The sequence below is a fragment of the Romboutsia sp. Marseille-P6047 genome (assembly GCF_900604535.1).
GTDB lineage: Bacteria > Bacillota > Clostridia > Peptostreptococcales > Peptostreptococcaceae > Romboutsia_E.
The window spans coordinates 1-393,948 of the sequence record NZ_UWOT01000001.1 but is presented as its reverse complement, the minus strand read 5'-3'; the positions used below and the strand labels follow the sequence as shown (position 1 = coordinate 393,948).

The 393,948-nt window shown below is 27.7% G+C and carries 379 protein-coding genes, 1 other RNA gene, 2 pseudogenes, 1 riboswitch and 3 other annotated features; of the genes and pseudogenes, 339 read left to right on the top strand and 43 right to left on the bottom strand.

Annotated features, from left to right (window positions below):
• The 4 genes from EIH23_RS16165 to EIH23_RS01890 all read left to right on the top strand — a co-directional run.
• A partial coding sequence (locus EIH23_RS16165; RefSeq protein ID WP_164488949.1) for a hypothetical protein occupies positions 1–816 on the top strand: 816 nt, incomplete at its 5' end.
• An 11-nt stretch (positions 817–827) separates the two neighbouring features.
• Complete coding sequence (locus EIH23_RS01900) at positions 828–1,754, top strand: glycosyltransferase family 2 protein (protein ID WP_164488948.1); 927 nt, start codon at positions 828–830, stop codon at positions 1,752–1,754.
• Between the two features lie 182 nt (positions 1,755–1,936).
• Positions 1,937–4,216 carry an N-acetylglucosaminidase gene (locus EIH23_RS01895; protein ID WP_122638511.1) on the top strand — a complete coding sequence of 760 codons (2,280 nt, stop codon included), beginning with the start codon at positions 1,937–1,939 and terminating at the stop codon, positions 4,214–4,216.
• Complete coding sequence (locus tag EIH23_RS01890; RefSeq protein WP_122638510.1) at positions 4,216–6,288, top strand: N-acetylmuramoyl-L-alanine amidase; 2,073 nt, start codon at positions 4,216–4,218, stop codon at positions 6,286–6,288. The genes EIH23_RS01895 and EIH23_RS01890 overlap by 1 nt, the downstream gene beginning before the upstream one ends.
• A gap of 37 nt (positions 6,289–6,325) precedes the next feature.
• Here EIH23_RS01890 and EIH23_RS01885 read toward each other — a convergent pair whose 3' ends face one another.
• The gene (locus EIH23_RS01885; protein WP_122638509.1) at positions 6,326–7,294 is read right to left on the bottom strand and encodes an LCP family protein; all 969 of its coding nucleotides are present in this window, start codon (positions 7,292–7,294) and stop codon (positions 6,326–6,328) included.
• 268 nt (positions 7,295–7,562) lie between these two features.
• On the opposite strand from EIH23_RS01885, the gene EIH23_RS01880 reads away from it, so the two are divergent.
• The 40 genes and pseudogenes from EIH23_RS01880 (at position 7,563) to EIH23_RS01690 (ending at position 45,738) form a co-directional block, all read left to right on the top strand.
• Complete coding sequence (locus tag EIH23_RS01880) at positions 7,563–8,069, top strand: VanZ family protein (protein WP_122638508.1); 507 nt, start codon at positions 7,563–7,565, stop codon at positions 8,067–8,069.
• Between the two features lie 287 nt (positions 8,070–8,356).
• Positions 8,357–8,965: a sugar transferase gene (locus EIH23_RS01875; protein ID WP_122638507.1), complete on the top strand. Its 609-nt coding sequence runs from the start codon at positions 8,357–8,359 to the stop codon at positions 8,963–8,965.
• Positions 8,966–8,986: 21 nt separating this feature from the next.
• The gene (locus EIH23_RS01870; RefSeq protein ID WP_122638506.1) at positions 8,987–10,075 is read left to right on the top strand and encodes a glycosyltransferase family 4 protein; all 1,089 of its coding nucleotides are present in this window, start codon (positions 8,987–8,989) and stop codon (positions 10,073–10,075) included.
• Positions 10,072–11,172: a glycosyltransferase family 1 protein gene (locus tag EIH23_RS01865; protein WP_195250729.1), complete on the top strand. Its 1,101-nt coding sequence runs from the start codon at positions 10,072–10,074 to the stop codon at positions 11,170–11,172. The genes EIH23_RS01870 and EIH23_RS01865 overlap by 4 nt, the downstream gene beginning before the upstream one ends.
• A complete protein-coding gene (locus EIH23_RS01860; RefSeq protein ID WP_122638505.1) occupies positions 11,173–12,060 on the top strand; it encodes a glycosyltransferase family 2 protein in 888 nt (295 codons plus the stop codon). It abuts the gene before it with no gap.
• Positions 12,061–13,191, top strand: a complete 1,131-nt coding sequence (locus EIH23_RS01855; RefSeq protein WP_122638504.1) for an EpsG family protein — start codon at positions 12,061–12,063, stop codon at positions 13,189–13,191. It abuts the gene before it with no gap.
• A gap of 21 nt (positions 13,192–13,212) precedes the next feature.
• A pseudogene (locus tag EIH23_RS01850) lies at positions 13,213–14,186 on the top strand (DUF6625 family protein).
• 26 nt (positions 14,187–14,212) lie between these two features.
• The gene (locus tag EIH23_RS01840; RefSeq protein WP_122638501.1) at positions 14,213–15,415 is read left to right on the top strand and encodes a glycosyltransferase; all 1,203 of its coding nucleotides are present in this window, start codon (positions 14,213–14,215) and stop codon (positions 15,413–15,415) included.
• Between the two features lies 1 nt (position 15,416).
• Positions 15,417–16,154 (top strand): glycosyltransferase family 32 protein, encoded by a 738-nt coding sequence (locus tag EIH23_RS01835; RefSeq protein ID WP_122638500.1) that lies wholly within the window; start codon positions 15,417–15,419, stop codon positions 16,152–16,154.
• A complete protein-coding gene (locus tag EIH23_RS16425) occupies positions 16,141–16,764 on the top strand; it encodes a glycosyltransferase family 2 protein (RefSeq protein WP_206425633.1) in 624 nt (207 codons plus the stop codon). Before EIH23_RS01835 ends, EIH23_RS16425 begins: the two co-directional genes overlap by 14 nt.
• Positions 16,765–16,850: 86 nt before the next feature.
• Entirely contained in the window at positions 16,851–17,144 is a 294-nt protein-coding gene (locus EIH23_RS16420) for a hypothetical protein (RefSeq protein ID WP_206425632.1), read from the top strand.
• A gap of 26 nt (positions 17,145–17,170) precedes the next feature.
• Positions 17,171–18,193 (top strand): glycosyltransferase family 2 protein, encoded by a 1,023-nt coding sequence (locus tag EIH23_RS01825; protein ID WP_164488947.1) that lies wholly within the window; start codon positions 17,171–17,173, stop codon positions 18,191–18,193.
• 7 nt (positions 18,194–18,200) lie between these two features.
• Positions 18,201–19,367, top strand: coding sequence for a polysaccharide pyruvyl transferase family protein (locus EIH23_RS01820; RefSeq protein WP_122638498.1), 1,167 nt, complete (start codon positions 18,201–18,203; stop codon positions 19,365–19,367).
• Positions 19,368–19,384: 17 nt separating this feature from the next.
• Positions 19,385–20,338, top strand: coding sequence for a glycosyltransferase family A protein (locus EIH23_RS01815; RefSeq protein ID WP_122638497.1), 954 nt, complete (start codon positions 19,385–19,387; stop codon positions 20,336–20,338).
• A 24-nt stretch (positions 20,339–20,362) separates the two neighbouring features.
• Positions 20,363–21,385 carry a glycosyltransferase family 2 protein gene (locus tag EIH23_RS01810; protein ID WP_164488946.1) on the top strand — a complete coding sequence of 341 codons (1,023 nt, stop codon included), beginning with the start codon at positions 20,363–20,365 and terminating at the stop codon, positions 21,383–21,385.
• Between the two features lie 33 nt (positions 21,386–21,418).
• Entirely contained in the window at positions 21,419–22,957 is a 1,539-nt protein-coding gene (locus EIH23_RS01805; protein WP_122638495.1) for a lipopolysaccharide biosynthesis protein, read from the top strand.
• Between the two features lie 39 nt (positions 22,958–22,996).
• Positions 22,997–23,173 carry a glycosyltransferase family 2 protein gene (locus EIH23_RS16685; protein ID WP_122638494.1) on the top strand — a complete coding sequence of 59 codons (177 nt, stop codon included), beginning with the start codon at positions 22,997–22,999 and terminating at the stop codon, positions 23,171–23,173.
• A 7-nt stretch (positions 23,174–23,180) separates the two neighbouring features.
• Positions 23,181–23,984 (top strand): glycosyltransferase, encoded by an 804-nt coding sequence (locus tag EIH23_RS01795; protein ID WP_122638493.1) that lies wholly within the window; start codon positions 23,181–23,183, stop codon positions 23,982–23,984.
• Positions 23,985–24,182: 198 nt separating this feature from the next.
• A complete protein-coding gene (locus tag EIH23_RS01790) occupies positions 24,183–24,956 on the top strand; it encodes a YveK family protein (RefSeq protein ID WP_122638492.1) in 774 nt (257 codons plus the stop codon).
• A 17-nt stretch (positions 24,957–24,973) separates the two neighbouring features.
• A complete protein-coding gene (locus EIH23_RS01785; protein WP_122638491.1) occupies positions 24,974–25,711 on the top strand; it encodes a CpsD/CapB family tyrosine-protein kinase in 738 nt (245 codons plus the stop codon).
• A gap of 31 nt (positions 25,712–25,742) precedes the next feature.
• Complete coding sequence (locus EIH23_RS01780; protein ID WP_122638490.1) at positions 25,743–27,629, top strand: polysaccharide biosynthesis protein; 1,887 nt, start codon at positions 25,743–25,745, stop codon at positions 27,627–27,629.
• A 268-nt stretch (positions 27,630–27,897) separates the two neighbouring features.
• The gene (locus EIH23_RS01775) at positions 27,898–28,287 is read left to right on the top strand and encodes a S24/S26 family peptidase (RefSeq protein WP_243113295.1); all 390 of its coding nucleotides are present in this window, start codon (positions 27,898–27,900) and stop codon (positions 28,285–28,287) included.
• 60 nt (positions 28,288–28,347) lie between these two features.
• Entirely contained in the window at positions 28,348–31,254 is a 2,907-nt protein-coding gene (locus tag EIH23_RS01770) for a fibro-slime domain-containing protein (protein ID WP_122638488.1), read from the top strand.
• A gap of 56 nt (positions 31,255–31,310) precedes the next feature.
• Positions 31,311–31,556, top strand: coding sequence for a hypothetical protein (locus tag EIH23_RS01765; protein ID WP_122638487.1), 246 nt, complete (start codon positions 31,311–31,313; stop codon positions 31,554–31,556).
• 66 nt (positions 31,557–31,622) lie between these two features.
• The gene (locus EIH23_RS01760; RefSeq protein WP_122638486.1) at positions 31,623–32,501 is read left to right on the top strand and encodes a hypothetical protein; all 879 of its coding nucleotides are present in this window, start codon (positions 31,623–31,625) and stop codon (positions 32,499–32,501) included.
• Positions 32,488–33,615: a radical SAM protein gene (locus tag EIH23_RS01755; RefSeq protein WP_122638485.1), complete on the top strand. Its 1,128-nt coding sequence runs from the start codon at positions 32,488–32,490 to the stop codon at positions 33,613–33,615. Before EIH23_RS01760 ends, EIH23_RS01755 begins: the two co-directional genes overlap by 14 nt.
• Before the next feature lie 25 nt (positions 33,616–33,640).
• Complete coding sequence (locus EIH23_RS01750; protein ID WP_122638484.1) at positions 33,641–33,904, top strand: PqqD family protein; 264 nt, start codon at positions 33,641–33,643, stop codon at positions 33,902–33,904.
• A gap of 16 nt (positions 33,905–33,920) precedes the next feature.
• Complete coding sequence (locus tag EIH23_RS01745) at positions 33,921–34,778, top strand: hypothetical protein (RefSeq protein WP_122638483.1); 858 nt, start codon at positions 33,921–33,923, stop codon at positions 34,776–34,778.
• Positions 34,779–34,935: 157 nt separating this feature from the next.
• Positions 34,936–36,693 (top strand): ABC transporter ATP-binding protein, encoded by a 1,758-nt coding sequence (locus EIH23_RS01740; RefSeq protein WP_122638482.1) that lies wholly within the window; start codon positions 34,936–34,938, stop codon positions 36,691–36,693.
• The gene (locus tag EIH23_RS16160) at positions 36,693–36,839 is read left to right on the top strand and encodes a hypothetical protein (RefSeq protein WP_164488945.1); all 147 of its coding nucleotides are present in this window, start codon (positions 36,693–36,695) and stop codon (positions 36,837–36,839) included. Before EIH23_RS01740 ends, EIH23_RS16160 begins: the two co-directional genes overlap by 1 nt.
• Positions 36,809–37,942 carry a nucleotidyltransferase domain-containing protein gene (locus EIH23_RS01735; RefSeq protein WP_122638481.1) on the top strand — a complete coding sequence of 378 codons (1,134 nt, stop codon included), beginning with the start codon at positions 36,809–36,811 and terminating at the stop codon, positions 37,940–37,942. The genes EIH23_RS16160 and EIH23_RS01735 overlap by 31 nt, the downstream gene beginning before the upstream one ends.
• A gap of 328 nt (positions 37,943–38,270) precedes the next feature.
• On the top strand, positions 38,271–39,041 hold the full coding sequence (locus tag EIH23_RS01730) for an N-acetylmuramoyl-L-alanine amidase (protein ID WP_122638529.1): 771 nt from the start codon (positions 38,271–38,273) through the stop codon (positions 39,039–39,041).
• 111 nt (positions 39,042–39,152) lie between these two features.
• Complete coding sequence (locus EIH23_RS01725; protein ID WP_122638480.1) at positions 39,153–40,058, top strand: LCP family protein; 906 nt, start codon at positions 39,153–39,155, stop codon at positions 40,056–40,058.
• 219 nt (positions 40,059–40,277) lie between these two features.
• Positions 40,278–40,361, top strand: a riboswitch (cyclic di-GMP riboswitch).
• Between the two features lie 220 nt (positions 40,362–40,581).
• Positions 40,582–41,181 (top strand): response regulator transcription factor, encoded by a 600-nt coding sequence (locus tag EIH23_RS01720; RefSeq protein WP_122638479.1) that lies wholly within the window; start codon positions 40,582–40,584, stop codon positions 41,179–41,181.
• A 59-nt stretch (positions 41,182–41,240) separates the two neighbouring features.
• Positions 41,241–41,583, top strand: an RNA gene (gene rnpB / locus EIH23_RS01715) — RNase P RNA component class A.
• A 77-nt stretch (positions 41,584–41,660) separates the two neighbouring features.
• Positions 41,661–42,686: a UDP-glucose 4-epimerase GalE gene (gene galE / locus EIH23_RS01710; protein ID WP_122638478.1), complete on the top strand. Its 1,026-nt coding sequence runs from the start codon at positions 41,661–41,663 to the stop codon at positions 42,684–42,686.
• A gap of 69 nt (positions 42,687–42,755) precedes the next feature.
• On the top strand, positions 42,756–43,193 hold the full coding sequence (locus tag EIH23_RS01705; RefSeq protein WP_164488944.1) for a COG2426 family protein: 438 nt from the start codon (positions 42,756–42,758) through the stop codon (positions 43,191–43,193).
• Positions 43,194–43,298: 105 nt separating this feature from the next.
• On the top strand, positions 43,299–44,453 hold the full coding sequence (locus EIH23_RS01700; RefSeq protein ID WP_122638477.1) for a C40 family peptidase: 1,155 nt from the start codon (positions 43,299–43,301) through the stop codon (positions 44,451–44,453).
• Positions 44,454–44,570: 117 nt separating this feature from the next.
• Positions 44,571–45,239 (top strand): DUF3298 and DUF4163 domain-containing protein, encoded by a 669-nt coding sequence (locus EIH23_RS01695; RefSeq protein WP_164488943.1) that lies wholly within the window; start codon positions 44,571–44,573, stop codon positions 45,237–45,239.
• The gene (locus tag EIH23_RS01690; protein ID WP_122638475.1) at positions 45,217–45,738 is read left to right on the top strand and encodes an amidase domain-containing protein; all 522 of its coding nucleotides are present in this window, start codon (positions 45,217–45,219) and stop codon (positions 45,736–45,738) included. The genes EIH23_RS01695 and EIH23_RS01690 overlap by 23 nt, the downstream gene beginning before the upstream one ends.
• A 151-nt stretch (positions 45,739–45,889) precedes the next feature.
• Here EIH23_RS01690 and EIH23_RS01685 read toward each other — a convergent pair whose 3' ends face one another.
• From EIH23_RS01685 to EIH23_RS01675, 3 genes are all read right to left on the bottom strand, one after another.
• Positions 45,890–47,020: a DHHW family protein gene (locus EIH23_RS01685; protein WP_122638474.1), complete on the bottom strand. Its 1,131-nt coding sequence runs from the start codon at positions 47,018–47,020 to the stop codon at positions 45,890–45,892.
• A gap of 14 nt (positions 47,021–47,034) precedes the next feature.
• Entirely contained in the window at positions 47,035–48,261 is a 1,227-nt protein-coding gene (locus EIH23_RS01680) for an MBOAT family O-acyltransferase (RefSeq protein WP_330566159.1), read from the bottom strand.
• A gap of 167 nt (positions 48,262–48,428) precedes the next feature.
• Positions 48,429–48,905 carry a DUF4358 domain-containing protein gene (locus EIH23_RS01675; RefSeq protein ID WP_122638472.1) on the bottom strand — a complete coding sequence of 159 codons (477 nt, stop codon included), beginning with the start codon at positions 48,903–48,905 and terminating at the stop codon, positions 48,429–48,431.
• Positions 48,906–49,134: 229 nt separating this feature from the next.
• Between EIH23_RS01675 and EIH23_RS01670 the strand changes: the two genes are divergently transcribed.
• The 7 genes from EIH23_RS01670 to ptsP all read left to right on the top strand — a co-directional run bounded on the left by EIH23_RS01670 (position 49,135) and on the right by ptsP (position 56,966).
• Positions 49,135–49,992, top strand: coding sequence for an N-acetylmuramoyl-L-alanine amidase (locus tag EIH23_RS01670; protein ID WP_122638471.1), 858 nt, complete (start codon positions 49,135–49,137; stop codon positions 49,990–49,992).
• A gap of 199 nt (positions 49,993–50,191) precedes the next feature.
• Entirely contained in the window at positions 50,192–51,103 is a 912-nt protein-coding gene (locus tag EIH23_RS01665) for a patatin-like phospholipase family protein (protein WP_122638470.1), read from the top strand.
• Between the two features lie 53 nt (positions 51,104–51,156).
• Positions 51,157–52,923: an Eco57I restriction-modification methylase domain-containing protein gene (locus EIH23_RS01660; RefSeq protein ID WP_243113294.1), complete on the top strand. Its 1,767-nt coding sequence runs from the start codon at positions 51,157–51,159 to the stop codon at positions 52,921–52,923.
• Between the two features lie 69 nt (positions 52,924–52,992).
• A complete protein-coding gene (locus EIH23_RS01655; RefSeq protein WP_122638469.1) occupies positions 52,993–53,337 on the top strand; it encodes a hypothetical protein in 345 nt (114 codons plus the stop codon).
• Between the two features lie 133 nt (positions 53,338–53,470).
• Entirely contained in the window at positions 53,471–54,688 is a 1,218-nt protein-coding gene (locus tag EIH23_RS01650) for a patatin-like phospholipase family protein (RefSeq protein ID WP_122638468.1), read from the top strand.
• A gap of 61 nt (positions 54,689–54,749) precedes the next feature.
• A complete protein-coding gene (locus EIH23_RS01645) occupies positions 54,750–55,010 on the top strand; it encodes an HPr family phosphocarrier protein (protein ID WP_122638467.1) in 261 nt (86 codons plus the stop codon).
• A gap of 243 nt (positions 55,011–55,253) precedes the next feature.
• A complete protein-coding gene (gene ptsP / locus EIH23_RS01640) occupies positions 55,254–56,966 on the top strand; it encodes a phosphoenolpyruvate--protein phosphotransferase (RefSeq protein WP_122638466.1) in 1,713 nt (570 codons plus the stop codon).
• 119 nt (positions 56,967–57,085) lie between these two features.
• On the opposite strand, the gene yeiL is transcribed toward ptsP, so the two are convergent.
• Positions 57,086–57,769 carry a transcriptional regulator YeiL gene (yeiL, locus tag EIH23_RS01635; RefSeq protein ID WP_122638465.1) on the bottom strand — a complete coding sequence of 228 codons (684 nt, stop codon included), beginning with the start codon at positions 57,767–57,769 and terminating at the stop codon, positions 57,086–57,088.
• Positions 57,770–57,891: 122 nt separating this feature from the next.
• On the opposite strand from yeiL, the gene EIH23_RS01630 reads away from it, so the two are divergent.
• Entirely contained in the window at positions 57,892–58,881 is a 990-nt protein-coding gene (locus tag EIH23_RS01630; RefSeq protein WP_243113293.1) for a BMP family lipoprotein, read from the top strand.
• Between the two features lie 69 nt (positions 58,882–58,950).
• Here EIH23_RS01630 and EIH23_RS01625 read toward each other — a convergent pair whose 3' ends face one another.
• Together EIH23_RS01625 and EIH23_RS01615 are read right to left on the bottom strand one after the other, a co-directional pair.
• The gene (locus EIH23_RS01625; protein WP_122638464.1) at positions 58,951–59,271 is read right to left on the bottom strand and encodes a hypothetical protein; all 321 of its coding nucleotides are present in this window, start codon (positions 59,269–59,271) and stop codon (positions 58,951–58,953) included.
• 391 nt (positions 59,272–59,662) lie between these two features.
• Positions 59,663–60,568: a DUF4097 family beta strand repeat-containing protein gene (locus EIH23_RS01615; RefSeq protein WP_122638462.1), complete on the bottom strand. Its 906-nt coding sequence runs from the start codon at positions 60,566–60,568 to the stop codon at positions 59,663–59,665.
• 586 nt (positions 60,569–61,154) lie between these two features.
• Between EIH23_RS01615 and EIH23_RS01610 the strand changes: the two genes are divergently transcribed.
• The 5 genes from EIH23_RS01610 to EIH23_RS01590 all read left to right on the top strand — a co-directional run bounded on the left by EIH23_RS01610 (position 61,155) and on the right by EIH23_RS01590 (position 68,362).
• On the top strand, positions 61,155–61,598 hold the full coding sequence (locus EIH23_RS01610; RefSeq protein ID WP_122638461.1) for a MarR family winged helix-turn-helix transcriptional regulator: 444 nt from the start codon (positions 61,155–61,157) through the stop codon (positions 61,596–61,598).
• A gap of 26 nt (positions 61,599–61,624) precedes the next feature.
• Complete coding sequence (locus EIH23_RS01605) at positions 61,625–63,355, top strand: ABC transporter ATP-binding protein (protein ID WP_122638460.1); 1,731 nt, start codon at positions 61,625–61,627, stop codon at positions 63,353–63,355.
• On the top strand, positions 63,348–65,168 hold the full coding sequence (locus EIH23_RS01600; RefSeq protein ID WP_206425631.1) for an ABC transporter ATP-binding protein: 1,821 nt from the start codon (positions 63,348–63,350) through the stop codon (positions 65,166–65,168). Before EIH23_RS01605 ends, EIH23_RS01600 begins: the two co-directional genes overlap by 8 nt.
• 176 nt (positions 65,169–65,344) lie before the next feature.
• The gene (locus EIH23_RS01595) at positions 65,345–67,315 is read left to right on the top strand and encodes a sensor histidine kinase (RefSeq protein WP_122638459.1); all 1,971 of its coding nucleotides are present in this window, start codon (positions 65,345–65,347) and stop codon (positions 67,313–67,315) included.
• A 597-nt stretch (positions 67,316–67,912) separates the two neighbouring features.
• Positions 67,913–68,362 (top strand): flavodoxin, encoded by a 450-nt coding sequence (locus tag EIH23_RS01590; RefSeq protein WP_122638457.1) that lies wholly within the window; start codon positions 67,913–67,915, stop codon positions 68,360–68,362.
• 84 nt (positions 68,363–68,446) lie between these two features.
• Here the strand turns inward: EIH23_RS01590 and EIH23_RS01585 are convergent, their stop codons facing one another.
• Positions 68,447–69,331, bottom strand: coding sequence for a LysR family transcriptional regulator (locus EIH23_RS01585; protein WP_122638456.1), 885 nt, complete (start codon positions 69,329–69,331; stop codon positions 68,447–68,449).
• 135 nt (positions 69,332–69,466) lie between these two features.
• Between EIH23_RS01585 and EIH23_RS01580 the strand changes: the two genes are divergently transcribed.
• Together EIH23_RS01580 and EIH23_RS01575 are read left to right on the top strand one after the other, a co-directional pair.
• Positions 69,467–71,095 carry an FAD-dependent oxidoreductase gene (locus EIH23_RS01580; RefSeq protein ID WP_122638455.1) on the top strand — a complete coding sequence of 543 codons (1,629 nt, stop codon included), beginning with the start codon at positions 69,467–69,469 and terminating at the stop codon, positions 71,093–71,095.
• A gap of 1 nt (position 71,096) precedes the next feature.
• Positions 71,097–72,050, top strand: coding sequence for a 4Fe-4S binding protein (locus tag EIH23_RS01575; RefSeq protein ID WP_122638454.1), 954 nt, complete (start codon positions 71,097–71,099; stop codon positions 72,048–72,050).
• Positions 72,051–72,179: 129 nt separating this feature from the next.
• Here EIH23_RS01575 and EIH23_RS01570 read toward each other — a convergent pair whose 3' ends face one another.
• Both EIH23_RS01570 and EIH23_RS01565 read right to left on the bottom strand, forming a co-directional pair.
• Entirely contained in the window at positions 72,180–72,740 is a 561-nt protein-coding gene (locus EIH23_RS01570) for a hypothetical protein (protein ID WP_122638453.1), read from the bottom strand.
• Between the two features lie 109 nt (positions 72,741–72,849).
• Positions 72,850–73,605 carry a glycerophosphodiester phosphodiesterase gene (locus EIH23_RS01565; protein WP_122638452.1) on the bottom strand — a complete coding sequence of 252 codons (756 nt, stop codon included), beginning with the start codon at positions 73,603–73,605 and terminating at the stop codon, positions 72,850–72,852.
• Positions 73,606–73,839: 234 nt separating this feature from the next.
• On the opposite strand from EIH23_RS01565, the gene brnQ (EIH23_RS01560) reads away from it, so the two are divergent.
• Both brnQ (EIH23_RS01560) and EIH23_RS01555 read left to right on the top strand, forming a co-directional pair.
• The gene (gene brnQ, locus EIH23_RS01560) at positions 73,840–75,144 is read left to right on the top strand and encodes a branched-chain amino acid transport system II carrier protein (RefSeq protein ID WP_122638451.1); all 1,305 of its coding nucleotides are present in this window, start codon (positions 73,840–73,842) and stop codon (positions 75,142–75,144) included.
• Between the two features lie 63 nt (positions 75,145–75,207).
• Positions 75,208–75,594 carry a YkvA family protein gene (locus EIH23_RS01555; RefSeq protein WP_122638450.1) on the top strand — a complete coding sequence of 129 codons (387 nt, stop codon included), beginning with the start codon at positions 75,208–75,210 and terminating at the stop codon, positions 75,592–75,594.
• 61 nt (positions 75,595–75,655) lie between these two features.
• On the opposite strand, the gene EIH23_RS01550 is transcribed toward EIH23_RS01555, so the two are convergent.
• Positions 75,656–76,735 carry a pyridoxal phosphate-dependent aminotransferase gene (locus tag EIH23_RS01550; RefSeq protein ID WP_122638449.1) on the bottom strand — a complete coding sequence of 360 codons (1,080 nt, stop codon included), beginning with the start codon at positions 76,733–76,735 and terminating at the stop codon, positions 75,656–75,658.
• Between the two features lie 229 nt (positions 76,736–76,964).
• Between EIH23_RS01550 and hpt the strand changes: the two genes are divergently transcribed.
• The 10 genes from hpt (at position 76,965) to EIH23_RS01500 (ending at position 85,486) form a co-directional block, all read left to right on the top strand.
• Positions 76,965–77,495: a hypoxanthine phosphoribosyltransferase gene (gene hpt / locus EIH23_RS01545; protein WP_122638448.1), complete on the top strand. Its 531-nt coding sequence runs from the start codon at positions 76,965–76,967 to the stop codon at positions 77,493–77,495.
• Between the two features lie 237 nt (positions 77,496–77,732).
• Positions 77,733–78,278: an RNA polymerase sigma factor gene (locus tag EIH23_RS01540; RefSeq protein WP_122638447.1), complete on the top strand. Its 546-nt coding sequence runs from the start codon at positions 77,733–77,735 to the stop codon at positions 78,276–78,278.
• 9 nt (positions 78,279–78,287) lie between these two features.
• Positions 78,288–79,040, top strand: coding sequence for a hypothetical protein (locus EIH23_RS01535; protein WP_122638446.1), 753 nt, complete (start codon positions 78,288–78,290; stop codon positions 79,038–79,040).
• Positions 79,041–79,155: 115 nt separating this feature from the next.
• Entirely contained in the window at positions 79,156–80,028 is an 873-nt protein-coding gene (locus tag EIH23_RS01530) for an ABC transporter ATP-binding protein (protein WP_122638445.1), read from the top strand.
• A 3-nt stretch (positions 80,029–80,031) separates the two neighbouring features.
• Positions 80,032–81,141: a hypothetical protein gene (locus EIH23_RS01525; RefSeq protein ID WP_122638444.1), complete on the top strand. Its 1,110-nt coding sequence runs from the start codon at positions 80,032–80,034 to the stop codon at positions 81,139–81,141.
• A 171-nt stretch (positions 81,142–81,312) separates the two neighbouring features.
• Positions 81,313–82,470 (top strand): hypothetical protein, encoded by a 1,158-nt coding sequence (locus tag EIH23_RS01520; RefSeq protein WP_122638442.1) that lies wholly within the window; start codon positions 81,313–81,315, stop codon positions 82,468–82,470.
• A gap of 196 nt (positions 82,471–82,666) precedes the next feature.
• Positions 82,667–83,602 (top strand): phosphatase PAP2 family protein, encoded by a 936-nt coding sequence (locus EIH23_RS01515; protein ID WP_122638441.1) that lies wholly within the window; start codon positions 82,667–82,669, stop codon positions 83,600–83,602.
• A gap of 37 nt (positions 83,603–83,639) precedes the next feature.
• Positions 83,640–84,866 (top strand): NAD(P)/FAD-dependent oxidoreductase, encoded by a 1,227-nt coding sequence (locus EIH23_RS01510; RefSeq protein WP_122638440.1) that lies wholly within the window; start codon positions 83,640–83,642, stop codon positions 84,864–84,866.
• A gap of 89 nt (positions 84,867–84,955) precedes the next feature.
• Positions 84,956–85,177, top strand: coding sequence for an alpha/beta-type small acid-soluble spore protein (locus EIH23_RS01505; protein WP_122638439.1), 222 nt, complete (start codon positions 84,956–84,958; stop codon positions 85,175–85,177).
• Positions 85,178–85,315: 138 nt separating this feature from the next.
• Positions 85,316–85,486, top strand: a complete 171-nt coding sequence (locus EIH23_RS01500) for a hypothetical protein (RefSeq protein WP_122638438.1) — start codon at positions 85,316–85,318, stop codon at positions 85,484–85,486.
• A gap of 73 nt (positions 85,487–85,559) precedes the next feature.
• On the opposite strand, the gene EIH23_RS01495 is transcribed toward EIH23_RS01500, so the two are convergent.
• Entirely contained in the window at positions 85,560–86,036 is a 477-nt protein-coding gene (locus EIH23_RS01495; protein ID WP_122638437.1) for a hypothetical protein, read from the bottom strand.
• A gap of 121 nt (positions 86,037–86,157) precedes the next feature.
• Between EIH23_RS01495 and EIH23_RS01490 the strand changes: the two genes are divergently transcribed.
• The 7 genes from EIH23_RS01490 (at position 86,158) to pduL (ending at position 93,252) form a co-directional block, all read left to right on the top strand.
• Positions 86,158–86,631: a hypothetical protein gene (locus tag EIH23_RS01490; RefSeq protein ID WP_122638436.1), complete on the top strand. Its 474-nt coding sequence runs from the start codon at positions 86,158–86,160 to the stop codon at positions 86,629–86,631.
• Between the two features lie 28 nt (positions 86,632–86,659).
• A complete protein-coding gene (locus EIH23_RS01485; protein WP_122638435.1) occupies positions 86,660–88,429 on the top strand; it encodes a GAF domain-containing SpoIIE family protein phosphatase in 1,770 nt (589 codons plus the stop codon).
• An 11-nt stretch (positions 88,430–88,440) separates the two neighbouring features.
• Positions 88,441–89,028, top strand: a complete 588-nt coding sequence (locus EIH23_RS01480) for a flavodoxin family protein (RefSeq protein WP_243113292.1) — start codon at positions 88,441–88,443, stop codon at positions 89,026–89,028.
• 109 nt (positions 89,029–89,137) lie between these two features.
• Positions 89,138–90,307, top strand: coding sequence for a chorismate synthase (gene aroC / locus EIH23_RS01475; protein WP_122638433.1), 1,170 nt, complete (start codon positions 89,138–89,140; stop codon positions 90,305–90,307).
• Entirely contained in the window at positions 90,295–91,353 is a 1,059-nt protein-coding gene (aroB, locus tag EIH23_RS01470; RefSeq protein ID WP_122638432.1) for a 3-dehydroquinate synthase, read from the top strand. The genes aroC and aroB overlap by 13 nt, the downstream gene beginning before the upstream one ends.
• Positions 91,346–92,605, top strand: coding sequence for a 3-phosphoshikimate 1-carboxyvinyltransferase (gene aroA, locus EIH23_RS01465; protein ID WP_122638431.1), 1,260 nt, complete (start codon positions 91,346–91,348; stop codon positions 92,603–92,605). The genes aroB and aroA overlap by 8 nt, the downstream gene beginning before the upstream one ends.
• An 80-nt stretch (positions 92,606–92,685) precedes the next feature.
• Entirely contained in the window at positions 92,686–93,252 is a 567-nt protein-coding gene (gene pduL / locus EIH23_RS01460) for a phosphate propanoyltransferase (RefSeq protein ID WP_122638430.1), read from the top strand.
• Positions 93,253–93,416: 164 nt separating this feature from the next.
• Here the strand turns inward: pduL and EIH23_RS01455 are convergent, their stop codons facing one another.
• On the bottom strand, positions 93,417–93,803 hold the full coding sequence (locus EIH23_RS01455) for a winged helix-turn-helix transcriptional regulator (protein ID WP_122638429.1): 387 nt from the start codon (positions 93,801–93,803) through the stop codon (positions 93,417–93,419).
• Between the two features lie 336 nt (positions 93,804–94,139).
• On the opposite strand from EIH23_RS01455, the gene deoC reads away from it, so the two are divergent.
• From deoC to ptsG, 11 genes are all read left to right on the top strand, one after another.
• On the top strand, positions 94,140–94,814 hold the full coding sequence (deoC, locus tag EIH23_RS01450) for a deoxyribose-phosphate aldolase (RefSeq protein ID WP_122638428.1): 675 nt from the start codon (positions 94,140–94,142) through the stop codon (positions 94,812–94,814).
• Between the two features lie 273 nt (positions 94,815–95,087).
• A complete protein-coding gene (gene nifJ / locus EIH23_RS01445) occupies positions 95,088–98,642 on the top strand; it encodes a pyruvate:ferredoxin (flavodoxin) oxidoreductase (RefSeq protein WP_122638427.1) in 3,555 nt (1,184 codons plus the stop codon).
• A gap of 161 nt (positions 98,643–98,803) precedes the next feature.
• The gene (locus EIH23_RS01440; RefSeq protein ID WP_122638426.1) at positions 98,804–99,280 is read left to right on the top strand and encodes a hypothetical protein; all 477 of its coding nucleotides are present in this window, start codon (positions 98,804–98,806) and stop codon (positions 99,278–99,280) included.
• 119 nt (positions 99,281–99,399) lie between these two features.
• Entirely contained in the window at positions 99,400–100,317 is a 918-nt protein-coding gene (locus EIH23_RS01435) for a DUF7507 domain-containing protein (protein ID WP_122638425.1), read from the top strand.
• A 188-nt stretch (positions 100,318–100,505) separates the two neighbouring features.
• On the top strand, positions 100,506–100,718 hold the full coding sequence (locus EIH23_RS01430) for a FeoA family protein (RefSeq protein ID WP_122638424.1): 213 nt from the start codon (positions 100,506–100,508) through the stop codon (positions 100,716–100,718).
• Positions 100,719–100,730: 12 nt separating this feature from the next.
• Complete coding sequence (locus tag EIH23_RS01425) at positions 100,731–100,949, top strand: FeoA family protein (protein ID WP_122638423.1); 219 nt, start codon at positions 100,731–100,733, stop codon at positions 100,947–100,949.
• Positions 100,950–100,964: 15 nt separating this feature from the next.
• The gene (feoB, locus tag EIH23_RS01420) at positions 100,965–103,067 is read left to right on the top strand and encodes a ferrous iron transport protein B (protein ID WP_122638422.1); all 2,103 of its coding nucleotides are present in this window, start codon (positions 100,965–100,967) and stop codon (positions 103,065–103,067) included.
• 24 nt (positions 103,068–103,091) lie between these two features.
• The gene (locus EIH23_RS01415; RefSeq protein ID WP_122638421.1) at positions 103,092–103,244 is read left to right on the top strand and encodes a FeoB-associated Cys-rich membrane protein; all 153 of its coding nucleotides are present in this window, start codon (positions 103,092–103,094) and stop codon (positions 103,242–103,244) included.
• Positions 103,245–103,385: 141 nt separating this feature from the next.
• A complete protein-coding gene (locus EIH23_RS01410) occupies positions 103,386–105,371 on the top strand; it encodes a fructose-1,6-bisphosphatase (RefSeq protein ID WP_122638420.1) in 1,986 nt (661 codons plus the stop codon).
• Positions 105,372–105,596: 225 nt separating this feature from the next.
• Positions 105,597–106,457, top strand: a complete 861-nt coding sequence (gene licT, locus EIH23_RS01405; protein WP_122638419.1) for a BglG family transcription antiterminator LicT — start codon at positions 105,597–105,599, stop codon at positions 106,455–106,457.
• Between the two features lie 222 nt (positions 106,458–106,679).
• Entirely contained in the window at positions 106,680–108,731 is a 2,052-nt protein-coding gene (gene ptsG, locus EIH23_RS01400) for a glucose-specific PTS transporter subunit IIBC (RefSeq protein ID WP_122638418.1), read from the top strand.
• Positions 108,732–108,788: 57 nt separating this feature from the next.
• On the opposite strand, the gene EIH23_RS01395 is transcribed toward ptsG, so the two are convergent.
• A complete protein-coding gene (locus EIH23_RS01395; protein ID WP_122638417.1) occupies positions 108,789–110,282 on the bottom strand; it encodes a hypothetical protein in 1,494 nt (497 codons plus the stop codon).
• A gap of 226 nt (positions 110,283–110,508) precedes the next feature.
• Here EIH23_RS01395 and EIH23_RS01390 point away from each other — a divergent pair, with 226 nt between their 5' ends.
• The 3 genes from EIH23_RS01390 to EIH23_RS01380 all read left to right on the top strand — a co-directional run bounded on the left by EIH23_RS01390 (position 110,509) and on the right by EIH23_RS01380 (position 114,100).
• A complete protein-coding gene (locus EIH23_RS01390; RefSeq protein ID WP_122638416.1) occupies positions 110,509–111,723 on the top strand; it encodes a carboxylate--amine ligase in 1,215 nt (404 codons plus the stop codon).
• Between the two features lie 14 nt (positions 111,724–111,737).
• A complete protein-coding gene (locus EIH23_RS01385) occupies positions 111,738–112,442 on the top strand; it encodes an aspartate/glutamate racemase family protein (RefSeq protein ID WP_122638415.1) in 705 nt (234 codons plus the stop codon).
• Positions 112,443–112,600: 158 nt separating this feature from the next.
• Positions 112,601–114,100, top strand: a complete 1,500-nt coding sequence (locus EIH23_RS01380) for a UDP-N-acetylmuramoyl-L-alanyl-D-glutamate--2,6-diaminopimelate ligase (protein ID WP_122638414.1) — start codon at positions 112,601–112,603, stop codon at positions 114,098–114,100.
• A 64-nt stretch (positions 114,101–114,164) separates the two neighbouring features.
• Here EIH23_RS01380 and EIH23_RS01375 read toward each other — a convergent pair whose 3' ends face one another.
• From EIH23_RS01375 to ychF, 3 genes are all read right to left on the bottom strand, one after another.
• Positions 114,165–114,857 carry a superoxide dismutase gene (locus EIH23_RS01375; RefSeq protein WP_122638413.1) on the bottom strand — a complete coding sequence of 231 codons (693 nt, stop codon included), beginning with the start codon at positions 114,855–114,857 and terminating at the stop codon, positions 114,165–114,167.
• Positions 114,858–114,921: 64 nt separating this feature from the next.
• A complete protein-coding gene (locus EIH23_RS01370) occupies positions 114,922–115,494 on the bottom strand; it encodes a GNAT family N-acetyltransferase (RefSeq protein WP_122638412.1) in 573 nt (190 codons plus the stop codon).
• Positions 115,495–115,595: 101 nt separating this feature from the next.
• On the bottom strand, positions 115,596–116,693 hold the full coding sequence (ychF, locus tag EIH23_RS01365; RefSeq protein WP_122638411.1) for a redox-regulated ATPase YchF: 1,098 nt from the start codon (positions 116,691–116,693) through the stop codon (positions 115,596–115,598).
• Positions 116,694–116,885: 192 nt separating this feature from the next.
• On the opposite strand from ychF, the gene EIH23_RS01360 reads away from it, so the two are divergent.
• From EIH23_RS01360 to yfmH, 3 genes are read left to right on the top strand one after another with little or no spacing between them, the layout of a single operon-like run.
• Entirely contained in the window at positions 116,886–118,004 is a 1,119-nt protein-coding gene (locus EIH23_RS01360; RefSeq protein WP_122638410.1) for a CbiX/SirB N-terminal domain-containing protein, read from the top strand.
• 1 nt (position 118,005) lies between these two features.
• Positions 118,006–119,268 (top strand): EF-P 5-aminopentanol modification-associated protein YfmF, encoded by a 1,263-nt coding sequence (yfmF, locus tag EIH23_RS01355; RefSeq protein ID WP_122638409.1) that lies wholly within the window; start codon positions 118,006–118,008, stop codon positions 119,266–119,268.
• 12 nt (positions 119,269–119,280) lie between these two features.
• Positions 119,281–120,567, top strand: a complete 1,287-nt coding sequence (gene yfmH / locus EIH23_RS01350) for an EF-P 5-aminopentanol modification-associated protein YfmH (protein WP_122638408.1) — start codon at positions 119,281–119,283, stop codon at positions 120,565–120,567.
• A 35-nt stretch (positions 120,568–120,602) separates the two neighbouring features.
• Here yfmH and EIH23_RS01345 read toward each other — a convergent pair whose 3' ends face one another.
• From EIH23_RS01345 to EIH23_RS16465, 7 genes are all read right to left on the bottom strand, one after another.
• On the bottom strand, positions 120,603–121,670 hold the full coding sequence (locus tag EIH23_RS01345; RefSeq protein WP_122638407.1) for an ABC transporter permease: 1,068 nt from the start codon (positions 121,668–121,670) through the stop codon (positions 120,603–120,605).
• Positions 121,671–122,420, bottom strand: a complete 750-nt coding sequence (locus EIH23_RS01340) for an ABC transporter permease (RefSeq protein WP_243113297.1) — start codon at positions 122,418–122,420, stop codon at positions 121,671–121,673.
• Positions 122,421–122,446: 26 nt separating this feature from the next.
• On the bottom strand, positions 122,447–122,758 hold the full coding sequence (locus tag EIH23_RS01335) for a hypothetical protein (RefSeq protein ID WP_122638405.1): 312 nt from the start codon (positions 122,756–122,758) through the stop codon (positions 122,447–122,449).
• A gap of 9 nt (positions 122,759–122,767) precedes the next feature.
• Positions 122,768–123,703 (bottom strand): ABC transporter ATP-binding protein, encoded by a 936-nt coding sequence (locus EIH23_RS01330; protein WP_122638404.1) that lies wholly within the window; start codon positions 123,701–123,703, stop codon positions 122,768–122,770.
• An 83-nt stretch (positions 123,704–123,786) separates the two neighbouring features.
• The gene (locus tag EIH23_RS01325; RefSeq protein WP_122638403.1) at positions 123,787–124,428 is read right to left on the bottom strand and encodes a response regulator transcription factor; all 642 of its coding nucleotides are present in this window, start codon (positions 124,426–124,428) and stop codon (positions 123,787–123,789) included.
• 148 nt (positions 124,429–124,576) lie between these two features.
• Positions 124,577–124,747: an ATP-binding protein gene (locus EIH23_RS16470; RefSeq protein WP_243113291.1), complete on the bottom strand. Its 171-nt coding sequence runs from the start codon at positions 124,745–124,747 to the stop codon at positions 124,577–124,579.
• Between the two features lie 98 nt (positions 124,748–124,845).
• Positions 124,846–125,313, bottom strand: coding sequence for a histidine kinase (locus tag EIH23_RS16465; RefSeq protein WP_243113290.1), 468 nt, complete (start codon positions 125,311–125,313; stop codon positions 124,846–124,848).
• 463 nt (positions 125,314–125,776) lie between these two features.
• On the opposite strand from EIH23_RS16465, the gene EIH23_RS01315 reads away from it, so the two are divergent.
• The 45 genes and pseudogenes from EIH23_RS01315 (at position 125,777) to EIH23_RS01095 (ending at position 172,954) form a co-directional block, all read left to right on the top strand.
• On the top strand, positions 125,777–126,556 hold the full coding sequence (locus EIH23_RS01315) for a tyrosine-protein phosphatase (protein ID WP_122638402.1): 780 nt from the start codon (positions 125,777–125,779) through the stop codon (positions 126,554–126,556).
• 12 nt (positions 126,557–126,568) lie between these two features.
• A complete protein-coding gene (gene lgt / locus EIH23_RS01310; protein WP_122638401.1) occupies positions 126,569–127,321 on the top strand; it encodes a prolipoprotein diacylglyceryl transferase in 753 nt (250 codons plus the stop codon).
• Positions 127,322–127,342: 21 nt separating this feature from the next.
• Positions 127,343–128,278, top strand: a complete 936-nt coding sequence (gene rsmH / locus EIH23_RS01305; protein ID WP_122638400.1) for a 16S rRNA (cytosine(1402)-N(4))-methyltransferase RsmH — start codon at positions 127,343–127,345, stop codon at positions 128,276–128,278.
• A 168-nt stretch (positions 128,279–128,446) separates the two neighbouring features.
• Entirely contained in the window at positions 128,447–130,444 is a 1,998-nt protein-coding gene (locus tag EIH23_RS01300; protein ID WP_122638399.1) for a sigma-54 interaction domain-containing protein, read from the top strand.
• Positions 130,445–130,640: 196 nt separating this feature from the next.
• Complete coding sequence (gene nhaC, locus EIH23_RS01295) at positions 130,641–132,065, top strand: Na+/H+ antiporter NhaC (RefSeq protein WP_122638398.1); 1,425 nt, start codon at positions 130,641–130,643, stop codon at positions 132,063–132,065.
• A 5-nt stretch (positions 132,066–132,070) separates the two neighbouring features.
• Positions 132,071–133,225 (top strand): beta-aspartyl-peptidase, encoded by a 1,155-nt coding sequence (iadA, locus tag EIH23_RS01290; protein ID WP_122638397.1) that lies wholly within the window; start codon positions 132,071–132,073, stop codon positions 133,223–133,225.
• 289 nt (positions 133,226–133,514) lie between these two features.
• Positions 133,515–133,892, top strand: coding sequence for a hypothetical protein (locus EIH23_RS01285; protein ID WP_122638396.1), 378 nt, complete (start codon positions 133,515–133,517; stop codon positions 133,890–133,892).
• 12 nt (positions 133,893–133,904) lie between these two features.
• Complete coding sequence (locus EIH23_RS01280) at positions 133,905–135,884, top strand: stage V sporulation protein D (RefSeq protein ID WP_122638395.1); 1,980 nt, start codon at positions 133,905–133,907, stop codon at positions 135,882–135,884.
• A 174-nt stretch (positions 135,885–136,058) separates the two neighbouring features.
• On the top strand, positions 136,059–137,432 hold the full coding sequence (locus EIH23_RS01275) for a UDP-N-acetylmuramoyl-tripeptide--D-alanyl-D-alanine ligase (protein WP_122638394.1): 1,374 nt from the start codon (positions 136,059–136,061) through the stop codon (positions 137,430–137,432).
• 37 nt (positions 137,433–137,469) lie between these two features.
• The gene (mraY, locus tag EIH23_RS01270; protein WP_122638393.1) at positions 137,470–138,435 is read left to right on the top strand and encodes a phospho-N-acetylmuramoyl-pentapeptide-transferase; all 966 of its coding nucleotides are present in this window, start codon (positions 137,470–137,472) and stop codon (positions 138,433–138,435) included.
• Positions 138,436–138,452: 17 nt separating this feature from the next.
• Positions 138,453–139,814, top strand: coding sequence for a UDP-N-acetylmuramoyl-L-alanine--D-glutamate ligase (gene murD / locus EIH23_RS01265; RefSeq protein WP_122638392.1), 1,362 nt, complete (start codon positions 138,453–138,455; stop codon positions 139,812–139,814).
• Between the two features lie 41 nt (positions 139,815–139,855).
• Entirely contained in the window at positions 139,856–141,007 is a 1,152-nt protein-coding gene (gene spoVE, locus EIH23_RS01260) for a stage V sporulation protein E (RefSeq protein ID WP_122638391.1), read from the top strand.
• A 14-nt stretch (positions 141,008–141,021) separates the two neighbouring features.
• On the top strand, positions 141,022–142,254 hold the full coding sequence (gene murG / locus EIH23_RS01255) for an undecaprenyldiphospho-muramoylpentapeptide beta-N-acetylglucosaminyltransferase (RefSeq protein ID WP_122638390.1): 1,233 nt from the start codon (positions 141,022–141,024) through the stop codon (positions 142,252–142,254).
• 72 nt (positions 142,255–142,326) lie between these two features.
• On the top strand, positions 142,327–143,580 hold the full coding sequence (murA, locus tag EIH23_RS01250) for a UDP-N-acetylglucosamine 1-carboxyvinyltransferase (protein WP_122638389.1): 1,254 nt from the start codon (positions 142,327–142,329) through the stop codon (positions 143,578–143,580).
• Positions 143,581–143,759: 179 nt separating this feature from the next.
• The gene (locus tag EIH23_RS01245) at positions 143,760–144,494 is read left to right on the top strand and encodes a cell division protein FtsQ/DivIB (RefSeq protein WP_164488940.1); all 735 of its coding nucleotides are present in this window, start codon (positions 143,760–143,762) and stop codon (positions 144,492–144,494) included.
• A gap of 25 nt (positions 144,495–144,519) precedes the next feature.
• The gene (locus tag EIH23_RS01240) at positions 144,520–145,245 is read left to right on the top strand and encodes a DUF881 domain-containing protein (protein WP_243113289.1); all 726 of its coding nucleotides are present in this window, start codon (positions 144,520–144,522) and stop codon (positions 145,243–145,245) included.
• A complete protein-coding gene (locus tag EIH23_RS01235) occupies positions 145,235–145,942 on the top strand; it encodes a DUF881 domain-containing protein (protein WP_122638387.1) in 708 nt (235 codons plus the stop codon). Before EIH23_RS01240 ends, EIH23_RS01235 begins: the two co-directional genes overlap by 11 nt.
• Positions 145,943–146,002: 60 nt before the next feature.
• Complete coding sequence (locus tag EIH23_RS01230) at positions 146,003–146,356, top strand: small basic family protein (protein ID WP_122638386.1); 354 nt, start codon at positions 146,003–146,005, stop codon at positions 146,354–146,356.
• A gap of 105 nt (positions 146,357–146,461) precedes the next feature.
• Entirely contained in the window at positions 146,462–147,613 is a 1,152-nt protein-coding gene (gene ftsZ, locus EIH23_RS01225; RefSeq protein WP_122638385.1) for a cell division protein FtsZ, read from the top strand.
• Positions 147,614–147,946: 333 nt separating this feature from the next.
• On the top strand, positions 147,947–148,783 hold the full coding sequence (locus EIH23_RS01220) for a sigma-E processing peptidase SpoIIGA (RefSeq protein WP_122638384.1): 837 nt from the start codon (positions 147,947–147,949) through the stop codon (positions 148,781–148,783).
• Positions 148,784–148,821: 38 nt separating this feature from the next.
• Positions 148,822–149,556, top strand: a complete 735-nt coding sequence (sigE, locus tag EIH23_RS01215; protein WP_122638383.1) for an RNA polymerase sporulation sigma factor SigE — start codon at positions 148,822–148,824, stop codon at positions 149,554–149,556.
• An 88-nt stretch (positions 149,557–149,644) separates the two neighbouring features.
• Positions 149,645–150,418 (top strand): RNA polymerase sporulation sigma factor SigG, encoded by a 774-nt coding sequence (gene sigG, locus EIH23_RS01210; protein WP_122638382.1) that lies wholly within the window; start codon positions 149,645–149,647, stop codon positions 150,416–150,418.
• A 139-nt stretch (positions 150,419–150,557) separates the two neighbouring features.
• Positions 150,558–150,827: a YlmC/YmxH family sporulation protein gene (locus tag EIH23_RS01205; RefSeq protein WP_122638381.1), complete on the top strand. Its 270-nt coding sequence runs from the start codon at positions 150,558–150,560 to the stop codon at positions 150,825–150,827.
• 35 nt (positions 150,828–150,862) lie between these two features.
• Entirely contained in the window at positions 150,863–151,321 is a 459-nt protein-coding gene (gene nrdR / locus EIH23_RS01200) for a transcriptional regulator NrdR (RefSeq protein WP_122638380.1), read from the top strand.
• A 1-nt stretch (position 151,322) separates the two neighbouring features.
• On the top strand, positions 151,323–152,033 hold the full coding sequence (pgeF, locus tag EIH23_RS01195) for a peptidoglycan editing factor PgeF (RefSeq protein WP_122638379.1): 711 nt from the start codon (positions 151,323–151,325) through the stop codon (positions 152,031–152,033).
• A 17-nt stretch (positions 152,034–152,050) separates the two neighbouring features.
• A complete protein-coding gene (locus EIH23_RS01190; protein WP_122638378.1) occupies positions 152,051–152,734 on the top strand; it encodes a winged helix-turn-helix domain-containing protein in 684 nt (227 codons plus the stop codon).
• Positions 152,735–152,760: 26 nt separating this feature from the next.
• Complete coding sequence (locus EIH23_RS01185; RefSeq protein WP_122638377.1) at positions 152,761–154,044, top strand: sensor histidine kinase; 1,284 nt, start codon at positions 152,761–152,763, stop codon at positions 154,042–154,044.
• Positions 154,045–154,124: 80 nt separating this feature from the next.
• The gene (locus EIH23_RS01180; RefSeq protein WP_122638376.1) at positions 154,125–155,051 is read left to right on the top strand and encodes a YIEGIA domain-containing protein; all 927 of its coding nucleotides are present in this window, start codon (positions 154,125–154,127) and stop codon (positions 155,049–155,051) included.
• 21 nt (positions 155,052–155,072) lie between these two features.
• On the top strand, positions 155,073–156,005 hold the full coding sequence (locus EIH23_RS01175) for a YIEGIA family protein (RefSeq protein ID WP_122638375.1): 933 nt from the start codon (positions 155,073–155,075) through the stop codon (positions 156,003–156,005).
• A 2-nt stretch (positions 156,006–156,007) separates the two neighbouring features.
• Positions 156,008–156,208 carry a capping complex subunit for YIEGIA gene (locus EIH23_RS01170; RefSeq protein WP_122638374.1) on the top strand — a complete coding sequence of 67 codons (201 nt, stop codon included), beginning with the start codon at positions 156,008–156,010 and terminating at the stop codon, positions 156,206–156,208.
• Positions 156,209–156,363: 155 nt separating this feature from the next.
• Positions 156,364–157,692, top strand: a complete 1,329-nt coding sequence (locus EIH23_RS01165) for a DUF512 domain-containing protein (RefSeq protein ID WP_122638373.1) — start codon at positions 156,364–156,366, stop codon at positions 157,690–157,692.
• Positions 157,693–157,705: 13 nt separating this feature from the next.
• The gene (der, locus tag EIH23_RS01160; protein WP_164488939.1) at positions 157,706–159,028 is read left to right on the top strand and encodes a ribosome biogenesis GTPase Der; all 1,323 of its coding nucleotides are present in this window, start codon (positions 157,706–157,708) and stop codon (positions 159,026–159,028) included.
• 21 nt (positions 159,029–159,049) lie between these two features.
• Entirely contained in the window at positions 159,050–159,655 is a 606-nt protein-coding gene (gene plsY, locus EIH23_RS01155) for a glycerol-3-phosphate 1-O-acyltransferase PlsY (RefSeq protein ID WP_122638371.1), read from the top strand.
• Between the two features lie 27 nt (positions 159,656–159,682).
• Complete coding sequence (locus tag EIH23_RS01150) at positions 159,683–160,705, top strand: NAD(P)H-dependent glycerol-3-phosphate dehydrogenase (protein WP_122638370.1); 1,023 nt, start codon at positions 159,683–159,685, stop codon at positions 160,703–160,705.
• Positions 160,706–160,803: 98 nt separating this feature from the next.
• Entirely contained in the window at positions 160,804–162,279 is a 1,476-nt protein-coding gene (gene spoIVA / locus EIH23_RS01145) for a stage IV sporulation protein A (RefSeq protein WP_122638369.1), read from the top strand.
• A 61-nt stretch (positions 162,280–162,340) separates the two neighbouring features.
• A pseudogene (locus tag EIH23_RS01140) lies at positions 162,341–162,961 on the top strand (DUF711 family protein); the annotation flags it as partial.
• Positions 162,962–163,128: 167 nt separating this feature from the next.
• Positions 163,129–164,355 (top strand): HlyD family efflux transporter periplasmic adaptor subunit, encoded by a 1,227-nt coding sequence (locus EIH23_RS01135; protein WP_122638368.1) that lies wholly within the window; start codon positions 163,129–163,131, stop codon positions 164,353–164,355.
• A gap of 8 nt (positions 164,356–164,363) precedes the next feature.
• On the top strand, positions 164,364–165,062 hold the full coding sequence (locus EIH23_RS01130; RefSeq protein ID WP_122638367.1) for a YggS family pyridoxal phosphate-dependent enzyme: 699 nt from the start codon (positions 164,364–164,366) through the stop codon (positions 165,060–165,062).
• Between the two features lie 28 nt (positions 165,063–165,090).
• On the top strand, positions 165,091–165,567 hold the full coding sequence (locus EIH23_RS01125; RefSeq protein ID WP_122638366.1) for a cell division protein SepF: 477 nt from the start codon (positions 165,091–165,093) through the stop codon (positions 165,565–165,567).
• A gap of 22 nt (positions 165,568–165,589) precedes the next feature.
• Positions 165,590–165,847, top strand: coding sequence for a YggT family protein (locus EIH23_RS01120; RefSeq protein ID WP_122638365.1), 258 nt, complete (start codon positions 165,590–165,592; stop codon positions 165,845–165,847).
• 4 nt (positions 165,848–165,851) lie between these two features.
• Entirely contained in the window at positions 165,852–166,637 is a 786-nt protein-coding gene (locus tag EIH23_RS01115; protein ID WP_122638364.1) for a YlmH family RNA-binding protein, read from the top strand.
• A gap of 11 nt (positions 166,638–166,648) precedes the next feature.
• A complete protein-coding gene (locus EIH23_RS01110; RefSeq protein WP_122638363.1) occupies positions 166,649–167,188 on the top strand; it encodes a DivIVA domain-containing protein in 540 nt (179 codons plus the stop codon).
• Between the two features lie 101 nt (positions 167,189–167,289).
• Positions 167,290–167,523: a binding site (T-box leader), on the top strand.
• Positions 167,524–167,624: 101 nt separating this feature from the next.
• Positions 167,625–170,732: an isoleucine--tRNA ligase gene (ileS, locus tag EIH23_RS01105; protein WP_122638362.1), complete on the top strand. Its 3,108-nt coding sequence runs from the start codon at positions 167,625–167,627 to the stop codon at positions 170,730–170,732.
• Positions 170,733–170,882: 150 nt separating this feature from the next.
• Positions 170,883–171,875, top strand: coding sequence for an SPFH domain-containing protein (locus EIH23_RS01100; RefSeq protein ID WP_122638361.1), 993 nt, complete (start codon positions 170,883–170,885; stop codon positions 171,873–171,875).
• Between the two features lie 80 nt (positions 171,876–171,955).
• Entirely contained in the window at positions 171,956–172,954 is a 999-nt protein-coding gene (locus tag EIH23_RS01095) for a hypothetical protein (RefSeq protein ID WP_122638360.1), read from the top strand.
• 37 nt (positions 172,955–172,991) lie between these two features.
• On the opposite strand, the gene EIH23_RS01090 is transcribed toward EIH23_RS01095, so the two are convergent.
• On the bottom strand, positions 172,992–173,552 hold the full coding sequence (locus tag EIH23_RS01090; RefSeq protein ID WP_122638359.1) for a TetR/AcrR family transcriptional regulator: 561 nt from the start codon (positions 173,550–173,552) through the stop codon (positions 172,992–172,994).
• Between the two features lie 238 nt (positions 173,553–173,790).
• On the opposite strand from EIH23_RS01090, the gene EIH23_RS01085 reads away from it, so the two are divergent.
• The 11 genes from EIH23_RS01085 to asnB all read left to right on the top strand — a co-directional run bounded on the left by EIH23_RS01085 (position 173,791) and on the right by asnB (position 184,140).
• Positions 173,791–174,633: a DegV family protein gene (locus EIH23_RS01085; RefSeq protein WP_122638358.1), complete on the top strand. Its 843-nt coding sequence runs from the start codon at positions 173,791–173,793 to the stop codon at positions 174,631–174,633.
• Between the two features lie 62 nt (positions 174,634–174,695).
• Positions 174,696–174,937: a binding site (T-box leader), on the top strand.
• 75 nt (positions 174,938–175,012) lie between these two features.
• Positions 175,013–175,711 (top strand): 5'-methylthioadenosine/adenosylhomocysteine nucleosidase, encoded by a 699-nt coding sequence (locus tag EIH23_RS01080; protein ID WP_122638357.1) that lies wholly within the window; start codon positions 175,013–175,015, stop codon positions 175,709–175,711.
• A gap of 13 nt (positions 175,712–175,724) precedes the next feature.
• Positions 175,725–176,729: a tryptophan--tRNA ligase gene (trpS, locus tag EIH23_RS01075; RefSeq protein ID WP_122638356.1), complete on the top strand. Its 1,005-nt coding sequence runs from the start codon at positions 175,725–175,727 to the stop codon at positions 176,727–176,729.
• Positions 176,730–176,841: 112 nt separating this feature from the next.
• Positions 176,842–177,234 carry a DUF5665 domain-containing protein gene (locus tag EIH23_RS01070; RefSeq protein WP_122638355.1) on the top strand — a complete coding sequence of 131 codons (393 nt, stop codon included), beginning with the start codon at positions 176,842–176,844 and terminating at the stop codon, positions 177,232–177,234.
• Between the two features lie 11 nt (positions 177,235–177,245).
• Entirely contained in the window at positions 177,246–177,746 is a 501-nt protein-coding gene (locus tag EIH23_RS01065) for a TraR/DksA C4-type zinc finger protein (protein WP_122638354.1), read from the top strand.
• Positions 177,747–177,771: 25 nt separating this feature from the next.
• Positions 177,772–178,566, top strand: coding sequence for a polysaccharide deacetylase family protein (locus EIH23_RS01060; RefSeq protein WP_122638353.1), 795 nt, complete (start codon positions 177,772–177,774; stop codon positions 178,564–178,566).
• 65 nt (positions 178,567–178,631) lie between these two features.
• Positions 178,632–179,084, top strand: coding sequence for a signal peptidase II (gene lspA / locus EIH23_RS01055; RefSeq protein WP_122638352.1), 453 nt, complete (start codon positions 178,632–178,634; stop codon positions 179,082–179,084).
• Positions 179,084–179,995, top strand: a complete 912-nt coding sequence (locus tag EIH23_RS01050) for an RluA family pseudouridine synthase (RefSeq protein ID WP_122638351.1) — start codon at positions 179,084–179,086, stop codon at positions 179,993–179,995. Before lspA ends, EIH23_RS01050 begins: the two co-directional genes overlap by 1 nt.
• Positions 179,996–180,226: 231 nt before the next feature.
• Positions 180,227–180,760: a bifunctional pyr operon transcriptional regulator/uracil phosphoribosyltransferase PyrR gene (pyrR, locus tag EIH23_RS01045; protein WP_122638350.1), complete on the top strand. Its 534-nt coding sequence runs from the start codon at positions 180,227–180,229 to the stop codon at positions 180,758–180,760.
• A gap of 111 nt (positions 180,761–180,871) precedes the next feature.
• On the top strand, positions 180,872–182,116 hold the full coding sequence (locus EIH23_RS01040) for a uracil-xanthine permease family protein (RefSeq protein ID WP_122638349.1): 1,245 nt from the start codon (positions 180,872–180,874) through the stop codon (positions 182,114–182,116).
• A gap of 179 nt (positions 182,117–182,295) precedes the next feature.
• Positions 182,296–184,140: an asparagine synthase (glutamine-hydrolyzing) gene (gene asnB / locus EIH23_RS01035; RefSeq protein ID WP_122638348.1), complete on the top strand. Its 1,845-nt coding sequence runs from the start codon at positions 182,296–182,298 to the stop codon at positions 184,138–184,140.
• 121 nt (positions 184,141–184,261) lie between these two features.
• On the opposite strand, the gene EIH23_RS01030 is transcribed toward asnB, so the two are convergent.
• A complete protein-coding gene (locus EIH23_RS01030; RefSeq protein ID WP_122638347.1) occupies positions 184,262–184,525 on the bottom strand; it encodes a DUF1294 domain-containing protein in 264 nt (87 codons plus the stop codon).
• A gap of 162 nt (positions 184,526–184,687) precedes the next feature.
• On the opposite strand from EIH23_RS01030, the gene EIH23_RS01025 reads away from it, so the two are divergent.
• Positions 184,688–185,170, top strand: coding sequence for a flavodoxin family protein (locus tag EIH23_RS01025; RefSeq protein ID WP_122638346.1), 483 nt, complete (start codon positions 184,688–184,690; stop codon positions 185,168–185,170).
• 49 nt (positions 185,171–185,219) lie between these two features.
• On the opposite strand, the gene EIH23_RS01020 is transcribed toward EIH23_RS01025, so the two are convergent.
• A complete protein-coding gene (locus EIH23_RS01020) occupies positions 185,220–185,555 on the bottom strand; it encodes a hypothetical protein (RefSeq protein WP_122638345.1) in 336 nt (111 codons plus the stop codon).
• A 233-nt stretch (positions 185,556–185,788) separates the two neighbouring features.
• Here EIH23_RS01020 and EIH23_RS01015 point away from each other — a divergent pair, with 233 nt between their 5' ends.
• The 4 genes from EIH23_RS01015 (at position 185,789) to EIH23_RS16790 (ending at position 189,357) form a co-directional block, all read left to right on the top strand.
• Positions 185,789–186,160, top strand: a complete 372-nt coding sequence (locus EIH23_RS01015) for a BlaI/MecI/CopY family transcriptional regulator (protein WP_122638344.1) — start codon at positions 185,789–185,791, stop codon at positions 186,158–186,160.
• 140 nt (positions 186,161–186,300) lie between these two features.
• Positions 186,301–188,415: a M56 family metallopeptidase gene (locus EIH23_RS01010; protein WP_122638343.1), complete on the top strand. Its 2,115-nt coding sequence runs from the start codon at positions 186,301–186,303 to the stop codon at positions 188,413–188,415.
• 142 nt (positions 188,416–188,557) lie between these two features.
• Positions 188,558–188,821: a MerR family transcriptional regulator gene (locus tag EIH23_RS16795; protein ID WP_330566156.1), complete on the top strand. Its 264-nt coding sequence runs from the start codon at positions 188,558–188,560 to the stop codon at positions 188,819–188,821.
• 74 nt (positions 188,822–188,895) lie between these two features.
• Positions 188,896–189,357, top strand: coding sequence for a TipAS antibiotic-recognition domain-containing protein (locus EIH23_RS16790; RefSeq protein ID WP_330566155.1), 462 nt, complete (start codon positions 188,896–188,898; stop codon positions 189,355–189,357).
• Between the two features lie 46 nt (positions 189,358–189,403).
• On the opposite strand, the gene EIH23_RS01000 is transcribed toward EIH23_RS16790, so the two are convergent.
• Entirely contained in the window at positions 189,404–191,185 is a 1,782-nt protein-coding gene (locus EIH23_RS01000; RefSeq protein ID WP_122638342.1) for an Rqc2 family fibronectin-binding protein, read from the bottom strand.
• A 201-nt stretch (positions 191,186–191,386) separates the two neighbouring features.
• Between EIH23_RS01000 and dapF the strand changes: the two genes are divergently transcribed.
• The 18 genes from dapF to EIH23_RS00910 all read left to right on the top strand — a co-directional run bounded on the left by dapF (position 191,387) and on the right by EIH23_RS00910 (position 208,419).
• Positions 191,387–192,217 (top strand): diaminopimelate epimerase, encoded by an 831-nt coding sequence (dapF, locus tag EIH23_RS00995; protein ID WP_122638341.1) that lies wholly within the window; start codon positions 191,387–191,389, stop codon positions 192,215–192,217.
• 1 nt (position 192,218) lies between these two features.
• On the top strand, positions 192,219–193,100 hold the full coding sequence (locus EIH23_RS00990; protein ID WP_122638340.1) for a YicC/YloC family endoribonuclease: 882 nt from the start codon (positions 192,219–192,221) through the stop codon (positions 193,098–193,100).
• A gap of 32 nt (positions 193,101–193,132) precedes the next feature.
• Positions 193,133–193,750 (top strand): guanylate kinase, encoded by a 618-nt coding sequence (gene gmk, locus EIH23_RS00985; protein WP_122638339.1) that lies wholly within the window; start codon positions 193,133–193,135, stop codon positions 193,748–193,750.
• Between the two features lies 1 nt (position 193,751).
• Entirely contained in the window at positions 193,752–194,024 is a 273-nt protein-coding gene (gene rpoZ, locus EIH23_RS00980; protein ID WP_122638338.1) for a DNA-directed RNA polymerase subunit omega, read from the top strand.
• Between the two features lie 3 nt (positions 194,025–194,027).
• Complete coding sequence (gene coaBC, locus EIH23_RS00975) at positions 194,028–195,227, top strand: bifunctional phosphopantothenoylcysteine decarboxylase/phosphopantothenate--cysteine ligase CoaBC (RefSeq protein ID WP_122638337.1); 1,200 nt, start codon at positions 194,028–194,030, stop codon at positions 195,225–195,227.
• Between the two features lie 78 nt (positions 195,228–195,305).
• Positions 195,306–197,786: a primosomal protein N' gene (gene priA / locus EIH23_RS00970; RefSeq protein WP_122638336.1), complete on the top strand. Its 2,481-nt coding sequence runs from the start codon at positions 195,306–195,308 to the stop codon at positions 197,784–197,786.
• Between the two features lie 21 nt (positions 197,787–197,807).
• Positions 197,808–198,248: a peptide deformylase gene (def, locus tag EIH23_RS00965; RefSeq protein WP_122638335.1), complete on the top strand. Its 441-nt coding sequence runs from the start codon at positions 197,808–197,810 to the stop codon at positions 198,246–198,248.
• A gap of 15 nt (positions 198,249–198,263) precedes the next feature.
• Positions 198,264–199,193, top strand: coding sequence for a methionyl-tRNA formyltransferase (gene fmt, locus EIH23_RS00960; protein WP_122638334.1), 930 nt, complete (start codon positions 198,264–198,266; stop codon positions 199,191–199,193).
• A gap of 8 nt (positions 199,194–199,201) precedes the next feature.
• Positions 199,202–199,933 (top strand): DUF116 domain-containing protein, encoded by a 732-nt coding sequence (locus tag EIH23_RS00955; protein ID WP_122638333.1) that lies wholly within the window; start codon positions 199,202–199,204, stop codon positions 199,931–199,933.
• Between the two features lie 25 nt (positions 199,934–199,958).
• Positions 199,959–200,669 carry a zinc metallopeptidase gene (locus tag EIH23_RS00950; protein ID WP_122638332.1) on the top strand — a complete coding sequence of 237 codons (711 nt, stop codon included), beginning with the start codon at positions 199,959–199,961 and terminating at the stop codon, positions 200,667–200,669.
• A 93-nt stretch (positions 200,670–200,762) separates the two neighbouring features.
• The gene (gene rsmB / locus EIH23_RS00945; RefSeq protein WP_122638331.1) at positions 200,763–202,091 is read left to right on the top strand and encodes a 16S rRNA (cytosine(967)-C(5))-methyltransferase RsmB; all 1,329 of its coding nucleotides are present in this window, start codon (positions 200,763–200,765) and stop codon (positions 202,089–202,091) included.
• A gap of 8 nt (positions 202,092–202,099) precedes the next feature.
• Entirely contained in the window at positions 202,100–203,131 is a 1,032-nt protein-coding gene (rlmN, locus tag EIH23_RS00940) for a 23S rRNA (adenine(2503)-C(2))-methyltransferase RlmN (protein WP_122638330.1), read from the top strand.
• 17 nt (positions 203,132–203,148) lie between these two features.
• Positions 203,149–203,898: a Stp1/IreP family PP2C-type Ser/Thr phosphatase gene (locus tag EIH23_RS00935; protein ID WP_122638329.1), complete on the top strand. Its 750-nt coding sequence runs from the start codon at positions 203,149–203,151 to the stop codon at positions 203,896–203,898.
• Between the two features lie 16 nt (positions 203,899–203,914).
• Positions 203,915–205,714, top strand: a complete 1,800-nt coding sequence (gene pknB / locus EIH23_RS00930) for a Stk1 family PASTA domain-containing Ser/Thr kinase (protein WP_122638328.1) — start codon at positions 203,915–203,917, stop codon at positions 205,712–205,714.
• 226 nt (positions 205,715–205,940) lie between these two features.
• The gene (gene rsgA / locus EIH23_RS00925) at positions 205,941–206,831 is read left to right on the top strand and encodes a ribosome small subunit-dependent GTPase A (RefSeq protein ID WP_122638327.1); all 891 of its coding nucleotides are present in this window, start codon (positions 205,941–205,943) and stop codon (positions 206,829–206,831) included.
• 1 nt (position 206,832) lies between these two features.
• Positions 206,833–207,489, top strand: coding sequence for a ribulose-phosphate 3-epimerase (rpe, locus tag EIH23_RS00920; RefSeq protein ID WP_122638326.1), 657 nt, complete (start codon positions 206,833–206,835; stop codon positions 207,487–207,489).
• 8 nt (positions 207,490–207,497) lie between these two features.
• Positions 207,498–208,145 carry a thiamine diphosphokinase gene (locus EIH23_RS00915; protein ID WP_122638325.1) on the top strand — a complete coding sequence of 216 codons (648 nt, stop codon included), beginning with the start codon at positions 207,498–207,500 and terminating at the stop codon, positions 208,143–208,145.
• Positions 208,146–208,269: 124 nt separating this feature from the next.
• Positions 208,270–208,419 carry a 2-oxoglutarate translocator gene (locus tag EIH23_RS00910; RefSeq protein ID WP_122638324.1) on the top strand — a complete coding sequence of 50 codons (150 nt, stop codon included), beginning with the start codon at positions 208,270–208,272 and terminating at the stop codon, positions 208,417–208,419.
• 228 nt (positions 208,420–208,647) lie between these two features.
• Here EIH23_RS00910 and rpmB read toward each other — a convergent pair whose 3' ends face one another.
• A complete protein-coding gene (gene rpmB, locus EIH23_RS00905; protein WP_122638323.1) occupies positions 208,648–208,836 on the bottom strand; it encodes a 50S ribosomal protein L28 in 189 nt (62 codons plus the stop codon).
• A gap of 367 nt (positions 208,837–209,203) precedes the next feature.
• On the opposite strand from rpmB, the gene EIH23_RS00900 reads away from it, so the two are divergent.
• The 6 genes from EIH23_RS00900 (at position 209,204) to EIH23_RS00875 (ending at position 214,946) form a co-directional block, all read left to right on the top strand.
• On the top strand, positions 209,204–209,554 hold the full coding sequence (locus EIH23_RS00900) for an Asp23/Gls24 family envelope stress response protein (RefSeq protein ID WP_122638322.1): 351 nt from the start codon (positions 209,204–209,206) through the stop codon (positions 209,552–209,554).
• 15 nt (positions 209,555–209,569) lie between these two features.
• Complete coding sequence (locus tag EIH23_RS00895; protein ID WP_122638321.1) at positions 209,570–211,198, top strand: DAK2 domain-containing protein; 1,629 nt, start codon at positions 209,570–209,572, stop codon at positions 211,196–211,198.
• Between the two features lie 74 nt (positions 211,199–211,272).
• Positions 211,273–213,333 (top strand): ATP-dependent DNA helicase RecG, encoded by a 2,061-nt coding sequence (gene recG / locus EIH23_RS00890; RefSeq protein ID WP_122638320.1) that lies wholly within the window; start codon positions 211,273–211,275, stop codon positions 213,331–213,333.
• 40 nt (positions 213,334–213,373) lie between these two features.
• Positions 213,374–213,946 (top strand): 16S rRNA (guanine(966)-N(2))-methyltransferase RsmD, encoded by a 573-nt coding sequence (gene rsmD, locus EIH23_RS00885; protein WP_122638319.1) that lies wholly within the window; start codon positions 213,374–213,376, stop codon positions 213,944–213,946.
• Positions 213,930–214,427: a pantetheine-phosphate adenylyltransferase gene (gene coaD / locus EIH23_RS00880; protein ID WP_122638318.1), complete on the top strand. Its 498-nt coding sequence runs from the start codon at positions 213,930–213,932 to the stop codon at positions 214,425–214,427. Before rsmD ends, coaD begins: the two co-directional genes overlap by 17 nt.
• A gap of 3 nt (positions 214,428–214,430) precedes the next feature.
• Positions 214,431–214,946: a hypothetical protein gene (locus tag EIH23_RS00875; RefSeq protein WP_122638317.1), complete on the top strand. Its 516-nt coding sequence runs from the start codon at positions 214,431–214,433 to the stop codon at positions 214,944–214,946.
• 35 nt (positions 214,947–214,981) lie between these two features.
• Here the strand turns inward: EIH23_RS00875 and ylbJ are convergent, their stop codons facing one another.
• Positions 214,982–216,169: a sporulation integral membrane protein YlbJ gene (gene ylbJ / locus EIH23_RS00870; RefSeq protein ID WP_122638316.1), complete on the bottom strand. Its 1,188-nt coding sequence runs from the start codon at positions 216,167–216,169 to the stop codon at positions 214,982–214,984.
• Positions 216,170–216,315: 146 nt separating this feature from the next.
• On the opposite strand from ylbJ, the gene EIH23_RS00865 reads away from it, so the two are divergent.
• The 6 genes from EIH23_RS00865 to EIH23_RS00840 all read left to right on the top strand — a co-directional run bounded on the left by EIH23_RS00865 (position 216,316) and on the right by EIH23_RS00840 (position 223,509).
• On the top strand, positions 216,316–217,020 hold the full coding sequence (locus tag EIH23_RS00865; RefSeq protein ID WP_122638315.1) for a FadR/GntR family transcriptional regulator: 705 nt from the start codon (positions 216,316–216,318) through the stop codon (positions 217,018–217,020).
• A 131-nt stretch (positions 217,021–217,151) separates the two neighbouring features.
• Positions 217,152–218,714: an L-lactate permease gene (locus EIH23_RS00860; RefSeq protein WP_122638314.1), complete on the top strand. Its 1,563-nt coding sequence runs from the start codon at positions 217,152–217,154 to the stop codon at positions 218,712–218,714.
• 27 nt (positions 218,715–218,741) lie between these two features.
• Positions 218,742–220,070 (top strand): nickel-dependent lactate racemase, encoded by a 1,329-nt coding sequence (gene larA, locus EIH23_RS00855; protein WP_122638313.1) that lies wholly within the window; start codon positions 218,742–218,744, stop codon positions 220,068–220,070.
• A 19-nt stretch (positions 220,071–220,089) separates the two neighbouring features.
• Complete coding sequence (locus EIH23_RS00850; protein WP_122638312.1) at positions 220,090–220,878, top strand: electron transfer flavoprotein subunit beta/FixA family protein; 789 nt, start codon at positions 220,090–220,092, stop codon at positions 220,876–220,878.
• 12 nt (positions 220,879–220,890) lie between these two features.
• Positions 220,891–222,102 carry an electron transfer flavoprotein subunit alpha/FixB family protein gene (locus EIH23_RS00845; protein WP_122638311.1) on the top strand — a complete coding sequence of 404 codons (1,212 nt, stop codon included), beginning with the start codon at positions 220,891–220,893 and terminating at the stop codon, positions 222,100–222,102.
• Between the two features lie 15 nt (positions 222,103–222,117).
• Positions 222,118–223,509: an FAD-binding oxidoreductase gene (locus tag EIH23_RS00840; protein ID WP_122638310.1), complete on the top strand. Its 1,392-nt coding sequence runs from the start codon at positions 222,118–222,120 to the stop codon at positions 223,507–223,509.
• A 58-nt stretch (positions 223,510–223,567) separates the two neighbouring features.
• Here EIH23_RS00840 and EIH23_RS00835 read toward each other — a convergent pair whose 3' ends face one another.
• Positions 223,568–224,836, bottom strand: coding sequence for a nucleotidyltransferase (locus EIH23_RS00835; RefSeq protein ID WP_122638309.1), 1,269 nt, complete (start codon positions 224,834–224,836; stop codon positions 223,568–223,570).
• Between the two features lie 388 nt (positions 224,837–225,224).
• Between EIH23_RS00835 and EIH23_RS00830 the strand changes: the two genes are divergently transcribed.
• The 70 genes from EIH23_RS00830 (at position 225,225) to EIH23_RS00485 (ending at position 290,186) form a co-directional block, all read left to right on the top strand.
• Entirely contained in the window at positions 225,225–226,421 is a 1,197-nt protein-coding gene (locus EIH23_RS00830; RefSeq protein WP_122638308.1) for an acetate kinase, read from the top strand.
• Between the two features lie 160 nt (positions 226,422–226,581).
• Positions 226,582–227,109 (top strand): YceD family protein, encoded by a 528-nt coding sequence (locus tag EIH23_RS00825; RefSeq protein WP_122638307.1) that lies wholly within the window; start codon positions 226,582–226,584, stop codon positions 227,107–227,109.
• 13 nt (positions 227,110–227,122) lie between these two features.
• Positions 227,123–227,299, top strand: a complete 177-nt coding sequence (gene rpmF / locus EIH23_RS00820) for a 50S ribosomal protein L32 (protein WP_122638306.1) — start codon at positions 227,123–227,125, stop codon at positions 227,297–227,299.
• A 151-nt stretch (positions 227,300–227,450) separates the two neighbouring features.
• Positions 227,451–228,485, top strand: coding sequence for a phosphate acyltransferase PlsX (gene plsX / locus EIH23_RS00815; RefSeq protein WP_122638305.1), 1,035 nt, complete (start codon positions 227,451–227,453; stop codon positions 228,483–228,485).
• 108 nt (positions 228,486–228,593) lie between these two features.
• The gene (spoIIIAA, locus tag EIH23_RS00810) at positions 228,594–229,562 is read left to right on the top strand and encodes a stage III sporulation protein AA (protein WP_122638304.1); all 969 of its coding nucleotides are present in this window, start codon (positions 228,594–228,596) and stop codon (positions 229,560–229,562) included.
• The gene (locus EIH23_RS00805; protein WP_122638303.1) at positions 229,552–230,073 is read left to right on the top strand and encodes a stage III sporulation protein AB; all 522 of its coding nucleotides are present in this window, start codon (positions 229,552–229,554) and stop codon (positions 230,071–230,073) included. The genes spoIIIAA and EIH23_RS00805 overlap by 11 nt, the downstream gene beginning before the upstream one ends.
• A gap of 10 nt (positions 230,074–230,083) precedes the next feature.
• A complete protein-coding gene (gene spoIIIAC, locus EIH23_RS00800; RefSeq protein ID WP_122638302.1) occupies positions 230,084–230,281 on the top strand; it encodes a stage III sporulation protein AC in 198 nt (65 codons plus the stop codon).
• Between the two features lie 24 nt (positions 230,282–230,305).
• Positions 230,306–230,683, top strand: coding sequence for a stage III sporulation protein AD (spoIIIAD, locus tag EIH23_RS00795; protein ID WP_243113296.1), 378 nt, complete (start codon positions 230,306–230,308; stop codon positions 230,681–230,683).
• A gap of 14 nt (positions 230,684–230,697) precedes the next feature.
• Entirely contained in the window at positions 230,698–231,882 is a 1,185-nt protein-coding gene (gene spoIIIAE, locus EIH23_RS00790) for a stage III sporulation protein AE (RefSeq protein ID WP_122638300.1), read from the top strand.
• Positions 231,883–231,893: 11 nt separating this feature from the next.
• On the top strand, positions 231,894–232,475 hold the full coding sequence (locus tag EIH23_RS00785) for a stage III sporulation protein AF (RefSeq protein ID WP_122638299.1): 582 nt from the start codon (positions 231,894–231,896) through the stop codon (positions 232,473–232,475).
• A 14-nt stretch (positions 232,476–232,489) separates the two neighbouring features.
• Positions 232,490–233,044 carry a stage III sporulation protein AG gene (locus tag EIH23_RS00780; protein ID WP_122638298.1) on the top strand — a complete coding sequence of 185 codons (555 nt, stop codon included), beginning with the start codon at positions 232,490–232,492 and terminating at the stop codon, positions 233,042–233,044.
• Positions 233,045–233,074: 30 nt separating this feature from the next.
• Positions 233,075–233,746, top strand: coding sequence for a SpoIIIAH-like family protein (locus EIH23_RS00775; protein WP_122638297.1), 672 nt, complete (start codon positions 233,075–233,077; stop codon positions 233,744–233,746).
• 173 nt (positions 233,747–233,919) lie between these two features.
• Positions 233,920–234,324, top strand: a complete 405-nt coding sequence (locus tag EIH23_RS00770) for an Asp23/Gls24 family envelope stress response protein (protein WP_122638296.1) — start codon at positions 233,920–233,922, stop codon at positions 234,322–234,324.
• A gap of 75 nt (positions 234,325–234,399) precedes the next feature.
• A complete protein-coding gene (nusB, locus tag EIH23_RS00765; RefSeq protein ID WP_122638295.1) occupies positions 234,400–234,915 on the top strand; it encodes a transcription antitermination factor NusB in 516 nt (171 codons plus the stop codon).
• Positions 234,896–235,864: a Kae1-like domain-containing protein gene (locus EIH23_RS00760; RefSeq protein WP_243113288.1), complete on the top strand. Its 969-nt coding sequence runs from the start codon at positions 234,896–234,898 to the stop codon at positions 235,862–235,864. Before nusB ends, EIH23_RS00760 begins: the two co-directional genes overlap by 20 nt.
• Before the next feature lie 2 nt (positions 235,865–235,866).
• A complete protein-coding gene (xseA, locus tag EIH23_RS00755) occupies positions 235,867–237,075 on the top strand; it encodes an exodeoxyribonuclease VII large subunit (RefSeq protein ID WP_122638294.1) in 1,209 nt (402 codons plus the stop codon).
• A 2-nt stretch (positions 237,076–237,077) separates the two neighbouring features.
• Complete coding sequence (gene xseB / locus EIH23_RS00750; protein WP_122638293.1) at positions 237,078–237,293, top strand: exodeoxyribonuclease VII small subunit; 216 nt, start codon at positions 237,078–237,080, stop codon at positions 237,291–237,293.
• 2 nt (positions 237,294–237,295) lie between these two features.
• Complete coding sequence (locus tag EIH23_RS00745) at positions 237,296–238,183, top strand: polyprenyl synthetase family protein (protein WP_122638292.1); 888 nt, start codon at positions 237,296–237,298, stop codon at positions 238,181–238,183.
• Between the two features lie 9 nt (positions 238,184–238,192).
• Entirely contained in the window at positions 238,193–238,630 is a 438-nt protein-coding gene (locus EIH23_RS00740; RefSeq protein ID WP_122638291.1) for a divergent PAP2 family protein, read from the top strand.
• Positions 238,631–238,874: 244 nt separating this feature from the next.
• Complete coding sequence (gene dxs / locus EIH23_RS00735) at positions 238,875–240,731, top strand: 1-deoxy-D-xylulose-5-phosphate synthase (protein WP_122638290.1); 1,857 nt, start codon at positions 238,875–238,877, stop codon at positions 240,729–240,731.
• A gap of 16 nt (positions 240,732–240,747) precedes the next feature.
• On the top strand, positions 240,748–241,560 hold the full coding sequence (locus EIH23_RS00730; RefSeq protein WP_122638289.1) for a TlyA family RNA methyltransferase: 813 nt from the start codon (positions 240,748–240,750) through the stop codon (positions 241,558–241,560).
• A 31-nt stretch (positions 241,561–241,591) separates the two neighbouring features.
• The gene (gene recN, locus EIH23_RS00725; RefSeq protein WP_122638288.1) at positions 241,592–243,268 is read left to right on the top strand and encodes a DNA repair protein RecN; all 1,677 of its coding nucleotides are present in this window, start codon (positions 241,592–241,594) and stop codon (positions 243,266–243,268) included.
• Between the two features lie 117 nt (positions 243,269–243,385).
• Complete coding sequence (locus tag EIH23_RS00720) at positions 243,386–244,417, top strand: SpoIVB peptidase S55 domain-containing protein (protein ID WP_243113287.1); 1,032 nt, start codon at positions 243,386–243,388, stop codon at positions 244,415–244,417.
• A 110-nt stretch (positions 244,418–244,527) separates the two neighbouring features.
• Complete coding sequence (gene spo0A, locus EIH23_RS00715; RefSeq protein ID WP_122638287.1) at positions 244,528–245,355, top strand: sporulation transcription factor Spo0A; 828 nt, start codon at positions 244,528–244,530, stop codon at positions 245,353–245,355.
• Positions 245,356–245,501: 146 nt separating this feature from the next.
• Positions 245,502–246,500, top strand: a complete 999-nt coding sequence (locus tag EIH23_RS00710; RefSeq protein WP_122638286.1) for a CCA tRNA nucleotidyltransferase — start codon at positions 245,502–245,504, stop codon at positions 246,498–246,500.
• Positions 246,501–246,528: 28 nt separating this feature from the next.
• A complete protein-coding gene (locus EIH23_RS17065) occupies positions 246,529–246,753 on the top strand; it encodes a hypothetical protein (protein WP_122638521.1) in 225 nt (74 codons plus the stop codon).
• A gap of 177 nt (positions 246,754–246,930) precedes the next feature.
• A complete protein-coding gene (steA, locus tag EIH23_RS00700; RefSeq protein WP_122638285.1) occupies positions 246,931–248,052 on the top strand; it encodes a putative cytokinetic ring protein SteA in 1,122 nt (373 codons plus the stop codon).
• A 16-nt stretch (positions 248,053–248,068) separates the two neighbouring features.
• On the top strand, positions 248,069–248,941 hold the full coding sequence (locus EIH23_RS00695) for a copper transporter (RefSeq protein ID WP_122638284.1): 873 nt from the start codon (positions 248,069–248,071) through the stop codon (positions 248,939–248,941).
• 15 nt (positions 248,942–248,956) lie between these two features.
• Positions 248,957–249,649, top strand: coding sequence for a glycosyltransferase family 2 protein (locus EIH23_RS00690; RefSeq protein ID WP_122638283.1), 693 nt, complete (start codon positions 248,957–248,959; stop codon positions 249,647–249,649).
• A 6-nt stretch (positions 249,650–249,655) separates the two neighbouring features.
• Positions 249,656–250,480, top strand: a complete 825-nt coding sequence (locus tag EIH23_RS00685) for a glycosyl transferase (protein WP_122638282.1) — start codon at positions 249,656–249,658, stop codon at positions 250,478–250,480.
• Between the two features lie 4 nt (positions 250,481–250,484).
• The gene (locus EIH23_RS00680) at positions 250,485–251,576 is read left to right on the top strand and encodes a DUF3866 family protein (protein WP_122638281.1); all 1,092 of its coding nucleotides are present in this window, start codon (positions 250,485–250,487) and stop codon (positions 251,574–251,576) included.
• Positions 251,554–252,081, top strand: a complete 528-nt coding sequence (locus EIH23_RS00675) for an NUDIX hydrolase (protein WP_122638280.1) — start codon at positions 251,554–251,556, stop codon at positions 252,079–252,081. The genes EIH23_RS00680 and EIH23_RS00675 overlap by 23 nt, the downstream gene beginning before the upstream one ends.
• 61 nt (positions 252,082–252,142) lie before the next feature.
• Positions 252,143–252,757: a hypothetical protein gene (locus tag EIH23_RS00670; RefSeq protein ID WP_122638279.1), complete on the top strand. Its 615-nt coding sequence runs from the start codon at positions 252,143–252,145 to the stop codon at positions 252,755–252,757.
• Between the two features lie 12 nt (positions 252,758–252,769).
• Complete coding sequence (locus EIH23_RS00665) at positions 252,770–253,645, top strand: tyrosine-type recombinase/integrase (RefSeq protein WP_122638278.1); 876 nt, start codon at positions 252,770–252,772, stop codon at positions 253,643–253,645.
• A 20-nt stretch (positions 253,646–253,665) separates the two neighbouring features.
• Positions 253,666–254,838 carry a phosphopentomutase gene (locus EIH23_RS00660; RefSeq protein WP_122638277.1) on the top strand — a complete coding sequence of 391 codons (1,173 nt, stop codon included), beginning with the start codon at positions 253,666–253,668 and terminating at the stop codon, positions 254,836–254,838.
• Between the two features lie 18 nt (positions 254,839–254,856).
• Positions 254,857–255,678 (top strand): purine-nucleoside phosphorylase, encoded by an 822-nt coding sequence (locus tag EIH23_RS00655; protein WP_330566153.1) that lies wholly within the window; start codon positions 254,857–254,859, stop codon positions 255,676–255,678.
• A gap of 87 nt (positions 255,679–255,765) precedes the next feature.
• Entirely contained in the window at positions 255,766–257,091 is a 1,326-nt protein-coding gene (locus EIH23_RS00650; RefSeq protein WP_122638276.1) for a pyrimidine-nucleoside phosphorylase, read from the top strand.
• A gap of 156 nt (positions 257,092–257,247) precedes the next feature.
• On the top strand, positions 257,248–258,315 hold the full coding sequence (gene mltG / locus EIH23_RS00645) for an endolytic transglycosylase MltG (RefSeq protein ID WP_122638275.1): 1,068 nt from the start codon (positions 257,248–257,250) through the stop codon (positions 258,313–258,315).
• 93 nt (positions 258,316–258,408) lie between these two features.
• Positions 258,409–259,056 carry an O-methyltransferase gene (locus EIH23_RS00640; RefSeq protein ID WP_122638274.1) on the top strand — a complete coding sequence of 216 codons (648 nt, stop codon included), beginning with the start codon at positions 258,409–258,411 and terminating at the stop codon, positions 259,054–259,056.
• A 17-nt stretch (positions 259,057–259,073) separates the two neighbouring features.
• A complete protein-coding gene (locus EIH23_RS00635) occupies positions 259,074–260,084 on the top strand; it encodes a peptidase U32 family protein (protein WP_243113286.1) in 1,011 nt (336 codons plus the stop codon).
• Positions 260,074–260,712: a uridine kinase gene (udk, locus tag EIH23_RS00630; protein WP_122638272.1), complete on the top strand. Its 639-nt coding sequence runs from the start codon at positions 260,074–260,076 to the stop codon at positions 260,710–260,712. Before EIH23_RS00635 ends, udk begins: the two co-directional genes overlap by 11 nt.
• Positions 260,713–260,770: 58 nt before the next feature.
• Entirely contained in the window at positions 260,771–262,438 is a 1,668-nt protein-coding gene (locus tag EIH23_RS00625) for a peptidoglycan D,D-transpeptidase FtsI family protein (RefSeq protein ID WP_122638271.1), read from the top strand.
• A gap of 79 nt (positions 262,439–262,517) precedes the next feature.
• Positions 262,518–263,165 (top strand): RNA polymerase sporulation sigma factor SigK, encoded by a 648-nt coding sequence (gene sigK / locus EIH23_RS00620; protein WP_122638270.1) that lies wholly within the window; start codon positions 262,518–262,520, stop codon positions 263,163–263,165.
• Positions 263,166–263,347: 182 nt separating this feature from the next.
• Positions 263,348–265,738, top strand: a complete 2,391-nt coding sequence (locus tag EIH23_RS00615; RefSeq protein ID WP_164488937.1) for a PAS domain-containing sensor histidine kinase — start codon at positions 263,348–263,350, stop codon at positions 265,736–265,738.
• Positions 265,739–265,770: 32 nt separating this feature from the next.
• Positions 265,771–266,256 carry a hypothetical protein gene (locus EIH23_RS00610; protein ID WP_122638268.1) on the top strand — a complete coding sequence of 162 codons (486 nt, stop codon included), beginning with the start codon at positions 265,771–265,773 and terminating at the stop codon, positions 266,254–266,256.
• Positions 266,257–266,294: 38 nt separating this feature from the next.
• Entirely contained in the window at positions 266,295–268,229 is a 1,935-nt protein-coding gene (locus tag EIH23_RS00605; RefSeq protein WP_122638267.1) for a PAS domain-containing sensor histidine kinase, read from the top strand.
• A gap of 66 nt (positions 268,230–268,295) precedes the next feature.
• Positions 268,296–269,144: a shikimate dehydrogenase gene (gene aroE, locus EIH23_RS00600; RefSeq protein WP_243113285.1), complete on the top strand. Its 849-nt coding sequence runs from the start codon at positions 268,296–268,298 to the stop codon at positions 269,142–269,144.
• A gap of 97 nt (positions 269,145–269,241) precedes the next feature.
• On the top strand, positions 269,242–269,541 hold the full coding sequence (locus EIH23_RS00595; RefSeq protein WP_122638265.1) for a hypothetical protein: 300 nt from the start codon (positions 269,242–269,244) through the stop codon (positions 269,539–269,541).
• Positions 269,525–270,058, top strand: a complete 534-nt coding sequence (locus EIH23_RS00590; protein ID WP_122638264.1) for a hypothetical protein — start codon at positions 269,525–269,527, stop codon at positions 270,056–270,058. Before EIH23_RS00595 ends, EIH23_RS00590 begins: the two co-directional genes overlap by 17 nt.
• Before the next feature lie 195 nt (positions 270,059–270,253).
• Positions 270,254–270,502, top strand: coding sequence for a hypothetical protein (locus EIH23_RS00585; RefSeq protein ID WP_147515552.1), 249 nt, complete (start codon positions 270,254–270,256; stop codon positions 270,500–270,502).
• Entirely contained in the window at positions 270,492–271,043 is a 552-nt protein-coding gene (locus EIH23_RS00580) for a type II secretion system protein (RefSeq protein ID WP_122638262.1), read from the top strand. Before EIH23_RS00585 ends, EIH23_RS00580 begins: the two co-directional genes overlap by 11 nt.
• On the top strand, positions 271,044–271,550 hold the full coding sequence (locus EIH23_RS00575; protein WP_122638261.1) for a shikimate kinase: 507 nt from the start codon (positions 271,044–271,046) through the stop codon (positions 271,548–271,550).
• Between the two features lie 258 nt (positions 271,551–271,808).
• Positions 271,809–272,366 carry an elongation factor P gene (gene efp / locus EIH23_RS00570; protein WP_122638260.1) on the top strand — a complete coding sequence of 186 codons (558 nt, stop codon included), beginning with the start codon at positions 271,809–271,811 and terminating at the stop codon, positions 272,364–272,366.
• An 85-nt stretch (positions 272,367–272,451) separates the two neighbouring features.
• Positions 272,452–272,901, top strand: a complete 450-nt coding sequence (locus EIH23_RS00565) for a CD1247 N-terminal domain-containing protein (RefSeq protein ID WP_122638259.1) — start codon at positions 272,452–272,454, stop codon at positions 272,899–272,901.
• A 151-nt stretch (positions 272,902–273,052) separates the two neighbouring features.
• Positions 273,053–273,754, top strand: coding sequence for a ribonuclease III (gene rnc, locus EIH23_RS00560; RefSeq protein ID WP_122638258.1), 702 nt, complete (start codon positions 273,053–273,055; stop codon positions 273,752–273,754).
• Positions 273,755–273,796: 42 nt separating this feature from the next.
• Positions 273,797–274,867: an elongator complex protein 3 gene (locus EIH23_RS00555; protein WP_122638257.1), complete on the top strand. Its 1,071-nt coding sequence runs from the start codon at positions 273,797–273,799 to the stop codon at positions 274,865–274,867.
• Between the two features lie 23 nt (positions 274,868–274,890).
• A complete protein-coding gene (gene smc, locus EIH23_RS00550) occupies positions 274,891–278,445 on the top strand; it encodes a chromosome segregation protein SMC (RefSeq protein WP_122638256.1) in 3,555 nt (1,184 codons plus the stop codon).
• A 61-nt stretch (positions 278,446–278,506) separates the two neighbouring features.
• Positions 278,507–279,820, top strand: coding sequence for a signal recognition particle-docking protein FtsY (gene ftsY, locus EIH23_RS00545; protein ID WP_122638255.1), 1,314 nt, complete (start codon positions 278,507–278,509; stop codon positions 279,818–279,820).
• A 97-nt stretch (positions 279,821–279,917) separates the two neighbouring features.
• On the top strand, positions 279,918–280,286 hold the full coding sequence (gene ylxM / locus EIH23_RS00540; RefSeq protein WP_122638254.1) for a YlxM family DNA-binding protein: 369 nt from the start codon (positions 279,918–279,920) through the stop codon (positions 280,284–280,286).
• Positions 280,283–281,635 carry a signal recognition particle protein gene (gene ffh, locus EIH23_RS00535; protein ID WP_122638253.1) on the top strand — a complete coding sequence of 451 codons (1,353 nt, stop codon included), beginning with the start codon at positions 280,283–280,285 and terminating at the stop codon, positions 281,633–281,635. The genes ylxM and ffh overlap by 4 nt, the downstream gene beginning before the upstream one ends.
• Before the next feature lie 34 nt (positions 281,636–281,669).
• Positions 281,670–281,942, top strand: coding sequence for a 30S ribosomal protein S16 (gene rpsP, locus EIH23_RS00530; RefSeq protein WP_122638252.1), 273 nt, complete (start codon positions 281,670–281,672; stop codon positions 281,940–281,942).
• A 43-nt stretch (positions 281,943–281,985) separates the two neighbouring features.
• Positions 281,986–282,213: a KH domain-containing protein gene (locus EIH23_RS00525; RefSeq protein WP_122638251.1), complete on the top strand. Its 228-nt coding sequence runs from the start codon at positions 281,986–281,988 to the stop codon at positions 282,211–282,213.
• Between the two features lie 79 nt (positions 282,214–282,292).
• A complete protein-coding gene (gene rimM, locus EIH23_RS00520; protein ID WP_122638250.1) occupies positions 282,293–282,805 on the top strand; it encodes a ribosome maturation factor RimM in 513 nt (170 codons plus the stop codon).
• An 8-nt stretch (positions 282,806–282,813) separates the two neighbouring features.
• A complete protein-coding gene (gene trmD / locus EIH23_RS00515; RefSeq protein ID WP_122638249.1) occupies positions 282,814–283,509 on the top strand; it encodes a tRNA (guanosine(37)-N1)-methyltransferase TrmD in 696 nt (231 codons plus the stop codon).
• Between the two features lie 93 nt (positions 283,510–283,602).
• Positions 283,603–283,947, top strand: a complete 345-nt coding sequence (gene rplS, locus EIH23_RS00510) for a 50S ribosomal protein L19 (protein WP_122638248.1) — start codon at positions 283,603–283,605, stop codon at positions 283,945–283,947.
• Between the two features lie 272 nt (positions 283,948–284,219).
• Complete coding sequence (gene ylqF / locus EIH23_RS00505) at positions 284,220–285,113, top strand: ribosome biogenesis GTPase YlqF (RefSeq protein ID WP_122638519.1); 894 nt, start codon at positions 284,220–284,222, stop codon at positions 285,111–285,113.
• A 232-nt stretch (positions 285,114–285,345) separates the two neighbouring features.
• Complete coding sequence (gene brnQ, locus EIH23_RS00500) at positions 285,346–286,641, top strand: branched-chain amino acid transport system II carrier protein (RefSeq protein ID WP_122638247.1); 1,296 nt, start codon at positions 285,346–285,348, stop codon at positions 286,639–286,641.
• 186 nt (positions 286,642–286,827) lie between these two features.
• The gene (locus tag EIH23_RS00495; protein ID WP_122638246.1) at positions 286,828–287,595 is read left to right on the top strand and encodes a ribonuclease HII; all 768 of its coding nucleotides are present in this window, start codon (positions 286,828–286,830) and stop codon (positions 287,593–287,595) included.
• A gap of 50 nt (positions 287,596–287,645) precedes the next feature.
• Positions 287,646–288,665 (top strand): alpha-hydroxy-acid oxidizing protein, encoded by a 1,020-nt coding sequence (locus EIH23_RS00490; RefSeq protein WP_122638245.1) that lies wholly within the window; start codon positions 287,646–287,648, stop codon positions 288,663–288,665.
• 402 nt (positions 288,666–289,067) lie between these two features.
• A complete protein-coding gene (locus EIH23_RS00485; protein ID WP_122638244.1) occupies positions 289,068–290,186 on the top strand; it encodes an iron-containing alcohol dehydrogenase family protein in 1,119 nt (372 codons plus the stop codon).
• A 62-nt stretch (positions 290,187–290,248) separates the two neighbouring features.
• Here the strand turns inward: EIH23_RS00485 and EIH23_RS00480 are convergent, their stop codons facing one another.
• Complete coding sequence (locus EIH23_RS00480; RefSeq protein ID WP_122638243.1) at positions 290,249–291,505, bottom strand: CapA family protein; 1,257 nt, start codon at positions 291,503–291,505, stop codon at positions 290,249–290,251.
• Between the two features lie 141 nt (positions 291,506–291,646).
• Here EIH23_RS00480 and EIH23_RS00475 point away from each other — a divergent pair, with 141 nt between their 5' ends.
• From EIH23_RS00475 to EIH23_RS00390, 18 genes are all read left to right on the top strand, one after another.
• Complete coding sequence (locus tag EIH23_RS00475; protein WP_122638242.1) at positions 291,647–291,991, top strand: YraN family protein; 345 nt, start codon at positions 291,647–291,649, stop codon at positions 291,989–291,991.
• Positions 291,992–292,004: 13 nt separating this feature from the next.
• Entirely contained in the window at positions 292,005–293,528 is a 1,524-nt protein-coding gene (locus tag EIH23_RS00470; protein WP_122638241.1) for a YifB family Mg chelatase-like AAA ATPase, read from the top strand.
• A 9-nt stretch (positions 293,529–293,537) separates the two neighbouring features.
• Positions 293,538–294,455, top strand: coding sequence for a DNA-processing protein DprA (dprA, locus tag EIH23_RS00465; protein ID WP_243113284.1), 918 nt, complete (start codon positions 293,538–293,540; stop codon positions 294,453–294,455).
• Between the two features lie 214 nt (positions 294,456–294,669).
• Entirely contained in the window at positions 294,670–296,745 is a 2,076-nt protein-coding gene (topA, locus tag EIH23_RS00460) for a type I DNA topoisomerase (protein ID WP_122638240.1), read from the top strand.
• Positions 296,746–296,924: 179 nt separating this feature from the next.
• A complete protein-coding gene (gene codY, locus EIH23_RS00455; protein ID WP_122638239.1) occupies positions 296,925–297,710 on the top strand; it encodes a GTP-sensing pleiotropic transcriptional regulator CodY in 786 nt (261 codons plus the stop codon).
• Between the two features lie 68 nt (positions 297,711–297,778).
• Entirely contained in the window at positions 297,779–299,047 is a 1,269-nt protein-coding gene (locus tag EIH23_RS00450) for a replication-associated recombination protein A (RefSeq protein WP_122638238.1), read from the top strand.
• An 84-nt stretch (positions 299,048–299,131) separates the two neighbouring features.
• Positions 299,132–299,902, top strand: coding sequence for a GNAT family N-acetyltransferase (locus EIH23_RS00445; RefSeq protein WP_122638237.1), 771 nt, complete (start codon positions 299,132–299,134; stop codon positions 299,900–299,902).
• Between the two features lie 84 nt (positions 299,903–299,986).
• Positions 299,987–300,919: an ROK family protein gene (locus EIH23_RS00440; RefSeq protein ID WP_122638236.1), complete on the top strand. Its 933-nt coding sequence runs from the start codon at positions 299,987–299,989 to the stop codon at positions 300,917–300,919.
• Between the two features lie 182 nt (positions 300,920–301,101).
• Positions 301,102–301,569 carry an RrF2 family transcriptional regulator gene (locus EIH23_RS00435; protein WP_122638235.1) on the top strand — a complete coding sequence of 156 codons (468 nt, stop codon included), beginning with the start codon at positions 301,102–301,104 and terminating at the stop codon, positions 301,567–301,569.
• 2 nt (positions 301,570–301,571) lie between these two features.
• On the top strand, positions 301,572–302,768 hold the full coding sequence (nifS, locus tag EIH23_RS00430) for a cysteine desulfurase NifS (RefSeq protein ID WP_122638234.1): 1,197 nt from the start codon (positions 301,572–301,574) through the stop codon (positions 302,766–302,768).
• Positions 302,769–302,802: 34 nt separating this feature from the next.
• Complete coding sequence (nifU, locus tag EIH23_RS00425; protein ID WP_122638233.1) at positions 302,803–303,255, top strand: Fe-S cluster assembly scaffold protein NifU; 453 nt, start codon at positions 302,803–302,805, stop codon at positions 303,253–303,255.
• A 210-nt stretch (positions 303,256–303,465) separates the two neighbouring features.
• Positions 303,466–304,557 carry a tRNA 2-thiouridine(34) synthase MnmA gene (gene mnmA / locus EIH23_RS00420; protein WP_122638232.1) on the top strand — a complete coding sequence of 364 codons (1,092 nt, stop codon included), beginning with the start codon at positions 303,466–303,468 and terminating at the stop codon, positions 304,555–304,557.
• Between the two features lie 67 nt (positions 304,558–304,624).
• Positions 304,625–304,842 (top strand) — a binding site (T-box leader).
• Positions 304,843–304,947: 105 nt separating this feature from the next.
• The gene (gene alaS / locus EIH23_RS00415) at positions 304,948–307,587 is read left to right on the top strand and encodes an alanine--tRNA ligase (RefSeq protein ID WP_122638231.1); all 2,640 of its coding nucleotides are present in this window, start codon (positions 304,948–304,950) and stop codon (positions 307,585–307,587) included.
• A gap of 24 nt (positions 307,588–307,611) precedes the next feature.
• On the top strand, positions 307,612–307,869 hold the full coding sequence (locus EIH23_RS00410; protein ID WP_122638230.1) for an IreB family regulatory phosphoprotein: 258 nt from the start codon (positions 307,612–307,614) through the stop codon (positions 307,867–307,869).
• A 9-nt stretch (positions 307,870–307,878) separates the two neighbouring features.
• Positions 307,879–310,062, top strand: a complete 2,184-nt coding sequence (locus EIH23_RS00405; RefSeq protein WP_122638229.1) for a hypothetical protein — start codon at positions 307,879–307,881, stop codon at positions 310,060–310,062.
• A gap of 165 nt (positions 310,063–310,227) precedes the next feature.
• Positions 310,228–310,650 carry a Holliday junction resolvase RuvX gene (ruvX, locus tag EIH23_RS00400; protein ID WP_122638228.1) on the top strand — a complete coding sequence of 141 codons (423 nt, stop codon included), beginning with the start codon at positions 310,228–310,230 and terminating at the stop codon, positions 310,648–310,650.
• A gap of 71 nt (positions 310,651–310,721) precedes the next feature.
• Positions 310,722–310,997 (top strand): DUF1292 domain-containing protein, encoded by a 276-nt coding sequence (locus tag EIH23_RS00395; RefSeq protein ID WP_122638227.1) that lies wholly within the window; start codon positions 310,722–310,724, stop codon positions 310,995–310,997.
• Positions 310,998–311,286: 289 nt separating this feature from the next.
• The gene (locus EIH23_RS00390) at positions 311,287–311,742 is read left to right on the top strand and encodes a Fur family transcriptional regulator (protein ID WP_122638226.1); all 456 of its coding nucleotides are present in this window, start codon (positions 311,287–311,289) and stop codon (positions 311,740–311,742) included.
• 4 nt (positions 311,743–311,746) lie between these two features.
• Here EIH23_RS00390 and EIH23_RS17060 read toward each other — a convergent pair whose 3' ends face one another.
• Entirely contained in the window at positions 311,747–312,484 is a 738-nt protein-coding gene (locus EIH23_RS17060) for a metal-dependent hydrolase (RefSeq protein ID WP_122638225.1), read from the bottom strand.
• A 210-nt stretch (positions 312,485–312,694) separates the two neighbouring features.
• On the opposite strand from EIH23_RS17060, the gene EIH23_RS00380 reads away from it, so the two are divergent.
• The 25 genes from EIH23_RS00380 (at position 312,695) to EIH23_RS00255 (ending at position 339,425) form a co-directional block, all read left to right on the top strand.
• Entirely contained in the window at positions 312,695–314,374 is a 1,680-nt protein-coding gene (locus tag EIH23_RS00380) for a ribonuclease J (protein WP_195250821.1), read from the top strand.
• A 114-nt stretch (positions 314,375–314,488) separates the two neighbouring features.
• The gene (locus EIH23_RS00375) at positions 314,489–314,824 is read left to right on the top strand and encodes a YlbF family regulator (protein WP_122638223.1); all 336 of its coding nucleotides are present in this window, start codon (positions 314,489–314,491) and stop codon (positions 314,822–314,824) included.
• 19 nt (positions 314,825–314,843) lie between these two features.
• On the top strand, positions 314,844–315,131 hold the full coding sequence (locus EIH23_RS00370) for a DUF503 domain-containing protein (protein WP_122638222.1): 288 nt from the start codon (positions 314,844–314,846) through the stop codon (positions 315,129–315,131).
• 101 nt (positions 315,132–315,232) lie between these two features.
• Positions 315,233–315,460, top strand: a complete 228-nt coding sequence (locus tag EIH23_RS00365) for a CD1290 family small acid-soluble spore protein (protein WP_122638221.1) — start codon at positions 315,233–315,235, stop codon at positions 315,458–315,460.
• Positions 315,461–315,513: 53 nt separating this feature from the next.
• A complete protein-coding gene (locus EIH23_RS00360) occupies positions 315,514–316,665 on the top strand; it encodes a D-alanyl-D-alanine carboxypeptidase family protein (RefSeq protein WP_122638220.1) in 1,152 nt (383 codons plus the stop codon).
• Between the two features lie 265 nt (positions 316,666–316,930).
• Entirely contained in the window at positions 316,931–318,136 is a 1,206-nt protein-coding gene (locus tag EIH23_RS00355) for a dicarboxylate/amino acid:cation symporter (RefSeq protein ID WP_122638219.1), read from the top strand.
• A gap of 189 nt (positions 318,137–318,325) precedes the next feature.
• A complete protein-coding gene (locus EIH23_RS00350; RefSeq protein ID WP_122638218.1) occupies positions 318,326–318,916 on the top strand; it encodes a site-2 protease family protein in 591 nt (196 codons plus the stop codon).
• Between the two features lie 26 nt (positions 318,917–318,942).
• Complete coding sequence (locus EIH23_RS00345) at positions 318,943–319,668, top strand: segregation and condensation protein A (RefSeq protein ID WP_122638217.1); 726 nt, start codon at positions 318,943–318,945, stop codon at positions 319,666–319,668.
• A 4-nt stretch (positions 319,669–319,672) separates the two neighbouring features.
• The gene (gene scpB, locus EIH23_RS00340; RefSeq protein WP_122638216.1) at positions 319,673–320,221 is read left to right on the top strand and encodes an SMC-Scp complex subunit ScpB; all 549 of its coding nucleotides are present in this window, start codon (positions 319,673–319,675) and stop codon (positions 320,219–320,221) included.
• Between the two features lie 677 nt (positions 320,222–320,898).
• Positions 320,899–321,330, top strand: a complete 432-nt coding sequence (gene ytfJ / locus EIH23_RS00330) for a GerW family sporulation protein (RefSeq protein ID WP_164488935.1) — start codon at positions 320,899–320,901, stop codon at positions 321,328–321,330.
• 94 nt (positions 321,331–321,424) lie between these two features.
• Positions 321,425–321,877 carry a MarR family winged helix-turn-helix transcriptional regulator gene (locus EIH23_RS00325; RefSeq protein ID WP_122638214.1) on the top strand — a complete coding sequence of 151 codons (453 nt, stop codon included), beginning with the start codon at positions 321,425–321,427 and terminating at the stop codon, positions 321,875–321,877.
• 185 nt (positions 321,878–322,062) lie between these two features.
• Positions 322,063–324,144: an alpha-galactosidase gene (locus tag EIH23_RS00320; protein ID WP_206425630.1), complete on the top strand. Its 2,082-nt coding sequence runs from the start codon at positions 322,063–322,065 to the stop codon at positions 324,142–324,144.
• Positions 324,145–324,148: 4 nt separating this feature from the next.
• Positions 324,149–325,189 carry a LacI family DNA-binding transcriptional regulator gene (locus EIH23_RS00315; protein WP_122638213.1) on the top strand — a complete coding sequence of 347 codons (1,041 nt, stop codon included), beginning with the start codon at positions 324,149–324,151 and terminating at the stop codon, positions 325,187–325,189.
• A 15-nt stretch (positions 325,190–325,204) separates the two neighbouring features.
• Complete coding sequence (locus EIH23_RS00310; RefSeq protein WP_122638212.1) at positions 325,205–326,131, top strand: alpha/beta hydrolase; 927 nt, start codon at positions 325,205–325,207, stop codon at positions 326,129–326,131.
• 335 nt (positions 326,132–326,466) lie between these two features.
• Positions 326,467–327,834, top strand: a complete 1,368-nt coding sequence (gene melB / locus EIH23_RS00305) for a melibiose:sodium transporter MelB (protein WP_122638211.1) — start codon at positions 326,467–326,469, stop codon at positions 327,832–327,834.
• 186 nt (positions 327,835–328,020) lie between these two features.
• Entirely contained in the window at positions 328,021–329,976 is a 1,956-nt protein-coding gene (locus tag EIH23_RS00300; RefSeq protein ID WP_122638210.1) for a beta-galactosidase, read from the top strand.
• 209 nt (positions 329,977–330,185) lie between these two features.
• Positions 330,186–330,698, top strand: a complete 513-nt coding sequence (locus EIH23_RS00295) for a nitroreductase family protein (protein ID WP_122638209.1) — start codon at positions 330,186–330,188, stop codon at positions 330,696–330,698.
• Positions 330,699–331,364 carry a Crp/Fnr family transcriptional regulator gene (locus tag EIH23_RS00290; RefSeq protein ID WP_122638208.1) on the top strand — a complete coding sequence of 222 codons (666 nt, stop codon included), beginning with the start codon at positions 330,699–330,701 and terminating at the stop codon, positions 331,362–331,364.
• 158 nt (positions 331,365–331,522) lie between these two features.
• The gene (gene asrA, locus EIH23_RS00285; RefSeq protein WP_122638207.1) at positions 331,523–332,533 is read left to right on the top strand and encodes an anaerobic sulfite reductase subunit AsrA; all 1,011 of its coding nucleotides are present in this window, start codon (positions 331,523–331,525) and stop codon (positions 332,531–332,533) included.
• The gene (gene asrB / locus EIH23_RS00280) at positions 332,534–333,325 is read left to right on the top strand and encodes an anaerobic sulfite reductase subunit AsrB (RefSeq protein WP_122638206.1); all 792 of its coding nucleotides are present in this window, start codon (positions 332,534–332,536) and stop codon (positions 333,323–333,325) included.
• Positions 333,326–333,336: 11 nt separating this feature from the next.
• A complete protein-coding gene (gene asrC, locus EIH23_RS00275; protein ID WP_122638205.1) occupies positions 333,337–334,305 on the top strand; it encodes a sulfite reductase subunit C in 969 nt (322 codons plus the stop codon).
• A 219-nt stretch (positions 334,306–334,524) separates the two neighbouring features.
• Positions 334,525–335,688: a galactokinase gene (locus tag EIH23_RS00270; protein ID WP_122638204.1), complete on the top strand. Its 1,164-nt coding sequence runs from the start codon at positions 334,525–334,527 to the stop codon at positions 335,686–335,688.
• Between the two features lie 31 nt (positions 335,689–335,719).
• Positions 335,720–336,706, top strand: a complete 987-nt coding sequence (galE, locus tag EIH23_RS00265) for a UDP-glucose 4-epimerase GalE (protein WP_122638516.1) — start codon at positions 335,720–335,722, stop codon at positions 336,704–336,706.
• A 132-nt stretch (positions 336,707–336,838) separates the two neighbouring features.
• Positions 336,839–338,398, top strand: coding sequence for a UDP-glucose--hexose-1-phosphate uridylyltransferase (gene galT / locus EIH23_RS00260; protein WP_122638203.1), 1,560 nt, complete (start codon positions 336,839–336,841; stop codon positions 338,396–338,398).
• A complete protein-coding gene (locus EIH23_RS00255) occupies positions 338,385–339,425 on the top strand; it encodes an aldose epimerase family protein (protein ID WP_122638202.1) in 1,041 nt (346 codons plus the stop codon). The genes galT and EIH23_RS00255 overlap by 14 nt, the downstream gene beginning before the upstream one ends.
• 53 nt (positions 339,426–339,478) lie before the next feature.
• On the opposite strand, the gene EIH23_RS00250 is transcribed toward EIH23_RS00255, so the two are convergent.
• A complete protein-coding gene (locus tag EIH23_RS00250) occupies positions 339,479–340,129 on the bottom strand; it encodes a TMEM164 family acyltransferase (RefSeq protein WP_122638201.1) in 651 nt (216 codons plus the stop codon).
• Positions 340,130–340,328: 199 nt separating this feature from the next.
• Between EIH23_RS00250 and EIH23_RS00245 the strand changes: the two genes are divergently transcribed.
• Positions 340,329–341,285, top strand: a complete 957-nt coding sequence (locus EIH23_RS00245) for a hypothetical protein (protein ID WP_122638200.1) — start codon at positions 340,329–340,331, stop codon at positions 341,283–341,285.
• Between the two features lie 35 nt (positions 341,286–341,320).
• Positions 341,321–342,604 carry an FAD-dependent oxidoreductase gene (locus EIH23_RS00240; RefSeq protein ID WP_122638199.1) on the top strand — a complete coding sequence of 428 codons (1,284 nt, stop codon included), beginning with the start codon at positions 341,321–341,323 and terminating at the stop codon, positions 342,602–342,604.
• 36 nt (positions 342,605–342,640) lie between these two features.
• Here the strand turns inward: EIH23_RS00240 and EIH23_RS00235 are convergent, their stop codons facing one another.
• Together EIH23_RS00235 and EIH23_RS00230 are read right to left on the bottom strand one after the other, a co-directional pair.
• Positions 342,641–343,462 (bottom strand): nitroreductase family protein, encoded by an 822-nt coding sequence (locus EIH23_RS00235; protein WP_122638198.1) that lies wholly within the window; start codon positions 343,460–343,462, stop codon positions 342,641–342,643.
• Positions 343,463–343,482: 20 nt separating this feature from the next.
• Positions 343,483–344,298: a nitroreductase family protein gene (locus tag EIH23_RS00230; protein WP_122638197.1), complete on the bottom strand. Its 816-nt coding sequence runs from the start codon at positions 344,296–344,298 to the stop codon at positions 343,483–343,485.
• Positions 344,299–344,543: 245 nt separating this feature from the next.
• Between EIH23_RS00230 and EIH23_RS00225 the strand changes: the two genes are divergently transcribed.
• Complete coding sequence (locus tag EIH23_RS00225; protein ID WP_122638196.1) at positions 344,544–345,419, top strand: LysR family transcriptional regulator; 876 nt, start codon at positions 344,544–344,546, stop codon at positions 345,417–345,419.
• A gap of 82 nt (positions 345,420–345,501) precedes the next feature.
• On the opposite strand, the gene EIH23_RS00220 is transcribed toward EIH23_RS00225, so the two are convergent.
• Entirely contained in the window at positions 345,502–346,236 is a 735-nt protein-coding gene (locus tag EIH23_RS00220; RefSeq protein ID WP_122638195.1) for an NAD-dependent protein deacylase, read from the bottom strand.
• A gap of 206 nt (positions 346,237–346,442) precedes the next feature.
• Here EIH23_RS00220 and EIH23_RS00215 point away from each other — a divergent pair, with 206 nt between their 5' ends.
• Both EIH23_RS00215 and EIH23_RS00210 read left to right on the top strand, forming a co-directional pair.
• Positions 346,443–346,916 carry a hypothetical protein gene (locus tag EIH23_RS00215; protein WP_122638194.1) on the top strand — a complete coding sequence of 158 codons (474 nt, stop codon included), beginning with the start codon at positions 346,443–346,445 and terminating at the stop codon, positions 346,914–346,916.
• A gap of 97 nt (positions 346,917–347,013) precedes the next feature.
• The gene (locus tag EIH23_RS00210; protein WP_122638193.1) at positions 347,014–349,401 is read left to right on the top strand and encodes an SH3 domain-containing protein; all 2,388 of its coding nucleotides are present in this window, start codon (positions 347,014–347,016) and stop codon (positions 349,399–349,401) included.
• Positions 349,402–349,442: 41 nt separating this feature from the next.
• Here the strand turns inward: EIH23_RS00210 and EIH23_RS00205 are convergent, their stop codons facing one another.
• On the bottom strand, positions 349,443–350,117 hold the full coding sequence (locus EIH23_RS00205; protein ID WP_122638192.1) for a hypothetical protein: 675 nt from the start codon (positions 350,115–350,117) through the stop codon (positions 349,443–349,445).
• Positions 350,118–350,339: 222 nt separating this feature from the next.
• Here EIH23_RS00205 and EIH23_RS00200 point away from each other — a divergent pair, with 222 nt between their 5' ends.
• The 23 genes from EIH23_RS00200 to pgsA all read left to right on the top strand — a co-directional run bounded on the left by EIH23_RS00200 (position 350,340) and on the right by pgsA (position 377,604).
• Positions 350,340–354,635 carry a PolC-type DNA polymerase III gene (locus EIH23_RS00200; RefSeq protein ID WP_122638191.1) on the top strand — a complete coding sequence of 1,432 codons (4,296 nt, stop codon included), beginning with the start codon at positions 350,340–350,342 and terminating at the stop codon, positions 354,633–354,635.
• A gap of 156 nt (positions 354,636–354,791) precedes the next feature.
• Complete coding sequence (gene rimP, locus EIH23_RS00195; RefSeq protein WP_122638190.1) at positions 354,792–355,253, top strand: ribosome maturation factor RimP; 462 nt, start codon at positions 354,792–354,794, stop codon at positions 355,251–355,253.
• Between the two features lie 26 nt (positions 355,254–355,279).
• The gene (gene nusA / locus EIH23_RS00190) at positions 355,280–356,332 is read left to right on the top strand and encodes a transcription termination factor NusA (protein ID WP_122638189.1); all 1,053 of its coding nucleotides are present in this window, start codon (positions 355,280–355,282) and stop codon (positions 356,330–356,332) included.
• 15 nt (positions 356,333–356,347) lie between these two features.
• Entirely contained in the window at positions 356,348–356,623 is a 276-nt protein-coding gene (rnpM, locus tag EIH23_RS00185; RefSeq protein WP_164488934.1) for an RNase P modulator RnpM, read from the top strand.
• On the top strand, positions 356,613–356,921 hold the full coding sequence (locus tag EIH23_RS00180) for a L7Ae/L30e/S12e/Gadd45 family ribosomal protein (protein ID WP_122638187.1): 309 nt from the start codon (positions 356,613–356,615) through the stop codon (positions 356,919–356,921). Before rnpM ends, EIH23_RS00180 begins: the two co-directional genes overlap by 11 nt.
• Before the next feature lie 23 nt (positions 356,922–356,944).
• Complete coding sequence (gene infB, locus EIH23_RS00175) at positions 356,945–358,891, top strand: translation initiation factor IF-2 (protein ID WP_122638186.1); 1,947 nt, start codon at positions 356,945–356,947, stop codon at positions 358,889–358,891.
• An 18-nt stretch (positions 358,892–358,909) separates the two neighbouring features.
• Positions 358,910–359,296: a 30S ribosome-binding factor RbfA gene (gene rbfA, locus EIH23_RS00170; RefSeq protein WP_122638185.1), complete on the top strand. Its 387-nt coding sequence runs from the start codon at positions 358,910–358,912 to the stop codon at positions 359,294–359,296.
• Positions 359,277–360,269, top strand: coding sequence for a DHH family phosphoesterase (locus tag EIH23_RS00165; protein WP_122638184.1), 993 nt, complete (start codon positions 359,277–359,279; stop codon positions 360,267–360,269). Before rbfA ends, EIH23_RS00165 begins: the two co-directional genes overlap by 20 nt.
• Positions 360,270–360,279: 10 nt before the next feature.
• Positions 360,280–361,185, top strand: a complete 906-nt coding sequence (gene truB, locus EIH23_RS00160) for a tRNA pseudouridine(55) synthase TruB (RefSeq protein ID WP_122638183.1) — start codon at positions 360,280–360,282, stop codon at positions 361,183–361,185.
• A 26-nt stretch (positions 361,186–361,211) separates the two neighbouring features.
• Positions 361,212–362,138, top strand: coding sequence for a bifunctional riboflavin kinase/FAD synthetase (locus tag EIH23_RS00155; protein ID WP_122638182.1), 927 nt, complete (start codon positions 361,212–361,214; stop codon positions 362,136–362,138).
• A 108-nt stretch (positions 362,139–362,246) separates the two neighbouring features.
• Entirely contained in the window at positions 362,247–362,501 is a 255-nt protein-coding gene (gene rpsO / locus EIH23_RS00150) for a 30S ribosomal protein S15 (protein WP_122638181.1), read from the top strand.
• A 315-nt stretch (positions 362,502–362,816) separates the two neighbouring features.
• The gene (locus EIH23_RS00145) at positions 362,817–363,656 is read left to right on the top strand and encodes a DegV family protein (protein ID WP_122638180.1); all 840 of its coding nucleotides are present in this window, start codon (positions 362,817–362,819) and stop codon (positions 363,654–363,656) included.
• A gap of 174 nt (positions 363,657–363,830) precedes the next feature.
• Positions 363,831–365,945 carry a polyribonucleotide nucleotidyltransferase gene (locus EIH23_RS00140; protein WP_122638179.1) on the top strand — a complete coding sequence of 705 codons (2,115 nt, stop codon included), beginning with the start codon at positions 363,831–363,833 and terminating at the stop codon, positions 365,943–365,945.
• 134 nt (positions 365,946–366,079) lie between these two features.
• The gene (locus tag EIH23_RS00135; protein WP_122638178.1) at positions 366,080–366,817 is read left to right on the top strand and encodes a polysaccharide deacetylase family protein; all 738 of its coding nucleotides are present in this window, start codon (positions 366,080–366,082) and stop codon (positions 366,815–366,817) included.
• Positions 366,818–366,948: 131 nt separating this feature from the next.
• Positions 366,949–368,190, top strand: a complete 1,242-nt coding sequence (locus EIH23_RS00130) for a M16 family metallopeptidase (RefSeq protein ID WP_122638177.1) — start codon at positions 366,949–366,951, stop codon at positions 368,188–368,190.
• A gap of 24 nt (positions 368,191–368,214) precedes the next feature.
• On the top strand, positions 368,215–368,460 hold the full coding sequence (locus EIH23_RS00125; RefSeq protein ID WP_122638176.1) for a YlmC/YmxH family sporulation protein: 246 nt from the start codon (positions 368,215–368,217) through the stop codon (positions 368,458–368,460).
• A 23-nt stretch (positions 368,461–368,483) separates the two neighbouring features.
• On the top strand, positions 368,484–369,704 hold the full coding sequence (dapG, locus tag EIH23_RS00120) for an aspartate kinase (RefSeq protein WP_122638175.1): 1,221 nt from the start codon (positions 368,484–368,486) through the stop codon (positions 369,702–369,704).
• A 147-nt stretch (positions 369,705–369,851) separates the two neighbouring features.
• Entirely contained in the window at positions 369,852–371,195 is a 1,344-nt protein-coding gene (locus EIH23_RS00115; protein WP_122638174.1) for an MATE family efflux transporter, read from the top strand.
• Positions 371,196–371,282: 87 nt separating this feature from the next.
• A complete protein-coding gene (locus tag EIH23_RS00110; RefSeq protein WP_330566145.1) occupies positions 371,283–372,110 on the top strand; it encodes an ATP-dependent Clp protease proteolytic subunit in 828 nt (275 codons plus the stop codon).
• Between the two features lie 151 nt (positions 372,111–372,261).
• Entirely contained in the window at positions 372,262–374,682 is a 2,421-nt protein-coding gene (locus EIH23_RS00105) for an FtsK/SpoIIIE family DNA translocase (protein WP_122638173.1), read from the top strand.
• Positions 374,683–374,685: 3 nt separating this feature from the next.
• Positions 374,686–375,744: a tRNA 2-selenouridine(34) synthase MnmH gene (mnmH, locus tag EIH23_RS00100; RefSeq protein ID WP_122638172.1), complete on the top strand. Its 1,059-nt coding sequence runs from the start codon at positions 374,686–374,688 to the stop codon at positions 375,742–375,744.
• Entirely contained in the window at positions 375,738–377,075 is a 1,338-nt protein-coding gene (gene rimO / locus EIH23_RS00095) for a 30S ribosomal protein S12 methylthiotransferase RimO (RefSeq protein WP_122638171.1), read from the top strand. Before mnmH ends, rimO begins: the two co-directional genes overlap by 7 nt.
• The gene (gene pgsA / locus EIH23_RS00090) at positions 377,062–377,604 is read left to right on the top strand and encodes a CDP-diacylglycerol--glycerol-3-phosphate 3-phosphatidyltransferase (protein ID WP_122638170.1); all 543 of its coding nucleotides are present in this window, start codon (positions 377,062–377,064) and stop codon (positions 377,602–377,604) included. The genes rimO and pgsA overlap by 14 nt, the downstream gene beginning before the upstream one ends.
• A gap of 50 nt (positions 377,605–377,654) precedes the next feature.
• On the opposite strand, the gene gloA2 is transcribed toward pgsA, so the two are convergent.
• Positions 377,655–378,047 carry an SMU1112c/YaeR family gloxylase I-like metalloprotein gene (gloA2, locus tag EIH23_RS00085; RefSeq protein WP_122638169.1) on the bottom strand — a complete coding sequence of 131 codons (393 nt, stop codon included), beginning with the start codon at positions 378,045–378,047 and terminating at the stop codon, positions 377,655–377,657.
• A gap of 391 nt (positions 378,048–378,438) precedes the next feature.
• On the opposite strand from gloA2, the gene recA reads away from it, so the two are divergent.
• From recA to EIH23_RS00065, 4 genes are all read left to right on the top strand, one after another.
• Complete coding sequence (gene recA / locus EIH23_RS00080) at positions 378,439–379,494, top strand: recombinase RecA (RefSeq protein ID WP_122638168.1); 1,056 nt, start codon at positions 378,439–378,441, stop codon at positions 379,492–379,494.
• A 231-nt stretch (positions 379,495–379,725) separates the two neighbouring features.
• Positions 379,726–381,267 (top strand): ribonuclease Y, encoded by a 1,542-nt coding sequence (gene rny, locus EIH23_RS00075; protein ID WP_122638167.1) that lies wholly within the window; start codon positions 379,726–379,728, stop codon positions 381,265–381,267.
• Positions 381,268–381,389: 122 nt separating this feature from the next.
• Positions 381,390–381,671, top strand: a complete 282-nt coding sequence (locus EIH23_RS00070) for a hypothetical protein (protein WP_122638166.1) — start codon at positions 381,390–381,392, stop codon at positions 381,669–381,671.
• Positions 381,672–381,674: 3 nt separating this feature from the next.
• Positions 381,675–382,364 (top strand): hypothetical protein, encoded by a 690-nt coding sequence (locus EIH23_RS00065; RefSeq protein WP_122638165.1) that lies wholly within the window; start codon positions 381,675–381,677, stop codon positions 382,362–382,364.
• Positions 382,365–382,464: 100 nt separating this feature from the next.
• Here EIH23_RS00065 and EIH23_RS00060 read toward each other — a convergent pair whose 3' ends face one another.
• On the bottom strand, positions 382,465–383,139 hold the full coding sequence (locus tag EIH23_RS00060) for a Crp/Fnr family transcriptional regulator (RefSeq protein WP_207734709.1): 675 nt from the start codon (positions 383,137–383,139) through the stop codon (positions 382,465–382,467).
• An 89-nt stretch (positions 383,140–383,228) separates the two neighbouring features.
• Positions 383,229–383,699 (bottom strand): YeeE/YedE thiosulfate transporter family protein, encoded by a 471-nt coding sequence (locus EIH23_RS00055; RefSeq protein WP_243113283.1) that lies wholly within the window; start codon positions 383,697–383,699, stop codon positions 383,229–383,231.
• 595 nt (positions 383,700–384,294) lie between these two features.
• Here EIH23_RS00055 and EIH23_RS00050 point away from each other — a divergent pair.
• From EIH23_RS00050 to EIH23_RS00025, 6 genes are all read left to right on the top strand, one after another.
• The gene (locus EIH23_RS00050) at positions 384,295–384,945 is read left to right on the top strand and encodes an MgtC/SapB family protein (RefSeq protein WP_122638163.1); all 651 of its coding nucleotides are present in this window, start codon (positions 384,295–384,297) and stop codon (positions 384,943–384,945) included.
• Between the two features lie 192 nt (positions 384,946–385,137).
• Entirely contained in the window at positions 385,138–386,595 is a 1,458-nt protein-coding gene (locus tag EIH23_RS00045; protein WP_122638162.1) for an NAD(P)/FAD-dependent oxidoreductase, read from the top strand.
• A complete protein-coding gene (locus tag EIH23_RS00040) occupies positions 386,585–387,829 on the top strand; it encodes an NAD(P)/FAD-dependent oxidoreductase (protein ID WP_122638161.1) in 1,245 nt (414 codons plus the stop codon). The genes EIH23_RS00045 and EIH23_RS00040 overlap by 11 nt, the downstream gene beginning before the upstream one ends.
• 1 nt (position 387,830) lies before the next feature.
• Positions 387,831–388,211: a DUF1667 domain-containing protein gene (locus EIH23_RS00035; protein ID WP_122638160.1), complete on the top strand. Its 381-nt coding sequence runs from the start codon at positions 387,831–387,833 to the stop codon at positions 388,209–388,211.
• Positions 388,212–388,355: 144 nt separating this feature from the next.
• Positions 388,356–388,922, top strand: coding sequence for a DUF6143 family protein (locus tag EIH23_RS00030; RefSeq protein ID WP_122638159.1), 567 nt, complete (start codon positions 388,356–388,358; stop codon positions 388,920–388,922).
• A 2-nt stretch (positions 388,923–388,924) separates the two neighbouring features.
• Positions 388,925–389,446 (top strand): DUF6143 family protein, encoded by a 522-nt coding sequence (locus EIH23_RS00025; RefSeq protein ID WP_122638158.1) that lies wholly within the window; start codon positions 388,925–388,927, stop codon positions 389,444–389,446.
• 75 nt (positions 389,447–389,521) lie between these two features.
• Here the strand turns inward: EIH23_RS00025 and EIH23_RS00020 are convergent, their stop codons facing one another.
• Entirely contained in the window at positions 389,522–390,451 is a 930-nt protein-coding gene (locus tag EIH23_RS00020; protein WP_122638157.1) for a LysR family transcriptional regulator, read from the bottom strand.
• 219 nt (positions 390,452–390,670) lie between these two features.
• On the opposite strand from EIH23_RS00020, the gene leuB reads away from it, so the two are divergent.
• Positions 390,671–391,792, top strand: coding sequence for a 3-isopropylmalate dehydrogenase (leuB, locus tag EIH23_RS00015; protein WP_122638156.1), 1,122 nt, complete (start codon positions 390,671–390,673; stop codon positions 391,790–391,792).
• A gap of 46 nt (positions 391,793–391,838) precedes the next feature.
• Here leuB and EIH23_RS00010 read toward each other — a convergent pair whose 3' ends face one another.
• On the bottom strand, positions 391,839–392,609 hold the full coding sequence (locus tag EIH23_RS00010) for a hypothetical protein (RefSeq protein WP_122638155.1): 771 nt from the start codon (positions 392,607–392,609) through the stop codon (positions 391,839–391,841).
• A 279-nt stretch (positions 392,610–392,888) separates the two neighbouring features.
• On the opposite strand from EIH23_RS00010, the gene EIH23_RS00005 reads away from it, so the two are divergent.
• Entirely contained in the window at positions 392,889–393,551 is a 663-nt protein-coding gene (locus EIH23_RS00005) for a TIGR00266 family protein (RefSeq protein WP_122638154.1), read from the top strand.
• The last annotated feature ends 397 nt before the right edge of the window (positions 393,552–393,948 follow it).

Here is a 393,948-nt window from a genome sequence, read left to right as displayed (position 1 = left end):
ATATATATAGTATATTTCTTAATTAACTTACTTCCAAGTTTACTTACATACAACAGAGGTATGTTAATGATGATTGTAATAAGTTGTGTAAGTGTATTTGTATTAGAAATGTGGAAGGGGCTTTTAAGCTTAAAGAATATAGCATTTTTATCTATATTTGCAATAGTATTTATATATATATTTGGAATAATGGGTAATGTAAGGTCTAACTATAATCATGATACTAAAGGAAATGTAAATGATAGTACTTATATAATGGCAGTAGGAGAAGCAAGTGATAGCTTTAGAAACTCAATAGTTCCTAAGCCTATGTTCTGGGGATATATATATATGACATCTCCATTAGCTAACTTTGAAGAAAATGTAAGATACTATAATAATGTGCCATTAAATTTAGAAAATACATCAAAGTTTTTAAAGACATCTATATTACCTGATTTTATAGGAAAAAGAATTGAGAGTATATCACCACAAGAATATGATGAAGTGAAACAAGTGAGTCCTCATCTTACTGTCTCCTCAATGTTCTCAAGTGCATTTGTAAACTCGGGCTGGGGTGGAGTTATACTTATATATGTATATTTTGCATTACTTGTTTTAGTATATAGATATTTATTAGGTAATGATAGTCAGTTCCTTATAACAGGAATGGCAATTATGAATACTATTACTATGCTAAACTTCTTCTCAAATATGTTCACATTCTCAGGATTAAGTTTCCAATTAGTATATCCTTTATTATTTAGCTTACTATTTAGTAAAAGATGCTTTGATAAAGTAGTAGTATTATTAAGAAAAATTAAAATAGTAAATTAGGAGTGTTAATGATGATAGATATTTTGATGGCAACTTACAATGGAGAAAAGTATGTCTCAGAACAAATCGAATCAATTATAAATCAAACATATTCTGATTGGAAGTTATTTATAAGAGATGATGGTTCTAAAGATAATACGCTAAGCGTAATAAAGGAATACGCAAATAAGTATCCAGAAAAAATAGTTGTAATAGAAGACGGAAAAAGAGGATTAGGAGCAAAGCTTAACTTTGCAGAGTTAATGAAATATTCGAAAAATGATTATTGTATGTTTGCAGACCAAGATGATTTTTGGATTAATGAAAAAATACAATTAACTTTTGATGAGATGAAAAGACTAGAAGAAAAGTATTCTAAAAATACTCCAATATTAGTGCATACAGATTTAAAAGTTGTTGATTCTAACTTAAATATTTTAAATGAATCTTTCTGGGAGTACCAAAAACTTGATGCAAATAAAAGAGCATTAAATAATTTATTAGTACAAAACAACATTACTGGATGTACTATGATGATGAACAGGAAATTAATGGAAATGAGTACTAATATACCACAAGGATGTATAATGCACGATTGGTGGATAGGATTAGTAGCAAGTTGTTTTGGGCAAATAGGTATTGTAAATAAGCAGACTATGTTATATAGACAACATGGTGGAAATGAAGTTGGAGCACATAATTATAAGAGTTTAAAATATTATACAAGTAAGTTAAGTAATGTAAATAAGATAACGAAGAGTATAAATGACACTCTTGTTCAAGCTAAAAGCTTCTATGATGTATATAAAAATGATTTAACTAAAGAGCAAAAAAATACACTAATTGAATTTTATAGCTTAAAAGATAAAGGTTTAATTGGTAGAAAAGCATCTGTAGTTAAAAATAAGTTTTATAAAAATGGATTAGCAAGAAATATAGGATATTTTATATTTATTTAATTTTAATTTGTTTGTAGAATAAAGCCATTATTGTCTTTAGAAAAAGACTCTGATGGCTTTATTTATTGTCTAAATTATATGAATATTTGATAGGTGACTTCTTTTTTCGATATTTTATTATAATATAAGTGCAATTATGATAATATTATATAGAGGTAATATTTACATAAGGAGGAGAAATATTGAATATAAAAGTGACGTCAAAAATTATTACAGCTATATATGTAGCAAACTTAATAGCAACTGATTATTCATTTGCACTTGAAAATAATGCAGATATGACTACAGATGAAACTTCAATTGTGAATCAAAGTGTAGTTAAGTCAAGTAATATAATGTGTATCGACACACAATCAAGTGTAGTAAACAATGAAGACGTAGAAGTAAAGGGATGGTCATTGAATACAAGTGGGGTATCACAAGTAAAAGTATACGTAGATGGAAGGTATCATGGGAATGCAAATATAGGTGGGAGTAGAGCAGACGTAAATGCAGTATATCCAGGATATCCAGGAGGAGAAAATAGTGGATACTCATATACAATAGACAAGAACACTATTAGTAAAGGGGAACATATAATAAAAGTGGAGTCTATTGGTGTGGATGGAAGTGTCGACTATAGAGAAATCTCTATATACATGGAAAAGCCAGAAAATTTAATGTGCATAGATACTCAGTCTAGTGTAGTAAATAATGAGAACATAGAAGTAAGAGGATGGTCATTAAATATAAGTGGAGTATCACAAGTAAAGATATATGTAGATGGAAAATACTACGCAGATGCGAATACAGGTATAAGTCGATTAGATGTGAATGCAGTATATCCAGGATACCCAGGAGGAGAAAACAGTGGATACTCATATATCTTAGATAAAGATAGACTAACTAAAGGTGAGCATATTATAAAAGTAGAATCTATAGGAAATGATGGAAGCATAGATTATAGAGAGATATCTATATACATGGAAAAACCAGAAAATAGAATGTGCATAGATACTCAATCAAGTGTAATAAATAATGAGAATATAGAAGTAAGAGGATGGTCACTAAATACAAGTGGAGTATCACAAGTAAAGATATATGTAGATGGAAACTATTATGCTAATGCAAATATAGGTGGAAGTAGACCAGATGTAGATGCTGCATACCCAGGATATCCTGGAGGGAAAAATAGCGGATACTCATATATTATAGATAAAAATACACTAACTAAAGGTAATCATATAATAAAAGTTGAGTCTATAGGAACAGATGGGAGCGTAGATTCTAAAGAGATATCTATTAACCTGGAAAAGCCAGACCCAATAACGTGTATAGATAGTCCAAATGGAAATTATATTGTAAATAATAATGACTTAACTCTTAGAGGTTGGGCAGTTAATGCAAGTGGTGTAAACCATATAAAGGTATATGTAGATGGAGAATACTGTGGAAATGCAAATATAGGTGGAAGTAGATTAGATGTAAATTCAATTTATCCTCAGTATCCAAATTCAGCAAATAGTGGATTTAGTTATTCGATTGATTATAAAAAGCTTTCGTCAGGAAGCCATACTATAAAAGTTGAAGTTTACGGAAATGATGGAAGTGTAAGTGTAGCAACTACACAGTTAAATGAACTAAAAGTTATTGAAAGCAATATTTTAGATTTTACTTTTGATAAACATGTACAAAAGCAGATTGAAAAGGGAAGTAACAAAATATGGTCAACCAATTCATCAGGAAATTCAGTTTATGTAAATGCAACTGATGAAGAAGTAAGATGGTATATGGATTATAACAGTTTTAAAGATAGTAATAAAGATATGTTCCAATTTTTAAAAATAAATACATTTAGAAATCTTAAGTCGGCAAAAGAGCTTAATGACTTTTTAGATACTGTATTAAAAAATCCTAATACAAATAGCTTATCTGGACAGGGAGAAGCTTTTATAAATGCTGCCCAAAAATATAATATAGACCCATTATATTTAGTAGCACATGCGTTATGGGAAACAGGTTATGGATCTTCAACTTTATCTAAAGGAGTAACTTTAACGACAGACCATAAAGGAAATGTATTAGAAACACCTGTGACTGTATATAATTTCTTTGGAATAGCAGCAGTAGATAATAACGTAATATCAGGTGGAGCATCAAAGGCATACCAAGAAGGTTGGACAACACCACAAAAGGCAATAGAAGGTGGAGCTAAGTGGATATCTGAAAATTATATACATAGAGCTAAGTTTAATCAAAATACATTGTATAAAATGAGATGGTATTATGATACAACAAATGGAAACTGGCATCAGTATGCGACGGATATTAACTGGTCAAGAGGAATTGCAGGGTTAATGTATAGAATGTCAAGTATATATGACATAAATAGCGTACAAATGACTTATGAAGTTCCCAATTATAGTCAAAATTATTTTGCAAAAACAATAAATAAAATATTACAAATCATAGGGGGAGAATAATGCAATTAGTAGCAAAATTATTATCTAGCATTATTATTATAAACACATTATTCGTTAACTATTCATTTGGGGAAGAAAATATTACTACTAATAGTAATGATATAACTCCACCTATAGCTTATGAAGAGCAAATAGGAGAAGATGTTTTAGAAGAAAATATACATATAATAGAAGAAAGTGATACTAGTAATTTAAAGTCTAGCTCTATAATGTGCATAGATAGTCCATCAGGCATAATAAATGATGAGAATATAGAAGTAAGAGGATGGTCATTAAACTCAAGTGGAGTATCTCAAGTTAAAATATATGTAGATGGAGTATACTTTGGAAATGCTAACATAGGTGGATTTAGACCAGATGTAAATGATGCGCATCCAGGATACTTAGGTGGAGAAAATAGTGGATACTCATATACTATAGATAAAAATAAAATATCACCAGGTAATCATAAAATAAGAGTAGAATCTATAGGTACAGATGGAAGTATAGATACTAGAGAAACTATAATTGAAATGAAAAAAGGTACTGGATTAGTCTGTATAGATAGTCCATCAGGAACAATAAATAATGAAGATATAGAAGTAATAGGTTGGTCATTAAATCCAAGTGGAGTATCACAAGTAAAAGTATATGTAGATGGAATATACTATGGAGATGCAGCAATTGGTGGATCGAGACCAGATGTAAATGCGGCATATCCTGGATATCCAGGAGGAGTAAACAGTGGATACTCATATGCTATAGATAAAAGTAAAGTATCACCAGGAACTCATACAATAAAAGTAGAATCTATTGGTGTAGATAAAAGTAAATATTCAAGTGAAGTATCAATTGAAATGAAAAAAGGTACTGGATTAGTCTGTGTAGATAGTCCATCAGGAACAATAAATAATGAAGATATAGAAGTAAGAGGATGGTCACTAAATCCGAGTGGAGTATCACAAGTAAAAGTATATGTAGATGGAGCATACCATGGAAATGCAGCAACTGGTGGATCTAGACCAGACGTAAATGCTGCATATCCAGGATACCCAGGAGGAGCTAACAGTGGATATTCATATATAATAGATAAAAATACAATATCACCAGGAACTCATATTATAAAAGTAGAGTCAATTGGAGTAGATGGAAGTAAATATTTAATTGAAACATCAATTTTAATAAAAAAGCCAAATGCTAAAATACATATAGATACACCAAGCAATAGCTTTAATAAAAAAGAAAGCTCATATATGGAAATAAGAGGATGGGCATTAAATGCAAGTGGTGTTAAAAGTGTAAATATATATATGAATAATAAGTTTATGGGAAGTGCAACAACTGGAGGGAGTAGACCAGATGTAAATGCAGCGTATCCAGGATATACCAATGGAGAAAATAGTGGCTATCAACTAATAGTACCGACTGTAAATTTAATAACTGGGGTATATAACATAAAAGTTGTTGTAACAGGTAATGATGGAAGTGTTAGTTCCATAGAGCAAGTGTGTAGAGTTAATAATGGCGTTATAGTAATTGATCCAGGCCATGGAGGAAAAGACTCTGGAGCAGTTGGCTCAGGATTTAAAGAAAAGGATTTAAATATAGAAATATCACTTGCAACAGCAAATTATTTAGTTGTAAATGGATATGATGTAGTTATGACAAGAACATCAGAAATACCTTCAAATACAAAATTAGAATTAGCTGAGAGATCATCATTATCAAATACTTTAGATGCAAGTCTATTTGTAAGCATACATAATGATACATCTGAAGGAAATGGAAATGGTGCTCATGCAATTTATTCTATAAAAGATAAAAATGGAGGGCCAAGTAAGACCTTAGCTCAAAATATATTAAATAGTATAACAAGTAATACAGTACAAAATATAGCTACTAGAGGAGCTTGGACAAGAACACTAGATGATGGAAGAGATTACTATCATGTAATTAGAGAAGTAAAAGCAACATCTGTTATAATAGAGTGTTCATATATGAATTTAACAGACATACAAGCAGTAAATACTCCTGCTAAAAGAATTAAAATGGGAGAAGCAATAGCAAAAGGGATAATAAAAACTATAGGATAAAAAAACACCTCTAAATGAGGTGTTTTTTATTTGAAAATTATCCATTATACTCTATATTGTTAAATATAAAATCATGTAATATATCTAATGAATCTTTTTCATATTGAAGAACCCAACCTTTACCATCAACTATACCACCAGTTGAGTTGACATTATCATCAATTGGGAATTCCATTTGTGTTATTCCATTACCTATTAACCCTAAAATATTAGTACCAAGAGATAATATTTTTCCCGCTTTCATATTTGTTTTAATATATGGAAGTATTGTATCTAGTAAAGCAGGATATTTAGATACAGGTAGTTCTTTTAGACTTGTAGCAAGACCTTCTATAAGTTGTCTTTGTCTTTTATCTCTTTCAAATGCAGTATCGTTATATCTTATACGAGCATAAGCAAGAGCTTGATAACCATTTAATTTATGTACTCCAGCAGATTTTATATACTCTATACTTCCTTTATTGCTATTAGTGTTTAAATTATAACAATCACCGATATACCTATTGAACTCTTTGATTACAGAACTATCTACATTAACAGATACTCCACCAACAGTATCAACTATATCCATAAATGAAAAGAAATCAACAACAGCATAATTTTGTATATCTAATTCAAAGTTTTTTTCGATAGTTTCAACTAATAAGTTAATACCACCATAAGCGTAAGCATGAGTTAGCTTCTCTTTACTATGACCTGGAATATCAACATAACTATCACGAGCTAATGATGTAAGCTTTAAGCTTTTATTTTTGTTATCAACTGTAAGTATCATCATAGAATCAGATCTAGTACCATTATCATTAGTACTTCTACCATCTGTACCTACTAATAAAATATTAGTAATTGATTTATCTGATTTATAATCTTCACTATTAAGTATAGATTCATCAGCTGTACTATCGTGCATACTATTCAGTTTATAATATACATATCCAAAAGCTGTAGCCGGTATAGCTATAATTAAAATAACTAATCCAATTACAATTTTCTTTAATTTTGACAAAATAATCCCTTCTTTCGCATATTTTTTAAGTATAACTAATTATATTCCATTGAGGAAATATATTCAATAGTATAAAAAATTCAAAAATGAATATAATGTATATTTTTTCCAAAATATATTTTTGTTCTTTTGTATATTACTTATAATTAGCAGTTATAGCATATTAAATTCAAGTTATAAGAGTTATTAAATTTGAAAAAAATTACAATATAAAATATAATAGCTTTATATATATGAATAAATATAATATATACAAGGAGATTGGATTATGAAAAAGGCTATATGCATTGTATTACTAATATTAGCTATGGGAAGTATGTATTATTTCTCAAGCCAAGAAGGGTATACATCATTTCAACAATCACATAAAGCAGTAGAATTAATAGATAAGGTTAGGGATAAAGTAACCTTAACAGATGAAAGGTTAATAAGTATAAAAGATAAAATATATAATGAGTTAAGAGGTTATGACAAAGAATATATAGTAAGAAAAGCAGCACACTTTTCAATTTATGCATGTATAGGAGCATTTATGTTATTAGTATTATACCTATTTACTAAGAAGGTAATGTTCTCATCTGTATTTAGTTTTATACTAACAGCCATGTATGCAATATACGATGAAAAAAGACAATTACAAGTAAGTGGAAGAGTAAGCAGTATAACTGACGTGTTTATAGACTCTAGTGGAGCGCTTTTAGCAATAATATTTTTATCAATATTACTTGCAACTGGAAAAGGAATAGGATTTATATTAAATTGGAAACGAAAATAATAAAATTAAAAGTTGTATAAAGATGAGTAGTATAATTCATTTTTATACAACTTTTTTATTTTATAAAAGTAGTACCGGTTTGAGTACTATATTATTAATACAAAAGTAGTAGTTTGTTATAAAAAAGTGGAACTATAGTGTAATTTACTCAATATACTACCAATTGATAAAATTATTATAAATAATATATGAAAGAATATAATCTTTAAGGGGGAGAGAGTAATTATATTTGATATACTTTAGCAAGTATAAGTAAAAATAATTGGGTAAAAGTAGGTAATTGGAGAATGAGTAGTTTTTATAAAAAGATAAAGCGTATTATAGATATTACGCTATCCTTAGTAGGACTTATAGTTTTATTTCCGATATTTTTAGTTTTAATAATAGCAATAAAAGTAGACTCCAAAGGACCTATTTTATTTAAGCAGAAAAGAATTGGAATAAATAAATCTGAATTCTATATTTTAAAATTTAGAACTATGAGAATTGATACTCCTAAAGATATGCCAACACACTTATTAGAAAATCCAGATGTGTATATAACAAAAGTAGGTAGATTTTTAAGAATGACGAGTCTAGATGAACTACCCCAAATTATAAATATTTTAAAAGGTGATATGAGTATAGTAGGTCCTAGACCAGCTCTTTGGAATCAATATGATCTTATACAAGAGCGAGATAAATATGGAGCTAATAATGTAACTCCAGGACTAACAGGATGGGCTCAAATAAATGGAAGAGACGAGTTACTTATATCTGTAAAGGCGAAATATGATGGAGAATATGTGCAAAACATGTCTTTATATTTTGATATGAAATGTTTTTTTATGACTTTTATAAAAGTTTTAAAAAGGGATGGAGTAGTAGAAGGAAAGAAAGATAAAGCTATTAATTAGTTATTGGGGTAGGTAAGTACTATGAATAAAAAAGTTTTAATTTTATCAAATCACTTTGTAACAATACATAAGTTTAGGCAAGAATTAGTCATGAATCTGGTTGAAAGAGGTCATGATGTAGTAGTATCTCTGCCTTACTCTAATGAAACCGAGAGAATAGAAGATTTAGGCGTAAGAACTATAAATACTTATGTAGATAGAAAAAGTATAAATCCAATAAAAGATATAAAGTTATTTATAGAATATATAAATCTTATAAGACTAGAAAAACCAGATATAGTTGTTTCTTATACTATAAAGCCAAACGCTTATGGAGGGATAGCATCTAAGCTTTGTAAGTGTGAGTTTATAGCTAATGTTACAGGGTTAGGAAGTGCATATTATAAAGGTGGATTTGTAAAAAAAATAGTAAGTGCATTGTATAAAATGGGATTTAAATCGGCAAAATCGGTGATATTTGAGAATGAAGGAAACGCGAAAGTTTTAATTGATGATAAAACTATAAAACAAGATCAAGCTGTAGTAATGAATGGTGCAGGTGTAAATCTTGATAAATTTAGTTTCTGTCCAATGCCTTCTGGAAATGTTATAAGGTTTTTATTCGTTGGAAGAATTATGGCTGAAAAGGGTATAGAGGAGTTGTTTGAAGTAATAAAAAGAATAAGATCAGAGTATAACAATGTAGAGTTTAGCTTTATAGGTTGGTTTGAAGATGATTATAGTGAGATAATTAAGGAGTTTGAGGAGAAAAACTTTATTAAATATTATGGTTATCAAGATGATGTAATTCCTTTTATAAGGAATTCTCACTGTATAGTTCTTCCTTCATATCATGAGGGGATGGCTAATGTTTTACTTGAAGGAGCGGCTATGGGACGAGCTCTTATAGCTAGTGATATTCCTGGGTGTAGAGAAGCAATTGTCGAAGGTAAAAATGGATGGACTTGTAAGGTTAAAGATGTAGATGACCTTTATGGTAAGATTAAGAGGTTTATTGACCTTTCTTATAATGAGAAAGTTAAAATGGGTAAGTTTGGAAGGTGTCATATGGAAGAAATTTTTGATAAGAAAAAGGTTGTTAAGTTGACTGTTGAGGAGATAGAGAGATGATAGAACCTATAAGAATACTTCATATTGTTACATATATGGGGCGTGGTGGTCTTGAAACTATGATAATGAATTATTATAGAAATATTGATAGATCTAAGGTTCAATTTGACTTTCTTGTGCATAGAGAAGATAAAGCTGATTATGATGATGAGATAGAGTCTTTAGGGGGGAGAATATACAGGATTCCAAAATTAAATCCTTTCAGTATTTCATATTTAAAGTCTTTAGATAGTTTTTTTAGAGAACATAATGAGTATAGGATTGTTCATTGTCATCAGGATTGTCTTAGTTCTATACCTCTTAAGTATGCAAAAAAACATGGTGTGACTTTTACTATAGCCCATTCACATAATGTAAATCAAGATAGAAATTTTAAATATTTAATAAAAATGATAGCTAAGAAAAGTATTACAAAATATGCAGATTATTTATTTGCATGCGGAAATGATGCAGGAAAGTGGATGTTTAATACTGAAGATTTTAAGATTTTAAATAATGCGATAGATACAAATTTATATACTTATAATGAAGAAATAGCTAAACAGATAAGAGAAGAGTTAGGAATAAGAGATAAGTTTGTTGTGGGTCATGTTGGAAGATTTAATCCTCAAAAAAATCATAAATTCATAATTGATGTATTTAAGGAAATAAAGAGAATAGAAAATGATAGTGTATTACTTTTAGTCGGTGATGGAGAGCTTAGGCAAGATATAGAATTAATGGTGTCAAATATGAATTTGAGAGATGATATTAAATTTCTTGGTATTAGAGAGGATGTAAATGATTTAATGCAGGCTATGGATGTATTTTTATTTCCATCATTATATGAGGGTTTAGGTATTGCTTTAATAGAGGCTCAATCATCTGGCTTAAAGTGTATAATATCGGATACTATACCTAAAGATGGTATTCTTACCGATAATGTAGAATATTTAAACTTAAATGATGATCCGAAATATTGGGCAAAAAAAGTTTTAGATTTTTCAATTGGATATGAAAGATTTGAATTAAAAGATGAGATAGAGAAAGCTGGATTTGATATAAAATCTAATACAAAATGGTTAGAAGAATTTTATATGAAAAGGTGGAGTGTATAGATGGTAACATTAACAGTTTTTACACCAACTTATAATAGGGGGTATATTCTTCATAGGTGCTATGAGAGTTTAAAAAAACAAACGTGTAAAGATTTTAAGTGGTTGATAGTAGATGATGGATCTATTGATAATACTAAAGAATTAGTTGATAGTTGGATAAAAAATGATAATGGATTCGAGATAAATTATGTATATAAAGAAAATGGTGGCATGCACACGGCACATAACAAGGCATATGAGTTAATTGATACAGAATTAAACGTATGTATAGACTCAGATGATTTTATGCCAGATGATTCGGTAGAAATTATCACTAGTTTTTGGAAGAGGAATGGAAGTAATAAGTACTCTGGAATAGCATCTCTAGATAATTATAAAAATGGTGATATTGTAGGAGATAAATTTCCAAATAAAAAATCGATGAGATTGTGTGATTTTTATATTAATGGTGGGACAGGAGATAAAAATCTTATTTATAGAACAGATATAATGAAAAAGTATCCTCCATATCCGGAGTTTGAAGGTGAAAAATTTGTGCCTTTAGATTATAAATATTTATTAGCTGACCAGGAATATGAGTTGCTTATATTAAATAAGCCAACTTGTACTGTTGAGTATTTAGAAGATGGATCTAGCAGGAATATCTTTAAACAATATTATAAAAATCCTAAAGGGTTTGCATTTATGAGGAAGGTGCATATGAAATATGATAAAAAAATAAAGCATAGGTTCAAGTCATCTATACATTATGTATCTTCAAGTATAATTATGAAAAACAAGGATGCTTTAAATGAATCACCACAAAAAATACTGACAATATTAGCATACCCTTTTGGGGTGTTACTGTATTGGTTAATAAGAATAAAAAATAGAGAGGTAGCTAAATAAATGGAAGTGTATATATTCATGCTGTGCTGGGTTATTGTTTTTGGAATAATGTCACAGATGACTTCTAAATATATTGCTGTTGGAAATGAAGTATATGAAAGTAGAGTAAATATATTTATGGCGTTTGTAACATTTTCAGTAATAATATTCTTTTCAGGACTTAGAAGTGGTATAGCAGATACTTGGACATATATAGATATGTTTAAAGAGTATCCACTACTTTCAAGTGCTAAAGATGTTATTTTTGATAGTGAAGCTAGAGAACCTGGATTTAGATTGTTTTCTATTTTAATAAAAACGTATATATCTGATGATTTTCATATATGGTTGTTTATCATAGCATCAATAACAGGTATATGTATAGTTTATACGTTATATAAATATTCTAGTAATTATGGACTAAGTGTCCTTCTATTTATGTTATCTTGTCAGTTTACATGGATGTTAAATGGAATGAGACAATTCTTAGTAGCAGCTATTATGTTTGCGTGTACAGGTCTCATATTAAATAGGAAATTTTTACTTTATGTAATTATAGTATTATTACTTTCTACATTTCATTTATCTGTACTTATTATGATACCAGCATATTTTATAATTGTTGATGAACCTTGGAGTAAAAGATCAATGATATTCATAGCAGTGATAGTTTTTGCATTAATATTTACTGATAAATTTACAAGTTTACTTGAAGTTGTAATAGAAAATTCTGATTATGCATCTTCAATGAATGAGTTTAAAGATACTGATGATGGAACTAATGTAATAAGAATTTTAGTTGAGTCAGTACCAGTAATATTAGCATTTATATATAGAGATATATTAAAAGATAAGTTAACACCTATAATAAAGATTAGTATAAATATGTCATTGATATCTAGTGGGGTTTATATAATATCTAAGATCGCAAGAAGTGGTATTATGTTAGGCCGATTACCTATTTACTTTTCTTTATACAACTTAATACTACTACCATGGTTAATAAAAAATATATTTGCAAGAGAAGAAAAACGGTTAGTAAACTACTCTATGATTGTGCTATATGGAATATTTTTTTATTACCAAATGGTAGTCGCATGGAACGGTGTAGGTTATTACAGTGATATATTAAATATATTTTTAAGTAGTTAGATAATTAAAAAGTGAGGGATTATGAGAAAAATATTGATATTACCTTATTTTGGAGAGTTTAATGATTATTTTAATCTTTGGATAGAGTCGTGTAAATATAATAGTGATATTGATTGGCTTATTATTACAGATAATAATATAAAATTTGATTTACCAAAGAATATAAAGGTGGTTAATCAGACGTTTGACCAATTAAAGCTATTTTTTCAATCTAAATTTGATTTTAAAATAAATCTTAAAAATCCATATAAACTTTGTGATTATAAATCATATTATGGATATATTTTTGAAGATTATATAAAAGATTATGATTTTTGGGGATATTGTGATTGTGATTTAATATTTGGAGAGATAAATAAGTTTTTGGATGATAGTTTATTTGAGAAATATGATAAATTGCTTAGAACGGGGCATTTATCATTTATACGAAATACTAAGGAAATTAATACAAACTTTATGAAATATGATACATATAAAATGGTGTTAAAGTCTTCAGCAATATATGGATATGATGAATCTATTGATGGATATCATAAAGGATTTGCAGGAGAGTTAATAGATTCTGGGTATAATTTTTTTGATAATAGTGAGTATATAGCTGATATAGATTTTAGGCATCATCCATTTAGGATTATAAATAATAGTCAATATACTAATATATTCACTTTTGAAGAAGGAAAACATATAGAATTTATAGTGAAAATAATAAGATAAAAAAAGAAGAAGTGATGTATATACATTTTCAAAAGAGAAATATGATAAATAATGTAAGTGAGATATATAATAAGTATCTAGTATATCCAAATAAATTTGATAAGTATGATGATATATTAGTCAATGACTTGTACTTTCATCAAAGTCATGGAATTGAAATAGAAAATTATTTTAATCATAAAAAAGAAAAAATTCAATCATTAAAACGTGACTTTATAAGATTTATATATGAACCTAAGAAAGTAGATTCTATAAAGTATAGATTGAAATTAAATGTGTAACAGTGTTAATTAAATGGGAGATAAAAATGAAAGATATATTGATAGTAGCAAATAATTTAGAAATAGGTGGGGCTGAAAGAGCACTTATAAGCTTATTAAATACTATGGATACGAATAAATTTAATGTAGATTTATTTTTATTAAGACATGATGGTGAGTTTATGAATATGATACCTAAGAACATAAATGTTCTTCCAGAAAAAAAAGAGTTTACGGCTTTAGGGATACCTATAATTGAAGCTTTGAAAAAGGGATTATTTGTTCAAGTATTTGGGCGTTTAATAGGAAAAACAAAGTCAGCAATATATAAACGAAAAAATAATATAAGTGGACCTACGTCAATAGATATAGAATATAGCTATAAGTACACTAAATCATATATGCCTATGATATCTGATAAAAAATATGACTTAGCAATAGGTTTTTCTACTCCATATTATTTTGTAGATGAAAAAACAATCGCAACTAAAAAATTAGGATGGTTGCACACTGACTATTCTCATTTATTAGGGGATACAGAGTCAGAATTAAAGTTATGGTCTATTTATGATAATATAATTTCTATTTCTGATAAAGTTACTGAATCTTTTATCAAAAAATACCCATCATTAGAATCAAAAATTCTTTTAATTGAAAATATAATATCACCAGATATTGTAAAGATGGAATCAGAAAAAGAAAATGTTTCAAAAGAGATGATAAGTGAGGGCGATGAAATAAAAATACTTTCTATAGGACGATTTGCAGAAGCTAAAAATTTCAAATCAGTTCCTAAAATATGTAAATATATGTGTGATATGGGGGTTAAAGTAAGGTGGTATTTAATAGGGTATGGTAAAGAAGAAAGCGCCATTAGAGAAGAGATTCAAAGATATAATATGCAGAATAACGTAATTATACTAGGTAAAAAACAGAACCCATATCCATATATTAAAGCTTGTGATATTTATGTACAACCTTCTTTATTCGAAGGCAAGTCTGTTGCAGCAATTGAAGCACAGATATTAAATAAACCAGTAGTTATAACTAATTTTACAACAGCTAAAAGTCAACTAAAAGATGGTATTGATGGAGTTATAGTTCCAATGGATAGCTATGGATGTGCAAATGGTATTGCTACATTGATTAAAGATAAGGAATTACAACAAAGATTAATAGACAATACTAAGAAGTCAATTTACAGTAATGAAAGTGAAGTAGAGAAAATATATGCACTTATGGGGGTGTAATATGAAGGATAAATCTATACCGAAGATAATACACTATTGCTGGTTTGGGGGTAATGAGAAACCAAAAAAAATGCAAGAATGTATAAAGAGCTGGCATAAATATTTAGATGATTATGAATTTATTGAATGGAACGAAAATAATTTCAATATAAATTGTAATGATTATGTAAGGCAAGCTTATGAAGAAAAGAAATTTGCATATGTTAGTGACTATGCTAGAATAACTGCATTATATAGATATGGTGGTATATATATGGATACTGATGTAGAGGTATTTAAATCTTTTAATGATTTACTTGGTAATAAATGTATATTAGGATTTGAGCAAGAAGAGTATATTGCTACAAGTTTTATGGCTTCAATTTCTGGACATGAGCTCATAAAAGAATTTATCAATGGGTATGAAAATATAAGTTTCTATAATAAAGATAAGAGTATAGATCTGACAACTAATGTTCAAAAATTGACAGAAATATTGGTAAGTAGAGGCCTAAAAAGAGATGGTAAGTATCAAGAAATAGGAGATATAAGTATTTATCCTAAGGAATACTTTTCACCATATGATTATGGAAATTGTATAAGAGGAAATACCGAAAATACTTATTGCGAGCATCATTTCTTAGTTACTTGGTTACCATGGTCTGTAAAAGTAAAAAAGATAATAAAAAGAATAGCGGTAGTATTATTTGGTAAATCATTTTTGTGTAGGATGAGAGGTATTATTAATGGCAAAAGTTAGTGTTATAATTCCTATATATAATGTTGAAAAATATTTAAATAGATGTATAGATAGTGTGATAAATCAATCATTAAAAGATATCGAGATAATACTAGTAAATGATGGTTCTCCTGATAATTGTCCAAAGATATGTGATGAATATGCTAATAAAGATAGTAGGATAAAAGTAATACATAAGAGTAATGGTGGATTAAGTTCGGCAAGAAATGCAGGCATGAAAATAGCTACAGGCGACTATATAGGATTTGTTGATTCTGATGATTATATTGAAATCAATATGTATGAACAAATGTATAAAGTGGCTTATGAAAACAATGTTGATTTTGTAATGTCTGATTATTATAAGGTTTATAATGATAGTAAAAAGGAAGTTACATTAGATATTGATAGCAGTTTATATTTAAAAGAAGATATTTATAATAAAATATATCCAAGTCTTATTATGAAAGAGAATATAGATTATGGACCATTATTAGCTGTTTGGCATTGTTTATATAAAACAAGTTTTATAAAAGAAAATGATTTATATTTTGATGAACAAGTAAAGTACTCAGAAGATAATCTATTTAGTTCGTTAGTTGGATATAAGTCAAATAGTTTTATTATATGAAAGGATATTACTTATATAACTATAGATATAATCCGAATTCTATATCTACTACATATAAGTCTGATTCATGGGATGTATATGTAGATATGAATAATAGACTTTATGAATATTTTCATAAAAATAGAGACTTTAATTTCAAAAGACAAATAGATTTACATATGATTTATTATATATTTAATTATACTAACCAACTTGGAAGCTCTAATAAATCTTTTTATCACAAATATAAAGAGATAAAAAAGGTACTAACTTATAAAGAATCAAGAAGAGCTTTAGATAAATTAAAGCTACCAAATGTAAATATTAAATTAAAAATATGCACTTTAATGCTAAAGTACAAGTTAATAATTCCATATATGTTAGTAAGAAAAATAGCTTAAATACCTTTATATATAAGGAGGATAAAATGATAAAAATTAGTGTTATAATGCCTGTATATAATAAAGAAAGGTATTTACATAAAACAATAGAATCAATATTATCTCAAACATATAAGAATTTTGAACTTATAATAATTAATGATGGATCTAATGATAAAAGTGAAGAAATATGTAGAGAATATGAAATAAAAGATAATCGTGTAAAGTTATATACAATAAAGAATAGTGGTGTGTCTAACGCGAGAAATATTGGTATTAGCTATGCTAGTGGAGAATATATTCAATTTATAGATGGTGATGATGTTATAAACACTGGAACTTTTAGTGAATATATATCTATACTTAATATAAAAAAATACGATGTATTATTTTCTAGTTACAATAAAGTGAATCATGATGATGAGATATTAAATTTGGTTGATTTAGGATATAGAAATGATGTAGTTAAGCAAGATATAGTTGATAATTTTGCAAAAGATCAATTTGGAACAGGATACTATGGATGGATTTCAAATAAGTTAATAAAAAGAAGTATTATAGCTGATAATAGAATTAAATTTAATACTAATATAGTACTTGCTGAAGATTTAGACTTTTTTATAGATATATATAAATATTCAAATGATTTTTACTTTACAAACTATATATCATTTAATTATTTACAAGAAGCTGATAATTGTTCTTTATCAAAGAAGGATGAAGATATAGACTACTATGTTCAGCTTAATATAATATTAAAAATAAAGAGATTTATAGCAGAAAATAAAGGATATCATGGGAAAAATAAAGAAATAATAGATGATAGAATTTTTAATTATGTATTTTTTGTAGTATTTTATAGTAAATTAGAAAAAAGTAATATTAAGAACTTAGTAAAAAAAATTATTGATGATGAACATATAATAAATAATTTACATATAAATTTAAAACCAACATTTAGAAATATAATTGTTACTTGTACAATATATGGAAAATTTTATTATGTATATTTACTTTTAAAGATAAGAAGTTCAATGAAAAATATAGCAAAAAGATTAATTAGGGGATAAGAGTATTATGAAAAAGATAGTTTTATATTCGCATAGTGGCAGTAAAAATCATGGATGTGAAGCAATTGTTAGAGGGACCTCAAAGATATTAGATGGAATATGTGAAATGAAATTACTTTCACATGCAGAAGATGAAGATATTAAATATAAAGTTAATGAAATCATAGATGTAAAAGCGGGTAAAAATCCAATTAATAAAAAATCTATGAGCTTTTTTAATGCATATTTATCATTAAAAATAAAAAATGATACTGCTAAAATGGATGTACTTCAATTTACAGATGGAAAAAAATATATAGATGAAAATACAATAGCATTTGCTATAGGTGGGGATACGTATTGTTATTCCGACGTGCAAAATCATGTAGAGCTACATAAGATGTATGGAGAAAAAGCATATAAAACAGTTTTGTGGGGCTGTTCGGTTGAGCCAAAGTTAATGGAAGAACCTAAAATAGCAAAAGATATAGAATCATATTCACTAATAGTTACTAGAGAAAGTATATCTTACGAAGCTTTAAATAAGGTTAATAAAAATACTAAGTTGTATCCAGATCCCGCATTTAATTTAGATAAGTTAGAGTTAGACCTACCATGTGGGTTCAAGGAAAATGATACAATTGGAATTAATTTAAGTCCTTTAATTATAAGAAAAGAAACATACGAAGGTATAACAATGAAAAACTATGAAAATCTAATAAGTTATATTTTAAAAAATACGACTTCAAATATCGCATTAATACCACATGTTATATGGGAGTCGAATGATGATAGAGAACCACTTAGAGCATTATATGATAAATTCAAAAAAACTGATAGAGTTATTATGATAGATGATTGTAATTGTATGGAGTTAAAGGGCTATATAAGTCGCTGTAAATTATTTATTGGAGCGAGAACTCATGCTACAATAGCAGCTTACTCTACATGTGTACCTACATTGGTGATAGGATATTCAGTTAAAGCAAGAGGAATAGCAAAAGATATATTTGGGACATATGAAAACTATGTACTTCCAGTACAAAGTTTAAAAAAAGATAATGATTTAGTAGAGTCATTTAAATGGATTTATGATAGAAAAGATAATATAAGAGATCACTTAAATAAGTTCATGCCAGATTACAAAAAAAGAGGACTTTTAGCAAGAAATGAAATTGAGCAAATAATGAGATAGCTTAGGGGTGATAAAGTTTGAGTAATAAATTAGTTAGTATTATAACTCCATGTTATAACGGAGAAAAAGTAGTATCTCGTTATTTAGATTCGGTATTAAATCAAACTTATAAAAATATAGAGTTGATATTTGTAAATGATGGATCAATAGATAATACAGAAGGTATAGTACTTTCATATGAATATAAGTTTAAAAATGAAGGTATGAAATTAATATATATATATCAAGAAAATAAAGGATTAGGTGGAGCTATAGATACAGGTCTTAAGCATTTTAAAGGTGACTTTCTATGTTGGGCTGATGCAGATGATTTCTTTCATCCTCAATCAGTCGAAAAAAAAGTTGAATTTCTTGAAAAATATAAAGAATATGGATGCGTTACAACTAATGCTAATGTATATAATGAAGATGATTTAAGCACAGTTATATACAAGATAACAGATAAATTTAAACACCATGAAGATGAATATCAGTTTGAGCATCACCTTAAGTCAGAATCTATATTTTGCTGCGGATGCCATATGGTAAGATCAGAAGTTTTTTTAGATGTAAATCCAAAACGAGAGATATATCCAGCAAGACGAGGTCAAAATTGGCAGATGTTACTACCAGTTTACTATAAGTATAAAAGAGGTTTTTTAGATGAACCTTTATATAATTATATTATTTATAAAAATAGTATGTCTACAGGAGATGACAGTAAAGAGAAGAAAATAAAAAGATGTAATGAACATTTAGACATAGTAAAAAATACTTTAGATAGTATTTCTATGACTGATAAAGATAGAAAAATGTACTTTAATATGTTTTATAAAAAATATATAGTTGATAGGTTTGATATATCCATGCAGTATAAAGATATAAAATCAGGTATAAGGCAATATATGCTAATGAGAAAATATAATGTTTTGAGAAAGTATGATACAAAATCCTTGATTAAAGTAGCTATTAATCGAGTTATAAAAATATAAGAAATTGTATAGATGGGAGAAGTTATGAGTAAGACAAAAGTAAGCATTATAGTTCCTATATACAATGCTGAAAGGGATTTGAAGTGCTGTATAGATTCTATATTATCTCAAACCTTTGAAGATATAGAGGTGATACTAGTAAATGATGGCTCAACCGATAAAAGTAGAGAAATATGTGATGAATATGCAATTAAAGATAAAAGGATAATACTTATACATAAGAAAAATCAAGGAGTATCTTCTGCTAGAAATTTAGGAATTAAAGAATCTACAGGAGATTATATAATGTTTTGTGACAGCGACGATTGGATTGAAAGTGATTGTATTGAAAAATTATATAGTAAGATAAAAGATAGTAATGCTGATATTATTTACTCTGGAGTATACAGAGAGGAATATACTAATGGGAAAAAGATACAAGATAAAGTAAGTGGAGTATCTGAAGAGATTTTTATTAAAAAAGAAGATTTTGATAAGTATCTAGATTATATTATAGAGTCTATAAAAAGTCCATTTTTATCTCCTTGCGCAAAGCTATATAACGCTTCAATAATTAGAAATAATAATTTGAAATTCGATACAGATATGGTATGCTTTGAAGATTTTTGCTTTAATTTGAAATTCTTACAGAATACTAAATCTATGTATTTATCTAAAGATATAAAGTATCACTATAGAGGAGAAAGAGGTAAGGGTGGAATACAAAAAAGAAATAAAAATGACTTAGTATATGAGGTATCATCTTCTCATTATGAGATGAACAAGTTACTTCGACTAATAAAATATAATGAAGAACTTAAAGATTATATAGAAATATGGTTTTTAGAACATTATAAAATAGTTTTTGAAAAAATTATATTTGAAGAAAATAATATGAGTAAAATTGAGAGAAATAATATATTAAAGCATCTATGTAGTGACAAAGAATTTTGTGATTTTATTGAATATAATAAAGATAAAATTAGACTTTATAAATATATAAAAATATTGGTTGATAGAAGGTTATACTCATTGGCTTATTTGCTTATAAAAAATCGTATTAAATAAAATTCTAAATATTAAGACAGAGGGTATGGGGATATGAGGATACAAAATTCTATAAAAAATATGTATGTAAGTATAATTACACAAATAGTGATTATTATACTAGGTTTCTTATCTAGGATGGTATTTATTAATAGTTTAGGTACCGAATATTTAGGAGTTAATGGATTACTAACTAGTATATTATCTATGCTAAGTTTAGTAGAGGGAGGAATTGGAACAAGTATAGTATACAATTTATATAAACCGTTAGCTGAAAATGATACCAATAAAGTAATTGCTCTAGTTCAATTATATAAAAAACTATATGGCATTTTAGCAATAGTTATATTTATATTAAGTACTGTAATGTACGTAGCATTGGGTAGATTTATAAAAGGTGGAACTACAGTTCCATTTATAGGAGTTGTATATTTTATATTTGTTGTTAAAAATGTTATTTCATATTTAAATGCACATAAATGGTCATTGATAAATGCAGATCAAAAAGGATATATAATAGCGAAATATAATCTTATATTTAATATAATTACAACACTTACGAAGATAGTAATATTAAAATTAACTAAAAATTATATCTTATACTTACTAATAGATTTAGGCATATTTATTCTTCAAAATATATATAATGGAAAAATTGTAAGTGATAGATATGAATATATTAATACAAAAGATAATTATCATGTAGATGAAGATACTAAGAAAAACTTAGTAACGAATGTAAAGGCTATATTTTTACATAATATAGGAGGATACTGTGTATTTGGAACAGATAATCTATTGATATCTACATTTATTAATATAAATACAGTAGGATTATATTCAAATTATACAATGGTTATATCTCAATTAGCATCGCTATTAACACCATTATTAAATGGTATGGGAAATAGTATAGGTAATTTAATAGCTACTGAATGTAAAGAAAAAATTTATGAAATTTTTAATGTAATGTATTTAATAAATTTTTGGATATATTCATTTTGTGCAATATCTCTATATAATTTATTAGAGCCATTTATAGATTGGTGTTTTGGAAGAGGATTGCTTCTTGATAAATTAACATTAATAGTAATATTGATTAACTTTTATATATCAGGTCTTAGAAATTCTATAGGAACATTTAAACAGAAAGCAGGTATTTATGATAAAGATAAGTATCAACCTCTTATAGAATCAGCAATAAATCTAGTAGCGTCTATAATACTTGTTAAATATTGGGGACTTTCAGGAATATTTATGGGAACTACTATTAGTAGTATACTAATACCTTTAAGAATTCAACCTAAAATAGTTTTTAAAGATGTTTTTAACAAGCCAGTTAAAGCATATTTTAAAAAGTATGTTTATTATATATTTTTGACTATAATTGCGGGGATAGTCACAACTAATATTTGTAACTTAATAGATATAGCTAATGATTTTATGTCTTTAGTTGTAAAGGGAATAGTATGTGTTAGCATTCCTAATATAATATATTTAATTATATTTTATAGATCAAGTGAATTTAAATATATACTTAGTATAATACTAAAAATAGCAAAAGTTACTAAGCCAAAGAGTGTAACATTATAAGTTATTTATATTGATTAAGATATATTATGGAGGAGATGAATGAATCCAATAGTAAGTATTATAATCCCAATGTATAATGTTGAATTATATATTAAAGAATGTTTAGAATCATGTATAAAACAAACCTATAAAAATTTTGAAATTATTATAATTGATGATAACAGTGAAGATAATAGTTTAAGTATTGCTAAAGATATATTAAAAATCAAAATGTAATTATAAAATAATTACTAAAAATAAGAGAAAAGGTGTATCAAATAGTAGAAATTTAGGTATTGAATTATCAAAAGGAAAGTACATATATTTCTTAGATTTTGATGATATGATAAAGTCAAATTCTCTTGAAATACTAGTAGATATTGCAGAGCGTAATAATTACAAAATAGTATATGGAGGATATGAAAGAAAAAAAGAACTAGTTTTATCAGGAGATAAAGCATGTGATTATACAGTTTATGATATATCATATGATAGCTTGAATAGTTTATTATACTCAGGAACAATATGGGGTGGAATTATAGATTCTGAGATAATTAAAAAAAATAATATCAAGTTCGATGAATCTTTGCAATATGGAGAAGATACCATATTTAAGTTTAATATACTAAGATATATAGATAAGTTAGTGGTTACATATGAAAAATTATACTACTGGAGAATTGTAAGTGGCTCATTATCATATAAAGCGAGTGATTATGATTTATTACAAAAAGAACTTAAGATGGTAAAATCAATGTATTCAAATATTGATAAATATAAGAATAAAAATTATATCTCTATAGTAATTAAATTTATAAGGGTGAAAAAAAATAGCATGTATAGAATTATATTTGATAGTGAGAAAGATATCCAAAATTATAAAATATTAGATAGTATTAGAATACCTTTTAAATATATCTTAAAATCTAATATGAAATACAAAGATAAATTAATAGAAAGTTTATACTCTTTACTTTACTTCATGGATAGATATTATATATGGAAAGTATTGTTTAGAGTTAAAATTTTTATAAATAATGCAATTTAGTTATGATTAACCGATTCGTAGTAATATCCAACTATTATGAATCGGTTTTTTATTATCTTTTATTTTTAAATATAATACTAAAGTAGTATATTTAAAAATAAAAAAGTACAACCTTAGCATAATTTACTTTGGATACATTAGACTGATAAAATTAATCATAGAATTATATAATAAAGGGAAAAAATATAGGGGGATAAAATGCAAGAAAGTATAAATATTAGAGAATATTTGGAAATATTTAAAAGAAGAAAAATAGCAGTAATAATAATCTTACTACTTTGTATAGGAAGAGGAGCATATTTAACATACCAAAGAGATAAATCTTACGTACCAGTATTTAAGTCAACAGTATCAGTAAGAATAAACAACATGAAAGCGTATAAAGAAACTGAAGGCGAAGAATCAAATAATCAGTCAATATTTATGAATTCAATATCAAATTCAAACTTAAATCAAAATATAGCGACATCATATTCTAGCTTAGCAACATCAAAAAGAGCATTGCTTGAAATTATACAAAATCTTGACTTAAACATGACACCTGAATCATTATCAAGAAATATAAGTGTGGTACCACAAGAAAAAATACCTGAATTTATAGACATAACGGTAACTAACACAGATTTTCAAATAGCTCAAAAAGTAGCAAATGCAATACCAGAAGCTTTTAATAATGAATTACAAAGAGTAATAGGCTTAGACTGTGTAGAATTATTATTTGAAGCAACAGAGCCAACTTTAGTAAGTAAAGGACTTGATACAACTTTACCTAAATATACATTAGCAGGTCTTGTAATTGCAATATTTGTAGCTTTACTTATGGAAGTATTAGATAATAAAGTCGTAACTCCTGATGATGTAGAAAAATATTGGGGAGTGCCTATGATAGGAATGATACCTTATGATAGCGGAAAATCAAAAGGTAAAGTAAAATCATCATCTTCGAAAATAAGAACGGCTGAAGAAGTATAAATAAAGAGGGGATTATTATGTTTAATAAAAAGAAAAATGATGTATCTAGATACGATAACGTAGCAAAATATAATGACGGAAACTATGAAATAAATGAAGCTTATAGGGGAATAAGAACATTTTTAACAGTAGATGAAAATATAAAGACAATCTTAATTACAAGTTCAGAGATGAATGAAGGAAAAACTACAACAGTAGCAAATATAGCTAGGTGTTTCTCTGAATTAGACAATAAAAAAACTATAGTAATAGATTGTGACTTTAGAAAACAAAGTATAAACAAGTATTTTAGATTAAGTAAAAATACTAAAGGTCTATCAGATATAATCTATGAGAATAAAGAACTTGAAATATGTGTACAAAAAGATGGTGATTTAGATATATTATGTAGCGGAACTTTTAAAGCCAATCCAGCAGTATTATTACAGTCATCAAAAATGAAAAAATTAATAGAGTACTTAAAAGAAAAATATGACTATATATTAATAGATTCTCCACCTGTAGGTAGAGTAAATGATGCATGTATAATAGCGCAATACGTAGATGGAACTGTTGTTGTTGCAGCATCTAAAGAAACTGAAAAATCACAAGTAAAAGTTACTAAGGATAGGCTTGAAAAAGTTAATGCAAATATAATTGGTGTGGTATTAAATAAATTTAAAACAAATGAGTATAAGAGTTATAGTTATTATGGATATTACGACTATGAAGATGATAGAAAATTTAGGTTATTTAAAAATAAAAGAAGAGCTTAAATAAAGTTGGAATAGTTTGGAGTTGATTAATTTGGAGTTTAAGTTAAAAAATGAAGAGACACATATCCATAATCGTTTAGATATATATAAGGCTAGACAAGTATTATTAGTTATTGTAGATATAATAATTACAATAATTGTATTTTTTTTATCTCAAAGAATAACTAAATCATATGATTATGGGAATTCAATAGTTCCTGTAGTTGTATATATAGTTGCGAATATTTTATCTCTTTTTCAAAGGGGTTGTTATAGCAGCCTTTGGAACTATGGAGGAGAAAAAGAAATATCTAATATACTAATATCAGGTTTACTTTGCGTGGTATATGTTTCAATAGGAAATATAATATTAGGTTACAACTTTAATTCACTATTTTATACAGTAAATAGCTTAATGTTAGTTGTTATGACAGTGAGCTCAAGAGTTAGCTATAGAGGAATCAGGAGAATGTCTTCTTATATGAGTATGAATAAGTCTCATACGTCTACGAGAGTTTTAATTGTCGGAGCTGGAAGCGCAGGAAGATTAATTATTCAAGAACTTTATGAGAATCTAAATTTAAAAAAGTTACCTGTATGCATAGTTGATGATGATGTAAAAAAGATAGGTAAAAATATTTACAATGTTCCTATATTAGGGACATGCCATCAAATAAAAGAGATTGTAGAGAAACATAATATAGAAGAAATAATATTTAGTATAGCGAATATACCAAAACAAGAAAAAGTAAGAATAATCGAATACTGTAAAGATACTAAGTGTAAGATAAAAACAATACCAGGTATTTATGAGATTATAGATGGAAAAGTAGATATAAAGAAAATAAGAGATGTAGATATAGAGGATTTACTTGGTAGAGATCCTGTAAAAATTAATTTAGAAGAAATAAGTGGATATTTAGAGGGAAATACAGTTATGGTGACTGGTGGAGGTGGATCTATAGGATCAGAACTATGTAGGCAAATTTCTAAATTTTCACCTAAAAAGTTAGTAATATTAGATATATATGAAAATAATGCATATGAAATTCAGCAAGAACTTATAACAAAGTATGGTAATAGTTTAAGCTTAGATGTAATTATAGCATCTGTAAGAGATGAGAATAGAATCGATGGAATAATGAGGAATTATAATCCTCAAGTTGTATTTCACGCAGCTGCTCATAAGCATGTTCCTTTAATGGAAAATAGTCCTTGTGAAGCTGTAAAAAATAATATATTTGGAACACTTAATGTTGCGTTAAAATCAAGTAAGTATAATGTAGAAAAATTTGTACTTATATCAACTGATAAGGCTGTTAATCCAACTAACATAATGGGTGCAACTAAAAGATGTTGTGAGATGATAATTCAAAGTTTGAATAAAATAAGTAGTACTGACTTTGTTGCAGTTAGGTTTGGAAATGTACTCGGTAGTAATGGGAGCGTAATACCATTATTTAAAAAGCAAATAGAAGAAGGTGGTCCAGTTAAGGTAACTCATCCAGATATAACAAGATTTTTTATGACAATACCAGAAGCAGTTTCACTAGTTATGCAAGCAGGTGCAATGGCTAAAGGTGGAGAGATTTTTGTACTTGATATGGGTGAACCTGTAAAGATTTTAGATTTAGCTAAGAATCTTATTACTTTAAGTGGGTTTGAACCAGGAATTGATATAAATATTGAATTTACAGGCCTTAGACCGGGCGAAAAACTTTATGAAGAGTTATTAATGGAAGAGGAAGGGCTTAGGAGTACAGATAATAAAAAAATTTATATAGGAAATCCAATTGATATAAATTATAGCATACTAAGTAAAGCATTAAAAAAACTTAAAGTATGTACAGATATTGGAAATGATAAAGAAATATACACAATAATGAGTAAATTAGTAGATACATATAAAATAAGTGAAAATTTAGCAAAGATAATATGAAATAAAAATATATGATAACTAAAATTATGAAAATTTATAATTTAAATAATACTTTGATGTTACTTAAAAGTAGTATATATTACACTCATTATGTATTGAGAAGGGATTATTAAGTTAATATAATAAAAAAATAAATAATTATAAAATATGAGTAAAAGTGGTGGTATAAATTTTATCAAATTTAAACTCGAAGCATATATTTAAAGGAAAAGATATTGTACCAATTATAGAAGCGATTATAGATAATGGAGGAGAATGTATTCTTAGAGTGAGCGGATATAGCATGAATCCATTTTTAAAAAATAATCGTGACTCTGTTATTTTAGAATCTCCCAGAGGATACAAATTAAGAAGAGGGGATATAGTCTTTATTAAGAGAAAATCGGATGAATATGTATTGCATAGAATTTTTAAGATAATAAATGATAAGGCATTTATTATGAATGGTGATGCGCAGGTAAGCCTAGAGCTTGTAGAGTTTACACAGGTTATAGCTGTAGTAAAGAAGTCAATTATAAAAGGAAAAGAAGTTGATAGAAATAATTTAATAAATAGATGTTTAGTATACATATGGACATTATTAAGGCCATTTAGATTTTATATATTTAAATTATATACATCTATAAAGAGATTAAGTGGGAAATTTAGAGTGAGATAATTTAATTTCAAAATACGGAAATTAAATATCTATAAAGAAAAACAAAAGAAGGGGGATTTTATGAGTAAGTACAAAAAAATATTTAGTTTAATGACATCGTTATGCTTGATAAGTACATTTATATTTATTAATCCGGTACAAGCAGATGCATTAAGTCTTGGGGGAGCAATTTCAAAACTAACTAATAAGTTAACATCAAGTAAAAAAAACACATCAAGTAAAAGTAACTCAACTAACGAAACTCAAGTGTTAGAAACAGATTCTAAAGCAAGTGAGTTATCTTATTTCCCAGTAACTATGTATAGGTATGGGACTTCTAATTCTAATGGAACTAGCTATGATAGTAGTGCATTTAATCAGGCTACTAAAAATTTGGAAACTAATAATTTACAAGGTATTTATTTTAATACTGGAAGTAGCACGACATGGATATCAGGTACTAGCATAACGAATAAGTATTGGAATCGTTGGAGTGCGAATGCTAATTCAAACAGTAGTAATCTAAGAGTAAGTGCCATTACAGGTTTAGTTAAAAATGAATTAGATTCATCAACAGGAAAAATACAATTTAATTATCCAGAAGCAGGTATATTTGATCCAGATAATAACACTGCTAAGAGTACATATACAAACGTAAAAATGCCATTTAGATATGATTCCTCAACAGGATATTATGAATTTGATAGCTCAAAAGAGAATGTTTATTTTGCGAATGGAAAAGGAGCTAGCAATACAACTCTAAATTATAATGGAAATGGATTTTCAGTTAGTGGATTTGGAAAAGGATTCTATCCATTTAACACAGGAAATTCAGGCACTGGAAACTATCACTTTGGTATGAATATGTCAGTAAACTTTTTTATGACAGAAGATGGAAAAATAAATGGAACAGATGATATTAAATTTGAATTCTCTGGTGATGATGATGTATGGGTGTTTATAGATGGTAAATTAGTTCTTGATATAGGTGGTATACATGATGCAACATCTGGTTCAATAAACTTTGCAACTGGTGAAGTAATAAATCCAAGAACATTATCAGGAATCAATAGTGGTAAAACACAAGGAACACAATCTAGTGCATCAACTAAGACAAATCTATATGAAATATTAGGTGTAGGTTCTTTAGATAAATTTGATAAAACTAAAGCTCATACATTACAAGTATTTTATTTAGAGCGTGGAAGAGCCGCTTCAAATTGTAAGATTAAGTTTAATTTACCACAACAAAATACATTAGAAGTAAGCAAGAAATTTGATGATACAATAAGTGATTTAACTCAAGAGGAAATTGCAGCTGTTAAATCTGAAGTATTTGATTTTACAATAACAAAAGACGGAAGTGCTTTAGCAAATGCAACTTACCAATTATATGAAGGTAATACAGAAATAGATGCAGATAAACAATTAGCTACTGATGCAAATGGTAAATTTACATTAAAAGCTGGACAAACAGTCAGATTCTATAATCCAAGTCAAGGTAAATATGTTGTAACAGAGAATAATGATGACTATGAAAAGAACTGGACGGTAGGGCAAGTAGGTGGAAATACTACAACTGGTAGCAATAATTCAAGTCCAGAATTAAATATAAATACATCAAATCAAGGATATACATATACATTTACTTGTGAAAATGTATTACAACCAGTATTAAATGATGATGCAGTAGTTCTTGATTTTGGTAAGCCAATAGACATAAATGTAACAAACAATGATTTCTTAAGAGGTGGAACATTAGATAGTGTATCAATGTTAGATGATATAACTAACTATGGAACTATTTCTAAAAAAGATAATAACAATGTAACATATACACTTAATAAATTTATGAATGGAATAGATAGAGCTACATATTCTGTAAAATACAATGATGATAAGAATTCAAAAACAGGTAATATTACTATGATACCTGCAACTAGTGTTTATTATGAAGATGATTTTACTAACTCTAATGGAATAGATGGAATTCAATATTCATCAAATTGGAAAGTAACCGGTACAAGTAGTAATGGTAGCCAAGACGATGGAACTATAGGCAAGGATTATCCATATGGATATGATAGCTCATATAGTGAAAATACTACAGATAGTAACGGGTCATCACATTATATTGAGGCTACAACAAATTCTGAAACTGCAACATTTACATTTAAAGGAACTGGGTGTGAAATATACAGTAGAACTTCAAATAAAACAGGAAGAGTTAGAGCTCAAGTATATAAAGGTACAGAATTAATTTCAGCTAATAGGCTGACAAATTCAGTAATTGATACTTTATATAAGGAAGAAGGAAAAGAACTTTACAATATACCTATATTTAATATAACCGATTTAGAATACGGAGAATATACAGTAGTTTTAACTGCCGTTAAGGGCACAAATGCTATACCAAGAAATATTTTCTATTTAGATGGAGTAAGAATATATAATCCATTAGATGAAACACAAAGTGAAGAAGCTAACAATGCTTATCAAACAGATAATGAAGCTAATGCAAAGGTAGTGGAATTAAGAGACAAGTTAATAGTAGATGGAGTAGGATCATCAGATGAAAGTATAAATGGTGTTGTATTTATAGATACAAATGGAGGAGAAACAACATCAGATACTACTAAGTATACAAATGAAGGTCCTAAAAATGAAATATATTTAAAACAAGGTCAAAAAATAACATTTAAACTAAATGAATTACCAGAGGGAGCTAAAGTTCAAATTGGAGCTAAGGCTACAGAAGGTAAAGAATTAAATTTAGATATTAATAGTAGTAAATTATCACTTAAATCAACAGTTGATATGTATTACGATATAACAAGCTCAATTAATTCTGATGGAAGTATAACTATTACTAACAATAGTGAAGGAATGTTGTCACTTACGAAATTAAAGGTAACTAGTATATCAAATGAATATGAAATATTTAATAGTTTTAAATTAGAGGATTATTCTACAATAGTGTCGAATTAATGTCTATTGAGAAGGATTATGAACTGCATGTAGTATAACAAAGGGTGGTGACGATTATGAAAGAAAAATATGAAAAACCAGTTGTAGAGATTGAAGAATTTAGTATGGCAGAGCATATAGCAAAGTGTGAACAGTCTACAAATTTATTTTACTTAGGTTCTTGTCAATCAGATAAACCTATATATGATGAAAATTTAGGGTATGAAATTTTCACATCAAATAATGATGATTGCTTTGCTACACCAGAAGATGAATACTGCTATAACTCAACAGATAGTTCTTTAGCTGCATTTGGATCATAAAATAAAAAGGTTGGCTATTATTTTAGTCAGCCTTTTAGATTACATTAAAATAAAAGGACATTAGATATGATAAAGAAAATATTTAGTATATGTGGTGTAAATTTTAGAGTAGAAACACCGTTTGAATATAACTTAGGAGATAATTTTATAGATTTTGTTATTGATAATAATGAAAATTATGATGTTGTATATAAATTTGAAAAAAAAGATGAATTCTTAAAATATCACACAAATAAAGTATTTACTGAAGAGCAAAATTCTGTGTTTATTGAAAATAATAAAATTTATAAAGAATTTAGAGAATTTAGAAGAGAAAAGCCTCATGGACTAATAGTGCAAGATACAGATAAATTAAATGAGAGCACTTGTTATTATTATATTAATGAAGATAATTATTTTACTAAAGCCATACATGTATTTAAATTTATTCAATTAGAGCAATCACTAAGTTTATTTAATACATTTATATTGCACTCTTCACAGATAAAATACAAAGACAAATGTATTATATTTACTGCACCATCAGGTACTGGAAAATCAACTCAAGCAAGATTATGGGAGAAGTATGAAGATGCTGAAATAATCAATGGAGATCGCTCGGGAATTAGAAATATTGAAAATAAGTGGTTTTCATATGGATTGCCATTTTCGGGGGAAGATAATATATTTAAAAATAATTCTACGGAAATAGGTGCTATTGTAGTTATAAGACAAGGAAATGAAAATAAGGTTAAAAAGTTAAGTTCAAGAGATGCATTTAAATACATTTATAGTGAAACTACTTTAAGTTTTTGGTATGAAAAATTTACTACTCCAGTGGTAGATACTATTTTAAAATTAGTGCAAGAAATACCTGTATATATGCTTGAATGTACACCAGATGAGAATGCAGTTTATACGCTTAAGAATATGTTAGAATGGGGGATGTTAAATGCTAGCGAATAGGAAAGAGATAAATATTAATAATAGATTATTTTATAAGGCATCGAGAGAAAGAACTCCGCTTAATGGTACATTTGAATTAACTCCGTTATGTAATTTAGATTGTAAGATGTGTTATATAAAGATGACTAAGTCAGAGATGGATAATGTAGGTAATCTTAGAAGTAATAATGAATGGCTAGAAATAGCTAAACAAGCAAAAGAAGAAGGTTTACTATATTTATTATTAACTGGTGGAGAAGTATTTTCTATACCTAATTTTAAGGACTTATATTTAGAACTTAAAAATATAGGATTCATTATATCTATAAATTCTAATGGGACACTAATTAATGATTCTACTATAGAATGGCTTTCAAAAAGTCCTCCAAGTAGAATAAATATAACATTATATGGTGCTTCAAATGAGACTTATGAGAAATTATGTGGTGATTCAAGGGGATTTGATAAAGTATCTAAAGCAATAGATATGTTATTAGAAATAGGTGTAGAGATTAAATTAAACTGCAGTTTAACACCGTTTAATATACATGATTTAGAAGAAATACATAAGTTTGCAAATGAAAAAAAATTAGTTTTACAAGTAAGTTCGTATATGTATCCACCTGTAAGACGAGACAATGATTCTATAGGTAGCAATTTAGGTAGATTCACAGCAAAAGAAGCTGGTATAAATTTTGTGAAAAATGACATACTTAGCCTTGGAGTAGACGATTTTAAAGCAAAAGCTAATAGATGTAAAAATGGAGTAGAGTTTTTTGAAAGTAGATATGGATGTACAAATATAAATGGGAATACTATGGCATGTAGGGCTGGAAAAAGTTCATTTTGGATTTCTTGGGATGGGAAGATGCAGTGTTGTGGAATGATGAATTATCCAGCATCATATCCATTTAAAAATATGAATTTTAAAGATGCATGGAAGCAAATTGTAAAAGAAGTAGATTCAATTAGAACATCAATTAAATGCTTAAATTGTTCTAAGAAATTTATGTGTATATCTTGTCCAGCTATGGCTGTAACAGAAACTGGAAAATTAGATGGAACGCCGAATTATGTATGTGAAATGATGAATGAAGTTCTAAAAGAAATGGAAAGAAAAGTTGAAGTAATATAAATTATTTAGGGAGAAGGAGTTTGACATGATAAATAAAAATGAATTTATTACTAGGGATATTTTAGGGGAAACTATATTAGTTCCAGTAGGGAATACTGTAAACAATTTTAATGGATTAATAACTATTAATAAAGTAGGTAGATTTATATGGGATCATGCTGATAAAGTAAAGGATGAAGATGAACTTATAAATTTAATTACAGAAAAATATGATATAGACTATGAAACTGCAAGTAAGGATTGTAGTGAGTTTTTAGATAAACTGAGAAGTTCTAATATAATTAAATAATTTAAGGGGTTATAGAATGAGTAAAAAATACTTTGTGTGTGTTATTTCAGCTATATGTGTTTTATCAGTAGTAATTATAGGCGGAAAGGTATATACCAGTACAAGTAAAAATAAGAACAATCAATTAAACATAAGTAGTTCAAAGTCTAATGAAATAAATATAAATAGTTCTAAATCAAGTAATGAAGAATTAAGTGACACAGAGGAGATTGTAAGTAATATAGATAATATTAGCAATAACGAAGTTGAAATAAAAAGTATGGAATTAGATACAAGTGAAGGTAATAAAATCAAAAGTGATAGTGTAAGTAGTTTCCCATATAAAGTACCTAATGCTAATTTAAGTATAGAAAAGATTATAAAATATGATGGAGACTTTTTAGAGGATGGAAGTGAAAATACATCTAAAAATGTTATAGGTATTATAGTTAAAAATACATCTGATGGATTTATACAATATGGAAATTTAAAGCTTAAGGATAGTAACAATGAAGAATTAGAATTTGAATTTTCATCAGTTCCTTCAAATAGTTCAATTATTGTATTAGAAAAAAGTAATAAGTTATTTAATGAAAATAACTCATATACTTATAGTGATAATATAGTTGCTGAAAGAGAAAGTATATCTTTAATGGAAGATCAAGTAAAGATAGATTCTACAGATGGAATAATAGAATTACAAAACATATCTGGTAAAAATATATCTGTAGCATATGTATACTATAAGCAAAGGATATTTACACAAGATTTACCAGGAGGCATAACTTATAGGATAAGACTAGAAAATATAAAATCAGGTGAATCAGCAGGAGGTATTGCGAATCATTACTCTATTGATGATAGCGACATTATAATAGTTGATTTACAATATTAGTAAAAATGTCAGGATTAATTATTCTGACTTTTTTTTGTAAAAATAATATATATCCTATAGTTTTTTTATAATTTAAGGAGAAAAAGAAGGAAAATAGAGGATAAATGATAAATTATTATAAATAATATAGAAAATTATAGAGATTAAGGGCGAAATAATGTTTAAAAAGTTTAGATATAAAGATAGTAATCATATAATAAATGAAATTCAATTGGAATTAAAATGGATGTATGTATACATTAAAAAGTATAAATTAGATATAGGTATATATATAATACTAGGGATAGTAGCAACGCTAATGAGTTTATCATCAAACGTAGGATCAAAATATCTAATAGATGCGGTAACAGAACAAGATTCTAGTAAAATAGGCATAATAATATTGATAATAATATTAATGGCAATAGGAAATATAATAATAACGGCAATATCAAATAGGATATCAGCAAAAATAAATATAAAGGTAGGAAATGAAATAAAGCAGGATATTTACGATAAGATAATAAACATAGATTGGGAAAGTATGAACACATACCATAGCGGAGACTTATTAAATAGGTTAACAAATGATACAAATACAGTAGCAACAAGTGTACTAGGATGGATACCAAACCTAATAACAAAATCGATTCAATTTATATCAACATTATGTGTAATACTATACTATGACACAACTATGGCAGTAATAGCAATGCTAAGTGCACCAGTATCAATAATAATATCTAAAATATTAATGAAAAAAATGAGAAAATTTAATCAAGAAATTAGACAAGCAAGCAGTGAAGTTATGTCATTTAATGAAGAAACTTTTCAAAATTTACAATCAATAAAAGCATTTAATTTAATGGATATATTCTCGGATAAATTAAGATGTGTTCAAAAGAATTATGCTGATGTAAGTTTGGGATACAATAAATTTTCAATATATACATCATCATTTATGTCATTTATAGGAACATTTGTATCATATGCATGCTTTGGATGGGGTGTATATAGGTTATGGAGTGGTCATATAACATACGGTACAATGACTTTATTTTTACAGCTATCTGGAAAACTTTCTAGTTCATTCTCATCATTAATAAACTTAGTACCATCAGCAATAGGGGCAACAACATCAGCTGGTAGAATAATGGAAGTATCTGAACTACCAAGAGAAATTATAAAAGATGAAAAATTAGTAGACGAATTATATAAAACAATTAATGAAAGTGGATTAGACATAGAAATTAAAAATGTAAACTTTAGTTACTCCAATAAAAACGTATTAGTACTAGAAAATGCAAATATAAGTGCAAATTCAGGTGAAATAGTAGCTTTAGTAGGACCATCAGGTGAAGGAAAAACCACTATGATGAGAATATTATTAGGTCTATTAAATATAAATGATGGAGAAGCAATTATAAAAGATAAAAGTAATAGAAGTTGTAATATATCAGCAAGTACAAGAAAGCTTATGGCATATGTACCACAAGAAAAAACAATGTTTAGTGGAACTATAGCAGAAAATATGAGAATGGTAAAACCAGAAGCTACAGATTTAGAAATAATAGAAGCTCTGAAAATATCATGTGCATACGATTTTATAAAAAAACTTCCAAATGGAATAAATAGTAGAATTGGAGAACGTGGTAATGGTTTTTCAGAAGGTCAAAATCAAAGACTATCTATAGCAAGAGCGTTACTTAGAAATTCTCCTATATTGTTGTTAGATGAGGCAACATCAGCATTAGATGTAGCAACTGAAAGAAAAGTATTAAAAAATATTATGGAAATGAATAATAACAGAACATGTATAGTAACAACACATAGGCCAAGTGTACTTACAATGTGTGATAAAGTATATAAAATATCTCAATGTAAAGTAACTGAAGTAACTTCAAAAGAAGTAGAGAAAATGGTGGTGGATTTTTAATGATTAATAATGATTATAAATACTTATTAGAAGTTTTAAATATAGCAATACATAATGAAAAATATGGTTTGAATAAGTATGATATAAAAGAATTAAGTATAGAGAAAATATATAAATTATCAAAACTCATAATATACTACCACTAATTTATGAAGGTATAAATTTAATTGATAGTATAGATAAGTCTATTAATGAAATTCAACTATGGAAAAGACAAGCCATGGCTCAAGAAATAAATCAAATACAAAGAAGTGAAAGGTTTTTAGATATATACAAAAATTTTTTAGATAATAATATAAAACCTATAGTAGTAAAAGGTATAACTTGTAGAAATATATACCCTTTTCCAGATAGTAGAATCTCTTCTGATGAAGATATTTTAGTAAAGAAAGAAGATTTTGAACTATGCCATAAAATATTAACTGAAAATAATATGAAGATTATAGATGGTGTTGATATTGAAAATAAAGATGTAGTTGCATATATTTGTACAAGCTCAAGACTTATGATAGAAGTTCATAAAACACTATTTAATGAAAATGAAGAAGAACATGTTAATATATTTAATGCTTTTTATAAAGATTGCTTTAATAAGAGCATACATGTTAATGTACAAGGTAGAGTAGTATATACATTTCCAGAAACAATGAATTTAATGTATTTAATAAATCATACTACCAAACATTTTTTACATGGAGGAGTAGGTATAAGGCAAGTTTGTGACATTGTAAAGTTTATAGAGTGCAATAGCAAAGAAATTGACTGGGATTATCTATGGAAAAACCTAAAAAAGATTAAGTATGATTACTTTGTTTTTAATTTACTTAATATAGGAGAATTATATTTGGGATTAGATAAAATGTTAATACAATATCCAGATTGGTATGATTATAATAATGTTGATTCAAGAGCACTTCTTGAAGACATATTAGATGCTGGGATATTTGGATCTAGTTCTATGGAGAGAAAACAAAGTAGTTTAATAACCTTAGATGCAGTTAATAACAGAGAAATTAAAACTCATAAATCTACATTTAAAGCAGCCTTATTTCCAAGTGTATTGAATTTGAAAGGAAGGTATACATACCTAAATAAGAAACCGTACTTACTTCCAATAGCATGGACACAAAGGGTAATATCTTATGTTAATGAAAAAGGGATACCTCAAAATATAGGGAAAGCAGCATATGGTAGTATAAGTATAGGAAAACAAAGAGTAGAACTGTTAAAACAATATAAAATAATATAAATACAATGTATAAACTTAAAATAAAGAGGAAATAATTATAAATGCTGAGAGGTACTTAATACTTAGTCGTTACTTTTGTATAGCCTAGCTAACTCGGAAATTGCTAGGCTTTTTTTACGCTTAAGGAAATTATATTGTATCAAATTCTGTAGATAAACTCTATGATATAGGTGTATCAACATAACTATTATTGAGCGTAAAAAACATTTTGAGCAACGGACAAAGTCGTTGGCGACATGAGCGAAGCGAATTTTTTATGCAAATTTTTAACATAAACTAGGAAACTTTGTCAGTAAATCCTTCTATAATATATGTAGGAGGTGAAAAAATGGATAAATTAATAATTATAGATAGTGGTCATAATGAATATGTATCAGGAAAACAATCACCAGATGGTACATTCAAAGAGTGGGACTTTAATAATCAAATGCAATATAAACTTAAAAAAAGATGCGAAGATCATAATATAAGCGTATACCTAACAAATCCATCACCACAAGGTAAAGATGAAATAGGACTTACAAAAAGAGCAACTCTAGCAAACACATACTGGGCAAATCAAAACAAACCAAAAGCTTTATTATTATCAATACATGCAAATGCATATCTATCATACTTTAACAGCGCAAGAGGAACAGAAACCTACACAGCAAGTAATGCAAGTACAAATTCAAAGAATGCAGCAAAATACGTTCAAGAAAACTTAGTAGATGCAATAAAGGTAATTGATAGTACTGCGAAAGATAGAGGTTTAAAAACTGCAGATTTTACAGTAATATATAAAGCCAATATGCCATCTATACTAGTAGAATATGCTTTTTATACAAATAAAGAAGATTTAGCAATATTGAATAATAATAAAGATGAAATGATAGAAGGAACTATGAAAGGTTTATGTAAATATTTTGGTATAACCTATAAAGTACCATCTGACTCAAATATAAATGATAAAACAGATGATAATAATACTGATAATGGTACAATTTACTATAGGGTAGTTGTAGGAAGTTATACTAATAAAGAAAACGCAGAAGCTATGGTAGCAGAATTGAAGTCAAAAGGATACGATCCGTTTATAGCAGCTTATAAAAAAGAATAGTAAATTGAAAGTAGTCTATGAATTTAGGCTACTTTTAATTTACTTATGATATAATAAAAGTAGATAAATAGTAATTTATGGGAGTATTACAAGAAAATAGGGGGGTATAATATGAGACATTTTAAGAAAATTGTCATTGGCTTATTAATATTACTATTAGCCATACCAACAATAGGATTTGGAACATTATATTTTAAGTTAAATTCTATATATGACAAAGAAGAAGCTGGTAAAATAGAAGTTGCAGAAGTTAAAGAAGGAATAACAAATATACTTTTAGTAGGAGTAGATGGAGACAATATAGATAGAGGGAATAGATCAGATGCTATGATAATACTTACTATAGATAGTAATAATAATGATATAAGACTTACATCACTAGCAAGAGATACATATGTAAATATTCCAGGGCATAGTACAGAGAAATTAACTCATGCATATGCATATGATGGTCCTAGTTTATTAATTCAAACTATTAAGGAAAATTTTGATATAAGTATAGATAAATACGCTGCTGTTAATTTTAATTCATTTATAAATATAATTAATGAGTTAGGTGGAGTACAAATAGATATAAGTGAAGCTGAAGTAAGTCAAATAGATGGCATAAATGAAGCTGGAACACAAGCACTTACAGGAGAACAAGCATTAGCTTATAGTAGAATAAGATATATAGATAGTGCTTATCAAAGAGATAATAGACAAAGAACAGTATTACAAGCACTTTATAATAAGTTAACGAATGTAAGTAACGATGAGCTATTAGATATAGCGAATACTTTATTTAGATATACTAAAACAAATATGACTCCAATGGAAATTATAAGTGTTGGTACTCAGGCTATTAAAATTAAAGATACTGATTTTGATCAGTTGGAGTTTCCGCTTGAAGGTCATAGAAATGATACTATGATTAATAATGAAAAAGGATGGGTAATTGAATGGGAAGAAGAGTACAATAAAAAAGCTCTAAATGACTTTATATTTAATTACATTACATATATAAAAGAATACTAAAAATTATGCAGGCTTATTTGAATAGGTCTGCTTTTTAATTGTCGAATTAAACTTGTAATAAATTGGAAGTAGATATAGAATAATTATTTATTTTGTAGAAAAAATAAGAATTTTTTATAAAAAAGTATTTTTTTGAAAAACGAAAGTAAGATATTATACCAATTATTTATTGAAAATTATACTAAATATGTATAACATAAACATATAAGTAGTAAAAACTTTAATATTTGAAATGGTGATATATATCCTGTAATTTGGGCATCTCGGATATATGGAGTTAGTGATGCAACCGGCTATATTTGACAAAAACTAGTTTTTGTTAGTATAGCTTTTTTTATTATAAAAAATAATACTAAAGTATAACGGATATATAGTAACAAGTATATGAATTATAAAAAAGTGTAATCAATAACTAAACAAAAGATTTATAGTATATGGTAAATTTGAGTGATTTAATATGTAAAAAATAAGACATATAATTAATACATAGTGAATAAAAGGGACTTTACGGAGGGTGTAATATATGAAGGGGATAATAATTTCAGAATCGTTAGTTATAAGAAAAGGAGTAGCAGAGATACTATCAAGTGAAAGTTGTATAGATATATTAGATGAAGGATATATGTGTACTGATATAAATAAAGATGCATACGATTTAGTTATATTTGACTTAAATAGAAATACTAAACAGTATATAGATTGTATAAAAGATATAAAAGAAAATGGAAATTCAAAAATAATGGTATTAGATTTTTATGAAGATACAAGATTATTCGCAAAGTGTATGAAAATTGGTGTAGATAGCTACATATTAGCAAATATAGAAGGTGAAGGAATAAAATATGCAGTAAGATTATTATCAAAAGGAAAAAAATACTTTGATTCAGACCTCGTAGAAAATTATATGAGAAAAGATAACTTAGAAGAAATAAAAGAGCTTACAAAAAGAGAAAAAGAAATTTTAATATGTATATCAAAAGGTAAAACTAATCATGAGATTGCTAATGAGCTATGTATAACAGAACATACAGTTAAAAAGCATACAAGCAATATTTTTGAAAAATTAAACTTAAGAGATAGAACTCATGCAGCGCTTTATGTGCATGAAAAAGGAATAATATAAAAAATTTAACTTTTGACACGATAAAAAAAATATGATAATATAGTGAAAGTCAATTAAATTAAGTAAGCCAGATGATCGCGGGTAGCATTAGCTACGTGAGGAAAGTCGGAGCTCCATAGAGCAAGGGTGCTAGATAACGTCTAGTGGGAGTGATCCTAAGGAAAGTGCAACAGAAAATAACCGCCAACTAGTTTGGTAAGGATGAAAAGGTGAGGTAAGAGCTCACCGTTGGCTAGGTGACTAGCCAAGCCGTGTAAACCCCACCCGGAGCAAGTCCAAGTTAGGGTAAATAGGGTGCTGCTCGTACCCTCCGGTAGGTAGGACGCTTGAGCCTATTGGTGACAATAGGCCTAGAAAGATGATCATCAAATACAGAACTCCGCTTATAGACTTGCTCAATTTAATGACATACACTAGCATAAGCTGGTGTTTTTTTTACATAAATTTAAGTAATTAAATTAAAAGGGGAATTGGGGAAAATGAATATATTAGTAACAGGTGGGGCTGGATACATAGGTAGTCATACTGTAGTAGAGCTATTAAACTATAATTATAATGTAGTAGTTGTAGATAATTTTAGTAATAGTAGTCCAATTGTATTAGATAGAATTAGGGAAATATCTAAAAAGGATTTTAAATTTTATGAGGTGGATTTAACTAATAAAGAAGATTTAGAAATTGTATTTAAAGAAAATGAAATAGATGCTATAATACATTTTGCAGCATTAAAAGCTGTTGGAGAATCTGTAAAAAAACCATTAGATTATTACTATAACAATATTTTAAGTACTCTGTATTTATTCGATTTAATGAGAAAATATAGTGTATGTAAATTTGTGTTTAGTTCATCAGCAACTGTATATGGCCAACCTAAAAAGTGTCCTATAGTAGAAGATTTTCCGTTATCAGTAACAAACCCATATGGAAGAAGTAAGCTAATTATAGAAGATATACTTAGAGATATGTGTTTTGCATATTCCTCATTAGATGTAGCTATTCTAAGATATTTTAACCCTATTGGAGCTCATAAAAGTGGTCTAATTGGAGAAGAACCAGATGGAATACCAAATAATATAATGCCATATATAACTAAGGTTGCTGTTGGTAAGCTACCTGTATTAAATATATTTGGAGATGATTATGATACTTTAGATGGAACAGGTATAAGAGATTATATACATGTACTAGACTTAGCAAGAGGACATGTTAAAGCATTAAAAAAACTCGAAGAAAACCCAGGTCTTGTAACTTATAATTTAGGAACGGGTCATGGATATAGTGTACTTCAACTTGTAAATGCATTTTCAAGAGCTAGTGGTAAAAAAATACCTTATACGATTACTGATAGAAGAGCTGGAGATGTAGCAGTATGCTATGCAGATCCAAGTAAAGCAGAAAAAGAACTTGGATGGAAAGCTAATTATGGTATAGATGAAATGTGCCAAGATTCATGGAGATGGCAAAGTAAAAATCCAGATGGATACAGAGAAACTGCAAAAGGTTAATAATGAATATACAAAGATATAACAATTATGATAAAATGTTATATCTTTATTTTTTGAAGGAGGACTAACTTGGGATACTTACATATAATGATTTTATCAATGATACCAGTAACTGAATTAAGAGGAGCAATACCACTTGGTATAGCAATGGATTTAAATCCTATAGGTGTATATTTAGCTAGTGTAGCTGGATCTACTATAGTATCAATACCACTGGTTTTATGTTTTAGAAATATAATGCACTACTTAAGAACAAAGAAAATATTTTTAGGACTAATAAAAAAAGTAGATAATAAAATAGAATCTGGTATGAAAAAGATGAAAAAAGCTTCAATATTAGGAATAATCCTATTTGTAGGTGTACCTCTTCCGACAACTGGGACATGGACAGCATCAGCAATAGCATCAATATTAAAAATGAGAATGAAAGAAGCTTTAGCAGGAGTATTAATAGGAAATATGATGGCAGGAGTAATAGTTACAATGCTATCACTTCATATAATATAGCAATTTATGACAATAAAACCTTAATATTAAAAGTAAAATATGGAAAATATGGTATAAATATGATACTATATATACTGAATACTTTTAATAAGGGAGATATTTCAAATGAGTTTAAATAACCATACTTTATGTAAAGTAGTAGCTGGAAGTGCTGTTTTAGCAGCGGCTACTTTAGTAGGAGACATAACTATAGCAAATGCAGGCAACAATAGTGGTGTTGTTAATGTTTCTGTATTAAACGTAAGAAGTGGAGCAGGAACAAATAACAGCATAATAGCAAAAATATATAAAAACAATACAGTATCAATACTTGAAAGTAGCAATGGATGGTATAAGATAAAGCTATCAAATGGAACTGTAGGATGGTCAGCATCTGAATATATTACTATTTCAGGGGGAACATCAAGTTCAAGTAAATTAGGAACTGTAACTACATCAGTACTAAATGTAAGAAGTGGAATTGGAACACATTATTCAAAGATAGGTAAATTATCTAAAGGAACACAAGTTAATATTCATGATACTCAAGATGGATGGCATAAGGTTAACTTAGCTAACGGTAGTACAGGTTGGATTCATGGAGACTATGTATCAGTTTCTGGAGAATCATCAACTCCATCTACAGGTGGAACACAAGAATCTATAAGTAATAAATATGGAACTGTAAATACTTCATCATTAAATGTAAGAAGTGGAGCAGGAACTAATTATTCAAGAATAGGTAGTGTAAAACTTGGACAACAATACAACATTGTAGGAAGTTTAAATGGATGGTATCAAATTGATTTAAAAAATGGTAGTACTGGATGGGTATCAGGCCAATACTTAAATGTAAGTGATGGAACTGTTAGCAATGAAAGTAATTCTAATAATTCAAGTACAACTATAAGCAGTGCAGCAGAAAGAGCTGTTGCTTTAGCAAGACAACAATTAGGTAAGCCATATGGATGGGGAGCAGAAGGTCCTAATTCATTTGACTGTTCAGGACTTACTTACTATGTGTATAAGCAACAAGGTATAACTTTACCAAGATCTTCAAAGTCTCAAGCTACATATGGTACAACTGTAAGCAAGAGTGAGCTTATGCCAGGAGACTTAGTATTCTTTAACACTAATGGAAGTGGAATAAGTCACGTTGGAATATACATAGGTGATGGAAATATGATAAATGCAACAAAACCAGGTGATGTTGTTAAAATATCTAATATAAATTCTAGTTATCATGCAAGTAGATTTGTAACTGCAAAGAGAGTTTATTAATTTGTAGAAAAAGACAATTTCTTAATTTAAAGAAATTGTCTTTTTTTTATATTTTACTTAACAAAAATTTTTTATAGACATATTAATTATTATATAAATAAAAAGAGGAGAATGCATATGTTTATAATTGAAGATAGGTTGTTAGATAAAAGTGAAGACCAAGTAAAATGCCTATTAAACTATCCAGTAATTAAATTAATAAATAATGAAAATGGTTTCGTAGAATATATAAACCGAAAAATTTATGAAGATGTGCTATGTTTTAAAGATGTAGTAGAGCAAATTCTAAAAGAAGAAGATATAAACAGTGTAGTAAACCTAATGACAGAATACACAATATCATTTAACAAAAATAATATAATAAGTATACCAATAGAATTTAGTCAATTTATAGAACTATACAACATAAATTATATAAACTCTTACAACTATGATTTTAATGAAGAAAAAGAAATTAAACTAAGAGACATCTTTGATGAATTAATAGATTATAAAACATTTATAGGAAACATGGTAAAAATTCAATTAGCTATGATGCTAGATAACAATGAAGAAATAGGCATAAGTAATTATGACTTAATAAACATGATTTACAACATAGAAATATACGAAGATCAAGCATTTTATCTAGAAGAAGATGGATTAGTAATTTGCTTATCATCATATGAAATGGGAAGCAACATAAGAAAAATTTTAGAATTTAAAATAATGTATGAAGATGCAAAGTACTATTTTAGTGATTATTTTTTAAGGGGGGTTATTAGTGAAAGTACTACAACCTTATAATCGAGAGGCAGCAGCAGCTTATGCTAAAAAATGGGCTTTAGGAAGAAATAAAGAATATAAAGATTATGAAGATTGGGGAGGCGATTGCACTAATTTTATTTCTCAGTGTTTAAAAGCTGGAGATATTCCTTTTGATCATTCTGGAAATAGTGTTCTTAAACAATGGTATTGGTATAGTGATAGTAGTAGAACTCCTACTTGGACTGCGGCAGAACCATTTTATAAGTATATTACTGGAAATAATAATGAAAGCAGTAGTAACTTTGGTATATATGCTAGGGAAGCTGAGTATAATGAGTTGGAACTTGGTGATATTGTTCAATTAGTTTATGAGGGTAGAGCCTATCATAATATGATTGTTACTGAGGTTATTCTTGAAGGTGACTTTTTAATTGATTATTTGATTTGTCAGCATACCTATGATTTGTTGAATTATCCACTAAGTCTAAAAGAAGGAGAGAGAAGATATTTGAAGATATTGGGGTATTATGAGTGGTAGTTTTATAATGTTCGTGAAAGGCCTTGGGTGGGGTGGTGATGTGTAATTTGACACACATGCATCTGGAAAATGCTGACAATGGATGTCAAATTACACCTTCACCTTCCACAAAAGGCTGCGAACTTAAAACTTCCACTTATGCCCCAATATTTTATTTTGTTGGGGTAGTTTTTGGGAAGAATTTGTCTTGATTTAGGGTTTGGATGTTACATATTGTTAGTACTTCTTTTATGTTTGGGTTATTTTTTATATAGTCTTCTAAGTTTGATGTGTAATAGCGTGGGTCTATTACGTGTATTTTTTTGTATTCATTTGCTAGTAGTGGTATAAAGTTGTGGGCGAAGGAGTCTTTTAAGATTAGTATTTCTTCTTCTTTATTTGGGTTTCCTTCTATTAGTGCATATGCAGGGTCTCCGTGAAGGAAGTATTGGTATTTGTTTTTTCCTTCTAATTTTTCGTTATCATATAATGTGTTGTAATTTCTATCAAAGTCTATTTCTATTTTGTGATTGTTGTAGTTTTTATAGGAGTATATGCTGTCTCCTTTTATTGTTGGGAGTATTGCTTTTGAGTAATAACTCCCTAGAAAGCTTTCCGCTACTTTTTTGTAGTTTGAGTAAAGCTCATCTTCTGTACTTAAATCTTTATTGTATAGTTCACTATATGCTAGCATTGCTCCTAATTGAGTCCAGTGATGGTCTGTGTTGAAGTATATATATTTATCTTTATTTTCCTTTAGTATGTTGTATGGTGTATAAAAGTTTTCTGTGGTTTCCTTTATATAGTTTAGTACATCTTGTTGATTATCTGTTATTGCATATGAAGGTAGTTCTTCTTCATAAAATGCTATTGATGTAGGGATAACTATCAGTTTTGATTTTATTTTGTATTCTTTATATAGTTTTTCTGTTAAATTGTTTGCCTGGGAAATATTTTGATACATAATTTCCTTATTAAAAATAAATTTCTCTAGAAGTCTGTTGTTTTTTGTTATATATATATTTCTAAATTCTCTATTTCCTAACATGTAACTTATACTATTTTTAAAAGATATAAATTCTTCTCTATATGGAAATTGGTCTTCTGTGTATTTATCAAAGTTCTCCATAAAATAACCATTTTTAATTTTATCTAATGATAGCTTAGGCAATTGTGTTAGTATTTTATTTTCTAATGTACTTACTGTTTTATCTGGAGTAAGTATATTTATAATTGGAAATATAAATATAAAAATTAAAAATATAGATACTGTTAAAAATTTTAGTATATTATTTTTGCTCATATAATCACCTACTTTTAGAATCTAAAATATAAAAATGGATTGAATGTTGAGTCTACTAAAAATGCAGTAGATATTATTAATCCTAAGACTAAAGCTATAAATTTTATTATAGTATATTTTGAAAGTATGTTTTTAAATATTGGTGTTGATGCTAGTATTCCTATAATTAAAATTGATATGTTAGGTACTAAGTAATATAAAAATGTTTTATCAATTAATACATTATTAAAGTTAAACATTGCTTTATAATATTTAAATACATCGTTAAAGCTTGTTATATCAAATAATACGAAACTAATTAAAATTAAAATTATTACATATAGATGACTAACTATATTAGGTAAGGATTTTAGTTTTTCTAGTAAAAATAGTTTTTCTAAAATTAAAATAAATCCAAAGTAAAGTCCCCATAATATAAAGTTAAAACTAGCTCCATGCCAAAGTCCTGTTAAAAACCATACTACAATAATATTAAATAGCCATCTTGATTTAGCGCATCTATTTCCTCCTAGAGGTATATAAACATAATCTCTAAACCATATTCCTAATGACATATGCCATCTTCTCCAAAATTCAGTTATAGATTTGGATATATAAGGATAGTTAAAGTTTTCTAAAAAGCTAAATCCAAACATCTTACCTAGTCCAATTGCCATATCAGAGTATCCTGAAAAGTCGAAGTATATTTGTAGTGTAAAGCAGATTATACCAAGCCATGCAGTTGATATAGATAAGTTATTATAATTAGAACTTTTTATATTAAACCAGATTATCCCTAGGTTATTAGCAAGTATTACTTTTTTAGAAAGTCCTATTATAAACCTACAAACACCATCGTAAAGTTTATCAAAATTATGTGTACGATTGTTTAAGTCATTTGCAATGTCAGAGTATCTAACTATAGGTCCAGCAACTAATTGTGGAAATAAAGTTATGTAAGATGCAAGAGAAATTATATTTTTTTGAACTGGGGCTTCATTTCTATAAACATCTATTGAATAAGACATTGTTTGAAAAGTATAAAAGCTAATTCCTATAGGTAAGACAATATTTAATAAAGGAATATTATTATTAGAAATATTGTTATATATTGATATTAAAAAATCACTATATTTAAAAAATGCTAATAGTGACAAGTTTATAATTATGGATGATATTAAAGCTATTTTAGATTTTATATTTCCTCTATTTTTATCTATAATTATTGCATGTATATAATCTGAAAATATAGAGAATATCATTATAAATATATATAAAGGCTCTCCCCAGGCGTAAAAGAATAAGCTGAAGATAAATAAAACTAGATTCCTAAGCCTATAGGGAGATAAGTAATAACAGATTAATACTAAAGGTAAAAAATAAAAAATAAATGCTATGCTACTGAAAACATTCATTTTATATCATCTCCTTATTTTGTGATTGTATCTATTATAAGTTGGTTTATCTTTTCTACATTGTCAGCAGATATAAGATATACATAATTTCCTTTTTTCTCGATTACTGTGTTTGCAGCTCTTGTTGCATTTTCTTCTTTTCCGTATCCATCACCAAAAGGTCTCATGATCATGCCTTCTTTGTAACTTTCTAATGCTTCAAAAGCTTTATTAGCATCATCTTCACTTGAAGTTTTTATAAATAAAATATCTTCAAGTGCAATATTAATAGCAGCTCTTATCATAAATCCTTCTTCAATAGAATCTTTTATATCATTGAAATAGTCAAAATCAGTTATGTTGTAATTCATAGACTGCTCAACTAGTAAACCAGATGATGTAATTGCTTTTTCAACTGTAGATGCAGAAACGTTTTTATATTCGCTACCTTTTGAGCATCCAACTAATCCTAGTGTTAAAACTAGAGATAATATTAAAATTAGTTTTTTCATGTAGTACCTCCAAAATTTGTATTTTTTTGTCGTTATATTTTATAGTTTACTATACTTTTTAACAAAAAAGGTAATAAAATTATTACAGTTTGATTACATTTTAATTACATTTTGAAAACATTTTTAATATTATTATTTACAAAAATATTGAAGGTTATATATTGGAATGATAAAATAAAATTTAAGTAGTATGGTATTTATATACTAAGAAGTAAAAGGATGGGAAACTATGTCATATAAACGTGGTAGAAGTAAAAATAATGTTACGTATTTACATAAAAAAAACAAGAAAAGTGTAAAAAATGTAAAAAGAAAAAAGAATGTAAAAAAAAGAAAAGTTAACTTAAAGAATTTATCTATATTAGTTGTAGGGATTTTAATTTTAAGCTTTGGATTATTTAAAGCTGGACAAGGTGTAACAACTTTAGTAAAAAATATAGCTAGTAAAACTACACAAACTAGTGAAGCTGAAACTATTGAACTTGAAAAGCAATTTGACATGGGCGAAGAGCAAGGTTTATCTACAAAAAAATATACTATCTTTATAGATCCAGGTCATGGTGGTGAGGATAATGGTATGCAAAACAAGGAAACTGAAGTATATGAAAAGGATATAACTTTAGCTATAGGAAAGAAACTTGCTTCAAAGTTATCTAAACATACTGATGTTGATGTAGTAATGTCTAGGAGTGATAGTAGTAAAAATTTAACTACAACTGAGAGAATTGAAGAAGCTAGCAAAGCTAAAGCCGATGTTATGATTTCATTACATATGAATGCTGAATATGGTGGAAATACTGCAAGTGGTGTAGAAGTATATTATAAAAAAGATGATATAAATAAGACTAATGAATTAGCTAGCTTAATACAAGATTCTATAAAGTCTTATGTTGAGATAAGAGACAGAGGTGTTGGAGTAGGTAGATTTGATATATTAGATAAATCTACTGTTTCAGCTATTATGATAAAATGTGGATTTATTACTAATACAGAGGAAGTTAAGAACTTAACTGGTGATAAATATTTAGATGAGTTTACTGAAGGTATAGCACAAGGAATACTTTCATATATAGATGCTAATAAGTAATTAATGGTCGAAAACGGGCAAAAGTTAATATAAAATCCAAGTCATGCAGCTTAAGGGATGCTGCTAATGGCTTGGATTTTATATTTAACTTCTGCCTTTTTGTTTTGCTACGTTATTAATTATTTTGGGGGTGGGGGAACAATTGGTGTTAAAAAAGATATATTAGAGTAGTAGCATATATTTTTTAGGAGTGAGATGTATGGGTGATTCTACTTTTAATATTGTTAATTTTGATGGTGGTGGTCTTAGAGGGCTTTTGAGTATTAGTTTGTTTGAGAGAATTCAAAGGGAGTTTCCTGATACTTTAAAGAGGACGGATATGATTGGTGGTACATCTACAGGAAGTTTGATTGCTTTAGGGTTGGCTTATGGATTAAGCCCTAGAGAAGTTAGAAATATGTATTCTGATGAGAATGTTAAGTATATATTTGATAAGTCTTATTCTGAAATGTTAAGACCTAAGTATGATAATAAACATCTTAGAGATGTTTTACGTAAAGTTTTTCCTGAAAAGTTAAAGTTGAAAGATCTTAAGAAGTTAGTTGTTATACCTTCTTTATATATTGGGAATGAGACTAGTGAGTGGAAGCCTATATTTTATAATAATTTACCAGATTCTCCAACTGAGAATGCTAGGGTTATAGATGTAGCTATGTGTAGTAGTGCTGCACCTGTATTTTTTCCTACTTATGATTGTCATATAGATGGAGGTATTGTTGCAAGTGATCCTAGTTTAGCGACTATAGTTTATGCCCTAGACCAAAAGTTAGGGAAAAAACCTGAGAATATTAGACTTTTATCTATAGGAACTGGATATCTTTATAATAGTATAAAACATGATACTACAGGTTGGGGTGCTATTGATTGGGTTATAAGTAAAGAGCCTTATTTTCCTATTATATCTGTTACCTTAGAAGGTAATAGTCAAACTAGTCAATTATTTTCAAGTATGCTTTTAGATGAAAATTATCATAGATTAAATCCTAGAATGAATAAAGATATTGGTATGGATGATGTAGAGTCCTTGGATTATTTGAAAAATTTAGGTAAAGACTATAATATAGATGAAACAATTAAGTGGATGAGTACTAAGTGGAATAGACTAGGTTAATATTGTGCTATAATAAATAAAGGAGAAGTTAATATCATATTTTGGAGGAAAATATGAAGCACAATTTAGGGGAAATGGAAATAGAGATAGATAATTTTTATAGTTCAAAAAATTATGAACAAAGCTTGGAAATAGAGTTTAGAAAATCTAAGGGGATTTACTATACTCCAAAAGTTATAGTAAATTATATTATGGAAAAAACACTAAAAAATCATGATATAGTTAATAACCCATGTCCGAGAGTGTTAGATATGTCTTGCGGATGTGGGAATTTTTTATTACAAGCATATGATATTTTATATGATTTACTTGAAGAAAATATTTTTGACTTAAAAGAAAAGTATAAAAGTGATTATTGGTGTTTAGAGAATATCCATAAACATATAGTAGAAAATTGTATTTTTGGAATTGATATAGATAGTAATGCTATAAAAATTTTAAAACAAAGTCTTTGTGATAAAGATACAAATATTAATAATATAGTTAATGAAGATTATAATTACAATATTTATAATGATGATGGGTTAAAAAAAGAATGGGAATTTAAGTTTGACTATATAGTTGGCAATCCACCATATGTAGGTCATAAGTCATTAGATAAAGAATATAAAAAATACCTTATAAAAGAATTTAATCAAGTTTATAAAGATAAGTCTGATTTATATTTTTGCTTTTATAAAAGAGCTATAGATTTACTTAATGATAATGGTGTTATGTCTATGATTACACCAAGATATTTTTTAGAAAGTCCATCAGGTAATTCTTTAAGACTTTTTATTAAAAACAATGCCTCTATTAAAGAGATAGTGGACTTTTTAGGAGCTAAAGTTTTTAAAAATGTAGGTATTGCAAGTTGTATAATTACAATGAGTAAAATTTTAAACTCAAATAATTACATAGATGTTTATAAGGCAAAAAATGAAGATATAAAAATTAATGAATTAGAAGATTTAAATAGTTTATTAAATAGTTTTGAATTTGATAAATTTAGCTTAAATCAAAAATTACTAGATAAAAATTGGATTATAACGAATAGTAAAGACAGAGAGTTTTACAATAATATAGAATCAATATGTGAATATTCTTTAGGAGATATTGTAAATAGTTTTCAAGGTGTTATTACAGGTTGTGATAAAGCATTTATTATAGATGGTAACAATAAAAAAGATGTTCCAGATAATATTTTAAAAGTATGGGTAAAAAATAAAAATATTAAAAAATATGTAATAGAAAAAAGTAATTATAATTTAATATACTCTAATGATATAGATAATCAGGATAATTATAAAGAAGTAATAGATAAATTTATAATGCCATATAAGTCAAAATTAGAAAATAGACGTGAATGTAAAAGGAATGTAAGAAAGTGGTATGAGTTACAATGGGGAAGGGAAAAATCATTATTTGAAAGAATAAAAATAATGTATCCATATAAATCTAAATGCAATAGATTTGCTATAGATTATAGTAATTCATATTGTAGTGCAGATGTATATTCTTTTTATATAAAAGATGAGTATATAAATGAATTTTCTAATGAGTATTTAGTTGCTATACTAAATTCTAATATATATGATAGATATTTTAAAATAAATGCTAAAAATATGGGAAAAGAAATTTACGATTATTATCCTAATAAAGTTATGGAAATTAAAATATTTAAGGATGATAATTATGAAGAAATAGAAAGTAAATGCAAACAAATATTGAAAATTTTGTATAATAAAAATTTATATGAAGAATATGAATTTTATCATGAAGAAATTTGTAAACTAGAATATGAAATAAATGATTTAATAAAAAGTTCTTTGAAATTATAGAGTATATTCACTAATACATAGCTCGTTTCATATAATCTAAAGAATATCTTAATTTAAGGGGGCAAAAAAATGATTATATCTAGGGTGTCAGAAGGCGAAAAAAGAGTATATGTGGATGTTAGTGGGTATATAACAAAGAAAGATGCTAGAGAATTTTTAAATAAATATAAAAGTATGAGTAGAGGAATGAATTTTTCACAATATAACTTGGTAGTTAAACCAGGTGTATTTAAATGTGAAGATAATAGCGATATAAGAACTACTTGTATGACATTTTTAAAATCAGGTTATAGAAAAATTTATATAATTGATGAAGATAATCAGTTTACAAGAACTTTAAATCTTAAACCTATGGAGAAAAAATTGTTTTTTAAGTCTGTAAAGGTTATTCCTGATGAAAGTTTAATTAAATAAATTTATTATGTAAAATTTCAAATAATATATAAAAATTATGAAAGATATGTACTTTTGAATAAAGTTTATGGTAAAATATAATTAAATTTTTAGAAAAGTATATATCTTTCTAAAAATAGATATAGGTGGTAATATGAAGGGTTTAGTTTTAGAAGGTGGAGGCACTAAAGGTGCATACCAAATAGGCGCTTATAAAGCCCTAAAAGAACTTGGAGTTGAATTCCAAGGCGTATCAGGAACATCTATAGGAGCTTTAAATGGTGCATTTATAATTCAAAATGATATTGAAATAATGGAAGATATCTGGAGAAATTATGATTATACTAGTTTTATGAATATAGATGAAGAAACATATGAAAAATATAAAGACTTGGATTTTACTGCAAAAAACTTTAATGTTGTAATAGAATTAATAAATAAAGCAAGAAAAAATCAAGGTATAGACATAACACCTTTAAGAGAAATGCTTGAAAAGAATATTAATGAGGAAGCTATTAGAAATTCTAATAAAGATCTTGGTATCGTTACCGTACATTGGGATAAAAAGTTTAAACCTCATCAGCTTTTTCTTGAAGATATACCAGAAGGTAGACTGGTAGACTACTTAATTGCAAGTTCAAGTCTTCCAATATTTAATTTGGAAAAGATGGATGACAAGCTTTATTTAGATGGGATGTTCTCAGATAATATACCAGTAAAGCTTTTAGTTGATCGAGGCTATGATGATATAGTTGTTATTAGATTAGTGGATGATTTTCTTGGCAAAATGAACTTAAATAAGTTTAATGATAAAGATATAAACATAAAAATAATAGTTCCATCAGAACCTTTAGGCGGATCTTTAAATAAAGATAAAGAAATAGTTGAAAAAAATATACTTTTAGGTTATCTTGATACTATGAAGGCTTATGATAGATATGAAGGAGTTAAATATTACTTCAATCTAGATTATAGATATGATGAAGACTATTGTTTCGAAAAATTTAAAAACTTAAAAAAAGAAACTATAGAAGATTTGTGTAAAACACTTGGAATAAAAAGAGAAGCATCTCGTAGAACATTATTTGAAAATGTTATACCAAAAATAGGTGAAGTATTAAATCTTCCCAAAGAATTTTCATATAAGCAATTATTTTATTCAGTGTATGAGCAAAAGCTTCAAGAAAACGGTATTAATCGTGTAAACCTGTATGATTTTTCCAAATTATTAGGTACAGTTCATAAAAACTATAAATCTAATAGTAATAGTGAAGAAATTAACGAAAATAAAGCGATTATACCTGTATCAAAAAGTAAATTACCTAAGGTTGTAACCTATCAAATTATAGGTGACTTTAAAAGCCAAGGATAATTATATAAAGCTAATAAAGTAAATAAATACTTTAATTATAAATATTTTGGAGGTTCAAAAGATGGAAAAGATAGTAAGTATAAAAAATGCAAGTGGGTTACATGCTAGACCAGCAGGAATGTTTGTTAAGAAAGCTGCTGAATTCAAAGCTACAGTAGAAGTTATAGCTAAAGGAAAAACTGTAAATGCTAAATCTATAATGGGAATAATGAGCTTAGGATTAGGTAAAGGTGATGAATTAACAATATCTGCTAAAGGTGAAGATGAAGAAGCTGCTGTTAATACTTTAGTTGAATTAATAGAAGGTGGATTTGGAGAGTAATAATTAGTCTCTTAAAATTAGAGAGTTATATGCTTATTGACAAGTGGGTGACATATAAAATATCGCACATGCAGCTGAAAAGATGCTGCGAATGTACGATATTTTATATGTTCACCCTTTGCTAGTAAATTTATAGCTCTGATAATTTTAATAGATTAAGTTATTACTTTTGTATTTATAGTGAGGAATAACGAAAAGGAATTTATATATAACAACAGGTTATTTTTTAGGAGGAATATTACTATGTTTAGAGGAACAGGGGCGTCTCCAGGGATTGCTATAGGAAAAGTATTAGTTGTAGAACACAGTGAGTTAGAAATAGAAAAAAAGTCTATTACTAATGTTGATGAAGAAGTTGCTAAGCTTGATAAAGCTGTTGAAATATCAAAAGAAGAGTTAACTAAGGTTAAGGAAAAGGCTTTAGTTGAACTTGGAGAACATGAAGCTCAAATATTCGAATCTCATTTATTAGTTTTAGAAGATCCAGAATTAATAGATACTGCTAAAGCTAAGATACAAGATGAGTTAGTTAATGCTGATTTTGCATTAAAAGAAATAAGAGATATGTTCGTAGGTATGTTCGAATCTATGGATAATGAATATATGAGAGAAAGAGCAGCAGATATAAAAGACGTTACTAATAGAATAATAAGACATTTAGTAGGGGCTAAAATAGTTGATTTAGCAGCTTTAGAAGAAGAAGTTATTTTAGTTGCTCATGACTTAACACCATCAGATACAGCTACTATGAATAAATCTAAGGTGTTAGGATTCTTAACTGATATAGGTGGAAGAACTTCTCATACTGCAATAATGGCAAGAACTTTAGAAATAGCTGCAGTAGTAGGTCTTACAGATATGACTACTAAAGCTAAAGATGGAGACTTTATAGTATTTAATGGAGATACAGGGGAAGTAATATTAAATCCTGACGAAGAAACTATAGCTAAATATACTCAATTAAAAAATGAGTTTGAAGAATATAGAAAATCATTAGAATTATTAAAAGGGAAATCTTCAGTAACTTTAGATGGTAGACATGTAGAGTTAGCTGGAAATATAGGAAGTCCAAAGGATGTTGAAGGTCTTATAAAGAATGATGCTGAAGGTGTTGGTCTTTATAGAACAGAGTTCTTATATATGGATAAAGAAGATGCATTCCCAACTGAAGAAGAGCAATACGAAGCTTATAAAGCAGTTTTAGATGGAATGAATAATAAGCCTATAGTAATAAGAACATTAGATATAGGTGGGGATAAAGAATTACCATACTTTGAAATGGAAGAAGAAATGAATCCATTCTTAGGATACAGAGCTATAAGAATATGTTTAGATAGAAAAGATATATTCAAAACTCAATTAAGAGCTTTATATAGAGCTAGTGTACATGGTACATTAAGAATAATGTTCCCAATGATATCATCTTTAGAAGAACTTTTAGCTGCTAAAGAAGTAGTTGAAGAAGTTAAAGGTGAATTAAAAGCTGAAGGAATAGCTTTTGCTGATAATGTAGAAGTAGGTATGATGATAGAAATACCATCTGCTGCTGTTATATCTGATATATTAGCAAAACACGTTGATTTCTTCTCAATAGGAACTAACGATTTAATACAATATACTTGTGCAGTTGATAGAATGAATCAAAAGATAAGTTATCTTTACAACCAATTTAACCCAGCTGTACTTAGACTTATAAAAACAGTTATAGATAATGCTCATAAAGAAGGAAAATGGGTAGGAATGTGTGGAGAATCTGCAGGAGATCAAAGAATGATACCAATACTTCTTGGATTTGGTCTTGATGAATTCTCTATGTCACCAATATCTATACTTCCAGCTAGAAAGTTTATAACTTCTGTAAATTATGAAGATATGAAGAAGTTTGCTGATGAAGTATTATCTATGGGTAAAGCTGAAGAAATAAAAGCTCACGTAGAGAAAACTTTTAATATGTAATAGATTCCCTCAACGGCCGGGGGCAAAATCAAAAAATCCTAGACTAGCAGCTGGAAAAATGCTGCGAAAGTCTAGGATTTTTTTGATTTTGCTCCCTTTGCCTAATGTTTGCGAATATATTACTGATATAAATCTCCTGCTAGTTTTTCTAGTTTTTTTATGTTTAGGATTGTTATGTCTTTTCCGTCTTTTTTTATTATTTTTTCACTGCAGAATTTATCTAGTACTCTCAGTAGGTGTCTGTAGCTTGTGCCTAGTTGTTCTGATATTTGGGTTAGGGTATCAGAACTGTTGTCATATCCTTCTTCTGTTGAGTATGTTGCTAGGATGTAACTTGCTAGTCTGTTTTCTAGTGGATATAGCATGTTTATTGAACTTGATAGTGACGCACTTGATAGTTTGAACGCTAGCTGTCTACATGTATATGATAAAAATTTTGCATCGTTTAAAGCTACTTTTTCTATTATTTCCCTTGGTATCGCTAAGCATAGGCAGTCTTTTATTGCTTGTATGTTGCAGTCTATTGTTGTGTTGTTTAGTATTTCTGTATCACCTATTATTTGTATTGGTGAGTAGAATCTAATTAGTAAGGATTTTCCGTTTGGTGCGCTTATATAAACTTTTGCTCTTCCTTTTAAAAAGAAATATAGGTGATTTAACTCTTCACCTGACGAACAAATATGTTCTCCTTTTTTAAAGTGATATAATTCCATGTACTTAGTCATATCTGTATTGAACATCTCATTTATATTGCATTTATTTATATAGTAATTTAATTTAGATTCATTATCTATTTTAAACATTTTTTAATTCTCCTAAAAAAATATTCGATAATATGACAAATGTCATATTATGTCGCTGTCACTATCTGATATTATAACAAAGCGAGATAAATGTAAATAGTATTTACTAGGAGGAATAGTACGTGAAGAAAATATTATGCTTATGTACAACTTTAATGCTAGCTATGTTAGCTTTAGTAGGTTGCTCAAGCTCAAATGAAAGTAATGATGATAAAATAAAAGTAATCATGGTAACAAGTGTTGGTGGAGTAAATGACCAAAGTTTTAACCAATCATCTTGGGAAGGTTTACAACAAATAAAAAAAGATTTCGATAATATAGAAGTAAGTTATATAGAATCAAAGCAAGAAGCTGAATATGCAGCTAATTTAGAAACAGCTGTTGATGATGGTGCTGATTTAATATTAGCAACAGGTTTCCCATTACAAGATGCAGTATTAAAAGCAGCTAAAGATTATCCAGAGCAAAAGTTTGCTATAGTTGATGTTGATTATGGTGATGAGACTCCTGATAATGTTGCTTGTATATCATTTGCAGAAGAACAAGCAGGATATGTTGTTGGTTTAGTAGCAGGTAAGGAAACTAAAACTAATAAAGTTGGATTTATTGGTGGAATGGATAATGTAGTTATAGAGAGGTTTGAAGCTGGATACAAGGCTGGAGTAGCTGAAGCTAACCCAGATTGTGAAGTTAAAGTTCAATATGCAAATACTTATTCAGATCAAGCTAAAGGAAAATCAATAGCTCAACAAATGTATTCTAATGGAATAGATATAATATTCTCTGCAGCAGGTGATACTGGTGTTGGTGCAATAGAAGCAGCTAAAGAGCAAAATTTATTTGCAATAGGTGTTGATAGAGACCAAAGTAGTTTAGCTCCAGAAAACATACTAACTTCAGCAATGAAGAAAGTTAATGAAGGTGTTTACAATGCAGTTAAATTATTAGCTGAAGGTAAATTTACAGGTGGAACAACTTTAAGATATGGATTAGAAGATAACAGTATAGGATTAGCTCCAACTACTGATAACTTATCTGAAGAAACATTAAACTATGTAAATGGAAAAATAGAAGAAATAGTAAATGGAAAAATAATAGTTCCAAATAAATAGGAAATTATTTTATATATGTAATAATAATTAAAAAAAGTATATCTGCAAATGCAGGTATACTTTTTTATTTTAATATGGACAATCTGGACATCCGTGCCCACAACACATGCTAAGTTCCATATTTTTAGGTGTAATATGAATGTTATTATTTTCATCTAAGTCTATTTTAATATCACCATATTGCATATATTCATATTGACTTAATAAAAATGTAAGATCATCTATTTTATAAACTAAATCATCATCTTTTGGAGAATCTAAAGTCATATTAAAATTAGGACCTTCAAATCCAACGCCAGAAAAATAAATTCTTATGTTATTTCCAACGCCATTAAGTTCTTTTATCTTATTTTTTATATTAAAAAGAGATTTATCATCTATTGCAATCATTAAATAATCCTTTCTTAATGTCCGCAGCCAGAGCAACCTCCACCGCAACCATCATCGTTAGAATTTTCAGGAGATACTTTAAATCCATAACCAGTGTCTTTTATCATCATATCTCCATATTGCATATAATCAGATTTACTCATTATAAAATGAATATTATCTACAGTATATGTTTCATCATCACTTCTTTGCTCATCCAGAGCAAGGCCAAAAGATGGCCCACCTCAACCAATGCCTGCAAAATAAACTCTTATTTTTGCATCAGGATTTTTATCTTTTAAAACATCTTTTAAAGCTAGAGTAGCTTTTTCATCTAAAGTTACCTTCATTTATTTCATTCCTTTCTAAAAATATATTTATAAGTATTATTCCTAAATCTGCTTATAGATATTTAATAATTTTTGTTTATTTTTATATCCCCACATCCACATTTTACTTTTAATATATTTTTAGGATTTTTACCAATACTATTAGACTTGAAGTCTGTATCAACTTCACCTATATCACAAGAAGTATCTAGTAAAAATTTATTTTCCTTTTGTATATTAACAGTAATATCACCTATACTTGATGATAATTCTGTATTTCCAGTTAAATTAGAGATACCACATTTTATATCACCAGTAGTAATATTTATATACCCTTGACCTAGTAAAGTTGAAACATCTACAGAACCAGTATTTAACCCTATACCATAACTATTTGCAGATAAGTAGTTTATATTCATATCTCCTGTACTACTTTCAGCTATAAATGATTTACAATTTACATTTTTATCTATATTAACATCTCCAGTAGATAAATAAATTTCAAGATTTTCTAAGTTTAAATCAGATGTAAAATTAATATCACCAATAGAAAGAGTAACATTTAAGTTTTTATTATAAGAAGAAGGTAAGTAAATTAAAAGTTCTCTTTTAAATGACTTAGCAACTGAATTTATATCTAGTTTTGAATTTCTGTAAATATTTATTGAATTATCGCCTTCTTCTATTTTTAATTGCTCCTTTTCAGATAACTCTCTATTGCATTTTTCAACTATTTTAATTTTATCTTCTGTATTTTCAAGGAATGTAACATCATCAACATCTAGGTCTAAATTTATGTCATTTATATTTTTTAAGCTTAATTTACTTTCAGATACAACGTTTAAATCTTTACTATAATTAATATAATTAGATTTTATAGCACTAAAAACTTCTTGCTGGGAATCTTTTGAATTTGTGAAAACACAAACTAAACCAAGTGTTATTGCAGAACAAAAAATCATTTTAAAAATATTAAATCTTCTTCTCATATTCTTTCTCCTCTTTAGTAATAAAAGTAAGCCTTCATAACTTATCCTATTAAGGCTTCTATTAAAAAAATAATCTATGAGTATGACTATATAATTTATAAACAAGTAAAGCACAACAATAGAAATATATATAAATTAAGATATACATTTTCTTATTTTGTATTATTTACTATATTCATATTTATAGTCATATAAATTGTGATGAAAATATTTATTTTTATTGTCTGAAATATAAAGCATAACTGAAATGATGTATTTATTTTTAAGATTTATTTTAGATAAGATTAGAATTTATTAGGTCATTAAAAATTTTTTGAGATTTAAGCTTGTCTATAATAGAATAGTATTTTAATATTAGCTAAATGTCAATTTATTACAGAAACAAATGTAATAAATTTTACTATTTCTTTTATTTATAATAGGAAGTATAACTATATTATATATATTAGGTAAAATATACATGTTGAATAAAACATAATAATAGAAATGATAATTATTTACAATACAATTTTATTATGATATTATATTAAACGTTAGAGTGCTAATGATTAGCCATCTAATTAATTTTAGAAATGGAGTAAAACAAATGAAAAAAAATCATATAAGACCAAATACATTACATTCTACTTTAATGAAATTACATAGAGCTCATAAAAAAAGAGCTAGTCACATGTTTAAAGAAGTAAACTTAACAGAAGGTAAACCAAGGCTTTTAGATTTCTTAGTTAATAATTCAGGTTGTAGTCAAAGAGAATTAGCAAAGTATTGCAAGATAGAACCAGCTACAGCTACAAGTATATTAGCAGGAATGGAAAAAGAAGGACTTATATATAGAGAGAGAAATGCTAATGACAAGCGCATCTTAAATGTATTTCTAACAGAAAAGGGTATAGATGCACAAAAAAAAGTTGAAAAAGTATTTTTAGAGTTAGATGATATTTGCTTTGAAGGTTTTAGTGAAGAAGAAAAGTTAGAAACTATAAAAATATTAAATAAATTACATGACAATTTAATTAAGCACAAAGAGTAAATTTTAATAAGTAAGGAGAGATTGAATTGATAAAATTACTGAAATATCTAAAAGGTTCAGCAGTAGTATGTGCAATTTTAGCACCTTTAGCAATGTGCTTAGAAGTTGCAATGGACTTACTACAACCAACGCTTTTGTCAAATATAATAGATATTGGTGTTGCTAATGGCGATTTAAATTACGTATTAGTAGTAGGTATAAAGATGGTAATTGTTGCAGTAATAGGATTATTTGCAGGAGCAGCATGTTCTTATTTAGCAGCAGTAGCATCGATGAAATTAGGAGAAGGTGTAAGAGAAGGTCTATTTAATAAGATACAAACTTTATCATTCTTAGAATTAGATAAATTAAAAACATCCTCATTAATAACAAGACTTACAAATGATGTAACTCAGCTTCAAATGATGATGAATATGTCACTTAGAATGATGGTAAGAGCGCCACTTACAGCAATAGGTGGTTTAGTTATGGCTATAATTTTAAGTAAACAATTAGCAAGTATTTTCATAGTAGCATTACCAATAATACTTGTTTCAATTTTATTTATAATAAAAAAATCATTGCCACTATTTACATCAGTACAGCAAAGAATAGATAACATAAACACAGTAATGCGTGAGAGTATACTTGGTGTTAAGGTTATAAAAGCATTTGCTATAGAAAAAACACAAGGTGAAAGATTTAATGAAGCTAATGACAACTTAACTAATGAAAGTATAGCTTCACAAAATATGAACTTAATACTTTGGCCAATCGCTACATTAATAATGAACTTAACAGTAGTAGCAGTACTTTGGTTTGGTGGAAATATGGTTAATAATGGAGACCTTGAAATTGGTAAGATAATGGCATTTATAAATTACTTACTTCAAATAATGGGTTCTGTAGTTATGGTAATAAATATAATGCTTACATTTTCAAGAGCAAGTGCATCAACTACTAGAATAAATGAAGTTTTTGAAACTGAAAGTAGTATAAAAGATAAAGAAGATAATGTTGATGTAGAAAACTTTGATATAGAGTTTAAAAATGTTTACTTTAGATACAATGAGCACAGTGAAAATGTATTAGAAGATATATCATTTAAAGCTAAACAAGGAGAAACTATAGGAATTATAGGTTCAACTGGTTGTGGAAAGAGTTCATTTGTAAACTTAATTCCAAGACTTTATGATGCAACAGAAGGTGAAATCTTAATAGGTGGAACTAATATTAAAAATATAAAATTAAATCATCTTAGAGATAACATAGGTATAGTTCTTCAAGAAAGTATATTATTTGGAGGAACTATAGAAAGTAACTTAAGATTTGGAAAAAATGATGCAAACAACTTAGACATGGAAAGTAGCGCCAAAGATGCTCAAGCTTATGAGTTTATAATGAACAAAGAAAATACTTATAAAAGTGAAGTAGAACAAAGGGGGAAAAACTTATCTGGAGGACAAAAGCAACGTTTATCAATTGCTAGAACTTTAATAAGAGACCCTAAAATATTTATAATGGATGATTCATCAAGTGCATTAGATATGGCAACAGAAGCTAAACTTCAAAATTCTATAAAAAATAGAATGAAAGACTCTACAGTACTTGTAATAGCTCAAAGAATATCTGGAGTTATGGATGCAGATAAGATTATAGTTATGGATGATGGAAGAATTTCAGATATAGGAACACATGATGAATTACTAAGAAGAAATGACATATACAGAAGTATAGCTGTTTCACAATTAGGTGAGGAGGTGCTAAAAGTTGTCTAGTAAAGGAATTTCTTTAGATAGACCTGGAAGAGGTCCAGGAATGCACATGGTAAAAAGTAATGAAAAATTAAATAACCCAAAAGAAGCAATAAACAGGTTATTAAAGTATATAGGAGGTAAAAAAGGTTCTTTAGTATTAATATTTGTATTCTGTGTAATAACAACAATCGTTAGTATATTAGGAACTAAATTAAATGGAGATATAGTAGATAAGTATATAGCAGTAGGAGATATAAGTGGTTTATATAGAATTTGTATTGTGCTTATAGGAATGTATGTTGTAGCAACCGTATCTACATTTATTCAAAATAGATTAATGGTTAGTATAGCTCAAAAAACCTCTGCAGATATAAGAAAAGATTTATATTCAAAAATGCAACACTTACCATTAAGCTACTATGATACTCACTCAAGTGGAGATTTAATGAGTAGACTTACAAATGATATAGACAATATAAATATGACTTTATCTCAAAGTATAACTCAGTTAATATCAGGAGTTATAAATATAGTTGGTATGCTTATAGCAATGCTTATGTTAAGTCCCAGTTTAACAATAATAGGACTACTAACTGTTCCTATAACAATATTTGGAACAAGAAGCATAATGAAATATACTCAACCTTTATTTATAAAAAAGCAAAGAGACTTAGGTAAACTAAATGGATATATAGAAGAAATGGTATCTGGTCAAAAAGCAGTACTTTTATTTGGTCAAGAAGAAAATGTTAAAGAAGAATTTAATAACATAAATCAAAGTATAACTAAAAGTGCAATACTTGCAGATGTACTTTCAGGTTGTATGGGACCATTAAATAACTTTATAAACAACTTAACATACTTAGTACTTGCAGTATGTGGTGGTGTATTTATATTAAAAGGAATGAATATAACAGTTGGTGTAGTATTTTCAATAATACTTTATATGAGAAACTTCAATCAACCAATAAATCAAATTCTTAATATATCAAACTCACTTCAAGGAGCTTTAGCTGGTGCTGAAAGAGTATTTGAAGTTATGGATGAAAATCCAGAAAAAGATAAAGAAGATGCAATACATGTAAATGACTTACAAGGTGAAGTCAAATTAAAAGATGTAGAGTTCTCTTACAATAAAGATAAAAAGATATTAAATAAAATTAGTTTAGATGCTAATAAAGGTCAAACTATAGCAATAGTAGGTCCAACTGGTTCTGGTAAAACTACTGTTATAAACTTATTAAATAAATTCTATAACATTGATAGTGGTACTATAACTATAGATGGAAAAAACATAGATGATTTTAGCATGGAAAGTTTAAGAAAATCAGTAGCAGTTGTATTACAAGATACTTATCTTTTCTCTGTTAGTGTTCGTGAAAACTTAAGATATGGAAACTTAAATGCAAGTGATGAAGAAATAATTAAGGCTGCTAAACTTGCCAATGCACATCATTTTATAATGCAACTTGAAGATGGATATGATACAGTACTTTCTGATAATGGAAGTAACTTATCTCAAGGTCAAAGACAGTTACTTGCAATAGCAAGAGCGATACTTTCAAAATCATCAATACTTATACTTGATGAAGCAACTTCGTCAATAGATACAAGAACTGAAGTTGAAATACAAGAAGCTATGGTTAACTTAATGAAAGGAAAAACTACTTTCATAATTGCTCATAGATTAAGTACTATAAGAAATGCAGATAAGATTCTTGCTCTAAAAGATGGAGAGATAATAGAAGAAGGAAATCATGATAAGTTACTTGAGTCTAATGGATTCTATGCTAACTTATATAATAGTCAATTTAGAAGTGGATTAAGTATATAATTTTATAAAAATAGGTGTAATTAATATTACGCCTATTTTTATTTTTAAAATATTATTTTTTATAATTTAGGAAACTCAAACTTTTTTGAATTTTTATAATTTTGATTAACCATAAATTTCTTTTTTTGATATAATAGAAAATAGTCGTTAAATGTATAATAAAGGGATAAATAAAAATGGAAAAGATAAAAGGTAAAATAATAAAGGTATTATTAGTGTATTTATTTGTATTTCTAAGCAGCACAGATGCTAGTGCAGAAAATAGGCAAAAAGTTTTATATATAAGTTCAGGATCTCCTACATATACAGGTACTCAAAGTCAAATGCATGGGTTTGATGATTTTTTAAGAGATGATTATGAAATATACTATGAGTATATGAATACATTTAAATATCCAAAATTAGAGCGAGAAGAATCATTTTACTCCTTATTAAAATATAAACTTGAGGTGTATCCGGATTTTGATGCAGTTGTATTTGTTGATGATATTGCTAGTTCATTTGGGTTAAAACATAAAGAATTATTTGGGGAAAGTAAGTTATTTTTATCCAGTGTATTAGATGAAAGAATAGTTGAATATTCAAAGAATAATGGGATTGAATGTGTAATTAAAGAGTTTAAGCCTATTGTAGATAATGTAAATATTATAGGTCAAATATATAGAAATACTAGAAGTATGAAAACTTTGACCTTAATTACAGGACCTGAAGATATATATAAAGAAGAAATTGATGAATTTTATTCATTAAAGGAAAAATTTCCAAGGTTGAAGTTTGAAAATAAAACGCTAGGATTTAAGAGTGAAGAAGAACTACAGGATGCTTTATCAGAATACTCAAAAGGAAAAGACATTATATTATTTTATATGCCAAATAGTTCAGCTTCATCACAGGATGTAAAAAATACAGAAACAAAACTATGGTCAGCTAATCAAATTTTGAATTGTATAAAAAATGTAACCAATGCACCAATATTTACAACTATTCGTGAAGGTATAGAATATGGAATGTTAGGTGGATATACTACAGACTTTTACAAGATGGGTAAGGTTACAGGAGAGGTAGTAAAGGATTCTCTAGAATCTACTGGTAAATATAACAGTTTAGTAGAAGGTAAGGAAACTAGTACTTTAATATTTAATCAAAAACAAATGACTAAAAACTTTATAAGTAAGTTACAATTACCTGACGATGCTGAATATATATATGAAGCAGAAGAATTTATAGACGCTTATACAGAAGAGCTTATTACAGCTATTATTACATTTCTTATACTTTGTTTAATAATAGCATTTTTAATTAATCAACAAAAAATAAATAAAGATATAAATAAAAAGTTACAGGAATCTAAAGAAATAGCTGAAAAGGCCAATGAAGCTAAAAGTAATTTTATAACTAATATAAGTCATGAATTAAGAACACCCGTTAATGTAATATCATCATCATCACAACTTATAAAGAGAAATCTTGAAATTAAAGGAGAAATAAACAAAGAAAGTTTAATTTCTAATATTAATATGATACAACAAAACTCTTCAAGATTAATAAGACTTATAAATAATATTATAGATGTTACAAAATCAGATAAGGGTTCTAGCTGTATAAACCTTCAAAATACAGAAATCATAAGTCTTATAGAAGATACTGTTCTTTCAGTAGTTCCATTTGCTGAAAATAAAAACTTAAACTTAATTTTAGATACTGATGTAGAAGAGCTTATTATGGCAGTAGATATAGATAAGATAGAAAGAATTATACTTAACTTACTTTCAAATGCAATAAAATTTTCTTATGATAAAGGAACAATCTTAACTCATATAGGAATAGAAGAAGATAATTTAATTTTTAGCGTAGAAGACGAAGGTATAGGAATAAAAGAAGAAAGTTTATCGAAAATATTTGAAAAATTTGTACAAATAGATGATAGCCTTACAAGACTAAATGAAGGTAGTGGTATAGGATTAGCTATAGTAAAATCATTTGTAGATTTACATAATGGATCTATAGATGTAAAATCAGAATATCAAAAAGGAAGCAAATTTACTATTAAGTTACCTATAAAGAAAATTGAATCATCAAAAATAATATATAGTTCAAATATAGAAACTAAAAATACAATAGCTGAACTTTCAGATATATATTTTTAATTAGTTAAATTTAATAAGAATGGCATACATAAAATTTATGTATGCCATTCTATTAGTTTTTTATTTAGCAATTCTTTTGTTGATATAGGCAATTAAATTTGTAATAGTAAAACCTATAAATAGTAAAAATAAAATTAATAAACAAGATATACTTAAAAATAAATTCATTGTCCCAAATACAATATACCATTCAGTGCAGGACAGTTTAAATGTAAAAAACTCTATAAGTGTAGATATAATACTAGAGATAATTATGACTAAGCTTATAATCATAATATATTTACTATAACTTAATCTTATATTTTTAAATTTACCCGTATCTCTACTTGTGTTTAATTTAGATAACACTCTACTAAATAAAAAACCAAGCACTCCAAATAAAAATATTAGAAAATAAATTTCATACATAAATATCCCCCTAAAGTACTGTAGATATACAGTATACAATAGATTGGGGAAATATAGAATATATAATTTAAAATGATAAGTAAAATCTATTGAAAATAAATATCAAAAAATACTTGACGTAGAGAAGATAAATAGCTATTATAAAATTAAGATGATAATGATTATCATTAATAAAAAGGAGGGCAAGATATGAGTAATAGAGTAAATATAATATACTGGAGTGGAACAGGTAATACAGAATTAATGGCTAAGTCAATTTACGATGGAAGTAAGGGTAGCGAAAATGTTAAGCTACTTTCAGTTGAAAATGCTAGTTTAGATGATGTAAAGGAAGCAGATATATTATTTTTAGGATGCTCATCTATGGGAAATGAAGAGTTAGAAGAAACAGAAATGGAACCATTTATGGAAAGTATATCAAATGATATAAGCGGTAAAAAGATTATATTATTTGGTTCATACGGATGGGGCGATGGTGAATGGATGCAAGATTGGGAAGAAAGAGTTAAAAAGTGTGGAGGAATCTTAGTTGAGCAAAGCATAATCTGTAATGAAGGTCCATCAAGTGAAGATATAGAAAACCTTACCAGCTTAGGTAAAAAATATACTTTATCAGTAGAAGCAAAGCAAGTTAATTAAATATAGAGTAGACATATAAATATCCATACTTATAAAATCAATTAATTTTATAAGTATGGATATTTCATTTACACAATAATTAAACTAAGTACTCATTAGAAAGTTATAAAAATTAGTATAATCATTAGTAAATATAGACTCTTTTAAAAAGATAAAATTAAATTCATGAGATAAAGACATATTATTTATATCTAATATTATTAATTCATTTCTTTCAATTTCTTTTTTTGCGGCTTTTTCATACATTATGGAAATGCCTAGGTTGTCTTTAACTAATTCTTTAATTACACTTATATTTCCAATTTCAATAACATGATTAAAGTTTCTATAAGAATAGTTGTTTTCATAAAGATACATTGTAAAAATTTCTCTACTTCCAGAACCTTTTTCTCTTAAAATTAATGTCTCGTTACATAAGTCTTCAAATGTAATTGATTTTTTATAAGATAATTTATTTAAAGGAGAAGCAACTACAACTAAATTCTCCTTACTAATAGGGTAAGTATTATAATCAGATTTATTAAAATGACCGTCAATTATTGCAAAATCTATACTACCTTTATTCAAGCTGTGAAGTAAATACTTTGTATTGTTTACAATCATAGAAATATTATTATTTGGATATAACTTAAGATATTTCTTTAAATAGGGAGTTAAATAAAACTCTCCAATAGTTCGAGTTGCACCAAAAACTAAGGACTTGCTTTTACTTTGATAATCTTTCAAATGGTGTTCTATATTAGTAGACATTGTTTGGAGTTTTTGAATAGAGCATAAAAAATCATATCCTTCTTCTGTTAAACTAAGTTTCTTACTAATATAGTTAAAAAGTTTTAAATTATATTTTTCCTCTAAATACTTTATATGTTGACTAACTGCTGGTTGAGTTATAGACAAGTTTTTAGCTGTTTTTGTATAGCTTTTAGTATCACATAAATCTATAAATGTTTTTAATCTAAAATCAATCATACCACTTCCCCCTATAAGAAAATTGTATATAAGAAGAATTTATAAATCAATAAATATTTATAATTTTACATTATATAAAAACCTAACTACAATTAAAGTAAATAATGATTAAAAAAATCTAAAAGGGTGATAAAAATGGATATTTTAGTTATAGGTGGTGTTGCAGCTGGTACTAAAACTGCTGCAAAATTAAAAAGAGAAAATAGAGATTTTAATGTAACTATTATTACAAACGGAAAAGATATATCATATGCAGGATGTGGCCTTCCATATTATGTAGGTGGAGTAATAGAAAATAAAGAAAGTCTTATAGTTAATACTCCGCAAACTTTCGAAAAACTTACCCAAGTAAAGGTTATTACAAATACACAAGCTCTAAAAATAAATAGAGATAAAAAAACTGTTAATACAAAAAATATTATAACAAATGAAGAAAAGGAATTTTCATATGACAAATTAGTTATAGCAACTGGAGCAAGTCCAATAAAGCCTAATTTGGAGGGGATAGATTTAGAAGGAATTTATTATGTAAGAACTCCAGAAGATGCAATTAACTTAAGAAGTATTATAGAAAAAGAAGATATAAAAAGAGCAGTAGTCGTTGGTGGTGGATTTATAGGTCTTGAAATAGCAGAAAACCTTTTTGAAAATAATATTAAAACTACTATAATAGATGCCAATGAAAACATACCTCCAGGTTTTGATAAAGAGGTATCATCATACATACAAGAAAGATTAATAGATGAAGGAATTATGGTACTTACAGATGAAAAAGTAACTTCTATAATAGGAGAAAAAAGAGTAAGTAAAATTAAAACAGATAAAAGAGTTATGAAAGCTGATTTAGTAGTAATGAGTGTAGGGATAAGACCTAATTCAAAAATAGCTAAAGATTGTGGATTAAGCTTAGAAAAAAATGAAACTATAAGTGTAAACTATAACATGCAAACAGATGATGAGGATATATTTGCAGTAGGTGATTGTGCATGTGTAAAAAATATAATAACTAATGAAAGTACTTGGTCACCAATGGGATCATCAGCTAATAAAGAAGGTAGATGCGTAGCAAGGACTATAGTAGGAAAAGAAAGTAGATTTAAAGGAGTACTTGGAACTTCAATTGTTAAAATATTAGATATAAGTGCAGCAAGAACTGGCCTTACTGAAAAAGATGCAATAGCTTTAGGTCATAATGTTGAAAGTGTAATAGTTCCACTAGATGATAAAGCTCACTATTATCCAGGTGCAGGATTATTATTTATAAAATTAATAGCTGATAAAAATACTGAACAGGTACTTGGAGCTCAAGTATTTGGAAAAGGTAGTGTAGATAAGCAAATAGATACAATTGCAACAGCTATTCACTTTAAAGCTAAGGTAAGTGATTTACAAGATTTAGACTTAGCATACGCACCACCATTCTCAACAGCAATATCTCCAGTAGGTCATGTTGCTAATGTTTTATTAAACAAGATTTATGAAAGTGTAAATATAATAAAATTTGAAGATTTTATAGAAAATCAAGATAGTTATAAAGTTGTTGATGTAAACAAAGCTCCAAGTATAGAAGATGCTATGTATGTAAATTTAACTGATATAGATGGTAAGGTAGATGGACTTGAATATGATGACAAAATATTATTAGTATGCCAAAGAGGGAAAAGAGCATATTTAACTTACAACAGAATGGAATATTACGGATATAAAAACTTAAGTATATTAGAAGGTGGATTATCACTAAACAAAGAAATGGGGGATTTATAAAATGGCAATTAAACCAAAAATAAGTGCAGAACAAAGAAAAGCAGTAAAGAGCCAGGGATTTTTATCAAACAATGATGGAGTACATTTTTCTTGTAGAGTAGTAACTGAAAATGGAGCTTTAAATGTAGACCAATTACAAAATGTATGTGATGTAGCAAGAAAATATGGAAATGGAAATGTATCACTTACGACTAGATTAACATTAGAAGTACCTGGCATAGAATTTGAAAATATAGAAAATGTAAAAGAGCATTTGGCAAAAGATGGTCTTAAATCAGGGGGAACAGGATCAAGAGTAAGACCAGTAGTACCATGCAAAGGTACTGTCTGTACATTTGGACTTTATGATACACAAAAGTTAGGAACAGAATTACATGAACAATTTTATAATAGGTATTATGATGTAAAACTACCACATAAATTTAAAATAGGAATAGGTGGATGTCCAAATAACTGTATAAAACCAAGTTTAAATGATTTTGGACTGATAGGTCAACATGTACCTAAGTACGATGAAGACATGTGCTCAGGATGCAAAAAATGTGCAGTAGAAGCTTCTTGTAAAATAGGAGCTGCGAAAGTAGTCGATGGAAAACTAATTATAGACAAAGATAAATGTAACAACTGCGGTTTATGCATAGATAAATGTCATTTTGATGCAATAGAAGGTGGAAAAGAAGGTTTAAAAGTAATACTGGGAGGAAAATGGGGGAAACTTTCAAGACCAGGAACTCCAATAAAAGGAATATATTCAATAGAAGAAGTAAAAGAAATCCTAGAAAAAACCATATTACTATACAGAGAACAAGGTAAAACAGGTGAAAGATTTGGAGATATGATAGACAGAATAGGATTTGAAAAAATAGAAGATGAAATACTAAGCGGAAACATACTAGAAAGAAAAGAAGAAATATTAAACGCAGACCTTCATTTAGTAGGAGGAGCAACATGCTAATAATATTCGGATAGACGGATGAATTAGCTTGGAGGTATATGATTTTAAGTCATGCAGTTGAAAAGATACTGCAAATGACTTAAAATTCATATATCCTCCTGCACTAATTCATCCTGAACAATCCGAATATTAATTAACCTTTTTATATATGATAGGATCTTCGAAGCCGAAGGTCTTTTTGTTGTTTTTATAGAAAATCTCGCTTACGTATAAAGTGTTGTTTTCTATTTTTTCTTTTAATATAAATTTTGTTACTGGTGAAAACATACTAGTACTTTCTCCAGTAAATACTCCATTATCTTCGTTATATATCATTGGATTAAACTTTTCTGATTTTACAAGCTCATTATAGTCCATTATTAGATTTTCATTGTCATTTCTAAAATCCTCTTTTGATACATTGTTAGGCAATTCATAGGATTCTAGTACAACTTTATTATCTTCATTTAATGTGAATAAGAATAAATGAGGAAGTATGTTTTGTCTACCACCTTGATTATAATAACTTTCTTCTATTACGAAGTAGCCATTAAAATCTTTTGGTAAGTTTTTTATTTTGCTATTACAAACCCCATTGATATGTTTTGCTTTTGGATGTGTTATATTTCCGTTTTCTTCTTGATTTCTTATTTGTTCATCATTATTAAAGTTACCACATAAATTTTCTACAAAAACTTCTAATACGTTCATAGTTATATATCCTCCGATAATCTTTAAAACTTATTATATTTATAAATAATTTAAACAAAATAAGTATCCAATATACTGATAGCTAAATTATTTATTAAATAATGTACTCCTAATTATTGATATTGTCAACTTTATTTTTATCTAATACTTTTTTCATTAAAATAGGATAATTTGTAAATATACCATCTACATTGAGTTTAATCATTTTCTTCATTAAACAAGGAAAATTTATTGTATACACAAAGACTTTTAAATTATTTTTATGTGCTAATTCAACTATTTCTTTTGAAGCTAGTTTTCTACTTATGTGAATGCTATAAACATTTAACTTTTTTGCATGATCAACTACGTTATTTTCTGGATAATAGTCTTTCTTGTTTAAATAAAGAGCTCCATATTTTATTTTAGAGTTAAGATTTTGAAAATCTTTTATACATTTATGATTAAAACTTGAGATTAAAACTCTATTTTCTAGATTATATTCTTGAATTAATTTAAGTACATCTTCTTCTAAATGATAGTTAAACACATTAGTTTTTGCTTCTATATTTAAAATACAATTAGTGTTTTTTATAAGTTCGAAAACTTCTTCTAAGGTAGGGACTTTGCAAAGTTCATTATTTCTATATTTAAGCTGTTTACATTTGAAGCTTTTTAAATCTTCTAAATTATAATCTTTAATTAAGCCTTTACCTTTAAAAGTACGCTTAACGTCTTCATCGTGAATAACTACTAATTTACCATCTTTAGATTTATGAACATCGAATTCAATTCCATAAATAGATAGTTTTAAAGCTTCTTGAAAGGATAAAATTGTATTTTCAGGATAGCGACCGCTATAACCTCGATGAGCAAAGATTATCATAAAACCTCCTACAATAAAAATATTATAAATTTTATTTCTATTATATAAATTATATACTAATAAATTAAAAAATTACAATTTAATATATATATAAATGGGTATGTAATATTATCACAAGAAAAAAATGATTTCTATAATTTGGAAAAAGTTGACTTAAATTACTTATGAATGTATAATTATATATACTTTAAATTTATTAAATATTTTGAAAATTAAAAAGGGGAGGTTAAGTATATGAAAAAAAGCGTAGACACGCTAGTAGTAGGATTTGCCCTATTCTCTATGTTTTTCGGAGCAGGAAATTTATTATTCCCTCCATATTTAGGGCTTGTATCAGGTGAAAGTTGGCTAACTTCACTTGGTGGATTTGTGCTAGCTGATGTAGGATTAGCTTTACTAGTATTGCTAGCTGTAGTAAAAGGAACTGGAAAATTAGAAAGTGTATTAAACAGAGGTGGCAAGGGACTAGCTGCTATAATAGGTGCATCAGCAGTTTTATGTATAGGTCCACTTTTAGCTATACCAAGAACAGCAGCAACTACATATGAAATGGGTATACAACCAATGTTAAATTCATCAGGAAATATAGCACCAATAATAGCTTCTATAGCATTCTTTGGTTTAACATTATTACTTACAATAAGACCATCTAAGGTTGTTGATATAGTAGGAAAAGTTTTAACGCCATTATTAATATTATCTCTTATAACTTTAATAGTACTTGGAATAATAAATCCTATTGGAGAAATAAGCCCAGATGTTATGATAAGTAATAACTTATTTGCAGAGGGAGTTTCTCAAGGTTATTTAACAATGGATGCATTAGCAGCAGGAGTTTTTGCAGGAGTAATAATAAATGCAATAACAAGCAAAGGATATAATAGAGCAGATGAAAAAGTAAAATTAACTATAAAGTCAGGATTAGTTGCGGCAGTAGCACTAGCAGTTATATATGGTGGACTTACTTATTTAGGTGCAACACTATCGACTAAGTTTGATGTAGAAACACCACAAGCACTATTAATGGTTGAAATAACTTCAGCTTTACTTGGTAACCCAGGAAAAATATTATTATGTGTAATAGTATCTTTAGCTTGTTTAACAACATCTATAGGTTTAACTTCAGCTACTGGAGAGTATTTCTCAAATGTTACAAAAGGAAAATTAAAATATGAAACTATAGTTATTGCAGTCTGTGTATTTAGTGCAATTGTATCAAACTTTGGAGTTGGAACAATAATAAAATTCTCAGCACCAATACTTGAAATAGTTTATCCAGTGCTTATGGCATTAGTATTATTATCATTATCATTTTCAAGAGTTAGAAATGATAATATATTTAAATTTGCAGCGTATACTACATTAGTAGTTAGTTTATTAAGTGTAGCAAATGGATTATGGGGCATAGCTCCATTTATGACAAAACTACCACTAGCTTCACTAGGATTTAACTGGATACTTCCAGCAATAGGAGGAGCAATAGTTGGCTCTTTAGTAAAAGATAAGAAATCATCAAGTTTATTAAATGATATTGGATAGTATTTATATAAGATACTTTATAATGTATAATAAAAGTTAAATTATATATTATAGGAGTAGAAAATGGAAAAATTAGCATATATATTAAATTTATTGCTAGATAAATTAAAAAAGATTTTAGTAAGATTTAAAAATTCTAAATTTGGATTACTTTTTATAGTTAATATTTTTAAAATACCAGATTTTATGACTGATAATAGAGTTAGTATAATTAGCAAACTTAAGGTTGTTTTTTCTATTGCTGTGACGGTTTTATACTTTGTATCAGCGATTGACTTTATTCCAGAGATATTTTTAGGGGCATTTGGACTTGCTGATGACGCACTTGTTTTACTTTGGAGTCTTGGAATTATTAGTGAAGAAATAGAAAAATATAAATCTATGATAAAAGGAACTAAAGATCCAAATATAATAGAAAATGTTGATTTTGAAATAAAAGATGATGAGTAAAAGATAAATTAAGATAAAATTAAAAAATGTATCAACTACTTTTATAGTTGATACATTTTTATTATGCATTAAAAACTTCTTTAATAGATTTAAGTAAAAGTTTATTTTCATCAGGTTTTAAAATACACACCCTAAAGAAATACTCATCTAACCCATCAAAAGAAGCACAATCTCTAATTATAATTTTCTTAGAGATAAGTTTTTCTCTTAAAATTTTAGCAGTAATAGATTTTGATTTTATTTTACATAAAATAAAGTTACCATTACTTTCATATACATGCAAATCAATTATCTTACTTAATTCATTAATTAAAAAATCTCTTTCTCTAAGAATAATATCACTACAATGGTCTATAAAGTTTTTATCTTTAAACATAATTTCACCCATAGAAGAAGCCACTATATTTACATTCCATAAATCTAAGTGTGAATTTATACTGTTTTTAACATCTTCATTACCAATAAGTCCATAACCAAGTCTTAAACCTGGAGTAGAAAAGAATTTAGATGTACCTCTTATTACAAATAAGTTTTTATATGTATCTACTAACTTAGTACAAGAAAATACACTAGTATCTGTAAACTCTACATAAGTTTCATCAATCATTACAAAAGATGATGTAGAACTTAAAATTTGCTTAATCTCATCACAAGAGAAAGTAAATCCAGTAGGATTGTTAGGATTACATACTATCACTAAATCGTAGTTATTTTCTTTTATATTATCAATTAACTCAAAAACATTTATTTTAAAGTCTTTTTCATATCTAGCAAAGTACTTCGTAATATCACAGTTTATTTTAGATAGTTCATTTTCATATTCTGAATAAGCTGGTGATAATAATAATGCACTTTTAGGATTTATAGTTTTTATAAATGAAGATATAAGCTCTGTAGCACCACTTCCTAAAACTATATTGTTTTGTAGACAATTACAATAACTAGAAATAGATTTTTTTAAATTTTTATAATTTGGATCTGGGTACATTGATACTATATCAATATTATTTATAATAAATTCTTTAGCAAGAGTTGATGTACCAAAAGGATTTATATTAGAGCTAAAGTCCATAAATTCTTCTTTTGAAAAACCGTATTTGCTAGATAAATCATATAAGTTTGCTCCATGATTTACACTCATTAAATTTCCTCCTAAATAGTCATAAGTGGACATAATATATATATAATTATTATGTGTATACATAGAGTATAATACAAATAAAAAATTTAAGCCAAGATTTTAAGGCAATCTTTAATAAATAAAATAAAAATACGAATTATAAAATAAAAATGAATAAAAATATTCAAAAAAATACAGTTTTATGATATACTGATAAAGTAAAACATACGGAAATAATCAGGAGGGCAATATGTTCAAAGTTACTGGAGTAATGTTATCTGAAGAAGAAATAAAAGCGAAAGTATATGAAATAGCAAAGAAAATAGAAAAAGATTTTCAAGGTGAAGATCTATTAGTAGTAGGAATACTTAAGGGTGCTAGCGTTTTTGTAGCGGACCTAATTAGAAATATAGATTTAGATGTAAATATGGATTTTATGAGTGTATCAAGTTATGGTAACTCAACTGAATCTTCTGGAACAGTTAAGATATTAAAAGACTTAGATGTTGATATAGAAGGAAGAAATGTACTAATCGTTGAAGATATAATAGATTCAGGATTAACTTTAAGCAACTTAGTTGCAGCTTTAAAAACAAGAAATCCAAAATCTTTAAAGTTATGTACTTTATTAGATAAACCACAAAGAAGAAAAGCTAATATACATGTTGACTATGTTGGATTTGTTATAGAAGATAAATTCATAGTTGGATATGGTATAGATTATGCTGAAAAATATAGAAACTTACCATATATAGGTATAGTAGAAGATGTTGAAGAATAAGGTTATTATATAAATTTTATCTAGGAAAAGTCATTTAAGATATTTATCTTAAGTGGCTTTTTTATTATAATAAGTTTATATTAAGTTAAAACCGAGAAAATAAATTTGAATATAAAAGCTGATATAGTCAGATGTCAGTTAAAGTGATCTATTTATAGATCATTTTTTTATGTAATTAAAACTTTTAGTACTTTATTTACGAATATATAACTAGAAGAAAATAGATGAGGGTGGAAAATGGATAAGGATTTAAGACTTATTAAGAAGATAAGAAAACGAAATAGCAGGAAGGCTGCAGATGAACTAATTTCTAATTATTATAAAGAAATTTATATTTATGTCTACAAACAGACAAGTGATAAAGAATTATCTATGGATTTAACACAAGAAATTTTTATAAGTATGCTTAAGAGTTTGCATAGTTTTGATGAAAATAAAGCATCTTTTAGGACATGGATTTATAGGATTGCTACTAATAAGGTAGTTGATTATTTTAGGTCAAAAAATTATAAGTATTCAACTATGTTGGACGATATAGATGAAAAAGAAGTAGAAGATAAGAGTAATTTTACAATTAATTTAGAGCATAAAGAAGATTTAAAAAAGATACAAAATATAGTAAATAAGTTAAGTGGTGAGCATCAAGAAATTTTTAGATTGAAGATTTTTATGGAATTTACTTTTTTAGAAATATCAAAAATATTAGATGTGAGTGAATCAACTGTTAAGACTAAATACTATTCAATTATAAAAAAGATTAAGAACGAATTTAATGAAGTTTAGGAGGTTAGTATGGATAAGTTTGATATAGATATGCCAAATAACTTAGAAATAAGAAAAGAAATTAGCTTTATTTTAGATGAGGGATTAGAGAAAAAAGAATCTTTTTATTCATATGTAAAAAATATGTATCAAAAAATAGGATTTAAAAATTTATTTCATGATTTTACAGAGTTAACTTTTATAGGAATATTATTAGTTTCAATTTTAGCTTATGGAGTAGTGTCTATTAGACACAATTACTTTATATCACAAGAGCGTATTTATACTTTTATATTTATAATTTCGCCACTTTATTATTTATTAACAAATATATTTTCATTTGTTAATGTAATAGAAAATAACACTTTTGATATTGAGATGATTTGTAAATATAATATACACCAAGTATCAGCACTTAGAATGATAGTTTTTAGTGTAATATCAATGCTTTTAAGTAGTGTATTTATTTTAGGTTTGTATAATCAAATAAATTTATTAAAAGGAATGATGATTGGTATAACATCAATATTTTTATTCTCAGCTATTCTTTTATATTCAATAGTGAAAGTGAAAAATGTACTAGTTAAATATATAGTTGTAATAAGCTGGATAATATCTAATGCTACTTTACTTATATTAAGTGAAGATATATATTTTGTGTTTTTAGAAACTATACCAAGTGTAGTTTATTTACTGGTAACTATAGCATCAATGTGGGTTTATATAAAAAATATAAAAATTTTATCAAGATACAACAAGACATATGACAGTAATACGATATAGAAAAATAAAAATAAATTTATAAAAATAAAACTATTTTAAAACTTAATACGAATAAATATATGATACAAATTTAATTGCAATTAAATATATACTTAATAAACTATGGAGGAAACTCATGTTAACAATAAAAAATGTAACGAAGAGATATAAAGATTTTACAGCTCTAGATAATATAAATATGGAATTTGAAAATGGAGTATATGGACTTCTTGCACCAAATGGAGCAGGAAAGACTACTTTAATAAAAATGATAGCAACTTTAATTTTCCCAAGTGAAGGTGAAATTCTTTATAAAGGAGAGAATATAGTAGCTATGGATGAAAGATATAGAGATATATTAGGATATTTACCTCAAGATTTTGGTTATTACAAAAATTACTCACCAAATAAATTCTTGATGTATTTAGCAGCATTAAAAGGAATAGAAAAATCAGTTGCTAAGGAAAAAATAAAACAATTATTAAAGTTAGTAGCTCTTGAAGATGTGGCAGATAAAAAAATGAAGAAATTTTCAGGTGGTATGATACAAAGAGTAGGTATAGCTCAAGCTCTTTTAAATGATCCTAAAATATTAATTTTAGATGAACCAACAGCAGGACTAGACCCAAAAGAACGAGCAAGATTTAGAAATTTACTTAGTGAATTATCAAGAAATAGAATAATAATAGTATCTACTCATATAGTTTCAGATATTGAATTTATATCAAATGAAATAGTAATGATTAAAGATAAAGAATTACTTTATAAAGATACTATAGATAATATTTGTGAAAAACTACATGGAAAAGTATTTGAAACAGAAATAGAAAATAAAGATATAAATGATTTTAGAAGAAAATATTTATTACTATCAGAAAAACAAGAACATAAAAAAGTTAAAGTAAGATTTATATGTGAAGAGTCTTGTAATAAAAATTGGGATTTAGTTTATCCAAATTTAGAAGATGTATTTTTATATGAATATAAAGATGATTTTGTGGGAGTATAGCTTATGGATATAAAGATACATGAATTTAAAAAGATAATATCCTCACCCGTGATTATTGGTTTAACTATAGTTTTTCTTTTGTTTAATATAGTTAATATATTGAGTTCATCATATTTCAAAGAAGATATAAAAATAATTAATAAAATTATTTTAGAACTTGGACCTGAGATAAATGATGAAATGATAAGTAATATGAAAAATAAATATAAAGAGAGCTTAAAAGAAGTTAACAAAATAACAAAAGAAAAAGTAAATAAGAATTATAACAGCATAAGCGAATTTATTATAAGCGAAGAATACTATACAAATAATTATGATGGTGGAGTATTTACTAGTGAAGAGTTGGAATTTTTTAATGAAGTTAGCTTATTAGAAATATACTCAAATGCTAGTATTGATTTAATTAAGTCTTATGAAGAGTTAAATATAAAAGAAATAGGTGAATCAGAAATACAAGGGTATGGACTTAGTGGACAAGCAGCTACTATGGCAAGAAAAAACTATCAGAATCTATCAGATAGATTTGAAGAAATAAAGTCAACTAATGAACATAAACATCTATTTTTCTTAGGAAGTACATATAGAATGCATAGTTTATTATTTAGAGAAACTTTATCGAAATGTATATATGAAATAATGATTTTGGTAGTACTTATAACAGCTTATTTAGTAAATTTTGAATTTGATAGTAAAACCAATTTATTAGCTTATTCAACCAAAAGAGGTAGAAAAAATATTAAAGACAAGTTAGTTGTTTGTATGATTTTCTCATTATTAGTAAGTTGCATTATCTTAGGAGGAACTTTACTATCTTATTTTACTACATTTGATTATAGTCAAATTTGGAATATACCTATAAGTACAGCATTTAATTGGGAATATAAACTACCATATATAAGTTTATTAAATCATACTTTCATAGAACGATTAGTTTTAAGTTGTTTAATAATACTTATTTGTGCACTTATATTCTGTACAATTGCTTTTATAATTTGTACCCTAATAAAAAATAGTTATTTAGTGATTTTTATATTTTATATTATTTGGAATAAGCTTAATAATACCTCAAATATTAAGCAAGAGTTCTATAATTTTGATATATTCTCAATATAATATATTTCAATTAATATTAAATCCTCATATGTGGTTTATGTATATGGGACCACTTACAATGAAAAATTATGAAGTGATTACATTAATAACTAATATTTTATTAATAGTTATAGGGTCAATATTTACTATTAAAAGATTTAAAAAAGAAGACATAAGCTAAAGGGAGAGATTATGAATTTAATTAACAATGAAATAAAAAAAATTTTTAGACCTATAAATATAGTTATTATATCCTTAATCACAGCTATAATATGGATATTATTTATAAGTTTTAATATAGAGTATTTTCCAAATGGATCAGATAAATATATTTATGATATTAGTGTATATATGTTAAATAAATATGGAATATCAATGGATGAAGAAGAATTTAAAGATTTAAAAAATTATAGAGAAAAAAGAGTAGAGAAAGCAACACAATACTTATTAACTAAAGATGAATTTATAAATTCAGGACTTTCTACTTATGATGAATATTTAAATAGAGAAGAAAATAAGACTCTTGATTCTAATGCTAGAAAAAATTTGGATAAATTACAAGAAGATTTATTTTTTGAAGAAAATAATTATTTATTTTGGGAGTTACAAGAATTAGATTATGTAATTGAAAGATATGATGATAAAGATTTTTGGGTAGGTCTAGGAGGTATGGATGAAAGTTCATCACAAAAACAAAGACATGAAGAGCTTATTAATAGTGATACATCTTATTCTCCTTTAAACTTTAGAATACTTGGTAATTATCATAGTTTAATATTTGGTATAACATTACTTATATTAATTTGTGTGCCTATTATGATAATTTCAATTTTCATAAATGATAATAAAAATAAAGTTAATTATCTTCAATATAGTTCAAATATAGGACGAAAACTTTTTAAAAAGAAAATAATAGCAAGTATAATATCATCATTTATAATAGCAACAGTACAGCTAGGTATATTATTTATAGTTTATAAATCAAATAATACATATATGTTCTGGGATTGTAGTATAAACTCAGCTATAAGTGATATGGCATCTTGGTATGATATGACTTTTGGACAATATATAATTTTATCAGTAATTTTAAATTATATTATTGCATTTATAACATGTATGATAGCTATTTTGGTATCATCGAAAGTAAATACATATATAAGTGCCATAGGTATTCAAATACCACTTTTATTTGTACTTGGAACATGGTTAAATAATATGGGGATGAAATATTTAACTTCTACTTATTATTACAAGTATAGTTTACATCTAATATACGTTATATTAGTTGGAATATTAGGACTTATGATTGTAAAAAGAATTAAAAAAGAGAAAATTTTAGAGATATAAATTAAAAGCTATATAGTTGATATGAGTATATCAATATATATAGCTTTTTTTATTATAAGGAATTATATTTTTATCTTTTTTATATAATTTAATAATAAAAGCTTAAAATAAGATTATGCAATTAAATAAAGATGTATTTATTTGATGAAATTATGTATAATTGCAATAAGTAGAAATTATTAGGAGGAAAGCAAATATGGGCATTCAGTTAGAAATATTAATGTACTTACAAAGTATAAGGTCACCACTTTTAAATGCTTTATTTTTAATTCTTACAATTAGTACAGAGGTACCTATTATAGTATTATTTTCGGCACTAATGTATTGGTGTATAAATAAGAAGTTTGGACAAAGGATATTATTTTCTTTAATTGGAAACTTTGTTGTAAATACTGGAATAAAAGAATATGTAAGAGCTCCTAGACCAATAGGGACAGACGGACTAGAATCTTTGAGAGTATCAACTGCTACAGGATATTCTTTCCCAAGTGGTCATACACAAACAGCTACTAGTTTTTGGACTAGTTTTATGATTTTGGCAAAAAATAATTGGATGTATATACTTGGAATCATTATGATTTTAGCTGTAGGGATATCTAGATTGTATTTAGCTGTTCATTGGCCTATAGATGTAGCTTTTGGATGGATATTTGGAATATTTTTTAGTATAGTTTTAATAAAGATATTTGATTACGTAGATGAAAATAAAAAATACTGGATACTACTATTACTTTTAGTTATGCTTTCAGTAGTAGGATATTTTTTAAACGGTGAGTCGTACATAGAGTATTTTGGAATTTTAACAGGCTTTGTACTTGGTTACATAGTAGAAGATATATTTATAAACTTTAGTACAGACAGAAAAAGTAAAGGATATATAAACTTTAGTAAAAATAGAAAAAATGAAAGTTCATTAATTATAAATATAAAGAGATTTTTAGTTGGTATAATTTCTTTAGGTATAGTTTATATAATATTAAAGTATACAGTAGGTATTATACCTAATTATTTTGATGTTTCAAATATAGATAGTTTTGATATGGTAACAAATTATATTAGATACTCAATAGTTGTATTTTATGCAGTAGCAGGAGTTCCTGCTTTGTTTAAGGTTTTAAATTTAGATAACTAAAAGAAAATTAAGACAGAAAGATATAGAAGGTGATTTTTTGAAAAAAGTAGTAGTTATAGGAGCAGGAGCAGCTGGTATGATGGCAGCTGCTACAGCAGCGGATAGAGGAATGGATGTTATTTTGCTTGAAAAGCAACATAGAGTTGGAAGAAAATTATTAATAACAGGAAAAGGAAGATGTAATATAACAAATGCAGCTGACATTGAAGAGTTAATAGAAAATGTGCCTACAAATGGTAAGTTTTTATATAGTGCGTTTTATACATATACTAATGATGATGTAATAGATATGTTTAATAGGCTAGGTGTTAGTACTAGAGTAGAAAGAGGAAAAAGGGTTTTTCCAGAAAGTGATAAAGCTCGAGATGTTGTAGATGCTTTAGAAAAGCAATTAAATAATAAAAAAGTAAAATTAGAGCTAAATGCTCAGGTTAGTAAGATTTTAGTTAAAGATAATAAAGTAGAAGGTGTTGTTTTAAGCAATAAAAAAGAAATAAAGTGTGATTCTATAATAATAGCAACTGGTGGACTTAGTTATCCATTAACAGGATCTACGGGAGATGGATATAAATTTGCAAAATCTGTAGGTCATACAATAATAGATACAAAACCATCCCTAATAGGTATGGAGGTTCAAGAAAAGTTCGTTCAAGATTTAGATAAACTATCACTTAGAAATGTTTCTATAACTGTTTTAAATAGCAAGAATAAGAAGATATATGATGATTTTGGAGAAATGGAATTCACTAAATATGGAATAGATGGACCTATAATAAAATCTGCAAGTTGTAGGATGAAAGATACAACAAAGGATAACTATAAGATTGTAGTTGATTTAAAACCTGCATTAGATGAAGATAAACTTGATAAAAGAGTTCAAAAGGATTTTCAAAAGTACACAAATAAAAGATTTGAAAATTCTTTAAATGATTTACTTCCAAAGAAGTTAATACCAATAATAATTGAACAAAGTGGAATACCAAAAGATACAATAGTACATCAAGTTTCAAGAGAACAAAGAAAAAAATTAGTTAATTTATTGAAGAATTTTACATTAACAGTAAAAAGATATAGACCTATTGAAGAAGCTATTGTTACTTCTGGAGGAATAAAGGTAAGCGAAATAAATTCAAGCACAATGGAATCTAAATTAGTTCAAGGTTTATTCTTTGCTGGAGAAGTTATAGATGTAGATGCTTATACAGGTGGATTTAATCTTCAAATAGCTTTCTCGACAGGATATTTAGCTGGTATTAATTGTTAGAATATGTCATAATTTACCTGCATTAAAAAATATAAGCTCCATATAATACTACCAAGCAACAAAATTATTAAGGAAAGAGGTAATCAACAATGGCAAGCAACAATAATAATAACAAAACAGTGGTACCAGGAGCTAAAGCAGCTTTAAATCAAATGAAATTAGAAATAGCTAACGAACTTGGAATGGCTAACTACCAACAAGTTGACAAAGGAAACCTTACAGCTAGAGAAAATGGTTATGTAGGTGGATACATGACTAAAAAATTAGTTGAAATGGCAGAAAAACAAATGTCAGGACAACAACAACAATAATAAAATAAAAAATAAATATAATAGAAGCCCTATAATTTCATAGGGCTTATTTTATTTATTAATAAAGGTATGTAATAAAAATAATATCAATGGACAAAATAAAAAAAGATATAAATTTACATAAGGAGTAGTGTTATTATGAGTACAGTAAACTTTGAAGAAATAAAAACTAATTTTATTAATGCTGATGTAGATGGGAAAATAAAAATCTATACTACAACAGAAGGGTTATCAGTAGAACAATTTAGAGAGTTATTAAAGTACTACCCAATACAACATCTTTCAAAATTAGAAAAAGCTTTAGGATAAGAAATACAATTTATAAACATAAAAAAAGAATTGTGTAAATTAATTTTTATAATTTATACAATTCTTTTTTATGTTAATGAGTATTACTTGTATTAACATAGTTATAAATTTTTTCGTTACCTAAGTCAATAGAACCAGTTTGTATGTATTTTATTATATTGTCTAAGTCATTAGAATTTAAATATTCCATTGGTATGGTTAAAGTAAATCCAGTAGATTCTAATAAATTTTTAAGTTTTATCTTTTGTGGTATATTAGGTTTTGTCTTAGGTTCATTTTTATATTTTTTCTTCTTACCTTTAGAGATGTTATCATTTTGTATTGTTATAAGTGTATTTATATAGTCTATGTATGAGTCCTTAAATTCTGGCTCGTGAGTATACTTCTCATCTAATATGTCATTTATTGATCCATCTGATAAAATATTTTCTGCAAATTTATCTGCAGTTAACTTACCTGTTATAATACCTTTTTGATACTTTCTTAATACTTTTTTAGTATAGCTATAAATTTTGCTTCTAGTTTCTAGGTCTAAGTTTACAATTTCCATGATGGAAACACTCCTTTTTTAGAAATATAAATAAAATCCTTCTTTTTTATTATTGACAAGTATAAAAAATATTATAATTGTAAAAATATATAGGTAATAGTAGAGAAAGAAGGTAAAATTTATGATAAATGGAATTATAAAGTTATTTTATTCAGAAGTCGTAAAAACAAAGATAAAAAATCTACCATCATCAGAGTATCAATTAAGAGATGAATGTAAGGATATTCAAAATATAACATTAAAAATAGATAGCATATTTTTTAAAGGATTAAAATTTATATTTGGATTATTTATTTTAATATTTGCTTTTAATATAAAAATTATTTTAGGAATAGAAGTTTTATTATTAGAACTTGCTTATATAGTTTATAAGAGAAACTTAGAAATACAAGTGAAAGAACAAATTGAAAATATAAAAAATAGTATAGAAGTAACATCTGTAAATTTACTTGATGAGAGAGGAAAATCAGGTATAAATGTGCTTATAAGTTTACTAATAATGGGAGTTTTAAGTGGTTTTAACTATATACTTGTCCTTAGCTTTTTGGCGGTTTTTCTATTTACTATAAAACACATATGTAGTAATATTAAATAGAATAAATACTTGTATGGGGAGGACGAGGATGAGTAAAGACATCAATAAAATGAGAAACTTGGTTCAGATTTCATCTATGGTAGCTGAATCATCAGATTTCTTTAGTATAAAAGATAAAATAATAGAAAAAATGTTAGAAGTAGTTCATCCAGCTAAAGCATGTGTTAATTTATTTTATAAAAATAATTATAAGCATGCTTATTTAGTATGTTCACAAACCTTAGAAAAGATACCGGGGTTCTTTCCTATTGGTGAACCTATAGGAGTTAAGATTGAATTCTCAACATATCCTAAGTATATACATGAATCGGTAAAAGAGAAAAAAGTAATATATATAGAAAATGTATTTGAAGATGAAAGAGCTGAAGATGAAAGAGAGATGGCAAGGGTTGAAGGATATGTTGGTAGAATCATATTTCCACTTATAGTAAATGATATAGTAGTAGGATTCATGACATGTTTCTTAAATGAAGAAGACACTATATCTGACTATGATATAGATTTTATATCTTCTGTAGCATCTCTTATGGCTTTATCTATTGAAATAACAACTAAGAATAACAATATTCAAAGATTGGTTAATAAGTTAAGAAGTGCAATAAGTTCTATAAATGAAGCAACTAAAAATTTTTATCATAACAAAGATATAAATAAGTTCTTAGATCACTTAAGCGAGCAAGCTTGTGATATTACTAATAGTAAGGAAGCGCTAATTATTATAGATGAAGATAGTTATAATAATAAGATTTTTAGTTCATATAATATGGAAAAAAGAAGAAAGACTACAACAGAGGTGTATTCTTCTATAGGAGAAATTCTAGCTAAGGAAAATCGTGGAGGATACTGCAATAATGCAAGTTGTTGTATTGTAAATAATGTAAATATAGATAATTATATTTACTATAAATTATTTGATAAGAATAAGCAAATAGGTTGTATAGTTTGTGCAAATGGAGATGGATATACGGATGATGATTTAAATATACTTAGTATATTAGCAAATCAAGTGGCAGTTGGAATGAAACTATATGAGTACAACCTTGTTGATGTTAAGCATAAATTATTAGCTAACGAGCTTAATATTTTAAATAAACAGCAAAAACTTATAATGGATAAAAGTATGATGGAGTGTAATGATGAAAAAGAATTATATTACTATCATAGACCAGCAAGAGTTGTAGGAGGAGACTTTTACTACGCAACTAAGGTTGATGATGAGAATATAGTTTATATAGTAGCAGATGTTATGGGTCATGGTATAGTATCTAACTATGTAGTTGCTATGATAAAAGGTGCATTTAAAGTCCTTTGTAATCAGTATAAAACACCTGGAGAAATAATGACTAATTTAAATAAAATGTTATATGATGAGTTTGACAAAATGGGTGTATTTACAACTTGCTTAATAAGTGTATTTAATACTAAAAATAATAAAATAGCTATATCAAATGCAGGTCATTATAGTCCTATAATGGTAAATAATGATGGAAGTATTAAAATCAACTTAAATTGCATAAAAGGGATACCGCTTGGAATACTAGAAGATTCAGAATATGAAACTAATATTTTTGATGCAAATAATTCTCCGATGATTTGCATGTATACTGATGGTGTTTTAGAAATAAAAAATAAAGAAAAAGAAGAGTACGGGATAGGAAGATTAGAAAAGTTTTTACAAGAAAATTATAATCTAGATCAGCAAAAGATGATTGAAAACCTTAAACATGATCTAAGAGAATTTGCATCTACAGATAGCTTTGACGATGATATAATGATTGTAATGCTTAAAAATAGATAGGGGATAGGATATTGGAGAATGTAGAGATTTTAATAATAAATGCAAGTCCAAGAAAAAATAAGAATTGTTATTTTATTTCAAAAAAAATAGAAAGTAAATTAATAGAAAACAATATAAGTTATAAAACATTTAACATATACGATATGGAAATAGAATATTGTAATGCATGTGGGTTCTGTGAAAAAACAGGTTATTGCAGAATAAAAGATGAAATGACTCCGATGTATGAAATGTTTAATAAAAGTAAAGGAACTATTGTTATAAGCCCAGTTTACTTTGATAGTGTAAGTGCTAAATTAAAAACATTAGTAGATAGAACACAAGCGCTTTATGCAAGTAAATACATACTAAAAAAGCCATCTATAGATAGATATAAAAAACGTGTGGGTATGTATATTGCAGTAGGAGGAGCCTCTGGGTATGATACACAGTTTAAGGGTGGACAGATAATTATGGACTTTTTCTTTAAATGTATAAACACAAAACTTACTCAAAATATATATGTAAATGAAACTGATGAATGTAAAGTTGAAGAAAATTTAGAATTTACAAAAAACTTAGATATAAATTTAGAAAAATACGTGAAAGAAATAAGATAAAGGACTATAATTTATAGTATTAAAATAAAATGATAGAAGGGGTTATCCCAAAATAAATATTTATTTTGAGATAAGCCCTTTTGCTACATATATAGAAAGGAATGATATTATGTTAAGATACCTAACTAGTGGAGAGTCACATGGTCAAAGTTTAATATCTATACTAGATGGAGTTCCATCAAATATAGAATTAAATATAGATGAAATTAATAAGGAATTAAAGAAGCGACAATCAGGATATGGTCGTGGTGGTAGAATGTTAATTGAACAAGATAAAATAAATATATTGGGGGGAGTAAGAGGTAAAAAAACTCTTGGAGGTCCTATATCTATTGAAGTTAAAAATAAGGATTATGAAAACTGGGTTAAGTATATGAATCCTATGGATGATGTAGATTTAGAAAGTAAAAAGGTTAATAACGTAAGACCTGGACATGCTGATTTAGCTGGAGCATTAAAGTATGACTTTGATGATGCTAGGAACGTACTTGAAAGATCTAGTGCTAGAGAAACGGCAAGTAGAGTTGCAGTAGGAGCAATATGTAAGCAAATACTAAAAAACTTTGATATAGATTTTATATCTCATGTAGTTCAAATAGGAAGCGTAAGAGATAACAATATATATGAGTTTGATTATATAAAAGAAAATGTAGATAAAAGCCAAGTTAGATGTGTAAATAGTGAAATTGAAAAGAAGATGATAGATGAAATAGAAAAAGTAAAGTTAAATGGTGACACTATTGGTGGTGTAGTAGAAGTAAGAGTTAAAAACTTAATACCAGGTCTTGGTTCTTATACTCATTTTGATAAAAAAATAGATGGTGAATTAGCTATGCACCTAATGGGAACACAGGCAATTAAGGGTGTCGAAATTGGTATTGGATTTGACGTGGCAAATAGCTATGGATCACAAGTTATGGATGAAATAAAATACAATAAAGAAGATGGTATAAAGAGAAGTACTAATAGATTAGGTGGAATAGAAGGTGGAATGACAACAGGAGAAGAGGTCGTTATAAGATGTGCAATGAAGCCCATACCAACTTTATATAAACCACTTAACTCTATAAATATGAATACACTAGAAAGTTATAAAGCTAGTATAGAAAGATCTGATAATTGTGCAGTTCCAGCATGTAGTGTTGTTTGTGAAAATGTAGTAGCTTTTGTAATTTGTAAATACTTCTTAGATAAAATTGGAGGAGACAACTTACAAGATTTAAGAGCAAATTATGATTCATATATAAAAAGGTTAGGTGATAGAGGATGGAAAAGATAGATAATAAAGTTTGTAATATAATAATCGATAACAGTTATAAAAATTTTGAAGAAAATTTAAAAAAACAAGGTAATTATGACTTAGTTTTAATAATAAGTGATAGTAATGTATATAATTCTCAAGGCCATGAATTTATAAAACATATTAATGCAAGAATTGTATATGAATATATAGTATCACCAGGAGAAGATTCTAAATCTCTTGATACATATGAAAAAATAATAGAGTATTGTGTAAGAATAAATTTATCTAGAAAGTCAGTAATTATTGCTTTAGGTGGAGGTGTTGTAGGCGATTTAGCAGGTTATGTAGCATCAACTTATATGAGGGGTATTGATGTTATCCAAGTACCAACAAGCTTACTAGCTCAAGTAGATTCATCTATAGGTGGAAAAACTGGGATAAATATAGGGAATTTTAAAAATATAGTTGGTACTTTTTATCAACCCAAATTTACATATATAAATGTTGATTCATTAAAAACCTTATCTGAAGATGAGTTCTTAAGTGGAATGAGCGAAGTTATAAAATATAGCATTATATATGACTATGAATTTATAGATTATTTAATAGGAAATAGTGAATCTATAATAAATAGAGAAAGTGATAAATTATATTACATAGTAAAAAAATGTGCTTCTATAAAAGCAAAGGTTGTTGAGGCAGATGAAAAAGAAGGCGGATTTAGAAAAATATTAAACTTTGGTCATACCTTTGGTCATGGAGTTGAAAAGTTATGTCATATAAGTCATGGAGAAGCTGTAAGTATAGGTATGAATATGGCATTTAAAATGGCTTTAAGAGAAGGTTTCATAAAAGAAGAATACTGTAATAAATTCTTAGAAGTATGCGAAAAATACTCTTTACCAATGAATTTTGAAAACGCAGATGAAGAAGAAGTACTTAATATAATGAAGAGTGATAAGAAAAATAGTTTTTCAAAAATAAATTTAGTTTTACCAGTAGGTTTAGGTGAGGTAGAAGTAATAAACACTATATCAGAAGAAAAAATACTAGGTATAATAAAGGAGTCAAAGAATGCTTAGAGGAAGTTTTGAACTTATAGGGGATAAGTCAATATCACATAGAGCAATAATGTTTTCATCTATATCAAAAGGGAATAATAAAATTAGTAACTTCTTAATGGGGCAAGATTGTTTAAGTACCATTTCATGTTTTAGAAAAATGGGTGTAGATATTGATATACAAGGAAAAGACGTTTTTGTAAAAGGTAATGGTTTAAAAGATTTAAAAAAGCCTAATGATATTTTAGATGTTGGAAACTCTGGAACAACTATAAGACTTATGATGGGAATTTTAGCAGGAAATAATTTTGAATCAACTTTAATTGGTGATGAATCAATAGGCAAAAGACCTATGAAAAGAGTTACAGACCCTCTTAAACAGATGGGATGTACAATTCAAGGAAAAGATGATGCAAATTATACTCCAATAACTATACATGGAGGAAATTTAAAAGCAATAGATTATCATATGCCAGTAGCATCAGCTCAAGTAAAATCTGCTTTAATACTTGCTAGTCTTTATGCTGATGGAGAGAGTATAATACATGAAAAAGTGAAATCTAGAAACCACACAGAAATAATGCTTAAATCTTTTGGAGCAAATATAAGTGTTGATGATTTGAAAATAAAAATAAATCCAGTAGATGAATTATTTAACCAAGATATATATGTTCCTGGAGATATTTCTTCAGCGGCATTTATAATAGTTGGAGCTTTAATTAGTGAAGGTTCAGAAGTTCTTATAAAAAATGTTGGATTAAATGAGACTAGAACTGGAATACTAGATGTAGTAAAAAAAATGAATGGTAATATAGAAATTCTAAATAAAAGATTTGTTGGTGGAGAAGTTGTTGGAGATTTACTTGTAAAATACACTAAAGAACTTCAAGCAACAACTATTGATAGAGAAATTATACCAAGGCTTATAGATGAGATACCAGTAATTGCAGTTCTTGCAACTCAATGTGAAGGAACAACAATAATAAAAGATGCTCATGAATTAAAAGTAAAAGAAAGTAACAGAATAAAAGCAATGGTAGATAATTTAAAAAATATGGGTGCAGATATAGAAGAATTAGAAGATGGAATGATAATCAAGGGAAAATCAAAGTTAAAAGGCGCTCATATTGAAACATTTAAAGATCATAGAATAGCTATGGCTTTCTCTATAGCAAACTTAATAAGTGATGGAAATGTTAAATTAGATAACGAATTATGCATAAATATATCTTTCCCTGGTTATTTTGATTTACTTAAAGAGTTGTCAAAATAATTTATATACTGTTTGATTTTAGGATTATTTTTATGTATAATTAGAGTGAATATTTTATAAAATTTGTAGGAGGATACAAAATGAAATTACCAATAGCTTTATCAAACAGACATATACATTTAAGTCAAGCAGACATAGATGCTTTATTCGGAGAAGGACATCAATTAACTGAATTAAAGCCATTATCTCAACCAGGACAATTTGCCTGTGAAGAAAAAGTTGACTTAGTAGGACCAAAAGGAACTATAAAAGGAGTTAGAGTTTTAGGACCAGCTAGACCAGCTACTCAAGTTGAAATATCTTTAACTGATGGATTTGCTTTAGGAGTAAAAGCTCCAATAAAAGAATCAGGAGATATAGCAGGAACTCCAGGATTAAAATTAGTAGGACCTAAAGGTGAAGTTGAAATGCCAGAAGGAACTATAGTTGCAGCTAGACACATACATATGAGCTTAGAAGATGCTGAAAAATTCGGTGTTAAAGATAAGGATATAGTAAGTGTTAGAACTTTTGGACCAAGAGCTGTAGTGTTCGAAAATGTATTAGTTAGAGCTAGTGAAAAATTCGCTTTAGAAATGCACGTTGACATGGAAGAAGGAAACGCTGCTGGTGTAAGAAATGGAGACTTAGTAGAGTTAGTAAAATAATCTACTTTAAATAACTTTATAAAAAATCCTAGTCATGCAACTAAAATATGTTGTAAATGACTAGGATTTTTGTTTATACACTTTATAGTTAGGATTAAAAATTTTATAGATTAAGCTATAAATGAAATTATTTTAACTAGATTGATTTTGATATAGAGAAGTGCTTATTCGTTAGTAGAATCATTAACATTAGAAGATTTTAAGTAGTCAATTCCGTATGCATACATGTTTTCTAATAAGGGAATCATTTTTTCACCCATTTCGCTTAAGCTGTACTCTACTTTTGGTGGTATTACAGCATAAACTTTTCTAGTTATAAGTTTATCATTTTCTAAACTTCTTAATTGATTTGTTAACATTTTCTGTGTAACTTCTGGCAATTTTTTCTTTAATTCGCTAAATCTTAAACAACCGTCACTTAAATACCAAAGTATTAGAAGTTTCCATTTCCCTGAAACTAATTTATGAAATAAAAACATTGGACAAGTATTATATTTAGCACAGCTATTATTTTTGTGACATTTGCTGTGAAATGAAACTTCTGAACTCATTATATAACACCTCTTAAATTAATAGTTATTTTGTAAAGTTGATATTTTATATTATACCATAAAAGGTGATATCTAAAAATATAGGAGGTATACTTTTGTATACTATATACAAAAAAAGTGCCTACTTTAAAAAAAGTACTCAAAGTTATATTATTAATTCAGGTAAAATTTATATTACTAAATTTTATAATAATTAATTCTATTATGGAAAATATATTTTATATAAATTATTAATAAACTTAATACAATTTATTAATAAACATAATTTTAAAAGGTATCCAAAATGTGGTAATATATAGTATGTACTAAATTACTGATTAAAGAAGGAGACTTAATATGACTAATAAAATAGCAAACATGATAGATCATACAGTTTTAAAAGCTACGACTACAAAAGAAGATGTTATAAAAGTTTGTAACGAAGCAAAAGAACATAATTTCTTTTCTGTATGTATAAATCCTACTCACGTAGAGTTAGCAAAAAAAGAGTTAGAAGGATCTAATGTTAAAGTATGTACAGTAATAGGCTTCCCTTTAGGTGCTAACACACCAGAAGTTAAAGCATTTGAAACAAAGGATGCAATAGCTAAAGGTGCAGATGAAGTAGATATGGTTATAAACATAGGTGCTTTAAAAGATAAAAATTATGACTTAGTTGAAAAAGATATAAAAGCAGTTGTAGATGCTGCAAATAAAAATGCTTTAGTAAAAGTAATAATAGAAACTTGCTACTTAACTGATGAAGAAAAGAAGATAGCTTGTGAACTAGCTGTAAAAGCTGGAACTGACTATGTAAAAACTTCTACAGGATTTGGAACAGGTGGTTCAACTCCAGAGGACATCAAGTTAATGAGAGATACAGTAGGTCCACACATTGGAGTAAAAGCATCAGGTGGAGTTAGATGTAAAAAAGACGCAGATGCTGTTATAAATGCTGGAGCTAGTAGAATAGGTGCAAGTGCATCTATAGCTATAGTAAGTGGAGATGAAGTATCTGACGGTGGATATTAAAAATATTTTTTATTAATTAAGAATACAAATAAATTTTTGAAAAAGGTTTAAAATAAAACATATATGGGTATATCATATTATGATTATTTGATTAATAGAAGAAGATATCTTAAATTTCTTAATAACTGAGAAGTTTAAAAAGAATAGAAGGATTTTATCCCATTATGTAGAATTGGTTTAATCAGTGAGATAATTGTGTGCAAAATACATAGAACAAATATTTACCTCACAAAGATTACATTTGTAGTAATATATTAAGGAGGATTACGTAGTATGGCAAAATTCATGAAAACAGTTGATGGTAATACAGCTGCTGCTCACGTTGCATATGCATTTACAGAAGTAGCTGCTATATTCCCAATCACTCCATCTTCAACAATGGCAGAAGTTGTAGATGAATGGTCAGCTCAAGGTAGAAAAAATATCTTCGGGCAAAAAGTAAGTGTTGTAGAGATGCAATCTGAAGCAGGTGCTGCTGGAACATTCCATGGTTCATTACAAGCAGGTGCTTTAACAACTACATTCACAGCTTCACAAGGTTTATTATTAATGATACCAAATATGTATAAAACAGCTGGAGAGCTTTTACCGGGGGTATTCCATGTTAGTGCTCGTGCATTAGCTGCTCAAGCTTTATCTATATTCGGTGATCACCAAGACGTTATGGCTGCAAGACAAACTGGATGTGTTATGTTAGCATCAGGTTCTGTTCAAGAGGTAGCTGATATATCTCCAGTTGCTCACTTAGCAGCAATCGAAGGTAGATTACCATTTATAAACTTCTTTGATGGATTCAGAACTTCTCACGAAATCCAAAAAGTTGAATTATTAGAAAATGAAGATTACGCAAGTTTATTAAATAGAGAAGCTTTACAAGCTTTCAGAGATAGAGCTTTATCTCCAAATCATCCTGTAACTCGTGGTACAGCTCAAAACCCAGATGTATACTTCCAAACTAGAGAAAGTTCAAATAGATACTATGAAGATATAGTTGGAATAGTTGAAAAATACATGAACAAAATGAGCGACTTAACAGGAAGAAAATACGGATTATTCAATTATTATGGAGCAGAAGATGCTACTAACATAATAATAGCTATGGGTTCTGTAACAGAAACTATAGAAGAAACTGTTGATGCATTAAATGCACAAGGTCAAAAAGTAGGTTTAGTAAAAGTTCACTTATACAGACCATTCTCAATAGAACATTTAATGGATGCTATACCAAGCACAGTTGAAAGAATATGTGTATTAGACAGAACTAAGGAACCAGGTGCTCCAGGAGAACCATTATACTTAGACGTACGTTCTGCATACTACAATAAAGAAAATGCTCCTATGATAATAGGTGGAATATATGGATTAGGATCAAAAGATACTACTCCAACAGAAATAAAAACTGTATTTGATAACTTAGCTTCAGAAAATCCAAAAAATAACTTCACAGTAGGTATAGACGATGACGTTACTTTCAGATCATTAGAATTATCAGAACCATTAAAAGTTGCGGTTCCAGGAACTGTAAGATGTAAGTTCTGGGGATTAGGATCTGACGGTACAGTTGGAGCTAATAAACAAGCTATAAAAATAATAGGTGATAATACTAAGAAATATGTACAAGCATACTTCGATTATGACTCTAAAAAATCTGGTGGGGTAACAATGTCTCACTTAAGATTCGGTGATGAGCCAATAAGATCAACTTACCTAATAGACGAAGCTGATTACATAGCATGTCATACTCAAGCTTATGTATATCAATATGATGGATTATTAGAAGGTCTTAAAAAAGGTGGAACATTTGTATTAAATACAATATGGGATCAAGCTGGTCTTGAAGAACATTTACCAGCTCACTTAAAGCAATTTATAGCTCAAAATAACATAGAGTTCTACACTGTAAATGCTACTAAGATAGCTCAAGAAATAGGGCTTGGAAATAGAATAAACATGATAATGCAATCTGCATTCTTCAAGTTAGCAAACATAATACCAGTAGAACAAGCAGTAGAATACTTAAAAGATTCTATAGCTAAAGCTTACGGTAAAAAAGGTGAAAAAGTTGTTAACATGAACTACGAAGCTGTTGAAAGAGGTATAAACTCTTTAGTTAAAGTTGAAGTTCCAGCTGAGTGGGCTAATGCAAATGATGAAAAGGTTGAAAAAGTTGAAGAACCATACTTCATCAAAAATATATTAAGACCTATAACTGCACAACAAGGTAACAAATTACCTGTATCTGCATTTAATGAAGGTTTAGAAGATGGTACTATGCCACATGGTACAGCTGCTTACGAAAAACGTGGTATAGCTGTTAATGTTCCTGAATGGATATTAGAAAACTGTATCCAATGTAACCAATGTTCATTCATATGTCCTCATTCATGTATAAGACCAGTTCTTGTAAATGAAGAAGAATTACAAAATGCTCCAGAATCATTTAATGCTAAAAAAGCTATAGGTAAAGGATTCGAAGGATTACAATATAGAATACAATTAAGTCCAATGGACTGTACAGGATGTGGAAACTGTGCTGACATATGTCCAGCTAAAGATAAAGCTTTAGTTATGAAGCCTCTTGAAAGTCAATTACAAGAAGTTGATAACTGGGCATTCGCAGCTGATCATAAAAAAGTTGCTCCAAAAGGTGACATAATGGCACCAACAACTGTAAAAGGAAGTCAGTTCAGACAACCATTACATGAGTTCTCAGGAGCTTGTGCTGGATGTGGTGAAACTGCATACATCAAAAACGTAACTCAATTATTTGGAGATAGAATGATGATAGCTAATGCTACTGGATGTTCTTCAATTTGGGGTGGTTCATACCCATCATCTCCATATACAATTAACCATGAAGGTAAAGGTCCTGCTTGGGCAAACTCATTATTCGAAGACAATGCTGAATTCGGATATGGTATGTATTTAGCAGTTAAACATATAAGAGCTAAAATAGCTGAAAATATGGAAAGCTTATTAGCTATGGATATATGTGATGAAGCAAGAGAAGCATTTACTGCTTGGTTAGATGCTAAAGAAGATGGAGAAGCTTCTAAGGCTGCAAGTGCTAAAGTAAGTGCAGTATTAGCAAACTCTCACAATATAGAAAATGCTGAAGTTAAAGCTTTAGTTGAAGAAATAAAAGAAAGAGAAGATTACTTAATTAAGAGATCTCAATGGATCCTTGGTGGAGACGGTTGGGCATATGATATCGGTTACGGTGGTGTAGACCATGTTCTTGCATCAGGTGAAAATGTAAATGTTCTTGTATTCGATACAGAAATTTACTCAAATACAGGAGGACAATCTTCTAAGTCAACTCCAGTTGCTGCAATGGCTAAGTTCGCTGCTGCTGGAAAGAGAACTAGAAAGAAAGACCTTGGTATGATGGCAATGTCTTATGGAAATGTATACGTAGCACAAGTAGCTATGGGTGCAGATAAGAACCAATTCATGAAAGCTATAGTAGAAGCTGAAAAATATGATGGACCATCATTAATAATCTGCTACGCTCCATGTATATCTCACGGATTAAAAGAAGGTATGGGACGTAGTGTAGAAAACGAAAATAAAGCTGTTAAAGCTGGATACTGGCATTTATACAGATTCAACCCAGAATTACAAGCATCTGGTAAGAATCCATTCAGCTTAGACTCTAAAGAGCCAACTGAAAGCTTCAGAGAATTCTTATTAAATCAAGTAAGATACTCTGCTGTTGCAAAACAATTCCCAGATGTAGCTGAAGAATTATTTGCTCAAGCTGAACAAAGTGCTAAAGAAAGATTAGAAAGTTATAAGAGATTAGCTAGCTACGAGTTAGTTCACTAAAATCTTAATATATAAAAAAGAGTTATCTCATTAAGAGATAGCTCTTTTTTTGCTTTTATGTAAAATAAGTAACAAATCTGCAACAATTTGTATATTATATAGGGGATAATTATATCTAAATTAATCCAAATTAAAGTAATTATACTTAAAGGAGAATAATTATGGTTGAAAAATCCGATGACTGTGTATTAAAAAATAAAGCACAAGTTGTTTATTCATATAATAATTCAGACCAGATAATTACTAAGATCACAGAAAGCAATACAGAATCAATTCAAATTCATAGATGTAATTATTATCAAATTGAATGTATTAAAGGTTGTGTAGATCTTAGTGAACTTTGCTTAAATAAACAACAAATATATAATCTTTCTATAAAAGGTAATGCAGAATTACATGATTATTATATAGAACACAATAATAAATGCTTGATTATAAGATTTAGATTAAAATTACGTATCTATTATAATAAACAAGGTCATAGTCACTATTATGATTATTATAAAAACTATGAATATAGTGTACCATTTGATAAAAATAGAGTAAGTGAAATAAATATCACTGTATTAAGTACAAACTATAAAATATTAAATAATAACTTGATTGAAGTAAGTTCAGTTACAAAATTTGAATATTAAAATCATAAAAACATAAATTATGACATGAATTTTAAAAATAGTAACGTTTATCGACATAATTTTATATATTATATTAAGTAGTAATTACTACTAATACAATATTAAGAGGTGAAAGTACTGTGGAAGATAGTACTATGAAAAAATTACAAACATCATGTCCAGAAACTTGTGATGATGGATGTGAAATAAGAAATGTAGCATTTGTAAATTATCAATATAGACCAGTTGAAGATGGAATTGAAGCGGAGGCAGAAGAAGCTTCTGTTATTAGTAATCCAGTTAGAACATGTATAGTAAATGGAATAAATCCTGACTTTAGAATTATTAAATCAGCTTCTAAAGAAGCTACAGAACCTGAAGATATAATTCTTTATACAGTTACAGTAATTAATACAGGAGATACAGTATTAACTGGAGTACAAATCTCAGATGACTTAGATAACATATCAACATATGTACCTAACAGTGCAAAAGTAGTTCTTCATGTTCCAAATGGTACTGATCAAGATGTTGATTTTACTGTTGGAACTACAGATCCATTAATAATAACTGCAAATGAAGGATTAGATCCAAATGACATGTTTATATTCTCTTATAAAGTTCAAGTTAACTCTGATGTAGGTGCATCTCAATCTGTTGATAATACAGTTACAGTTACAGTTAATGAAGTTGAAGATCTTCAATTAGATAGTCAAAATATTCCTATTAGATATGCTAGAGTAGAAGTACTTAAGGCAATTAGAGGAAATGTTAGATGTGTTGAATGTGGTGATGATTTAACTTATACAATAAGACTTATAAATACAGGAACTATAGCTGCTACAAATGTAGTAGTTACAGACTTATTTGATTCAAGATTCTGCTTTGATGAAGGTGATGTAGTAGTTAGAGATGCAAATGGTGATGATTTAGATCCACAACCAAATATTAGTGTTGTTAATGGATTGCTTACTGTTACAATTGCTACTTTACAACCAGGTGAAGTTAATCAAAGAAGAATAATTATATCTGGACAAATATGTTGCTGTGACGAATAAAGTAATAAAAATTCAACTAATTAAATCAGCTAAATAATAAGTTATAAAGTGAAACGAGTTATCTCAAAGGAGATAACTCATTTTTTATATATCAAAAATAAATATTAATTGACAATGATTACCAATAGGACTACAATTGAATTGATGATAATGATTTTCAAAATTATTTACGAGAAGGAGATGTTAAAATGGCATTAAGTATGATAGGCATTGGAGAAAAGAGAAAAATAGTAGAAGTAAGGGCTAAAGATTCTGTAAAAAGGCATTTACAAAGCTTAGGATTTATAGTTGGCGAAAAAGTAGAAATAGTAGCTGAAAATCCAAGTGGGCTTATTTTATTAGTAAAAGGATCTAAAGTAGCTTTAAATAAAGGAATTGCAAATAAAATAATAGTTTCTTAAGGAGGGATAAAGATGACATTAAAGGATTTAAATCCTGGTCAGTCAGGAATAGTAAAAAGTATAGGTGAAAAAGGGCCTATAAGAAGGCGATTAATGGATATGGGAGTAACACCAGGTGTAAAAGTTGAAGTTATTAAGGTAGCACCATTAGGTGATCCAATAGAAATAAATATAAGAGGATATGAATTAAGCCTTAGAAAAGATGAGGCACAAAATATAGTATTAAAGTAATCGAGGGGAAATGTTATGGGATATACAATAGCGTTAGCAGGAAATCCAAACTGTGGTAAAACTACAGTATTTAATGAAATAACAGGCTCAAAACAACATGTTGGTAACTGGCCAGGTGTAACTGTAGAGAAAAAAGAAGGTAAGTATAAGAAAAATAAAGATATAAATATAGTAGATTTGCCAGGAATTTATTCTTTATCTCCATATTCTCAAGAGGAGATAGTAGCTAGGAATTATATTATTGATGAAAAACCAGATGTACTTATAAATATAATAGATGCAACAAACATAGAAAGAAATATGTATCTTACATTACAAATTTTTGAAACGAAGATTCCTACAGTTATAGCTCTTAATATGATGGATGAGGTTGAAGCTAGAGGAACTAAAATAAATATAGAAAAACTTCAAAAATACTTAGGTGTAAAAGTTGTTCCAGTCATAGCTAGAAGTGGAAAAGGTATGAAAGAACTAATGGATACAGCTATAGAAGTTGCTAAGATGTATAACCATGATTCTATAAAAGACATAGAAGATGTACATATATCTGTAGATGGAACTGAAGCGCTTAGTTTAGATTTAGGTATTGATGTATTTTCTGAGAAAATAGAAGAGTATGTTCAAAAAATACATTCAAAATTAAGTGATAAAAGTGATATAAATACATGGAAAGCATTAAAAATCTTAGAGGAAGATGCTATAGTAAATGAATCATTAAGTGTATCAGAAAAAATTGATATCCAAGATATTTTATCAAAAGCAAATGAAGAATTTGATGGTGATATTGAGTCAGAGATAGCAGATCAAAGATATAAATTTATTTCAAAGATAGTAAATAAGACGGTTTCTAAATCAAAACCTAAGAATGGAAAAAGAGAAGAAACAACTTCAGATAAAATAGATAAAATTTTAACTAATAGAATTTTAGCTATACCTATATTTTTAGCTGTAATGTATTTACTTTTCTCTATTACTTTTGGAGAAAGTATAATAGGAATTGGTGTTTATTTACAGACTATAGTTTGTGATTTTTGGGATGGACCATTAACTGAAACTATACTAAGTTCGTTAGAATATTTAGGAGCTGCTGAGTGGGCAATATCTCTTGTAGGAGATGGAATACTTGCTGGTGTAGGTGGAGTTGTATCATTTTTACCACAAATACTAGTTTTATTCTTACTTATGTCAGTACTTGAAGATAGTGGATATATGGCTAGAGTTGCTTTTGTTATGGATAAGATTTTTAGAAAATTTGGTTTATCAGGAAAATCATTTATTCCATTATTAATGGGATTTGGTTGTTCTGTTCCAGCGCTTATGGCATCTAGAACTTTAGAAAATGAAAAAGATCGTAAGATAACTATGATGATAACTCCGTTTATGTCTTGTGGAGCAAAGCTTCCAATATATTTAATGTTTGCAGCAACTTTATTTGCAACTAGTAATCAAACTAACATAGTGTATACAATATATATGTTAGGTCTAGTTGTTGCAGTAGTATCTGCACTAATATTAAGTAAGTTTGTATTAAAAGGAGAAGCATCAAACTTTATAATGGAGCTTCCTCAATATAGAATACCTACATTAAAAAGTGTTTTAATACATGCATGGGAAAAAGTAAAAGGTTTTGCGATAAAAGCAGGAACGATAATTTTAGCATCAACAATATTGATATGGGTTTTATCAAGCTTTAATTTATCTGGAATGTGTGAAATGGAAGATAGTATATTAGCTTCTATTGGTAGAAGTATTCAATGGATATTTGCTCCTTTAGGATTTGGTGACTGGAGAGCTTCAGTTGGTGTAGTTACAGGATGGATTGCAAAAGAAAATATAGTATCTACTTTCGGAGTTTTATTTGGAGCATCTGATGCTATAACTGAAGCTGCAATGGAAGGTAGTGCGGCAATACCACAAGTAGCAGCAGTATTTACTCAAGCATCAGCATTTTCATATATGATATTTAATTTATTATGTATGCCATGCTTTGCAGCTGTAGGAGCTATAAAAAGAGAAATGGGTTCTTGGAAATGGACTGGTATTACAGTTGGTTTCCAAATGATAGTTGCATGGATAGTTGCATTCTTAACTTATATAATATGCCAGATGATATTTTAAATAATAAGGAAGTGAATTAAATTAATGATTAATTATATTATTGGAATAGGCGCTTTCTTAATAGTATTTTATGTTATAAAAAATGGAATTAAATCTTACAAAAGTGGAAAAAGTACCTGTGGATGTAGTTGTAAAAACTGTCCATCAGATAGTGCTTGCAAAACAAATAAAAAATAAATAAAATAAAATCTTGGTATATATAAATATGTATTTATATTACCAAGATTTTTTTGAAATAAATAGTATAGCATATAAAAAAAGATATACATAAATATGTTATAATAATTAAGTAGAAAAAGATAAGTTGGAGGAAAAATAATGAGAGAATTATCAACTGTGTCAGATGATTATTTAAATAATAATATTAAATATTTAAGATTACTATCGAAACAGTACCCTAGCATATCTAAGGCTAGTGAAGAAATTATAAATTTAGAAGCAATACTTAATCTTCCTAAGGGAACAGAACATTTTTTAACTGATATACATGGTGAGTATGAACCATTTGTACATGTATTAAAAAATGGATCAGGAGTTATAAAAAGAAAGATAGAAGAGCTTTTTTCTAATAGCATAAGAGAATCGGAAAAGAAGATGTTAGCGACTCTTGTTTATTATCCAGAACAAAAATTAGATTTAATATCTAAGGAAGAAACTGACATAGAAGATTTTTATAGAATAAACATGTATAGACTTATAGAACTTTGCAGGTATACATCAAGCAAATACACAAGATCTAAGGTTAGAAAATTCTTACCAGAAGAATTTAGATATATAATGGAGGAATTATTACATCCAGATAATAGTAGCGACCATAAGCATGAATACTACCATAGTATAGTTGAGACTATTATTGAAATAGACAGAGCTAAAGAGTTTATAATAGCAATATCTAAAGTAATACAAAAATTAGTAGTTGATAGGTTACATATAATAGGAGATATATATGATAGAGGTCCAAGACCTGATATTATTATGGATATGCTAATGCAGCATCATAGTGTAGATATACAGTGGGGGAACCATGATATATTATGGATGGGCGCAGCTGCTGGACAACCTGTTAATATAGCTAATGCACTTAGAATTTGTGCAAGATATGCAAATTTAGATATAGCGGAAGATTTTTATGGAATTAACTTATTGCCACTTGCTACCTTTGCAATGGATGCTTACAAAGATGACCCTTGTAAGGAGTTTTTACCTAAAGTAGGAGAACAAAACGTATCAAATAGTGAAAAAGGTCTTATTGCAAAAATGCATAAAGCTATAAGTATAATACAATTCAAACTAGAGGGAGAAGTAATAAATAGAAGACCTGAATTTGATATGAATCATAGATTATTACTAGATAAGATAAACTATGAAGAAGGAACGATTAATTTAAAAGGAAAAGTATATAAATTAAAAGATAATTACTTCCCAACAATAGACCCTAAAAATCCATATAAGCTAACTAAAGCAGAAGAAATCTTAGTAGAAAAATTAATATCTTCTTTTAAAGGAAGTGAAAAACTTCAAAAACATGTTTCATTCTTATTTTCAAAGGGTAGCATTTATTTAAAAGCAAATTCAAATTTATTATTCCATGGATGTATACCATTAAATGAAGACGGAAGCTTTATGCCTATGAATATAAAAAATAAAGAATATAAAGGTAGAGCCTTAATGGACAAAATGGAAGCTTTAGCTAGAGAAGGTTATTTCTTTGCTGAAAATACATTACAAAAACAATATGGAATGGATATTATGTGGTATTTATGGACTGGAAAATGCTCATCTTTATTTGGAAAAGATGATATGACAACTTTTGAAAGATACTTTATATCAGAAAAAGAAGCTCATAAAGAAAATAAAAATCCATATTATTTCTTAAGAGAAGATGAGACAATATGTAAAAGAATTTTCGATGAATTTGAGTTGGATTTTGAAGAATCTCATATAATAAATGGACATGTTCCTGTAGAAAGTAAAAATGGAGAAAGCCCAATAAAAGCTAATGGAAGAATTTTAGTTATAGACGGAGGATTCTCAAAAGCATATCAAAAGAAAACTGGTATTGCTGGGTATACTTTAATATACAATTCTTATAGCTTACAGTTAGTATCTCACGAACCTTTTAGCTCAGCAGAAGAAGCTATAGCGAACGAAAGTGATATATTATCAACTACTGTTGTTGTAGAACATAAGGTAAAAAGAAGAAGAGTTAAAGATACTGAAGCTGGAGAAAAAATACAAGATGAAATAAAGGATTTAAAATTACTTTTATTAGCGTATAGAAAAGGTTTAATAAAGGAAATGTAATATAAAAATATTATATATTTTAAATAGAAAAAACTTGACACTAAATATGTATTATACTAGAATTAAATTATAATAAATATAAAACTAATTCAATTAACTATTATTGGATTGTTACTGATAATGCAGGCAATACCTAGGTTAAGTTTTACAGCATTGCTGTATCTTAATTTAGGTATTTTTAATTTTATACATATTTATAGTCAGTTAGAGGGGGTACAAGTAAGGATGATTATTGAAAGAGTTTATAACAACAATGTGGTATTGGTAAAAGATGAAAACAATAAACAGCTAATACTTACAGGTTGTGGTATAGGATTTCAAAAAAAATTAGGCCAATTAGCTGACGAGAGTAAAATAGAAAAAAAGTTTGTAGCTGAAGATGAAGGTTTCAAAAATAAGATAAGCAAACTAGCCCTTGAGGTTGATGAAGATGTATTTAAAGCTAGTTCGGCTATAGTTGAATATGCTGAAACAAAGCTAAAAGCTGAATTATATGACTATATATATGTGGCACTTACAGATCATATAGCATTTGCACTTAAAAGACATAAAGAAAATATAGAAATAAAAAATGAATTACTTTATGAAATAAGAAGAATTCATAAAAGAGAATTTGAAATTGGTATTTGGGCAATCGGTTACTTAAATAAAGAATTTGATGTTAACCTACCAGAAGATGAAGCAGCTTTTATAGCCATGCATATAGTAAATGCCAATTATAATGAAAATACATCTGAATCATTTTTAATGACAAAGATAGTTAAAGAAATACTTAATATTATAAGGTATTATTACTCCGTTGAGTTTAATCAAAATGAAATGAACTATGAAAGATTATTAACTCATTTAAAGTTTTTTGCAAAAAGATTAATAAAAAATGAAAGCAAAGAAAATAAACAAAATGAACTTTTAGGAATTATAAAAGAAAAATATGAAGATTCATATAAATGTGCAAGTAAAATAAAAACATTTATAGAAGAACACTATGAATATGTTGTCAGTGAAGATGAGCTTTTATACTTAATACTTCATATTAATAGGGTAATAGAAGTTATAAAAATAGAAGAAAAATCAATCATAAATTAAACCGTATTAAGGTTGTTACTGTTTGGCAGGCAAGACTTAGGTTTATAAGAATATATGATTATTGTTTTAGTAGGTTTAGGTTATACGCATACTTTTAGGGTAGGCTTAGATACTTATATCTATTAAAGATAATTGTATATTTCTATAAGCTTAAGTCTTTTTTTATAGCAATAATCAAATAAATTTTAACAATTATAAAATAAGAAAGGGAGATTAAAAGCAATGTTTAAGAAATTATTCGGTGTTTTACAAAAAGTTGGTAAGTCGCTAATGCTACCAGTTGCTATACTTCCAGCAGCAGGTATACTTTTAGGATTAGGTAATGCATTAGTAAATGAAAATGTTATATCATATATGCCATTCTTAGCAAATGGTACAGTTGCTTTAATAGCAAGTATGATGGAAGGTTGTGGTCAAATAATATTTGATAACTTACCTTTAATATTTGCAGTAGGTGTTGCAGTTGGTTTAACTGATGGTGAGGGTGTTGCAGCTCTTGCAGCAATCGTTGGTATGTTAGTAATGAATAAGGCTATGAGTGTTACAGCTGGAATAACAGCTGATATGACTGGCCCTATGTATGCTAATGTTTTAGGTATACCTACAATACAAACAGGTGTATTTGGTGGTATCATCATAGGTATTCTTGCATCAAGTATGTATAAGAAATTCTATAAAATTGAATTACCTCAATATTTAGGTTTCTTTGCAGGGAAAAGATTCGTTCCTATTATAACATCAGTATTAGCATTATTAATAGGTGTAGCATTAACATTCGTATGGCCTCCAATACAAATGGGGTTAATGTCATTCTCTCAAACAGTTATAGATGCTAACAGAACTTTAGCAGCATTCTTATTTGGAGTTATAGAAAGAGCGTTAATACCATTTGGATTACATCATGCATTTTATAATCCATTCTGGTATCAATTTGGTGAGTATGTAAACAGTGCAGGAGATCTTGTAATGGGAGATCAAAGTATATGGTTTGCACAACTTAAAGATGGTGTAGAATTTACAGCTGGTACATTCATGACTGGTAAATTCCCATTCATGATGTTTGGACTTCCAGCAGCAGCTTTAGCTATGGTACATGAAGCAAAACCTGAAAAGAAAAAATACGTTGCTGGTATAATGGCATCAGCAGCATTAACTTCATTCTTAACTGGTATAACTGAGCCAATAGAATTTGCATTCTTATTCGTAGCTCCAGTATTATTTGCAGTACACTGTGTATTTGCAGGTTTATCATTTATGTTAATGCAAATATTAAATGTTAAAATAGGTATGACATTCTCAGGTGGTCTTATAGACTTTACTTTATTTGGTATAATACCAAATAGAACACCTTGGTATTTTGTTTTAGTAGTAGGTGCAGGACTTGCAGTAATATACTACTTCGGATTTAGATTTATGATAAGAAAGTTTGACTTAAAGACTCCAGGTAGAGAAGATGAAACAGAAGAAGTAAGTTCTTCATCTAGCTTAGGAAAAGGTGAATTAGCAAACGAAATATTAATAGCTTTAGGAAATAAAGAAAACTTAAAGAGTTTAGATGCTTGTATAACTAGACTTAGAGTACAAGTTGAAGATATAGAAAAAGTAGATAAAGATAAATTAAAAGAGCTTGGTGCAGCTGGTGTTATGGTTGTAGGAAACAATGTACAAGCTATATTCGGTACAAAATCAGATACTTTAAAATCAGAAATAAACGAAATAATATCAGGTAAATTAATTGTTAATAAATCTGAAAATAAAGAAGTTAAAAAAGAAGTTACTAAAATTGAAGAAAATTCAAGTACAGAGTTAGCAATATCTTGTTCTGAAGAGGTAATGTCTTTAACTAATGGACAAATTTTAGAATTATCAGATGTTCCAGATGAAGTTTTCTCAAGTAAGTTAATGGGAGATGGATTTGCAATAAAATCAAGTGATGGAGTAATATGTTCTCCAGTTGATGGTAGTGTGGAAGTTATATTCCCAACTAAGCATGCAGTAATAATAAAATCTGATGCAGGAAGAGAAATACTTATACACATGGGAATAGAAACAGTTAAACTAGAAGGTAAAGGATTTGATTTAGCTGTAAATGTAGGAGATAAAGTTAAAGCTGGTGATAAACTTGCTAAAATGGATTTAAAATATATAGAAGAAAATGCAACTTCTAGTATAACTCCAGTTATATTTACGAACTTAGAATCAAATGAAAAAATCACAGTAAAAACTGGTAAATGTAATTTAAAAGAAAGTAATAGAGTTACTATAACAAAATAAATAATATAAAAAAAGGTTGAACATTATTATGTTCAACCTTTTTGTTTAGATAGTTAACTAGTTTATAGATAATGAATCTATTAAAGTTTTGAATAGATTCATAGTAGATTCATTTAGTTCTGGGAAGAATTCTTGTATAGAGTCAATTAACTTATTGTAATTAGGAAGCGATTGTGTATTAAACATATCATTACTAGGGTATTTAAGGTTATATTTCCAAACTTCTAAGCCTTGGAATGGATTAGCAGTTCCTAGATATAAGTCATTTAAAGAATCTACATATAAAATTCTACCTCCATAATTATATCTATTACCTAAACCATTTAAAAATACTGGTAAGAAGTGTACACCATCTAAGGATTTATATAAATTAAATCCAAAAGGATAGTTAAATTCATTTAAAAGTCTTACTATAATTCTATACATTTTAATTAAGGTATCAACTAACTCTGAAGATAAAGCATCATCAGATCTATAAGAAGATAATATTTCTAATATAAGTTGCATAAATAAAGCACTATCAAAAGTACTTATATATAAAGCACCATTATATTCTTGTATTTGCCATCCATAAACATTAAATGGATTGTTAAAACCAGAATTAATACCAGATATACTATTAGGACCTACAATCATTTCAACCTTATCATCTTTATCTAATCTTATTAGATCAAATCCTTGAGGTATTATCCAAGACAATGGCAACTCTTTTGTTCCACTTAAATAAAGATGATTTTTAAATACACCCATAGCTAAAGTTACAGTATTAGATGGATTACCAAAACCATCAACTACAAGTGTCCATTTATTAAGTTCAGTTTTATTAGTATCTGTTCTCCAAACTCTTATCTTATTATTTATAGATGTTGCTAAATATAAACGATTATTAAAAACAGCCATATTTACTATTGCACCGGAAGGATTTTTATTTGGATCAAAATTTGGAGTTGAGCTAGGATAAGTTTCTAGTTCCCAAGAGAAAAATTCTGGGTCTATATTACTATATAATAGAGGATAAGTTACTTGACCACCCTCATCAATATTAGCTACATATAGTTTATTATCAAATATAACCATAGCTCTTGAAGAGTTTCCTTCTAGTGTTCCTCGATTATAAACCGTAGATTTTGTTTCCATCCAGTCTATACCATTTACTGATTTGTATATTTTTAGTTTGTTAGGTGGCAAACATGTGCCAGCTGCATATAGAGCTGGATTACCATTATAAGCTCTATAGTTAACCATATATCTAAATCCATAGATATTACTATTATAAGGAGCTTTAAGCACCTTCTCCCAAGTAGAATTACCATCTTTTCTTAGTCTCCAAATCTCAGCTCTATCATCCTGTACTGTTGGAGTTAAAGATAGTGGGAATCTTAAGTTTTGTATATATAAGCTAGAGTATAGAGGTATTATATTTCTACCAGTACCAACATATATATAATCGCCTAAACCACTAATTGACCAGGCATAGTTATTTTGTCTTGCATTTATTAAATTGTTAAAATCTAAACCATTAAGTGGTGTTAGACTTTCAAAACTTGACATATAATCAACACCTTTATTATATATATACAGGCATTAAAATTTACCTGTCTGTATATAATATGAGTTTGTAAAAAAATGGTGAAAGACCAAGGATATTGTATTTATATATATTTTTTCTAGTTTAATACATTAAATATAGATTAAAACAGTAGTATTTTGACATAAGTATTAAAATACAGTATACTTATTTAGTACGTTGAATTTAAAATGTAAGAGGTGGAAAAACGTGGAAAATATAACAATTCAACCAGTCTTAGTTGGAGGAGATATAAACTGCTATAGTGTAGCAAGAGCATATCATGAAGCTTATGGAGTTAAGTCAATAGCATTTGGAAGATATGCATTAGGTGCAACTAAGGATAGTAAAATAATAGATTTTAGAATAGACCCAAGAATAACTGAAGAAGAAGAATTTATAAAAGTATTATTAGACACTGCAGATGAACTTGCAGCACCTAATAAAAAATTAATTATACATGGATGTACTGATGAATATGCAGAGTTAATAATAGATCATAGAGATATATTATCAGAAAAATATATAGTTCCTTATATAGGGAAAGAGTTAAAAGAAAAGCTTATAGAAAAAGAATTATTCTATCAAATGTGTGAAGAAAAGGGATTAGATTACCCTAAAACATTCATATACTCAAAAGGTGATGAAATAACAGACTTTGGATTTAAGTATCCAGTTATAATAAAGCCTTCAGATAGTGTATTATTCTGGCAACATCCATTTGAAGGAATGAAAAAAGCTTATCTTGCTAACAACGAAGAAGAGTTTAAAGAAATAACGACTTCAATATATAATGGAAAATATGATAAGAGCTTAATAATACAAGACTTTATACCAGGTGATGACTCACATATGAGAGTTTTAACTTGTTATTCAGACCAAAATGGTAAAGTTAAGATGATGTGTTTAGGACATGTATTATTAGAAGAGCATACACCAAAAGGAATAGGAAATCATGCTGCTATAATAACAGAGTATGATGGTCCTTTAATGGAGAAATTTAAGAACTTCTTAGAAAGTATAAACTACACAGGTTTTTCTAACTTTGATATAAAATATGATAGTAGAGATAACACATATAAAGTATTTGAAATTAACTTAAGACAAGGTAGAAGTAACTTCTATGTAACATCTTCAGGTAATAATATAGCTAAGTATGTAGTTGAAGATAGAGTTTACAATAAAGAATTAGATTTAAAAATACAAAAAGAACCTTTCTTCTGGCGTGTAATACCTAAGAATGTAGTTTATAAATTCGTTAAAAATCAAGAATTAGTAAATCTTGCTAAGAAATTAGATTCAGAAGGTAAGAGTGCAACATCATTTGGATATGATGCTGACTTAAAAGGAAACTTTAAGAGAAGTTGGTATGTATTCTTATACAATATAAACCAAGTAAGAAAGTTTAATAAATACTGCAAATAAAGTGGTGATATAAAATGGAAAATAATAAAACAGTTGGTGTTATTGGTGGACTTGGACCTATGGCTACAGTATATTTTTATGATATGGTAGTAAGGATGACTGATGCAAAAACTGACCAAGATCATATAGATATGGTTATAGCTAATAGAGCAACAACACCAGATAGAACTGATTATATAATTGGAAAAAGCAAAAACAGTCCAGTAGATATACTAAAAAAAGATGCAAAGAGATTAGAAAACTTTGGAAGTGACTTTTTAGTTATAACTTGCAACACAGCTCATTATTTCTATGATGAAATACAGAAAAGTGTAAATATTCCTGTTTTAAATATAATCGAAGAAACTGTAAAACATGCAAAAGAACAAGGTCATAAAAAGTTAGGAATATTAGCAACAACAGGAAATATAAGTACAAACTTATATCAAAATATGTGTAAGAAATATGATATAGATTATTTAGTATTAGATGAAAATAGACAAGCTAATATAATGTCTATAATATATGATGATATAAAAAGTGGAAACCCTGCTAATATGAACAAATTTAATGACATAGTCAATAATTTAAAAGAAAATAACTGTGATGGTGCAATTTTAGGATGTACAGAATTATCAATTTTAAAAAATGATAATAACTTAGATGATGAGTTTTATATAGATTCATTAGGTGTTTTAGCTGTTAAAACTATAGAAAATTGCAATAAAAGAGTTAAATAATAAAATATAAAAAAATAGAGTAGTTAAAGCTACTCTATTTTTAGGATTTAAATCTTAGAATGATATTCCAATTTTAACATAGATTTTCTAAGTAAAATTTAAAAATAATATGATATACTACAGTTTATGAATATACCAAGGATAAGGAGGGCTTAGTAATGAAATTATTTAAAGTTATGGAAGATGTTGAATTTACTTGTGATAAGCCTTGGGACGAAATAAAAGAAATCGAAATAAAAGATATTGCATATAATTCTTCAAAATGTGAAGATGGATATATATTTGTTGCTATAAAAGGTGAAACTGTTGATGGTCATAAATACTGCATGGATGCTTATAAAAGAGGATGTAGAGTATTTATACTAAATGATGATATAGAATTAGGAAATGATGCTATAAAACTATTTGTAAAAGACAGTAGAATAGCTTTATCAAAAATGTCAGCAAACTATTTTGGTAATCCATCAAAAGAGCTAAAAATTATAGGTGTAACGGGTACAAAAGGTAAGACTACAATAACTAACTATGTAAGTGAAGTTCTAAATTCTTCAGGACTTAATACAGGAGTTATAGGAACTAATGGTACTTTTTACAATGGTATAAGTGAAAAAACAGTTAACACAACTCCAGAAAGTTATGAACTTCATAGAATATTTAGAACAATGCTAGATAATGGAGTAAAGTGTGTATCTATGGAAGTTTCATCAGGTGGAGTTATGATGAATAGAGTTGAGGATGTAGATTTTGATATTGCAATATTCTCAAATTTATCACCAGATCATATAGGTCCAAAGGAACATCCAACTTTTGAACATTATTTAGAATGTAAAGCTAGACTATTTACACTAGCTAAACATGGAATAATAAATATAGATGACGAGCATGCTAAAGAAATAATGAATAAAGCAACTTGTGATATAGAAACATTTTCTATATCAAATAATTCAAATTTAGTAGCTAAAAATATAGAGTACTCAAAATCTATAGACTCATTAGGGGTAAGTTTCACTTGTCATGTAGGAGAAGAAGATTTCCCTTGTTATATATGTTCTCCAGGAGAATTTAGTATATATAATGCATTAGCAGTAATAGCTGTCTGTAGATATTTAGATGTAGAACAAGAAGTTATGTTAAACTCTTTAAGACAAGCTAAGGTAAATGGAAGAGTAGAAGTTTTACCAATACTTCCTTATGCAACAGTTATAGTTGATTATGCTCATAATGGAGTAAGCTTAGAGAATATACTTCAAACACTTAAAAAATACGATCATAATAGATTAATATGTTTATTTGGATCAGTAGGTGGAAGAACAGAGTTAAGAAGAAAAGAGTTAGGAGATGTTGCAGCTAAAGAATGTGACTTATGTATACTAACTTCGGATAACCCTGATTTTGAAGATCCAATGAATATAATAAGTGATATAGCAAAATCTTTTGAAAATAGTAATTGTGAATATATAGTAGAGCCAGATAGAAAGTTAGCTATAGAAATGGCTATAGAAATAGCTAAAGAAGGCGATATGATAGTATTTGCTGGAAAAGGTCATGAGACTTATCAAATAATAAAAGGTGATAGAGTACCTTTTAGTGAAAAAGAAATAGCTATGAATGCAGCTAAGAGCGTTTTAGCTGAAAAGAATTACTTAACACTTGCATAATGAAAAGCTAGATGGGATTGTAACTAATAATATGTTATTATCCTTTCTAGCTTTTATAATTTATTTAATTTTTATAATTCTTAAGAGCTTGATTCCAATCAAGTACATTGAACCAGTTATCTATGTACTTAGAACGATCGTTTTTATAGTCAAGATAATAAGCATGCTCCCAAAGGTCTATACCTATTATTGGTTTTAATCCACAACATATTGGGTTATCTTGATTAGGTGTATTTACTATGCATAGATTGTTATTTTTATCTAATACAAGCCATGTCCAACCTGAACCAAATACATCTAGTGCACTTTTCTTAAACTCTGATTTGAAGTTTTCATAAGAATCAAATGTACTTTCTATGCCTTCTTTTAATTTTCCTGTTGGAACAGGATTATTTTTGTTAGACATTATATTAAAGAATAATTCATGATTGTAAACACCGCCACCATTATTTCTTACTATGTTTCTAACATCTTGTGGTAAAGAGTCTAAATTACTTAATAATTCATATAAAGTAAGATTTTGTAAATCAGGATATTTATCTAGGGCTGCATTTAAATTTTTTACATAATTAGCATAGTGTTTATCATGATGAAGAGTCATAGTCTCCTTGCTTATATAAGGTTCTAAAGCATCGTAAGAGTAAGGTAGTGGTTTTACCTCAAACTTATATGTTTCTTTAGAATAAGATAAAGCAGTTAATCCTTGAGTAAGAATAATTGATAAAACTATGCTTAAAGTTAATAATGCTTTTTTCATTTAATCACCTCATAAATATTATGCTTAAAAAGGATAATATTATTTAAAAGGCCTAAAGGTATATTTATACATACATATTAAATATATTTTGAATCTCACTATTTTTAATCAAGTTAATATGTTTTATTGGTTTTGGAGGTATATTAAAATCTATAATATTTTTCTCCATCCAAATAATATCCCACCATTTATTAAATTTAAAGCCGGCATGACTAAAACATCCTACAAGATTAAATCCATGTTTTTTATGGAATTTCTCACTTTTTATATTTGGAACAGTAATACAAGCATAAACATTATAAAATCCTTGAAGTTTTAAAATATCTAAAATGCAAGAATATAGAGTAGAGGCTATATTTTTATTGTGATAAGATTCATTAGCATAGATAGACAATTCAACATCCCAATTATAAGCATCTCTTTCTTTATATTTAGATGCATAAGCATATCCAATTATTTTATTATCAATAAGAGCAACTATATAAGGATAATCTTTAGATATAGTTTTAACTCTATTTTCAAATTCCTCTAAACTAGGAATCTTATATTCAAATGTAATTGCAGTATTTTCAATATAATATTTATAAATATTTAAAATCTCTCTTGCATCGTTTAAGTTGGCTAATCTTAATTCCATATGATATCCCCCCTAATTAATTATTTTTAGATTATTGACTAATTATATCATAATAAAAAAAGCTATATTTGGTTTTAATCCCAAATATAGCTTTTATTTTATTAAACGTTAAATCTGAATAATATTACATCTCCATCTTTAACTATATATTCTTTACCCTCAAGTCTAACTAATCCTTTTTCTTTAGCAGCAGTCATAGTACCAACATGAACTAAGTCATCAAAAGCAATAGTTTCCGCTCTTATGAATCCTCTTTCTATATCAGAGTGGATTTTTCCACCTGCAGCAGGAGCTTTAGTTCCAAGTTTTATAGTCCAAGCTCTAACCTCTTGAGGTCCAGCTGTTAAGTAAGATATAAGTCCTAATAAAGCATAAGAAGATTTTATTAATTTATCTAATCCTGATTGCTCAAGACCTAAAGTTTCTAAGAATTCTTTCTTTTCTTCTTCAGTATCAAGTTCAGCTATTTCTGCTTCTATTTGAGCACAAACAACTACAACTTCAGCATCCTCAGTAGCAGCGAATTCTCTAACTTTGTTTACATAATCATTGTTAGCAGCTTCATCAGCTAAATCATCTTCACATACATTAGTAGCATATATTACTGGTTTAGAAGTTAATAAGTTTAATGAATTAACAAATGTTTGTTGATCTTCAGTAAAGCTCATTGTTCTAACACATTTATTATCTTCTAAAGTAGCTAGTATTTCTTTTAAGAATTCAACTTCGGCAGCTACAGACTTATCAGCTTTAGCAGCTTTAGCACTTTTTTGTATTCTTCTTTCTAATATTTCTATATCAGAGAATATTAATTCTAAGTTTATAGTTTCTATATCTCTAAGTGGATCAACACTTCCATCAACGTGAACAACGTTAGGATCTTCGAAGCATCTAACAACGTGAACTATAGCGTCAACCTCTCTTATGTGAGATAAGAATTTATTTCCAAGACCTTCACCTTTTGAAGCTCCTCTAACAAGACCAGCTATATCGCAGAATTCTATAGCTGTTGGAACTATTTTCTTTGAATCATATAGTTCTTTTAATTTATTTAATCTTTCATCTGGAACAGCAACCACACCTACGTTTGGTTCTATTGTACAGAAAGGGTAGTTTGCAGATTCTGCACCTGCTTGAGTTATAGCGTTGAAAAGCGTACTTTTACCTACGTTTGGTAAACCTACTATACCTAATTTCATAATTGTATCTTCCTTTCTTTATGTTAATTTGATATTGAAATTTATATATAAATTTATACAACCTTCTAAGTCGTGAACACAACTAATAAAGCTGATTTTTACAAATTTACAAACTTCATTATAGACATACATACTGATTATACATCATATATATAACAGATGTAAACTATACATTATTATGGAGTTGGTTTTATGCTAAGTTCAATACTTTTATTTGTATGTATATTTTTAGGTTTTATATTTACAGGTTATATGGAAAATATATTTATAGTTTTAGCCACACTTCTTTTTTATAAGCAGATAATTATAGATAAAAATTATAAATATATAGCATATGGACTTATTATTGCTTTTATTGGAATAAATATTATAACTATATCAATATTTAGAAATAAAATAGCTATAAAAGATGTGAGTCCACTAGAAGACCAACCAGAAACAGTAGTGTTGTTGGTTTCTGGAGGTGAAAGTTCAAACTATGATTTAAAAGAAAGGGCAAGTGAAGTTTACTTTGAAAAGGGATTTAAATCATACTTAACTGGAATAAAAGATTTATATACATTTAAAATGTACTATGAAAAATTTGGGTCAAGTGATTTTAAAGAAGATGCAGAATATATAGCATCAAATTTGAGAGAAAAGTTAGGCAATAGTTATAAAGTAGTAAATTCTTATCTTTATTCATCACCTTATTTTGAAAATAGTATAGAAGATATTATTTCAAAAGGATATAAAAATATAATTATTTGTCCTATGTTTATGACAGAAGGTGAAGATTTTGATGTTTTCACTAAAAGATATGAAAGTTTAAATTTAAGTAAATACAATTTAAATAAGGTAGAAATAATGGAAACTTTCTACAAATCAAATAACTTAGCAACATTATATAAAAATGAAATATTAAAAACTATATCAAGTAAAAATAAAGATATAGGAGTGTTATTAATTGGTTTTCAAAATGAAAACAATGTAGAACAAGATATATTATTTAGAGAAAAAATAAGAGATTACATATTGCAAGACGAAAAAAATAGTAACATTCAAATAAAATTACCTCTTTTAGAAAATAATAAAAAGGATATAATTAAATGTGGTGAGGAATTACTAGAATATGGAATTGATGGTCTATATATAGTGTTACCAACAAGTATAATTGATAGTATTTATACTAAAAACTTAGTGGATAGCATACTTAGTAATTTAGACATGGGAAATACAAAGCTTTATTATATAGATGCTGATAAAAAATACGACTTAATAGTAAATGAGATATTTGACAGAATATCATTACTAAGCGCAATAGGAGGGTAAAATGGACGGAATAAAAAATATATCTTTAGGAGAACAAATTAACTTAACGTTAATTCATTCTAAGAAATTTAAATCTAATCTTGTAAGTATATATATACAAAGATTACTAGATAAAGATGAAGCTACAAAAAATGCTTTAATACCAGAGATTGTAACTAGTGGTAGTATGAAATATCCTAGTGCAAGAGAAATATCAAATGAGTTAGATAACTTATATGGATCTTCAATGGGAGCAGATATTACTAAAAGAGGAGAGCGCCAAGTACTTAGTTTTAAAATAATAAGTACAAATGAAAAATATTTAGATGAAAATATATTTAAAGATGTAATTGAATTCTTTAATGATATAGTAAACAATCCATTAGTAATAGATGGTGGATTTAAAGAAGAGTTTTTAAATATAGAAAAGCAAAATTTAAAGGATAGAATACAAGCTAAAATTAATGATAAAGGAAGATATGCACTTGAAAGAGCCTTTGAAGAAATGTGCCAAGGTGAAAGATACAGCATAAGTGAATATGGATATGAAGAAGATATAGACAAAATAACTCCTAAAGAGTTATATGAACACTATAAAGAAATCTTAAGAACATCACCAATAGATATAGTAGTTGAAGGTGATTTTGATGAAGATGAAGTTATAAAAGTAATAACTGATAACTTTAAATTTGAAAGAGGAAATATAATAGATATACCTAGAGATGAATTTATAAAAGAAATAAAAGAAGTTAAAACTGTAAATGAAAAAATGGAAATAACTCAAGGAAAACTTATAATGGGTTATAGAAGTAATATAGATTACTTAGAAGAAGAAAAATACTTTGCCTTAGTAGTAGGGTCAAATATATTAGGTGGAGGACCAGACTCTAAATTATTCTTAAATGTAAGAGAAAAAGAAAGTCTATGTTACTATGTATATTCTTCAATAGAAAAATATAAAGGAATATTATTTATATCAGCAGGAATAGAAGCCAATAATTATGAAAAAACAATAAATTTAATAAATGAGCAATTAGGTAAATTGAAAAATGGAGAAATATCTGATAAAGAGTTAAATAACAGTAAAAGTGCTTTAATAAGTTCTATGAGAACAATAGCAGATAATATAGGTGGAAGAAGTGATTTTTACTTTGCTCAAGCAATGGGAAAAACTAATTCTACTATAGAATCAATAATAGATAAATTAGATAAAATAAGTGTAGAAGATATAGTTGAAGTTGTAAAAGATATAAAATTAGATACTGTATATTTCTTAAGCAACTAAGGAGGCATAAATATGAAAGAAATTACTAATGAAGTTTTAAAAGAAAAGATATATTATGAAAAATTAGAAAATGGATTAGATGTTTACTTTATGCCTAAAGAGGGATTTACAAAAAAATATGCAGTTCTTGCAACTAATTATGGTTCAAATGAATTAGAATTTGTGCCAATAGGCGAGAATAAGCCAATAAGAGTAAACGAAGGAATTGCTCATTTTCTAGAACATAAGATGTTTGAACAACCAAATGGAAAAAATGCATTTGACGAATTTTCTAAGTATGGAGCAAGTGCAAATGCATTTACTAATTTTACAATGACGGCTTACTTATTTTCTTGTACTGAGTATTTTTATGAATGCTTAGCTCATTTAATAGATTACGTTCAGACTCCTTATTTTACAGATGAAAATGTAGAAAAGGAAAAGGGAATAATAGAACAAGAAATAAAAATGTACAATGATGATCCTGATTGGAATGTATATTTTAACGCTTTAAAAGCAATGTATGTAAACTATCCAGTAAGAGTTGATATAGCAGGTAGCGTTGATAGTATATATAAAATAACAAAAGAAGAATTATATAAGTGTTACAATACATTTTATAATCCAGGAAATATGACTTTATTTGTAGTTGGAGATTTGGATGTAAATAAAGTTATGGATACGGTAAAAAAATATAATCATAATGATGTAGAAAAATTAGAACATAAAATAGAAACATTTTATCCAGATGAACCTAATCATGTAAATGAAAAGGAAGTAATTGAAAAGTTTTCAATATCAATACCTATGTTTAATATAGCATTTAAAGATAATAATGTAGGTATGTCTGGTAAAGAGCTTATGAAAAAGGAAATAATTACAGAAATATTAATAGATATGATTTTTAAAAGAGGGACAGCTCTTTACGAAGACTTATACATGCAAGGATTAATAAATGAAAACTTTGGATCAGGATTTTCATCTCAAGTAAATTATGGGTTTACTATAATAGGTGGAGATTCTAAAAATCCCAAGGAAGTAAAAAGAATAATTCTTGAATATATAGAAAAATATAAAAAAGAAGGTTTAGATAAAGTCGCTTTTGAAAGAACTAAGAAAAAGAAAATTGGACATTTCTTAAAATATTTTGACTCTGTTAACTTTATTGCAAATAACTTTATAGCATATAACTTTAAGGGTATGAATGTACTAGATTATTTAGATGTTATAAAAGAAGTTAAGTTTGAAGAAATAGAAGAAAGACTTAAAGAGCATTTAAAAGAGGAGTATTGTGTAATATCTATAGTTGAGCCTAAATAATAAAAAAAGAATTCACTATTTAGTGAATTCTTTTTTTAATTTCTAGCAAAGTCTTTTAATTTAAAGCTACCACATGTCATAAAGACTAATCCCATTAACAATAAAGCAAATATAGATATATATATATTACCTCCATTAGCTACTTCAAATATCCAATAAAATGGAGATATCATAGATAATTTATTAAATAATTGACTATTAATATTTAATGAAGGTAGTAAATCACCTAAGCATAAAATGATACTAATTAAACAATAAAATGAAGTTGTAAGAAATACATAAGATTCTTTTTTAAATAACCTACATATGAAAATTACTAAACCAGTAGAAACAAATGAGTTAGCACAAATTAATAATATAGTAGGTATACTTATATTATCTCCATGAATTATATTTGCTAAGATTAAAGCTAAAGAAGAAAAGAATGCTTGAACTAAAAATAATGAGAAACATAAACTAAAAATAATATGGAAATCTTTATTTTTAGTAGATAACATTCTTCTTAATACATTTGATTTTCTAAGTGATAATAAATCCATACAAAATACACCGCTACATAAGTATAAAAAATAAGAAATCATAAAAACAGATAATACGTCGCTTCCTAATAGAGAAGATTCTTTTTTTATTATATTAGAAGTTATTATACTTGTATTTATATTACCGTCTTCCTTATATTTTAACGATTTACTTATAAATTTATTTATATTTGATTCAGTTAATAAACTTCCTCCACCATTAGATGTTTTAAATGATGTAACTTTAGGACTAACTGAATTATCAATATCAACAGAAAAATTATTATTTAATACTATAACAGAAGAAATATCATTATTTTTTAGTAAATCTATAGCTTTTTCTTTATCCTTAATATCAAATAAAGTCATATTATCTCCTAGTTCATCTATAAGTTTGCTTTCATATTTTCCATCTTTGTTACATACCAAGGCAATTTGTTGCTCAAATAAAGATCCATTTGAGTTATTTACTGATGAGCTTACAAAAAATATCATAACTAATGGTACAAATATCATTGGTAATATTAAATGAGGTGATTTTAAATACCTCTTTATATTTGCTAAAGTTAAATTAATTATATTCATTTATATTTCCCTCCAATGATATTTTTCTTTTATTGCTGATAAAATAAATAATATTGATGATATTAATAGTATTAAAATACATGAAGTTGATATAGAGCTAAAATTATCGTATACACTATAATTAGTAAATAAATTATTTATAATATGTGTAGGTGATAGAGTATAAAATTTAGATAAATCCTCATAAAAAGGAACAAATGTACCACCTAAAATTAACTCAGCAAAGCTTAAAATACATGTAATGATAACACCATATTTTTTAGGAATAAATGAACTTATGAACTTTGATATTGAAGCTATAAATATGGATGTAATTAAACATATAATAATTAATAAAAATATATTTCCAGTAAATGCAGTTCCTAAAAATCTATTAATAAACACATATAAAATTAAAAAAATTAAAGAATATATAAATAAATTTACAAAGCTTAAAATTAACTTACTTACTCTAGATATAGGCATAGAGTATATTCGTTTATTTAATCCAGAGTATTCTCCTATATAAGAATTACTTACTTCACCATCATAACCAGATGCAGTATTATTAAATATCATTGATATAATTAAAAAACCTAATAGTGATATAGCAAAATACTCAGATGAAGACTTAGATATATTTGAATCTACAAATTTACTTTCTATAAATGAAGTACCAACATCACTAAAATATAATTCTTCATGATAATTATCTATAATATTTTTAGCAATGCTTGAGAAGTTTGAGCTTTTTTTATGAAGTTCTTTTATATTTATGGAATTTTTATTATTATTTTCTAAACTAACTTCATATCCTTTAGGAATTGTATTTCTAAATTAAGATCCTTATTTTTATCTTCTATACTAAATAATTCACTATAATTATTTTTAATATAACTAATAAGATGATTTGATGAAGTAGTATTATCATTATCTACAAAGTTTATATTTATAATTTGAGTAACATTAGGGCTTTCAAATGTTGACTTACTTATACTTCCTAAAAAGAAAACCATAAAAATTGGTAAAAGTATAAAGTTACATATATTCATAAATAAATTACTTTTAAGTGATTTAAAGAAAAACTTAATACTATAGTATAATCTCATAATATCCTCCTAATCTCTTAGATTCTTTCCTGTAAGATTTAAAAACACATCTTCAAGACTAGAATTATTATAAGAAATATTAGATAAACAAGCATGGTTACTTTCTAATATACTTAAAGCTTTTGATATAGAAAAATCTTTTTCTGTACTAAGTAAAAGTAAACCGTCTTCTTCTTTTACAGATATAACTCCCTTGAGATTTTTTAGTTCAAATATAATATTTCCATTTAAATTATTTACACATATGGATATATTAGTGTTACTTGAAACTAAGTTCCTTAAATAATCTTGAGTACCAAAAGCAATTTCTTTTCCTTCATCCATAATAAATATCTTAGAACAAAGACTTTCTACCTCTTCCATATAATGAGATGTATATATTATAGTTGTATTTCTTTCTTTTGATAGATTTTTTAAGACTGTAAAAATATGATTTCTTGATTGAGGGTCAACTCCAACTGTTGGTTCATCAAGTATTAATATTTTAGGATGATTAATTAAAGCCACTGCTATATTAAGTCTTCTTTTCATACCACCAGATAATTTACTTACTTTTTTCTTTTTAACATCTATAAGACCTGATATTTCTAAACACTCGCTTATTCTTTCTTTTAATAATTTACCTTTAAGTCCATATAATGAAGCAAAATACTCTAAGTTATCATAAGGTGTTAAAGTTTCTATTATTGCAAGTTCTTGTGGAACTAATCCTATTAAAGATTTTACTTTTATGGAGTCTTTGTCCATAGTCATATTATTTATTTGAATAGTACCGCTATTAGGTGAAGTAAGTCCTGATACAATATTTATTAATGTTGACTTACCAGCACCATTTGGACCTATAAGTCCAAATATTTCACCTTCACTGATATTAAAGCTAATATTATCTAAAGCTATTTTATCGTTAAATCTTTTTGTTATATTTTCTATTTTTATAAAGCTCATAAAAACCTCCCGTAATTTTCTAATACTATAATAAAAAATTACGGGAGGTTTTTCTATAACTTAAAGTAACTAAAAATAGTGACTTAAGTCACTATTTTATTTTTAAAAGCAAATATAGCAATTTGAGTTCTATCTCTAAGGTTAAGTTTTGATAATATATTACTTATATTATTTTTTATAGTTCCTTCAGATAGAAATAATTCATTACTTATTTCTTTATTAGTAAGACCATTTGCTATAAGCTTTATTATATCAATTTCCTTAGATGATAAATTGTGTGTGTTTATAATTTCATTTGTATTATTAGTTTCATTATTAATGACCTTTGATGCAACACTTTTATCTAAAACTATATTTCCATAAAAGCTAGAGCGGATTCCTTCATATATAACATCATTAGAGCTATCTTTTAAAAGGTATCCAGATGCACCTAGGTTCATAGCATCTTTTATATATTTGTCGTCATTAAAAGTAGTAAGTATAAGTATTTTTATAGATTCATCATATTCTTTAATTAATCTAGTTCCTAAAACACCATCGCATATATTCATTCTTATATCCATAAGAACTAAATCTACACTATTATTTTTACAAAAATCTAAAGCTTCATATCCGTTTGCTACATCACCAATAACATTTATATCATCATAAGATTTTAGTATTATTTTAAGACCTGTTCTTATAAGTTTTTCATCATCGACAATTAAAACATTTATTTTACTCAATAAATTCACCTCTTGTATTTTTAGGAAAAGAAGCATGTATTAAAAAAACATCATTAGAAGAATTAAATCTAGCTAAGCCATTAAGTTCATTCATTCTTTCAGTAATACTTTTTAGTCCGTTTCCTTTGATTATATTTTTGCATGTAGTTCAATTATCTTTTATATTTATAACTAAATTATCATTATTAAAATTTAAAAATATTTGAATTTTAGTTGCATTAGAATGTTTTATACAGTTTGATAAAGCTTCTTGAATAACTCTATATAAAGAAGTTAATTGTATACTAGAAAGCTTCCATGTATTTTTAGATACAGTCATTTTAACATCTATATTAGTCATCTTTGAAAAATTATTTATTAATTCTTTTATTTTAAAAAGATTTTCATATTTTTCATATTCTTTAGGTTTTAAAGTATTTATAGCATTTCGTACTTCTTTAAACTCATTTTTACAAACTCTCTAAGCTCACATACTAATTCTTTTAAATCTTTATCATAAGAAACTAACTTTTCTATTGCACTAAGTTGAATTATTGTTGTAGAAAGAGCATGTCCTACGCTATCATGAATTTCTCTTGATATTCTATTTCTTTCTTTAAGTATAGTAAGTTCTTCTAATGAATCTATATAAATTTCTAAATCAGAATTTGCTTTTTTTAACTTATCTTCAGATATCCTAAGTTGATTATATATTTTTTGAGAGTTTAATTTAGATAAACTTTCATTATGTATATAGATACAAAGTATAGATATAACTAATAAGAAAAATGAATATTCAAATGCACTTAATAATGAATAATCAATATTTATTATTAATGAAAAAATTATAGCTATTATTAAGTAAATATATTTGTTATAGATTTTTTTAGAATTTGTAATATCCAAAATCATTGGGATAAAGAAAAATACATTAATTTTATCAATATAATTAGAAAGTATATAAATTAAAATAAATTCTATTATAAGTGATATATGAATAAATATTTTTTTGTATTACAAATTAAAATACCTAATTTGATTATTTATTATAAATATCAGTATTAAGAAAAATGAGTAACTTGATGATAAGTTTATATTAATAAAATAATCTATAAATATCATAAATAAAGATAAATATCTAGATATTGTAATTAATTTATAATTATTCATAAGACCTCCGCTTATTATATATTTTATTTTAGGATAATCTATTTTATCAATTATTCAAATATGTGATATTAGTAAATTAGACATTTATAATAATATTATTATAAATTTAGTCAAAATACTTTTTTATAAATTTAAAACTGTTATAATATTAAAATAAACTTTTATAATTAAATCAGTATTATAGTAAGGGGAAAATATTATGATAGATATACATTGTCACATACTGCCAGGAGTTGATGATGGAGCAGTTGATTTAGAAGAAGCATTAGAAATGGCAAGAATAGCAGAAAAAGAAGGTATAAAAAAAATAATAAATACATCCCATTTTCATCCTGAATTTAAGTATATAATGGGAGAAGAACTTGTAGATATAGTAGATAGATTCAATATAACTTTAAAGGCAAATAAGATTAACTTAGAAGTATTGTTAGGAAATGAAATATATTATACAGATGAGATAATTGAAAATCTAGATACTTTAAGCTTTTATACATTAAATAAAAGTAAGTATGTACTAATAGAATTTTCACCTATGAATATTCATAAAAATTTAGCCGATGTAGTTTATGAAGTTAAGTTAAAAGGATATACACCTGTATTAGCTCATGTTGAAAGATATAATAATATTATAGAAAATCCGAATATAATATATGATTGTATTAAAGAAGGAGCTATAATACAAGTAAATGCTTCTAGTATATTAGGAAAGCATGGCAAAGAAATAAAAAGAACAAGTGATATTTTATTAGATAATAATATGGTACATATAATAGCAAGTGACGCTCATGGAAGCGAAAGAAGAAGACCTCAATTAAAAGAAGCATATAACTTTGTAGAAAATAAATATTCAAAAGAAGTTGCAGATAATTTATTTAATAACAATCAGAGTTTAATTATAAAAAATGAGGATATAATTATACCTAAGGCAATCAGATATGAAGAAAAAAAGGGACTTTTTAGTAAATTATTTAAAAGATAAGGAGCAATAATAATGGATAGAGTAGCATTTACTATATTTGGTATAGATGTAATGTGGTATGGAGTGTTAATGGCTACAGGAATGATTTTAGGTACGCTTTTAGCATTAAGAGAAGCTAAAAGAGTAGGAATAAGTGAAGATGATGTTTTGAACCTAGCAATATGTGCAATACCATCAGGTGTAATAGGTGCAAGACTTTATTATGTTATTTTTAATTGGAGTTACTATTCTCAAAATCCATCTCAAATATTAAATTTTAGAGGTGGAGGAATGGCTATACATGGTGCCTTAATAGGAGGTATATTAGCTGGATTTATTTATACAAAAATAAAGAAAATTAATTTCTTCAAAATGGCAGATGTAGCATTAATAGGTATGCCTCTAGCACAAGCAATAGGAAGATGGGGAAATTATATAAATGGAGAAGCTCATGGAGGACCTACAAACTTACCATGGGGAATAATAGTTGACGGTGTTAAAGTTCATCCAACTTTCCTTTATGAATCTATATGGGATTTTGGTTTATTCATATTTCTATGGATGTTTAGAAAGAAAAAGAAATATGAAGGACAACTTGCCATTTACTACATAATATTTTACTCGCTAGGTCGATTCTTTATAGAAGGACTTAGAACTGATAGCTTAATGATAGGTCCACTTAGAATGGCTCAAGTTATAAGTTTAGTAGGAGTAATAGGTGGAATAATAGCGCATATTTATTTATCAAAGAAAAATAATAATACAAATGAAGAAGAATCAAAATAAGTAGTACTAAGGAGATATAATATGGAATTTCATCATGTGTCGGTACTTTTAAATGAGTGCATTGATAATTTAAATATAAAACCAGACGGTGTTTATGTTGACTGTACAATGGGTGGAGCTGGTCACTCAAAAGAAATAGTAAAAAGATTATCTGATAAAGGTCTTTTTATAGGATTTGACCAAGATAAAAATGCAATAGCAACAGCAAAAGAAAGATTAAGTGAATACTCAGATAGAGTAAGATTTGTTCATAGTAACTTTGAAAATATAAAAGAAGAGTTAGCTAAGATTGGTGTTCATAAAATAGATGGAGTTTTAGCAGACTTAGGAGTTTCATCTCATCAATTAGATGAAGCTGATAGAGGATTTTCTTATATGCAAGATGCACCTCTTGATATGAGAATGGACGTTAGATGTACTTTTTCAGCATATGATGTTGTAAATACTTATAGTGAAGAAGAACTTGCTAAAATAATAAAAGATTATGGTGAAGATAATTGGGCTAAAAGAATAGCTAAGTTCATAGTTGAAGGAAGAAGTGAAAAGCCAATTGAAACTACTGGAGAGTTAGTTGAAATAATTAAAAAGGCAATACCTAAAAAGGCAAGAATAGATGGACCGCATCCAGCAAAAAGAACTTTCCAAGCAATAAGAATAGAAGTTAACAACGAGCTTGGAGTAATAACTAAGATGATAAATGATGCAGTATCTATAATGAATGAAGGTGGAAGAGTGTGTATAATAACATTCCACTCATTAGAAGATAGAATAGTAAAAAATGCATTTAGAGATTTAGCAGTGGACTGTATATGTCCACCAGAGCTTCCTATTTGTCAATGTGATAAAGAAGCTGAAGTAAAGGTTATAACAAGAAAGCCAATACTACCAAGCAAGGAAGAAGTAGAATTTAATCCAAGAAGTAGAAGTGCAAAGCTTAGAGTAGCACAGAAAATATAAGGTTTATTGTTAATAAAGCTTGTAATGTAAATATAATCTTACATTGCAAGCTTTATTTTAATAATAAATCTTTTTTATTATATTTACTTGTTAAAAATAGATTTTGATTTACCTTATAGTATTACTATATAATGTTATTTAAATTAAACATAATAAAGGGGGCAAAAAGTGAAAAATATTTTAATAATATCATTTGGAGAACATACAGGATTAAGTATAAAAAATCAATTAAAATATATCTTGAAAGATAAAGTTAATATAAATAATTTAATTTTAAATAGTAGTTGTGACTATAAATTAGATGGTGACTTAGTTATATTTTCTAGCCAAGAAGTTAAGGATATATGCCTTCCTAAAATAGATAAAAATTTAGATTATGTAATTTTAAAAAGGGTAATAAGGCATGAATGTATTGATGAGATTTTAAAAATAAGAAAATATGAAGATATACTTGTTGTAAATGATACTAAAGAAAGTTGTGACGAAGTTATTAATCAACTTAATAATCAAGGAATAGATCATGTAAATTATTATTCTTATTATCCGGGTATTATTAATTATAAAAACGCTAGTATAGCTATTACACCAGGAGAACCTCATTTGGTTCCTAATGGGATAAAAAGGGTTATAGATATAAAGCCTAGGAGGATGGATGTAATAAGTTTAATAGAAATACTAATGAAACTAAATTATATGAAAGAGTATGAAAGTTTAATTTCATCTTACTTTTATAAAGATATTATAGATATTTCTAAGAAATATATAAGTATGTATCAAGAAAGTAATAAAGTAAAAGAAGTTCTAACAAGTATAGTAGATAACCAAAGAAATGGCATTATCTATACGGACACTGAAGATAATGTAATAACATTAAATGAAGAAGCAGTTAAGTTATTAAATACGTCTAAAGAAAATATTATAGGTGAAAATATTTATAAGCATTTTAAAGATTTAAAAGAAGACATTATTAGTATTAGTGATAAAGAGGTTTTAATATCTAAAGAAAATATAAGAAATAATGATATTTATAGTGGCAATATGATTGTACTTAATGAGGTTAAGCATATACATAAAATTGATGATGAATTAAGACGAAAAGAAAAGTCTAAAGATAGTTATTCTAAGTATACTTTTGATGATATAGTAGGTAGTTGTAAATCTTTAATAAAAAATATAAACTTGGCTAAGAAAATTGCTAAAACAAATTCAACTGTTTTAATTCAAGGTGAAACTGGAACTGGAAAAGAAGTTTTAGCTCAAGCCATACATAATGAATCTGAAAGAAGAGATTATCCATTTGTAGCTATTAACTTTGCAGCAATACCAGAGAACTTAATAGAAAGTGAGCTTTTTGGATATGAAGAAGGCGCTTTTACAGGTGCAAAAAAGGGCGGTAAAGTCGGTTTATTTAAAAAGGCACACAAGGGAACCATATTTTTAGATGAAATAGGTGATGCATCCTTATATTTACAGTCTAGATTACTTAGAGTTCTTCAGGAAAGGGAGATAACTCCAGTAGGTAGTACAGAGGCAATTCCTATAGATATAAGAGTTATAGCAGCTACTAATAGAGAATTATTTGAAGAAGTTAAGTTAAAAAACTTTAGAGAAGATTTATATTATAGATTAAATGTAATGCCTGTATACTCTATACCACTTCGTAATAGAAAAGAGGATATAAAGTTATTACTAGAATATTACTTATTTAAATTTGTTAAAATAGATAATTTAGAGTTATTTTTTACAAATGATGCTATAAAATTACTTGAAGAATATCATTGGCCAGGTAATATAAGGGAATTAGTAAATATTGTAGAATACGTATGTACAATAAAAGATATTGATTCAAAAGTGGAGGTAAATGACTTTCCAAAGTATATAATTGAATCCGTTAAATATGAAAAAGAAGATAGTTTAAGTAATCAATCATTAATAAAAGAAGATTTAGATGAAAAAGAGTTATGGGTATTAAAAAAGATTTATAAATATGAAGGAATAGGTAGACGAACATTATCCATTGTATCTTATGAAGAAGGTTATGGTATTGGCGAAGGAAAAGTAAGAAGTATAATGAAAAAATTAAGAAATGATGGATATATAGATATTAATAAAGGATTAAAAGGGACGAAAATATCAGAGAAAGGGATAAAAAGGGTTAAATCTTAATTGATTAACCCTTTTCATTATTTTCTCCTAAAATTATAGCTTATATAATGAAGATGAATCTTGTATTATGCCTTAAATAAAAATAGACTCCAATGATTTATGTTTTAAGTTTTAAAAAATAAGCGATAAATATAAAAGTTGGCATAGAAATTGCTTAATAAATAATGTAGAAAAATAAATAAACGGAGGAATTTAAATGAATACATCAAAAAAGAAACCAACATTATTACAAGCATTAATACCTATAGTTTTTATGATTGTCGCTTTAGCCATAGGATATGGTTTTTTAAACATAAAAGCAGAGCCTATAATGATAGCTTCAGCTTTCATAGCAGGGATAATAGCTTTAAAACTAGGTTATACATGGGATGAGATGCAAAAATCTATAGTAGATAAGATAGCAAATGCACTTCCTGCAACATTAATTTTATGGAGTGTAGGGCTTTTAATAGGTTCACTTATGTTCTCAGGGGCTGTACCAATGATAATATATTATGGGGTTCAAATGATAAATCCTAAATTTATACTAGTAACTGCATTTTTATTATCGGCATTACTTGCAATAGTTACAGGAACATCATGGGGAGCTGCAGGAACGATTGGTGTAGCAATGATGGGTATAGCAGGAGGATTAGGAGTATCTCTTCCAGCAACAGCAGGGGCTGTAGTTTCAGGAGCATTTTTAGGAGATAAATTATCTCCACTTTCAGATACTACAAATCTGGCTCCTATGGCAGCGGGAAGTGATATATATGATCATATAAAGCACATGCTTTACACAACTGTGCCAGCAGCTATAGTATCAGCGGTAGTTTATTTAATAGTAGGATTTAACTCTTCAGGAGAGTTAGTAACTCCAGAATCAGTTAATTTAATTATGGAACAATTAGATTCTATGTTTAACTTTAATATAATCTTATTAATACCATTAGCGATTATAGTGTTAGGGTCTGTAAAAAGATGGCCAACTATACCAACTATGTTAGGTACAAGTTTATTTAGTGTATTTTTAGGTTCAGCTGTCCAAGGATTTAGTTTAGTTGATGGATTTACATCTTTAATATCAGGTTTTGATTTAACTATGACAGGTTTTCAAGGTGAGGCTACAGCTGAAGTAATAAAACTTATAAATAGAGGTGGAGTGGCGTCTGTTACAAGTACAACAGTACTTATATTCTGCGCTATGGGATTTGCAGGAATTGCAAGTTCTTCGGGAATGCTTGATGTAGTACTTGATTTATTAATGTCAAAAGTAAAATCTACAACTGGAATAATAATATCAACTATAGTATCTTGCTTTACTGTTGCATTTGTTACAGGAAGTTCATATTTATCAATACTTGTACCAGGTGAGTTATTTAAAGAGGTATATCCTAAGAGAAACTTACATCCTAAAAATCTATCAAGAACTTTAGAAGATTCTGGTACAGTTATAGTTCCATTAATACCATGGTCAGCAGCAGGAGCATATATGACAGCGACATTAGGTGTTCCTACTTTAGAATACCTACCATGGGCTATATTAAACTATACAGGAATAATATTTGCTATAATATTAGCTATTACTGGATTTGGAATAGCTAAATTAGACAATAAAGAAAATTTAACTAAGGGAGCGTAGTATATATGATACTTATAAAAAATGTAGAGGTATATTCTCCAGAATATAAGGGAGTAAAAGATGTTTTTATAAGTGGAGGAAAAATATCTTTAATTGAAAATGAAATAAATTTTAATAATGATAAAATAAAGATTATAGATGGTAGTAAAAAAAAGCTTACTCCAGGTTTTATTGATCAACATGTTCATATAACTGGAGGTGGAGGAGAAGGTAGTTTTAAAACTAGAGCTCCAGAGATAACCCTAAGTAAACTTACACAAGGTGGAATAACTACAGTAGTTGGACTTTTAGGGACTGATGGAACTACTAGAAGTGTAGAAAATTTAGTTTCTAAAGCAAAAGCATTGAAGGAAGAAGGAATAACAGTTTTTGCTCATACAGGTTCATATGAATATCCTACTATAACTATAACAGGATCTATAAAAAGAGATATAGTTTTTATAGATGAGATTATAGGAGTAAAGTTAGCTCTATCAGACCATAGAGCTCCTAATGTAAGTAATTTAGAGTTACAAAGAGTAGCATCAGATGCAAGAGTAGCAGGTATGATAAGTGGAAAAGCAGGAATAGTAGTTCTTCATATGGGAGATGGCAAAAAAGGTCTTTCTCAAGTAAATGAGATATTAAAAGAAACTGAAATTCCTATGAAAACAATAAGACCTACTCATGTAAATAGAAAAAAAGAACTTTTAATGGAGGCTTTTGATTATGCAAAAAGAGGAGGAATAATAGATTTAACTTGTGGGATGAAAGATGATTTAACTCCAGGTAAAAGTATAAAAAAAGCTATACATGAAAATGTACCTAAAGAAAACATAACTATAAGCTCTGATGGATATGGAAGTTGGTCAAAATATGATGAAGCTGGTAACTTAATTAAGATGGGGGTATCAAGTGTATCTAGCTTACATAATGAATTTAAATTTATGGTAAATGAATTGGATTTTAGTATAGAGGATGCATTGACTTATATAACATCTAATGTTGCAAAAGGTCTAGAAGTATACCCAAGAAAGGGATGTATAAATGAAGGTTCTGATGCAGATATTTTACTAATTGATGAAAATTTAGATATTGATACAGTAATAGCTAATGGTAAAATTATGATAGAAAATAAAAAAGTATTAGTAAGTGGTACATATGAAGATATAAATATTTAAAAATTAAACTGATTCCTTTTTAATATAGGAATCAGTTTTTTTATTTTAAAATAATAAGTTGTAAATCAATGATTTTAAGAAATATAACATAAATAGACATACTTATCCTTATGTACGATATATATAATTCATTTTTCATAATAAGGACTCTTTTTTTATTGTTTTATGTATAAATTTATATATAAGTAGTTAAAGGAAGTTTGTTATAGTAAGGAAAAATAATAATAGAGGGATTAAATATAAGTTATGCTTAGGTCTTATGGCTATTTTAACTATAGGAGTGGTTGGTATGAAAAAGTCTAAGGAAAAAGATAAGAAAAATAATAAAATTAAGGACATAAATGAATATAAGAAAAAGAAACAGAATAAACATAAAAATAGGAGTAGAAAAACTGCTTTTAAAAAATCACGTGTAATTCTTACGTTTGCTTTTGTGTCAAGTATAATGATAGTTAATCTATGCGGTTATGCTAAAATTTCAGAGCTAAGGTATGATATATATTATTTGGAAAAAGATTTAAGATCTAAAGAAATAATTATAGAACAGCTAAATTCAAATATATATAGTAATACTAGCATAGAGGAAATTGAGAATATGGCAAAAGAAAAATTAAATATGGACTATCCAAATGACAATCAGATTGAATATATAACTGTTGAGGATTAGGGGTGAAAGCTTATGAAGAGAATAAGAGGAAACAGTAAAAAGAGGTTAGTATTAGTTCTTATATTAGCATGTACTTTATTTTTTTGTTTAATATTAAGAACAGGTTATCTTCAATTAATTAAGGGGGAATGGTTAAGTTCTAAGGCTTCAGAACAACAAACTAGAGAGATACCAGTAGAGGCTAAAAGAGGGACAATATATGATACAAATATGAAGGAGTTAGCTGTAAGTGTTACAAAGTACACTGTTTGGTGTAAGCCAGTGGAAGTTGAAGATAAAAAAGATGTTGCAAGTAAGTTGGCTGAAATACTAGATAAAAAAGAGGATGATGTTTATAAACTAGTTAACAAAAAAAATACTGCTCTTGTTAGAGTTCAACGATGGATAGATGATGAAACTGCAACTAAAATAAGAGAGTTAAGTTTATCTGGTATTTGGGTAGCAGAAGACAATCAAAGATATTATCCATATGGAAATTTTGCATCATATGTACTAGGTCATACTGCATCAGATTCAACTGGGATTACTGGTATAGAAATGCAATACAACAGCAAACTTGAAGGAAGTGATGGAAAATTAATTGTAAGCACAGATGCTTCTGGTAGAGAAATACCACAAGGTTCAGAAATTTACTATGAGCCAGAACAAGGGAATGGATTAGTATTAACTATCGATGAAGTAATACAACACTATGCTGAAAAAGCAGTAGAAAAAGCATACGAAACAACGGGAGCTAAAAGGGTAAGTGTAGTAGCTATGGATCCTAAAACAGGAGACATATTAGCTATGACATCAAAACCAGATTATGACCCTAATGACTCTAGAACAGCTATATATCCATATTACCAAGAATTATTAGATAGTTATAGTGATAAAGATATAATAAATGGATATTATGCAATGTGGAGAAACTCAGTAATAAATGATACATATGAGCCTGGGTCAACATTCAAACTTATAACATCATCAGCAGCATTAGAAGAAGGACTAGTAAAGGAAAGTGATAAGTTTGTATGTAATGGTACTGTAAATGTAGCAGGAACTACAATAAAATGTTGGAGACATTATAGACCTCATGGAGAGCAAACTTTCGCTCAAGGTGTTCAGAATTCATGTAACCCAGTTTTCGTTGAGTTAGGAAGTAGATTAGGAGTAAGCAAGTTTTATGATTACATAGAAGCCTTTGGATTTACTTCAAAAACAGGTATAGATTTACCTGGTGAAGCAAAAGGAATAGTTTATAATGAAAAAAATGTTGGACCAGTAGAACTAGCAACTATGTCATTTGGTCAATCAATATCAGTTACACCTCTACAATTAATAACTGCTGTATCATCTATAGCTAATGATGGTAAGCTTATGCAACCTAGACTTGTAAAAGCATACACTGACAACAAAGGAAATGTAGTAGAAGAAGTGAAATCTAAGGTAGTAAGAACTGTATTATCAGAAGAAACATCAAAAAAAATGATGGAAATAGCACAGTCAGTTGTAACAGATGGTGGAGGTAAAACAGCTTATATTCCAGGATACAGAATTGGTGGTAAAACAGGTACTGCACAAAAAGTTGTTGATGGAACTTATGCACAAGGAAAATATATATGCTCATTTATAGGGATTGCTCCTACTGATGATCCTCAAATTGTAGTATTAGCAATAGTGGATGAGCCTACTAAAGGAAGTTTATTTGGTAGTACAGCTGCAGGACCTATAATTAAAGAAATAATGAGCGAGGCATTACCTTATTTAGGAGTTGAACCACAATATACAGAGGAAGAGAAAGCCGATAATGAAAAAGTAAAAGTTGAAGTTCCAGATGTAAGAGATTTAAGTATAGAAGAAGCAACAAAAGCACTAGAGGATGCTAAATTAACTGTAAACTTAGATCCTGATGTAGAAATAAAAGATGGGTCTAAAGTAATTGATATGTTCCCAAAACCAGGTGTCAAAGTATCAGAAGGATCAAGTATATCTATATACTTTGATAATTAAATTTGTAAATAATTTGTAATTAAAGATAATTATAAATAACTTCAAAAAAACTACAATCTGTTATATAATTATAAAGTTAAAATTTATTTGGGGGCAATGTATATATATACATTGCCTTTTATTAAGATGAGTTGTAAAATAATAAGGCATATAGAAAAATTAAGGAGGAGTGGTATGGAAAATCTAACAGTTAAAGAGTTAGTAATTGCGACTCAGGGTAAATTAGTTTTAGGAAATGAAGATAACATAGTAAATGATGTTGTTATAGATAGTAGAAAAGCAAATAAAAATAATGTATTCGTAGCTATCATTGGAGAAAACCTAGACGGACATAACTTTATGCAAAGTGCATATGATAACGGATGTAGAACTTTTATAAAGAATAAAGAATCGAAAGTTGAAATTAACCACTCAGATATTAATCTTATAGAAGTTAAAGATACAGAAATAGCTTTAGGAAATGTTGCAAATTATTACAAATCAAAATTCAATATACCATTTATAGGTATAACTGGTAGTGTTGGAAAAACAACTACAAGAGATATGGTATATGCAGCTGTATCATCTAAATTTAATTCATTAAAAAATGAAGGAAATCTTAATAATCAATTAGGTGTACCTCTTACGTTATTTGAATTAAATAAAATGCATGAATGTGCAGTTATTGAAATGGGAATGTCAGGTTTTAATGAGATAGAGCATTTAGCAAATATCGTAAATCCTAAAATTGGAGTTATATCAAATATAGGTTTATCTCATATAGAAAGACTTGGTTCACAAGAAGGAATATTAAAAGCAAAGATGGAGATAACAACAAATTTTGATTCATCAAATACTTTAATTGTAAATGGAGATGACAAGTTTTTATCAACATTAAAAGATAAAGATCATGTTTATACATTAAAAACATTTGGATTTAATAAAGACAATGATATATATTGTGAAGATTTCAACATGGGAGAAGATAATATAACTTTTACATGTGTAATAAATGGAAATAAAGAAGAAATATATGTACCAGCGGTAGGTGAACATAATATATATAATGCTATGGCAGCTATACTTTGTGGTATGACCTTAGAAATTCCTTTAGAAAATATAAAGGAAGGTTTAAAAAACTATAAAGCGACAAAAATGAGATTAGACATAGTTAAAACTGATAACTTAACTATAATAAATGATACTTATAATGCTAGCCCAGATTCTATGAATGCTGGACTGAAAATTTTAGGTAGATATAAAGAAAGAAAAGTTGCTATACTTGGAGATATGTTTGAAATGGGAGAACATGCAGAGTATGGGCATAGACTTGTTGGTAAATCGGCAATAGGAAATACTGATGTATTAATAACAATAGGAGAAGACTCTAAGTTTATAGGAGAAGAAGCCCAAAGTTTAGGATTTGATTCAAATAATATACATCACTTTGAAACTAAAGAAGATGCAATAAATAAACTTGATAATTTAATACAAAAAGGAGATGTAATATTAGTAAAAGCATCTAGAGGTATGAAATTAGAAAAAATAGTAGAATATTTAAATAAGTAAACAACGAAAAGAGAACAATGACAGGGAGAGGAGTTATATTATGTTAGGAATAAAGGAACTTACTTATACAGCAATGATTTCATTTCTAATAGTAATTATATTAGGACCAATATTTATACCGATGTTAACTAGATTTAAATTTGGGCAAACAGTTAGAGATGATGGACCAAAAACACATTTACAAAAAAATGGAACACCTACAATGGGAGGCGTTCTTATAATAATAGCTATACTTATAACAGGACTTACAAGAAGTAATATTAGCTCAGATATGGTAATAGGGCTTTTATGTGTAGTAGGATTTGGATTTGTAGGGTTTGTAGATGACTTTATAATAATTAAAATGAAAAGATCATTAGGATTAAAGCCATGGCAAAAAATAGTTATGCAATTTGCACTAGCTTTATATGTTTCTTACTACCAATACAGTTCATCACCAAGTGCGACACAACTTATAATACCTTTTACAGATGCTGTAATAAACTTAGGTCCATTATACATACCAATAATGACATTTATGATAGTTGGTATAGTAAATGCAGTTAACTTAACTGATGGTTTAGATGGATTAGCATCAGGTGTAACAGTAATAGTTGCAGGATTCTTTATGATATTTGCAGCTTCAATATCAAATACAGATGTAGCAGTTCTTGCTGCAGCAACAGTAGGTGCTTGTATAGGGTTCTTAGGATTTAATGCATATCCTGCAAAAATATTTATGGGAGATACAGGCTCTATGGCATTAGGTGGTGCAGTTACTGCTTTTGCTATTTTAACAAATTCTATGCTTGTATTTGTTTTAGTTGGAGGTATATATTTTGCAGAAGCTTTATCTGTTATGCTTCAAGTTGGATATTACAAATTAACTAAAAAGAGAATATTTAAAATGGCTCCAATACATCATCACTTTGAACAATGTGGATGGCCAGAAACAAAGGTTGTATTCACATTCTGGATAGTTACTATAGTTCTAGCTTGGATAGGAGTAGTAGCAGTATTCTAATTTTGGAGGGAAATAAAGTGGAACTTAAAAATAAAAAAGTTTTACTAGTAGGTTTAGCGAAAACTGGAGTATCTACAATAAAATATTTAGATAAACTAGGAGCTAAAACGATTGTAAATGACATAAAAGAAAAAGCACAATTAGAAGAAATATTAGCACAATTAAAAGATATAAAAAATGTTGAATATATATTAGGGTATCATCCAGAAAATGTTGATGATATAGATATGGCTATAGTGTCTCCAGGAGTTCCCCTAGATTTACCTTTTATATGTAAACTTAAAAATAATAATATAAAGATAATTGGTGAGGTAGAACTAGCATACAGATTATCTAAAAATAATCCTACATTTATAGGTATAACAGGAACGAATGGTAAAACTACAACAACTAGTATAGTAGGAAAAATATTTAAAACGTCTAACAAAGATACTTATATAGTTGGTAATATAGGTAATCCTGTAATAGATACAGTAGATTCAACTAATGAAGATTCAATCTTAGTAACTGAATTAAGTAGTTTCCAATTAGAGAGTATTGATGAGTTTAGACCAAAGGTAAGTGCATTTTTAAATGTTACTGAAGATCATATGAATAGACACCATACTATGGAAAATTATATAGCTGCAAAATCTAGAATTTTTGAAAATCAAAAAGAAGAAGATTTTACAATTTTAAATTATGACGATACTATAGTTAGAGATTTATCACAAAAATGTAACTCTAAGGTTATTTTTTTCTCTAGAAAAGAAAAATTAAATAAAGGAATATATCTAGATGAAAATAATAATATAATTATAGATATAGACAAAAAAATAGTACTTATGAATGCTGACGAATTAAGTTTGCCAGGTGAACATAACCTTGAGAACTGTATGGCAGCAATAGGAATAACTTATGTTAGCAATATAGATTTAAGTATTATAAAAGATGTATTAAAAAACTTTAAATCTGTAGAGCATAGACAAGAGTTTGTAAGAGAATTAAACGACATAATATTTGTAAACGACTCAAAAGGAACGAATCCTGACTCCACTATAAAAGCGATTAAATCTTATAAAAAAAATATAGTTTTAATTGCCGGAGGTAAAGACAAAGGAAGTAGTTTTGATGAACTACTTGAAGCTGCAAAGAGTAATGTTGTTGCATTAGTTCTTTTAGGAGAAACAGCTCCTAAGATAGAAATATGTGCAAAAGAAAAAGGATTTGAAAAAATATATAATGTAAAAAATATGAAAGAAGCTGTAGAAAAATCTTATGATATTGCTCAAAGTGGTGATGTAGTTTTACTTTCACCAGCTTGTGCAAGTTGGGATATGTACAGTAATTTTGAAGTAAGAGGAAAAGACTTCAAGGATAATGTAAACAATTTAAAATAGCCTCTTAACGCCACACAAATGCAAAGGGAGGTAAGTCTTAAATGCCTAAAGAAGGTTTGAAGCCTAAAGAATCAGGTTTAAAAAAACAAATCAAAAAAGGAATGAAGACTGAATTTGATCCAGTAGTATTTTATACTACTATGACATTAGTATTTATAGGCATAGTAATGGTGTTTAGTGCTAGCTATATTCAAGCTGCATTTAAACACCAGGATGCCTTTTATTTTTTAAAAAGAAATGTAATATACGCTGTCTTAGGTTTTATAGGAATGATGATAACATCAAGGATAGAGTATACATTTTGGAAGAAGAATGCTACTAAAATAGGTATATTAGCAGTAGTTTTATTAGTATTAGTTTTAACACCTTTAGGTATAGAAGCAAACGGAGCAAAAAGATGGTTAGGTGTAGGTGGAGCAACTATACAACCAGCAGAGATTGCTAAGTTTGCCAGTATATTAATAACTGCAAAATTAATTGAAAAAAAATATGACAATATAAAATCTTTGACAAAAGGTGTTTTACCACTTCTTATAGTTCCAGGTACTTTCTTTATACTTATAATGGGTCAACCCAATATGTCAACAGCAGGTACTATAATATTAGTTACATTTGTAATGTTATTTGTAGCAGGAATGAATATGAAATTTGTATATACTATGATAGCACTAGGAATAGCTGCATTTGCAGGATTAGTACTCTCAGCTCCGTATAGATTAAAACGTGTATTATCATTCCTAGATCCATTCCAAGACCCACTAGGATCAGGGTATCAAGTAATCCAAAGTTTATATGCCATTGGTTCTGGAGGTTTATTTGGACTTGGACTTGGTAAAAGTAAGCAAAAATATTTTTACATACCAGAACCACAAAATGACTTTATATTTGCTATAATAGGTGAAGAATTAGGCCTTGTAGGATGTATAGTAGTGATGATGTTATTTGTAATATTAGTATATAGATGTATAAGAATAGCATTAAAATGTCCAGATATATTTTCTTCTATGGTTGTTATAGGAATAGGAGCTCAAATAGGAATACAAGCAGCTTTAAATATAGCTGTTGCCACATCATCTATGCCAGCCACAGGAGTAGCATTACCTTTTATAAGCATGGGAGGAACATCATTAACCATACTTATGGGGGCTGTAGGTATAGTGTTAAACATCTCAAAGCATGTCAAAATTAACTAACAGGAGATGATTCAATGAAAATTTTATTATCAGGCGGAGGTACTGGAGGACACGTATATCCAGCAATCGCTATTGCCAACAGAATAAAAGAGGCACACCCTGAAGCAGAAATTTTATTTGTTGGTACAGAAAAAGGAATAGAATCAGAAATAGTTCCTAAATATGGGTATGAATTAAAAACAGTAACAGTACAAGGTTTTAAAAGAAAAATAGATTTTGATAACGTAAAAAGAGTATTTAAATTATTTAAGGGATTAGAGCAATCTAGAAAAATTGTTAAACAATTTAAACCAGATGTTGTAATTGGTACGGGAGGATATGTTAGTGGTCCAGTACTATTTAATGCGGCCTTAAAGAAGGTTCCAACAGTAGTTCACGAACAAAACTCTTTCCCTGGAGTTACTAATAAAATACTTTCAAAAGTTGTAACAACTGTTTTAACTAGTTTTGAAGATTCTCATCAAAGATTCCCTGAAGCTAGTAGAGATAAATTAGTTCTTACAGGAAACCCAGTAAGAAAAGAAATATTAGTTGCAAGAAAAAATATAGCAAGAAAAAATATTGGTATAAGTGAAGAGAAAAAGATGGTACTTTGCTACGGGGGTAGTGGAGGATCAGAAGAAATAAATGAAGCAATGAAGTTTGTAATAGAAAATATGGTTAAAGAAGATATAGCATTTATATTTGCAACTGGTAAGTATTATTATGAAGATTTTGCAAAGAGTATAGAAAACTTAGACCTTAAGCCATATCAAAAAGTTGTTCCATATTTAGAAGATATGGCAAATGCATTAGCTGCCAGTGATTTAGTCATAGGTAGTGCAGGGGCTATATCATTAGCTGAAATAACAGCTTTAGGAAAGCCTTCTATAATAATACCAAAGGCATATACTGCAGAAAACCACCAAGAGTATAATGCAAAGAGTATAGAGTCAAAAGGTGCAGGAATCGCTATACTAGAAAAGAATTTAACTCCAAAAAGTTTAAACAGTGCAGTATTTAAACTATTAGGTGATAGAGAACTTTTAATAGATATGGCAAATGCAAGTAAAGAAATAGGCAAGCCAGAAGCTATAGATTTAATTTACGATGAGATTATGAAGATTTATAATAAAGGAAATAAATCTAAAGTTTCTAAAGAAGAAAAAATAGAAAAAAATGAAGAAGCAAAGGAATCAAAGGAAGAAAATAAAACTAGCGATGATTCAAAATCTGAGCACAAAGTAATAGGAATAAAGAAAAAGTAACATATAACCCCTCTAGTACATAGACTTTAAATATAGGCATTTTATTTAAATCTACTGCTAGGGGGGTTAACTTTGTCTAGGTATATAATAAATGGAGGCAATAAAATAGAAGGAACTCTAAAAATTAGGGGAGCAAAAAATGCTATATTACCTATAATGGCAGCATCAATACTAAATGAAAATGTTAGCATTATTCATAATGTACCTTTTATAGCTGATGTGCTTGTTATGATAAAAATACTAGAAAGTATAGGATGCAAGATTGAATATAGTGAAGACACCTTAATTATAGATAGTTCAAATATAAATTTCCATAAAATTAATGAAGAATATGTAAGAAAAATGAGGTCATCAATAATTATTATGGGTGCTATGATAGGAAGACTTGAACATATAGAAATAAGTCATCCAGGAGGTTGTGCAATCGGTCAAAGACCAATAGACTTACATTTAAAGGCATTAAGGGCTCTTAATGTTAATATAGAAGAAAGTAATGGAGTTATTAGTTGCTATAGAGAATGCCTAAAAGGAAATATAATTAATTTTGAAAAAAGAAGTGTAGGAGCAACTGAAAATGCCATGCTAGCAGCAGCAAGAGCTACTGGTACAACTAAAATATACAATCCGGCTAAAGAACCTGAGATAGAAGACCTACAGAATTTTTTAAACGCTATGGGAGCTAAAGTTAGTGGTGCGGGAACTGACTATATTGAAATTGAAGGCGTAAAAAATTTAGGTAGAGTAGAATATAGTGTAATACCCGACAGAATAGCTATAGGAACATATATGGTTGCTAGTGCTATAACGGGTGGTAGATTAGAGGTTGAAAATGCTATAAAAGCGCATATGGAGCCTATAAGTAACGTATTAAGGGGTGCGGGTTGTGAAATAGAATATACAAAAAGTGGACTAATTATGGTTGCACCAAAAGTTATAAAAGCTGTAGACTTAATAAAAACATCACCTCATCCAGGTTTTCCAACAGATATGCAGTCTCAAATGATGGCTTTGATGACATTATCTGATGGTATTACGGTATTTTTTGAAACTATATTTGAGAATAGATTTATGCATTGTAGCGAACTTAAAAAAATGGGAGCAGATATAACTTTAGTAAATGCTAATATATGTAAGGTAAGAGGTGTAAATCAACTTTATGGAAACAAAGTTAAGTCTACAGATTTAAGAGGTGGAGCAAGTCTTATTATTGCGGCATTAGCAGCTAATGGCGAAAGTGAAATAGATAATATATACCATATAGAACGTGGTTATGAAAATATAGAAAAAGTACTTAGAGATCTAGGTGCAGATATTAGGAAAATATAAAGGCTCGAAATAGAGCCTTTTAATATATAATAGAATAAAAAGTAGTTTAAAATAGGACAATCTTATTTATTGTAAAAATAAGATTGAAATTGCTTTCGAAAGTATAGTTTATTATGTAGGGAAATATGATAATAAGGTTGTATTTTATAATATGCTACTTTTTTATAGGAGGTGAAGATTTGAAGAAGCAAAAAAGAAAAATAAGAACAGATAGAGTGATGATTATTTTACTATGTGTTTTTATGTTTTCTATAGGATTAGTAACCTTATTAAAAAGCGATTTATTTAATTTGACTAAAGTTGAAATAGTAGGCAATAGCGTATTAAAAAAAGATGAGGTAATAAATGAAGAAAAATTAATCACTAAAAAAAATATATTTAGTTACAAATTAAAAGATATAAAAAAAGAGATACAATCAAATCCTTATGTAGATGATGTAGAGGTTAAGCGTAAACTTCCAAACAAAATAGTAATAACAATAAAAGAAAAAGAAGTTATAGCACTATTATCAAATGGAACAGATTTTTGTTATATAGATAATAGTGGAAACTTAATTGAAAAAATTGATAATTTAGATGAAAATAATGATAAAATAGTATTTAATGTGAAGTATACTTTAAATAATGGGACTGTTAAATTTGAAAATGATAAAGTTAAAAAAAGCGTTTTAAATTTAATAGCATTATTAAAAGAAGAGCATTTAGAAAATGAAATATCAGAAATTGAATACACAGGTTCTAATGTAAATATTATAGTAAATATTGGACCTAAATTTTTAATAATAAATGATGATAACTTAGATTATAATATATCTAGAACTAGCAAAATACTTGTAGATTTACAAAGTAAAAATATAAAAAGTGGTATTGTAGATTTAACTTATAGCAATTACGCAGTATATAAACCTAGTTAATAAGCAGCAATGAGGAGTGATTAATTTGCACAAAAAAATACCTTATAAAAGTTTAATTATAGTCACTACTATATTAGGAATTTTTATAAGTTTACAATTAAGAAGCATAAATATAGAAAATAATGGAATGACAACCCTCAAAAAAGGAGAACAATTAGCTCAAGAATTAAAATCATTAAAAAAAGAAGAAGCTGATTTACAAGAAGAAATATATGAAATACAAAATAGCATAGATAGCTATAAAAGTGATGAAGATGGTAGTAATGATGATAGTATAAAATCAGAAATTAAAAAATATGAAGAGTTAGCAGGATACACTGATGTAAAAGGGGAAGGAATTAAGGTAACTATTAAATCTACAAATAATAATTTAAATGATAATTCTTCAAATAATATATCTTATAATTATGACATATTATTATCTCTTATAAATAAATTAAATTCTGCTCAAGCAAATGCTATATCAATGAATAATCAACGAATAGTGCATGATTCGTATATACATTTAAAGGAAGATAAACTATACTTAAATGATAGTATTATAAAAGAGCCATTTATAATAAAAGCAATAGGAAATTCAGACACATTAGCATCAGCCCTTCAAATTAAATATGGTATTGTCTGGGAAATAGAAAAATATTATAATGCTAAAGTTACTGTAGAAAAAAGTGAAGATCTAAAAATAGAAGCATCATCAGAAAGAAAATATTTGGAAGATAATAGCGAGTTAATTGAAGACGATGAAAATTAATAAGTATAAACTACAAACAAAAAAGATGCTAATAATATTAATTGCTTTTATGATAGGGATATTTATTTCTACTTACATAAAGTCTATGAATTCAAACAATGTATATATAACATTGAAACAAAAAAGGGAAATTGAAGAGGAAATAAATGATATTAAGCTTGAAATTGAAAATTTAAAAGAAAAAAAAGATAAGTATGAACAAAGCCTAAAAGTATATGAGCATGTTGATGAGGATGAAAATAAATCAGTAGAAGAATTGATGAATGATGAACTAAAATATTTAAAAGAAATAAGTGGATATTCAGATGTTAAAGGAAATGGAATAATTATTACTATGAAGGACAGCGAAAGAGAGTTATCTAGTGGTGAAAACCCAAATGACTTACTTATTCATGATATAGATATATTGAGAGTTATAAATGACCTAAGAAAAGCAGGGGCAAAAGGGATATCTATAAATGATGAAAGAGTTCTACCAACAAGTAAAATAAAATGTTCAGGTGCAACAATTACAGTAAATGAAACAACATATGGACAACCATTTATAATAAAAGCTGTAGGAGATATAGATTCCTTAAAGGCAAGTATAAATTCTCCAGAGTCATATGCAAGTTTACTGAAGGAAGTATATGGGATTTATATAAATGTAGAGGAAAAAGATTATTTAGTAGTAAATTTTTACGAAAAAAACAAATAAAAGTATAAAAAGCTTGAAAAAAAGAACTATTTCAAAGTAAAATAAAGAAGGTGAGTATTTATGTTATGGATACTAGGAGGACTAGCACTAGGAGTATTTATTGGTTATTATATTCCATTTACTTATCCTATGGATTACTCCCTTTATATGTCGGTGGCAATACTTGCAACGCTAGATTCAATCTTTGGTGCAGTAAAGTCAACTTTTGAAGGTAAATATGATAATATTATATTTATAACAGGTTTTATTGGAAATTCATTATTAGCTATATTTTTAACTTATATAGGTGATAGACTGGGGATACCAATTTACTATGTTGCAATATTAGTATTTGGTTCGAGATTATTCGACAATTTATCTATAATAAGAAGACATGTTATATTAAGGTTAAGTAATAAAAAAAGAGGAAAATAAGTATTTTTATGGAATAAGTTAGTGAAATGTTAACAAATTTTGTAGATTAAATGATATAATTATTACATAGATTTACTTTGAATCGTAAAATAAGGAGGTTTATAAATGCTAAACTTTGACGTAGAATCAGATAATTTTGCGCAGATTAAGGTAATAGGTGTAGGTGGCGGCGGAAATAACGCAGTCAATCGAATGGTAGAAGCACAACTTAAAGGTGTTGAGTTCATAGCAATTAATACTGATAAGCAAGCTTTATATACATCTAAAGCTGAATATAAAGTTCAAATAGGAGATAAGCTTACTAGAGGGCTTGGAGCAGGGGCAAACCCTGAAATTGGGAAAAAAGCAGCAGAAGAGAGTAAAGATGAAATTGTAAAACTACTTGAAGGTGCGGATATGGTATTTGTTACTGCCGGTATGGGTGGTGGAACAGGTACAGGAGCAGCTCCATTAGTTGCTCAATTAGCTAAGGAAATGGGGATACTTACAGTAGGTGTTGTTACAAAGCCTTTCGTATTTGAAGGCAAAATAAGAATGAAGAACGCTGAAAGAGGTATAGAGGATTTAAAAGCTAACGTAGATACATTAATAACTATACCAAATGATAAGTTATTACAATTAGTACAAAAGAATACTTCTATGCTAGAAGCATTCTCTATAGCTGATAATGTATTAAAGCAAGGTATACAATCTATTTCAGATCTTATAGCAGTGCCAGGTTTAATAAACTTAGACTTTGCCGATGTTACTTCTATAATGAAAGAACAAGGTCTAGCTCATATGGGTATGGGTAGAGCAGTAGGAGAAAATAGAGCTGTTGAAGCTGCTAGAGAAGCAATACAATCACCATTATTAGAAACTTCTATAAAGGGTGCTAAAGGAGTACTACTTAACATAACTGGTGGTTCTAACTTAGGTTTATTTGAAATAAATGAAGCATCTACATTAGTTCAAGAATCATGTGATCCAGAAGCTAACATTATATTTGGGGCATCTATAAGAGAAGACTTAGGAGATGAAATAAGTATAACTGTTATAGCAACAGGTTTTGAAAGTAATCAGCTTCAAGATATGAGAATAAATGATACTATAAGTAAGTTTACTACTAAGCCAGTTGAACCTGAAGTAAAAAAAGTAGAAGTTCAACAAGTTCAAGCTGAACCAGTTAAGGAAGTAGTTACAGTTAAAGAAGAGCCTAAAAAAGTTGAAGAAGATGATGATATGATAATCCCAACTTTTTTAAGAAGAAGAAGATAATTTAATCTATAAAAGTATGAGATGACTTAAGTCATCTCTTTTTTATGCAAATAAAAGGTAAAATGATACTTAATAATAATAAAATTTATTTTATTAGAACAAAAATAATAAGTATTTTATAACTATTTTATACTAATATATAAATTATTCTACAGGTTTATTCTACCTATAAAGACTATTGATACTGTATACATAGAAAAATAAATAGTAATGGGGTGAGTTATGAATGATTTTATATATTTTAAGAGTTTACTTCGACTGTTAAAACTGACAGAAATTTCTAAATGAGTGAAGTATAATGAACTAAAGGTTTATATAGAGGAGGAGCATGTAATGTATATTGATTCTTATATTATAGAAAACCTACTAATAAATTATATTATTATAAGTTGTACTTCTATTCTAACAAAAAATTTAAATAGTAGAATTCAAAAAATTTTAGGTTCAAGTTTAGGTGCTATATACTCAGTTGCTTATGTTCTACCATCGTTAAAAGTTTTATTCACTATACCATGTAAGTTTATATTTATTTTAATAATTACATTGATATCATTTAAATTTAACAACAAACATGAATATATAAGAATTCTTATTACATTTTATATAGTAAATATATTTATCTCAGGAAGTACTTATTTTTTGATTTACTTTACAGGAATTAGTCATGTGAAAATATCTTTCTTAATAGCATGTGCATATTTTAGCTGTAAGCTTCTTCAATACATATATATAGATATAAAAACGCTTAAGCATATAAAAGAATTTAACAAAACAATAAAAATAAGTTTACTAGGTTGTAAATGTGAATGTGAAGCTTTATTAGATAGTGGAAACTTTTTAAAAGATCCAATAAGTAAAAGCGATGTAGTTATAGTTAAGTCTAAAGTTCTAAAATCCTTATTACCAGATAAGGATCTTGATTATGATTATGAGGATATTAATGTAATGAAAGTTGATGAAATTATTAATGACTTAGATGATGATCTATCTGCTAGAGTAAGATTAATTCCTTATAAACATGCTGGTAGTAGTCAAGCTAATATGATTTTAGGATTTAAGGCAGACTACTTAGAAATAGATGAAAAAAAAATTGGCAATGTAATTATTGGAGTATCAAATTTTAAGGATGATGAATATAGTGCAATATTGAATCCAAGTATTTTATCATAGTCAAAATAAACTTAATATACTAAAGGGGGAAGAGACCAATGAAGTCTTTATTAGTAAAATTTAGGGCAAAGTTTAGAGGTATAATTTTAAATGTAGGTATAAAATTAGGAATCATAAAATCAGATAGTGTATATTACATGGGTGGAGTTAATGTTTTACCACCACCACTTAAACCAGAAGAAGAAAATGAACTATTACAAAAACTAGAAAAAGATGAAAGTGTAAAAACAACACTTATTGAAAGAAACTTAAGACTAGTTGTATACATATCTAGAAAGTTTGAAAATACAGGTATAGATGTTGAGGATTTAATATCAATAGGAACAATAGGACTTATAAAAGCAGTTAATACTTTTAAACTCAATAAAAACATTAAGCTTGCAACATATGCTTCTAGATGTATAGAAAATGAGATATTAATGTATTTAAGAAAGAACAATAAGAAGAAGGTAGAGGTATCTTTTGATGAGCCACTTAATGTAGATTTAGATGGAAATGAACTTTTACTTTCTGATGTATTAGGAACAGAAAATGATGAGATATATAAAATTATTGAAGAAGAAATTGATAAAGATTTATTGATTATGGCATTAGATAGGCTTTCAGATAGAGAAAAGCAAATTATGGAATTAAGATTTGGTTTAACTAATAAGGGTGATGAAAGAACTCAAAAGGAAGTAGCTGGAATGCTTGGAATATCTCAATCCTATATATCTAGATTAGAAAAGAAGATAATATCAAGGTTAAAAAAAGAAATGAAAAAATTTGTATAAGTCAAATAATTTCTGCTTAAAAGTATAAAAATAATACATGTGTAAATAATTTCATATATAACAAACTTTTAAGAGAGGACTGAAAATTATGCAAATTAATAAAGTTGAAATCTGTGGTGTTAATACATCTGAACTTCCAGTTCTTAAGAATAATCAAATGACAGAGCTTCTTGTTAAAATAAAAAATGGAGATGAAGAAGCTAGACAACAATTTGTGAGAGGAAATTTAAGATTAGTTTTAAGTGTCATACAAAAGTTCAATAACAGAGGGGAAAATATAGACGATTTATTTCAGATAGGATGTATAGGACTTATAAAAGCTATTGACAACTTTGACTTAAGTCAAAATGTAAGATTTTCAACTTATGCAGTCCCTATGATTATAGGTGAAATAAGAAGATATTTAAGGGACAATAATCCAATAAGAGTAAGTAGGTCATTAAAAGATATTGCATATAAGGCATTACAAGTTAGAGAGAGACTAGTTAGATCAAATGCAAAAGAACCTACAGTGTCAGAAATAGCAAAAGAGCTAGGATTAGAAGTTGAATCAGTAGTAATGGCTTTAGATGCAATACAAGATCCAATATCACTATTTGACCCAGTATATCAAGACAACGGAGATGCCATCTTTGTTATGGATCAAGTTCAGGACAAGAAAGATACAGATGAAAATTGGCTACAAGAAATAGCCTTAAAAGAAGCTATTAAAAAGCTAAACAGTAGAGAAAAATTAGTATTGGACCTAAGATTTTATAAAGGGAGAACACAAATTGAAGTAGCAGATGAGATAGGAATATCTCAAGCACAAGTATCAAGAATAGAGAAAAACGCACTTAAAAACATGAGAAAATATATATAAAAAAATTTAAAGAGCATGTCTAAGGCTTAATTCACATAGCATATTAATATAAGGAAGTACATATTAAGTGAATTAAATACTTTGACAATGCTCTTTTTTTTAACTAAATATTTATTTTTTATGGGAGGGAGATTATAATATGATGAGAGTATCTGATATAATGGACAAAGAGGTTATTAATATTAAAAATGGAAAGAAAATGGGGTTTATAACAGATATAGACCTAGACATTAATGAAGGTAAGGTAGTATCATTTAGTATATTAGGAGATTCAAGAAACTTCTTTTCAAGAGGAAGTGAAGAAGAAGTTGTATTCTTTAGTGATATATTAAAAGTTGGTTGTGATACAATAATAGTAAATTTAGGATCAGATATTAATTTAGATGAGTTTAATATAGACAAGATATAAGGCAATAATAGGCTTAAAAACTAAGGAGGAATAATATGCAGTGTCCATATTGCAATTATAAGGAATCAAAAGTTGTAGATTCAAGACATACAGATAGTAAATCAATTAGAAGAAGAAGAGAATGTGAATCTTGCAAAAGTAGATTTACAACTTATGAAAAAATAGAAACAACACCGATAATGGTTATAAAAAAAGATAATACAAGAGAATACTTTAGTGGTGAAAAAATAAAGCATGGAATACTAAAAGCATGTGAAAAAAGACCTGTGTCTATTGAACAAATAGATGAAATTGTATTTTTTATAGAAAATGAAGTTAATAAAAATTTTTCAAGCGAAGTTGATGCCAAAGCAATTGGTGAAATGGTAATGGAAAAATTAAAAGATGTAGATGAAGTATCTTATGTTAGATTTGCATCGGTATATAGACAATTTAAAGATATAAATACTTTTGTTAATGAATTGAAAAATATACTAATCGAGAAGGAAGACTAAAATGGAAAATTACATAGAAGTAAAAAAAATTAAAGATGAAATTGATTTTGTTAACCTAGCAATTACTACTAAAAATATTGATTCGAAAAGTAAGAATGATTTAATAAATACATTTACTAAAGAACAATTTAATTTAGATAACTTAACAAGTAATATACAAATTCATTCTGATATAGTAAATATTGTTGATGAGAATAATATTGGTTGTAAAAATGAAGGGGATGCATTAATAACAAACTTAAAAAACGTTCCTCTTCTTGTATTTACTGCAGACTGTGTTCCTATAGCAATAATAGATAAAAAAAATAAGGTTATAGGAGCTGTTCATGCAGGATGGAGAGGTACTTACTCTCAAATAGCTAAAAACACAATAGAACTTATGAAAAAACAATATAATACAAATACGAAAGATTTAATTTGCGTTATAGGTCCATCTATTGGATCTTGCTGTTATGAGGTATCAGAAGAATTAATCGGAAAATTTAACACAATTCTTACAAACTGCACTGAAAAATTCTATATAATAAAGGAAGACAAGTACTATTTAGACTTATGGAAAGTTAATGAATATATTTTAAAATCTGCTGGAGTTAAGGGAGAAAATATTATTAACTTAGGAATATGTACTAGCTGTAATAGCGATAAATTCCATTCTTATAGGATTCATGATAAGACAAACAAAAGAATTGGATTAATTATGCAGATAAAATAGAGAGGAGAATAATTCTTATGAATACTAAAATTCTTGTTATAGATGATGAAATGCATATAGTAGAGCTACTAAAGTTCAATTTAGAAACAGCAAACTATGAGGTTCACTGTTCATATGATGGTTTTGATGGTTTTATAAAAGCAAAGGAAGTTAAACCAGATTTAATTCTTTTAGACTGGATGCTTCCAAATATAAGTGGTATAGATGTTCTGAAAAAGATTAGGTCAGATAAGGATTTACAAAGTATACCAGTAATAATGTTGACAGCTAAAAATATGGAAGGTGATAAGGTAGAAGGACTAGAAGTAGGTGCAGATGACTATATAACAAAGCCCTTTGGTATTAAAGAATTATTAGCTAGAATTGTATCGGTATTAAGAAGATATAATATAAATTCAAAAACTGAAAATGATATATTAACGCATAAGGATATTAAAGTGGACCTATCAAAGCATGAGGTTTGTATAGGTAATCAAAAGATAGATCTTACATTAAAAGAATTTGAGTTATTAAGATTGTTACTTCAAAATAAAGGAAAAGTTTTATCAAGGAACTATCTTTTAGATAAAATTTGGGGATATGAGTACTATGGAGAAACTAGAACTGTAGATGTTCATATAAGATATTTAAGAAAAAAAATAGAAGATAATAATGAAAAATATATAGAAACTATAAGAGGTGTAGGATATAAAATAGATTAAGCTTTATATCCTTTAGGAGAATAAATATGAATCAAATAGAGAATATATATTTTTTTGTAATGTTAGTTTCTGTAATAATTACTATAATATCTCTTAGATATGCAATAACTATAAAAAGATACCTAGAAAGATTTACCTTTGTTTCTAAAAAAGTAAGTAATAAAGAGCTTCATGCTAGGTTGAATATTTCTGCAAAAGGTGAACTTGGAGAGTTAACAAATAATTTTAACTCTATGATTGAGAATATGAGTGATACAATTGAGGAAGTAGAATATAAACATCTTCAATTAAAGTCTATATTAAAAAGTATATCTCATGGAATTTTAGCGATAGATATAAATGGAAATATACTATTAATAAATGATGAAGCTAAGAAAATAATTAAATCAGACTCAAATCAAATTGTAGAAGGTAAAAATATTGCTTATGCTATAAAAGAAGAAAAAATATTAAAAGTAATATCTAAATTTAGAGGATCTAATACAAATGAAACTACTAAAATCATTATGGACGATGAAACTGTGTATAAGATAAAAGTTGATCCTGTTTATCTTCAAAATACAGTTAACGTTATAATTGGATCTATTATAAATATAGAGGATATCACTGAAAAAGTTAAACTTGAGAATATGAGAAGTGATTTTGTAGCAAACGTAACTCATGAGTTAAAAACCCCTTTAACATCTATAAGTGGATTTGTAGAAACCTTAAAATTGAACGAAAACATAGATCCAAGTACAAGAAGTAGATTTTTAGGAATAATAGAAAGTGAATCTGATAGACTAAAAAGGTTAATAGATGATATATTACTTTTATCATCTATAGAAAATACAGAAAGTAGAGTTTTAGAAAAAATAAATCTATATAATACATTTAATGAAGTAAAAGAGATGCTTAGTTTTATTGCAAAAAGTAAGGATATAGAATTTAAATATGAATTTGAAGATGAGTCATTATGTGTAGAGTCAAATAGGGATTACATAAAACAGGTTTTCTTAAATTTAACAGAAAATGCAATAAAATATACACCGGACCATGGAGAAGTAAAAGTTATTGTATCTTCTAATGATGAGGATATATTTATAAATGTAATAGATAATGGTATTGGAATACCTAAAGATGATATACAAAGAATTTTTGAAAGATTTTATAGAGTAGATAAAGCTAGAAGTAGAGATGTAGGGGGGACTGGTTTAGGTCTTGCTATAACTAAACATATAATTAAATCTTTACATGGTAAAATTGAAGTTAAAAGTGAACTAAATAAAGGTAGTGAATTTATAGTAACTATACCTAAAAAAATTTCCTAGATAAATAGGAAATTTTTTTTTGTTTTTGTACAAACTAATCTTATGATATTTTAATGAAAAATTAGTTAGGAGGATGGTGTATGAAAGACAGTTTAATAAATGATGATCTATTTAGACATGCATTTATAATTGCTTTAATAATCGGTACTTTGTGTAGAGGGTTTGTTTTAAGAGTAACAGATAAGCAATATCCAACAAGACCACTTGATTATATAGAACAAATAATAGTTGCAGGTCTTGCAGCATCTCTTGGAGCCATAGCACTACCAGCTCTTATAGATAAAGAGTTTTCAGCATTAACATTTTTTGCAGTAGGAATACAACAATTTCAAGGATTGGCACAGCAAGAGAGAATAACCCTTGAAAACCTAGATGACGATGAAATTGTGCAAAAAGGTGGATCTTATGTAGAAGAAATTGCATCAACTTATGAAACGAGAAGTTATATAAGTTTATTTTCAGCATTAGTAGCATCAACAGTATATATTTATTTAGCTAGAAGATATAAATTTGGAATGTTGATATGTACAATAGGTGCTCTAATTGGTGGAATTATAGTAGCACTTATATTTAGAGCATCTCTAAGAAGAAATAGTATAGGTGACGTAGCTGATGTAGTACCTGCAAAGATAAATTTTAAAGATGCTGATTTATTTGTTAATGATGTACACATAACAAATATAGGATTACAAAGCAGTAGAGATAGATATATAAATAAAGGCATGGCAGTAGAAATAATACCTAAAAGTATTGGTGATTTTGGAATAATAAATGACTTAGGTCAAAGACAAGCAATACTACATAATATATATATTCATATGGGAATTGATAAAGATGTTGATGAAGTAGATATACTTGCGATATCTAAAAGTAATTTAGAGAAAATGACAGTTGTAATACCATATATTCCGATTTTACAAAATCAAGATGTACTAATACAAGTAATTAAAAGTACACCAATTATAGGTACATCTAAAGGAAAACAAAGTGCATATAAAAATAAATAATTTTAAGTAAGGGGTGATTATATGGATAGAGTTTTTTTTACGGGCTTAGCAATAGGTATAATAAGTAGACTTATAATGCTAAACTTAGATCAAAGACAATACCCAACACAACCTAATATGTTAGTTTCACAATTAGTGTTAGCTTTCGTAGCATCTTCTTTAGGAGCACTATTAGTTCCTGCTTTAATAGATCGTTCATATACTTCTATAACATTTTTATCACTAGCAGCTGAGCAGTTTAGACAAGTAAGAGAGAATAGAAGAAACACACTTCAAAATTTAGAAGATTCACAGCTAATAAAAAGGGGTAATTCTTTTATAGAAGAGATAGCTAGAACTTATGAAGTTAGAAATTACATGTGTATAATAACTTCCTTTTTTACTGTTGGCTTTTATTATGTAATTATATCAGAATTTAATACTAACAAAGATATAACACTTATTATAAGTAGTGTATTAGGTTTAATGCTAGCATTTTTATTAAAGAAAATATCAAGAAGAAAGAGTATAGGTGACGTTGCAGATGTATCTATAGTCAAAATACAATTTGTGGATGATGTAATTATGCAAATTGGAGATCTAAAAGGAATAACAAATGTAGGTTTAGAAAAAGATAGAGAAAGATTTTTGTCTAGAGGAATAGGTATAGAAATTAAACCAAAAGATAATAGTTATACTAACGCAGCTATAATTTATGACTTAGGACAAAGACAAGCTATAGCTTACAATCTTTATTCTAGACTCGGAGTTTATAGAGAAAACAATGAGCCTGCTTTTGTCCCATTACCAAGAAGAAATCCAAATAATGAAAGTATATTAATGGCTTATATACCTATGGAAAAAAATGAAGATAAAGTAATAGAAGCAGTAAAATCTTGTCCTATTCTCTCTTCATCAAAAGGGAAGTACTTAGGACTTAGAAATTATAAAACAGATAAGAAAGGAAGTGCATAAGAATGGGAGATAATGTAGGATTAAATGAATTTACCCTAGCTGTTATAACAACAGATAAAAATATGAATCCAGTTGGAGGATGCCCTATATTTTATGCAGATGATGATAAGGATTTACAGAATAAGGCAATGTTAATGGCTAAATGTGTATCAGGTATGGTTCACCAAATAGCAAAAGGAACATTAATAATAGTTAAACATTAAGCTTAAAGGTACCTTAGGTACCTTTTTTTGTCAAACATTATAAACCTATATTTGGTATGTTATGTATATAGCGAAAATTGTATTTTATTGACTATTTAAATTAACATATGGTAATATAAAATGATGTATTTATAAAGAAGAGTGGTGATTACGAGATGGAAGTAAACGTAAAAAAAAGTAATAATGTTATAAGTAAAGTATACAAAGGAAGTATAGCTGAAGAAATAGGCATAGAAGTGGGAGATTTACTTATAAGTATTAATGAACAAGAAATCCATGATATAATAGAATATAAATTTTTAATGAGTGATGAATACATAGAATTAGAAATACAAAAGATCAATGGTCAAATTTATGTATATGAAATAGAAAAAGAGTATGATGATGATTTAGGAATTGAATTTACAAATCCAATAATAGATAAAGCAAAGAGCTGTAGAAATAAATGTGTATTTTGCTTTATAGATCAGCTTCCAAAGGGAATGAGAGAAACTCTTTATTTTAAAGATGATGATTCAAGACTTTCTTTCTTACAAGGTAACTTTGTAACTCTTACTAATATGAGTGAAGAAGATATAAATAATATAATTAGATACAGAATAAGTCCTATAAATATTTCTGTACATACTACTAACCCAGAGTTAAGGCGTACTATGATAAAGAATAAATTTGCAGGAAAGCTGTATGGAATAATGCAAAGGTTAGCTGAAGCTGGAATACAAATGAATTGCCAAATAGTTTTATGTCCAGGATATAATGATAAAGAAGAATTAACTAGAACTATATCTGATCTATCAAATTTATATCCATATGTAAATAGCGCAGCAATAGTTCCAGTAGGTATAACTAAGCATAGAAGTCATCTTCCAAACTTAGAGATATTTAATGAAAAAACAGCAGGAGATACTATTGACCAAATAAATGAATTACAAAAGATGTATTTGGAAAAACTAGGAACTAGATTTGCATTTTTATCAGATGAGTTTTATATAATTGCCAATAGAGAATTATTAAAATACGATGAATATGAAGGATTTATACAATTTGAAAATGGTGTAGGAATGATAAGTAAGTTAGAAAGAGAAATTCAAGATTACTTAGAAACTTTACCATTAGATAAAATAACTAGAACTAAAAAAGTATCTATAGCAACAGGACACTCTGCTTATGCGTTTATAAAAGATATGGCAGATTTAATAATGAAGAAGTTTAATAATGTAGAAATAAATGTCTATAAAATAATAAACAACTTCTTTGGAGACACTATAACAGTTTCAGGTCTTATAACTGCAACTGATATAATGGATCAATTAAAAGATATAGATTTAGGAGAAACACTTTATATACCTAGAGCTATGTTAAAAGCTGATGAAGAAATATTTTTAGATAATATAACTTTAGAAGAAATACAAAAAATGATGAATATCGAAGTAGTTCCGTGTGAAAATCAAGGAATAGACTTTGTAGATAAGATTTTAAAATAGGAAGGAGAATATAATGGATAATAGACCGATAGTTGCAGTTGTTGGTAGACCAAATGTTGGTAAATCTACACTGTTCAATAAATTAGCAGGAAAAAGAATATCTATAGTTGAAGATACTCCAGGAGTAACAAGAGATAGAATATTCACAGAGGTAGAATGGTTAGGAACATACTTTACATTAATTGATACAGGAGGTATAGAACCAGATAACGGAGATGTAATATTATCTCAAATGAGAAATCAAGCTATGCTTGCTATGGATATGGCTCACGTTATACTTTTTGTAGTTGATGGAAAGTCAGGAATAACAGCTGCTGATAAAGAAGTAGCTACTATGCTTAGAAAAACTAAGAAGCCAGTAATATTAGTTGTAAATAAAATAGACAGTCAAAAGCAATTTGATAATGTGTATGATTTCTATGAATTAGGACTTGGAAACTTACATGCAATATCAAGTGCAAATGGAATGGGACTTGGTGACTTATTAGATGAGGTTGTTGAGAATTTCCCTAAAGGATTAAATACTGAGTATAGCGAAGATATAATAAGAGTAGCTATAACTGGTAAACCAAATGCAGGTAAGAGTTCAATACTTAATAAAATATTAGGTGAAGATAGAGTTATAGTAAGTCCAATTGCAGGTACTACTAGAGATGCAGTAGATACATATCTTGAAAGAGATGGACAAGAATTCCTTCTTATAGATACAGCAGGTATTAGAAGAAAAAGCAAAGTATACGAAACAGTAGAAAAATACAGTGTATTAAGATCTATGAGTGCTGTAGAAAGAGCTGATGTAGTTTTAATAGTAATAGATGCACAAGAAGGTATAACAGAACAAGATACAAAAGTTGCAGGTATAGCTCATGATGAAGGAAGAGCTTGTATATTCGTAGTTAATAAGTGGGATTTAATAGAAAAAGACAATAAAACATTAGGAAATTACACTAAAGAAATAAAAGAAAAATTCCCATTCATGATGTATGCACCGGTATTATTTGTTTCTGCAAAAACTAATCAAAGAATGAACAAAATTTTAGAAACAGTACAATATGTAGCAAGTGAACATGCTAAGAGAATATCAACATCAGCGTTAAATGATGTTATAGGTGAAGCAGTAATGTTAAATCAACCACCATCAGACAAAGGTAAGAGATTAAAAATTTACTACGCTTCTCAAACAGATGTAAAACCACCTAAATTTACATTATTTATAAATGACAAAGAACTTACTCACTTCTCATACCAAAGATATCTTGAAAATAAGATAAGAGAAAACTTTGGATTTGAAGGAACTTCTGTTAGATTTGAATATAGAGAGAAGAACAGAGGATAATAATTTTGCCAGGGGGTAAATATGATTAGCTATATTATTTTAATTATAATTGCTTATCTTTTAGGTAATATATCAACATCGACTATAATAGCAAGAAAAATGTTTAATGTTGATATAAGAACTCAAGGTTCTGGAAATCCAGGATCTACAAATGTGCTAAGAACGCTTGGAAAAAAAGCTGGTGCAATGACTTTTGCGGGAGATTTATTAAAAGGCTTAGTAGCTGTATTAATAGCAAGAGTAATAGCAAGGTTTACAGGATGCGATGAAGTTACATCTGCATACCTTGCAGTTGTGGCAGTTGTAGCAGGTCATAACTGGCCAGTGTTCTTAAAATTCAAAGGTGGAAAAGGTGTTGCAACATCTTTAGGAGCTATGATAGGAATGAATCCAGTTATAGCATTGAGTTGCTTTGGAATATTTCTAATAGTAGTAGCAATAACTAAATATGTATCATTAGGTTCAATAATTGGTATAGCAGCATCCCCTTTATTTATGATAGCTACTAATAATAAAAAAGGAATATTTGTTACTTTATTCTTAACAGCATCTGTAATATATACTCATAGAGCAAATATACAGAGATTAGTAAGTGGTACTGAAAGAAAAATTGGTGCAAAAAAATAATAAAAAGTTTGTCATAGGTGGTGTTTTATGGAAAAGTTAACTGTATTAGGAGCTGGAAGCTGGGGAAGTGCATTAGCATTAGGTCTTGCTAAAAAAGGTTACAATGTAACTATGTGGACTTTAAACCAAGAACAAGCAGATAAGATAAATAAAACAAAAGAAAATATAGATTATTTACCAGGTGTGTTATTTCCAAATAACATAACATTAACTACAAATATAGAACAAGCAGTGGAAGGTAGTAAATTAATAGTTTTAGCAGTACCATCTCAAGCTATTAGAAGTGTTTGCAAACAAATAAAACCATTTGTAAACAAAGATCAAATACTAGTAGATGTGGCAAAAGGATTAGAAAAAGGGACTGGACTTAGATTGTCACAAGTATGTGAAGAAGAGTTACCAGGAAATCCTTACGTAGCTTTATCTGGTCCATCACATGCAGAAGAAGTTGCGAAAGATATACCTACAACACTTGTTGTTGCATCAGAAAACTTAGAAATAGCTCAAGAAGTACAAGATATATTTATGAGTCCTAAGCTTAGAGTTTATACAAATCCTGATATAATAGGAGTTGAACTTGGAGGAGCATTAAAAAATATAATAGCTTTTGGAGCAGGTATTTGTGATGGATTAGGTTATGGTGATAATACTAAGGCTGCTCTTATGACTAGAGGAATAAGAGAAATAGCAAGGCTTGGTATAGCATTAGGAGCCGATACAAGTACATTTTCAGGTCTTTCTGGTATAGGGGATTTAATTGTTACATGTACAAGCATGCACAGTAGAAATAGAAGAGCAGGTATATTAATTGGACAAGGTAAAAGCTTAGAAGAAACTTTAAAAGAAGTAAAAATGGTAGTTGAAGGAATAACAGCTACAGAAGTTGCTTATGAAGTTTCTAAAAAGATGAATATAGATATGCCTATAACAAGTGCTATATACTCTGTTTTATATGAAAATAAAAATGCAAATGAAGTTGTAGTTAACTTAATGATGAGAAGTAAAAAACACGAAATGGAAGAAATAGTTGATGATAAGCTAGGATTTTAGTCCTAGCTTCTTTTATGTTTAATTTAATTTTTTATTTTGGTATATTAGCATCATCCTAAAAATATAATTAATTAAGAAATTATATGCAGGAGGGGAATTTGATGAATAACATATACGAAGACATAGCTAAGAGAACTCAAGGTGACATTTATATAGGTGTAGTAGGTCCTGTTAGAACAGGTAAGTCTACATTTATAAGAAAATTTATGGAGAAGCTTGTGTTACCTAATATAGAAAATGAGTTTAAGAGAGAGAGAACACAAGATGAGATACCACAAAGTGGTTCTGGTAAAACAATAATGACAGTAGAACCAAAATTTGTTCCAGCTGATGGGGTTGAAATAAAAATAAAAGACAATGTTACTTTAAAAGTAAGAATGGTTGACTGTGTAGGTTACATAGTTGATGGTGCATTAGGCCATGAAGAAGATGGAAAACAAAGATTAGTATCTACGCCATGGTCACAAGAAGCCATGACATTTGAAAAAGCAGCGGAGTTAGGTACTAAAAAGGTTATAAGAGATCACTCAACAATAGGTATAGTAGTCATAACTGATGGTTCTGTAACTGGTATAGATAGAAGCAGCTATATTGAACCTGAAGAAAGAGTAATAAATGAATTAAAAGCACTTAATAAGCCATTTGCAGTTGTTTTAAATACTATAGATCCAACTAGTGATGAAACAGAGTTACTAAGAAGTGAATTAGAAGAAAAATATGGAGTGCCTGTAGTACCTTTAAATGTTGTTGCTATGGATGAAAATGATATAGAAGATGTTATGGAGACTGTGCTTTATGACTTCCCATTAACTGAAATCAGAATTAATTTACCTCAATGGGTTGAAGGATTAGAGATGAATCACTGGATTAAAAATAATATAATATTTGCATTAAAAGAAAGTATAGCTGATATAGGAAAGCTTAGAGATGTGGATAAAATAGTACAAGGATTTTCAGAATTAGAATTCTTAAAAGACACAGAGGTTGATAATGTTGAACTTGGAGAAGGAGTTATAACAATAGATTTAACTACAAAACCAGAATTATTCTATAACATATTAGAAGAAAAAAGTGGATTTAAAATTGAAGGAGATTATCAATTATTAAACCTTATAACTAGATTATCTAAAGTAAAAAATGAATATGATAAAGTAGAAAGTGCTCTTATTGATGCTAAGACTAAAGGCTATGGAGTAGTAGCCCCATCATTAGACGAGCTAAGTTTAGAGGAACCTGAAATAATTAAGCAAGGAAAACAATATGGAGTAAAATTAAGAGCCAATGCACCGTCTCTTCATATAATAAAAGCAGATATATCTACAGAAGTGTCTCCTATAGTTGGAAATCAAAATCAAGGTGAAGAAATGGTTAAATACTTATTAGATGAATTTGAACAAAATCCAAGTGAAATTTGGGAATCTAATATGTTTGGAAAATCATTAAATGATTTAGTAAAAGAACAATTACAAAGCAAACTATATACAATGCCAGAAGAAATAAGAGTTAAGATACAAAAAACTCTTCAAAAAATTATTAATGAAGGCAGTATGAATATAATAACTATATTATTATAGTCTTAATAGAAATAGCTTTTGACTTTTTCAAGAGCTATTTCTATTTTTATATAATAATAAATCTTTTAAGGTGACTAGAATGGGTCAATTAGTTGGATATGGAAGCTTCTAAGAGTTTAGGTGTACCATTTGGAATAGTAGATTTATCATTAGCACCTACACCATCTGTAGGTGACTCAGTGGCAAGTATATTAGAGGATATGGACTTGAAGTAGTAGGAACTCATGGAATTACTGCTGCTTTAGCTTTATTAAATGATGTTGTTAAAAAAGGTGGGGTTATGGATTGTTCAAGAGTTGGAGGATTAAGTGGTGCATTTATACCAGTATCTGAAGACTTAGGAATGATTAAAGCTGTATCAAAAGGAGCATTAAATATAGAAAAATTAGAAGCTATGACAGCTGTATGCTCTGTTGGATTAGATATGATAGTAGTAAAAGGAGATACAAGCGCAGAGACTATAAGTGCTATGATAGTTGATGAAGCAGCTATAGGTATGATAAATAATAAAACAACGGCAGTAAGAGTAATATCTGCACAAGGGTGCGATGTAGGTTATATAGTTGAATTTGATGGATTATTAGGACTAGGGGCAGTTATAGAAACAAATAAATATTCGTCTAAGTTATTTATAAAAAGAGGTGTTAAGATACCAGCTCCAATACATTTTTTCAAAAATTAACAAAAAGCTCCTAATAAGGAGTTTTTTTAAAATTGAAAGAAAAATATTATAAATAACAAATTTTAAAATATTAAATTTATACAAGAAATTTATACATAAATAAAAGGAAATTATATAAGTGTAGAGAAGTAATATAACAGGTTTCCTTATATATAGGAGGTGAAATCTTGAAGAAAATAAAATACTCAAATTTTTTCTTACTAGGTATATTTATCTACATAATATTTCATATAATATCATTTATAGCAAGTAAGACTATACAAACTCAGGTTTTAGAAAATGAAGATAACAAGATGAAAATAAGTAGAAAATGTATTATTGTAAGAGATGAGTATTTATTAAAATCAGATATCAATGGAACTTTAAATTTATTAGTGGATGAAGGATCAAGAGTAAGTAAGTCTCAGGAAGTTGCTAGTATATATAACAATGTAGACAGTGATATTGATGAAAAAATAAATGCTTTAGATGAAGAAATAGATAAAATTAAAGCTGGAGAAATTAATATATCTAAAAATGAGATAAATAACTTTAATGAAAATATAGAGTTAATAGTAAGCAAGATACAAAATGATTTACTAGAAGAAGATTATAGTAATATTAAAGAGTATAAAGAAACCTTAAGTAATTATGTAAATGACAAAAATAAATTATTAAATAATGGAATAGACACTGCTAAATTATCTGCTAAGGAAGATGAAAAAGAAATTTTAGAAAATCAAAAAAACAACAATGTATTTACATGTCTATCAAGTATAGCAGGAATAGTATCATATAAATATGATGGAAATGAAGGAAAATATACCTTCACTAATTTAGATAGTATAACAAAATCTGATATTCAAAAAGAAGTAGATAACTATAAGGAGATAAAAACTAACTCTAAAGAAGTAAAAAGTGGAGATATAATAGCAAGAGTTATAAATAATTATGACGCATATGTGGCAACTTATATAGATGAAAATGAAGTAAGTTATTTTGAGGAAAATCAGTCAATCGTATTATGTAATAATGATGAAGAGATAGATGCAAAAGTTTATAAAATTAATAAAGAAAATGATAATTATATAGCAATACTCAAAATAAATAATCAAAATATGGGAATTTATGATACAAGAGTAAAAGAATTTGATATAATATATAAGCAAATAGAAGGTTTAAAAATACCTAAAAGTGCTATAAAGACAGTAGATAATAAAGAAGGCGTCTATGTTATAAATGAAGAAGATAAGACACCTAACTTTATTGAACTAAAAGGTATTATATATGAAGATGATGACTACAAATATGTTGATTACTATAAAAATAAAATAGATGGAGTAAGTACTGTAGACTTGTATGATAAAATTATTTTGAAACCTAATATTATAAATATAAATATGAAAATAGAGTAGGTGATATGATGGAGCATATTAAAGAAAATATACAAGCTATTAATGATAAAATAGAAGATTCGGCTAAAAGAAGCAAAAGAAATAAAGATGAAATTACTTTATTGGGTGTTACTAAAACAGTAGATACAAATGCTATACTAGAAGCTATAAACTGTGGAATAACAGATGTTGGTGAAAATAAACCTCAAGAATTAGCAAGAAAATATGATATTATAGGTGATAAAGTAAGATGGCATTTAATTGGTACATTGCAGACTAATAAAGTAAAGTATATAATAGATAAAGTGTATATGATACATTCATTAGATAGAGAAGCTTTATGCGAAGAAATTCAAAAACGTGCTGAAAAAATAGGTAGAACTATAGATTGTTTAGTTCAAGTTAATATTTCAAAAGAAGAAAGTAAACATGGATTAAATAAAGAAAATGTTATTGAATTTATTAAAAATACGTCACAAAAATATAAAAATATAAAAATAAAAGGTCTTATGACAATGGCTCCTTTTACATCTGATGATAATGAAATAAGATCTGTATTTAAGGAACTTAAAGAATTATCTTTAGAAATAAAAAGCCTTAATATACAAGATGTTTCTATGGATAAATTATCTATGGGGATGAGTAATGACTTTGAAATAGCAATAGAAGAAGGCTCTACAATAGTAAGAGTAGGAACATCTATATTTGGAAAAAGAAATTATAATTAATTGAAATAAACTTAGGAGGAAATTGAAAATGGGTGATGGAATATTTTCAAAAATCAAAGATTGGGTTACTAGTCCTGATGAAGAATATGCAGATGAATACATGGAAGATGAAGTAGATGATTTAGATGGAGACATGGATGATGATGACGATATAACATCAGGATTTGATTCTATAAATGCATCTAAAAATAATAAAATAGTAAGTTTACATACAGTTAGTCAAATGAAAGTTGTAATATTAGAACCTAAAAGATATGAAGATGTTACAACTATTGCAGATCATTTAAAGCAAAGAAGAGCACTAGTAGTTAACTTAGATAGCGTAGAAAAAAATGAGGATAAAAAAGCTATATTTAACTTTATGAATGGTGCAGTATATGTATTAGAAGGTAATATACAAAAAATAACTAAATCAATATTTATACTAGCTCCAAGCAATGTAGATATTGACTCTACAGTAAAAAAGGAATTAGAGAGTAAAACAGCATTTCCTTGGCAAAAATAAAAAATAAAGGAGTTTTAGGAAAATGGGTACAATAGGATATGCACTATATAGGCTATTAGATTTATTATTATTTATAATATTTGTACAATGTATAATGACATGGATTCCTGGAGCGACACAAACAAAACTATATGATATACTTTCAACTATAACAGATCCAATACAAGACCCAATAAGATCTGTTGTGTATAGATATTTAAATTCACCATTAGATATTACACCAATAGTAGTGTTCTTTTTAATAAGAATTGTACAAAGAGTTGTATTAATGGTTTTCTAGTAAAATGGACAAGTTAAAACTTACAAATCATATAAAAGATATAGACCTAAAAAATAAGATGTTTAAAATAATAGATAAAGCTAACAGTTGTATGAAAAACTATGATGTAAAGTATAGTGATTTTCTCAACCCATATGAAGTTAAAAATGCTATAGATATATTAAACTCAAATAATGATATAAAATATACTGTAGATGGAGGGTATGATAACGCAGAAAGAAGCGTAGTATTTATGTATCCTTTTTATATGGAATATGAAGATATAGATAATACTCTTAGATTTATTCAAATTGAAGGTAATTTTAAGTTTAAAACTATATCACATAAAGATTATCTAGGATCTATTATGAATTTAGGTATAAAAAGAGAAAAAGTTGGAGATATAATTATACATGAGAATTTCTGCCAGGTGATAGTAAGTGCAGATATATGTGACTTTATAATTATGAATCTTGAGAAAGTATCTAGAAATAATGTTAAGGTTAGAGAAATTTCAAAGGAAGAGATTATTTATAATCCACCTAATTATAAAGATATATCTTTTACTGTAACTTCAATTAGACTAGATTGTGTTATAAGTGGACTATATAACATATCTAGACAAGAAAGTATGAAGTTTATTAATGGAGAAAAAGTTCAAGTTAATTATGAAAAAATAACATCTCCATCTAGAGAAATAAAAGATGAATCTTTAATTTCTGTGAGAGGAAAAGGACGAGCTAAAGTTATAAATATTGGTGAATTAACTAAGAAGGGTAAAGTTAAGATACAAGCAAAGATAATAGTATAGGAGGGGAATGTATGCTAACTCCAATTGATATAGAAAATAAAGACTTTAAAAAAGCTTTAAGAGGATATAATCCAGATGATGTAGATGAATTTCTAGATATAGTTAAAGAAGATTTTGAAACATTATATAGAGAGAATATAGACCTTAAAGAAAAATTAAACTTATATCAGGAACAAGTAAGCAGATATAAAAGTATAGAAGAAACTTTAAACAAGACATTAATAACAGCTGAAAGTACAGCTGCAGATACATGTGCAGCTGCAAATAAAAAAGCTAAAATAATAGTTGAACAAGCAGAGTTAGATGCTAGAGCAATAATAGAAAAAGGAAATAGTAGAGTTATAGAAATTAGACAAGAATATGATTCACTAGTAAAAGAATTTAAATTATTTAGAAATAAATTTAAATCTTTATTAGAAGATGAAATAAGAAGTGTTGATGGAATATTCTCTGATATAGATGAAAAGTGTAAAGAACCTTTTATGAATACAACTACTTATGATGGAGAATTACTTCATAATGAAAAAGAGGTTGCAACGACTATAGATTAAGTGTCGAATGAAATAATCAGAATATAAAAATATTGACTATTTGGTGTACTTAATATATAATTTCATATTATAAAATCAAATTAAAAAAAGTTAATATTTATCTAAAAGCAATGATAGAGAGAGTAAATTTTTTGAAGTTTTACAGAGAGTTGGGATAGGTGAGAACCAATGAATGAAAAAAAATTGAAAATCACTCTTAAGCTGCAGGCTGAACAATTTTAAATTAATTAAGCTGTGCCGGTAAGTGCCGTTAAACTTTTTCAGAGTGCTATATATAAACATTTTATTTTATATATAGAATTAGGGTGGTAACGCGATATCAACTCGTCCCTTTTATAGGGGACGGGTTTTTTTATTTTTAATTGAATTTGTTTGATAGTATAGTTTTTAGATAACAATGTTAAATAATATAATCATTTTTAGAAAGGGTGATGATATGTCAAAGTTTAAGTCATTAGTAGACAGTTCTGTAAAAGATGCAGAAGCTAAAGTATCTGAGTATTGGAAAGATATAAATATACTTGAGAGAACATTAGAAAAAGGTGAAAATGATCCAAGTTTCGTATTCTATGAAGGTCCTCCAACTGCAAATGGAAATCCAGGAATACACCATGTTGTAGCTAGAACATTAAAAGACTGGGTATGTAGATATAAAACAATGAGTGGATACCAAGTTAAAAGAAAGGCTGGTTGGGATACTCATGGTTTACCAGTTGAAATACAAGTAGAGAAAGAATTAGGTCTTTCTGATAAGCAAGAAATAGAGAATTATGGTATAGCTAATTTCAACCAAAAATGTAGAGAGTCAGTTTTTACATATGAAAAACAATGGAGAAACATGACTGAAAGAATGGCTTATGAAACAGATTTAGATAATCCATATATAACTTTAGATAATAACTATATAGAGTCAGTATGGTGGATATTAGATAAGTTTAATAAAGAAAACTATATATATGAAGGTCATAAAATACTTCCTTACTGCCCAAGATGTGGAACTGGACTTGCTTCACACGAAGTAGCACAAGGATATAAAGAAATAAAAAATAATACTGTAATAGCTAAGTTTAAGAGAAAAGATGCAAATGAGTATTTCTTAGCATGGACAACTACTCCTTGGACATTACCATCAAACGTTGCATTAACAGTAGGACCAGAAGTGGACTATGTAAAAGTTAAGCAAAATGATGAAGTGTACTATGTAGCTAAAGCTTTAGCAAATAAAGTATTAAGTGAAGACTATGAAGTATTAGAAGAAATGAAAGGTAAAGATTTAGAATATATAGAATATGAACAATTAATGCCTTTCGTTGAAACTGATCAAAAAGCATTCTTCGTTACATTAGGAGATTATGTAACAACTGAAGATGGTACAGGTATAGTTCATACAGCACCTGCATTTGGTGAAGATGACTATAACTTAGGTAGAAAATATAACTTACCAGTTCTTCAACCAGTTGATGAAACAGGTAAATTTACAACAACTCCATGGGAAGGTAAATTCGTAATGGAGGAAGGTGTAGACGTTGAGATAATAAAATGGTTAGCTCATGAAAATAAATTATTTGGAAAAGAAAAAGTAGCTCATAACTATCCACACTGTTGGAGATGTCAAACTCCACTTTTATACTATGCTAAGCCAAGCTGGTATATAGAAATGACTAGACTTAAAGATCAATTAATAGAAAACAACAATTCTGTTGATTGGTATCCAAAATTCGTTGGTGAAGGTAGATTTGGTAACTGGTTAGAAAACTTAAATGACTGGGCTATATCAAGAAGTAGATACTGGGGTACTCCACTTAATATATGGAAATGTGAATGTGGACACAAGCAGTCTGTAGGTTCAAGAGCTGAGCTTGCAGAGAAGGCTATAGAAGATGTAAATCCAGAAACAGTAGAACTTCATAGACCATATGTTGATGATATACATTTAAAATGTGATTGTTGTGGAAAGCCTATGACAAGAGTAACTGATGTTATAGACTGTTGGTTTGATAGTGGATCTATGCCATTTGCTCAACATCACTATCCATTTGAAAATAAAGAAAACTTTAATCAATTATTCCCAGCAGATTACATCTGTGAAGGTATAGATCAAACTAGAGGATGGTTCTACTCATTACTTGCTATATCTACATTTGTAACAGGTAAAGCACCATACAAAAAAGTTCTAGTTAACGATCTAGTTCTTGATAAAGATGGAAAGAAAATGAGTAAATCAAGAGGAAACACTGTAAATCCATTTGAATTATTTGATAAGTATGGAGCAGATGCACTAAGATGGTACTTACTATACGTATCTCCACCATGGACTCCAATAAGATTCGATGAAGATGGATTAAAAGAAGTTCAAAGTAAGTTCTTAGGAACTATGAAAAATGTATATAACTTCTTTACATTATATGCAAATACAGATGATATAAATCCAACTGACTTCTTTGTTGAGTACAAAGACAGACCAGAATTAGATAGATGGATATTATCTAAGTTCAACAACTTAAAGAAAGAAACTGAAGAAAACTTAGAAATATTCGAAGTAAACAAAACTATAAGAAGAATACAAGCATTCATAAATGATGATTTATCTAACTGGTATATAAGACGTTCTAGAAGAAGATTCTGGGCAACTGAATTAACAGAAGATAAAAAAGCTGTATATAACACAACTTATGAAATATTAACAGAGCTTTGTAGATTAATAGCTCCATTTGCTCCATATATGTCTGAAGAAATGTATAGAAACTTAACTAATGAAGAATCTGTACATTTAGCAAGCTACCCAAGAGCAAATGAAAGTTTATTAGATTCTAAATTAGAAGAAAAAATGGACTTAGCTAAAAACTTAGTTACATTAGGTAGAGCATCAAGAGAAGCTGCAAGAATAAAAGTACGTCAACCAATACAAGAAGTATATGTAGATGGAAAATATGAAGCTATACTTAGCGATATAGTAGACTTAATAAAAGAAGAGCTTAACGTTAAGCAAGTTGTTTTCGCTAAAGATTTAGGTGAATTCATGAACTTTAGCTTAAAGCCAAACTTTAAAGTATTAGGTCCAATACTAGGAGCTAAGATGAAGTTCTTTGCTGGAGCATTAAATAAATTAAATGCAGGTGAAGTAGTTCCTAAGTTAGAAGCTGGAGAAAGCTTAACTGTAGATATAGATGGTGAAGAGTTTGAATTTAATAAAGATCATGTTTTAATAAACATATCTGCTAAAGAAGGATTCAACGTAGTTATGGAAAATAACTTATTCGTTATACTTGATACTACATTAACTAAAGAGTTAATAGAAGAAGGATATGCAAGAGAATTTATATCTAAAGTGCAACAATTAAGAAAATCTAGTAACTTTGATGTATTAGATAACATAGTTATAGAGTACTGTTCAGATGATGAAATAGCAGCTGCAGTTAATAGATTTGAAGACTACATCAAATCAGAAACTTTAGCTCTTGAAATAGAAAGAGTTGAAGATAAAACATTAGAACAATGCAACTTAAATGATCATATGACTGGAATAAAAGTTATAAGAAAATAATTTAAATAAAGGATTGGTTTTTCATTTTATAAGAACCAATCCTTTTTTATATTAAAAAATATATTTTATTATTTATATTAAATTGTTGAAAGAATAAAATGCGAGTGATACCATTTTAATATCTTATTAAAAATATAAGGGGTGATTTATATGAGTGAGAAAAAACTAAATATTGAAGAAAAAAATATTAAAGCACTCAATGGTTTAATGGGAATTATTATATGCGTGGGGCTTATAATATTAGGATCATTAATAATCACAACTGCATGTAAGTTTAATGGAATAATACTTGGAATTGGAATTAGTTTAGGTATAATAACTATAATTATAGGGCTAATTAGCTTTGCAGGACTTAAGGTTATAAATCCTAATGAAGCTTTAGTATTAACCTTATTCGGTAATTATTATGGAACATTAAGTGAATCTGGATTCTTCTGGGTAAATCCTTTTGTAACTGCAATAAATCCAACTTATGATCCAATTACAACTAGAACTAGGATAGGAAAAACAAAAGATAATTTAGAAGAAGAATCTATTTCAATTGGAAGTAAAAAAGTATCTTTAAAAACTATGACGTTAAATAATAATCATCAAAAAGTAAATGATGAACTTGGAAATCCTATTATAGTAGGAGCAGTTGTAATTTGGAGAGTAGTAAATCCAACAAAGGCGGTATTTAATGTAGATAACTTTAAAACATTTTTATCAATACAATGCGACTCAACAATAAGAAATATAGTAAGATTATACCCTTATGATATAGCTGATGGAGATGAAAAAGCAGAAAAGTCTCTTAGAGGAAGTTCAATGGAAGTAGCAAATAGATGTAGAGAAGAACTTCAATCTAGAGTAGAATGCGCAGGTATTGAAGTTGAAGAAGTTAGAATAACACACCTAGCATATGCACCAGAAATTGCAGCTGCTATGTTACAACGTCAACAAGCAGAAGCTATAATTGCAGCACGTAAAAAGATAGTTGAAGGTGCAGTAGGAATGGTTGAAATGGCACTTAATACATTAGAAGAAGGTCAATTAGTAGAGCTTAATGATGAAAAAAAGGCTGCTATGGTTAGTAACTTACTAGTTGTATTATGTGGAAATAAAGATGCTCAGCCTATAGTAAATAGCGGTGAATTATATTAAGCATAATAAATAATTAAGTATAATCAAATAACCTCTTTTTGCAAATAATATAATATATAATTTTGCAAGGAGAGGTTATTTTGATTAAATATACTAATGAAGAACTTACAAATAATATTATAAAGATGCTAAAAAATAAATTAAAAAAAGATTACTCTAAAGGTAATTTTAAACGTGATGCACATGCTAAATGTATAGGTTTATTAAAGGCTAAGTTTGTAGTAGATAGTGATATTTGTGAAAAATATCAAGTAGGTATTTTTGAACCTAAAAAAGAATACCCTGCTTTTATAAGAATATCTAATTCTAATCCTAAAATATTAAGTGATAAGTTTAAGGATTTTAGAGGTTTTTCTATTAAATTATTAGGCATTGAAGGCGAAAAGTGTATGGATGATGAAAAATATACTCAAGACTTTTTGCTAATAAGTAATGAAATTATGCCTATTGGTACTTGGAGATTATTTCATGATGCTATTTATTATAATAGTAAATCAATGCCATTTATATTTATATTTAAATTATTAATGCAACATAAAATGAGTCCAATAATAAGGTCCTTAAAAAATATGAAAAATGATACAAGTCCTTTAGATATTAAGTATTTTAGTACAACGCCTTATAGATTTGGAGATGAAGTTGTAAAATACTGCATAGTTCCAAAATCTAAGTATAAAAGTAAATTACCTAAAAAATTAACTCATAGATATTTGACTAAAAATATGCAAGTGCACCTTAATAATTTTGAAGCTGTATTTGATTTTATGGTTCAATTTAGAACAGATAAGTCAAGTATGCCAATAAATGATGCATCAGTAAAATGGGATGAAAATAAATCTCCTTTTATAAAATTAGGTGAAATAAGGATACCTAAGCAAAAGTTTGAAACAAAACAGAGATTTGAAATGTCAGAGATAATGTCTTTTTCTCCTGGACACTCATTATTAGCACATAGACCAATAGGAGATATAAATGAAGGTAGAATGAAAATTTATAAAGAAATGTCTAAGTTTAGAAATAAAATGAATAATAAACATGTTTTTGAGCCAAATGAAGAATATTTTAACAAAATAAAATAATAAAAAAGATGTCTAAAATAAATTTTAGACATCTTTTTTATATCCACTTATTTACTAAAAAACTAGCAACTTTTTCAAATGGAATTTCTTCTGTTTTTAATATACTTTGAACAACTAATCCATCTATTATTGAAATTAATAAAAATGAAAAAGCTTCAGAGTCATCAATATTTTCATGTAAATACTTATTTATATCTTCTTGTAAAGTTGTTCTCCACTGTATATATTTTAGTTTTATTCGTTCTCTTAATGGTTCATTTCCAGTTATAGCTTCACAAAGTAAATACATATGAATTCTTCCGGTAGAACCTATTGTTGATATTTTTCCCATAACAATATTAATAAGATCATCTTTAGAAGATTTATTTTCTATACTATATACACAATCTAATACAGCATCAGTAATTATCTTTAAATGATTATCAGCTATATCAAAGATTAAGTCATCTTTAGAAGCATAATGATAATACAATGTACCTTTACTTATACCTGCTGTTTTTGCAATATCAGATAAACTAGTATTTTTTATTCCGTTTTTAGTAATTAGATTTATAGCAATATTTAAGATATTTTCTTTCATATTTATATTAGATTTCATAAAATCAACCTTTCTTTATGGTTAAGCCTTAAGTAATTTATATTATAGATACGTATTATTTTAAAGTCAATAAACTAAAAACTTCAAAATTTAAAGGGATTGACAATTAACCACAGGGGATATACAATAATAATAAGTAATCGGTCGACCGACCGACTGATTATTTACTATTAATATTAACACAAATAAAGAAAATAATCACTATAGTTTAAATAAATAATTAAGAGAGGTAAGTAAAATGAGTAAAATAAAAATACTAGTTGATGGTGGGTGCGATTTGCCTCAAGAAATTTTAAAAAAGTATGATATAAATGTAGTAGGTTTAAATGTATCTTTTGGTAATGATGAAAGTTTTATTGCAGGGGAAGAAATAGATAATGAAACTTTTTACAAGAGAATGGGTGAAATGAAGGAATTACCTAAAACATCTTGCCCATCACCAGATAGATTTTTAGAAGCATACAAAGGTGAAGGAGATATATTATTATTATCTGTAAGTTCTAAATTATCAGGAACATATAGTAGTGCTAAATTAGCAAAAGATATGTATGACAGTGATTTTGCCGATAAGAAGATAGAAATTATAGACACACTAAATGGATCTATAGGTCAAGGTTTATTAGCAATAAAAGCGGCAGAATTAGTTTTACAAGGAAAATCACTAGAAGAAATAGTAGAAGAAATTGAAAAAATAAAAGATGATGTTATATTTTATGGAACATTAGAAACTTTAGAAAATGCTATAAAAGGTGGAAGAATTAATCCTCTTGCAGGTAAAATAATAAACACATTAAATCTTAAAGCAATAGTGCAAATAACTGAAGGTGTTGTAAAGCCTATAGATAAAGCTAGAGGTTTAAATAATAGTTTAAAGAAGGTTCTTGAATATATAGATAAAAACTTAGAAAATGTAGAAGATAAAACTATAATTATAGGGCATGCGCATTGTAGTGATAAAGCTATTAAAATAAAAGAAGTTTTAGCAAATAAATATAATGCAAAAAAAATAATTATAAGTGAAGTGGGTCCTGTTATGGGAACATATGCTTCACAAGGAGCTATATTAGTAAGTTACTTGTAATTTTTAAATCACAGTCTTGACAATTCTTCCAGGAAATCATATTATAAAAATAAATATAATATGAAAATCCAAAGAAAAGAATTAGTAGCTAAATAAAGCTTCAATACAGAGAGTAGAGAAACGGTGAGATCTTTACATGAAAAGTTTAGTGAATGGATCTTAGAGGAATTAAGTTAAATATAATAAATTTATTATAGAGTAGCTGATATCGTGACTGCACGTTATAGCAGGTTTAAGAGATACATAATAGTATTTAGATTATGTATAAATTAGGTGGTACCGCGGAAATAAATCCGTCCTATTAAATTTAATAGGACGGATTTTTTATTATGAAATTTAGAAGTTATCTAAATAAGCAGAAAATTTTAGGAGGATTAAGATGAACATAATAGGTATAATAGGTGCAATGGATGAAGAAGTAAGTATATTAGTAGAACTTATGGACATAGAAAAAGTAGTTGAAAAAGCAAGTTTAAAATTCCATAAGGGAACATTAGAAGGAAAAAATATAGTATTAGTTAAATGTGGTATAGGAAAAGTAAATGCCGCTTTATGTACTCAAATACTAATAAGTGAATTTAATGTTGATGCAGTAGTTAATACAGGAGTTGCAGGAGCACTTCATAGTGAATTAGACGTTCAAGATATAGTAATATCAACAGATGCTATACAACATGATATGGATACTACTGCATTTGGAGATAAAAAAGGTGTAATACCAAGAATGGAAAGCTCAACATTTATAGCTGATCAAATGCTTATAGATGCAGCATATGAATCATCAATTAAGGAATCTAAAGGAAATAAGGTTTTAAAAGGAAGAGTAGTATCAGGTGATATATTTGTAAGCTCTAAAGAATTAAAAGATGAGTTAATAAGTGAATTTGACGCTTATTGTGCAGAAATGGAAGGTGCAGCAATTGCTCATGTTTGTACTTTAAATGCTACTCCATTTGTAATAATAAGAGCTATGTCTGATAAGGCAGATGGAAGTGCAGATGTTACGTATGATGAATTTGTAGTAGAAGCTGCTCATAGATCTAAAGATATAGTATTAAATATGTTAAAGTCATTATAATTGGAGGATAAATATGAGTGAAAAAAAAGTAATATTTAGTGGTATACAACCATCAGGAAAGCTAACACTTGGAAATTATTTAGGTGCATTAAGAAACTTTCCAAAGTTTCAAGATGACTACGATTGCTATTACAGTATAGTTGATTTACATGCTATAACAGTTCCTCAAGAAGCTAAGGACTTAAGAGCAAATACATTAGAAATATTAGCTCAATATTTAGCTTGTGGACTTGATCCAGAAAAAAATACTATATTCATACAATCACATGTAAGTGCACATACTGAACTTATGTGGATATTAAATACAATGACTTATATGGGTGAGTTAAGTAGAATGACTCAATTTAAAGATAAGTCTCAAAAAAGTGAAGCAAACTTAAACGCTGGTTTATTTACATATCCAGTACTAATGGCTGCAGATATACTTTTATATCAAACAGAGTTAGTTCCAGTTGGAGAAGATCAAAAACAACATCTAGAACTTGCTCGTGATTTAGCATCTAGATTTAATAATAGATATTCGCCAACATTTAAAATACCAGAAGGTTATATACCTAAAGAAGTTGGTAGAGTAATGAGCTTACAAGAACCTAATAGGAAAATGAGTAAGTCAGACTCTAATGAAAATGCATATATATTATTATGTGATGATCCAGATACTATAAGAAGAAAGATAAAAAGAAGTGTTACAGATTCAGAAGGTGTTGTAAGATACTGTGATGAACAACCAGGAATAAAAAATCTTATAGATATATATACTCAATTAGGCAATAAAACTGTTGATGAAATTGTAGCTATGTATGAAGGAAAAGGATATGGAGAATTTAAAGCTGATTTAGCAGAAGTTGTAGTAGATGCTTTAAATCCAATAAGAGAAAGATACTTAGAACTTCTTAAAGATAAAGCATACTTAGAAGAAGTATATGCTAAAGGTGCAGCAAAAGCTGAAAGACAAGCTAGAAAAACTTTAAGAAAGGTATATAAAAAAGTAGGATTAATAGAAAGAAAATTTATATAAATTCATAAAAAAATAGTCACTATTTAAGTGGCTATTTTTTGTTGTGTATTTTTATTAAGGATTTATCACATAATAAATTTGAATTATATGTTTCATAAAAGGATGTGAAAGTATGAGGCATAAAAAGTATGAAACTGAAAAAAATCATAATGAAGAAAATCCAACATACATAAGTATGAAAAAACTTGATGAAATAATTAATGAAATGTATATATCTGATAATCCAAAAGAAGATTTAGGTCTTATAAAAAGATACTTAGAAAGACTTATGTTAATTATTGAAAGAAGCAGAATTAGAGAATACATGATGCTTACTGATAGTAAAAGAAGATTATTTCTTATAAATTTTATTGCAGGCTTAGGGAAAGGTTTTGGTCAAGCTATAGGATTTTCAGTTCTTGCAGCTTTATTATTTTATTTACTAGCTAGTTGGATAGATTTACCTATAATAGGAGCATATATAGCTAAATTATTAAATGTAGTTGATAATTATAGAAATAAATAGAGGTGAAAAGTATGGATATGAATAAATATAAAGAACAATTGTTAAAAGAAAAAAATAATTTGACTAAATTAATAACAGATATGCAAGATAATACTTTATTTGGAAACACAGAAAAACATACTAGTGAAAGATATAGTTCAGGAGAATTATCAGCTTATGATAATCATCCAGCAGACTTTGCAACAGAAGTATTTATGAATGATATGCAAAATAGTTTAACAATACATGAACAAGGTAGATTATATCAAGTAAATAAAGCTTTAGATAAAATAGAAAATGGAACTTATGGGGTATGTGAGATTTGTAATCAGAAAATTGATTCTGATAGATTAGATTTACTACCAGATACATCTTTATGTTCTGAGTGTGCAAAAACTCATGATAATCTACCTCCAGACACAAAACATGTAGATTTAAACTTTGTAAATAAAGGATGCGATTTTTATTCAGAGGATTTAAAAGATTTAACTGATTTAAATAAAAATGGATTATATCACGACAAGGAGTATTAAGTTTATCAGAAAAGAGGTTTAAAAAATGAAACAAAAGACAGGTATACTACTAATTGGATTATTATTAATATTTATAGGATATTATGTAAAGTCAGATTCTTTAAATTCAAAAGAAGTTTTAAATTTAAATGAGGAAAATTATGAAACAACGGATGATATAACAAGAGACTATAAAGATATTATTATAAAAAAAGGGAATGATGAAGAAAAAGTAGTTGCATTGACTTTTGATGATGGGCCAGATGAAGTTTATACACCTCAAATATTAGATATATTGAAAAAAAATGATGTAAAAGCAACCTTCTTCTTAGTCGGTGAAAATGCAAAATTACTACCAGACTTAGTAAAAAGAGAGTTTGATGAAGGTCATGAAATAGGAAATCATACTTTTACTCATATTGACGTAGCTAAGATGAGTTATGATACTGTTTATAATGAAATTAATAAAACTCAAGAAATGATAAAAGAAATAACAGGTGTTGAACCCAAATTATTTAGACCGCCATATAGAGCTATAAGTAGAAATATGTGTGATATAATAAAAAATAAAAATATGAATATAGTATTATGGTCAAATTTAGATCCAAGAGATTGGTCTAATCCAGGTGTTTATAGTATAGTAAATACTATTGAAACTAAAGTTAAAAATGGAAATATAATATTACTACATGATTATAATGGAGTAAGAAGAGCAAAATCTCAAACAGTACAAGCGTTAGAAATTGTTGTACCATATCTTAAAGAAAAAGGATATAAATTTGTTACTGTATCAGAATTAATAGATCATTTAAATAAAAAAGAACCAGAAACTCAAAACTAGGCTTCCATTTAGGAAGTCTTTTTATGTATAATTATACTTATAATACTTTTAGGAGGACAATAATATTGATTTATGAAATAATAATAGCTATATTAATAGGTTTAGATCAACTTTCTAAATATTTTGCTCTAAACTATTTAAAAGATATGGGTAGTATTCCAATTATACAAAGTATATTTCACCTTACTTATGTAGAAAATAGAGGTGCAGCATTTGGAATGTTCCAAAATAATCAAATTATATTTATAATAGTAGCAAGTATAGCCTCAATATTTGGACTATATTATCTACATAAAAAGAATATGCATATAGTAGGTAAAGTTGGTATTTTACTTATAATTTCTGGTGCAATTGGGAATCTAATAGATAGAGTAAGATTAGGATTTGTAGTAGATTATTTTGATTTTATAATAATATGGGAATATGTATTTAATGTAGCAGACGTATTTGTAGTAGTAGGTACAGTATTGTTATGTATATATATATTATTTTTTGAAGATAAAGAGATGGTGAAGTAATGGAAGAAATAAGACAGTTTTTAGTAGGCGAAGAAGAAGAAGGAGATAGACTAGATGTATATCTATCTGAACAATTAGGTGATATGTCTAGAAGCTATATTCAAAAGATAATTAAAGATAAAAAAGTTGAAGTAAATGGAAAAGTAGAGAAGGCCAAATATTTAGTTAAAGAAGAGGATAGTATAAAGATAGAAATACCAGCACCTAAATTATTAGAAGTTATTCCCCAGGACATACCTATAGATATTGTTTATGAAGATGATGATGTATTAATAGTAAATAAGCCTCAGGATATGGTTGTTCATCCAGCACCTGGAAATTATGATAATACATTAGTAAATGCAATATTATATCATTGCAAAGATAAATTATCATCTATAAATGGTGTTATAAGACCAGGTATAGTTCATAGAATAGATAAGGATACTTCAGGACTTTTAATGATAGCTAAAAATAATAATGCTCATAATAGTTTAGCTGAGCAATTAAAGGATCATTCAATAACAAGAGAATATGAATTTATATGTCATGGTGTAGTAAAAGAAGATAAAATAACTGTTGATAAACCTTTAGGAAGAAATCCTAAGGATAGATTAAAAATGGCAGTTGTAAAAGATGGAAAACGAGCAGTGACACATTTTGAAGTAGTAGAAAGATTTGAAAACTTTACTCATATGAGAGCAAGGCTTGAAACTGGGAGAACTCACCAAATAAGAGTTCATGCACTTTCTATAAATCACCCACTTTTAGGAGACCCAATATATGGACCTAAAAATACTAAGTTTAAGTTAAATGGTCAAACTTTACATGCTAAAAAGTTAGGATTTATACATCCTAAAAGTAATGAGTATATAGAGTTTAACTCTGAACTTCCAGAATACTTTAAAGATATAATTAAAAAACTAAAGTAACTTTATGTGCACATGAATGAAACTATAAAAAACTTGCAAATAATTAAAATGCAATTTATAATGGATAGTAACAAGTTTAAATATGAAATACCTTTAATTGATACAGAGATATCATAAGGCAACTATTAAGTATGTATTACTTAGTTTACTTTGTAATATACCGCTTCTTGTCTTATGATAGGAAGCTTTTTTTATGATTTATACTAAGTGATTAGCCTAGGAGGATAAGAAATGAAAGAAAAAGCAACACTAATGGATGAAAAAGCTATAGGTAGAGCTATAACAAGAATAAGCCATGAAATAATTGAAAAAAACAAAGGTATAGAAGATGTTGTATTGGTAGGTATAAAAACTAGAGGTGTACCAATAGCTAACAGAATTTCTAAAAAGATAGAACAAATAGAAGGTAAATCAGTTAACACAGGTGAAGTAGATATAACTTTATATAGAGATGATTTAAAAAAAGTTGATATAGACCCTATAGTTAATGGTTCAAATATAAATTTTGATATAAATGATAAAATAGTAATATTAGTAGATGATGTACTTTATACAGGAAGAACTGTAAGATCAGCATTAGATGCTATTATGGATGTAGGAAGACCTAAATCAATTCAGCTTGCAGTATTAGTAGATAGAGGTCATAGAGAATTGCCTGTAAGAGCAGATTATGTTGGGAAAAATGTACCAACATCAAAGTCAGAAGTTATATCTGTAAAGTTAGTAGAAACTGATGAAGAAGATTCAGTAACTATTAAAGGATAATAACATAATATAAAAATAAAATTAAAGAAGGTTTTATATTGCCTTTTAATTCAGTACAGAGAGACTGAAAAAGGGAGAATAGTTCTCCCTAAAAAAATTTGGGAGGTTTTTATGAAGAAATTAATCATGTCATTTCAACACTTATTAGCAATGTTTGGAGCTACAGTTTTAGTTCCATTATTAACTGGTTTTGACCCATCAGTAGCAGTATTTTGTGCAGGTTTAGGAACTTTAATTTTCCACTTCTGTACAGAACGTAAGGTTCCAGTATTTTTAGGATCAAGTTTTGCATTTATACCAGTCATAATAGCTGCTAAAGATGCTAACGGAGGAGATTTAGCATATGCACAAGGTGGTATAATGGTAGCCGGATTAGTATATGTATTACTTTCACTATTAGTTAGATATGTAGGTGCAGAAAAGATTAAAAAATATTTTCCACCTCAAGTTACAGGAGCAATGATAGCAGTAATCGGATTAAATTTAATACCAAGTGCATATAACATGGCTGTAACAAATATAATGATAGCTACATTAACTTTAGGTATAGCTATATGTATAAACGTATTCGGTAAAGGATTTATAAAGCAAATAGGAATATTAATTGCTGTAGTTGTAGGATATTTAGTATGTTACTTTACAGGATTAGTTGATACATCAACAATAACAAGTGCAGGTTTATTCCAAGTTCCAAACTTTACATTACCAAAGTTTAGTTTAGAAGCAATAGTTATAATAGCACCAGTAGTATTAGCGGTATTTATGGAGCATATAGGAGATATGACTACTAATGGAGCAGTTGTAGGTAAAAACTTTTTAGAAAATCCAGGTCTACACAAAACATTACTTGGAGATGGTTTAGCTACTATAGTAGCAGGATTCTTAGGTGGGCCAGCAAATACAACTTATGGAGAAAATACAGCAGTACTTGCAATAACTAAAAACTATGACCCAGCAAACTTAAGACGTACAGCAGTAATAGCTATACTTCTTGCTTGTGTAGGAAAATTTGGAGGTTTCCTTCAAAGTATACCTCAGGCAGTAATGGGAGGAATAAGTTTAATGTTATTCTCTATGATAACTTTTGTAGGATTAAAAACTATAAAGGATAGTAAATGCTCAGAGAATAAGAATAATATAATAATAATTGCTACTATACTAGTAATAGGTCTAGGAACTACTTACTTAGATGGTAAAGGAATATCAATCGGTATACCTATAACTCAAAGTGTTAAAATAACAGGATTAAGTCTAGCAGCAATAATAGGTATAATCTTAAATAGATTATTAAATAATGACCAATTTAAAACTGAAAAAACAAAAGTTAGCATGAAAGTTTCTAGTGCTAATAACTAAAATAGAAAACGCAAAATTTAGAATTTAAAGTCTAGATTTTGCGTTTTTATTTATATATATATAATTTAATTATTAAGAAAATGTAACAAATTGTAAAAATAAGGGAAAATATGATATACTATAGCTTTGCAAACAGAATATTATATAACAAAAACTTAAACATAGAGGGGGAGATATGTATGTGTGGATTTGTTGGATTTGTTAGCAAAGCAAATAATAAGGAATATATATTAAAGGGTATGTTAGATGCTATAATACATAGAGGTCCAGATCAAACTGGTGAATTTATAAATGAGGATGTAGCATTAGGCTTTAGAAGACTTAGCATAATAGATGTAGCTCATGGAGCTCAACCTTTATTTAATGAAGATAAAAGTATAGCATTAGTATTTAATGGTGAAATATACAATTATCAAGAGCTAAGAGATGAATTAATACAAAGAGGGCATATATTTAAAACTAATACAGATAGTGAGGTTCTAGTACATTCTTATGAAGAATATAAAGAAGATATGGTACATAAGCTTAGGGGAATGTTTGCTTTTGTAATTTTCGATATTAAAAATAAGAAATTATTTGGTGCAAGAGATCATTTTGGTATAAAACCTTTTTATTACACTACTTTGGTAGGAAAAGGTGAAAAATCATTCTTATTTGGATCAGAGATAAAAAGTTTTTTAAAACATCCAGATTTCGTAAAAGAAGTAAATAAAGATGCTTTAAAACCCTATCTAACGTTCCAATATTCAGTTTTAAATGAAACTTTCTTTAAAGGAGTATTTAAACTTCCACCAGCTCATTACTTTACTTATGAAAATGAAAAGATGGAAATAAAAAGATACTGGGATATCAATTTTGATGAAAAAGAAAATACATTAGAAAATTATATAAATGAAGTTAAGCATATAGTTAATCAATCTGTAGAAGTTCATAAAAATAGTGAAGTTCCTTTAGGTTCATTTTTATCTGGTGGAGTAGATTCTAGTTATATAACTAGTGTTTTAATGCCACAAAAAACTTTTTCAGTTGGATTTGAGCAAGATAAGTTTAATGAATCTAATTTAGCAAAAGACTTATCTAATATGCTTGAAATAGAAAATTTAAGTAAAATTATAAGTGCTGACGAGTGTTTTGATAAACTGGATTGTATTCAATATCATATGGATGAGCCACAAGCAAATCCATCATCAATTCCATTATACTTCTTATCTGAGTTAGCAAGGAAACACGTTACAGTGGTTTTATCAGGAGAAGGTGCAGATGAACTATTTGGTGGTTATGAATGGTATGATGAAACTCCAGTCATGAAAAAATATAAGAAAGTTCCTAAACCTTTAAGAAAATCACTAGCTAAGCTGGTTAAGAATAAACCGTATTTTAAAGGTAAAATGTTAATGGTTAAAGGAGGAAGTAATGTTGAAGATTACTTTATAGGACAAGCTTTTATTTTTGAAGAAGATGAAGCAAAAGATATACTAAGCAAAGAATATTCTCAATCACCGTCAATAAAAGATATAACTAAACCTATATATGAAAAGGTAAAAGATAAAGATGATTTAACTAAGAAACAATATTTAGATTTAAATCTTTGGTTACCGGGGGATATATTATTAAAAGCAGATAAGATGAGTATGGCACATTCTTTAGAATTAAGAGTTCCTTTTTTAGATAAAGAGGTTATGAATGTTGCTGAAGATATACCTAGAGACTATCGAGTTAATGATGAAAATACTAAATATGTTTTAAGAAAAGCAGCTAATGAAGTACTTCCAGATGAATGGGCCAAAAGAGAGAAAAAAGGATTCCCTGTTCCAATAAGAGAGTGGCTAAAAGAAGAAAAATATCATAGAATAGTAAAAGAATCTTTTGAGAGTGATTATGCTAGAGAATTTTTCGATACTACCAAGATAGTAAAATTACTAGAAAATCATTATAATGGAAATGAGAATAATGCAAGGAAGATTTGGGTAATATATACATTTTTAGTATGGTATAAAAGATTTTTTATAGATAAAGATAAATAAATAGCATTATAAATTAAAGCTATAAACAGTAGATAAAAGGTTAAAATGTACTTAGATAAGGTCATATTTTAAAAAATCTATTGTTTATAGCTTTTTAATTTTAATAAAAATAAATAATAAATTATATATAAAACATAGATATTAAAGCTATTTGAATAAGAAGTATAAAAGTAAATCCAATCGTAAATTTAGTATGTTTTGTCTTATGTCTGAATAAGTACATTCCCAACAAAGAACCAACACTACCACCTATATAAGCAATAGTGAATAAAGTGGATTCACGAATTCGCCATTGATTTTTTATAGCTCTCATCTTATCTATATACATTAAAATAAATCCTATTATATTAATTGTAAAAATATAGTATAAAAATAAATTATTCATATAATCTCCTCAAAAAAGTTAATAATTAGCATATATTATGATTATAATTTAAAGTAGTGGTATTTAATAGAAATTTATATATATATAAAATGAAATTTTGCATACAAAGGATATATTTATTCTATTTGATAAACATTAGCAAAGCAAAAGGAGGTATGTATTGTGAAAAACTTAGTTGTCTATTTTTCATTAGAAGGAAATACAAAATTAATAGCAGAAATAATTGCAAAAGAGTTAGATGCAGATATTATGGAATTAAGAACAAAAAAAGAATTTCCTAAAAAAGGCTTAAAAAAATACTTTTGGGCAAGTAAAAGTGTAATTTTCAGAGAAAATCCAATACTTATAAATAAATATATAGATTTAAATCAATATGATAATATATTTTTAGGTTCACCCATATGGGTTGGAACTTATGCATCACCATTTAATACATTTATTAGAGATTATAAAATATATAATAGAAATATAGGATTATTTGCTTGTAGTGGTGGGGGTAGCACTAAAAAATGTTTTGATGAATTTAAAAAAATGCTTAAATGGAATAACTTTGTTGGAGAAATAGAATTTGTGGGGCCACTAAAAGTTGATAAAGAAAAGAACATTAAAAGTATAAAACAATGGATAAAAGGTCTTAATATATAAATTTATTAAAATAAAAAATAACTGCATGAAAATTTACATGCAGTTATTTTTATTTATTATTATGCAATAGCAGTAAATAAGCACCTCCAGCTAAACTAGCATTATCTCCATCAATTCTTCCAACTAAGGACTGCTTAGAAACACCACTATATACATATCCATCTTCATCAACTTTACCAATAGGTGAATTTTTTGTTATATGGTTATGTACTATTCCGTTTTCATCAACTCTACCAATAGGAAAGTTATTTTTATTATATATAATATTGCTACAGACTTTGCCTACAGGACATTCATGATATAGATGATTATGAACTATACCACAAGAATCTAATCTTGCTACCCCACTGTAATTATAAGGAAAATTTACTATTGTACTTACCATAATATTTACACCAACCTTTTAAATAATATAAATTAAATTTATTTTTAGAAAACGTATTCTTTACTTATTTATATTAAAAATTAGACGACTTAATGTTAATACCTTTGCAAAAAGTATAAGAATATTGAATACATCAAAATACAAAATACATAAAACAATACACTTGACAAAGTATGGATTACAAGCGTAAGATTAAATAGACTTACAAATGTAATCCAATGGAGGTGTTAAAAATGAAAAATATGATACAAATATCAGAAAGTGAACTAGAAGTGATGAAAGTACTTTGGAATATAAAAAGTGGAACAAGCTCTCAAATAATAGAAAAATTAAGTACTATCACAGATTGGAAGCCCAAAACTATACAAACTTTAATTACAAGACTGGTAACAAAGGGAGCTTTAAAAGTAGATAAGAGCAATAAAAAGTCTTATATATATTATCCTAATATAGGTGAGGATGAATATAAAAATTTAGCAAGTAGTTCATTTTTAGAAAAGCTTTATAATGGATCTATAAATATGATGGTAGCTAGTTTTATAAAGAATAAAAAAATGTCTAAAGATGATATAGAAGAACTTAAAAATCTATTAGATGAAGATTAGATATGTATAGGGGTGTAAGATGAGTAAATTATGGAGTATTGTTCTAGAAGCATCTATACATGCAAGTATAGTAGGTATAGTAATTCTTTTAGTAAAGTGTATATTAAGAGATAAGTGGTAAATGGAGTTATTTACTATGGATGTTGCTTGTAATAAAATTAATAATTCCATTTGGTCCGCAAAGTAGCTTAAGTGTGTTTAATAAATTACCTATAAATATAAGTCAAATCAATAGCTATGATGAAAGTTTAGATATTTCTAAAAATGAATACACTGAAGGTTATGATATAGATGATATGACTTACAGTAGTAATACTGAAAATAATGTAATAATTAATGAAGAATCAACATTTACTACTAAGAAAGAGTTTAGAAATTCTAAAAGTGTAGTTTTTGATATTTTACCTTTAATATGGTTAGGAGGATTTATTACATCACTATTTGTAGCTGTATTTATGAATTTTGTATTAAATTATAACCTTAAAAAAGACAATAAAAATATAGATGAAAGATTAGAATTACTTTTAATAAAATGTAAAAATAATATGGGAATAAGGACTAATATAGATATAAGTATAAATGAAGATATTAGAACTCCTGGACTTTGCAAAATAATAAAACCTAAAATCATATTTCCATATTCTATGATAGACCTAAATGATGATGAAGTAGAACATATATTATTGCATGAGTTATCTCATTATAAAAGATGTGATATTTTAGTTAATTATTTATTAATATTACTCCAATGTGTTCATTGGTTTAATCCATTGATATGGTATTTATTTAAAAAAATAAGAGAAGATATGGAATTAGCAACTGACGAAATGGTAGTAAAAGTATTAGATGAAAGTGAACATAAAAATTATGCTATGACTATTATAACTTTAATTGAAAGAGTAAATATAATTCCTAAAAATATAGGAATACTTGGAATGGCAGATAACAAAAAAATTCTTAAAAAAAGGATTAACATGATAAAAAAAGCTAAAATATTTAAAAATAGAAAAGTATTGATAAGTGTTATGGGTGTTAGTTGTATGTTGGTTTTAGGAACTATACTTTTAACAAGTAAAAGTGATTCAAAAGATGATATAGTAAAAGGAAATTTAGAAGGATTATTAGAATATAAAAATGCTTATGTTGGAAATGCAAGTAATATCAATAATTTGCTACAAAATTTAACTCTTGGCTGGGAGAAAGAAAGTATTGAGATTAAAACAGATAAAGAACCATATGGAATAAGAGTATATTATAAATTAAAAGATATAAATAAATCAGAGCTAGAATATAAACTGTTTGTAAACTCAACAATAATATTTTCGTTAATAGATAACTTAGAAAATATAGAATATTACATATTAGATAAAAGTAGCCATAAAGAATCAGAATTAAAATATGAACTTAAATTTAATAAAAATGATGTAGAAAATGCTTTAGGAATTGATAGTATAAATAAATTTAATAAAAGTGAAGAAAGTTTTAATTTATTAATAGAAAAATTAAGTATATATAGACAAGTAGGAACTACTTTAGATGAAGCCATATCCAATACCATAAAAAAGTTTATGTATGATAATGATTTTGGAGGAGAGCTAGATTCAGAAGGTTATAAGATATTAGGAAGTAAAGAAAATAAAAATATAATTGAAACATATGTAGTATTTAATTATGGTAGTTTTGAATTTGAAAATGATGTTTTTTCTATTCTGACAAGGTCATATTGTGAAACTGTAGCAATAAAATTTAAAATAGGTGAAGATAATAAATATTACTTAATTGATTATAAAATACCTCTGGATGGTTCTTATTACTTAAGTTCTAGACAAGAGATATTCCCAGTTTATTTATGGTATAAAGTGATCAATACAGAAAAATATTTTAATGAATTAGCTAAGCAACAAGAAAATCAGGCTAAAGAATACCTAAAAAGCATAAATAGAGAAGCTGATATTAATGTAGATGAAAATAGGATAGATGGAAAATATTCTAAAGAGTATCCAAGTATAAATGTAGAAGCACAAGATAAAATATATATGGTAGAAGAGTTATATACATACCCATCGTGGATAGGAACTAGAGAAGCAGTTATAGATGGGAAAAGATATAAATATGAAATGACTACCAAGAAAGATACTGATGGATACCATGTGATGATTTATAAAAAATATGATGAATATAAAAATTTGATAGAAGAACATAATTATAAGATTTATGATAATGATATAAAGGAAATAAAGCATATTATAAAGTGAATATAAAAAGCTGACAAAGATTAGCTATAGTTTAAAATGACCTATTTATAGGTCATTTTTTATTAAAAGTTAAAAATATTAAAAAAATGTTGACATTAACGTTACGTAAAAGTTTATCTTAATAGTAAGGAGGTAAGTTAATATGGAATATACAATAAATAATCTTTCAAAATTAGCAGGAGTAAGTACAAGAACTCTTAGATATTATGATGAAATAGGACTTTTAAAGCCTAAAAGAATAAGCTCATCTGGATATAGGATATATGGAGAAGAAGAGGTTAATTTACTTCAGCAAATACTATTTTATAAAGAACTTGATTTACCTTTAGAAAAAATAAAATCTGTAATACATAGTGAAGAGTTTGATTGTGTAGAAGCACTACATGAGCATAAAAAAATTTACTAGAAAGACAAAAGCAGATTGAAAAATTATTAAATAATATAGACCGAACGTTATTGTCGTTAAAAGGAGAAGAAGAAATGTCTAATAAAGAAAAATTTGAAGGTTTTAAAAAAGATATTATAAAGAAAAATGAAGAAAAGTATGGGAAAGAAATAAGAGAAAAATATGGAGATAAGAGAGTAAATAAAAGTAATAAAAAATTTGCAGGCTTAAGTGAAGAAGAATATAATGAAAGTGAAAGAATAAGAATTGAAATTAATGAAAAATTATTAGAAGCTATGAAGATAAATGATCCTTCAAATGAATTAGCTATGGAAGTTGTAAGGCTTCATAAGAAATGGTTAGAATACTTTGGAACTTATCCACCTCAAGCTCATTTAAATCTAGGGCAAATATATGTTGATGATCCAAGGTTCACAAAGTATTACGATGAAAATGTAAAACAAGGAGCTGCTAAATTCTTAAGCATGTCTATAGGAGCATTCTATAATGCAATATTTAATGAGAATACTTGGCAATGGGTAATTCAAGATAAATAAACTATAAAAAGTGTAAATCTTTAAATAAGATTTACACTTTTTATTATTAAATTTCTTTATTTTTTAATGATGCAACCATCTCTTCATTAGGATCTACATACATTGTATTATTAGTTTCATAAATTACCATACCAGGCTTAGAACCACTAGGTTTTTTAACATGTTTTTTCTTAGTATAATCAACTGGAACTTTACTAGAAGATTTAGCTTTACTAAAGTAAGCTGCTAGCATAGCACCTTCATATATAGTTTGTTCAGATATATCTTTACCAGCACATTTTATAATAACATGAGAACCAGGAATATTCTTAGTATGCATCCATATATCTTCTGGATCTGCGATTCTAAGTGTAAGGTGGTCATTTTGTTTATTATTTTTACCAACAAGTATTCTAATTCCTTCAGACGAAATAAATTCATGTGGTGAAGTAGTTAGCTTTGCTATTTCTTTTTTAGATTTAAGCTTACCAGAAGCTTTAGAATATCCAAGTGAAACAAGTTCATCTTTTATATCTTGAAGTTCAGCTAAGTTTTCACAGTTTTCTATATTTAAAAGTATATTTTCCAAGTAATCTATTTCTTCTTTGTTTATAGCCATTTGAGAAGTTATTTCCTTTTTAGCTGTTTTTAATTTATTATACTTTTTGAAATATCTTTGTGAATTTTCAGAAGGTGTTAAATTTTTTCTAAGAGGAATAGTAACACTTTCATAATTAGGGTCATAGAAGTTTTGAACATCTATACTTTCCATTCCTTTTTGAATCATATAAATATAAGCAGTAAGGAGCTCACCCTTTATTTTGTAACTTTCTGCATTGTTAGCTTCTTCTAATTCTTCTGATTGTTTTTCCTGTTTATGGTAAAGTCTTTCAAGTTTTATTGAAATACTCTTCTTTAAATCAGAAGCACGTTGATGAATTCTATCTTTTATATCTTTATTTTTATAATAGTCTTCTAATACTGTAGACATACTTTTCTTATTAATAAATTTAAATTCATTATAAAGACTTAAATTTATACAACTAAAGTCAAGCACTCTATCTATTTTTTCGTTTAATACTATGCAAGGAGAAAATTTATTGTTTCTTATATCATTAAATAAGCTATTAAACTCATTAAATAAAGAGATTAATTCTTCATTAGATAAGTCGCTTATGTTGATTTTTTCATTTAATTTAGCTCTATAGCAAATCTCCTTAGAAATAACTGGACTTATACCTAAAAACTTAGAGTAAATACTCTTGAAAACAGGGCCATCATATGACTTTAATGCTTCAATAAACTCATCTTTAGAAATACTATTAAGGGGATTTAACTTATCTTGTGCAGGTGGTAATTCATAAGTAAGCCCAGGTAGTATTTGACGAACTCTACTTATACTAGTAGGAATTCTTTTTGCTGAATCTATAATTTTATTGTCCTCATTATGAGTAAGTATAATATTACTATGTCTACCCATAATCTCAATATAAATATCTTTTGTAGTTTTTTCCTTTAATTCATCTAAAGAATCAACGCTTATTTTTATGATTCTCTCAAATCCAACTTGAGAAATATCAACTATATTTCCACTTTGTATGTATTTTCTAAAAAGCATGCAAAACATAGGTGCTTTTTTCGGATTTTCTTTTTTATAATCATTAGCAATATAAACTCTAGGATTAGAAGAACTACAACTTAAAATAAGTTTATAATTTTCTTTATTATTTCTTATATATAAAACAATCTCATCATCTTCAGGTTGATGAACTTTATCAACCTTACCGCCAATAAGCTTGGAAGAAAGCTCATCAACTAGTGAGTGTATAACCAAACCATCTAAAGCCATAAAAACACTTCCCTTCATATTAATATTAATAAATTAATTATTACACATAATAACCACATTGTGAATAGTAACTAAGAATAATAACTAATATAAAAATCTTATATATTTTTTATTCTTTCTAAAAACTAATCTACTTATTTATTTTGATGTAGGAATGTTGTATAATATTTAGTTAGTAACTTATATAAAAGGGGAGATTTTATGGAATTTTGGAAGTTACATGGAATAGGTAATGATTTTATAGCAATAGATGGTCGATTTGATAATATAGATTGTAATAATTATGGTGATTTGGCAAAGAAAGTATGTCATAGAAGATTCTCTGTAGGGGCAGATGGACTATTAGTAGTAAAAGCTTCTAAAGTGGCTGATGTTGAAATGGTATATTATAACTCAGATGGATCTAGAGCTGCCATGTGTGGAAATGGATTGAGATGTTTTGTAAAGTTTGTTTATGATAATAATATAGTTAGAAAAGAAGATTTTAATGTTGATACTTTAGATGGAATAAAGAAAGTAAGTATAAATTTGAAAGAAAATAAGATAGATTCAATAAAAGTTAATATGGGAAAGGGAAGTTTTTTATCAAAAGATATACCTATAAATACTAGTCAGGATAAATTTATTAATCAAAAAATAAAGGTATTAGATAAAGAATTTATATTAAGCTCTATGTTAATGGGAGTTCCACATACTGTAGTTTTAGTAGATAAATTGAACTTAGATGAAGTATATAAGTATGGTAAGGAAATTGGAAAAAATAATATTTTTCCTAAAGGAACAAATGTAAACTTTGTAAAGGTTGAAGATGAGAATAATATATCTGTAAATACTTGGGAGAGAGGATGCGGATACACTTTAGGATGTGGAACTGGAATGACTGCATCTGCCATTATATGCAATTATCTAAAAAAAGTAGGCAAAAGTGTAAATGTTACATCTCAAGGTGGAACAGTAAAAATAGATATAGAAGATTTTGTTTATATGACAGGACCTTCAGTAAAAATATGTGAAGGAAATTTGGAGGTATAATATGGCTATAAGTATGACTGGCTTTGGAAGAGGAGAATATAAAGATGACAACTACTATTTTTTAGTAGAATGTAAAACAATAAACCATAAATATTGTGATATAAATATACGTCTTCCAAGAAAAATATCTTTTTTAGAAGATAAGGCTAGAAATTTTATTAAAAACTACATAAAAAGAGGTAGAGTTGATATTTACATAAAGCTTGACTTGTTAGGTAGTGAAGATGTAAACTTAAAGTTCGATGAAACACTAGCAAATCAATATGTAAATATCTTAAGAGATATAAGAGATAAATTTGATTTAGTTGATGATATAAGTGTTATGAACGTAGCAAAATTCCCTGATATAATTAAAACAGAGGAAAAAGAAGAAGATGAAGAGTTATTATGGTCTATGTTAAGCAAAGCATTAGAAGAAACTTTAGTTAAATTAACTGAGATGAGAAGTGAAGAAGGACAAAGATTAGCTAAAGATGTATTAGATAGATGCGATATTCTTGAAAGTACAATTGAAGAGATTGAAAAGTATTCTTATAATGTTGTTATTGACTATAAAGAAAAGTTAAATAATAGAATAAGTGAAATATTAGAAAATCCAAGTATAATAGATGAAAATAGATTAGCTCAAGAGGTTGCTATATATGCAGATAAAAGTAGTATAACAGAAGAAATAGTAAGATTTAAAAGTCATATAAAGCAATTAAGAAGTACGATAGTTAAAGATGAATCAATTGGAAGAAGAATAGACTTCTTAATCCAAGAAATGAATAGAGAAACAAATACTATAGGTTCTAAGTCATCGGATTTAAATATAACTAATTTAGTTGTTGAAATAAAAAGTGAATTAGAAAAGATAAGAGAGCAAATTCAAAATATAGAATAGTATAAATAGATAAATGGAAAGGAAGAAGCGTAATGGTTAAAAGAAAAGGCCTATTACTAGTTGTATCAGGACCATCAGGAGCAGGTAAGGGTACAATTTGTAAAGCGATATTAGACCAAAATGACCAAATTAAGCTTTCTGTATCAGCTACAACAAGAAAGCCTAGAAATGGAGAAGTTCATGGAGTTAACTACTTCTTTATAGAAAAAGAAGAGTTTACATCTATGGTAGAAAAAGGTGAATTTTTAGAGTATGCTCAAATTTATGACAATTTCTATGGAACACCAAAAGCAGCAATAATTGAGACTTTAGAAAAAGGTCAAGATGTTATCTTAGAAATAGAAATGCAAGGAGCAAGGCAAGTTAAAGAAGTATATCCAGAGGGGATATTCGTATTTGTACTTCCACCATCTTTAAAGGAATTAAAAAATAGAATCGTTGGAAGAGGCACAGAAAGTGTAGAAGAAATAGAAAAAAGATTTAGTTGTGCATTTGAAGAAATAAAACAAATAGATGACTATGATTATTTTATAGTTAATCAAGATGTAGAAAAATCAGTTAAAGAACTAGAAGCTATAATATCTTCAGAGAAGAATAAGGTTACTAGATATAAGAATAATATAATAGATAAGTTCAAGGAGGAGTTATAAAATGATAAAACCATCAATCAATGAAGTATTAAACAAAATAGACAACAGATATTACTTAGTAGGTACTGTTGCAAAAAGAGCGAGAGAAATAATAGATGGATCAGCTCCATATGTTGAAAACAAGCAAAAAGAAACTAAGCCAGTATGTATAGCTACTCAAGAAGTTGCAGAAGGTGAAATAACATATAGAATATTAACTCAATCAGAAATAGAACAAGCTGAGTTAGAAGAAAAGCAAGAACAAGAAGCAGCGAAAAAAGAAATAGAGGAATAAGATATGCTGAAAAATAAAACTGTTGTAATTGGCGTAAGTGGTGGAATTGCCGTATACAAAGTTTGTGATGTAGTAAGTAGGTTAAAAAAGTTAGGTGCAAATGTTCATGTGATAATGACTAAGAGTGCAACAGAATTTGTTGCTCCTCTAACCTTTCAATCCTTAAGTCAAAACTATGTAGTAAGTGATATGTTTGAAGAACCTAAAACATGGGATGTAGAACATATATCATTAGCTAAAAAAGCAGATTTATTCTTAGTAGCACCAGCTACTGCGAATATAATCGGTAAAATGGCTTGTGGTATAAGTGATGATATGCTTTCAACTACAGTTATGGCTACTAAAGCTAAAGTTTTAATAGCTCCAGCAATGAATACTAATATGTACGAAAACCCAATTGTACAAAGAAATATAAGTACATTAAAATCGTTAAATTATGAATTTATAGAGCCTGAAAGTGGAAGACTTGCTTGTGGGGATACTGGTAAGGGTAAACTAGCTACTCCAGAAAATATAGTTCAAGCTATTATTAATGCTCTTATAAAAGAACAAGATTTAAAGGGAAAAAGAATAATAATTACAGCAGGACCTACTGTAGAATCTATTGATCCAGTTAGATATATAACTAATCGTTCTACTGGAAAGATGGGTTATGCAATAGCAAAAGAAGCGATAGATAGAGGTGCTGAAGTAACTTTAGTTTCTGGACCTACTAAATTAGAACCACCAACAAACTTAAAAAAACTTATAAGAACAGAATCTGCAAAAGATATGTATGAAGCTGTAATGGATAATTTAAACGAAAATGATGTTATTATAAAAAGTGCAGCTGTAGCAGATTATAAACCTAAGGATTATTGTGATAAAAAAATAAAGAAAAACGATGATGACTTAGTTATAAGATTAGATAGAAATAAAGATATAGCTTATGAAATTGGAAAAGTTAAGAAAGATAAAATATTAGTTGGCTTTGCGGCTGAGACTAATGATCTTATTGAGAATGCTAAAAATAAAGTAAAGAAGAAAAACTTAGATTTTATAGTAGCAAATGACTTAACTAAAGAAGGTGCTGGATTTGGTGTTGATACTAATATAGTTAAAATCATAGACAAAGAAGGTAATATAAGTGAATATCCTATAATGAAGAAAAATGAAGTAGCAAATGTTATTTTAGATAAAGTTAAAGATTTATTAGAAAAATAAAGGGGCTGTCTCAAGGTAGATTAAATTATTTTACTTTGAGATTGCCCTTAAATTTTAGATAATAATAGAGGTTAAAATATGAAAAAATATGCAAAAGTTATAGTAAGGAACAATAGCATATACACCGACAATTTATTTACATATGAAATACCAAACTTTTTAGAAAATGAATTAGAGTTAGGTCATAGAGTATTAGTTCCTTTTGGAAGAGGCAATAAACCAACTGAGGCTTTTGTATTTGAAATCACAGATATTATTGAAGATGGAATAAAAACCAAAGAAGTTGTTGATTTATTAGATGAAAAACCAATATTTAAAGTTGAAGATTTGGAATTAGTTAAATGGATGAAAAATAGATACTTATGCACTTATATAGATTGTATAAATTTAATTTATCCAAAAGGATATAAGTTAAATAACTATAAGGTTGTTATTTTAAATTCGAATATAAAAGAGTTTGACTTATATGAAGAAAACTTAAACTTAAATCAAAATGAAAAGCTTATAATAGAAAAGCTTTTAAATAGTAAAGGTAAGATTAAAGTAGATAAACTAAAAAAAATTAAAAATATAAATAATATTTTAGATAGAATGAAAAATAAAAACCTTATTGATTTAAAATGGGAGTACAAAGATCATAAAAATGAAAAGAAAATATGTTATGTATCATTAAGTATGGATATAGAATATATAGATGATTATGTAATTTCAAATAAAATTAATTTAGGTAATAAGCAAAAGGAAATTATAGAGTTTTTAAAGCATAATAGTAGTGTAGAGATAAATGACTTATTAGAAATACTTAATGCATCTAAGCAAAGTATAACTTCTCTTGCAGGAAAAAATTTAATTTCTTTGGAAATAAAAGATTATTATAGAAGTCCAGAAAGTATTTATCAATCTGACAATAAAAAAATATACCTAAATGAAGAACAAACCTATGCTATTAATAAAATAAACTCTGAGATGTTTAATGATATCAAAAAGCCTTATATGATACATGGAGTAACAGGTAGTGGAAAAACTGAAGTTTATATGGGAATTATAGATTATGCTTTAAACCAAGGTTTAGACAGTATAGTTTTAGTTCCAGAAATATCATTAACTCCACAAACTATATCTAGGTTTAAGAATAGATTTGGAGATATAGTAGGTGTTTTTCATAGTCAACTTTCAGAAGGTGAAAAACATGATGTTTATAAGGCTATAAAATTAGGTAAAATAAGAATATTAATAGGAGCTAGATCAGCTTTATTTGCACCTTTTAGTAGTCTTGGTGTAGTTATTATAGATGAGTTTCATGAGGGTGCATATAAGTCAGAAAAAAATCCGAAATTTAATGCAATAGAAGTTGCAAGATATTTAGTTATGAAAAAAAATATTTCTTTAGTTTTGGGTTCAGCAACACCTTCTATAGAAGAGTACTATAAAGCAATTAATGGAGATTATGAGCTTATAACTATAAAAAATAGAGCTAATAAAAATCCATTGCCTAAAATAGAAGTAATTGATATGAAAAGTGAATTATCAAATGGAAACAAAAGTATACTTAGTAATAAGCTACACTTAGAAATAGAAAAGGCTATTAAAAACGGAAATCAAACAATTTTATTTTTAAATAGAAGAGGATATGCAAATTTTGTTTCATGTAGAGAATGTGGATATGTATTTGAATGTGAAAACTGCGATATATCTCTTACATATCATAAGGGTAAAAATGTAGGGCGCTGTCATTATTGTGGATATGAAAAGGAAATACCAAAGGAATGTCCAGAGTGTGGTAGCCATTATGTTAAACCATTTGGAACTGGGACTCAAAAGATAGAAGAAGAAATAAGGAAGATATTTGAAGGTGTAAGAGTTTTAAGAATGGATAAGGATACAACTTCAAAAAAAGGATCATTAGAAGAAATTCTAAATAAGTTTAGGAATAAAGAAGCAGATATTTTAATAGGAACTCAAATGTTATCTAAGGGATTAGATTTTGAAAATGTAACATTAGTAGGCATTTTATCTGCAGATATGATATTAAATTTTCCAGATTTTAAAAGTGCTGAAATTACTTTCCAACTTGTAACTCAAGTTGCAGGAAGAGCAGGTAGATCAGATAAAGAAGGAAAAGTAATACTTCAAACGTATGACACTGATCATTATGCAATTAGAAGATCTGTAAATTATGATTTTGAAGGATTTTATGAAGATGAAATAAAAATAAGAAAAGCATTTGGATATGCTCCTTTTAATAATATGTTAAGTGTTGTAATTAGTGGTAGTAATGAAAAGTTAGTAGAACAAAATGCAAGAGCAATGTATGACTCTATTATTTATTTACTTGAGAATAGAGGTATAAAAGAATTTGATTTTATTTTAGGACCTAATCCTTGTTCTATTTCAAAAATAAATCATAATTACAGATGGCAGATATTATTTAAAGACGATAATATTGAAATTAATTTATTAAAGGGTATAATAAAATATATATGTATAACTAAAAGAGAAGTTGTATTTAATAAGGATATCAATATATCTATAGATATTAATCCAAATAGTGTATTATAATTTTTTAGGAGGAAAATAAAAATGGCATTAAGACAAATAGTTCAAATAGGTGAACCAGTACTTAGAAAAACTTCAAAAAGGGTAGAAAAAATTGATGATAAAATAATTCAATTATTAGATGATATGGCAGATACAATGTATGAGGCTGATGGTGTAGGACTTGCAGCACCTCAAGTTGGGATATTAAAAAGAGTTGTAGTAATAGATATCGGAGATGGATTATTAGAGCTTATAAACCCAGAAATAATAGAAGTATCTGGAGAACAAATAGATGATGAAGGATGCTTAAGTGTAAGTGGTCAACAAGGACCTGTAAAAAGACCATATACAGTAAAGGTGAGAGCTTACAATAGAGAAGGACAATTATTTGAAATAGTAGGAGAAGAGCTTTTAGCAAGAGCATTCTGTCATGAAATAGATCACTTAGATGGTGTATTATTCGTTGACAAAATAGAAAAGTAATTAGGAGCTGATTAGATGAAAATAGTTTTTATGGGAACACCAGATATAGCAGTAGGGTGTTTACAAAAAATAATAGATGAAAAGCATGATATATTAGGCGTTGTTACTCAACCGGATAAACCAGTAGGTAGAGGTAAGAAAATGGGAATGCCTCCTGTTAAAGAACTTGCATTAAAATATGATATACCTGTATATCAGCCAATAAAAGCAAGAGATGAGGAATTTGTTAAAATACTTAAAGACTTAAATCCAGACTTAATAGTAGTAGTTGCGTTTGGACAGATACTTCCAAAGGCAATACTAGATATACCTAAATTTGGATGTGTAAATGTACATGTTTCTTTACTTCCAAAATATAGAGGAGCAGCACCAATAAATTGGGTAATAATAAATGGTGAAGAGAAAACTGGTGTAACTACAATGTACATGGATGAAGGTTTAGATACTGGTGATATGATATTAACTTCAGAATTTGAACTTAACGATGAAATAACGGCTGGAGAACTTCATGATGTAATGAAGGAAGAAGGAGCAAAAGTATTAAAAGAAACTATAGATTTAATAGCTAAAGGAGAAGCTCCTAGAATACCTCAAAATCATGAAGAATTTACTTATGCTCCTATGATGAATAAAACTTTAGGGCAAATAGACTTTTCAAAACCAGCAAAAGAAATACATAACTTAGTAAGAGGAGTAAATCCATGGCCAAGTGCTTACACAACTTATAAAGACCAAACTATGAAGGTATGGAAAACTAAAGTACTAGATGAAACTAGTGGAACAAATCCAGGTACTATATTAAAGGTCGATAAAGAAGGTATTAGAGTAAGTACAAAGGATAATGTACTTTTAATAAAAGAAATACAAATGCCAGGAAAGAAAAGAGTTTTAGTTGAAGAATATATAAAAGGAAATAGTATAGAAACTAATGAAGTGTTAGGCTAGGTGTCAAAATGATCGATGCAAAAAAATATATAAATACTATAATTATTTTACTAGTTGTACTTATGATTGGAGCATCAATAATAAATATACTTTTATTAAACTTAACAAATATATTTGAGTTTTTAGTAAATATTATAGTTACACTTACAATAGTTGCTATAATACTTTCAACTATAATTACGTATAATATAATTTCAGATAAAGAAATAAAACCAAGATTAATGAGTATCAATTTTAAAATTGTAAACTTGATATTTCCTTTAATTATAAAAATTGCATCTTTAGTAGGAATACCAAAAGATGACATAAGAAAAGTATATATAAAGCTTAATAATAGATATATATATAGTCAAAAATATAATTTGAAAAGTGAAGATATACTAATTCTTATACCACATTGTGTTCAAAAAAATAGTTGTAAGTTAAAAGTTACAACAGATATAGCCACTTGTAAGCAATGTGGACTATGTAATATAGGTGATTTAGTAAGATTAAAGGAAGAAAAAAATGTAGATATATTTGTAGCTACAGGAGGAACTTTAGCTAGAAAAATTATTTTAGAGAATAAACCTAAAGCAGTTATAGCTGTTGCATGTGAAAGAGATTTAACTGCTGGAGTTCAAGATGTAAGTAAGATTCCGGTTTTAGGTGTATTTAATAAAAGACCAAATGGTCCTTGTGTAGATACTTGTATAGATGTTGAAGAAGTTGAAAATGCAATAAACTTCTTTAGCGTATAGTTAAAATAGGAGAGTGTTATAAATTATGTATGGATATGGTGGTTATTACGGTGGTTTTTACTATGATAGAACGATGCTTATACTAATACCAGCTATATTATTTACTATGTATGCACAGTATAAAGTAAGCACTACTACTAATAAGTATTTAAGAATAAATGCTCATAGAGGTTACACTGGAGAGCAAGTAGCAAGAACAATACTAAACAATAATGGTTTATATGATGTAAATATCGAGATGGTAAGAGGACATTTAAGTGATCATTATGATCCAAGAAGAAAAGTTGTAAGATTATCTCAGGATGTATATTATGGTACATCTATAACTTCAGTATCTGTAGCAGCTCACGAATGTGGTCATGCAATGCAACATGCTAAAGGATATGCACCTCTTAGTATAAGAAGTAGTTTGGTTCCTGTAGTAAACTTTGCGTCAAATATATCATGGCTATTAATAGCACTTGGATTATTTATGAGTAGAGGTGTTTTCTTACAGATAGGAATACTTTTATTCTCAGCATCTGTATTATTCCAATTAATCACTTTACCAGTTGAATTTAATGCATCTAGTAGAGCATTAGTTCAACTTAATAATCTTGGTATAGTTGAAAATAAAGAATTAAGAGGAAGTAAACAGGTACTTACAGCAGCTGCATTAACTTATGTTGCAGCAGCACTTACATCAGTACTTCAATTACTTAGATTAATAGCAATAGCAGATAGAAATAATGATTAAAATGGGGCTGTCTTAGGGGGCGTGTATCTAATTTAGATACTATACCATAAGACAACTCCTTTTTTATAGAGAAGGAAAATAAGGAGACAGTTTATGAAATCAAGAGAGTTAGCACTAAAGGTGCTTTTAGATATAGAGGAAAATAATAATTATTCTAATATAGCTATTAATAAGCATTTTAAGAACATAAATATGAATAACCAAGATAGAGGATTAGCTACTGAGTTAATTTATGGTGTAGTTGAAAATAAATATTATTTAGACTATATAATAGATAAACTTTCTAAGATAAAATGTAAAAAGATGAATATTTATGTTAAAATATTGCTTAGAATGGGTATTTATCAAATTTTACTTTTAGATAGTATTTCAGATTATGCAGCAGTAAATGAAACTGTAAGTTTAGTTAAAAAATACGATAAAAGGTCTTCTGGATTTGTTAATGCAATTTTAAGAAACGTTATTAGGCAAAAAGATACTATAGGTGAAGTAGATATAAAAGATGATACAATAATGTATTTATCTACAAGATATTCTTATAAGCCTTGGATGATAAAAAATTGGATAAATAACTTTTCTAAAGAATTTACAGAAGATTTATTAGAAGCAAATAATGAGAAACCAAGTGTATATTTAAGAACTAATACTCTAAAAATTACTAGAGATGAGCTTATTGAAAAATTAATAAATGAAGGTGTAGTTTGTAGTAAAGTTCCTATGGTTGAAGAAGCTATAAAGGTAGAAAACTTAAAAAATATTGAAAATAATCAATTATTTAAAGACGGATTATTTACAATACAAGATATAAGTTCTATGATTGTTGGAAAAGTAATGAATCCTAAAGAAAATTCATTGGTTTTAGATGTATGTAGTGCTCCAGGAGGAAAAACCACTCATTTAGCTACATTAATGAATAATACAGGACAAGTTATATCTAGAGATATATTTGAGCATAAATTAAAACTTATACAATCAACAGTAGATAGGTTAGGGCTTACAAATGTTGATGTACAGTCTTTTGATGCGTCAATATTAGATGAAAGTAGTGTAGATAAGTTTGATTATGTATTAGCAGATGTTCCTTGTTCTGGTCTTGGTATAATAAGAAGAAAGCCTGAGATAAAATATAAGGAAAAAGCAGAACTTAAGGGATTACCTGATATACAAAAGACAATACTTAATAATGCATCTAAATATGTTAAAATAGGTGGGACTTTAGTATATAGTACATGTACTATACAAGATAATGAAAATATAGATATAATTAATGATTTCTTAGCTAATAATAGTAATTTTACTTTAGTGCCTATAGGTGAAGTTAAAGTAGATTTAGATAATCAAGAAAATGGATATTTAAAAATATATCCAAATATTCATGATATAGACGGGTTCTTTATAGCAAAATTAAAAAGAGTAAGGTAGTGATAAATATGAAGCAAAACAAAGTAGCATTAAAGAATATGACAGAAGAAGAATTAAAAGAATTTTTAGTAAGTATTGGAGAAAAAGCATTTAGAGGTTCACAAATTTTTTCTTGGATATATAAAGGTGCTAAAACTTTTGATGATATGAATAATATACCTAAAAGTTTAAGAGAAAAATTAGAAGAAGTATCTTATATAGGCAATATAAAGAAAGAGTTAAGATTGGAATCTAAAGTAGATAAAACAAAAAAATACTTATTCTTATTAAATGATGGTAATATAATTGAAACTGTAATGATGGATTATGAAGATAGGGTAACAGTTTGTATTTCAAACCAAGTAGGATGTAGAATGGGATGTAACTTCTGCGCATCTACATTAGAAGGATTAATAAGAAACCTAGAACCTTGGGAAATTTTAGATCAAATAATGAAAATTCAAGAGGATACAGGTAAAAGAGTATCGAATCTTGTATTAATGGGCAGTGGAGAGCCTCTAGATAATTATGAGAACACTATAAAATTCTTAAAGTTAGTTAATGAGAAAAATGGTCTTAATATAGGATATAGACATATAACTCTATCAACTTGTGGGCTAGTTCCTAGAATGTACGATCTTGCTGACTTAGGATTACCTATAAATCTAGCATTATCACTACACTCTCCTTTTGATGAAAAAAGACAAGAGATTATGCCTGTAGCTAAAGCATATAAAGTTAATCAATTAATAGATGCTTGTAAGTACTATATAAAGAAAACAAATAGAAGAGTTACATTTGAATATTCTTTGATAAAAGGTGTTAATGACTCAGAAAAAGAGGCTAAAGAGATAGTGAAGCTCTTAAAGGGTATGCTATGTCATGTAAATTTAATACCTATAAATAAAGTTGAAGAGAGAGAATATGAAAGACCAGATAAATCTTATATATATAAGTTTAGAGATTATTTAGAAAAAAATAATATACCAGCTACAGTTAGAATTTCTATGGGCTCTGATATAGGAGGAGCTTGTGGACAATTAAGAAGAAAACATAAGTAGCTTAAGGGGGAAATCTTATGATTTATAGTTGTGACTCCCACATTGGAAAAATAAGAAAGAATAATGAAGATTACTGTATGGGGGAAGTTATACAGACTAAAAATGAACAAGCTATAGGAATATTTGCCCTAGCAGATGGCATGGGTGGTCATAATAAGGGTGAAGTTGCAAGTAAATTAGCTGTAGATAATATATTAAAATTCTTAAAAGAGAATTTATTACAAAGCAGTAGCATAAAAATAGATTATATTGATGATATAATTAAGCAAGCATATAATAATGTTAATTCAATTATTTATAAAAAATCGGTAGAAGAAGAAGAATGCTTTGGAATGGGAACTACATTAGTTACGGCTATATTATATAAGGACAACTTATATGTTGCTAATGTAGGTGATAGTAGGTGCTACTTATTGAGTGATGATATATTAACTCAAGTTAGTATAGACCATTCTGTTGTTGAAGAACTTTTAAGAGCTAACGTAATAACTGAGGAAGAAGCTAGAAATCATCCTCGAAGAAACCATATAACTAGGGCTATGGGTACAGAAGATATGGTTATAGTTGATATATTTAAGTATAAATTAAAAGAAAATGATTTAGTTCTTCTTGCAACTGATGGATTAACAGGTTGCGCTAGTAAAGAAGATATAATAAGTGTATTATCAAAAAAAGAAGATATACCAGATATGAGTAAGAATTTAATTGATATGGCTAATGAAATTTCTGGAAGAGACAATGTCTCTGTTATATTAATAAAAGTGTAATTAGGACGGTGATATAGTGGGAGATACAATTTTAGGAAATAGATACCAAATCATCAGAAAAATTGGTGATGGAGGTATGGCATTTGTTTATGAAGCAAAAGATAAGTTGCTAAATAGAACAGTAGCAGTTAAAGTTCTTAGACCGGAGTTTGTAGATGATGAAGATTTCTTAAAAAAATTTAAGAGAGAAGCTGAAGCAGTTGCAAGTTTATCTCATCCGAATATTGTTAATGTATATGATGTAGGAGAAGATGGTAAAGTTCATTATATTGTTATGGAGTATATAGATGGACAAAACCTAAAAGATATAATCAAAAATGAGGGTACTTTAGATGAGTACACAGCTCTTGATATAACTAAACAAATAGCTATGGCCCTTAGCGCTGCACATAGAAAGGGTATAGTACATAGAGACATAAAACCTCATAATATACTAATATCGAATGAAGGTAGGATTGTTAAAGTTGCAGATTTTGGTATTGCAAAGGCTGTATCCAATTCAACTATGACTAATGTAGGAAATATAATAGGATCAGTTCATTATTTTTCTCCAGAGCAAGCAAAGGGACAAAGTGTAAATGCAACTGCAGACTTATATGCTCTAGGAATTGTTTTATATGAAATGATAATAGGGAGGGTTCCATTTAGAGGTGATAGCCCTATATCTATAGCCTTACAACATATAAACGATGATGTAGAATTCACATCAGAAGAAAAAGTTAGTATACCTCAAAGTGTAAGAACTTTAATAAAGAAACTTACAGAGAAATCTAGTGAAGCTAGATATCAAAGTGCTGAAGAGTTAATAGATGATATCGATTATATAGAAAAAAATATAGATTTAGATTTTATAAAAGAATATGATAACTTTGCTACTAAGCATATTGATATAGAAAAAATTGAGCAGAGTGCAGATATAGAAGATGAAGATGAAAAGCTAATAGAAGATGCACCAAAAGTAATTTCTAAACCTAAAAAGGAAAATATAAAAAAGAAAAAAAATAAAGTGCAAAAAGAAGACAGTCCAAAGGTAAAGAAGCGATTAAAGATAGTTGCTATAGTATTAGGTATAATTTTACTTGTTCAAGTATTTTTTGTATCTAAATTTGTAATAAGTATGTTATCAGGAAGTAGTACTGAAAAGCAGGTAGTGTCATTACCTGATTTTAGTAATCAAGATTTAGATACAGTAAAGAAACAGCTTGAAGAATTAGGTTTATATATTACTATAAAACGTGATTATAGCGATACTGTAGAAGTAGATCATGTTATATCTCAAAGTCCATTTTCTGGAACAGAAGTTAGTAAAGGAGATACTATAACTATTGTTTTAAGTCAAGGTCAAAAACAAAGTGAGGTACCTAGTATAGTTGGGCTTACACTTACAGAAGCAGAACAAATATTAGGTCAAAATAATATGAAACTAGGTAATATAAAGCGTGAATATAATAGTAGTTATGAAGAAGGTATAGTAATAAAACAAAATCCAACTTCAGGATCAGGTGTATCTAGTGTAGATGTAGTAGTAAGTAAAGGTCCAGAACCTGTAAAAGAAGAAACTAATACAATACCAGAGGATACAAATAATAATACGCAAACTCCGGATAATAACAATAGCGATAACAATGTAAACAATAATAGCAACAATAATTCTGGTAATAACTCTAATACTGGAAATAACAATCAAAATAATGGTGGATCCAGTGATATACAAACACCAGATGATTCTACACAAAATGGTTCAGGAGATGTACCAAGTATAAGTATACCTGATGCAGAAGGTGGAACAGCATTACCTCAATCAGATGGAGAATAAATTTAATTAAAATAATAATGCTCAATAAGACTAGTATCTTAAAATAAAGATATTAGTCTTATTTTATGTAATTAAAAAGATTAAAAGATTTCTTTTTTATATGAAATATGTATAAAATATAGTAAGATAATAAATTAGGAGTATAATTAATTATAAAGTTATTATGCTATTATATATAGATATACGTAAATTATATAGACACACTCAATTTTAAAGGAGGAATTTAATGTTACAAGGAAAGATTATAAAAGGAATAGGGGGATTTTATTACGTAGATACAGAAAAGGGAATTTATGAATGTAGAGCTAGGGGAATTTTTAGAAAGCAAAAAGTAACTCCTCTAGTAGGGGATAGAGTAGAAATAAGTATAGTAGATGAAGAAACTAAAAAAGGTGTAGTAGAAGAAATAGATAAAAGGGATACGGAATTAATTAGACCACCAATTGCTAATGTAGATAAAGCATTAATAGTATTTGCAGTAAAAAATCCAAAACCACATTTATCTTTATTAGATAGATTTATAGTTTTAGCTGAAAAGGAAGGTTTAGAAATAGTAATAGTACTTACTAAAGCTGACTTAGATGATGATAATACTTTGGAAAAGATAACTAATATATATGAACTAAGTGGATATAAAGTAATACCTGTAAGTAATAAAACTAAATTAAATATTGATAAAATAAAAGATGAACTAAGTGGAAATGTTGTTGTATTTGCTGGTCCATCTGGAGTTGGAAAATCAAGCTTACTAAATGAAATAGATAGTAATTTTATGTTACAAACAGGAGAAGTAAGTGATAAAATAAAAAGAGGTAAACATACTACAAGACATGCAGAGTTATTAAAATTAGATTGTGGAGGTATGGTTGCAGACACTCCAGGGTTTAGTTCATTAACTTTAGATGATATAGAAGAAAATGAACTTAAAGATTATTTTATAGAATTTGATAACTTTGATGATTGTAAATTTGGATCTAGGTGTATTCATGAAAATGAACCTGGATGTGGGGTTAAAGAAGCTGTAGAAAATGAAGAAATATCTAAAGAAAGATATGATAGCTATATACAGCTTTTAAATGAAATTAGACAAAGTAAACAAGGAAAAAGGAGATATTAAAATGATCAAATTAGCACCATCGATACTATCAGCAGATTTTGCAAGATTATTAGAAGATGTAAAGAAAGTAGAAAATGCAGGTTGTGAATACTTACACATAGATGTAATGGACGGTCACTTTGTTCCTAATATAACTTTAGGTCCTGGGATTGTAAAGTCTTTGAGAAAAGATGTTAAAATGGTATTTGATGCACATCTTATGATAGAAAATCCAGATAACTACATAAAAGAGTTTGTAAATGCTGGATGTGATATGATAGTTGTACACCAAGAAGCGTGTAAACATCTTCATAGAACTATACAAAATATAAAATCTTATAATATAAAAGCAGGAGTTGCTTTAAATCCAGCTACTCCAATAGAAAGTATTAAGCATGTATTAGACGATGTTGATATGGTTTTAATAATGACTGTTAATCCTGGATTTGGAGGTCAATCTTTTATAGAAGGTATGATACCTAAAATAAAAGAATTAAAAGAAATTATAGACTCTAGAAACTTAAGTGTAGATATTCAAGTCGATGGTGGAATAAAGCCAGAAAATGTTCATAAAGTAGTAGATGCAGGTGCTAATGTTATAGTAGCAGGATCGGCTATATTTAATAGTGATAATATAGAAGAAACTGTAAAATTATTTAGAAAAAATGCATCTATATAGGTGGCAAAATGAAAGTATGTATCGTTCTTAATGGAGAAATTAAAGATTATAATAAAACTAAATTTATAATAGAAAATGAGAAATATGATTTTATTATTTGTGCAGATGGAGGAGCAAATCATTTATATAATATGGGGGTTATACCTGATTATATCATTGGTGATTTAGATTCTGCAAAATCAGATATTGTAGATTATTATAGGAAAAAGAACGTTTCTTTTAAAAAATTTCCAGCAAAAAAAGATGAGACTGACTCTGAGATTTGTATATTTTTAGCTCAAAATCTTAATGCAAAAGAAATTGACTTTATAGGAGCTTTAGGTGGAAGAATAGATCATACAATAGCTAATATTAACTTACTTTACTATGTTAAAGAAAAAGGTATTAAGCCTAGAATACTATCAGAAGATGAAGAGATAAATATACTTATTAATGAGCAGGTAATTATTAATGGAAATAAAGGGGATTTAATATCTGTAATACCAATTAATGGAGATGCTAATGGAGTTACTCTTGAAAATTTAGAATATCCGTTAGTAAATCATAATATGAAGTATTCAGTGCCATTAGGAATTTCAAATGTTATGTTAGATAATAATTGTAAGGTAAGTGTAAATCAAGGTACATTACTTATAATAAAGAATATAAAAAAATAAATAAAAAAAGCATGCCTAATAGTATGCTTTTTTTATGTTATAAAAATAAGGGCAGGTCTAAATATATTTTAAGTTGCATAAATTAAATTATAAATAAGAATGGTAATGAGTAAGGAGGTGTGTTATGAAAAATCAATCCAAAGGATTATTAGGTATAATATGTATGGCAACGGGTGCAGCAGTAATAATATCCATGATATTACCTAATTGGATTTTCACCATACTTACAGCAGTTGTTCTTATAGTTTGTGGAGTCTTATTATTTTTATATTAAGTAAAATATTAAATATATATTTAGTATTATGTGAATAAATATAATATATAGAAATTATATAATAGTTTATAAAATGGAGGGATAGAATATGAAAATGGTAACAATAAAATTACCGAAGTGGCTATCTAATATAGTATTAAAATTTATGAGAAAAGAGAAAAAATAAGCATATAGAATAAAAAAATAAAAGCCTACTTATATCAGTAGGCTTTTTTTAATAATAAATTATTAAGCTCTTTCAACTTTACCAGAACGTAAACATCTAGTACAAACTTTAACTCTCTTAGGAGTTCCATCTATTACAGCTCTAACGCTTCTTAAGTTAGCAGACCAAGTTCTTCTGCTGTGTCTATTTGAGTGTGATACTTGGTTTCCAGAAACCTTCCCTTTACCACATACGCTACATACTTTCGCCATTATCGTACACCTCCTTAAAATGATAACTATTTAAAGACTAAAAACATATTTATATTAACACAAATATTTAATTTCTGCAATAGAAATATATATTTGTCTTATATATTATTATTGAACAATTTGCAACTATAATATAAAATTATATATATAATTCATTATAAAGTAAATACAAAAAATAAAAAACTAAGCTAGAATATATTGCTATGTGCCTATTTAATTAATTTTTAATATTAAAAAGAACTAAGTAGGTTTAAAATATACTATATTTATAGTATTATAGTAATTAGAATTAATATTACCTAAAGCGATATTTTTAAATGATTTTTGTGCAAAATAAAAATAAAAATTAATTTAAGGGGGTCAAGCCATGAGTGCAAGATTAACTAATGAATATGGATACGTAGAAATAGATAAGCAAGTAATAGCTCAAATAGTATATAGAGCTGCAATGGAAAGTTACGGTTTAGTAGGTTTAGGATATAAATCTAAGGGTATAGTAGAATTATTAAAAGGTGAAAATGCTACTAAAGGTGTTAAGGTAGAAGAGTTAGAAGACAATACCATAGCGATAGAACTTTATGTTATAATACAGTACGGAACAAATATATCTACAGTTGCAAACAACATAATAGATAGAGTAAAATATACAGTTGAAAAGATGACGGCTTTAAAAGTAAGTAAGATAGACATTAATGTTCAAGGAATTCGAGTTAAGTAATTTAGGAGGAAAAAAATGATCCAAAATATAGACGGAAAAAAATTAAGAGATATGTTTGTATCAGGTGCAAACAATCTTCAAAATCATAAAGAATTAGTTGATAAGTTGAATGTATTCCCAGTTCCAGATGGTGATACAGGAACAAACATGTCATTAACTATTTCTTATGCAATGAAAGAATTATCTAAAGTAGACAATAATGAAATAACTAATATAGGTAAGGCTTTATCTAAAGGTTCTCTTATGGGAGCAAGAGGTAACTCAGGAGTTATATTATCTCAAATAATAAGAGGTATAGCAAAGTCTATAGAAGGAAAAGAAGAATTAACTACAATGGATTTTGCAAATGCTCTAAAATCAGGGTCAGATACTGCCTATAAAGCGGTAATAAAGCCTATAGAAGGAACTATACTAACAGTAGTGAGAGAAAGTAGTGAAGCTGCAATAAAAATAGCTAAGAGTGAAGATGACTTTGTTAAGTTCCTAGAATTAGTTATAGTAGAAGCTAATAACTCATTAAATAGAACACCAGAATTATTAAAAGCTTTAAAAGAAGCTGGCGTTGTAGACTCAGGTGGTAAAGGATTAGTTCTTGTATATGAAGGTATGCTAAGTGAATTAAACGGAAATCATATAGATATACAAGATGCAGGTTCAACAGAAATAAAAGAAGTTAAATCAGCACAAGGAAATATATCTACAGAAGATATAAAATTCCAATACTGTACAGAGTTTATATTAGAAAGTGATAAAGTAGATGATACTCAAATAAGAGATATAATGCTTAAATATGGAGATAGCTTAGCTGTAGTTGGAGATGAAGGTGTAATTAAAGTTCATGTTCATACTAATGATCCAGGACTTGCTTTACAAGAAGCATTAGCATATGGACAATTATTAACTATCAAAATAGAAAATATGAAGCTTCAACATGAGAATACTTTAATAGAGTCAAACTATGAAAGTGCGTCTACAGTTGAAGAAGAAAAAGAGTTTGGATTTATAGCAACTTCTATGGGAGATGGTTTAGCTAAAATATTTAAAGATTTTGGTGTTGATCATATAATTGAGGGTGGTCAAACTATGAACCCAAGTACAGAAGATTTTATGAATGCAATAGATACAATAAATGCAAAAAATATATTTATATTCCCAAATAACTCAAACATAATAATGGCTGCAAACCAAGCAAAAGAACTAAGTGATAAAAATATAGTAGTTATACCTACTAAAAATACTCCGCAAGGATTTACAGCTTTAGTAAGCTTTAATGGAGAAGCTAGCGTTGAAGAGAATGAAGCTGCAATGATGGATGCTTTAGGATTAGTTAAATCTGGTCAAGTAACTTATGCTGTTAGGGATACAGTTATGAATGATGTTGAAGTTAAAGAAGGAAATATAATTGCTATAGCAGAAGGAAAATTACAAGCTGCAGGTGAAGGTGTAGATGAAATAACTACAAAACTTGTAGAAAACTTAGTTGATGAAGATAGCGCAATAATAACTTTATTCTATGGAGAAGATGTAAGTGAAGAACAAGCTAACAATCTTCGTGACGAATTAGAAGAGAAGTTTGAAGATATAGATGTAGAGTTATACTATGGAGGACAACCTCTTTATTATTACTTAATTTCAGTTGAATAATGATTTTAAAGTCCTGTATAATCTTACTACCGTTTAGTTGGTTATACAGGACTTTTGCGTAATAGGTGATAACTATGAGTGATTTAAAAAAAGATATACAATATGTAAAAGGAATAGGTCCTAAAAAAGCATATAAGCTAAATAAATTAGGAATTTTTACTTTGAAGGATTTATTATATTACTTTCCTAGACAATATGAAGATAGAAATAATTTAAAGAAGATATCTCAGTTAAAAAATGAAGATAAAGCTACTATAAAAGCAGTTATTGTAGGAATTACTACTAGTACTCCACGAAAAGGAATGACTTTAACTAAGGTTGATGTAAAAGATGAAACTGGATATGCAAAATTAGTTTTTTTTAACCAACCATATGTAAGCAATACATTTAGAAGTGGAGATACTATTTTAGTTTTTGGAAAAGTAAAAAAAGAATTTAAAAGTATAGAGTTAAGTTCTTGTGAGATTGAGCATCTTAGTAATGCTCCTAAAAATACATGTAAAATTATGCCTATATATCCTCTTACATTTGGTGTTACAAATAAGGAGATCATTAGTATAATTAAATCTGTATTATCAAATAAAGAATTAGTTATAAAAGAATATTTACCTAAAAATATAATAGATAAATACAAATTATGTAGTATAGATTATGCAATTAGAAATATTCATTCACCAAGTAACAAAGAAAGTTTTAAAATTGCACTATATAGGATAATTTTTGAAGAGTTTTTAATACTTCAATTAGGTTTATTTATGTTTAAAAATGGAGTAACTGAAATTGAAGGAATAAAATTTGAGAAAAATGAAAATTTAAAAGATATAATAAACTCATTACCATTTAAGCTAACTAATGCACAAAGTAGAGCTTTAAATGAAATTATTGAGGATATGGAATCTACTAAAGTAATGAATAGATTAGTACAAGGAGATGTTGGATCTGGAAAAACGGTAGTTGCATTATTAGCATTAGCAAACTGTGTTTTAAATGGATATCAAGGTGCACTAATGGCTCCTACAGAAATATTAGCAGAGCAACATTATATATCCTTAAGTGAAACTCTCAAAGAATTTGGAATGAATGTAGAACTTTTAGTTGGAAGCCTTACTAAAAAACAAAAAGAAAAGGTACTTGAAAGAGTAAAAAATAAAGAAATAGATATATTAATAGGAACACATGCTTTAATTGAAGATAAAGTAGAGTTTAATAACTTAGGTATAGTAATAACAGATGAGCAACATAGATTTGGTGTTAGACAAAGAGGAAAACTTTCTGATAAAGGTAATAACCCAGATGTATTAGTTATGACAGCAACACCTATACCAAGAACTTTAGCACTTATATTATATGGAGATTTGGATATATCTATTATTGATGAACTACCTCCAGGAAGGCAACCAATAGATACTATTGCTGTAAGTAAAGACAAAAGAGATAGAGCTTATAATAATTTAGTAAGAGATGAGGTAGAAAAAGGTAGACAAGTATATATTGTTTGCCCTTTAGTTGAAGAAAGTGAATCTATAGAAGCTAAAGCAGCTGTAGAATTGGTAGAAGAATTAAAGCAAGAGTATTTTTCGGATTTAAGAGTAGGGCTTTTACATGGTAAAATGAAAGCTAGTGAAAAAGAAAGTATTATGAAAAGTTTTAAAAATAAAGATTTAGACATACTAGTATCAACCACTGTTATAGAAGTTGGAGTTAATGTTCCAAATTCAACGTTAATGATAATTGAGAATGCAGAAAGATTTGGCCTTGCACAATTGCATCAGCTGAGAGGACGTGTAGGGAGAGGAAAACATAAATCTTATTGTATACTAATATATGCATCTAAATCAGACGTTTGTAAGCAAAGAATGTCGATAATGGAAGAGACTAACGATGGATTTAAAATATCTGAAAAAGATTTAGAAATAAGAGGGCCAGGAGAATTTTTTGGTACAAGACAGCATGGACTTCCAGAGTTAAAAATAGCTAATATATTTAAACATATGAAGATATTAAAAATAGCTCAACAAGAAGCTCGTTATATAATAGGGGAAGACATGAAATTACAAAAAAATGAAAATAAATTGCTGAAAAATGAGATAATTGATAAATTTGAGCATTTAGCAAGAGAAATTTCGCTAAATTAAATAAAATTTATGTTAAAATATATTGAGAGGAGATATGACATTGAGAGTTATATCAGGAAAAGTAAGAGGATTAAAATTAGACACTCCTAAAAATCAAGATGTAAGGCCTACAACTGATAGGGTTAAAGAATCATTGTTTAATATGATAAATCCATACATAAGAGAGAGTAATGTTTTAGACTTATTTGCAGGAACAGGTTCTTTAGGTATAGAGTGTTTATCAAGAGGCGCAAAGAATTGTGTTTTTGTAGATAAGAGTAGAGATAGTATAAATATAGTAAAGTCAAACGTAAAAAAAGCTAGAGTTGAAAATGAAAGTACTATTTTAAATATTGATTTTAAAGATGCAGTAAAAAGATTATCAACTCAAAATCAAAAATTTGATGTTATATTTATGGATCCACCATATTATGAAAACATGTTTATAGATTGTTTAAAAAGTATAGACGAATTAAATCTACTACATGAGGATGGAATAATAGTTGTAGAACACGATACAAAAGATGTATTTGAAGAAAGAATAGGAAGATTAATTAAGACTAGAGATAAGAAGTATGGAAATACAACAATGACATTTTATAAGTGGGAGGAACAAAATGAGCAAGAAGATTAGGAAAGCAATGTTTGCTGGTAGTTTTGATCCAATTACTAATGGACATTTAGATATAATTTGTAGAGCGTCTAAACTATTTGATGAATTACAAATAGGTGTACTTTTTAATCCAAATAAAAAAGGTTTATTTACTTTTGAAGAAAGAGTTGACTTAATTAAGTCATGCACTGGGCATTTAGAAAATGTTAAAATTGTAAGTTTTGATGGCTTGTTAGTTAATTATTGTGAAGAAAATGGAATTGATACACTAGTTAGAGGTGTAAGAAGTGGATCAGATGTAGAATATGAGTTACAAATGGCCCATATGAATAGAGAGTTGAACCCTAATATAGAAACAATCATACTACCGACAACAACAAAATATTCTTTTATAAGTTCATCATTAATAAAAGAAGTTTTAACTTTTGATGCAGATGTAAAAAATTTAGTGCCAAAAGTAGTTTTAGAAGAGCTAAAGAGAAAGACTAATAGGGGGAAGTAAGCAATGAAAATAGATTTAGAGATGATTGAGCTGTTTGATCAATTAGAAGATAAAATAAGAAATGCACAGACTGCTCGTTTTTCACAAAAATCAGTTATAGACAAAGAAGAGCTTTTAAGTATGATAAAAGAAATCAGAGCTTTAATGCCAGATGAAGTTACTCAAGCTGTGTGGATAAACAAAGAAAGAAATAGAATACTAAATGAAGCTAAAAGAGATGCAAATGAGTTAAAGGCTCAAGCTGAAAGAGATGCAGAAAAAATAAAAGAAGAGTATGAAAGAACTTTAGAAGAATTAAAGAAAAATTCAGAAGAGACTTTACAAGATTATATAGAATCAAGTGATATAGTTGGACAAGCTGAGCAAAGAGCAAAAGAAATATCAGAAAGAGCAGAAAATATAGCTAGAGAAATAAGACAAGGGTCTATTGATTATGCTACTGATGTACTTTCTGCAGTAGAGCATAACTTAAAATCAATACTAGAAGAAATAGTTAGAGATAAAGCTGAATTAAGATAGAAATGAGTATGGATTAATCCATACTCATTTTCATTTTAAATACTATCATTATCAGGCATTACAAATTTAAATACTAAATAAATAAGCAATATAAAAGCTAGTACTAAATTTGTATTATTCAAATAATAAATCCATAATTGATTATTAAATAAAGTATTATATGTAGGTGTAAAATTAGATGCGAGTGCAGTAGATTCAGACAGTGGATAAAGCAACAATGTAAATGTTGCGGCAAATAATCCATGTAAAAACTTATTAAAAATGTATAAATTAGTATTAATATCAGTTTTAGCTAAGAAGTTGCAACATTGAGCTAATATAGACAGTCCGCTAAATCCAATTAAAAAGCTAGATAGTGTAGCTTTTAATATTAAAGGGGCTGATGTTACTTTAGCAATATTATTGCAACCGATTGTTATTTCAAATAAACCACTTATAAAAGCATAACATAAGTCTTTAGTAACACCCAAAACTGAAAGTGGAATATAAAGTATATTGGATAAAAGTGATATTATATTGAATAAAGAAAGTATTTTAAATACTACTGAAAATACTATAACAAAGCCACCTACTGCAAGTAAAGTATTTACTCCATTTACAACTGCATTTCCAAACATTACAAAAAATCCAATATTACTTGAGTATCTAGTGTTAATAACATTTTTTATATTTGCCTTTACATTATAGTTAGGTTTAGGTAATTTCTCTTTGCCATAAGATCTAAATAATATGCCTACAGTTATAGACCCTAGATAATGACATAGTATCATTAAATATCCTAAAGAAGAATTATTAAACATTCCCACAGCAACTGCACCAATTATAAATAGTGGACCAGATGTAGAGCAAAATGATACTAGTCGTTGTGCTTCAGAAGATGATATTTGATTTGTATCTCTAAGATCATATGCAAGTTTAGCTCCAACAGGATATCCAGAAACTGTTGAAATAGCAAATACTAAGGCACTTTTGCCAGAAACATTAAAAATAAATTTAGTTATAGGGTTTATAATTATACCTATTAAGTCAACTATTTTTAAATCTACAACTAAATTAGCTCCTATTATAAATGGAAGTAATGATGGAATTAATACATTTGCCCATATATTAAATCCATCTTTTGCAGACTTTATAGCTTCTTGAGGGAATATAATAATTCCAAATATTAAGAATAGTACTATGATAATTGGTAAAAAGAAAGATATTGTTTTATTTTTTTTCATAAACACCACCTTGAGTAAATAATATATTTTATTATATTAAATTAATGAGGCTTGTATGAATATAAAACCACTTCCACATTTTTTTAACAATAGAGTATAATATAATTAAAAATTTATTTAAACGCAATTGGTTTGTAGGGGGAAATATGTTCAATAATATAGTTAATAAAAAAGTATATGAGAAAGTTATAGAACAAATTCAAGAGAGTATATTTAGGGGAGAATTTAAAAAAGGTGATAAACTTCCGTCAGAAAGAGAGTTATCTGAACAAATGGGAGTAAGCAGAACATCTATAAGAGAAGCAATTAGAGTAATGGAGACTATGGGTATAATAGAAAGTAAACAAGGTGAGGGTAACTTTATATGTTCAAATATAAATAAATCATTAATTGAACCATTATCACTTTTATTTAAGCTTAACAATGGAAGTTGGCATGAAGTAATAGAACTAAGGCAAGCACTAGAATTAGAAGCAGTTAAGTTTGCTAGTGAAAGAATAACAAATCGTGAGGCTATGGAACTAGAAAATATAATTAAAGAAATGAAAGAAGAAATAGATGGAAAAAATAGAAATGAAGTATTAGTAATATTAGATCAAAAATTTCACAATAAAATATCTTCTATAAGTAAAAATTATTTAATTGAATGTCTTTTTTTAACATCATCAAAATTATTTGAAGCTTTCATAAAAGATGCAAGAGAGAAGATCATTAATAGATATTCAGATGAAAGAATACTATTAAATCAACATATAGACATATATAATGCTATAGTAAATAAAGATCCCAACTTAGCATATAAAAAGATGGAAGAGCATATGAGACTTATAAAAGAAAATTATATAAAATAATAAGATTGTTAATATAAAGATAAATATTGATATTATAAATAAAGGTAATACTATTTAAGTGTGAAGTGGTAATACCACTGACCATCATTCAAGTATCTGACAAATTAATAAAATTTTAAGGGGGATCCTTGATGAATGAGTATATTTTATTTATTCTAGCTATAATTCCTATTATTTGGCTTATAGTATCTTTAGGAGTAATGAAATTACCAGCACACAAAACATGTTTTTTCACAGTTATTCTTACAATAGTCATAGCACTTGTATTTTGGAAAATGCCAGTATTAAATGTAGCCACAGCCACATTAGAGGGAATGGCAGTAGCTTTATGGCCAATTTTATTAGTTATAGTTGCAGCACTATTTACTTATAACTTAGCTGTTGAAACTAAAACTATGGACACTATGAAAAATATGTTATCTAGTATTACCACAGATAAGAGAATACAAGTTCTTATACTAGCATGGGGATTTGGTGGATTTTTAGAAGCTGTTGCAGGATATGGAACAGCAGTAGCAATACCAGCTAGTATATTAGCATCTCTAGGTTTTAATCCCATATTTGCAGCAATAATATGTCTTATCGCAAACACTGTTCCAACAGCATTCGGAGCTATAGGAATACCAGTATCAACACTAGCATCAGTCACAGGATTAGATGTTCTTCAATTAAGTTATGTAACTTCACTTCAATTATCAGGATTTATTGTATTAATTCCTTTTGCATTAGTTATCTTAACTCAAAAAAGTTTTAAGGCCATTAAAGGGGTATTTTTTATAACTTTAATATCTGGGATAACGTTTGCTATACCTCAGGTTTTCGTAGCGAAATACTTAGGAGCAGAATTACCTGCACTAATAGGAAGCTTATGCAGTATGTTATGTACCATACTTATGGCTAAGGCTATGAATAAAAAATCTAATAAAAATATAAACTCACAAGACAAAAATGGATCTACAATTTCTAAATATGTATCAGTAGTATCTACTAGAGAAGGGATACTTGCATGGTTGCCATACATACTTTTATGTATATTAATATTAATTGCCAGCCCATTGTGTAAAGGAATAAATACACTATTGGCTAGATTTAGCAGTACAATACAAATTTATAGTGGAGAAGGAGCATCACCTACATCATTTGTATGGATAAATACACCAGGTATGATAATAATAATTTCAACATTCATTGCAGGATTAATACAAAAAGTAAAAATAGGGAAAATGATAGATGTTTTTATAAGAACTGTAAAGCAACTTTCTAAATCATTTGTAACTATTATGTCAATAGTTGCAATTTCAAAAGTTATGTCTCACAGTGGAATGACTAGCTCAATATCATTTGGTCTATGTGCAATAACTGGAAATATGTATCCATTAATATCACCATTACTAGGAGCTATAGGAACATTTGTAACAGGAAGTGATACATCAGCAAATATATTATTCGGTGGACTTCAGGTAGAAGCTGCTAAATCTTTATCTATAGATCCATACTGGATAGCAGCAGCGAATACAGCAGGTGCTACTGCTGGTAAGATGATATCACCTCAGAGTATAGCAATTGCAACTTCAGCAACTGGATTAATAGGTAGTGAAGGGAAGATATTTGGTTCAACACTAAAATTTTGTTTAGGATATGTATTGATACTTGGTATTTTAGTTTATATAGGAAGTTTTTTACCATTTATATAAGATAAAAATTATTATAAGGAGGAATGTATGTCGATTTTAAGAGTACCTTATTCAAAGGTGGGAATGGAGTTAAATATTCCAGATGAAAACTTATTAGCGGTATTAAAATCAAAGGCTCACAACTATGTAGTTGATAAAACTCAAGAAGAGATAGTGGAAGAATCTATGAATAATCCAATAGGTTCAGTGAGATTAGAAGAATTAGCTAAAGGTAAAAAGAGTGTAGTAATAATAACTAGTGACCATACTAGACCTGTTCCCAGTAAAGTTACTATGCCTATAATTTTAAGAAGATTAAGAGACGGTAATCCAGATATAAATATAAAGATAATAGTTGCAACTGGATTTCATAGACCAAGCACTAAAGAAGAATTAATTTACAAGATGGGTGAAGAAATAGTAAATAATGAAGAGATTATAATGCATGTGTCTACAGATGATAGTGCAATGGTTAAAGCTGGAGTACTTCCATCTGGAGGAGACTTCTATTTAAATAAGGTAGCTTTTGAAGCAGATTTATTAATAGCAGAAGGATTTATAGAACCACATTTCTTTGCTGGATTTTCAGGAGGAAGAAAAAGTATACTTCCAGGAATTGCATCAGCTAAAACTATTATGTATAACCACTGTAGTGAATTTATAGATAGTAAGAATGCAAGAACAGGGATACTTAAAAATAATCCTATTCATAAAGATATGGTTTATGCGGCAAAAACTGCTAAGCTAGCATTTATAGTCAATGTAGTTATAGATAAAGATAAAAAAGTAATAGCATCATTTGCAGGTGATGTAGATAAAGCTCATAAGGCAGGATGTGAATTTGTAACTAATTTATCTAAAATAGATGCTCAAATGGCAGATATAGTAGTAAGTACAAATGGAGGATACCCATTAGATCAGAATATATATCAATCTGTAAAAGGTATGACTGCAGCTGAGGCAACATGTATAGAAGGTGGAGTCATAATTATGGTATCAGCTTGTAATGATGGTCATGGAGGGCAATCTTTTTATGATAACATAGCAAATGCAAAATCACCAAGTGAAATATTAGAAAATGTAAGAAAAGTTAAAAAGAGTGATACAGTACCGGATCAATGGGAATTTCAAATATTAGCTAGAATACTAGAAAAATATACTGTAATAATGGTGACAGATAAGTGTAGCCCTAATATGATAAAAAGTATGCATATGAAACATGCATATACATTTAAAGAAGCTTTAGAGATGGCATTTGAAATAAAAGGAAATGATGCAAAAGTAGCAGTTATTCCAGATGGCGTATCTGTAATAGTAAAGTCAAAGGAAAATATTAATGTAGATTCTAATAAAGAGGAAACTGTATCAATTAAATAAAAGTATTGGAGGAGTAATAATGGAGATTTTAACATGTATAAAACAAGTTCCAGGTACAACAGAGTTGGAAGTTGACGAAGCTACAGGTGTTTTAAAAAGGGATGGTGTAGATTCAAAAATGAACCCTTATGACTTATTTGCACTTGAAACTGCACTTAGAATAAAAAAAGAACATAATGCAACATTAAAGGTAATAACAATGGGGCCACCTCAAGCTAAACAAATCATAGAAGAAAGCTTTATGATGGGGGCAGATGAAGGAGCTATAATAAGTGATAGGAAGTTTGCAGGAGCAGATGTTTTAGCAACATCTTATACAATATCTCAAGGTATAAAGAAAATGGGTAATCCAGATATTATAATTTGTGGTAAGCAAACTACAGATGGTGATACTGCTCAAGTAGGTCCTGAAGTAGCTGAATTTTTAAATATACCTCATGTTACAAATGTAACTAAAATAATAGAAGTAAAAGAAGATAGCATAATAGTTGAAATTGATATGCCAAATACATTAGAAGTATGTGAAATAAAATATCCATGTTTGATGACAGTAGAAAAAGATATATTCCAACCAAGACTTCCTTCATTTAAATTAAAAATAGAAACAAAAAACAGAGAAATACCGATATACTCATTAAATGACTTTGAAGATAAAAATGAAATGAATTATGGTTTGAATGGATCTCCAACTCAAGTTTTAAAAATATTCCCTCCAACACCAAATACAGATAAGGATATATTAAGAGGAAGTGCTGATGATCTAAGTGAAGCACTATCAAATAAATTAAAGGATTTAAAATTAATTTAAGGGGGATTTAAAATGGCAAGAATAGTTGTAAATATGGAAAAAATTCAAGATATAAAAAGTGTTTTAGAAGTATGTCCTTTTGGCGCAATGGAGGAGAAAAATGGTCAAATAGAAATTGGTGCAGGGTGTAAAATGTGTAAGTTATGCGTAAAAAATGGACCAAAGGGAGCTTTTGAATTTATAGAAGAAAAAAGAGAAAGCATAAATAAAGATGAATGGAGAGGAATAACAGTATATGTAGATCATCATGAAGGAGAAATACATCCAGTAACATATGAACTTATAGGTAAAGCTCGTGAAATGGCTACAAAAATAAATCATCCAGTATACTGTGTATTTGTAGGTCAGAATATAAAAGATAAATGTGATGATTTACTAGCGTATGGTGTAGATGAAGTATTTGTATATGATGATGAAGAATTTAAAGAGTTTAGAATAGAACCATACACAGCTGCAGTAGAAGATTATATTCATAATATTAAGCCTACAATAATGTTAGTTGGTGGAACTACATTAGGTAGATCTTTAGCTCCAAGACTTGCTGCTAGATTTAAAACAGGTCTTACAGCTGATTGTACGATACTTGATATACAAGAAAATACTGATTTAGATCAAATAAGACCAGCCTTTGGTGGTAATATAATGGCTCATATTCACACTCCTAATCATAGACCACAATTTGCAACAGTAAGATATAAAATATTCTCAGCGCCAGAGAAAATAGAATCACCAACAGGAAAGGTAACATTATGTAGTATAAATAAAGAAAAATTAATATCTAAAATAAATGTTTTAGATGTTAAACCTAAAACCAAAGAAGTTGGGCTTGAAGATGCAGAAGTTATAGTAGTTGCAAGTAGAGCAATAAAAAAAGAGGAAGATATGCAAATGATATATAAGTTAGCAGATAAACTAGGAGCACAAGTAGGTGGAACTAGACCTATGGTAGAAGCTGGATGGTTAGATCCTAGAAAGCAAATAGGTCTTAGTGGTAGAACTGTAAAACCTAAGTTAATAATAACTTGTGGAGTTTCTGGAGCTGTTCAATTTGTAGCAGGTATGAGCGGATCTGATTATATAATCGCTATAAATAAAGATGAAAAAGCACCTATATTTGATGTAGCAAATATGGCTTTAATAGGTGATATTTATGAAATAATACCTAAATTAATAGAAAAAATAGATGAAAAAAGTTTACAAATAGCTGCAACAGCTGAAGAATAGTAAGGGGGGATTATTATGTATAAGACTATTGATAAAAATGATATAGATTTTTTACTTAGTATTTGTGATAAGGAGGATGTAATTGTTGGTGATGAAATAAGTGAAGATTTTTCTCATGATGAATTAGGTGGAGTTGAGAAATATCCAGAAGTTCTTATAACTGCGCGTAGTACAGAACAGGTATCTAAAATAATGAAATATGCTTATGAAAATAATATACCTGTAACACCAAGAGGGCAAGGAACAGGTCTTGTAGGAGCATCAGTAGCAATACATGGTGGTATAATGATTAACTTAAGCAAAATGGATAAAATATTAGAATTAGATGAGGAAAATTTAACATTAACAGTTGAACCAGGAGTTCTTCTTATGACTATAGGTCAATATGTACAAGAAAAAGATTTATTTTACCCACCAGACCCAGGAGAAAAAAGTGCTACTATAGCAGGAAATATAAATACTAATGCAGGTGGAATGAGAGCTGTTAAATACGGTGTAACTAGAGACTATGTAAGAGGACTTGAAGTTGTGCTTCCTAATGGTGAAGTAATAAATGTAGGAGGGAAGGTAGTTAAAAATAGTTCGGGATATGCAATAAAAGATTTAATTGTTGGTTCTGAAGGTACTTTAGGCATAGTAACTAAGGCTACATTAAAGTTATTACCACTTCCTAAAAAAGCTATAAGTTTATTGATACCATTTCCAAATTTAGAGATGGCAATAAATACTGTGCCTAAAATAATAAAATCAAAGTCAATCCCAACAGCTGTAGAATTTATGGAAAGAGATGTTATTCTTGCAGCAGAAGATTTTCTAGGTAAAAAATTCCCAGATAATACATCTGATGCATACTTATTATTAACATTTGATGGAAATACAAAAGAAGAAATTGAAAAAGAATATGAAAAAGTTGCTAAACTTTGTTTAGAGTGTGGGGCATATGATGTATTTATATCTGATACACAAGAAAGAAATGATTCTATCTGGTCTGCTAGAGGCGCATTTTTAGAAGCTATAAAAGCATCTACAACTGAGATGGATGAATGTGATGTTGTAGTTCCTAGAGATAAAGTTGCTGAATTTATAAAATATACTCATGACTTACAAGAAGAGTTAAATGTTAGAATAAAAAGTTTTGGTCATGCAGGTGATGGAAATTTACATGTATATGTACTTAGAGATGATATGAGTGAAGACGAGTGGAATGCAAAATTAAGTGAAACTTTTAATCATATGTATGGCAAGGCTAGGGTATTAAGAGGTCAAGTTTCAGGCGAACATGGTATAGGATATGCTAAAAAAGAATACTTACACGAATCTCAAAGTGAAGTGTATATGGATATAATAAAAAATATAAAATCTGCTTTTGATCCTAAAAATTTATTGAATCCAGGAAAAATATATTAAATAAAAATAAAGCTACCACCAAAATTTAAAATTGGTGGTAGCTTGTAATTTTAATTTTTTATTTAACATAGATTGGTGATTGATAGAAGTCCATAGGTCCTTTTAGTAAATTCATATTATTTTTATAATAAATCATATTATACATATTACTTGCTTTTATATCATAGTCGATTAAAGTTTTAAATTTAATATCATCTAAAGCAAAAGTAATTTTTGAAAATTTATTTATAATATTAACATCAGAATTTATTTTTATAGTTTTTAAAATTTCTCGACCCTTATCATTAAAAGCTAAAACTCTTATATAAGGTATATAGTTCATATCTTTAACAAGATTGATATCATCTTTAGTTATACCAAGTAAGATGTTGTTAAGTATACGTTTAATTTTAGTTAAAGTATATCTTTTCGATTTTACTAAGGAATGTAAATCATTTAAGGATTTAGAATTAAATATACTTTGGTAAATTTTATTTTCTATTCCTTCATTAACATCAAAATAAGAATCTAGATTATTACTATCTCTAAGTATTATTGATGATAGAATATCAAAAAACATTTCATCAAAGATAGGATTAAAATTATTAGATATTTTATCTTTTATTATATTAAAAGTTGGTACAGGAACTACATTTGATGCAAATGAAATATCATCAGATTCTTTTAATGCTGCCCTTATTGCTGTGGCAGAGCAAATAGAACTACTTATTTCTTCTGAGTTATATTCAGAACTCATCCTTGTAATAGTAAAAGGTGTTATAGTACTTTTTAATTTTAGTATACTCTTTATATACTCTATACCTAAAATATTATTAGATGAATTAAGTATATCCAAAAGTTCATCTTTAGATATAGTAACTAAATTATTTTCATTTATATAATCAAATAAAGCATTACTTCTTGCTGTAGGGAAAAGTATGCCATCATCTAAATATTTTCTTAAATATAACTTAAATGAATCAGGTTCATCAACTAATATTTTTGAAATTGCATAAAGTATATCTATTTCACCAACCTCACTACCAAAACAAATAGAATTTATACAATTTAAAGAATTTAATGTAGTTATTGCACCATGAGAAAAAATTTCTGCACTTTGGCAAGCAAATAAAGTAGGTAATTCAATAACTAAATCAACGCCATTTTCTACAGCTGCCTTGGCTCTAGTATATTTATCAAATAAAGCAGGTTCTCCTCTTTGAAGAAAATTACCACTCATAATAGCAACTGTGTGTGTAGCCTTAGTTATTTCTTTAGATTTTGTTAGATGATATAAGTGCCCATTATGAAATGGATTATATTCTACAACTAGTCCAAGTATATTCATAAAATTTCTCCTTTGTTTAATCATTAAAGTATGTTACAAATAAAAATTATATATAATTTTCAAATTAAAATAAATATAAAAAATAGAGGTATGTAAGATCTAATCTAGAAACTTATCAGTAATGTATAAGTTAAATAAGTTTAAAATAATTAATATTCATATAATAATATTAGGTTAAATAGAAAAATAATACCTAGGAAAAGTATTTTGAAATATACATTAAATATTCTGTAAATACTATGTACTTTTAATATAAAAAGTGATATATTAATTATGATAAATGTTTACTGTATACAAAATTTCATTTAGAAATCGTACAAAAATTGTTAAATTTAAAGTCTTAATAGACTTGTTAAAAGATATTGATAAAATTTAAGGAGGTATACTAATGAAAGTATTAGTATTAAACTGTGGTAGTTCTTCATTAAAATATCAATTAATAGATATGTCAAATGAAGCTGTTTTATGTGTAGGTTTAGTTGAAAGAATAGGTATAGAAGGTTCTATACTTAAGCAAGAAAAAGATGGTGTAGAAGGTAAGTACATAGTTGAACAACCAATGAAAAACCATGAAGATGCTATAAAATTAGTATTAGACGCTGTTCTTGATCCAACTTACGGTGGAGTAAAAGAAATGAGCGAAATAGAAGCTGTTGGACACAGAGTTGTACACGGTGGTGAAAAGTTCGCTTCATCAGTAGTAATAACTGAAGAAGTTGAAAATACAATAAAAGAATGTATAGATTTAGCTCCACTTCACAACCCAGCAAACATAATGGGAATAGATGCTTGTAAAGCTATACTTCCAGGAGTACCAATGGTAGCTGTATTTGATACTGCTTTCCATCAAACAATGCCTAAAAAATCTTACTTATATGGTTTACCTCATGAGTTATACTCTAAGTACGGTGTAAGAAGATACGGATTCCACGGAACTTCTCACAAGTATGTATCTCAAAGAGCTGCTGCTATGCTAGGTAAAAACATAGAAGATGTTAAAATAATAACTTGCCACTTAGGAAATGGAGCTTCTATAGCTGCTGTTGATGGTGGAAAATGTGTAGATACTTCTATGGGATTCACTCCATTAGAAGGATTAATAATGGGAACTAGATGTGGAGATATAGATCCAGCTATAATACCATTCTTAATGAGAAAAGAAAACTTAGATGCAGATGGAATAGATAACGTAATGAACAAGCAATCTGGAGTATACGGTATGACTGGTATATCAAGTGACTTCAGAGATATAGAAGATGCTGCTTCTAAAGGTGATGAAAAAGCTCAAGTTGCTTTAGATGCTTATGCTCAAAGAGTTAAGAAATATATAGGATCTTATGCTGCTGAAATGAACGGTGTTGATGCTGTTGTATTTACTGCTGGTGTAGGTGAAAATGGAATAGACATGAGAGAAGCTATAGCTTCAAATATGGAATTCTTAGGAATGAAGTTAGATAAAGAAGCTAACAAAGTTAGAGGTAAAGAAAGAGTAATATCTACAGAAGATTCTGCAGTTAAAATATTATTAATACCAACTAACGAAGAATTAATGATAGCTAGAGATACTGTAGCTTTAGTTAAATAATTAAAAATACTTTAATTGGATATAATAAAGTTAAGGTAGGTTAATCACCTACCTTAACTTATTTTCATATTATTTACAAATTTATCTATCAAGTAAAAATACTTGACAAACAATGAGGAGATTTGTATAATAAATTTGGCAATATTATTGAGGTGAAAAGATGATTATTAGTCTAGATAAATTAAACAGAAGAGAAACTGATAAATTAGACTTGAATTTTTCTCAAAAAATTGATACTATTAATTATTGTGATAGCACATATAAGCTAACTTCACCTATTAATGTAGAGGGTAAAATATCAAACACTAACAAAGGTTTATATATCGATGTTAATGTTAATTTTACACTTATGGACAACTGTTCAAGATGCTTAGATGAAGTGGAAGTACCTGTTAACTATGACATACAAGGATTCTTAGTAAAAGAAGACTTTGATGAAGATAGTTTTGAGGATGATGATGCTTTCATATATGATGGACAAGAAGTAAATCTTCTTGATATAATAGAACAGACTATAGATTTTAATTTAACTTCACAAGTACTTTGTGATGAAGATTGTCAAGGTCTTTGCCCAGGGTGCGGAGCTAACTTAAATAAAGAAGAATGTTCTTGTGATGAAACTGCGAACGACGAGGAGATTATAGATCCCCGTTTTGCTAAATTAAAAGATTTGTTTAAAAATGACTAAGGAGGTGGCGTAAATGGCAGTACCAAAGCGTAAAACGTCTAAATCAAAAACTAAAATGAGAAGAGCGGCTAACTCACAAATGACTGCAACTGGATTTGTAAGTTGTCCTCAATGTCATGAGCCAAAATTACCACATAGAGTGTGTCCTGATTGCGGATATTATAAAGGTAAAGAAGTTGTTTCTAAATAATAACTTCTAGAAAACATGTAGATTACTCTACATGTTTTTTTTTACTTGTATTTAATAATATATTAGTGCTCATTTAGAGTTAAATTTATAAATTTGATTTATAATATAAGGTAAGTGATTTTATAATACAAATTTAGGAGGGAAGATTATTATGAAGATTGTAGTGGATGGAATGGGTGGCGATAATGCACCTAAATCCAACGTAGAAGGCGTTGTAAGTGCAATTAAAGAATATAATGTAGATATAATAATAACTGGAGATAAAGATATATTAGAAAAGGAATTTTCTAATTATGAGTTTGATAAAAGTAAACTAGAGATAATACATACGACAGAGATAATTGAAAATGAAGATAAGCCTGTTAAAGCAATAAGATGTAAAAAAGACTCATCTATGGTAGTTGCTTTACAATTAGTAAAAGAAGGTAAGGCTGATGCCATAGTATCTGCAGGAAGCACAGGAGCTTTACTTGCAGGAGGGTTATTTGTAGTAGGTAGAATAAAGGGAATAGATAGACCTTGTCTTTGTCCAGCAATACCAAACGTAAAAAGAGGAATGACTTTAATTGCAGATGGTGGAGCTAACGCTGATTGCAAGGTTAGAAATTTAGTAGAATTTGCAGCTATGACAAATATATATTCGAAAAAAGTTTTAGGTATAGAAAATCCAAAAATATCATTAGCAAACATAGGATCAGAAGAAGGTAAAGGAAATGAGCTAGTAAAGCAGTCTTATGAAGAAATTAAAGGTATGGATTTAAACTTTATAGGTAATTTAGAAGCTAGAGATGTTATAAATGCTAAAGCAGATGTAATAGTATGTGATGGATTTACAGGTAATATACTATTAAAATCAGCAGAAGGTGTAGCAATGTCAGTTATGAAACTTTTAAAAGAAACATTTTTATCTAGTACAAAAGGAAAGCTAGGTGCAATGTTATTAAAAAATGATTTAAAAGAATTAAAAGATTTTATGGATTACTCTGAATATGGAGGAGCTCCGTTATTAGGGGTAAATGGAGGCGTTATAAAAGCTCATGGAAGTTCAAATTCTAAAGCTATAAAAAATGCTATAAACCAAGGTATAAAATTTGCTAAAGGTAATGTTTTAAAAGACATAGAGAATTTTGTACAAGAATCTAAAGAGAAAGAAGAAGCTAAAAAAATAAAAAATGAAGAGAAATAAAAAATAAAGCTACCTAATATTAGGTAGCTTTATTTTTTATTTTTAAGACTTGTAATAATTTATAGGACAAGTAAATATACATATATAAACGAGAAAGGAGGACAAGATATGAAAATTATATCTGATGAAATTATAAACTCTCTTTCGTTAAACTTAAGAGAAAAAATAAAAAAACTACCTAAAAGTAATCTTAATATAGAAGAAATTAGATTAAGGTCAGGAAAACCACTTATTTTAAATTCTAATAATAAAGATTATTTTTATAATGAAAAAGAAAATGAATTAGACCTAAATATGAATACGCCATATATAGTTACAAGAGAAGATATAGAACAAACCTTTCAAATAATATGTAAATATTCTATTCATACATTTATGGACGATATAACAAAAGGATTTATAACATTAAGAGGTGGGCATAGAGTTGGAATAGTTGGTAAGGTAATACTTGAAAATGGACAAGTAAAAAATATTAAGCATATATCATCTTTAAATATAAGGATTTCAAGAGAAATAATAGGGTGTTCTGATAAAGTGTTAGAACATATTGTCAAAGGAGAAAATCAAGTAAATAATACTTTGATTATATCACCACCTCAGTGTGGAAAGACAACATTGCTTAGAGATATAGTAAGAAATTTAAGTAATGGTAATAAAAAGTATGGATTTAAAGGAATGAAGGTTGCATTAATCGATGAACGTAATGAAATTGGAGGAGCATATTTAGGTGTTCCACAGATGGATGTAGGTATAAGAACAGATATTATAGAAACCTGCCCTAAGGATATAGGAATAATGATGCTTTTAAGGTCTATGTCACCTAATATAATAGTAACTGATGAAATAGGTAATGAAAAAGAAATAAAGGCATTATATACAGCTTTAAATGGCGGTGTAAGCCTAATTACTACGGTACATGGTAATTCTATTGATGATATACAAGGAAGAAAGGAATTAAGTCGCTTATTAGACAAAGAACTATTTAAGAAGGTTATAATTTTATCTGCACGAAAAGGCCCAGGAACGGTAGAAAAAATTTATGATTTAGAAGAAAAGAGATGGTATTTTGCAAATTAAAGTTATTATTATAGGAATTCTAGTAGGTTGTAGCTATCTAATAGGTGATTTTATACATAAGTCTTATATAAAGAGGCATAAAGAGATTAATGATCTCATAAGAATATTAGAGATAATAAGGATAGATTTATCCTTTGGGTTATATACATTAGAAGAAATATTTAGTCGAATAGGAGAGAAAAAAGAATATTGTTTTTACAAGTTCTTTAAAGCTTTAGCAAATGATTTAAATAGTAATAAGGAGAAAGTTTTAGATGAAATAGTAGAGGATAATTTATTTATTTTAACTAATGAAACATATTTACAAAACAAGGAGGTGGACGAGTTAAAAACGCTGATACTTATTTTAGGTAAAAGTGATGTTACATCTCAAGAAAGAATGATAAACCTTAGTGTAGAAAATTTAAAGAATTTAACTACAGATAGTAAAGAAGATATAAGCAAAAAAGGAAATTTGTACAAGCAACTTATTATGTTTTTAGGAATAGGGATAGGAATAATTTTAATATAGGAGGATAATCATGGATATAACTTTAATATTAAAAGTTGCAGGTGTAGGAATATTAATATCGGTGCTTAACATGGTTTTAGAGAAGGCAGATAGGAAAGACTGGGCAACTTTTACTAACTTAGCAGGTGTAATTATAGTTTTAGGAATAGTATTAACTGAAATAAGTGATTTATTTAATACTGTTAGAACAATGTTTCAGCTTTACTAAAGAGGAGGGATTATCTTGGAAGTAATGCAGTTAGTAGGTATTGCTATAATTTCTACAACCCTCTGTTTAGTAATAAAAAAAGATAGACCAGAAATCGCAAATTTTATAGCTATAATTACAGGTGTAATTATATTACTATCTGTAATATTTAAATTAAACTTTATCATAGAGGGAATACAAGATTTAGCTAATAAAGCGAATATACCCAATATGTATATAACTTTAATAATAAAATTAATTGGTATTGCATATATTATGGAGTTTGCTATTCAACTTTGTAATGATTGTGGAGAAAAAAATATAGCATCAAAGTTAGAGTTTGGAGGAAAAGTGATAGTTATGACTATGTCATTCCCTATACTTTTATCAATAGTAGAAATGATATTAAATATAATACCATAGGAGAATGATTACTTATGAAAAAAAATAAATTAGTTATTTTTATTATCTTATTTATTGTATTTAATACATTTACAATGTGTTTTGCACAAGATAATGAAAATAGTGAGGATTACAAAGGAGCCCAAAGCAGTATTGATTCTTATATAGATAATCAACTTAGTAATATAAATATAAGTGAAATAGAAAAATATATAAGAGAAGATGTTGCGGTTCAAAATATAGATTTAAAACAATTTGTAAAAGGCCTAATTAGTGGAGAAAATAATATATTAGATTTATTTGATAAAGATAAAATCGTATCTACAATATTTAGTGAGTTTAAAACGAGTTTAAGAGTAGCAACTATAATTTTAGTACTAGCTTTATTATCTTCTATATTAAAAAGCTTAGAAAACTCATTTTCATCAGGAGATATAAGCAAAATAACAACTTATATTATATTTATTACTATGGTATCTCTTACTTTGATTGGATTTAAGGATGTCTTAAGTATTTGCTATAAAACTATAGATAACACAATCGAACTAATGCAAGTATTAATGCCAATATTAATAACATTTCTAACTTTAATGGGATTTTCAATAACATCAACAGCTTTAAACCCAATATTTTTAGGTGGAGTAACTTTAATAAATATTATTTTTAAAAAGTTTATGTTTGCATCTATAACAATAGCATTTTCAGTTCTAATAATAAATAATTTATCAAAAAGTATAAAGTTAAATAAACTAGCATCTTTCATAAAAAATATAAATATAGTTACTATAGGAGCTATGTTTACTGTGTATTTAGGATTAGTATCTATTCAAGGAATATATGTAACCAGCTTTGATAAGTTTAGTGTAAAAACAGCTAAATTTGCAATTGGAAATTTTATTCCTGTAGTTGGAGGATTTGTATCAGATTCAGTAGATATATTACTATCTTCATCTCAACTTATAAAAAATGTTTTCGGAGGAATAGGACTAGTTTTATTAGTTGGTATTTGTTTAATACCAATTATAAAAGTATTATCAGTAATAGTTGTATATAAGGCAGCTGCAATTGTAGTAGAGCCTGTAGGTGAAGATGGAATGTCTAGTTTTTTGAATGATGTATCAAACTTAATGATTATAATGCTTGCTTGTGTAATTGCTATTATGATTATGTTTTTTGTTACTGTTGCAATACTAACATCAATAAGTGCAGTAACTCAATAGGGGGGAACTTTATGATGGAAGGTTTGAAGTCGTGGATTATAACAATTTTGATAGGTGCATTTATAGTAGGTATAGTCGATATGATATTACCAAAATCTAAAATGAAACCATATATAAGTGTTGTAGTAAATTTTATATTTGTATTTATAGTTATAACTCCCATAATTAATTTTTTCTCAGGAAACACTTCTTTAGAAGATAAAATCTTAAAGGTAATGAGCGACTATAATAAAGAATATTTAGAAAGTAGCAATAATCTTGCAAGTAAAAGCGGAACTAATAGTTTAGTTAATGGATATGAAGATGGATTAAAAGAAGTGTTAAAGTTAAAGCTAGACGAATATGGATATGATCTAGAAGATATAGAGTTTGACGGATCGGATATTAGTAATATAAAACTAAAAGAAAAAAATATTAGTAATAAAAGTGAAAAAGAGGACATACAATCTAATGAAAAAGAAAAAACTGAACAAGTATTTAACGAAGATGAAGGTGATAAAAAAGAATTAGAAGGAAATCTAAAAGAAGATGAACTTAAAGAAGACTTAGTCAAAATACTTGATGTTTCAATTGAAACTATAGAAATTGATTAATAGGGGTTGAGTAAATGTTTAAAAACTTAAATGAAAAAGATAAAAAAAAGATATACTCTCTATTATCTTTGGGAATTATTTGTGTACTAGCTTTAATAATAATATCTTGTATTCCTGATAATAAAAATATAAGCGACAATAATGATACATCACAAGCACAAGAGCCAAATACACAAGAAGTAAAATCTAGTGAAGAAGAAGATTTAGAAAAAAAATTGCAAAAAATATTATCTAAAATTAGTGGAGCTGGAGACGTAGATGTAATGATCACATTTGAATCAAGTGAAGAACAAGAACCAGCATATAATAGCAATACTACAACTGAGACAACTCAAGAAAAAGACTCTCAAGGTGGTGAAAGAACAGTTACAACTGAAAGTGAAAATAAAACAATGATAACTTCAAGTTCAAATACTCCAATTATATTAAAGACTAACGAAGCTAAAGTTAAGGGTGTAATAGTTGTTTCAAGCGGAGCAACGGATTCTAAAGTAAAAGAAACGCTTTATAGTGCAGTCCAAACAGCATTACAAATACAAGGGCATCAAGTTGAGATTTACTCAAAATAAATAAATATATATATAACCGGGGGGATAAAAATGAAATTTAATTATAAAAACAGAGGATTTGTAGTAATAACATTATCAGCTATGTTAGTTGTTGTTGGGGTGGCAAATTATCAACTTAGCAAGAAGTCAGCGTTAGGTGTTTCAGAAGAATTTAAAGCTTATGAACAAGCACAACTAGATAAAAACTCAGATAAGAGTGATAGTACAGAAGTTGGTATAGTAGATAGTAATTCAATTAAAGAAAGTGCTGATACTACGGATACTAATACTAGCCAAGTTGAAGAGAAGGTAACTGAAACAAGTAAAGAGATAGAAGAACAATTAACATCAGAAGCAAATATGCAAAAATCTTCATACATATTAGACATGAAAATGACTAGAGAAAAACAAAGAAATGATTTAGCAGAAGACTTAAATGAAATGATAAACAATCCATCAACATCAGAAGAAACAAGAAAAGAAGCTTCTGAGATGAAATTAAAATTAGTTAAAGATCAAGAAACTGAATTAAAAATAGAAAACTTGTTAAGCACAAAAGGATTTGAAAATGCTTTAGTATACATAAATGATGATGTAGTAAATGTAGTCGTAAATGAAAATGAATTAGAAAAAGAAGATGCAGCTAAAATATTTGACTTAGTAGCAGAACAATCTGGTGTAAAATATGAAAATATAAAAGTAATGAATAATAAAAGTGAATAATATTATGTAAAAAATCATATTGATTAGAAAAATAATAAAGTGGTTAATATATAAATATATTATAGTTGAAAATAATCCTCAGAATTTACTGAGGTTTATTTTCTTGCAAAGTTTAATAGTATTTGGTATTATAAATATAAAATAGTTCCTTAAATAGGGGGTAAGTATTTATCATGGAAAATAATAATTTTGGACAAGTTAAAATATCTAATGATGTAATAGCTACTATAGCAGGCCTTGCTGCACTAGAAGTTGAAGGCGTAGAGACTATCACAACTTTTACGGACAAACTATTAAAAAACAATAATGGTGTAAAGATACAAATAGAAGACGAGGACGTTAACTTAGATATAATGGTATTAATAGATTACGGAATATCAATACCAGATATAGCTTTAAAGATACAAGAAAATGTAAAAAATACTGTTGAAACAATGACAGGATTAAAAGTTTCTCAAGTAAATATACATATTCAAGGAATTAGCTTCAAGAAAGAAAAAACTGAGCTAGAAGAAGCAAGGAAAGAAGCAAAGATTGCAAAAAAAGAAGCTAAGAAAGAAGAATCTAAGAAAAATTAATATGGACCCTCTGAAAAATCAGAGGGTTTTTTATTGCAAAACGTATATAATAAAGACTGAAGGAGGATTTGACTGATGAAAAAAGAAAATATATCAAGAAAAGTAACTAGTAGAGAATATACAATGAAATTAATCTACCAAACTAGCATAACAAAAGAGGACGTAGAGGATTTAGACATGTTAGTTGATCAATTCATAGAAAATAATGAAGAATACATCTTAAATAGATATGAGGAGTTAAGACTACAACACTCAAACAATCCAGAGTTATGTTTAGATGGTATAAATATAGACGAAGCAATAGATAAAGAATACATAAAGAAAATATGTGTAACATTAGAAGAAAAAAATGAAATGATAGATGCTTTAATTAACTCTAATGCAAAAAACTGGACGGTAAATAGAATAGCAAAAGTAGACTTAGCTATATTAAAATTAGCTATAGCTGAAATAATTGCAATAGATGATGTACCACAAAAGGTTTCTGTAAATGAAGCGATAGAACTTGCAAAAATATACTGTGATGATAAATCTCCTAAATTTATAAATGGTATATTAGGAAGCGTTATAAGTGAACTTGAAGCAAAATAATATAATAATCGGAATTGATACTAGCTGCTATACAACTTCTATAGCAGCTATATCTTTAGATAAAGAAGTAATATTTAATAAAAAAATAATGCTTAAAGTTAAAGATAATTCAAATGGATTAAGGCAAAGTGAAGCTGTTTTTCAGCATATTAACAATTTAGGTGAAATAAGCAGTGAAATAAGTTCTATAATTGAAAAATATAATGTATGTGGTATATGTGCATCAACAAAACCAAGACCAGTAGAAAAATCATATATGCCTGTTTTTACTGTTGGTAGTAATTTTGGAAGATTATTTAGTACCTTAAATAATTGTCCTTTTTATGAAACTACTCATCAAGAGAATCATATTGAGGCAAGCCTTTTAACTAATATGATTAAAAATAAAAATAAGTTTTTATCTGTACATATGTCTGGAGGAACAACTGAAATTCTTTTAATAAATAATAACGGTTTAAATTATGATATAGAAATAGTTGGTGGAACTAAGGATGTAAGTTTTGGACAGCTTATAGACCGAATCGGAGTTAAAATGGGATATAAGTTTCCAGCAGGAAAATATTTAGATGAAAATGCTATGAATTGTAATGAAAGAATAGAATATGGACTAAAGACATCTGTAAAAGAAGGATATATGAATTTATCTGGTATAGAGAATCAGATAAATAAAATTATAAATGATTATAACCAAGAATATATAAGTAAATTATTATTAGATACTATATCTAGAAATATAATAAAATCTATATTATATATAAGCCAAAAGTGCAATGTAGATGAAGTTGTGTTTGCAGGTGGAGTATCTGCAAGTAAATATGTATCTAATAAGGTTAAAAATGAATTAAGGAAGAATAAAATAGAATCATATTTTACTAAAAGTGAATATTCAACTGATAATGCAGTAGGATGTGCAATAATAGGTTTAAAAAACTTTTACTTAGGAGAGTAGATATGAAATTAAGAGCCTTAGATATAAGTGAAGCAAATTCATATATAAAAAGAATTCTAATAAATGACCCAATATTATATAACCTTAAAGTAAAAGGCGAAATATCAAACTTAAAAATACATAGCAGTGGAAATGTGTATCTTTCGTTAAAAGATCAAAACTCTAAGTTAAACTGTGTTATATTTAAAAATAATTATGATAAAAGTATGGATTTACATGATGGTATTAAAATAATTGCTAGTGGATACATATCTGTTTATGAAAGAGATGGATCTTACCAATTATATATAAACTCAATTGAAATAGAGGGAGTAGGAAATCTTTATATAGAATTTAATAAATTAAAAGAAAAATTAAGTAAAGAAGGTTTATTTGATCATAGATATAAAAAAGCCATACCTAAAATACCAAAAGCAATAGGTGTAGTTACTTCTCCTACAGGCGCAGTAATAAGGGATATAATAAATGTTATAAAAAGAAGGTATCCTAAAATTGATATAAAGCTATATCCAGTAAATGTACAAGGAGCCAATTCTGCAAATGATATTTGTGAAGGAATTAAATTTTTTAACAATATGAAAAATGTAGATACTATAATTGTAGGTAGAGGTGGAGGATCAATAGAAGAACTTTGGTCTTTTAATGAAGAAATCGTTGCTAGAGAAGTGTTTAATTCTCAAATACCAATAATATCAGCAGTAGGACATGAAACAGATTTTACAATATGTGACTTTGTATCTGATATGAGAGCTCCGACTCCTTCAGCAGCAGCAGAAATAGCAACCCCATCTTTAAATGATTTAGAGTTTAAATTAAATAATATAAAAAATAGAATGAATAAATCTTTAAATAGCCAGGTTCAAATAGATAAACATAGGTTAAATTCAGCCTTTGAAAAGATAAATAATTACCTAGAATCATACATAATAAAAGATAATATTATACAATTAGACAAAATATATGATAAAATAAATTTTGAAGTCGAAAATAATCTTAAGTTTGAGAAGCAAAGATTAGCTAATACTGGAGCTATACTTCATAACTTGAGTCCGCTATCTACAATAGATAGAGGATATAGTATAGTTCAAAAAGAAGGTAAAGTTATAAATAGCATTAAAGAAGTAAAATTTAAAGATGATATAGATATAATATTAAAAGATGGAAATGTAGAATGTATTATAGAAAAAATAATAAGTAAAAAAGAGGTATAGATATGGATTTAACATATGAACAAGCTTATACAAAATTAGAAGGAATTTTAGAAAAGCTAGAGTCTAAGGGTGCAAGCTTAGATGAATCATTAAGTTTATATGAAGAAGGAATAAGTCTTTATAAATATTGTAATAAATTACTGGAAGATGCTCAATTAAAAATAAGTAAATTTAATGCCCTAGGAGTAGAAGAAGACTTAGATATGAGGGAGGAATAAGTATGGAATTCAAAGAGTCTCTAAAAGAAAAATCTAAATATATAGAATCTTTATTAAATGAATATATGCCAAAAGAAGAAGGATATCAAGCAACTATAATGAAAGCTATGAACTATAGTTTAAAAGCTGGTGGAAAAAGATTAAGACCAATTTTAACTTTAGAGGCTTGTAAAATAGTAGGAGGAAATGAAGAAGATGTACTACCATTTGCTGTAGCTATAGAAATGATACATACTTACTCACTAATACATGATGACCTTCCAGCCTTAGATAATGATGATTTAAGAAGAGGAAAACCTACTAATCATAAGGTTTTTGGAGACGCAATGGCAGTTCTTGCTGGAGATGCACTTTTAAATTACGCTTTTGAAGTAATGTTATCTAATTCAATAAATAAAGAAAATCCACAAAAATACTTAAGAGCAATTAACGAAATTGCAAAAAGTTCGGGTATACACGGTATGATAGGTGGACAAGTTGTAGATGTTGAAAGTGAAAATAAGACAATATCTAAAGATAAATTGGATTTTATCCATTTAAATAAAACTGCTGCGATTATTATTGGATGTATGAGGGCGGGTGCAATAATAGGTAATGCTAATGCAGAAGAATTGGAAAAAATAACTAGATATGGAAGGAATATAGGATTATCATTCCAAATAGTTGATGATATATTAGATATAATTGGCGATGAGTCTAAGCTTGGTAAACATGTAGGTAGTGATATAGAAAATCATAAGTCAACATACCCATCAATACTAGGGTTAGATGAATCAAAATTAGTTGCGAAACAACTTATTGATGAAGCTAAAGAAAATATTAAAGGTTTAAAAGAAGACAGTGGATTTTTAGATGGTTTGGCCGATTATATCATAGATAGAGAGTATTAAGGAGGAAAAATGAACTTTTTTTCAGAAATTTTTAGCAACAAAGTTTTAGGCATAAGTATATTCGCTTGTTTTTTAGCTCAATTCATAAAAATATTTACAGGAAAATCAAAACGTATAGATCTAGCTAGAATACTTACATCTGGAGGGATGCCGAGCTCTCATAGTTCTTTTGTAACAAGCTTGGCAACATTAGTTGGGTTAGAAAGAGGATTTAACTCTACAGACTTTGCAATAGTTGTAGTATTTGCTTTAATTATAATGTATGATGCATCTGGAGTTAGAAGAGCAGTAGGAAAGCAAGCAACAATATTAAATCAAATAGTAGATGATGTACATCATGGAAAACATATTGAGCAAGAAAAGCTAAAGGAGTTGATAGGACATACTCCTGTAGAAGTATGGATGGGGGCTATATTAGGAGTATTAGTAGCTCTAGTGATGGCATAAAATTGAAAAAAATAAGTTTATATGATATAATTTCTAATGTTTTATAAATAAGTTATAAAATGAATATATCTTAGGCAATAATAAGATATATTCATTTTTCTAACTACATAGAAACTATATGTGTTATTTGGTCTTCTATGGAAGACTTTTTTATATATAAGGGAATTATAAAAAATAGTATAAAGTATTTATTAGTTATAAATAATCGGTTTTATAAAATAAATCAAATAAAAGGTGAAGGTAAATGTATAAATATTTAGATAAAGTAAACTGTCCTAAAGACATAAAAAGCATGACAAATGAAGAACTAGATATACTTGCTAAAGATATAAGAAAATTTTTAGTTAAGTCAGTTTCTAAAACTGGAGGACATTTAGCATCTAATTTAGGTGTAGTGGAATTAACACTGGCTCTTCATAAGGTTTTTGAAAGTCCAACAGATAAAATTATCTGGGATGTAGGACATCAGTCTTATGTACATAAAATCCTTACAGGAAGAAAGGATAGTTTTGATACATTAAGACAATTTGAAGGCTTAAGTGGTTTTCCGAAGGAAGTAGAAAGCCCTCACGATATATTTGATACAGGTCATAGTAGTACATCTATTTCGGTAGGTTTAGGAATCGCATGTGCAAGAGATATAAAAAAGGAAGATTTTAATGTGATTTCAGTTATAGGAGATGGTTCAATAACTGGAGGTATGGCTCTTGAGGCTTTAAACAACTTAGGTTATTTAAATACAAACATGATAGTAATACTTAATGATAATGAGATGTCAATAGATAAAAATGTAGGAGCTATGTCTAGATACCTATCAAGTATAATAAGAAATTCAACTATGAATAAGGTAAAAGATGAAGTAGAAAAAATATTTACGGTTACATCTGCAGGTAATTTAATATATAAAACAGCAAGCAAAGTAAAAGATAGTATTGTAAGTCAATTTACACCACAACAATGTGAATTATTTGAGGCTATGGGAATAAAATACTATGGACCTATAGATGGACATAATATTAAAGAACTTACTGAAATATTAAATAAAGCTAAAAATAAGCAAGGTCCTGTTTTGCTTCATGTAATAACTAAAAAAGGTAAGGGCTATAAATATGCAGAAGAACAGCCGGATAAATATCATGGTGTTTCAAAGTTCGATATAAAAGAAGGTGTAAAACCATCATCGACCAAGTCTATATCTCAAGCTGTTGGTGAGAAGTTAATTAATATGGCAAAAAAAGATAATAAAATTGTAGCTATAACTGCTGCAATGCCATCAGGTACAGGGTTAGATTTATTTGAGAAAGAATTTCCAAATAGATACTATGATGTAGGCATTGCAGAACAACATGCCGTTACATTTGCCTCAGGACTAGCAAAAGAAGGAATGAAACCTTATTTTGCAGTGTATTCAACATTTTTACAAAGGGGATTTGATCAATTAGTACATGATGTATGTATAACTAAAAAAAATGTTACTTTCTTAATTGATAGAGCTGGTTTAGTAGGAAATGATGGTGAAACTCATCATGGAATGTTTGATTTAAGTTACTTAAATATTGTTCCTAATATAACTGTAATGGCTCCTAAAGATAGTAAAGAATTAGAACTAATGATGGATTTATCTTTAGAAGTTAATGGACCTGTTGCAATAAGATACCCAAGAGGAAATGCTTATTACCTAAATAAAGGAGAATATAATAATTTAAAAGTCGGAAAGTATGAAGTTATAGATGAAGGTGAGGATATAGCTGTATTAGCAATTGGAAATATGGTAAAGCATGCATTAGAAGCAAAAGAGTTGCTTATAAATGAAAATATAAATCCTACTATAATTAATGCTAGATTTTTAAAGCCTATGGATGAAGAATTACTTCATAAAGTATGTAAAGAACATAAAAAAATAATAACAATTGAAGATAATACATTATCCGGTGGTTTTGGAAGTAGAATAAATAACTTTATTATAAATAATAATTATGATGTTAAAGTTGAAAATATAGGAATTAATGATACCTTTGTAGATCAAGGTAATTCAGATAAGCTGTATGAAGCAGTAGGTTTATCACCAAAATGTATTGCTTCTAGAATAAAAAAATTATAGTGTGGAAGGTAGTTTTATGAAAAAAAGAATAGACGTATTATTAGTAGAGCAAGGATTTTTTGAAAGTAGAGAAAGAGCAAAGAAAGCTATAATGGCAGGTCTTGTTTTTGTAGATAATCAAAGATGTGATAAAGCTGGTGTAGATGTAAAAGAAGACGCCAAAATAGAAGTAAAAGGCAATCCTATACCTTATGTTAGTAGAGGTGGATTAAAGCTTGAAAAAGCAATGAAAAACTTTGGACTAACACTAGATGGAAAGGTTTGTATGGATATAGGTGCATCAACAGGAGGATTTACAGATTGCATGCTTCAAAATGGTGCGACAAAAGTATTCTCTATAGATGTTGGATATGGTCAGCTTGCTTGGAAATTAAGACAAGATGAAAGAGTTGTTTGTATGGAGAGAACAAACATAAGACATGTTACTATAGAAGATACAAAGGAATTTGCAGATTTTGCATCTATAGATGTTTCTTTTATATCTTTAAAATTAGTTTTACCTAAAGCTAAAGAATTAGTTAGACCAGGAGGTCATGTAGTTGCTTTAATAAAACCACAATTTGAAGCTGGAAGAGAAAAGGTCGGGAAAAAAGGTGTTGTAAGAGAAAAGTCTACACATATAGAGGTAATAGAGATGATATCTGAGTTTGCAGTGGGAATAGGATTCTCTATATTAGATTTAGATTACTCACCTATAAAAGGTCCAGAAGGTAATATTGAGTACTTAATATACTTACAAAATTCAAATGATGGATATGAGTTTAATAAAGAAGATTATGATAAAAAAGTATTAAAAGTAGTTGAAGATTCTCATAATTTAAATAAATAAAAATTATACTTAAATAAAGGGGGATTTTAAAGTGATCCTTGAATTGTATATGAAAAATTGTGCCTTAGTAGAAGAATTAAGGTTAACAATTGATGAAAATTTAAATATATTAACGGGAGAAACTGGTTCAGGTAAATCCATAATAATAGATGCTCTAGGTTTATGCTTAGGCGAAAAATATGATAGATCGTTTTTGAGAAAGGGTACAGAAAAAGGAATCGTTGAAGCTATATTTTCTTCAGAGAGTGTTCACTTAAAGGGTGTTCTTGATAAATATGATATAGAGCTAGATGAAGATAATTTACTAGTTATAACTAGAGTAATATATAGCGATGGAAAAAGTGTAGCTAGAGTTAACGGTAGAACTTTAAAGCTATCAGTTTTAAAAGAAATTGCAACTACTCTAATAGATATTCATGGTCAACATCAAAATCAAGCTTTATTTAATAAAGAAACTCATTTACAATTTTTAGATTTATTTGGTGAAAATGAATTAATAGATTTGAAAAATGAGTATAAGGATATGTATCAAGAATACACTAAAGTTAGACAAGCTCTTAACACTTTAACTGAAAATAAGGATGATATGCAAATACAAAGAGAAATAGACTTATTAAAGTTTCAGATAAATGAAATTGAGTCAGCTAATTTAAGCAAAGATGAGTATGAAGATTTGCTTAAGCAAAGGGATGTATTTAGAAATAGTGAAAAAATATATAGTAATTTAAACTTAAGCTATCAACATTTATATGAAGGTAGTGTAAATGCTGTAGATTTAATAGGTAATGCATCTAAAGAATTAAGTTCTATTTCGGAATATGATAAAGTATTAAGTGAATATAATGAAAATGTTGAAAGAATAATGTACGAACTACAGGATATATCTAGAGAAATAAGAAATTATAAAGATAGCATAGATTTTGAACCATATGAATTAGAGCAAATAGAAATAAGAATAGATGAAATTAATAATTTAAAAAGAAAATATGGAAACTCGATAGAAGAAATATTTGATTTTTATGAAAAAACTAAAGATAGATTAAATGAAATTTTAAATAGAGATGAAAAAGTGGATCAACTAAAGAAAGAAATACTTAAACTTGAAAAAATACTTAAAAATAAAGCTGAAAATTTAAGTATAGCTAGAAAAAAAGTTGCGTCAAATTTAGAAGAAGTACTTCTAGTAGAGTTAAAAAGTTTAAATATGAAAAATGTAGTATTTAAAGTTAACTTTGAGGATTGTAACTTTACTTCAGAAGGTAAAGATGATGTGGAATTTATGATATCATTTAACCTTGGAGAAGATATTAAGCCAATATACAAAGTTGCATCTGGAGGAGAAATGTCTAGATTTATGTTGGCATTTAAAACTATATTATCAGATATAGATCAAATAGATACATTAGTATTTGACGAGATAGATACGGGTATAAGTGGTATAGCAGCGCAAATAGTAGGTGAAAAGTTATCACAAATAGCTAGGAAAAAACAGATAATTTGTATAACTCACTTACCTCAAATAGCAGCAAATGCAGATACTCATTATTGTATAGAAAAAAATACATCGAATGAAAGAACATTTACAAGTATAAGAAAACTAGATCATATCCAAAAACGTGATGAAATAGCTAGACTTATTGCAGGTAGCAATATAACTGAAAAAACAATAGAACATGCCAGTGAGATTATAGAATTGGCAAAAAAATAAGGAGTATTAGATACTCCTTATTTTTTATAATTTAAGTTATAAAATAATCAGTATTTGCATAAAAATTTACAATTAAGGAACTATAAAAACATAAATAGAAAATTTAGGAGAATACAAATGTTAGATGTGAAAAAAAATATTAAGTTTATATGTCGTACTCTATTTATGTTTTTTATTATAGGCATCTTAATGTATTTTAGTACGAATAGTGAGAATTTAAGTATAGAAACTATAAATGCTCTAAACAGTGATATTGATAAAAAATACGTATATCCATTAGGTAATGTTGTTGGTATTAGAGCAAGTACAGATGGAGTTTTAGTTATAGGATACGAAGAAGATGATATTGAGTATATAGGAGGGCTTAAGATTGGAGATATTATAAATAAAATAAATGGTGAAAATATTGATAATAGTCGCGATGTATCTAATATACTTAATAATTTAAAGGCTGATGAAATAAAAGTAGGATTTATAAGAAATAATGAATATAAGGAAGAAAATATTAAAGTTAAATATGAAGATAATACATATAGATTAGGATTATGGGTTAGAGATAAGGTTTCAGGCATAGGTACTATGACCTTTTATGATCCAAGTAGTGATACTTTTTTTGCAATAGGTCATGCTATTACAGATGTAGATACGAATAAACTTTTAAAAATAAAAGAAGGATATTTGTATAATGCGAATAATTTAGATATTATAAAGGGAAATTTACAGACAGTTGGTAAAATAAATGCAGAATTTGATTTAAGTCAAGCAATTGGTGAATTTAATAATAACTCTAATTTTGGAATTTATGGAAATTTATTAGGAAAGGCAAAGGTGAATAGTAATATAATAGAACTAGGAAAAGAAGAAGATGTAAAAATTGGAGATGCTGTAATTCTTTTCGAAGATGAAAATAGAAATATAAGAACATATGATATAGTAATAGAAAAAATAATATCTAATAATAGCTTAGATAGAGATATGGTGATAAAGGTTACTGATAAAGACTTGATTAATTATACAGGTGGTATAGTTCAAGGTATGAGTGGAGTTCCAATAATACAAAATAATAAACTTATAGGCAGTATAACTCATGTTTTTAAGAATAATCCGAAAAAAGGATATGGCATTTTTATAAGTGAAATGATACAATGAAAAATAGAAGAGAAAATTTAAATTATTATGAAGGATTATAATTTTACTATGTCGAATTATATTTTAGAATAAAAATAGATTTTCTGTAGGTAAAAGAGAATGTTTTATTAATGGGGGGAATTTTAGTGAACGAAAAAATAAAAATAGTTTTAGCTGATGATAATAAAGACTTTTGTCAAGTTTTAAAGGAATATCTATCAAATGAAGATGATATAGAAATCTTAGGGATTGCTAAGGATGGAATTGAAGCATTAGACTTAGTTAAGAGAACACAACCAGATTTATTAGTACTAGATGTAATAATGCCACATTTAGATGGATTAGGAGTTATAGAAAAATTAAATGCAATGGACATACCAAAAATGCCAAAAATAATAGTTCTATCTGCAGTTGGTCAAGATAAGATAACTCAAAGTGCTATAAATTTAGGTGCTGATTACTATATAGTAAAACCTTTTGACTTTGTAATATTTATAAATAGAATAAGAGAGTTAGTATCTAATAAGACTGCTCATATAGAGCCTAAATCTAGAGTTAATAGCGATATACAAATGACTAGAAGTGATTTTGTTAAAAATTCTGGGAACATAGAAACAGAGATAACTAATATAATACATGAAATAGGTGTACCAGCTCATATAAAAGGATATTTATATTTAAGAGAAGCTATAAAAATGGTAATAGACAATGTTGAACTTTTAGGAGCAGTAACAAAAGAATTATACCCAAGTATAGCTAAGAAGTTTAATACTACACCAAGTAGAGTAGAAAGAGCTATAAGACATGCAATAGAAGTTGCATGGAGCAGAGGTAAGGTAGACACAATAAATCAATTATTTGGTTATACTGTACATAATACAAAAGGAAAACCAACAAACTCAGAATTTATAGCTATGATTGCTGATAAATTAAGATTAGAACATAGTATGGTAAAATAATTTTATATATTTAGACTAAATAAGCCTTCTCATAAAAGAAGGCTTATTTTTTAGTATAAAGCATAAAATAAGTGTAGAAGTGTTAGTAAAATATTTAAATATTCCATATAATTAATAACATTAAATGAAAATCAAGGAGATATAAAATGGAAATTTATTTACCCCAAAAAGTTAAATTTATAATAGATAAGATGTATGAAAATGGATATGAAGCATTTATAGTAGGGGGATGTGTAAGAGATAGTATACTTGGAATAAAGCCTAATGATTATGATATAACTACCAATGCCCAGCCAAAAGATATAATCAATATCTTTAAAGATTTTAAAATTATAGATAATGGTATAAAGCATGGTACTGTAGGAGTTATAATAGATAAGGAAATATATGAAATAACTACTTATAGAATTGAAGGTGAGTATGAAAATAATAGAAAGCCTAAAGATGTAGAATTTACTACAAATATTTATGAGGATTTAAAAAGAAGAGATTTTACTATAAATGCAATAGCATATAATGATAAAGTAGGAATAATAGATAAATTTGATGGAATAAAAGACTTAAGAAGAAAAGTAGTACAAACAGTGGGAAATCCAGATGAAAGATTTAATGAGGATGGATTAAGATTAATAAGAGCTATAAGATTTAGTAGCAAATTAAACTTTACAATAGAAGAAAAAACATTAAAGAGCATATATAAAAATGCTGATATTATAAAAAAGATAAGTAAGGAAAGAATTACAGAGGAATTTTCTAAGATGGTTTTAAGTGATAATCCTCAAAATATAATTCTTTTATATAAAACTGGTATATTTAAATCAATAGGAATTTATTCATACATTAGTGAAAATGGATATAAAGAGTTTGAATCTAGCTTAAATTTATTAAAGTTTTGTCCAAATAATTTAGTAGAAAGAATGGCAATGTTAGAATATATAATTAAGCAAAATAAAGTTCCTTCAAGAAGCATAATTAATACATTAATTTATTCTAACAAATTTAAAGATGAATGTGGAAATATGGTTAATTATATGTTAATGGAATATGATAACATAGATTCTGTAAATATAAAATTAATTTTAAATAAAGTTGGTCCAAAGCTTTTACTTAAAGCTTTAGAATTAAAAAGGTATTTTATAAAATAACTTATATAATACTAAGAGCAATTCTAATATAAAAGAAAAAAATTTTATATTAGATAATATTATAAATAGAGTTATAAAAATAGAACAAAATAAAGAGTGTTATAAGTTAAAAGATTTAAATATTAACGGAAGGGATTTAGAAAATATTGGATATAGAGGCAAAGAAATAGGTGAGAAATTAAATATATTATTATCTAAAGTTATGTCAAATCCAAAATTAAATGAAAAAGAAATTCTTATAAATTTAGTTTAATCTGTATATGAAATATTAAGGTATTGAATATAAAAATGATAAATGTAAAATTTAATAAATGAGTATATAAAAATGTACGAATTTTAGCTAGTGTATAAAAAAATGTTAAAATATTTCTTTTATTGATAAATAATGCTATAATGTAATTTGATTTTAAAAGATATCGGAGGTTAAAATATGAGAGTCGAAGCCCCTATTAAGGTAGATAGAAAGACTAAAAGGCTTGCGAAAAGACTTACCGGAGGAGAAATTGCAGTAATAAATCACATGGATATCGATGAAGTTGCTGCCAACTCTTTAGTAGAAGGAAAAATTAAGCTAGTTATAAATGCAGCACCATCTATAAGTGGTAGGTACCCTAATAAAGGGCCAGGAATATTAACTGAAAAAAACATACTGATAGTTGATAATATAGGTGAAGAGTTATTTAATGAACTAGAAGAAGGTCAGGTTATAGAAGTTATAGATGGGCAAATTTATAAGGATGGAAAACTTGTAGGAAGTGGTGAACTTTTAGATAAAAAAGCTGTTTCACAAAAAATAAAATTAGCATATGAAAACTTAGGAGTTGAATTAGATAAGTTTATAGATAATACAATCGATTATGCAAAAAAAGAAAAAGGATTTATTTTAGGAGAAGTAGAAATTCCGAAAGTAAAGACTGACTACAAAAATAAACATGTCCTTATTGTTGTAAGAGGTCAAGACTATAAAGAAGATTTAAGTGCAATAATATCTTATATAGAAGAAATGAAACCAATACTTGTAGGAGTAGATGGTGGAGCTGATGCTTTACTTGAATTTGGATACACTCCAGATGTTATTGTTGGAGACATGGATAGTGTAACAGATGAAGCCTTAAAAAAAGCAAAAGAAATAGTTGTACATGCATATACTGATGGTAGAGCACCAGGACTAAAAAGAGTTCAGGACTTAGGATTAGATGCTATAGTTTTCCCAGCTCCAGGTACAAGTGAAGATATAGCTATGCTTACAGCATATGAATATAAGGCAGAACTTATAGTAGCTGTAGGAACTCATTCAAATATGATAGACTTCCTTGAAAAAGGTAGAAAAGGTATGGCTAGTACTTTTTTAGTAAGATTAAAAATAGGATCAAAACTTATTGATGCAAAGGGTGTTAACTTATTGTATAGAAGCAGATTAAAGCTAAAGTATATATTTGCATTAATATTAACAGCTTTATTTCCAATATTAATAGTTGCATCTTTTTCACCGAGTGTGAAACAATTTGTACATTTAATGCAGCTAAAGTTTAGGTTATTACTACAAATGTAGGTTTAGGAGGATTAAGATGCATATAAATATGAAGTATTATATAGTAACAATAGGTGCTATATTCATATCACTAGGAATAGGTATATTAGTAGGTTTTAATTTAAATTATGATCAAGAATTAAGTAAACAACAAGCTCAAATAATAGATGATTTAGATGCTAAATTTGAAGATTTAAGAAAAAATAATAATGAATTAGAGGCACTATTAAAAGATACAAATGCAGAATATGATGAATTAGTAAATTATATTAATAATAATTCAGACAAACTAATATCAGAAGAACTAACGGATCAAAATATAGGTATAATATCTATAAATAATAATATAAATAACGAATATATAGAAAATTGTATAGGTAAAGCAAATGGAAATATAGTATTTAATATAAATTTAAATAGTAATATAACAGATAAAACGACTTTAAAAGAAATATCAACTAAGCTTGGTACAGAAATTAATAGTACAGAAGAATTAATAGCTTATATTTCTGATTGCTTAAAAGATGATAATTCAAAAGAAACATTAGAATATTTACAAGAATTAAAAGTTTTAGATTTAAATAAACTAGAAGATAATTATAGTGCATATACATCAGTAGTATTAAGTTCTGATGGAAATGCCAAAGATAATGAAGCTCAATTTGAATCAATAGACAAATTATTAATAGAAAAATTAAGAGAAGAAAAGAAAAATTTAGTTGCAGTAGAAAGTTTAGATACTAAAACATCTAATATAAAATTATATTCAGATAATAAAGTTACTACAATAGATAATATAAATCAAGGTAGTGGTCAACTAGCATTAGTGTTAGTTCTAAAGGATGGAAATGTTGTAGGCGATTTTGGAGTATCTGATACGGCTACAAGTTTAATACCATATAAGAAATAAGAAGGAGAGATAACTATGAATCCTTACATAAGTATAATAGTACCTGCTTATAATGAAGAATCTAGAATAAAAAATACATTAGAAGCTATAAAGAATATAAAAGAAATAAATGAAATAGTAGTTGTAGATGATGGATCAAGCGATAATACTACAAAAGTAGCATCAGAAGTTAACAGTGAAAAAATTGTAGTATTAAAATTAGATAAAAATAAAGGTAAAGGATATGCATTAAACTATGGTCTTAAAATAGCCATGAAGAATGCAGATATTATAGGATTTTTAGATGCAGATTTAGGTAGCTCAGCAAGTGATGTAAAAAAACTTATAGACCCTATATTAAATGATGAAGCTGATGTAGTAATAGCGAAATTCCCACCTGCAAAGAAAAAAGGTGGATTAGGATTTGTAAAGGGCTTAGCAAAAGATTCTGTATTTGAAATGACAGGTGTAGAATTAGACGCAACTTTATCAGGGCAAAGGTTATTTAAAAAAGAAGTTTTAGAAAAATTTAATGAGATACCATTTGGTTATGGTGTTGAAGTTGGTATGACCATAGATATATTAAAATATGGATATAAGATAAAAGAAGTATTAGTTAATATGACTCACAATGAAACTGGAAGAAATTTAAAAGGGTTTATTCATAGAGGAAAGCAATACTACCACATAAAGAAAGTTCTAAAGCAGAAAAAGAAAGAATGGAGGTAGTTAATTTTGAATAATTATATACTTTATATAGTATTGTTTTTAGTAGGTTTAATAGGTACATATGCTATTATTCCTTTATTTAAAAACTTACTTATAAATAGCAATGTTGTTAGACCAAATTATAAAAAAGATATGATACCTGTAAGTATGGGTATTGTATTTTTACCAATGATTATTATAAATAGTATAATACTAATTTATTTTACTAAAGATCCTAGAAATTTATTATATGTATTCGTATTTATATTTGGAATGATATCAATGTTCTTTGCAGGTATATTAGATGACATTATAGGGAATAGAGATGTTAGTGGATTAAAAGGACATTTCAAAAGTCTTTTTAAAGGAAATCTAACAACTGGAGGATTTAAAGCTGTATTTGGTGGATTTATAGGTATTTTAATATCATTATCTATTTCTAAGAGTATACCAAATATAATTATAAATACTCTAATAATAGCTTTATCAACAAATTTAATGAATTTATTGGATTTAAGACCAGGAAGAGCTATAAAAGTATACTTAGTAATTATAATATCAATATTTGTAACACTTACAGGATATATAAAGGTTTTACCATTACTTATACTTCCTAACGTATTAGCTTACTTTAATTTTGATTTAAAAGCGAAGGCTATGATGGGAGATACAGGATCAAATGTGCTTGGAATATCTATAGGTATACTAATGGTATTTGGATATTCTTTTAATATTAGGATTATCTGGTTAGTATTTTTAATTTTAATACATTTATTAACTGAAAAATACTCATTAACTAAAATAATAGAGAATAATAAAATTTTAAACTTTATAGATAAGTTAGGAAGGTAATCTTATGATAAGTAAAAGAATTGGTATAGTGGAAGAAATAATTGATAAAAGTGAAAATATAGATGATATAAGAGTTAATATAAATGGAAATATCCAAAAAGCATATAATTATCCTAAAATGAGTGGAGAAGTTAATGTAGGAGATGAAGTTATATTAAATACAACTGCTGTGGAACTAAGTTTAGGAACAGGTGGTTACCACTTCGTTATATCTAACTTAAATAATATAGAATCAAGCTTTACACCAGGTGGACATATTATGAAATTGAGATACACACCATTTCAAGTAAAAGTTGATTCAGTAGAAGAACAAGAAAGTAAATATCATGACTTAATAGAAGGTTTTAAAAGCTTAGATAATATGCCTGTTGTGGTAGGAACTTTACATAGTATGTTAACTCCATTTGTAGCATCTTTTAAAAGAAATAATCCTAATAAAAAATTAGTGTATATAATGACTGATGGAGCAGCACTACCTATATATTTAAGTAAAAATGTAGAGTCTTTAAAAAATAAAAAATTAATTGATGCAACAATAACTATAGGTAATGCATTTGGTGGTGACTATGAATGTATAAACATATATACGGCTTTAATAACTGCAAAAGAAGTATTAAATGCAGATGCAGTGTTTGTTAGTATGGGACCAGGGATAGCTGGAACAGGAACAAAGTACGGATTTACTGGTATAGAACAAGGTCCTATTTTGGACGCTGTTAAAAAACTAAATGGAAATCCAATTGCAATTCCTAGAATTAGTTTTGCCGACAAAAGAGAGAGACACAAAGGAATATCTCATCATAGCATTACAGTTTTAGACGACATTGTAAATGTGAAGGTGAATATACCTATAACTAAATATAGTGATGATAGCCTAGATAGAATTAAGGAGCAAATAAAGAGTAATAAATTAGATAGTAAGCACAACATAGTATATATCAATAACGATAGAACTAAGGAGGATCTAGAGTTCTTTAATCTAAAAGTAAGAAGTATGGGAAGAAATTATGATCAGGATAAGGAGTTCTTCCAAGCTGCAAGTACAGCAGCATATTACTTAATGGAGGTTTGTTATGATAGAGGAAAAGACTATTAGTAGTGACAGGGTATATACGGGGAAAACAATTAGTTTAAGAGTGGATACTGTAGAAGTACCGAACAGAGGTTACCAAAAAAGAGAAATAGTTGAACATAATGGGGCTGTAGGCATAGTTGCTATAACTAATGATAAAAAAGTTATATTAGTAAAACAATTTAGAAAAGCTATAGAAAAAGAATTATGGGAAATTCCCGCAGGTAAAATCGAAATAGGTGAAAATCCTAAAGAATGTGCTATTAGAGAATTAAAAGAAGAAACAGGGTATAGTGCAGAAAACATAAGATTAATTCATAAGTTTTATACATCTGCAGGATTTTCTAACCAAAAAATATATATTTTTTTAGCAGAGAATCTTATACCTGGAGATACAAATTTCGATGAAGATGAAGTTATAGAAGTTAAAGAATTTGATATTAATGATGTATATAATATGATAGAAAGAAATGAAATTGAAGATGCAAAAACTTCAATTGGAGTGTTAATAACAAAAGAATTAATATAAAAGGAATAACCTCCTCTTCTCTTACATAGTATTTTGTAGGATACAAGAGGAGGTTATAAATTTGAGAAGAACGTATGGAAGAAAAGTTTATTATGAGGAACTTAATAAGAAAATAATATTAGTTGGGATTTTATTTGTAGTATTCGTTATTATTGGGACATGCTTAAATAAAGTGTTACCAGGGTATGAAAACTCTATTAATGAATCTGTTAAATCTATTGAGAGATATTATAGCTCTAGAGAAAGCATAGTTATTAAAGATGTTATATTGTCAAATTTAAAATTAGACTTTAAATTTATGTCTATAATAGGTATACTTAATTTATTGGTAGTAACATTTCCAATATCAATTTTAATTTTTATGCTAAAAGGAGTATCAATAGGCTATACTATAAATAGCTGTATATTATTTTTAAAATATAAAAGTATAAAAGTTTTATTTGTAATTCTAATTAAGAATTTTGCATTAATTCCTGGTGCAATTATGCTTTTATTAATCTCATTTAATTATGCAAAAGAATTTATTAAAGCATTTAAAACTAATAATAAAAATAGCATGATATTTTTATTAAAACGATATTTATTAAATTTAATAATAATAATAATAGCTACATTATTTTTACAAGTAATATCAAACTTGATATTTATTAATATCTTACAATTCCTAGTCAAATAAAAGGAGTTTACCATGGACGTCGTAAAGGAATACATAAAATATATAAAAACTAAAAAAAAATTATCTGAGAATACTGTAGCATCGTATTTTACAGATATAAAAAAATATGTAGAATATTTAAATAGTAAAAATATAAATTTAGAAAATGTAGGGGAAAATGATATCATAGCATATTTGATAGAATTAGAAAGATGTAATATATCTGTATCAACTATATCAAGAATGATATCATCGATTAAATCTTTTCATGAGTATTTATTTTTTTATGGAAATAGTGATAATGACCCTGCTAGAAATATAAAAAAACCAAAGGTAAAAGTACAAAATGTAGATGTTTTAACTGAAGATGAGATTGATGCTTTATTAAATTTTACAAAGCTAGATACTCCAAAGCAAATTAGAGACAAAGCTATATTTGAAGTTTTATATGGAACTGGAATAAAAGTATCTGAACTAGTAGAAATGAATATGGTGGACTTTGACTTAGATATTGAATATATATATTGTAATTCTGGAAAGAATCAAAGAGTTATTCCTATTCCAGATATAACCAAAGTATATTTAGAAAAATATCTAAAAGAAAGCAGGCCTAAATTAGCTAATGAAAATGAAGATGCTTTATTTGTTAACTCTTTAGGAAATAGATTTACAAGACAAGGTCTTTGGAAGATTATAAAAAAATATGCAGTACAAGCTAATATAAATAAAAATATAAACCCTAGCATGCTTAGACACTCATTTGCAATTCATCTTTTAAATAATGGTGCAAATATAGCTGTGGTTAGTAAAATATTAGGGAATTCAAATTTATCAAGTTTACAAAGTTATATAAATCATATAAATAAAAACATTAGAAAAGAAATGAAAGAAAAACATCCTAGAACATAAGCTATGAAGGAGGACTAAAAATGAATAGAGTAATATGGATGGTAATTGATAGTGTTGGTATAGGAGCACTTCCTGACTCTGAAAAATTCGGAGATAAGGGTGTAAATACTTTAGGAAATATAGTAAAAGAGTGTAATGATATAAGTATCCCTAATTTAAGAAAGTTAGGTATAGGAAATATAGATGGAGCAGATTTTATAGAAGATGAAATAGAACCAATTGGAGTTTATGGAAAATGTGCAGAATTATCTCAAGGTAAAGATACTACAACTGGACATTGGGAAATGACGGGAGTATTAGTTGAAACTCCTTTTAAAACATTTGAAAATGGTTTTCCAAAAGAGATAATAGATGAATTTGAGGCTAGAACTGGAAGAAAAGTAGTTGGAAATAAGCCTGCTTCTGGAACAGCTATATTAGATGAGTTTGGTGAGCATCAAATAAAAACAGGTGATGTTATAGTATATACATCAGCAGATAGTGTATTCCAAATAGCTGCAAATGAAGAAGTTATACCACTAGATGAATTATATAAAATGTGTGAGATAGCTAGAGAAATAATGATGGGAGATAATGCAGTTGCCAGAGTAATTGCTAGACCTTTTATTGGTAAAAAAGCAGGCGAATTTACAAGAACTTCTAACAGAAGAGATTATTCTTTAAATCCATTTGAACCTACAGTATTAGATAACATAAAAGAATCAAATTTAGATGTTATAGCGGTAGGAAAGATAGAAGATATATTTAATGGACAGGGTATAACTGAAGCTGTACACACAGATGATAATATGCATGGTGTGGATGAAACTATAGGTTATATTAAAAAAGAAAATAAAGGTTTAATATTTACTAATTTAGTTGACTTTGACTCTAAGTTTGGTCATAGAAGAAATGTAAATGGATATAAAGAAGCATTAGAAGAGTTTGATAGAAGAATACCAGAAATAATTGGTGCCATGAAAGAAAGTGATATACTTATAATAAATGCAGATCATGGAAATGATCCAACTTATAAGGGTACAGATCATACAAGAGAATATATACCACTACTTGTATATGGAAAAAATATAAATAAAAATGTTAATTTAGGTATAAGAGATAGCTTTGCAGATATAGGTGCAACAGTTACTGATATATTAAATGTTAAAATGCCTAAGGTAGGTAAAAGTTTCAAACAAGACATAATGAAATAAAAATTGGAGGACATACAAATGAAAAACATGTTTGATAAGGTACAAGAAAGTGCTAACTTTATAAAAGAAAAAACTAGCATAAATCCACAAATAGGATTAATTTTAGGATCTGGATTAGGAATACTAGCAGATAAAATAGAAAATCCTGTAAAAATTAACTATAATGAAATACCAAACTTCCCAGTTTCTACAGTAGAAGGACATGCTGGTTGTTTAGTTTTAGGAACGCTTGAAGGAAAGCAAGTAGTTGCTATGCAAGGTAGATTCCACTATTATGAAGGATACTCTCAAAGAGAAATAACTTTCCCAGTAAGAGTTATGAAAGCTTTAGGAGTGGAAACACTTGTAGTAACTAATGCTGCTGGTGGGGCTAATAAAGACTTTAAACCAGGAGATTTAATGATAATAAAAGATCATATAAACTTAAGTGGTAGCAATCCATTAGTTGGACCAAATGATGAAAGATTTGGACCAAGGTTCCCTGATATGTCAACAGCATATCAACCAAAAAATGTAGAATTAGTAAAGGAATGTGCTAAAGAATTAAATATGGAAGTTCAAGAAGGTGTTTATGCATTCTTCAGTGGGCCAACTTATGAAACACCTGCAGAGGTAAGAATGGCTCAAATTTTAGGTGCAGATGCAGTAGGTATGTCTACAGCTCCAGAAGTTATAGTAGCATCACATTCGGGAATGGAAGTTGTTGGTATATCTTGTATAACTAATATGGCAGCAGGTATACTTGATCAACCTCTTGATCATGAAGAAGTTATAGAAACTACTCAAAAAGTAAAATCAGAATTTTTAAGTTTAGTTAAAAAAGTTGTTAATAAAATATAATAGAAACTATAAAGCTCTAATATTAGTTTAAATACTAATATTAGAGCTTATAGTTATTAATAGACCATAGAATTTTAGGAGAGTAATATGAGAATTTACGATATAATAAGGAAAAAAAGAGATAATCATGAACTTACTAAAGAAGAGATAGAGTTTTTTGTTGACAAATATTCAAAAGGCGAAATACCAGATTACCAAGCATCTGCTTTATTAATGGCTATTTACTTAAATAAAATGAACAAAGATGAAACTGTTTATCTTACAGAAGCTATGATGAATTCTGGAGATGTAATAGATTTATCAGAAATAGAAGGTATAAAAGTTGATAAGCATAGTACTGGAGGAGTTGGAGATAAAACTACAATTGCTTTAGCGCCATTAGTAGCAGCATGTGGTGCTCCAGTAGCCAAGATGTCAGGAAGAGGACTAGGGCATACAGGAGGGACTTTAGATAAGCTAGAATCAATACCTGGATTCTCAATAGAAATGGAAGCTAAAAAATTCATAGATTCTGTAAATAAACATAAAATAGCTGTATGTGGACAAACTGCAACTATAGCAGTAGCTGATAAAAAGATGTATGCTCTTAGAGATGTTACTGCAACAGTAGATAACATATCTCTTATAGCTGCAAGTATAATGTGTAAAAAATTAGCATCAGGAGCTAATGCAATACTTTTAGATGTTAAAACTGGTGATGGAGCATTCATGAAGACTTTAGATGACTCATTTGATCTAGCTAAAGCAATGGTTGATATAGGTAATGGAATGAATAGAGAAACTATAGGTATGATAACTGACATGGATGAACCATTAGGATTTGCAGTAGGTAATTCATTAGAAGTAATAGAAGCTATAGAAACATTAAAAGGGAATGGACCTAAAGATTTTGTTAATTTATGTGAAACTCTAGGTGCATATATGCTAGTTTTAGCTAAGACGGTGGATACATTTGAAGAAGGTATAGAAAAAATAAGAGAAGCAATAAGCTCAGGTGCAGCACTTGAAAAATTAAAAGTATTTATAGAAAATCAAGGTGGAGATAAAAATGTTGTAGATGACTATTCATTATTCCCACAAGCAAGTATAAAGGTTGAAATTAAATCTCCAACAAATGGATATATAAGTAAGATAGAAGCAGAAGAAGTTGGAGTATCAGCAATGATTTTAGGTGCAGGTAGAGAAACTAAAGAAGATATTCTTGATTTATCAGCAGGTATAATACTTAAAAAGAAGGTAGGAGACTATGTAAATAAAGGTGATATACTTGCTACTATGTATTTAAATAAAGAAGAAAAGTTAGAATCAGCTAAAGAAAGATTTATAAATGCATATACAATAGTAGATGAAAAAGTAGAGCCTAAAAAATTAGTTTATGGTGTAGTAACAAAAGATGGAATAAAAAAATTCTAGATAATTGATTATAAGAAGCCTAACGTGTAAAAAATAACGTTAGGCTCTTATTATTATATAAACCTAAAATATATTTCTTCGACAAATTTATTGAAAATTTTCATGCTTAGATTTATAATATAAAGGATATAAATATATATGAGGAGTAGATTACCCATGAATTTAAAAGATAATAGACTAAAAATAGTAGGGATAACTTCTATTATATTGGTAATTATTATAGGGGCTTTTGTAATTTATGAAATTGGACCTTATAATAAAAGTAATAAGAAAAATATAGTCGTTGATATACCAACTGGTTCAACATTGAGTGATATATCAGATATATTATATGAAAATAAATTAATTAAAAATAAAGTATTATTTAAAGTTGTTGTTAAGTTGAGTAATGATGCCCAGTCTATAAAAGCTGGTAAGTACTTAGTAAATCAAACATATTCTAATAAAGACATATTAGAACTTTTAGTTTCTGGAAAAATTTATAATGATGGCATAAAAATAACTATACCGGAAGGATCTACATCTAAAGAAATAGTTGACATTCTTATAAATAAAAATATTGGAGAAGAGTCTAAGTATGAGGATTTAATAAATAATCCTTCAAAATTCTATAGTGAATATAACTTCTTAAAAGAAGATGATATAAAATCATTAGAAGGTTTTTTATATCCAGATACCTATTATTTTAAAGAAGAAGATAGTGAAGAAAAAGTAATATCAACTATGCTTTCAAGATTTAATAAAGAATACACACAAAAGTTAGTAAAAAGACAAAAAGAACTAAATATGACTTTACAAGAGGTTATAAATATTGCATCTATAATTGAAAAAGAAGCTGTATTAGATGAAGATAGACCATTGATAGCAAGTGTATTTTATAATCGATTAAAAATAGACATGCCTCTTCAATCAGATGCAACTATACAGTATATATTTGATGAAAGAAAAAAGATTGTAACTTATGCAGATTTGAAGATAGATTCTCCATATAATACTTATATAAATAGAGGATTACCACCTACACCAATTTCAAGCCCAGGTATTAAGTCAATAAAAGCTGCCTTATATCCTGAAAAAACAGATTATCTATACTTTGTTGCAAAAATAGATGGTGGAAATAACTATAGTACAAATTATGAAGATCATCTAAAGTATGTTCAAGAATATAAAGATGCAAGAGATAAACTACAAAAAGAAGATGATAAAAATACAAGTACAAATTAACGTAACCAATTAGTTTTGATTTAATGCAAAGTTTATGGATTATGCCTTATATATTAAGGCCTAATCCTATTAATTTATAAGGAGTGAATTTAATTGAGTAATATAGTAAACGATTTAGTAGAAGAATATATAAGAACTACTTTGAAGGATAAAGAAGGTCTATTAAGAGAATTAGAAATTTATGCAGCTGAACATAATGTACCAATTGTACATAAAGAAGTTTCGGACTTATTAAAAGTATTATTAAAAGTAAATAAGCCAAATAGAATATTAGAAGTTGGATGTGCAATAGGATATTCTTCTATACTTTTTGCAACAACAGTTGGACAAGACGTAAAAATAACTACTGTTGAAAGAAATGAAGCTATGATAGAAAAGGCTAAAGAAAATATTAAAAGGGCTGGATTTGAAAATAATATAACTATATTAGAAGGGGATGCAGAAGAATTATTGGCAAATGTAGAAGGTGAATTTGATATGATATTCTTGGATGCAGCAAAAGGTCAATATAAGTTATTTTATGATATGATTATAGATAAATTAAAGGTTGGAGGACTTTTAATATCTGATAATATATTATACAAAGGAATGGTCGCACATGATGACTTTGTAGTTAAAAGAAAAAAGACTATAGTAAAGAGAATGAGAAATTATCTTGATTATATATGTAATTGCGATTACTTAAGTACATCTTTAATACCAATTGGAGATGGTGTAGCGCTTAGTTATAAAGAAAAATAGAAAGGTGAACAAATATTATGATAAATAAAGTTGAATTACAAGCCCCCGCAAGGGATTTAGAAACATTAAAAATAGCATTAGAAGCCGGTGCAGATTCTGTATATATTGGAGGAGAATCTTTTGGAATGAAAACATCATCAAAAGATTTTACAAAAGAGGATATAATAGAAGGTGTAAATTTTGCTCATGAGAGAGGTAAAAAAGTATATGTAACTATAAACTTACTTCCTCATAATCAAGATTTTATAGGATTAGAGAAATACTTATTAGAACTAGAAGAAGCTAATGTAGATGCATTAATAATTTCTGAGCCTGGAGTCTTAGAAACTATAAATAAAGTAACGCCAAATATGAAGTTATATTTAGGAACTCTAGCAAATGTAAACAATTATGCAACAGCAAATTTCTGGTATGACTTTGGGATAAGACGAATAGCGGTATCTAGAGAGTTATCTCTTAAAGAAATACAAGGAATAAAAGCAAATATACCATTTGATATGGAAGTTGAAGCATTTGTACATGGTGGAATGTGTATGTCATATTCTGGAAGAAAATTATTAACAAGTTATATATCTACAAGAGATATAAATCTTTATTCAGAAGATAAGAAATATAACTTAGTAGAAGAAAAGAGACCTGGAGAATATTGTCCTGTTTATGAAGATGAAAATGGAACATTTTTCTTTAGCTCAAGAGACTTATGTATGATAGAATTTATACCAGAGCTTATAAAATCAGGATTAAGTAGCTTTAGTATAGAAGGTAGAAAAAAAGATGCTGATTATATAGAAAATGTAGTTAAAGCATATAGAAAAGTAATAGATTCATTCTATGAAGATCCTGAAAATTATAAATTTGATGAATCGATAATGAATGAAATAAGAAAAGGTAATAAAAGAGAATATACGACAGGATTCTATCTAGATGAAACTAAAATTTATGATGAAGAGTATTTTAAAAGTATAAAAAATAATTTAGACATAGATTATGTATCACATGTTAAGGAGAGAAATAAAAATGAAAACTAATAAGAGACCACTTATAATTGGAATAACAGGAGGAACAGGATCTGGAAAAAGTACAGTATGTAAATCTATAATAGAAAATATACCAGAAGAAAATATATCTGTTTTAGAACAAGATGCTTACTACAAAGATCAAAGTCATCTAAGTTTTGAAGATAGATTAAAAACTAACTATGATCATCCGCTTTCTTTTGATAATAAACTTCTTATACAACATATAGAAGAATTATGTGAAGGTAAGAGTATAGAGAAGCCGGTGTATGATTATGAAGTTCATACAAGAAAATTAGATGAAACTATAACGATAGCTCCAAAAGATATAATTATAGTAGAAGGTATAATGATATTAGAAGATGAAGCATTAAGAGATAAATTAGATATAAAAATATACGTTGATACAGAAGATGACATAAGAATACTTAGAAGAATTCAAAGAGATATAAAAGAGAGAGGTAGAACTGTAGACTCAGTTATAGAACAATATTTAACTACAGTTAAACCAGCGCATGATCAGTTTATAGAGCCATATAAAAAATATGCGGATATAATAATGCCAGAAGGTGGTCATAATCAAGTTGCTATAGATATAGTAATATCAAAAATAAGAAGTGAATTAAATTTAACATACTAAAATAAGTATTAACCCCTTAGAATTTGTCAAAAATGATAAATATCTAAGGGGTGATTTTATGTCAAGAATAAAAGGTCCATTATCTATAAAAAGTAGAAGTCGCATAAAGAGTGTATTCTTAATTAGTTTGATAATATATGGCTTTTTAATTTATAGGATCTCATATATATCAATATTTAAAGGTGAAGAATACTCTAATAGAGTAGAGCGCCAAAGTACTGAAAAAGTAAGTTTAAATAGTGGAAGAGGTATAATTTATGATAGAAATAATGTTAAACTTACTGATACAGAAAAAGAAACAGTTTTGCTAATTCCTAATAAAATTTTAAGTGGGGATCATGATAATATAAACTTAATAAAAGAAGCAACTAATCTTAGTGATGAAGATATATACAAAGCTGTTCAAGATCAACTATTGTCTAACATAATAGAGATTGAAGTAGATAAAATTAATAAAGATAAAACTGAAGATCTTGAACAACTTGGAATAATAATAGAAGAAAAAACTATAAGATACTCTGATAAAAATCTTTTAACTCACACAATTGGATATTTAAAAAAATCTGATCAAAGTGCCCAAAGTGGTATAGAAAAAAATTTAGATGATATTTTAAAAGATAATAATGAAGAATATGTTTCTGTATTTAAAGCAGCTGATTCTGGGAAGAGTCAAGGCTTGGATATTTTAGATGGAAGTATAAAAACTGTAAAAGATAATGATACAGATAAACATATAAAACTTACAATCGATTCTAAAATACAAAAAATAGTAGAAGATGTAGTTGATAAAGAATCTAATCCAACAGCAGTTGTTATATCGGATATTGAAACAGGAGAGATACTATCTATATGCTCAAGACCTAATTATAATCAAAATAATATAGCTAATTATATTAATAGTACAAATAGGGAATTGGAGAATAGAGCTATATCAGTAACGTATCCACCAGGTTCGGTATTTAAATTAGTTGTATTATACGCTGCTTTATCAAATGGGATTATAGATGATAGTTATACGTATAATTGTACAGGTAAAACTACTATAGGTGATACTGAAGAAATACTGCACTGTCATAAAGCTGATGGTCATGGAATAGAATCATTAGAAGATGCATTTGCAAATTCTTGTAATCCGGCATTTTTAGATATAGCTATGAAAGTTGGTAAAGAAAAAATAATAGAGGCAGTGAAAACACTTCATTTAGATGAATCTGTAGGAATTGGATTAGAAGAGGAAGTATCATCTAATATACCTGATGAAATTTCTATACGAAATTTGGCTATAGGTCAAGCTGATATAGAATTTACACCTATACAAATAAATCAACTAACACAAATAATTGCTAATAATGGTACTTATAAACCCTTATATATGTATGATAGTATAATTAATAATGATAAAAATATTATAAAAAAATTCCAAAATTCTAAGAGTGAAGAAATTATATCACCATATATAATGACAAAAATAAAAGAAATTATGAAATCTGTTTCAAAAGATGGAACAGCTAAAGAGCTTAATGACCTAGATGGTAGATGTGGAGTTAAAACAGGAACAGCTCAAAGTAGTCTTAATGGTGTTTCTATAACACATGGATGGATTACAGGATTTTATCCAAGTGATAATGCTAAGTATGCAATAACTGTCTTAGTAGAAGGAACAGAGAATGAAAGTAAATCAGCAATACCTATATTTAAAGAGATTTGTAATAAAATAAATAAGTAATATTTTAAAGAATAGTAAACTTACTCATCCTTGAAACATATAATTTAAAATGATATATGGTTAAAAAGGGGGGAGGCAGTTGACTATTCTCAAATCATTTGAAAAACCATTAACCCCTGAAGAAGAAGTATACTATTTAACTAGGTTTAAGCTAGAAAATGACGAGTCAGCTAAGGAAGTATTAATTGAAAGGAACATGAGATTAGTAGCTCATATAGCTAAGAAATATAACAACTCTACAGAAGATCAAGATGATCTTATTTCTATAGGAACAATAGGACTGATAAAAGCTATAGAAACATATAATGTAGAAAAAGGCACTAGATTAGCAACATATGCATCTAAATGTATTGAAAATGAAATTCTTATGAATATTAGAACTAATAAGAAGAATAAGTTTCAAGTATCACTTCAAGATCCAATTGGAATGGATAAAGAAGGTAATGAAATTAGTTTAATTGATGTTCTTGGAACAGATATCGATTATGTTGTAGATCAAGTTGAACTAAAGGTTGAAATAAGTAAACTTTATGAAAATCTAGAAAAAATTTTAACTGATCGAGAAAAAGAAATAATCAAGTTAAGATATGGTTTAACGACATCGGGTTATAAGACGCAAAGAGAAATTGCTCAGAAACTTGAAATATCTAGGTCTTATGTTTCTAGAATAGAAAAAAGAGCATTAAAAAAACTTAGAAAAGAACTTAAAACAGAAAAAAGCCTTTAATAAGGCTTTTTTTTGCTTTAAATCAAGAATTGACAAATTATTTGAAATCATTGTGCTAATATTACATATATATTTATAAATATTGAGTTTTAAAAAATATATAACAATATTTATTTTTTTTTACTTATTATATGAAATAAAACTAAAAAATAATACTTAAATTTTATAAGGTGGGAATGAGGATGAACTTATATGAATATAGAGAGGTACTAAGTTTATTAAATACTATAATATTAATTTCTATTGCCACTCTATCTATAGGAAGATGTTTTTTGAATAAAAGTATAATATTTATGATAGTATCTTTAATTTACTGTGTAGAAGTATGTGTAAATATCTATATAGGCATGCAGTCTATAAATAAAAGTAAATTGTACATAATTGCTGCTATTTTTATAATAAAAATATTGATGATTATATTATTTTATAAGAAGATAAATTTTAAATTATACTTAAATTTTATTATAGCTATAGGATATTTATTTTCTATAATATCATTAAGTGCTAGTTATGAATTAAGTTTAATAATCAGTATTATATCAAATTTATTATTAATACATTTAGGAGTAATAAACAATATAAAAAAACTAAGGATAAGTGTAAGCAAAAATAAACATAAACTAAAGCTTAATAAAAAATACATATCGAAGTCAATCAAGGAAATAGAATCAGAATCTAATCTAAAACAGGATCTCAACGAAAAAGTAATGACATTAAACTGTAAAATAGAAAGTACAATTGAAGCTTTGAATATACCTATATTTGTATTGAATAGTGAATTAGACTATATATATGGAAATAAAGAATTTGAAAAGTTTTTAAAAGAAGAAGATATTAAACTAAAAAAAGAAAATGTATTAATAAGCTTTAAAGAAAAGTTAATTAATTTCGATGATATGTTAAACAATATAAATTTTGCTAATCATGAGATTAATAATATAGTAAAACTTAAAACCTACGATAACAAAATTTTTAAATTTACTTGTAATTTAGACATTATAAATGATAGAGAATTAAAAATATGCTTATTAGAAGATATAACCAAAGATATAAATATAAAAAATGAATTAAAAGAAAGTGAAACGAAATATAGGAAGCTCATGGATATAATTAATGATGGTGTAATAATTCATAGTATAGACACTATTAATTATTTAAATGATAAGGCATTAGAATTATTTAATATAAATAAAAATATGGATAAAGTGCTTCTAATAGATGATATAAAAAATAATATAATTAAAAAACATAGAAAAGAATTTTTACAAAATATAAACTTAGTAAAGTGTGGGAAAGAAGAAAAATCAGTTTGCAAAATAGAAACTGAGTATGGAAAAATTATTGAGTTTATAACAACACATATAACTTTAAATAATACAAATATGATGTTAAGTATAGCTGTAGATATTACAGGATTAGAAGAAGTTAAAAATCAATTAGAAGAAAGTGAAAAAACATATAAATTGCTTTTGCAAGCTCTTCCAGAAGGTATAGTAATAATAGATAAAAAGACCAAACTACACATATATAGAAATAGGTCTATGATAAAAATATTAAAGTCAGTAGGAGCAGACAAGTTTAATGAAATTATAAAAGAATATATTGATAATGGCGACTATGGAAAGTTTAAGAGATTTCGTCTAGACAATGATGAAAATGCAGATATTTCTATAGCTATAACTGATTCTAAAGAAGATAATAATCTTGTTTGTGTTGCGAGTATGCTTGATGATGAATATAGAGCAGAGCAAATGAAGGAAAAATTAAATGAAATGAAAGATAAGTATAAATTTAAAACAGAATTCTTATACACAATGTGTAATAATTTAAAAAAACCTATTAATACAATATTCGAAGTTAATAAGATTTTGCAAAATAATGAATCAAGAAAAGAATTTAAATATATAGACAATTACTCTAGAGTTGTTAGACAAAATTCTTATAGATTAAAAAGGTTACTAAATAATATAGATGAAATAAGTAAGATTGAAAATGGAACCTTAGATATGAATTATAGTAGATGTGATATAGTTAAATTTATAGAGAATATAGTTAGGCTATCTAGAGAATACGCAAAGTATAAAAATCTAGAAATATTATTTATAACTAATATAAAGAAAAAAATAATATTAATAGATAAAAGTAAAATAGAAAAAATTATTTTAAATTTATTATCTAATTCAATAAAATTTACAAACAGTAATGGAAAAATAATGGTATCAGTTAATACCGATAAGGATAATATAATTATTTCTGTAGAAGATACTGGAGTTGGAATACCAAGTGAAAAAATCGATACTATATTTGAGAACTTTGAACAAGTTGATACAACTCTATCTAGAGGTGCTGAGGGAACTGGTGTAGGATTGGCATTAGTTAAGCAGTTAGTAAAAGCGCACAATGCTAAGATAAATGTATATAGTAAGGTAGGTTGTGGTAGTAAATTCGAAGTCATATTAGATAACAATAAAGTTATTGAGTTAAATGAAGATAAAGGCAAAATAGATAAAAGTACAGATATAGAAAATATTGATATAGAATTTTCGGATATATACTTTGATTTGGGTTCGTGATGATTATTAATTAAACTAGAAGGGGAAATAGGATGTGTAGATATTTAGATATAATTAATGTATCAATTTTTCTTACATGTTTATACATATTGAGCAGTAATTTAGTGAAAGGTCAATATAAAAATATAATTTTTCAGTCAGTTATGCTTTTAAGTACAGTTTTATTAAAGTTGTATAATATTTTAAATGAAATTTCATTTTATAGAAGCGTTAGTAACTTAATAGTACTGACATTTTTAGTAAATTTAGAACTTTATAAAATACATAATAAGTCGAAGGACATTGTATTAGCTCTAAATTATTCATTGATATTGATATCATTATTTTTACCATACTATATAAATGATAATTTATATAGTATGGTTATAAATATTTACGTCTTAATAACTAACTTGTATTTATTTTCTATTTATATATTTAATGAAAAATTTCATATAAAATACATGCTTCATTTTATGTATATTATAGGTATATTTTTAGAATTAATTTTAAAAGAAAATATGTTAATAGAAATATAAATTCAATACTAGTGTTAGCTTGTAGTATTTATATTTTAATGTATATTTTTAAAGTATATGTAAAATTATATTACGATAAAAGCGTAGATATTATTAGTAAGTTAAATAGATCAAACATAAATATTAAAATTCATGATGAAAAATTAAATATTAAGAAGTCTACTAATAAAAATACAAGTGAAATGATAGTAAAAAAAGAAAATATATTAAATTTAATGTTAAAAGGCTCTCAAAAAACTATGTTTTTAATAGATAATGAAGGTTATATAACTAACGAAGATAGTAGTTTTTATGATATATGGAATGAATATATTAATTACGAGTATAACATTAGTTTAGAACTTTTTTGTAAAAATAGTTTTGCTCATGATGATAAACTTATATATAATATTGAAAAATCTAGAAGTAGCTATAGAGAAATTGAAACTGAAATTAAAGATAAGAATGGTAGGACTTTTACTTGTAGATCTATACCAGTTAAACTAAATAACAATTCAACGGGTGTTATTTGTATAATGACAGATGTAACTTCTAGAAAACAAATAGATATGAAAATAAAAGACAATGATACTAAGTATAAAAAGATAGTAGATAATATGCCTTACTCTGTTCTTATAGCTAATAAAGATGAGATTATATATAATAATAATAAAAGCGAATATATTGATTTTAATCAAGAAGATATAAAAAATATAATATTAGGTCAATGCTCAAGTGAAGAATTATACTATACGTATAGCGATGGTATAGATACTTATTTAAATATAGATAAAGTAAATTATATTGAAGGTGAGGAGTACAGAACACTATTTGTAATTAGAGATATAACTAGCTATAAAAATTTATTAAAAAAATTGGAGAGAAGTAAAAAGAAATATGAATCATTAGTAAATATAATTCCAGAAGGAATATATGTTTTAGATTTTGATAGTAAAATGCTTAAGTATGCAAATAAAGCATTTTTCAATATGATAGGAAGCAAAGAGATAACAAATGTAGATATAGATAGCATAAACAAAAATATGATTATGACTTCAGGAAGTATAAATGGTAATGTTAAATATAAAAGAGATACTCTAAATGATCAACATGGAAACGAAATTAATATAGAATGTGGTGGAATGCTTTTAGATATAAATAAAAAAATAAAAATGATTGGTATAGTTAGAGATATTACAGAACAAATAAAAGCAGAGTTAATAGAAAGGGAAATCGAAGAAAAAGAAAAGTTAAACAAATCTAAAAATGAATTTTTTATAAATATGTCTCATGAGTTAAAGACTCCACTAAACTTAATACATTCAAGTAATCAGCTAATTGAGGTTGTTTATAAAAATGAGTTGAAAGAGAATAACAATATTGAAGTCTTAAATACAATAGAGATTGTAAAAAAACATGTAAACATACTTATGGGATTAATAGATAATATGATAGAACTTGCTAAATTGCAGTCTAATTTTCATGAATTTAAAAAAGACTATTATAATATAGTTGATATATCAGAAGATATTGTAGATGAGTTTAGTGAATTTATAGATAAGGAAGATGTAAATATAGTTTTTGATACAGATGAAGAAGAAAAAATAGTAAACATAGATATAGATGATATTGAAAAAGTTATATTAATATTATTATCTATTGTTATTAAATATTCTATGAAAAAAAGTAACGTTGTATTTGAACTAGGTACTAAAAAAGATTTTATAACTATCATGATTAAAAATAGTGATAAATATGATTATGATAAGTATATTAAAAATAGTGAAAATAAAATTGTTGAAATGAGTATTACATTAGCTAGACTAATTATAGAATTTTATGGAGGTAACCTTAATATAAAAGTAGGTCCTCGTAATATGGAAATAGTTATTGATATAAAAAGAGTTCACGAAGACAAAGCCTATAAAACACGAGATAATTATAAACAAGATGGATTTGCATATTTAGAATATAAGAAAATGTGCAGTTTTTAAAATATTAACGTATTGTATAATTTAGTGATAAATTGATAATAAATGATAGATAGGAGATATAATGAAATGAATTCAAAAACTAAAACTTTTTGCTTACTAGGCCATCCAGTAGAACAAAGTTTTTCACCGAATATACATAATTATTTATTTGATAAATACAAAATAAATAATGTATATGTATGCTATGATGTAATTCCTAGTGAAATAGAAAATGCTATTAAAGGAATTAAAGCATTAAATATACTTGGATGTAATATAACTATACCTCATAAAGTTGAAGTTATAAAGTACTTAGATGAGATAGAAATAAATGCTAAATTAATAGGGGCGGTAAATACAATAAAAAATGAAGGTGGTAGACTAAAGGGATATAATACTGATGGAAAAGGATTTGTAAAATCAATTTTAGATAAGGGCTATGATCTAAAAAATAAAAAAATAATGATAATTGGAGCTGGAGGTGCTTGTAGGAGTATTGCTGTGGAATTAGCATCAAATGATGTAGAATCTATAGAAATAAGAAATCGTAGTAAAGAAAAGGCATTAGAAATTATAAATATAATAAATAATAATTTTAATACAAAAGCGACTCTATCAAATGATACTATAATGGAAGATAACTTAGAACATATTGATATATTGATAAATACAACACCTATTGGAATGGGCAATGATGAATGCCCTATAAATCAAGATATTGTAGTTAATAAAAAAATGTTAGTTTGTGATATAGTCTATAAGCCACATGAAACAACATTTATTAAATGGGCATTGAAAAATAAGCTAAATGTTGTTTATGGAATAGACATGCTAATAAATCAAGGCCTAGAAGCATTTAATATATGGACAGATATAAACACAACAATAGAAGATAAAAATCAAATAAATGAAATTTACTTAGATAGTATAAAGTAAAATATTATTATAAAGGATTTGATTTAATATTAATAAAAAAATAATAAATGAAAATAAAGGGTTTGCACTGATAGAATGTATAATAAGTCTATTAGTTATGATGTTAATAGTAAACCTTATAGCGATATCTTTGCAAAATAGTTATAAGTTTGCTGAGAGTAATAAAAATACCATAGAAATGGTTAATATAGCGGAAAGTTATATTAATGATAAAAAGGAAATAATAAAAAGTGCTAAAGAAATTAATAAGTTACAAGAACAAAATCAAATTGGAAAATATAAAATAGAGTCTACTATTAAAAAAGATGAAAATATTTATAGATGCTATAAGCTTAATGTTAAAGTAACTTATCAAGATAAAAACTTAGAGGTAAGTACATATGTTACAAAAAAATAATGGATCTGTTTTAATAATAACATTAATTATATTTTCATTAGTGAGTACAATTTGTTTCATGTGCACTAGCTTAGTATATAGTAATATTAAAATTTCAAGTTTAGAGATTAAAAACTTAAAACTTAAAGAAGACTCACTTAGTGCTATAGAAGTAATTTACTCAAATATGTTAGAAGAAGTTGAAAATGCTATAGATAGTACCGAGAATTCAGATGAATTTATAAATTATTTTAAATATGATAACTGCAGATCATTTATATTAAAGTCAAAAGATATTTCTAAGAGTGATTTAGATAAAGTTTTGGTTGAATTAACTAATAAGACCCCATTTGGAGAAATTAATAAATTGGAATTTGATTTAAAAACAATAGCTACTCGAGGTTCATATAAGAAAGATATATTAGTTAAAATAAGGATAGATAATCCTTGGACTAAAGTTAATCTAATTCAAGATGAAGAAAAAGAAGATTTAAATGTGTATGATTTAATAACTATATATAATTATGAGGAATTATAAAATTATGAAAAGAGAAGGCGTATAACTTTAATAGAATTAGTTATAACTATTAGTGTAATTATTTTAATTTGTAGCATATGTATACCAAAATTTAATTTATATAACTATGAAATTAACTCATTTGCAAAACAATTATGTAGTGATATAAGATATGTTAAACATAATAATATGCTAGGAAATTTAGATAGTTTTGTTTTGATGTATAAAGACGGTTCAAATAGTGGGTACATATTAGTCGATAATGGAATTCAAGTAAAAGAAATTTATGTACCCAAAGATGTAAATATTAGTTGGCCAAATAGAAAAATTTATTTTAGAAGAGATGGAACTCCAAATCCTACTGGAGGTACTATAAAAGTATTTGATGGTGATGTATCTAAAGAGATAACTATAGTTCCGGTTAGTGGAAGAGTCCTTTTAAAGGAAGGACAATATGAAAAATAAAAAAGGATACTTATTGATAGAAAGTATAGTAGCATTATCAATAGTAGCAACGATAATATTAGTATTAACTTCATTATTAATAGTTTGTATTGATGCTAAAACTAAAATAGAAGATAAAGTAGAACTTCAGCAGCAAGGACTAGAAATTAGCAAACATATAAAATCAACAATAGAAAAATCAAAAGGTATAATAGGTATTGAACTTGATAATTTAGAAGAAGTTTATGAAGATAGTATGCATTATAATAGTGTAAAATCAATAAAGTGTAAGTACAAAGATAATAACGGAATTATTAATACATCAGTTAAAAATAAAGAAATTAGTTTTAAAAAAAATACAAATAAAATATTTATAAATACTCTTAATTTAGCGAGTCAAAGTGAACCTGGAGGGTATGAAATTGGTGATTATGTAGAATGTATATATGTAGGAGATATAGATGATAAGTCTATAAATATAAAATTAAAATTAAACAAAAATAATGAAGTATACGAAACTAAATTTAAAGTACATATAAGAAATTATGAAGGGGGATTATAATTGAAACTTATACTAATAGGACTTATGGGATCAGGAAAAACAACTATAGGAAAAGAGTTATCTATAAAATTAGGATATAAGTTTATTGATATGGATGATGAAATAGAAAAAAGTGAAGGAATGACTATAGTAGAAATTTTTGAAAAATATGGAGAAAAAAAATTTAGAGATTTAGAAACAGATTTGCTAAAAAAAATAATTTTACAAGATGATGTAATTATTTCAACTGGAGGAGGAATAATTAAGGAAAAAATAAACCGTGAGTTGTTAAAAGAACAAGAAAATGTAATTTTTTTAGATGGGAATATAACTACATTAATAAATCACTTATCCTTTGAATGTGAAAAACGACCTTTACTTAAAAATACAGATGATTTATATAAAAAAATAGAAGAACTTTTAAAAGAAAGATATGAAAAATATAAAGAATCTTCTAGAATAAAAATAGATATAAATAATAAAAATATAAATGAAGTAGTTAGTCAAATACTTGTTTATACCAGATAATATATGATATTATTATATAGTGATATAATGGTAATCAAAAGTTATTCGACTAGTATAAAATTTATATAATATAACTTGACAAGATTACAATAGAATATATAATTGAAAAAGGTAAGGTGATTAAATTATAAGCAAAGGCTTTAATATAGACATTTAGCTAAATTAAAAAATAATTTTTGTTTATAATAATAGATAAGTAAATCTAAGCGTCACCAAAATATATTCATACAATAAATTTATTATTATGGAGGAACCCAAATGGTATCAGCAAGTGATTTTAGAAAAGGTGTTACTTTCGAAAAAGATGGACAACCTTGTTTAATAGTTGACTTCCAACACGTTAAACCAGGAAAAGGTGCAGCTTTCGTAAGAACTAAGTACAGAAACTTAAAAACAGGAGCAATAAGAGAAGAGGCTTTCAACCCAAGTGATAAATTCCCTAAGGCTCATATAGAAACAAGACAAATGCAATACTTATACAATGATGGTGAATTATACTACTTCATGGATGAAGAAACATATGATCAAATACCATTAAACTATGTACAAGTAGAAGATGCTATAAAATTCTTAAAAGAAAATGAAGTAGCTACAATAAGATTCTACCAAGGTCAAGCTTTCCAAGTTGAAGCTCCAAACTTTGCAGAGTTAGAAGTTGTAGAAACTGAGCCAGGAATAAAAGGAGATACTGCAAGTAATGTAACTAAAGCAGCTACAGTTGAAACAGGTGCAGTTGTACAAGTTCCTTTATTCATAAATCAAGGAGATAAAATCAAGATAGATACAAGAACTGGAGAATATTTATCAAGAGTTTAATCTTTTTATGTATATAAAAGCTTATATATCTCAATAATAGAGATATATGAGCTTTTAATGTATATAAAGAAAGGAAGGGGTATCCATGAAATATTTATATGAAGAAGTTGCATACCTAAAAGGTCTTGCAGAAGGATTAGAAATAAGCAAAGAAACAAAAGAAGGAAAAATCATACATAAAATAGTAGAGGTATTAGAGAGCTTTGCTGATGCTATAGTTGATTTAGAAGAAGAACAAGCAGATCTTATAGAGTATGTAGAATCAATAGATGAAGATTTAGCTGATATGGAAGATGATATATACGAAGATGAAGATGTTGAAGAAGAAAATGATGAAGACTTTAGCTATGTTGAAATGGAGTGTCCTAACTGTGGAGACTTAGTAGATATAGATGAAGATTTATTATATAATGATGAAATAGATATAATTTGTCCAAATTGTCAGTCTATAATATTATCTTCTGATGATGAAGATGATAGTTATATTGAGAATGAGGAACCATGTGATTGTGGATGTAATCACCATGAAGAATAATTAGTGAACTGAATATAAACTAAATTAATTACCTATGAAGCTTATATAGTTTCATAGGTTTTTGCGTATTATAAAGAAAATTTTAGTTTTGCAATAGTTTAAAAAAAATAGTACACTATAATCTAGAGATAATATACTCGGAGGTCGTATTATGAGAATAAGTAAAAGAATTTTAGATAATATATGTAAATTTGAAGAAAATATAGATTATAAATTTAAAAATAAGGAATATATACTAGAGGCCCTTACTCATAGTTCATATTCTAATGAAAATAAAAAATATAACTTTAATGAAAGGCTTGAATTTTTAGGAGACTCTGTACTAAGTATAGTAATTAGTGACTATTTATTTAAGAATGAACAGGATTTACCTGAAGGAGAACTTACAAAATTAAGAGCGAGTATAGTTTGTGAAGAGTCTTTAAGTGAAGTTGCAAATAACATACGATTAGGTGAATTTATGTTACTTGGTAAAGGCGAAGAAGCAACTGGAGGTAGAGAAAGAATATCAATACTTGCAGATGCATTTGAGGCTGTTATAGCATCAATTTATTTAGATGGATCTATTGAAGATGCTAAAAAGTTCATATTAAATCATATGGAAAAGATTATTTCTGATGCTAGAAGAGGGAAAATATTTAGAGATTATAAAACTCATTTACAAGAAGTATTACAAGGTAAAGGGGAAAGTAATATTTGGTACAAGTTGGTTGATGAAAAAGGACCAGATCACAATAAGAGGTTTATTATGGAAGTTGGTATTAATCAAGATGTATTAGGTGTGGGAGAAGGTAAGAGCAAAAAAGAAGCAGAACAATTTGCTGCAAGAGTAGCCTTAGATAAAATTTTATAGAATTATAATAAAATTGACATAATAGTGCAAAGGATGATGATGATGAAAAAAAGAATAATACCTATATTTGTACCACATAGAGGTTGTCCTCATGATTGTATATTCTGTAATCAAAAAAAGATAACAGGAGTAAGTACTGATGTTACAAGTGAAGAGGTTAGAAATATTATTGAAGAATACTTGCCTACTATAGATAAAGATGCAAGTGTGGAAGTTGCATTTTTTGGAGGCAGTTTTACTGCAATAGATGAATATATACAAAATGATTTATTGTCAGTAGCAAAAGAATATGTAGAAAAAGGATTAATACAAGATATTAGAATGTCAACAAGACCGGATTGTATAAGTGAAGATATTTTAAATAGATTAAAAACATACAAGGTAAGTATAATTGAACTTGGTGTTCAATCAATGGATAAGAATGTATTAATAGATAGTGTTAGAGGTCATGATACAGAATCTGTAATAAATAGCGCAAAACTAATAAAGAAAAGCGGAATTAAGTTAGGATTACAAATGATGGTTGGACTTCCATCGGATAACGAAGAAAAGTGCTTAAGTACGGCTAAGAAATTTATAGAACTTGAGCCAGATTGTGTGAGAATATATCCGACATTAGTTGTTAAAGATACAGGTCTTGAAATACTATTAAATAAAGGTGAGTATACACCATTTAGTTTAGAACAATGTATTAAAATAGTAAAAAAGCTTTTAACTTTATATTATGTAAATAATATAAATGTTATAAGAGTAGGTCTTCAGGCTACAGAGGATATACAAATTGGTAAAGCAGTAGTAGATGGACCACATCATCCAGCATTTAGAGAATTAGCAGAATCTGAGATGATAAAAGATTATTTAACTTATATAGCTAAAGAGAATAAGGTTGAAAAAAATATAATAGTAAAAACCAATAAGAAAAATATTTCTAAAATAGTAGGAAATAAAAAGTCTAACTTTAATTATATGAAAAATGAATTAAATATTAATTTAAAAACAAAAGAAGACGATATTGATATAAATAATTTAGAAATAATATTAGATGATCATAAGTCTATAAAGATAAACATGAATGACATATACAGTAGTTTATATGATATTTATAACCTTTAGTTTTATTGAAGGGAGAGATCGGTTTGTACTTAAAAAGATTAGAATTAAAGGGATTTAAATCCTTCCCTACAAAAACTGATATAGTTTTTAAAGAAGGTGTGACAGCAATAGTTGGTCCCAATGGAAGTGGAAAAAGTAATATCTCAGATGCTGTAAGATGGGTATTAGGAGAGCAAAGTGTAAAAAGTCTTAGAGGTGAAAAATTAGAAGACGTTATCTTTGCAGGGACAGACACTAAAAAGCCTATGAACTACTGTGAAGTTGCACTTACTATAGATAATAGTGACAATCAGTTAGATTTAGAGTTTAGTGAAGTAACAATAAAAAGAAGAGCATATAGAAATGGAGAAAGTGAGTTCTTTTTAAATAATAAATCTTGTAGATTAAAAGATATAAAAGAAATACTATTAGATACAGGTATAGGTAAGGACGGTTATTCTATTATAGAACAAGGTAAGGTAGATGAAATACTTAGTAATAATCCTGTAAATAGAAGAAAAGTATTTGATGAAGCTTGTGGTATATCTAAATACAGATACAAAAAGCAAGAAGCAGAAAGAAATTTAAAAAGTACTAAAGAAAACTTAGAAAGAATAGATGATATATATATAGAAATTGAAAATCAACTAAAGCCGCTATTTAATCAACAATTAAAGGCAAAAAAATATATAGATCTTAAAGAAAAGTTAAAAACAATAGAAGTAAATAGTTTTATAAAAGAAATTGAAGACTTAGAACAAGAGTTAAAAGAAGTAAATAAGCATAATGAATTACTTGAATCTCAATCTTGTGAGATAGAAAAAGAAAAGTTAAATATTGAAAATAACTTTAATCAAACTAATAAAGATATAGAAGAAATGGATGAATCTATAAACAAATCTATAGATTATATAAATTCTATTAAATCAGTAATATCTCAAAAAGACTATGAAATAAATCTTATAAATGAGAGAATTAAAAATTTTAGTAGTGAAATTGAAAGAAAAAATAAAGAAGCAAGTGATGTAAAAGAAAAGTTAAGTGATGATAAGTTATCATTGCAAAACTTACAATCGCAAAAATTAGAAAAAGAGAATCAAATAAGTAAATTAGAAGAATCTATAAAGATTATTGAACTAAAAAATACTAATAAAAAAGTAAGTATAGAATCTTTAAATAATAAAATAGAGAATTTAAAAGATGATATAATAAACTTATTAAGTAAAAAGCAAGATGCAAGTAATAAGCTTTCAACTTTAAATGCTAATAAAGAAAATATTAATTCTAGAAGTGAAACTATAGATAGTGATATAAATGAATTAAGTGAAAAATTAAATGATAAAAAATCTGAATTAGATAAATTAACATTAAAACTTAACTTAGAAAACAAAAAAAATGATGACTTAAAAGAAGAAATACAAAGTTTAAATTTAAAGTTAAAAGATCTAGTTGAGAAAAATAATAATTTTGAACGTAAGATACAAAATAATATGTATAGTTTAAATGACTATAAATCTAAACTTAATATATATATAGATATGGAAAATCACTATGAAGGATTTAATAGAGGTGTTAAAGAAGTTTTAAAGAATAAAAGTTTACAAGGTATATATGGAGCATTAGGGCAAGTAGTAAGTGTTGATGAAAAATATGAAAAAGCTATAGAGGCAGCACTTGGTGCATATATGCAAAATATAATTACCAAAGATGAACATAGTGCTAAATTTGCTATAAACTATTTAAAAAGTAATAATCTAGGTAGAGTTACTTTTTTACCTATGAATATAATAAGATCTAATAAGATTGATACAAGAAATATAAGATCTAGTACTAATTATATAGGTGTTGCTAGTGATTTAATTTCATATGATGAAAAATATAAAAATATACTAGAAAATATATTAGGTAGAACTATAATAATTGATAATATAGATAATGGAATAAAGTTTGCTAAAGAGACTAACCATAAATTTAAGATAGTAACTTTAGATGGTGAAATACTAAATCCAGGAGGCTCACTAACTGGAGGAAGCTTAAGAACTAATGGGAATATACTATCAAGAAAAAGGCTTATATCAGAGTATACTGAAAAAATAAAGTCTATGAATATAGAAACAGAAAATTTAGTAAAAACAAAAGAAGAAGTTGGAAAATCAATAATTGAAACTAGAGAAACTATTGAAATATGTAAGTTAGATTTATCAAATATAGAAAAAGATGTGATTTTATCAAAATCAAATATAAGTAGATTAAATGATGAAATAAATACACTACAAGAAAATAGTAATAAACTAGAAAGTGAAAAATCACAACTTGGATCTTACTTAAATGAAACACTAGAAAAAACTAATTTTATAAATAGAGAAATATCAGATATAGATAATAGACATAATGAAAATAAAAAACAGATAGCATTACTAAGTGAAGAATTAATTAATAATACTAATTCATATGAAGAATACAAAACTGAATTTGATGAGCTTAATTTAGATTTAGTGAAATATAAACAAATGTATCAAGGATTGATTAAAGATATAGAAAGAATAAGTAAAGAAAATAAAGAATATGAAGAAAAAGTAAAGATACTTGAATCTTCATCAAAACATCAAGAGAAACAAATTCTAGAATTAGAAGAGAATATTAAGTTAGAGCAAAATGAAAAAGAAAACTTAAATAATCAATTAAAACATAGTAATGAAAGTCTAGAAAATAAAAAGATATTAAAAGATGATTTAAAACAAAAGTTAGATGAATTTAACAAAGAATTAAAATCAGCAGATAGAAAGTTTATTGATTTAAAAGAGAGTTTATTTAAATTACAAGGAAAGTTTGAAAGATTAAAGTCATCAAAGGAAACGTATATAAATAAGCTTTATGAAAACTACGAATTAACTTTTGTACAAGCAGTAGAATTTAAAGATGAAAATGTAGTTATAGATAAAAAACTTTTAGAAAGTTTAAAAAGAGAAATTAGAAATTTAGGTAATGTAAATGTAGATTCTATAAAAGAATATGAAGAAGTAAAGGAAAGATATGATTTTTACAAAGAGCAAAAACAAGATTTAGAAGAATCTATAGAGGTCATAGAAAAACTTATAGCTGATTTAGAAGAAAATATGAAGATTGAGTTTGAAGTCAAATTTAATGAAATAAATGAACACTTTAAATTTGTATATAAGAGGCTATTTGGTGGAGGACATGGTGTACTTACTATTTTAGATAAAGATAATATATTAGAAAGTGATATAGAAATAACAGCTCAACCACCAGGAAAGAAGATGAAAAACTTAAGTTTATTATCTGGAGGAGAAAAAGCACTTACTGCAATAAGTATATTATTCTCCATATTATTAGCTAAACCAACTCCGTTTTGTATATTAGACGAGATAGAAGCACCACTTGATGATGCGAATATAGCTAGGTTTGGAGACTTTTTAAAAGAATTAGCTCAAGATACTCAATTTATAGCAGTTACTCATAGAAGAGGTACTATGGAAGCTGCAGACTATATATATGGAGTAACTATGCAGGAAAAAGCAATATCTAAAGTTATTAGTTTGAAATTAAAAGAAGCGGAAGAACTAACTGATATTATATAAATATGGTAGGTAGTTAATGCTACCTACTATATAAAATTCAATTTATTTGGAGGAAATATAAGTGTTTAAAAAAATATTTAAGTTTAGTAAAAAAAAGCAAGAAGAAATAAAAGAGAATGAAGAAATAGTAGAAAACTTAGAGAATAATGAAGATGTACATAATGATGAAATAACAATAGATACTGTAAATGAAAATGAATTAGAAAATGAAGATAAAGTTTTAGATGAGGTTTTTAAAACTATAAAGGAAGAAGCAATAGAAGAAGTAAAAGAAGATATAAAAGAGCCAGAAACTATAAATAATATAGAAGAAGCAAAAAATGTTATTGAAGAATCTAAATCAAAAGAAGAACTTAATGAAGTAAAAGAAGCTATTGAAAATATTGATGATAATAAAGAAGAAATAAATAGTGAAGATGAAGTACAAGAATCAGTTATAGAAGATTCTAAGGAAGAAAAAGTTAGCTTATTTAATAGATTAAAACAAGGATTAACTAAAGCAAAGCAAGGAATAACTGACAAAATAGATACAGTATTAAAGTCATATAAAAAAGTAGATGAAGAATTATTAGAAGACTTAGAAGAAGTATTAATAACTGCAGATGTTGGTGTTAATACAACTATGGACATAATAGAAAAATTAAGGGATGTAATAAAGTCAAAGGGAATAACAGACCCTCAAGATGTTAGAGGTGAGTTACAAATAATAGTAGAAGAAATACTTACTTCAGATAATTCTAAATTAGATGTAGAACACTCTCCAACTATAATACTTATGGTAGGTGTAAATGGAGTTGGTAAAACTACTACTATAGGAAAGCTTGCTAACAGATATAAGTCAGAAGGTAAAAAAGTACTTTTAGCAGCAGGAGATACATTTAGAGCTGCAGCAATAGAACAGTTAGAAGTATGGGCAAATAGAAGTAATGTGGATATAATAAAACATCAAGAAGGTGCAGACCCAGGTGCTGTAATATTTGATGCTATAAAAGCAGCTAAAGCTAGAAGTGTAGATTTATTAATCTGTGATACTGCAGGAAGATTACATAATAAAGCCAACTTAATGAATGAATTAGGAAAAGTATTTAAAATAGTAGATAGAGAATTCCCAGAAGCTAAAAGAGAAGTTTTATTAGTAGTAGATGCTACAACAGGACAAAATGCAGTGTCTCAAGCTAAAACATTTAAAGAAGTAGCAGATATAACTGGAATAGTACTTACTAAATTAGATGGTACAGCAAAGGGGGGAGTTGTATTAGCAGTTAAATCTGAAGTTGATGTTCCAGTGAAGTTAATTGGTGTTGGAGAAAGTGTAGAAGACTTACAAGATTTTGATGCAAAAGCATTTTCAGATGCACTATTTGGGAATAATTAGCGCATAAAAATAAATGTTGACAACATATAAAATTTAATATAAAATACAATGTGTAAAGTAAATAACCTTTACAGTAAATCACTTAGGAAGTGAATAAATGAATTTAGAGAAGATGATTGAGATTGGGTTGTTATTTCAGCAATATAAGGAATTATTGACTGAAAAGCAAAGAGAAATTGTATCTTTATATTATGAAGAAGATTATTCTCTGGGGGAAATAAGTGAAAATTTAAATGTATCAAGACAGGGTGTGTATGATACATTAAAGCGTTCAGAAAAAATCCTGAGAGATTATGAGGACAAGCTTAAGTTAGTTTCGAAACTTAAAGAACAGGAAGAATTTGTTAAGCTTGTACAAAATAAAATTGTTGACATTAAACAAGATTTATTGCAAAATAGAGATTGTGCTAATTTAATCCCTAAGCTAGAAAATGTAGAAGATATATGTAGGGAGATGTTAAAATGATATTTGAAGGATTATCAGATAAACTACAAGGTGCACTTAGTAAATTAAAATCAAAAGGTAGACTTACTGAAGATGATGTTAAAAGTGCAATGAGAGAAGTTAAATTAGCTCTTTTAGAAGCAGATGTTAACTTTAAGGTAGTTAAAGATTTTGTTAAAACAGTTCAAGAAAGATGTGTTGGGCAAGAAGTAATGCAAGGATTAAATCCTGCACAACATGTTATAAAAATAGTAAATGAAGAGCTTACAAGTTTAATGGGTGATGTTCAAAGTAAAATAATGATATCACCAAAGCCACCAACAATAATAATGATGGTTGGTCTTCAAGGTGCTGGTAAAACTACTACATCAGGTAAATTAGGTGGATACTTTAAAAAACAGGGTAAAAGACCTTTACTAATAGCAGGCGATATTTATAGACCTGCAGCTATTAAGCAGTTACAAGTTGTAGGTGAAAAATTAGATATACCAGTATTTAATATGGGTGATAAAGAAAGCCCTGTAAATATTGCAAAAGCAGGATTAAGTCATGCAATTAAAAATAATCATGATTTAGTTATAATAGATACAGCTGGTAGACTTCATATTGATGAAGCTTTAATGGATGAATTAAAGTCGATAAAATCGGAAGTTAAGCCACATGAAATACTTTTAGTTGTAGATTCTATGACAGGCCAAGATGCAGTTAATGTATCTGAAAGCTTTAATGAAGCACTTGGAATAGATGGAGTAGTTTTAACTAAACTAGATGGTGATACTAGAGGTGGTGCTGCACTTTCAATAAGAGCAGTAACTAAAAAGCCTATTAAGTTTATAGGTATGGGTGAGAAGTTAGAAGATTTAGAACCTTTCCATCCAGATAGAATGGCATCTAGAATATTAGGTATGGGTGATGTCCTAAGTCTAATAGAAAAAGCACAAGAAAACATAGATTTAGATAAAGCTAAAGAATTAGAGCAAAAGATCAAAAAACAAGAATTTGATTTTGAAGATCTACTACAACAAATGGAACAAATTCAAAATATGGGTCCTCTTGATAAAGTGTTAGGCATGATACCAGGTATGGGGAATATAAAAGACCAGCTTGGTGATGTTGATCTTAATGGAAAAGAAATGAAGAGAAGTAGAGCTATAATACAATCAATGACACTAGAAGAAAGAAGAGATCCATCACTATTAAATGCTTCTAGGAAAAAAAGAATTGCAAAGGGTAGTGGTACGAGTGTACAAGATGTAAACAGAATGATAAAACAATTAAATGAAATGAAAAAAATGATGAAGATGTTTACAGGCTCACAAAAAAGCATGAAGAAAAGGGGCGGTTTTGCCGGACTTCCTTTCTTTAAATAAATAAAAAGACAAAAAATATTCGGAGGTGACTGTAATGGCAGTTAAAATAAGATTAAAAAGAATGGGATCAAACAAAAAACCTTTCTACAGAATAGTAGTTGCGGATTCTAGATCTCCAAGAGATGGAAAATTCATAGAAGAAATAGGATACTATAATCCAGTTTCTCAACCAAAGCAAATAAAAATAAACGATGAGAAAGCTGTAAAGTGGTTATCAAATGGTGCTCAACCAACTGATACTGTTAAAACTTTATTAGTTAACAACGGAGTAATGGAAAAATTCGAAGCTTCTAAGCAAGCAAAGTAATTCATTAAATAATAGTAGAAGCCTATATTAGGAGATGAAATATATGAAAGAGCTAGTGTTAGATATAGCTAAAGCTCTAGTTGATAATCCTGACGAAGTAAAGATTGAAGAAACTATAAAGAAAGATGAAATAGTCTTAACTCTTAGAGTTTCTCAAGATGATATGGGTAAGGTTATCGGTAAGCAGGGCAGAATAGCTAAAGCTATAAGAACTGTCATAAGATCTGCTGCAAATAGAGAAAACAAAAAAGTTTCTCTTGAGATAGTATAGAAGGATTAGGTATATACCTAGTCCTTTTTGCTTATAATACAAAATAAAACGTAATTTTCTCGAAAGCAAGGTGGAAGATATGAGCAAAAAATTAACACATTTTAAAGTTGGTAAAATAGTTAATACTCAAGGTTTAAAGGGTGAAGTAAGAGTTTATCCTTTTACTGATGATATAAATAGATTTGATGATTTAGATACTTTTTATTTAGACAAAGATTTTGATACCAAATGGAATGTAGAAAGAGTTAGATACAAGGGTAATCTTGTAATTATGAAGATAAAAGATGTAGACTCTATAGAAAAGGCAGAAATATTAAGAGATAAATTTATATATGTATCTAGAGAAGATGGAAGAGATCTTGATGAAGAAGAATATTTTATAGCTGATATGATAGGACTTGAGGTATTTACTGTAAACGGAGAAAAGGTAGGAACATTAAAAGATGTTCTTCAATATGCTGCTAATGATGTATATGTTGTTAAAGGTGATGAAAAAGAATATTTAATACCTGCTATAATGAAATTTGTTCCAACTATAGATATGAATGAAAGAAAGATGATAATAGACCCTATTAAGGGAATGTTAGACTAGGTGATAAAATGAGATTTCACATAATGACCCTTTTCCCAGAAATCTTCAATTCTTATATGAATGAAAGCATAATGAAAAGAGCTGTTGAAAAAGGGATAATAGAAGTTTATATATATAATATTAGAGACTTCTCTAACAATAAACACAAAAAAGTAGATGATTATCCTTTTGGTGGAGGAGCAGGGATGCTTATGACACCACAACCTATATATGATACTTATAAGCATATAGTAAATACTCATGATATAAAAGAACCTAGAGTTATTTATTTAACGCCAAAAGGAAAGGTACATAGTCAAGAAATAGCTAATGATATGTCAACTAATGAAGATATAATACTTCTATGCGGTCACTATGAAGGCATAGATCAAAGAGTAATAGATTTAATAGTAACAGATGAGATATCTATAGGAGATTATGTATTAACAGGAGGAGAGCTTCCTGCACTCATATTAATAGATTCTATATCAAGACTTATACCAGGAGTTCTTAGTCAAAATGAATCTTTTGAAGAAGAATCATTTAAAGATAATTTATTAGAATATCCTCATTACACAAGACCAAGAGAATTTATGGGACTTAAGGTTCCAGATGTTTTACTTTCTGGAAATCATAAGAAAATTGAGCAGTGGAGATATGAAGAGTCATTAAAAGTTACAAAGGAAAGAAGACCAGATTTGTACAAAAAGACTTGTAAGAAATAAAAATATATAGTATAATCAATAATGTCGAAAAATACGGGCGTTCCTCTGCTACTTGGTCAGTATTAAGAACGTCTATGATACTAGGAGGAAAAAATGAACGAAATATTAAGATCATTAGAACAAGAACAATTAAGAAACGATGTTCCTAACTTTGGACCTGGGGACACAGTAAAAGTACACGTTAAAATAGTTGAAGGAAAAAGAGAAAGAGTTCAAGTATTTGAAGGTGTTGTATTAAAGAGACAAGGTGCTGGAGCTAGAGAAACTTTCACAGTTAGAAAAATATCTTTCAACGTTGGAGTAGAAAGAACTTTCCCAGTTCACTCTCCAAAATTAGAAAAGATAGAAGTAACTAGAAGAGGTAAGGTAAGAAGAGCTAAATTAACTTACCTAAGAGGTAGAGTTGGTAAAGCTGCTAAGATAAAAGAAGCTAGATAATTAGAGACTTTACTATAAATAAAAGAGTTATTTAGGTGATTTAATCACTTGAATAACTCTTTTTTCATATAAGTATGCAGATTATAAAAACTTAGTAAAGTCAAAATATATATTCATATAATGGAATAGTAAGTTTAAAATATGAAAACCATAGAGATAATAGATAGTATTACAATTATTATCATATAATCAAAGATTATGATATAATGAATAAGTTCGATATAAAAAAATAGTTAAATGAAGGAGTGATATTCATGGCAAGAGGAGACAAAATGAGATCTGATTACGAGGATTATCTTGTAGATGATAATTTACATATAAACTGGTATCCTGGTCATATGAAAAAGACTAAGGATTTAGTTAGAAATAATTTAAAGTTAGTAGATGTAGTTGTAGAGCTTTTAGATGCGAGAATTCCATATAGTAGTAAAAATCCAGATATAGATAAACTTGCAGGAAATAAACCTAGAGTAGTTATCTTAAACAAGAGTGACTTAGCAGACAAAAATAAATTAAATAGATGGATAAATTACTATAAACAACAAGGTATAAAAGCTATACCTGTAGATACTATGAAAGGTTCTGGGCTTAATAAGCTAATTGAAGAGTGTAAAAATGTTACTAAGGATAAAATGGATGCTCTTAAAGAAAAAGGAAGAAAAGAAAGACCGATAAGAATAATGATAGTTGGAGTTCCTAATGTTGGTAAATCTTCTATAATAAATAAATTAACAGGAAGAAAAAGTACAGTGACTGGAGATAAGCCAGGTGTAACAAAGGGTAAACAGTGGGTTAGATTAAAAGGTAACCTAGAACTACTAGATACACCAGGTATACTTTGGCCAAAGTTTGAAGATCAAGAGGTGGCTTTAAATCTAGCATTCAGTAGAGCTATAAAAGATGAAGTTCTTGATGTAGAAACTTTAGCTTTAAAGTTAATAGAAAAACTTATAATTATAGAACCAGAAAAATTAAAAGCTAGATATAAATTAGAAGAACTAGGTGAAACTGGACTTGAAACTATGGATATGATAGGTCGTAAAAGAGGATTTATAACAGGAAGAAAAGAGTTAGATTATACTCGTATAGCATTTACTGTTTTAAATGAATTTAGAGAAGGAAAAATTGGACTAATAAGTTTAGAAGTTCCAGAAGACATAAAATAAATTAAATATAGGTTATATTAAATATAAGTTAAATACCCATAGGTTATATTAAATATAAGTTAAATACCCATAGGTTAATTATATTTAATATAACCTTTTTTATTTAAAAAGTATTATATTTTACAAAAAAATACAAATAAACTAAAATTTCTAATATGATTGACAATTTAGAAAATAAAATATATAATGAATTGAAATTATAAATTTGATATGAAATATTAGGAGGCATTATATGCGAAATATAAAAGATATAATGGTGGTAGGATTTGCATTATTTGCCATGTTCTTTGGAGCAGGTAACTTAATTTTTCCACCATACTTAGGATTAGTATCAGGATCCAGTTGGTTAACTGGATTTGCAGGGTTTGTATTAGCTGATGTAGGATTAGCTTTATTAGCAATGCTTGCAGCTGCAAAATGTAATGGAGAAGTAAGTAAAATTTTATCTAGATCAGGAAAAATATTATCAATAGTTTTAGGTTGTGCTATTATGGTTTGCTTAGGTCCGCTTTTAGCAATACCAAGAACTGCAGCAACTACATTTGAGATGGGAATAGCTCCTTTATTTGGAGGGTTTAATCCAGTTATATTCTCAATAATATTCTTTGTATTAACTTTATTACTTACAATAAAACCTTCAAAAGTTGTTGATATAATAGGATCAGTGTTAACACCTGCATTATTAATAGCATTAGCTGTATTAATAATATCAGGAATAGTTAGTCCATTAGGAGATATAAGTTCAACTTCTATGATTGAAAATGTATTTGTTGAAGGTATAAATCAAGGATATCAAACTATGGATACGTTAGGAGCTGTAGCGTTATCTACAGTTATAATAGCGACTATAGATAATAAAGGATATAAAGATGAAAAGTTAAAAGTTAAGTTAACTTTACAAGCAGGGATTGTTGCGTCAATAGGATTGTGTTTAGTTTACGGAGGACTTGCATATTTAGGGGCAACAGTATCAAAAATATATGGTGTGGATGTAGTTCAAACATCTTTAATTGTAAATATAACAAGTTCATTACTTGGGCAACCAGGTAAAATAATTCTTGCTTTAATAGTAGGTCTTGCATGTTTAACAACGTCAGTAGGTCTTACATCAGCAACAGGGCAATATTTTACAAAACTTACAAATGGAAAATTAAAGTATGAGTTAGTGGTTATAGTGGTTTGTATATTTAGTGCTATAGTATCTAATTTTGGGGTAAGTACAATAATACAATTCTCAGCGCCAATACTAAGCTTAATATATCCCGCTACAGTAACATTAATAGTACTAACATTATTTGGTGATAAGATTAAGAATGATAATGTATTTAAATTTGCAACTTATACAGCATTAATAGTAAGTTTATTAACCGTTGCCAATGATTTTAATATAAGTATACCATTTGTTTTAAAATTACCTTTTGCATCTTTAGGATTTAACTGGATAGTACCAGTTGTTATAGCTGGTATTGTAGGGAATTTTGTAAGAAGTAAAAAGGCAAAATATAATAAATTAAATAGAGTAGCATAAATAAAAATGTGTCTAAGTATTTAGACACATTTTTTTATTTAAATAAATATATATAAAATGATATGAGTATCTAAATTTATTAAAAAGCTTATAATAAGTTTGAAAAATATACAAATTTTATAATAATTTTATATAATAAAATAATTATGTTAAAATATACATACAACATATATTAAGGAGAAACAGATGAAAAGTAAAAGTGTAAAAGAGATAAAAGAGATAGTTGATAATTTGGAAGTTGATAAATACTTAGAGTATATAGATATATTAAGAAATGATGAAAGAAAATCTGTACAAAACTTAGCTCTTAAATTAGCTAAAAAATTAGATAATATAAGAAAAGAAGAGGAAAGATTAGAAAAAATAAATTTATATGAAAATGAAGGATATGAAAATGGGTATCTTTATATAGGTGGGATAGATGAAGCTGGAAGAGGTCCTTTAGCAGGCCCTGTTGTAGCAGCTGTAGTAGTTTTTAGAAAAGGAACTAAGATAGAAGGTATAAATGATTCTAAGAAACTAAGTGAAGCCAAAAGAGACGAATTATTTGATATTATAAAAAGTGAAGCACTTGATTATGGAATAGGAATTGTTAACAATGAAGAAATTGATGAGTTTAATATATTAAATGCTACTTATATGGCAATGAAAAAGGCCTTAAATTGTTTGAAAAAATCACCAGATTACTTATTAGTTGATGCGGCTACAATACCAGGTATAGATATAAAACAAAATCCGATAATAAAGGGAGACTCTAAATCGATATCAATAGCAGCAGCTAGTATATTAGCAAAAGTTACAAGAGATAGTATTATGTATAAATATGATGAAATGTACCATGAATATGGTTTTAAAGGGCACAAAGGATATGGAACAAAGGAACATTATGAAGCTATAGAAAAGAATGGAATAACCCCAATACACAGAAAAAGCTTTTTAAAGAATGTGTTATAATATATTAGAAAATGTATTTTAGTAGATTTAAATAATTTGGGGGAATGATGATGGATTATAAAGAAATGTTAAAAAATGCTAGAGAAAATCTAAATGGAAGTTGTAAGGTATGTAAAGCATGTAACGGAGTGGCTTGTGCTGGTGAAGTACCAGGTATGGGCGGAAAAGGAAGTGGATCTTCTTTTATAGAAAATTTTAAGAGTTTAGAAAATGTAAAAATAAATATGAGAGTGATACATAATGTAACAAACCCAGATACTTCTATTGAATTATTTGGAAAAACTATGACCTCTCCGATATTTGCAGCTCCAATAACTGGAACTACTTTAAACATGGGTGGTAAACTTACTGAAAAGGAATATATAACTCCTGTAGTAGAAGGATGTATAGATAGTGGAGTTTTCGCTATGGTAGGTGATACAGCTGTTGATTCTTTCTTAATGGATAATCTTGAAGTTTTATCTGAAAATAATGGAAATGGGATTGTATTTATAAAACCATGGGAAAATAAAGATATAAAAAGAAAAATAAAATTAGCTGAAGAAGCTGGAGCATTTGCTGTTGGTGTAGATATAGATGCTTGTGGACTAGTTACTTTATCTATGCATGGAAAAACTGTTGTAGCGAAATCATTAGAAGACATAAAAGAATTAAAAGCATCTACAGAACTACCATTTATATTAAAAGGAATTATGACAGAAGAAGATGCTATTATGGCTGTAGAAGCAGGTGTAGATGCTATAGTTATATCTAATCATGGTGGTAGAGTATTAGATTGCACTCCAGGGGTAGCAGAAGTATTACCTAAGATAGCTAAAGCTGTAAAAGGAAAAGTAACTATTTTGGCTGATGGAGGAATTAGAACTGGTGTTGATGTTTTAAAAATGATAGGTCTAGGTGCAGATGCTGTCCTAATAGGAAGACCTTTTGTAACTGCATCTTTTGGTGATGGAAAAGAAGGTGTAATATCTTATATAAGTAAGATAAAAAGTGAATTAGAATCTACTATGATATTAACAGGATGTAAGAATATAAAAGATATTGATTCTAAGGTTATATATAAAGATTAAACTTATATACTATTCATTCTAAGAAACACAACATATGATAATGTATAAGATAAAGACGTCTACATTTATTTAGGGAATGTATGCGTCTTTTTTATATATGTAGAAGTATATAAGTATAATAAGTGTGGAAAATTTAAACGGGAAAATAATATAAGAATTTGATAGAAAGTACGTTATGCACTCTTGATCAAAAAATGGACTATTAGAAATATCAATAGAAAAAGCTAAAGGAATATAGTTTTGAGACATTAAGATATCTGGATGATGGGATATATATTAGCTTGCCTAGCAGGTATTGCATATGTAAAATATTAATAGATAATAAAATATGATATCATCTAAATAAAGATAGTAGAAATATTATAATTAAACTTAACAACTAAGCAATTAGGAGGAAAATAAATGAATTGGAAATATACTCAGCCGGTAGAAATTGAATTTGGGAATGGTAAGATTAAAAATCTAAAAACATTGATTAAAGATAGAGGATATAAAAATGGATTATTGGTGAGTAGTAAATTTTTAGTAAAAAATAATACAGCATCAAATATAATAGAAGAATGTGAAGGGTTAATAATAGATATCTTTTCGAATATACAACCAAATCCTACTATTGAAAATGTAGATGAATGTGCAGAACTAATAAAAGATAAGAATATTGAGTTTATAGTAGCATTAGGAGGAGGTAGTGTTATAGATTGTGCGAAAGCATCAGCTACAATATGTTTAACTAATGATTCTATAGCAAAATATCATGGCACAGGAATTGAGGTACCAAAAGAACATATTCCATTATTTGCAATACCGACAACTTCAGGAACAGGATCGGAAGTAACTTGTGTTTCTGTTATAACAGATGAAAAATTAGGTAAAAAGGCTCCTATAGCATCAAATGGATTTTATCCGGAAGTTGCAATAATAGATCCAGAGTTAACATATACTGTTCCATCTAATATAACTGCATCAACAGGAATTGATGTATTAAGTCATGCATTAGAAGGATTTTGGAGTAAAAATCATCAACCAATATGCGATGCATTAGCATTACACGCATGTGAACTTGTATTTGAATACCTACCAAGAGCATGTGAAAATCCTAAGGATTTAATAGCTCGTGAAAAGATGTCTGAGGCATCGTTAATAGCTGGATTAGCATTTTCTATACCAAAAACTACATCATCTCATGCTTGTTCATTTCCTTTAACTAATATATACAATATACCTCATGGAGAAGCTTGTGGATTAACTTTAGATTATTTTACAAGAATAAATGGAAAAAATGACAATGGAAGGCTAGATAAATTTGCAACTAAGCTTGGATTTAATGATAGTTTTCATATGGCAGATGCAATATATGAATTAAAAAAGAAAATAGGTCTTTTGAGAGATTTAAAGTATCTTAATCTTTTAGATGATCAAATTGATGAACTAGTCAAGAAAAGTAATCATCCTAATTTATACAATAATCCAGTTGAAATTACAGATGATATGCTTTTAGAAATGTATATTAGTTTAAGGTAGTATAAACTATTAATACAAAATAATCCCTATAGAACAAGGTTATTTGTCTATAGGGATTATTTTTATTCAAAAGGATTTTTGACAATATGTATTATGTCAGAAGTATTTACTAAAGAAGATGTATTATTATAAGATTCTTCTACTTTATTTTGAGATAAATTTTCCATTGTATTTAAAGTTACTTCATCTTCTATAGGAATTACTTCATAAACTAATTTAGAACCTGATGTATATTTATTAACCCAAGTAGGTATACAAGTAACCTTACTTACATAAGCTTCTTCATCTATGCTATCTTTAGTTATATCTATCGTTACCATTAACCCATCTTCCGTATAAGATGAGCCTAAAAATTCTCTTCTTTGATTACTAATTAAATTTCCTAAAGAGTAAAGAACTAAAGTATCATTATCTCCATCTGAAGATTTTAGTGTATCAACAGGCTGAACAACATGAGGATGGGAACCTATTATTATATCAACACCTTCATCACATAGCATTTGAGCAAGTTTGGATTGAAAATCACTAGGTGTTCTTTGATACTCATTTCCCCAATGTAGTATAACTATTTGCATATCAGTATTTTCTAATTTAGATAAAGTAGAATTGATAGTATTAAAAGCACTTTCTACATTTGTAGAGCTAAATACATTGGCCTTATCTTTGCAATCTTCTGATATTTGTATACCATTTAGATATTTATTTGAGTTTTTTATATCTCCATAGGAATAAGATGTTATTCCTAATTTTATACCATTAACTTCTTTTATAATATAGTCATTATCATCAACGTTACTTCGAGTACCAACTGTATCAAATCCTAAATCTTTTAAAACTTTAAGTGTTCTTTCAAATCCCAATGTACCTTTATCAAAAGTATGATTATTTATTGTTGATATTATATCAAAACCAGTATTTTTTAGAGCATCAGCTAAAGCATCTGGAGTATTAAATGTTGGATAAGAACTATAACCTATACTATCTCCAGCTAATGTTGTTTCTAAGTTAGCAATACTTAAATCAGAGCTTTCTATGTACTCTTTTATATACTTAAAATTGTTATCAAAAGAATATGTATTAGTAGAAGAATCATATTGAGCTTTTAGTTGTGGTGAATGAGTCATAACGTCTCCAACTGCAGTAAGTGTTAAGTTAGTTTGTTCAAATGTACTGGTATTAGATTTTGTATTTGTAGATTGTAAACTTATTTCATTATCTTTACTACTAGAGCATCCTATAAATAAAAATAGACATAATGAAATTGAAATTGTTAGTATAATTAACTTTATCCCCCGATATAAATCAATTTTCCTATTCATCAAAATTATCCCCCTTTTAAAATTTTATCCCCTGATATAAATAGTATATAAAATAAAGAAAATTTCAACAAAAACATAAAATTTGTATACTTATAGTTTCTATTGACAATAATTACAAAAAATTAAAGATAGGAGTAAAATATGAATAATAAAGAAAAAGGTGATTTGGGGGAAAATATAGCATTAACTTATCTTTTAAAAAATGGAGCCCGGGTAATAGAAAAAAATTATAAGATAAAAAGTGGAGAGATAGATATTATAGCGAATATTGATAATGAATTAGTTTTTATAGAAGTTAAGTCAAGGTCTAGCATAAAGTATGGTTATCCGTCGGAGTCTGTTAATATAAAAAAGATTAGAAAGATATCTAATGTAGCAAGGTACTATATTTTTATAAATAAATTATACGATATTCCAATCAGATTTGATGTTATAGAAGTTTACTTTAATGAAAATAAAATTAATCATATAATAAATGCCTTTTAGGAAAGGAAGTAAAATGCTAAGTATAATTAATTCAAGTAATATTATTGGCATAGAAAGTTTTTTAACAAAAGTAGAGGTTGATATAACAAATGGAATACCATGTTTCAATATTGTTGGATTACCAAGCACAGAAATTAGAGAATCAAGAGAAAGAGTAAAATCTGCAATTATAAACAGTGGATATAAGTTTCCTAACTCTAGGATAGTAGTTAATTTATCTCCTGCTGATATGAAAAAAGAAGGTTCATTTTTAGATTTATCTATATGTATAGGCTTACTTAGAAATTGTATAAAAAAGAGTGATGAATACTTAATAGAAAGTATGTTTATAGGAGAGTTGTCATTAGATGGTAATTTACGAAGGGTTAGAGGTATATTGCCGATAATTATAGGAGCGAAAGAGTGCAAAATAAAAAGAGTATTTATACCAGTTGAAAACTTTAGAGAAAGCATATTTGTAGATGGAATAGATATAATACCTATAAAAACGTTAAATGAATGTATAGATTATTTAAATAACAATATGACAATTATTAATAATAAATTAGATTATATAAACAGTGAAGATATTAAGTATGATGAAGATTTTAAAGATGTAAAAGGAAACTACTTTGTAAACAGAGGAGCTGAAATTGCAGCGGCAGGAAATCATAATTTGCTAATGGTTGGTCCTCCTGGTTCCGGAAAAACTATGATAGCAAAAAGGATAAGGACAATATTACCAGAAATAGATAAAGATGAAATTTTAGAAGTTAGTAAAATTTATAGTGTAGCAGGACTTATAGATAAAGAGATTGGAATTGTAAAAGAAAGACCATTTAGATCACCTCACCATACTTCAACCAAACAATCTTTAATAGGCGGAGGGAATAATCCTAAACCTGGAGAAGTAGTATTATCTCATAGAGGTGTATTATTCTTAGATGAAATAGCTGAATTTGATAGAAGAATACTAGAAACATTAAGACAGCCAATAGAAGATAAATATATAAATATATCTAGAGTAAAATATAGTGTAAGTTATCCATGTAACTTACTTTTAATCGGTGCAATGAACCCATGTCCCTGTGGGTATTATATGTCTGATAAAGAATGTAATTGTAAGCAATATGAAGTTAATAGATATAAAAATAAAATATCGGGTCCATTATTAGATAGATTTGATATGTTTGTAGAAGTTAATCAAGTTTCTTTTGACGATTTAAAAACATGTAAAAAATCAGAATCTTCAAGTGATATAAAAAAGAGAGTTGAGAATGCAAGAAAGATACAATATAAAAGATTTAAAAATGATATTATAAAAACTAATAATGAAATAAAGTCATCAAAAATAGATCAATATTGTGAAATGGATAATGATGCTATTAATGTAATCAGATTAATATTTAATAGATATAAACTAAGCAATAGAAGTTATACAAAATTATTAAAGATGGCTAGGACTATAGCGGATTTAGATGAATCTTTAATTATAAATTCAAGCCATATAAATGAAGCTTTTTCATACAGAAAAGCATACTATACGTATTTTGGATAGAGGTGTAATGTGGAAAGAAGAGATGCATATTTATGGCTAAAATCTATAAGTGGAATAAGTACAAAAACTATAGAAAAAATAAAAGATGAAATTGGAAATGTAGAAAATTTGATGGACTTTTCGGATAAAGAAATATATACTTTAAAAAATATAAATTTAAATATTAAGGAAAATATAGTAAAATATAAAAGCAATTCATATTTAGAAAAAATAAAAGAAATATTATATAGAAGAAATGTTAAGTATATTTGTATAGATGATAATAAATATCCATATGATTTAAAAAATATTTATAATCCACCATTACTAATTTTTTATAAGGGGAATTTAGATATTTTAAATAATAATTTGAATCTAGCTATGGTTGGATCAAGAAAACCTACTAGATATGGTATTAGCTGTGCGAAAAATATAAGTAAACAATTATCAGACTTAGGTATAAATATAATTAGCGGTCTAGCTATAGGAATAGACTCTTATTCTCACATGGGCTGTATTAATGGAAAAGGAAATACTATTGCAGTTTTAGGATCTTCAGTTGATAATCCTTTACCAAAACAAAATATAAATTTAGCCAATAAAATTATAGAAGATGGTGGACTCGTTTTATCTGAGTATAATGTTGATTCTGCTGTAATACCATCAAATTTTTCTAGCAGAAATAGAATTATAAGCGGATTAAGCAAAGGAGTTATTGTAGTTGAGGCGGCACAAAAGAGCGGAGCTTTGATAACCACAGAATTTGCTTTAGAACAAGGTAGAAATGTGTTTGCAGTTCCTGGAAATATTAACTCTGAGATGAGTAGAGGATGTCATAAGATAATTAAAGAAGGTGCTAAATTAGTAGAAGGCTTAGAAGACATAATAAGTGAATATAATATAAGTTGTATTAAAAAAATGAATTTGGTGAAAATTATGATAATATAGGGTTAAGCGAGGAAAGTGTTATCATAATTGACGCTATAAAAAATAATGGTGGCTTGCAAATTGATGAGATTTGTGATTATACTGGTATGGAAATAAAATATGTAAATACAGTTTTAAACGAATTAACATTACGAGACATTGTAATATAAGGAAATAACAATACATACAGTTTAAATGTATAAATAAGATAGATAGTGGGGGTGTGTGCTTTAAAATGGCAAAAACATTAGTCATCGTGGAATCGCCAGCAAAAGCTAAAACAATAGAGAAATTTTTAGGAAAGAGTCATTATACAGTGAAGGCGTCGGTAGGTCATGTTAGAGATCTACCTAAAAGTAAATTAGGAGTAGATATAGAAAATAACTTTGAACCTCAATATATAAATATAAGAGGTAAGGGCGATGTTATCAAGGAGCTTAAGAAAGAAGCTAAAAAATCAAAACAAGTATATCTTGCGACTGACCCAGATAGAGAAGGAGAAGCTATATCTTGGCACTTAGCTCATATATTAAATATAGAGGAAGATAAAGATTGCAGAATAGAGTTTAATGAAATAACTAAAGATGCTATAAAAAAAGCTATAAAAAATCCTAGAAGTATAAATCTAAATATAGTGGATGCTCAGCAAGCAAGAAGAGTACTTGATAGATTATTAGGATACCAAATAAGTCCAATACTTTGGCAAAAAGTAAGAAAAGGTCTTAGCGCTGGTAGAGTTCAATCCGTAACAACAAAATTAATTTGTGATAGAGAAAAAGATATAAAAGCTTTTATACCAAAGGAGTACTGGACAATAGATATAAATGCAAAAACTCACGATGGTGAAGACATAGTATTTAAATTCTACGGTAAGGCGAATGAAAAGCTTGAACTAGAAAATGAAGAATCTGTAAATAATATTTTAAAAGAAATAGAAAATAAAGATTTAATTGTTGAAAAAATAGAGTCTAAATCAAGAAAAAAGGCTGCTCCTAAGCCTTTTACAACAAGTGTACTTCAACAAGAAGCTGCGAATAAGTTATCATTTACAACTAAAAAAACTATGATGATAGCTCAAGAACTATATGAAGGTATAGATGTAGAGGGAGAAGGTACAGTAGGTCTTATATCATATATTAGAACAGACTCAAAGAGAATATCTGATGAAGCTAAGCAAAAATCTAAAGAATATATTTTAGATGAAATAGGAGATAAGTATTATAAAAATGCCACAGATGAAAAAAAACAAGGAAAAGAAAAGAAAAAGGTTCAAGATGCTCATGAGGCAATTAGACCGACATCTGTTTATAGAACTCCAGAAAGTATAAAGTCTTCATTAAGTAAAGATCAATTTAAATTATACAACTTAATTTGGAGAAGATTTGTGGCTAGTCAAATGGAGGATTCTGTGTTTGATGTTTTAAATGTTGAATGTAAGGTAGGAGATTTTATATTTAAAGCTACAGGGTCAAAAATGAAGTTTGATGGATATACAAAAATTTATAATTTTACAGAAAGAGAAGATAAAATACTTCCTGCTATAAAAGAAAAAGATACATTAAATATAGAAGAGTTTCTTCCAAATCAACATTTCACTCAACCACCTGCTAGATATACAGAGGCAAGTTTAGTTAAAACCCTAGAAGAATTAGGAATTGGTAGACCGAGTACTTATGCTCCTACAATTGCAACTATACTTAATAGAGGCTATGTTGAAAAACAAGGGACAAGTTTATATCCAACTGATTTAGGTATAATAGTAACAAATATACTTGAAGAAAATTTCCAAAAATTCATAGATGTTGATTTTACAGCTCATATGGAAAATGAACTAGATAACATAGAAGAAGGAAATACAGCGTGGAAATCTGTGGTAGCTGAAGTATACGCACCTTTAAAAGAAGCAATAGAGACAGCTATAGCAAATGTAGAAAAGGTTAATATGGATGAAGAAACAGATGAAATATGTGAACAGTGTGGATCTAATATGGTTATAAAGTATGGAAGATTTGGTAAGTTTATGGCTTGTAAAAATTATCCTGAATGCAAAAATACGAAGCCACTTGTAAATAAAATTGGTGTTAAATGCCCTGAATGTAAGGATGGAGATATAATACTTCGAAAATCTAAAAAAGGTAAAGCCTTTTATGGATGTTCAAACTATCCTGAATGTGACTTTGTATCTTGGAATAAACCAACAGGTGAATTTTGTAAGGAATGTGGATCATATATGATTGAAAAAGTTACAAAATCAGAAACAAAAAATGTGTGCTCTAATAAAGAATGTAAAAAAGTAGAAGAAAAAAGTTAGAAATTTGAACAAGTTGAATGAAAAGTCTAATTATATTTTATATTGAAAAACCTTTCATTTTATGATAAGATTCTTATTGCACAAATTTTGAATTTAAGTATTTGTTTGTATAAAACAAATTTTAAAAGATATAAATAAAGGTTATTTAAGGCCGATATTTCATGAGGAGATGATTGTAAATGGCGAGCGAAGTATTACAAAAAACGAGAAGAATAAATAAAACATTACAAACAAGTGGTGGAAGTAGTGTTTCTTTTGAATTACTAGCAGGATCTTTAGGAGAAGTTCTTAATGCAAATGTATACGTATTAAGTTCAAAAGGAAAAATATTAGGCCTTTACCTTAATGATGAGGCTGATAGTTCTGTAGTAGAAGAAGAAGATACTAATCAAAAAATGTTCCCTAAGGAATATAATAAAAGTTTATTAAAGATAAATGAAACTTTAGATAACTTAACAGGAGAAGAAGTTCTTAAATTATTCCCAGATGAGCATGGTAGACTTGAAAAGTATACAACTATAGTTCCAATATTAGGTAGTGGTCAAAGATTAGGTACTTTAGTGCTATCAAGATATAATGATAATTTTACGGATGATGATTTAGTTATATCTGAATATAGTGCTACTGTAATAGGATTAGAAGTACTAAGAGCTCTAAGTGAAGAATTAGAAATTGAGATGAGAAAGAAGGCTGTAGTTCAAATGGCTATAGGAACATTATCTTACTCAGAGTTAGAAGCTGTAGAGCATATATTTGATGAATTAAACGGAAAAGAAGGTTTACTTGTAGCAAGTAAAATAGCGGATAGAGTTGGGATAACTAGATCTGTAATAGTTAATGCCTTAAGAAAATTTGAAAGTGCAGGAGTTATAGAGTCTAGATCGTTAGGTATGAAAGGTACTCATATAAAGATACTTAATGATAAACTTATACCTGAATTAAAAAAAGTTAAAAATTCTAACTAATAAAATTGTCACAAAAAGAAGGTATCTAGAACTAGATACCTTCTTTTTGTATAAAATTAGGAGGTAAAATGAAGCCATTAGCAGATAGATTAAGACCACAAAATATTGAAGATATGGTGGGGCAATCACATATAATAGGCGAAGGTAAGGTTTTAAATAAAATTATAAACAATAAGTCAATACCAAATATGATTTTATATGGACCACCAGGTACTGGGAAGACAACATTTGCAAATATAATTGCAAATGCAACAGGTAAAAAATATGTTAAGTTAAATGCTGTAAATTGTGGAGTAAAGGAAATTAAAGAAGTTATAGAAGCAAGTAAACAAGATTTATTTTCATATAATGGAATAATTCTAATGCTTGATGAAATACAGGCTATGAATAAAAAGCAACAGCAAGCATTATTAGAAGTTATAGAGGATGGATCAGTAACTTTAATAGCAAGCACAGCAGATAATCCTTATTTTGTTATATACAAAGCAATATTGAGTAGAAGCTCAATATTTGAATTTAAAACTATAGAAAAAGAAGAGATATTTAAAGGATTAAAAAGAGCGGTTGGAAAAATTAGCGATTTATATTCATATGAAAAAATTAATATAGATGATGATGCATTAAAATGCATCTCTGAAATTTCTAATGGAGATATGAGAAGTGCTTTAAATAAACTTGAGCTAGCATTTAATTTAGGGATTGATATAAGAAGTAATAGCGTAAATGTAACTGTAGATACGGTAATAGAATCCTCTAGTGAAAAAGGTTTAAGTTTTGATAGGGGAGGTGATGATGGATATTCTATACTATCAGCATTTCATAAATCATTGAGAGGGTCAGATGAAAATGCCGCAATACATTATTTAGCTAGATTAATAAAATCAGAAGATATGCAAGGAATTACAAGAAGGCTATTATGTGTTGCAAGTGAAGATGTGGGACTAGCTGTACCTCAAGCTATAACTATAACACATGCTTGTGTTTCAGCTGCTTTGCAATTAGGGTTCCCAGAAGCAAGGATACCTTTAGCTCAAGCAACAATATATTTGGCCCAATGCCCAAAGTCTAATTCTGTTATTAATGCAATAGATTTGGCTTTATATGATTTAGATAATATTGAAACTGGTGATATACCTATACATCTCAAAGATGCTCATTATTCAGGAGCTAAAGATTTAGGTAGAGGTGTAGACTATAAATATCCTCATAACTACCCAAACAATTATGTGAAACAACAGTATTTACCAAATACTATAAAAGATAAGAAATACTATAGTCCAGGCGAAAATAAAAATGAACAAGCATTTAAACATTATTGGGAGAATTTAAAAAAATAGACTATAATAAATATTAGGGAGATAAACTAATAATAAAAAATTAAATTATTTATTTGTTTGAGTATTGTATCAGGGGGAAATTTTATGATTATAAAGCTTGATTCTTCTTATCATAATAAGGTTATAAAATATTTAGAAAGAGAATCTGAGTTTAACTTATTAACGATAGGGGATATAGAGAGATACGGATATGATAACTACTTTTTAAATATATGGGCAGATATTAATAAAAAAGGGGAAATTGAAGGTATACTTGTTAAATGTTTTGAATTTATTATCTTTTATGCCTATGATAGATTTGATGTAAATGAATTTGCAGATTTAATTAGTAGTATGGATTATTCAGAGATAAGTGGGAAATCAGAAGCAGTAGATAAATTAGCATATAAGATAAATTTAAGAAAAAGTAGGAAAGTTAAATTTTGTAAACTTGAAGATAAAGAGTTGTTAAAAGAAGACAATGTGAATATAAAGGTAAAAAAAATGAAGTTTAGACATTTAGGAAAAGTAGCTAAATTGTATGAAGCTATTGATGAGTTTGAAAATACTACTGTAGATAATCTTAGAAATGGACTAAAAACAGGTAGAGGTTACTTTATTGAAGTGGATAAAAATATAGTAGCAATGGCTAAAAGTACTGCAGAAAATAAAAAGTATGCAATGATAGTTGGAGTAGGAACTCATCCAAACTATAGAAATAGGGGCCTTGCTACAAAATGTATAGTAAAAATATGTTCAGAATTATTAGATGAAAATAAAACACCATGTTTGTTTTATGATAATGAGAAAGCAGGCGCTATTTATCATAAATTAGGATTTAAAAAAATAGGAAATTGGAGTATTTATTACAAATAGCAAAAATTAGATTGAATTTAGAATGTAAATATATATATAATATTTTATATAAGTAAAAAATTAACAATGACAGGGGGAATTCAAATGTATAACATTGGAATTGATGTAGGAGGAAATAGCATAAAAGCTGGTCTAGTTGAAGATGGTATGATAACTATTAGATCTACAAAAGAGGTTAGCATGCTTACTGGATTTGATGGGATAATTGAAATCATAAAGGATGTTGTAAATAGTATACTAATTCAAAAAAATATAACTATAAATGAAGTAGAAAGTATCGGTATCGGTATACCTGGAGTTGTAAATAAACAAGGTTGTGTAAGTTGTGTAAACTTAGGCATGAAAAATGATCCATTAGAGAATAGAATAAGAGAAATATTTCCGAATACAAAAATTGTAGTTGAAAATGATGCTAATGTGGCTGCATTTGCAGAATACAAGTATGGTAGCATGAAAGGTTATGACACTGGAGTTATGATTACTCTAGGTACTGGAGTAGGGGGAGGTATTATTATAAATGGAAAACCTTTCTCAGGAGCTCATGGCATAGGATCAGAGATTGGACATATTATATTAGATTCTAATTATTATACTTGTAATTGTGGAAATAATGGATGTTTTGAAACTTTTTGTTCAGCAACAGCTATAATAAAATATGCTCAAAAATTAATTAAAGAAGGTGAAAAATCTATTATTATTGAAATGGCTGAAAATAATATGGATAATATAAATGCAAAAGTGGTATTTGATGCATATAGGGAAAAAGATATTGTAGCGATAAAGGTAATCAATAGATTTAAAGAGTATTTAATAAAAGGAATTTTAAGCATAGTTCACTTTATTGACCCAGAGATAATATCAATTGGTGGTGGATTATCAAACTCAAGTGATATTATTTTAGAGGGGTTAGAAGAAGAATTAAATAAAAGAGCAATATATAATGGTAATGGAGTTTCAAAAATAGTAATTGCAGAGTTTAAAAATGATGCGGGAATTTTAGGGGCATCTGCTTTATAAAATCTATAATGGAAAACTAACTAGTGAATAGCCTGATAATGCTATTTACTAGTTTTTTTAATTCATACAAAAATACTATGTTTTAAATCTTGACAAAAATACTAGGATATAATACAATAATTTTAAAGTTAATTCCTACTGAAACAGTATGATTTAGATTTCAGTATAGAAGGTGATTGAATATGAAATTATCTACTAAAGGTAGATATGGATTAAAGGCAATGTTTGAATTATCTATAAGTCAAAGCAAAGGTCCAGTACCACTTAAGGTAATAGCAAACAACCAGAATATATCGGAACAATATTTAGAACAGATTTTTTCTAAGTTAAAAAAATCTGGGATAATAAAAAGTGTAAGAGGTGCACAAGGTGGGTATCTATTAGCTAAGGATGCAAAAGACATTAGTGTAGGAGAAATATTAATAGCACTTGAAGGTCCTGTATCTCTATCTGAATGTGTACTAGATGAAGATGTATGCGAAAATTCAGGTACTTGTGTAACAAAGATAGTTTGGGAAAAGTTAAAAAAGGGTATAGAAGATGTTATAAACTCAATTACCCTACAAGATATGATAAATGATTACGACAAAAATAGATTTTTAGATAATGATATAACTAAATTGATATCAAAAGATAGGGAGTGTAACTAAAAATGGAAAAAAGAAGAATATACATGGATTATTCTGCAACTACTCCAGTTAAGAAAGAAGTAGTAGATGCTATGATGCCTTACTTAACTGATTATTTTGGAAATGCATCAAGTTTCCACTCATTTGGTAGAGAAGCAAAAGAAGCGTTAGATAAAGCAAGAAGTCAAGTTGCTTCACTTATAAATGCTAATCCAAATGAGATATACTTTACAGCTGGCGGAACAGAAAGTGATAACTGGGCTATAGAAGGAGTTGCATTTGCAAATAGAAATAAAGGAAATCATATAATAACATCAAAAATAGAACATCACGGTGTACTTCATCCATGTGAGTATCTAGAAAAGCATCATGGATTTGAAGTTACTTATTTAGATGTAGATTCAGAAGGTAGAGTTGATTTAGAACAATTAAAAAACTCTATAAAAGATACAACTATATTAATAACTATAATGTTCGCTAATAATGAAATAGGTACTATACAACCTATAAAAGAAATAGCAGAGATAGCTAAAGAACACAAGATAGTATTCCATACAGATGCTGTTCAAGCGGCGGGTAACATTCATATAGATGTAAAAGAATTAGGTGTAGATTTAATGAGTATGTCATCTCATAAAATATATGGGCCTAAAGGTATAGGAGCTTTATATATTAAAAGAGGCACTAAACTTCATACATTTGTACATGGAGGCGCTCAAGAAAGAAGAAAAAGAGCAGGTACTGAAAATATACCAGCAATAGTTGGTTACGGTAAAGCTGCAGAGTTAGCTAAAGCTAATATGGATAATCATATAGAAACATTAACTAAGTTAAGAACTAAGTTAATAGATACTATATTAGAAAAAATACCTCATACAAGAATAAACGGAAGTTTAATTCATAGGTTACCAGGGAATGTAAACTTTGGATTTGAGTTTATAGAAGGTGAAGGAATACTATTATTATTAGATATGTTAGGTATAGCTGCATCAAGTGGCTCAGCATGTACATCAGGATCATTAGATCCATCACATGTTCTTATGGCAATAGGATTACCTCATGAACTTGCTCATGGGTCACTTAGACTTTCAATTGGAGATTTTACAACAGAAGAAGATATAGATTATATAATAGATAATTTACCTAAGGTTATAGAGAGATTAAGAAGTATGTCACCTCTTTATGAATCTTATGTAAGAGAACAACAATTAACAAAATAATAAATTAAACGGAATTTTTAAGGAGGATATAATCATGCAATATACTGAAAAAGTTATGGATCATTTTATGAACCCAAGAAATGTTGGACAAATAGAAGATGCAAGTGGTGTTGGAGAAGTAGGAAATGCTAAATGTGGAGATATAATGAGAATATATCTTGATATAGATGAAAACCAAATAATACAAGATGTTAAGTTTATGACATTTGGATGTGGATCAGCTATAGCTAGTTCATCAATGGCTACAGAAATGGTAAAAGGTAAAAGTGTACATGAAGCTTTAGAAGTAACTAATAAAGCAGTTGCAGAAGCTTTAGATGGTTTACCACCAGTAAAGATGCACTGTTCAGTATTAGCTGAGCAAGCTATAAAAGCTGCATTAATAGATTATGCTAAGAAAAATAATATACACATACCAGAATTAGATGGTGTAGTTATAGATGATGATCATGATCATCACCATGATATAGATGAAGATGAAGAATAAGAAATAGTTTAGATAATAAATTATAAGTGGGAACTTGGGCTGGAATAAAAATCTACATGTAATGTAGATTTTTATATCCAGCCTTTCGCTTTAATATAAAAATGATGTTAAGATATATTTGTGATTATATAAATATAAGAGTATGAAGTAAGTTTATACTTTTAAAAAATGTACAAAGTAGATATAATATAGAGAATGAGGTGATTTTTAATGAGCAAAAAAAAGGTAATGATAGGTATGAGTGGTGGAGTTGATAGTTCTGTTGCTGCATACTTATTAAAGGAACAAGGCTATGATGTAATAGGAGTTACTATGAAGTTATGGCAAGATGATGAAGATGACGATATAATTGAAAATGACGGAGGATGTTGTTCATTAGCTGCAGTAGAAGATGCAAGACATGTAGCTCAAAAAATAGGTATACCTTTTTATGTACTAAACTTTAGAGAAGTATTTAAGGAAAAGGTAATTGATTATTTTATAGATGAATATTTAGAAGGAAGAACTCCGAATCCTTGTATAGCATGTAATAAACATATAAAATTTGATGATTTTTATAAGAGAGCTAGACAAATTGGATGTGATTATGTGGCAACAGGTCATTATGCTAAGATTGAGAAAGATGAAGAAACAGGTAGATATTTACTTAAGAAATCAGTTACTGATAAAAAAGATCAAACTTATGCTTTATATAATATGACACAAGACCAACTAGAACATACATTGCTTCCTATAGGTGATTATGAGAAAGAAAGAGTAAGAGAGATTGCTAAGGAGTTAGGATTTGACGTTCATAATAAACCAGATAGTCAAGAAATATGCTTTGTAAAAGATAATAACTATGCAGGATATGTAACAAAGCATGCTAACAAAAGAATAGAAGAAGGATTCTTTGTAGATACTAAAGGAAATGTATTGGGAAAACATAAAGGAATCGTACATTATACTATAGGACAAAGAAAAGGGCTTGGAATTGCTTTTGGTAAGCCTATGTTTGTTGTTGATATAGATCCAGTAAAAAATACTGTTGTATTAGGGTCTAATGATGATATCTTTAAAAAAGAGCTTATTGCAAAAGATGTTAACTTAATAACTATAGATGAGATAAAAGATCCTATAAGAGTACAAGCTAAAGTTAGATATTCAGCTAAACCATCTGAAGCTACTGTGTATAATAATGGAGATGGAACTATAAGAATAGTATTTGATGAAGCACAAAGAGCTATAACTAAGGGACAATCAGTTGTTATGTATGATGGAGATAAAGTTGTTGGCGGAGGAATTATAGTTAAAAGTTTATAAAAAATATATTGATTAATTTTGCAAAATTTAGTAAGATAACTATATATGAAGTCAAAAATAAAATTAATTAAAGACATTGAAAAGAAATAGTAAATTATTTGAAGTCTTACAGAGAGAGGGAATTGGTGGAAACCCTTAGAATAGAATAATTGAAGCAGTCTTGGAGTTACAACTTGGAAATTAAGTATAAGTTGTCGGTAGTTACGTTATAACTAAGGTTTTCCGAAGATATCATAACTTTTTATGATAATTAGGGTGGTACCGCGAAATAATCTCGCCCCTATAGTTTTTTATAGGCGCGAGTTTTTTTATATTTAAATTTAAATAAATAATTTGATGTTTTAAATATAAAAATATAAACACAATTAATATTTATAGGAGGAATTTAATATGCAAAAAATGGGATTAAATGAAATAAGAAGTAAATTCTTAAACTTCTTTGAATCTAAAGGACACTATGCTGCAAAAAGTGCTTCTTTAGTACCACATAACGATAAAAGTTTATTACTTATAAACTCAGGAATGGCTCCTTTAAAAAATTACTTTGCAGGAGTTGAAGTTCCACCAAGTAAGAGAATGACTACTTGTCAAAAATGTATAAGAACTGGAGATATAGAGAATGTAGGTAAAACTGCTAGACATGGTACATTCTTTGAGATGTTAGGTAACTTCTCATTTGGAGATTACTTTAAGAGAGAATCTATAAGATGGGGATGGGAGTTCGTAACAGAGCATTTAAATATACCAGAAGATAGATTATGGGTAACAGTATACGAGAATGATGATGATGCTTTTGATATATGGTCAAAAGAAATGAACTTCCCAACTGAAAGAATAGTTAGACTTGGAAAAGACGATAATTTCTGGGAAATAGGTACAGGACCGTGTGGACCATGTTCAGAGATATACTTTGATAGAGGAGAAGCATTTGGATGTGATAATCCAGATTGTAAACCTGGATGTGATTGTGATAGATATTTAGAGTTCTGGAACCATGTTTTCACTCAATTTGATAGAGATGAAGAAGGTAACTATGGACAACTTGAGCACAAAAATATAGATACAGGTATGGGTCTTGAAAGAATGGCTTGTATAATGCAAGATGTTGATAATATATTTGAAGTAGATACAATAAGACAAATAATAAGTGCTATAGAAAAAGTTGCAAATGTAGAATATGGTAAAAATGCTAAAACAGATGTTTCAATAAGAATAATAACTGACCATATAAGAGCTGTAAGTTTCTTAGTTGCTGATGGAGTTTTACCATCAAATGAAGGAAGAGGATACGTTCTTAGAAGACTGTTAAGAAGAGCTGCTCGTCATGGTAAATTATTAGGAATAAAAGAAAACTTCTTATATAAATTAGTTGATGAAGTTATAAAAGTAAGTGGAGAAGCTTACCCAGAATTAGTAGAAAAAGAAAGCTATATAAAGAAAGTTATAAGAATCGAAGAAGAAAAATTCAATGAAACTATAGATCAAGGTAGTGAAATATTATCTTCTTATATAGAAGAGTTAAATAAAAATAATGAAAAAACTTTAAGTGGAGAAAATGCATTTAAATTATATGATACTTATGGTTTCCCAATAGATTTAACTAAAGAAATATTAGAAGAAGTTGGTCTTGATTTAGATGAAGATGCTTTTAATGAAGAAATGAATAAGCAAAGAGAAAGAGCTAGAAGTGCAAGAGGAAATATGGACGGTGAAAGTTGGAAAGAAGATCCATTATCTAAATTAGATGAATCTGCATCAAGTAGCTTTGAAGGATATAATGATTTAACTTTAGTTGGAAAAGTTAATGCTATAGTTATGGATGATGAAATAGTAGAAGTTGCTAAAGAAGGAGATAATGTAGCTATAGTATTAGATCAAACTACATTCTATCCAGAAGGTGGAGGACAAGCAGGTGACTGTGGAATACTTTCTAATGATAACGTAGTAATAGAAGTAATAGATACAAGAAAAGGCGCTAACAATACTATAAAACACATAGGAACAGTTAAATCTGGTGAAGTAAAAGTAAATGATGAGTTAACTACATTAGTAAATAAAGAAATAAGAATGGCAAGTGCTAGAAACCATACTGCAACTCACTTATTACACAAAGTATTAAAAGAAGTATTAGGAGAACATGTTAATCAAGCTGGTTCTTTAGTTAATTCAGAAAGATTAAGATTTGACATAACTCACTTTGAGGCTATATCAAAAGATGAATTAAAAGTTATAGAAGAAAAAGTAAATGATGCTATACTTGATTCTTTAGATATAAATTGTGAAAATATGGGTATAAATGAAGCTAAAGAAAAAGGAGCTACAGCTCTATTTGGCGAAAAGTATGGTAAGGAAGTAAGAGTTGTATCTATGGGAGATTTCTCTATAGAGCTTTGTGGAGGTACTCACTTAAAAAATACATCTCAAGTTGGTATGTTTAAAATAATATCTGAAGGTGGAGTTGCTGCAGGAGTAAGAAGAATAGAAGCAATAACAGGAAGATCAGTTTATGAGTATTTAAAGGAAAGAGATGCAATTATAAATGAAGTATGTGTTAGCTTAAAAGCTAAAGAAGATAATTTAACACAAAGAGCATCTCAAATAGTAGATGAAAATAAAGCTTTAGCAAAAGAACTACATGAAATAAAGGCTAAAATGAGTTTACAATCAGCTGATTCTATATTAGATTCTAAGATAGAAATAAATGGAGTAAACTTAGTAACAGCTAAATTTGAAGGTATGGATATGAATACTTTAAGGGAAACAGCTGATAGCTTAAGAGATAAATTAGCTTCAGGTGTTGTAGTTATAGCAAATATAGCAGATAATAAAGTTAACTTTATTGTAACAGCTACTAAAGATGTACTAGAAAAAGGAATACATTCAGGTAATATAGTTAGAGAAGTTGCACAAATAGCTGGTGGAAAAGGTGGAGGAAGACCTAACATGGCTCAAGCTGGTGCAAGTGATGTAAGTAAGGTAGAAGAAGCTTTAAATTATGCAGGAGAGGTAATAAAATCTCAAGTAAAATAAATTTACTTTAAAGGGGGATTTACTTTGGATAAGAATCTAGATTATACTGTTAAATTCGAATGTGTATCTGAAGATAAAATGAGTGTTGGGGATACTATAGATTTTGTATATAAAGCATTAATAGAGAAAGGATATGACCCTATAAATCAAATTATAGGGTACATTCTTTCTGGTGATTCAAGCTATATAACTAGCCATAAAAATGCAAGATCAATAATAAAGAAATTTGAGAGAGATGAAATACTTGAAGAGGTAATTTCTTATTATTTAAAAAGAAAGTAGGTCAACTTCATGAAAAAAAAGATTGCATCGTTGTTAATGGCTATTATGATATTGGTATCTTTTATGCCAATAAATAGTTATGCAAATGGAAGTAATAATAAAGTTCAAGGAAAAGTTATATTTATTAATATGAATAGAACTAGCCTTGCAAGTATGCTACAAATATCTTCTTTAAAAGAAGAATTAGATAATAGAGGTTATATTGGTCTTATGAATATCAGAGGTGATAAGGGAACTGATGATAGAAGATCTTTAGCCACTATGGGTGCAGGTAGAAGAGCAAATGTGAGTACAGAAAGTTTTATAAATTTTAGAGAATCAAATGACAATTCTAGCAAGGTTTATGAAGCTTCTACAAATGCAAAAGCTAAGTCAATAAATGATTTAACTATTAATAGATCGTTAAATGAAAATGCTGAAAACGGTGAATATGGAGCTGTATTAGGTTCTTTAGGACAGACTTTATCAGAGAATAATTTAAAAACGGCTTTAATAGGAAATAGTGATACTATAGAAAATGAAAATTTAGTTAGAAATAGAAATCTTGGATTAGTAGCTATGGATCAATATGGTCGAATCGATGCTGGTAATATTGATAACATAAATATAGAAGATTTATCTATGCCTTATGGTATAAGAACTGACTATAATAAATTATTAGAAGAAACTAAAAATCAGTATAAAGAAAGTGACGCTATATTTGTAGATATTGGAGATACATATAGACTTGATAAATATAGACTAAATTTAAATGAAGCTACATATAGTGCTACAAAGTCAAAGATACTAAATTATATAGATGAATACTTAAAAGAAGTATTTAGTATTGTAAATGAAAATGATACTATATACATAGTAAGTGCATTCCCTAGTGATATAGATTATTCAAATAGAAGAAGGCTATCTCCTATAATTAAGCTATCAAATGAAGGTAAGGGACTTTTAGCTTCTGCTACAACTAGAAGAGATGGAATAGTTGCTAACCTAGATATAGGAGTAGATATTTTAAATGAATTTGGATTAGAAAATGAGGATATGGTAGGTAAAAGCTTTACTACAATTGATAAAGATGATAATACTACATACTTATTAGATGAATATGAAAAAATAGTTTCTATATCTAATATAAGATCAACTATTATAAATACTTTTGTTGGTGTTGTGTCTGTATCATGGGTAATAGCTATGTTTGCAGTTTTATTTAGAAACTATATACCAAATAAAGAAAAAGTATTTAAAGTATTAAAGGAATTTATAAAACTTGGTTTTATACTTCCATTAGCATTCTTAGTTGTTGGAATATTTAATTTTAAAACACAAGTTTCAATATCATTAGGTATAACTGGCACAACTATATTACTTTATATTTTAGGAAGAATATTATTTAAAGATGATATAAAACATATGGGATTCTTTGCAGGCATTACAATACTAGCAATATCTATGGATTGTGTATTTGGAACGTATTTAATGAAAAATAGTATAATGAGTTACGATGCAATAATTGGAGCTAGATACTATGGTATGGGAAATGAATATCAAGGTATAGCTATAGGTAGTGCAATTTTCGCACTTGCAGTATTACTTCAATATAGAAAGATTCCAAAATGGTTAGCTGCAGTTGCATCAGTATTAACATTATTAACTACAGCATCACCAAGTATGGGTGCTAATGTAGGAGCTGCAATATCTGAATGTGTTGCATACTTAGTATTTTTATTAATAATATTTGATGTAAAATTAGACTTTAAAAAGGTATTTTTAATATTACTTGCTGCAGCAGGTGTAGTATTTGCATTTGCGGCATTTGATATAATTTCTGGAAGTGAATCTCACTTATCAGGATTTGTAAAACAAATTTTAGCTAACGGTCCAATAACTATAATACAAACATTCTCTAGAAAGATTCAAATGAACTTAAAACTAGCAAAAACTACAGTATGGGTAAATATATTACTTGTAGGAGTAGCAATTGTAGGTATTATGATATTTAGACCATCTAAGCATTTTAGAAACTTAGCTAATAAGTACAAGTATATATTTGATAGCTTTATTGCCACATTAGTAGGATGTTTTATAACGCTATTAGTTAATGATTCTGGTATAGTTGCGGCAGCCACAGCATGTATTTATATACTTATACCTTTAATAATAATAAGTATAAATATGATTATATTTGAAGATGAAAAATAAATAAGATCGAGCTGATATAAAATCAGCTCGATCTTATTTACTTGAAAATTATTTGCAAATAGATACACTTATAATATAAAATAAGATATGAATGTTTTTAAATTAAATAGGAAGAATAATTTAAATAAATGATAAGAAATATTTAAAAGTCAAAGGAGACAAATAATGCTAGACGGAAGAATTATGGGATTAGATATAGGAGATAAAACTATTGGTGTTGCTGTTAGTGACTTAATGGGAATGACTGCTCAAGGTGTAAAGACAATAAGAAGAGTAGGAAAGAAAAAAGATATAGAAGAATTAAAAGCTATAATAAAAGAAAGGCAAGTTAACAAAATTGTATCAGGATTACCTAAGAATATGAATGGTACACTAGGCCCACAAGGTGAAAAAGTTATAAAGTTTTGTGAATTAATAAAAGAAGAAACTGGTTTAGATATAGAGTTTTGGGATGAAAGATTGTCTACTGTTGCAGCAGAAAGATCTTTAATAGAAGGTGATGTAAGTAGACAAAAAAGAAAAAAAGTAATAGATATGTTAGCAGCAGTAATTATATTACAAGGATATCTTGATTCAAAAAGTTTTTAGTAAAATGTATATAAATTTATAGATTTATGATATATAATATAAATAATAAATAATAATTTGAGGTGAAACAAATGCAAGAAAATATAATCAACTTAATCGACGAAAATGGAGTAGAAAGCCAATTTGAGATAATATTAACTTTAGAAGCAGAAGAAAAAGAATATGCTATATTAATGCCTGTTGAAGATGAAGAAGCAGAAGAAGCTTTAATATTTAGAATAGACGCAGATGAAGAAGGAGAAATATTAGTTCCATTAGAAAATGATGATGAGTATGAAACTGTTGTTGCAGTATATAATGCAATAATGGAAGAGGAAGGTTTAAACTTCGACGAAGACGAACAATAAAATTTAGTAAAAAACCTACTTAATTTTTGATTAAGTAGGTTTTTTATTTTTGATTTATAATAAAATAATCTATTTGAGAATAATATGAGTGCTTTTCTTGCTTAAATTTGTAAAAATAGGGTAATAATATTATCATACGAGCACTTTAAATAGAATATTAAATTTAGAAAGGTTATTCTCAATTGAAGATTAAATTGACGATTGAAGTTTTAAAATCTTGACAATACCATAAATATTAGATAGAATTTTTAATAAGAATTATCAATTGAAAAATAAAAGGGTGATATACATGAAGAATATAATGGAAGAGTTAAAAGAAAAGCTAAAAGAAACAGGCTTTAAAATTACTCCTCAAAGACGAGCTATAATAGAGATATTGTTAAAACATGAAAATGAACATTTAAGTAGTGAAGAGATATACGATTTAGTAAGAGTTGATTGTCCAGAAATAGGGTTAGCAACAGTATATAGAACTATGCAACTACTAGATGAGATAAATGTAATATCAAAGCTTAATTTAGATGATGGATGTGTTAGATATGAAATTAGTTTAAATGAAGAAGATTGCCATCACCATCATCATCTTATATGCGGTAATTGTGACAAAATAATAGAAGTAAAAGAAGATTTATTAGATAGTATAGAAAGTGAAATACAATCTTTATACAAGTTTAAAATAGTAGACCATGATGTTAAGTTTTATGGTTTATGTGAAGAATGTAATAAAAATATAAGTCCTGAATAAGGACTTATATTTTTATTACAGAATAAAATATAAAAAATATTAATACAAATATAATTAACATTTCTAAGAAGTTACTAAAATGACCACCAACCTTTAAACTTCCTATAGAAATTTTTTTATTACTTAGTGGATAAAAAAGAGGAACTCCTTGTCTAGTAAATAAATCGCCTAAAAATATATGACTTGAGTAACTGATAGTTCCCCAAAATGATAAATTGTATATATTAGTTAGTAGTTCAATTTGTTTAAGGAGTAAATATAAAATGGTGATTGCTAGAACACTATGAGATACGCCTCTGTGCTTAAACCATGGGAAAATACCTAGCATTATAACAAATAGAACTATAAAAATTTTTGTTTTGACTAAATAAAGACAACCCCCCAGTAATAGAAAAGTCAAAGATAAAAATAACTTTCTTAAAAATTTATGGCTAAGTTTTGACTCTATTATAAATATTGAAATAAAAGTTATAATAGAACTTAAGTAAAAATTATTATTTATTTTTAAGGAAAAAAAGAATATTACTATATTTATTGTATATATTAATGATTTATATAAAAACTTAGATACATTTTTTTTGATAAATAAGTTTGATATTGTAGAATTAGGTTCATCTAAGTCTGGAAGTAATGAAAAAATAGCTGAAACTATAATTGAAAATATTGTAATAGGTATTTTAAAAATTAATGATGCTTGTATGGATGCTAAGACGCCTATAGCACAATGTGTTCTACCACGCATAAATCCTCCTATATAAATAAGTTAATATACTCAGAGAATATCAAAATAATTTGCTTTTGTCAAAATAATGAATTAAATGTATTTTAAATATTACTTAAAATATAACAGGATTTGTGGTACAATGATAATAACTGGTAGAGTTCGTGATTTGATATTATAAATTTAATGTAAAGATAGATTGGAATAAGAAAATTGAATAGACAGAAGGAGATGGTGCAATTGTTCAAGAAGAACACTAATAAAATTAAGGTAGCAGCCTTAGGTGGACTTAACGAAATCGGCAAAAATATGACCGTTATTGAATATAAAGATGAAATAATTGTAATTGATGCGGGATTAAGTTTTCCAGAAGATGAAATGTTAGGGGTAGATATAGTTATACCGGATATAACTTATTTAGTAAGAAATAAGGATAAGATAAAGGGTATATTTATAACTCATGGTCATGAAGACCACATAGGAGCGCTTCCATATATACTTAAAAAATTAAATGTACCTGTATATGGATCAAGACTTAGTATAGCTCTTATACAAGTAAAATTAAAAGAGCATAAACTTAATAACGTTAAGTTAAATGTTGTAACTCCTAGACAAATAATAAAATTATCGAATATGGACGTAGAGTTTATAAAAATGAATCATAGTATACCAGATGCATTCTCTATAGCCGTACACACAGATCAAGGGATTATATTCCATACAGGAGACTTTAAGGTTGATTTAACTCCAATAGATGGAGATGTTATGGATATGCATAGAATTTGCGAGTTAAGTCAAAAGGGAGTTCTTTTAATGTTAGCAGATAGTACTAATGTCGGTAAAAGTGGATATAGTATGTCTGAAAAGACTGTAGGAGCAGGACTAGATGATTTATTTAGAAAAGGAAGCGATAGTAGAATTATAGTAGCTACATTTGCATCTAATATACACAGATTACAACAAATAATAGATATGGCTGCAAAGTTTGGAAGAAAAGTTGCAGTATCAGGTAGATCTATGGTAAATGTTGTTGGTGTAGCAAAAGAATTAGGTTATTTAGATGTTGAAGATGATATGATAATTGATTTAAATGACATATCAAAATATCAAAATAATGAGTTAGTAATAATAACTACAGGAACACAGGGAGAACCTATGTCTGCTCTTGCGAGAATGGCATGTTCAGAACATAAGAAAGTTGAAATAAAAAAAGGTGATTTAGTAATAATATCAGCTCATCCAATACCAGGAAATGAAAAATTAATATCTAAAGTTATAAATTTATTATTTGAAAAAGGTGCAGAAGTTGTATATAATGACATAGCTGATATACATGTATCAGGTCATGCTTGTCAAGAAGAATTAAAGCTTATGCATAGATTAGTAAGACCTAAATACTTCATGCCAGCTCATGGTGAGTATAGAATGTTAAAAAAACATGGAGAACTTGCACAAGAACTAGGTATGTCTGAAAAGAATGTATTTGTTATGCAAGTAGGGGAAGTATTAGAATTAGATAGAAACAATGCATCTGTGACAACACGTATACCAACAGGTAATGTATTAGTTGATGGCCTTGGAGTTGGAGATGTTGGGAATATAGTATTAAGAGATAGAAAACATTTATCAGAAGATGGATTAATGATAGTTGTTGTAACTATATCTAAAGAAGATGGAAAAGTTTTAGCTGGTCCAGATATAATATCAAGAGGATTCGTTTATGTAAGAGAATCGGAAGATTTAATGGATGGAGCTAAAAATATAATAAAAGATGTTTTATTTGAATGTGAAGAGAAAAATATAAAAGAGTGGGCTTATCTTAAAAATAATATAAAAGAAAATTTAAAAGAATACTTATATCAAAGAACTAAGAGAAATCCGATGATACTTCCTATAATTATGGAAGTATAAATAGAAATAGGCATAGATTAAATCTATGTCTATTTTTTTATGGTAATATATCATAAATTTAAGTAATTAAAAATAGAATATATAATACTAGGAGTTCATTTGTAGGAGGTATTTATGAGTGTATATGAAAGTGCTACAAAGCTAGCTAGTGAGATAAAATTAAGCGAAGAATATAAATCATTTAAAAAAAGCATGAATGAGCTTAAATCAGACTCTAAAAGTGAAAGCTTACTAAAGGAATATAAAATGAGCCAAATGGAGTTACAAAGAAGTCAGGTTCAAAATAAATCTTTAGATAAAAAAATAGTTAGAAAAATTGAAACTATAGAAAAGAAAATAAAAAAAAATAAAAAAGTATATAATTATTTAAGAGATGAGCAAGTTTTAGTTAATATGATGAATAATATTAATATAATACTGTCGGATGCAGTAGACAAAGATTATAAATAAACAAAGGAAGTGAATCTTGATGAAAATATTAATTATGAAAGTAAACCTTAGAGCTAGTTGGGTACATTCATTAAAAGAAAAAAGAATGGTAGTAAAAAGTATTATAAGTAAACTTCAGAATAAATTTAATATATCTGTTTGTGAGGTTGAAAATCAAGATTTACATCAAAGAATAACGATTGGTATATCAAAAGTTGACTTATCATACAGTCAATGCGATTCATCTATAGAATATATAGTAAGATATATAGAAGAAAATACAGATGCAGAAATTATAGATATAGAGGATGAAATAATAAATTATTAAAAAAATCCGTGTAATTTAAGAAAATTTTATTAAGTTACACGGGTTTTTTGCGTTAATTTAGTGAAAAATAAGCATATAAAATTTATATAGGAGGATATAATATGGAAAATAGAAAAATTAATAAAAATGCAAAAATAGCATTAAAACAAGTAAAATTTGAAATTGCAGCTGATTATGGTATGAATCAAGAGGATGTATTTGATATCATAGAAAATGCAAAGTCTAATGGAGTTTTAAGTAGATATTTTAGCGAATTAGAGAATAAAAAGGATTTAGCAAGTAGATTATGTAATACAGCAAGTCAAATACCCCCTAGTCATTTAGAATAAAAAATAGTAACGGTGAAAGACTAATCTTAAATACAAATTAAGAGGTGACATATATGAAAAAAATATCTAGTATTATACTAGCTATGGTACTTATACTTACATCAAGTAGAATATCCTTTGCAAATGGAGACAATACAAATATAAGTATATCATCTAAATCAGCAGTCTTAATGGATGTAGGTAGTGGACAAGTACTTTATGAAAAAAATTCACATGAAAAACTACCTCCAGCTAGTGTTACTAAGGTTATGACAATGCTATTAATTTGTGAAGCCCTAGACAGTGGAAAAATCAAATTAGATGATCAAGTACAAGTAAGTGAGGTTGCATCTGGGATGGGAGGAAGCCAAATTTTCTTAGAACCAGGAGAAACTCAAAGTGTAGATACTTTACTTAAAGGAATAGCAGTAGCATCTGCTAATGATGCTTGTGTTGCTATGGCAGAATATATAGGAGGCAGTGTAGAGTCTTTTGTAGATATGATGAATAATAAAGCTAAAGAGTTAAATATGAAAGATACTCATTTTGCAAACACAAATGGATTACCAATAGATAACCATTATACTTCTGCATACGATATAGCTATAATGTCTAGAGAACTTTTAAAACATGATATAATAAGTAAATATCTAACAACATGGATGGATTCAGTAGTAGTAGGTAAAAAGCAAGCTACAATAGGTATTGCAAATACAAACAAGCTGATAAAACATTATCAAGGAGCTACTGGTGTTAAAACTGGTTTTACACAACAAGCAAAATATTGTTTATCAGCATCAGCTAAAAGAGGAGACACACATTTAATAGCAACAACACTTGGAGCGGAAACATCACAAGAAAGATTTAAGGATGCCTCAAGTCTTTTAAATTATGGATTTGCTAACTATGAAAGTGTAAAACTTTGTTCTAAAGATGATAAAATATCAACTTTAACTATGGAAAAAGCAGAAGATGATAAAATAAGCTTAGTTGCTAAAGAGGATTTATCTGTACTTATTAAAAAAGGTGAATCAAAAGAGTTTACAAAAAAAATAAAAGTATATGAAGATAGAAAATTACCTATTAAGGAAGGTACAGTTTTAGGAGTTGTAGAGGTTTACAAGGGAAAGGATAAAATTGGAAAAATTGAATTAGTTAACAATAAAGATATAAATAAAGCTGGTTACTTAAAAATGTTACAAAGAGTTATAGATAATATGTTATAAAATTAACAAAAAATAAATTAAATAAAGGTAGTGTAATTTAAAATAACTTTAAATTACACTATTTTTTGCGATAAAAAAATAGTAATTTTTAGAATAATTAGAAAATAACTTAAATTCAAGAAATAATAGAACTTTAGGAAGTATTGTCTAAAAAATAACAAAAAACTGTTGACTAAAATGGGAAAATTTATTAATATAGTCTTGCAAGGGTTTTCCTTGCAGAGGAGTTATAATATTTTAGGGAAATATTTTAGGAGGAGTAATTATGAAAAAGAAGATTGGACTAGTTCCAAAGTTGATCATGGGTATTATAGCAGGTATACTTATAGGTCAATTTGCACCAGAAGTTTTTGTAAGAGTATTAGTAACAATGAGTAGTTTATTTTCAGCATTTTTAAAGTTTGTTATACCTTTTATAATAATAGGATTTGTAACAGCTGGTATAGCTGACTTAGCTACTGGAGCAGGTAAGTTATTAGGAATAACAACAGGTATAGCATATGGATCTACAATAATAGCAGGTATTATAGCATTTACAGTTGCATCGACTGTGTTCCCATCGTTTATAGATCCAAGTGTTGCAAGTAAGATTGGAGACCCAGAAGCAGGAATGCTATCGCCATTTTTCACTATACCATTAAGTCCAATGGTAGATGTAACAGCAGCAATAGTATTTGCATTTACAATGGGACTAGGAATATCAGCTTTAAGAAATAAAGGTAAGGGAGAAACTTTATTTAATATATTCCAGGAATTTCAATCTATAGTAACAATGACTTTATCTACAGTTATAATACCATTACTACCTATATATATAGCAGGGACATTTGCTAATATAACAGTTGCAGGACAAGTATGGAGTATACTAGCTGTGTTCTGGAGAGTATTCTGCATAGTTATACCATTACACTTATTATACATATCATTCCAATTTATAGTAGCTGGAATTATAGCGAAGAAAAATCCTTTTGTTATGATAAAAAATCAAATACCAGGATATCTAACAGCAGTAGGAACTCAATCTTCTGCAGCTACGATACCTGTAAATGTTGCTTGTGCTGAGAAAAATGGTGTAAGTAAAAGTATAAGAGAATTCTGTGTACCTTTATGTGCAACTATACATTTATCAGGTAGTATAATATCTGTTACATCATTTGCAGTAGCAGTACTTATGATGAATAATATGGATAGAGGCGTATCAACACTACTACCATTTATACTAATGTTAGGTATAGCTATGGTAGCAGCACCAGGTGCACCAGGAGGAGCTATAATGAGCGCATTACCATTCCTTCCTATGATAGGTATACCATCTGATGGTGGATTAGCAAGTTTAATGATAGCTTTATACTTAACTCAAGATAGTTTTGGAACTGCAGCGAATGTATCTGGGGATAATGCAATAGCTGTAATAGTAGATCATTTTAATAATAAATTAAATAAAAATAAAGTGAAAAAAAGGGTATCTTAATTAAGAGTACAATTGGGGGATTAAAATAAGAAAAGCCTATTTGAGATAAATTTATCTTGAATAGGCTTTTTTCGTATACATGAATTTAGTATAAATTATTAAAACTTAAGTGAATTTATAAATATTTTGATTATATGTTTAGACATGTTATAATAGTAGTATTAAATATAAAAATAGGAGAGATAAGGCATGAGTTTTTTCAGCAATATATTAGTTATGTTAGTGGCTGTTGCGATAGCATTGTCAGTTCATGAGTTTGGTCATGCAGTTGCAGCATATTTACTAGGTGATAATACTGCAAAGGCATATGGAAGATTAACACTAAATCCAGCTAAACATATAGACCCAATAGGATTAATAGCTTTATTAGTTTTTCATATAGGTTGGGCAAAGCCTGTACCTGTTAATCCAAATAACTTTAAAAGTTATAGATGGGGAAATGTTATAGTATCATTATCTGGAGCAATCGGTAATATACTAGCAGCTATAGTTGCAGTAATAGTTATGAAGAATTCACATATGTATGCAATATATGCTATTGCATCTAAAACCCTAGCATTCAATGTAGCATTTGCAGCATTTAATTTACTTCCAATACCACCTCTTGATGGATGGGGAGTTATATCAGGATTTATACCTTTAAAATGGAGTGAATTTGTTTATAAGTATGAAAGCTATGGTCAATTAATACTATTACTTGCTATATTTACAGGTACTTATACTATAATATACTCACCTATATATAATGTAATAGCAGGTATAGTAGGGATATTTATATAAGTAATTAAATCTTAAGAGGTAGCTAAATGAAATATAACATACATTTACAAGTTTATGATGGTCCACTAGATTTACTTTATGATATGATATCTAAACAAAAAATAGATATAAAAGACATATCTATAATAGAAATAACTAGACAATACTTAAGTTATTTAGAAATGTTAGATAAGATGGACTTAGAAATAACTAGTGAGTTTATAACCATGGCATCAAAGCTTCTTCAAATAAAATCAAGGTACTTATTATATAAGCAAAAAGATGATGAGGAAGAAGAAGATCCAAGATTAGAATTAATGGAAAAGTTAGAAGAATACAAAAAATATAAATTAGCGGCAGAAGATTTAAAAACTAATGTAACTGATTTAAGTGAAGTATTCTATAGAAAAAAAGAAGAAATAGTAATAGATGAAAAGATAGATCTTGAGGATATATCAATAGATGCAATAAAAATGATCCTTCCATATATCTTAAAAGTAAAAACTACAACTGAAGATATTGAAGATAAGGATGAAAGATTAAATAAAATTGTAAAAGGAAGAATTGTTTCTGTTGAAGAAAAGATGGTATATATAAGGGAAATTATTAAAGAAAAAAATAATATTCATTTTACAAAAATAATTGAAAATTGTGACAAAAATGAGATAATAGCAACTTTCTTATCAATATTAGAACTTATAAAAGCAAAAGAAATAACAGTAGAACAAGACATATTCTTTGACGACATTTTAATTAAAAAAAGCGCGGAGTGATAAGATGAGACGTGAGGATATAAAGCATATTATAGAATCAGTAATGTTTGCATATGGAGAACCAATTAGTATAAAAGAGTTAAACTCTATAATAAATGAAGAACTTTCTCCAAAAGAAATAGAATATATGTTACATTCTTTAAAGGAAGAATATAAAGAAAGTAATAGAGGTATTCAGATTATAAAACTAGAAAGTAAGTACCAGATGTGTACAAATAAAAAATATGCAGACTATATAAAAAAAGTCCTTGAACCTAAGAGAAAGAAAACTCTAAGCCAGGCAACATTAGAAACTTTGACTATTATAGCCTACAAGCAACCAATAACAAAGGTTGAAATAGAGGATATAAGAGGTGTAAAGTGTGATAAGGTACTTCAAACTCTTTTAGAAAACGAACTTATAAGAGAAGCAGGAAGGCTAAATAAAATAGGAAAGCCTATAATATATAAGACTACAGACGAATTTTTAAAATTAATTAATATAGAGAGATTAGAAGATTTACCTCCTATAGAAAATTATGAAAGTATTGAGATTCAAAATATAAATGAATAATTAGGAAATAGCTTAAAACTAAAATTTAAGCTATTTTTTTATGCAATAAATTCTTATAAAAAGTATATATAAGTACATTTTAGAAAATAATAGTAACATGAAATATAATGAACTATTTAATATTTATGTAGTTATAATTTTAATACTTTCAATTATATATATCATTTATAAATCGAAACTTAATATAATATTCTCAATAGATATACATAATAGTGATTTTTTAATAAATTTAAATATAAAGTATTTATTTAACTTATTAAATATTAATATACAAATATATCCCCCTAAAAAAAGAAAAACTAAAAATAAAAAAAGAAATAGTAAAAAAGAAAAGGAGAAAATTAAAAATAATAAATTTAAGCTTTTGAAAAATGACATAGTAGGTATTTACATATTAGCAAAGCATATAAAACTAAAGGAATTCTATTCAGATATAAGATTTGGAAGTGAAAATATTTATTTTACTTCATTTATATACGTATTTATAAATAGCATTTATGGAATCTTAATAAATATAATACAACCACAAAAAGTATATTTAAATTGTAGTCCATGTTTTACAGAAAGTTATGCAAAAGTAAATATAAAAATACATATAGCTCCTCATATAAAAGAACTAATTAAAATAGGTAGAATTTTGTTTAAAATTTATAGAAATAATAAGGATGGTGTTAATAATGAGAGCAACAGGTTCAATACAAAGTCTTATGGAAACAACTCTTGAAACAATTAAAGGTTCTATAGATGCTAATACAATAGTTGGTGATCCTATACAAGCAGAAAATACTGTAGTTGTACCTATTTCTAAGGTGACTATAGGCTTTGGTATAGGTGGAGGTGAGTATTCAAAAGGATACGATAAAAGAAATGATAGTAAAGTTGATAGAGAAATAAATGACACTAATTTTGCTGGAGGAAGTGGAGGAGCTATTTCTGTTCAACCAGTTGCATTTGTAGTTGTAGAAAATGGAGAAACTAGACTTATGAGCCTAGATGATAATATAAACTTAGTAGATAATATATTGACTATTACACCTAAAGTTATAGAGAAAATACAAAAAATATCTAAGGACAGAAGTAGTAAGAATGATAAAATAAATAAAAAATAAATTTAATTTAAAAAATACTTTTTATAGAGTATAATAAAATAGTATAATGACATCTATAAATGAAATTTAGATAATTTGGCACTGGGGTGAGTATATGTCTGAAATAAATTTAGCACAACTGCTTTTACAAGACGTTGAAATATTTAATAATATGTTGAAAAATATTAACAAAGAAAGATCTAGAGAAACTAAAACATTCACAGAAAGACAATTTTTTGTTATGTTAAAAATATATAAACATAAAAAGATGGAGCTCAAAAACTTAAGTAAAGAACTAAATGTATCTACATCTAGTTTATGTATCTTATTAAATAAATTAGTAGAACAAGGTTATGTTTATAGAAAAGAAGATAGTAAAGATAGAAGAAATACTTTTTATGGAATAACTGATTTTGGAGAAGAAACTATTAATATAGAAATGCAAACAATATCTTTAATAATAGAGTCAAAGTTTAAAAAGCTAGATTTACAAGATAAAAGAATTTTAATAGAATCTTTACAAAATATACAAAGTATTGCTGATAAGTATATACTAGTAAATCAATAGATTAAATATAAAAGGATTATGTTGAAATTATTATAAATTTAAACATAATCCTTTTATATTTAGTAATATACAATAGTAAAAAAAAGTAAAAAATAAGTAAAAATAGGAAATCGTTATTGTAATGATAAATTCTATATGTTACTATGAAATTAATTAAAATGAGATAATTGTTAGGGGGAAATATAGTGATAAAAGTCAATGAATCAAGTAAAATATTTAGTTTAAATACTAAAAATACCCAATATGTTTTTGGAATAGATAATGAAGGTCTACTAAGACATTTACATTGGGGGAAAAAAATAAATAATGAAGATGAATTAGATATTGAAATATTAAATGAAGTTTCAACAAATGATCCAGTATATGAAATTACTCCAGAGGAGTTTCCTGTATACGGTGGATTAAGGTATAAAGAGAACTGCCTAAAAGTTAAGTTTGCTGATGGTACTCGTGATATAGTCTATAAATATGAAGGTTATGAGATAGATAATGATAAATTAATAATTAAATTAAAAGATAAATACTATAATTTAATTATTAATTTATATTATAAGGTTATAGAAAAGCAAGATTTAATAGAAAGATGGGTATATGTAAGTAATAATAGTAATGAAGATATTGTTATAGAAGAGATATATAGTGCGCAATTACATATACCATATGAAAACTTAAGATTTTCAAATACTCATGGTCACTGGGCTGCAGAACAACAAAAATTTACTCAGAACGTTAGCTATGGTAAAATATATATAGAAAATAGAAGAGGTATATCTGGACATAATCATAATCCATACTTTATACTAGATAAAAATGCAACAGAAACAAGTGGAGAAGTATTTTTTGGAGCACTTAGATTAACAGGTAATTTTAAAGGTATAATTGAACAAACTGCTTATGGAGAAACCTTAGTGCAAATGGGATTAAACCCATATGATTTTGAACTAAGTTTAAAATCAAAAGAAAGTTTTACAACACCATCTATAATTTGTGGTTATAGTGATTGTGGATTTGAACGAATGAGCCATAATTTACATAATTTTACAAAAGAAAATATTTTAAGAAAAGGTCTTAGACCTGTTCTTTATAACTCATGGGAAGCTACAGAGTTTGATGTTAAATGTGATGAACAAATTAAACTTGCAAAGGTAGCTAAAGAAATAGGAGCAGAACTTTTTGTAGTGGATGATGGTTGGTTTGGAGAAAGAAATGGAATACATAATGGTTTAGGCGATTGGTATGTAAATGAGGAAAAATTCCCTAATGGTTTAAATCAGCTTATAGAAGAAGTTAAAAACTTGGGAATGAAATTTGGTATTTGGGTAGAACCTGAAATGGTAAATCCATTATCAAAGTTATATAAAGATAACCCTGATTGGATATATAGTTTTGATAATAGAGAAAGAACTACTTCAAGAGGTCAGTATGTATTAAACATGACTAAAAAAGAAGTTAAAGAATATGTGTATAATACGTTAGATGAATTATTATCTAATTATGATATAGATTATATAAAATGGGATGCTAATAGACCTATATCTGAGCCTGGTGCTAAAAATTTAGGTGATAATGAGAAAAACTTATGGTATGAACATATACAAGCAGTATATGATATAGTTAAAAATCTTAAAGAGAAACATAAAGATGTTTTATTTGAAGCATGTGCATCTGGTGGAGGAAGAATTGATTATGGTATACTAGGTATATTTGATGATTTTTGGACAAGTGATAATACTGATGCTTATGATAGGTTATTTATACAACATACTTACTCTCAAATATATCCAATAAAAGCTATGAGATCTTGGGTTACAGACTGTCCTAACTTCTTATCTCAAAGAATAATACCTTTAAGATTCAGATATCATAGTGCGATGATGGGAACATTAGGTATTGGATCAAATATATTAAAGTATAGTAAAGATGAAATTGAATTATCTAAAAACATGATAGAAGAATATAAAAACATACGTCATATTGTTCAAGATGGTGATTTCTATAGGTTAGAAAATACATCAGAAAATGACTATCATAACTTTGAATATGTAAATGATGATGAAGCTTTATTATTTGTGTTTTTACCTCAAAGTAAAGTAGGACATAGACCAGTTAGAATAAGACTTAGAGGGTTAGAAGAGGATAAAATGTATGAATTTAAATATAATGGTGAAATGATAGTTAAGTCTGGAGCTTATTTAATGAACTATGGTTTAAAAATACATTTAAGAGGAGATTACCAAAGTGAATTAATTTACTTAAAAAGGAGGTAGTTAAGTGGCTACGTTAAAGGAGATTGCTAACGCTGTAGGGGTGTCTGTAGGAACGGTGTCTAGAGTTTTAAATCACGATAGCACTATAAGTGTTGGAGATGATACTAAGATAAAAATATTTGAAGTAGCAGAAGAAATGCAATATAAAACCTTAAAACAAAGGAAAACAAGTAGTAAGATAAAAAATAATAAGCTTAGAGTTGGTATTGTTGAAATGTATAATCATAGTCAACAACTTCAAGATCCATACTATCTACTTCTTAGAAGTGTTGTAGAGAAAGAATGCTTTGATAATGAAATAGAAGTTGTTAATTTATATAAATATGATGAAAATGAGTATAGATATATAAGTGAAGAAATTCTAAATGGAATAATTGCTATAGGAAAATTTACTAAAAGTGAAGTTTCTATGCTTAATGATATTTGTGAAAATATAGTATTTTTAGATTCTTCTCCTGATGAGCAGATGTATGACTCTGTTAAGGTGAATTTTAAGTTAGGAACACAAAAAGCTCTAGACTATTTAATAGAACTTGGACATAAAGAAATTGGGTATATAGGAAGTTCTAAAACACTAGATGACAAAAAAGAAAAAAATCTTGATAATAGATTAAAATTCTTTATGGAATATACAAAATCTAAAGGACTATACAAAAAAGAGTATATATTAGATACAAGAGAAATGACTGCAATGGATGGATACGAGGTTGTTAATAACTTTATAGAAAATGGCGAAAATATGCCGACTGCATTTTTTGTAAGTACAGATACCATTGCAACAGGTGTATTAAAAGCTTTATATGAAAATAACATAAGTGTACCAGATGATGTTAGTATAATAGGATTTAATGACTTAATTGCATCTCAACATACTATACCACCGCTTACGACAGTAAGAGTACATATAGAAAATTTAGCAAGTGCATCAGTAGATTTGATTTTAGAGAAGATAAATAAAAATAGAAAATACTGCAAAAAAGTAATAATACCAAGTGAGCTTGTAATTAGAGATAGTACAAATACAGTAAAAGTGAATATAGACTAAAAGGTGGATAACATAATGGATAATATATCAAGTGAAATATTATACAAAGATGGATTTTTTAAAGGAAATAATGATTTAGATATATACTATAGAGGTTATGCTGTCAAAGAAAGTAAAGCAACCATAATAATATCTCATGGATTTTGTGAAAGTGTAGAGAAATATAGTGAACTTATTAGATTTTTTAATGAAAACAACTTTTCAGTATACGCATTAGACCATAGAGGACATGGAAAATCAGGTAGGTTAGGTATAGATAAGCATCAGATTAATGTAGAAAAATTTAATTTTTATATAGATGATTTTAAAATATTTTTAGATACAATAGTTTTAAAACATTTAAAAGATGAAAAGTTATTTTTATTTGCTCATTCTATGGGTGGAGGAATAGGTGCATTATTTCTAGAAAGATATACTGATTATTTTGATGCAGCTATATTAAATTGTCCTATGATGGAAATTGAAACTGGAAACTATCCTCCTATATTGAGTAAGATATTATCAAATATTATATGTAAAATAGGTAAAGATAAACAATATATATTTGGTCATGGTCCATTTAGTAAAAAATCAGATTTAAATTCCTCTGGAACTAGTTGCGAAAAGCGATATAATGAATATTTTAATAAACAAATAAACTATGAACATTTGCAAACATCAGGAGGATCTTTTAATTGGCTAAATCAGTCTTTAAAAGCAACGAACCAATTGATAAAAAAAGATAATGCAAAGAAGGTAGAGATACCAGTATTATTATTTCAAGCTGGAAGAGATACCTTTGTTAAGCCAGGAGGGCAAAATAAGTTTGCTAAGTTTGCTAAAAATTGTACACTAATTAAGATAGATGACGCAAAACACGAGATATATTTTGAACAGGATAGAATTCTGAAACCTTATCTAGAAAAAGTTATTGATTTTTATAATAAAAACTTAAGTGTATAAAATAATAAATACGTAAAAAAAGAGTAGTAGTTTTAGTTATTTTAACTAATAATTATTACTCTTTTTTTATATTAAAAAACTTTATGTATTTAATTATTATAGTAAATCATGTTTAATATATACAATAATACATATTATATACAATGTAGATGTGGTAAAATTTACAAATACGTCTTTTATTTAAGTATAATTATACTTAAATAAAAGAAATAATATATAAAAATAAAAATATGATGAAAAAATATAGAAAAAATTTACTGAAAAGTATAGCAAATGTTTTCCTTTTCTGTTACTATATATATGAAAACGATTACTAATCGAAGGGGAGATTGAATATGGGTAAATTAACATTTAAAGAAAAATATTCTTATGGAATAGGAGCGTTAGGGAAAGACTTAGTATATGCAATTGTGTCTACATATTTAATGATTTACTTTACAGATGTTGTTGGTCTAAAACCAGCATTTGTAGGGACACTTTTCTTAGCGGCAAGATTATGGGATACAATAAATGATCCTATGATGGGTATGATAGTTGATAATACTAGGACGAAATGGGGGAAATTCAGACCTTGGATTTTTATAGGTACAGTATTAAATGCAGTAGTTTTAGTATTTTTATTCAGAAAGCCAGATTTAGAAGGAACTTCATTATATGTTTATTTTTCAGTAATGTATATACTATGGGGAATGACTTATACAATAATGGATATACCATACTGGTCAATGATACCAGCATTATCAAGAAATAAAGAAGAAAGAGAAGAGGTTTCAGTTATACCGAGAATATTTGCAAGTACAGCTTGGTTAATAATAGGAGCACTTGGTATTTGGATAGTAAAAGTACTTGGTGGCGGAGATGCAGTTAGAGGGTATGGTAAGTTTGCATTTATAATAGCTATTATATTTGTAATTTCAAGTTTAATAACTTGTATCAACGTAAAAGAGAGAACTGAAACACCTAAGAATGCAGAAAAAGTAACATTTAAGCAAACGTTAAACATAATAAGAAGAAATGATCAATTAGTAGTATTTATAGGTATAGTTTTAGGTATGAATTTAGTAATGCAAATTTCAGGAGGAACGGCTATATATTACTTTAAATATGTAACAGGAGATGAAAATTTATTCTCATTCTTTACTACATTTGCAGGTTTAGCTGAGATAGCTGGATTAATGTTATATCCTATTTTAACTAAAAAAATAGGAAGAGAAACCGTATTTAAAATAGGTGGGATATTACCAATAGTAGGATTTATACTATTATTAGTTGCAGGATACATAGCGCCACAGAATATAGTATACATAGCTATATCTGGAATTGTATTGAAATTAGGAAGTGGATTATTATTAGGTTCTACAACTGTAATGCTTGCTGATGTTGTTGACTATGGACAATTTAAATTAGGAACTAGAAATGAAAGTATAGTATTCTCTGTACAAACATTATTAGTTAAGTGTGCATCAGCTGTAAGTGGATGGTTAGTAGGAGTAGGTTTAGATATGGTTGGATATGTTGCAGGTGCAGAGCAAACTGCAATGACTATATTAGGTCTAAGATTCTTAATGGTAGGTGTACCAATAATATCAGCAATAGTTATGTGTACTATATACGTGTTTAAGTATAAATTAAATGGAGAATATCATGATAATATATTAAAATCTTTATCTAATAAAGAAAGTGAATTAAACATGGCAGAGTAATAAATGGAAAGAAAAAGATTTCATATATTTAAAAATGTATGAAATCTTTTTTCTTTTAATAAAATCATAAATATAAAAGAAAAGTAAAAATAAGTATAAAAAAATAAAAATTTTACTAAAACTATTTACAAAGAAAAGTATATTTTATATTCTTTAGATAAGAATGATAATTAAGGGGGATTTAGTATGTATTTAGGTGTAGATTATTACCCAGAACACTGGGATGAAAATATGATAGATGATGATTTGAATAATATATTAGAATTAGGTTCTAATGTAATAAGAATAGGTGAGTTTGCATGGCACATGATGGAGAATGTAGAAGGAAACTATGACTTTACATACTTCGATAGAGTTATAAAAAAAGCGAAAGAGAAAAATCTTAAAGTTATATTTGGAACGCCAACAGCAACTATGCCAGCATGGTTAGCAAAAAAATATCCTGAAGTTTTATCTGAATTTGAAGATGGAAGTAAAAGAGTTTTTGGAGGTAGAAGGCAATATTGTTTTAATAGTAGAGTTTATAATCTTTACTCAGAAAAAATAATAAGAGCTTTAGCTAGCCATTATAAAAATGAAGATCAAATAGTAGCATGGCAAATAGACAATGAGTTTGGGCATGAAGGTAGTGATGTATGTTACTGTAATGAATGTAAAAGAGAATTTAGAAATTATTTAAAAGAAGAATATAATAATGATATAAATAAATTAAATGAAATTTGGGGGACTATATTTTGGTCTCAAACATACAACGAATTTGATGAAATACCAGTTCCAGTTAAGACTATAACGACTCATAATCCAAGTCTTCGTATGGAATGGGAAAGATTTAGATCAGTAAGTATTGAAAAATATGCAAAGATGCAAGTTGAATTACTAAAAGAAATATTAGGCGAAGACTGTGTAGTACTTCATGATTTCTCTGGAGGGTATTTTGATAAAAGTTATGATTTCTCAAAGGTAGCTAAATATATTGATGTAGTAGCTTATAACAATTATCCAGTTTGGGGAGGACAAGCACAACCAATACCTCCATATGAAATAGCCTGTGGACTTGATTTTATGAGAGGTGCTAAAAAGCAAAACTTCTGGATAACTGAAGCTATAATGGGAGCTCAAGGTCATGATGTTATAGGATATCTTCCAAGACCAAGACAAGCTAAAATGTGGTCTTATCAAGGGATTGCTCATGGATGTAGCTCACTTATGTATTTTAGGTATAGAGGAGCTACAAAAGGTGCTGAGCAGTATTGTTATGGAATACTAGACCAGGATAATACTAAAAGAAGAAAGTTTTACGAAGTTCAAAGTTTATTTAATGAAATGAAGGAAAATGAAGAATTAGTTGAATCAAAAGTAGAAGCTAAGGTTGCTATAGTATATGATTATGAATCAATGGCATCCTTTAGAATTCAACGACAAAGCTTTTTAATGAATTATAAAAATGAAGTATATAGAATGTATAGACCATTTTATGAAAATAATATAAATATAGATGTTATACCATCTGATTCAAGTTTTGACGAATATGATATTTTATTAGTTCCAGTTATGATAGTTCATAAGCCTGAGGTTCAAGCTAAGATGAGAAAATTTGCAAAAGAAGGGAAAACTGTAGTATTAAGCTTTAGAAATAGTGTAAAAGATTATTATAATAATTTAACGTTAAATGAATTTAATCCAACTAATTTTACTGACTTTATTGGAGGATATGTTGAAGAAATTGAATCATTCCAAGGAGAACAAAAAATAACAGTTAGTGGAGTTAATGAATTTAATGGTATAAATGGAACTGCTACAGTGTTTAGAGATTTAATCAAAACAACTTCTGCGAAAACTTTATTTAACTATGATGATGAGTTCTTTCCAGGATTAGCGGCAATAACGTTAAATAATTATGAGGGTGGAAATGTTTATTACATAGGTTCTGGTGTTGATGAAACTATAATGGATAAATTAGTTGAAAAAATATTATCTGACTCTAATATAGAGGTTATAAAATCTCCTAAAGGAGTAGAAGTAGTAAAGAGAACAGTAAATGATGAAGTTAAATATTTTATTATGAACCATACTGATAAAGTTCAAACTTTAGGAAATATAAACTTAAAGCCATATGATGCTTTATTAGTTGATAGCATATAGAAAAAAGTAGGTACTAGTTAAGCTAGTACCTATATTATTATATATAGATATATAAAATAATATTTATATATATTTAAGTTTATATTAAAGTATAGTATATATAATATTAAAAACATTTAATATAATTATAGTTATATTAAATTGTGGATTTAAAAAGAATATTAACAGATTTATATAAATATAGAATATTATAAAATTTGGAGGATGAAATGTTAGAGGTTATAAGAAATAGACGTTCTATAAGAAAATATAACAATAAAAAAGTAGAAGAAGAAAAGGTAAAAGAAATTTTAAAAGCTGCTATGCAAGCTCCATCATCAAAAAATTCAAGTCCATGGGAATTTATAATTGTTGATGATAAAAATTTAATCGAAAATTTATCTAAAACACATCATAGGGCTAAGCATATAAATGTAAGTCAAGTCTGTATAGTAGTATTGGGTAACAAAGAAAGGTTTATAAAGGCTGGAAAGTGGATACAGGATTTAGGCGCATGCACTCAAAATTTACTTTTAGAGGCTGTTAATCAAGGATTAGCATCATGCTGGGTTGGAGTATTTCCTAAAAATAAAAGAGTTGAGTATGTAAGATCAATTTTAAATTTGCCAAATAAGTTTGTTCCATATGCATTAATTCCTTTAGGATATAGTGATGAGAAGGTTGAATTTATAGATAAATTTGATGAAAGCAAAATTAATAGAAATTTATATAAAGGTGTGTAAATGGAAAATATTCAAGTATTTAAGGATATTAAAGATGAAAGTAAGATTGAAATTAGCAAGATATTAAGTGAGCGGGTTTTAAAAAGAAAAGAAATTTTATTCAATGAAAGAGATGAATTAGATAAGTTATATTTTTTAAAAGACGGAAAGATATCTATTTTTAAAATGAATGAAAGTGGAGAAAGAAAAATAATATTTATTCTTAAAAAAGGTGAGATGATAAATGAGATACTTATAGATAATATAAAAACATCCTCTATAGGATGTGAAGCATTTGAAAAATCAACTATATTAGAATGTAAAACTTCTGATTTTATAAAAATTATGAAAAATGACTTTAACCTTACTAAAAATATTATGCTTCATATCCAAAATAAAAATAGACGTTTATATAGACAAGTTAAAAATTCTATTTCAATTCGTATTGATAAAAAATTGGCAGCTAAACTCTATCGATTGGGAAGAGAATTTGGTATTGAAAAAGGAGAATGGACTCTTATCAATATGAATCTAACAATTACTTATATAGCAGATATGTTAGGATGCAAAAGAGAAAGTTTATCTAGAGCGATGAAAGTATTGCAAGATGAAGATTTAGTAAGGGTAGATGGTAAGAAAGTATATGTTAGAAAAGAAAAACTTTCTACATATTTTAAAACGACATAATATATGAGCTACTTTGTAACTGATAGTAAATATTTAAATTGTATACTTTATTATTGGTTATGGAGTGGCTTTTTATTTTACAAATTGTGATATTTATCACAGACTTTTTATAAGTGAAGATGTTAATATTTATTTAACAAAGTCTAGGAGGAATATCTATGAAAATAAGATTAGATAAATCAAGTTTTGATGATGGATTAAAATTATTACAGTCAGAGTATAAAATACTAGCTCCTGTAACGACATCATTCAAAGGAACTTATTCAGATACGGATTTAACGAAATATGAAGAAATTAATAGTATAGATCAAATTGATTTTAATAAGAAATCAAATTTCTCAGCAAAAGAAGTTATACTTCCGATAAACCAAGTTCTTTTTTATTTTACTGAGAAAGAATATAAGGAAAGTGAAGTAGAAGATAAAAAATTACTTGTATTTTTAAGAGCATGTGATTTAAACGGAGTAAAAAGATTAGATGAAATATATCTTAATAATGGAATTGAAAAAGATTATTATTATAAGAGAATAAGAGAAAAAATAAAGTTTATTCTTATAGGATGTAAAGAAAGTTTTAGAAATTGTTTTTGTGTAAGCATGGGATCTAATAAAAGTGATGATTACTCAATTGGGTTAAGTATAAGAGAAAATGAAATATACTTAGACATAAAAGATGAAGAGCTTAATGTATTTAAAGGTAAAGAAACTGATTTTGTAATTGATTATGTTAAAAATAACACAATATCTGTAGAAATACCTGATAATTTAGAGTCTATAGCCATAGCTAAACATCCAATGTGGGATGAATATGATTCTAGATGTATAGCTTGTGGTAGATGTAATTTTGTATGTCCAACATGCTCATGTTTTACAATGCAAGATATTTTTTATAAAGAGAATGAAAATGTAGGTGAAAGAAGACGAGTATGGGCATCTTGTCAAGTTGATGGTTATACAGATATGGCAGGAGGGCATTCTTTTAGAAAAAAACAAGGAGAGAGAATGAGATTTAAAGTTATGCATAAAATACATGACTTTAATAAGAGGTTTGGGTATCACATGTGTGTAGGTTGTGGAAGATGTGATGATGCTTGCCCACAATATATATCATTTTCTGAATGTATAGATAAAGTAAATGAAGCTATATCAGTGAAAGAGGAGGTAAAATAAATGAATCCATATATACCAGTTTCTTCAAAAATAATAGACATAATAAAACATACAGATATAGAGTGGACATTTAGGGCTAGATGCAATACTGAAAACGTGCTTCCTGGAAAGTTCTATGAAATATCGATACCTAAGTATGGAGAAAGTCCTATATCAGTTTCAGGATACGGAGAAGATTATATAGACTTTACTATAAGAAATGTGGGTAAGGTTACAAGTGAATTATTTAATTATAAAGTTGGAGATGACTTTTTTATAAGGGGACCTTATGGAAATGGATTTGATATAAATCTATATAAGGGAAGAGAAGTTATAGTTGTTGCAGGTGGTAGCGGATTAGCTCCTGTAAGAGGAATCATTGAATATTTCTATAATAATTTATATAAATGTAAAAGTTTTAAATTAATAGCGGGATTTAAGTCTGAAAAAGATATATTATTTAAGGATGATATAAGAAAATGGAACGATAAATTAGATGTACTAATAACAGTGGACAGTGCAGAGGACAGCTACTCTGGAAATATAGGATTGGTAACTAAGTATATACCTAATTTAGATATAGAAGATATTGATAATACTTCAGTAATAGTAGTAGGACCTCCTATGATGATGAAGTTTACAGTAGGAGAGTTTTTAAAACGAGAATTAGATGAAAGTAATATATGGGTTTCTTATGAAAGAAAAATGTGCTGTGGAGTAGGTAAATGTGGACATTGTAAGATGGATGATACGTATATATGTATAGATGGACCTGTGTTTGACTACTCTTATGCTAAAAATCTTATGGATTAGGAGAAGATGTTATGATAAGAGATATAAATACTAAAAAAGTAATGAAGAATGCCTATAGAATTACAAAAAATAAATATGAAACTTCTCTTAGAGTTAGAATACCAGGAGGTTGTGTTGATCCAGAAAGTTTAATGATAGTGTCTAAGATAGCAAATGAGTATGGAAATGGTCAAGTTCATATAACAACAAGACAAGGTTTTGAGATACTTGGTATAAGTATGGAAGATATGGATGAAGTAAATAAATTAATTCAACCAGTAATAGATAAGATGGATGTAAATCAAGAGGAGAAAAATAAGGGATACTCAGCAGCAGGAACTAGAAATATATGTGCTTGTATAGGTAATAAAGTCTGTCCAAAAGCACAGTATAATACAACTGAATTTGCTAAGAAAATAGAAAAAGCAATATTTCCGAATAATTTACATGTAAAGGTAGCATTAACAGGATGTCCAAATGATTGTATAAAAGCTAGAACGCATGATTTTGGTATAATTGGAATGACATTACCTTTATATGATAAGAATAGATGTGTATCATGTGGAGCTTGTGTAAAAAAATGCAAAAAACTTTCTACAGGTGCATTAAAAATGGAGAACTATAAAATTATAAGAGATCATGATAAATGTATTGGATGTGGAGAATGCGTACTTAATTGCCCTACATCAGCATGGACTAGAGATTCTAAGAAATATTATAGATTAGCTATAATGGGGAGAACAGGAAAGAAAAATCCAAGATTAGCAGAAGATTTTTTAATATGGGCAGACGAAGAGTCTATAATAAAAATAATACGTAACACATATAAGTATGTTACTGAATATATAGATACAAATGCACCAGGTAGAAAAGAGCATATTGGATATATTGTTGATAGAACTGGATTTATGGAATTTAAAAAGTGGGCACTAGACGGAGTAGATTTAGAGGATATAGTTAAAGTAAGCGAAAATATTTACTGGAATGGAATAAGATATTAATAGATTTTTACTTATACAAAAATACCTTAAGAATATAATTTTTTCTTAAGGTATTTTTTATTTGGTTAGATTAACGAAAGTAAAAAAATATACAAGTAAAAATAAGTAAAAAACTAAATATTTTTACTAAAAATGGTGAAAACGTTATTGTAAGCCTTTATTTACTGTGTTATGATTATATCATAATAATAAATAATTGGAGATAAAGGGGAGGTAAAAATGAAAAATAGAATGTTAGAAATGTTTACTAAAGTTTATGGTGAAAGAGAAGGATTAAGAGTATTTTTCTCACCAGGTAGAGTTAATTTAATTGGAGAGCATACTGATTATAATGGGGGAAATGTATTTCCTTGTGCATTAAGCTTTGGTACATATGGAGTAATAGCTTTAAGAGATGATAAAAAGGTTAGAATGTATTCAGATAATTTTAAAGATTTAGGAGTTATAACTTTTGATATAGATGAATTAAAAAATGAAAAATATCATGATTGGGCCAACTATCCAAAAGGCGTTATAGATGTATTAAGAAAGCATGGTTATGATGTAAAGCAAGGATTTGATATGGTTGTATTTGGAAATATACCAAATGGAGCAGGGTTATCATCATCCGCATCCCTAGAACTTTTAATGGCTGTTATGATGGATGAAATATTTAAATTTGACATAGATAGAGTTAAATTAGTAAAATACTGTCAAGAAGCTGAAAATAATTTTATAGGTGTTAACTGTGGCATAATGGATCAATTTGCTATAGGTATGGGAAAAGAAAAAAGTGCAATATTATTAGATTGCAATACTTTAAATTATAAGTATAGCAAAGTAGACCTAAAAGATGAAGTTATAATAATAGCTAATACAAATAAAAGAAGAGGATTAGCTGATTCTAAGTATAATGAAAGAAGAAGTGAGTGTGAAACTGCATTATCTGAACTTCAAAATAAATTAAATATAAGATCTTTAGGAGAGCTTACTGAAGAAGAATTTGAAGAAAATAAAAGTCTTATAAAAGATGAGTTAAGAATAAAGAGAGCTAAGCATGCTGTATATGAAAATCAAAGAACATTAAAAGCTGTAAATGCTTTACAAAATAATGATATAGAGACTTTCGGAAAGCTTATGAATAGCTCACATATATCTTTAAGAGATGATTATGAAGTAACTGGAAAAGAGTTAGATACACTAGTTGAATTAGCGTGGAACCATCCAGGGACTGTAGGCGCTAGGATGACTGGAGCTGGATTTGGTGGATGTACAGTATCTATAGTAAAAAAAGATATGCAAGATGATTTTATAGAAACTGTAGGAAAAGGATATAAAGATGTAATAGGATATAATGCAGATTTCTATGTTGCAAATATAGGAGATGGAACTAGAGAAATATAAATATATATTTAAAGTTAATGGAGGTAAAAATATGATATTAGTTTGTGGTGGTGCTGGTTATATAGGTAGTCATGCAGTAAGACAACTTATTGATAGAAATGAAGAAGTTATAATTGTAGATAATTTAGAAACAGGTCATAAGGATGCAATACATCCAGATGCTAAGTTTTATAATGTTGATATAAGGAATGAAGAAGAATTAGACAGAGTATTTGCTGAAAATAAAATAGATGAAGTTATACATTTTGCTGCAAACTCTTTAGTAGGAGAAAGTATGACAAATCCTCTAAAATATTTTAATAATAATGTTCATGGAACAGAAATACTTTTAAAAGTTATGATAAAACATAATGTTAAGAAAATAGTATTTTCTTCAACAGCAGCAACATATGGAGAACCTAAAAATATACCAATACTTGAAACTGATCCAACTAATCCAACAAATGCATATGGAGAAACTAAGCTAGCTATGGAAAAGATGATGAAATGGGCAGATGTTGCTCATGGAGTTAAATACATATCTCTTAGATACTTTAATGTAGCTGGAGCACATGTAAGTGGAGAAATAGGAGAAGACCATAGTCCAGAAACTCACTTAATACCATTAATACTTCAAGTACCATTAGGTAAGAGAGAGTTTATTTCAATATTTGGTGATGATTATGATACTCATGATGGTACATGTATAAGAGATTATATACACGTAACAGATTTAGCAGATGCACATATACTAGCTGTTCATAAGTTAAGAGAAGGTTGTGATAGTAACATATATAACTTAGGCAGTGGAAATGGATTTACTGTAAAAGAAATGATAGAAGCAGCAAGAAAAGTTACAGGGCATCCAATACCTGCTAAAGTATGTGAAAGAAGAGCTGGAGATCCTGCAAAACTTGTTGCAGCATCTCAAAAGGCAAGATGTGAACTTGGGTGGGAACCTAAGTTTGAAAATGTTGAAGCAATGATATCTTCTGCATGGAATTGGCATCAAAATCATCCAGATGGTTTCTTAAAATAAGACATTTTAGGGGTGAATATAAATTTCTTTCATGCAACGAAAGGTGTTGTAATTGTCAGTGAATTTATATTTCACCCCGTTTGATTATTTATTAAAAATAAGTTTGAAGTGTATTTTAAAGGGGGAAAGATTATGAATATTAATATATATATAGAATTTGAAAGGCTTGTTAATTATGGATTAAGACATAATTTATTTGAAGAAGAAGATAAGACTTATATAAGAAATTCTCTTATAGAACTTTTTAAATTAGATGAATATATATTTGAAGAAGTGGATGATGAGAATTTAGAAAATGTCACTCCTATACTTAATAATATATTGGATTATGCATTTGAAAATGGTATTTTAGAATCTAATTCATCTGTATATAGAGATTTATTAGACACTAAGATAATGAGTTTACTTATGCCTAGACCTTCTCAGGTTATAAAAGAATTTAAATGTAAATATAAAGACGACAAAAAAAGTGCAACTGATTATTTTTATAACTTAAGTAAAGCATGTGATTATGTTAGAACAGATAGAATTGCACAAAATATGACGTGGAAGACGTCTACAGAATATGGAGATATAGATATAACTATAAATTTATCTAAGCCAGAGAAAGATCCTAAGGCTATAGCAGCAGCTAAAAATATGAAAAGTGCATCTTATCCAAAGTGTTTATTATGTAAAGAAAATGTAGGTTATGCAGGAAGAGTTAATCATCCAGCTAGACAAAATCTAAGAATAATACCTTTTAATTTAAGTAACGAAGAATGGAATTTACAATACTCACCATACTCTTATTATAATGAGCACTGTATTGTATTTTCAAGCGAACATGAACCAATGTTTATAAGTAAAAAGACTTTTGATAGAAATCTAGAATTTGTTGAAAAATTCCCTCATTACTTTATAGGATCTAATGCAGATTTACCGATAGTTGGAGGATCTATACTTACTCACGATCACTATCAAGGCGGAAGATATGAGTTTGCTATGGCAAAAGCTAAGGACGTATTTACATTTGATATAAAGGGATATGAAAATATAAAAATATCTATGATAAAATGGCCTTTATCTGTTGTTAGAATAAGTGGAGATGATAGAAGGGAACTAAGTGAATTAGGAGAAAAAATCTTAAGTCATTGGAAGAATTATTCTGATAAAGAAGTAGATATACATGCTTATACGGATAAAACACCACATAATACTATAACTCCAATAGCTAGAAAAAGAGATAATAAATTCGAGTTAGATTTAGTATTGAGAAATAATAGAACTAGTGAAGAACATCCAGATGGAATATTCCATCCTCATAAAGAGCTTCACCATATAAAGAAAGAGAACATAGGACTAATAGAAGTTTTAGGACTTGCAGTATTACCAGCAAGATTAAAAGATGAATTAGCTAATATAAAAGAATGCTTACTAGATGATTCTAAGGCCAATATAGTTGAAGATGATGATAATTTAAGAATACATTTAGAGTGGTTTAATGAAATAAAGTCAAAATATAATGAAATAAATAAAGATAATATTGATTATATAATAGAAGATGAAGTTGGATTAGTATTTAGCAAAGTATTAGAACATTGTGGAGTTTTCAAATGGGATGATGATGGGAAAAAAGCAATGGAAAAATACATGAACGATTTAAAACTATATGTAGAAAGTTTAGTAGGTGAAATGTATGAAATGTGTTAAAACTTTACTAAAAACTGTAGATAATAAAGATATAATTGCATATAATGTAAAATTTCCAAGTGGATTTGAATTTGAAATATTAAATTTAGGTGGAATTATAACTAAAATAAAAACCCCAGATAAATATGGAAATATTGAAAATATAGTAGTTGGATATAAGAATATAGAAGATTATATTATAAATCCTTTTTATTATGGAGGAATTATAGGAAGAACATCTGGAAGGATTTGTGAAGGTAAAGTTATAATTGAAGGAAAAGAGTACCAATTAAATAAGAATTACACTATGCATCAGGGACATGGTGGAAATATAGGATTTAGTCATAAGATATGGAATGTAGATGTTATAGAAGATAATGACAATGTAACTTTAAGATTTATATCAAAGTCTTTAGATAGAGAAGAAAACTATCCTGGGAACTTAGATGTATGTGTTACTTTTAAAATATATGAAGATTACAAAATAGAGGAAATATATGAAGCTATAAGTGATAAAACAACTTTAATTAACATGACAAATCATAGTTATTTTAACTTAAGTGGAGATATAAAAAGAACTATTACACAATGCAATCTTAAGGTAGATAGTGATGAAATATTAGAATTAGATAATACTTGTGTTCCAACTGGTAAAAAATTAACTGTAGATAATACACCATTTGATTTTAGAAATTTAAAAAACATTGGAAAGGATATAGATAATGATCATGAACAAATAAAGATTGGTAATGGTTATGATCATGTATTTTTATTAAATGATGGAAAATCTATTTATATAGAAGAACCTATATCACAAAGAACAATGACTATAAATACAAATCAAGATTCTGTTGTTATATACACTATGAATTATGATGATGAACTAGTATCCTATACTGGAGAGAAAGCTAAGAGACGATATGGAATATGCTTTGAAACTCAAGCTCCACCAATAGGTAGAAATATGTGCTTTATAGAAGATTCTATAGTAAATAAAGATGAAAAATATATACAAAAAACTACATATACTTTTGATATAAAAAAATAATAAAAAAGAGCTATGGTATAAATAAATTATACCCTAGCTCTTTTTTATTATTTTTAGTTAAAACTAGATTCATCACTTTTAAAAAAGTAAAAAGGTATATAAATAAAAGTTGTAAGACCTACAAAGATAAAAATACTCAAAAGATTAGAACTAGAGAAGCTATATGTGTAGCTTGCACCAAGTACTTTATTTAAAAGATATATAAAAGAAAAATAAATTGTACAAGCAATTAAATTATCTTTAATAGCATGCTTATTAAGTTTGAATTTTCTAACCTGCACCATATATACATTAGAATATAGTAATAGCATATTTGCGAAAATATACACTAGATGAAGAAAGTTAGGAAAATCATAAGGTATATATTTAAAGAATATTAAATTTCCTATAGAGCAAACTAAACTCCAAGAAAAATATACATTAAATAATTGATACTGCTTAAAAAATAAAATTGCTATGCAAATATATTCACTAAACCTACAAATATCTATAGGTAGAGAATCTAATGAAGAATAATTATTCATAGAAATATTAAATGCTTGTTCAAATAAAATTTCTAAAAGTATTAGTGTACATATTACTTTTTCAACAATGTGAACATAAGGTAAAAGATTTTTAGTTAACTTTGGGCAAAAATATAAGAATAATGCAAATAACAAAAGCACAGTAAGATGATTTTTTGAGAAAATAAAATTATTAATCATACTAATATCTCCCATTAAAAAATTACATTTATTATATTAATAGTATTCTAAATTTATATGTAAAATCCCTATATACATATTATATTTTCTTATAAAAATAATAGAATATAAAATTTAATGTAAGTAACAAAAAATAGCTTATCTAATAAATTAATAATATACGAAAGTTAGATAAATCATTTATAAGGAAGTGGATAATTTGAATAAGGGGAAAAATAGGGCTTGTATTGATTGTGGCAGCCAATATTGTCCATGTCATCTAGCATACTCTGGTGACTGTATTAAATGTAGTTTGTTAAGAGGAGAAAAAACTTGTGACTGCTTATGGCAGGGTATTTGTGTGTATAATGAAGTACAACATAATAAAAAAGAATCGTTGATAAATGAGAGAAAAGAATATTTATGTGAGATAAATAATAAAGAAGAGCTAAAAGATGGAATTTATTTACTTAAAATTAATATACCTAAGAATTTAACTGAAGAACTAAGTAAGGTAGGAGCGTATATTTTATTAAAGGATAAAGGTAAAGAAAATTTAGCTTATAATACACCGATATCTGTAATGGATGTAGATAAAGAGAATAAATTACTTAAAGTTGTTATAAAAAAGGCAGGAATAAAAACGAAAGCTTTACTAGATTCTAAAGAAGTTATTGTTAAAGGACCTTATTTTAATGGTATTTTTGGAGTTGAGAAAATAAATAATATTAAATCCTCTAATTGCTTAGTCTTATTGAGTGGATTATCTCAAGTTAATTCTATTAATGTCATAAAAAAATTACTAAAGAATAAAAATACAGTAGAAGTATTTTATAATAAGAACTCAACTATATTAGATGTAGTTATAGAAACATTAAATAATATGGGTGTTAACATTCATATTATAGATATAGAAGAGGATAAGAATCTTATTCAAGACTATATAAAACGTAATAATGTAAGCCTTATTTATAGTGGTGGTAATAATAATTTTAATAAAAAAATAAAAGGCTTAGTTGATGATGTAAGTAAGGAAATTACGTTAGCTATATCAAACAATAATTTGATTTGTTGTGGAGAAGGAATTTGTGGTGCATGTACAATTAACTTAAATGGAGAGAAAATTAAAACTTGTAAAACACAAATTAATAGTAAAGACTTCTTTCAAATTATGTAGATTATAAGATGAAATTTTGATTAGGGGGAGATTAGATGGCTACAGTTGTTGTTATAGGCGGTGGCTGGTCTGGATGTGCAGCTGCAATAGGTGCAAGAAAAGCTGGTTGTGATGTTATCTTGCTAGAGAAGACAGATCTATTATTAGGGCTTGGTAATGTTGGTGGAATTATGAGAAATAATGGTCGATATACTGCAACAGAAGAATGTATAGCTTTGGGCGGAAGTGAATTATTTGAAATAACAGATAAATACACTAAACATAAAGGTATAGATTTCCCGGGACATGATCATGCAAGTATTTATAATGTAACTAAAATTGAAAAGCCTGTGAGGGATCTAGTAAGGAATATGGGAATAGACGTAAGATTTTTTAGCAGAGTTGTTGATGTAGAAGTAGATAATCCAATACTAAGAGCTATAGAGCTTGAAAGTGGAGAAAAGATTTATGGTGATGCGTTTATTGATACAACTGGTTCATCTGGACCTATGGGGAATTGCACTAAGTATGGAAATGGATGTGCAATGTGTATATTAAGATGTCCTTCATTTGGAGGAAGAGTTAGTGTAACGGCTAGATGTGGTATAGAAGATATGATAGGAAGAAGAAATAATGGAGACTATGGTGCTTTTAGTGGTTCTATGAAAATATTAAAAGAATCTCTAAGCGAAGAAATACAAAAAGAGTTAAATGAAAAAGGATGTGCTGTAGTTCCTTTACCACAGGAACTTAGAAATTCAGAAAAACTGGATATAAAAGTATGTCAGCAATATGCTCTTCCAGCATTTTCTGAAAATATAGTTCTTATAGACACTGGTCATGCCAAATTGATGTCACCTTTTTTTAACTTAGAAAAATTAAGAATGGTTCCTGGATTTGAAGGAGCTCTTATAGTAGATCCATATTCTGGAGGTAAAGGTAACTCTATTAGATATATGGCTGTATCACCTAGAGATAATTATATGAGGGCAAAAGGTATGAAAAATTTATTTGTGGCTGGAGAAAAGTCAGGATTTTATGTAGGCCATACAGAAGCCATATGTACAGGAAGTTTAGCAGGTCATAATGCTGCTAGATACTGCAATGGAATGTATTTACTTCAACTTCCTACAAACTTATTAATTGGGGATTTTATTGCATATTCTAATCAAGAAATGCACAAAGATGATGGTGATAAAAAGAGATTTACATTTGCAGGAAGTTTATATTTTAATAGAATGAAAGAACTTGGTTTTTATACAGTTGATGTTGATGAAATAAGAAAAAAAGTAAAAGAAGTTGGACTTGAAGATATATATAATAAAAAAATAATTAAATAAGCTAAAAGGTGTAGCTAAGTTGCTACACCTTTTATATTAAATCCAATTTATATTAGGTGATTTTCTTGGTACTGTTCTTTTATATTTAACATCAGGATATCCTATTACTAAGCAAGATATTATTTCATTACTATTTTGAACACCAATTAAATCTAAAATTTCTTTATTATCTTGAGCGGCAATTAATAAAAAGCCACTAAAAAAAGTTCCTAGACCTAAAGCATCAGTCATAAGCTCCATATTTGAAGATGCTAGACCACCATTAATAGGTGTTGGTGAAGTTACGAATATTGCAAGTGGAGCATTAAAAAATAATCTATCATTATTTTGAGGATCTTTTTTATATTGCTCATAACTATATAACCACATATTAGCATATCTTTTAAGATGTTCTGTTTCCGGTGTTAGATTAGATAGAATATATTCTCCTTTTTTCTTTAGGCTTTCATAGGCCAAATCTCTCAACTTATTAATGTTTTTAGTGACTACAGTATAAGATACATCCTGGCTATTTGTTGAAGTTTGAGTGTATCTTCCAGCATCAATAATCTTATTTATTTTATCTTTTTCTACTTCTTTACTCTTAAATCTTCTAATACTTCTTCTAAATTTTATGAAGTTTAAAAGATTTTCAGCATCTAATGAAAAAGTTTCTTTATTATATGGTATTACTTCGTTCATGTTATAATCATCAGTAGATACTGCTTCTACTGGACAGATGGCAATACAGTGACCGCATTTTATACATCCTTCATTATTGATGTTTGCCTTTTTTTCTTTTAATGAAATAACACAAGCAGGACAATCTTTAATACACTGCATACAAGCTATACATTTATTTTTATCTACTTTAAACATTTAATTATCTCCTTCTAAGTTTATTTAATCCAAGATATAACATAAGTTAATTTACTATCTATATTATTTTTATTAGAATCAATTGATATGAATTTACCACTTATATTTTTTTCAATAGTACTTAAGTGAAAATGACAAAGTGCAATTCCAATATCAATTCTAGTTAAGTTTTTGCTATTAGTTAAATAAAAATGTATATTATCGTTATCTTTTAATACTCTCCAAGGCTGTTTATTTAAAGCTGATGGTGCTAGTCTTAGCATTTTTAGAGGCTCAAAATATTCCTCTGAGTTACTTTCTTCAAGTGGAGTATAGAAGTTTTGATCAAAGAAAATTTCTGAAAAATTTTTACGTTTTTTACTATTATCGCCAAATAAGCTTGCTATAAATGATTTTCTACCACCCTCATAACCTACAGGAGAAATTATTGGAAGTATTTCTCCATTTTCTAAATTAATGGCTTTTGCAAATTCACCTTTGTTGAAAGTGCCACCAAGCCAAACTGTACCTAATCCTAGAGAGGTACAATATAATATAACTTTTTCTAAAGTATATCCAAGGGCCATTAAAGATAAATCATCATCATAACAAGCAGCTGCTAAAAAATAATTTGCACCTTTTATAACACCATAAGTACCAAGTTTTAGATCTTTATTAAAGCTATCTTTTTTTATTAGTTTTATTCTTATATCCTTATTAAAAGGATTATCTACAGTCCTAATATAATTTTCTATTTTTTCTATAATACTTTCAGATAGAGGTAAGTCTTGGTAGTTTCTAACTGAGTGTCTTAGATTTATTAATTCACTTATTGATTTACTATAGATATTTTTCATAATAGATTTACTCCTTAAATTTTATTTGACATTTATATTTATAAAATTTATACTTTTTTTTAACTAAATGAAAATCTAATATATAATAATGTGATTATAGCACTATATACTTAGATGTGTCTAATTCGAATTATTTATAAAACGATAACTAAAAGTTATAAAAAAATTCAAATAAGATATATATTATTAAGAAATCATATATAAATAATACTTAAACTATTAAGAGATAAAAATAAGGAGATTATATGAATTTACAACAATTAGAGTATTTTAAGGTAATATCTGAAACTAAAAATTTTACAGTAGCATCGAGCATATTATCTGTAAGTCAGCCGGCCTTAAGTAAATCAATATTAAAGTTAGAAGAAGAGTTAGAAGTATCTTTATTTGAAAGACAGGGGCGTAACATAAAAATTACTAAGTTTGGAGAAGTATTTCTGAAATATGTAAACTCGGCATTAAGGGAAATTGAACAAGGAAAAGAAATAATTAATGATATGAAAAGGTCAGATGAAAAAATAATATCTATTTCCTCAACTCATTGTATTGGAGCAACATTTATCCCATTATTAATAAGTGATTTTTTTAATAATAATTTTCAGATAAAATTTAATATTAATAATCAATCAACAGAAGATATTTTAAAAGATTTAAAAAGTGGGAAAATAGATTTTGGTTTTTTTGAAAGAATGTGTGATGCCCATCAATACCCCGAGATAGAAAGTATATTAGTAAGAAAGGAAGAGTATGTTTTAATAGTTCCTAAAAACCATCATTTAGCAAATAAAGAGGAAGTTTATTTAAAGGACTTAAAGGAAGAGTATTTTATAGTTTATAATAATAAATTACATGATGAAAAGGTATCATATTCTGACTTGATTGGATATACTCCTAAAATATCTGCAGAGCCTAGTGAAGGGATAGTACTTGCAAGTTTAGTAGCAGCTGGTGCAGGTATTGCAATAATTTTAAATACACCTATGATTAATACAAATAAAATATCAGTTATTAAGATTAAAGATGATATAGGATATAAGAGTATTTATATGGCATGGAATAAAGAAGTATATATTTCTAAAATTAAAAATGAATTTAAAAATTATGTATTAAATCTAAAATAACTACCATTGGTTAAATATTATATGAATAAAAAAGAGAGTTTAAAATGTTAGTTACTAATTAATTTAAGCTCTCTTTTTATATTTAAATTAAATTTATAACTTCATCTAGAACTTTTCCAATTGAATCATTTATAACTAAATTAGCTTTATAATCATAAGGAGTTTTACTTTTATTTATTAAAACAATATTTTTACCATTAAAGTAATTTATAAAGCTGGCAGCTGGATATACAACTAAAGACGTTCCTCCTATGATCAATAAATCAGAGTTACTTATTGCTGAAATAGTCTTAGATATAAGCTCATTATCTAAGCTTTCTTCATAAAGTACAACATCTGGTTTAATTATTCCCCCACAATTATTGCAATATGGTATGACTCCATCTAAAGATAGCATATCTTTAAGATTAAAAAACTTATTACAATTGGTGCAATAGTTTCTATGTATAGATCCATGAATTTCTAATACATTTTTACTTCCAGCCATTTGATGTAAACCATCAATATTTTGAGTTATAATAGCTTTCAACTTTCCTGTTTTTTCTAGATTACTTAAAGCAAAGTGAGCTTTATTTGGCTTAGCATTTATATATACAAGCTTATCTTTATAAAATTTATAAAAATCATAGGGATACTTAGTATAAAAGGTGTGAGATACAAGTTGTTCAGGAGTAAATTCTTTATTTAACTTCTCGCTGAATAAACCATTTGAACTTCTAAAGTCTGGGATATTTGATTCAGTAGATACACCTGCACCACCAAAGAAAACAATATTATTACTCATCTTTATCATATCTGATAATTTTTCTATACTCATATAAACATCTCCATATTAAATTAAATTTATTAGTATGATTTAGTTATATTTTGATTTTATGCTTTCATAAAATAATTATACTAAAAGAATATTTTAAAAAGTAGATAAATGTAATTAAATATTATAATTTTTTAATAAAAAAAGGTAAATGATGTTGAAAAGGTAAATATAGAATAAGAAAGTTATTTTAGAGGATGTGGTTATTTATGAATATTAGAGAAGGTGATTATCGTATGTTTGAGATATACGCAAGGGAATATAAAAAAAGAGTATCAGGTGAACTACCAGATAAATTAGATTATTTAAAAGTAAAAATGATGGAAATAAGTGATATACTAACTCCTTACGTAATAGAATTTTGTAAACTAGATATAGAATTTAAAGATAATGCCGATGAATTACCAGACCCTATTAAATACTTTATACAAAATGGTAAGATATTGAATCCTTATGAATACGTAACTAATACGAAGTGGGAAGGGTATTGGAAAAGATGTACAGGTAAAGATTTAGATTATTTTATATCATACTTAGAATATCCAATAATTTATCCGAATCATGAAAATTACTTATCTCATGGAAAAAATATAATAAGTATATTTAAATCTGAAACAGGATTTGAAAAAGTTCCTTATAGTATAACATGTGCTGAAAAATTAAATGAAAAATATTTTAAATAGAATAATTTGTCATCATTTACCAAAATGTATAATTATACTATAATAGTAAATATAATTAAACTTTAGAGTAATATATCTTAGAAAAGAGGGAGCAGGTTTGAGAAAAAGAATTGCTTTAGCAACTTTAGCGATGGTACCATTTTCTGTTTCTCATGCAAATGAAGCAGAGTTAGTAGGAATTGTTACAGCAGAGACTTTAAATGTTAGAAGTGGACAAGGATCTAACGATGAAGTTTTATTTACAGTAAAGAAAGGTGATAAAGTAACTATTATTGAAACATGTAATGGATGGCATAAAATCCAAAATGATGAAGGTAAAGAAGGATGGGTTTCATCGTCATATATAAGCCTATCAGAAGGAATATATGAGGAAAGTACATCTAGATCTTCTACTATTCAAAAAGAAGTTAATACCAACGGATTGAATATGAGAAGTGGACCATCAACAAGTTACAGATCAATTACCAAGATTAATAAAGGTACAAAGGTAGAAGTAATATCAGAGAGTAATGGATGGAGCAAAATAAAATATGATGGAAGAATAGGATATGTATATAGCACTTATTTAAGTGATATAGAACCATCATATACTAATACTACTACTAAAACAGTAAATACAGATTCATTAAATGTAAGAAGTGGACCATCAACTTCATATTCAATTGTTGGAAAAATTAATAAAGGTACAAAAGTAGAGGTAATATCAGAGAGTAATGGATGGTCAAAGATCGTATATAATGGAAAAGAATGCTATGTATCTAGCAGATATTTAGATGAGGAGTCTTATAATTCAGGAAATACAGATAATGAAATAATTACAACAAAAATAGTAAATACAGATTCATTAAATGTAAGAAGTGGACCATCAACTTCATATTCAAAGTTAGGAACACTATCAAAGGGAAGTAAGGTAGAAGTAATATCAGAAAGTAATGGATGGTCAAAGATCGTATATAATGGAAAAGAAGCGTATGTATCAAGTACTTACTTAAGTGATAATACATCAAATGATAACAATACAGGAAATGATACGAATACATCAGTAGAAATAAAAATAGTAAATACAGATTCACTAAATGTAAGAAGTGGACCATCAACTTCATATTCAAAGCTAGGAACATTATCAAAAGGAAGTAAGGTAGAAGTAATATCAGAAAGTAATGGATGGTCAAAGATCGTATATAATGGAAAAGAAGCGTATGTATCAAGTACTTACTTAAGTGATAATACATCAAATGATAACAATACAGGAAATGATACGAATACATCAGTAGAAATAAAAATAGTAAATACAGATTCACTAAATGTAAGAAGTGGACCATCAACTTCATATTCAAAGCTAGGAACATTATCAAAAGGAAGTAAGGTAGAAGTAATATCAGAAAGTAATGGATGGTCAAAGATCGTATATAATGGAAAAGAAGCGTATGTATCAAGTACTTACTTAAGTGATAATACATCAAATGATAACAATACAGGAAATGATACAAATACATCAGTAGGAGTAAAAATAGTAAATACAGATTCACTAAATGTAAGAAGTGGACCATCAACTTCATATTCAAAGCTAGGAACATTATCAAAAGGAAGTAAGGTAGAAGTAATATCAGACAGTAATGGATGGTCAAAAATAACTTATAATGGAAAAGAAGCATACGTATCAAGTATGTACTTAAGTGATGCAAGTAATGATTCATCAGATAGTTCTTCAAGTTCAAATGGAATTATATCAGGAGTAGGAACATTTACTAATTTACAATTAAATTATACATTTGAGCAGCACTTAGCAAAACAAGTAGAAGTTGCTAATTCAGGATATAATAAAGCTCCAAATGGTACTAAAGCAACAAGAAGTCAAATAGAAGAAAAATTAAATCCTAGTAAAATACTATCATCAAGTTCTTATGGTAAGTTACAATTTTTAAGAATTGATAGATATACAGAAGGTATTACAGCTAGTGAATTAAATCAATTTTTAAATAGTAATGTATCATCAACTAATGTTTTTTATAATAAAGGACAACAGTTTATAGATGCAGCTAAAAAGTATAATATAGATGTAATGTATTTTGTTGCTCACTCAATGTGGGAAACTAACTATGGAAAATCTACACTGGCAAAAGGTCAAATATTAACTTCTTATAAAGGTCAACCGTTGAGCTCTCCAGTTACAGTATATAATTTCTTCGGAATAGGTGCATTTGATGGAAGTGCAAACTTATCAGGAGCAGAAACTGCTTATTTAAACGGATGGACAACTGTAGATGCTACAATAGATGGTTCGGCTAAATGGGTTGCTGCTAATTACATACATAGGTCTGCATATAATCAAAATACTGTATATAAAATGAAATGGAATAATGGAACACATCAATATGCAACAGATATAAATTGGTGTAATGGAATTGCAGGAATTATGAATAAATTAATTGGTTATTATGATGACCAAAGTAAGCTATTATACGAAAATTTATTATATAAATAAAAGGTAAAGGGGTATCTTCTTAGTAAGATACTCCTTTAATATTATGCAAAATATCTTCTATATTTGAAGAAAACGTCTATATTATGCTCTTTAACGATATTTTTTAAATTTCCATAATTATAAGTAGCTAAAGCATATTCTCTTATATTATTAAAAATAACTTCTTCTTTTGGGCTATTAAATTCAATAATAGTTTTTCCTATATCCCAAGCTCTAGACTCTCTATTTATTAGGTTCTTTTTTAAATCAATAACATACATTTCTAAATCTGATGGTAAATTATCTTTATAGAAATCTGCATCCGTAATATCTATATCATACTCAATTAATTTATCAACTATATTAGATAATATATCAGCATATTCAGATTTGGCAAGAGATATATCAGGATCTAGTATATGACCGACTTCATGTGAAATTATACACTTAGCAATTATGCTTATATTAAATGGTGTAATTGCTATATTTTTATTGTTTGAAGATTTTATAAATGAAAAAAAGTTAAAACAAAAAGATAAGAATCCTTGTCTAGATGCTAATACAAGTCTAAGTTTAGGCAAAGCACATATAGGTATGTTTCCAGATCGTGAATAGTAAAGATGAACTTTTTTATTTATATTAAGTTGCTTTATAGTTTTTTTAAATAACTTTTTTTCGCCTAGTTCTGAATAGCAGAGTATAATTTTTCTGAAATCAAGAATATCCGAAGCATTCATTTAAACACCGCCTTAATATAAAAGTCTATTTTACTCTCTAATACATAATATTAAAAAATATATATTTGTAGCTAATCCAAATTACTTTTAATATTAAAAATTTAAATTGTTCTAAATGTGTAATTTTAAGCATAAAGGGTATGATTAGAAAATAGATATTTAACTATATTTAATATATTACTTTACCTATGATATAATATTAATTCAAGAAAGGAGAGAGCTATGGACTTAGTAAAAGATTATTTAGAGAAATTAGAAATTAATAACACGATTTTGGCAAAACAAATGAAAGATGTTTATATACAAAAAGTTGTTTATTTTAAAGAAGATAAAATAGTGTATTTTTACTTAACATCAAAAGACATAGTATCTTATGAATTAATAGATAAGTTTAGAGAAGAATTAAAAGATAGCTTAGATTATTTTAAAGATATAAGAATAAAAATTAGATACACTGGTTTAGATAGAAAAAGTAATAAGGATATTATAAAAAGATACTGGAATAACATATTATTCATATTGAAAAGCCTTTGTCCAGCTATAGAGGGATGGTATAAGAAAGTAGAATATATGTGCTTAGATGATGTATTAAAAATAAAACTACCTAAAGATTTATTTTATGAAAAATTAATGAGAAAAAATATAATTCATGTACTAAACACAGTGTTAAGTGAAGAATTAGGAATTCATTTAAACATAGTTTTAGAAAGAGCTATAGACGAACGTGTTAGTGTACAAAAAATAATAGAGAGAACAGATAGAGAGATTGAAGAGAAAATAAGAAGTTTAGATTTTAATAGAAAAGAAGAGATAGAAGTAGAGGAAGAGGAGTATGTTATAAAACCTGAGGTTGATGAGCATTTAATTTACGGTGAAAATGTGAATGTAATAGTTGAGAATATTTCTAAATTAAATGTAAATTCAGGTACAACAGGTATCGTAGGTGAAGTTTTTGATATAGAAACAAAAGAACTTAGAAATGGTAAAATATTATTAATATTAGCAGTAACAGACTATACAAGTTCTATAAGTTGTAAGCTTTTCCTAAATGACATAAATAAAGATAATGTACTTAACCAAATAAAAAAAGGATCATACTTAAAAATTAAAGGGGATATAATTTATGATACTTACCAAAGAGAAATAAGTATGACAATAAGTGGTATAAGAAAAGAAGTAAAAGAGGAAAGACAAGATTTAAGTGAAAATAAAAGAGTAGAACTACATGCTCATACTCAGATGTCTTCTATGGATGCTGTTTGTAATGTTAAAAAATTAGTAGAAAGAGCAGCAAAGTGGGGGCATAAAGCTATAGCTATAACAGATCATGGTATAGTTCAAGCATTTCCAGATGCTATGAGTGCTGCTAAGTCTAACGGAATAAAGGTTCTGTATGGTGTAGAAGGATATCTAGTAGAAGATGACGCACTAATAATAGAAGAACCTAATGAAAAGCCACTATCTCAAAGTTTTGTAGTATTTGATATAGAAACTACGGGGTTTTCTAATGTTAATGATAAAATAACTGAAATCGGTGCAGTTAAGATAGAAAATTTCAAAGTGGTAGATAGATTTAGTGAACTTATAAATCCACAAAAAGATATATCTTATAAAATACAAGAGTTAACAGGTATAACTAATGACTTAGTTAGAGATAAGCCTACTATAGAAGAAATACTACCTAAATTTATGGAGTTTATAGGTGATAGTGTACTTGTAGCTCATAATGCGGAGTTTGATACTGGCTTTATATCACAAAAGTGTAGAGAGCAAGGAGTAGAATATAATAGTAAAAGTATAGATACTTTGATGCTTTCAAGAATTTTATTACCACATTTAAAAAGATTTAGACTAAATATAATAGCTAAAGAACTTGGAATACCATTACTTAATCATCATAGAGCTGTAGACGATGCGGAAGCTACTGCTCATATATTTTTAAAGTTTTTAGAAATGCTTGAGAAAAAGGGAGCAAAAACTTTAAAAGATGTAAATAGTGTATTAGGAAAAATAGATTATACAAAATTAACTACAAATCATATAACATTAATTGCTCAAAATTATACTGGGCTTAAAAACTTGTATAAAATCGTTTCAGATGCTCACGTAAATCATTTCTACAGAGCACCTAGAATACTTAGAAGTGTTTTAAATGAGCATAGAGAAGGTATAATAGTAGGTTCTGCATGTGAAGCAGGTGTTATTTATCAAGCAGTTAAGAAGAATATATCTGATGAAGAATTAGAAAAAATTATAGATATGTATGATTATATAGAAATAATGCCTATAGATAATAATAAGTTTATGATTGATAAAGGGGAAGTTAATGATAAAGAGGAACTTAGAGATATAAATAGGAGATTAGTTGAAGTTTCTAAAAAATTTGGTAAAATTCCTGTAGCAACTGGAGATGTCCACTTCTTGGATAAGCATGAGGCCATACTTAGAAGAGTTTTAAAGTATTCTCAAGGATTTAAACTTGATGATGAAGAAACTTATTTACATTTTAGAACTACGGATGAGATGTTAGAAGAATTTAGCTATTTAGGAGAAGAATTAGCTTATGAAGTGGTTGTTGAGAATACAAATAAAATAGCAGATATGGTAGAAAGTATAAAACCAATACCAGATGATACTTATCCTCCAGTAATAGAAGGTTCAGATACAGAATTAAGAGAGATGTGCTATGAAAAGGCTGAAAGAATTTATGGAAAGCCAATACCTGAAGTCGTTATAAATAGACTAGATAGAGAGCTAAATTCTATAATAAGCAATGGATATGCAGTTATGTATATTATAGCTCAAAAGCTAGTTACAAAATCTCTTAGCGATGGATACCTGGTTGGATCAAGAGGGTCAGTTGGATCATCTTTTGCAGCGACAATGAGTGATATAACAGAGGTTAATCCTTTACCAGCTCATTATATTTGCGATGACCCAGAATGCAAATACTCTTACTTTTTTGAAATAGGTGAATATGGTTCTGGAGTAGACTTACCAGATAAAGATTGTCCAAGATGTGGTAAACCACTTAGAAAGGATGGTCACGATATACCTTTTGAAGTTTTCCTTGGATTTGAAGGAGATAAAGAACCTGATATAGACCTTAACTTCTCAGGTGATTACCAACCAGTAATACACAAATATACAGAAGAGTTATTTGGTGAGGGATATGTTTATAGAGCAGGAACTATAGGTACGGTTGCTGAAAAAACTGCTTTTGGTTATGCAAGGAAATATATTGAAGAAAATAATATAAATGTTCCAACAGCAGAAGCATTAAGACTTGCAAATGGATGTACTGGGGTTAAAAGAACATCAGGACAGCATCCAGGTGGTGTTATGGTTATACCTCACTACAAGGATGTGTATGATTTTACTCCTATACAATATCCTGCAAATGATACAAGTTGTGGAGTTATAACAACCCATTTCGATTATCACTCTATAAGTGGTAGAATATTGAAACTTGATATACTTGGACACGATGCTCCAACAATGATAAGAATGTTAGAAGACTTAACTGGAATAGTTGCAACAGAAATTCCTCTAGATGATCCAGAGACAATGTCTTTATTTACATCAACAAAAGCATTAGGAGTAACTCCTGAGGAAATAAACTGTCCAATTGGATCACTTGCAATACCTGAGTTTGGTACAAAATTTGTTAGACAGATGCTTCTTGACACAAAGCCAACAACATTTGCGGCTCTTGTACGTATATCTGGACTTTCTCATGGTACGGATGTTTGGCTAAATAATGCCCAAGACTTAGTAAGGGATGAAATTGTTGGGATAGACGAAGTTATATCAACTCGTGATGATATAATGAACTACTTAATATTTAAAGGGTTAAAGCCAAAGTCAGCCTTTACTATAATGGAAAATGTAAGAAAAGGTAAGGGACTAAAACCTGAACATATTGAAGAAATGAAGGCAAATAATGTTCCAGATTGGTATATAGGATCATGTCAAAAAATAAAGTACATGTTCCCAAAAGCCCATGCAGTAGCTTACGTTATGATGTCTTTTAGGCTTGCGTATTGTAAGGTACATTATCCAGAAGCATTTTATGCTACTTATTTTTCTACGAAAGCAGAAGACTTTGATGCAGACTTGATTGTAAAGGGAATTGATGCTATAAGAGAAAGGATAAAAGAAATTGAAGAATTAGGGAATGATGCTTCAACAAAGGAAAAAAACATGCTTATAGTTTTAGAAGTTGCATATGAAATGTATGCAAGAGGTATAAAAATAGTTCCAGTAGATATTTATAAATCGGATGCTAAACTCTTCCAAGTTCCTGGCAAAGGATTATTACTACCACCAATGATAGCTTTACAAGGTGTTGGAGAAAATGCAGCAATTCATATACAACAGGAAAGAGAAAATGGTGAATTTATATCAAAAGAAGATTTAAGAAAAAGAACTAAGATATCTAAAACTGTTATAGAAACTCTTACAAATCATGGTTCATTAGAAAATATGAGTGATGAAAATCAATTATCATTATTTTAATAGATTATATATGCTAAATAAAAATTTGCAAATAAAACTATTCTATGATATAGTAGTATATAAAATAGTATATTTAGCAAAAACTAAGAGTGAGACAGTAGTGCTCACTCTTTTGTTTTAAATACTATAACTTACAACTGAATAGGAGGAAATCATATGAAAAAAAGCATAGAAGCTACAATAGAAGAATTAGTTCAACCTATAATTGACACTAATAACTTTGAACTTGTAGATGTAGAATATGTAAAAGAAGCTGGAGAATATTATCTAAGAATATATGTAGATAAAGAGGGCGGAATATCTTTAAATGAATGTGAAGTAGTTAGTAGAGCACTAAGTGGAATCTTAGATGTAAAAGATCCTATAAAAGATAACTACTATTTAGAAGTATCATCTCCAGGACTTGATAGACCACTTAAAAAAGACAAAGATTTTGTTAGATATCAAGGTAGAGATGTTGAAATAAAACTATATAAGCCGCTAAATGGTTCTAAACAATTAGAAGGTGAGCTTATAGGATTAACTGAAGATAAAAATATAAAAGTTATAATAGATAATGAAGAAGTAGAATTTAATAAAAAAGATGTTGCACTTATTAGACTTGCAATAAAGTTCTAAGGTTATTACATTAGGGAGGCAAAGTGATGAATCACGAATTTATAGAAGCATTAGATGAATTAGAAAAAGATAGAGGTATAGATAAAGATATTCTTATAGATACTATAGAACAAGCTTTATTAACAGCGTATAAGAAAAATTTTGGTTCAGCTCAAAATGTAAGAGTTGAGTTTGACAGAGAAAAAGGAGATGTTAGAGTATTTTCTCAAAGAGTTGTAGTAGATGAATCTGATTTATATGACACATTCTTAGAAATAGAATTGGATGAAGCTAGACAAATAAATCCAAACTATGAATTAGGAGATATAATAGAAAATGAAGTTACTCCTAAAGATTTCGGAAGAATAGCAGCTCAAACAGCTAAGCAGGTAGTTGTTCAAAGAATAAGAGAAGCTGAAAGGGATATAGTATATAATGAATTTATAGAAAAAGAAAATGAAATAGTAACTGGAGAAGTTGCTAGAGTAAGCAAAGGTTTAGTTTATGTAAACTTAGGTAGAATAGAAGCGGTTATGACGCCAGCAGAACAAATACCTCATGAATCTTACAAAGCAGGACAAAAAATAAAGGTATATATATTAGAGGTGAAGAAAACTAATAAAGGACCTCAAATAGTAGTATCTAGAAGTCATCCAGGTTTAGTTAAGAGATTATTTGAGTTTGAAGTTCCAGAAATATTTGAAGGAATAGTTCAAATAAAATCATTATCTAGAGAAGCTGGTTCAAGAACTAAGATGGCGGTTAAGTCAATAGATGAAAAGATAGACCCAATTGGAGCTTGTGTAGGGCCAAAAGGTTCAAGAGTAAAAAATATAGTTGATGAGTTAATAGGTGAAAAGATAGATATAATAAACTACAGTGAAAACCCAGCTGAATTTATATCTGCAGCTTTAAGTCCATCAAAGGTTGTAAGAGTAGATGTAAATGAAGAAGAAAAATCTGCTTTAGTAGTAGTTCCTGATTACCAATTATCACTTGCAATAGGTAAAGAAGGTCAAAATGCAAGATTAGCTGCTAAGCTTACTAACTGGAAAATAGATATAAAAAGTGAATCTCAAGATACTCAAGATAACGAATAGTAGGGAGGGATATCTTTGCAAAAAATAAAGAAAGTACCTCAAAGAAAATGTATAGTTTGTCAAGATAGAGACTCTAAAAAAGAGCTTATGAGAATAGTTAAAAATAAAGAAGGCGAGATTTTTATAGACATAAGTGGAAGAGCTAATGGTAGAGGTGCATACATATGTAAAAGTGTAGAGTGCTTAGAAAAGGCTATAAAGACAAAAGCTTTAAATAGAGCCTTTAAAATGGAAGTTTCTGATGAGGTATATGAAAAATTACTTGCAGAGTTAAAATCATATGAAAAGTAATGAAGAAAAAATATACTCATATTTAGGTCTTGCAACAAGAGCTGGAAAAATAGTTTCTGGAGACGACTCAACTTTATTAGAGTTAAAAAGAGGAAACGTAAAATTAGTAATAGTTGCAGAAGATGCATCAAATAATACTAAAAAGCTTTTTAAAGATAAAAGCTCATATAGAAATATACCTTATGTATATTTCTCTAGTAAATTACAATTAGGTTTATCTATAGGAAAAGCACCAAGAGCAGTAATCGGTGTTAAAGATGATGGATTTGCCAATAAGTTAGTAGAACTTTTAAAATAAAAAATTCAATAGGGGGTGATCTTGTGTCAAAAACAAGAGTATACCAAATCGCAGAAAAGCTAGGAATATCAAATGAGGATGTAATAGCTAAATTAAAAGAATTAGAAATAAGTGCAGAAAATGAAAATAGTGAAATAGACAATGATGATGTAGAGTTATTAGTTGAATTAGTAGGTGAAGAAGCAGTAACACATGATGGTCCTACAGTAACTATAACTGGAAAATTAACAGTTCAAGAAATAGCAAATGCTTTAGAAGTATCTGCATCAGAAGTAATAATGAAGCTTATGAAAATGGGAACTATGGCATCAATAAACCAAGAAGTAAGTGAAGAAATAGCTTCTTTAGTAGTTAAAGAATATGGATACACATTATTAACTTCAACAGAAGATGAAGAAGAAGAGCAATTAGAAATAGATGCTTTAATGGAAATAGAGGAAGATAAAGAAGAAGATTTATTACCAAGACCACCAGTTGTAACCGTAATGGGACACGTTGACCATGGTAAAACTTCTTTACTAGATGCTATAAGATCAACTAATGTAACTAGAGGAGAGGCAGGAGGAATAACTCAACATATAGGTGCTTCTGAGGTTTCAGTAAATGGTCAAAAAATAGTATTCTTAGATACACCAGGACATGAAGCTTTCACATCAATGAGAGCTAGAGGAGCACAAGTAACAGATATAGCAATACTTGTTGTTGCTGCAGATGATGGAATAATGCCTCAAACAATAGAAGCAATAAACCATGCTAAAGCAGCTGAAGTACCATTAATAGTAGCTATAAATAAAATAGATAAGCCAGATGCAAATCCTGATAAAGTTAAGCAAGAGTTAGCTGATCAAGGATTATTAGTTGAAGACTGGGGTGGAGAAGTTATAGCAGTTCCAGTATCAGCTAGACAAAAAACTGGTATAGATACATTACTAGAAATGATATTATTAGTTTCAGAAATGGAAGAATTAAAAGCTAATCCTAATAAAAGAGCAGTAGGTACTGTTATAGAAGCTCAACTTGATAAAGGAAGAGGACCAGTTGCTACAGTTCTTGTTCAAGGAGGAACTTTAAATGTTGGAGATCCAATAGTTGCTGGACTTGCAAGTGGTAAGGTAAGAGCAATGATAAACTCTAAAGGAAAAAGAGTAAAAACAGCAGGACCTTCTACAGCAGTAGAAATATTAGGTTTATCTGAAGTTCCACAAGGTGGAGATCAATTTGTTGCTGTTCCAACTGATAAGATAGCTAGAAGTGTTGCTGAAAAGAGACAACAAATAGCTAGAGAAGAAATGTTAAAATCTAACCAAAGAATGTCACTTGATGACTTCTTCTCTCATATGAATGATGGAGATGTTAAAGATCTTAACATAGTTATAAAAGCAGATGTTCAAGGTTCTGCTCAAGCAGTTAAGCAATCATTAGAAAAATTATCTAATGAGGAAGTTGCAGTTAGAGTAATACACTGTGGTGTTGGTGCTGTAACTGAATCAGATGTTATGCTTGCAGCTGCGTCTAATGCAATAATAATAGGATTTAATGTAAGACCTGTTCCAGGTGCTGAAGAAATGGCTAAGAAGCAAGCTGTTGATGTAAGAACATACACTATAATATACAAGGCTATAGAAGATGTTCAAGCAGCTATGACAGGTATGTTAGATCCAGAATATAGAGATGAAGATACAGGAAAAGCTGAAGTGAGAGAAATATATAAAATATCTGGTGTAGGTACAGTAGCTGGATGTTATGTAACTAGTGGAAAAATATTCAGAGGTTCTAAAGCTAGAATAGTTAGAGATGGAATAATAATCCATGATGGTGAACTTGCTGCACTAAAGAGATTTAAAGATGATGTAAAAGAAGTTAACAATGGTTACGAATGTGGTATGAGCTTCGTAAATTATAATGATTTAAAAGAAGGCGACATAATAGAAGCTTATATAACTAAAGAAGTAGAAAGAAAATTAAAATAGTAAAAGAAGGTCGATATTATGGCATCATATAATAGAACAAGAAGAATAGCAGAAGAAATAAGAAAAGTAGTAAGCAGTATGCTTATTAGTGGCATAAAAGATCCTAGAATAACTTCTATGGTTAGTGTAACCGATGTAGAAGTTACTAATGACTTAAGCTATGCATATGTATATGTAAGTATATTAGGTGGAGACGAAGAATCGACTTTATTAGGACTTAAGAGTGCTGTAAATTATGTAAGAAGAGAAGTAAGTAGAAATGTAAAACTTAGACATACTCCACAAATTATCTTTAAGGTTGATGATTCAATTAAAAAAGGTATGTATATGGATAATCTTATAAAACAAATAAGTTCAAAAGATAATCAAGAACCTATATGTAAGGATGAGGAATATGATAAGTAATATTGATAATATTATAAAATATATAAAAGGAAGTAACGACTTTGTCGTTACTTCTCATATTAGTCCAGATGGTGATAATATTGGATCAACTCTTGGTATATACTATTCTTTAAAAATATTAGGTAAGAATGTGTACTATGTATTAGATGATAATGCACCTTCAAATCTTAAATTTTTAGTAGAAAATGTAACTAAGTTAAGTTCAATAGAATTCAATGACTTAAATATAAATGAGTTTAATTTAATAGCATTAGACTGTGGAGATAAATCTAGAGTTTGCGTAAGTGAAGAAATAAAAGAAAATGCAAAAACAATAATCTGCATAGATCATCACGCAAGTAATGATTCTTATGGAGATTTAAACTATATTGACGTAAATGCTTCATCAACTAGTGAATTAGTATACAATATTTTAGTTAGACTAAATGAACTAGAAAATATGAGTATAATAAATGAAGATATAGCAACAGCTCTTTATACAGGTCTGGCAACAGATACTGGTAATTTTTCTTATTCAAGTACACATCCAAGTAGCTTTGAAATGGCTAAAAATTTATTATTAGCAGGAGCTAAGAGGGATAAAATTATTCAAAATGTTTTCCAAAGTAATTCTTATAACTACTATAAATTGCTAGGAGAAGCATTAAATACTTTAGATATAGTAGATAATAAAATAGCATGTATAAGTTTAACTATAGATATGCTACAAAGAAACAATATAAGTTTTAATGATGTAGATGGTATAACTACATACACAAGAGATATAGAAGGTGTAGAGGTTGGAATTCTTTTAAAACAAAAGAAGGAAAATGAGGTTAAGGTTAGCTTAAGGTCTAAAAACTATGTAAATGTAAGTAAGATTGCTCAATCATTTAATGGTGGAGGACATATAAGAGCCGCAGGTTGTACTATATATGATACTGTAGAAAATGCTAAAGAAAAAGTTCTACAAGCAGTTCTAAAAGAAATTTAAGGTGATTTTAATGAACAAAATAATAAATATATTAAAACCTACAGGCATGACATCTCATGATGTAGTTAGCAGAGTTAGAAGAATTTTAAATACTAAAAAAGTTGGCCATACAGGTACCCTTGATCCAGATGCATCAGGGGTACTACCTATATGTATAGGAAAAGCTACGAAGGTAAGTGAATTAATACTTAATAAAGATAAATCATACATTTGCGAGCTTACATTAGGAATGACAACTGATACATATGATTCTTCAGGAAGTATAGTAAAAAGAACAGAAAATTTCAAACTAAGTAAATATGATATTGAGAAAGCTTTTGAAACTCAAAGAGGAGAGATTGAACAATTTCCTCCAATATATTCAGCACTGAAAGTTAACGGTAAAAAAATGTATGATTTAGCTAGAAGTGGAAAAGCTGATGATATAGTTATAAAATCTAGAAAAGTAAACATAAAAGAATTGAATATACTTAGTATAAATGATAGGAAAATAATGTTTTATGTTAAATGTTCTAAAGGAACTTATGTAAGGAGTATTTGCCATGATATAGGGGAATTTTTAGGCTGTGGAGGTCATATGTCTTTCTTGCTTAGAACATCTTCTGGTAGATTTAACTTAGAAAATTCAATTACATTAGAAGAACTAGAAGAATTTAATACTAGTGGAACTTTAGATAAACATTTATATGATATAGATTATGTTCTAAATAATTTTAAATCAGTGACATTAAAATCAAGTGCATTAAAGTACTACAGCAATGGTGGTATAATTGATAGTAAACGATTTAGTACTGATGGAATAAATGAAAATGATGAATTTGTAAGGGTTTATAGTGATGGAAACTTTTTAGGTGTAGGTAAATTGATAAAAGATAATAAGATTATAAGTCTAAAAAGTGATAAAATATTTATATAAACTATAATTCTAGTGGGGAAATCATTATGGATATTGTTAAATCTATATGGGATGTAGAGAATTTAGGCGAAAGTGTTGTCACTATAGGTAAATTTGATGGTCTTCATAATGGCCATAAAGTTCTGATAAAAAAAGCAGTACAATGTAGCAAAAAAAGAAGAATAAAAAGTGTTGTTTTTACTTTTGAAAATCATCCAGCTAACTATTTTAGAAATCATAGTGTGAAAAACATTATACGTGATAAGGATAAAATGGAAAAATTAAGCTATTTAGGTATAGATATTGTAGTTAATGTACCCTTTGATGAGGAAATGACAAAGATATCTGCAGATGATTTTGCAAAAAAGATACTTAAAGAAAAATTAGGAGCCAAAAAGGTAATTGTAGGACATGACTTTACCTTTGCTAGAAATAAAGAAGGAAATGCAAAATTATTAAAACTCTTAGGTGCTAAGTATGATTTTAAAGTTGAGGTAGTTAATCCTGTAAAAATAAATAATATAAGAGTAAGTAGCACTTATATAAGAAACTTAATAGCTGAGGGAAGTGTAAATAAAGTGAAAGAGTATTTAGGACGTAATTACCAATTAGAGGGAGAAGTAATAAAGTCTAAGCAACTAGGAAGAACTATAGGATTTCCTACTGCAAATATGAAAATTGAGGGTGAAATGCTTATTCCTAAATGCGGTATATATGCAACTAAGGTTTACTTAGATGAAAAAACCTACTTTGGAGCAACTAATATAGGGTATAACCCAACTGTAAATGGAGATAATCTATCTGTAGAGACTAATATACTTGATTTCAATGAAGACATATATGGAAAATTTATAAAAATTGAGTTTTTAGAAAGAATTAGAGATGAAAAAAAGTTTAATTCTTTAGAAGAGCTGAAATCTCAGTTAAAAATTGATACAAATTATATTTATGAAAAGTATATTTGCAAAAAATAAATTTATATGATAGAATAAGTAAGTAAATTAACCATTACTCAGCATTTGAACACTCCAATCAATGCTTAGTAATTGGCGATTTAATAAAATTTTATGGAGGTAACTCAAATGAACAAAACTGAAATAATCAAAGAGTTTGGAAGAAAAGAAGGAGATACTGGTTCTCCAGAAGTACAAATAGCTTTATTAACAGCTAGAATAAACGAATTAAACGGTCACTTAAAGACTCACAAAAAAGACCACCACTCTAGAAGAGGTTTATTAAAGATGGTTGGTAGAAGAAGAAACTTATTAGCTTACTTAAAGGAAAAAGATCTTGAAGGATACAGAACTTTAATAGCTAAATTAGGATTAAGAAAATAATTATATTTTCTATATAGAACAGGAAGGCATTGGCCTTCCTGTTTTTGCTTAAAATAATAAATTTAGTATAGTATATATGTTTTTAATTAATACAAAATATAGATTTATAAAATTTTAAATAGATTTGACTATGATAGCATAAAATAATAAATAGATATGTAAGAATGCAAAATTCATGAATAAATAGTATAATTAATAAAGAAGTATAAATACAAATTATATGAACTATGATTATATTTAATCTAAGGAGTAAATAATTAAAAAGGTATAAAATATAAAAAAATAATATATGCTTTATTTTAGGAGGAGATATAGATGAAAATAAAGTTAATTTGCGATAGTTTATGTGATGTCCCTAAAGATTTGGTAGAAAAATATGATATAGATGTGATTCCTTTAAATATAATACTTGGAGATAAAGAGTATAAAGAAGGTATAGACATAAGTAATGAAGAGTTTTATAAAAGGATGAAAGAGAAAAAAGAAGTTCCAAAAACATCACAAGCTACATATATTCAATTTAAAACTGCTTTTGACAAATATAAAGATGATTACTCTATAGTATGTATAAATGGTTCTTCGAAATCATCGGGTACTTATCAAAGTGCTGTAATGGCTAAAAATGATACAGAAGGAGATATACATGTATTTGATACGTTAACATTATCTCTAGGAAGTGCCCAATTTGTTGTTAAAGCATGTGAGTTAATAGAAAATAATAATGAAATAACTCCACAAGAACTAATAGAGGAATTAGAAAAGTTAAGAGATTCAGTAAGTTTATTATTTGTTCCAGATACACTTGAATACTTACAGAGAAGTGGAAGAGCATCATTAGCAACTGCAACTATAGGTAATATGTTAAAAATAAAGCCTATATTTACAGTAGAAGATGCAAAAATATTTATACTTACAAAAGTAAGAGGTAAAAAACATGCTATAAATGAATTGATAAAGTTAACTATAGATAAGTATGATACTTTAGAAGATAAGAATGTAATAATTGGTTGTGGCGATAATGTAGATGATTTTGAGAAATTAAAAGAAGAAGTTAACGCAAAAATAAAATGCAAGAATCTGTATTTTACTAGAGGTGGAGCTTGTATATGTTCTCATACTGGACCAGATATATTTGCAATCAGTTGTTCTTATTAAATGATTAATTTTATATTAAGTAGCAAATACTATACAAAAGTATATAGTTTAGTATCTAAGAAAATACAATAAAAGTCATAAAATGAGTTTTGTATTGTTAATTTATAGTATTTTTGATAAGATATTAGTTAAGATATAAAAGCGGTTTTAGTGAAAGAGGAGGTACAAGCATTAATGTTTGAACATAAAATTTTCAAAATGGATTTAGCAGGAAGAGAACTTTCTGTTGAAATAGGAAAAATATCAGAGCTTGCTGCTGGTAGTGCTATACTTAAATACGGAGAAACTATGGTTATGATTAACGTATCTAAATCAGCAAAGCCAAGAGATGGTATAGATTTCTTCCCACTAAGTGTTGATTATGAGGAAAGATTATATTCAGTTGGTAAAATACCAGGTGGATTTTTAAAGAGAGAGGGAAAGCCTTCAGAAAAGGCAATACTTACTTCTAGATTAATAGATAGACCAATAAGACCTTTATTCCCAAAAGGATTTAGAAATGATGTACAAGTTGTTGCTACTGTACTTTCAGTAGATCAAGATTGTACTCCTGATATAGTAGCGATGATAGGTTCATCTGTAGCCTTATCTATATCTGATATACCATTTAATGGTCCAACTGGTTCTGTTTTAGTAGGATTAGTTGACGGTGCGTTAGTAGCTAACCCAACTGCAGAGCAAAGAGAAAAGAGTTCTCTTCACTTAGTAGTATCAGGTACTAAAGATGCAATAATGATGGTTGAAGCTGGAGGAGAAGAAATACCTGAAAGCTTAATGTTAGAAGCTATATTATTTGCACACGAAGAAATAAAGAAAATAGTATCTTTCATAGAAGAGATAACTTCAGAAGTTGGAAAAGAAAAAATGGAAGTAGAATTACATAAAGTTGATGCTGAGGTAGAATCTGCTGTTCGTAATTTTGCAACTGATAAAATGAAAGAGGCAGTAAGAACTGTTGAAAAACTTGAAAGACAAGAAAAAATGGATGCAGTAAGAGAAGAAACTCTTGCTAATTTTGAAGAAATAGTAGATGAGTTTGGATCAGATATAGAAGAAGTTCTTCAATCAATAATAAAAGAGTCTGTTAGAATGCTTATAACTCATGAGCAAGTAAGACCAGATAACAGAAAATTAGATGAAATAAGACCAATATGGTGTGATAATGGATTTATACCAAGAGCTCATGGTTCTGGATTATTTACAAGAGGACAAACTCAAGTAATGACTATAACTACATTAGGTGCTTTAGGAGATGTTCAAATACTAGATGGTTTAGATGAAGAAGAAAATAAAAGATATATGCATCACTATAACTTCCCAGCATACAGTGTTGGTGAAGCTAGACCATCAAGAGGTCCAGGAAGAAGAGAAATAGGTCATGGTGCATTAGCTGAGAGAGCGTTAGTTCCTGTAATACCTTCAAAAGAAGAATTCCCTTATGCAATAAGATTAGTTTCTGAAGTATTAAGTTCAAATGGATCAACATCTCAAGGTTCGGTTTGTGGATCAACATTATCATTACTAGATGCAGGTGTTCCAATAAAAGATATGGTTGCAGGTATTGCAATGGGTCTTATAAAAGATGATGACAAAGTAGCTATACTTTCAGATATACAAGGTATGGAAGACCATTTAGGAGATATGGACTTTAAAGTTGCAGGTACTGAACATGGTATAACAGCTATACAAATGGATATAAAAATAAATGGTATAGATGAAAATATATTAAGAGCTGCACTTGATCAAGCAAGAGTTGGTAGACTTCATATATTAAATGAAATGAGAAAAACTATAGATGCTCCAAAGCCACAATTATCTAAGTATGCTCCTAAGATAATAACAATGAATATAAATCCAGATAAGATAAGAGATGTTATAGGGCCAGGTGGTAAGGTTATAACTAAGATTATCGATGAAACTGGTGTTAAGATAGATATAGAACAAACTGGTGAAGTATTTATAGCAGGTATTGATCAAGAAATGATAGACTTAGCACAAAAACTAATAAATGACATAGTTGCAGAAGCCGAAGTTGGTAAGACTTATAAAGGGAAAGTGACTAGAATAACTACATTCGGTGCTTTTGTTGAAATACTTCCAGGTAAAGAAGGATTACTTCATATATCTCACATAGCTCATGAAAGAGTAGCTAAGGTTGAAGATGTTCTTAATATTGGAGATGAAGTAGAAGTTAAGGTTACTGAAATAGACGAAAAAGGAAGAGTAAACTTATCTAGAAAAATTTTATTACCTAAGCCAGAAAGAACTGAAAAGAAAGAAGAAAAATAAATAAATAATAAAAAAAAGATTAACTTTTCTTAGTTAATCTTTTTTTTATTATAGTTTATATTTGCATAAATAGGACAATTATTTAATAAGATTAACTAAGATATAATTTGTACATATTTTAGGGGGAATCTTAGATGTTAATAATGGTGGCTAATAAGAAGAAACTAAAGAAGATAGGCATAGGAGTTTTAGTTATATTGCTTATTATAGGAGGAGTATTTTGGGGGATGAAAAGCAGTATAACTCCGACTTTTAACTTTAATGATCTAGCTGACTTACCTTACGAAAGAGGAACTAAAGCTAATAGTGGCTACGTTGCAATTACATGCAACGTAGACCTTGGCTGGGAAGATGAATACATAGAGTCGATATTAGATACTCTAAAAAAAGAAGATGCAAATATAACATTTACTATAACAGGTAAGTGGGCAGAAAATAAAAAAGAACTTTTACAAAGAATGATTTCAGAAGGTCATGAGGTTGGAAGTCATGGATATAAACATTTAGACTATGCTAAGTTAAGCTATGAAGAAAATTTAGAGCAGATGAAAAAAGCTGAATCTATTATAGAGGAAATTACAAATCAAGAAATTAAATTTTTTCAAGCTCCAGCAGGTTCTTTTGGCGAAGGAACAATTAAGGCAGCTAAAGAGTTAGGATATACAACATTTAAATGGGATGTAGATACAATTGATTGGAAATACAGAGAGGAGCCTGATGTGATAATAAACAGAGTAAATAAAAAGGAAATTAAAGATGGAAGTATAGTACTTATTCACCCTACAAAGGCAACCACACAATGTTTAGATGATATAATATCTATTATAAGGGGAAAAGGACTTAAAGTAGGTAGATTAATGGATATTTTTTAATAACTTAATTTTTATTGAATAAATAAACCTACTAAACTATAATGAAATACATATACTTATTTAGATTTAGAACTAAAGTTTAACCAATAAATAATAGTCTATATAAAATATTGTTACAAATGGAGGATGATATGTACAAAGTAAAAACATTAGAGAATGGACTTACAATAATAGGTGAAGAAATACCTTATGTGAAATCAATATCTTTAGGAGTATGGATAAATGCAGGATCAAGAATTGAAGATAATAAAGTGAGTGGAGTATCTCATTTTATAGAACATATGTTATTTAAAGGGACAAATAAAAGAAGTTCAAAAGATATTGCAAGTGAAATTGATAATTTAGGTGGTCAAATAAATGCTTTTACAAGCAAAGAATGTACATGCTACTATGTAAAATTACTAGATGAACATATAAATATAGGGTTAGATATATTAAGCGATATGATACTAAACTCTAAGTTTGATGAAAAAGATATAGATAAGGAAAGATCAGTAATTTTAGAAGAACTTAAAATGTATGAAGATTCACCAGAGGACTTAGCTTATGATATGTTATTAGAGCACATTTATAAAGATGATGGACTGGGAATGAATATATTAGGTAATAGAAAATCCTTAGATTATATAAATAGAAAAGAGTTATTAGAATATTTTAATAAATATTATGTACCTAATAATTCAGTAATATCAGTATCAGGAAACTTTGATTTTGATACTATGTTAGAAAAAATAGAAGAAAAATTTAAAAGTTGGAAAAGCAAAGATGTAACTATAGAGCTAAAAGAAGCTACATTTAATTCTTGTCATATAGCTAAAAATAAGGATACAGAACAAGTGAACTTAACAATGAATTTAAAGGCTATTGGATTAGAGGATGATGATGAAGTATATGCATTAGCTGTTATAAATAATATATTTGGAGGTAGTATTAGCTCTAGATTATTCCAAAAAATAAGAGAAGAAAAAGGGCTAGTATATTCTATATACTCAGCACAAAGCTTATATAGAAAATGTGGAGAACTAGGGATTTTTGCTAGTATGAGTAATGAAAATTTAGAAGAAGTATGTGAAATTATAAAAAATGAAATAAAAGACTTAAGAGAAAATTATTTAACAGAAAAAGAAATACATGAAAGTAAAGAGCAATTAAAAGGTAGTTACTTATTAGGTTTGGAAAGTACAGGAAGTAGGATGATGTCTATGGGAAAATCAATGCTACTTGTAAATAAAGTAAAAACTACAGATGAAATTTTAGAATGTATAAATAATGTAAACTTTGACAGTATAAAAAAGGTTATAAACAAAGTATTTGATTTGAGTAATCTTGGAATTTGTATAGTCGGCAGAGATGTAGAGGATATAAAGTTGTAATTAATAAGTTTAGGGGGGATAAGTATGAATTTATCTGAAATTGCAGGGAAAGAAATTGTTAACCTAGTTACAGGGGAAAGACTAGGTGTAGTTGGTGAATGTGACCTTATAATAGATGAAACAACAGGAAAAATATTGGCATTATTAATACCAAAAGAAAAAGGCTTTTTTGGACGAAAGAAAGAAGGCTCAGTTCTAGAAGTACCTTGGAGAAGCGTAAAAAAAATTGGTAACGATATGATAATTATAGAATATGATGGAGTATATTAAATGTAGTTATTAGGGGGGAATATATGGGAGTATTAGTACAAAAATTTGGTGGAACATCAGTAGAATCATATGAAAAAATGAAAGAGGTTGTTAATATAATAAAAAGCTATAGAGAAAAGGGGAATGATTTGGCAGTAGTTGTATCAGCTATGGGAAGAAAAGGTGCACCTTATGCAACAGATACATTAATAGATTTATGTAAAAATGTTAATGAAAAAGCATCAAAAAGAGAACTAGATCTTATAATGTCCTGTGGAGAAATAATATCTGGAACTATTTTGTCAAGTATGTTAGAAGGTGAAAATATACCATCTATATTTTTAACAGGAACTCAAGCTGGAATAATAACAACGAATTCTTACTCTAATGCTAAGATAAAAAAAATAAACTCACAAAGAATTGAAACAGAATTATCTATGGGAAAGGTAGTTGTAATAGCTGGATTTCAAGGTAGTACAGAGGATGGAGATGTAACTACTCTAGGTAGAGGAGGGAGTGATACATCTGCAGTAGCAATAGGTAAAGCATTAGGAAGTAAGAAAGTTCAAATATATACTGATGTAGATGGAATAATGACAGCAGATCCTAGAGTAGAGCCTGATGCAAGAGTGATAAAATTTATAGAATATGAAGAGGTTTTTCAAATGGCAGAGCAAGGTTCAAAGGTAATACATCCAAGAGCTGTAGAGCTTGCTAAAAAGGCTGATATAATACTAGAAATAAAAAACACATTAAATCCAGAGTATGAAGGAACTAAGATTGGTTCAATTAAAAACCTACAACATGGAAATCAAAGTTATGAGGAAGAAGAGGGATTTATATCTACAGTAGCTCATAAAAATAATATAGCTCAAGTAAAAGTAAAATCTTGTGAAGATGTATTTTCTAGAATACTAAATGAAATGGAAGATAAGAAAATAAATATGGATATGATTAATTTTTTTATAGAAGATAAGGGATTTGCTATTAACAAATCAGATGTAGATGTTGTTGAGGAAATACTTAAAAAGAACTCAGTACAATATGAGATAAACAAGGATTGTGCAAAGGTTACTTTATTAGGTAGTAAAATAACTGAAACACCTGGAGTTATAGCAAAGATTATGAGAGGTTTAACAAAGATTAATATAGAATTACTTCAGTCATCTGACTCTTATACTTCTGTATCTTGCTTGGTTAAAGAAAAAGACATGGTAGAAACTATTCATATTATACATAATCTTTTTTATAAAAATGAAGATTAGATAGTCTCAAATTAAAGAGAATATACTAGTTTAGTATATTCTTTTTAATTTGAGACTGTTAGCATATAAAGAATAAAATATTATTGACAGTGGTAAAATTATTCAATAATATTTTATATTGATAAAATAATTATATAGAAGACGTATATGGAATTATCAAAAATATTAAATAAAAAGTTATCTTTATTATCATTAACATGGCCAATATTTATAGAGCTGTCATTACAGCTATTAGTAAATAATATTGATCAGGTAATGTTAAGTAGGGTATCTGATAAAGCAGTAGCAGCAGTTGGAAATGTAAATCAAATAATGAATGTATTAGTAATAACTTTTAGTGTGGTAACAATGGCTACAACAATACTTGTATCTCAGTACTTGGGAGCGAAGAATCATAGTAAAGTATCTGAAATCTATACAGTATCTATTTTTACTAACTTTATATTTGGTATAGCATCAGGAATTTTATTATTTATATTAGGAAGTTATATACTTAATTTAATTAAACTCCCAAATGATTTGATTAATGATGCAAATATATATATGAATATAGTTGGAGGGGGATTATTTTTACAATCGCTATTTTTAACTTATTCAGCTATATTTAGAAGTAATGGTTTGATGAAACAAACTATGTATATTTCTATATTAGTAAATATACTAAATATAATTGGTAACACTATCTTACTAAATGGGTATTTCGGACTACCTAAGATGGTAGTAGATGGTGTTGCAATTTCAAGTGTAATGAGTAGGTTTATAGGAGTTGTTATAATAGCATATATTTTTAAAAGGGAAGTAAATGGTGAAATTTCATTAAAATATATTAGACCATTCCCGAAAGATACTTTTAAGAAATTAATAAATATAGGTATTCCATCAGGAGGAGAAAATATATCATATAATATATCACAGACAGTAATTTTAGCCATAGTAAATACCCTTGGAACAACTATTGTTACTGGTAGAACTTATATAGGTATTATAGTAATGATTTCATATTTATATGCAAATGCAGTATCTCAAGCAAATCAGATTATAGTGGGACATTTAATTGGAGCTAAAGAAGAGGATGAAGCTTACAAATGTGTATTAGATACTCTAAAAAAGGCAATGCTAGTTACTTTAATTGTATCTGGTTCAATATTTATTTTTAGTGACTATATTTTAGGAATATTTACTAAAGATATAACAATACTTAGACTAGGCAAACACATATTATTTATAGATATTTTCTTAGAACTAGGAAGATCTATTAATATGGTAACGATAAGAGGAATGCAAGCTGCAGGAGATATAAAATTTCCTGTAATGGTGGGAATAATATCTATGTGGCTAATATCGGCATTATTTTCATACATATTTGCTATACAATTTAATATGGGATTATATGGTGTATGGCTAGCTATGGCTATGGATGAAATTTTAAGAGGAATAATATTTTATAATAGATGGAGAAGAGGTAGTTGGAGATCTAAGCTTGTAATGTAATTATTATATAAATCAAGCATTAAAGTATGAATTTTTTACAAGGATTTGGAAAAAATAAAAATAATAATGCTTGAGAGGAGAATTAAAATGAAATTTAATGAAGATAATATTGAATATAATAATTACATAAACAAAAATATGGATAATTATAATTTAGAAAAAGATACTGTGGATATAGAAAAAATAAATTCTAATTTATTAATGCAAGATCAAAATAATAACAATAACAATAATAATGCAAATGATAATGAAATGGAAGATATAAAGCAAATGGGAATTCCACAAATTCCAAATCAACCTAAGAAAGATATACAGTGTATTACAATAATAGGAGAAATAGAAGGACATTTTATAGGAAATCCACAAAAAAAAGCTACTAAGTATGAACATATAATTCCAATGTTATATTCGGTAGAAGAAAATCCAGATATAAAAGGTGTACTTGTAATTTTGAATACAGTTGGAGGAGATGTAGAAGCAGGTCTTGCTATGGCAGAGCTTCTAAATAGTGTATCTAAAAAAATAGTAACACTTGTATTAGGTGGAAGTCACAGTATAGGCGTTCCTCTTGCAACTGCAGGAGATTATTCATTTATAGCTCCAACTGCTACTATGATAGTTCACCCAATTAGAACAAATGGATTAGTAATTGGTGTAAATGAAACATTTGAATATTTTAAAAAGATGCAAGAGAGAATTGTTGAGTTTATAACTAGAACATCAAAAATAGAACGAGATGAATTAGTTAAATTAATGCATGCTAAAGATGAATTAGTTAGTGATGTTGGTAGTGTTCTTATAGGAAAGGAAGCTGTTGACTGTGGTATAATTGATGAAGTTGGAGGACTTAAAGAAGCACTAGCTAAACTAAAAGAACTAATAGCAGAAGATGATAAGAGCAAAGAAAATAAATAAGTTTGTTTAAATAATACAATATATGATATAATTAAGTAATATAAGTATAAGTAGAAAGTGTTAGTGTTTAGGCATTAACACTTTTTATCGATTAAAGAACCTATAATTTATCAGGGTAGAGATGATTTATAAAAAGTAAGAGGTGAGATGAGTGGCAAAGAAAAAAAGCAAAAAGAAAAAAGATAAAGACCTAGGATTTAGAGCAGAGTATCATAATCTAGTTACAATATTTGTAGGTATATTCTTATTATATAGCTTAAATTCTGCTTCTATGGGATTAATAGGAAACTTTATGCAGAATATATTTAAAGGCCTATTTGGAGGATTATCATTTACAATACCTTTTATAGTTATTATTGCAGGTATTCTTGGATTCTTTGAAGGAAATGAATATGTTTATAGATTAAAGAATAGTAAAATGTACTATATTATAGTAACATTTGTATTTGTATTTTATGGATTATTAAATGCTAGAACTATACCTGTAGATTCACCATTTAAATCCACAATGATTAGTGATGTAATGCAAATGGGAGTAAATGGAAATGGAACTGGACTTATAACTTCTACTATAGCATATTATATAAAAGCAATCTTTGGTATAACTGGAGGATGGCTAATTAGTATATTTGCATTATTATTATGTGTAATGTTTACATTTAATATATCAATACAAGATTTTATATCGAATGTAAATTTTGGAAGCAAAGGAAGTAAAAAAACAAAGCTAAAAGGCAAGAATTTAAAAGAAAAAGTTTCAAATTTAAAACAATCTGCTTTAGACATGATAACTGATGAAGTAGATGATAGTACTATGGAACAAACTATGATAGAAGAAAAGAAACCAAGTATTTTTAAAGGTATTATTGATAAAAACAAACAACATAAAGCTAACAATGAGCAAAAAGAGCCAGCATTAAGTTTAGAAGATGATGTAGATGACAAGACTATAAAAATAGTAGGATTTAATAAAGCTGAAGATGATTATTTAGAAATATTAGAAGTAACTCAAACTGGTTCAGAACTTGATGTATTAAAAAATCTTCAAGGTTCTAAAACTGAAAATTTATCTAAAGAAACTTATAATTTTGATAAAACACAAAATATTGAACGTACTCAGCCAATAAACTTAGACATGGATTCAGTATCAAAATATGAAAATTATAAAAAGCCTGGATTTGACCTATTAAATAAGTTTGATAAAAAAAGTGATGAACACGGAAAGAAAAAAGTACTAAAAAATGCGTCATTATTAGAAAAAACACTATCTGATTTTGGAGTTGAAGCTAAAGTAAATCAAGTTACAGTAGGACCTACAATAACAAGATATGAAATTCAGCCAAGCCCAGGTGTAAAGGTAAGCAAAATAGTAAACTTAACTGATGATTTAGCACTTAGTTTAGCTGCAAAAAGTATAAGAATAGAAGCACCAATACCTGGTAAGAGTGCAATCGGTATAGAAGTACCAAATGAAGAAAGCCAAATGGTAGGATTAAGAGAAGTATTAGAAAGTGATGAATTTAAAAACTTTGAATCACCACTTGCAATGGCTTTAGGTAAGGATATAGGAGGAAAACCAATTATAGCAGATATTGGAAAGATGCCTCACTTACTTATAGCAGGTTCAACAGGTTCAGGTAAAAGTGTTTGCGTAAATACGTTAATAAATAGTATATTATATAAATCTAATCCAGATGAAGTTAAGTTTTTACTTATAGACCCTAAAGTGGTTGAACTAGCAAGCTACAATGGAATACCTCATTTACTAATACCTGTTGTAACTGATCCTAAAAAAGCTGCTAATGCTTTAAACTGGGCAGTCACAGAAATGAATAGAAGATATAAATTATTTGCTGAAAATCAAGTAAAAGATATAACAAGTTACAATGAAAAATGTGAAGAAAAATTACCTAAGATTGTAATAATCATAGATGAGCTTGCGGACTTAATGATGGCTTGTGCAAATGATGTAGAAGATTATATTTGTAGATTGGCACAAATGGCAAGGGCTGCAGGAATGCATTTAATTATAGCAACGCAAAGACCATCAGTAGATGTAATAACGGGTGTTATAAAAGCAAATATACCATCTAGAATAGCATTTGCAGTTTCATCACAAACAGATTCTAGAACAATACTTGATTTAGGTGGAGCAGAAAAGTTGTTAGGTAAGGGTGATATGCTATTCTATCCATTAGGTGCTGCTAAACCTGTAAGGCTACAAGGAGCATTTATATCAGAACATGAATCAGAAAGAGTTATAGATTTTATAAAAAATCAAGTAACTGAAGAAGTAAAATATGAAGATGATATAATGGATACTATTTCAAAATCAGTTTCTATAAAATCGAGTGATGAAGATGACTTATTAGCAGACGCAATAGAGTTTGTTGTGAATAATGGTCAAGGTTCAGCATCTATGCTTCAAAGAAAGTTTAAAATAGGATTTAATAGAGCAGCTAGATTAATTGATTCTATGGAGGAAAGAGGTATAGTTGGACCAAGTGAAGGAAGTAAACCTAGAAAAGTTTTAATAACGAAGGAAGAATTAGCTAATTTAGAAGGTGAATAAAATTTGAAGACAATAAATATAGAGGACGCTTTAAAGCTTAAAAATACAATTTTTATAGATGTAAGAACAGAAAAAGAATATGAGGATGACCATATCTTAAATGCTCATAACATGCCATTATTTAGTAATGATGAACATCATGAAATAGGAACTATTTATAAAACTCAAGGTAAACATGAGGCTATAGATAGAGGATTTGATTTTGTATCACCAAAGCTAAAGGATATGTATAGAGAGGTTAAAGAATTATCAAAGCAATACGAACATGTAATTATATATTGTGCAAGAGGCGGAATGAGAAGCGGAAGTTTTGCTAACCTATTAGCTTCTATTGGAATTGATATATATAAACTTGAAGGTGGATATAAATCATATAGAAACTATGTAATAGATTATTTAAGTAATGTAATGAAGAAAAAACAATTCATAGTACTTCATGGTTTAACTGGAGTTGGAAAAACAGAATTGTTAGTAGAACTAGAAAAAAATAATATTGATGTAGTTGATTTAGAACAAATGGCAAAAAATACAGGCTCTGTATTTGGATTTATAACATTTGATGAAAAACCACCAACACAAAAAACTTTTGAGACTAGAATATTTAATGCATTGTATTACTCTAAAACAGACTACGTGTTTATAGAAAGTGAAAGTAAAAGAGTTGGTCATGTACTAGTACCAAATGAAATTTATGAAGGAATAATAAGAGATGGATACCACATACTTATAGAATGTGATATAGAAGATAGAGTAAAAAGACTTTGTAAAGATTATATTTATGATAGAGATGAAGGAAATATAGATATATTAAGAGAATGTATAGGTAGATTTAAAAAAAGACTAGGGAATAAAAAAGTTGAAGAGTATTTACAAATGTTAGAGGAAGAAAAATATGAAGAGCTTGTAGAAAAGTACTTAGTTGAATACTATGATCCATTATATATGCATTCTGTACAGCAATATAAATATAATGAAGTGATTCACTTTAAAGACATAAATGATACAATGAAAGAATTAATTAATTTTCATAAGACAGCAAGAAAAGGAGCAGAAGAATGTTAAAAATAGCACTTGAATCATTAGGTTGTTCAAAAAACTTAGTAGACGCAGAAATAATGATGGGTATCTTAAATAAAAAAGGATACAAATTAGTAGGAAATATGGAAGAGGCTGATATAGCTCTAGTTAATACTTGTGGGTTTATAGAATCAGCAAAGCAAGAATCTATAGAAACAATAATTGAAATAGCACAGTTAAAAGAAACAGGAAACTTAAAACTTCTTGTAGTAACAGGGTGCTTAGCTCAAAGATATTCAGAAGAGTTAAAATCAGAAATACCAGAAATAGATGCAATAGTTGGAACAGGAAGCTACCAAAATATAGATGAAATTGTTGCAGGACTTGAAAAAGAAAATAAAATAGTAAGCTTAAATGATATAGAGTTCGCATTCAATGAAGAACTTCCAAGATATGTTTCAACACCAAGTTACATGGCATATTTAAAAATAAGTGAAGGGTGCGATAAACATTGTACTTATTGTATAATACCTAAGTTAAGAGGTAAGCAAAAAAGTAGAAAGATGGAAGATATATTGGCTGAAGCAAGAGATTTAGCATTAAGAGGTGTTAAAGAACTTGTAGTAATAGCACAAGATAGTACAACTTATGGAACAGATATATATGATGGAGAAGCTAAATTACCTCAGTTATTAGAAGAATTAGCTAAGGTAGAAGGTATAAAATGGATAAGAATAATGTACTCATATCCAGAATCAATAACAGAGGAATTAGTTCAAGTTATTAAAAAGTATGATAACATATGTAATTACTTTGATATGCCAATACAACATGCAAGCAACAAAATACTTAAATTAATGAATAGACACACAACTAAAGAAGATATATTAGCAAAAATAGAAATGATAAGAAATAATATACCTGATGCAACATTAAGAACTACAATAATAACTGGTTTCCCAGGTGAAACAGAAGAAGATTTTGAAGAATTATTAGAATTTGCTCAAATCGTCAAGTTTGATAGACTAGGAGCTTTTGCATACTCAAGAGAAGAAGGAACTGCAGCAGATAAATTACCAGGCCATATAGAACAAGAAATAAAAGAACAAAGAAGAGATAGACTTATGATGTTACAACAAGGAATATCTCAAGAAGTTATGGCAACTAAAATAGGTAAAACATATGAAGTTCTTATAGAAGAGCAAATCGAAAAGAATGTTTATATGGGAAGAACAGAAGGTGATGCAGAAGAAATAGATAGTATAGTTTATGTAAAGTCTAAAAGAAGTCTTAAGCCAGGCGAATTCGTAATGGTAGAGATTAATAATGCATTAGAGTATGATTTAATGGGAGATGTAATAAATGAACTTGCCTAATAAATTAACATTATTTAGGATATTTTTAATACCTGTATTAATAGTAGTAATGCTACTTAATATACCAAATAAATTTTTAATTGCATGTATAATATTCATAGTAGCTTCTATAACTGATGCTATGGATGGGCACATTGCTAGAAGTCGCAACTTAGTTACTGACTTTGGTAAATTTATGGACCCACTTGCAGATAAACTATTAGTTATATCAACACTAACTTGTATGATAGAAGCAGGGTTAGTGCCAGCTTGGATGGTAATCATAATAGTTTCTAGGGAGCTTACTGTAAGTATATTAAGAGCCATAGCAGCAGCTGACGGTAAAGTTATAGCAGCAAGTGGTGGAGGAAAATTAAAAACTATAACACAAATGATATCTATAATAGTTTTATTAATAGGTGCAAACTTTAATAATACTTTATTATTAAATATAGGTTTTGTGTGTATATTAATTGCTACATTGCTTACATTATATTCTGGATGGGAATACTTATATAAAAATAAAGAATTATTTATGGAAAGTAAATAATAAAATACCTTGAAGATATTTTTCTTCAAGGTATTTTATTATTTAGAAAACTATATTTTAAAAGTCTCATATAATTCAATTGGCAGATTATCAGGATCATTAAAAAATGTAAATCTGCACTGAGTGACTTCGTCTATTCTTATATTCTCAGTAGGTATACCATTGTTATTTAAATAATCTATAGCTTCACCAATGTCATTAACTTCAAAACATAAATGTCTAAGTCCACAGGCCTCAGGATAGCTTGATCTTTTAGGTGGATTATCAAAAGAAAAAAGTTCTAATTGGCAATCTCCTACTTGTAAATCTAGCTTATATGAGTTTCTATCTTTTCTATAAGTTTCATTTATAATTTTTAAACCTAAAATATTTACATAAAAGTTTTTTGACTTTTCATAATTTGAGCAAATTATAGCTGTATGATGTATCTTATTTAATTTCATAATACCCCCTATGAATAACTTTATATAATAATTGTATATTTATATTTTCATAGATTCAATTGAAAGTTTAAATATATAGCAAAAAATTAAAATTATGATTATTGAATAAGAATAAGATGGTAAGAAGGTTTCAACATACTCTTATAAATTTTAGGGAATATTAAAATTTATAGATTAAATTAGTATAAAAGATTATAAAAGGGTTTATAAATGAAATAAGTATGGTAAAATTTTACTATCAACGTTTGTTGAATTATAGTGAAAAATAGGTCTATATATTAAATGAAGAAATTTGACTAGAAAGATGTAATAAGGTATAATTATATACGAACAAATGTTTGATGATAAGAATTTAATTTAATATTTAATAGATGAAAGGAAGAATATAAATATGAGTATTGAACAAGAAAAGCTGAAAGCCCTTAACCTAGCTTTAGGGAAAATTGAAAAAGACTTTGGTAAAGGTTCAGTAATGAGACTTGGAGAAGCGACATCTATGAATATAGATGTTATACCAACAGGTTCAATTGGACTTGACATAGCTGTTGGTATAGGGGGACTTCCAAAAGGTAGAATAGTAGAAATATATGGACCAGAATCTTCAGGTAAAACAACAGTTGCTCTTCATACTGTGGCAGAAGCTCAAAAACAAGGTGGAATAGCGGCATTCATAGATGCAGAACATGCACTAGATCCAGTTTATGCAAAAGCATTAGGAGTAGATATAGATAACTTAATAATATCTCAACCAGATACAGGAGAACAAGCACTGGAAATAACAGAAGCATTAATAAGAAGTAATGCAATAGATATAATAGTAGTTGACTCAGTTGCGGCATTAGTTCCAAGAGCTGAAATTGAAGGGGATATGGGAGACTCTCACGTTGGTCTTCAAGCAAGACTTATGTCTCAAGCACTAAGAAAACTAACAGGATCAATAAAGAAATCTAACTGTGTTGCAATATTCATTAACCAATTAAGAGAAAAAGTTGGTATAATGTTTGGTAATCCTGAAACTACTACAGGTGGTAGAGCACTTAAGTTCTATTCATCAGTAAGACTTGATGTTAGAAAAATAGATACTATAAAACAAGGTGATAAAGTTTTAGGAAGTAGAACAAGAGTTAAGGTAGTAAAGAATAAAGTTGCTCCACCGTTTAAACAAGCAGAATTTGATATAATGTATGGAGAAGGTATATCTAAAATAGGTGACTTATTAGATATAGCAGCAGATATAGATATAGTTAAAAAGTCTGGAGCTTGGTATAGCTATAATGATATAAAACTTGGACAAGGTAGAGAAAATGTTAAAAAGTTCTTACAAGATAATATGGATTTAACTAATGAAATAGATACAAAAGTAAGAGCTCATTATAAGTTAGATGAGGCAAAAGATAATGCAGCAGATCATGAAGACAACGAAAGTATAGATAACTTTGAAGAATAAAAAATCAATACCTCCTATTAATCCTATTAACTTGACATAAGCTAGAAAAAATAATAAAATTAAGTAAGGATAAATTATGTAAAATAATTTTCTAATAGAGTATGAAAATGTACTCTATTAGACATATATAAGAAGATTATTCTTTGAATATAGTTTATTATGTAGCATAGTTTACTTAATAATAAAATTTTGAAGTTGCAAAGGTGACATTTTGGGATTATTACAAAGGAGGTGGATGTCATAGAAACGATAGCAATAGGCGTAGTAGCGGTGCTTGTTGGTGTTGGAGTTGGATATTTTGTAAGAAAAAATATTTCTGAAGCAAAAATTGGTCAAGCAGATCAACTAGCTAAAGAGATTTTAGATAAAGCAGAAAGAGACTCAGAAACATTACAAAAAGAAAAGCTATTAGAAGCTAAAGAAGAAATTCATAAGTTAAGAACAGACGTAGAAAGAGAACATAAGTCTAGACGAAACGAATTACAGAAATTTGAGAATAGATTAGTGCAAAAAGAAGAGGCATTAGATAAAAAATTACAAAATTTAGAATCTAAAGAATCTAATCTTAATGAAAAATTAAAAGTGGTTCAAACAAAAGAAGAAGAAGTTGAAACTATAAAGAATCAACAACTAGAAAAATTAGAAAGCATATCAGGTGTAACATCAGATGAAGCAAAGGAAATTATATTATCCAAAGCAGAGAGAGAAGTTAGACGTGAAATGTCTATAATGATAAAAGAAATAGAAACTCAAGCTAAAGAAGAAGCTGAGAAAAAATCAAGGGAAATTATAGGTTATGCCATCCAAAAGTGTGCAGCAGATCATGTTGCAGAAACTACTGTTACAGTAGTTAACTTACCTAATGATGAAATGAAGGGAAGAATCATAGGTAGAGAAGGTAGAAATATAAGAACTCTAGAAACAGCAACTGGAATTGATCTTATAATAGATGATACACCAGAAGCAGTAATTTTATCTGGATTCGATCCAATAAGAAGAGAAGTTGCAAGAATTGCACTTGAAAAACTTATAGCAGATGGTAGAATACATCCAGCTAGAATCGAAGAAATGGTAGAAAAAGCTAGAAAAGAAGTCGATAATATAATTAAAGAATATGGGGAACAAGCAACTTTTGAAACCGCAGTTCATGGATTACATCCAGAATTAGTTAGATTATTAGGTAGACTTAACTATAGAACTAGTTATGGACAAAATGTATTAAAACACTCTATAGAGGTAGCTCATATAGCTGGTATAATGGCGGCTGAAATTGGAGCTGATGTAAAATTAGCAAAAAGAGCTGGTTTACTTCATGATATAGGTAAAGCAGTGGACCATGAGATGGAAGGAACTCATGTAGAAATAGGTATGGATTTACTTAGAAGATATAGGGAATCTAAAGAAGTAATACATGCTATGAGTACTCACCATGGAGATTATGAGCCTCAAACAATAGAAGCTGTATTAGTAACTGCAGCAGATGCAATATCTGCAGCTAGACCAGGAGCTAGAAGAGAAACTCTTGAAGCATATATTAAGAGATTAGAGAAGTTAGAGGAAATAGCTAACTCATATGAAGGTGTAGAAAAATCATTTGCAATACAAGCTGGTAGAGAAATTAGAATAATGGTTAAGCCAGAAAATGTTTCAGATGAAGGAATACACTTACTAGCTAGAGAAATGACTAAGAGAATTGAAGATGAGCTTGAATATCCAGGTCAAATAAAAGTTAGTATAATAAGAGAGACTAGAGCAATAGAATATGCAAAATAAAATGAAACCTGTTTTAAGATAAGAAATCTTAAGACAGGTTTTTTTATTAATATTTAGTATTATAAATATAAGAATTAAACATAATAAGTAATAATTTATATATGGACGGAGATGTTAAAGTTATGTTTAAGATTAAAATTATTTTTATAGTTATAGTATTTTTAATCGGGAGTACAATTAAAGTAAATGGATATGAAGCTAATGATAATACATTAATACTAGGTGGAACTTATATAAAAGAAGATTGCACAACATGCGAGTTTGATGTAAGAAATGAAGAAGAGTTTTCTAATTTAGAAAGATTTTTTAGACCATCAAACATGCCAATATTAAATGATAAAAGAGAAAATGAACTATATAATTTTTATGGAAATAATTATATGAATATAACTTTACCAAAATAACTTATGAAATCACCAGAAGATACTATAATAAATTACTTTAGTGTACTTAGAGAAGCTGCAAATCCTACTGAGGATACTAATACAGGTTGTGGAAGTTTAGGTGATACCAAAGGACCTTATCCAGTAGCATATAATTTTCTATCTAGTTCTTATAAGTTAAAGTATTCTTATAATGAGTATTTAAAATCATTTGAAAATAAATTACATATTAATTTAATTAAACTAAATAAGGTAGACTCAGAGGAAGAGGAATCTAGTGAATTAAAGTATTTTGTAGAGCTAGAGGTTATAGAAGGCTCAAAAGAAAAATTAGGTTTATTTGCTTACTACTATGGATATATTTATTTAGAAAAAGAAGGTCATACATATAAAATTAAAGATATGGAGTACTTAGGTGAGAATTATTTATGTGCACCTTATCATGGTTGGAAATATGATGCAAAATCATTTATAGAAATTGAATATAGAGATTGGTGTTCACTAGTAGATGGAAATATAGAGATTACACAAGATGGATATAAAAAAAAGGCATATTTTAAAGATAAAAACAAAAATGAATATTATGTTCTATTTTACCAATTAACTAATGGTGTAGATATAAAGATAGCTGATTATAAAAATAATAAAAATAATAAGTGGGAGTTAATACATATATATCCTGAGAAATGCTTAGATAAGAAAAAGAATAGATAGTGATAAGAAGACAAAATCTTTAAAAAAAGAATGAAGAGAGTTCATTAAATTAGTATAGATATACGAATCTAGTACTAGAAAATGAACTCTTTTTTTATAATTAAGATAAAGCTTTAAGAGCATCTATATTAAGAATTTTTATCTTTCCTCTATTAATTTCTATAATTTTATTTTTCTCAAATTTTTTTAGTATTCTACTTACAGCTTCCCTTGCAGAACCTAAATGATTTGCAATAGATTCATGAGTTATATAAAGAACATTAGAATTTGTAAAATTGGATTGTTCTATTAGTAAATTAGAAATTCTTGAGTCTAAACTAAAAAAAATAGCCTGTTCTAAAACACCCATAACATTAGATAACTTATCTTGAGTTAGATTAAGTAAAAAGTTTAACACATGAGTATTAGACTTAGATAATTCATTAAAAAATGAACTATCAATAATAAGCGCTAAAGATTGCTCTTCTGATTCTAGATTTACATCATATGTAATATTTTTAAATGCACAGCCAGCAGATAATATGCAGATATCCCTTTCAAGCAATCTAAAAAGGGTTAACTCTCTTCCTGATGGAGCAGATATAAAAGCTCGAAATTGACCTGAGATTGTTATTAAAACTCCAGTACAAGTAGAGTTTTTATTGTGAACTAGTTCCCTTTTTTTATATGATGATAAATAACTTTTAGACATTAAGTCCTTAATTTCTTCAGGTGATAAATTATTGTAAAAAGATAAATTTTCTTTTAAAATTTCAATTTTATCTATATCCAACATAAATTCCTCCAATCAATATTATTTATAGAAAAATGTGTATATTAATAAATATACATATTAATATACACATTAGTTTAATATTTATAAACTTATTTTTTTATAATAGACTTAGGCAGTAGGTATCCGCCTAACATAAATAATATTACAACTATAAATAATCCTATGAAGCCTATATTAAATACTGATGGATACTTAGGAGATAAGTTAAATAAAGTCATATTTCCTAAATTAAATCCAGGTATAAGTCCTCTTTCATTTAAATATCCATATGATATTGAGAAAGCAAAGGCACTAAGTAATCCACAAAGGATTGTACTTATAGCTTTTTTAAAATTACTACCACTTGCTGCACCTACACAAGTTCTAGAACAAGTACCAGCAACACCAAATAATAGTCCAAATATAATTCCTCCTATTATAACCCTTGTATTTAAAGTTTTTATATCCAAGTGACTTATATCGAAAATACCTATATAGTTAGCAATAGATAGTAACACACTTGGAAGACCTATAGCGAATAGTGTAATCTTTACTAAATCTAAGTCTTCTAATCTTAACATTGCTAATAATTTTCTAGGGTTAGTAGCACCAGCTTTATATAATGCATATCCAAAGAATGAACCTAATATTATATCAAGTAATATTTTTATATTGTAATCTCCTTAATTATAATTTATTTTTACTTATTATTGCTGTTGGAATTGCAACGGTAAATACTACAGCTGCAAATACATAACCGCTTATACTAGATTGCATCATACCCATCATCATATGTCCATTTGTACATCCACCAGCAAATCTTGACCAAATAATAGAAAAATCTTTCTATAAACATAGTTACATATCTTCATAGAAACCCTTTATTTGCGTTAATATTGCATTTATAGTTTGTTTCTTCGTAGGATTCATTATTTAATTTTAATGCTTATTTAATATAACAAATTACAAAAATAAACTCTGTGACTTTATCATATAATGAATTGATATTTTAATATAAAAATAAAGAAAATGGATTTAAATGATAAATAAAAACTATTTGACATTATAGTTTACATAGAATATTCTAGTAATTAAGGCAAGGGAAATGATATTATAGACTTCATTTCCCTATTTTTTTGAAGATTATTTAATTAATGTAGTAAGGGGAGTAAGTATATGGGTGAAAGAGAAATATTTTTAAGATTATTATTAGCATTAGTAGTAGGTGGAGTAACAGGTATAGAAAGAGAAAGATTAAATAAATTTGCAGGATTTAGAACCCATATACTAGTATCTTTAGGTTCTTGTATATCATCAATAATTTCACTCGAATTATTTTTACAGTATAGTGGTACTGCTAATTTAGATCCAGCTAGGTTATCAGCACAAGTGTTATCAGGGATAGGTTTTTTAGGTGCAGGAACAATACTTAAAACATCTAGCGGTGTAAAAGGATTGACTACAGCTGCTGGAATATGGTCTACAGCTTGTATAGGAATAGCTATTGGATATGGATATTACTTTCTTGCCTTAGTATCTTGGATATTTTTGATTATAGTACTATATGCGCTACAATATATGGAGATGTGGCGTAAAAGACAAAAAAGTATAAATATAATTATTACAATGAATGAAGGTATGTCTATAGATAAGCTAGTAAAGTTACTATGTGATATGAGTAAGAATGATATAAATTTTTCTATGGATAAAAATGATAATACTTTGATATTTAAACTAAAATTAAGTGATGATAAAAGTATAGATCATATTAAATTGCTAGAAGAAATATCAAAGATAAATGAGGAAATTTCTGTAAAGTATGTTTAAAAATTAACTAGTGAATATTTTATTGACAGTAAAAATAATATTAAGTATAATTTAATTAAATCAACAGGAAAACGTTTGAAGGAAAAATTAATAATTGGGCGAAGAGTAGAGAGAGCCTCCTATACAAATATAAATAGTGTAGGGGGCTCTCTATATTTTTTCAAAAACTAATATAAATATGGGGGTAAAAGTATGTATGATATAGCAGTAATAGGAGCTGGTATAACAGGTAGTGCCATTGCAAGAGAGCTATCTAAATATGATATAAATGTTATTGTAATTGAAAAGGGAGTTGAAGTATGTCAAGGAACAACAAAGGCAAATAGTGCTATAGTACATGGTGGATTTGATGCTAAAGAAGGAAGTTTAAAGGCTAAATTAAATGTTAGGGGAAATGAGTTATATCCACAGTTATGTAATGATTTAAGAGTAGAATTTAAGCAAATAGGATCTTTGGTATTAGCATTTAATGAAGAGGAGAAAAAACATCTTGAATCTCTTTATAAAAGAGGATTAATAAATAACTCTAAAGGTCTTAAATTATTAACTGGAGAAGAAGTAATTTCTATAGAGCCAAATATTAACAAAAATGTAGTTGGAGCTTTGCTTTGTGAAAGTGCAGGTATTGTTTGTCCATTTAACTTAAATATAGCACTTATGGAAAATGCAATAAATAATGGTGTAGAATTGAAACTTCAAAGTGAAGTATTAGATATAAAAAAAGAAGATGATATATTTAATATAAAGACATCGCAAGGAATTATAAAGTCTAAATATGTAATAAATGCGGCAGGAGTGTATGCTGATAAAATAAACAATATGATAGGAGGAAATGAATATTATATAATTCCTAGAAAAGGTGAGTATAAGATACTTGATAAATCAGAAGGAAAGATTGCAAATCATGTATTATTCCAATGTCCAAGTGAAAAAGGAAAAGGAGTATTAGTTACTCAAACTGTTCATGGAAACTTAATGATTGGTCCAAATGCTAACGAAGTTGAAGATAAGGAAGATATAACTACAAGTAAAAATGGTATACAAGAAATTGTAGAAGCGTCTAAAAAAACAATTGAAAATATAAACTTTAGAAAAACTATAACATCATTTGCAGGACTTAGAGCAACATCATCTACAGGAGATTTTTGTATATTTGCATCAGATATATCTAAGAACTTTATAAATGTTGGAGGTATTGAATCACCTGGATTAGCATCAGCACCAGCTGTTGGCGAATATGTGATAGAGATTTTAAAAGAAGAAGGATTAGAATTAGAAACAAAAGAAAACTTTAATCCAATAAGAGAAAAGCATAAGGCGTTTTCACAAATGAGTATAGAAGAAAAAAATGAATTAATAAAAAAGGATGAAAGATATAAAAAGATTATTTGTAGATGTGAAAGTGTAACAGAAGGTGAAATAGTAGATGCTATAAATAGACCTTGTGGAGCAAGAACTGTAGATGGAGTTAAGAGAAGGGTTAGACCAGGTATGGGAATATGTCAGGGTGGATTTTGTGGACCTAGAGTAATAGAGATTTTATCAAGAGAATTAAATGTACCTGTTGAAGAAATATTAAAGGATTATGAAAATTCTAATGTGGTTTTAGGAAAAGTAAAAGAATTAAGGGGTGATTTAGTTGAGATATAATATTGTAATTATAGGTGGGGGACCAGCAGGACTGGGAGCAGCAGTTGAAGCTAAAAAAAATGGTATAGAAAATGTTCTTATAATAGAAAGAGATAGAGAACTTGGTGGAATACTTAATCAGTGTATACATAATGGCTTTGGACTGCATGAATTTAAGGAAGAACTAACAGGACCTGAGTATGCAGGTAAGTTTATAGAAATGGTAAAAAAAGAAAATATAGATTACATGCTAAATACAATGGTACTTAATATAAATGAAAATAAATCAATAGAAGCTATTGGAGAAGATGGATTAATAAATATAGAAGCTGATGCTATAGTTTTGGCAATGGGATGTAGAGAAAGAACTAGAGGAGCTATAGATATTCCCGGATATAGACCAGCTGGAGTATACACCGCAGGGGCAGCTCAAAGACTAAGTAATATGGAAGGATATATGGTAGGAAAAGAAGTAGTTATTTATGGATCAGGAGATATAGGTCTTATAATGGCTAGACGTATGACTTTAGAAGGTGCTAAGGTAAAAGCAGTTGTAGAAATAAATCCTCACTCAAGTGGTCTTACTAGAAATATAGTTCAGTGTCTAGATGATTTTAATATACCTCTAAAACTAAGTACATCTATAAGTTATATACATGGAAAAGAAAGGGTTAGTGGAGTAACTTTATCAAAGCTAGATGAAAATAGAAATCCAATACCAGATCAGGATGAATTTATAGAATGTGATACAGTTTTATTATCAGTAGGATTAATACCAGAAAATGAGCTAAGTGTAGGTGCGGGTGTAAATTTAGATATGAGAACTAGTGGACCTATTGTTAATAATACAATGTCAACTAATTTGGATGGCGTTTTTGCTTGTGGAAATGTTGTTCATGTTCATGATTTAGTTGATTTTGTTACAAAGGAAAGTAGAATAGCTGGTAGAAATGCAGCTAAGTATTGTCTAAGTAAGTTAGAAAAAAATGATACAGTGAGTACTGAAGCTGGAGAAGGTATAGGGTATATAGTACCTCAAAATATAGATACATCAAATGATGAAGATGTTAATTTATTTATGAGAGTAAGAAATATATATAAAAATAAAAAGCTCGTTGTAAAAAGCAATAATGAAATTATTTTAGAAAAGAAAAGAAAACATATGATACCATCCGAGATGGAAAGTATTAATATAAGTAAAGATTTATTAAAAAATATTACAGGCAATATATCTGTAAGTGTAGAGGAGGCTTAAAATGAGTTTAGAAGAAGTTTTAGCTAAAAAAGAACTTACATGTATAGTTTGTCCAATGGGATGTAAGTTAAGTGTAGAATGTTTAGGAGACGATTTTAAAGTAGAAGGGAATAATTGTAAAAGGGGAGAAAAGTATGCAAAAGAAGAGCTTACAAACCCCAAAAGAGTTATAACTACCACTGTAAAGCTTGGAAATTCGTATTTGCATTTACTTCCAGTTAAAACAGAATCATCAATATCAAAAAATTTGATGTTTGAAGTAATGAAAGAACTAGATAAAATAAAAGTAGATGCTCCGATAAAAGTAGGAGATATAATAATAAAAAATATACTAAACACAGGTGTTAATATTGTAAGTGCAAAAACTGTAGAAAAATTATAAATGTCGTTATAGGAATAAGATGTAAATTATTTTTACATCTTATTTTTATTCAAGATACAGAATATAATGTAAAAGGAACTCTCTGTAGATATAGTCATATAATAATATTGAGTAATTTTTAGAAATTTTATGGGGGACATTGATATGAAAAATCAGTACAATGAATGTGGGATTAAAAAATTAAGCCCTTATTATGTATCAGATGTATGTAGTGGACATATACAAAATAATGAAAATAAATATTATAGAGGAAAATCAGAAGTTGTAAAACTCAAAAGAGGAGTAAATTCTGTTGTTACATTGAAAAATCCTAAAAATTCAGAGGTTATTGTATATGTTAATAATACTACCGTAGCTAATATATCAGATGTAGTAGTTACTGAAAATATATACTATTCGGCAAGTGCGACGGGTAATTTAATCAAATCTAATAATATAATATCAAGTAATGCACCTTATGGAAAAAATACAAAAGCTCATAGTGAAATATATTATGGAGAAGATATAAAAATAAGCAACGGAGTAAGTACACGAACATCGATGATACTACCGTATAGTAATTTACTAGGAGATGATAGTGGATCGGTAATACTGTATCCAGGCATGGAGGTTGTTATTGAACTTTATTTATCTGATTCTACTAAAGAAGGAGAAGGAATTGTATCGTTTATATGGTGGGAAGAACCTATAAAAATAGTAGAGGGTGATTAGAAATGGATAAATCATATCCGTATTATATTGCAGATATAAGTAGTGGATATATACAAAATAAACAGCAAAAATACTTTAGAGGTAAAACTGGAGTGATTAAGGTCAAACCAGGACTTAATGCAGTAGGTGTTTTATCTAATCCAATAAACTCTGGTGCTAAAATATATGTAAATAAAGTATTAGTAGCAAACTTATCAGATGTTCCTTTTGTTGAAAATGTATACTATCAGTCTGGACTAAAAGGAAACTTATTTGAATCATATAATATAGCATCAGGTAATAAAGGTGATAAAAAAGATTTAAAAAAATTAGGCAAAATATATTATGGCGAAGATATAAGTATAATTGAAGGAATAAGTCCAGAGACTTTTTCTGTTGGTCCATATCAGAACTTTAAAGGGAATCCATCGGGTTCTGTTATATTATATCCAGGTATGAACTATATAATAGAGGCATATATAATTAATACTCAACAAAGTGGAGGTTGTATTATGTCTTTTGCATGGTGGGAAGAAATTATCTAAATGTATTAGATTATAATTATATGGCATTATTTATAAAAATAAATAAAAAGAATGGGAGCATAAGAGCTCCCTATTTTAATTTTTAATATCATTTTTAGAGTTCTCAATCAAAACACTTTTGGCTAAATCTATAAAATATCTTTCAGCAATGTTTAAATAAGAATTGTTTAAATATAAAACAGCAATATCCCATTTTATAGGTGTATTTTCTAAATGAAATAAATCAAAATCATAAATAGCTTTAGTAGTATTTAAAATCATTTCAGAAACAAAACAAACTCCAAGGCCAGACGTTGCTAATCTAAATGCAGTAGCAGTATTAGAGGTTTCTAAAATAACATTTGGTTTAAAATCAAAAAAATTAAAAAGTCTTTCAGTTAGATTTCTTATTCTGTGATTTCTTTTAGTTAGTATAAAATCAACATCTTTAAGCTTGTTTATATCAATCACATTTGAGGTGTTGGGAAGTAAATAGTCTTTTCCTAAATACCCCTTTTTAGATGCAAGCATTACTTTTTCTTCGTATAGAACCTCACAGGTTATTTTCTTATTATTACTTGGTAGAGATGTGAAAACTAAGTCAACCTTCCCAGAAATTAAAGATTCTTCTAAGAAGTTAGAGTCTCCTTCTATAATTTCAATTTCAATACCTGGGTATTTTTCTGAAAATCTAGGTAATATAAAAGGTAGTACATATGTACCTCTTACAGACGGTATACCTAGAGTTATTTTTCCTTTTTTCATATTTGAAATATCACTAAATTCTTTTTTTAGATTATGTTCTAATCTTAGAATTTCTTTTGCTGTTTCAACATATCTTTCACCAGCATAAGTAAGTGAAATTGGATTAGTAGTTCGATTAAAAAGTTGAACTCCTAAATCTTTTTCGATATTTGATACTATATTACTTAGTGATGGTTGAGATATAAATAGATGTGATGCGGCTTTTGAAATACTTTTTAGTTCAGCGATTGTAATAATATATTTTAATTTTTTAGAATTCATCAAATCCTCCTTTATATAAATTACTAATCTAAATTATATTTAACTTTTATAAAAATATAAATACATTTATTTAGATGGAAAACATTTATACATACATTTTTTTGTATGAGGAATATATAAATTTATATATTTTACATTATAAGTATTTAAGTTTACTATGAAAATATAAGTTAAAATAATTAAAAATAATATTTATATATTAAATAAAAGAGCGGATTAATGAATTATAAGATTGTATTAATAAAAGGGGATGGAATAGGTCCTGAAATAAGTAAGGAAGCAGTAAAGGTATTAAATACAATTTCAAATATATATAATCATAATTTTAAAATAGAGGAAGTAGTTGGTGCAGGAGAAGCTGTAGATAAGTTTGGAGATCCACTACCGAAGGAAAGTTTAGAAGCTTGTTTAGAAAGTGATGCTGTAATAATAGGAAATGTAGGAGGAAGTAAGTGGAATTCTGTATCATTATGTAAAAAACCAGTAAAGGCAATTTTAAAAATAAGGGAAGCTCTTAATTTAACTTCTAATTTAAGACCAATAACATTAAATCAAAACTTAAAAGAATTCTCTCCATTGAAAGATAATATAATTTCAAGAGGTATAGACATTCTTATTGTAAGAGATTTGGCTGGGAGTGTAATTTGTGGGGAAAAGAAATCTTATACAGGTAAATTTGGTAGAGAAGCAAGTGACTTAGAATATTATAATGAAGAAATAATAAAAAAATCAGCAAATAGAGCTTTTTCTTCTGCTATTATAAGAAATAAAAAAGTTTCAAGTATAGATAAATCTAATATATTAGCAAGTTCTAAACTTTGGAAGGATGTAGTAAATGAAACATCAAAAAATTACCCTAATATAAAAGTTAAGCATCATCTTGTGGATACTGCAGCTATGGAAGTAATATTAAATCCGGATAAGTTTGATGTTATACTTACTTCTAATATGTTTGGTGATATACTTGCTGATGAACTTAGTCAAATAACAGGTACAGCAAGTATGCTACCTTCAGCTGAAATAGATTCTAACGGTAAAGGACTATTTACACCAAATCAATTACATCATCCAGATGAAAGTATAATAGGAAAGAATAAAGCAAATCCGATTGGACTTATATTATCAGTTGCACTTATGCTTAGATATTCATTTAAGTTAGATGATGAAGCTAATATTATAGAAAAATCAATAGAAGAAGTTATTAATAGAGGATATAGAACAGAAGATATTTACAGTGAAGGTACAAAATTAGTTGGAACAGATAAAATGGGAGATTTAATTTGTAGTTGTATAAAAGAATCAAATAAAAATAATTATAATATGAGAAAAATAGCAATGTAAACTTAAAGTAGTGGCAAGATTTTATTAATAAAATCTTGCCACTACTTTAATTATTATATATTAAGGTTTCAGTATAATCATCAACATTTATAAGATGTATTTCAATATTGCTAAAGTCAATATCACCACTATTATAATTCATAGGAACATAGTAATGAGCCAGATTTTTTTCCTTTAAGTTATTAACTTTTTCAATAAAGAAAATATCTTCAAAATCATTAGATTTAAGTTTTACAATATAATTATCTTCATTTAATTTAGTGTTTTCTGTAAAGAAATAAAGGAGTGCTTTATCATCTTCAACAAGTAAACTCTTTAGTTGAATATTAAATTCATTAAACTCTATTTTCTTATTAATATTATAATATTTAGATAGATTATTTTCTGTATCCGATTTTAATAGAGCATTATTAAATACTAATTTTTTAATATTGTTAGTATTAGATGACTTGATTAGATACTCTATTTTAAGAGAGTTAAATGATTTGCTCAGAGGTATAAATATAGAAGTTACTTCTCTTTTAAATTCAGATAAATCATTTTCACCCAAAATAATTTCGTTACAATTAGAATTATTTAAAATTATTTTAGGAATTACTTTAGCTGTATCCTCAGATATTTGAGATCCATCTAAAGTTTCAACAGTATACTTAGTTAGTAGATAATCTTCATATAATGTTGAATTTATAATATCTATATTGTAATTTTCGATTTCCATAGCAGTAGACATTATACTTTTAGTGTTTAATTTATAAAATATGATAAGAAAAACGCTTATTATAGGAATAAGTATTAAAGTTAGCTTTGATATTTTCATTTTACCCCCCTGATTAATGAATAATATATGTATAAATATATTATATAATAGAAAAAGATAAAAAATATAACAATTAGATTTACATTTTATTACAAAAATATATTTAATATCTGTTAAAAATATATATTTAAATGAATGTAAATAGAAATTATATTTTAGATATATACTTAAATAAATATATACGTAATATATTAATTTACAATACTGTAACATTGTTTAGATTGATATGAAATAGCATAACTGATATTATAAATTTATCATAGATAATAGGGGGTAGTTATGAATCAAAATACAGATAAATTTGAACTATTATGTCAAGGAGACAGCAGAATATTAAAAATAAATGCAAATAGAGGAGATATTTTTAGAGTGGAAGCAGGATCTATGGTAGCTATGACTCCAACATTTGATCTTAAGGTTAAGGCAGGAGGCATAGGCAAAATGCTTGGTAGAGTTATGTCAGGAGAGTCTGCATTACTTCAAGAGTACAAAGCAATATCAGATGGAGAAATACTACTAGCTCCTACGATGTCAGGTGATATAACAAAGGTAGAATTAGATGGAAGTAAGCAATATAGAATAAGTAATGGAAATTTTCTAGCATGTACTGAAGGAATAACATTAGAAACTAAAGCTAAAGTAAAAGGTATATTTGGTAGTGGAGAAGGTATATTTGGATTAAGAACTGTGGGATCAGGTACTTTATTTGTAAATTCTTGCGGTTCTATATATGAGATAAATTTAGGTATAGGAGAAGAATATATTGTAGATTCAAGTCATCTAGTATTATGGGAAAATGATATGGAATTTTCTACAGAGTTAGCTGGAGGCGGATTGGCATCATCTTTTCTAAGTGGTGAAGGATTTGTTGCTAAATTTAGAGGTCCAGGAAAAATTTGGATTCAGACTAGGAAACCCATAGTAGTACCAACGAATGGATAAATTTTAATTGTATATTATATCTAACTGTAATAGATTTAGTCTTATTGACAATGCAAAAGATTATTATATTTAGTTTAGAAATAATATATTTGCAGTAGCATATTTGATACAAAACCAAGATATAAGTATAAAGATACTTGGATGTAGTGCAGGCTCATTAATTTTTACTTAATTCCCTAAAAGTAGATTAAGTTTATAAAAAAGAAAGTTTTTGTGTATAAGACAACATAAAGACTTTCTTTTTTTATGTTAACTTTAAAAACTAAATCGAATTTTTATGAAATAATACTAAAAATAAAGTTAATATCTAGAAGGCTATTTAATGGTAAGTAGAGAAGATTAAGTAATGTTTTTATATAAAGTAAACACTAATAATATTATTCATATAGTATACAAG

What these genes read in the sequence shown, in the direction of transcription:
- EIH23_RS01180 (WP_122638376.1), top strand. Translation starts at nt 154,125, where the DNA reads ATGAAAGACAGTTTAATAAATGATGATCTATTTAGACATGCATTTATA.
- EIH23_RS16685 (WP_122638494.1), top strand. Translation starts at nt 22,997, where the DNA reads ATGAATCCAATAGTAAGTATTATAATCCCAATGTATAATGTTGAATTA.
- EIH23_RS00250 (WP_122638201.1), bottom strand. Translation starts at nt 340,129, where the DNA reads ATGATTAATAATTTTATTTTCTCAAAAAATCATCTTACTGTGCTTTTG.
- def (WP_122638335.1), top strand. Translation starts at nt 197,808, where the DNA reads ATGGCATTAAGACAAATAGTTCAAATAGGTGAACCAGTACTTAGAAAA.
- EIH23_RS01685 (WP_122638474.1), bottom strand. Translation starts at nt 47,020, where the DNA reads ATGAGCAAAAATAATATACTAAAATTTTTAACAGTATCTATATTTTTA.
- EIH23_RS01425 (WP_122638423.1), top strand. Translation starts at nt 100,731, where the DNA reads ATGACATTAAAGGATTTAAATCCTGGTCAGTCAGGAATAGTAAAAAGT.
- rpe (WP_122638326.1), top strand. Translation starts at nt 206,833, where the DNA reads ATGATCAAATTAGCACCATCGATACTATCAGCAGATTTTGCAAGATTA.
- dapF (WP_122638341.1), top strand. Translation starts at nt 191,387, where the DNA reads ATGGAATTTTGGAAGTTACATGGAATAGGTAATGATTTTATAGCAATA.
- EIH23_RS00655 (WP_330566153.1), top strand. Translation starts at nt 254,857, where the DNA reads ATGAAAAACATGTTTGATAAGGTACAAGAAAGTGCTAACTTTATAAAA.
- EIH23_RS01660 (WP_243113294.1), top strand. Translation starts at nt 51,157, where the DNA reads ATGAAGCACAATTTAGGGGAAATGGAAATAGAGATAGATAATTTTTAT.
- EIH23_RS01865 (WP_195250729.1), top strand. Translation starts at nt 10,072, where the DNA reads ATGATAGAACCTATAAGAATACTTCATATTGTTACATATATGGGGCGT.
- EIH23_RS00140 (WP_122638179.1), top strand. Translation starts at nt 363,831, where the DNA reads ATGTTTGAACATAAAATTTTCAAAATGGATTTAGCAGGAAGAGAACTT.
- EIH23_RS01430 (WP_122638424.1), top strand. Translation starts at nt 100,506, where the DNA reads ATGGCATTAAGTATGATAGGCATTGGAGAAAAGAGAAAAATAGTAGAA.
- udk (WP_122638272.1), top strand. Translation starts at nt 260,074, where the DNA reads ATGAAAACTAATAAGAGACCACTTATAATTGGAATAACAGGAGGAACA.
- sigG (WP_122638382.1), top strand. Translation starts at nt 149,645, where the DNA reads ATGCAAATTAATAAAGTTGAAATCTGTGGTGTTAATACATCTGAACTT.
- murG (WP_122638390.1), top strand. Translation starts at nt 141,022, where the DNA reads ATGAAAATTTTATTATCAGGCGGAGGTACTGGAGGACACGTATATCCA.
- nifS (WP_122638234.1), top strand. Translation starts at nt 301,572, where the DNA reads ATGGAAAAAAGAAGAATATACATGGATTATTCTGCAACTACTCCAGTT.
- EIH23_RS00395 (WP_122638227.1), top strand. Translation starts at nt 310,722, where the DNA reads ATGCAAGAAAATATAATCAACTTAATCGACGAAAATGGAGTAGAAAGC.
- EIH23_RS01820 (WP_122638498.1), top strand. Translation starts at nt 18,201, where the DNA reads ATGAAAAAGATAGTTTTATATTCGCATAGTGGCAGTAAAAATCATGGA.
- EIH23_RS00485 (WP_122638244.1), top strand. Translation starts at nt 289,068, where the DNA reads ATGAATTGGAAATATACTCAGCCGGTAGAAATTGAATTTGGGAATGGT.
- EIH23_RS00030 (WP_122638159.1), top strand. Translation starts at nt 388,356, where the DNA reads ATGAAAAATCAGTACAATGAATGTGGGATTAAAAAATTAAGCCCTTAT.
- EIH23_RS01535 (WP_122638446.1), top strand. Translation starts at nt 78,288, where the DNA reads ATGGATAAGTTTGATATAGATATGCCAAATAACTTAGAAATAAGAAAA.
- EIH23_RS00380 (WP_195250821.1), top strand. Translation starts at nt 312,695, where the DNA reads ATGGTGCAATTGTTCAAGAAGAACACTAATAAAATTAAGGTAGCAGCC.
- EIH23_RS01695 (WP_164488943.1), top strand. Translation starts at nt 44,571, where the DNA reads ATGTTTATAATTGAAGATAGGTTGTTAGATAAAAGTGAAGACCAAGTA.
- yeiL (WP_122638465.1), bottom strand. Translation starts at nt 57,769, where the DNA reads ATGTTTAAAATAGATAATGAATCTAAATTAAATTACTATATAAATAAA.
- EIH23_RS01880 (WP_122638508.1), top strand. Translation starts at nt 7,563, where the DNA reads ATGAAAAAGGCTATATGCATTGTATTACTAATATTAGCTATGGGAAGT.
- rplS (WP_122638248.1), top strand. Translation starts at nt 283,603, where the DNA reads ATGAACGAAATATTAAGATCATTAGAACAAGAACAATTAAGAAACGAT.
- EIH23_RS00065 (WP_122638165.1), top strand. Translation starts at nt 381,675, where the DNA reads ATGAAATCACCAGAAGATACTATAATAAATTACTTTAGTGTACTTAGA.
- EIH23_RS00355 (WP_122638219.1), top strand. Translation starts at nt 316,931, where the DNA reads ATGAAAAAGAAGATTGGACTAGTTCCAAAGTTGATCATGGGTATTATA.
- ptsG (WP_122638418.1), top strand. Translation starts at nt 106,680, where the DNA reads ATGTTTAAGAAATTATTCGGTGTTTTACAAAAAGTTGGTAAGTCGCTA.
- EIH23_RS00110 (WP_330566145.1), top strand. Translation starts at nt 371,283, where the DNA reads ATGAAATTTAATGAAGATAATATTGAATATAATAATTACATAAACAAA.
- ptsP (WP_122638466.1), top strand. Translation starts at nt 55,254, where the DNA reads ATGTTTAGAGGAACAGGGGCGTCTCCAGGGATTGCTATAGGAAAAGTA.
- EIH23_RS00180 (WP_122638187.1), top strand. Translation starts at nt 356,613, where the DNA reads ATGAAAAGTAATGAAGAAAAAATATACTCATATTTAGGTCTTGCAACA.
- galE (WP_122638516.1), top strand. Translation starts at nt 335,720, where the DNA reads ATGATATTAGTTTGTGGTGGTGCTGGTTATATAGGTAGTCATGCAGTA.
- EIH23_RS00295 (WP_122638209.1), top strand. Translation starts at nt 330,186, where the DNA reads ATGTTAGAGGTTATAAGAAATAGACGTTCTATAAGAAAATATAACAAT.
- EIH23_RS01080 (WP_122638357.1), top strand. Translation starts at nt 175,013, where the DNA reads ATGAACATAATAGGTATAATAGGTGCAATGGATGAAGAAGTAAGTATA.
- EIH23_RS00220 (WP_122638195.1), bottom strand. Translation starts at nt 346,236, where the DNA reads ATGAGTATAGAAAAATTATCAGATATGATAAAGATGAGTAATAATATT.
- EIH23_RS01385 (WP_122638415.1), top strand. Translation starts at nt 111,738, where the DNA reads ATGGAAAATAATAAAACAGTTGGTGTTATTGGTGGACTTGGACCTATG.
- rsmB (WP_122638331.1), top strand. Translation starts at nt 200,763, where the DNA reads ATGAAATCAAGAGAGTTAGCACTAAAGGTGCTTTTAGATATAGAGGAA.
- EIH23_RS00745 (WP_122638292.1), top strand. Translation starts at nt 237,296, where the DNA reads ATGGAATTCAAAGAGTCTCTAAAAGAAAAATCTAAATATATAGAATCT.
- EIH23_RS01170 (WP_122638374.1), top strand. Translation starts at nt 156,008, where the DNA reads ATGGGAGATAATGTAGGATTAAATGAATTTACCCTAGCTGTTATAACA.
- EIH23_RS01575 (WP_122638454.1), top strand. Translation starts at nt 71,097, where the DNA reads ATGGCAATTAAACCAAAAATAAGTGCAGAACAAAGAAAAGCAGTAAAG.
- plsX (WP_122638305.1), top strand. Translation starts at nt 227,451, where the DNA reads ATGAAGATTGTAGTGGATGGAATGGGTGGCGATAATGCACCTAAATCC.
- aroE (WP_243113285.1), top strand. Translation starts at nt 268,296, where the DNA reads ATGAATTCAAAAACTAAAACTTTTTGCTTACTAGGCCATCCAGTAGAA.
- EIH23_RS00405 (WP_122638229.1), top strand. Translation starts at nt 307,879, where the DNA reads ATGAAAAAAAAGATTGCATCGTTGTTAATGGCTATTATGATATTGGTA.
- EIH23_RS00495 (WP_122638246.1), top strand. Translation starts at nt 286,828, where the DNA reads ATGAAAAGTAAAAGTGTAAAAGAGATAAAAGAGATAGTTGATAATTTG.
- EIH23_RS01595 (WP_122638459.1), top strand. Translation starts at nt 65,345, where the DNA reads ATGGAAAAGATAAAAGGTAAAATAATAAAGGTATTATTAGTGTATTTA.
- recA (WP_122638168.1), top strand. Translation starts at nt 378,439, where the DNA reads ATGAGTATTGAACAAGAAAAGCTGAAAGCCCTTAACCTAGCTTTAGGG.
- EIH23_RS01115 (WP_122638364.1), top strand. Translation starts at nt 165,852, where the DNA reads ATGGACAAGTTAAAACTTACAAATCATATAAAAGATATAGACCTAAAA.
- EIH23_RS00435 (WP_122638235.1), top strand. Translation starts at nt 301,102, where the DNA reads ATGAAATTATCTACTAAAGGTAGATATGGATTAAAGGCAATGTTTGAA.
- EIH23_RS00270 (WP_122638204.1), top strand. Translation starts at nt 334,525, where the DNA reads ATGAAAAATAGAATGTTAGAAATGTTTACTAAAGTTTATGGTGAAAGA.
- spoIIIAA (WP_122638304.1), top strand. Translation starts at nt 228,594, where the DNA reads ATGAAAATTATATCTGATGAAATTATAAACTCTCTTTCGTTAAACTTA.
- larA (WP_122638313.1), top strand. Translation starts at nt 218,742, where the DNA reads ATGTCGATTTTAAGAGTACCTTATTCAAAGGTGGGAATGGAGTTAAAT.
- spo0A (WP_122638287.1), top strand. Translation starts at nt 244,528, where the DNA reads ATGGGGGGAATTTTAGTGAACGAAAAAATAAAAATAGTTTTAGCTGAT.
- EIH23_RS00360 (WP_122638220.1), top strand. Translation starts at nt 315,514, where the DNA reads ATGAAAAAAATATCTAGTATTATACTAGCTATGGTACTTATACTTACA.
- EIH23_RS00875 (WP_122638317.1), top strand. Translation starts at nt 214,431, where the DNA reads ATGAAAATAGATTTAGAGATGATTGAGCTGTTTGATCAATTAGAAGAT.
- codY (WP_122638239.1), top strand. Translation starts at nt 296,925, where the DNA reads ATGGCGAGCGAAGTATTACAAAAAACGAGAAGAATAAATAAAACATTA.
- EIH23_RS00710 (WP_122638286.1), top strand. Translation starts at nt 245,502, where the DNA reads ATGGAAATTTATTTACCCCAAAAAGTTAAATTTATAATAGATAAGATG.
- mltG (WP_122638275.1), top strand. Translation starts at nt 257,248, where the DNA reads ATGAATTTAAAAGATAATAGACTAAAAATAGTAGGGATAACTTCTATT.
- EIH23_RS00050 (WP_122638163.1), top strand. Translation starts at nt 384,295, where the DNA reads ATGGGTGAAAGAGAAATATTTTTAAGATTATTATTAGCATTAGTAGTA.
- EIH23_RS00290 (WP_122638208.1), top strand. Translation starts at nt 330,699, where the DNA reads ATGGAAAATATTCAAGTATTTAAGGATATTAAAGATGAAAGTAAGATT.
- EIH23_RS01395 (WP_122638417.1), bottom strand. Translation starts at nt 110,282, where the DNA reads ATGTCAAGTTTTGAAAGTCTAACACCACTTAATGGTTTAGATTTTAAC.
- EIH23_RS01790 (WP_122638492.1), top strand. Translation starts at nt 24,183, where the DNA reads ATGCAAGAAAGTATAAATATTAGAGAATATTTGGAAATATTTAAAAGA.
- coaBC (WP_122638337.1), top strand. Translation starts at nt 194,028, where the DNA reads ATGCTGAAAAATAAAACTGTTGTAATTGGCGTAAGTGGTGGAATTGCC.
- EIH23_RS01000 (WP_122638342.1), bottom strand. Translation starts at nt 191,185, where the DNA reads ATGGCTTTAGATGGTTTGGTTATACACTCACTAGTTGATGAGCTTTCT.
- hpt (WP_122638448.1), top strand. Translation starts at nt 76,965, where the DNA reads ATGTTCAAAGTTACTGGAGTAATGTTATCTGAAGAAGAAATAAAAGCG.
- EIH23_RS01370 (WP_122638412.1), bottom strand. Translation starts at nt 115,494, where the DNA reads ATGGAATTAAGATTAGCCAACTTAAACGATGCAAGAGAGATTTTAAAT.
- EIH23_RS00215 (WP_122638194.1), top strand. Translation starts at nt 346,443, where the DNA reads ATGAATATTAGAGAAGGTGATTATCGTATGTTTGAGATATACGCAAGG.
- rpmB (WP_122638323.1), bottom strand. Translation starts at nt 208,836, where the DNA reads ATGGCGAAAGTATGTAGCGTATGTGGTAAAGGGAAGGTTTCTGGAAAC.
- rimM (WP_122638250.1), top strand. Translation starts at nt 282,293, where the DNA reads ATGAGCAAAAAATTAACACATTTTAAAGTTGGTAAAATAGTTAATACT.
- EIH23_RS01870 (WP_122638506.1), top strand. Translation starts at nt 8,987, where the DNA reads ATGAATAAAAAAGTTTTAATTTTATCAAATCACTTTGTAACAATACAT.
- brnQ (WP_122638247.1), top strand. Translation starts at nt 285,346, where the DNA reads ATGCGAAATATAAAAGATATAATGGTGGTAGGATTTGCATTATTTGCC.
- EIH23_RS01375 (WP_122638413.1), bottom strand. Translation starts at nt 114,857, where the DNA reads ATGAAAAAAGCATTATTAACTTTAAGCATAGTTTTATCAATTATTCTT.
- EIH23_RS00440 (WP_122638236.1), top strand. Translation starts at nt 299,987, where the DNA reads ATGTATAACATTGGAATTGATGTAGGAGGAAATAGCATAAAAGCTGGT.
- melB (WP_122638211.1), top strand. Translation starts at nt 326,467, where the DNA reads ATGGGTAAATTAACATTTAAAGAAAAATATTCTTATGGAATAGGAGCG.
- EIH23_RS00835 (WP_122638309.1), bottom strand. Translation starts at nt 224,836, where the DNA reads ATGAATATACTTGGACTAGTTGTAGAATATAATCCATTTCATAATGGG.
- EIH23_RS17060 (WP_122638225.1), bottom strand. Translation starts at nt 312,484, where the DNA reads ATGCGTGGTAGAACACATTGTGCTATAGGCGTCTTAGCATCCATACAA.
- EIH23_RS00580 (WP_122638262.1), top strand. Translation starts at nt 270,492, where the DNA reads ATGAAAAATAAAAAAGGATACTTATTGATAGAAAGTATAGTAGCATTA.
- EIH23_RS01625 (WP_122638464.1), bottom strand. Translation starts at nt 59,271, where the DNA reads ATGATTGCAATAGATGATAAATCTCTTTTTAATATAAAAAATAAGATA.
- EIH23_RS01875 (WP_122638507.1), top strand. Translation starts at nt 8,357, where the DNA reads ATGAGTAGTTTTTATAAAAAGATAAAGCGTATTATAGATATTACGCTA.
- EIH23_RS00240 (WP_122638199.1), top strand. Translation starts at nt 341,321, where the DNA reads ATGGCTACAGTTGTTGTTATAGGCGGTGGCTGGTCTGGATGTGCAGCT.
- EIH23_RS00590 (WP_122638264.1), top strand. Translation starts at nt 269,525, where the DNA reads ATGTTACAAAAAAATAATGGATCTGTTTTAATAATAACATTAATTATA.
- EIH23_RS00130 (WP_122638177.1), top strand. Translation starts at nt 366,949, where the DNA reads ATGTACAAAGTAAAAACATTAGAGAATGGACTTACAATAATAGGTGAA.
- rpsP (WP_122638252.1), top strand. Translation starts at nt 281,670, where the DNA reads ATGGCAGTTAAAATAAGATTAAAAAGAATGGGATCAAACAAAAAACCT.
- EIH23_RS00635 (WP_243113286.1), top strand. Translation starts at nt 259,074, where the DNA reads ATGATAAATAAAGTTGAATTACAAGCCCCCGCAAGGGATTTAGAAACA.
- aroC (WP_122638433.1), top strand. Translation starts at nt 89,138, where the DNA reads ATGTTAAGATACCTAACTAGTGGAGAGTCACATGGTCAAAGTTTAATA.
- ylqF (WP_122638519.1), top strand. Translation starts at nt 284,220, where the DNA reads ATGAGATCTGATTACGAGGATTATCTTGTAGATGATAATTTACATATA.
- EIH23_RS00680 (WP_122638281.1), top strand. Translation starts at nt 250,485, where the DNA reads ATGATAAGTAAAAGAATTGGTATAGTGGAAGAAATAATTGATAAAAGT.
- xseB (WP_122638293.1), top strand. Translation starts at nt 237,078, where the DNA reads ATGGATTTAACATATGAACAAGCTTATACAAAATTAGAAGGAATTTTA.
- EIH23_RS01085 (WP_122638358.1), top strand. Translation starts at nt 173,791, where the DNA reads ATGAGTAAAATAAAAATACTAGTTGATGGTGGGTGCGATTTGCCTCAA.
- steA (WP_122638285.1), top strand. Translation starts at nt 246,931, where the DNA reads ATGAGAGTCGAAGCCCCTATTAAGGTAGATAGAAAGACTAAAAGGCTT.
- nusA (WP_122638189.1), top strand. Translation starts at nt 355,280, where the DNA reads ATGAATCACGAATTTATAGAAGCATTAGATGAATTAGAAAAAGATAGA.
- EIH23_RS00865 (WP_122638315.1), top strand. Translation starts at nt 216,316, where the DNA reads ATGTTCAATAATATAGTTAATAAAAAAGTATATGAGAAAGTTATAGAA.
- EIH23_RS01330 (WP_122638404.1), bottom strand. Translation starts at nt 123,703, where the DNA reads ATGAGCTTTATAAAAATAGAAAATATAACAAAAAGATTTAACGATAAA.
- EIH23_RS01190 (WP_122638378.1), top strand. Translation starts at nt 152,051, where the DNA reads ATGAATACTAAAATTCTTGTTATAGATGATGAAATGCATATAGTAGAG.
- dapG (WP_122638175.1), top strand. Translation starts at nt 368,484, where the DNA reads ATGGGAGTATTAGTACAAAAATTTGGTGGAACATCAGTAGAATCATAT.
- EIH23_RS00350 (WP_122638218.1), top strand. Translation starts at nt 318,326, where the DNA reads ATGAGTTTTTTCAGCAATATATTAGTTATGTTAGTGGCTGTTGCGATA.
- EIH23_RS00125 (WP_122638176.1), top strand. Translation starts at nt 368,215, where the DNA reads ATGAATTTATCTGAAATTGCAGGGAAAGAAATTGTTAACCTAGTTACA.
- EIH23_RS01150 (WP_122638370.1), top strand. Translation starts at nt 159,683, where the DNA reads ATGGAAAAGTTAACTGTATTAGGAGCTGGAAGCTGGGGAAGTGCATTA.
- EIH23_RS01040 (WP_122638349.1), top strand. Translation starts at nt 180,872, where the DNA reads ATGAAGAAATTAATCATGTCATTTCAACACTTATTAGCAATGTTTGGA.
- EIH23_RS00010 (WP_122638155.1), bottom strand. Translation starts at nt 392,609, where the DNA reads ATGAAAATATCAAAGCTAACTTTAATACTTATTCCTATAATAAGCGTT.
- gmk (WP_122638339.1), top strand. Translation starts at nt 193,133, where the DNA reads ATGGTTAAAAGAAAAGGCCTATTACTAGTTGTATCAGGACCATCAGGA.
- EIH23_RS01020 (WP_122638345.1), bottom strand. Translation starts at nt 185,555, where the DNA reads ATGGTAAGTACAATAGTAAATTTTCCTTATAATTACAGTGGGGTAGCA.
- rpsO (WP_122638181.1), top strand. Translation starts at nt 362,247, where the DNA reads ATGAACAAAACTGAAATAATCAAAGAGTTTGGAAGAAAAGAAGGAGAT.
- EIH23_RS01485 (WP_122638435.1), top strand. Translation starts at nt 86,660, where the DNA reads ATGAGTAAAGACATCAATAAAATGAGAAACTTGGTTCAGATTTCATCT.
- EIH23_RS00365 (WP_122638221.1), top strand. Translation starts at nt 315,233, where the DNA reads ATGGAAAATAGAAAAATTAATAAAAATGCAAAAATAGCATTAAAACAA.
- spoIIIAD (WP_243113296.1), top strand. Translation starts at nt 230,306, where the DNA reads ATGCAGTTAGTAGGTATTGCTATAATTTCTACAACCCTCTGTTTAGTA.
- aroB (WP_122638432.1), top strand. Translation starts at nt 90,295, where the DNA reads ATGGAAAAGATAGATAATAAAGTTTGTAATATAATAATCGATAACAGT.
- EIH23_RS00775 (WP_122638297.1), top strand. Translation starts at nt 233,075, where the DNA reads ATGAAATTTAATTATAAAAACAGAGGATTTGTAGTAATAACATTATCA.
- EIH23_RS00740 (WP_122638291.1), top strand. Translation starts at nt 238,193, where the DNA reads ATGAACTTTTTTTCAGAAATTTTTAGCAACAAAGTTTTAGGCATAAGT.
- EIH23_RS01585 (WP_122638456.1), bottom strand. Translation starts at nt 69,331, where the DNA reads ATGATTGATTTTAGATTAAAAACATTTATAGATTTATGTGATACTAAA.
- licT (WP_122638419.1), top strand. Translation starts at nt 105,597, where the DNA reads ATGATTATTGAAAGAGTTTATAACAACAATGTGGTATTGGTAAAAGAT.
- EIH23_RS16425 (WP_206425633.1), top strand. Translation starts at nt 16,141, where the DNA reads ATGGCAAAAGTTAGTGTTATAATTCCTATATATAATGTTGAAAAATAT.
- rnc (WP_122638258.1), top strand. Translation starts at nt 273,053, where the DNA reads ATGAGAATAAGTAAAAGAATTTTAGATAATATATGTAAATTTGAAGAA.
- EIH23_RS01890 (WP_122638510.1), top strand. Translation starts at nt 4,216, where the DNA reads ATGCAATTAGTAGCAAAATTATTATCTAGCATTATTATTATAAACACA.
- ruvX (WP_122638228.1), top strand. Translation starts at nt 310,228, where the DNA reads ATGCTAGACGGAAGAATTATGGGATTAGATATAGGAGATAAAACTATT.
- EIH23_RS00025 (WP_122638158.1), top strand. Translation starts at nt 388,925, where the DNA reads ATGGATAAATCATATCCGTATTATATTGCAGATATAAGTAGTGGATAT.
- deoC (WP_122638428.1), top strand. Translation starts at nt 94,140, where the DNA reads ATGACTAATAAAATAGCAAACATGATAGATCATACAGTTTTAAAAGCT.
- EIH23_RS01785 (WP_122638491.1), top strand. Translation starts at nt 24,974, where the DNA reads ATGTTTAATAAAAAGAAAAATGATGTATCTAGATACGATAACGTAGCA.
- dxs (WP_122638290.1), top strand. Translation starts at nt 238,875, where the DNA reads ATGTATAAATATTTAGATAAAGTAAACTGTCCTAAAGACATAAAAAGC.
- EIH23_RS01530 (WP_122638445.1), top strand. Translation starts at nt 79,156, where the DNA reads ATGTTAACAATAAAAAATGTAACGAAGAGATATAAAGATTTTACAGCT.
- EIH23_RS01750 (WP_122638484.1), top strand. Translation starts at nt 33,641, where the DNA reads ATGATAAATAAAAATGAATTTATTACTAGGGATATTTTAGGGGAAACT.
- EIH23_RS00595 (WP_122638265.1), top strand. Translation starts at nt 269,242, where the DNA reads ATGATGTTAATAGTAAACCTTATAGCGATATCTTTGCAAAATAGTTAT.
- EIH23_RS01315 (WP_122638402.1), top strand. Translation starts at nt 125,777, where the DNA reads ATGATAGATATACATTGTCACATACTGCCAGGAGTTGATGATGGAGCA.
- asrB (WP_122638206.1), top strand. Translation starts at nt 332,534, where the DNA reads ATGAATCCATATATACCAGTTTCTTCAAAAATAATAGACATAATAAAA.
- EIH23_RS01010 (WP_122638343.1), top strand. Translation starts at nt 186,301, where the DNA reads ATGTTGCTTGTAATAAAATTAATAATTCCATTTGGTCCGCAAAGTAGC.
- EIH23_RS00990 (WP_122638340.1), top strand. Translation starts at nt 192,219, where the DNA reads ATGGCTATAAGTATGACTGGCTTTGGAAGAGGAGAATATAAAGATGAC.
- pgsA (WP_122638170.1), top strand. Translation starts at nt 377,062, where the DNA reads ATGAACTTGCCTAATAAATTAACATTATTTAGGATATTTTTAATACCT.
- trpS (WP_122638356.1), top strand. Translation starts at nt 175,725, where the DNA reads ATGAGTGAAAAAAAAGTAATATTTAGTGGTATACAACCATCAGGAAAG.
- EIH23_RS01755 (WP_122638485.1), top strand. Translation starts at nt 32,488, where the DNA reads ATGCTAGCGAATAGGAAAGAGATAAATATTAATAATAGATTATTTTAT.
- gloA2 (WP_122638169.1), bottom strand. Translation starts at nt 378,047, where the DNA reads ATGAAATTAAATAAGATACATCATACAGCTATAATTTGCTCAAATTAT.
- EIH23_RS01565 (WP_122638452.1), bottom strand. Translation starts at nt 73,605, where the DNA reads ATGATAATCTTTGCTCATCGAGGTTATAGCGGTCGCTATCCTGAAAAT.
- ylbJ (WP_122638316.1), bottom strand. Translation starts at nt 216,169, where the DNA reads ATGAAAAAAAATAAAACAATATCTTTCTTTTTACCAATTATCATAGTA.
- EIH23_RS00525 (WP_122638251.1), top strand. Translation starts at nt 281,986, where the DNA reads ATGAAAGAGCTAGTGTTAGATATAGCTAAAGCTCTAGTTGATAATCCT.
- nifJ (WP_122638427.1), top strand. Translation starts at nt 95,088, where the DNA reads ATGGCAAAATTCATGAAAACAGTTGATGGTAATACAGCTGCTGCTCAC.
- nusB (WP_122638295.1), top strand. Translation starts at nt 234,400, where the DNA reads ATGAAAAAAGAAAATATATCAAGAAAAGTAACTAGTAGAGAATATACA.
- rsmH (WP_122638400.1), top strand. Translation starts at nt 127,343, where the DNA reads ATGGAATTTCATCATGTGTCGGTACTTTTAAATGAGTGCATTGATAAT.
- asnB (WP_122638348.1), top strand. Translation starts at nt 182,296, where the DNA reads ATGTGTGGATTTGTTGGATTTGTTAGCAAAGCAAATAATAAGGAATAT.
- feoB (WP_122638422.1), top strand. Translation starts at nt 100,965, where the DNA reads ATGGGATATACAATAGCGTTAGCAGGAAATCCAAACTGTGGTAAAACT.
- spoVE (WP_122638391.1), top strand. Translation starts at nt 139,856, where the DNA reads ATGCCTAAAGAAGGTTTGAAGCCTAAAGAATCAGGTTTAAAAAAACAA.
- EIH23_RS01360 (WP_122638410.1), top strand. Translation starts at nt 116,886, where the DNA reads ATGCTAAGTTCAATACTTTTATTTGTATGTATATTTTTAGGTTTTATA.
- EIH23_RS00115 (WP_122638174.1), top strand. Translation starts at nt 369,852, where the DNA reads ATGGAATTATCAAAAATATTAAATAAAAAGTTATCTTTATTATCATTA.
- galE (WP_122638478.1), top strand. Translation starts at nt 41,661, where the DNA reads ATGAATATATTAGTAACAGGTGGGGCTGGATACATAGGTAGTCATACT.
- EIH23_RS00450 (WP_122638238.1), top strand. Translation starts at nt 297,779, where the DNA reads ATGAAGCCATTAGCAGATAGATTAAGACCACAAAATATTGAAGATATG.
- EIH23_RS01335 (WP_122638405.1), bottom strand. Translation starts at nt 122,758, where the DNA reads ATGAGATTATACTATAGTATTAAGTTTTTCTTTAAATCACTTAAAAGT.
- EIH23_RS00610 (WP_122638268.1), top strand. Translation starts at nt 265,771, where the DNA reads ATGTGTAGATATTTAGATATAATTAATGTATCAATTTTTCTTACATGT.
- pgeF (WP_122638379.1), top strand. Translation starts at nt 151,323, where the DNA reads ATGGAAAATTACATAGAAGTAAAAAAAATTAAAGATGAAATTGATTTT.
- truB (WP_122638183.1), top strand. Translation starts at nt 360,280, where the DNA reads ATGAACAAAATAATAAATATATTAAAACCTACAGGCATGACATCTCAT.
- EIH23_RS01700 (WP_122638477.1), top strand. Translation starts at nt 43,299, where the DNA reads ATGAGTTTAAATAACCATACTTTATGTAAAGTAGTAGCTGGAAGTGCT.
- EIH23_RS00200 (WP_122638191.1), top strand. Translation starts at nt 350,340, where the DNA reads ATGGACTTAGTAAAAGATTATTTAGAGAAATTAGAAATTAATAACACG.
- EIH23_RS00825 (WP_122638307.1), top strand. Translation starts at nt 226,582, where the DNA reads ATGATTATTAGTCTAGATAAATTAAACAGAAGAGAAACTGATAAATTA.
- EIH23_RS00475 (WP_122638242.1), top strand. Translation starts at nt 291,647, where the DNA reads ATGAATAATAAAGAAAAAGGTGATTTGGGGGAAAATATAGCATTAACT.
- EIH23_RS01770 (WP_122638488.1), top strand. Translation starts at nt 28,348, where the DNA reads ATGAGTAAGTACAAAAAAATATTTAGTTTAATGACATCGTTATGCTTG.
- EIH23_RS01760 (WP_122638486.1), top strand. Translation starts at nt 31,623, where the DNA reads ATGATAAAGAAAATATTTAGTATATGTGGTGTAAATTTTAGAGTAGAA.
- EIH23_RS01165 (WP_122638373.1), top strand. Translation starts at nt 156,364, where the DNA reads ATGGAAGTAAACGTAAAAAAAAGTAATAATGTTATAAGTAAAGTATAC.
- yfmH (WP_122638408.1), top strand. Translation starts at nt 119,281, where the DNA reads ATGAAAGAAATTACTAATGAAGTTTTAAAAGAAAAGATATATTATGAA.
- EIH23_RS00345 (WP_122638217.1), top strand. Translation starts at nt 318,943, where the DNA reads ATGAAATATAACATACATTTACAAGTTTATGATGGTCCACTAGATTTA.
- EIH23_RS00720 (WP_243113287.1), top strand. Translation starts at nt 243,386, where the DNA reads ATGTTAGATGTGAAAAAAAATATTAAGTTTATATGTCGTACTCTATTT.
- EIH23_RS01415 (WP_122638421.1), top strand. Translation starts at nt 103,092, where the DNA reads ATGATTAATTATATTATTGGAATAGGCGCTTTCTTAATAGTATTTTAT.
- rlmN (WP_122638330.1), top strand. Translation starts at nt 202,100, where the DNA reads ATGAAGCAAAACAAAGTAGCATTAAAGAATATGACAGAAGAAGAATTA.
- EIH23_RS01835 (WP_122638500.1), top strand. Translation starts at nt 15,417, where the DNA reads ATGAAGGATAAATCTATACCGAAGATAATACACTATTGCTGGTTTGGG.
- asrA (WP_122638207.1), top strand. Translation starts at nt 331,523, where the DNA reads ATGAAAATAAGATTAGATAAATCAAGTTTTGATGATGGATTAAAATTA.
- EIH23_RS00225 (WP_122638196.1), top strand. Translation starts at nt 344,544, where the DNA reads ATGAATTTACAACAATTAGAGTATTTTAAGGTAATATCTGAAACTAAA.
- nrdR (WP_122638380.1), top strand. Translation starts at nt 150,863, where the DNA reads ATGCAGTGTCCATATTGCAATTATAAGGAATCAAAAGTTGTAGATTCA.
- EIH23_RS00770 (WP_122638296.1), top strand. Translation starts at nt 233,920, where the DNA reads ATGGAAAATAATAATTTTGGACAAGTTAAAATATCTAATGATGTAATA.
- EIH23_RS01015 (WP_122638344.1), top strand. Translation starts at nt 185,789, where the DNA reads ATGAAAAATATGATACAAATATCAGAAAGTGAACTAGAAGTGATGAAA.
- EIH23_RS01230 (WP_122638386.1), top strand. Translation starts at nt 146,003, where the DNA reads ATGTTATGGATACTAGGAGGACTAGCACTAGGAGTATTTATTGGTTAT.
- spoIIIAE (WP_122638300.1), top strand. Translation starts at nt 230,698, where the DNA reads ATGAAAAAAAATAAATTAGTTATTTTTATTATCTTATTTATTGTATTT.
- rpmF (WP_122638306.1), top strand. Translation starts at nt 227,123, where the DNA reads ATGGCAGTACCAAAGCGTAAAACGTCTAAATCAAAAACTAAAATGAGA.
- EIH23_RS01030 (WP_122638347.1), bottom strand. Translation starts at nt 184,525, where the DNA reads ATGAATAATTTATTTTTATACTATATTTTTACAATTAATATAATAGGA.
- EIH23_RS00555 (WP_122638257.1), top strand. Translation starts at nt 273,797, where the DNA reads ATGAAAAAAAGAATAATACCTATATTTGTACCACATAGAGGTTGTCCT.
- EIH23_RS01740 (WP_122638482.1), top strand. Translation starts at nt 34,936, where the DNA reads ATGTTTAAAAAGTTTAGATATAAAGATAGTAATCATATAATAAATGAA.
- EIH23_RS01525 (WP_122638444.1), top strand. Translation starts at nt 80,032, where the DNA reads ATGGATATAAAGATACATGAATTTAAAAAGATAATATCCTCACCCGTG.
- EIH23_RS00695 (WP_122638284.1), top strand. Translation starts at nt 248,069, where the DNA reads ATGCATATAAATATGAAGTATTATATAGTAACAATAGGTGCTATATTC.
- EIH23_RS01855 (WP_122638504.1), top strand. Translation starts at nt 12,061, where the DNA reads ATGGAAGTGTATATATTCATGCTGTGCTGGGTTATTGTTTTTGGAATA.
- ytfJ (WP_164488935.1), top strand. Translation starts at nt 320,899, where the DNA reads ATGAGAGCAACAGGTTCAATACAAAGTCTTATGGAAACAACTCTTGAA.
- EIH23_RS00935 (WP_122638329.1), top strand. Translation starts at nt 203,149, where the DNA reads ATGATTTATAGTTGTGACTCCCACATTGGAAAAATAAGAAAGAATAAT.
- EIH23_RS00830 (WP_122638308.1), top strand. Translation starts at nt 225,225, where the DNA reads ATGAAAGTATTAGTATTAAACTGTGGTAGTTCTTCATTAAAATATCAA.
- EIH23_RS01100 (WP_122638361.1), top strand. Translation starts at nt 170,883, where the DNA reads ATGAGTGAGAAAAAACTAAATATTGAAGAAAAAAATATTAAAGCACTC.
- EIH23_RS01765 (WP_122638487.1), top strand. Translation starts at nt 31,311, where the DNA reads ATGAAAGAAAAATATGAAAAACCAGTTGTAGAGATTGAAGAATTTAGT.
- rpoZ (WP_122638338.1), top strand. Translation starts at nt 193,752, where the DNA reads ATGATAAAACCATCAATCAATGAAGTATTAAACAAAATAGACAACAGA.
- EIH23_RS01440 (WP_122638426.1), top strand. Translation starts at nt 98,804, where the DNA reads ATGGTTGAAAAATCCGATGACTGTGTATTAAAAAATAAAGCACAAGTT.
- EIH23_RS00730 (WP_122638289.1), top strand. Translation starts at nt 240,748, where the DNA reads ATGAAAAAAAGAATAGACGTATTATTAGTAGAGCAAGGATTTTTTGAA.
- EIH23_RS00445 (WP_122638237.1), top strand. Translation starts at nt 299,132, where the DNA reads ATGATTATAAAGCTTGATTCTTCTTATCATAATAAGGTTATAAAATAT.
- fmt (WP_122638334.1), top strand. Translation starts at nt 198,264, where the DNA reads ATGAAAATAGTTTTTATGGGAACACCAGATATAGCAGTAGGGTGTTTA.
- EIH23_RS01645 (WP_122638467.1), top strand. Translation starts at nt 54,750, where the DNA reads ATGGAAAAGATAGTAAGTATAAAAAATGCAAGTGGGTTACATGCTAGA.
- EIH23_RS01725 (WP_122638480.1), top strand. Translation starts at nt 39,153, where the DNA reads ATGAGACATTTTAAGAAAATTGTCATTGGCTTATTAATATTACTATTA.
- EIH23_RS01285 (WP_122638396.1), top strand. Translation starts at nt 133,515, where the DNA reads ATGAAAAAGTCTAAGGAAAAAGATAAGAAAAATAATAAAATTAAGGAC.
- EIH23_RS00035 (WP_122638160.1), top strand. Translation starts at nt 387,831, where the DNA reads ATGAGTTTAGAAGAAGTTTTAGCTAAAAAAGAACTTACATGTATAGTT.
- spoIIIAC (WP_122638302.1), top strand. Translation starts at nt 230,084, where the DNA reads ATGGATATAACTTTAATATTAAAAGTTGCAGGTGTAGGAATATTAATA.
- EIH23_RS01090 (WP_122638359.1), bottom strand. Translation starts at nt 173,552, where the DNA reads ATGAAATCTAATATAAATATGAAAGAAAATATCTTAAATATTGCTATA.
- EIH23_RS01555 (WP_122638450.1), top strand. Translation starts at nt 75,208, where the DNA reads ATGGAAAAATTAGCATATATATTAAATTTATTGCTAGATAAATTAAAA.
- EIH23_RS01185 (WP_122638377.1), top strand. Translation starts at nt 152,761, where the DNA reads ATGAATCAAATAGAGAATATATATTTTTTTGTAATGTTAGTTTCTGTA.
- EIH23_RS00780 (WP_122638298.1), top strand. Translation starts at nt 232,490, where the DNA reads ATGTTTAAAAACTTAAATGAAAAAGATAAAAAAAAGATATACTCTCTA.
- ylxM (WP_122638254.1), top strand. Translation starts at nt 279,918, where the DNA reads ATGAATTTAGAGAAGATGATTGAGATTGGGTTGTTATTTCAGCAATAT.
- EIH23_RS01070 (WP_122638355.1), top strand. Translation starts at nt 176,842, where the DNA reads ATGAGGCATAAAAAGTATGAAACTGAAAAAAATCATAATGAAGAAAAT.
- EIH23_RS00020 (WP_122638157.1), bottom strand. Translation starts at nt 390,451, where the DNA reads ATGAATTCTAAAAAATTAAAATATATTATTACAATCGCTGAACTAAAA.
- plsY (WP_122638371.1), top strand. Translation starts at nt 159,050, where the DNA reads ATGATTAGCTATATTATTTTAATTATAATTGCTTATCTTTTAGGTAAT.
- EIH23_RS16420 (WP_206425632.1), top strand. Translation starts at nt 16,851, where the DNA reads ATGAATAATAGACTTTATGAATATTTTCATAAAAATAGAGACTTTAAT.
- rimO (WP_122638171.1), top strand. Translation starts at nt 375,738, where the DNA reads ATGTTAAAAATAGCACTTGAATCATTAGGTTGTTCAAAAAACTTAGTA.
- EIH23_RS00165 (WP_122638184.1), top strand. Translation starts at nt 359,277, where the DNA reads ATGAGGAATATGATAAGTAATATTGATAATATTATAAAATATATAAAA.
- EIH23_RS00850 (WP_122638312.1), top strand. Translation starts at nt 220,090, where the DNA reads ATGGAGATTTTAACATGTATAAAACAAGTTCCAGGTACAACAGAGTTG.
- EIH23_RS01670 (WP_122638471.1), top strand. Translation starts at nt 49,135, where the DNA reads ATGTCATATAAACGTGGTAGAAGTAAAAATAATGTTACGTATTTACAT.
- EIH23_RS01570 (WP_122638453.1), bottom strand. Translation starts at nt 72,740, where the DNA reads ATGAACGTATTAGAAGTTTTTGTAGAAAATTTATGTGGTAACTTTAAT.
- EIH23_RS00915 (WP_122638325.1), top strand. Translation starts at nt 207,498, where the DNA reads ATGAAAGTATGTATCGTTCTTAATGGAGAAATTAAAGATTATAATAAA.
- EIH23_RS01060 (WP_122638353.1), top strand. Translation starts at nt 177,772, where the DNA reads ATGAAACAAAAGACAGGTATACTACTAATTGGATTATTATTAATATTT.
- alaS (WP_122638231.1), top strand. Translation starts at nt 304,948, where the DNA reads ATGCAAAAAATGGGATTAAATGAAATAAGAAGTAAATTCTTAAACTTC.
- galT (WP_122638203.1), top strand. Translation starts at nt 336,839, where the DNA reads ATGAATATTAATATATATATAGAATTTGAAAGGCTTGTTAATTATGGA.
- recG (WP_122638320.1), top strand. Translation starts at nt 211,273, where the DNA reads ATGAGTGATTTAAAAAAAGATATACAATATGTAAAAGGAATAGGTCCT.
- EIH23_RS00145 (WP_122638180.1), top strand. Translation starts at nt 362,817, where the DNA reads ATGAAAATAAAGTTAATTTGCGATAGTTTATGTGATGTCCCTAAAGAT.
- EIH23_RS00840 (WP_122638310.1), top strand. Translation starts at nt 222,118, where the DNA reads ATGTATAAGACTATTGATAAAAATGATATAGATTTTTTACTTAGTATT.
- EIH23_RS01745 (WP_122638483.1), top strand. Translation starts at nt 33,921, where the DNA reads ATGAGTAAAAAATACTTTGTGTGTGTTATTTCAGCTATATGTGTTTTA.
- EIH23_RS00675 (WP_122638280.1), top strand. Translation starts at nt 251,554, where the DNA reads ATGATAGAGGAAAAGACTATTAGTAGTGACAGGGTATATACGGGGAAA.
- trmD (WP_122638249.1), top strand. Translation starts at nt 282,814, where the DNA reads ATGAGATTTCACATAATGACCCTTTTCCCAGAAATCTTCAATTCTTAT.
- EIH23_RS01205 (WP_122638381.1), top strand. Translation starts at nt 150,558, where the DNA reads ATGATGAGAGTATCTGATATAATGGACAAAGAGGTTATTAATATTAAA.
- EIH23_RS01540 (WP_122638447.1), top strand. Translation starts at nt 77,733, where the DNA reads ATGGATAAGGATTTAAGACTTATTAAGAAGATAAGAAAACGAAATAGC.
- EIH23_RS01505 (WP_122638439.1), top strand. Translation starts at nt 84,956, where the DNA reads ATGGCAAGCAACAATAATAATAACAAAACAGTGGTACCAGGAGCTAAA.
- ychF (WP_122638411.1), bottom strand. Translation starts at nt 116,693, where the DNA reads ATGAAATTAGGTATAGTAGGTTTACCAAACGTAGGTAAAAGTACGCTT.
- coaD (WP_122638318.1), top strand. Translation starts at nt 213,930, where the DNA reads ATGAGCAAGAAGATTAGGAAAGCAATGTTTGCTGGTAGTTTTGATCCA.
- EIH23_RS00390 (WP_122638226.1), top strand. Translation starts at nt 311,287, where the DNA reads ATGAAGAATATAATGGAAGAGTTAAAAGAAAAGCTAAAAGAAACAGGC.
- brnQ (WP_122638451.1), top strand. Translation starts at nt 73,840, where the DNA reads ATGAAAAAAAGCGTAGACACGCTAGTAGTAGGATTTGCCCTATTCTCT.
- mnmA (WP_122638232.1), top strand. Translation starts at nt 303,466, where the DNA reads ATGAGCAAAAAAAAGGTAATGATAGGTATGAGTGGTGGAGTTGATAGT.
- EIH23_RS01730 (WP_122638529.1), top strand. Translation starts at nt 38,271, where the DNA reads ATGGATAAATTAATAATTATAGATAGTGGTCATAATGAATATGTATCA.
- EIH23_RS01520 (WP_122638442.1), top strand. Translation starts at nt 81,313, where the DNA reads ATGAATTTAATTAACAATGAAATAAAAAAAATTTTTAGACCTATAAAT.
- priA (WP_122638336.1), top strand. Translation starts at nt 195,306, where the DNA reads ATGAAAAAATATGCAAAAGTTATAGTAAGGAACAATAGCATATACACC.
- EIH23_RS00375 (WP_122638223.1), top strand. Translation starts at nt 314,489, where the DNA reads ATGAGTGTATATGAAAGTGCTACAAAGCTAGCTAGTGAGATAAAATTA.
- nifU (WP_122638233.1), top strand. Translation starts at nt 302,803, where the DNA reads ATGCAATATACTGAAAAAGTTATGGATCATTTTATGAACCCAAGAAAT.
- yfmF (WP_122638409.1), top strand. Translation starts at nt 118,006, where the DNA reads ATGGACGGAATAAAAAATATATCTTTAGGAGAACAAATTAACTTAACG.
- asrC (WP_122638205.1), top strand. Translation starts at nt 333,337, where the DNA reads ATGATAAGAGATATAAATACTAAAAAAGTAATGAAGAATGCCTATAGA.
- EIH23_RS00490 (WP_122638245.1), top strand. Translation starts at nt 287,646, where the DNA reads ATGGATTATAAAGAAATGTTAAAAAATGCTAGAGAAAATCTAAATGGA.
- leuB (WP_122638156.1), top strand. Translation starts at nt 390,671, where the DNA reads ATGAATTATAAGATTGTATTAATAAAAGGGGATGGAATAGGTCCTGAA.
- EIH23_RS01810 (WP_164488946.1), top strand. Translation starts at nt 20,363, where the DNA reads ATGAGTAAGACAAAAGTAAGCATTATAGTTCCTATATACAATGCTGAA.
- EIH23_RS00155 (WP_122638182.1), top strand. Translation starts at nt 361,212, where the DNA reads ATGGATATTGTTAAATCTATATGGGATGTAGAGAATTTAGGCGAAAGT.
- EIH23_RS00135 (WP_122638178.1), top strand. Translation starts at nt 366,080, where the DNA reads ATGTTAATAATGGTGGCTAATAAGAAGAAACTAAAGAAGATAGGCATA.
- EIH23_RS00070 (WP_122638166.1), top strand. Translation starts at nt 381,390, where the DNA reads ATGTTTAAGATTAAAATTATTTTTATAGTTATAGTATTTTTAATCGGG.
- efp (WP_122638260.1), top strand. Translation starts at nt 271,809, where the DNA reads ATGGTATCAGCAAGTGATTTTAGAAAAGGTGTTACTTTCGAAAAAGAT.
- EIH23_RS00900 (WP_122638322.1), top strand. Translation starts at nt 209,204, where the DNA reads ATGAGTGCAAGATTAACTAATGAATATGGATACGTAGAAATAGATAAG.
- EIH23_RS01345 (WP_122638407.1), bottom strand. Translation starts at nt 121,670, where the DNA reads ATGAATATAATTAATTTAACTTTAGCAAATATAAAGAGGTATTTAAAA.
- EIH23_RS00205 (WP_122638192.1), bottom strand. Translation starts at nt 350,117, where the DNA reads ATGAATGCTTCGGATATTCTTGATTTCAGAAAAATTATACTCTGCTAT.
- EIH23_RS00665 (WP_122638278.1), top strand. Translation starts at nt 252,770, where the DNA reads ATGGACGTCGTAAAGGAATACATAAAATATATAAAAACTAAAAAAAAA.
- der (WP_164488939.1), top strand. Translation starts at nt 157,706, where the DNA reads ATGGATAATAGACCGATAGTTGCAGTTGTTGGTAGACCAAATGTTGGT.
- EIH23_RS00300 (WP_122638210.1), top strand. Translation starts at nt 328,021, where the DNA reads ATGTATTTAGGTGTAGATTATTACCCAGAACACTGGGATGAAAATATG.
- pduL (WP_122638430.1), top strand. Translation starts at nt 92,686, where the DNA reads ATGAAATTACCAATAGCTTTATCAAACAGACATATACATTTAAGTCAA.
- scpB (WP_122638216.1), top strand. Translation starts at nt 319,673, where the DNA reads ATGAGACGTGAGGATATAAAGCATATTATAGAATCAGTAATGTTTGCA.
- EIH23_RS00235 (WP_122638198.1), bottom strand. Translation starts at nt 343,462, where the DNA reads ATGTTTAAAGTAGATAAAAATAAATGTATAGCTTGTATGCAGTGTATT.
- rimP (WP_122638190.1), top strand. Translation starts at nt 354,792, where the DNA reads ATGAAAAAAAGCATAGAAGCTACAATAGAAGAATTAGTTCAACCTATA.
- EIH23_RS00470 (WP_122638241.1), top strand. Translation starts at nt 292,005, where the DNA reads ATGCTAAGTATAATTAATTCAAGTAATATTATTGGCATAGAAAGTTTT.
- EIH23_RS00690 (WP_122638283.1), top strand. Translation starts at nt 248,957, where the DNA reads ATGAATCCTTACATAAGTATAATAGTACCTGCTTATAATGAAGAATCT.
- EIH23_RS00950 (WP_122638332.1), top strand. Translation starts at nt 199,959, where the DNA reads ATGTATGGATATGGTGGTTATTACGGTGGTTTTTACTATGATAGAACG.
- ftsZ (WP_122638385.1), top strand. Translation starts at nt 146,462, where the DNA reads ATGCTAAACTTTGACGTAGAATCAGATAATTTTGCGCAGATTAAGGTA.
- EIH23_RS01380 (WP_122638414.1), top strand. Translation starts at nt 112,601, where the DNA reads ATGAAATTATTTAAAGTTATGGAAGATGTTGAATTTACTTGTGATAAG.
- EIH23_RS00625 (WP_122638271.1), top strand. Translation starts at nt 260,771, where the DNA reads ATGTCAAGAATAAAAGGTCCATTATCTATAAAAAGTAGAAGTCGCATA.
- EIH23_RS16470 (WP_243113291.1), bottom strand. Translation starts at nt 124,747, where the DNA reads ATGACTGTATCTAAAAATACATGGAAGCTTTCTAGTATACAATTAACT.
- ileS (WP_122638362.1), top strand. Translation starts at nt 167,625, where the DNA reads ATGTCAAAGTTTAAGTCATTAGTAGACAGTTCTGTAAAAGATGCAGAA.
- EIH23_RS00325 (WP_122638214.1), top strand. Translation starts at nt 321,425, where the DNA reads ATGTCTGAAATAAATTTAGCACAACTGCTTTTACAAGACGTTGAAATA.
- EIH23_RS01550 (WP_122638449.1), bottom strand. Translation starts at nt 76,735, where the DNA reads ATGAGTGTAAATCATGGAGCAAACTTATATGATTTATCTAGCAAATAC.
- EIH23_RS01515 (WP_122638441.1), top strand. Translation starts at nt 82,667, where the DNA reads ATGGGCATTCAGTTAGAAATATTAATGTACTTACAAAGTATAAGGTCA.
- EIH23_RS00565 (WP_122638259.1), top strand. Translation starts at nt 272,452, where the DNA reads ATGAAATATTTATATGAAGAAGTTGCATACCTAAAAGGTCTTGCAGAA.
- EIH23_RS00860 (WP_122638314.1), top strand. Translation starts at nt 217,152, where the DNA reads ATGAATGAGTATATTTTATTTATTCTAGCTATAATTCCTATTATTTGG.
- EIH23_RS00255 (WP_122638202.1), top strand. Translation starts at nt 338,385, where the DNA reads ATGAAATGTGTTAAAACTTTACTAAAAACTGTAGATAATAAAGATATA.
- EIH23_RS01065 (WP_122638354.1), top strand. Translation starts at nt 177,246, where the DNA reads ATGGATATGAATAAATATAAAGAACAATTGTTAAAAGAAAAAAATAAT.
- EIH23_RS00370 (WP_122638222.1), top strand. Translation starts at nt 314,844, where the DNA reads ATGAAAATATTAATTATGAAAGTAAACCTTAGAGCTAGTTGGGTACAT.
- aroA (WP_122638431.1), top strand. Translation starts at nt 91,346, where the DNA reads ATGCTTAGAGGAAGTTTTGAACTTATAGGGGATAAGTCAATATCACAT.
- EIH23_RS01860 (WP_122638505.1), top strand. Translation starts at nt 11,173, where the DNA reads ATGGTAACATTAACAGTTTTTACACCAACTTATAATAGGGGGTATATT.
- EIH23_RS01175 (WP_122638375.1), top strand. Translation starts at nt 155,073, where the DNA reads ATGGATAGAGTTTTTTTTACGGGCTTAGCAATAGGTATAATAAGTAGA.
- EIH23_RS00895 (WP_122638321.1), top strand. Translation starts at nt 209,570, where the DNA reads ATGATCCAAAATATAGACGGAAAAAAATTAAGAGATATGTTTGTATCA.
- xseA (WP_122638294.1), top strand. Translation starts at nt 235,867, where the DNA reads ATGAAATTAAGAGCCTTAGATATAAGTGAAGCAAATTCATATATAAAA.
- EIH23_RS16160 (WP_164488945.1), top strand. Translation starts at nt 36,693, where the DNA reads ATGATTAATAATGATTATAAATACTTATTAGAAGTTTTAAATATAGCA.
- EIH23_RS01840 (WP_122638501.1), top strand. Translation starts at nt 14,213, where the DNA reads ATGAAAGATATATTGATAGTAGCAAATAATTTAGAAATAGGTGGGGCT.
- EIH23_RS01590 (WP_122638457.1), top strand. Translation starts at nt 67,913, where the DNA reads ATGAGTAATAGAGTAAATATAATATACTGGAGTGGAACAGGTAATACA.
- EIH23_RS01665 (WP_122638470.1), top strand. Translation starts at nt 50,192, where the DNA reads ATGGGTGATTCTACTTTTAATATTGTTAATTTTGATGGTGGTGGTCTT.
- EIH23_RS01125 (WP_122638366.1), top strand. Translation starts at nt 165,091, where the DNA reads ATGGGTGATGGAATATTTTCAAAAATCAAAGATTGGGTTACTAGTCCT.
- EIH23_RS01650 (WP_122638468.1), top strand. Translation starts at nt 53,471, where the DNA reads ATGAAGGGTTTAGTTTTAGAAGGTGGAGGCACTAAAGGTGCATACCAA.
- EIH23_RS01655 (WP_122638469.1), top strand. Translation starts at nt 52,993, where the DNA reads ATGATTATATCTAGGGTGTCAGAAGGCGAAAAAAGAGTATATGTGGAT.
- EIH23_RS01280 (WP_122638395.1), top strand. Translation starts at nt 133,905, where the DNA reads ATGAAGAGAATAAGAGGAAACAGTAAAAAGAGGTTAGTATTAGTTCTT.
- EIH23_RS01410 (WP_122638420.1), top strand. Translation starts at nt 103,386, where the DNA reads ATGAGAGAATTATCAACTGTGTCAGATGATTATTTAAATAATAATATT.
- nhaC (WP_122638398.1), top strand. Translation starts at nt 130,641, where the DNA reads ATGAATACATCAAAAAAGAAACCAACATTATTACAAGCATTAATACCT.
- ffh (WP_122638253.1), top strand. Translation starts at nt 280,283, where the DNA reads ATGATATTTGAAGGATTATCAGATAAACTACAAGGTGCACTTAGTAAA.
- EIH23_RS00005 (WP_122638154.1), top strand. Translation starts at nt 392,889, where the DNA reads ATGAATCAAAATACAGATAAATTTGAACTATTATGTCAAGGAGACAGC.
- EIH23_RS01235 (WP_122638387.1), top strand. Translation starts at nt 145,235, where the DNA reads ATGAAAATTAATAAGTATAAACTACAAACAAAAAAGATGCTAATAATA.
- EIH23_RS00955 (WP_122638333.1), top strand. Translation starts at nt 199,202, where the DNA reads ATGATCGATGCAAAAAAATATATAAATACTATAATTATTTTACTAGTT.
- EIH23_RS01900 (WP_164488948.1), top strand. Translation starts at nt 828, where the DNA reads ATGATAGATATTTTGATGGCAACTTACAATGGAGAAAAGTATGTCTCA.
- EIH23_RS00055 (WP_243113283.1), bottom strand. Translation starts at nt 383,699, where the DNA reads ATGTTAAGATTAGAAGACTTAGATTTAGTAAAGATTACACTATTCGCT.
- EIH23_RS01490 (WP_122638436.1), top strand. Translation starts at nt 86,158, where the DNA reads ATGATAAATGGAATTATAAAGTTATTTTATTCAGAAGTCGTAAAAACA.
- topA (WP_122638240.1), top strand. Translation starts at nt 294,670, where the DNA reads ATGGCAAAAACATTAGTCATCGTGGAATCGCCAGCAAAAGCTAAAACA.
- EIH23_RS00310 (WP_122638212.1), top strand. Translation starts at nt 325,205, where the DNA reads ATGGATAATATATCAAGTGAAATATTATACAAAGATGGATTTTTTAAA.
- rbfA (WP_122638185.1), top strand. Translation starts at nt 358,910, where the DNA reads ATGGCATCATATAATAGAACAAGAAGAATAGCAGAAGAAATAAGAAAA.
- EIH23_RS01675 (WP_122638472.1), bottom strand. Translation starts at nt 48,905, where the DNA reads ATGAAAAAACTAATTTTAATATTATCTCTAGTTTTAACACTAGGATTA.
- EIH23_RS00660 (WP_122638277.1), top strand. Translation starts at nt 253,666, where the DNA reads ATGAATAGAGTAATATGGATGGTAATTGATAGTGTTGGTATAGGAGCA.
- EIH23_RS01615 (WP_122638462.1), bottom strand. Translation starts at nt 60,568, where the DNA reads ATGAGAAGAAGATTTAATATTTTTAAAATGATTTTTTGTTCTGCAATA.
- EIH23_RS01130 (WP_122638367.1), top strand. Translation starts at nt 164,364, where the DNA reads ATGGAGCATATTAAAGAAAATATACAAGCTATTAATGATAAAATAGAA.
- EIH23_RS00910 (WP_122638324.1), top strand. Translation starts at nt 208,270, where the DNA reads ATGAAAAATCAATCCAAAGGATTATTAGGTATAATATGTATGGCAACG.
- EIH23_RS01500 (WP_122638438.1), top strand. Translation starts at nt 85,316, where the DNA reads ATGAGTACAGTAAACTTTGAAGAAATAAAAACTAATTTTATTAATGCT.
- EIH23_RS01110 (WP_122638363.1), top strand. Translation starts at nt 166,649, where the DNA reads ATGCTAACTCCAATTGATATAGAAAATAAAGACTTTAAAAAAGCTTTA.
- EIH23_RS01680 (WP_330566159.1), bottom strand. Translation starts at nt 48,261, where the DNA reads ATGATATTCTCTATATTTTCAGATTATATACATGCAATAATTATAGAT.
- EIH23_RS16790 (WP_330566155.1), top strand. Translation starts at nt 188,896, where the DNA reads ATGTCTAATAAAGAAAAATTTGAAGGTTTTAAAAAAGATATTATAAAG.
- EIH23_RS01805 (WP_122638495.1), top strand. Translation starts at nt 21,419, where the DNA reads ATGAGGATACAAAATTCTATAAAAAATATGTATGTAAGTATAATTACA.
- EIH23_RS00650 (WP_122638276.1), top strand. Translation starts at nt 255,766, where the DNA reads ATGAGAATTTACGATATAATAAGGAAAAAAAGAGATAATCATGAACTT.
- EIH23_RS16795 (WP_330566156.1), top strand. Translation starts at nt 188,558, where the DNA reads ATGGAATATACAATAAATAATCTTTCAAAATTAGCAGGAGTAAGTACA.
- EIH23_RS00045 (WP_122638162.1), top strand. Translation starts at nt 385,138, where the DNA reads ATGTATGATATAGCAGTAATAGGAGCTGGTATAACAGGTAGTGCCATT.
- EIH23_RS01220 (WP_122638384.1), top strand. Translation starts at nt 147,947, where the DNA reads ATGTATATTGATTCTTATATTATAGAAAACCTACTAATAAATTATATT.
- rsgA (WP_122638327.1), top strand. Translation starts at nt 205,941, where the DNA reads ATGTTACAAGGAAAGATTATAAAAGGAATAGGGGGATTTTATTACGTA.
- EIH23_RS00060 (WP_207734709.1), bottom strand. Translation starts at nt 383,139, where the DNA reads ATGTTGGATATAGATAAAATTGAAATTTTAAAAGAAAATTTATCTTTT.
- pyrR (WP_122638350.1), top strand. Translation starts at nt 180,227, where the DNA reads ATGAAAGAAAAAGCAACACTAATGGATGAAAAAGCTATAGGTAGAGCT.
- EIH23_RS01580 (WP_122638455.1), top strand. Translation starts at nt 69,467, where the DNA reads ATGGATATTTTAGTTATAGGTGGTGTTGCAGCTGGTACTAAAACTGCT.
- EIH23_RS00785 (WP_122638299.1), top strand. Translation starts at nt 231,894, where the DNA reads ATGATGGAAGGTTTGAAGTCGTGGATTATAACAATTTTGATAGGTGCA.
- EIH23_RS00605 (WP_122638267.1), top strand. Translation starts at nt 266,295, where the DNA reads ATGTATATTTTTAAAGTATATGTAAAATTATATTACGATAAAAGCGTA.
- sigE (WP_122638383.1), top strand. Translation starts at nt 148,822, where the DNA reads ATGAAGTCTTTATTAGTAAAATTTAGGGCAAAGTTTAGAGGTATAATT.
- EIH23_RS01275 (WP_122638394.1), top strand. Translation starts at nt 136,059, where the DNA reads ATGGAAAATCTAACAGTTAAAGAGTTAGTAATTGCGACTCAGGGTAAA.
- EIH23_RS01720 (WP_122638479.1), top strand. Translation starts at nt 40,582, where the DNA reads ATGAAGGGGATAATAATTTCAGAATCGTTAGTTATAAGAAAAGGAGTA.
- iadA (WP_122638397.1), top strand. Translation starts at nt 132,071, where the DNA reads ATGATACTTATAAAAAATGTAGAGGTATATTCTCCAGAATATAAGGGA.
- EIH23_RS01825 (WP_164488947.1), top strand. Translation starts at nt 17,171, where the DNA reads ATGATAAAAATTAGTGTTATAATGCCTGTATATAATAAAGAAAGGTAT.
- lgt (WP_122638401.1), top strand. Translation starts at nt 126,569, where the DNA reads ATGGATAGAGTAGCATTTACTATATTTGGTATAGATGTAATGTGGTAT.
- EIH23_RS00845 (WP_122638311.1), top strand. Translation starts at nt 220,891, where the DNA reads ATGGCAAGAATAGTTGTAAATATGGAAAAAATTCAAGATATAAAAAGT.
- EIH23_RS01495 (WP_122638437.1), bottom strand. Translation starts at nt 86,036, where the DNA reads ATGGAAATTGTAAACTTAGACCTAGAAACTAGAAGCAAAATTTATAGC.
- EIH23_RS01120 (WP_122638365.1), top strand. Translation starts at nt 165,590, where the DNA reads ATGGGTACAATAGGATATGCACTATATAGGCTATTAGATTTATTATTA.
- EIH23_RS01455 (WP_122638429.1), bottom strand. Translation starts at nt 93,803, where the DNA reads ATGAGTTCAGAAGTTTCATTTCACAGCAAATGTCACAAAAATAATAGC.
- EIH23_RS00480 (WP_122638243.1), bottom strand. Translation starts at nt 291,505, where the DNA reads ATGAATAGGAAAATTGATTTATATCGGGGGATAAAGTTAATTATACTA.
- EIH23_RS01610 (WP_122638461.1), top strand. Translation starts at nt 61,155, where the DNA reads ATGAAAAAAAATCATATAAGACCAAATACATTACATTCTACTTTAATG.
- EIH23_RS00230 (WP_122638197.1), bottom strand. Translation starts at nt 344,298, where the DNA reads ATGAAAAATATCTATAGTAAATCAATAAGTGAATTAATAAATCTAAGA.
- EIH23_RS00615 (WP_164488937.1), top strand. Translation starts at nt 263,348, where the DNA reads ATGAACTTATATGAATATAGAGAGGTACTAAGTTTATTAAATACTATA.
- EIH23_RS01050 (WP_122638351.1), top strand. Translation starts at nt 179,084, where the DNA reads ATGGAAGAAATAAGACAGTTTTTAGTAGGCGAAGAAGAAGAAGGAGAT.